Source organism: Tepidimonas fonticaldi, assembly GCF_001675355.1.
GTDB classification, from domain to species: Bacteria; Pseudomonadota; Gammaproteobacteria; order Burkholderiales; family Burkholderiaceae_C; genus Tepidimonas; species Tepidimonas fonticaldi.
In genome coordinates this window covers 111,629-559,961 of sequence record NZ_LZDH01000056.1, presented here as the reverse complement: position 1 = coordinate 559,961, position 448,333 = coordinate 111,629, and the positions used below count along the sequence as shown (strand labels likewise).

421 protein-coding genes, 14 tRNA genes, 5 pseudogenes and 2 riboswitches (2 of these 442 cut by a window edge) are annotated in these 448,333 nt (G+C 69.6%); of the genes and pseudogenes, 194 read left to right on the top strand and 246 right to left on the bottom strand.

The window, feature by feature from the left end:
• Positions 1–1,784, bottom strand: partial view of a DNA polymerase I gene (gene polA, locus A9O67_RS08455; protein WP_068609230.1) — the 5' portion only. Its footprint begins 991 nt before the window's first position; the window shows 1,784 of its 2,775 coding nt (coding positions 1–1,784); its start codon is at positions 1,782–1,784; its stop codon lies beyond the left edge, outside the window.
• 41 nt (positions 1,785–1,825) lie between these two features.
• On the opposite strand from polA, the gene A9O67_RS08450 reads away from it, so the two are divergent.
• Genes A9O67_RS08450 through A9O67_RS08440 form a run of 3 tightly spaced genes read left to right on the top strand, consistent with a single transcriptional unit; the run spans position 1,826 to position 3,935 of the window.
• Entirely contained in the window at positions 1,826–2,188 is a 363-nt protein-coding gene (locus A9O67_RS08450) for a hypothetical protein (RefSeq protein WP_082955458.1), read from the top strand.
• 6 nt (positions 2,189–2,194) lie between these two features.
• Positions 2,195–3,148: a homoserine kinase gene (locus A9O67_RS08445; protein ID WP_068609228.1), complete on the top strand. Its 954-nt coding sequence runs from the start codon at positions 2,195–2,197 to the stop codon at positions 3,146–3,148.
• A gap of 16 nt (positions 3,149–3,164) precedes the next feature.
• Positions 3,165–3,935, top strand: a complete 771-nt coding sequence (locus A9O67_RS08440; RefSeq protein ID WP_068609226.1) for a BPSS1780 family membrane protein — start codon at positions 3,165–3,167, stop codon at positions 3,933–3,935.
• A 4-nt stretch (positions 3,936–3,939) separates the two neighbouring features.
• Here A9O67_RS08440 and A9O67_RS08435 read toward each other — a convergent pair whose 3' ends face one another.
• From A9O67_RS08435 to A9O67_RS08420, 4 genes are read right to left on the bottom strand one after another with little or no spacing between them, the layout of a single operon-like run.
• Positions 3,940–5,196: an NAD(P)/FAD-dependent oxidoreductase gene (locus A9O67_RS08435; RefSeq protein ID WP_082955457.1), complete on the bottom strand. Its 1,257-nt coding sequence runs from the start codon at positions 5,194–5,196 to the stop codon at positions 3,940–3,942.
• A 26-nt stretch (positions 5,197–5,222) separates the two neighbouring features.
• Positions 5,223–7,652, bottom strand: a complete 2,430-nt coding sequence (locus A9O67_RS08430) for a UvrD-helicase domain-containing protein (RefSeq protein ID WP_068609224.1) — start codon at positions 7,650–7,652, stop codon at positions 5,223–5,225.
• Between the two features lie 49 nt (positions 7,653–7,701).
• A complete protein-coding gene (locus tag A9O67_RS08425) occupies positions 7,702–8,622 on the bottom strand; it encodes an OmpA family protein (protein WP_197484462.1) in 921 nt (306 codons plus the stop codon).
• Positions 8,619–9,467, bottom strand: coding sequence for a motility protein A (locus A9O67_RS08420; RefSeq protein WP_068609221.1), 849 nt, complete (start codon positions 9,465–9,467; stop codon positions 8,619–8,621). Before A9O67_RS08420 ends, A9O67_RS08425 begins: the two co-directional genes overlap by 4 nt.
• A gap of 229 nt (positions 9,468–9,696) precedes the next feature.
• Here A9O67_RS08420 and A9O67_RS08415 point away from each other — a divergent pair, with 229 nt between their 5' ends.
• Positions 9,697–10,674 (top strand): GMP reductase, encoded by a 978-nt coding sequence (locus A9O67_RS08415; protein ID WP_068609219.1) that lies wholly within the window; start codon positions 9,697–9,699, stop codon positions 10,672–10,674.
• A gap of 39 nt (positions 10,675–10,713) precedes the next feature.
• On the opposite strand, the gene A9O67_RS08410 is transcribed toward A9O67_RS08415, so the two are convergent.
• The 4 genes from A9O67_RS08410 to orn form a co-directional block, all read right to left on the bottom strand.
• The gene (locus A9O67_RS08410) at positions 10,714–11,580 is read right to left on the bottom strand and encodes an alpha/beta hydrolase (RefSeq protein WP_068609217.1); all 867 of its coding nucleotides are present in this window, start codon (positions 11,578–11,580) and stop codon (positions 10,714–10,716) included.
• Between the two features lie 92 nt (positions 11,581–11,672).
• Positions 11,673–13,028: a DEAD/DEAH box helicase gene (locus tag A9O67_RS08405; protein WP_068609214.1), complete on the bottom strand. Its 1,356-nt coding sequence runs from the start codon at positions 13,026–13,028 to the stop codon at positions 11,673–11,675.
• A 135-nt stretch (positions 13,029–13,163) separates the two neighbouring features.
• Complete coding sequence (locus tag A9O67_RS08400; protein WP_068609212.1) at positions 13,164–14,771, bottom strand: inorganic phosphate transporter; 1,608 nt, start codon at positions 14,769–14,771, stop codon at positions 13,164–13,166.
• 63 nt (positions 14,772–14,834) lie between these two features.
• The gene (orn, locus tag A9O67_RS08395; RefSeq protein WP_068609210.1) at positions 14,835–15,437 is read right to left on the bottom strand and encodes an oligoribonuclease; all 603 of its coding nucleotides are present in this window, start codon (positions 15,435–15,437) and stop codon (positions 14,835–14,837) included.
• A gap of 50 nt (positions 15,438–15,487) precedes the next feature.
• Between orn and A9O67_RS08390 the strand changes: the two genes are divergently transcribed.
• Together A9O67_RS08390 and rsgA are read left to right on the top strand one after the other, a co-directional pair.
• Positions 15,488–16,771: a M48 family metallopeptidase gene (locus tag A9O67_RS08390; RefSeq protein WP_068609208.1), complete on the top strand. Its 1,284-nt coding sequence runs from the start codon at positions 15,488–15,490 to the stop codon at positions 16,769–16,771.
• Positions 16,768–17,712, top strand: coding sequence for a ribosome small subunit-dependent GTPase A (rsgA, locus tag A9O67_RS08385; protein WP_068609206.1), 945 nt, complete (start codon positions 16,768–16,770; stop codon positions 17,710–17,712). The genes A9O67_RS08390 and rsgA overlap by 4 nt, the downstream gene beginning before the upstream one ends.
• Positions 17,713–17,757: 45 nt before the next feature.
• Here the strand turns inward: rsgA and A9O67_RS08380 are convergent, their stop codons facing one another.
• On the bottom strand, positions 17,758–18,684 hold the full coding sequence (locus A9O67_RS08380) for a CobD/CbiB family protein (RefSeq protein ID WP_068609203.1): 927 nt from the start codon (positions 18,682–18,684) through the stop codon (positions 17,758–17,760).
• Positions 18,681–19,403: a CoA pyrophosphatase gene (locus tag A9O67_RS08375; protein ID WP_068609201.1), complete on the bottom strand. Its 723-nt coding sequence runs from the start codon at positions 19,401–19,403 to the stop codon at positions 18,681–18,683. Before A9O67_RS08375 ends, A9O67_RS08380 begins: the two co-directional genes overlap by 4 nt.
• A gap of 114 nt (positions 19,404–19,517) precedes the next feature.
• Here A9O67_RS08375 and A9O67_RS08370 point away from each other — a divergent pair, with 114 nt between their 5' ends.
• On the top strand, positions 19,518–20,822 hold the full coding sequence (locus A9O67_RS08370; RefSeq protein ID WP_068609194.1) for a Glu/Leu/Phe/Val family dehydrogenase: 1,305 nt from the start codon (positions 19,518–19,520) through the stop codon (positions 20,820–20,822).
• Positions 20,823–20,852: 30 nt separating this feature from the next.
• Here the strand turns inward: A9O67_RS08370 and A9O67_RS08365 are convergent, their stop codons facing one another.
• The 26 genes from A9O67_RS08365 to tsaD form a co-directional block, all read right to left on the bottom strand.
• Positions 20,853–21,320 carry a DUF1178 family protein gene (locus A9O67_RS08365; RefSeq protein WP_068609192.1) on the bottom strand — a complete coding sequence of 156 codons (468 nt, stop codon included), beginning with the start codon at positions 21,318–21,320 and terminating at the stop codon, positions 20,853–20,855.
• A complete protein-coding gene (locus A9O67_RS08360) occupies positions 21,317–21,958 on the bottom strand; it encodes an NUDIX domain-containing protein (RefSeq protein WP_082955456.1) in 642 nt (213 codons plus the stop codon). Before A9O67_RS08360 ends, A9O67_RS08365 begins: the two co-directional genes overlap by 4 nt.
• Positions 21,959–21,976: 18 nt before the next feature.
• A complete protein-coding gene (locus A9O67_RS08355; protein ID WP_068609189.1) occupies positions 21,977–22,276 on the bottom strand; it encodes a DUF2818 family protein in 300 nt (99 codons plus the stop codon).
• Positions 22,277–22,295: 19 nt separating this feature from the next.
• Positions 22,296–23,777, bottom strand: coding sequence for an NADH-quinone oxidoreductase subunit NuoN (gene nuoN / locus A9O67_RS08350; RefSeq protein ID WP_068609187.1), 1,482 nt, complete (start codon positions 23,775–23,777; stop codon positions 22,296–22,298).
• A 36-nt stretch (positions 23,778–23,813) separates the two neighbouring features.
• The gene (locus A9O67_RS08345; protein WP_068609186.1) at positions 23,814–25,289 is read right to left on the bottom strand and encodes an NADH-quinone oxidoreductase subunit M; all 1,476 of its coding nucleotides are present in this window, start codon (positions 25,287–25,289) and stop codon (positions 23,814–23,816) included.
• Between the two features lie 13 nt (positions 25,290–25,302).
• Positions 25,303–27,333, bottom strand: a complete 2,031-nt coding sequence (gene nuoL / locus A9O67_RS08340) for an NADH-quinone oxidoreductase subunit L (RefSeq protein ID WP_231960270.1) — start codon at positions 27,331–27,333, stop codon at positions 25,303–25,305.
• A gap of 31 nt (positions 27,334–27,364) precedes the next feature.
• Positions 27,365–27,685 carry an NADH-quinone oxidoreductase subunit NuoK gene (nuoK, locus tag A9O67_RS08335; RefSeq protein WP_068609181.1) on the bottom strand — a complete coding sequence of 107 codons (321 nt, stop codon included), beginning with the start codon at positions 27,683–27,685 and terminating at the stop codon, positions 27,365–27,367.
• Positions 27,682–28,323 carry an NADH-quinone oxidoreductase subunit J gene (locus A9O67_RS08330; RefSeq protein WP_068609179.1) on the bottom strand — a complete coding sequence of 214 codons (642 nt, stop codon included), beginning with the start codon at positions 28,321–28,323 and terminating at the stop codon, positions 27,682–27,684. Before A9O67_RS08330 ends, nuoK begins: the two co-directional genes overlap by 4 nt.
• Positions 28,324–28,347: 24 nt before the next feature.
• Positions 28,348–28,857 carry an NADH-quinone oxidoreductase subunit NuoI gene (nuoI, locus tag A9O67_RS08325; protein WP_068609894.1) on the bottom strand — a complete coding sequence of 170 codons (510 nt, stop codon included), beginning with the start codon at positions 28,855–28,857 and terminating at the stop codon, positions 28,348–28,350.
• A 14-nt stretch (positions 28,858–28,871) separates the two neighbouring features.
• On the bottom strand, positions 28,872–29,954 hold the full coding sequence (gene nuoH, locus A9O67_RS08320) for an NADH-quinone oxidoreductase subunit NuoH (RefSeq protein WP_068609892.1): 1,083 nt from the start codon (positions 29,952–29,954) through the stop codon (positions 28,872–28,874).
• Positions 29,951–32,098 (bottom strand): NADH-quinone oxidoreductase subunit NuoG, encoded by a 2,148-nt coding sequence (gene nuoG, locus A9O67_RS08315; protein ID WP_068609178.1) that lies wholly within the window; start codon positions 32,096–32,098, stop codon positions 29,951–29,953. Before nuoG ends, nuoH begins: the two co-directional genes overlap by 4 nt.
• A gap of 13 nt (positions 32,099–32,111) precedes the next feature.
• The gene (nuoF, locus tag A9O67_RS08310) at positions 32,112–33,464 is read right to left on the bottom strand and encodes an NADH-quinone oxidoreductase subunit NuoF (RefSeq protein ID WP_068609177.1); all 1,353 of its coding nucleotides are present in this window, start codon (positions 33,462–33,464) and stop codon (positions 32,112–32,114) included.
• Positions 33,461–33,991 carry an NADH-quinone oxidoreductase subunit NuoE gene (nuoE, locus tag A9O67_RS08305; RefSeq protein WP_068609176.1) on the bottom strand — a complete coding sequence of 177 codons (531 nt, stop codon included), beginning with the start codon at positions 33,989–33,991 and terminating at the stop codon, positions 33,461–33,463. The genes nuoF and nuoE overlap by 4 nt, the downstream gene beginning before the upstream one ends.
• A complete protein-coding gene (locus tag A9O67_RS08300; protein WP_068609174.1) occupies positions 33,988–35,241 on the bottom strand; it encodes an NADH-quinone oxidoreductase subunit D in 1,254 nt (417 codons plus the stop codon). Before A9O67_RS08300 ends, nuoE begins: the two co-directional genes overlap by 4 nt.
• Before the next feature lie 30 nt (positions 35,242–35,271).
• Complete coding sequence (locus A9O67_RS08295; RefSeq protein WP_068609172.1) at positions 35,272–35,910, bottom strand: NADH-quinone oxidoreductase subunit C; 639 nt, start codon at positions 35,908–35,910, stop codon at positions 35,272–35,274.
• Positions 35,911–35,959: 49 nt separating this feature from the next.
• Complete coding sequence (locus A9O67_RS08290; RefSeq protein WP_068609170.1) at positions 35,960–36,439, bottom strand: NuoB/complex I 20 kDa subunit family protein; 480 nt, start codon at positions 36,437–36,439, stop codon at positions 35,960–35,962.
• 57 nt (positions 36,440–36,496) lie between these two features.
• A complete protein-coding gene (locus A9O67_RS08285) occupies positions 36,497–36,856 on the bottom strand; it encodes an NADH-quinone oxidoreductase subunit A (protein ID WP_068609891.1) in 360 nt (119 codons plus the stop codon).
• Positions 36,857–36,906: 50 nt separating this feature from the next.
• Positions 36,907–36,991: transfer RNA gene (locus tag A9O67_RS08280), tRNA-Leu, on the bottom strand.
• 134 nt (positions 36,992–37,125) lie between these two features.
• Positions 37,126–37,509, bottom strand: a complete 384-nt coding sequence (secG, locus tag A9O67_RS08275) for a preprotein translocase subunit SecG (RefSeq protein ID WP_068609168.1) — start codon at positions 37,507–37,509, stop codon at positions 37,126–37,128.
• Positions 37,510–37,554: 45 nt separating this feature from the next.
• Entirely contained in the window at positions 37,555–38,304 is a 750-nt protein-coding gene (gene tpiA / locus A9O67_RS08270) for a triose-phosphate isomerase (RefSeq protein ID WP_082955455.1), read from the bottom strand.
• Between the two features lie 14 nt (positions 38,305–38,318).
• Positions 38,319–39,320 carry an NAD(P)H-quinone oxidoreductase gene (locus tag A9O67_RS08265; protein ID WP_068609886.1) on the bottom strand — a complete coding sequence of 334 codons (1,002 nt, stop codon included), beginning with the start codon at positions 39,318–39,320 and terminating at the stop codon, positions 38,319–38,321.
• Positions 39,321–39,360: 40 nt separating this feature from the next.
• Entirely contained in the window at positions 39,361–41,487 is a 2,127-nt protein-coding gene (gene pnp, locus A9O67_RS08260; RefSeq protein ID WP_068609166.1) for a polyribonucleotide nucleotidyltransferase, read from the bottom strand.
• 255 nt (positions 41,488–41,742) lie between these two features.
• The gene (gene rpsO, locus A9O67_RS08255) at positions 41,743–42,009 is read right to left on the bottom strand and encodes a 30S ribosomal protein S15 (protein WP_068609165.1); all 267 of its coding nucleotides are present in this window, start codon (positions 42,007–42,009) and stop codon (positions 41,743–41,745) included.
• 127 nt (positions 42,010–42,136) lie between these two features.
• Complete coding sequence (locus A9O67_RS08250) at positions 42,137–43,327, bottom strand: pyridoxal phosphate-dependent aminotransferase (RefSeq protein ID WP_068609162.1); 1,191 nt, start codon at positions 43,325–43,327, stop codon at positions 42,137–42,139.
• 37 nt (positions 43,328–43,364) lie between these two features.
• Positions 43,365–44,699, bottom strand: a complete 1,335-nt coding sequence (locus A9O67_RS08245; RefSeq protein WP_068609160.1) for a branched-chain amino acid ABC transporter substrate-binding protein — start codon at positions 44,697–44,699, stop codon at positions 43,365–43,367.
• 202 nt (positions 44,700–44,901) lie between these two features.
• Positions 44,902–45,960, bottom strand: coding sequence for a tRNA (adenosine(37)-N6)-threonylcarbamoyltransferase complex transferase subunit TsaD (gene tsaD, locus A9O67_RS08240; protein WP_068609158.1), 1,059 nt, complete (start codon positions 45,958–45,960; stop codon positions 44,902–44,904).
• 56 nt (positions 45,961–46,016) lie between these two features.
• On the opposite strand from tsaD, the gene A9O67_RS08235 reads away from it, so the two are divergent.
• The 10 genes from A9O67_RS08235 (at position 46,017) to A9O67_RS08190 (ending at position 63,124) form a co-directional block, all read left to right on the top strand.
• Entirely contained in the window at positions 46,017–47,297 is a 1,281-nt protein-coding gene (locus A9O67_RS08235) for a nitrate regulatory protein (RefSeq protein WP_068609156.1), read from the top strand.
• Between the two features lie 311 nt (positions 47,298–47,608).
• Positions 47,609–48,916, top strand: a complete 1,308-nt coding sequence (locus A9O67_RS08230) for a CmpA/NrtA family ABC transporter substrate-binding protein (RefSeq protein ID WP_082955454.1) — start codon at positions 47,609–47,611, stop codon at positions 48,914–48,916.
• An 18-nt stretch (positions 48,917–48,934) separates the two neighbouring features.
• On the top strand, positions 48,935–49,855 hold the full coding sequence (gene ntrB / locus A9O67_RS08225; RefSeq protein ID WP_068609154.1) for a nitrate ABC transporter permease: 921 nt from the start codon (positions 48,935–48,937) through the stop codon (positions 49,853–49,855).
• Entirely contained in the window at positions 49,852–50,661 is an 810-nt protein-coding gene (locus tag A9O67_RS08220) for an ABC transporter ATP-binding protein (protein WP_068609152.1), read from the top strand. Before ntrB ends, A9O67_RS08220 begins: the two co-directional genes overlap by 4 nt.
• A 69-nt stretch (positions 50,662–50,730) precedes the next feature.
• On the top strand, positions 50,731–53,241 hold the full coding sequence (gene nirB / locus A9O67_RS08215; RefSeq protein WP_231960269.1) for a nitrite reductase large subunit NirB: 2,511 nt from the start codon (positions 50,731–50,733) through the stop codon (positions 53,239–53,241).
• Complete coding sequence (nirD, locus tag A9O67_RS08210) at positions 53,238–53,696, top strand: nitrite reductase small subunit NirD (protein WP_068609150.1); 459 nt, start codon at positions 53,238–53,240, stop codon at positions 53,694–53,696. The genes nirB and nirD overlap by 4 nt, the downstream gene beginning before the upstream one ends.
• Before the next feature lie 7 nt (positions 53,697–53,703).
• Positions 53,704–56,658, top strand: coding sequence for a nitrate reductase (locus A9O67_RS08205; protein WP_082955453.1), 2,955 nt, complete (start codon positions 53,704–53,706; stop codon positions 56,656–56,658).
• The gene (gene ybiB / locus A9O67_RS08200; protein WP_068609148.1) at positions 56,655–57,632 is read left to right on the top strand and encodes a DNA-binding protein YbiB; all 978 of its coding nucleotides are present in this window, start codon (positions 56,655–56,657) and stop codon (positions 57,630–57,632) included. The genes A9O67_RS08205 and ybiB overlap by 4 nt, the downstream gene beginning before the upstream one ends.
• Complete coding sequence (gene cobA / locus A9O67_RS08195; RefSeq protein WP_068609147.1) at positions 57,629–58,423, top strand: uroporphyrinogen-III C-methyltransferase; 795 nt, start codon at positions 57,629–57,631, stop codon at positions 58,421–58,423. Before ybiB ends, cobA begins: the two co-directional genes overlap by 4 nt.
• 138 nt (positions 58,424–58,561) lie before the next feature.
• A complete protein-coding gene (locus A9O67_RS08190; RefSeq protein WP_068609145.1) occupies positions 58,562–63,124 on the top strand; it encodes an EAL domain-containing protein in 4,563 nt (1,520 codons plus the stop codon).
• A 59-nt stretch (positions 63,125–63,183) separates the two neighbouring features.
• Here the strand turns inward: A9O67_RS08190 and A9O67_RS08185 are convergent.
• From A9O67_RS08185 to folC, 11 genes are all read right to left on the bottom strand, one after another.
• Positions 63,184–63,260 (bottom strand) — tRNA-Asp (locus A9O67_RS08185).
• A 2-nt stretch (positions 63,261–63,262) separates the two neighbouring features.
• A tRNA-Glu gene (locus A9O67_RS08180) sits at positions 63,263–63,338 on the bottom strand.
• A 17-nt stretch (positions 63,339–63,355) separates the two neighbouring features.
• Positions 63,356–63,432, bottom strand: a tRNA-Asp gene (locus tag A9O67_RS08175).
• 4 nt (positions 63,433–63,436) lie between these two features.
• Positions 63,437–63,512 (bottom strand) — tRNA-Glu (locus tag A9O67_RS08170).
• A gap of 8 nt (positions 63,513–63,520) precedes the next feature.
• Positions 63,521–63,596: transfer RNA gene (locus A9O67_RS08165), tRNA-Ala, on the bottom strand.
• Between the two features lie 127 nt (positions 63,597–63,723).
• Positions 63,724–65,127 carry a glutamate--tRNA ligase gene (gene gltX / locus A9O67_RS08160; protein WP_068609143.1) on the bottom strand — a complete coding sequence of 468 codons (1,404 nt, stop codon included), beginning with the start codon at positions 65,125–65,127 and terminating at the stop codon, positions 63,724–63,726.
• Positions 65,128–65,160: 33 nt separating this feature from the next.
• A complete protein-coding gene (locus A9O67_RS08155) occupies positions 65,161–66,375 on the bottom strand; it encodes an O-succinylhomoserine sulfhydrylase (protein WP_068609142.1) in 1,215 nt (404 codons plus the stop codon).
• Positions 66,359–67,879, bottom strand: coding sequence for an amidophosphoribosyltransferase (gene purF, locus A9O67_RS08150; RefSeq protein ID WP_068609140.1), 1,521 nt, complete (start codon positions 67,877–67,879; stop codon positions 66,359–66,361). The genes A9O67_RS08155 and purF overlap by 17 nt, the downstream gene beginning before the upstream one ends.
• Positions 67,880–67,894: 15 nt before the next feature.
• Positions 67,895–68,383, bottom strand: coding sequence for a CvpA family protein (locus A9O67_RS08145; RefSeq protein ID WP_068609137.1), 489 nt, complete (start codon positions 68,381–68,383; stop codon positions 67,895–67,897).
• A gap of 3 nt (positions 68,384–68,386) precedes the next feature.
• The gene (locus A9O67_RS08140) at positions 68,387–69,100 is read right to left on the bottom strand and encodes an SPOR domain-containing protein (RefSeq protein ID WP_068609135.1); all 714 of its coding nucleotides are present in this window, start codon (positions 69,098–69,100) and stop codon (positions 68,387–68,389) included.
• A gap of 3 nt (positions 69,101–69,103) precedes the next feature.
• Positions 69,104–70,453 (bottom strand): bifunctional tetrahydrofolate synthase/dihydrofolate synthase, encoded by a 1,350-nt coding sequence (gene folC / locus A9O67_RS08135; RefSeq protein WP_082955505.1) that lies wholly within the window; start codon positions 70,451–70,453, stop codon positions 69,104–69,106.
• A 129-nt stretch (positions 70,454–70,582) separates the two neighbouring features.
• Here folC and A9O67_RS08130 point away from each other — a divergent pair, with 129 nt between their 5' ends.
• The 3 genes from A9O67_RS08130 to argG all read left to right on the top strand — a co-directional run bounded on the left by A9O67_RS08130 (position 70,583) and on the right by argG (position 72,693).
• Positions 70,583–70,927, top strand: a complete 345-nt coding sequence (locus tag A9O67_RS08130) for an ArsC family reductase (RefSeq protein WP_143968190.1) — start codon at positions 70,583–70,585, stop codon at positions 70,925–70,927.
• Positions 70,928–71,009: 82 nt separating this feature from the next.
• Positions 71,010–71,336: a pyrimidine/purine nucleoside phosphorylase gene (gene ppnP / locus A9O67_RS08125; RefSeq protein ID WP_068609132.1), complete on the top strand. Its 327-nt coding sequence runs from the start codon at positions 71,010–71,012 to the stop codon at positions 71,334–71,336.
• Positions 71,337–71,367: 31 nt separating this feature from the next.
• Entirely contained in the window at positions 71,368–72,693 is a 1,326-nt protein-coding gene (gene argG / locus A9O67_RS08120; RefSeq protein WP_068609130.1) for an argininosuccinate synthase, read from the top strand.
• Positions 72,694–72,726: 33 nt separating this feature from the next.
• On the opposite strand, the gene A9O67_RS08115 is transcribed toward argG, so the two are convergent.
• Complete coding sequence (locus A9O67_RS08115) at positions 72,727–73,776, bottom strand: alpha/beta hydrolase (protein ID WP_082955452.1); 1,050 nt, start codon at positions 73,774–73,776, stop codon at positions 72,727–72,729.
• A gap of 177 nt (positions 73,777–73,953) precedes the next feature.
• On the opposite strand from A9O67_RS08115, the gene A9O67_RS08110 reads away from it, so the two are divergent.
• On the top strand, positions 73,954–74,406 hold the full coding sequence (locus A9O67_RS08110; RefSeq protein WP_068609128.1) for a hypothetical protein: 453 nt from the start codon (positions 73,954–73,956) through the stop codon (positions 74,404–74,406).
• Positions 74,407–74,469: 63 nt separating this feature from the next.
• On the opposite strand, the gene murB is transcribed toward A9O67_RS08110, so the two are convergent.
• A complete protein-coding gene (gene murB / locus A9O67_RS08105; protein WP_068609126.1) occupies positions 74,470–75,522 on the bottom strand; it encodes a UDP-N-acetylmuramate dehydrogenase in 1,053 nt (350 codons plus the stop codon).
• 44 nt (positions 75,523–75,566) lie between these two features.
• Here murB and A9O67_RS08100 point away from each other — a divergent pair, with 44 nt between their 5' ends.
• Both A9O67_RS08100 and A9O67_RS08095 read left to right on the top strand, forming a co-directional pair.
• The gene (locus tag A9O67_RS08100) at positions 75,567–76,052 is read left to right on the top strand and encodes a YajQ family cyclic di-GMP-binding protein (protein ID WP_068609123.1); all 486 of its coding nucleotides are present in this window, start codon (positions 75,567–75,569) and stop codon (positions 76,050–76,052) included.
• Between the two features lie 57 nt (positions 76,053–76,109).
• Positions 76,110–77,051, top strand: a complete 942-nt coding sequence (locus A9O67_RS08095) for an HD-GYP domain-containing protein (protein WP_068609121.1) — start codon at positions 76,110–76,112, stop codon at positions 77,049–77,051.
• Positions 77,052–77,060: 9 nt separating this feature from the next.
• Here the strand turns inward: A9O67_RS08095 and plsY are convergent, their stop codons facing one another.
• The 3 genes and pseudogenes from plsY to A9O67_RS13155 form a co-directional block, all read right to left on the bottom strand.
• On the bottom strand, positions 77,061–77,702 hold the full coding sequence (gene plsY / locus A9O67_RS08090) for a glycerol-3-phosphate 1-O-acyltransferase PlsY (RefSeq protein ID WP_068609874.1): 642 nt from the start codon (positions 77,700–77,702) through the stop codon (positions 77,061–77,063).
• Positions 77,703–77,799: 97 nt separating this feature from the next.
• Positions 77,800–78,861: an aldo/keto reductase gene (locus A9O67_RS08085; protein ID WP_068609119.1), complete on the bottom strand. Its 1,062-nt coding sequence runs from the start codon at positions 78,859–78,861 to the stop codon at positions 77,800–77,802.
• Positions 78,862–78,909: 48 nt separating this feature from the next.
• A pseudogene (locus A9O67_RS13155) lies at positions 78,910–79,098 on the bottom strand (AMP-binding enzyme); the annotation flags it as partial.
• Between the two features lie 275 nt (positions 79,099–79,373).
• Here A9O67_RS13155 and A9O67_RS08075 point away from each other — a divergent pair.
• The 6 genes from A9O67_RS08075 (at position 79,374) to A9O67_RS08045 (ending at position 86,362) form a co-directional block, all read left to right on the top strand.
• Positions 79,374–80,390 (top strand): alpha/beta fold hydrolase, encoded by a 1,017-nt coding sequence (locus A9O67_RS08075; RefSeq protein ID WP_068609113.1) that lies wholly within the window; start codon positions 79,374–79,376, stop codon positions 80,388–80,390.
• 1 nt (position 80,391) lies between these two features.
• Positions 80,392–81,270, top strand: a complete 879-nt coding sequence (locus A9O67_RS08070; RefSeq protein ID WP_068609111.1) for a DMT family transporter — start codon at positions 80,392–80,394, stop codon at positions 81,268–81,270.
• A gap of 87 nt (positions 81,271–81,357) precedes the next feature.
• Positions 81,358–82,462 (top strand): peptide chain release factor 2 gene (prfB, locus tag A9O67_RS08060; RefSeq protein WP_156682283.1). Its coding sequence is split into 2 segments (ribosomal slippage): positions 81,358–81,438 and positions 81,440–82,462, totalling 1,104 coding nucleotides; the frame shifts between segments, so codons are not numbered across the junction.
• 36 nt (positions 82,463–82,498) lie between these two features.
• On the top strand, positions 82,499–85,153 hold the full coding sequence (gene pepN / locus A9O67_RS08055; RefSeq protein ID WP_068609872.1) for an aminopeptidase N: 2,655 nt from the start codon (positions 82,499–82,501) through the stop codon (positions 85,151–85,153).
• A 33-nt stretch (positions 85,154–85,186) separates the two neighbouring features.
• The gene (locus A9O67_RS08050) at positions 85,187–86,239 is read left to right on the top strand and encodes a class 1 fructose-bisphosphatase (RefSeq protein ID WP_068609105.1); all 1,053 of its coding nucleotides are present in this window, start codon (positions 85,187–85,189) and stop codon (positions 86,237–86,239) included.
• Between the two features lie 47 nt (positions 86,240–86,286).
• Positions 86,287–86,362 (top strand) — tRNA-Thr (locus A9O67_RS08045).
• 56 nt (positions 86,363–86,418) lie between these two features.
• Here A9O67_RS08045 and A9O67_RS08040 read toward each other — a convergent pair.
• Positions 86,419–87,594 carry a GGDEF domain-containing protein gene (locus A9O67_RS08040; RefSeq protein ID WP_082955451.1) on the bottom strand — a complete coding sequence of 392 codons (1,176 nt, stop codon included), beginning with the start codon at positions 87,592–87,594 and terminating at the stop codon, positions 86,419–86,421.
• Positions 87,595–87,626: 32 nt separating this feature from the next.
• On the opposite strand from A9O67_RS08040, the gene A9O67_RS08035 reads away from it, so the two are divergent.
• A complete protein-coding gene (locus tag A9O67_RS08035; RefSeq protein WP_068609103.1) occupies positions 87,627–87,890 on the top strand; it encodes a DUF167 domain-containing protein in 264 nt (87 codons plus the stop codon).
• 3 nt (positions 87,891–87,893) lie between these two features.
• Here the strand turns inward: A9O67_RS08035 and A9O67_RS08030 are convergent, their stop codons facing one another.
• Entirely contained in the window at positions 87,894–88,571 is a 678-nt protein-coding gene (locus A9O67_RS08030; RefSeq protein ID WP_068609101.1) for a TetR/AcrR family transcriptional regulator, read from the bottom strand.
• A gap of 57 nt (positions 88,572–88,628) precedes the next feature.
• Between A9O67_RS08030 and A9O67_RS08025 the strand changes: the two genes are divergently transcribed.
• Together A9O67_RS08025 and A9O67_RS08020 are read left to right on the top strand one after the other, a co-directional pair.
• Positions 88,629–89,726 (top strand): efflux RND transporter periplasmic adaptor subunit, encoded by a 1,098-nt coding sequence (locus A9O67_RS08025; protein WP_197484461.1) that lies wholly within the window; start codon positions 88,629–88,631, stop codon positions 89,724–89,726.
• Positions 89,723–92,785 carry an efflux RND transporter permease subunit gene (locus A9O67_RS08020; RefSeq protein ID WP_068609099.1) on the top strand — a complete coding sequence of 1,021 codons (3,063 nt, stop codon included), beginning with the start codon at positions 89,723–89,725 and terminating at the stop codon, positions 92,783–92,785. The genes A9O67_RS08025 and A9O67_RS08020 overlap by 4 nt, the downstream gene beginning before the upstream one ends.
• A 1-nt stretch (position 92,786) precedes the next feature.
• Here A9O67_RS08020 and A9O67_RS08015 read toward each other — a convergent pair whose 3' ends face one another.
• From A9O67_RS08015 to coaBC, 3 genes are all read right to left on the bottom strand, one after another.
• Positions 92,787–93,197 carry a type II toxin-antitoxin system HicB family antitoxin gene (locus A9O67_RS08015; protein WP_068609097.1) on the bottom strand — a complete coding sequence of 137 codons (411 nt, stop codon included), beginning with the start codon at positions 93,195–93,197 and terminating at the stop codon, positions 92,787–92,789.
• Complete coding sequence (locus tag A9O67_RS08010) at positions 93,194–93,385, bottom strand: type II toxin-antitoxin system HicA family toxin (protein ID WP_068609868.1); 192 nt, start codon at positions 93,383–93,385, stop codon at positions 93,194–93,196. The genes A9O67_RS08015 and A9O67_RS08010 overlap by 4 nt, the downstream gene beginning before the upstream one ends.
• A 70-nt stretch (positions 93,386–93,455) precedes the next feature.
• Positions 93,456–94,673 (bottom strand): bifunctional phosphopantothenoylcysteine decarboxylase/phosphopantothenate--cysteine ligase CoaBC, encoded by a 1,218-nt coding sequence (gene coaBC / locus A9O67_RS08005; RefSeq protein WP_068609095.1) that lies wholly within the window; start codon positions 94,671–94,673, stop codon positions 93,456–93,458.
• Between the two features lie 96 nt (positions 94,674–94,769).
• Here coaBC and A9O67_RS08000 point away from each other — a divergent pair, with 96 nt between their 5' ends.
• Genes A9O67_RS08000 through ftsB form a run of 7 tightly spaced genes read left to right on the top strand, consistent with a single transcriptional unit; the run spans position 94,770 to position 100,735 of the window.
• A complete protein-coding gene (locus tag A9O67_RS08000) occupies positions 94,770–96,437 on the top strand; it encodes a CTP synthase (protein ID WP_068609093.1) in 1,668 nt (555 codons plus the stop codon).
• A complete protein-coding gene (kdsA, locus tag A9O67_RS07995) occupies positions 96,434–97,291 on the top strand; it encodes a 3-deoxy-8-phosphooctulonate synthase (RefSeq protein WP_068609091.1) in 858 nt (285 codons plus the stop codon). The genes A9O67_RS08000 and kdsA overlap by 4 nt, the downstream gene beginning before the upstream one ends.
• Positions 97,288–98,202: a DNA-methyltransferase gene (locus tag A9O67_RS13150; RefSeq protein WP_082955504.1), complete on the top strand. Its 915-nt coding sequence runs from the start codon at positions 97,288–97,290 to the stop codon at positions 98,200–98,202. The genes kdsA and A9O67_RS13150 overlap by 4 nt, the downstream gene beginning before the upstream one ends.
• Complete coding sequence (locus A9O67_RS13450; RefSeq protein WP_156682282.1) at positions 98,203–98,748, top strand: hypothetical protein; 546 nt, start codon at positions 98,203–98,205, stop codon at positions 98,746–98,748.
• A gap of 32 nt (positions 98,749–98,780) precedes the next feature.
• Positions 98,781–99,071, top strand: coding sequence for a DUF1330 domain-containing protein (locus A9O67_RS07990; RefSeq protein ID WP_068609089.1), 291 nt, complete (start codon positions 98,781–98,783; stop codon positions 99,069–99,071).
• A 36-nt stretch (positions 99,072–99,107) separates the two neighbouring features.
• Positions 99,108–100,406 (top strand): phosphopyruvate hydratase, encoded by a 1,299-nt coding sequence (gene eno / locus A9O67_RS07985; protein ID WP_068609087.1) that lies wholly within the window; start codon positions 99,108–99,110, stop codon positions 100,404–100,406.
• An 11-nt stretch (positions 100,407–100,417) separates the two neighbouring features.
• Positions 100,418–100,735 carry a cell division protein FtsB gene (gene ftsB / locus A9O67_RS07980; RefSeq protein WP_068609085.1) on the top strand — a complete coding sequence of 106 codons (318 nt, stop codon included), beginning with the start codon at positions 100,418–100,420 and terminating at the stop codon, positions 100,733–100,735.
• A gap of 45 nt (positions 100,736–100,780) precedes the next feature.
• Here ftsB and hslO read toward each other — a convergent pair whose 3' ends face one another.
• Together hslO and A9O67_RS07970 are read right to left on the bottom strand one after the other, a co-directional pair.
• Entirely contained in the window at positions 100,781–101,764 is a 984-nt protein-coding gene (hslO, locus tag A9O67_RS07975; protein ID WP_068609083.1) for an Hsp33 family molecular chaperone HslO, read from the bottom strand.
• A gap of 9 nt (positions 101,765–101,773) precedes the next feature.
• Entirely contained in the window at positions 101,774–102,298 is a 525-nt protein-coding gene (locus A9O67_RS07970; RefSeq protein ID WP_068609082.1) for a gamma carbonic anhydrase family protein, read from the bottom strand.
• A 16-nt stretch (positions 102,299–102,314) separates the two neighbouring features.
• On the opposite strand from A9O67_RS07970, the gene A9O67_RS07965 reads away from it, so the two are divergent.
• On the top strand, positions 102,315–103,205 hold the full coding sequence (locus A9O67_RS07965) for a ferritin-like domain-containing protein (RefSeq protein ID WP_068609080.1): 891 nt from the start codon (positions 102,315–102,317) through the stop codon (positions 103,203–103,205).
• Here the strand turns inward: A9O67_RS07965 and A9O67_RS07960 are convergent.
• Both A9O67_RS07960 and xerD read right to left on the bottom strand, forming a co-directional pair.
• On the bottom strand, positions 103,189–104,769 hold the full coding sequence (locus A9O67_RS07960; RefSeq protein WP_068609078.1) for a methyl-accepting chemotaxis protein: 1,581 nt from the start codon (positions 104,767–104,769) through the stop codon (positions 103,189–103,191). The two genes, A9O67_RS07965 and A9O67_RS07960, sit on opposite strands and share 17 nt — an antisense overlap.
• A 117-nt stretch (positions 104,770–104,886) precedes the next feature.
• The gene (gene xerD, locus A9O67_RS07955) at positions 104,887–105,789 is read right to left on the bottom strand and encodes a site-specific tyrosine recombinase XerD (RefSeq protein WP_068609867.1); all 903 of its coding nucleotides are present in this window, start codon (positions 105,787–105,789) and stop codon (positions 104,887–104,889) included.
• Between the two features lie 6 nt (positions 105,790–105,795).
• On the opposite strand from xerD, the gene gloB reads away from it, so the two are divergent.
• Positions 105,796–106,611, top strand: a complete 816-nt coding sequence (gene gloB, locus A9O67_RS07950) for a hydroxyacylglutathione hydrolase (protein ID WP_231960266.1) — start codon at positions 105,796–105,798, stop codon at positions 106,609–106,611.
• Between the two features lie 47 nt (positions 106,612–106,658).
• The gene (locus A9O67_RS07945; protein WP_068609076.1) at positions 106,659–108,215 is read left to right on the top strand and encodes a transglycosylase SLT domain-containing protein; all 1,557 of its coding nucleotides are present in this window, start codon (positions 106,659–106,661) and stop codon (positions 108,213–108,215) included.
• A 39-nt stretch (positions 108,216–108,254) separates the two neighbouring features.
• Here the strand turns inward: A9O67_RS07945 and A9O67_RS07940 are convergent.
• The 12 genes from A9O67_RS07940 to A9O67_RS07885 all read right to left on the bottom strand — a co-directional run bounded on the left by A9O67_RS07940 (position 108,255) and on the right by A9O67_RS07885 (position 118,073).
• Positions 108,255–108,330 (bottom strand) — tRNA-Gly (locus A9O67_RS07940).
• A 34-nt stretch (positions 108,331–108,364) separates the two neighbouring features.
• Positions 108,365–108,438: transfer RNA gene (locus A9O67_RS07935), tRNA-Cys, on the bottom strand.
• 66 nt (positions 108,439–108,504) lie between these two features.
• Positions 108,505–108,580 (bottom strand) — tRNA-Gly (locus tag A9O67_RS07930).
• Between the two features lie 109 nt (positions 108,581–108,689).
• Positions 108,690–111,110 (bottom strand): endopeptidase La, encoded by a 2,421-nt coding sequence (gene lon, locus A9O67_RS07925; RefSeq protein WP_068609074.1) that lies wholly within the window; start codon positions 111,108–111,110, stop codon positions 108,690–108,692.
• 81 nt (positions 111,111–111,191) lie between these two features.
• The gene (gene clpX / locus A9O67_RS07920; RefSeq protein WP_068609072.1) at positions 111,192–112,457 is read right to left on the bottom strand and encodes an ATP-dependent Clp protease ATP-binding subunit ClpX; all 1,266 of its coding nucleotides are present in this window, start codon (positions 112,455–112,457) and stop codon (positions 111,192–111,194) included.
• Between the two features lie 51 nt (positions 112,458–112,508).
• Positions 112,509–113,117, bottom strand: a complete 609-nt coding sequence (gene clpP, locus A9O67_RS07915; RefSeq protein ID WP_068609070.1) for an ATP-dependent Clp endopeptidase proteolytic subunit ClpP — start codon at positions 113,115–113,117, stop codon at positions 112,509–112,511.
• A gap of 154 nt (positions 113,118–113,271) precedes the next feature.
• Positions 113,272–114,582, bottom strand: a complete 1,311-nt coding sequence (gene tig / locus A9O67_RS07910; RefSeq protein WP_068609068.1) for a trigger factor — start codon at positions 114,580–114,582, stop codon at positions 113,272–113,274.
• 284 nt (positions 114,583–114,866) lie between these two features.
• On the bottom strand, positions 114,867–116,138 hold the full coding sequence (locus tag A9O67_RS07905; RefSeq protein WP_068609065.1) for an anion transporter: 1,272 nt from the start codon (positions 116,136–116,138) through the stop codon (positions 114,867–114,869).
• 6 nt (positions 116,139–116,144) lie between these two features.
• Complete coding sequence (locus tag A9O67_RS07900) at positions 116,145–116,543, bottom strand: type II toxin-antitoxin system VapC family toxin (RefSeq protein WP_068609063.1); 399 nt, start codon at positions 116,541–116,543, stop codon at positions 116,145–116,147.
• A complete protein-coding gene (locus tag A9O67_RS13605) occupies positions 116,540–116,776 on the bottom strand; it encodes a ribbon-helix-helix domain-containing protein (protein WP_068609061.1) in 237 nt (78 codons plus the stop codon). Before A9O67_RS13605 ends, A9O67_RS07900 begins: the two co-directional genes overlap by 4 nt.
• A gap of 161 nt (positions 116,777–116,937) precedes the next feature.
• Positions 116,938–117,024 (bottom strand) — tRNA-Leu (locus A9O67_RS07890).
• Between the two features lie 80 nt (positions 117,025–117,104).
• Positions 117,105–118,073 (bottom strand): GGDEF domain-containing protein, encoded by a 969-nt coding sequence (locus A9O67_RS07885; RefSeq protein ID WP_156682280.1) that lies wholly within the window; start codon positions 118,071–118,073, stop codon positions 117,105–117,107.
• A 192-nt stretch (positions 118,074–118,265) separates the two neighbouring features.
• Here A9O67_RS07885 and hpnC point away from each other — a divergent pair, with 192 nt between their 5' ends.
• The 3 genes from hpnC to hpnE are packed head-to-tail and all read left to right on the top strand — an operon-like array spanning position 118,266 to position 121,473.
• Positions 118,266–119,180, top strand: a complete 915-nt coding sequence (gene hpnC, locus A9O67_RS07880) for a squalene synthase HpnC (RefSeq protein WP_068609058.1) — start codon at positions 118,266–118,268, stop codon at positions 119,178–119,180.
• A complete protein-coding gene (gene hpnD / locus A9O67_RS07875; protein WP_068609056.1) occupies positions 119,177–120,061 on the top strand; it encodes a presqualene diphosphate synthase HpnD in 885 nt (294 codons plus the stop codon). Before hpnC ends, hpnD begins: the two co-directional genes overlap by 4 nt.
• 8 nt (positions 120,062–120,069) lie before the next feature.
• Positions 120,070–121,473 (top strand): hydroxysqualene dehydroxylase HpnE, encoded by a 1,404-nt coding sequence (gene hpnE / locus A9O67_RS07870; RefSeq protein ID WP_068609054.1) that lies wholly within the window; start codon positions 120,070–120,072, stop codon positions 121,471–121,473.
• Here the strand turns inward: hpnE and A9O67_RS07865 are convergent.
• Entirely contained in the window at positions 121,445–122,107 is a 663-nt protein-coding gene (locus tag A9O67_RS07865; RefSeq protein ID WP_068609865.1) for a glutathione S-transferase family protein, read from the bottom strand. The genes hpnE and A9O67_RS07865 overlap by 29 nt on opposite strands.
• Before the next feature lie 44 nt (positions 122,108–122,151).
• Positions 122,152–122,931, bottom strand: coding sequence for an HAD-IA family hydrolase (locus A9O67_RS07860; RefSeq protein ID WP_068609864.1), 780 nt, complete (start codon positions 122,929–122,931; stop codon positions 122,152–122,154).
• Positions 122,932–122,950: 19 nt separating this feature from the next.
• On the opposite strand from A9O67_RS07860, the gene hemH reads away from it, so the two are divergent.
• Positions 122,951–124,042, top strand: a complete 1,092-nt coding sequence (gene hemH / locus A9O67_RS07855; RefSeq protein ID WP_068609052.1) for a ferrochelatase — start codon at positions 122,951–122,953, stop codon at positions 124,040–124,042.
• 37 nt (positions 124,043–124,079) lie between these two features.
• Here the strand turns inward: hemH and A9O67_RS07850 are convergent, their stop codons facing one another.
• The 8 genes and pseudogenes from A9O67_RS07850 to A9O67_RS13805 form a co-directional block, all read right to left on the bottom strand.
• Positions 124,080–124,952 (bottom strand): alpha/beta fold hydrolase, encoded by an 873-nt coding sequence (locus A9O67_RS07850; RefSeq protein ID WP_068609050.1) that lies wholly within the window; start codon positions 124,950–124,952, stop codon positions 124,080–124,082.
• A pseudogene (locus A9O67_RS07845) lies at positions 124,949–126,054 on the bottom strand (branched-chain amino acid ABC transporter permease). The gene A9O67_RS07850 and the pseudogene A9O67_RS07845 overlap by 4 nt, the downstream one beginning before the upstream one ends.
• An 11-nt stretch (positions 126,055–126,065) precedes the next feature.
• Positions 126,066–126,998 carry a branched-chain amino acid ABC transporter permease gene (locus tag A9O67_RS07840; protein ID WP_068609862.1) on the bottom strand — a complete coding sequence of 311 codons (933 nt, stop codon included), beginning with the start codon at positions 126,996–126,998 and terminating at the stop codon, positions 126,066–126,068.
• Between the two features lie 110 nt (positions 126,999–127,108).
• Entirely contained in the window at positions 127,109–127,864 is a 756-nt protein-coding gene (locus A9O67_RS07835; protein ID WP_068609048.1) for an ABC transporter ATP-binding protein, read from the bottom strand.
• Positions 127,861–128,616 carry an ABC transporter ATP-binding protein gene (locus tag A9O67_RS07830; protein WP_068609046.1) on the bottom strand — a complete coding sequence of 252 codons (756 nt, stop codon included), beginning with the start codon at positions 128,614–128,616 and terminating at the stop codon, positions 127,861–127,863. The genes A9O67_RS07835 and A9O67_RS07830 overlap by 4 nt, the downstream gene beginning before the upstream one ends.
• A 15-nt stretch (positions 128,617–128,631) precedes the next feature.
• On the bottom strand, positions 128,632–129,819 hold the full coding sequence (locus tag A9O67_RS07825) for a substrate-binding domain-containing protein (protein ID WP_068609044.1): 1,188 nt from the start codon (positions 129,817–129,819) through the stop codon (positions 128,632–128,634).
• A 174-nt stretch (positions 129,820–129,993) separates the two neighbouring features.
• The gene (locus tag A9O67_RS14050; RefSeq protein ID WP_408033413.1) at positions 129,994–130,134 is read right to left on the bottom strand and encodes a helix-turn-helix domain-containing protein; all 141 of its coding nucleotides are present in this window, start codon (positions 130,132–130,134) and stop codon (positions 129,994–129,996) included.
• Positions 130,135–130,343: 209 nt separating this feature from the next.
• Positions 130,344–131,423, bottom strand: a pseudogene (locus A9O67_RS13805) (sigma-54 interaction domain-containing protein); the annotation flags it as partial.
• Between the two features lie 174 nt (positions 131,424–131,597).
• Between A9O67_RS13805 and A9O67_RS07815 the strand changes: the two are divergent.
• On the top strand, positions 131,598–132,059 hold the full coding sequence (locus tag A9O67_RS07815; RefSeq protein ID WP_068609042.1) for an RNA-binding S4 domain-containing protein: 462 nt from the start codon (positions 131,598–131,600) through the stop codon (positions 132,057–132,059).
• Positions 132,060–132,088: 29 nt separating this feature from the next.
• Positions 132,089–132,676, top strand: coding sequence for a peroxidase-related enzyme (locus A9O67_RS07810; protein WP_068609039.1), 588 nt, complete (start codon positions 132,089–132,091; stop codon positions 132,674–132,676).
• A gap of 56 nt (positions 132,677–132,732) precedes the next feature.
• Here the strand turns inward: A9O67_RS07810 and A9O67_RS07805 are convergent, their stop codons facing one another.
• Positions 132,733–133,119, bottom strand: a complete 387-nt coding sequence (locus A9O67_RS07805) for an acyl-CoA thioesterase (protein WP_331711358.1) — start codon at positions 133,117–133,119, stop codon at positions 132,733–132,735.
• 176 nt (positions 133,120–133,295) lie between these two features.
• On the opposite strand from A9O67_RS07805, the gene A9O67_RS07800 reads away from it, so the two are divergent.
• The 5 genes from A9O67_RS07800 (at position 133,296) to gcvP (ending at position 140,758) form a co-directional block, all read left to right on the top strand.
• Positions 133,296–134,981, top strand: a complete 1,686-nt coding sequence (locus tag A9O67_RS07800; protein ID WP_068609037.1) for an electron transfer flavoprotein-ubiquinone oxidoreductase — start codon at positions 133,296–133,298, stop codon at positions 134,979–134,981.
• A 48-nt stretch (positions 134,982–135,029) separates the two neighbouring features.
• Positions 135,030–135,911 (top strand): DUF6671 family protein, encoded by an 882-nt coding sequence (locus tag A9O67_RS07795; protein ID WP_068609035.1) that lies wholly within the window; start codon positions 135,030–135,032, stop codon positions 135,909–135,911.
• Between the two features lie 65 nt (positions 135,912–135,976).
• Positions 135,977–136,073: riboswitch (glycine riboswitch) on the top strand.
• Positions 136,074–136,088: 15 nt separating this feature from the next.
• A riboswitch (glycine riboswitch) is annotated at positions 136,089–136,223 on the top strand.
• 47 nt (positions 136,224–136,270) lie between these two features.
• The gene (gene gcvT, locus A9O67_RS07790) at positions 136,271–137,410 is read left to right on the top strand and encodes a glycine cleavage system aminomethyltransferase GcvT (protein WP_068609032.1); all 1,140 of its coding nucleotides are present in this window, start codon (positions 136,271–136,273) and stop codon (positions 137,408–137,410) included.
• A gap of 35 nt (positions 137,411–137,445) precedes the next feature.
• The gene (gcvH, locus tag A9O67_RS07785) at positions 137,446–137,811 is read left to right on the top strand and encodes a glycine cleavage system protein GcvH (RefSeq protein ID WP_068609031.1); all 366 of its coding nucleotides are present in this window, start codon (positions 137,446–137,448) and stop codon (positions 137,809–137,811) included.
• Positions 137,812–137,824: 13 nt separating this feature from the next.
• Positions 137,825–140,758: an aminomethyl-transferring glycine dehydrogenase gene (gcvP, locus tag A9O67_RS07780; RefSeq protein ID WP_068609029.1), complete on the top strand. Its 2,934-nt coding sequence runs from the start codon at positions 137,825–137,827 to the stop codon at positions 140,756–140,758.
• A 9-nt stretch (positions 140,759–140,767) separates the two neighbouring features.
• On the opposite strand, the gene A9O67_RS07775 is transcribed toward gcvP, so the two are convergent.
• Positions 140,768–141,400: a trimeric intracellular cation channel family protein gene (locus A9O67_RS07775; RefSeq protein ID WP_068609026.1), complete on the bottom strand. Its 633-nt coding sequence runs from the start codon at positions 141,398–141,400 to the stop codon at positions 140,768–140,770.
• Positions 141,401–141,520: 120 nt separating this feature from the next.
• Between A9O67_RS07775 and A9O67_RS07770 the strand changes: the two genes are divergently transcribed.
• Positions 141,521–141,823, top strand: a complete 303-nt coding sequence (locus tag A9O67_RS07770) for a hypothetical protein (protein WP_068609024.1) — start codon at positions 141,521–141,523, stop codon at positions 141,821–141,823.
• A gap of 24 nt (positions 141,824–141,847) precedes the next feature.
• Here A9O67_RS07770 and A9O67_RS07765 read toward each other — a convergent pair whose 3' ends face one another.
• Positions 141,848–142,699: a DODA-type extradiol aromatic ring-opening family dioxygenase gene (locus A9O67_RS07765; protein WP_068609022.1), complete on the bottom strand. Its 852-nt coding sequence runs from the start codon at positions 142,697–142,699 to the stop codon at positions 141,848–141,850.
• Between the two features lie 106 nt (positions 142,700–142,805).
• Between A9O67_RS07765 and aroE the strand changes: the two genes are divergently transcribed.
• The 6 genes from aroE (at position 142,806) to A9O67_RS07735 (ending at position 149,019) form a co-directional block, all read left to right on the top strand.
• Complete coding sequence (gene aroE / locus A9O67_RS07760) at positions 142,806–143,639, top strand: shikimate dehydrogenase (protein WP_068609020.1); 834 nt, start codon at positions 142,806–142,808, stop codon at positions 143,637–143,639.
• A 32-nt stretch (positions 143,640–143,671) separates the two neighbouring features.
• The gene (gene tal / locus A9O67_RS07755; protein WP_068609018.1) at positions 143,672–144,628 is read left to right on the top strand and encodes a transaldolase; all 957 of its coding nucleotides are present in this window, start codon (positions 143,672–143,674) and stop codon (positions 144,626–144,628) included.
• Between the two features lie 22 nt (positions 144,629–144,650).
• On the top strand, positions 144,651–145,346 hold the full coding sequence (locus tag A9O67_RS07750; RefSeq protein WP_068609858.1) for a glutathione S-transferase family protein: 696 nt from the start codon (positions 144,651–144,653) through the stop codon (positions 145,344–145,346).
• Between the two features lie 42 nt (positions 145,347–145,388).
• Positions 145,389–145,865 (top strand): MerR family transcriptional regulator, encoded by a 477-nt coding sequence (locus tag A9O67_RS07745; RefSeq protein ID WP_068609016.1) that lies wholly within the window; start codon positions 145,389–145,391, stop codon positions 145,863–145,865.
• A gap of 10 nt (positions 145,866–145,875) precedes the next feature.
• A tRNA-Pro gene (locus A9O67_RS07740) sits at positions 145,876–145,952 on the top strand.
• Between the two features lie 235 nt (positions 145,953–146,187).
• Positions 146,188–149,019 (top strand): DNA methyltransferase, encoded by a 2,832-nt coding sequence (locus A9O67_RS07735; RefSeq protein ID WP_068609014.1) that lies wholly within the window; start codon positions 146,188–146,190, stop codon positions 149,017–149,019.
• Positions 149,020–149,176: 157 nt separating this feature from the next.
• On the opposite strand, the gene A9O67_RS07730 is transcribed toward A9O67_RS07735, so the two are convergent.
• The 5 genes from A9O67_RS07730 to pmbA all read right to left on the bottom strand — a co-directional run bounded on the left by A9O67_RS07730 (position 149,177) and on the right by pmbA (position 154,207).
• Positions 149,177–149,713, bottom strand: a complete 537-nt coding sequence (locus A9O67_RS07730) for a hypothetical protein (RefSeq protein ID WP_068609013.1) — start codon at positions 149,711–149,713, stop codon at positions 149,177–149,179.
• 52 nt (positions 149,714–149,765) lie between these two features.
• Positions 149,766–150,656, bottom strand: coding sequence for a hypothetical protein (locus A9O67_RS07725; RefSeq protein ID WP_068609010.1), 891 nt, complete (start codon positions 150,654–150,656; stop codon positions 149,766–149,768).
• 7 nt (positions 150,657–150,663) lie between these two features.
• The gene (locus tag A9O67_RS07720; protein ID WP_068609008.1) at positions 150,664–152,184 is read right to left on the bottom strand and encodes a hypothetical protein; all 1,521 of its coding nucleotides are present in this window, start codon (positions 152,182–152,184) and stop codon (positions 150,664–150,666) included.
• A gap of 203 nt (positions 152,185–152,387) precedes the next feature.
• Positions 152,388–152,750: a Co2+/Mg2+ efflux protein ApaG gene (gene apaG / locus A9O67_RS07715; protein ID WP_068609006.1), complete on the bottom strand. Its 363-nt coding sequence runs from the start codon at positions 152,748–152,750 to the stop codon at positions 152,388–152,390.
• 41 nt (positions 152,751–152,791) lie between these two features.
• Positions 152,792–154,207 carry a metalloprotease PmbA gene (pmbA, locus tag A9O67_RS07710; protein WP_068609003.1) on the bottom strand — a complete coding sequence of 472 codons (1,416 nt, stop codon included), beginning with the start codon at positions 154,205–154,207 and terminating at the stop codon, positions 152,792–152,794.
• A gap of 22 nt (positions 154,208–154,229) precedes the next feature.
• Between pmbA and yjgA the strand changes: the two genes are divergently transcribed.
• Positions 154,230–154,853, top strand: coding sequence for a ribosome biogenesis factor YjgA (gene yjgA, locus A9O67_RS07705; RefSeq protein WP_068609001.1), 624 nt, complete (start codon positions 154,230–154,232; stop codon positions 154,851–154,853).
• 12 nt (positions 154,854–154,865) lie between these two features.
• A complete protein-coding gene (mog, locus tag A9O67_RS07700; RefSeq protein ID WP_068608999.1) occupies positions 154,866–155,462 on the top strand; it encodes a molybdopterin adenylyltransferase in 597 nt (198 codons plus the stop codon).
• 577 nt (positions 155,463–156,039) lie between these two features.
• Here mog and cysE read toward each other — a convergent pair.
• Both cysE and A9O67_RS07690 read right to left on the bottom strand, forming a co-directional pair.
• Entirely contained in the window at positions 156,040–157,011 is a 972-nt protein-coding gene (gene cysE, locus A9O67_RS07695; RefSeq protein WP_408033412.1) for a serine O-acetyltransferase, read from the bottom strand.
• A pseudogene (locus tag A9O67_RS07690) lies at positions 156,933–157,697 on the bottom strand (RNA methyltransferase); the annotation flags it as partial. The pseudogene A9O67_RS07690 and the gene cysE, both read right to left, overlap by 79 nt.
• On the opposite strand from A9O67_RS07690, the gene A9O67_RS07685 reads away from it, so the two are divergent.
• The 5 genes from A9O67_RS07685 (at position 157,696) to A9O67_RS07665 (ending at position 163,943) form a co-directional block, all read left to right on the top strand.
• Complete coding sequence (locus A9O67_RS07685; RefSeq protein ID WP_068608993.1) at positions 157,696–158,649, top strand: inositol monophosphatase family protein; 954 nt, start codon at positions 157,696–157,698, stop codon at positions 158,647–158,649. The pseudogene A9O67_RS07690 and the gene A9O67_RS07685 sit on opposite strands and share 2 nt — an antisense overlap.
• 30 nt (positions 158,650–158,679) lie before the next feature.
• Positions 158,680–161,358: a DNA mismatch repair protein MutS gene (mutS, locus tag A9O67_RS07680; RefSeq protein WP_068608991.1), complete on the top strand. Its 2,679-nt coding sequence runs from the start codon at positions 158,680–158,682 to the stop codon at positions 161,356–161,358.
• 86 nt (positions 161,359–161,444) lie between these two features.
• The gene (locus A9O67_RS07675; protein WP_068608989.1) at positions 161,445–162,137 is read left to right on the top strand and encodes a protein-L-isoaspartate O-methyltransferase family protein; all 693 of its coding nucleotides are present in this window, start codon (positions 161,445–161,447) and stop codon (positions 162,135–162,137) included.
• Positions 162,138–162,147: 10 nt separating this feature from the next.
• The gene (locus tag A9O67_RS07670) at positions 162,148–162,498 is read left to right on the top strand and encodes a rhodanese-like domain-containing protein (protein ID WP_068608987.1); all 351 of its coding nucleotides are present in this window, start codon (positions 162,148–162,150) and stop codon (positions 162,496–162,498) included.
• A gap of 74 nt (positions 162,499–162,572) precedes the next feature.
• Positions 162,573–163,943 carry a TolC family outer membrane protein gene (locus A9O67_RS07665; RefSeq protein ID WP_068608985.1) on the top strand — a complete coding sequence of 457 codons (1,371 nt, stop codon included), beginning with the start codon at positions 162,573–162,575 and terminating at the stop codon, positions 163,941–163,943.
• Here A9O67_RS07665 and A9O67_RS07660 read toward each other — a convergent pair.
• The 3 genes from A9O67_RS07660 to A9O67_RS07650 are packed head-to-tail and all read right to left on the bottom strand — an operon-like array spanning position 163,918 to position 167,845.
• Entirely contained in the window at positions 163,918–165,264 is a 1,347-nt protein-coding gene (locus tag A9O67_RS07660) for a 3-deoxy-D-manno-octulosonic acid transferase (protein WP_231960263.1), read from the bottom strand. The genes A9O67_RS07665 and A9O67_RS07660 overlap by 26 nt on opposite strands.
• A gap of 58 nt (positions 165,265–165,322) precedes the next feature.
• Positions 165,323–166,414, bottom strand: a complete 1,092-nt coding sequence (locus A9O67_RS07655) for a glycosyltransferase family 4 protein (RefSeq protein ID WP_068609856.1) — start codon at positions 166,412–166,414, stop codon at positions 165,323–165,325.
• Between the two features lie 24 nt (positions 166,415–166,438).
• Positions 166,439–167,845 (bottom strand): phosphomannomutase/phosphoglucomutase, encoded by a 1,407-nt coding sequence (locus A9O67_RS07650; protein ID WP_068608981.1) that lies wholly within the window; start codon positions 167,843–167,845, stop codon positions 166,439–166,441.
• Positions 167,846–167,983: 138 nt separating this feature from the next.
• On the opposite strand from A9O67_RS07650, the gene A9O67_RS07645 reads away from it, so the two are divergent.
• Positions 167,984–168,889, top strand: coding sequence for a DMT family transporter (locus A9O67_RS07645; protein ID WP_068608979.1), 906 nt, complete (start codon positions 167,984–167,986; stop codon positions 168,887–168,889).
• Here A9O67_RS07645 and A9O67_RS07640 read toward each other — a convergent pair.
• The 7 genes from A9O67_RS07640 to thrS all read right to left on the bottom strand — a co-directional run bounded on the left by A9O67_RS07640 (position 168,834) and on the right by thrS (position 176,287).
• Positions 168,834–169,196, bottom strand: a complete 363-nt coding sequence (locus A9O67_RS07640; RefSeq protein WP_068608977.1) for an integration host factor subunit alpha — start codon at positions 169,194–169,196, stop codon at positions 168,834–168,836. The genes A9O67_RS07645 and A9O67_RS07640 overlap by 56 nt on opposite strands.
• Before the next feature lie 47 nt (positions 169,197–169,243).
• Complete coding sequence (gene pheT, locus A9O67_RS07635; protein WP_068608975.1) at positions 169,244–171,664, bottom strand: phenylalanine--tRNA ligase subunit beta; 2,421 nt, start codon at positions 171,662–171,664, stop codon at positions 169,244–169,246.
• 21 nt (positions 171,665–171,685) lie between these two features.
• Positions 171,686–172,756, bottom strand: coding sequence for a phenylalanine--tRNA ligase subunit alpha (pheS, locus tag A9O67_RS07630; RefSeq protein ID WP_068608973.1), 1,071 nt, complete (start codon positions 172,754–172,756; stop codon positions 171,686–171,688).
• A 109-nt stretch (positions 172,757–172,865) separates the two neighbouring features.
• Positions 172,866–173,246 (bottom strand): 50S ribosomal protein L20, encoded by a 381-nt coding sequence (rplT, locus tag A9O67_RS07625; protein WP_068608971.1) that lies wholly within the window; start codon positions 173,244–173,246, stop codon positions 172,866–172,868.
• A gap of 38 nt (positions 173,247–173,284) precedes the next feature.
• Complete coding sequence (gene rpmI, locus A9O67_RS07620; protein ID WP_068608969.1) at positions 173,285–173,488, bottom strand: 50S ribosomal protein L35; 204 nt, start codon at positions 173,486–173,488, stop codon at positions 173,285–173,287.
• 255 nt (positions 173,489–173,743) lie between these two features.
• Complete coding sequence (gene infC, locus A9O67_RS07615) at positions 173,744–174,346, bottom strand: translation initiation factor IF-3 (RefSeq protein WP_082955447.1); 603 nt, start codon at positions 174,344–174,346, stop codon at positions 173,744–173,746.
• 15 nt (positions 174,347–174,361) lie between these two features.
• Positions 174,362–176,287, bottom strand: a complete 1,926-nt coding sequence (gene thrS / locus A9O67_RS07610) for a threonine--tRNA ligase (protein ID WP_068608965.1) — start codon at positions 176,285–176,287, stop codon at positions 174,362–174,364.
• Positions 176,288–176,572: 285 nt separating this feature from the next.
• Between thrS and A9O67_RS07605 the strand changes: the two genes are divergently transcribed.
• Positions 176,573–177,151, top strand: a complete 579-nt coding sequence (locus tag A9O67_RS07605; RefSeq protein WP_068609854.1) for a malonic semialdehyde reductase — start codon at positions 176,573–176,575, stop codon at positions 177,149–177,151.
• A 123-nt stretch (positions 177,152–177,274) separates the two neighbouring features.
• Here A9O67_RS07605 and aceA read toward each other — a convergent pair whose 3' ends face one another.
• The 4 genes from aceA to nadC all read right to left on the bottom strand — a co-directional run bounded on the left by aceA (position 177,275) and on the right by nadC (position 181,601).
• The gene (aceA, locus tag A9O67_RS07600) at positions 177,275–178,594 is read right to left on the bottom strand and encodes an isocitrate lyase (RefSeq protein WP_068608964.1); all 1,320 of its coding nucleotides are present in this window, start codon (positions 178,592–178,594) and stop codon (positions 177,275–177,277) included.
• A gap of 277 nt (positions 178,595–178,871) precedes the next feature.
• Positions 178,872–179,528 (bottom strand): hypothetical protein, encoded by a 657-nt coding sequence (locus A9O67_RS07595; protein ID WP_068608962.1) that lies wholly within the window; start codon positions 179,526–179,528, stop codon positions 178,872–178,874.
• Between the two features lie 67 nt (positions 179,529–179,595).
• Positions 179,596–180,693 carry a quinolinate synthase NadA gene (gene nadA, locus A9O67_RS07590; protein WP_068608960.1) on the bottom strand — a complete coding sequence of 366 codons (1,098 nt, stop codon included), beginning with the start codon at positions 180,691–180,693 and terminating at the stop codon, positions 179,596–179,598.
• A gap of 11 nt (positions 180,694–180,704) precedes the next feature.
• Entirely contained in the window at positions 180,705–181,601 is an 897-nt protein-coding gene (nadC, locus tag A9O67_RS07585) for a carboxylating nicotinate-nucleotide diphosphorylase (protein WP_082955446.1), read from the bottom strand.
• Positions 181,602–181,719: 118 nt separating this feature from the next.
• Here nadC and panB point away from each other — a divergent pair, with 118 nt between their 5' ends.
• Positions 181,720–182,595, top strand: coding sequence for a 3-methyl-2-oxobutanoate hydroxymethyltransferase (panB, locus tag A9O67_RS07580; protein ID WP_068608958.1), 876 nt, complete (start codon positions 181,720–181,722; stop codon positions 182,593–182,595).
• 51 nt (positions 182,596–182,646) lie between these two features.
• Positions 182,647–183,498, top strand: a complete 852-nt coding sequence (panC, locus tag A9O67_RS07575) for a pantoate--beta-alanine ligase (protein WP_068608956.1) — start codon at positions 182,647–182,649, stop codon at positions 183,496–183,498.
• Positions 183,499–183,511: 13 nt separating this feature from the next.
• Here panC and A9O67_RS07570 read toward each other — a convergent pair whose 3' ends face one another.
• The 4 genes from A9O67_RS07570 to A9O67_RS07555 all read right to left on the bottom strand — a co-directional run bounded on the left by A9O67_RS07570 (position 183,512) and on the right by A9O67_RS07555 (position 185,895).
• Positions 183,512–184,534: an NAD(P)H-dependent glycerol-3-phosphate dehydrogenase gene (locus A9O67_RS07570; RefSeq protein WP_068608954.1), complete on the bottom strand. Its 1,023-nt coding sequence runs from the start codon at positions 184,532–184,534 to the stop codon at positions 183,512–183,514.
• Between the two features lie 58 nt (positions 184,535–184,592).
• Entirely contained in the window at positions 184,593–185,051 is a 459-nt protein-coding gene (secB, locus tag A9O67_RS07565) for a protein-export chaperone SecB (protein ID WP_068608952.1), read from the bottom strand.
• Positions 185,052–185,193: 142 nt separating this feature from the next.
• Positions 185,194–185,460 (bottom strand): glutaredoxin 3, encoded by a 267-nt coding sequence (grxC, locus tag A9O67_RS07560; protein ID WP_068608950.1) that lies wholly within the window; start codon positions 185,458–185,460, stop codon positions 185,194–185,196.
• A 24-nt stretch (positions 185,461–185,484) separates the two neighbouring features.
• Positions 185,485–185,895 (bottom strand): rhodanese-like domain-containing protein, encoded by a 411-nt coding sequence (locus A9O67_RS07555; protein ID WP_068608948.1) that lies wholly within the window; start codon positions 185,893–185,895, stop codon positions 185,485–185,487.
• 108 nt (positions 185,896–186,003) lie between these two features.
• Here A9O67_RS07555 and gpmA point away from each other — a divergent pair, with 108 nt between their 5' ends.
• From gpmA to A9O67_RS07540, 3 genes are all read left to right on the top strand, one after another.
• The gene (gpmA, locus tag A9O67_RS07550; RefSeq protein WP_068608946.1) at positions 186,004–186,747 is read left to right on the top strand and encodes a 2,3-diphosphoglycerate-dependent phosphoglycerate mutase; all 744 of its coding nucleotides are present in this window, start codon (positions 186,004–186,006) and stop codon (positions 186,745–186,747) included.
• Positions 186,748–186,833: 86 nt separating this feature from the next.
• A complete protein-coding gene (locus A9O67_RS07545) occupies positions 186,834–188,297 on the top strand; it encodes a S41 family peptidase (protein WP_068608944.1) in 1,464 nt (487 codons plus the stop codon).
• A gap of 7 nt (positions 188,298–188,304) precedes the next feature.
• Positions 188,305–189,066, top strand: coding sequence for a HesA/MoeB/ThiF family protein (locus tag A9O67_RS07540; protein WP_068608942.1), 762 nt, complete (start codon positions 188,305–188,307; stop codon positions 189,064–189,066).
• Here A9O67_RS07540 and A9O67_RS07535 read toward each other — a convergent pair.
• From A9O67_RS07535 to A9O67_RS07505, 7 genes are read right to left on the bottom strand one after another with little or no spacing between them, the layout of a single operon-like run.
• Positions 188,999–189,961: a DUF429 domain-containing protein gene (locus A9O67_RS07535; protein ID WP_082955445.1), complete on the bottom strand. Its 963-nt coding sequence runs from the start codon at positions 189,959–189,961 to the stop codon at positions 188,999–189,001. The two genes, A9O67_RS07540 and A9O67_RS07535, sit on opposite strands and share 68 nt — an antisense overlap.
• An 18-nt stretch (positions 189,962–189,979) precedes the next feature.
• The gene (locus tag A9O67_RS07530) at positions 189,980–190,405 is read right to left on the bottom strand and encodes a BLUF domain-containing protein (protein WP_068608940.1); all 426 of its coding nucleotides are present in this window, start codon (positions 190,403–190,405) and stop codon (positions 189,980–189,982) included.
• Between the two features lie 4 nt (positions 190,406–190,409).
• Positions 190,410–191,129, bottom strand: coding sequence for a GTP cyclohydrolase I (folE, locus tag A9O67_RS07525; RefSeq protein ID WP_143968790.1), 720 nt, complete (start codon positions 191,127–191,129; stop codon positions 190,410–190,412).
• 41 nt (positions 191,130–191,170) lie between these two features.
• Positions 191,171–192,421, bottom strand: coding sequence for a cardiolipin synthase ClsB (gene clsB, locus A9O67_RS07520; protein WP_231960261.1), 1,251 nt, complete (start codon positions 192,419–192,421; stop codon positions 191,171–191,173).
• Positions 192,418–193,239 carry an endonuclease/exonuclease/phosphatase family protein gene (locus tag A9O67_RS07515; protein ID WP_068608936.1) on the bottom strand — a complete coding sequence of 274 codons (822 nt, stop codon included), beginning with the start codon at positions 193,237–193,239 and terminating at the stop codon, positions 192,418–192,420. Before A9O67_RS07515 ends, clsB begins: the two co-directional genes overlap by 4 nt.
• A 15-nt stretch (positions 193,240–193,254) precedes the next feature.
• Entirely contained in the window at positions 193,255–193,716 is a 462-nt protein-coding gene (gene nudB, locus A9O67_RS07510; protein WP_068608933.1) for a dihydroneopterin triphosphate diphosphatase, read from the bottom strand.
• Between the two features lie 14 nt (positions 193,717–193,730).
• On the bottom strand, positions 193,731–195,017 hold the full coding sequence (locus tag A9O67_RS07505) for an HD-GYP domain-containing protein (protein ID WP_156682279.1): 1,287 nt from the start codon (positions 195,015–195,017) through the stop codon (positions 193,731–193,733).
• A 188-nt stretch (positions 195,018–195,205) separates the two neighbouring features.
• On the opposite strand from A9O67_RS07505, the gene A9O67_RS07500 reads away from it, so the two are divergent.
• From A9O67_RS07500 to A9O67_RS07490, 3 genes are all read left to right on the top strand, one after another.
• The gene (locus tag A9O67_RS07500) at positions 195,206–196,048 is read left to right on the top strand and encodes a flagellin N-terminal helical domain-containing protein (RefSeq protein WP_068608930.1); all 843 of its coding nucleotides are present in this window, start codon (positions 195,206–195,208) and stop codon (positions 196,046–196,048) included.
• A gap of 145 nt (positions 196,049–196,193) precedes the next feature.
• The gene (gene fliD / locus A9O67_RS07495; RefSeq protein WP_068608928.1) at positions 196,194–197,603 is read left to right on the top strand and encodes a flagellar filament capping protein FliD; all 1,410 of its coding nucleotides are present in this window, start codon (positions 196,194–196,196) and stop codon (positions 197,601–197,603) included.
• Between the two features lie 145 nt (positions 197,604–197,748).
• On the top strand, positions 197,749–198,591 hold the full coding sequence (locus A9O67_RS07490) for a flagellin N-terminal helical domain-containing protein (protein ID WP_068608926.1): 843 nt from the start codon (positions 197,749–197,751) through the stop codon (positions 198,589–198,591).
• A gap of 24 nt (positions 198,592–198,615) precedes the next feature.
• Here A9O67_RS07490 and A9O67_RS07485 read toward each other — a convergent pair whose 3' ends face one another.
• From A9O67_RS07485 to A9O67_RS07455, 7 genes are read right to left on the bottom strand one after another with little or no spacing between them, the layout of a single operon-like run.
• Entirely contained in the window at positions 198,616–199,320 is a 705-nt protein-coding gene (locus A9O67_RS07485) for an acylneuraminate cytidylyltransferase family protein (RefSeq protein ID WP_197484460.1), read from the bottom strand.
• Between the two features lies 1 nt (position 199,321).
• A complete protein-coding gene (locus A9O67_RS07480; RefSeq protein WP_068608921.1) occupies positions 199,322–200,383 on the bottom strand; it encodes a nucleotidyltransferase family protein in 1,062 nt (353 codons plus the stop codon).
• On the bottom strand, positions 200,380–201,027 hold the full coding sequence (locus A9O67_RS07475) for an acetyltransferase (protein ID WP_068608919.1): 648 nt from the start codon (positions 201,025–201,027) through the stop codon (positions 200,380–200,382). The genes A9O67_RS07480 and A9O67_RS07475 overlap by 4 nt, the downstream gene beginning before the upstream one ends.
• A complete protein-coding gene (neuB, locus tag A9O67_RS07470; RefSeq protein WP_068608917.1) occupies positions 201,020–202,117 on the bottom strand; it encodes an N-acetylneuraminate synthase in 1,098 nt (365 codons plus the stop codon). Before neuB ends, A9O67_RS07475 begins: the two co-directional genes overlap by 8 nt.
• Positions 202,110–203,285 carry a UDP-N-acetylglucosamine 2-epimerase gene (neuC, locus tag A9O67_RS07465; protein WP_068608916.1) on the bottom strand — a complete coding sequence of 392 codons (1,176 nt, stop codon included), beginning with the start codon at positions 203,283–203,285 and terminating at the stop codon, positions 202,110–202,112. The genes neuB and neuC overlap by 8 nt, the downstream gene beginning before the upstream one ends.
• 4 nt (positions 203,286–203,289) lie before the next feature.
• A complete protein-coding gene (locus tag A9O67_RS07460) occupies positions 203,290–204,450 on the bottom strand; it encodes a LegC family aminotransferase (protein WP_068608914.1) in 1,161 nt (386 codons plus the stop codon).
• Complete coding sequence (locus A9O67_RS07455; RefSeq protein ID WP_068608912.1) at positions 204,443–205,459, bottom strand: NAD-dependent 4,6-dehydratase LegB; 1,017 nt, start codon at positions 205,457–205,459, stop codon at positions 204,443–204,445. Before A9O67_RS07455 ends, A9O67_RS07460 begins: the two co-directional genes overlap by 8 nt.
• A gap of 75 nt (positions 205,460–205,534) precedes the next feature.
• On the opposite strand from A9O67_RS07455, the gene A9O67_RS07450 reads away from it, so the two are divergent.
• The 3 genes from A9O67_RS07450 to A9O67_RS07440 all read left to right on the top strand — a co-directional run bounded on the left by A9O67_RS07450 (position 205,535) and on the right by A9O67_RS07440 (position 209,010).
• Positions 205,535–208,096 carry a motility associated factor glycosyltransferase family protein gene (locus tag A9O67_RS07450; protein ID WP_082955444.1) on the top strand — a complete coding sequence of 854 codons (2,562 nt, stop codon included), beginning with the start codon at positions 205,535–205,537 and terminating at the stop codon, positions 208,094–208,096.
• Between the two features lie 166 nt (positions 208,097–208,262).
• Positions 208,263–208,658: a flagellar export chaperone FliS gene (gene fliS / locus A9O67_RS07445; RefSeq protein WP_068608908.1), complete on the top strand. Its 396-nt coding sequence runs from the start codon at positions 208,263–208,265 to the stop codon at positions 208,656–208,658.
• A gap of 13 nt (positions 208,659–208,671) precedes the next feature.
• Positions 208,672–209,010 carry a flagellar protein FliT gene (locus A9O67_RS07440; RefSeq protein ID WP_231960260.1) on the top strand — a complete coding sequence of 113 codons (339 nt, stop codon included), beginning with the start codon at positions 208,672–208,674 and terminating at the stop codon, positions 209,008–209,010.
• Positions 209,011–209,034: 24 nt separating this feature from the next.
• Here the strand turns inward: A9O67_RS07440 and fliE are convergent, their stop codons facing one another.
• Positions 209,035–209,400 carry a flagellar hook-basal body complex protein FliE gene (gene fliE / locus A9O67_RS07435; RefSeq protein ID WP_068608907.1) on the bottom strand — a complete coding sequence of 122 codons (366 nt, stop codon included), beginning with the start codon at positions 209,398–209,400 and terminating at the stop codon, positions 209,035–209,037.
• A 136-nt stretch (positions 209,401–209,536) separates the two neighbouring features.
• Here fliE and fliF point away from each other — a divergent pair, with 136 nt between their 5' ends.
• From fliF to fliR, 13 genes are all read left to right on the top strand, one after another.
• Positions 209,537–211,270: a flagellar basal-body MS-ring/collar protein FliF gene (fliF, locus tag A9O67_RS07430; protein ID WP_068608905.1), complete on the top strand. Its 1,734-nt coding sequence runs from the start codon at positions 209,537–209,539 to the stop codon at positions 211,268–211,270.
• 27 nt (positions 211,271–211,297) lie between these two features.
• On the top strand, positions 211,298–212,299 hold the full coding sequence (gene fliG, locus A9O67_RS07425; protein WP_068608903.1) for a flagellar motor switch protein FliG: 1,002 nt from the start codon (positions 211,298–211,300) through the stop codon (positions 212,297–212,299).
• On the top strand, positions 212,286–212,990 hold the full coding sequence (locus A9O67_RS07420; protein ID WP_068609846.1) for a FliH/SctL family protein: 705 nt from the start codon (positions 212,286–212,288) through the stop codon (positions 212,988–212,990). Before fliG ends, A9O67_RS07420 begins: the two co-directional genes overlap by 14 nt.
• The gene (fliI, locus tag A9O67_RS07415) at positions 212,983–214,446 is read left to right on the top strand and encodes a flagellar protein export ATPase FliI (RefSeq protein ID WP_068608901.1); all 1,464 of its coding nucleotides are present in this window, start codon (positions 212,983–212,985) and stop codon (positions 214,444–214,446) included. The genes A9O67_RS07420 and fliI overlap by 8 nt, the downstream gene beginning before the upstream one ends.
• Complete coding sequence (gene fliJ / locus A9O67_RS07410; protein WP_068608899.1) at positions 214,443–214,895, top strand: flagellar export protein FliJ; 453 nt, start codon at positions 214,443–214,445, stop codon at positions 214,893–214,895. Before fliI ends, fliJ begins: the two co-directional genes overlap by 4 nt.
• Positions 214,896–214,907: 12 nt before the next feature.
• Complete coding sequence (locus A9O67_RS07405) at positions 214,908–216,230, top strand: hypothetical protein (protein WP_068608897.1); 1,323 nt, start codon at positions 214,908–214,910, stop codon at positions 216,228–216,230.
• A gap of 186 nt (positions 216,231–216,416) precedes the next feature.
• Positions 216,417–216,941: a flagellar basal body-associated FliL family protein gene (locus A9O67_RS07400; protein ID WP_068608895.1), complete on the top strand. Its 525-nt coding sequence runs from the start codon at positions 216,417–216,419 to the stop codon at positions 216,939–216,941.
• Positions 216,942–216,988: 47 nt separating this feature from the next.
• Positions 216,989–218,002, top strand: a complete 1,014-nt coding sequence (fliM, locus tag A9O67_RS07395; RefSeq protein WP_068608894.1) for a flagellar motor switch protein FliM — start codon at positions 216,989–216,991, stop codon at positions 218,000–218,002.
• Positions 217,992–218,423, top strand: a complete 432-nt coding sequence (gene fliN, locus A9O67_RS07390) for a flagellar motor switch protein FliN (protein ID WP_068608892.1) — start codon at positions 217,992–217,994, stop codon at positions 218,421–218,423. The genes fliM and fliN overlap by 11 nt, the downstream gene beginning before the upstream one ends.
• Before the next feature lie 19 nt (positions 218,424–218,442).
• Complete coding sequence (locus A9O67_RS07385) at positions 218,443–218,829, top strand: FliO/MopB family protein (protein WP_068608890.1); 387 nt, start codon at positions 218,443–218,445, stop codon at positions 218,827–218,829.
• Positions 218,826–219,593 carry a flagellar type III secretion system pore protein FliP gene (gene fliP / locus A9O67_RS07380; RefSeq protein ID WP_068608888.1) on the top strand — a complete coding sequence of 256 codons (768 nt, stop codon included), beginning with the start codon at positions 218,826–218,828 and terminating at the stop codon, positions 219,591–219,593. Before A9O67_RS07385 ends, fliP begins: the two co-directional genes overlap by 4 nt.
• 11 nt (positions 219,594–219,604) lie before the next feature.
• A complete protein-coding gene (fliQ, locus tag A9O67_RS07375; protein WP_068608886.1) occupies positions 219,605–219,874 on the top strand; it encodes a flagellar biosynthesis protein FliQ in 270 nt (89 codons plus the stop codon).
• Positions 219,875–219,902: 28 nt separating this feature from the next.
• Complete coding sequence (gene fliR / locus A9O67_RS07370) at positions 219,903–220,679, top strand: flagellar biosynthetic protein FliR (RefSeq protein WP_068608884.1); 777 nt, start codon at positions 219,903–219,905, stop codon at positions 220,677–220,679.
• 9 nt (positions 220,680–220,688) lie between these two features.
• Here the strand turns inward: fliR and A9O67_RS07365 are convergent, their stop codons facing one another.
• On the bottom strand, positions 220,689–221,318 hold the full coding sequence (locus A9O67_RS07365; RefSeq protein ID WP_068608883.1) for a response regulator: 630 nt from the start codon (positions 221,316–221,318) through the stop codon (positions 220,689–220,691).
• A complete protein-coding gene (locus A9O67_RS07360; RefSeq protein WP_068608881.1) occupies positions 221,315–222,415 on the bottom strand; it encodes a hybrid sensor histidine kinase/response regulator in 1,101 nt (366 codons plus the stop codon). Before A9O67_RS07360 ends, A9O67_RS07365 begins: the two co-directional genes overlap by 4 nt.
• Positions 222,416–222,723: 308 nt before the next feature.
• Here A9O67_RS07360 and A9O67_RS07355 point away from each other — a divergent pair, with 308 nt between their 5' ends.
• The 6 genes from A9O67_RS07355 to A9O67_RS07330 are packed head-to-tail and all read left to right on the top strand — an operon-like array spanning position 222,724 to position 228,513.
• A complete protein-coding gene (locus A9O67_RS07355; protein ID WP_068609844.1) occupies positions 222,724–223,179 on the top strand; it encodes a hypothetical protein in 456 nt (151 codons plus the stop codon).
• 26 nt (positions 223,180–223,205) lie between these two features.
• Positions 223,206–223,568, top strand: coding sequence for a response regulator (locus A9O67_RS07350; protein WP_068608879.1), 363 nt, complete (start codon positions 223,206–223,208; stop codon positions 223,566–223,568).
• Positions 223,569–223,612: 44 nt separating this feature from the next.
• A complete protein-coding gene (locus tag A9O67_RS07345; protein WP_068608878.1) occupies positions 223,613–225,895 on the top strand; it encodes a chemotaxis protein CheW in 2,283 nt (760 codons plus the stop codon).
• 18 nt (positions 225,896–225,913) lie between these two features.
• Positions 225,914–226,750, top strand: a complete 837-nt coding sequence (locus tag A9O67_RS07340) for a CheR family methyltransferase (RefSeq protein WP_231960259.1) — start codon at positions 225,914–225,916, stop codon at positions 226,748–226,750.
• Positions 226,747–227,382 (top strand): chemoreceptor glutamine deamidase CheD, encoded by a 636-nt coding sequence (gene cheD, locus A9O67_RS07335; protein ID WP_068608874.1) that lies wholly within the window; start codon positions 226,747–226,749, stop codon positions 227,380–227,382. Before A9O67_RS07340 ends, cheD begins: the two co-directional genes overlap by 4 nt.
• A 15-nt stretch (positions 227,383–227,397) precedes the next feature.
• Complete coding sequence (locus tag A9O67_RS07330) at positions 227,398–228,513, top strand: protein-glutamate methylesterase/protein-glutamine glutaminase (RefSeq protein ID WP_068608872.1); 1,116 nt, start codon at positions 227,398–227,400, stop codon at positions 228,511–228,513.
• Positions 228,514–228,553: 40 nt separating this feature from the next.
• Here the strand turns inward: A9O67_RS07330 and A9O67_RS07325 are convergent, their stop codons facing one another.
• Positions 228,554–229,315: a hypothetical protein gene (locus A9O67_RS07325; protein WP_156682278.1), complete on the bottom strand. Its 762-nt coding sequence runs from the start codon at positions 229,313–229,315 to the stop codon at positions 228,554–228,556.
• Positions 229,316–229,599: 284 nt separating this feature from the next.
• Between A9O67_RS07325 and A9O67_RS07320 the strand changes: the two genes are divergently transcribed.
• From A9O67_RS07320 to A9O67_RS07305, 4 genes are all read left to right on the top strand, one after another.
• Entirely contained in the window at positions 229,600–230,535 is a 936-nt protein-coding gene (locus tag A9O67_RS07320) for a branched-chain amino acid transaminase (RefSeq protein WP_068608868.1), read from the top strand.
• A gap of 6 nt (positions 230,536–230,541) precedes the next feature.
• Entirely contained in the window at positions 230,542–230,763 is a 222-nt protein-coding gene (locus A9O67_RS07315; RefSeq protein WP_068608867.1) for a zinc-finger domain-containing protein, read from the top strand.
• A 72-nt stretch (positions 230,764–230,835) separates the two neighbouring features.
• Positions 230,836–232,098 carry an O-antigen ligase family protein gene (locus A9O67_RS07310; RefSeq protein WP_068608865.1) on the top strand — a complete coding sequence of 421 codons (1,263 nt, stop codon included), beginning with the start codon at positions 230,836–230,838 and terminating at the stop codon, positions 232,096–232,098.
• On the top strand, positions 232,095–233,246 hold the full coding sequence (locus tag A9O67_RS07305; protein ID WP_068608864.1) for a glycosyltransferase: 1,152 nt from the start codon (positions 232,095–232,097) through the stop codon (positions 233,244–233,246). Before A9O67_RS07310 ends, A9O67_RS07305 begins: the two co-directional genes overlap by 4 nt.
• Here A9O67_RS07305 and A9O67_RS07300 read toward each other — a convergent pair.
• The 9 genes from A9O67_RS07300 to argB all read right to left on the bottom strand — a co-directional run bounded on the left by A9O67_RS07300 (position 233,237) and on the right by argB (position 243,024).
• Positions 233,237–234,004, bottom strand: coding sequence for a glycosyltransferase family 25 protein (locus A9O67_RS07300; RefSeq protein ID WP_082955440.1), 768 nt, complete (start codon positions 234,002–234,004; stop codon positions 233,237–233,239). The two genes, A9O67_RS07305 and A9O67_RS07300, sit on opposite strands and share 10 nt — an antisense overlap.
• 16 nt (positions 234,005–234,020) lie before the next feature.
• A complete protein-coding gene (locus A9O67_RS07295; RefSeq protein ID WP_068608862.1) occupies positions 234,021–234,488 on the bottom strand; it encodes a thioesterase family protein in 468 nt (155 codons plus the stop codon).
• 40 nt (positions 234,489–234,528) lie between these two features.
• Entirely contained in the window at positions 234,529–235,293 is a 765-nt protein-coding gene (locus tag A9O67_RS07290; RefSeq protein WP_068609840.1) for an enoyl-CoA hydratase, read from the bottom strand.
• A gap of 17 nt (positions 235,294–235,310) precedes the next feature.
• The gene (locus A9O67_RS07285; RefSeq protein WP_068608860.1) at positions 235,311–236,546 is read right to left on the bottom strand and encodes an acetyl-CoA C-acyltransferase; all 1,236 of its coding nucleotides are present in this window, start codon (positions 236,544–236,546) and stop codon (positions 235,311–235,313) included.
• A 19-nt stretch (positions 236,547–236,565) separates the two neighbouring features.
• The gene (locus A9O67_RS07280; RefSeq protein WP_068608858.1) at positions 236,566–238,977 is read right to left on the bottom strand and encodes a 3-hydroxyacyl-CoA dehydrogenase/enoyl-CoA hydratase family protein; all 2,412 of its coding nucleotides are present in this window, start codon (positions 238,975–238,977) and stop codon (positions 236,566–236,568) included.
• Positions 238,978–239,005: 28 nt separating this feature from the next.
• Positions 239,006–239,437, bottom strand: coding sequence for a DUF2147 domain-containing protein (locus tag A9O67_RS07275; RefSeq protein WP_068608856.1), 432 nt, complete (start codon positions 239,435–239,437; stop codon positions 239,006–239,008).
• Between the two features lie 26 nt (positions 239,438–239,463).
• Positions 239,464–241,260 (bottom strand): acyl-CoA dehydrogenase C-terminal domain-containing protein, encoded by a 1,797-nt coding sequence (locus A9O67_RS07270; protein WP_068608854.1) that lies wholly within the window; start codon positions 241,258–241,260, stop codon positions 239,464–239,466.
• Positions 241,261–241,311: 51 nt separating this feature from the next.
• The gene (locus A9O67_RS07265) at positions 241,312–241,962 is read right to left on the bottom strand and encodes a TetR/AcrR family transcriptional regulator (protein ID WP_068608853.1); all 651 of its coding nucleotides are present in this window, start codon (positions 241,960–241,962) and stop codon (positions 241,312–241,314) included.
• A gap of 159 nt (positions 241,963–242,121) precedes the next feature.
• On the bottom strand, positions 242,122–243,024 hold the full coding sequence (gene argB, locus A9O67_RS07260; protein WP_068608851.1) for an acetylglutamate kinase: 903 nt from the start codon (positions 243,022–243,024) through the stop codon (positions 242,122–242,124).
• A 49-nt stretch (positions 243,025–243,073) separates the two neighbouring features.
• Here argB and A9O67_RS07255 point away from each other — a divergent pair, with 49 nt between their 5' ends.
• From A9O67_RS07255 to A9O67_RS07235, 5 genes are all read left to right on the top strand, one after another.
• On the top strand, positions 243,074–244,618 hold the full coding sequence (locus tag A9O67_RS07255) for a CYTH and CHAD domain-containing protein (RefSeq protein ID WP_197484459.1): 1,545 nt from the start codon (positions 243,074–243,076) through the stop codon (positions 244,616–244,618).
• A 107-nt stretch (positions 244,619–244,725) separates the two neighbouring features.
• Positions 244,726–247,470 (top strand): cation-translocating P-type ATPase, encoded by a 2,745-nt coding sequence (locus A9O67_RS07250; protein WP_068609839.1) that lies wholly within the window; start codon positions 244,726–244,728, stop codon positions 247,468–247,470.
• A 58-nt stretch (positions 247,471–247,528) separates the two neighbouring features.
• Positions 247,529–248,863 (top strand): tRNA (N6-isopentenyl adenosine(37)-C2)-methylthiotransferase MiaB, encoded by a 1,335-nt coding sequence (miaB, locus tag A9O67_RS07245; protein ID WP_068608847.1) that lies wholly within the window; start codon positions 247,529–247,531, stop codon positions 248,861–248,863.
• 151 nt (positions 248,864–249,014) lie between these two features.
• Positions 249,015–249,548: a GspH/FimT family pseudopilin gene (locus A9O67_RS07240; protein ID WP_068608845.1), complete on the top strand. Its 534-nt coding sequence runs from the start codon at positions 249,015–249,017 to the stop codon at positions 249,546–249,548.
• Between the two features lie 45 nt (positions 249,549–249,593).
• Positions 249,594–250,415 (top strand): exodeoxyribonuclease III, encoded by an 822-nt coding sequence (locus A9O67_RS07235; protein WP_068608843.1) that lies wholly within the window; start codon positions 249,594–249,596, stop codon positions 250,413–250,415.
• On the opposite strand, the gene ntrC is transcribed toward A9O67_RS07235, so the two are convergent.
• From ntrC to A9O67_RS07205, 6 genes are all read right to left on the bottom strand, one after another.
• The gene (gene ntrC / locus A9O67_RS07230; protein WP_068609838.1) at positions 250,381–251,925 is read right to left on the bottom strand and encodes a nitrogen regulation protein NR(I); all 1,545 of its coding nucleotides are present in this window, start codon (positions 251,923–251,925) and stop codon (positions 250,381–250,383) included. The two genes, A9O67_RS07235 and ntrC, sit on opposite strands and share 35 nt — an antisense overlap.
• 37 nt (positions 251,926–251,962) lie before the next feature.
• Positions 251,963–253,048, bottom strand: coding sequence for a nitrogen regulation protein NR(II) (glnL, locus tag A9O67_RS07225; RefSeq protein WP_068608841.1), 1,086 nt, complete (start codon positions 253,046–253,048; stop codon positions 251,963–251,965).
• Positions 253,049–253,055: 7 nt separating this feature from the next.
• On the bottom strand, positions 253,056–253,619 hold the full coding sequence (locus A9O67_RS07220; RefSeq protein ID WP_231960258.1) for a hypothetical protein: 564 nt from the start codon (positions 253,617–253,619) through the stop codon (positions 253,056–253,058).
• 118 nt (positions 253,620–253,737) lie between these two features.
• A complete protein-coding gene (gene glnA / locus A9O67_RS07215; protein WP_068608840.1) occupies positions 253,738–255,153 on the bottom strand; it encodes a type I glutamate--ammonia ligase in 1,416 nt (471 codons plus the stop codon).
• A 153-nt stretch (positions 255,154–255,306) separates the two neighbouring features.
• Positions 255,307–256,149, bottom strand: coding sequence for a competence/damage-inducible protein A (locus A9O67_RS07210; RefSeq protein WP_068608838.1), 843 nt, complete (start codon positions 256,147–256,149; stop codon positions 255,307–255,309).
• The gene (locus A9O67_RS07205; protein ID WP_231960257.1) at positions 256,146–257,111 is read right to left on the bottom strand and encodes an EI24 domain-containing protein; all 966 of its coding nucleotides are present in this window, start codon (positions 257,109–257,111) and stop codon (positions 256,146–256,148) included. The genes A9O67_RS07210 and A9O67_RS07205 overlap by 4 nt, the downstream gene beginning before the upstream one ends.
• Here A9O67_RS07205 and A9O67_RS07200 point away from each other — a divergent pair.
• Positions 257,110–257,958 carry an alpha/beta fold hydrolase gene (locus tag A9O67_RS07200; protein ID WP_231960255.1) on the top strand — a complete coding sequence of 283 codons (849 nt, stop codon included), beginning with the start codon at positions 257,110–257,112 and terminating at the stop codon, positions 257,956–257,958. The genes A9O67_RS07205 and A9O67_RS07200 overlap by 2 nt on opposite strands.
• On the opposite strand, the gene A9O67_RS07195 is transcribed toward A9O67_RS07200, so the two are convergent.
• Positions 257,930–258,715: a 16S rRNA pseudouridine(516) synthase gene (locus A9O67_RS07195; protein WP_068608832.1), complete on the bottom strand. Its 786-nt coding sequence runs from the start codon at positions 258,713–258,715 to the stop codon at positions 257,930–257,932. The genes A9O67_RS07200 and A9O67_RS07195 overlap by 29 nt on opposite strands.
• Before the next feature lie 68 nt (positions 258,716–258,783).
• Between A9O67_RS07195 and A9O67_RS07190 the strand changes: the two genes are divergently transcribed.
• Positions 258,784–259,389, top strand: a complete 606-nt coding sequence (locus A9O67_RS07190; protein ID WP_068608830.1) for a DUF2062 domain-containing protein — start codon at positions 258,784–258,786, stop codon at positions 259,387–259,389.
• Positions 259,390–259,401: 12 nt separating this feature from the next.
• Here the strand turns inward: A9O67_RS07190 and A9O67_RS07185 are convergent, their stop codons facing one another.
• Genes A9O67_RS07185 through A9O67_RS07165 form a run of 5 tightly spaced genes read right to left on the bottom strand, consistent with a single transcriptional unit; the run spans position 259,402 to position 264,448 of the window.
• A complete protein-coding gene (locus tag A9O67_RS07185; protein WP_082955439.1) occupies positions 259,402–260,676 on the bottom strand; it encodes a heme biosynthesis protein HemY in 1,275 nt (424 codons plus the stop codon).
• Positions 260,677–260,724: 48 nt separating this feature from the next.
• On the bottom strand, positions 260,725–261,846 hold the full coding sequence (locus A9O67_RS07180; protein ID WP_156682276.1) for a uroporphyrinogen-III C-methyltransferase: 1,122 nt from the start codon (positions 261,844–261,846) through the stop codon (positions 260,725–260,727).
• A complete protein-coding gene (locus A9O67_RS07175) occupies positions 261,843–262,625 on the bottom strand; it encodes a uroporphyrinogen-III synthase (RefSeq protein WP_068608828.1) in 783 nt (260 codons plus the stop codon). Before A9O67_RS07175 ends, A9O67_RS07180 begins: the two co-directional genes overlap by 4 nt.
• A gap of 4 nt (positions 262,626–262,629) precedes the next feature.
• The gene (gene hemC, locus A9O67_RS07170) at positions 262,630–263,646 is read right to left on the bottom strand and encodes a hydroxymethylbilane synthase (RefSeq protein ID WP_068608827.1); all 1,017 of its coding nucleotides are present in this window, start codon (positions 263,644–263,646) and stop codon (positions 262,630–262,632) included.
• 10 nt (positions 263,647–263,656) lie between these two features.
• Complete coding sequence (locus A9O67_RS07165) at positions 263,657–264,448, bottom strand: LytR/AlgR family response regulator transcription factor (RefSeq protein WP_068608825.1); 792 nt, start codon at positions 264,446–264,448, stop codon at positions 263,657–263,659.
• Positions 264,449–264,560: 112 nt separating this feature from the next.
• On the opposite strand from A9O67_RS07165, the gene argH reads away from it, so the two are divergent.
• Positions 264,561–266,021 (top strand): argininosuccinate lyase, encoded by a 1,461-nt coding sequence (gene argH / locus A9O67_RS07160; protein WP_068608823.1) that lies wholly within the window; start codon positions 264,561–264,563, stop codon positions 266,019–266,021.
• Between the two features lie 46 nt (positions 266,022–266,067).
• Here the strand turns inward: argH and A9O67_RS07155 are convergent, their stop codons facing one another.
• The 5 genes from A9O67_RS07155 to A9O67_RS07135 all read right to left on the bottom strand — a co-directional run bounded on the left by A9O67_RS07155 (position 266,068) and on the right by A9O67_RS07135 (position 272,605).
• Positions 266,068–267,411, bottom strand: a complete 1,344-nt coding sequence (locus A9O67_RS07155; RefSeq protein WP_068608822.1) for a GGDEF domain-containing protein — start codon at positions 267,409–267,411, stop codon at positions 266,068–266,070.
• Positions 267,408–268,382, bottom strand: coding sequence for an ABC transporter substrate-binding protein (locus A9O67_RS07150; RefSeq protein WP_068608820.1), 975 nt, complete (start codon positions 268,380–268,382; stop codon positions 267,408–267,410). The genes A9O67_RS07155 and A9O67_RS07150 overlap by 4 nt, the downstream gene beginning before the upstream one ends.
• Before the next feature lie 7 nt (positions 268,383–268,389).
• On the bottom strand, positions 268,390–270,276 hold the full coding sequence (locus A9O67_RS07145; protein ID WP_068608818.1) for a TonB-dependent receptor plug domain-containing protein: 1,887 nt from the start codon (positions 270,274–270,276) through the stop codon (positions 268,390–268,392).
• A gap of 176 nt (positions 270,277–270,452) precedes the next feature.
• Complete coding sequence (speE, locus tag A9O67_RS07140) at positions 270,453–271,742, bottom strand: polyamine aminopropyltransferase (RefSeq protein WP_068608815.1); 1,290 nt, start codon at positions 271,740–271,742, stop codon at positions 270,453–270,455.
• A 194-nt stretch (positions 271,743–271,936) separates the two neighbouring features.
• Entirely contained in the window at positions 271,937–272,605 is a 669-nt protein-coding gene (locus A9O67_RS07135; protein ID WP_068608814.1) for a c-type cytochrome, read from the bottom strand.
• Between the two features lie 86 nt (positions 272,606–272,691).
• On the opposite strand from A9O67_RS07135, the gene A9O67_RS07130 reads away from it, so the two are divergent.
• The 6 genes from A9O67_RS07130 to A9O67_RS07105 all read left to right on the top strand — a co-directional run bounded on the left by A9O67_RS07130 (position 272,692) and on the right by A9O67_RS07105 (position 276,760).
• Positions 272,692–273,534 carry an AAA family ATPase gene (locus A9O67_RS07130; protein ID WP_068608812.1) on the top strand — a complete coding sequence of 281 codons (843 nt, stop codon included), beginning with the start codon at positions 272,692–272,694 and terminating at the stop codon, positions 273,532–273,534.
• Between the two features lie 23 nt (positions 273,535–273,557).
• Positions 273,558–274,187, top strand: coding sequence for a GNAT family N-acetyltransferase (locus tag A9O67_RS07125; protein ID WP_068608810.1), 630 nt, complete (start codon positions 273,558–273,560; stop codon positions 274,185–274,187).
• Positions 274,188–274,206: 19 nt separating this feature from the next.
• Positions 274,207–275,394, top strand: a complete 1,188-nt coding sequence (locus tag A9O67_RS07120) for a vWA domain-containing protein (protein ID WP_068608808.1) — start codon at positions 274,207–274,209, stop codon at positions 275,392–275,394.
• A gap of 383 nt (positions 275,395–275,777) precedes the next feature.
• Complete coding sequence (locus A9O67_RS07115; RefSeq protein WP_068608806.1) at positions 275,778–276,056, top strand: type II toxin-antitoxin system RelE/ParE family toxin; 279 nt, start codon at positions 275,778–275,780, stop codon at positions 276,054–276,056.
• An 11-nt stretch (positions 276,057–276,067) separates the two neighbouring features.
• Positions 276,068–276,370, top strand: a complete 303-nt coding sequence (locus A9O67_RS07110; RefSeq protein ID WP_068608804.1) for a HigA family addiction module antitoxin — start codon at positions 276,068–276,070, stop codon at positions 276,368–276,370.
• 315 nt (positions 276,371–276,685) lie between these two features.
• Positions 276,686–276,760 (top strand) — tRNA-Arg (locus A9O67_RS07105).
• Between the two features lie 31 nt (positions 276,761–276,791).
• On the opposite strand, the gene A9O67_RS07100 is transcribed toward A9O67_RS07105, so the two are convergent.
• Entirely contained in the window at positions 276,792–278,411 is a 1,620-nt protein-coding gene (locus A9O67_RS07100) for an ABC transporter permease (RefSeq protein ID WP_068608802.1), read from the bottom strand.
• A 120-nt stretch (positions 278,412–278,531) separates the two neighbouring features.
• On the opposite strand from A9O67_RS07100, the gene A9O67_RS07095 reads away from it, so the two are divergent.
• A complete protein-coding gene (locus A9O67_RS07095; RefSeq protein ID WP_068609829.1) occupies positions 278,532–279,653 on the top strand; it encodes an ABC transporter ATP-binding protein in 1,122 nt (373 codons plus the stop codon).
• A gap of 22 nt (positions 279,654–279,675) precedes the next feature.
• Here the strand turns inward: A9O67_RS07095 and A9O67_RS07090 are convergent, their stop codons facing one another.
• The 5 genes from A9O67_RS07090 to A9O67_RS07070 form a co-directional block, all read right to left on the bottom strand.
• On the bottom strand, positions 279,676–280,251 hold the full coding sequence (locus A9O67_RS07090) for a hypothetical protein (RefSeq protein WP_068608801.1): 576 nt from the start codon (positions 280,249–280,251) through the stop codon (positions 279,676–279,678).
• Positions 280,238–280,567 (bottom strand): hypothetical protein, encoded by a 330-nt coding sequence (locus A9O67_RS07085; RefSeq protein WP_068608799.1) that lies wholly within the window; start codon positions 280,565–280,567, stop codon positions 280,238–280,240. The genes A9O67_RS07090 and A9O67_RS07085 overlap by 14 nt, the downstream gene beginning before the upstream one ends.
• 23 nt (positions 280,568–280,590) lie before the next feature.
• Positions 280,591–281,079 carry a copper chaperone PCu(A)C gene (locus A9O67_RS07080; RefSeq protein ID WP_068608797.1) on the bottom strand — a complete coding sequence of 163 codons (489 nt, stop codon included), beginning with the start codon at positions 281,077–281,079 and terminating at the stop codon, positions 280,591–280,593.
• 61 nt (positions 281,080–281,140) lie between these two features.
• Positions 281,141–281,773: an SCO family protein gene (locus A9O67_RS07075; protein WP_068608795.1), complete on the bottom strand. Its 633-nt coding sequence runs from the start codon at positions 281,771–281,773 to the stop codon at positions 281,141–281,143.
• 120 nt (positions 281,774–281,893) lie between these two features.
• Positions 281,894–282,283, bottom strand: a complete 390-nt coding sequence (locus A9O67_RS07070; protein WP_068608793.1) for a DUF2946 family protein — start codon at positions 282,281–282,283, stop codon at positions 281,894–281,896.
• Positions 282,284–282,409: 126 nt separating this feature from the next.
• On the opposite strand from A9O67_RS07070, the gene A9O67_RS07065 reads away from it, so the two are divergent.
• From A9O67_RS07065 to A9O67_RS07045, 5 genes are all read left to right on the top strand, one after another.
• The gene (locus A9O67_RS07065; protein WP_068608791.1) at positions 282,410–284,704 is read left to right on the top strand and encodes an NADP-dependent malic enzyme; all 2,295 of its coding nucleotides are present in this window, start codon (positions 282,410–282,412) and stop codon (positions 284,702–284,704) included.
• Between the two features lie 217 nt (positions 284,705–284,921).
• Positions 284,922–285,953, top strand: a complete 1,032-nt coding sequence (locus A9O67_RS07060) for an ABC transporter substrate-binding protein (protein WP_068608790.1) — start codon at positions 284,922–284,924, stop codon at positions 285,951–285,953.
• Positions 285,954–285,960: 7 nt separating this feature from the next.
• Positions 285,961–286,800, top strand: a complete 840-nt coding sequence (locus A9O67_RS07055) for an ABC transporter ATP-binding protein (protein WP_068608788.1) — start codon at positions 285,961–285,963, stop codon at positions 286,798–286,800.
• Between the two features lie 5 nt (positions 286,801–286,805).
• Complete coding sequence (locus A9O67_RS07050; RefSeq protein WP_068608786.1) at positions 286,806–287,573, top strand: ABC transporter permease; 768 nt, start codon at positions 286,806–286,808, stop codon at positions 287,571–287,573.
• Positions 287,574–287,604: 31 nt separating this feature from the next.
• On the top strand, positions 287,605–288,435 hold the full coding sequence (locus tag A9O67_RS07045) for an urease accessory protein UreD (RefSeq protein WP_068608784.1): 831 nt from the start codon (positions 287,605–287,607) through the stop codon (positions 288,433–288,435).
• Positions 288,436–288,443: 8 nt separating this feature from the next.
• On the opposite strand, the gene urtE is transcribed toward A9O67_RS07045, so the two are convergent.
• From urtE to A9O67_RS07010, 7 genes are all read right to left on the bottom strand, one after another.
• On the bottom strand, positions 288,444–289,148 hold the full coding sequence (gene urtE, locus A9O67_RS07040) for an urea ABC transporter ATP-binding subunit UrtE (RefSeq protein WP_068608783.1): 705 nt from the start codon (positions 289,146–289,148) through the stop codon (positions 288,444–288,446).
• Between the two features lie 2 nt (positions 289,149–289,150).
• Complete coding sequence (urtD, locus tag A9O67_RS07035) at positions 289,151–290,026, bottom strand: urea ABC transporter ATP-binding protein UrtD (protein ID WP_068608780.1); 876 nt, start codon at positions 290,024–290,026, stop codon at positions 289,151–289,153.
• Complete coding sequence (gene urtC / locus A9O67_RS07030; protein WP_068608778.1) at positions 290,023–291,168, bottom strand: urea ABC transporter permease subunit UrtC; 1,146 nt, start codon at positions 291,166–291,168, stop codon at positions 290,023–290,025. The genes urtD and urtC overlap by 4 nt, the downstream gene beginning before the upstream one ends.
• 29 nt (positions 291,169–291,197) lie before the next feature.
• Positions 291,198–292,817: an urea ABC transporter permease subunit UrtB gene (urtB, locus tag A9O67_RS07025; protein WP_082955435.1), complete on the bottom strand. Its 1,620-nt coding sequence runs from the start codon at positions 292,815–292,817 to the stop codon at positions 291,198–291,200.
• A gap of 14 nt (positions 292,818–292,831) precedes the next feature.
• Positions 292,832–294,109: an urea ABC transporter substrate-binding protein gene (gene urtA / locus A9O67_RS07020; protein WP_068609826.1), complete on the bottom strand. Its 1,278-nt coding sequence runs from the start codon at positions 294,107–294,109 to the stop codon at positions 292,832–292,834.
• 156 nt (positions 294,110–294,265) lie between these two features.
• Entirely contained in the window at positions 294,266–295,243 is a 978-nt protein-coding gene (locus A9O67_RS07015; protein WP_231960254.1) for a response regulator transcription factor, read from the bottom strand.
• A gap of 13 nt (positions 295,244–295,256) precedes the next feature.
• Positions 295,257–298,814, bottom strand: a complete 3,558-nt coding sequence (locus tag A9O67_RS07010) for an ATP-binding protein (protein WP_082955433.1) — start codon at positions 298,812–298,814, stop codon at positions 295,257–295,259.
• Between the two features lie 75 nt (positions 298,815–298,889).
• Here A9O67_RS07010 and A9O67_RS07005 point away from each other — a divergent pair, with 75 nt between their 5' ends.
• From A9O67_RS07005 to A9O67_RS06950, 12 genes are read left to right on the top strand one after another with little or no spacing between them, the layout of a single operon-like run.
• On the top strand, positions 298,890–299,192 hold the full coding sequence (locus A9O67_RS07005) for an urease subunit gamma (RefSeq protein ID WP_068608773.1): 303 nt from the start codon (positions 298,890–298,892) through the stop codon (positions 299,190–299,192).
• A 20-nt stretch (positions 299,193–299,212) separates the two neighbouring features.
• Positions 299,213–299,392, top strand: coding sequence for a hypothetical protein (locus A9O67_RS07000; RefSeq protein WP_068608771.1), 180 nt, complete (start codon positions 299,213–299,215; stop codon positions 299,390–299,392).
• Between the two features lie 10 nt (positions 299,393–299,402).
• Positions 299,403–299,708: an urease subunit beta gene (locus A9O67_RS06995; RefSeq protein WP_068608770.1), complete on the top strand. Its 306-nt coding sequence runs from the start codon at positions 299,403–299,405 to the stop codon at positions 299,706–299,708.
• Positions 299,708–301,453, top strand: coding sequence for an urease subunit alpha (gene ureC, locus A9O67_RS06990; protein ID WP_068608768.1), 1,746 nt, complete (start codon positions 299,708–299,710; stop codon positions 301,451–301,453). Before A9O67_RS06995 ends, ureC begins: the two co-directional genes overlap by 1 nt.
• Positions 301,454–301,461: 8 nt before the next feature.
• Positions 301,462–301,989, top strand: coding sequence for an urease accessory protein UreE (gene ureE / locus A9O67_RS06985; protein WP_068608766.1), 528 nt, complete (start codon positions 301,462–301,464; stop codon positions 301,987–301,989).
• Complete coding sequence (locus tag A9O67_RS06980) at positions 301,986–302,696, top strand: urease accessory protein UreF (protein WP_231960253.1); 711 nt, start codon at positions 301,986–301,988, stop codon at positions 302,694–302,696. The genes ureE and A9O67_RS06980 overlap by 4 nt, the downstream gene beginning before the upstream one ends.
• On the top strand, positions 302,693–303,370 hold the full coding sequence (ureG, locus tag A9O67_RS06975; protein WP_068608764.1) for an urease accessory protein UreG: 678 nt from the start codon (positions 302,693–302,695) through the stop codon (positions 303,368–303,370). Before A9O67_RS06980 ends, ureG begins: the two co-directional genes overlap by 4 nt.
• Before the next feature lie 38 nt (positions 303,371–303,408).
• Positions 303,409–304,293: a prepilin peptidase gene (locus A9O67_RS06970; RefSeq protein WP_068608762.1), complete on the top strand. Its 885-nt coding sequence runs from the start codon at positions 303,409–303,411 to the stop codon at positions 304,291–304,293.
• On the top strand, positions 304,293–304,898 hold the full coding sequence (gene coaE, locus A9O67_RS06965; protein ID WP_068608760.1) for a dephospho-CoA kinase: 606 nt from the start codon (positions 304,293–304,295) through the stop codon (positions 304,896–304,898). The genes A9O67_RS06970 and coaE overlap by 1 nt, the downstream gene beginning before the upstream one ends.
• 7 nt (positions 304,899–304,905) lie before the next feature.
• On the top strand, positions 304,906–305,664 hold the full coding sequence (gene zapD, locus A9O67_RS06960) for a cell division protein ZapD (protein WP_068608757.1): 759 nt from the start codon (positions 304,906–304,908) through the stop codon (positions 305,662–305,664).
• Positions 305,664–305,888, top strand: a complete 225-nt coding sequence (locus A9O67_RS06955; protein ID WP_156682275.1) for a DNA gyrase inhibitor YacG — start codon at positions 305,664–305,666, stop codon at positions 305,886–305,888. Before zapD ends, A9O67_RS06955 begins: the two co-directional genes overlap by 1 nt.
• A 16-nt stretch (positions 305,889–305,904) precedes the next feature.
• The gene (locus A9O67_RS06950) at positions 305,905–306,858 is read left to right on the top strand and encodes a bile acid:sodium symporter (protein ID WP_068608755.1); all 954 of its coding nucleotides are present in this window, start codon (positions 305,905–305,907) and stop codon (positions 306,856–306,858) included.
• Between the two features lie 5 nt (positions 306,859–306,863).
• Here the strand turns inward: A9O67_RS06950 and A9O67_RS06945 are convergent, their stop codons facing one another.
• From A9O67_RS06945 to A9O67_RS06910, 8 genes are all read right to left on the bottom strand, one after another.
• Positions 306,864–307,355 carry an NUDIX domain-containing protein gene (locus A9O67_RS06945; protein ID WP_068608753.1) on the bottom strand — a complete coding sequence of 164 codons (492 nt, stop codon included), beginning with the start codon at positions 307,353–307,355 and terminating at the stop codon, positions 306,864–306,866.
• Positions 307,352–308,230, bottom strand: a complete 879-nt coding sequence (locus A9O67_RS06940) for an ATP-binding protein (RefSeq protein ID WP_068608751.1) — start codon at positions 308,228–308,230, stop codon at positions 307,352–307,354. Before A9O67_RS06940 ends, A9O67_RS06945 begins: the two co-directional genes overlap by 4 nt.
• A gap of 13 nt (positions 308,231–308,243) precedes the next feature.
• Complete coding sequence (gene argJ, locus A9O67_RS06935) at positions 308,244–309,479, bottom strand: bifunctional glutamate N-acetyltransferase/amino-acid acetyltransferase ArgJ (protein WP_068608749.1); 1,236 nt, start codon at positions 309,477–309,479, stop codon at positions 308,244–308,246.
• Positions 309,480–309,561: 82 nt separating this feature from the next.
• The gene (locus A9O67_RS06930; RefSeq protein ID WP_082955432.1) at positions 309,562–311,367 is read right to left on the bottom strand and encodes a methyl-accepting chemotaxis protein; all 1,806 of its coding nucleotides are present in this window, start codon (positions 311,365–311,367) and stop codon (positions 309,562–309,564) included.
• A gap of 130 nt (positions 311,368–311,497) precedes the next feature.
• Positions 311,498–314,254, bottom strand: a complete 2,757-nt coding sequence (secA, locus tag A9O67_RS06925) for a preprotein translocase subunit SecA (protein ID WP_068608747.1) — start codon at positions 314,252–314,254, stop codon at positions 311,498–311,500.
• Positions 314,255–314,419: 165 nt separating this feature from the next.
• Complete coding sequence (locus A9O67_RS06920) at positions 314,420–314,719, bottom strand: DciA family protein (protein WP_068608745.1); 300 nt, start codon at positions 314,717–314,719, stop codon at positions 314,420–314,422.
• Between the two features lie 34 nt (positions 314,720–314,753).
• Entirely contained in the window at positions 314,754–315,053 is a 300-nt protein-coding gene (locus A9O67_RS06915) for a hypothetical protein (RefSeq protein ID WP_143969558.1), read from the bottom strand.
• A 116-nt stretch (positions 315,054–315,169) separates the two neighbouring features.
• The gene (locus A9O67_RS06910; RefSeq protein ID WP_082955499.1) at positions 315,170–316,342 is read right to left on the bottom strand and encodes a PQQ-dependent sugar dehydrogenase; all 1,173 of its coding nucleotides are present in this window, start codon (positions 316,340–316,342) and stop codon (positions 315,170–315,172) included.
• Between the two features lie 168 nt (positions 316,343–316,510).
• On the opposite strand from A9O67_RS06910, the gene rpoH reads away from it, so the two are divergent.
• Positions 316,511–317,464, top strand: coding sequence for an RNA polymerase sigma factor RpoH (gene rpoH, locus A9O67_RS06905; RefSeq protein ID WP_068608743.1), 954 nt, complete (start codon positions 316,511–316,513; stop codon positions 317,462–317,464).
• A gap of 12 nt (positions 317,465–317,476) precedes the next feature.
• Here the strand turns inward: rpoH and lysS are convergent, their stop codons facing one another.
• The 6 genes from lysS to A9O67_RS06875 form a co-directional block, all read right to left on the bottom strand.
• On the bottom strand, positions 317,477–319,027 hold the full coding sequence (gene lysS / locus A9O67_RS06900) for a lysine--tRNA ligase (RefSeq protein ID WP_068608741.1): 1,551 nt from the start codon (positions 319,025–319,027) through the stop codon (positions 317,477–317,479).
• A 106-nt stretch (positions 319,028–319,133) separates the two neighbouring features.
• On the bottom strand, positions 319,134–319,859 hold the full coding sequence (locus A9O67_RS06895) for an ABC transporter ATP-binding protein (protein WP_068608739.1): 726 nt from the start codon (positions 319,857–319,859) through the stop codon (positions 319,134–319,136).
• A 1-nt stretch (position 319,860) separates the two neighbouring features.
• Positions 319,861–320,631 (bottom strand): ABC transporter ATP-binding protein, encoded by a 771-nt coding sequence (locus tag A9O67_RS06890; RefSeq protein ID WP_068608737.1) that lies wholly within the window; start codon positions 320,629–320,631, stop codon positions 319,861–319,863.
• Between the two features lie 10 nt (positions 320,632–320,641).
• Positions 320,642–321,742 carry an ABC transporter permease subunit gene (locus A9O67_RS06885; protein ID WP_068608735.1) on the bottom strand — a complete coding sequence of 367 codons (1,101 nt, stop codon included), beginning with the start codon at positions 321,740–321,742 and terminating at the stop codon, positions 320,642–320,644.
• 24 nt (positions 321,743–321,766) lie between these two features.
• The gene (locus tag A9O67_RS06880) at positions 321,767–322,696 is read right to left on the bottom strand and encodes a branched-chain amino acid ABC transporter permease (RefSeq protein WP_068608733.1); all 930 of its coding nucleotides are present in this window, start codon (positions 322,694–322,696) and stop codon (positions 321,767–321,769) included.
• Between the two features lie 263 nt (positions 322,697–322,959).
• Positions 322,960–324,282 carry a replication-associated recombination protein A gene (locus A9O67_RS06875; protein ID WP_068608731.1) on the bottom strand — a complete coding sequence of 441 codons (1,323 nt, stop codon included), beginning with the start codon at positions 324,280–324,282 and terminating at the stop codon, positions 322,960–322,962.
• A gap of 79 nt (positions 324,283–324,361) precedes the next feature.
• Here A9O67_RS06875 and A9O67_RS06870 point away from each other — a divergent pair, with 79 nt between their 5' ends.
• Positions 324,362–324,973: a LysE family translocator gene (locus A9O67_RS06870; protein ID WP_068608729.1), complete on the top strand. Its 612-nt coding sequence runs from the start codon at positions 324,362–324,364 to the stop codon at positions 324,971–324,973.
• A gap of 48 nt (positions 324,974–325,021) precedes the next feature.
• Here A9O67_RS06870 and lolA read toward each other — a convergent pair whose 3' ends face one another.
• Both lolA and A9O67_RS06860 read right to left on the bottom strand, forming a co-directional pair.
• Positions 325,022–325,678 carry an outer membrane lipoprotein chaperone LolA gene (gene lolA, locus A9O67_RS06865; RefSeq protein WP_068608727.1) on the bottom strand — a complete coding sequence of 219 codons (657 nt, stop codon included), beginning with the start codon at positions 325,676–325,678 and terminating at the stop codon, positions 325,022–325,024.
• A gap of 73 nt (positions 325,679–325,751) precedes the next feature.
• Positions 325,752–328,196, bottom strand: a complete 2,445-nt coding sequence (locus A9O67_RS06860; protein WP_068608725.1) for a DNA translocase FtsK — start codon at positions 328,194–328,196, stop codon at positions 325,752–325,754.
• An 86-nt stretch (positions 328,197–328,282) separates the two neighbouring features.
• Here A9O67_RS06860 and trxB point away from each other — a divergent pair, with 86 nt between their 5' ends.
• From trxB to rpmG, 3 genes are all read left to right on the top strand, one after another.
• A complete protein-coding gene (gene trxB, locus A9O67_RS06855) occupies positions 328,283–329,233 on the top strand; it encodes a thioredoxin-disulfide reductase (RefSeq protein ID WP_068608723.1) in 951 nt (316 codons plus the stop codon).
• 227 nt (positions 329,234–329,460) lie between these two features.
• Entirely contained in the window at positions 329,461–329,694 is a 234-nt protein-coding gene (gene rpmB, locus A9O67_RS06850) for a 50S ribosomal protein L28 (RefSeq protein WP_043698877.1), read from the top strand.
• A 20-nt stretch (positions 329,695–329,714) separates the two neighbouring features.
• Positions 329,715–329,885: a 50S ribosomal protein L33 gene (gene rpmG / locus A9O67_RS06845; RefSeq protein WP_068608721.1), complete on the top strand. Its 171-nt coding sequence runs from the start codon at positions 329,715–329,717 to the stop codon at positions 329,883–329,885.
• 105 nt (positions 329,886–329,990) lie between these two features.
• Here the strand turns inward: rpmG and A9O67_RS06840 are convergent, their stop codons facing one another.
• Positions 329,991–331,220 (bottom strand): DesA family fatty acid desaturase, encoded by a 1,230-nt coding sequence (locus A9O67_RS06840; RefSeq protein ID WP_068608719.1) that lies wholly within the window; start codon positions 331,218–331,220, stop codon positions 329,991–329,993.
• Positions 331,221–331,489: 269 nt separating this feature from the next.
• Between A9O67_RS06840 and A9O67_RS06835 the strand changes: the two genes are divergently transcribed.
• The 3 genes from A9O67_RS06835 to A9O67_RS06825 are packed head-to-tail and all read left to right on the top strand — an operon-like array spanning position 331,490 to position 336,748.
• Positions 331,490–332,233: a hypothetical protein gene (locus tag A9O67_RS06835; RefSeq protein WP_068608717.1), complete on the top strand. Its 744-nt coding sequence runs from the start codon at positions 331,490–331,492 to the stop codon at positions 332,231–332,233.
• Entirely contained in the window at positions 332,175–333,506 is a 1,332-nt protein-coding gene (locus A9O67_RS06830) for a DNA polymerase Y subunit UmuC family protein (protein ID WP_068608714.1), read from the top strand. The genes A9O67_RS06835 and A9O67_RS06830 overlap by 59 nt, the downstream gene beginning before the upstream one ends.
• A complete protein-coding gene (locus tag A9O67_RS06825) occupies positions 333,503–336,748 on the top strand; it encodes an error-prone DNA polymerase (RefSeq protein ID WP_068608713.1) in 3,246 nt (1,081 codons plus the stop codon). The genes A9O67_RS06830 and A9O67_RS06825 overlap by 4 nt, the downstream gene beginning before the upstream one ends.
• Positions 336,749–336,761: 13 nt before the next feature.
• On the opposite strand, the gene ispH is transcribed toward A9O67_RS06825, so the two are convergent.
• Together ispH and A9O67_RS06815 are read right to left on the bottom strand one after the other, a co-directional pair.
• A complete protein-coding gene (ispH, locus tag A9O67_RS06820; RefSeq protein ID WP_068608711.1) occupies positions 336,762–337,703 on the bottom strand; it encodes a 4-hydroxy-3-methylbut-2-enyl diphosphate reductase in 942 nt (313 codons plus the stop codon).
• Positions 337,703–338,149, bottom strand: a complete 447-nt coding sequence (locus tag A9O67_RS06815) for an FKBP-type peptidyl-prolyl cis-trans isomerase (protein ID WP_068608709.1) — start codon at positions 338,147–338,149, stop codon at positions 337,703–337,705. Before A9O67_RS06815 ends, ispH begins: the two co-directional genes overlap by 1 nt.
• Positions 338,150–338,209: 60 nt before the next feature.
• Here A9O67_RS06815 and radC point away from each other — a divergent pair, with 60 nt between their 5' ends.
• Positions 338,210–338,881 carry a RadC family protein gene (radC, locus tag A9O67_RS06810; protein WP_068608707.1) on the top strand — a complete coding sequence of 224 codons (672 nt, stop codon included), beginning with the start codon at positions 338,210–338,212 and terminating at the stop codon, positions 338,879–338,881.
• Positions 338,882–338,942: 61 nt separating this feature from the next.
• Positions 338,943–339,605 carry a Smr/MutS family protein gene (locus tag A9O67_RS06805; protein WP_068608705.1) on the top strand — a complete coding sequence of 221 codons (663 nt, stop codon included), beginning with the start codon at positions 338,943–338,945 and terminating at the stop codon, positions 339,603–339,605.
• 15 nt (positions 339,606–339,620) lie between these two features.
• Here A9O67_RS06805 and A9O67_RS06800 read toward each other — a convergent pair whose 3' ends face one another.
• Genes A9O67_RS06800 through A9O67_RS06760 form a run of 9 tightly spaced genes read right to left on the bottom strand, consistent with a single transcriptional unit; the run spans position 339,621 to position 349,334 of the window.
• Entirely contained in the window at positions 339,621–342,173 is a 2,553-nt protein-coding gene (locus tag A9O67_RS06800; RefSeq protein WP_068608703.1) for an ABC transporter permease, read from the bottom strand.
• A 22-nt stretch (positions 342,174–342,195) separates the two neighbouring features.
• The gene (gene upp / locus A9O67_RS06795; protein ID WP_068608701.1) at positions 342,196–342,840 is read right to left on the bottom strand and encodes a uracil phosphoribosyltransferase; all 645 of its coding nucleotides are present in this window, start codon (positions 342,838–342,840) and stop codon (positions 342,196–342,198) included.
• Positions 342,837–343,712 carry a formate dehydrogenase accessory sulfurtransferase FdhD gene (locus A9O67_RS06790; protein ID WP_068608699.1) on the bottom strand — a complete coding sequence of 292 codons (876 nt, stop codon included), beginning with the start codon at positions 343,710–343,712 and terminating at the stop codon, positions 342,837–342,839. Before A9O67_RS06790 ends, upp begins: the two co-directional genes overlap by 4 nt.
• 15 nt (positions 343,713–343,727) lie before the next feature.
• Positions 343,728–344,063: a hypothetical protein gene (locus A9O67_RS06785; protein ID WP_068608697.1), complete on the bottom strand. Its 336-nt coding sequence runs from the start codon at positions 344,061–344,063 to the stop codon at positions 343,728–343,730.
• 22 nt (positions 344,064–344,085) lie between these two features.
• The gene (locus A9O67_RS06780; protein ID WP_068608695.1) at positions 344,086–345,243 is read right to left on the bottom strand and encodes a formate dehydrogenase subunit gamma; all 1,158 of its coding nucleotides are present in this window, start codon (positions 345,241–345,243) and stop codon (positions 344,086–344,088) included.
• 16 nt (positions 345,244–345,259) lie between these two features.
• Complete coding sequence (locus A9O67_RS06775) at positions 345,260–345,511, bottom strand: hypothetical protein (protein ID WP_068608693.1); 252 nt, start codon at positions 345,509–345,511, stop codon at positions 345,260–345,262.
• 2 nt (positions 345,512–345,513) lie between these two features.
• Positions 345,514–346,116 (bottom strand): formate dehydrogenase FDH3 subunit beta, encoded by a 603-nt coding sequence (gene fdh3B / locus A9O67_RS06770; protein WP_068608691.1) that lies wholly within the window; start codon positions 346,114–346,116, stop codon positions 345,514–345,516.
• Between the two features lie 10 nt (positions 346,117–346,126).
• Positions 346,127–349,096: a formate dehydrogenase subunit alpha gene (locus A9O67_RS06765; protein ID WP_068608689.1), complete on the bottom strand. Its 2,970-nt coding sequence runs from the start codon at positions 349,094–349,096 to the stop codon at positions 346,127–346,129.
• Between the two features lie 22 nt (positions 349,097–349,118).
• The gene (locus tag A9O67_RS06760; RefSeq protein WP_068608688.1) at positions 349,119–349,334 is read right to left on the bottom strand and encodes a hypothetical protein; all 216 of its coding nucleotides are present in this window, start codon (positions 349,332–349,334) and stop codon (positions 349,119–349,121) included.
• 370 nt (positions 349,335–349,704) lie between these two features.
• Between A9O67_RS06760 and A9O67_RS06755 the strand changes: the two genes are divergently transcribed.
• Complete coding sequence (locus A9O67_RS06755) at positions 349,705–351,108, top strand: sigma-54-dependent transcriptional regulator (RefSeq protein WP_068608685.1); 1,404 nt, start codon at positions 349,705–349,707, stop codon at positions 351,106–351,108.
• Positions 351,105–353,135 (top strand): sensor histidine kinase, encoded by a 2,031-nt coding sequence (locus tag A9O67_RS06750; protein WP_068608683.1) that lies wholly within the window; start codon positions 351,105–351,107, stop codon positions 353,133–353,135. The genes A9O67_RS06755 and A9O67_RS06750 overlap by 4 nt, the downstream gene beginning before the upstream one ends.
• Here the strand turns inward: A9O67_RS06750 and A9O67_RS13440 are convergent.
• From A9O67_RS13440 to A9O67_RS06690, 13 genes are all read right to left on the bottom strand, one after another.
• The gene (locus A9O67_RS13440; protein ID WP_156682274.1) at positions 353,090–353,239 is read right to left on the bottom strand and encodes a hypothetical protein; all 150 of its coding nucleotides are present in this window, start codon (positions 353,237–353,239) and stop codon (positions 353,090–353,092) included. The two genes, A9O67_RS06750 and A9O67_RS13440, sit on opposite strands and share 46 nt — an antisense overlap.
• A gap of 105 nt (positions 353,240–353,344) precedes the next feature.
• Complete coding sequence (locus A9O67_RS06745) at positions 353,345–354,382, bottom strand: Ni/Fe hydrogenase subunit alpha (RefSeq protein ID WP_068608681.1); 1,038 nt, start codon at positions 354,380–354,382, stop codon at positions 353,345–353,347.
• Positions 354,375–354,935: an NADH-quinone oxidoreductase subunit B family protein gene (locus A9O67_RS06740; RefSeq protein ID WP_068608679.1), complete on the bottom strand. Its 561-nt coding sequence runs from the start codon at positions 354,933–354,935 to the stop codon at positions 354,375–354,377. The genes A9O67_RS06745 and A9O67_RS06740 overlap by 8 nt, the downstream gene beginning before the upstream one ends.
• Positions 354,932–355,624: a 2Fe-2S iron-sulfur cluster-binding protein gene (locus tag A9O67_RS06735; RefSeq protein ID WP_068608677.1), complete on the bottom strand. Its 693-nt coding sequence runs from the start codon at positions 355,622–355,624 to the stop codon at positions 354,932–354,934. Before A9O67_RS06735 ends, A9O67_RS06740 begins: the two co-directional genes overlap by 4 nt.
• Positions 355,621–356,619, bottom strand: coding sequence for an NADH-ubiquinone oxidoreductase-F iron-sulfur binding region domain-containing protein (locus A9O67_RS06730; protein WP_197484457.1), 999 nt, complete (start codon positions 356,617–356,619; stop codon positions 355,621–355,623). The genes A9O67_RS06735 and A9O67_RS06730 overlap by 4 nt, the downstream gene beginning before the upstream one ends.
• A 30-nt stretch (positions 356,620–356,649) precedes the next feature.
• The gene (locus A9O67_RS06725; RefSeq protein WP_068608676.1) at positions 356,650–357,270 is read right to left on the bottom strand and encodes a TorD/DmsD family molecular chaperone; all 621 of its coding nucleotides are present in this window, start codon (positions 357,268–357,270) and stop codon (positions 356,650–356,652) included.
• 11 nt (positions 357,271–357,281) lie between these two features.
• Positions 357,282–359,396, bottom strand: coding sequence for a 4Fe-4S dicluster domain-containing protein (locus tag A9O67_RS06720; RefSeq protein ID WP_068608674.1), 2,115 nt, complete (start codon positions 359,394–359,396; stop codon positions 357,282–357,284).
• Positions 359,393–360,076 carry a DUF3306 domain-containing protein gene (locus A9O67_RS06715; protein ID WP_068608672.1) on the bottom strand — a complete coding sequence of 228 codons (684 nt, stop codon included), beginning with the start codon at positions 360,074–360,076 and terminating at the stop codon, positions 359,393–359,395. The genes A9O67_RS06720 and A9O67_RS06715 overlap by 4 nt, the downstream gene beginning before the upstream one ends.
• Positions 360,073–360,633: a DUF3305 domain-containing protein gene (locus tag A9O67_RS06710; protein ID WP_068609815.1), complete on the bottom strand. Its 561-nt coding sequence runs from the start codon at positions 360,631–360,633 to the stop codon at positions 360,073–360,075. The genes A9O67_RS06715 and A9O67_RS06710 overlap by 4 nt, the downstream gene beginning before the upstream one ends.
• A gap of 118 nt (positions 360,634–360,751) precedes the next feature.
• Positions 360,752–362,065 (bottom strand): benzoyl-CoA 2,3-epoxidase subunit BoxA, encoded by a 1,314-nt coding sequence (gene boxA, locus A9O67_RS06705; protein ID WP_068608670.1) that lies wholly within the window; start codon positions 362,063–362,065, stop codon positions 360,752–360,754.
• The gene (boxB, locus tag A9O67_RS06700) at positions 362,065–363,492 is read right to left on the bottom strand and encodes a benzoyl-CoA 2,3-epoxidase subunit BoxB (protein ID WP_068608668.1); all 1,428 of its coding nucleotides are present in this window, start codon (positions 363,490–363,492) and stop codon (positions 362,065–362,067) included. Before boxB ends, boxA begins: the two co-directional genes overlap by 1 nt.
• Before the next feature lie 90 nt (positions 363,493–363,582).
• Positions 363,583–365,253 (bottom strand): 2,3-epoxybenzoyl-CoA dihydrolase, encoded by a 1,671-nt coding sequence (gene boxC, locus A9O67_RS06695; RefSeq protein WP_068608666.1) that lies wholly within the window; start codon positions 365,251–365,253, stop codon positions 363,583–363,585.
• Between the two features lie 133 nt (positions 365,254–365,386).
• Positions 365,387–366,379, bottom strand: coding sequence for a helix-turn-helix transcriptional regulator (locus A9O67_RS06690; RefSeq protein WP_082955430.1), 993 nt, complete (start codon positions 366,377–366,379; stop codon positions 365,387–365,389).
• A gap of 211 nt (positions 366,380–366,590) precedes the next feature.
• Between A9O67_RS06690 and A9O67_RS06685 the strand changes: the two genes are divergently transcribed.
• On the top strand, positions 366,591–368,225 hold the full coding sequence (locus A9O67_RS06685) for a benzoate-CoA ligase family protein (protein WP_068608664.1): 1,635 nt from the start codon (positions 366,591–366,593) through the stop codon (positions 368,223–368,225).
• 42 nt (positions 368,226–368,267) lie between these two features.
• On the opposite strand, the gene A9O67_RS14045 is transcribed toward A9O67_RS06685, so the two are convergent.
• Positions 368,268–368,777, bottom strand: a complete 510-nt coding sequence (locus A9O67_RS14045) for a GspH/FimT family pseudopilin (RefSeq protein WP_197484456.1) — start codon at positions 368,775–368,777, stop codon at positions 368,268–368,270.
• A gap of 216 nt (positions 368,778–368,993) precedes the next feature.
• On the opposite strand from A9O67_RS14045, the gene A9O67_RS13140 reads away from it, so the two are divergent.
• The 12 genes from A9O67_RS13140 to A9O67_RS06645 all read left to right on the top strand — a co-directional run bounded on the left by A9O67_RS13140 (position 368,994) and on the right by A9O67_RS06645 (position 381,884).
• On the top strand, positions 368,994–369,443 hold the full coding sequence (locus A9O67_RS13140) for a GspH/FimT family pseudopilin (RefSeq protein ID WP_231960250.1): 450 nt from the start codon (positions 368,994–368,996) through the stop codon (positions 369,441–369,443).
• A complete protein-coding gene (gene pilV, locus A9O67_RS13135) occupies positions 369,440–369,925 on the top strand; it encodes a type IV pilus modification protein PilV (protein WP_082955427.1) in 486 nt (161 codons plus the stop codon). The genes A9O67_RS13140 and pilV overlap by 4 nt, the downstream gene beginning before the upstream one ends.
• Before the next feature lie 11 nt (positions 369,926–369,936).
• Positions 369,937–370,899, top strand: a complete 963-nt coding sequence (locus tag A9O67_RS13435) for a PilW family protein (RefSeq protein ID WP_269451557.1) — start codon at positions 369,937–369,939, stop codon at positions 370,897–370,899.
• A gap of 3 nt (positions 370,900–370,902) precedes the next feature.
• Positions 370,903–371,376, top strand: coding sequence for a pilus assembly PilX family protein (locus A9O67_RS06670; RefSeq protein ID WP_082955426.1), 474 nt, complete (start codon positions 370,903–370,905; stop codon positions 371,374–371,376).
• 22 nt (positions 371,377–371,398) lie between these two features.
• Complete coding sequence (locus A9O67_RS13130; protein WP_197484453.1) at positions 371,399–374,854, top strand: pilus assembly protein; 3,456 nt, start codon at positions 371,399–371,401, stop codon at positions 374,852–374,854.
• A 25-nt stretch (positions 374,855–374,879) separates the two neighbouring features.
• Complete coding sequence (locus tag A9O67_RS13125; protein WP_082955425.1) at positions 374,880–375,320, top strand: type IV pilin protein; 441 nt, start codon at positions 374,880–374,882, stop codon at positions 375,318–375,320.
• Positions 375,321–375,451: 131 nt separating this feature from the next.
• The gene (locus A9O67_RS06665) at positions 375,452–377,092 is read left to right on the top strand and encodes an ATP-binding protein (protein WP_068608656.1); all 1,641 of its coding nucleotides are present in this window, start codon (positions 375,452–375,454) and stop codon (positions 377,090–377,092) included.
• The gene (locus tag A9O67_RS06660; RefSeq protein WP_068608654.1) at positions 377,089–378,714 is read left to right on the top strand and encodes an ATP-binding protein; all 1,626 of its coding nucleotides are present in this window, start codon (positions 377,089–377,091) and stop codon (positions 378,712–378,714) included. Before A9O67_RS06665 ends, A9O67_RS06660 begins: the two co-directional genes overlap by 4 nt.
• The gene (locus A9O67_RS06655; RefSeq protein WP_068608652.1) at positions 378,705–379,004 is read left to right on the top strand and encodes a nucleotidyltransferase domain-containing protein; all 300 of its coding nucleotides are present in this window, start codon (positions 378,705–378,707) and stop codon (positions 379,002–379,004) included. The genes A9O67_RS06660 and A9O67_RS06655 overlap by 10 nt, the downstream gene beginning before the upstream one ends.
• Positions 379,001–379,540: a hypothetical protein gene (locus tag A9O67_RS06650; RefSeq protein ID WP_068608650.1), complete on the top strand. Its 540-nt coding sequence runs from the start codon at positions 379,001–379,003 to the stop codon at positions 379,538–379,540. The genes A9O67_RS06655 and A9O67_RS06650 overlap by 4 nt, the downstream gene beginning before the upstream one ends.
• A 168-nt stretch (positions 379,541–379,708) precedes the next feature.
• Complete coding sequence (locus tag A9O67_RS13950) at positions 379,709–380,068, top strand: pilin (protein ID WP_082955424.1); 360 nt, start codon at positions 379,709–379,711, stop codon at positions 380,066–380,068.
• Positions 380,069–380,465: 397 nt separating this feature from the next.
• Positions 380,466–381,884, top strand: coding sequence for a PglL family O-oligosaccharyltransferase (locus A9O67_RS06645; protein WP_197484452.1), 1,419 nt, complete (start codon positions 380,466–380,468; stop codon positions 381,882–381,884).
• Positions 381,885–381,914: 30 nt separating this feature from the next.
• Here the strand turns inward: A9O67_RS06645 and apbC are convergent, their stop codons facing one another.
• Positions 381,915–383,006, bottom strand: a complete 1,092-nt coding sequence (apbC, locus tag A9O67_RS06640) for an iron-sulfur cluster carrier protein ApbC (protein ID WP_068608646.1) — start codon at positions 383,004–383,006, stop codon at positions 381,915–381,917.
• Between the two features lie 166 nt (positions 383,007–383,172).
• Here apbC and metG point away from each other — a divergent pair, with 166 nt between their 5' ends.
• From metG to A9O67_RS06610, 6 genes are read left to right on the top strand one after another with little or no spacing between them, the layout of a single operon-like run.
• Entirely contained in the window at positions 383,173–385,278 is a 2,106-nt protein-coding gene (metG, locus tag A9O67_RS06635; protein WP_068608644.1) for a methionine--tRNA ligase, read from the top strand.
• Positions 385,278–386,927 (top strand): SulP family inorganic anion transporter, encoded by a 1,650-nt coding sequence (locus tag A9O67_RS06630; protein ID WP_068608642.1) that lies wholly within the window; start codon positions 385,278–385,280, stop codon positions 386,925–386,927. The genes metG and A9O67_RS06630 overlap by 1 nt, the downstream gene beginning before the upstream one ends.
• 35 nt (positions 386,928–386,962) lie before the next feature.
• The gene (locus A9O67_RS06625; RefSeq protein ID WP_068608639.1) at positions 386,963–387,175 is read left to right on the top strand and encodes a DUF3460 family protein; all 213 of its coding nucleotides are present in this window, start codon (positions 386,963–386,965) and stop codon (positions 387,173–387,175) included.
• Positions 387,172–388,020, top strand: a complete 849-nt coding sequence (locus tag A9O67_RS06620; RefSeq protein WP_068608637.1) for a segregation and condensation protein A — start codon at positions 387,172–387,174, stop codon at positions 388,018–388,020. The genes A9O67_RS06625 and A9O67_RS06620 overlap by 4 nt, the downstream gene beginning before the upstream one ends.
• A gap of 27 nt (positions 388,021–388,047) precedes the next feature.
• Positions 388,048–389,670, top strand: a complete 1,623-nt coding sequence (gene nadB, locus A9O67_RS06615; RefSeq protein WP_068608635.1) for an L-aspartate oxidase — start codon at positions 388,048–388,050, stop codon at positions 389,668–389,670.
• The gene (locus A9O67_RS06610; RefSeq protein WP_068608633.1) at positions 389,667–390,632 is read left to right on the top strand and encodes a DMT family transporter; all 966 of its coding nucleotides are present in this window, start codon (positions 389,667–389,669) and stop codon (positions 390,630–390,632) included. Before nadB ends, A9O67_RS06610 begins: the two co-directional genes overlap by 4 nt.
• On the opposite strand, the gene A9O67_RS06605 is transcribed toward A9O67_RS06610, so the two are convergent.
• Positions 390,601–391,272 (bottom strand): sulfite exporter TauE/SafE family protein, encoded by a 672-nt coding sequence (locus A9O67_RS06605; RefSeq protein ID WP_068608631.1) that lies wholly within the window; start codon positions 391,270–391,272, stop codon positions 390,601–390,603. The genes A9O67_RS06610 and A9O67_RS06605 overlap by 32 nt on opposite strands.
• Positions 391,273–391,318: 46 nt before the next feature.
• Positions 391,319–392,698 carry an oxygen-independent coproporphyrinogen III oxidase gene (hemN, locus tag A9O67_RS06600; RefSeq protein ID WP_068609811.1) on the bottom strand — a complete coding sequence of 460 codons (1,380 nt, stop codon included), beginning with the start codon at positions 392,696–392,698 and terminating at the stop codon, positions 391,319–391,321.
• Between the two features lie 209 nt (positions 392,699–392,907).
• Between hemN and fnr the strand changes: the two genes are divergently transcribed.
• The gene (gene fnr, locus A9O67_RS06595; protein ID WP_068608629.1) at positions 392,908–393,633 is read left to right on the top strand and encodes a fumarate/nitrate reduction transcriptional regulator Fnr; all 726 of its coding nucleotides are present in this window, start codon (positions 392,908–392,910) and stop codon (positions 393,631–393,633) included.
• A gap of 48 nt (positions 393,634–393,681) precedes the next feature.
• Here the strand turns inward: fnr and A9O67_RS06590 are convergent, their stop codons facing one another.
• The 9 genes from A9O67_RS06590 to A9O67_RS06550 all read right to left on the bottom strand — a co-directional run bounded on the left by A9O67_RS06590 (position 393,682) and on the right by A9O67_RS06550 (position 401,800).
• Positions 393,682–394,023 (bottom strand): hypothetical protein, encoded by a 342-nt coding sequence (locus A9O67_RS06590; RefSeq protein ID WP_231960307.1) that lies wholly within the window; start codon positions 394,021–394,023, stop codon positions 393,682–393,684.
• Positions 394,024–394,058: 35 nt separating this feature from the next.
• Positions 394,059–394,361, bottom strand: coding sequence for a nitrogen fixation protein FixH (locus A9O67_RS06585; protein ID WP_185974451.1), 303 nt, complete (start codon positions 394,359–394,361; stop codon positions 394,059–394,061).
• A gap of 65 nt (positions 394,362–394,426) precedes the next feature.
• Positions 394,427–395,851 carry a cytochrome c oxidase accessory protein CcoG gene (gene ccoG, locus A9O67_RS06580; protein ID WP_068608625.1) on the bottom strand — a complete coding sequence of 475 codons (1,425 nt, stop codon included), beginning with the start codon at positions 395,849–395,851 and terminating at the stop codon, positions 394,427–394,429.
• Positions 395,852–395,920: 69 nt separating this feature from the next.
• Positions 395,921–396,826, bottom strand: coding sequence for a cytochrome-c oxidase, cbb3-type subunit III (ccoP, locus tag A9O67_RS06575; RefSeq protein WP_068608621.1), 906 nt, complete (start codon positions 396,824–396,826; stop codon positions 395,921–395,923).
• 22 nt (positions 396,827–396,848) lie between these two features.
• The gene (locus A9O67_RS06570) at positions 396,849–396,986 is read right to left on the bottom strand and encodes a cbb3-type cytochrome oxidase subunit 3 (protein ID WP_068608619.1); all 138 of its coding nucleotides are present in this window, start codon (positions 396,984–396,986) and stop codon (positions 396,849–396,851) included.
• A gap of 12 nt (positions 396,987–396,998) precedes the next feature.
• Positions 396,999–397,697 carry a cytochrome-c oxidase, cbb3-type subunit II gene (ccoO, locus tag A9O67_RS06565; protein WP_082955421.1) on the bottom strand — a complete coding sequence of 233 codons (699 nt, stop codon included), beginning with the start codon at positions 397,695–397,697 and terminating at the stop codon, positions 396,999–397,001.
• 10 nt (positions 397,698–397,707) lie between these two features.
• Entirely contained in the window at positions 397,708–399,147 is a 1,440-nt protein-coding gene (gene ccoN, locus A9O67_RS06560) for a cytochrome-c oxidase, cbb3-type subunit I (RefSeq protein WP_068608617.1), read from the bottom strand.
• Positions 399,148–399,220: 73 nt separating this feature from the next.
• Complete coding sequence (ccoS, locus tag A9O67_RS06555) at positions 399,221–399,358, bottom strand: cbb3-type cytochrome oxidase assembly protein CcoS (protein ID WP_068608615.1); 138 nt, start codon at positions 399,356–399,358, stop codon at positions 399,221–399,223.
• A gap of 36 nt (positions 399,359–399,394) precedes the next feature.
• A complete protein-coding gene (locus A9O67_RS06550; RefSeq protein ID WP_082955420.1) occupies positions 399,395–401,800 on the bottom strand; it encodes a heavy metal translocating P-type ATPase in 2,406 nt (801 codons plus the stop codon).
• 143 nt (positions 401,801–401,943) lie between these two features.
• Here A9O67_RS06550 and A9O67_RS06545 point away from each other — a divergent pair, with 143 nt between their 5' ends.
• Positions 401,944–402,387: a universal stress protein gene (locus tag A9O67_RS06545; RefSeq protein ID WP_068608611.1), complete on the top strand. Its 444-nt coding sequence runs from the start codon at positions 401,944–401,946 to the stop codon at positions 402,385–402,387.
• A gap of 19 nt (positions 402,388–402,406) precedes the next feature.
• Here A9O67_RS06545 and A9O67_RS06540 read toward each other — a convergent pair whose 3' ends face one another.
• Positions 402,407–403,960, bottom strand: a complete 1,554-nt coding sequence (locus tag A9O67_RS06540; RefSeq protein ID WP_068609809.1) for a malonate--CoA ligase — start codon at positions 403,958–403,960, stop codon at positions 402,407–402,409.
• Between the two features lie 11 nt (positions 403,961–403,971).
• Positions 403,972–404,772, bottom strand: coding sequence for a prolipoprotein diacylglyceryl transferase (gene lgt / locus A9O67_RS06535; RefSeq protein ID WP_068608609.1), 801 nt, complete (start codon positions 404,770–404,772; stop codon positions 403,972–403,974).
• Positions 404,773–404,864: 92 nt separating this feature from the next.
• On the opposite strand from lgt, the gene A9O67_RS06530 reads away from it, so the two are divergent.
• The gene (locus tag A9O67_RS06530) at positions 404,865–405,101 is read left to right on the top strand and encodes a hypothetical protein (RefSeq protein WP_068608607.1); all 237 of its coding nucleotides are present in this window, start codon (positions 404,865–404,867) and stop codon (positions 405,099–405,101) included.
• 7 nt (positions 405,102–405,108) lie between these two features.
• Here the strand turns inward: A9O67_RS06530 and ilvD are convergent, their stop codons facing one another.
• Entirely contained in the window at positions 405,109–407,022 is a 1,914-nt protein-coding gene (gene ilvD / locus A9O67_RS06525; RefSeq protein ID WP_068608606.1) for a dihydroxy-acid dehydratase, read from the bottom strand.
• 113 nt (positions 407,023–407,135) lie between these two features.
• Positions 407,136–407,375: a TIGR04438 family Trp-rich protein gene (locus tag A9O67_RS06520; RefSeq protein WP_068608604.1), complete on the bottom strand. Its 240-nt coding sequence runs from the start codon at positions 407,373–407,375 to the stop codon at positions 407,136–407,138.
• A 165-nt stretch (positions 407,376–407,540) separates the two neighbouring features.
• Here A9O67_RS06520 and A9O67_RS06515 point away from each other — a divergent pair, with 165 nt between their 5' ends.
• A complete protein-coding gene (locus tag A9O67_RS06515) occupies positions 407,541–407,846 on the top strand; it encodes a c-type cytochrome (protein ID WP_068608602.1) in 306 nt (101 codons plus the stop codon).
• Positions 407,847–407,965: 119 nt separating this feature from the next.
• Here A9O67_RS06515 and acs read toward each other — a convergent pair whose 3' ends face one another.
• Entirely contained in the window at positions 407,966–409,960 is a 1,995-nt protein-coding gene (acs, locus tag A9O67_RS06510) for an acetate--CoA ligase (protein WP_068608601.1), read from the bottom strand.
• Positions 409,961–410,115: 155 nt separating this feature from the next.
• On the opposite strand from acs, the gene A9O67_RS06505 reads away from it, so the two are divergent.
• Positions 410,116–410,706: a TIGR00645 family protein gene (locus A9O67_RS06505; protein WP_068608599.1), complete on the top strand. Its 591-nt coding sequence runs from the start codon at positions 410,116–410,118 to the stop codon at positions 410,704–410,706.
• A gap of 67 nt (positions 410,707–410,773) precedes the next feature.
• Positions 410,774–412,324 carry a fumarate hydratase gene (locus A9O67_RS06500; protein ID WP_068608597.1) on the top strand — a complete coding sequence of 517 codons (1,551 nt, stop codon included), beginning with the start codon at positions 410,774–410,776 and terminating at the stop codon, positions 412,322–412,324.
• 4 nt (positions 412,325–412,328) lie between these two features.
• Here the strand turns inward: A9O67_RS06500 and A9O67_RS06495 are convergent, their stop codons facing one another.
• On the bottom strand, positions 412,329–412,952 hold the full coding sequence (locus A9O67_RS06495; protein ID WP_068608594.1) for a DUF6806 family protein: 624 nt from the start codon (positions 412,950–412,952) through the stop codon (positions 412,329–412,331).
• A gap of 144 nt (positions 412,953–413,096) precedes the next feature.
• Between A9O67_RS06495 and A9O67_RS06490 the strand changes: the two genes are divergently transcribed.
• The 3 genes from A9O67_RS06490 (at position 413,097) to A9O67_RS06480 (ending at position 413,847) form a co-directional block, all read left to right on the top strand.
• A complete protein-coding gene (locus A9O67_RS06490) occupies positions 413,097–413,375 on the top strand; it encodes a type II toxin-antitoxin system RelE/ParE family toxin (protein WP_068608592.1) in 279 nt (92 codons plus the stop codon).
• A 14-nt stretch (positions 413,376–413,389) separates the two neighbouring features.
• Positions 413,390–413,704 carry a HigA family addiction module antitoxin gene (locus tag A9O67_RS06485; RefSeq protein WP_068608591.1) on the top strand — a complete coding sequence of 105 codons (315 nt, stop codon included), beginning with the start codon at positions 413,390–413,392 and terminating at the stop codon, positions 413,702–413,704.
• A gap of 56 nt (positions 413,705–413,760) precedes the next feature.
• A tRNA-Leu gene (locus tag A9O67_RS06480) sits at positions 413,761–413,847 on the top strand.
• A 26-nt stretch (positions 413,848–413,873) separates the two neighbouring features.
• Here the strand turns inward: A9O67_RS06480 and A9O67_RS06475 are convergent.
• From A9O67_RS06475 to A9O67_RS06465, 3 genes are all read right to left on the bottom strand, one after another.
• The gene (locus tag A9O67_RS06475; RefSeq protein WP_068608589.1) at positions 413,874–414,215 is read right to left on the bottom strand and encodes a type II toxin-antitoxin system RelE/ParE family toxin; all 342 of its coding nucleotides are present in this window, start codon (positions 414,213–414,215) and stop codon (positions 413,874–413,876) included.
• The gene (locus A9O67_RS06470) at positions 414,215–414,490 is read right to left on the bottom strand and encodes a type II toxin-antitoxin system Phd/YefM family antitoxin (protein ID WP_068608587.1); all 276 of its coding nucleotides are present in this window, start codon (positions 414,488–414,490) and stop codon (positions 414,215–414,217) included. Before A9O67_RS06470 ends, A9O67_RS06475 begins: the two co-directional genes overlap by 1 nt.
• 94 nt (positions 414,491–414,584) lie before the next feature.
• Positions 414,585–415,937: an RsmB/NOP family class I SAM-dependent RNA methyltransferase gene (locus tag A9O67_RS06465; RefSeq protein WP_082955419.1), complete on the bottom strand. Its 1,353-nt coding sequence runs from the start codon at positions 415,935–415,937 to the stop codon at positions 414,585–414,587.
• Positions 415,938–416,022: 85 nt separating this feature from the next.
• Between A9O67_RS06465 and A9O67_RS06460 the strand changes: the two genes are divergently transcribed.
• Positions 416,023–417,639, top strand: a complete 1,617-nt coding sequence (locus tag A9O67_RS06460) for a peptide chain release factor 3 (RefSeq protein ID WP_068608582.1) — start codon at positions 416,023–416,025, stop codon at positions 417,637–417,639.
• Between the two features lie 22 nt (positions 417,640–417,661).
• Complete coding sequence (locus A9O67_RS06455) at positions 417,662–418,246, top strand: YqaA family protein (RefSeq protein ID WP_068608580.1); 585 nt, start codon at positions 417,662–417,664, stop codon at positions 418,244–418,246.
• Between the two features lie 12 nt (positions 418,247–418,258).
• On the opposite strand, the gene A9O67_RS06450 is transcribed toward A9O67_RS06455, so the two are convergent.
• Both A9O67_RS06450 and A9O67_RS06445 read right to left on the bottom strand, forming a co-directional pair.
• Positions 418,259–418,573 (bottom strand): cupin domain-containing protein, encoded by a 315-nt coding sequence (locus A9O67_RS06450; protein ID WP_058615743.1) that lies wholly within the window; start codon positions 418,571–418,573, stop codon positions 418,259–418,261.
• 40 nt (positions 418,574–418,613) lie between these two features.
• Positions 418,614–419,102: a cupin domain-containing protein gene (locus A9O67_RS06445; RefSeq protein ID WP_068608579.1), complete on the bottom strand. Its 489-nt coding sequence runs from the start codon at positions 419,100–419,102 to the stop codon at positions 418,614–418,616.
• 67 nt (positions 419,103–419,169) lie between these two features.
• Here A9O67_RS06445 and A9O67_RS06440 point away from each other — a divergent pair, with 67 nt between their 5' ends.
• The gene (locus tag A9O67_RS06440; protein WP_197484451.1) at positions 419,170–419,910 is read left to right on the top strand and encodes a helix-turn-helix domain-containing protein; all 741 of its coding nucleotides are present in this window, start codon (positions 419,170–419,172) and stop codon (positions 419,908–419,910) included.
• Positions 419,911–419,912: 2 nt separating this feature from the next.
• Here A9O67_RS06440 and A9O67_RS06435 read toward each other — a convergent pair whose 3' ends face one another.
• Positions 419,913–420,821: an alpha/beta fold hydrolase gene (locus tag A9O67_RS06435; protein WP_197484450.1), complete on the bottom strand. Its 909-nt coding sequence runs from the start codon at positions 420,819–420,821 to the stop codon at positions 419,913–419,915.
• Between the two features lie 94 nt (positions 420,822–420,915).
• The gene (gene purN, locus A9O67_RS06430; protein WP_068608570.1) at positions 420,916–421,536 is read right to left on the bottom strand and encodes a phosphoribosylglycinamide formyltransferase; all 621 of its coding nucleotides are present in this window, start codon (positions 421,534–421,536) and stop codon (positions 420,916–420,918) included.
• 97 nt (positions 421,537–421,633) lie between these two features.
• Here purN and A9O67_RS06425 point away from each other — a divergent pair, with 97 nt between their 5' ends.
• From A9O67_RS06425 to A9O67_RS13790, 4 genes and pseudogenes are all read left to right on the top strand, one after another.
• Positions 421,634–422,815, top strand: coding sequence for an acyl-CoA dehydrogenase family protein (locus A9O67_RS06425; protein ID WP_068608568.1), 1,182 nt, complete (start codon positions 421,634–421,636; stop codon positions 422,813–422,815).
• A gap of 21 nt (positions 422,816–422,836) precedes the next feature.
• Positions 422,837–423,949 carry an acyl-CoA dehydrogenase family protein gene (locus tag A9O67_RS06420; RefSeq protein ID WP_068608566.1) on the top strand — a complete coding sequence of 371 codons (1,113 nt, stop codon included), beginning with the start codon at positions 422,837–422,839 and terminating at the stop codon, positions 423,947–423,949.
• 12 nt (positions 423,950–423,961) lie between these two features.
• A pseudogene (locus tag A9O67_RS14040) lies at positions 423,962–424,318 on the top strand (aldehyde dehydrogenase family protein); the annotation flags it as partial.
• 34 nt (positions 424,319–424,352) lie between these two features.
• Complete coding sequence (locus A9O67_RS13790; protein WP_068608564.1) at positions 424,353–424,697, top strand: hypothetical protein; 345 nt, start codon at positions 424,353–424,355, stop codon at positions 424,695–424,697.
• 4 nt (positions 424,698–424,701) lie between these two features.
• Here A9O67_RS13790 and A9O67_RS13785 read toward each other — a convergent pair whose 3' ends face one another.
• Both A9O67_RS13785 and A9O67_RS06405 read right to left on the bottom strand, forming a co-directional pair.
• On the bottom strand, positions 424,702–426,849 hold the full coding sequence (locus tag A9O67_RS13785; RefSeq protein WP_068608562.1) for a hypothetical protein: 2,148 nt from the start codon (positions 426,847–426,849) through the stop codon (positions 424,702–424,704).
• 140 nt (positions 426,850–426,989) lie between these two features.
• Positions 426,990–427,547 (bottom strand): HNH endonuclease, encoded by a 558-nt coding sequence (locus A9O67_RS06405; RefSeq protein ID WP_068608560.1) that lies wholly within the window; start codon positions 427,545–427,547, stop codon positions 426,990–426,992.
• 58 nt (positions 427,548–427,605) lie between these two features.
• Here A9O67_RS06405 and A9O67_RS06400 point away from each other — a divergent pair, with 58 nt between their 5' ends.
• The 10 genes from A9O67_RS06400 to A9O67_RS06355 are packed head-to-tail and all read left to right on the top strand — an operon-like array spanning position 427,606 to position 441,280.
• Positions 427,606–428,670 (top strand): bifunctional riboflavin kinase/FAD synthetase, encoded by a 1,065-nt coding sequence (locus A9O67_RS06400; protein WP_068608558.1) that lies wholly within the window; start codon positions 427,606–427,608, stop codon positions 428,668–428,670.
• A complete protein-coding gene (ileS, locus tag A9O67_RS06395; protein ID WP_068608556.1) occupies positions 428,667–431,579 on the top strand; it encodes an isoleucine--tRNA ligase in 2,913 nt (970 codons plus the stop codon). The genes A9O67_RS06400 and ileS overlap by 4 nt, the downstream gene beginning before the upstream one ends.
• Positions 431,580–431,594: 15 nt before the next feature.
• On the top strand, positions 431,595–432,104 hold the full coding sequence (gene lspA, locus A9O67_RS06390; protein ID WP_068608555.1) for a signal peptidase II: 510 nt from the start codon (positions 431,595–431,597) through the stop codon (positions 432,102–432,104).
• 14 nt (positions 432,105–432,118) lie between these two features.
• The gene (gene modA, locus A9O67_RS06385) at positions 432,119–432,919 is read left to right on the top strand and encodes a molybdate ABC transporter substrate-binding protein (RefSeq protein WP_068608553.1); all 801 of its coding nucleotides are present in this window, start codon (positions 432,119–432,121) and stop codon (positions 432,917–432,919) included.
• A 7-nt stretch (positions 432,920–432,926) separates the two neighbouring features.
• Positions 432,927–433,589, top strand: a complete 663-nt coding sequence (gene modB, locus A9O67_RS06380; RefSeq protein WP_068608551.1) for a molybdate ABC transporter permease subunit — start codon at positions 432,927–432,929, stop codon at positions 433,587–433,589.
• A 10-nt stretch (positions 433,590–433,599) separates the two neighbouring features.
• The gene (locus A9O67_RS06375) at positions 433,600–434,751 is read left to right on the top strand and encodes an ABC transporter ATP-binding protein (protein ID WP_068608548.1); all 1,152 of its coding nucleotides are present in this window, start codon (positions 433,600–433,602) and stop codon (positions 434,749–434,751) included.
• Between the two features lie 30 nt (positions 434,752–434,781).
• Positions 434,782–438,243 (top strand): MHYT domain-containing protein, encoded by a 3,462-nt coding sequence (locus A9O67_RS06370; protein ID WP_082955417.1) that lies wholly within the window; start codon positions 434,782–434,784, stop codon positions 438,241–438,243.
• On the top strand, positions 438,236–439,276 hold the full coding sequence (locus A9O67_RS06365) for a response regulator (protein WP_082955416.1): 1,041 nt from the start codon (positions 438,236–438,238) through the stop codon (positions 439,274–439,276). Before A9O67_RS06370 ends, A9O67_RS06365 begins: the two co-directional genes overlap by 8 nt.
• A gap of 54 nt (positions 439,277–439,330) precedes the next feature.
• Positions 439,331–440,866, top strand: a complete 1,536-nt coding sequence (locus tag A9O67_RS06360) for a methyl-accepting chemotaxis protein (protein WP_082955415.1) — start codon at positions 439,331–439,333, stop codon at positions 440,864–440,866.
• A 24-nt stretch (positions 440,867–440,890) separates the two neighbouring features.
• Positions 440,891–441,280 (top strand): hypothetical protein, encoded by a 390-nt coding sequence (locus A9O67_RS06355; RefSeq protein WP_156682272.1) that lies wholly within the window; start codon positions 440,891–440,893, stop codon positions 441,278–441,280.
• A 51-nt stretch (positions 441,281–441,331) separates the two neighbouring features.
• Here the strand turns inward: A9O67_RS06355 and A9O67_RS06350 are convergent, their stop codons facing one another.
• Positions 441,332–442,321, bottom strand: a complete 990-nt coding sequence (locus tag A9O67_RS06350) for a quinone oxidoreductase family protein (protein ID WP_231960248.1) — start codon at positions 442,319–442,321, stop codon at positions 441,332–441,334.
• A 114-nt stretch (positions 442,322–442,435) separates the two neighbouring features.
• On the opposite strand from A9O67_RS06350, the gene A9O67_RS06345 reads away from it, so the two are divergent.
• Positions 442,436–443,374: a DMT family transporter gene (locus A9O67_RS06345; RefSeq protein ID WP_068608541.1), complete on the top strand. Its 939-nt coding sequence runs from the start codon at positions 442,436–442,438 to the stop codon at positions 443,372–443,374.
• Between the two features lie 20 nt (positions 443,375–443,394).
• On the opposite strand, the gene A9O67_RS06340 is transcribed toward A9O67_RS06345, so the two are convergent.
• The 7 genes from A9O67_RS06340 to A9O67_RS06310 form a co-directional block, all read right to left on the bottom strand.
• Complete coding sequence (locus A9O67_RS06340; RefSeq protein WP_068608539.1) at positions 443,395–443,745, bottom strand: nucleotidyltransferase family protein; 351 nt, start codon at positions 443,743–443,745, stop codon at positions 443,395–443,397.
• The gene (locus A9O67_RS06335) at positions 443,732–444,046 is read right to left on the bottom strand and encodes a nucleotidyltransferase substrate binding protein (protein WP_082955414.1); all 315 of its coding nucleotides are present in this window, start codon (positions 444,044–444,046) and stop codon (positions 443,732–443,734) included. The genes A9O67_RS06340 and A9O67_RS06335 overlap by 14 nt, the downstream gene beginning before the upstream one ends.
• Positions 444,047–444,128: 82 nt before the next feature.
• The gene (locus tag A9O67_RS06330; protein ID WP_068608536.1) at positions 444,129–444,935 is read right to left on the bottom strand and encodes an SDR family oxidoreductase; all 807 of its coding nucleotides are present in this window, start codon (positions 444,933–444,935) and stop codon (positions 444,129–444,131) included.
• Between the two features lie 29 nt (positions 444,936–444,964).
• The gene (locus tag A9O67_RS06325; RefSeq protein WP_068608534.1) at positions 444,965–445,879 is read right to left on the bottom strand and encodes a DMT family transporter; all 915 of its coding nucleotides are present in this window, start codon (positions 445,877–445,879) and stop codon (positions 444,965–444,967) included.
• A 4-nt stretch (positions 445,880–445,883) separates the two neighbouring features.
• On the bottom strand, positions 445,884–446,654 hold the full coding sequence (locus A9O67_RS06320) for a class I SAM-dependent methyltransferase (protein WP_068608532.1): 771 nt from the start codon (positions 446,652–446,654) through the stop codon (positions 445,884–445,886).
• Positions 446,651–447,193 carry a DNA-deoxyinosine glycosylase gene (locus A9O67_RS06315; protein WP_068608529.1) on the bottom strand — a complete coding sequence of 181 codons (543 nt, stop codon included), beginning with the start codon at positions 447,191–447,193 and terminating at the stop codon, positions 446,651–446,653. The genes A9O67_RS06320 and A9O67_RS06315 overlap by 4 nt, the downstream gene beginning before the upstream one ends.
• Positions 447,190–448,092, bottom strand: a complete 903-nt coding sequence (locus A9O67_RS06310; protein WP_068608527.1) for a TatD family hydrolase — start codon at positions 448,090–448,092, stop codon at positions 447,190–447,192. Before A9O67_RS06310 ends, A9O67_RS06315 begins: the two co-directional genes overlap by 4 nt.
• A gap of 54 nt (positions 448,093–448,146) precedes the next feature.
• Here A9O67_RS06310 and A9O67_RS06305 point away from each other — a divergent pair, with 54 nt between their 5' ends.
• On the top strand, positions 448,147–448,333 hold the beginning of the coding sequence (locus tag A9O67_RS06305; protein WP_068608525.1) for an SDR family NAD(P)-dependent oxidoreductase. The gene runs 596 nt beyond the window's last position; only the first 187 of its 783 coding nucleotides appear in the window; it begins with the start codon at positions 448,147–448,149; its stop codon lies beyond the right edge, outside the window.

The window sequence follows — 448,333 nt, the reverse complement described above, 5'->3', positions numbered from 1 at the left end:
ACCACGGGCAGGCCCAGCTTGCCAAAGAAAATCTCGCCGATTTGTTTGGGCGAACCCAGGTTGAAGGGCTGGCCCGCCAGCGCGTGCGCCTCGGCCTCCAGCGCGGCGATGCGCTCACCCAGGACGTGGCTTTGCCGTCGCAGCGCCTCGGCATCGATCAGCACGCCCTGGCGCTCCATGCGGAACAGCACGTCGGAGACGGCCACCTCCAACTCGTAGATGCGCTGCAAGGCCGGCTCGGCCTGCAGCCGGGGCCACAGCACCTGATGCACGGCCAGGCACATTTCCGCATCCTCGCAGGCGTAGGGGGCGGCGCGCTCCAGCGGCACCTGCGCAAACGGGATTTGCGCCGCCCCCTTGCCGCACAGATCCTCGTAGCTCAGGCCGCGGCGCCCCAGATGGCGTTCGGCCAGGCTTTCCAGGTTGTGGGGCTTGTGCACCTCCAACACATAGCTCTGCAGCAGTGTGTCGTGGACGCAGCCGCGCACGGCGATGCCGTGGTTGGCCCACACATGCCGGTCGTACTTGACATGCTGGCCGCACTTGGGGGCGGCGGCATCCTCCAGCCAGGGCCGCAGCCGCTCCAGCACCGCGTCGAGGGGCAACTGCGCCGGCGCGCCCGGATAGTCGTGGGCGAGGGGGATGTACGCCGCCTCCCCGGGTGCGACGCTGACCGACAGGCCCACGAGGCGGGCGCGCATCGCATCCAGCGAGGTCGTTTCGGTGTCCAGCGCCACCAGGGGCGCAGTGCGCAGGCGGGCCAGCCACGCATCGAGCGTGGCCCAGTCGAGCACCGTCTCGTAGCGCAGGGCGGGCGCGGGCGGCGGATCGCCAAACAGCGTGCCCTGCGCCGCCGCCGCGGGGGTGGGGGCGGCGGCCGCGTCGCCTTCGCCGCCCAGCGCCCGGGCCAGCCCCTTGAAGCCATAGCGCTGATAGAACGCCCGCAGCGCCTCGGTGTCGGGGGCTCGCTTGCGCAACGCCTCCAGCGAGGGCAGGCCGGGCACATGGCCATCCAGGTCGCAGTCGGTGCGTATCGTCAGCAGTTGACGGCCGGTGGGCAGCCAGTCCAGGGCACGCCGCAGATGGTCGCCGGCCGCCCCCTTGATTTCGTGGGCGCGCGCCACGATGGCATCCAGCGAGCCATAGGTCTGCAGCCACTTGGCGGCCGTCTTGGGGCCGACCTTGTCCACGCCGGGCACGTTGTCGATCGCGTCGCCGACCAGGGTCTGAAAATCCACCATCAGCCGGGGCGGCACGCCAAACTCCGCCTCCACCCCGGCGACATCGCGCACCTTGCCCGTCATCGTGTCGATGATGGTGATGCGCTCGTCCACCAGTTGGCTCAGGTCCTTGTCGCCGCTGGAGACGATCACGCGCCAGCCCTGGGACGCGGCCGTCTTCGCCAGGGTGCCGATCACGTCGTCGGCCTCCACCTCGGGCACGTCGAGCACGGGCAGGCCGAGCAGCCGGATGACCTCGTGGATGGGGGCGATCTGGGCGCGCAGGTCGTCCGGCATCGGCGAGCGGTGCGCCTTGTACTCCGGATACAGGGCGTCCCGAAACGTCGGCCCGGCCGCGTCAAATACGACGGCGATGTGGTCGGAGGGATGCTCCTTCTGCAGCGCCTGCAGCATGTTGATCATGCCGCGGATCGCCCCGGTCGCGGGGCTGGTGGGATCGCCAGGCACAGCCCTCAGGTCGGGCATGGCGTGGTAGGCGCGGTACAGGTAGCTGGAGCCATCCACCAGCACGAGCAGCGGGGCGTCGGGGTCGCGGTCGGTCATCGCGCTATTGTGCATGGCCGATTGCCTACAATCGGGGCGTCATGCTCCAACCGCCCCGCCCCACCGCCCGCGACGGCCGGCGCCACGCCGCGGCCGCCGGATACGCCCAGCCCCTGCGCCACGCCCTCGGCGTGGCCGCCGTGCTGTTCGCCTGCTCGGCCACGGCTCAACCCGCCGACAGCGCCCCGGCGGCCGCCACGGCGCCGGAGCCCAAGGTCGAACGCCTGGTGCATCAGGACGGCCACAGCCGCATCGAGGAACTGCGCGTGGGCGGCCAGACCCGCACGATCGACGTGCGCACCCGCTCCGCCCTGCCGGGCTACGAGGTGCGGCCGATCGACCCCGGCGTCGGGGATGAGCGTTCGGGGGCCGGATCGCGCCGCTGGCGCGTGCTTGCGTTCTGATCCGCCATGGCCGTCTTCACCGAGGTGGGCCGCGACGAGGCCGCGGACCTGATGCAGCGGCTCGGCCTGGGCCGCCTGGTCGACATGGCGGGCTGCGCCGGGGGCATCGAAAACACCAACTACTTCGTCAGCACCGAGCGCGACGGCCAGCGGCACGAATGGGTGCTGACCCTGTTCGAGCGGCTGACCGCGCAACAGCTCCCCTTCTATCTGTACCTGATGAAGCATCTGGCCGGCAAAGGCATCCCCGTGCCCGATCCGCAGGCCGATGCGAGCGGCGCCATCCTGCACACGGTGCGGGGCAAGCCCGCCGCCGTGGTCAACCGGCTGCGCGGCCACCACGAGCTGGCCCCCGGCCCCGAGCACTGCGCCCAGCTCGGCGCGATGCTGGCGCGCATGCACCTGGCGGGGCGGGACTACGACCGCGAGCAGCCCAATCTGCGCGGGCTGGCGTGGTGGAACGAGACGGTGCCCGTGATCCTGCCCCACCTGGCCCCGGAGCAAACGGCGCTGCTGACGGCCGAGCTGGCCTATCAAAACCACATCGCCGCCACCCCCGCGTACCAGGGACTGCCGCGCGGCCCCATTCATGCCGACCTGTTCCGCGACAACGCCATGTTCGAGGACGGGCGCCTCAGCGGTCTGTTCGATTTTTACTTCGCGGGCTGCGACACCTGGCTGTTTGACATTGCGGTGTGTCTGAACGACTGGTGCATCGACCTGGCCGATGGCGCGACAGACCCCGTGCGAACACAGGCCCTGCTCGACGCCTACCAGTCGGTCCGCCCGCTGACCGCCGCCGAGCGCGAGCTGCTGCCCGCGATGCGCCGTGCCGGTGCGCTGCGGTTCTGGATCTCGCGCCTGTGGGACTGGTACCTGCCGCGGCAGGCGGCCGTGCTCAAGCCGCACGACCCCACCCACTTCGAGCGGGTGCTGCGCGCCCGCCTCGCCGAGTGTTGACCCGCGCCCACCCCCGATGAAGCTGCACCGCGTCCCCGCCCGCACCGGCCTGCTCTGGGTCCGGCTGGGCCTGCGCACCTTTTTTCGCCAGCCCCTGGCCATGGCCGGGCTGTTCTTCCTGTTCATCATGGGGGTGAGTGTGCTCGCCATGGTACCGGTGCTGGGCGCGCCCCTGGCCCTGGCGCTGCTGCCGGCAGCCACCCTGGGCCTGATGGCCGCGACCAAAGAGGCCGACAGCGGCCGCTTCCCGATGCCGACGGTGCTGGCGAGCGCCTTTCGCGCCGGGCGCGAGCGCGTGCGGGCGATGCTGCTGCTCGGCGGGCTGTACGCCCTGGGGTCGGTCGTCGTGATGACGCTGGCCGCGTGGCTGTCCGGCGCGCCGGCCGATGCGGCCCTCGAAGGGGCCGAGACGGCGCTGACCGAGCCGGCCGTGCTGCGCAATCTGGCCTGGCAGGCGGTCCTCTACATTCCGCTGGGGCTGCTGTTCTGGCATGCGCCGGCCCTGGTCCACTGGCACGGCATCCACCCGGTCAAGAGCCTGTTTTTCAGTCTGGTGGCCTGCTGGACCAACAAAGGGGCGCTGCTGGTGTTCATGCTCGGCTGGTCGGCGGTGTTCTTTGGGGTGTCGCTCGTGCTCGTGCTGCTGGCGTCCGCACTGGGCGGGGCGTCGGCGATGCAGGTGCTGGTGTTCCCGGCCGCGTCGCTGCTGAGCGCGGCGTTCTTCACGTCGCTGTATTTCACCTTCCGCGACAGCTTTCTGACCGACGAGGGCGAGCCCCCGGCCTGAACCGTCAGCCCCACCGCTCGGGGCGGTACGGCGCCGGATCGACGAAGGGCGGCTCGCCCGCGATCATCTCCGCCAGCAACCGGCCGGCCACCGGACCCAGGGTGAAGCCCTGGTGCGAATGCCCGAAGTTGAACCACAGGCCCGGGTGGCGCGGCGCCGCCCCCATGATGGGGAGCATGTCCGGCGTGCAGGGGCGCGCCCCCAGCCAGGGCGGTTCATCCAGCGCCCGGCCCAGATCCATGAGCTCGCGCGCGGCCGCCTCGGCCCGGCGCACCTGAACCGGCGTGGCGGGCGCATCGCGGTGGGCAAATTCGGCACCCGTGGTCAGGCGCAGTCCCCGGCGCATGGGCACCAGGACGAAGCCCCGCTCGGCGTCCAGCGCCGGCCGCTGCAAGACCCCGCCCCCGGTGTAGTGCTGGTGGTAGCCGCGTTTGACGAACAGCGGCAGCCGGTAGCCCAAGCGTTGCAGCAGGGTGTCGGACCACGGCCCGAGCGCCACCACGGCGACCGGGGCCTCGATGGCCCCGTCCGGCAAGGGCAGGCGCCACCCCCGCCCATGCGGGGTCAGGGCCGTGGCGTCGCCCCGGACCAGACGGCCGCCACGCTGCACGAACAGCCGCGCGTAGGCGCTGACCAGCTCCGCTGGATCGCGCACGGACCAGGGATCCTGCCAATGCACGGCCCCCGCCAGCGGGTGGCGCAACGCCGGCTCGGCCTGGGCCAGACCGGCGGCATCGAGCACAGTACAACGCAGGCCAAACGCCAGCGCCAGCCGCTCGGCGTCGCGCGCGGCCGCCTCCCACACGCGCCCCGTGCGGTACACGTCCAGGTAGCCGACCGGCCGGACCGCCTCGGCCGCGCCGGCCTGCTCGATCAACGGCCGGTGCTCGTCCAGGCAATGCTCGATCAAGCGGGCATAGGCCTGCACCTGCCGCGGATACCGCGCCGGCCCGGAGTCGACGAAATAGCGCCACAGCGGGCGCACCAGGGACGGCAGCGCCGACAGGTGGTAGTGCACATCCACCCCCAGGCCCAGGGCAGCCTGCAGCAGCTTGCCCCACTGGCGCGGGAATGGGTAGGGCTCTACCGCCTCGCGCTGGATCAGGCCGGCGTTGCCCAGCGACGTCTCCTGCCCCGGCTCGCGGCGATCGACCAGCACGACGTCGTAGCCGCGCTGCTGCAGATGCAGCGCGGTGCAGGTGCCAATCATGCCGGCCCCCAGCACGAGGGCCTGTCGGTCGGCGGCAGCAGCGTTCGTCATGGATTCGGTGGGCAGTAATCGGGGGATCAGGCCACGGGGGTGAGCTTGGCGACGGCCAGCGCCAGCCATTTGGTGCCGTGGCGCCGAAAATCCACCTGGGCCCGGGCATCGGCCCCCTGCCCTTCGATGGCCAGCACCCGGCCTTCGCCAAACTTGGTGTGGAAGACCGCCATGCCGGTGCGGATCTCGGCCCCGCTGGCGCTGACGGCCGGCTCGCTGCGGGCCGGCGCCCGCGCCACCGGAATGCCCGCCATGCCGGCGGGCCGATCATCGCCCAGGGCGCTGCGGCCCCAGGCGGGCTGCGCGACGGGCATCGCTGCGGCCCCGGCGCCCCCGGCGGCCCAGCCACCGCCCCAGCCCCCCGCCGCGCGCGCGCGGCGCGGGCTGAGCCATTGCAGGCTGTCTTCCGGCAACTCGTCCAGAAACCGGCTGGGAATGTGGTAGCGGGTCTGCCCGTGCAGCATGCGGGTCTGCGCATGCGTGAGGTAGAGCCGCCGGCGCGCCCGCGTGATGGCGACGTACATCAGCCGGCGCTCCTCTTCCAGCCCGTCCAGGCTGGACAGGCTGTTCTCGTGTGGAAACAGCCCCTCCTCCAGCCCGGTGATGAAGACAGCGTCGAACTCCAGCCCCTTGGCCGCATGCACCGTCATCAGCTGCACCGCCGCCTGACCGGCCTGCGCCTGGTGGTCCCCGGCCTCCAGCGCCGCATGGGTCAGGAAGGCGACCAGCGGGCTCACGGTCTCGCCGGTCTCGGTCTCCACCCCGGCGGACACCGGCGCCGCCGGCCCGGTCTCGTCCAGCGGCAGCGCCACGGCCTCGCGGCCAAAGCCCTCCTGGCTGACGAAGCTCTCGGCGGCGTTGACCAGCTCTTCCAGGTTTTCGATGCGCTCGGCCCCCTCGCGCTCGGCGCGGTAGTGCTCGACCAACCCGCTGTCGGCCAGCACGCCTTCGATGATCTCCCGCAGCGGTCGGCCGACGCTGCGCTCACGCATCACGTCCAGCTTGGCAACGAACGCCACCAGATGGGCGCCGCCCTTGCCCCCCACGGCCGTGACGGCGTCGTGCAGCGAACAGCCGCCCTCGCGCGCGGCCTGCTGCAGCTGCTCGATGGTGCGCGCCCCGATGCCGCGTGGCGGGAAGTTGACCACGCGCAAAAAACTGGTGTCGTCGTGCGGATTCTCCAGCAGGCGCAAGTAGGCCAGCGCATGCTTGATCTCGGCCCGCTCGAAAAAGCGCAGCCCCCCATAGACGCGATATGGAATGCCGGCGTTGAACAGCGCGCCCTCCAGCGCCCGGCTCTGGGCGTTGCTGCGGTAGAGCAGCGCAATCTCCTGCGGCGGCAAGCCGTCCTGGCGGGTGAGCTGGCGGATCTCGTCGATCACCCACTGCGCCTCCTCGAAGTCGCTGGGCAGCTCCACGACGCGCAGGCGGTCGCCCTCGCCCTGCTCGGTGCGCAGGTTTTTGCCCAGGCGCTGGCGGTTGTGGTCGATCAGGTGGTTGGCCGCGTGCAGGATGTGCCCGACGCTGCGGTAGTTTTGCTCCAGCTTGATGGGCGCGTCGATGCCAAACTCGCGCACGAAGTCGCTCATATTGCCCACGCGCGCACCGCGAAAGGCGTAGATGCTCTGGTCGTCGTCGCCGACCGCCATCACCGCATTGCCGCATGGGACGAAGCGCCCGCCCGACTCGTCACCGGCCAGCAGTTTGATCCACGCGTACTGCAGCCGGTTGGTGTCCTGGAACTCGTCGATCAGCAGGTGGCGAAAGCGCCGCTGGTAGTGCACCCGCAGAGGCTCGTGGTCGCGCAGCAGCTCGTAGGAGCGCAGCATCAGCTCCCCGAAGTCCACCACCCCCTCGCGCTGACACTGCTCCTCGTAGCGGCGGTAGAGCTCGATTTTCTGCCGCGTGTCCTCGTCGCGCGCGGCCATGTCCCGCGGGCGCAGCCCGTCCTCCTTGGCGCCGGCGATGAACCACTGCAGCTCCTTGGGTTTGACGCGTTCCTCATCGACGCCCAGGGCCTTGAGCAGCCGCTTGATCGCGCTGAGCTGATCCTGCGTGTCCAGGATCTGGAAGGTCGCCGGCAAACCCGCCAACGCATGGTGGGCCCGCAGCAGCCGGTGGCACAGGCCGTGGAAGGTGCCGATCCACATGCCGCGCACGTTGAGCGGCAGCAGGGCCGACAGACGCGCCAGCATCTCCTTGGCGGCCTTGTTGGTGAAGGTCACCGCCAGAATGGCGCCGGGCGAGGCCTGCCCCGTGGCCAGCAGCCACGCGATGCGGGTGGTCAGCACCCGCGTCTTGCCAGAGCCGGCGCCGGCCAGCACCAGCGCATGCACCGGCGGCAGCGTGACGGCGGCGAGCTGTTCCGGGTTGAGGGCGCGCAGCAGCGGATGATCGGGCGGCAGGGACGGCGGGGCCCGGTGGGGGGTGGCCCCGTCGGCGAACAAATCGGTCATGCGGCGATTGTAGGCAGCGGCCCCAGTCCAACGCCCCCAGCCGGCGGCCTCAGTTGCGCGGGCGCTGCGGCGGCTCCAGCGTGATTTCCACGCGCCGGTTTTGCGCGCGTCCCTGCGGGGTGTCGTTGGAGGCAAGCGGCCGCGTGTCCGCCAGGCCGGTCGCGCGCAGGCGCGTCGGATTCAGGCCCCGGGCCTCGAGCTGGCGCACGACGCTGCTGGCCCGCGCGGCGGACAGCTCCCAGTTGGAGGGGAAACGGGCGGTCTGGATGGGGACGTTGTCCGTGTGCCCCTCCACCACGATGGTGTAGTCCGGCACGCGGTTGAAGGCGGGCAGCAGCCGGTCGATGATGGCCTGCCCCGCCGGCGTCAGCACCGCCTCGCCGGAGGGGAACAACACCTCGGACGGGATGCGAAAGCTCACCCCCTCGTCGCGCACCAGCACCTGGATGTCCTTGCCCAGGTCCCCCAAAGCGAGCGACGGAGACGGTACCGACTCGGCCGCGGGCGGGGCATCGGTGCCCGGCCGCGGTTCGGGCGCATCGGGCTGGCGCTGCTCGGCGGGGTGCGTCCCCGGCCCTGGCGTGGCCGATGGCCGCTCGACCGGCGGCACGATGCTGCCCCCGCCGCCCGGCAGCACCTGCCCGGCCACGGCGGGCACCTGTCCCTGCGCCTCGGGCCGGCCCAGCGGCGGCTTGCGCTTGATCGGCTCGGAAAACGCCAGCATCACCACGAGCATGACGAGCAGCAGCGTCACCACATCCAGATAGGTGAGCAGCCAGGTCTCCTCCTCCGGCACGGGGTCGGGGTCGGCATGCCAGCGCTGGTAGCGCCCTTTTTGCAGGGGGCCGGGCCTCGCGGGCGCAGCCGACACGGGGGCCGGCGCCCCCCCCGGCCCCGCCGCCCCCGCCGTCCCGTTGCGCGCCGCCTCCAGGGCGCGGCCCAGGGCTTCGTGCAATTGGCGCTCGTTCACGGCGTGCGCCCTTCGGGCCGGCCGGGCGCACGCGGGGCCCCGGCCCCGCCGCCGGGCGCCGTCGGGCCGGAGGCGGTGTCGCGGATTTCATCCTCGCGGTGCGCGACGAAGGAGTTGAGCGTCTCGCGCATCAGCGACGGGCTGCGGCGCGCGCACATCATCGAAATGCCCTGCAGCACCATATTCATGAGCACGATGCGCTGCTCGGTGCGGCGCTCCAGCTTGACGGCCACGGGTTTGAACACCAGGTTGGCCAACAGAATGCCGTAGAACGTCGTCATCAGGGCCACGGCCAGGTGTTTGCCGATCACGACCAGGTCCCCGCTGGCGATCACGTCCATCAGGTTGATCAGGCCGACCAGGGTGCCGATCATGCCGAAGGCGGGCGCGTAGCTGGCCATGACGCGAAAGAGCTGCGCCTCGGCCGCCTCCTTGGCTTTCATGCGCGAAATCCGCCACTGCAGCAGGTCCAGGATGTCCTCTTCCGGGATGCGGTCGATGACCAGCTGCACCCCCGTGCGCAGGAAGGGATTGGAGATGCGCGGCAGCGCCTTCTCGACCATCACCGGGTCGTCGCGCATCCACAGGCGCGAGACGTCCACCAGCTCCTCGATGTCGCGCTCGGTGTACAGGCGCTCGTTGCGCATGACGGTGCCAATGAGCTTGAAAACCCGCAGCACCTCGCCCATCGGGTAGCTCAGGAAGGTGGCGGCCATGGTGCCCACCAGGACGATGCCGATGCTCGGCCAGTCGATGAACAGCCAGGGATCGTCGGCCGCAAACAGGATCAGGACGCCCAGCAGGACGACGCTGGCGACCATGCCGATCAGGGTGGAGGGATTCATCCGCACGCGCTCCAAGGGGGCGGCATCGCCCCATGCGGGCTATTGTGCCCCAGCCAACTGGCATAGAATCAAGCACCGGGCCCAAACGTTGGAGCCCGGTTTTTTGTGTCCACCGTCCCGTGCTGGCGGCTTCGGACCCGGCCGGCTCCAAATCAAGCGCTCGCAGCCATTGGGCCGCGCACTGCCACAACGCGCCGCCCGCCCCCACTGCAACCCCGGAGCCTTGACCATGGAAATCTTCGACTACGACAACGTCCTGCTGCTGCCGCGCAAATGCCGCGTGGAAAGCCGCAGCGAATGCGACACCTCGGTGGAGTTTGGCGGCCGGCGCTTCAAGCTGCCGGTGGTGCCGGCCAACATGAAGACGGTGCTGGACGAGCGCATCAGCGAATACCTGGCCGCCAACGGCTACTTTTACGTCATGCACCGCTTCGACCTGGACAGCGTGGCCTTTGCCAAGCGCATGCGCGAGCAGGGCCTGTTCGTCTCCATCAGCTCCGGCGTCAAGGCGGCCGACTACGCGGTGATCGACCGGCTCGCCGCCGAGGGCGTGGGGGCCGACTACATCACCATCGACATCGCCCATGGCCACGCGGACAGCGTGCGCAAGATGATCGAGCACATCAAGCACAAGCTGCCGCAGACCTTCGTGATTGCCGGCAACGTGGGCACGCCCGAGGCCGTGATCGACCTGGAAAACTGGGGCGCGGACGCCACCAAGGTCGGCATCGGGCCAGGCAAGGTGTGCATCACGCGGCTCAAAACGGGCTTTGGCACCGGCGGCTGGCAGCTCTCGGCGCTCAAGTGGTGCGCGCGGGTGGCGACCAAGCCCATCATCGCCGACGGGGGCATCCGCCACCATGGCGACATCGCCAAAAGCGTGCGCTTTGGCGCCGCGATGGTGATGATCGGCTCGCTCTTCGCCGGCCACGAGGAATCCCCCGGCCAGACGGTGGAGGTGGACGGCAAACTCTACAAGGAGTACTACGGCTCGGCCAGCGACTTCAACAAGGGCGAGTACAAGCACGTCGAAGGCAAGCGCATCCTGGAGCCGCTCAAGGGCAAACTCGCCGACACCCTGCGCGAGATGCAGGAGGACCTGCAAAGCTCCATCAGCTACGCCGGCGGGCGCACCCTGGCCGATCTGCGCAAGGTGAACTACGTGATCCTCGGCGGCGAAAACGCCGGCGAGCACCTGCTGATGTGACGGCAGGGCGCGCGCCGCGCCCCCACTCGTCCCCGCCCCTCAACCGCCGGCGGGGATGCCAAAGACCAGCTGCATCGCCAGGGCGTGCAGCCGGGTGCCGGGCAGACTCAGGTCCTCCAGCACGCTGAAGTGGTTGCGCCCCGCGATGCGCTCGACCACCGGTACGCGGCGCGCGCCCCAGGCCTTGCGCATCACGCCGTTTTGGCGCAGGAACTCCGCACTCTCGTCCCCGCCGACCACAGTGTAGAGCGTGCCGGTGGCGGGCGCGGGCAGCCGGGCCGGGCTGACCCGCTGGACCTGCTCGGGGGTCAGGCGCAGCGACGCCTGCAAAAACGGCACCCGACTCACGGGCTCCAGGTCGTACAACCCGGAGATGGACAACGCGCCCTTGACCAGATCCGCCGGCAGACCGCGGCGCACGCGCGGCCACTCACACAGCATCAGCTGTGTGGCCAGATGGCCACCGGCCGAGTGGCCCACCAGATACACCCGCGCGGGGTCGCCCCCGTGCTCGGCCGCATGGGCGTGCACCCAGTCCACGGCCCGCACCATCTGCATCACGATGTCCGGGATCGTCACCGCGGGGCACAGGGCGTAGTTGGGCACCACAACGCATGCGCCCTGGTTGCGAAAGGGCACGGCCAGAAACGAATGCTCGGATTTGTCGAGCGAGCGCCAATAGCCCCCGTGGATGAAAACCACCACGGGGGAGCCGGCCGCGCGCGCGGGGAAGATGTCCAGCGTCTCCTGCGGGCCGCTGCCATAGGGCACATCCAGCACGCAGGGGTGCGCCTCCCGGGCGTCCTCGGACGCCTCGGCCCAGCGCGCAAAGTGCATCGCGTGCTCGGGCACCAGCGCCCGGTTGTTGTACATGCGGTCCAGCCATTCGGGGCTTCGGCGCGCCATGGTGTCTCCTCTTGCGGGCGGTGATGCCCGCAATGTTCGCACACCCGGCGGCGCCGGCCTCCGGATCGGCCGCAAAACTGCGCGGCAGCGGCTCAGCGCGGCGCGCGGCGCGGGGCCGATTCCGGGCGCCGTCCGCGCGGCGCCCCGGGGCGCCCGCCCCAGCCGCGGTGGCCGTCGGGACGGCGCGCGTGGCGCGGCGTGTCGATGGGCCGCTGCGGCTCCAGGCCCGGGATCGTCAGGGCCGGGATCGGCTGGCGGCTGAAGGCCTCGATGGCACCAATGCGGCGGCGGTCGCGCGGCTCGGCCATGGTGACGGCCAGACCGCGGCGCCCGGCCCGACCGGTGCGCCCGATGCGGTGCACATAGTCCTCGGCCTTCATCGGCAAGCCGTAGTTGAAGACATGGGTGATGGTGGGCACGTCGATGCCGCGGGCAGCCACATCGGTGGCCACCAGGATCTGCACCTGCCCTTGCCGCAGCGCCTGCAGCCGGCGGTTGCGCAGCCCCTGGCTGAGGGCCCCGTGCAGGGCCACGGCGGCAAAGCCCGCATGCTGCAGATCTTGCGCCAGCTCATCGCACTCGATTTGCGTGCTGGCAAACACGATGGCCTGCTCGATCGCCTCGTCACGCAGCCAGTGGTCCAGCACCCGGCGCTTGTGCGAAGGGCTGTCGCACCAGTACAGGCGCTGCTCGATGTGGGTGTGGCGGTCCTGCGCCGTCTCCAGCGCGACGCGCTGCGGCTCGCGCATGATGCGCGCGGCCAGCGCCTGGATGCGCGGCGCGAAGGTGGCGCTGAACATCAGCGTCTGGCGGCGGCCTTCGGTCAGGCGGTGGATCTCGGCCAGATCCTCGGCAAAGCCCAGGTCCAGCATGCGGTCGGCCTCGTCGAGGACGACGTGCTGCACCGCATCCAGCCTCAGATGGCCGCCGCGGTGCAGGTCGAGCAGGCGCCCCGGGGTCGCCACCACCACGGCCGCGCCGGCCAGGCGCTGCAGTTGCACCGCATAGGGCATGCCGCCCACCACGGTCGCCACGCGCAGGCCGCGCGTGTGGCGCAGCAGGTCCACGGCGTCGTGCGCCACCTGTTGGGCCAGCTCCCGCGTGGGGCACAGCACCAGCGCCTGCGGCGCCGCCGGCTCGAAGCGACCGCGCCCCGGTCCGCGGCCGCGGCGGGCGGACTCGCGCACGGGCTCGGCCACGGCCTGTCGGCACAGGGCGTCCAGCACGGGAAGCAAATAAGCGGCGGTCTTGCCGCTGCCGGTCTGGCTGGACACCATCAGGTCGGCACCGTCCGCATCGCGGGCCAGGGCTGGCGGGATGGCCGCCTGTTGTACGGGGGTGGGCTTAACGTAGCCGAGGTCGGCCACGGCACGCAGCAGGGGTTCGGCCAGGCCGAGCGCGGCAAAGCCGCCGTCGCAGCCGGTGGCTGCAGGGGTCGAAGGGTTCATGGTTGGGATCCGTCAGGTTGTCATCACATCGACTACCAACGAATCAATCCTTCCACGGGACCGGCAAGCAGCAGATGCAACAAAAAACCGGCGCCGAGTAGCGCCGGATGACCGCATTATGGCACAGATTCGGTGTCAGCGGGTCAGCAGCAGCTCCACCACCCGGAACAGCACCGCCGCCAGCACCGCCGTCGCGGGCACCGTGACGATCCACGCCGCGACGATGCGCAGCACCACCGAGCGCTTGACGATCTCCTGCTTGTACGCCTTCTTGAAGGCCTTGCGCTCCTTCTTGCTGAACCAGTCCGGCGCCAGCTCGCCGCGGCGCTCCAGATCCTTGGCGCGGCGCTTCATCTCCGCCAACATGCGCTTTTTCTCGTCCACGGGCGCGGCTTCGAAGCGGTTCAGATACGCCTCGACCGCCTCGCGGTCCTCGCCCTGGTGGGCGGCGCGGACGACGGCCTCCATCTTGGCGTAGTTGACCTTGAGCAACTCCCGCAGAAAGCCCACCCCGAACACCGCACCGATCGAGACATGGGTGGTGGACACGGGCATGCCGAGCTGGGACGCGACGATCACCGTCAACGTCGCCGCCATCGCGATAGCGTAGGCGCGCATGCGGTCCAGCTCGGTGATCTCCTTGCCCACGGTCATGATCAACTTGCCGCCGTACAGCGCCAGCCCGAGCGACAGGCCCAGCGCCCCCAGCACCAGGATCCACAGCGGCGTCGCCGCCGTGGCCACCACGGCCCCGTGCAGGACCGCCTCGTAAATCGCCGCCAGCGGCCCGATCGCATTGGCCACATCGTTGGCGCCGTGCGCAAAGCTCAGCAACGCCGCGGCAAACACCAGCGGCCATGTGAACAGCTCGTTGACCGCGGACTTGGTCCCGGGCAGCGCGGCCGCACGGCGTGCGATGGGCCCGCGGATGACCGCATAGGTCAGCGCGGCGGCCACGAAGCCGGCCAGCACCGCCTGCCAGAACCCGATCTTCATGACGTTGTTGAGGCCCTTGAGCAGCATGTAGGTCGCAAAGGCCCACGCCATGGCCGCAATCAGCAGCGGCACGCGGCGCCCGGCCGCCGTTGCCATGTCGGCCTGGTAGGTGATCGAGCGCTTGATGAAGTACAGGACGGCCGCCGCGACGGCCCCACCGAACAGGGGCGAGATGACCCAGCTCGCCACGATGGCGCCGATGGTGCCCCAGTTGATGACCGTCCAGCCGCCGGCCGCGATCCCCGCGCCGGCCACCGCCCCGATGATGGAATGGGTGGTCGACACCGGCGCGCCGAGCACCGTGGCCAGGTTCAGCCACAACGCCCCCGCCAGCAAGGCGGCGAGCATCAGCCAGGTGAAGCGCTGGGGTTCGGCGAAGGAGCGCATATCGATGATGCCGCCCTTGATGGTGCCGACGACGTCGGCCCCCGCCACGATGGCGCCCAGCGCCTCGAACAGAGCCGCCACGACGATCGCCCCACCGAGGCCAATGGCGCCTGAGCCGACGGGCGGCCCCATGTTGTTGGCCACGTCGTTGGCGCCGATGTTCATCGCCATGTAGGCGCCGATGGCGGCGGCGATGATCAAAAACCACAGGGCCTGGGTGGACAGCCCCGCCACGGCTTTGACCGAGACGGCGGCGTACAAACCGGCCGCAACCAGACCGGCAACGGCCGCGGCCAGCCGCAGCGACTGCTCGAGCTGCTCACGGCCCGACCGGGTAACGGGGGATAGGATGGCGGACATGATGACGTGTCACGGAATAGTCAAAATTCCGCGAGCATACACCGGGCCGCCGGGCCCGCCCGCTCAGGCCGACAGGCGCAGGAAGTGTTCGCGGTAGTGCGCCAGCTCGTCGATGGATTCGTGCACGTCGGCCAGTGCCGTGTGGCGCTGCTGCTTCTTGAACGCGCCATAGACCTCCGGCCGCCAGCGCCGCGCCAGTTCCTTGAGGGTGCTCACGTCCAGATTGCGGTAATGGAAATAGGCCTCCAGCCGCGGCATGTAGCGGACCAGAAAACGCCGATCCTGCCCGACGCTGTTGCCGCACATGGGCGATGCGCCCTTGGGCACGTAGCGCCCGATGAAGTCGAGCAACTGCTGTTCGGCCTCCGCCTCGGTCACGCGGCTGGCCTTGACCTTGTCGATCAGGCCGCTGCGCCCGTGCGTACCCTTGTTCCAGGCGTCCATGGCGTCGAGCACGGCGTCGCTTTGGTGGATCACCAGCACCGGCCCCTCGATGCGCGGATGCAGGTGCGGGCCGGTGACCACCACGGCCACCTCCAGCAGACGCTCGGCCTCGGGGTCCAGGCCGGACATCTCGCAGTCGATCCAGACCAGATTCTGGTCGCTCTTGGGCAAGGTCAGGGCCTCGGCGGACAGCGGTTCGGGCAGGGTGTTGGGGCTCGTCATGGTGCCTATTGTCGCCGACGCGCGGGCACGACATTGGCTAGACTGCGCGCATGGACACCGCCCTGCCCGCGCACCTGCTCTGGACCTGGACTTTCGTGGCCCTGCTGGTGGCCAGCCTGCTGCTGCGGGGCTGGCTGTACGCCCGCCAAATCCGGCACGTCGCGCGCCACCGCAACCAGGTGCCCGCAGCGTTTGCGCCCCACGTCAGCGCCGAGCAGCACGCCAAGGCCGCCGCCTACACGATCGACAAGACGCGGCTGGCGCTGACCGAGGCGGTCTGGAGTGCAGCCATCCTGGTCGGCTGGACCCTGCTTGGCGGGCTGGATCGGCTCAATCAGGCGCTGCTGCGGTGGCTGGGGGATGGCCTGCCGCAACAGGTCGCACTCGTGGGGGCTTTCTTCGCGATCGGCGCGTTGCTGGAGCTGCCGCTAGCGTGGTGGCGCACCTTCCGGCTGGAAGCCGCCCACGGGTTCAACCAGATGACGCCGGGTCTGTGGGTGGCCGACGGGCTCAAGGGCGCGGCCGTGGCAGCGGCCCTGGGCCTGCCGCTGGCGGCTTTGGTCCTGTGGCTCTACGACGCCGCGGGCCCCACCTGGTGGCTGTGGGCCTGGCTGGCCTGGATGGCCTTCAACACCACGCTGTTGCTGCTCTATCCCCGCGTCATCGCGCCCCTGTTCAACCGCTTCGAGCCGCTGGCCGACGCCCACCTGCGCGAGCGCGTCGAGTCCCTGCTGGCCCGCTGCGGCTTTCGCGCCGCGGGGGTGTATGTGATGGACGGCAGCCGGCGCAGCGCGCACGCCAACGCCTACTTCACCGGGTTTGGCCCCGCCAAGCGCGTGGTGTTGTTCGACACCCTGCTGCAACGCCTGGAAGCGGCCCAGATCGATGCCGTGCTCGCGCATGAGCTGGGGCATGCCCACCACCGGCATGTGCTCAAGCGCCTGGTGTGGATGGGGCTGGGCAGCGGGGCCGCGCTGGCGCTGCTGGGCTGGCTGTCGCAACAGCTGTGGTTTTACTTTGGTCTGGGGGTGACGCCCAGCCTGACCGGCAGCAACGCCGCCCTGGCCCTGTTGCTGTTCGGGATGGTGTTGCCCCTGGCGGGGGTGTTCGTCGCGCCGCTGTTCAGTGCCCTGTCCCGCCGCGATGAATACCAGGCCGACCGCTACGCCGTGCAGCAGACGGGCCCGAGTGCGCTGGCGGGCGCCCTGCTCACGCTGTACCGCGACAACGCCAGCACGTTGACGCCGGACCCCTGGTTCGTGCGCTTCTTTTATTCCCACCCCCCGGCGGCGGACCGGCTGGCGCGCCTGGGACCGGTCAGGGAGCCCGCATGAACCGGCGCCGCGACGCCACCGCCCCCCTGCCAGGTGCGCACGACGGCCTGGTCGTTGCCACCTATGGCCGACACCTGCTGGTCGAAGCAGACGACCGCACCCGCACGCGCTGCCACCCGCGCGGCAAACGGCAAGAGGCCGTGGTCGGCGACCGGGTGCGCTGGACGCCCTCCGGTGACGAGGGCGTCGTCGATGCCGTGCTGCCGCGCCGCAACGTGCTGTTCCGCCAGGACGCGCTGCGCACCAAGGTGTTCGCCGCCAACCTGGATCAGGTGCTGGTGCTGCTGGCGGCAGAGCCGACGTTTGCCGAACCCCAGCTGGCCCGCGCGCTGATCGCAGCCCGGCAGGCCGGAATCGAGCCGTTGATCGCCCTGAACAAACGCGATGTGCAGCCCGCCTTCGCCGAGGCATGGGCGCGTCTGGCGCCCTACCGCGCCATGGGCGAAACCGTGCTGCCGCTGCAACTGCAAGGGGACGATGCGAGTGCCGACGCGGACCTGGCCGCATTGACCGAGCGGCTGCGCGGACGGGTGACCCTCGTGATGGGGGCCTCCGGCGTGGGCAAGAGCACCCTGGTCAACCGGCTGGTGCCCCATGCGCAGGCCGACACCCAGGCCATTTCGCGCGCGCTGGGGACCGGCCGGCACACGACCACCCGAACGAGCTGGTACTGGCTGGATGACGGGCACGGCGGCGCCCTGATCGACTCGCCGGGGTTCCACGAGTTTGGGCTGCACCACATCGCCCCCGAGGCCCTGGCGCGATGGATGCCCGACCTGGCCCCCTACGTCGGGCAGTGCCGCTTTCACAACTGCACCCACCGGCGCGAACCCGGCTGCGCGATTCAGGCGGCCATCGCCCCGCACGGGCCGATCGCCCCGCACCGCTGGCGGATGTACCAGGACCTGTACGAGGAATTGGCCGCGGCGCGCACGCCCTGACCCTTGGCCCCCGCCCCTTGACCGCCTGAACCGACAGGCGGCAGGTCAAAAGATGCGTGCCAGCAGCGCAAGCGCCAGCAGCAGCAACCACAGCACGACACTGCGCCACACCAGCCCCACCACACTGGCCAGGTGGGCGAGCTGCGGCTCGGGCAAGTCCGCCGTCAGGGGCTCCTCCCCCACGACCCCGCGGGACAGGCGCACCTGGATGGCCCCCTCGGCCACCGACAGCAGCAGGTCGTCGCTGGGCTCTTGCCAGGGCCGGCGCTGCTGCCGCCAACGCTCCAGGGCGTCCTCGAAGTGGCCCACCACGGCAAACCCCAGGACGGTCACCCGCGCCGGCCCGGCGTCGATCCAGCACCACGCTCGCTGGGCCAGCCGGGCCACCGGCTCGCTCACCGGGGCGTCCGGCCGCCGCGCGCCACCCCAGGCCTGCGCCAGCCACGCGGCCAAGCGGTACAGCACCGCCCCGGCCGGCCCCAGGCCGAATGCCGCCAGCACCACGAACCAGACGAACACCCCAAACACATGTCGGTGCGACGACAGGATGGCATGGGCAATGACGCGCCGCAGCAACTCCTCGCGCGGCCACTCGACGGCATCACCCCCCTGCCACTGCGCGAACAGGGCCCGCGCGCGCGCTTCGTCGCCCGACTCCAGCGCCGCGCGAATCGCCGTGAAGTGATGGCTGAACTGGCGAAAGCCCAGGGTGACATACAGCACCGCCACCGTCCACACGAACGCCAGCAAGCCGCTGGCCTGCGCCAGCAAAGCGTGGACGAGGGCGGTCGCCAGCACCGGCACCCCCAGCGCCACCGTCCAGACCAGCCAGCCGTGCACCGCATGCCCGGCGTCGAACTGGCGCTGCACCCACGCCGCCCAGGCCCCGGCGGCGCCCAGCCACGGCGCCTGCGGCCCGGGGCGCCGCGCCTGGTCGAGCACAAGGGCGATCAGGACCGCGAAAAATGTCATGCGCGGATCATAGCGGCCGCCCCGGCCAGAAGGAACCGATACAGGTTGCGCAGCATGCCCGCGGTCGCGCCCCAGATGAAGCGCTGGCCCTGCGGATCGTCGTAGGGCATGGACAGCCAGCGCCGCGTCACACCGCCCCAATCGACCTCGTGGTGGCGATGGTGGCGAGGGTCCATCAGAAAATCCAGCGGCACCTCGAAGGCCTCGGCCACCTCCTGCGGATTCGGGCGCCACGGCCCGCTCGGGCGCACCAGACCGACCACCGGCGTGATCTCGAAGCCCGAGCCGGTCGCATACACCGGCAGGGTGCCAAGCGGCTCCACCCATTCCGGGGCCACGCCGACCTCCTCCGCCGCCTCGCGCAAGGCGCAGCGTACGGGGTCGCCCGCATCGCCGGCATCCAGCTTGCCCCCCGGGAAGGCCACCTGTCCGGCGTGCGTCGGCAGGTGCGCGGTGCGCTGCGTCAGCAGCACCGTCGGCCGCGCGCGCCAGACCAGGGGCACCAGCACCGCCGCGGGCTTGGGCGGGCCATCGACCCAGCGCGGCTCGGCGCGAATCTCGGGCGTCCACACCGGCGGCCGGGCAAACCAGCCGCGCAAGTCCTGCTCACCCAGTCGCTCCACGGGCACGCGGGGCAGGCCGTCGTCCCGGGCAACGACGGGCACCTGGCGGGGATCGAACGCGGGGAGGGTCAAGGTCGTCTCCGTTGGGGGTCCCATTGTGCCGCGGCCCGCTCATGCATGAATTGCATGGCCGCATGGGAAACCGGCTTTGGACAAGCCCGGCAGGCACGCCTATGCTGCGCGCCATGTTCAACTCTTGCACCGGATGACATGAGCTTGCATCCCGACACCACCGCCCCCCGGCACGCCTTGCCGTCCTACCTGGATCCGCACCACCTGGGCCCCTGGGGCATCTTTTTGCAACAGGTGGATCGCGTCACCCCGCACCTGGGCAACCTCGCGCGCTGGGTGGAAACGCTCAAACGCCCCAAGCGCATCCTGGTCGTGGACGTGCCGATCCAGATGGACGACGGCTCCATCGCGCACTTCGAGGGCTATCGGGTGCAGCACAACACCTCGCGGGGACCGGGCAAAGGGGGCGTGCGCTTTCACCAGGACGTCACGCTCTCCGAGGTGATGGCGCTCGCGGCCTGGATGTCCATCAAGAACGCCGCCGTCAACGTGCCCTTCGGCGGCGCCAAAGGGGGGGTGCGCGTCGATCCCAAGCAGATGTCCATGGGCGAGCTGGAGCGCCTGACCCGCCGTTACACCAGCGAGATCGGCCTCATCATCGGCCCGACCAAGGACATCCCCGCGCCGGACGTGAACACCAACGAACGCGTCATGGCCTGGATGATGGACACCTACTCGATGAACGTGGGGGAGACCGCCACGGGCGTCGTCACTGGCAAGCCGATCAGCCTGGGCGGCTCCCTCGGCCGCCGCGAGGCGACCGGCCGCGGCGTCTTCACGGTCGGGGCGGAGTCGGCGCGGCGCATCGGGCTGGACGTGGCCGGTGCGCGGGTGGCGGTCCAGGGCTTCGGCAACGTGGGCGGCATCGCAGCCAAGCTGTTTGCCGAGGCCGGCGCCCGCGTGGTCGCCGTGCAGGACCACGCCGGCTGCGTGTACCGCGAATCCGGCCTGGACGTGCCGGCGCTGCTCGCCCACGTCAAGCGCACGGGCAGTGTCGCCGGCTTCGAAGCGGCCGAGGCCCTGGAGCGCGACCGCTTCTGGGACGTGCCCTGCGACATCCTGATCCCGGCCGCCCTGGAGCAGCAAATCACTGCCGCCAACGCCCACCGCATCACGGCCCGCCTCATCATCGAAGGCGCCAACGGCCCGACCACCCCGGACGCCGACGACATCCTGCGCGACCGGGGCGTGCTCGTCGTGCCGGACGTGGTCGCCAACGCCGGGGGCGTGACGGTCAGCTACTTCGAGTGGGTGCAGGATTTCTCCAGCTACTTCTGGAGCGAGGAAGAGATCAACGAGCGCCTGATCCGCATCATGAAAGGCGCGCTGGACGCCGTGTGGCAAGTGGCCGAAGACAAAGGCGTGAGCCTGCGCACCGCCACCTTCATCGTGGCGTGCGAGCGCATCCTGCGCGCGCGCGATCTGCGTGGGCTCTACCCCTGAAACCCCCTGCTCACTCCGCCCGGGGCCGCGCTACTGCAGCGGCCCCTTGAGCAGCGGCAGATCCGGCAGCGGCAGCACGGGAACGCCCTCCTCCAGCAAGGCCGCGGCCTCGTCCGGCGTCGCGACACCGCGGATGCTGCGCGCCTCGGCCTCGCCATGGTGGATGGCCCGCGCCTCGGCGGCGAAACGCTCGCCCACGTCCTCGCTGTCCTGCACCCAAGCGCGCAGCACCCGCAAGACGCGGGCCTGCTGTTCGGGCGACAGGGGCGTCGATCCTTCCGCTGGCGCGACTTGGGGGGGCGAGGGCCGCTGCCCCTCGGGCGACTCGGCGCGCCGGGTCTGCACATACGGCGCGCTCAGTTGCTTTTCGATCGCCTGATCGCCGCACACCGGGCATTCGAGCAGGCCGCGCGCCGACTGGTCGCGAAAGTCCTCTTCCGACGCAAACCAGCCCTCGAAGCGGTGCCCATGGGCGCAGGCCAGATCGAGCACCTTCATGGGCGCTCCTGCTCCACCGCCTGCGCGCCGCGCCAGGCCTCGGCCGGCCGCCACTCCAGCGGGCAGGCACCCATTGTCACATTCTGCCACCACAGCAGCGCGGCCAGCGTCTTGCCGTCGGTGACTTCGCCGCGCCACACCGCTTGCAGCAGCGCCGCGGGGCTAACCGCCAACACGTCCAAAAATTCCCCCTCGTCGAGCCGGCGCTCCCCCTCGCACAGGGCGCGGGCAAACCAGATCTCGATCACCTCGTCCGAATATCCGATGGCGGGATGCAGCACGCCCGCGCGCGCCCACTCACCGGCTTGGTAGCCCGTTTCCTCGCGCAACTCGCGCTCGGCACAGACAAACGACGGCTCCCCCGCATCCCGCTTGCCGGCAGGGAACTCGATCATCGCGCGCCGCACCGGATAGCGATACTGCCGCTCGAGCACCAGCCGCCCGTCCGCCAGCATCGGCACGACCAGCACTGCGCCCGGATGCCGCAGATACTCACGCCCAGCCTCGCGGCCATCGGGCAATTGGACACGGTCCCGGCACAGCGACAAGAAGTGCCCCTGCCACACGGTCGATGTCTCGCGGCAGACTTCGACCAGGTGCGCAGGATGTCGCTCGGGCACGAGCGCGGCATCGGACACGGCGGCCCTCCAGAGCCCTCAGCGGCGCATCAGGTAGCGGAACACGAACCCCGGAAAGGCCAGGGTCAGGAACATCGATGCCGTCACGGCATAGAACTCCCAGCCCTGCGGGTAGATCTGCCCGAGGTTCTGCTCCAGCCCCAGGGCCGCGGCGCCGACGACGAAATACAGCACCGTCAGCTCACCCACCCGCCCCCACAGCGGCTTGACGCCGCCGCGGGCGGGCCATACGGCCATCCAGCGCTCGTTGACGAAAGGCAGGTTGGCGCCCACGAGCGCCAGGGCGATCACCAGGCCGACGGCCAAATCCAGACTCATGCGCGGACTCTAACGCGCCTCAGAAGACCGCGCGCACGGCCTGGATACACAGCGTCATCAGTCCCCCGGGCAGCAAGCCCAGAATCAGGACCAACGCCCCGTTGACGGACAACACCGCGCGCACCTGCAGCGGCGCCTGGATCGGTGCGGTCTGCGCCGGCGCATCGAAATACATCACCTTGACCACGCGCAGGTAGTAGAACGCGCCGACCAGCGACGCCAGCACGGCGAACACCGCCAGTCCGACGTAGAGCCCGCCCCCGGCCGCCAGCAGCGCCTGCAGCACGGCCAGCTTGGCGTAGAAGCCAACCAGCGGCGGCACCCCCGCCAACGAGAACATGCACGCCGCCAGCACCCCGGCATACAACGGGCTGCGCTGGTTGAGGCCGGCGAAGTCGGCAATCTCCTCCGACTCGAAGCCTTCGCGCGCCAGCAGCAGCATCACGCCAAAGGTCGCCAGCGTCGTCAGCACGTAGGTCACGACATAGAACATAGCGGCGCCGAACGCCCCGCCCATGCCGGTGCGGTCCCCGCCGACCACGCCGCCCACCAGTGCCAGCAGCATGAAACCCATCTGCGCGATGGTGGAAAACGCCAACATCCGCTTGAAATTGCGCTGCGCCACCGCCGCCAGGTTACCCACCAGCAGCGACGCCACGGCCAGGAAGGCCAGCATCTGCTGCCAATCGACCGCCACCGCGGGCAGGCCCTCGGCCAGCAGCCGCACCAGGATGGCAAACGCGGCCAGCTTCGGCGCGCCGCCGATCAACAGCGTGATCGACGTGGGCGCACCGTGGTAGATGTCCGGCACCCACATGTGGAAAGGCACCACGCCCAGCTTGAACGCCAGCCCCGCCACCACGAACACCACGCCCAGCATGAGCACCTGCGGCTGGGCCACCCCCGCCTCGACGGCACGCGCCACATCGGCAATGCCCAGGCTGCCCGTGGCGCCATACACCAGCGACAGCCCGTAGAGCAAAAAGCCGCTGGCCAGCGCGCCGAGCACGAAGTACTTCATCGCCGCTTCGGTGGCCCGCACATCGTCGCGCCGCAATGCCACCAACGCATAACTGGACAGCGTCAACAGCTCCAGGCCCAGATAGATCACCAGGAAGTGGTGGCCGCTGATCATGATGAACATGCCCAGCAGCGCAAACATCGACAGCGTGAACAGCTCGCCACCGCGCAGCATGTCGCGCGCCGCCGCGTAGGGCCGCGCATAAACCAGCGTCACCATCAGCGCCACGGTGGCAAAGCACTTCAGCCACGCGGCCATGGGGTCGCTGACGATCATCCCGCCAAAGCCCGTGAGGGTCTGCCCGCTCAGGGCCAGATAGCCCTCCAGCACTGCGACCACGGCCAGCGTGAGCTGCGTGAGACGGAACGTCGCATCGCGCAGCGGGGTATCGATGAACAGATCGAAAAGGGCGATCACACACGCCATCCCGAGCAACAGCAGCTCGGGGGTGGCCGTAGCCCAGCTGACAGCATCAATCATGTGACGAACGCTTTCTCGAATGGTTGGCCAGCACGGTCAGCCCAACTTGGACACGGCCACGTGCTGGAGAAGCTGCTGCACCGCCGGATCCATCGCGTCGGTGAAGGGCTTGGGGTGGATACCGAAGTACAGCACCATGATCGCCAGCAGGGCCAGCATCAGAAACTCGCGCGCGTTGATGTCCTTGAGGGCCTTGACGTGCTCATGCACGGGCGCGCCCATGTAGACCCGCTTGAACATCCACAAGGAGTACGCGGCCCCGAAAATGAGCGACGTCGCCGCCAACAGCCCGACCCAGAAATTGGCCTGGACCGCCGCCAAGATGACCATCCACTCGCCAACGAAGCCGGCCGTGCCCGGCAGGCCGGCGTTGGCCATCACGAACAGCAGGGCGAAGGCGCCAAACGCGGGCATGGTGTTGAGCACGCCACCATAGTCCTTGATCTCGCGCGAATGCACCCGGTCGTACAGCACGCCGATGCACAGGAACATCGCCGCCGACACGAAGCCGTGCGCGATCATCTGCACGATGGCGCCGGACAGCCCCAGATCGTTGAAGACGAAAAAGCCCAGCGTCACGAAGCCCATGTGCGCCACCGACGAGTAGGCCACGAGCTTCTTCATATCCTGCTGCACCATCGCCACCAGGCCGACGTAGATGACCGCGACCAGGGACAGCGCGATCATCAGACCCGCCCACTGGTGGGCAGCATCCGGCGTGATCGGCAGCGAAAAGCGCAGGAAGCCGTAGGCGCCGAGCTTGAGCATGATCGCCGCCAGCACGGCCGAGCCGCCGGTGGGCGCCTCGACGTGCACGTCCGGCAGCCAGGTGTGCACCGGCCACATCGGCACCTTGACCGCAAACGCCGCCAGGAAGGCAAAGAACAGCGCCGTCTGCACACCACCAGCCAGCGGCAGCTTGTGCCAAGTCGCCAGATCGAAACTGCCGCCCGAGGCGTTGTACAGATACACCAACGCCACCAGCATCAGCAGCGAACCCAGCAGCGTGTAGAGGAAGAACTTGAACGCCGCGTAGATCTTGTTGGGGCCGCCCCAGATGCCGATGATGATGTACATCGGGATCAGCGTCGCCTCGAAGAAGATGTAGAACAGCATCGCATCCAGCGACGCGAACACCCCGATCATCAGGCCGGACAGGATCAGGAACGCCCCCATGTACTGGTTCACGCGCTCGGTGATCACCTCCCAGCCCGCGATCACGACGACAACCGTGATGAAAGCCGTCAACAGGATCAGCCAGAGCGAAATCCCGTCCACCCCCAGGTGGTAGTGGACATTGAAGCGCTCGATCCACGGCGCCTTCTCGACGAACTGCATCGCGGCGGAGCCGACCTCGAAGCCCGTGTAGAGCGGCACGGTCACGGCCAGCCCCAACAGCGCGCCGACGAGCGCCAGCCAGCGCACCGCGTTGGCGTACTCATCGCGACCGATCGCGAGCAGCACGACGCCAAAAAAGATCGGCGTCCAAATCGCAAGGCTCAACAAACCCATGCTGTCGTTCTCCTTATTTGGCGAGCCAGACGAAATAGGTCATGAAGGCCAGGACGCCAAGAATCATCACGAAGGCGTAGTGGTACAGGTAGCCGGTCTGCACACGGCGCACCAGTCCCGCGACCGCCCCGACGACCTTCCAGCTCAGATTGACGATCCCGGCCTCGATCACGCCGCGATCGCCCCCCTTCCACAAGCCGACCCCGATGCCGCGCGCCGCGCGCGCGATCACGTTCTCGTTGATCCAGTCCATGTAGTACTTGTTTTCCAGCACCACCACCAGCGGCCGCAGCGCCTGCGCGATGCGGCCGGGCAGCTCGGGCCGCACCATATACAGGTACCAGGCCGACACCGCCCCGGCCAGCGCCAGGTAGAACGGCGGCGTGCTGAAGGCGTGCAGCGCCATCGCCAGCGGGCCGTGGAAGATTTCTGCGAACTTGGCCATCGCCGGGTGCTTGTCGGCGTGCACCTCGATCGAGGCGGCGAGGAACTCGCCGAACAGCATCGGCTGAATGGTCAGGAAGCCGATCACCACCGACGGCACCGCCAGCAGCAGCAGCGGCGCGGTCACCACCCACGGCGACTCGTGCGGCTTGCCGTCGCCGTGGTCGTCATGGTCACCATGGTGGCCATGGTGCGCGTCCGGGTTCTGGTCGTAGCGCTCGGCGCCGTGGAAGACCAGGAAGTACACGCGGAACGAGTAGAACGCCGTCACGAACACCCCGGCCAGCACGGCGAAATACGCGAAACCCGAGGCCGGCAGGTTGCTGAAATGCACCGCCTCGATGATCGCGTCCTTGGAGTAGAAGCCGGAGAACAGCGGCGTGCCGATGAGCGCCAGCGTGCCGAGCAGGAAGGTGATCCAGGTGATCGGCATGTACTTGCGCACGCCGCCCATCCAGCGAATGTCCTGGTTGTGGTGCATGCCGATGATGACCGAGCCGGCCGCCAGGAACAGCAGCGCCTTGAAGAACGCGTGCGTCATCAGGTGGAACACCGCCACCGAGTAGGCCGACGCGCCCAGCGCCACCGTCATGTAGCCCAGCTGCGACAGCGTCGAGTACGCCACCACGCGCTTGATGTCGTTCTGGATGATGCCGAGGAACCCCATGAACAGCGCGGTGATGGCGCCGATGACGAGGATGAAGTTCAGCGCCGCATCCGACAGCTCGTAGATCGGCGACATGCGCGCGACCATGAAGATGCCGGCCGTCACCATCGTCGCGGCGTGGATCAGCGCCGAGATCGGCGTGGGGCCTTCCATCGAATCCGGCAGCCAGACGTGCAGCGGGAACTGGGCGCTCTTGCCCATCGCGCCGATGAACAGGCAGATGCCGATCACCGTCACCAGCATCGCCTCCTGCCCGAAGACGTACCACGGGAACTCGATCGTCGCGAGCTTGGGCGCCTGGTCGAAGATCTCGTTGTAGTTCAGCGTGCCGGTGTAGGCCGCCAGCAGCCCGATGCCGAGGATGAAGCCGAAGTCGCCGACCCGGTTGACGAGGAAGGCCTTCATGTTGGCGAAGATGGCCGTCGGCTTGTTGAACCAGAAGCCGATCAGCAGGTACGACACCAGGCCCACCGCCTCCCAGCCGAAGAACAGCTGCAGCAGGTTGTTGCTCATGACCAGCATGAGCATCGAGAAGGTGAACAGCGAGATGTAGGCGAAGAAGCGGTTGTAGCCCGGGTCGTCCTCCATGTAGCCGATGGTGTAGATGTGCACCATCAGCGACACGAAGGTCACCACGCACATCATCATCGCGGTCAGGCCGTCGACCAGGAAGCCGACCTCCATCTTCAGGCCGCCGATGACCATCCACTCGTAGATCGTCTGCTCGAAGTAGGCGCCGTCCAGCGCCACGCGCTTGAGCGTGATCGCCGAGAGGATGAACGAAACCAGCACACCCAGAATGGTCAAGCTGTGCGACCAGCGCCGGCCGATCCAGTTGCCGCCAAACTTCGTGCCCAGAATGCCGGCGGCGGCCGCCCCGATCAACGGGGCCAGCGGCACGGCCAGCAGCATGCTTGCAGAGAGTGTCGTCATGGTGAGGGTCGCGTGGTATCCGGGATGCGCCTCAACCCTTGAGGGTGTTGAGCGTCTCGACGTCGATCGACGACTTGTTGCGGAACAGCAGCACCAGGATCGCCAGGCCAATGGCCGACTCCGCCGCTGCCACGGTCAGGATGAAGAACACGAACACCTGCCCGTGCAGATCGCCCAGGTAGTGCGCAAACGCGACGAAGTTGGTGTTGACGGCCAGCAGCATCAGCTCGATGGCCATCAGCAGCACGATCAGGTTCTTGCGGTTGAGGAAGATGCCCACCACCGACAGCGCGAACAGAATCGCGCCCACCGACAGAAAGTGCCCGACCCCGAGGGATCCGAGTGCGTTCATGCTTGCTCCTCCTTGGCGGCCTCGGGCGCGGCCGTGCGCGTCGCGGGCACGTTGAGCACCTGCAGGCGGTCGGCGGCCTTCACGCGCACCTGCACCCCCGGATCGACGGTCTTGGTGTCTTTGCGCCTGCGCAGGGTCAAGGCGATGGCGGCGATCATCGCCACCAGCAGGATGACGGCCGCCGCCTGGATCGGATACAGATACTCGCTGTAGAGCAGGCGCCCCAGCTCGTAGGTGTTGCGGTGGTCCGCCGCATGCATGGCCCCGGTGACCGACGGGCTGGCCGTGGCGGTGGGGAAGCCGGCCCACAGCACCGCGATCAGCTCGACGCTGACCAGCGCCCCCAGCACCAGTGCCAGCGGCAGGTGTTTCCAGAAGCCGGCGCGCAAGGCATCGACATTGATGTCGAGCATCATCACGACGAAGAGGAACAGCACCATCACCGCGCCGAGGTACACGAGCACCAGCGCGATGCCCAGGAACTCGGCCTTGAGCAGCAGCCACAGCGCCGCCGCCTGCGAGAAGGCCAGCATCAGATACAGCACCGCATGCACCGGGTTGCGCGCCGTGATGACGCGAAACCCGGCAAACAGCAGCACCGCCGAGAAGAAGTAGAAGAAACCGGAGACGAAGTCCATGATGTGCTCGTGCGGTGGCGGTGATCAGCGGTACTTCGCGTCGGCCGCCTTGGCCGCCGCGATCTCCTTCTCGTAGCGATCACCGACGGCCAGCAGCATGTCCTTCGTGAAGTACAGGTCGCCGCGCTTCTCGCCGTGGTATTCGAAGATGTGCGTCTCGACGATCGCATCGACCGGGCAAGCCTCTTCGCAAAAGCCGCAGAAGATGCACTTGGTCAGGTCGATGTCGTAGCGCGTCGTGCGGCGGGTGCCGTCCTCGCGCTGGGCCGATTCGATGGTGATGGCCATCGCGGGGCAGACCGCTTCGCACAGTTTGCATGCGATGCAGCGCTCTTCGCCGTTCTCATAACGGCGCTGCGCGTGCAGCCCGCGAAAGCGCGGCGACAGCGGGGTTTTTTCCTCGGGGAACTGCACCGTGACCTTGCGGCGCAGCGCGTAGCGGCCGGTCAGGGCCATGCCCTTGAACAGCTCGACGAGCAAAAAGCTCTTGAAGAAATCTTTGAGCGAGAACGGAGCGACGGCGGTGGCGGACATGGGGCGGCCCTCCTTCACTTCCAGGGATTCCACGACGTCTGCATCACGGCGCCCACCAGCAGCAGCCAGATCAGCGTCACCGGGATGAAGATCTTCCAGCCCAGACGCATGATCTGGTCGTAGCGGAAGCGCGGGAACGTGGCCCGGATCCAGATGAACATGGACACGACGACGGTGGTCTTCAGGCCCAGCCAGACCCAGCCCGGAATGGCGTTGAACACGGCGCTGTCGATGGGCGGCAGCCACCCCCCCAGGAACATCAGCACCGCCAGGATCGACACCAGCCACATGCTGGCGTACTCGGCCAGGAAGAAGATCGCGAAGCCCATGCCGGAGTACTCGACCATGTGACCGGCCACGATCTCGGCCTCGCCCTCGACGACGTCGAACGGGTGGCGGTTGGTCTCGGCCACCGCCGAGATCAGGTAGACCATGAAAATGGGCAGCAGCGGCAGCCAGTTCCACGACAGGAAGTTCAGCCCCATGTCGGCGGCCACGCCGCGCGACTGCGAAGCGACGATCTCCGACAGATTCAGGCTGCCGGCGGTCATCACGACGACGAGGAAGCAAAAGCCGATCGCGATCTCGTAGCTGACCATCTGCGCCGAGGCGCGCAGCGCGCCCAGGAAGGCGTACTTGGAGTTGGACGCCCAGCCGGCGATGATGACGCCATAGACCTCGATGGACGTGATGGCCAGAATCACCAGCAGGCCGGCGTTGACGTTGGCCAGCACGACGTCCGGCCCGAATGGAATGGCCACCCACGCGGCCAGCGCCGGCATGATGGCCATGATCGGCCCCAGGCGGAACAACCCACCGTTGGCCGCCGTGGGGCGGATCAATTCCTTGGTCAGCAGCTTGAGGGCGTCGGCGATGGGCTGCAGCAAGCCGAACGGCCCGACGCGGTTGGGCCCAAGGCGCACCTGCATGAAACCGAGCAGCCGCCGCTCCCACCACGTCAGGTAGGCCACCAGCAGCATCAGCGGGGCCAGCAGCACGACGATCTTGAGCAGGATCCAGATCACCGGCCAGCCGGCTTGCGTCCACCACGCCGCCGTGCTGAGGTGGAGCCCTCCTTGGTAGATCGCGTCGATCATGCGCACACTCCTTCAGCGGCGGCCCGGGCCGCACGGCCGTCCGCCGTCGCCTGCAGCGCGGGCGCGCGCCGCACCAGCGCATCCAACTGGTAGATGGCGGCCACACAGGGCTCGCCCGCGGCCGGCGTCAGGTCGATGCCCGAAACCGTGACGCGGTTGTTCAGCCGTTCGGCCGGCACGAACTCGCCGTGGGCCACGCCGGGCAGCGCCTGCGCCAGCACCTCCTGCGAGGACGTCTGCTCGAAGCCGGGCAGCCCCAGCAGATTGCCCAGCACGCGCAGCACCTTCCAACCGGGGCGGGTCTCGCCCAGCGGCTTGACCACGGCCTGGAAGCTTTGCAGCCGCCCCTCGGCATTGACGAACGAGCCGGAGGTCTCGGTGAACGGCGCCACCGGCAACAGCACATCGCTGATGTCGAGGTTGGTTTTGAACGGACTGAGCGTCACGACCAGCTCGGCGTCGGCCAGCGCGGCACCGTCGCCCGCGGTGTCGGCGCCCGGCTCCACGCCCAGCAGCACGGCGGCCTTGAGCGCGCCGCCCAGCATGCGCTGCGCATCCAGCCCGCCCTCGCCCGGCAACACGCCGACGAGCTGGGCCCCCACGGTGTTGGCCGCCTCGGTCAGGTAGCCCCAGCGGGCACCGGTCTGCTCCGCCACCCACTGCGCCAGGGCCAGCAGCGAGGCCGCGCGGGCATGGTGTGCCGCGGCATTGCCCAACAGCACGGCCTTGCGCTCGCCGCCAAGCAGCGACTGCGCGACGGCCCGGGCGGCGTCGTCGACGGCGACGCCTTCCGCCCCCGCGGGGACGGCGACGCCCTTGGCTTCGGCCACCGCAGCGGCGACGCCGGCCAAGGCGGCGACCCAGTCGGCAGCCGGTGCGGTCAGCACGCGGTGCACGGGCATCGCCCAATCGACGGTCCCCGCCACCAGCGCCGACACCTGCGCCCCTTTGCGGGCCGCCTGCCGAATGCGCTGCGCGAACAGCGGATGGTCCTTGCGCAGGTTGGAGCCGACGACGAACACCCGCTCCAGCGTGGACAGATCGGCAATCGGCAGACCCAGCCAGCGGGCCTGCCCCGCCGGCGCCGCGTGGTCGAACGCGGCCGCGCGCAGCCGGTGGTCCAGGTTGGGGCTGCCCAACCCGGCCATCAGGGCACGCGCCAGGGCCAGTTCCTCGACGGTGGCGTGGGGGCTGGCCAGCAGGCCGATCGCGCCCGCGCCGTGCTGCTCACGCACGCCCTTCAGGCCGTTGGCGACGTATTCCAGCGCGGTTGACCAGTCCACCGTGCGCCATTCGCCGCCCTGTTTGATCATGGGCTGCGTCAGGCGGTCCGGCCCGTTGAGCGCCTCGTAGCTGAAGCGGTCGCGGTCGGCGATCCAGCACTCGTTGACGGCTTCGTTTTCCAGCGGCACGACGCGCAGCACGCGGTCGCCCTTGACCTGCACGATGAGGTTGGCACCGGTGGAGTCGTGCGGGCTGATGCTCTTGCGCCGCGACAGCTCCCAGGTACGCGCGGCATAGCGGAACGGCTTGCTGGTCAGCGCACCCACCGGGCACAGGTCGATCATGTTGCCGGACAGCTCGGAGTCCACCGTCTGGCCAACGAAGGTCTCGATCTCGGAATGCTCGCCGCGGTGGCTCATGCCGAGTTCCATGACGCCGGCGATCTCCTGCCCGAAGCGCACGCAGCGGGTGCAGTGGATGCAGCGGCTCATCTCCTCCATCGAGATCAGCGGCCCGACGTTCTTGTGGAAGACGATGCGCTTTTCTTCCTCGTAACGCGAGCGCGTGCCGCCGTAGCCCACCGCCAGGTCCTGCAACTGGCACTCGCCGCCCTGGTCGCAGATCGGGCAGTCCAGCGGGTGGTTGATGAGCAAAAACTCCATCACCGCCTTCTGCGCCTTGATGGCCTTGTCGCTCTTGGTGCGCACGACCATGCCCATGGTCACCGGCGTGGCGCAAGCGGGCATGGGCTTGGGCGCCTTCTCCACATCGACCAGGCACATGCGGCAATTGGCCGCGATGGACAGCTTCTTGTGGTAGCAGAAGTGCGGCACGTAGACGCCCGCCTTTTCGGCCGCATGCATGACCATGCTGCCGGGCGGGACCTCCACCTTCTTGCCGTCGAGTTCGATTTCAACCATGGAGGCGCTCACTTCAGACGTAGGCCGGGACCATGCAGGTCTTGTGTTCGACGTGGTGGACGAACTCGTGGCGGAAGTGTTTGATCATCCCGCGCACCGGCATCGCCGCCGCGTCGCCCAGCGCACAGATCGTGCGGCCCATGATGTTCTCGGCCACGTTGTCGAGCAGGTCGAGATCGCTGGGGCGACCCTGACCGTTCTCGATGCGATCGACCACCCGCCACAGCCAGCCCGTGCCCTCGCGGCAGGGCGTGCACTGGCCGCAGGACTCGTGCATGTAGAAGTAGCTCAGCCGCTGCAGCGACTTGACCATGCAGCGCGTGTCGTCCATCACGATGACCGCGCCCGACCCCAGCATGGAGCCCGCTTTGGCGATGGAGTCGTAGTCCATCGTGCAGTCCATCATGATCGAAGCGGGCAGCACCGGCGCCGAGGACCCGCCCGGAATCACCGCCTTGAGCTGACGCCCCGCGCGCACGCCGCCCGCCAGCTCCAGCAGCTTGGCAAACGGTGTGCCCAGGGGGATTTCGTAGTTGCCGGGCCGCTCGACGTCCCCGCTGACCGAGAAGATCTTGGTGCCGCCGTTGTTGGGCTTGCCAACCTCCAGGTAGGCCTGACCGCCGTTGCGGATGATCCAGGGCACCGCGGCGAACGTCTCGGTGTTGTTGATGGTGGTCGGCTTGCCGTACAGGCCAAAGCTGGCCGGAAACGGCGGCTTGAAGCGCGGCTGGCCTTTCTTGCCCTCCAGCGACTCGAGCAGCGCGGTCTCCTCGCCGCAGATGTAGGCGCCGAATCCGTGGTGGGCGTGGAGCTGGAAGCTGAAGCCGCTGCCCAGGATGTTGTGGCCCAGGTAGCCGGCGGCACGGGCCTCTTCCAGCGCGGCCTCGAAGCGCTCGTAGACCTGGAAGATCTCGCCGTGGATGTAGTTGTAGCCGACCGAGATGCCCATGGCATACGCCGCAATCGCCATGCCCTCGATGACGATGTGCGGGTTGTGCATCAGGATGTCGCGGTCCTTGCAGGTGCCGGGTTCACCCTCGTCCGAATTGCACACGAGGTACTTTTGGCCCGGAAACTGGCGCGGCATGAAGCTCCACTTCAGGCCGGTGGGGAAGCCCGCGCCACCGCGCCCGCGCAGGGCGCTGGCCTTGACCTCGGCGATCACCTGATCGGGCGTCAAACCGTCGCCGCCGTCCTTGCCCAGGATGCGGCGCAGCGCCTGGTAGCCGCCGCGCGCCTCGTAATCCTTCAGGCGCCAGTTGGTGCCGTCCAGGCCCGCGTAGATCTGCGGCTGGATGTGGCGGCCGTGGAAACAGGTCTGCACCCCGGTCGCCGAAAACTGCTGCAGGAGTTGGTGGACGTTCATGCCTGGCCCTCCGCAGCCGTGGCGCGCAAACCATCGACCAGCTGGTCGAGCCGCTCGGTCGTCATGAAGCTGCACATGTGGCGGTCATTGACCAGCATCACCGGCGCATCGGCACAGGCCCCCAGGCACTCACAGGGCTGCAGGGTGAAGGTGCCGTCGGCGGTGGTCTCGCCCGGGCGGATGCCCAGCTTGTCGGCCAGATACTGCAGTGCCTTGGCGCCGTCGCGCAACTGGCACGGCAGATTGGTGCAGACGTTGAGCTTGAAGCGCCCGACCGGCTGCTGGTTGTACATGTTGTAGAAGGTCGTGACCTCGTGCACGGCGATCGGCGCCATGCCCAGGTAGTCGGCCACGGCCCGCTCGGCGGCCGGGCTGACCCAGCCCTGCTCCTGCTGCACGATGGCCAGACACGCCATCACCGCCGACTGGCGCTGATCGGCCGGGTATTTGGCGACTTCGCGCGCGAACCGGGCCAGCGTCGCCTCGGACAGCACCATCGGCTCGACGGTGCGGGATTCGGTGCTCATCGGTCGATCTCTCCAAACACGATGTCCATGGTGCCGATGATGGCGACGGCGTCGGCCAGCATGTGACCGCGCGCCATCTCGTCAAGGCAGGACAGATGGGCAAAGCCCGGCGCGCGGATCTTCAGGCGGTAAGGCTTGTTGGCGCCGTCGCTGACCAGGTAGATGCCGAACTCGCCCTTGGGGTGCTCGACCGCCGCGTAGGCTTCACCTTCGGGGACGTGGAAGCCTTCGGTGAAGAGCTTGAAGTGGTGGATCAGCTCTTCCATGTGGGTCTTCATCGCCTCGCGCTTGGGCGGCGCGACCTTGGTGTTGTCGGTGATGACCGGGCCCGGGTTGGCGCGCAGCCAGTCCACACACTGTTTGATGATGCGGTTGGACTGGCGCATCTCCTCCATGCGCACGAGGTAGCGGTCGTAGGTGTCGCCCGTCTTGCCCACGGGGATGTCGAAGTCCAGCCGGTCGTACACCTCGTAGGGCTGCTTTTTGCGCAGATCCCAGGCGATGCCGGAGCCGCGCAACATGGGGCCGGTCATGCCCATGGCCAGCGCCTTCTCGGGCGGGACCACGCCGATGCCAACGGTGCGCTGCTTCCAGATGCGGTTGTCGGTCAGCAGCGTGTGGTACTCCTCCAAATATTTGGGGAAGCGCTGCGTGAAGTCGTCGATGAAGTCCAGCAGCGAGCCCTGGCGGTTCTGGTTGAGCTCCTCCAGCGCCCGCGCGTTGCGGATCTTGCTGACCTTGTACTGCGGCATCGTGTCCGGCAGGTCCCGGTAGACCCCGCCCGGGCGGAAATAGGCCGCGTGCATGCGCGCGCCGGACACCGCCTCGTACATGTCGAACAGGTCCTCGCGCTCACGGAAGCAGTACAGCAGGATGGTGGAGCTGCCGCAGTCGTTGCCATGCGAACCCAGCCACATCAGGTGGTTGAGCAACCGGGTGATCTCCGAGAACATCACGCGGATGTACTGCGCGCGGATCGGCACCTCGATGCCCAGCAGCTTTTCGATCGCGAGGCAGTAGGCGTGCTCGTTGCACATCATCGAGACGTAGTCCAACCGATCCATGTACGGCAGCGACTGGATGAACGTCTTGTGCTCGGCGAGCTTTTCGGTGGCGCGGTGCAGCAGACCGATGTGCGGGTCGGCGCGCTGCACGACCTCGCCGTCGAGCTCCAGCACCAGACGCAGCACGCCGTGCGCGGCCGGGTGCTGCGGACCGAAGTTCAGGGTGTAGTTCTTGATGTCAGCCATGACGGATCTACCCTCGGGGCGCGCGGCCCGTCAGTGCAGCCCCCCGTACGCGTCTTCGCGGATGATGCGCGGGGTGATCTCGCGCGGCTCGATCGTGACCGGCTCGTAGATGACGCGCCGCCGCTCGGGGTCGTAGCGCATCTCGACGTGGCCGGACAGGGGGAAGTCCTTGCGGAACGGGTGGCCGATGAAGCCGTAGTCGGTGAGGATGCGGCGCAGATCCGCGTGCCCCTCGAACACGATGCCGAACAGGTCAAAGGCCTCGCGCTCGTACCAGTTGGCCGAGGGCCAGACCGACGTGACGGAGTCGATGACCGGAAAGTCGTCGTCGGGGCAGAAGGTGCGCACCCGCACGCGCTGGTTCAGACTGACCGACAGCAGGTGGGACACGACGGCAAAGCGCGGCCCTTCCCACGCGCCGTCGCGGTAGGTCGAATAATCCACGCCGCACAGGTCGAGCAGTTGTTCGAAGCGGCAACCCGGGGCATCGCGCAGGGTCTGCATGGCCTCGAGGTACTGCGACGCCGGCACCACCACGGTCACCTCGCCGCGGGACAGGGTCACGCTCTGGGCCCGCTCGCCCAGGGCGGCGGCCACGGCATCGCGCACCGCCTCGTCCGCCGGGCGGACGGTTTGGGAAGCGAGCGCCGCCCAGCCGGCGGCTTGCATCGTCGAGGTCATCGATACTCCTCCTCAGGCACCGCGCGGGGCCTGCCCGTCAGACACGGGCAATGGTGTTGGTGCGGCGGATCTTGTGCTGCAACTGGATGATCCCGTACAGCAGCGCCTCGGCCGTCGGGGGGCAGCCGGGCACATACACATCGACGGGCACGATGCGGTCGCAGCCGCGCACCACCGAGTAGCTGTAGTGGTAGTAGCCGCCGCCATTGGCGCACGACCCCATGGACAGCACCCAGCGCGGCTCGGCCATCTGGTCGTACACCTTGCGCAGCGCAGGCGCCATCTTGTTGCACAGCGTGCCGGCGACGATCATCAGGTCGGACTGCCGGGGGCTGGCGCGAAACACCTCGGCGCCGAAGCGGGCGATGTCGTAGCGCGCCGTCGCGGCGTGCATCATCTCCACCGCGCAGCACGCCAGCCCGAACGTCATCGGCCACAGCGATCCGGTCTTGGCCCAATTCACCACGGCGTCGTAGCTGGTGGTGAAAAAGCCTTCTTTGAACACGCCTTCGATCATCTGTCGCTCCCAGGTATTGCCTGCCGTTTCGCCCGCCGTGCTGCCTTTCGCGCCGACTCACTCCCAGTCGAGCGCGCCCCTCTTCCACTCGTAGACGAAACCCACCACGAGGATCATCAGGAACATCACGCCCGCCCAAAAGCCCGTCACGCCGATGTCGGCAAACGCCACCGCCCAGGGAATCAAAAAGGCGATTTCCAGATCGAACAGGATGAACAGGATGGCCACGAGGTAATAGCGCACATCGAACTTCATGCGCGCGTCCTCGAAGGCCTCGAAGCCGCATTCGTAGGGAGAGTTTTTCTCGGGATCCGGACGATTGGGGCCGAGCAGGTAGCCAAATACCTGCGGGAGTACCCCGACACCCAAGCCCACCAGAATGAACAGAAATACGGGAAGGTACTGCTCAAGGCTCACGGGCGTCTCCGGAAAAAAGCGCCCTGCGGGCGCTTCATCGGTATCTGGATTGGTGCCGACGGCGAGACTCGAACTCGCACAGCTTTCGCCACTACCCCCTCAAGATAGCGTGTCTACCAATTCCACCACGTCGGCAATGGGGCATCGTCGAGCGCTGGATTTGGCTGCACCACTCCAGCTGCGAACCGTGCATCGACGATGTCAGGGATTGTACCCGGAAAAGTTCCCCTTTCCGGGGCACGCGGGCGCGGCGGCCCGCGACTGCGGCCTCACTGACCGGGAATCTGCGCAGCGCCCCCTGCCGGCGGCTGCGCCGGGGCGGCACCCGAAGCGCCGGGGGCGGCCGGCGCGGCCGGTGCCAGCGGGACGGCCGGCACGCTTTCGAGCACGCTGCCGGCGCCGGCAGCCTTGGGGCGCTGATAGCCCATGAAGGCCAGCGCCAGCGTCGAGGCAAGGAAGACCGTCGCCAGCACGGCCGTGCTGCGCGACAGGAAATTGGCGCCACCCGACGCACCGAACAGGCTGGCCGACGCCCCGCCCCCGAACGCCGCGCCAGCATCGGCGCCTTTGCCGTGCTGCACCAGCACCAGACCGATCATGGCCAGCGCGGACAGCACCTGCACCACCATCAACAACGTGAACAGCACGTTCATGAACACTCCTGAAAGTTGACAAGCAATCTGATCGGTGCGCCCCGCTCAGGGCGCCGCCGCGATGATGTGGAGGAACTCATGGGCCTTGAGCGAGGCGCTGCCGATGAGTCCCCCGTCGATGTCGGGCTGGGCCAGCAGCGCGGCCGCGTTGCCCGCGTTCATGCTGCCGCCGTAGAGGATGCGCACCCGCCGGTCACTGGAGGCCGCCGCCCGCAGCTGCGCGCGCAGCACGGCGTGCACCGCCTGGGCCTGCTCCGGCGTAGCGGTGCGCCCCGTGCCGATGGCCCACACCGGCTCGTAGGCAACCACGATTTCGGTGACGCAATGGCCCACGGCATGGATGACCGCGGCGAGCTGGCGCTTGACGACCAGTTCGGTGTCGCCCTGCGCGCGCTGGGCCTCGGTCTCGCCGACGCACACGATGGGGGTGATGCCGCAGGCCAGCGCCCGCTGCGCCTTGCGGGCCACGGTCTCGTCCGTCTCGCCATGGTACTGGCGCCGCTCGGAATGGCCGACGATGACCCAGCGGCAGCCGAAGTCGCGCAGCATCGTCGCGCTCACCTCGCCGGTGTAGGGGCCGGCCTCGTGCGCGGAGACGTCCTGCGCTCCCCAGGTCACAGGGCCGCCGGCGCACAACGCCTGCGCCTGCGCCAGATACGGCGCCGGCACGCACACGGCCACATCGGCGCGCGCACCGGCCGCCAACCCGTCGCGCAACGCGCGCAGCAGCGCGTCGTTGTCGGCCAGGTTGCCGTGCATTTTCCAGTTGCCCGCGATCAGCTTGCGCACCCCAATCCTCCTGCGCGGCGTCAGGCCGCGGCACCCGACCAGTCGAGCACGATCTTGCCGATGTGCTGGTTGCTCTCCATGAGGGCATGGGCGTGCGCCGCCTGCCCGGCCGGAAAGACGCGGTGCACCACCGGGCGGATGGCCCCGCGTTCGATGAGCGGCCAGACGTGCTGGCGCAGTTCGCGCGCGATGGCGGCCTTGAACGCGACCGACCGCGGACGCAGGGTGGAGCCGGTGATGGTCAGGCGCCGGCGCAGCACCTTGCCCGCGTCGAAGGCCGCCTCGGTGCCGCCCTGCACCGCGATGATGACCAGCCGCCCGTCCTCGGCCAGACAGTCGATCTCCCGCGCGACGTAGGGGCCCGCGACCATGTCGAGGATCACATCGACGCCCCGCCCGCCCGTCAGCCGCGCCACCTCGGCCACGAAGTCCTGGCTGCGGTAGAGGATGGCGTGGTCGGCACCCAGGCGCACGCAGGCCTCGGCCTTTTCGGCCGAGCCGACCGTCACCAGCACGCGCGCGCCCATGGCGCGCGCCATCTGGATGGCGGTCACGCCGATACCGCTGGAGCCCCCCTGCACCAGCAGGGTCTCACCGGCCTGCAGGCGGCCACGGTCGAAGACGTTGCTCCAGACGGTGAAGAAGGTTTCCGGAATGCCCGCGGCCTCGACATCGCTCCAGCCGCGCGGGACGGGCAGGCACTGGCCGATCGGGGCGACGCAATACTCCGCGTAGCCCCCGCCGGCCACCAGCGCACAAACGCGATCGCCGATGCGCAGGCCCGCGGCCTCCATCGCCTCGACGTCGCCGCTGTCGATGACGCCCGCCACCTCCAGCCCCGGCAGATCGGGCGCGCCGGGCGGCGGGGCGTACTGGCCACGCCGCTGCAGCACATCGGGCCGGTTGACGCCCGAGGCGCTGACGCGGATGCGCACCTCGCCCTCGCCTGCCTCCGGGCGCGGACGCTGCACCAGGCGCAGCACGTCCGGCGCCCCGTAGGCGGAAATCTCGATCGCGTGCATCAGCGGGGCCACGGGACACCTCCTGCCGGCCAAACCCGGCTCACTGCTGTTGCTGCTGCTGGGCGGCCGACTCGCCACGGTCCAGCAGGGCCTTCATCGACAGCTTGATGCGGCCCTTGTCGTCGGTCTCCAGCACCTTGACCTTGACGATCTGACCTTCCTGCAGGAAGTCCGACACCTTCTCGACGCGCTGGTGCGCGATCTGGCTGATATGCAGCAGACCGTCCTTGCCGGGCAGGATGTTGACCAGGGCGCCAAAGTCCAGGATCTTGGTCACCGGGCCTTCGTAGATCTGACCGACCTCCACCTCGGCGGTGATCTCCTCGATGCGGCGGCGCGCCTCGGCCGCGCGATCGGCGTCGGTGGAGGCGATGGTGATGGTGCCGTCCTCGGCGATGTCGATCGTCGTGCCGGTCTCTTCGGTCAGCGCGCGGATGGTGGCGCCGCCCTTGCCGATCACGTCGCGGATCTTCTCCGGGTTGATCTTCATGGTGTACAGGCGCGGCGCGTAGGCCGAAATGTCCTCGCGCGCGCCGGCGATGGCGCCTTGCATCTTGTCCAGGATGTGCAGGCGCGCCTCCTTGGCCTGCGCCAGCGCCACCTGCATGATCTCCTTGGTGATGCCCTGGATCTTGATGTCCATCTGCAGCGCCGTGACGCCCTGCGTGGTGCCGGCGACCTTGAAGTCCATGTCGCCCAGGTGGTCCTCGTCACCCAGGATGTCGGTCAGCACCGCGAACTTGTTGCCTTCCTTGATCAGGCCCATGGCGATGCCGGCCACGTGCGCCTTCATCGGCACGCCGGCGTCCATCAGCGCCAGACACCCGCCGCAGACGGTGGCCATCGACGAGGAGCCGTTGGACTCGGTCACCTCGGAGACGACGCGGATGGTGTACGGGAACTCGTCCTTGCTCGGCAGGCAGGCCACCAGCGCCCGCTTGGCCAGACGGCCGTGGCCGATCTCGCGCCGCTTCGGCGCACCGACCCGCCCCGTCTCGCCGGTGGCGAACGGCGGCATGTTGTAGTGCAGCATGAAGCGGTCCTGGTACTCGCCCGACAGCGCGTCGATGATCTGCGCGTCGCGCTCGGTGCCCAGGGTGGCGATCACCAGCGCCTGCGTCTCGCCGCGCGTGAACAGCGCCGAGCCGTGCGTGCGCGGCAGCACGCCGGTGCGGATCTCGATCGGGCGCACGGTGCGCGTGTCGCGGCCGTCGATGCGCGGCTCGCCGTTCAGGATCTGCTGGCGCACGATGCGCGCCTCGATCTCGAACAGCAGGCCGTCGACCTTGACCTCGTCGAACGCCATGCCCTGCTCCGTCAGGCCCGCCTTGACGGCGGCATAGGCCTCGCGGCAGGCCTGGGTGCGCGCCTGCTTGTTGCGGATCTGATAGGCGGCGCGCAGCCGCTCCTCGCCCAGCTCGGTGACCTTGGCGATCAGCGCCTCGTCGCGCGCCGGCGGCTGCCAGTTCCAGGCCGGCTTGCCGGCCGCGCGCACCAGGTCGTTGATGGCGGCGATCGCGATGTTGCCCTGCTCGTGGCCGAAGACGACCGCGCCCAGCATCACTTCTTCGGTCAGCTGGTCGGCTTCCGACTCCACCATCAGCACCGCCGACTCGGTGCCCGCCACGACCAGATCCAGGCGCGAATTGGCCTTGTCCGCCGGGCTGGGGTTGAGCACGTACTCGCCGTTGATGTAGCCGACGCGCGCGGCGCCGATCGGGCCGTTGAACGGGATGCCGCTGATGGCCAGCGCGGCGCTGGAGGCGATCATCGCCGGGATGTCGGCATCGACGTCCGGGTTGAGCGACAGCGTGTGGACGACGATCTGCACCTCGTTGAAGAAGCCGTCCGGGAACAGCGGCCGGATGGGGCGGTCGATCAGGCGGCTGGTCAGCGTCTCGTACTCGCTCGGGCGGCCCTCGCGCTTGAAGAAGCTGCCGGGGATCTTGCCGGCGGCGTAGGCCTTCTCGACGTAGTCCACCGTCAGCGGGAAGAAGTCCTGGCCCGGCTTGGCCTCGGGACGGGCGACGACGGTGGCCAGCACGACGGTGCCGTCCATGTCGAGCAGCACGGCGCCGGTGGCCTGGCGGGCGATCTCGCCGGTCTCCATCGTGACCGTGTGACGGCCCCATTGAAAGGTCTTGGTGTGTTTCTGGAACAGGCTCATGGATGCAACTCCTGGAGAGGATGGCCGCCAGCGTCAGAACACGATGCCATTCCAGCGCGGCCCCGAACGACGGGACGGCAGTGGAATGACACAGCTTCGCTCTGGGCCGCTGAGGCCGCAAAGCCCTCAGGCCGGATCGGCCGTCAGGCGGGAAAAACGGTCATGATGCAACAAAAAGCGCCCTGGACCGACGGCCGGCCCCGGGCGCTTGGCGTGCATGGCGGGCATACACCCGATGACGTGGCCGATCGCCGATTACTTGCGCAGGCCCAGCTTCTGGATCAGCGCGACGTAGCGGTCGGCGTCCTTGGCCTTCAGGTAGTCGAGCAGCTTGCGGCGGCGGCTCACCAGCTTGAGCAGGCCGCGGCGGCCGTGGTGGTCCTTGGCGTGGGTCTTGAAGTGGGGGGTCAGCTCGTTGATGCGGGCCGTCAGCAGCGCGACTTGGACCTCGGGGCTGCCCGTGTCGTTGGGGCCGCGGGCGTTGTCGGCGATGACTTTGGCTTTGACGTCGGAAGCAATCATGGATACCTCGAATAAACATGCGACCTGCCGCAGGTGAGCGCTGATCCGACCATGGGATGGCAACCATGGGACGGCGCGTTGCCGCAGCGGGCGTGGTGCGCCCCGCACGACGCAGGGCAGCCGCGCATTATAGCCGCAACCACTCCCGCAGGCGGTCGACGCCCTGCTGCAAGCGCGCCGGATCGCGGCTGGCAAAGCACCAGCGCAGCCACCCCCGGCCGGCGTCGCCGAAGGCGCTGCCGGGCGCCAGACCCAGGCCCGCCTCCCGCACGAGCTGCTTGGCCAGGGCCAGGTCGTCGTCGCCCCGCCCGGACAAGCGGAAGAACACATACATGCCCCCCGGGGGCGGCGCCGCCTGCACGCCGGGCAGCGCCGTCAACGCCGCCAGCAGGGTGTCGCGCCCCTGTCGAAAGCGCGCCACCAGCGGCGGCACCCGCTCGTGCGCCTGTTGCAAGGCCGCCAGCGCCCCCCGCTGGACGAACACCGGCGCGCAGCTCGTGTTGTACTCGACCAGCTTGCCCAGCGCGTGGGTCAACGAGGGCGGCAGCACCAGCCAGCCTAGGCGCCAGCCGGTCATCAAAAAGCTCTTGGAGAAGCTGTGCGCGACGATCAGCCGATCCTCGGGTTGGGCCAGATCGAGAAAGCTCGGCGCACAGGCGGCGTCGCCGGCGCCTTCGCCATCGGGGTAGTACAAACGCTCGTACACCTCGTCGGCCACGATCCATGTCCCGGTGCCGCGACAGTGGGCCAGAATCGCCGCCTGCTCGCGGGCATCGAGCGTCCAGCCCGTGGGGTTGTTGGGCGAGTTGACGACCAGCAGCCGGGTCGCCGGGGTGATGGCGCCCAGCAGCGCGGACAGGTCCAGCCGCCAGTGGCCGTACGCGTCCGGCGCCAGCGACACGGTGCGCACCCGCGCCCCCAGAATGCGCGGCTGGGCGACCAGATTGGGCCAGGCCGGCTCGACGACGACCACCTCGTCACCCGCATCGACCAGCGCCTGGGCCGCCAGCATCAGCCCGTTGACGCCGCCGGACGTGACCGCGATCCGGCCAAACCAATCGGCGGCCTGACGCGACTGGGCCGGATGGGTGTGCGCCATATAGGCGGCAATCGCTTCACGCAGTTCCGGCAACCCCAGGTTGTGGGCATAGAAGGTCTCGCCCGCCTGCAACGACGCGATGGCCGCGGCGCGCACGACCTCGGGCGTGACCTCGTCGCTCTCGCCAAACCAGAAGCGCAGCACATCGGGGCGGCCCAAGCCGGCGTTGGCCACTTCCCGGATGCGGGATTCTTCGAGCGCGGCGACGACGGAACGCATGGCGAACAAACTCCTTCGGGCCGCGCGCGGCCCGGCTTCAGGGACGGGTCATCCGGCAGGTGTGGGGTTGCTCGGCCGCGGCGGCGTCCAGCCGCTGCAGCACCCGAAAACCATACCCCGACCCCTCGACGTCGAACGGCACGCCGGGGGCGCCCTGCCGGTCCATGACGGCGACCATCAACGGCTGCTGGGCCTGGTGGTCGGCCGCCCGCATGCGCAGGCGCTGCCCGGCCAAGGCGACGTCCGCCTGCTCCAGCGCCCGCGCGATGCGCGCCGCCCCCGGCAGTGTAGCCGCACCGCCCGCTGCGCCCCCCGTGCGAGCAGCGGATTCGATGGCCTGGGCCAGCGCCTCGACCATGAGCTGCATGCGCATGTGCAAATAGTCGTCCGCGGGGTTGGGGAAGCGCTGGCGAAAAGCCTCGTAGAAACGGTGCGACTCCGCGCCCGGCGCGTTGGGGAACCAGTCCGCCACCGCAATCACCTTGCCGATGCCCGCGTCGCCGATGGCGGCGGGTGCCCCCAGCGCATTGCCGTAGAAGGTGTAGAACTTGCCTTCGAAGCCCACCTCGCGCGCGGCGCGCACCAGCAGCGTCAGGTCATTGCCCCAGTTGCCCGTGATGACCGCCTGGGCACCGCTGGCCTTGATCTTGGTGACATAGGGCAAAAAATCCTTGATGCGCGCCATCGGGTGCAGCTCCTCCCCCACGATGCGCACATCGGGGCGCTGCAGGGCAAGCTGGCGCCGGGCCTCGCGCAGCACCGCCTGGCCAAAGCTGTAGTCCTGCCCGATCAGGTAGACGCTGCGCACCTCGGCGTCGGCCTTGAGCACGCTCATCAGCGCCGCCATGCGCATGTCCGCGTGGGCGTCGAAGCGAAAGTGCCAGTAGCTGCAGCGCTCGTTGGTCAGAATGGGGTCCACCGCCGAGTAGTTGAGGAACAGCACCTGCCGCTGCGGCTCGCGCTCGTTGTGGCGGTTGATGGCCTCGATCAGGGCCGCGGCCACCGCGGACGAGTTGCCCTGCGCGATCAGCGTGATGCCATCGTCGAGCGCGGCCTGCAGCGCCGACAGCGCCTCCTGCGGCTGCCCTTTGCTGTCGTAGCGCACGATCTGCAGCGGCCGGCGCACCCCGGGGGCGACTTCGATGCCGCCCCGGGCGTTGACGCGCTCGGCCGCCCAGACCAGGTTGCGAAACACCGCCTCGCCGGTGTTGCCGAACGGGCCGGACAGCGTTTCGATCAGCGCCAGCCGGATGGCCCCGTCCCCGCGCCCCGCCGCGGACTGGGCGGACACTGCCCCCATCCACCCCGCCAACCCCAGTGCGCCGGCGCGCACCAACCATTGCCGCCGTCCGGCGTCCCATTCATGCGTCATGTGTTCGATTCCTTTCTTGGTGCCGTATCCGTCGGATCGCGGCGCGGGATCGCCCCCGCGCGTCGCTCTCCGGTGCGGGGTGGATTCTAGCGGGAAAACCCGGTCGTAATTCATAATTACGAAGCATTGCCGACAGCGGTCATCGTCGGGTCGCGCCGCCCGTCGGACGGCGCCTGCCGCGAGCGAGCTGCCCCCGGGGCGGCTACTCGGCCACCGCGTCGGGGGCGAGGGCCACGGCCTCCAGCGGCCAGCGAGGCAGGACGTCGAAAGCCCACGCCCGATCCGCGGCCGACCACGCACCCACTTGCCAGCGCATCGCGGCGGCCAGCGCGATCATGGCCCCGTTGTCGGTGCACAAGGCAACCTCGGGGTAATGCAGCCGCCAGCCGTGGCGCGTGGCCGCTTCGCCCAGTTGGGCGCGCAGACGGCGGTTGGCGCCCACCCCGCCGGCAACGACCAGGCGGTTCAAGCCCGTGGCCTTCAGCGCCGCACGCGCCTTGTGCACCAGCACATCCACGATGGCCGCCTCGGTCGCCGCAGCCAGGTCCGCCTTGCGCGCCTCGAGCGCCGGGCCCAGCTTGCGCGCCTGGGTCAGCACCGCCGTCTTGAGCCCGGCGAACGAAAAATCCAGATCGCCGCTGTGCAGCAGCGGCCGGGGCAGCGCAAAGGCGGCGGGGTCGCCCTGCTCGGCGAGGCGCGACAAGGCCGGGCCGCCCGGGTAGCCCAGCCCCAGCACCTTGGCCGATTTGTCGAACGCCTCCCCGGCGGCGTCGTCGATGGTCTCGCCCAGCAGGTGGTAGCGCCCCACGCCGTCCACGCGCATCAGCTGCGTGTGCCCGCCCGACACCAGCAAGGCGACGAAGGGAAAGGCCGGTGGATCGGCACTCAGAAAGGGCGACAGCAGATGCCCTTCCAAATGGTGCACACCGACCGCGGGCACGCCCAACGCGGCCGCCAAGGCGCAAGCCACACCCGCCCCCACCAGCAGCGCACCAGCCAGCCCCGGGCCACGGGTGTAGGCGACGGCATCGATGGCGTGCAGCGCCACCCCGGCCTGGGCCATCGCGGCCTCGGTCAGCGGCAGCACGCGGCGAATGTGGTCGCGGCTGGCGAGTTCCGGCACCACACCGCCGTAGTCGCGGTGCATGGCCACCTGGCTGTGCAGCGCCGCGCCCCGCAGCCGCGGCACGCCCTGCGGTGCCGCCTCCACGAGCGCGACACCGGTCTCGTCGCACGACGATTCGATACCCAAGATCAGCATGACGGCGAGTGTAAGGGGCCGCGCACACGGGCATCGAACTTGCTTAGCACCCGACCATGGATCGAACGCTGCATTGGCTGCGTGCCGCCCGCCACGCCCTGGTGGCCGAGCTGCGCCAACTGGTGCACACCAGCCAGCTGCTGCGGGCCACGACGGCGCTGGTGCACCAGCTGCAACGCGAGCGAGGTCTGTCCAACCTCTACCTCGGCAACGCGGCGGCGGGCTGGCACGACGCGCTGCAACGCCAGCTCGAGGCCACCGACCAGGCATGCGCAGCCTTTCTGGCCGAACTGGACAGCCTGGAACCAGGCTCGGGCGCCGCCGGCCTGCAGCGCGCGCGCCTGCTGACCGACCTGGCCCGCGTGCACCAGGGTCTGCAGGCGCTGCCCTGGCTGCGCCGGCGCGTGCGCGAGCACGGCTGCAGCCCGCGCTGGGCCACGCAGGCCTACGTGCGGCTGATCCAGACCCTGCTGTCGATGGTGTTCGAGGCGGCCGACGCCGCGCAGGACCCCGACATCTCGCGCTGTCTGGTGGCGCTGTACCACCTGGTGCAGGGCAAGGAGCTGGCCGGACAGGAGCGGGCCTGCGGGGCGGCGGCGTTCGCGCGCGGAGCCATCGAAGCCGACGAGCAGCAGCTGTTGCTGCATCTGATCGAAGCGCAGCAACGCAGCCTGGAAGTGGCCGCCAGCCTGACCTCCCGCGAGCTGACCGAGGCGCTCGACGGACTGCCCCAACAGGCCGAACTGGTGCGCCTGGAGCGGCTGCGGCGACAGTTGACCAGCGCCCTGCCGGGAGCCCCGCTCGACCGCAGCAGCAGTGCCGCATGGTTTGCGGCCTGCACGGCGCGCCTGGACGCGCTGCACGAATTGGAAGAGCGCCTGGTCGGCGAACTGCGCGCGCTGTGCGAGCACAAATGCGAGCTGGCGCAACGGGCCTGCGACGAGCTGTCCGTGGCGCAGCTGAACACGCGGGCCGACGATGCCGCGGAAGCGGCCTTTTTCGAGGCCGACGACGCCGCCGGCGCGGGACTGGCACTGCCGCCGCTGCCGGCCTGGCCACACACCGGCAGCGGCTGCGTGCTCGACGTCATCGAGACGCAGGCGCGCCAGCTGCAGCAGGTCACCGCCGAGCTGGAAAAGGTACGCCACAACCTGCAGGAGCGGCGCCTGATCGAACGCGCCAAGGGCTTGCTGATGGCGCACCAGGGGCTGACGGAAGCCGAGGCGCACCACCGCCTGCGCCAGATGGCGATGAACCAGGGGCGTCGGCTGGCGGAGGTGGCGCAGGCCGTGCTGTCGGCCGCCGAGCTGCTGCCGGCGCAGCGCTCGCGGGCTTGAGAGTCCCAAAGTCGCGCAGCGATGCGCCAGCGCGGCGCAGCGGATGCACCGCCGCAGTGCGGATGGACGCCCGCGATCCGACCCCTTCGCGCCGATGGGGGGCGGTGCACCCTGCACCGCGCCGCAACACGCGCGGTCCATGCAACTGGCACGGATCATGCTTCACATTGGTCAAGCGCTGGTCACCAATGGCGGTCGACCAGTCGGCGGCGGACAACGGCGTCCTTTCACGCTCGGCCCCACAGGGCCGCGATGGAAGGGCGCCTTTTGTTTTTCCCCGTTTTTCTGGCCTTGCAAGAGGAGTTGGCACCATGACCCTGCCCCCCGTTCACGACGATTCCGCGCGGACCGCGGCGCAACCCGCCCGGGCCGAACCCACCGCGGCGCCCCGCCCCGACCGCCGCCGGCTGCTGCGCCAAGCCGCCGCAGCCGGCACGGCTGCCCTGTTCGGCACGCTTGGCCACCATGGCGTCTGGGCCGCCGGCTCCGATGCGCCAGAGAAGAAGGAAGTCAAGATCGGCTTCATCCCCCTGACCGACTGCGCCAGCGTCGTCATGGCCTCGGTGCTGGGCTTCGACCAGAAGTACGGCATCAAGATCGTGCCCTCGAAGGAAGCGTCCTGGGCCGGAGTGCGCGACAAGCTCGTCAACGGCGAGCTGGACATGGCGCACGTGCTCTACGGGTTGCTCTACGGCGTGCACCTGGGCATCGGCGGGCCCAAAAAGGCCATGGCGGTGCTGATGACGCTCAACCACAACGGCCAGGGCATCACGCTGTCGAAGGCGCTGGCCGACAAGGGCGCCAGCGATCTGAGCAGCCTGGCGCGGCTGATTAAGAGCGACAAGCGCGACTACACCTTCGCGCAGACCTTTCCGACCGGCACGCACGCGATGTGGCTGTACTACTGGCTGGCCAGCGGCGGCATCCATCCGCTCAAGGACGTCAAGGTCATCACGGTGCCGCCGCCGCAGATGGTGGCCAACATGCGGGTGGGCAACATGGACGGCTACTGCGTCGGCGAGCCATGGAACCACCGTGCAATCATGGATGGCATCGGCATTTCCGCCGCCACCACGCAGGATATCTGGAAGGACCACCCGGAAAAAGTGCTGGGCACCACCGCCGACTTCGTGCGGCAGTACCCCAACACCTGCCGCGCCGTGATCATGGCGGTGCTGGAGGCCGGCCGCTGGATCGACAGCGGTCTGCAGAACAAGCTGAAGATGGCCGAGACGATCGCCGACAAGGCTTACGTCAACACGAGCGTGGACGTCATCAACCAGCGCATCCTGGGCCGCTATCAGAACGGCCTGGGCAAGACCTGGGACGACCCCAACCACATGAAGTTCTTCAACGACGGGGCGGTCAACTACCCGTACCTGTCCGACGGCATGTGGTTCCTGACCCAGCACAAACGCTGGGGCCTGCTGAAGGAGCACCCGAACTACCTGCAGGTCGCGCGCGACATCAACCAGACCGAGCTGTACCGGCAGGCGGCCAGCCAGCTCAAGGTCAACGTGCCCAAGAGCGAGCTGCGCTCGAGCAAGCTCATCGACGGCGTGGTGTGGGACGGCAAAGACCCGGCGCGCTACGCCGATGCCTTTGCCGTCAAGGCCTGACGGCCGGGAGACGAGATCATGGTCGCTGCCGTATTTCACTTGCCTGCGCTGGAGGAGACGCCCCCAGCCGACCAGCCTGCCGCGGTGCCCGCCAGCCCGCGGCCGAAGGCCGAACAGCCTAGCGCCCCCCAGGTGAGCCCCCCGCCGAGCGCGCGCCGCCCCTGGCCGGCGGCGCTGACGCGCGCGCTGGCCGGGGCCTGCGGCCTGGCGCTGCTGGTGGGTATCTGGGGCCTGCTGACCCGCGAGGGCGGCACGTTTCCCACACCGCGTGCCACCTTCGATGCCGCCGCGGCCCTGTTTGCCGATCCGTTTTACCGCAACGGCCCCAACGACCAGGGCATAGGCTGGAACGTGCTCAACAGCCTGCAGCGCGTCGGCCTGGGCTTCGGGCTGGCGGCGCTGGTGGGCATCCCGTTGGGCTTTGCACTGGGCAGCTCGCGTTGGCTGGCGGCGATGTTCGCGCCGCTGATCGCGCTGCTGCGCCCGGTCAGTCCGCTGGCGTGGCTGCCGATCGGGCTGCTGGTGTTCAAGAGCGCCAACCCGGCGGCCATCTGGACCATCTTCATCTGCTCGATCTGGCCGATGATCATCAACACCGCCGTGGGCGTGCAGCGCATTCCGCAGGACTATCTCAACGTGGCGCGCGTGCTGGATTTGCCGGGCTGGACGGTGCTGACGCGCATCCTGCTGCCGGCCACGCTGCCCTACGTGCTGACCGGCGTGCGCCTGAGCGTGGGTACGGCCTGGCTGGTCATCGTCGCCGCGGAGATGCTCACCGGCGGCGTGGGCATCGGCTTCTGGGTGTGGGACGAGTGGAACAACCTCAACGTCCAGCACATCCTGGTGGCGATTTTCGTCATCGGCTTCGTCGGCCTGGCGCTGGAGGCGCTGCTGGTGCGCCTGGCCTCGGCCTTCACATACGACGAGGTGCGCTCATGAGCCCGCAAGACGCCAAGTACATCGAGATCCAGGGGGTCGGCCAGGTGTTTCGCACCCCGCGCGGGCCGTTCGTGGCGCTGCGCGACATCGACCTGACGATCGCCAAGGGCGAGTTTGTGACCCTGATCGGGCATTCGGGTTGCGGCAAATCGACCCTGCTGAACCTGATCGCGGGCCTGGCGCGCCCGACCCAGGGGGTGCTGTTATGCGCCGGGCGCGAGATCGCCGGCCCCGGGCCCGAGCGCGCGGTGGTGTTCCAGAACCACTCGCTGCTGCCGTGGCTGACGTGCTTCGACAACGTTTACCTGGGCGTCGAGCGCGTCTTTGGGGCGAGCGAGTCCAAGGCGCAGTTGCGGCAGCGCACCCAGGCGGCGCTGGAACTCGTGGGGCTGGCGCACGCGGCGCACAAGCGGCCGGGCGAGATCTCCGGCGGCATGAAGCAGCGCGTCGGCATCGCGCGCGCCCTGGCGATGGAGCCGCGGGTGCTGCTGATGGACGAGCCGTTTGGCGCGCTGGATGCCCTGACGCGCGCGCGGCTGCAGGACGAGCTGCTGGAGATCGTGGCGCGCACGCGCAGCACGGTGGTCATGGTCACGCACGACGTCGACGAGGCGGTGCTGCTGGCCGACCGCATCGTGATGATGACCAACGGCCCGGCGGCCACCATCGGCGAGGTGCTCGAAGTGCCGCTGCCGCGGCCGCGCCAGCGCTTGCGACTGGCCGAGGACCCGGTCTACCTGCGCTGCCGCAAGGCGGTGCTGGACTTCCTCTACACGCGCCAGGGGCACGTGGAAAAGGCGGCTTAGCCACCCCCGATCCCGCGGCGGGGTGCACCGCACCCCGGCCGAGCCCCTCGACCCCCACGGAGCCTGGACATGGACATGCGCATCCCACCCCACGACCCACCCAAACTGGTGATGATCGGCAACGGCATGGCCGGCGTGCGCGCGCTGGAGGAACTCCTCGCGCTGGCGCCGGGGCGCTACGACATCACCGTCCTCGGCGCCGAGCCGCACCCGAACTACAACCGCATCCTGCTGTCGCCGGTGCTGGCCGGCGAGCAGACGCTGCAGGACATCATCCTCAACGACTGGGACTGGTACCGCCAGCACGGCATCACGCTGCACGCCGGCTGCACCGCCACCGCCATCGACCGCCAAGCCCGTATCGTGCACGCGCGCCGGGCCGACGGGTCGGCGCTGGCGCTGCCGTACGACCGCCTGATCCTGGCCACGGGCTCGCAGCCGATCGTGCTGCCGGTGCCGGGGCGCGATCTGCCGGGCGTGCTGGCTTACCGCGACATCGCCGACACCGAGGCGATGATCGAGGCAGCGGCGCACTACCGGCAGGCGGTGGTCATCGGCGGCGGTCTGCTCGGGCTGGAGGCGGCCAACGGGCTGGCGCGGCGCGGCATGGAGGTCACGGTGGTGCACCTGGCCCCGTGGCTGCTGGAGCGCCAGCTCGACCCCACCGCCGCCGGCCTGCTGCAGCGCGCGCTGCAGCAGCGCGGCCTGCGCTTTGCGCTGCAGGCGCAGACCGAAGCGCTGCTGCCCGGCGACGATGGGCGGGTGGCGGCGGTGCGGCTCAAGGACGGCACCACCCTGCCCGCCCAGCTCGTCGTGATGGCGGTGGGCATCCGCCCCAACACGGCGCTGGCCGAACAGGCCGGCCTGCTGTGCCAGCGCGGCGTGGTGGTCAGCGACACGATGCAGACCGTCACCGATCCGCGCATCTATGCGGTCGGCGAGTGCGTCAACCACCGTGGCGTCAGCTACGGCCTGGTGGCGCCGCTGTTCGAGCAGGCCAAGGTGCTGGCCAACCACTTGGCCGAGTTCGGCATCGCGCGCTACACGGGATCGCTCACATCCACCAAGCTCAAGGTGACCGGCATCGACCTCTTTTCCGCGGGCGACTTCATGGGCGGGCCGGACGCGGAGGAGATCGTGATGAGCGATGCGGCCGGCGGCGTGTACAAGAAGCTGGTCATCCGCGACGACCGGTTGGTGGGCGCCTGCCTCTACGGTGACACGGTCGATGGCAGCTGGTACTTCCGCTTGCTGCGCGAGCAGCGCCCCATCGGCGACATCCGCGACCGGTTGATGTTTGGCGAGACCAACATCGGCGACACCGGCCACCAGGGCCAGAGCAAGGCCTCGGCCCTGGCCGACGGCGATGAGGTCTGCGGCTGCAACGGCGTGACCAAGGGGGCCATCTGCAAGGCCATCAAGGAAAAGGGCCTGTTCACGCTGGAAGAGGTGCGCCGCCACACCAAGGCCAGCGCTTCCTGCGGCTCCTGCACCGGGCTGGTGGAGCAGATCCTGATGCTGACCGCCGGCGGCGACTATTCGGCCTCGCCCAAGACCAAGGCATTGTGCGGCTGCACCGAGCACGGCCACCAGGCCGTGCGCGACGCGATCCGGCAGCACAAGCTGCTGCGCATCGCCGACGTATTCCGCTTTCTGGAGTGGAAGACACCCAACGGCTGCGCCACCTGCCGGCCTGCGGTGAACTACTACCTGATCAGCACCTGGCCCAAGGAGGCGCAGGACGATCCGCAAAGCCGCTTCATCAACGAACGCAGCCACGCCAACATCCAGAAAGACGGCAGCTACAGCGTGGTGCCGCGTATGTGGGGGGGCGAGACGACCGCGGCAGAGCTGCGCCGCATCGCCGACGTGGTGGACAAATACCGCATCCCCACCGTCAAAGTCACCGGCGGGCAGCGCATCGACCTGCTGGGCGTGCGCAAGGAGGATCTGCCTGCGGTCTGGCGCGACCTGGGCATGCCCAGCGGGCATGCCTATGCCAAGGCGCTGCGCACCGTCAAGACCTGCGTGGGCAGCGAATGGTGCCGCATGGGCACGCAAGACAGCACCCAGATGGGCAAGGATCTGGAGCGCGCGCTCTGGCGCATGTACGCCCCGCACAAGGTCAAGCTGGCCGTCAGCGGCTGCCCACGCAACTGCGCCGAAGCCGGCATCAAGGACGTGGGCGTGATCGGGGTGGACAGCGGCTGGGAGATCTACATCGCCGGCAACGGCGGCATCAAGACCGAGGTCGCGCAGTTCCTGGTCAAGGTGAAGACGGCCGAGGAGGTGCTCGAATACGCCGGGGCCTTCCTCGAGCTGTACCGGCAGGAGGGCTGGTATCTGGAGCGCACCTGCCACTACGTCGCGCGTGTGGGCCTGGACCACGTCAAGCGGCGCATCGTCGAGGACGCCGCCGGCCGCCGCGCCCTGTGGCAGCAGCTGCAGCAGGCCCTGCAGGACGAGCCCGACCCTTGGCACGAGTTCGCGCGCGCCGGAGTGGATGAGCGTCAGTTCGAGCCGCTGCGCCCCGAGGCGCAGCCGGCGAGCGCACCGACGGAGCAAGGAGTGCCCGCATGAACCCCGCCGCCGAAGACACCTGGGTGCGCGTCTGCCGCCTCGACGACATTCCGGCTCTGGGGGCGCGCCGTGTGGCGCGGGCGAGCGGCCTGGACGTGGCGCTGTTTCGCACCGCCGACGACCGCGTCTTCGCCTTGCTGGACCGCTGCCCGCACAAAGGCGGGCCGCTGAGCCAGGGCGTCGTCTTCGACGAGCGCGTCGCCTGTCCGCTGCACAACTGGACGATCGGGCTGGCCGATGGTCGCGCGGCCGAACCGGACGAAGGCTGCACGCCCACGTTCGACGTGCTCGTCGAGCACGGCGACGTCTGGCTGCGCGCCGACCAGCTGCACCACCGCGCCACCGACCTGACGCGCCCGCTGGCCGGTCCGGCGCGGCGCGGCTGCGGTGCCTCCGCCACGGCCAGCCGGTGCGACGGCGAGGCCACCCCCGCCACGGTCCATCCGTCCGCCTGAGCCCGCGATGGACATCGAAACCGTGACCGATTCCCCGGCCCGCCGCGCTGCGGATGAAACGGTGCGCGTGACGCGCTCCACCTGCCCGTATTGCGGGGTCGGCTGTGGCGTGTTGATCGAAAGCCGTGGTGCGCGCATCGTCGGCGTGCGCGGCGACCCCGATCACCCGGCCAACCACGGCCGGCTGTGCACCAAGGGCTCCACCCTGCACCTGAGCGCCGAGCCGTCGCGTCAGGCCGCTACTCGCCTGCTGCAGCCGATGCTGCGCCACGACCGGGCCAGCCCACCGGCGACCACCTCTTGGGACGCCGCCCTGGACCACACCGCGCAGCGGCTGGCCGACATCGTGCAACGCCACGGGCCGCAGGCGGTGGGCTTTTACGTCAGCGGCCAGCTGCTGACGGAGGACTACTACGTCCTGCACAAGCTGGCGCGCGGGCTCATCGGCACGCCGCACATCGACAGCAACTCGCGCCTGTGCATGAGCAGCGCGGTGGTGGGCTACAAGCAGACGCTGGGCGCCGATGCGGTGCCGACCTGCTACGAAGACCTGGACCATGCTGACTGCGTCTTCATCGCGGGCAGCAACACCGCCTGGGCGCACCCGGTGCTGTTTCGCCGTCTGGATGCGGCCCGGGCCCGCCGGCCGTCGATGCGCGTCATCGTCGTCGACCCCCGCCGCACCGACACCGCCAGCGTGGCCGACCTGCATCTGGCGCTGCAGCCGGGCACCGACGTGATGCTGTGGCACGGGCTGCTGCACCTGATGATCCGCCACGGCTGGATCGACGCCGACTACCTGGCCGCCCACACGCAGGGATTCGCCGAGCTGCGAGCGCTGGTGCAGGACTACCCCCCGGAGCTGGTCGCGCAGGTCTGCGGGCTGCAGCCCGACGATCTGCTGACCGCAGCGCGCTGGTTTGCCGGCGTGCCCGACGGCTGGCCGGCCGGGGTGGCGCTGCCGCGCGCGCAGCGCCTGCGCACGCTGAGCCTGTACTGCCAGGGGCTCAACCAGTCCAGCAGCGGCACGGCCAAGAACGTCGGTCTCATCAACCTGCATCTGGCCTGCGGGCAGATCGGGCGCGCCGGGGCCGGGCCGTTTTCCCTGACCGGCCAGCCCAACGCGATGGGCGGGCGCGAAGTCGGCGCCATGGCCACGCTGCTGAGCGGCCACCGCGACATCGCGAACCCGCGCGACCGCGCCGAAATCGCCGCGCTGTGGGGGTTGCTGCCCGGTGTGGATCTGCCCGCACAGGCCGGCCTGACCGCGGTGGAGATGTTCGAGGCCGCGGCCCAGGGGCGGCTGAAAGCGCTGTGGATCGCCTGCACCAACCCGGCGCAATCGCTGCCCGACCAGACCACGGTACGCCGCGCGCTGCGCCAGGTCGAATTCGTCGTGGTGCAGGAGGCCTACGCCACCGCCACCACCTGCGCCTGGGCCGACGTGCTGCTGCCCGCGGCCACCTGGGCCGAAAAAGAGGGTACCGTCACCAACAGCGAGCGGCGCATCAGCCGCGTGCGCGCGGCCGTCCCACCGCCGGCGGGGCCACTCGGCGAAGGGCCGTGGCCGGATTGGCGCATCGCCGCCGCCGTCGGCCAGCGCCTGCAGGCGCTGCTGCCGCCGCGCGCTGGCGGCTCGATGTTCGCCTACGCGACGGCCGAGGAAGTCTGGAACGAGCACCGCCGCAGCACCATCGGCCGCGATCTGGACATCGGCGGACTCAGCTATGCGCTGCTGGAACACGGCCCGCAGCAGTGGCCATACCCGGTCGGCGCCGCCCAGGGGCGCCCTCGGCTGTACGAGGATGGACGCTTTGCCACCGCCGATGGCCGCGCACGCCTGCTCGCCCTGCCCTACGAGTCGCCAGCCGAGGAGCGTGACGAGCGCTACCCCTACGCGCTGCTGACCGGCCGTCTGCGCGACCAGTGGCACGGCATGACGCGCACCGGCACCGTCGAATCCCTGTTCGGCCACGCCGCCGAACCGTGCGTGGATCTGCATCCACAGGACATGGCCGAGGCTGGCCTGACCGATGGCGACCTGGTGCGCGTGCGCAGCCGCCGCGGGCAGATCGTGCTGCCGGCGCGCCCCTCACCGGACGTGGGGCGGCGCCAATGCTTCATCCCGATGCACTGGGGCGGCGAATACCTGGGCGGCCTGCACGCCGACGAGGGGCTGGCACGTGGCGTCAACGCGCTGACGGTGCCGGCCACCTGCCCGCGCTCGCGCCAGCCCGAGCTCAAGCACACTGCCGTACGCATCGAGGCGGCGCATCTGCCCTGGCAGGTGCACGCCATGGCGTGGCTGCCAGCCGGCGAGGCGCTGCGCGCGCAGCAAGCCCTGCGCCCCTTGCTGGCGCAGTTCGAATACGCAGCCTGCGTCCCGGTGGCCCCGTCCGGCGGCGTGGCCACCGCACCCGAAGAGAACGTGGTGGCCCTGTGGTTCAAGGCCGCCCATCCCGCGCCACCGCCACAGCCGGACTGGCTGGCGCAGCTCGGCCAGGCCTTGCAGCTTGAGGTCGCGGATATCGCCCGCTACGACGACGCCCCGCGCGGGCAGCATCGCCGCCTGCGCCTGCAGCGGCTCGGCGACGAAGTCAGGCTGCAGGCCTTCCTGCTGGCCGGGCAGGCCCGCTCGCGGGCGTGGTTGGGGGCGCTGCTGCGGCAGCGGCAAGCGCTCACCCTGCCGGTGGCGATGCTGCTGATGGATCTGCCCGATCCCGTCGGGCTGCAGATCAAGCCCGCCTCGCGCACGGTGTGCAACTGCCTGGGCGTCACCGAAGCCGCGATCACGACGACCCTGGAGGGCCTGACGGGCACGGCCGAGGAGCGGCTGCGCGCACTGCAGGCCTCGCTGCGCTGCGGCACCCAGTGCGGCTCGTGCGTCCCAGAGCTCAGACGCCTCGTGACGGCTGCCGGCCTCAGCACCGTGGCAGCAGTGGCGACGGAAACCCAACCATGAGCATCGCCGCCTACCTGCGCGAGATCGGCCGTGGCCGCGACGGCGCGCGCGACCTGACGCGCGCGCAGGCGGCCGACCTGATGCGCGCGTTGCTGCGCGGCGGTGTCTCGGATCTGGAGCTCGGGGCCTGGTGCGTGGCCATGCGTTACAAAGGCGAGGCGGTGGAGGAGTTGGCCGGCTTTCTGCAGGCCGTGATGGAGGACTGCCGGCCGGTGCCGGCCGGCGCCACCCCCACTGTCGTGCTGCCCAGCTACAACGGCGCACGCCGCCTGCCGGTGCTCACCCCCTGGCTGGCCCTGGCGCTGGCCGCGCGCGGCTGCCGCGTCATCGTGCACGGCCAACGCGACGATCCGGGCGGGCGCCTGACCAGCCACGCCGTGCTGCAGGAGTTGGCCCGCCACGGCTTGCCCGTTGAGTTCCCTCACGAAGCCGCTGGCGTCGGCGACCGCCCGGGGGCGTTCTGGCTGCCCACGGCGGCGTTGCACCCCGGGTTGCAGCGCCTGCTGGACGTGCGCCGCACGCTGGGGCTGCGCAACAGCGCCCATACGCTGGTCAAGCTGCTGGCGCCCTGCCCCGGCGCGCTGCTGGTCAGCAGCTACACGCACCCGGACTACCGCGAGCGGGTCTCGGCGCTGCTGGTGCAGACCGGCCAGTGGGCGATGCTGCTGCGCGGCACCGAAGGCGAGCCGGTGGCCGACCCGCGGCGCCGACCGCGCATCGACATCTTCGAAGCCGGCCGCCCGCACACGCTGTGCGAGGCGCAGCCGGGTGTACTGCCCGACGTGCCCGAACTGCCTGATGGCCGCGATCGGGCCGCCACCGTGGCGTGGACGGTGGCGCAACTGCAAGCGCCGCAGCGCTCCCCCGAACCGCTGCGCTTTCAGCTCGAGGCCATCGTCCGGCTGCTGCAGGGCCGCCTCCGGGCCGACACGCCACGGCAGACCACCCCCCACCCCGAAAGGAGCGCTGCATGACCTCCCCCACCCCACCCCGCGGGCGCGTCACCCTGGTCGGCGCCGGCCCCGGCGACCCCGAACTGCTGACCATCAAAGCGGTGCGGGCGCTGGCCGAGGCCGACGTGATCCTGGTGGACGACCTGGTGCCGCAAGCCGTGCTGCAGCACGCCAGCCCACTGGCGCGCATCGTGCACGTCGGCAAGCGCGGCGGCTGCCGCTCCACCCCGCAGGCCTTCATCGACAAGCTGATGGTGCAGCAGGCGCAGCAGGGCCTGCACGTGGTGCGCCTCAAAGGTGGCGATCCGTTCATCTTCGGCCGCGCCGGCGAGGAGATCGCGCGGCTGCGGGCAGAGGGCATCCCGGTGGACGTGGTCAACGGCGTGACCGCGGGGCTGGCCGCGGCCGCTGCCCTGCAGACGTCGCTGACGCACCGGCACGCCGCCCACGGCGTGGTCTTCGTCACCGGCCATCCAGCCCCCGGGCAAGCCCCGCTGGACTGGGCGACGCTCGGCCGCACGGCCCACGCGCTGCGGCTGACGCTGGTCATCTACATGGGGGTGGCCAGCGCGACGGCCATCCAGCACGGGTTGCTGCAGACGATGCGGGCCACGACCCCGGTGGCGGTGGTGCACCAGGCCTCGCTGCCACGGCAGCGGCACGTCGTCACGACGCTGGGCACCCTGCCGCAGACCCTGCAGGCGCATGCCCTGGGCAGCCCGGCGGTCATCATCGTCGGTGACGTGCTGCAGGGGCTGGCCGCCTTGCCCGCCAGCCAAGCGCACGCCAGCCCCACCCGCCGCGCGGCGTGACGGGCGCAGGCACCGTCCGAGTCCGGCCGATCGGCCGACCGCGGCCCCCTCCATCGCCGCCGTCCGCCCAGGCCACGCTGCCGGCGACAGCGGCGCAAGGCAGGTCTACAATGGGCCGAAACGACAAGGACGTCTGCCTTGATCCGCGCCACCGCCCCGCAGCTGGTGGCTCTGCTTGGCGCCTCGGCCGGTGGGCTCGAGCCGCTGCGCGAGTTGCTGGCGGCTCTGCCCCACGACACACGGCTGTGCTGCGTGGTGGCGCAGCACATCGCCGCCACCGAAACCTCGGCGCTGACCAAGCTGCTGCAAACCGTCACCGGCGTGCCGGTGCAGCGCGTCGTCGACGATGAGCCGCTGCGTGGGGGAGTGGTGTACGTCACCCCTCCGGGGCATCACGTCGAAATCGAAGGCCAGCGGCTGCGCCTGCACGCCAGCACCCCGGACCAGGGCCCGGCACCGTCGCTGGACCGGCTGTTCGCCAGCGCGGCGCGCTCGCTCGGGCCGCGGGCGGTGGCCATCGTGCTGTCCGGCACCGGGCAGGACGGCGCCGTGGGCGCGCGCGTGCTGCGCGATGCCGGCGGCGCGGTATGGGCCGAGACGCCTTCGGATGCCCCGTTTGCCTCGATGCCGCAGACCATCGTCGAACGCGGCCTGGCCGACCACGTCGACACCGCCGTGGCGCTGGGACGGCGGCTCGGCCTGCTGTTGCAGCAACGCGCCAGCGCCCCGCCCGCCGCGGGCACAGCCGGGGCGGCCTCGATGGCCGACGAACGCAGCGCGTTTGGCGCCCTCGTGCATCGGCTGGCCCAGAACACCGGGCTGGATCTGGGCCAGTACCAGGAATCGACGCTGCGGCGCCAGTTCGAGCGCGTGATGCGCCAGCAGGGGGCCAGCAGCCTGCCCCAGCTCCTGGCCGCGGTCGACGACGACCCGCCGCTGCTGCACGCGCTGGCGCAGTCGGTCACGATCGGCGTAACCGAGTGGCTGCGCAACCCCACCGCGTTTGCGGCGCTGCGGCTGGCCTGGCGCGAGCGGATCGCCCAGCGCGCGGCGCAGGGGGCCACGTCGCTGCGCCTGTGGTCGGTGGGCTGCTCCACCGGCGAGGAGGTCTACGGCCTGGCGATGCTGACCGACGAGCTGCTCGGGGAACTGGGCCTGACGCTGGACTGGATGGTGCTGGGCACGGACGTCAACGCCCCGGCGCTGGACCAGGCGCGCAGCGGCCTGTTCGACGAGGACAGCGCGCAGGCGCTGCCGGCGGCCTGGCGCCAGCGCTACTTCACCCGCATCGGGCACACGCTGCGCATCCATCAGGACCTGCGCCGCCGCTGCGTCTTCGCGCGCCACGACGCGCTGCAGGACCTGCCGTTCCTGCGCATGGACCTGGTGGCCTGCCGCAACTTGCTGATCTACCTGAAAGGCGCGGCCAAGGACGAGGTGCTGCGCCGGCTGCACCACGCGTTGCTGCCCGATGGCTTGCTGATGCTGGGCCGCTCCGAAGCCCTGACGGCGCGCACGCGCAGCCTCTTTACCACCGTCTCGACGCAGGAACACCTGTGGCGCAAGCGCGCCGACGCCGGCGAGCCGGCGCTGCAGCTGGGCAAGCGGCTGCGCCGCAGCCGCGACGCCGCCCCCGCGCCGGTGCCGCCGCCGCAACTGCGCCCGGTGGACCGGCTGGAGGCCGAACTGCGCGACCGGCTGCTGCAGTACCTGATCGAGCGCCACGCCCCGCCGACGGTGCTGGTCGACCGCGACGGCCACCCGCTGCACGTGGTTGGCAACATGGAGGGCCTGATGCGCTGGCCCTCCGGCCCGACGGCCGCGCTGACCCTGCCCAACCTGGTCGATGGCGCCTGGCGGCGCGACGTGCAGCTGGCGCTGCACCGCCTGTTGGGCGAGGAAACGACGCTGCGCGTGCCGTTGCCGCCGCTGGACGGCCAGCCCGCGCGGGTGCTGGATGCGGCCCGTCTGGATCAGGGCGGCGAGGCCTACCTGCTCGTCAGCTTCGCCTCCCCTGCGGTGGCCACGGCGGCGGGGGCCGGCTCGGAAGTCGCAGCTGCGCCCGTGGATGCCCAGCGCCTGCAGCAGGAGCGGCTGGAAAGCCTGGTGGACGCGCTGGAGCACAGCCAGCAGCAGCTGCAGCAGGCCAACGAGGCGCTCAGCGTCACCACCGAAGAGCTGGAGGCGGCCAATGAGGAGCTGGAGGCCTCCAACGAGGAATTGGAAGCCTCCAACGAGGAGCTGCGCACGCTCAACGAGGAGCTGGACCCCTCGCTGCGCGAGCAGCAGCAGCTCAACGAACTGCTGCACGCGATCCAGGAAAGCGCCGGCACCGCGCTGCTGGTGCTGGACCACGACCGGCGGCTGCTGCGCTTCAACCAGCTCGCCGCCGACCTGCTGGGCCTGCGCGAATCGATGCTCGGCCTGCCGTGGACCTTCGATGCGCGGCGCTTCGCGTGGCCGGACGGGCTGGTCGAGCACGTCGTGCGCGGCGAGGCAGGCCCTTGGCAGGGCGGTCTGGAGCTGGCCAGCGCGCGCCTGTGGGTGCAGCTGGTGCCCTGGCACACCCACGACGAGCGCGCCGGCTACGTGCTGGCGCTGACCGACCTGACGGCGCTGCGGCAGGCCGAGCAGGCGCGGCTGGAGCTGCAGGCACGCCTGACGGCACTGACCGATGCGCTGCACGAGGCCGTGGTGCTGCTGGACGTGCTGCGCGGGCAGATGGTCTATGCCTCGCACCGCCTGCTCGACTGGCTGCCGCCGCCCGCCCCAGGCACCACCCAAGAGCAGCTGGACTGGCTGCTGCAGGCGATCGACCCGGCCGACCAGGGCCGCGTGCAGGCGCGCTGGCACGACGATCGCAGCGACCAGTGGACGCAGCGCTACCGCGTGCGCACGGCCGACGGCGGCTGGCGCCACGTACAGGAACGGGGTGCGCGCGTCAGCCCCGGCACGGACGGGCGGCGGCTGATCGCCGCCTCGCTGCTGGACGTCACGGAGCTGGTGGAACTCGAGCAGCGCGAGCGCAGCGCCCAAGCCCGCCTGCAGGCGGTGTGGGACAACCCGAGCATCGGGATCGCCGTCTGCACGGTGGATGGCAGCGTGCTGGAATGCAACGCCGCGCTGGCGCAGCGGCTGGCCGCCACGGCGCAGGAAATCCGCAGCAGCGCATGGCTGGACTGGATCTACCCGGAAGACCGCGACGGCGCGCGTCAGCAGTGGCGCCAGCTGGGCGCCGGCCGGCCCGCCGCGGCGCTGGAGCAGCGCCTGATGGCGCGCGATGGCGCGCTGCGCAGGTCGCGCCAGCACACGTCGCTGGCGCACCATCCGGCCCCATACGGCGACCTGGTGGTGGTGCTGCTGGAAAACATCGAGGAGGCCAAGGCGCGCGAGCAGACGATCTTTCGCCAGGCCAATTTCGACACCCTCACGGGCCTGCCCAACCGCGCGCTGTACCGCGACCGCCTGGAGCAGGCGCTGCTGCGCGCGCAGCGCGAGCTCAAGCCGCTGTATGTGATGTTCTGCGATCTGGACGGCTTCAAGGAGATCAACGACATCCACGGCCACGAGTTCGGCGACGAGGTGCTGGTGGAAATCGCCGGCCGCATCCGCCGCGCGCTGCGGCCCAACGACACGGTGGCGCGCTTCGGCGGCGATGAGTTCGTCGTGCTGCTGGACGGCCCGGAGTCGCCGCTGGTCGTGGAGCGCATCGCCGACGGCATCCTGCAGACCGTGCGCCAGCCGCTGGATCTGCACGGCAACGTGCTGCGGCTGAGCGCCAGCATCGGCGTGGCCAACTTTCCGAGCGATGGCGAGAGCGTCGAGGAGCTGCTGCGCATGGCCGACACCGCCATGTACGCGGCCAAGTCCAGCGGCCGCGACCGCATGCGCTTTTATTCGCCGCAGATGGAAAGCCGCGCGCGCCACCTGGCCGAGGTCAAGGCGGGGCTGGAGCAGGCGCTGGCGCAGGGCGCCTTCGAGCTGCACTTCCAGCCCATCATCGCGCTGCCCGAGCAGCGCGTGCGCGCCGCCGAGGTGCTGCTGCGCTGGCGCCACCCGGCGCGTGGGCTCGTCTCGCCGGTGGAATTCATCGCCGTGGCCGAAGCCAGCGGCCAGATCCGGCGCATCGGCGCCTGGGTGCTGCGCGAGGCCGCGCGCCGCGCGCTGGAGGTGGGCCGGCGCTGGGGCCGGCATGTCCGGCTGGCCGTCAACGTCTCCAGCGCGCAATTCGGCGACGCCACGCTGCGCGACTGGCTGGAGGAGCACCGCGCCGCGCTGCCCAACCTGACGATCGAGGTCACCGAATCGGTCTGGATGGGCGACAGCCCCTCGACGCTGGCGTGGCTGCAGCTCGTGCGCGAAGGCGGCGGCCACGTGGCGCTGGACGACTTCGGCACCGGCTACTCGAGCCTAGCCTACCTGCTGCGCACGCCGGTGGACGAGCTCAAGGTCGACAAGCGCTTCACCGACCACGTCGGCACCGGCGGGCCCAGCGAGCGCATCGTCACGGCGGTGCTGGAACTGGCCGCCGCGCTGCAGGCGCGCGTGGTGGTGGTAGAGGGGGTGGAGACGGACGCGCAGCTCGGCTTCCTGCGCCCGCACGCGCCGCTGGACGTGCAGGGTTTTCGCTACGCGCGGCCGATGCCGTGGGAAGAGCTGCTGGCCTTCATCGAGACCCACGGGGTGGTCGGGGTCGACTGACGCGCATCCGCGCGCCCAAAGCAAAACGCCACCCGGTTGGCGGGTGGCGTGGGGATGGTTGGCGGAGCGGACGGGGCTCGAACCCGCGACCCCCGGCGTGACAGGCCGGTATTCTAACCAACTGAACTACCGCTCCAATGGCGACCCTACGGGGATTCGAACCCCGGTACTCACCGTGAAAGGGTGATGTCCTAGGCCTCTAGACGATAGGGTCGTCGATGAACAAACGGTTGGCGGAGCGGACGGGGCTCGAACCCGCGACCCCCGGCGTGACAGGCCGGTATTCTAACCAACTGAACTACCGCTCCAATGTGGCGACCCTACGGGGATTCGAACCCCGGTACTCACCGTGAAAGGGTGATGTCCTAGGCCTCTAGACGATAGGGTCTGTGTTCGTGGTGGAGGTAAGCGGGATCGAACCGCTGACCTCTTGCATGCCATGCAAGCGCTCTCCCAGCTGAGCTATACCCCCACGGGCCTGCTGCTGTCGATGATTTCGTTGTTGTTTTCGAAATCCGTCGTGCATCAGCAAGACCTGCATTATAGACACATTTTCGAGGCGTTTTGAAGACGAAGACGATTTTTTTGCGCCCACCGCTTCACGCCGCGGCCAGCCGCGCCAGCACGTCCTCGCGCCGGTGCAGCGCCAAGACCGCATCCACCGACGGCGTCTGCGGCGTGCCCATCACCAGCACGCGCACCGGCATGGCCAGCTGCGGCATCTTCAGGCCGTGGGCGGCCAGCGTCGCCTTCAGCGCCGCGGCGATGTCGGCCGCCGTCCACGGCACGTCGCCCAGGCGCTGGCGCAGCTCGGCCAGCGCCGGGCGCACCGCGTCGGTGACGTGCTGCGCCAGGTCCTCGGCGCGCGGCGCAGGCGCCTGGTAGTACGGCTGCGCCCAGTCCGCCAGCGCCGCCGTGGTGTCGCAGCGGTCCTTGAACAGGCCGCAGATCGCGGGCAGCCGCGCATCGGCCTGCAGGCCGCGGCGCGCCAGCTGCTCGGCCACCAGCGGCGCCAGCCGATCGTCCGGCGTCATCTTCATGTGCTGCGCGTTGACCCAGCGCAGCTTGGCCTCGTCGAACTGCGCAGCGCTGCGGCCCAGGTGGTCGAGGTCGAACCACTGCAGGAACTGCTCGCGCGTGAAGATCTCGTCGTCGCCGTGGCTCCAGCCCAGCCGCGCCAGGTAGTTGATCATCGCATCGGGCAGGAAGCCCGCGTCGCGGTACCACGTCACCGGCTTGGCGCCGTGGCGCTTGCTCATCTTCTCGCCCTGCTCGTTGAGCACGGTGGGCAGGTGGGCGTACACCGGCGGCTCGTGGCCGAGCGCGCGGATGATGTTGATCTGGCGCGGGGTGTTGTTGACGTGGTCGTCGCCGCGGATGACGTGCGTGATGCGCATGTCGATGTCGTCCACCACGACGCAGAAGTTGTAGGTCGGCACGCCGATCTGGCCGACCGGCGCCTGGCGCGCGATGACGAGGTCGTCCAGCTCGTCGTTGCGGATCTCGATGCGGCCCTTGACCTTGTCGTCCCACGCCACGCTGCCCGAAAGCGGATTCTTGAAGCGGATCACCGGCAGCACGCCGCTGGGGGGTGTCGGCAGCACCTTGCCCGGCTCCGGGCGCCAGGTGCCGTCGTAGCGCGGCTTGAGCCTGGCGGCCATCTGGCGCTCGCGCAGGGCGTCGAGCTCCTGCGGCGTCATGTAGCAGTGGTAGGCCAGCCCCGCCTGCAACATCTGCGCGATGACCTCGCGGTAGCGGTCCATGCGCTGCATCTGGTAGTACGGTCCCTCGTCGGGGGTGAGGCCGAGCCAGTCCATCGCCTCCAGGATCACGCGCACCGCCTCGTCGGTGGAGCGCTCCTGGTCGGTGTCCTCGATGCGCAGGATGAAGTCGCCGCCGTGCGCGCGCGCAAACGCCCACGGGTAGAGGGCCGAGCGGATGTTGCCCAGGTGGATGAAGCCCGTCGGCGACGGGGCGAAGCGGGTGCGGACTCTTTGCGTCATGATGGATCGGGATCGGTGGGTGGCGCCGGCGCTTCAGACGAGCGCGTCCAGGCCGCGCGCCAGATCGGCGGTCAGGTCGTCCAGGTGCTCCAGCCCGACCGAGACGCGGATCAGCGCCTGCGAGATGCCGGCGGCCTGGCGCTGCGCCTCGGTCAGGCGCCCGTGCGAGGTGCTGGCCGGGTGCGAGCACAGCGTCTTGGTGTCGCCGAGGTTGGTGGACAGCGACGCCAGCCGCAGCGCATCCAGCACCGCAAACGCCCGCGCGCGCCCCTCCTCGGGGCTCGTGGCCTTGACCTCGAAGGCGACGATGGCGCCGCCGCAGCCGCCCTGCTGGCGCATCGCCAGCGCGTGCTGCGGGTGGCCGGGCAGCCCGGGGTAATGCACGCGCGCCACCGCCGGGTGGGCCTGCAGCCACTGCGCCAGCGCCAGCGCCGTGGCGCTCTGCGCGCGCAGGCGCAGGTGCAGCGTCTCCAGGCCTTTGAGCACCACCCAGGCGTTGAACGGCGCCAGCGTCATGCCGGCGCTGCGCAGCACCGGCAGGAACTTCTCCTCCACCAGCGCGCGGGGGGCGCACAGCGCGCCGGCCATCACCCGCCCCTGCCCGTCGAGGAACTTGGTGCCGGAGTGGATGACGACGTCGGCGCCGAATTCGGCCGGGCGCTGCAGCGCCGGCGTGGCAAAGCAGTTGTCCACCGCCAGCCAGGCGCCGGCGGCGTGGGCGATGTCGGCCAGCGCCGCGATGTCGCAGACCTCGGTCAGCGGGTTGGTGGGGGTTTCGGCCAGCAGCAGCCGCGTGCGCGGCGTCACCGCCGCGCGCCAGGCGTCCAGGTCCGTCTGCGGCACGAAGGTGGCCTGCACGCCGAACTTGGCCAAGTCGCTGCCGATCAGCTTGATCGTCGCGCCGAACATTGAGCGCGAGCAGACCACGTGGTCGCCGGCCTGCAGCAAGCCCAGCGCCAGCATCAGGATCGCCGCCATGCCGGACGACGTGGCAATCGCCGCTTCCGTCCCCTCCAGCGCCGCGAGCCGCTGCTCGAAGCTGGCGGTGGTGGGGTTGCCGTAGCGGCCGTAGGTGTAGCCGTCCTCGTCGCCGGCGAAGCGCGCCGCGGCGGCCTCGGCGCTGGGCTGCACGTAGCCGCTGGTCAGGTACAGCGCCTCGGCGTTCTCGCCGTACGGCGAGCGCGGCACGGCCACGCGCACCGCGGCAGTCTCGGGGTGCAGCGCCACGGGGTCAAACCTCCTGCGCATTGGGCAGCGTCAAGCGCGAGCCGCCGCCGTCCTCGTCGGCGGGGTCGGCCTTGGCGGCGGCCTGGCGCGGGGCATTCATCGCCGTGACCGTCTCCAGGGTCACATCGCCCGTCACATACACCCCGTCGAAGCACGACGCCTCGAAGCCGCACAGCGAGGGGTTGAGCGCCGCCACGGCGCGCTTCATTGCCTCCACGTCCTGGTAGATGAGCGCGTCGCAGCCGATGATCTGGCGCACCTCCTCCACCGTGCGGCCGTGCGCCACCAGCTCCTCCTGCGTCGGCATGTCGATGCCATACACATTGGGGTAGCGCACCGGCGGCGCGGCGCTGGCCAGGTACACCTTGCGCGCGCCGGCCTCGCGCGCCATCTGCACGATCTCGCGGCTGGTGGTGCCGCGCACGATGGAGTCGTCCACCAGCAGCACGTTGCGCCCGGCGAACTCGCTGGCAATCACATTGAGCTTCTGGCGCACCGACTTCTTGCGCACCGCCTGCCCCGGCATGATGAAGGTACGGCCGACGTAGCGGTTCTTCACGAAGCCCTCGCGGTACGGGCGGCCGATCAGCCGCGCGACCTCCATTGCCGCAGGGCGGCTGGATTCGGGAATCGGAATGACGACATCGATGTCCGTCGGCGGCACGGTGGAGATGACACGGGTGGCCAGCGTCTCGCCCATGTTGAGCCGCGCCTGGTAGACCGAGATGCCGTCGATCACCGAATCGGGCCGCGCGAGATACACGAACTCGAAAATGCAGGGGTGGTGACGCGGCGCCTCGGCGCACTGGCGCGCGTGGATCTGGCCGTCCAGCGTGACGAAGATCGCCTCGCCCGGCGCGACGTCGCGCTCGAAGCGGTGGCCGGTACCCTCCAGCGCCACCGACTCGCTGGCGGCCATCACCGTGCCGTCCGGGCCGCGGCCGATGCACAGCGGCCGGATACCGAACGGGTCGCGGAACACCAGCATGCCGTGGCCGGCGATCAGCGCCACGACGGCATACGACCCCCGCAGTCGCCGGTGCACCGCCGAGACGGCGGCAAACACATCGTCGATCTGCAGCGGCACGCCCCGGGTGGCGCGCTCCAGCTCGTGCGCCAACACGTTGAGCAGCACCTCGGAGTCACTCTCGGTGTTGATGTGCCGGTGATCCAGGCGGGCCAGCTCCTCCTTGAGCGCATGGGCGTTGGTGAGGTTGCCGTTGTGCGCCAGCACCAGGCCAAACGGCGCGTTGACGTAGAAGGGTTGTGCCTCCTCCTCGCTGGCGGCATTGCCGGCGGTGGGATAGCGCACCTGACCCAGCCCGCAGTTGCCCGGCAAGGCCCGCATATTGCGCGTGCGGAACACGTCGCGCACCATGCCCTTGGCCTTGTGCATGAAGAACTTATGCCCCAGCTGCGTCACGATGCCCGCCGCATCCTGACCCCGGTGCTGCAGCAGCAGCAAGGCGTCATAGATGAGCTGATTGACCGGCTGGGCGCTGACCACGCCAACGATGCCACACATGTCGTTGTCCTCGAACTACGGAAAATACACGGCCACCGGAGCCGGCACCAGCACTTTCACCGCCTGCAGCCCCTGCCCCAGCCAGCGCGGCCCCCACGCCTCGCGCCAGGCGGGGCTGTCCACCCAGGGGGTCAGTTGCACCAACAGCGTGGCCGCCATCAGCAGCAGCACGCCGCGCAACACCCCGAACACCCCACCCAGCACACGGTCGATGGGCCGCAAGCCGACCGCCTGCGTCCCCTGCCGCACGAGCCAGGCCACCAGCCCCCCGGCAAACGCCGTGGCGACGAACAGCACGGCAAACCCGGCGGCATACCGCAGGGGATCGCTCCATTCGGCCGACGACGGCAACCACGCCGCCGCCTCCAGCGCCCAGCGCTGGGCGACGACGAAGGCCGCCACCCAGGCCAGCACGGACAGCACCTCGTACAGCAGCCCGCGCCACCAGCCGAGCACGACCGACGCCGCAAGCACCGCCAGCAGGATGACATCCACCGCGGCCATGGCTCAAAGCGTCAGCACCGCGGCCGGCAAGCCCAGGCCCTTGACCTTCTCCGCCACCTTTTCCGCCTCGGCCCGCGTGTCGAACGGCCCGACGCGTACCCGGATGCGCTTGCCTTCGGGAGTGTCCGCCACATGGGTGTAGGTCTTGAGCCCCGCGCGCTCGAGGCGGCGGCGCACCTCCTGCGCGCGCGCGGCCTCGGCAAAGGCCCCCACCTGCACAACCACGCGGACCTTGGCCTCGGCATCGGCGCGCGCGGCGGGGGGCGTGGGCGTCGCGGCGGCGGTCGGGGGTGGGACTGGTGTTGCGGCGGGGACGGCAGCCGCGGCAGGCGCCGGCGGTGCGGCATCCCGGTCGGCAGCAGCTGCCGGCCGCGGGGACGCTGCCGGCGCCGCGGGTGTCGCAGCCGCGGGGGGCGCGAACTCCGCCGCAGGCGCCTCGGCGGGCCGCGGCAGGGCGACCGCATGGCCGGACGGCGGCTCCAGCGGCGCGGCGGACTGCCGCGTGGGGATGTCGATCGCGATATCGACGGGAATGGGCCTGGGCTGCGACTCCAGCAGCAACGGCAGGGTGATCACGGCCGCGGCGACCAGCACGGCCGCCCCGATCAGCCGCTGGCGGGCGCGCCGGCGCAGCGTCTCGATCGACGGCGGCGGCTGCTGTCGCCCGCCCCCCGGCGAGGCGGACGATGGGCCGGAGCCGGAGCGGAGTTGGAACATGCGTCAGCCCTGCAGGTGCTTGGCGCCCAGGCGCGGCAACCCCTGTTGCAGCACGCCGCCCACCGTGTAGAAGGATCCGAAAATCACGATTCTACCAGCGGGGTCCGCCCCCTCGACCGCAGCCCGCAAAGCGGCGGCGGGGTCCGGATGCTGGGCCGCCGTGGCGTCGCGCCGGCGCGTGGCGGCCTGCCACAGTCCGTGCAGATCGGCGGCGCGGGCGGCCCGCGCCGTCGGCAAATCGCAAAAATGCCAGACATCGATCAACGGATCGAGCCGCTCGAGCATCGGTCGCACGTCCTTGTCGGCCATGGCGCCAAACACCGCCTGCGTCTGCGGGTAAAAGCCCATGGCGTCCAGGTTCTCGGCCAGGGCCGCGGCCGCGTGCGGGTTGTGCGCCACATCCAGCACGAGCACCGGCTGGCCCGGCACGATCTGGAAGCGCCCGACCCACTCCACCTGCGCCAGCCCCTGCCGCACCGCCTGCGCCGCCACCGGCAGGCGGGGGTGCAGAGCCTCCAGCACCGCCAGCACGCCGGCGGCATTGACCAACTGGTTGACCCCGCGCAGCGCCGGGTAGGCCAGACCGCTGTAGCGGCGCGACCGGCCCTGCCAGTTCCACTGCTGCCGGTCGCCCGTGTGGCGAAAGTCGCGCCCCGCCAGCCAAACATCCGCCCCCACCTCGATGGCGCGATCGATCACGCTGCGCGGCGGCACGGGGTCGGACACCACGACCGGGCGGCCGGTGCGCACGATGCCTGCCTTCTCGTAGCCGATCGCCTCGCGGTCGGGCCCCAGGTACTCCATGTGGTCCAGATCGACGCTGGTGATGACGGCGCAGTCCGCGTCCCACAGGTTGACGGCATCGAGCCGGCCGCCCATGCCCACCTCCAGGATCAGCACGTCGGGGCGGCGCGCCAGCAGCGCATGCACCAGCGCCAGGGTGGTGAACTCGAAGTAGCTGAGCGCGATGGCCTCGCCAGCGGTGCGGGCCGCCTCCACCGCCGCGAAGGACGGCACCAGATCGCCCGCCGCCATTGGTACGCCATCCAGTCGGGCGCGCTCTTCGAAATCGACCAGATGCGGCGAGGTGTAGAGCCCCGTTCGGTAGCCCGCTTGGCGGTAGATGGCCTCGAGCATCGCGCAGGTGGACCCCTTGCCGTTGGTGCCCGCCACGGTGATCACCGGACAGCGCGGCTGCACGGCATCGCCCAGCCGGCGCGCGACGGCCTGCACCCGCTCCAGCCCCAGGGTGATGCGCTGCCCATGCAGCCGCTCCAAATGGGCCAGCCAGCGGGCGAGCGGCGCAGTCGCATCGGGGGGCGGCAGCGCGGAATCAACGGGGGGCGTGGTCATCGGGTCGGCCATGTGCAGGGGAAAACCCGCATTGTGCCAAGCCCGCCCATTCCAGGCCGGCCATACGGCCGAACAGACGCCCCACCCAACGCCCCACCGCGCGCGGGCCCTTGCGCTACGATGCGGACCATGATCCATGTCTACGGCATCCCCAATTGCGAAACCGTGAAGAAAGCCCGCGCCTGGCTCGCGGCGCAGGGCGTCGACCACACGTTCCACGACTTCAAAAAGCAGGGAGTGCCCACGGAGCGGCTCGATGCCTGGCTGGCGGCCCTGGGGTGGGAGGCGCTGCTCAACCGCCGCGGCACCACCTGGCGCCAGCTCGACGACGCCACCCGGGCCGGCGTGACCGATGCGGCCAGCGCCCGGGCGCTGATGCTGGCCAAGCCCAGCGTGATCCGCCGGCCGGTCGTGGAGTGGGGCAACGCCGTCACGGCGGGCTTCGACCCCGACGACTGGCAAGGCCGCTGCTGACCCGCCTGCGCACGCGGCCGGCACCGCGCCACGCCCCCAGTCCGCCAGAGCGCGGGAATGCAGCGCCTACAATCGGCGCACCATGAACGCCATCACCGACACCCTCAGCGGCGCGGCCGTCTCTACGCGCGCCAATGTCTATTTCGACGGCAAGTGCGTCAGCCACAGCCTGACGCTCGCCGACGGCACCCGCAAGTCGGTCGGGGTCATTCTGCCGTCCACCCTCACCTTCAACACCGGCGCGCCGGAAATCATGGAAGGCGTGGGCGGACACTGCGCGGTGCTGCTGCCCGGCGACAGCGCGTGGCGGCGCTTCGGCCCCGGCGAGCGCTTTGCCGTGCCGGGCCAGTCCAGCTTCCAGATCCGCGTCGACGGCGAGCCCTACCACTACATTTGCCATTTCGGCTGACGCCCTCCCCCTACCCCAACGTTGCACGGCCATGTCCACCATCTTGCAAAGCCTGCCCGTCGGCCAGAAGGTCGGCATCGCATTTTCCGGCGGCCTCGACACCAGCGCGGCCCTGCTGTGGATGCGCCAAAAGGGCGCCATCCCCTACGCCTACACCGCCAACCTGGGCCAGCCGGACGAGCCGGACTACGACGCGATCCCGAAACGCGCCCTGGCCTTTGGGGCCGAGAAGGCGCGCCTGGTGGACTGCCGCCCACAGCTCGCCTCCGAAGGGCTGGCGGCGCTGCAGTGCGGGGCCTTCCACATCAGCACCGCGGGCGTGACCTACTTCAACACCACGCCGATCGGCCGTGCGGTCACCGGCACCATGCTGGTCGCGGCCATGAAGGAGGACGACGTCCACATCTGGGGCGACGGCTCCACGTACAAGGGCAACGACATCGAGCGCTTCTACCGCTACGGCCTCGTCACCAACCCCGCGCTGCAAATCTACAAGCCGTGGCTGGACCAGACTTTCATCGATGAGCTGGGTGGCCGCAAGGAGATGTCGGAGTTCCTGATCCGCAACGGCTTCGACTACAAGATGTCGGTGGAGAAGGCCTACAGCACCGACAGCAACATGCTGGGCGCCACGCACGAGGCCAAGGACCTGGAGCACCTGAACTCCGGCATCCGCATCGTCAACCCCATCATGGGCGTGGCGTTCTGGAAGCCCGAAGTCGACGTCCAGCCCGAAGAGGTCACGGTGCGCTTCGAGGAAGGCCGCCCGGTGGCCCTCAACGGCCGCGAATATCCGGATCTGGTCGAGTTGTTCCTGGAAGCCAACCGCATCGGCGGGCGCCACGGCCTGGGCATGAGCGACCAGATCGAGAACCGCATCATCGAGGCCAAGAGCCGCGGCATCTACGAGGCCCCCGGCATGGCGCTGCTGTTCGTCGCCTACGAGCGGCTGGTCACCGGCATCCACAACGAGGACACGATCGAGCAGTACCGCGACAACGGCCGCAAGCTCGGCCGCCTGCTCTACCAGGGGCGCTGGTTCGACCCGCAGGCCATCATGCTGCGCGAGGCCGCGCAGCGCTGGGTGGCGCGCGCCATCACCGGCGAAGTGACCCTGGAGCTGCGCCGCGGCAACGATTACTCCATCCTCAACACCGAAAGCCCCAATCTCACCTATCACCCCGAGCGGTTGACGATGGAAAAGGGCGCGTCGGCGTTCACGCCGCGCGACCGCATCGGCCAGCTGACCATGCGCAATTTGGACATTACCGACACGCGCGACAAGCTGTCCATCTACACGCAGGCCGGCCTGTTGGCGATCGGCAAGGACGGCGATCTGCTCAAGCTGGGCGGCTGATACACGCCACCCTTCGCGCCACCTTGCGCGCGGTCACGTCCCCTCGCGCGCCCAGCGCACGATGCGCGCCGCCAGGCGCTCCGTCGTGCCGGGCGAGCGCAGGTCACCGGCGATCACATGCTGGTCGCGGTCGGTGCTGTCCTCCACCCGCTCCAGCCGCTTGACGGGGCTGCCCAGGCGCGCGAACAGCGCCTCGGTCAGGCCCGGATCCACCGTGCGGTCGCGCGGGCTGTACAGCACCAACACGGGCGTCTGCACGGTGGACGCATCCGCCTCGCGCACGCGCTGCACCAGCGCCATCATCGGCAACAGCGCCTGCACCGGGTAGACGCGGGTCCACCCCGCCTCGATGCGCGGGTCATCGCTGGGCGCGCCGACCGTACCGCCCGTGATGGCCTGCGCCAGCTGCGCCCCCCAGGGGCCGTTGAGCAGCTCGGTGCGCTTGTCCGCCGGCCCGAAGTTGGGCGATATCCACACCTGCCGCGCCACCGGCACACCAGCCGCATCCGGCCGCAAGGCCAGCCAGGCGCCCAGCGTCCCGCCGGTGGAGGTGCCAATCACCAACACCCGCTCGCCAATCGCGTGACCGATGCGCACCGCCTCGACCGCGTCGGCCAGCCAGTCCTGCGGGGTAACGGCCGCCAGGGCCGCCGGAGGCAGCCCGTGACCAGCCAACCGCGTGTGGAACAGGTTGGCCCCGAGGGCCTGAGCCACCCGCTCGGCCAGGGGCGCCGTCTCCACCCGGCTGGCGGTAAACCCATGCAGGTACACGACGGCCCAAGGGGTGCGCGTGCCGGGGGCGCCATGCCAAACGATGCCTTTGGCCGTGCCGGGGCGCAGACCCGGGTAGGCCGCCTCCTGCGCGGCCAGCCAGCCGTCCAGCTCGGCCAACGCGGCCGGCGGACGCGCCCGGGGCGCGGGCTCGTCGGGGCCATAGGCGTACCGGGGGCCGGCAAACCACAGCACCGCCAACACCCCCACCACGGCCAGCAGGCCCGTCGCCCAGCGGCGCAGGCGTCCCGTCGGGGCCGTCGGGCGCGCAGCCCCCGGCGCACCGGGCTGGGATGACGATGGTACGGACATGGCAACTCCCGAAATGACGAATCGATGACGCTGACGCGGGGCCGTGCCCCTGGCCCGTGACTGTAACCGGCCGTAACAACCGTCTCTCATTGCAAGAACCCCTTGGCAGCGCGCGGCTTGTTTCGAAGAATGCGGTCACCCGGCTCGACGCCGGGCCATTCTCACAGGAGATTCGCCATGTGGCTGCACGCCCCCTTCGACCCGCCACTGATCGACCAGATCAATCGCATGCAGGCGGGGGTGATCCCGTCGCCCATCCACCCGCTGACCTGCCCGAACGCGAAAGATGGCCAACACGCCTTTGCCGGCGGTTACCTGGGCGTGCTGGTGGCGCAGCGTCAAGGCCTGGTTTGCCCCTCGTGCGGACACACGCAGGACTGGCTGAGCCGCACCACCGTGGCCTGCGCCGAGCGCGAGAGCAGCGCTGCCATGGGCAACCCATCGCAGCGCATGGAAAAAGCGCGTCAGCGCGCGCTGGACGATTTCGCCCGGCTGGTGCGCGAAGGGCATCCCCAGGCGCAGGCCATGGTCGATTCGTTACAGGCAGCGGTGGACCGCCGCGCCAGCCGCGCCGAGGCCGCTGCCGTGCCCGACCACTCGACCGCGCTGCCCGAGCCGCTGGCGGCCTGAGTCGTCCGCCGATCGGACCAGCCCACGCAGCCCTGCCCACCGGCACCCCTTGGGCCGAGGGTTTCAGATCACCACTGGCTCCGGCTCCAGCCGGATGCCAAAGCGCTCATAAACGCTGGTCTGAATCAGCCGCGCCAACGTCATCACTTCCCCGCCCGTGCAGGGGTGTTCGGCGTCGCCGCGGTTGACCAGCACCAGCGCCTGCTTGTCGTATACGCCCGCGTGGCCGACGGTTTTACCCTTCCAGCCGCAGGCGTCGATCAGCCAACCCGCGGCCAGCTTGACCGTGCCGTCGGGCATGGGGTAGTGCACCACCTTGGGATCGCGGCCGATGATGTCGGCGCACTGCTCCGGGGTAACCGTGGGGTTCTTGAAAAAGCTGCCAGCGTTACCAATCAGGGCGGGGTCGGGCAGCTTGGCGCGGCGGATCTCGCACACCCAGTCGAACACCTGGCGCGGCGTCGGGTGGGCGATGCCGGTTTCGGCCACCTTGCGCTCCAGGTCGTGATACCCCAACTGCGGGCGCCACTGCCGCGGCAGCCAAAAGCGCACGCGGGTGATCAGCGCGCGGCCCTTGAGCCCCATGCCGCGCTCGCCCGCGCGCTCGTGCTTGAACACCGAATCGCGGTAGCCGAAGGCACAGTGTTCGTGCCGCAGGGTCAGGGGCTCGCCCGTCTCCAGATCGATCGCGTCCAGCGAATGAAAACGGTCCTGCAGTTCGACGCCATAGGCGCCGATGTTTTGCACCGGGGCCGCCCCGACCGTGCCGGGGATGAGGGCGAGGTTCTCCAGACCGGGCCAGCCCTGCTGCAGCGTCCAATCCACGAATGCGTGCCAACGCTCGCCGGCGCCCGCCTCCACCAACCAGCCGCGCTCGTCCTCGCGCAGCAGACGCCGCCCAGGGATTTCCACCTTCAGCACCAGTTGGCGCACATCGCCGGTCAGCACGATGTTGCTGCCACCGCCCAGAATGAAGGTGTCCTGCCAGCGCCAGTCCGGGTGGCGCACGAGGGCAGCCACATCGTCCTCGCGGCGGATGCGCGCCAAACGGTGCGCGCGCGCCGCGATGCCGAACGTGTTGAGGGGCTGCAAGGGCACATGGTTCTCGACTACCATGCGCGGATTGTCGCAAACCCCTTCATGCTCCCGAGGAATCCCGCATGCCATCGTTCGATACCGTGCTCGAACCCAACCTGGTCGAAGTGAAAAACGCCGTCGAGCAGACGCAGCGCGAGATCGGCACCCGCTTCGACTTCAAGGGCTCGTCCGCCGCGGTGGAGCTCAAAGACCACGACATCATCGCGCACGCCGACAGCGAGTTCCAGCTCCAGCAGGTGGAGGACATCCTGCGCAACAAGCTCACCAAACGCCAAGTCGATGTGCGCTTTCTGGACCCGGGCAAGGTCGAGAAGATCGGCGGCGACAAGGTCAAGCAGGTGTTTCGCGTGCGCAGCGGCATCGGCAGCGAGGACGCCAAAAAGATCCAGCAGCTGATCAAAGGCAGCAAGCTCAAGGTGCAGGCCGCCATCCAGGGCGATGCGGTGCGCGTCAGCGGGGCCAAGCGCGACGATCTGCAAACGGCGATTGCGCTGATCCGCAAGGAGATGGCGCAGTTGCCCCTGAGTTTCGAGAACTTCCGCGACTGAGCGGACGCCGCCCGAAGGACACCCCTGCCCCCACCCGCCGGCCCACCGGACCCCACCATGGCCTTTACCGCCCAACCCGACCCCGCCTACGGCGCGATGCAGGACTGGATGGCCCGCTGGACGGAGCTGGAGGCCCAGCTGGCGGCGCTGCTGTCCGCCCCGCGGCAGTACGCCGACTTTCTGCCCCGTCTGGAGCGGCTGCGGGCCGACGCCGAGGCCTTGCTGGCCACGGACGAGGACGCCACGCTGTACTGGCTGTTCCAGCTCGCGGCGTCCACCTCGGTGGGCTACAGCACCTCGCACGCGATGGCGTGCTGGGCCATGTGCCGGCTGGTCGGCCCGGCGGTGGGCGTGTCGGCCCCGGACGCCGCAGCGCTGGAGCGGGCGGCGCTGACCATGAACATCGGCATGACGCGGCTGCAGGACACCCTGGCCGCGCAGGCGCACCCGCCCACCGAGGAGCAGCGCGCCCTGATCGACACCCACGCGGCGCGCGGCGCCCAGTGCCTGCGCGAATGCGGCGTGCGCGATGCGCGCTGGCTGGACATCGTCGAGCAGCACCACGAGGCGGACAGCCACGACACGGCGGTGCGGCTGCTGCAGCGCATGGACCGCTACACCGCCCTGATCAGCCCGCGCGAGACACGCCCGGGGCGCAACCTGACCGACTCCGCCCGCACCCTGTTGGTGCGGCCCGGCGGGCGACTGGACGACATCGGACGCGCGCTGCTGCAGACGCTGGGCATCTGCCCACCGGGCACCTTCGTGCGGCTGGCCGACGGACAGGTGGCGGTGGTGCTGCGCCGCTCGGGCCGCCCTGGCGAGCCGTGGGTAAGCGCGGTGCTCGACGCCGACGGCCACCCGGTGCTGGAGCCGGCGCTGATCGACACCGGCGACGAGGCCACCGCGATCGAAGCCGCGCTACAGACCGCCACGGTGCGGGTGCGGCTCAACCACCCGCGGCTGCTCCAGCTTTCGCGCCTGGCGTTGCAGCGCTGACCTGCGGCCTCAGCGGGCGGCACCGCCTTTTTTGCTGCCGATCTTGCTCTCCTGCCCGGCCAGCAGGCGCTGGATATTGCCCGCATGGCGCCACAACAGCAGCAGGCTCATGGCCGCGACTGCCAGCCCCACCGGGCCGCGCACATCCCACGCGGCGCCGTCGCCAAACCAGTAATAGAACGGCGCAAACACCGCAGCCACGATGGCTGCCAGCGAGGAATAGCGGAAAAACACGGCGATCAGAATCCAGCTCGCGAGCACGGCAACACCCAGCCACGGCTCGAACGCCAGCAGCACACCGGCGGCCGTGGCCACCCCTTTGCCCCCCTGAAAGCGGAAAAACACCGGAAACAGGTGCCCCAAAAAAGCCGCCAGCCCGACGGCCGCCAGCGTACCGTCGCCCAGCCCCCAGCCCGCGCCCCAGTGGCCGACCACCCACACCGGCAGCCAGCCCTTGACCGCATCGAGCAGCAGTGTCAGCGCCGCCGCCACCTTGTTGCCCGAGCGCAGCACGTTCGTGGCGCCGGGGTTCTTGCTGCCGTAGGTGCGCGGGTCACTCAACCCCATCACGCGGCTGACCAACACCGCAAACGACAGCGACCCCACGGCATAGGCCAGCGCCACGGCCCCCATGGGCATCCACCACTGCATCATCCACCTGGCTCCTAGAAATCATTCGAGGCCCCGGCCGCACGCCGGGGCCGCAAGCTTACCCGAGGCGCCATACGCGCCAGCGCCGCCGCCCCGCTCACTGCGCCGGGTCGCGCAGCTCCCAGCGGATGCGGTCGACGGCCTCCAGCAGCTCGGACGTCAGCTGCACGTCCCACGCGTCCAGACAGGCGTCGAGCTGCGCCAGCGACGTCACGCCGATGATCGTGCTGGCCACGCGCCAGTTGCGGTAGCAAAACGCCAGCGCCAGCTGCAGCGGCGTGAGGCCATGCTCGCGCGCCAGCGCGTTGTAGCGGCGCGCCGCGGCCAGCGCCTCCGGCCGGCCCCAGCGCTGCTTGCGGATGCTCTCGAACAGCGCCAGGCGGCCCTGCGGCGGCCCGGCGTGCTCCAGGCCGGTGTCGTCGTACTTGCCGGTCAGCAGCCCGAAGCCCAGCGGCGAGTACGCCAACAGCGCCACGCCGAGGCGATGACAGGTCTCGTCCAGGCCGTTCTCGTAGCTGCGGTTGATCAGGCAGTACGGGTTTTGCACCGTCACCACGCGCGGCAGGCCGGCCTGCTCGGCCACGCGCACGAACTCGTGCACGCCATACGGCGTCTCGTTGGACAGGCCGACGTAGCGCACCTTGCCGGCGCGCACCAGGATGTCCAGCGCCTCCAGCTGCTCGGCGATACTGGCGCACGGGCGGTCCTTGGCCGGGTCGAAGGTGATCGCGCCGAACATCGGCACGTTGCGCGCCGGCCAGTGGATCTGGTAGAGGTCGATGACGTCGGTGCGCAGCCGGCGCAGGCTGCCGTCGCAGGCGGCCAGGATCTCGGCCTTGGTCAGGCCCGAGGACTCGCCGCGGATCCACGGCATGCCGCGCGACGGGCCGGCCACCTTGGTGGCGAGCACCACGCGCTGGCGCACGCCGGGGCGGCTGGCGAACCAGTGGCCCAGGATCGTCTCGGTGGCGCCGTAGGTCTCCGCGCGCGCTGGCACCGCGTACATCTCGGCAGTGTCGAGGAAGTTGATGCCGCGCTCCAGCGCGCGGTCGAGGATGGCGTGGGCGTCGCGCTCGGCGACCTGCTCGCCGAACGTCATCGTCCCCAGGCAGATCGGGGAGACGGACAGGCCGCCAGCGGCCAGGGTGACGGGTTGCATGGGTGGGGCCTCCTTGGACGGGGAAAAGGGAAACGGGCGGAATCGCGTTCACGCACTGGCGGCAGCCGAGGCGCGCTCGCGGGCGCGCGCCTCCTCCTGCAGCCGCAGCACGCGCCGCTGCACCTTGCCGGTGGTGGTCATCGGCAGCGCGTCGATGAACTCGATTTCCTTCGGGTACTCGTACGGCGCCAGCCGGCCGCGCACGTGCTGCTGCAGCTCGGCCACCAGCGCCGGGTCGAACTCGGCGGCCAGCTCGCCGTAGCAGTGGCGGCGCGGGCGGCGCAGGTCCGGGCCGTCCTCGATGACGGCCAGCGCCTGCGCCTGGTCGGGGTCGTCCGCCCAGCGGCGCAGGCAGACCTGCGCCATGTTGAAGCGCGCCGGCACCTGCCAGCGAAAGGCACCGTACACGGCGTCGTAGAGGTCGGCGTGCAGGCCGGGCGCCGCGGCGCGGTTGTCGTGCGCATGACTGGGCATGGAGGGCATCCCCGTTTGTCTCCTGAATAATTACAAGAATGTATCAAGTCCGACGACCTTCGCGCAGCACCTTCGAGACCGTGCGCGGCCAGCGCTATCACCTGCGGGAGTGGGGCACGCCCCACCCTGACCAACCGCCGCTGTGGCTGTTGCACGGGTGGATGGACGTGTCCGCGTCCTGGCAGTTCGTGGTCGATGCCTTGGCCCAAGAGCGCCACTGCATCGCCCCCGACTGGCGCGGGTTTGGTCTGACGCGCTCCGCCCATCTGGACGACGACCCCCATGGCCCGCCGCCCTACGGCGAGGCCGATCACTATCTGTTTGCCGATTACCTGGGCGATCTGGACTTTCTGTTGGTGCGCCTCAACCAGCGCTTGGGCCGCGCGCCGGACGCGCCCATCGACCTGGTCGGCCACAGCATGGGGGGCAATGTCGCGATGCTGTACGCCGGCGTGCGGCCGACACGCGTGCGGCGACTGGTCAATCTGGAAGGGTTTGGCATGCCCGCCACACGGCCAGAGCAGGCCCCGCGCCGCTACGCCGCCTGGCTGGACGAACTCCACCAACTGGCCCAGGGTGAGCTGACGCTCAAGACCTACCCCGGCCAGGAAGGCGTGGCGCAGCGGCTGATGAAGACCAACCGCCGCCTGCCCGAGGACCGCGCCCGTTGGCTGGCCCAGCACTGGGCGCGGCCGGTGGACCCCGGCGCGCCGGACGGCGAGTGGCGGATTCTGGGGGATCCGGCGCACAAGGTGCGCAGCAGCCAGCTCTACCGGCTGGACGAGGTCCTGGCCGTCTATGGCGCCATCGCCGCCCCGGTGCTGGCGGTGGAGGCCAGCGATGACAGCTTGGCGCAGTGGTTCCCGCGCGGGGAGCATTCGCTGGCCGAATACCACCGACGGCTGCAGGCGGTGCCCCGCTGCCGCATCGCGCGCGTCGAGGATGCCGGCCACATGCTGCACCACGACCAGCCGCAACGGGTGGCCGCCCTGATCGAGGCACACCTGGACGCGCCCGACGGTGCCGACGCCCCCCTGCACGGAGGGGCCGACTGACATGGCGGGCGCAACCTGGAAGACCGACCTGCTCATGGTCGGCGTGGCAGCCATCTGGGGCTCCACCTTCGTCGCCCAGCAAATGGGCATGGACAGCGTCGGGCCGTTCACCTACACAGCGGCACGCATGGTGCTGGGTGTGCTGCTCATCGCGCCGCTGTGGTGGTGGCGGGGCGGCCCGTTCGCCGCCGTGCCGCGCGTGGACAGCCGCGGGCTATGGCGCGACGGCACGCTGCTGGGGCTGGTGCTGTTTTCGGCCATCAACCTGCAGCAGGTGGGCCTGCTGGGCACCAGTGTGTCCAACGCCGGCTTTATCACCGGGCTGTACGTGGTGCTGGTGCCGATCCTGATGCGCCTGCTGGGTCAGCCGGTGGGCCTGCCCGTGTGGCTGGCGGTGGCGCTGGCGGCTGTGGGGCTGTACTTTTTGAGCGTCAAGCCCGACGCCACCATCGCGCCGGGCGATTGGCTGCAGTTGGGCGGGGCCGGCTTGTGGGCCGTCCATGTGCTGCTGGTCGGACATTGGGCGCGGCGCCATGACGCCATCCGACTGTCCATCGTGCAGTATGCGGTCGCCGGGGCGCTGTCCTGGGTGGCGGCCCTGTGGCGGAACGAGGCGATCACCGCCGACGCCCTGACCGGCGCGGCGGGCGCCATCGCCTGGGGTGGCATCCTGTCGATCGGCATCGCCTACACGCTGCAGGTCGTGGCCCAGCGCACCGCCAAGGCGTCGCATGCTGCGGTCATCTACAGCAGCGAGGGCGTGTTTGCCGCCATCGGCGGCTGGTGGATCCTGGGTGAGGCCATCGGCTGGCGCGGATGGGGCGGTGCGGCCCTGATCCTGGCCGGCATGCTGCTTGCGCAATTGGGCCGCCGATCCTGAGCGGCGCGGCCGCCCGCGCACGCCCGGCGTAGGCGCCTACATGCGAAAATGCGGGGTTTTCGAACGTCCGTCACCCGAAAGATCGCCATGGAAGCCGAACGCCTGAACGCCCTTGCCAACCGCCTGCAGGACCTGACGCAGCGCGTCGCCGACTTGCGGAGGTTTCTTTGACTACGACGCCAAGGCGCTGAAGCTGTCGGAGGTCAACGCCGCGCTGGAGGACCCGGGCGTCTGGAACGACCCCAAGCGCGCGCAGGAGCTGGCCAAGGAAAAGAAGTCGCTCGAGGACGTGGTGCTGGTGCTGGACCGGCTGGCGCAGGAGCTGGCCGACAACACTGAGCTGTTCGAGATGTCGCGCGCCGAGGGCGACGACGCGGGCCTGGAGACGATCGAGGCCGACGTCGAGCGCGTTGCGCCGGAGGTCGAGAAGCTCGAGTTCCGGCGCATGTTCAACAACCCGGCGGACCCCAACAACTGCTTCATCGACATCCAGGCCGGCGCCGGCGGCACCGAGGCGTGCGACTGGGCGCAGATGCTGCTGCGCCAGTACCTGCGCTACGCCGAGCGCAAGGGCTTCAAGGCCACGGTGGAGGACGAGCAGCCCGGTGACACCGCCGGCATCAAGAGCGCGACCATCAAGGTCGAGGGCGACTACGCCTTCGGTCTGCTGCGCACCGAAACCGGCGTGCACCGGCTGGTGCGCAAGTCGCCGTTCGACTCTTCCGGCGGGCGCCACACCTCGTTCGCCTCGGTGTTCGTCTACCCGGAGATCGACGACTCGATCGAGGTCGAGATCAACCCCGCCGACGTGCGCGTGGACACCTACCGCGCCAGCGGCGCCGGCGGCCAGCACATCAACAAAACCGACTCGGCGGTGCGCCTGACGCACATGCCCACCGGCATCGTCGTCACCGCGCAGGACAGCCGCAGCCAGCACTCCAACCGCGATCTGGCGTGGCAGCGCCTGCGCTCCAAGCTCTATGAGCTGGAGATGCGCAAGCGCATGGAGACGCAGCAGCAGCTGGAGGCCACCAAGACCGACGTCGGCTGGGGCCACCAGATCCGCAGCTACGTGCTCGACCAGAGCCGCATCAAGGACCTGCGCACCAACGTCGAGGTGTCCAACACGCAGAAGGTGCTGGACGGCGACCTCGACGTGTTCATCGAAGCCTCGCTCAAGCAGGGCGTCTGACCCCCCTCCCCCATCAGGACCGCACCCATGACCGCCATGCGTGAAGGCAGCCCCCGCATCGTGCGCCGCGAGGATTACGCGCCGCCCGCCTACTGGATCGACACCGTCGATCTGACCTTCGACCTCGACCCGGCCAAGACGCGCGTGCTCAACCGCATGCGCGTGCGCCGCAACCCGGACGTGCCGGCGCAGCCGCTGCGGCTGGACGGCGAGGAACTCAACCTGGCGCGCGTGCTGGTCAACGGCCAGGGCACCAGCTTCAAGATGGACGGCGGCCAGCTCGTGCTGGAGGCGCTGCCCGAAGGCCCCGAGCCGTTCGAGCTGGAGATCTTCACCACCTGCGCGCCGGAGAAGAACACCCAGCTGATGGGCCTGTACGTCAGCCAGGGCACCTTCTTCACGCAGTGCGAGGCCGAGGGCTTCCGGCGCATCACCTACTTCCTCGACCGGCCCGACGTCATGGCCACCTACAGCGTGACGCTGCGCGCCGACAAGCAGCGCTACCCCGTGCTGCTGTCCAACGGCAACCTGGTCGACAGCGGCGAGCTGGAAGGCGGACGCCACTACGCCAAGTGGGTCGACCCGCACCGCAAGCCGTGCTACCTGTTCGCGCTGGTGGCCGGCGACCTGGTCTGCCGCAGCCAGCCGATCGTCAGCCGCCACGGCACCGAGCACCTGCTGCAGATCTACGTGCGCCAAGCGGACCTGGACAAGACCGAGCACGCGATGCAGTCGCTGATGGCGGCCATCGCCTGGGACGAGACGCGCTTCGGCCTGCCGCTGGACCTGGAGCGCTTCATGGTGGTCGCCACCGGCGACTTCAACATGGGCGCGATGGAGAACAAGGGCCTCAACATCTTCAACACCAAGTACGTGCTGGCCAACCCGGCCACCGCCACCGACACCGACTACGCCAACATCGAGTCGGTGGTGGCGCACGAGTATTTCCACAACTGGACCGGCAACCGCGTCACCTGCCGCGACTGGTTCCAGCTGAGCCTCAAGGAAGGGCTGACGGTCTTCCGCGACCAGGAGTTCAGCCAGGACATGGCCGGCAGCCCCTCGGCGCGCGCCGTCAAGCGCATCGAGGACGTGCGCGTGCTGCGCACCGTGCAGTTCCCGGAGGACGCCGGCCCGATGGCGCACCCGGTGCGCCCGGACCAGTACGCCGAGATCAACAACTTCTACACCGTCACGGTGTACGAGAAGGGCGCCGAGGTCGTGCGGATGATGCAGACCCTGGTCGGCCGCGACGGCTTCGCGCGGGGCCTGAAGCTCTACTTCGAGCGCCACGACGGCCAGGCCGTCACCTGCGACGACTTCGCGCAGGCGATGGCGGACGCCAACCCCGAAAGCGAGCTGGCGCGCCGGCTGCCACAGTTCAAGCGCTGGTATTCGCAGGCCGGCACGCCGCGCGTGCAAGCCCGCGGCCAGTACGACGCCGAGGCGCGCACCTACACGCTGACGCTGCGGCAGAGCTGCCCGCCGACGCCGGGCCAGCCGGTCAAGGAGCCGTTCGTCATCCCGGTGGCGCTGGGGCTGCTGGACGCCCAGGGCCACGCGCTGCCGCACACCGAGCGGCTGGTGGTGCTGCACGAGCCCGAGACCACCGTCGTCTTCGAGGGGATGGACGCCGCCCCGGTGCCGTCGCTGCTGCGGGGTTTTAGCGCGCCGGTGATCCTGGAGCACGACCTGACCGATGACGAGCTGCGCACGCTGCTGGCGCACGACACCGACCCCTTCAACCGCTGGGAAGCCGGCCAGCAGCTGGCGCTGCGCCGGGCGCTGGCGGCGGTGCGCGCCGACGGCCCGGTGCACGAGCCGCTGGATGCGCCGTTCCTCGAGGCGATGCGCACGGTGCTGCGCCACCCGACGCTGGATGCGGCGTTCAAGGAGCTGGTGCTGACGCTGCCGGCCGAGACCTACATCGCCGAGCAGCTCGACGCCGTCGATCCGCAGCGCATCCACGCGGTGCGCGAGGCGATGCGCCGCCAGCTCGCGCACGCGCTGCACGAAGACTGGGTCTGGGCCTACGAGCAGCACAGGGACAACGGCGCCTACCGGCCCGACCCGGTCAGCGCCGGGCGGCGGGCGCTCGCGGGGCTGGCCCTGCAGATGCTGTGCCTGGCCGCGCGCGACAACGGCAACCCGGTGTGGCCGGGCAAGACCTACCAGCGCTTCAAGGACGCCACCAACATGACCGACCGCTACGCGGCGCTCAGCGCCCTGGTCACGGCCGGGCACGAGCTGGCGGCGCGCGCGCTGGAGCAGTTCCACGCCCGCTTCCGCGACGAGGAGCTGGTGCTGGACAAGTGGTTCGCCCTGCAGGCCGGCGCGCCGGACCGCGGCGGCGACGCGCTGCCGCGCGTGCAGGCGCTGCTGCAGCACCCGGACTTCCACCTGCGCAACCCCAACCGCGCGCGCAGCCTGATCCACACCTACTGCCACGCCAACCCGGCGGGCTTCCACCGCGCCGACGGCGCCGGCTACGCCTTCTGGCGCGACCGCGTGCTGGAGATCGACGCCTTCAACCCGCAGGTGGCCGCGCGCCTGGCGCGCGCGCTGGACCGCTGGAAGAAACTGGCCGAGCCGTACCGCCGCGCCGCGCAGGCCGCGCTGCAGGCCGTGGCGGCGCACGAGCCGCTCAGCACCGACGTGCGCGAGGTCGTCACGCGCGCGCTGGCCGACTGACCCTCCTCCCCTTTTGTAGCCCGGAGTCGCCCCATGTCCGAGTCCCGCATCTCGCTGACCCGCTACCTGATCGAGCAGCAGCGCGTGCACGGCGCCATCACGCCGCAGCTGCGGCTGCTGCTGGAGGTCGTCGCGCGCGCCTGCAAGCGCATCGCCATCGCCGTCGGCAAGGGGGCGCTGGGCGGCGTGCTCGGCTCGGCCGACACCGAAAACGTCCAGGGCGAGGTGCAGAAGAAGCTCGACGTCATCGCCAACGAGGTGCTGATCGAGGCCAACGAATGGGGCGGCCACCTGGCGGCGATGGCCTCCGAGGAGCTGGATGGCATCCACCCGATCCCGAACCGCTACCCGCAGGGCGAATACCTGCTGCTGTTCGACCCGCTGGACGGCTCCAGCAACATCGACTGCAACGTCAGCATCGGCACCATCTTCTCGGTGCTCAAGCGCCAGCACGACGACCCCACCGTCATCGAGCCGGTCAGCGAGACCGACTTCCTGCAGCCCGGCCGCGAGCAGGTCGCCGCTGGCTACTGCATCTACGGTCCGCAGACGACGCTGGTGCTCACCGTCGGCAACGGCGTGGCGATGTTCACGCTCGACCGCGAACAGGGCGCCTGGGTGCTGATCCAGGACCAGGTGCGCATCCCCGAAGACACGCGCGAGTTCGCCATCAACATGAGCAACTGGCGCCACTGGGCCGCACCGGTGCGCCGCTACATCGAGGAGTGCCTGGCCGGCGCGGAAGGCCCGCGCGGCAAGGACTTCAACATGCGCTGGATCGCCTCGATGGTGGCCGATGTGCACCGCATCCTGACGCGCGGCGGCGTGTTCCTCTACCCGTGGGACAAGCGCGAGCCGAACAAGCCCGGCAAGCTGCGCCTGATGTACGAGGCCAACCCGATGGGCTGGATCGTCGAGCAGGCGGGCGGTGCCGCCACCGACGGACGCTGCCGCATCCTCGACATCGAGCCGAAGGGCCTGCACGACCGCGTGGCGGTGATCCTCGGCTCGAAGAACGAGGTCGAGCGCGTGACGCGCTACCACCAGGAAGCTGAGACCGCCGAAACCCCGACGAACGCGCTATAATTTTGGCTTTCCGCGATACTGCCAGCCACCGGTCGGCAAGTCGCCATGCCGCAATAGCTCAGTTGGTAGAGCAACTGATTCGTAATCAGTAGGTCGGAGGTTCGACTCCTCTTTGCGGCACCAGAAAAATCAACAACTTAGCCCGCATCCGAGCGGGCTTTTTTGTGGGCGCCCGGACGTCAGGCGGCCCCAGTCCCCGCGTCCGCGGCAACCACTGTGCGATTGCGGCCACTCCGCTTGGCCTCGTACATCGCTTGGTCTGCCCGGTGCAGCACGGCCTCCAGCGTGACCGATTCCGTGCCCAAGACACTGGCAACACCCAAACTGGCCGTCACCGGAACCCCCAACGTGGGAATACACACGCGTGCCAGACCTTCCCGCAGCTTATCCGCCAGATGCCATGCCTGCTCGGCCGATGTGTCGGGCAGCAGCAACACGAACTCTTCACCGCCGAAACGGGCCACGCGATCGGTCTGCCGCGTCGAGCCCGCCATGTGCCGCGCCGTCTGCCGCAGCACCTCATCCCCCACGGCATGCCCATGACGGTCGTTGATGGTCTTGAAGTGATCCAGGTCGAGCATGATCAGCGACAGCGGCGCGCCCAACCGCCGAGCGCGAGCCAATTCGTGCTCGGCCTGCCGCACGAACTCTCGGCGATTGAGCAAGCCCGTGAGCGGATCGCGCGTGGCCAGGGCCTCGAGCTCGGCGCGCTGGGCCTCCAACTGCCGGTTGGATTCGGCGAGCGCACGCTGCAGCAGCTCGGTGCGCGCGTAGTGGCGCCAAAATAGAATGCTGACCAGAATGGCCAGTGCCGTGGCCGAGGCGGCATTCATGCGGTTGGTGGCGAGCACAGCGGGGTCGTCGGTGGTGCCACCCAATACCCACGCCAGCGCCACCCACGCCATCCCCATCAGCCCCACCATCGTGGACGGCCGCAGCAGCAACACGATGGCCACGCCGACCGCCGCGTTGACATAGGGGTTGACGCTGCTGCTGACCGCCTGATCCATCACGGTCAACACAATCGCCCAGGCGAGCACCACCGCCGAGACGGCCAATGGCAGGATTCGACCCACGATGGGCAACACCGGCCGGGCGTGCAGGCGACGCGCAAGCCACCCCGTCAAGGCCATGACGACAGCCATAGCGCCATGGGCTGTCGCGATCTGTCGCGCCCAGCCGTCGCGCACGGGCTCGTCAAAGGTCAAGAGACCAAACACGGCGATGTGCACCGCATTCAGCGCCACCAGCACCCAAGCGGCGAGGGACAACACCTGCAGATTGCGCCGCACGGCGCTGTCCTGCACCTGTCGGTCCTCGTCGGCCCAGCGGCGCCACGTTTCGCGTATCGTCATGGTTCACCCATCATAAGCAGCCCCTGACCCCGATGGCCGTTCTCGTCGTCTACTGCCAGCCCGGCGCGCGGCAGACCCGCATCGCCGGTCTGCACGACGGTAAGCCCAAAGTGCAACTGCAGGCCCCGCCAGTGGACGGGGCCGCCAACGAAGCCCTGATCGCATTCGTCGCCCGGCGCTGCGGGGTGCCGCGCTCGCAGGTGCGCATCACCCACGGTCACACGAGCCGGCTCAAACGGCTGGCCATCGACGGGCTGGACGATGCGGCCGCCCTGTCGGCGCTGATGGACGGATGACCCTCACGGTTCCGCTCTGCCTGGATCGTCGCCAGCAGCGCCGGGGGCGGCCCCGCTGAGAAACCGCCGCACCACCCCCCGCACATGCCGCCGGCGGCGGCCCTCGTCGGCGAGGCGCAATGGCTGGCGGTAGAGGATGCGCGCGAGTTCCAGCCCCATCGCCATGCCGAGGAGCATCTCGGCGTCGCGCTCGGCCGCGGGCCATGCGCGGCCCTGTGCGGCGGCGTGGCGGCGCAGCAGGGCGGCCACCGCGTCGATGGCCTGCCGCGGCCCGAGGCGCCAGATGCGCTGCAGGTCGGCCTGCGGCTGCGGTAAGGCCGCGATGGCCTGCAAATAGGCCTGGTAGGCCGGCTCGGTGACGAAGGCCAGCATCGAGTCGAGGAAGCGCTCCAGCACCTCGGCCAGGGCTGCCGCATCCGCTGGGGCGGCATCCAGGGCGTCCAGCAGCGGCTGGGCCTCGCGCAGCACGAGCGCTTCCAGTAAGGCATCGCGGTGCGGCCAGCGGCGGTACAGCGTCGCCTTCGAGACGCCACTTGAGCGCGCCACCGCCTCCATTGTCAGCGCCGCCGGCCCGCCGGTCAGCAGCAGCGCGCGGCCGGCGGCCAGGATCTGCTCATCCTTGCGGGTGTCGGGGGGGCGGCCCGGCGCGCCGCTGCGCGCGCCGGCGGTCGGTGGGGTCATGGGGTTTACTGTACGATACCGTTCACTTATTGCCAAGCCGAGCCGGAGGACACCCCCGTGAACGTTGCGCCCCTGCGATTGGGTTCGATGGCCCTGTCGATGTCGATCGCGTTGCTGCTGGCCGGCTGCCAGCGCGCCGAAGCCCCCCGCGGCGAGGCCGCTCCCGCCGTAGTGGCCACCGCCCCGGTGGAGCCGTTGGGCGCTGCGGGCCTCGGGCTGTCGGGCACGGTGCGCGCGCGGGTGGAAGCGCCGCTGGCCTTTCAGGTGGGCGGGCGCATCGCCGCACGCCGCGTGGACGCGGGCCAGAGCGTGCAGGCCGGCCAGGTGCTGCTCGAGCTGGACCCGTCCGATCTGGAGCAGGCGGTGCGCGCCGCCGAGGCCGATGCGGCGGCCGCCGAGGCTGCGCTGCGCACCGCGCAGGCCGACCTGGAGCGCGTGCGGGCGCTGGCTGCTCAGGGCTTCGTCAGCACTCAGGCCACCGACCGCGCGCAACTCGCCACGCGCGAAGCCACAGCACGGCGCGATGCGGCGCAGGCGCGGCTGGCCCAGGTGCGCAACGGCCGCGCCTACGCGCAGCTGCGCGCGCCCGCTGCCGGCGTCGTGACCGACGTCACCGGCCAGCCCGGCCAGGTGGTGGCGGCGGGCCAGCCGGTGGCTACCCTCGCCCAGGCCGGCGCACGCGAGGTGGAGGTGTTTTTCCCGGATACGGTGGCGCCCCCTGCGGCGGGGCAGGCGCGGCTGCCGGATGGGCGCACGGTGGCGCTCGCGCTGCGCGAGGCCGCACCGATGGTGGATACGCTCGCACGCACACGCCGCGCGCGTTACCGCGCCGATGGCCTGCCGCCCGAGCTGCCGCTGGGCAGCGTCGTGACGACGCAGTTCGCGCTGCCGGGCCCGGGCACCACCGCGCCGGCCGATGGTGCCAGCTCGGTGGCCACCTGGCGCGTGCCAGTGGGCGCGCTGGATGAACGCGCCGAGGGGCCGCGCGTCTGGCGCGTGCGCGACGGCAAGCTGGAAGCGGTGCCGGTGCGCGTGCTGCGGATGGACGACCGCCACGCGGTCGTGGCCGCGCCGCTGCAGGCCGGCGAGCGCGTCGTGGCGCTGGGCACGCACCTGCTGCAGCCGGGCATGACGGTGCAGGAGCGCGCGCAATGAGCTTTCCGAACCTGTCGGCGCTGGCGGTGCGCGAGCGCGCCGTGACGCTTTTCTTCCTGATCCTGTCGGTGCTGGGCGGCATCTACGCCTTCGCGACGCTGGGCCGCGCGGAAGACCCGGCCTTCACCGTGCGCGTGATGCAGGTCAACGTGGCCTGGCCCGGCGCCACGCCGCAACAGCTGCAGGAGCAGGTGGTGGACCGGCTGGAGAAGAAGATCCAGGAGGTCGAATTCCTCTACCGCATCGAGACCACGATCCGCCCCGGACAGGCCACGCTGCAGGTGGAGTTCCACGACTACACGCCGCAGGCGCGCGTGCCCGAGCTGTTCTACCAGGTGCGCAAGCGCATGTGGGACGCGCAGCGCGAGATGCCCGCCGGCGTGATCGGCCCGGTGGCCAACGACGACTTCGCCGACGTCTATTTCAGCCTGCTGGCGCTGACCGCGCCCAAGCTGCCGCATGATGAGCTGGTGCGCGAGGCCGAGCGGCTGCGCGACGAGATCCAGCGCATCGACGGCGTGCACAAGGCGCTGCTGCTGGGCGAGCGCACGCAGCGCATGTACGTGGAGTTCGACAACGCACGGCTGGTCAACCTGGGCCTGTCGCCGCAGGCCATCTTCGAGGCCATCGACGCCAGCAACCGGCTGGTGCCGACCGGCCGGCTGGAAACCGACGGCCCCCGCCTGCACATCCGACTCGACGCCGACCTCTCGGATCCCGAGGCGCTGGCGCGGCTGCCGATCCGCGCCGGCGGCAAGGTGATCCGCCTGGGCGACATCGCCACCATCCGCCGCGGCTACGAGGATCCGCCCAGCTACCTGGTGCGCGCGCGCGGGCAGGACGCGGTGCTGATCGGCGTCGTGATGAACAAGGGCGACAACGGCCTGCAGCTGGGGCAGCGGCTGGCGGCTTATCTGGAGCGCGAGAAGACCGAGCTGCCGCTGGGGCTGGAGCTGACGCAGCTGACCAACCAGGCCGACGCCATCGCCAAGGCGGTGAACCTGTTCCAGATCAAGTTTCTGGTGGCGGTGGTGGTGGTGATGGGCGTCAGCATGCTGGCCATCGGGCTGCGCGCCGGTCTCATCGTCGGCATCGCGGTGCCGGTGACGCTGGGGTTGTCGTTCGTGGTGTTCAAGGCCATGGGCATCAACCTGGACCGCATCACGCTGGGGGCGCTGATCATCTCGCTGGGTCTGCTGGTGGACGACGCCATCATCGCGGTGGAGATGATGCTGGTGAAGATGGAGGAAGGCTGGGACCGGGTGCGCGCCGCCGCCCACGCCTGGAACGTGACGGCCGCGCCGATGCTGTTCGGCACGCTGGTCACGGTGGCGGGCTTTCTGCCGATCGGCTTTGCGCGCTCGGGCGTGGGCGAATACGCCGGCAACATCTTCTGGGTGCTGGCCGTCAGCCTGCTGGTGTCGTGGCTGGTGGCGGTGACCTTCACGCCTTATCTGGGCGTGAAGATGTTGCGCGACGTCCCGCCCGAAGCGCGCCACGGCCATGACCAGCTGTACCAGACGCCGGCGTACCAGCGGCTGCGCCGCGTGGTGGCCTGGTGCGTGACGCAGCGCAAGACCGTGGTGGCCACCACCGTGGCGCTGCTGGTGCTGGCCGCCGTGGGCATGGCCAAGGTGGTGCCCAAGCAGTTCTTCCCCAGCAGCGACCGTCCCGAAGTGCTGGTCAGCGTCTATTTGCCGCAGGGCACGAGCGTGCGCGTCACCGATCAGACCGTGCGGCGGCTGGAGGCGATCCTGGCGCCGATGCCGGAGGTCAAGACGCTGTCGGCCTACGTCGGGGCGGGGGCACCGCGCTTTTTCATTTCCGCCAACCCCGAACCGCCCAACCCGGCGTTTGGCAAGCTCATCGTCGTCGCGCATGACGAAGCGAGCCGCGACCGCATCATCGCCACGCTGGAAGAGCACATCCAGCGCGGGGAGTTTGCCGAAGCGCGCGTGCGCGTGGCGCGGCTGCTCTACGGCCCACCGGTGGCCTGGCCGGTGCAGTTCCGCGTTTTCGGGCCCGACCCGGTGGAGCTGCGCCGCGTCGCGCACCGCGTGCGCGAGGTGATGGCGGCCAACCCGCACGTGGTCGATGCCCACTTGGAGTGGGACGAGCGCGTACCGGTGCTGGCGCTGCGCGCCGACGCGGACCGGCTGCGGCTGCTGGGCCTGACCCCCCAGGACGTGGCGCAGCAGCTGCAAACGCTGCTCGACGGCGTGCCGGTGACGCAGTTGCGCGTGGGCCACCGCACGGTGGAGCTGATCGCGCGCGGGGCGGTGATGGGCGCGCGGCCGAGTGCCGAGACCATCGGGGCGCTGGAGCTGCTCAACCGCGACGGGCGCAAGGTGCCGGTGGCGCAGCTCGGCCAGCTGGAGGTGCGCTACGAGGAGCCGGTCATCAAGCGCTACAACCGCGAGCCGTTCGTGGCCGTGCAGGCCGAGGTGCGCGGCGCGCAGGCCAACGACGTCACCGCCGCGGTGTGGAAGGCGCTGGAGCCGCTGCGCGCCGAGCTGCCGCCGGGCTACCGCGTGGCCATTGGCGGGTCGGTGGAGCAGTCCGAAAAGGCCAATCTCTCGATCCAGAAGCTGCAGCCGCTGATGGTGGCGGCAATGCTCGTCTTCATCATGCTGCAGATGCGCTCCTTTGCCGGCACCTTCATGGTCGTGGCCACCGCGCCTCTGGGGCTGATCGGCGCGGTGCTGGCGCTGCTGGTGTTCTGGCAGCCGTTCGGCTTCGTGGCGCTGCTGGGGCTGACGGGCCTGGCGGGCATCCTGATGCGCAACACGCTGATCCTGACGCAGCAGGTGGCCGACAACTTCGAAGCCGGCATGGCCGCCTTCGACGCCGTGGTCGAAGCGGCGGTGCAGCGCGCGCGGCCGGTGGTGCTGACCGCCCTGGCTGCGGTGCTGGCCTTCGTGCCGCTGACGCACGACAGCTTCTGGGGGCCGCTGGCCTATGTGCTGATCGGCGGCGTGGCCGTCGGCACGGCCATCACCCTGCTGTTCGTGCCGGCGCTGTACGCGCTGTGGTTCCGCATCCGGCCGGCGGCGGCCTGACTCACTCCAGGCTGAGGACCAGCCGCTTTCCCAGCGCGGCGGCGGCGCGCTCCAACTGCTTGAGGGTGGGGTTGCCGGGGCGGGTCAGCCGCTGCGCCGCCGGCCAGGAGGTGCCCATGGCGCGGGCCAGCTCCGACAGGCTGTGCCCCTGCCGGGCGAAGTGGATCAAGAGCGCGGCCTGCACCGGCGCATCGGGCAACGCCACCGGGCGGCCGTTGGCCGGCGACGGCGGCGGGATGACCTCGCCCTGCTCCAGGCGGACCGCCAGCACGCCAGTGAGCACCTCGGCGGCGTTGAAGGCGGCCTGTTCTTCGGTGTCGCCTTCGGTGAAGGCTTCCTCCAGATCGACGAATTGCACGAGAAAGCCGCCTTCGGGCTGCGGCTCCAAGGTGTAGGGGTAGGCAACGTTCATGTCAGCTTGACTCCGCTTTGCCGTTCGATGGCCTTGACGAGACCGGATGAAAGCTCGCGGCTGCCGTGCACGGGCACCGGCACGCTGCGCGGCGCGCCCGGCTTGACGAGGATGTGGTGGCTGCCCTGCACCCGCACCAGACGCCAGCCCGCAGCTTCCAGCCGCTTGATGATCTCCTTGCCATTCATCTTTTTATGATAGATCATCAACGGTAATTGCTACCCCATCCGCTGATCCAGAACCACGGGGATGAGGGACCTAGACATGGCCGAGCCGGCGCGCGATCTCGCCGACGAGCTGGCGCGCCAGCGCGATCTTCGGCGCCGGCGGCAGCTCCACCGCCTCGCGCTCGTCCACCAGCAGCAGGGCATTGTCGTCGCGGCCGAAGGTGTCCGGGCCAATGTTGCCGACCAGCAGCGGCACGCCCTTGCGCAAGCGCTTGGCCTGCGCGTGCGCCAGCAGATCGTGGCTCTCGGCGGCAAAGCCGACGCAGTAGAGCTCGCCGCGGCGCGCGCGCGGCAGCGCCGCCACGGTGGCCAGGATGTCCGGGTTCTCGACGAAGGCGAGCGCCGGCGGCGGACCGCTGCCTTCCTTCTTCAGCTTGCGCTCGGCCGCCTGCGCGGGGCGCCAGTCGGCCACGGCCGCGGCGGCGATGAAGACGCTGGCCGTCTCGACCTCCGCCAGCACCGCGTCCAGCATCTGCTGCGCGGTCTGCACGTCCACGCGGCGTACGCTCCGCGGCGTGCGCAGGTGCACCGGGCCGGCCACCAGCGTCACCTCGGCGCCGGCCTCGCGCGCCGCGCGCGCCACCGCAAACCCCATCTTGCCGCTGCTGTGGTTGGTGATGCCGCGTATGGGGTCGATCGGCTCGAAGGTCGGGCCCGCCGTCACCAGCACGCGCTGGCCGCGCAGCACCTTCGGCTGCAGGCAGGCGACCAGCTCCTCGACGATCTCATCCGGCTCCAGCATGCGGCCGTCGCCGACCTCGCCGCACGCCTGCTCGCCCTGCCCCACGCCCAGCACCGCCGCGCCGTCGGCGGCCGCCTGCGCGACGTTGCGCCGCGTGGCCGGGTGTGCCCACATCTCGCGGTTCATCGCCGGGGCCAGCAGCAGCGGCACGCGCTCGGCCGGCCGCGCCAGGCACAGCAGCGCCAGCAGCTCGCCGGCGCGGCCATGCGCCAGCTGCGCGATGAAATCGGCGCTCGCCGGCGCCACCACGATCGCGTCGGCCCAGCGCCCCAGGTTGATGTGCGCCATGGCGTTGGGCTCGCGTGCGTCCCACTGGCTGGTGACGACCGGGTGGCCGCTCAGCGCCTGCATCGTCACCGGCGTGATGAACTGCGCCGCCGCGTCGGTCAGAACCACCTGCACATCGGCGCCGGCCTGCACCAGCAACCGGCACAGCTCGGCCGACTTGTAGCAGGCGATGCCGCCTGACAACCCCAGGACGATGTGCTTGCCGTCGAGTTCTTTCATGCGACCGCACTATACCGCCGGGCACCCGCACCGGACGGGGCCGGCTTTTATAATCGGCCTTTCCACAGACGGGCCCGTGGCGGCCCGCCCATTGACATGACCAAATATGTGTTCGTCACCGGCGGCGTGGTGTCGTCCCTGGGCAAGGGGATTGCCTCCGCGTCGCTGGCCGCGCTGCTGGAGTCGCGCGGCCTCAAGGTCACGCTGATCAAGCTCGACCCCTACCTCAACGTCGATCCGGGCACGATGAGCCCGTTCCAGCACGGCGAGGTGTTCGTCACCGACGACGGCGCCGAGACCGACCTGGACCTGGGCCACTACGAGCGCTTCATCACCACGCGGATGAAGCGCACCAACAACTTCACCACCGGGCAGATCTACAAGTCGGTGCTGGAGAAGGAGCGCCGCGGCGACTACCTGGGCAAGACGGTGCAGGTCATTCCGCACGTCACCAACGAAATCCAGACCTTCATCCAGCGTGGTGCCGAAGGGGTGGACGTGGCGATCGCCGAAATCGGCGGCACGGTGGGCGACATCGAGTCGCTGCCGTTTCTGGAAGCGGCGCGACAGATGAGCCTGCGCTTGGGGCCCAACAACGCGGCCTTCGTGCACCTGACCTACGTGCCCTACATCGCCGCCGCGGGCGAGCTCAAGACCAAGCCGACGCAGCACACGGTGCAAAAGCTGCGCGAGATCGGCATCCAGCCCGACGCGCTGCTGTGTCGCGCCGACCGCGTCATCCCCGACGAGGAGCGCGAGAAGATCAGCCTGTTCACCAACGTGCCGCTGTGGGGCGTGATCTCCATGCCCGACGTGGACACGATCTACAAGGTGCCGCGCGTGCTGCACGAGCAGGGGCTCGATGGCCTGATCTGTGACAAGCTGCGCCTGCACACCCCGCCGGCCAACCTCAAGCGCTGGGACGACTTGGTCTACGAGGTCGAGCACCCGCAGGGCGAGGTGCGCATCGCCATGGTGGGCAAGTATGTGGACCTGTCCGACAGCTACAAGTCGCTCAACGAGGCGCTGCGCCACGCCGGCCTGAAAAACCACGTGCGCGTGGCCATCACCTATATCGACTCGGAAACGCTGGACGACGACAAAGTCGCCGAGCGCCTGGGTGGCTTCGACGCCATCCTGGTGCCGGGTGGCTTTGGCAAGCGCGGTGTGGAGGGCAAGATCCGCGCCGCGCGCTACGCGCGCGAGCAGCGCGTGCCCTACCTGGGCATTTGCCTAGGGATGCAGGTGGCGACGATTGAGTTTGCGCGCCATGTGGCGGGACTGGAGGGCGCCAACTCCACCGAGTTCGACCCGCACACCCCGCACCCGGTGATCGCGCTCATCGACGAATGGCTCGACGCCGACGGCACACTGCAAAAGCGCGACGCCAACACCGACCTGGGCGGCACCATGCGGCTGGGGGCGCAAAGCGCCGACGTGCTGCCGGGCACACTCGCCTACCAAATCTACGGCCCGGTGGTCACCGAACGGCACCGCCACCGCTACGAGGCCAACACCCAATACCTGGACCGGCTGCGTCAGGCGGGGTTGGTGATTTCGGCCCTCACCCAGCGCGAGCAACTCACCGAAATCGTGGAGCTGCCGCAGGACGTACACCCGTGGTTCATGGGGGTGCAATTCCACCCCGAATTCAAGTCCACCCCCTGGGACGGGCATCCGCTGTTCAACGCCTACATCGCGGCGGCGCTGCGGCACCAGCAGCAGCGCGCGCCACAAACCACCCCGGAGGTCGCATCGGCATGAATCTGTGCGGATTCGAGGTCGGCCTGCACCGGCCTTTTTTTCTGATCGCTGGGCCCTGCGTGGTCGAGAGCGAGCAGCTGCAGATGGACGTGGCCGGCGAGCTCAAGGCCATCACGGCCGAGCTTGGCATCCCCTTCATCTTCAAGAGCAGCTACGACAAGGCCAACCGCTCGAGTGGCCAGTCATACCGTGGTCCGGGGCGGGAGCGCGGGCTGGAGATTCTGGCACGCGTGCGGCGCGACGTCGGTGTGCCGGTCCTGACCGACGTACACACCGAGGCCGAGGTGCCCGAGGTGGCTGCGGTGGTGGATGTGCTGCAGACGCCGGCATTCCTGTGCCGCCAGACCGACTTCATCCGTGCCGTGGCGCAAAGCGGCAAACCGGTCAACATCAAAAAAGGGCAGTTCCTGGCACCCCAGGACATGAAAAACGTCATCGACAAGGCACGCGCCGCCGCGCGCGAGGCGGGTCTGAGCGAAGACCGCTTTCTGGCCTGCGAGCGCGGCGTGAGCTTCGGTTATCACAACCTGGTGTCGGACATGCGCAGTCTGGCCATCATGCGCGAGACGGGCGCGCCCGTCGTGTTCGACGCCACGCACTCGGTGCAGCTGCCCGGTGGCCAGGGCACCAGCAGCGGCGGCCAGCGCGAGTTCGTGCCGGTGCTGGCGCGGGCGGCGGTGGCCGTCGGCATCGCCGGCCTGTTCATGGAGACGCACCCCAACCCCGCGCAGGCGCTGTCGGATGGGCCGAATGCCGTGCCCCTGAAGCACATGCGGGCCCTGTTGGAGACCTTGGTCGCGCTCGACCAGGTCACCAAACGGCAGGGTTTTCTGGAAAACCGGATAAAGTCATGATTCAAACAAATTTTGACGCACGCGGGCTCATTTTTTACTGCGATAATCTCGACGTCCTAAGAAAATTACCATCAGAGTCAATAGATATGATTTACATTGATCCGCCATTCAATACCGGAAAAAACCAGACGAGAACGCAAATAACGGTACAGCAAACGAACAATGGGGATAGAATAGGTTTTCAAGGTAGGCGCTACAAAACCATTGAAATAGGAACAATGAAATTCAAAGATATTTTTGACGACTATATAGCCTTCCTTGAACCGCGTCTTACAGAGGCGCACAGAGTTTTGGCAGAACACGGCTCACTTTACTTCCATATCGATTACAGAGAGGCGCATTATTGCAAGGTTCTTCTAGATCAAATTTTCGGAAGAGAACAATTTTTAAATGAGATCGTTTGGGCATATGATTACGGTGGCCGACCAAAAGACAGGTGGCCACCAAAGCATGATAATATACTGTTTTATGCAAAAAAACGGGGCAGACACCTATTCAATTCCGAACAAGTCGAGCGAATTCCTTATATGGCCCCTTCGCTAGTTGGACCTGAAAAGGCAGCTCGCGGAAAACTACCAACTGATACATGGTGGCACACGATAGTCCCAACAAACGGAAAAGAAAAAACTGGTTATCCAACCCAAAAACCACTAGGAATAATACGACGAATGATTCAGGCGTCATCACCACCGAACGGCATAATCTTAGATTTTTTCGCTGGAAGCGGAACGACGGGACATGCAGCTATAGAGCTTGGGAGAAGGTTTATACTAGTTGACAATAATCTTGATGCTCTACAAACAATGTCAAGAAGATTCGAAAAATTTGATGAAATCCAATGGATTGGATTTAGCCCAAACAAGGTTACTCGCCAGAATCGTGAACTTTTTACCACAGAGGAGGAGCGTTAAATGCACACCTACCCATCAGACCCCGAAGTTCGCCTTTTAGCTAGTATTGCAGAAGCAATAAAGCCAGACTACGTAAACAACCAGGAAGATGATCCGTGGGCGAGGAGTCCCTTTGGATGGATTAAATCAAGACCATCACGACAGGTTGGAAAAATTGGTGAGCAGCTAGTGGCAGGCTGGTGCGCCGCAAAAGGATTCAATGTAAACAGAAGTAGTAGCTCGGAAGCCGATAGAATTATTGAAAACAAACTAGTCGAGATAAAATTCTCCACCCTCTGGGAAACAGGTATATATAAGTTCCAACAGATCAGGGATCAAAATTATGATTTTGTATTTTGCCTTGGGATTTCCCCATTAGATGCTCACTGTTGGGTGATTTCTAAAGAGACATTGAAAAAACATGTGATCGGGGTAACACCCCAACATACCGGAGCTAGAGGAAGCGACACTTTCTGGATATCGGTTGACCCACGAAACCCACCGCCATGGCTCAAACGATATGGAGACCGTTTAGCCGACGCTTACAAAATCATAAGCAATTGGTGAGTCGAGTGAAGAAGATAAATTAGGAGATTTTCATGCCTTGCGGCTATATCATCGCCTCGGTCACGGTGACCAACCCCGAGCAGTACGAGGAATACAAGCGCTGGTCCACGGCCGCGATTCAAGTGCACGGCGCCGAGGTGCTGGTGCGAGGCGGCCGCGTCGAAGTGCTGGAAGGCGACTGGAGCCCCGGCCGCACGGTGGTGCTGCGGTTTCCCTCGTTCGAGGCGGCGCGCGCGTTTCACGACTCGCCCGAATACCGGCGCGCGCGCGAGGCGCGTGCCGGAGCCGCCATCATGCGCATGGTCTGCGTCGAGGGCATTTGACGTTTTCTGGTTTTTCACATCGAGCAAAGGCAACCCATGAGTGCAATCGTTGACATCGTCGGCCGCGAGATTCTGGACAGCCGCGGCAACCCCACCGTCGAGTGCGACGTGCTGTTGGAGTCCGGCGTGATGGGCCGCGCGGCGGTACCGTCCGGTGCCTCCACCGGCAGCCGCGAAGCGATCGAGCTGCGCGACGGCGACCCGACCCGCTACGGCGGCAAGGGCGTGCTCAAGGCGGTCGAGCACATCAACACCGAAATCTCGGAAGCGGTGCTCGGCCTGGACGCGAGCGAACAGGCCTTTTTGGACAAAACCCTGATCGACCTCGACGGCACCGAAAACAAAAGCCGCCTGGGGGCCAACGCGATGTTGGCCGTGTCGATGGCGGTGGCACGCGCCGCGGCCGAAGAAGCGGGCCTGCCGCTGTACCGCTACTTTGGTGGCAGCTCGGCGGTGCAAATGCCGGTGCCGATGATGAACGTCATCAACGGCGGCGCGCATGCCAACAACAACCTGGACATCCAGGAGTTCATGATCCTGCCGGTGGGCGCCCCCTCCTTCCGCGAGGCGATTCGCTGGGGCGCCGAGGTGTTCCATGCGCTGAAAAAAATCATCCACGACCGCGGCATGAGCACGGCCGTCGGCGACGAAGGGGGTTTTGCGCCCAGCGTGGCCAACCACGAGGCGGCCATCCAGCTGATCCTGGAAGCCATCGACAAGGCGGGCTACACCGCGGGCGAGCAGATCGCGCTGGGCCTGGACTGCGCGGCCAGCGAATTCTGCAAGGACGGCCCGGATGGCTCCAAGGTCTACCACCTGGAGGGCGAAGGCCTGGTGCTCAATGCCGCCGAGTGGACCCACATCCTGGCCACTTGGTGCGACAAGTACCCGATCATCAGCATCGAGGACGGCATGGGTGAAGGCGACTGGGCCGGCTGGGCGCAGCTCACCCAGCGCCTGGGCAAACAAGTGCAGCTGGTGGGCGACGACCTGTTCGTCACCAACACCAAGATCTTGAAGGAAGGCATCGCCAAAGGCATCGCCAACTCCATCCTCATCAAGATCAACCAGATCGGTACGCTGACCGAGACGTTCGCGGCCATCGAGATGGCCAAGCGCGCCGGCTACACCGCCGTCATCAGCCACCGCTCCGGCGAGACCGAGGACAGCACCATCGCCGACATCGCGGTGGGCACCAACGCCGGCCAGATCAAGACCGGCTCAATGAGCCGCAGCGACCGCATGGCCAAGTACAATCAGCTGCTGCGCATCGAGGAGGACTTGGGCGACGTGGCGCTCTACCCGGGTCGCGACGCGTTCTACAACCTGCGCTGATCCCCCCGACCATGCGTGCCCGCTGGGTCACGGCCTTGTTGCTGGGGCTGCTGGCCGTGATCCACGTGCAAATCTGGTTTGGCCGGGGCAGCGTGGCGCAGGTGGATGCGCTGCGCCGCGAGCTGGCTGAGCAGGAACAGGCCAACGAAGCCGCCCGGCTGCGCAACGAACGCCTGGCGGCCGAGGTTCAGGACCTGCACGAGGGCGTCGAGACGGTCGAGGAAATTGCCCGGCAGGAGTTGGGCATGCTCAAGCCCAACGAAATCTTCGTGCAGATTCAGGGACCGGGGAGCGCCCGGCCGACGGGTGGCTCGGCCCCCCCGCGGTGAACGCCCCGGTAAACGCCGCGCCGCGCTGACGCCTGTCCGCCGGCGTCACTGCATGCGGTCGGAGCCCGGCGGCTGCTGGTCCTGCGTCAGGAACAGGCGGGCGGCATCGACGGGGTCGAAGCGGTAGTGCAACCCGCAAAAATCGCACCCCACATCGACTTCCCCCTGCTCGGCCAGGATGGCCTCGACCTCCTCCACGCCCAGGCCGCGCAGCATGGCCCCCACCCGCTCGCGCGAGCAGGTGCAGCCAAAGCGCGGATGCGCCTGGGCCGCCGAGGACGGCGCCAGACGCAGCAGGTTCTCCTGCCAAAACAGGCGATGCAGGATGGCGTCGGCATCCAGCCCGAGCAACTCCTGGCGCGTCAGGCTGCTGGCCAGCGTCGCGATGCGGTGAAAGTCCTCGTTCGCCCCGAGCGCATCGGACTCGTGCGCCACGGCCGCCGTGCCGGACAGGTTGGCTTGCCCCATGGCCGGCATGCGCTGAATCAGCAAGCCCGCCGCGATCGACGCATCCGCGGCCAGCACCAGCCGGGTGTCCAACTGCTCGCTCTGCTGCATGTAGTGGCCGATGACGTCGCTCAAGCGCTCCAGCGGGCGCCCGGCCGCATCGCTCAGGGGCACGACGCCCTGATAGGGCTGCTGCCCCGGCAGGCGTTCGCGCGGATCCAGCGTGATCGCGCAGCGCCCCTGCCCCAGCACATTCACCATGTGCGACAGCGGCACCCCGGGCGCCACCTCCCCCCGCACCGAGGCCGTCGCGCGAAACGACAGGTCGGGCTGCACCTCGGCCACGGCCACCTTGACCGGCCCATCGCCAAAGATCTGCAACACCAGCGCCCCGGCGAACTTGATGTTGCTGTGCAGCAGCACCGCCGCGGCCGTCATCTCGCCCAGCAGTTCGGTCACGGCAGGGGGGTAGCCGCCCGCAGCCTGGCGCCGGCGCAACAACTCCTGCCAGCCATCGGTCAGGCGCACCAGGGCCCCGCGCACGGGCACGCCGTCGAACAGAAATTTGTGCAGTTCGGACACGCGCGCCCCTCAGCCGATGCGCTTGAGGCCGGTCCGAAAACGCCGCGCGTTTTCGATGTAGTGGCGCGCACTCCAACGCAGCCCCTCGATCTGCTCCGGCGTGAGCTGGCGCACCACCTTCGCCGGACTGCCCAGGATCATCGACCCATCGGGGAATTCCTTGCCCTCGGTCACCAGCGCGCCGGCGCCGACCAGACAATGCCGCCCAATGCGCGCGCCATTGAGCACCACCGCGCCGATGCCGATGAGCGACTCGTCACCGATGGTGCACCCATGCAGCATGACCTGATGCCCCACCGTGACATGCTCCCCGATGGTCAGCGGATAGCCCACGTCCGCATGCAGCACGCTGCCGTCCTGAATGTTGCTGCCGCGACCGACCGTGATGGGGTCGGTGTCGCCGCGCAGAACCGCGCCGAACCAGACGCTGGCGTCCTCCGCCAGGGTGACGCGGCCCATCACGCGGGCCGTGTCGGCCACGAACACCGACGGGTGCACGTCGGGGACGATGTCGTCGAGTTGGTAGATGCTCATTTATAGAATTGTACGGATGCATCCCCCCACGTCCACCGTGCCCGCCGCTGCCCCGACACCGGCGGAGGACGCGCGCGCCCAAGCCCTGCACTGGCTCACGGAAGCCGACCCCGACGCCAAAGTCCGCGGCGTGCAAGCCCTCTGGCAGCGCGTCCAGGCCGATGCCGAGGCCAGCCGGCCGTGTGCCGATCCCGGCACCACCTGGAGCCCGCCCACAGACCGCCCCCTGCCGGGTCGGCCGGCCCGCCCGCCGTTGATCGAGCCCGGCGCGGTGCCGCCACGCTCACCGTTCACCGTGGAGGGGCACGCCGCCCTGATCCACGCCATCTGCCACATCGAATTCAACGCCATCAACCTGGCACTGGACGCGGTGTGGCGCTTTCCCGGCATGCCCGAGGCGTTTTACCGCGACTGGTTGCGCGTCGCCGCCGAAGAGGCGGAGCACTTCACCCTGTTGCGCGACCACCTGCGCGGCCTGAACGGCCCCGACGGGCGCCGCTGGGACTACGGCGACTTCGAGGCGCACGACGGCCTGTGGACCATGTGCGACAAGACCGCGGACGACATCGTCGCGCGCATGGCGCTCGTACCCCGCACGCTGGAGGCCCGAGGGCTGGACGCCACCCCGCTCATCCAGGCCAAGCTGCGCCGCGCCGGCACGCCCACGGCCTTGCAGGCGTGCGCGATCCTCGACATCATCCTGCGCGACGAGGTGGGCCACGTGGCCATCGGCAACCGGTGGTACCGCTGGCTGTGCGAACGGGCGGGGCTGGATCCGGTGGAGCATTACCGGCAGTTGGCGCGCCGTTACCGCGCCCCACGCCTCAAGCCGCCGTACAACACCGAAGCCCGGCTGCGCGCCGGCTTCAGCGCCGCCGAGCTGGCTTATCTCAACCAGGCAGTCTGAGGATGGGGAGCTGAGCCGCGTTGGACGGTTCGTTGGGTTCGGCACCCAGAACGAAGCCCTGCACCGCCTCGCCCAGCCGCGCAGCCTCCTGCGACAAAGCGGTGGCTGCTACCGCCGTCTGTTCCACCAACGCCGCATTGTGTTGGGTGTCCTGATCAAGGATCGACAGCGTACCGTTGATGTCGGCAACCGACGCCGCCTGTCGCTGACTCACCCCGTGCATGTGGTTCATGGCCTCGTGCAGCAGCAGCACATCGTTCCGCAGGCGCTCGATCACTTGACCAGCCAACCCCACCTGGGCCGTTCCTTGATTGACTGCCTGGACACTGGCCTCGATGAGGCGCTTGATCTCGCTGGCCGCCTGGGCACTGCGTTGTGCGAGTTGGCGAACTTCTCCGGCCACCACTGCAAAACCTCGTCCTGCCTCGCCCGCACGCGCCGCCTCCACCGCTGCATTCAGGGCCAGAATGTTGGTTTGAAACGCTAAACTGTCGATCACGCCCGTGATGTCGGCGATGCGCTCGCTGGCGTGCGCCGCCGCCTGGATCGACTGCACCGCCTGCCGGGTTTGCTGACCGCCCTCCTCAGCCGAGGCGGCTGCGCGCTGTGCTGCGGCCAGCGCCTGCTGCGCAGCCTCAGACAGCGCCTGCCACTCATGGGTGGTTTGTTGCATGCGGGCCGCTGTCTGTTGCAGGCGCGCGGCCGTGCGCTCGGTGCGCCCCGATAGGTCTTGATTGCCCGCAGCAATCTCGGCAGCAGCCCCATGAACCCGCATAGCCCCATCCCGGACCTGGCGAACCACCCGCGCCAACTGCTCGCGCATCGCCTCCAGCGCACGCAACAACGTCCCAAACTCGTCTTGCCGTGTCGCCCGTAGCGCCTGAGACAGATCACCACTGGCGATTTCGTGCGCGCACTGCAGCGAACGCTGCAACGGCAGCCGAATGTGTCGAATGAGAAAGAACGCTCCCGCCACGATCGCCCCCATCAACAGCGTGATCATCGTGGCCCCGAAAAACAGTGTCACCATGCGCTGGGCGCGAATGTCGAGCTGGATGTCGTCCAACAACCTGCGTTGCGCCCGGGCATGCTGATCCAGCGCCTGGAGCATGGCACGCACCACGGGCGCATAGCGTTGCTCGGCCGCCAGCAGCGCCCCTTCGGTGGAGCCGTCACGGTACAGGCGCAACACGCCAGCCAATTCGCTTTGCGCCTGCTGCTGTAGCGCCAGGATGCGCTCGACGGCCTGGCGCTGCTGCGTTTCTTCGGCCAGGGCCTGTACCCGCTGCTGCCAGTGCATGGCCTGCTCGGCTGCCTGCCATGCCGTGGCGCGCTGCAACGCCGCGGCAACCGGATCGCCGGCCATGGCCGCCCCCACCTCTGCCAACAGTCGCGCCTCACTGAGTGCTGCCCATTGGGCGGCGGCAAACACGCGATCGGTCTGCTCTGCCACTTGTGTCTGCGCCGTGTGCGTCGACCGCACCGAGCGCACGATCACGGCGGCGACCACCGTGGTCAACGTCAACAGCAGCACCGCCACCCCGACCCACAGCTTGGTCGCCATGGGCCAATCCCGGATTTTTCGCATACCTCTCCAAAAAAGCACGACCGTTCGTTCGATGGAGAAGTTTAGCCCGCAGGATCTGCACGCCCTGTCGGTGTTTACCCGGATAGGAGCTGCTCACCCCCCACCGCGCGGATGGTGCCGCGCATGCAGGGCCTTGAGCCGCTCGCGGGCCACATACGTGTAGATGGTGGTGGTGGAGATGTCCGCATGCCCCAGCAACAACTGCACCGCGCGCAGATCGGCGCCGTGGTTGAGCAGGTGGGTGGCAAAAGCGTGGCGCAGGGTGTGCGGTGACAGCGGTGCGGCGATGCCCGCCTGGCGGGCATAGCGCTTGACCAGCATCCAAAACATGACCCGGGTCATGGCCTCGCCGTGGCGTTCGGTGACGAACACGTCATCGCCCGTGCGGCCTGCCATCAGCACCGGGCGCCCCTGCGTCAGGTAGCGCCGCAGCCAGTCCGCCGCCACGTCGCCAAACGGCACCAGCCGCTGCTTGTCCCCCTTGCCCGTGACGCGCACCACCTGGTCGGGCAAGCTCACCTCGAACAGCCGCAGCGCCACCAGCTCGCTGACGCGCAACCCGCTGGCATACATCAGCTCCAGCATCGCGCGGTCGCGCAGGCCCAGCGGCTGGGCGGTATCCGGGGCCGCCAGCAGGGCTTCGACCTGGGCCTCGGTCAGCGTCTTGGGCACGCGCAACAAGCGCTTGGCGGACAGCAGCGCGAGCGTGGGGTCGGCCTGCAGCAAGCCCTCGCGCAGCGCCCAGCGGTAAAAGCGCCGAAAGACCGCCAACCGCCGGTTGCTGGAACTGACCCGGCTGCCCGGCAGCCGCTGCGCCATGTAGGCCTGCAGCTCGGCCGCGCCGGCCTGCAGCAGCCCTTTGCCCGTCGACGCCAGCCAGCCGCAAAACCCCTGCAAATCGCTGCGGTAAGCGGCCAGGGTGCGCGCTGCCAGCCCGTCCTCCAGCCACAGGGCATCGATGAAACGGTCGACCACGGCATCATCGCCGGCTATCATCGCCATATGACGATGGTACCGTCTGACGCGACCGCACAGGGGTCCGTGCCGACCGTGGAGCCGCTGCCCGCCTTCAGCGACAACTACATCTGGCTGCTGCACCGGGGCGCTGACGCCTGGGTGGTCGATCCTGGCGACGACGCCCCCGTGCGGCATGCGCTGCAACGGCGGGGCCTGCGCCTGCAGGGCATTTTGCTCACCCACCACCATGCCGACCACGTCGGCGGCGTCGCGGCCTTGCGCGCGGCGACGGGCTGCCGGGTCGTCGGCCCTGCTGGCGAGCCCCTGCCGGAACCGGTCGAGCCCGTGGCCGAGGGCGACACCATCGAGGCGCTGGGGCAGCGCTGGCGCGTGCTGGAGGTGCCCGGCCACACGGCGGGGCACATCGCGTATGTCAACGACGCGCCACCGGAGGGCCCCCGTTGGCTGTTTTGTGGCGACACCCTGTTTTCCGGGGGATGCGGCCGCCTGTTCGAAGGGACGCCGGCGCAGATGCTGGCTTCGCTGGATCGTCTGGCGGCCCTGCCGGACGAGACCCAGGTGTGCTGCGCGCACGAATACACGCTGTCCAATCTGCGCTTTGCCCGGGCGGTCGAGCCGGACAACCCGGACCTGGCCGGCTACACCCGCGCCTGTGACGCCCGACGCGCCGCGGGCGAGCCCACCTTGCCCAGCACCATCGCCACCGAACGCCGCATCAACCCTTTTCTGCGCAGCCGGGAACCGACGGTGCGGCACGCGGTCCAGCAACAAGACCCGGCGGCCCGCAGCGACGTGGAGGTTTTCGCTGCGCTGCGCCGCTGGAAAGACGGCTTTCGCTGACCGCAGCCGCCCACGCCCCCCAGCCCGACCCGTAACTGTCCGACTCGATGACCGCTTTCCAACGACTGGCACTGCTGCTGTGCCCATGGGCACTGGCCGCCTGTTCCACCCTGCCGGCCCCTCGCTCGGCCGACGACAGCCCGACCCCGCCCGCACGTCCTGCCGCCGCGGCTGCCGGTGAATCGACCCCGTCCACGCCGAGCGCTGCCCCGCCCGCCCCGGCATCCGCCGCCATCGCGACGGCGCCCCCCCTGCCCAGCGTGCATCCCGTCGCGTCCGTCGTCGCGCCGGCCGACCTGTGGGAGCGCATGGAACGCGGCTTTGCCATGCCGGACCTGGACAACGAGCTCGTGCAGCAATGGGAACGCTGGTACGCGAGCCGGCCGGACTATCTGCAGCGCATGGCCGACCGGGCCAGCAAATACCTCTTCCACGTCGTGGAAGAAATCGAGCGCCGCAACCTGCCGCTGGAGCTGGCCCTGCTGCCCTTCATCGAGAGCGCCTTCAACCCGCAGGCGGTGTCCCACGCCAAAGCGGCCGGCATGTGGCAGTTCATGCCCGCCACGGGCAAGCATTACGACCTGAAGCAAAACGCCTTCCGCGACGACCGGCGGGATGTGCTCGCCTCGACCCGCGCGGCCCTGGACTATCTGGAGCGCCTGCACCGCATGTTTGGCGACTGGCACCTGGCGCTGGCCGCCTACAACTGGGGCGAGGGCAACGTGCAGCGCGCGATCAAGCGCAACCAGGCCGCAGGGCTGCCAACCGGCTACCCCGATCTGCGCATGCCGGACGAGACGCGCAACTATGTGCCCAAGCTGCAGGCCGTCAAGAATCTGGTCACCGCTCCGCAGCACCGTGGCGTGAAGCTGCCGGTGATCGGCAACCACCCGTTTTTCGATACCGTGCGCATCGACCGGGACATCGACGTGGCCGTGGTCGCCCGTCTGGCCGGCGTCAGCGAAGCGGACTTCCGCACCCTGAACCCGTCGCACAACAAACCCGTCATCATGGCCTCCGGCACCCCGGAGATCCTGCTGCCCTGGGACAATGCGCTGCTGTTCACCCAGCGGCTGCGCGAGCATGGCGGCCCCGTCGCCAGTTGGACGGCTTGGCGCGTGCCGCAGGACATGACGACCGCACAGGCCGCCCGCCAACTGGGCTGGGACGAACGCGCGCTGCGGGAGATCAATCGCGTCCCCCCGCGCATGCGCCTGAAGGCCGGATCCACCATCCTGGTGCCGCGGGAGGGCAAGCTGGACCGCGATGTGCCGGAGCACCTGGCGGACAACGCGCAACTGCTGCTCACGCCCGATGTGCCGCCGACCCGGACAGTGCGGGTCAAAGCGCGCGCCGGCGACACCCTGGCCGCCATCGCGCTGCGCCACCGCGTCGGCGTCGCCGAGCTGGCCGCGTGGAACAAACTGAGCGTGGGCGCCCGGCTGCGCGCCGGCCAGACGCTGCAGATTCACGTGCCGGCCACGCGCACTGCCCACGCCGGTGGCAAACCGGCCAAGGCCGCCGCACCGCGCAAGGCCACGGCCAAAGCCGCCAGCCCCCGCAAGCCGGGGGCGGTGCGCACCGCCCAGGCCCGCAAGCCCTAAGCAAAACGGGCAAGTCTTGCGACTTGCCCGTGTGCTGTTTGGAGCGGGAAACGAGTCTCGAACTCGCGACCTCAACCTTGGCAAGGTTGCGCTCTACCAACTGAGCTATTCCCGCCTGTGTCCCCGCCTGTGGCAGGGAACGTTTGCCCTGGAGGCGCGGGCCGGAGTCGAACCGACCTACTCGGATTTGCAATCCGGTGCATAACCGCTTTGCTACCGCGCCTTGTCTGGTTCAACCCGACAGACCGCCGGATTGGGCGACTGGCCAGCCAGCCAGCCACCCGGGATCTGGAGCGGGAAACGAGTCTCGAACTCGCGACCTCAACCTTGGCAAGGTTGCGCTCTACCAACTGAGCTATTCCCGCGTGGTTTCAGAGGTCTGCGACGTTGGTGGCGTCGCGTCGTCTGAAGGCATTATTCTATACCAAAAATCGGCGACTTTCCCTGCGGATCGCCGCCAATATCGGCAAGCGGTCAGTGCTTGACCGCGGGCGGCTCCACGCTCGGGGCGGTCGCCGCTTCCAGCACCGGCTCCACCTCCGGCAACGGCACCGGCTGGCGCTCCAGCGCCAGCTCCAGCACGCGGTCGATCCACTTGACCGGCACGATCTCCAGCCCCTGCTTGACGTTGTCCGGGATCTCGGCCAGGTCCTTGACGTTTTCCTCCGGGATCAGCACGGTGCGGATGCCGCCGCGCAGCGCCGCCAGCAGCTTTTCCTTCAGCCCGCCGATGGCGGTGACCTCGCCGCGCAGCGTGATCTCGCCGGTCATGGCCACGTCGGCGCGCACCGGGATGCCGGTCAGCGCCGACACGATGGCGGTGGTCATCGCGATGCCGGCACTGGGGCCATCCTTGGGCGTGGCGCCGTCGGGCACGTGGATGTGGATGTCCTTCTTCTCGAACAGCTCGTCGGGGATGCCCAGGCGCCGCGCGCGGCTGCGCACCACAGTCCGCGCGGCCTCCACCGACTCCTTCATCACGTCGCCGAGCGAGCCGGTGCGGATCACGTTGCCCTTGCCGGGCATGATCGCCGCCTCGATCGTCAGCAGGTCGCCACCGACCTCCGTCCACGCGAGCCCGACCACCTGCCCAACCTGGTTCTGCTGCTCGGCACGGCCGAACGCGTACTTGCGCACGCCGAGGAAGTCGGCCAGGTTGTCCGGCGTGACGACCACGGGCTTGGTCATCTTGCCCAGCAGCAGGCCCTTGACCACCTTGCGGCAGATGCGCGAAATCTCGCGCTCCAGCGCGCGCACGCCGGCCTCGCGCGTGTAGTAGCGCACGATGTCGCGCACGGCGGCCTCGGTCACCTCCAGCTCGTCGTCCTTGACCCCGTTGTGGGCGCGCTGCTTCGGCAGCAGGTAGCGCAGCGCGATGGCCACCTTCTCGTCCTCGGTGTAGCCCGAGAGGCGAATCACCTCCATGCGGTCCAGCAGCGCCGGCGGGATGTTGAGCGAGTTGGACGTGGCCACGAACATCACGTCCGACAGGTCGAAGTCCAGCTCGACGTAGTGGTCCTGGAAGGTGTGGTTCTGCTCCGGATCCAGCACCTCCAGCAGCGCCGAGGCCGGGTCGCCGCGGAAGTCCATGCCGAGCTTGTCGATCTCGTCCAGCAGGAACAGCGGGTTGCGCACGCCGACCTTGGTGAGGTTTTGCAGCACCTTGCCCGGCAGCGCGCCGATGTAGGTGCGCCGGTGGCCGCGGATCTCGGCCTCGTCGCGCATGCCGCCCAGCGCCATGCGCACGTACTTGCGCCCGGTGGCCTTGGCGATCGACTGGCCCAGCGACGTCTTGCCGACGCCGGGCGGCCCGACCAGGCACAGGATCGGCGCCTTGACCTTGTCGACGCGCTGCTGCACCGCCAGGTACTCCAGGATGCGCTCCTTGACCTTCTCCAGCCCGTGGTGGTCGGCGTTGAGCACCTCATCGGCGTAGGCCAGGTCGTGGCGGATCTTGGTCTTCTTGCTCCACGGCAGGTTGACCAGCACGTCGATGTAGTTGCGCACGACGGTGGCCTCGGCCGACATCGGCGACATGAGCTTGAGCTTCTTGAGCTCGCTCTCGGCCTTCTTGCGCGCCTCCTTGGGCATGCGCGCGGCCTTGATCTTCTTTTCCAGCTCCTCGAGGTCGGCGCCCTCCTCGCCCTCGCCGAGCTCCTTCTGGATCGCCTTGACCTGCTCGTTGAGGTAGAACTCGCGCTGGTTCTTCTCCATCTGCCGCTTGACGCGGCCGCGGATGCGCCGATCGACGTTGAGGATCTCGACCTCGGCCTCCAGTTGCGCAAACAGGTTTTCCAGGCGTGCGACCAGCCGCTCCAGATCCAACACGCTCTGCTTGGCCTCGAGCTTGAGCGGCAGGTGCGCGGCGATCGTGTCGGCGAGCCGTCCCGGATCGTCGATGCTCGCGATCGAAGTCAGGATCTCGGCCGGAATCTTTTTGTTGAGTTTGACGTACTGGTCAAACTGCTGCATGACCGCGCGGCGCAGCGCCTCGATCTCGGTCGGGTCGGCGTCGCGCCGCTCCGCCTCGGCATCGACCGGCATGACGCTGGCGGAAAAATGCGTCTCGCCTTCTTCCACCTGCAGCACCTTGGCGCGCTGCACGCCCTCCACCAGCACCTTGACGGTGCCGTCGGGCAGTTTGAGCATCTGCAGGATGCTGGCGACGCAGCCCATGTCGAACAGGTCGCCGGGTTGGGGCTCGTCCTTGGCCGCGGTTTTCTGCGCGACCAGCATGATGCGCCGCTCGTTGGCCATCGCGGCCTCGAGCGCCTTGATGCTCTTGGGCCGCCCCACGAACAGCGGGATGACCATGTGCGGAAAGACCACCACGTCGCGCAGCGGCAGCAGCGGCAGCTCGACGGGCTGAGGGGGGAGCGCGGGGTGTCCGGACATCGGGAATTCCTTTCTCGCGGCTCAGTTGGGGGCGGCGAAGCCGGACTTCAAGCCCGCCCCCCCTGCGCCGCCGGCACGGGGTCAGGCCTGCTTGGCCGCTTCGCGGTAAACGAGCAGGGGCGCCTTGCCTTCGGTGATCGTGGCCTCCTCGACGACGACGCGCTCGACGTTGTGCAGGCTGGGCAGCTCGAACATGGTGTCCATCAGCGCCTGCTCCAGGATGGAGCGCAGGCCGCGCGCGCCGGTCTTGCGCTGCAGCGCCTTGCGCGCGATCGCGCGCAGCGCGGCGGGACGGACCTCCAGCTCCACCCCCTCCATGCCAAACAACTCGGCAAACTGCTTGACGACGGCGTTCTTGGGCACCGTGAGGATGTCCACCAGGGCGTCCTCGGTCAGCTCGGCCAGCGCGGTCACCACGGGCAGGCGGCCCACCAGCTCCGGGATCAGGCCGTAGCGCACCAGGTCGTCCGGCTCCACCTGCGCAAACAGCTCGGTCAGCGGGCGCTCGCGCTTGCTGCGCACGGCCGCGCCAAAACCGATGCCCGAGGCTTCGGTGCGCTGCTCGATGATCTTTTCCAGGCCGGCAAATGCGCCCCCGCAGATGAACAGGATGTTGGTCGTGTCGACCTGCAGCATGTCCTGATTGGGGTGCTTGCGCCCGCCCTGCGGCGGGACGCTGGCGACCGTGCCTTCGATCAGCTTGAGCAGGGCCTGCTGCACGCCCTCGCCCGAGACGTCGCGGGTGATGGACGGGTTCTCGGACTTGCGGGTGATCTTGTCGATCTCGTCGATGTAGACGATGCCGCGCTGGGCCTTTTGCACGTCGTAGTCGCAGGTCTGCAGCAGCTTGGCAATGATGTTTTCGACATCCTCGCCGACGTAGCCGGCCTCGGTCAGCGTGGTGGCGTCGGCCATCACGAAGGGCACGTCCAGCTTGCGCGCGAGCGTGGCGGCCAGCAGCGTCTTGCCGCTGCCGGTGGGTCCGATCAGCAGGATGTTGCTCTTGGCCAGCTCGACACCGCTCTTTTTCACCGCGTCGTTGTGGCGCAGGCGCTTGTAGTGGTTGTAGACCGCGACGGCCAGGGTCTTTTTGGCGGCCTCCTGGCCGATGACGTACTGGTCCAGGTGTTCCTTGATCTGCCCCGGCGTGGGCAGCGCGTCGGTCAGCGCCGCGGTCCCCAGTTCCGTGGCCGGTGCTTCGTCACGGATGATGTCGTTGCACAGGTCGATGCACTCGTCGCAAATGAAGACCGAAGGGCCCGCGATGAGCTTTTTGACCTCGTGCTGGCTCTTGCCGCAGAACGAGCAATACAGAGTCTTGTCGCGGCTACCTTTCTTGTCGGCCATGGGGAGTGCTGTGTAGAGGGGTCGAAAAGGAAACGGTCGGACGGACCCGGATCACGCGCGCTTGTCGATGACTTTGTCGACCAGCCCGTACTCGGCCGCCTCGGCCGCGGACATGAAATAGTCGCGCTCGGTGTCGCGCTCGATCTTCTCCAGCGGCTGGCCCGAGCGCTCGCTCAGGATGCGGTTGAGGTCGGCGCGCAGGCGCAGGATCTCGCGCGCGTGGATCTCGATGTCGGTGGCCTGGCCCTGGGCGCCGCCCAGCGGCTGGTGGATCATCACCCGGGAGTTGGGCAGCGCAAACCGCTTGCCCTTGGCGCCCGCCGCCAGCAGGAACGCGCCCATGCTGGCCGCCATGCCCACGCACAGCGTGGAGACGTCCGGCTTGATGAAGTTCATCGTGTCGAAGATGGCCATGCCCGCGCTGACCGAGCCGCCCGGCGAATTGATGTAGAGCGAAATGTCCTTGTCCGGGTTCTCGCTCTCCAGGAACAGCAACTGCGCGACCACGAGGTTGGCGGACTGGTCGTTGACCGGTCCGACCAGGAACACGACGCGCTCCTTTAGGAGGCGGGAGTAGATGTCATAGGCCCGCTCGCCCCGTCCCGACTGCTCGATGACCATGGGGACCAAGCCAAGGTTCTGTACGTCCAATGCGCTCATGCGTCGTCAGCTCCGAATCAAAGGGGTGTCCTTGGGGGCTTACTGTAACCGCTCGGGGCGGTTTGCGACGGCACCCCAAGAAAAAGGGCGGACCGGGGTCCGCCCTCGTGGGTGGGGCCATGCCGCCCCATGGACGGCAGCGGCCGCGCCAAGATCAGCCCTGGCCCATCAGCTCGGCAAACTCGATGCGCTTGGGCGTGACCTTGGCCTTGCCGAAAACGAAGTCGGCCACGTTGTTTTCGAGCACGATGGCCTCGATCTCCGACAGGCGCTCGGCGCTGGACTTGTACCAGCGCACGACCTCTTCCGGGTACTCGTAGGACGCGGCCAGCTCGCGCAGGTGGGCGTCGATCTGCTCCGGCGTGGCGCGCAGGTCGTTGGCCTTGATCAGCTCGGCCACCACCAGCCCCAGGCGCACGCGGCGCTCGGCCTGCTGCTGGAACAGCTCGCGCGGGATGGGCGCCTTGTCGGCGTCCTTGATGCCGCGTTGCTTCAGGTCGTTGCGCGCGCCCTCGACCAGGCGGTCGATCTCGGCCTCCACCGCGGCCTTGGGCAGGTCGAGCTCGGCCGCCGCCGCCAGCGCATCCAGCGCGGCCGACTTGTTGCGCGCCTGCAGGCGGAACTTGACCTCGCGCTCCAGGTTGCGGCGGATATCCTCGCGCAGCGCCTCCAGCGTGCCCGCCTCGATGCCGAGCGACTTGACGAAGGCCTCGTCGACTTCGGGCAGGTGTTGCTGCTCGATCTTCTTGACCGTCACCAGGAAGTCCGCGGTCTTGCCGGCCACTTCCTTGCCGTGGTAGTCCTCGGGGAAGGCGAGCGGGAAGGTCTTGGACTCGCCGACCTTCATGCCCAGCACGGCGTCCTCGAACTCCTTGAGCATCTGGCCGTCACCCAGCACGAAGGCAAAGTCGGTGGCCTGGCCGCCCTGGAAGGGCTCGCCGTCGATCTTGCCCTCGAAGTCGATGGTGACGCGGTCACCCGTCTGCGCGGCCTCGCCGTCGGCGCGGGCGGCAAAGGTGCGGCGCTGCTTGCGCAGAATGTCCAGCGTGCGCTCGATGGCGGCCTCGTCGACCTCGGCCTGCAACTGCTCGACCTCGGTGGCGGACAGGTCCCCGATCTTGACCTCGGGGAACACCTCGAACACCGCCTCGAACGCCACCACGCCCTCGGGGGCGCCGTCCTTCTCGGTGATGCGCGGCTGGCCCGCCACGCGCAACTGCGCCTCGGCGACGGCGGCGTTGAAGGCCTGGCCGACCTGGTCGTTCATGACCTCGTAGTGGACCGAATAGCCGTAGCGCTGCGCGACGACCGACATCGGCACCTTGCCGGGGCGAAAGCCGTCGAGCTTGACCTGGCGCTGCAGGCGCTTGAGGCGGGTGTCCACCTCTTTCTGGATCGCCTCGAGCGGCAGCTCGAGCGTGATCTTGCGCTCGAGCTTGTCCAGGGTTTCGACATTGACTGCCATGATTGCTCCTGTGTATCGAAGACGGACCTGCCCGCAGGACAAATCCAGGGATATTCCGCGGCGGCGCAGCGCCCCCATCGGCACGCCAGCGGCCTTTTGGCGGTTGCAGCGGCCTCAGCGGCGTTCGGTTGCCGCTTTGACCGCCCAGCTTGGCGATGCTGCCAACGGGGCGAACGTCACCCACACCCGACGGATCGGGCAAACCGGCAATTGTAGCGAAGCCCGCCGAGGGCCCCACGCGGGGAACCCCGCGCGGCTGCCCGCGCCCATCTCCGCACCCCGGCTCAGAGCCCCAGGGCCGCGCTGCCCCATTGCCACGCCCACCACGTCAGCAGGCTGATCGCCGTGGCCGGCACCCCCACGGCCGCGTGCCGGCGCCAGTCGATCGCGATACCGTCTCGCCCGGCCAGATCGGCCACGATCAGGTTGGCGATAGAGCCGACGAGCAGCAGATTGCCCGCGTAGGTGCTGACCAGCGCCAGCGTGACCGCCTGGGCGTGATCGCCCAGATGCGGCAGCAGCAGCATGACCGCCGGCACGTTGGAGACGAGGTTGGACAGCGTCACGCCCGTCACGGCCAGCACCAGCGGGTCGGCCAGGGTGATGCCTTGGGCCGCCAGCGCCGCCACCGCCCGCGCCGCCAGCCCCGTGCCTTCGAAGCCGTGGTTGACGATGAACAGCCCGGCAAAGAGCAGCAGCAACGGCCAGTCCACCAAGCCCATGACCTGGGAGGAGTGCATGCGCCGGCTCAGCAGCAGCACACCGGCCGCCACCAGCGCCGCAACCTCCCGCGGCCAGTCGGTGAACAAAAAGACGACGAGCAGCGCCCCCGCGACCAGCAGACCCTTGGTGGCCTGCCACCGGTCGAAGGGCGGGCCGTCATCCACCTCGCTCGCACCGACGGGCGCCACCGCGGCACCGCTGCGCTGGCCGACCCGCAAGCGCCAGACCATCAGCCCCCACAAGCCGACCAGGGCCAGCAGCACCGGCGGCAGCGCGGCCTGCAGATAGGCGCCGAAGGGCACCCCCATGACGGAGCCGATCAGCATGTTCTGCGGATTGCCGATCAGCGTCGCAGCGGAGCCGATGTTCGACGCGCAGGCCACCCCAACCAACCAGGGGATCGGATCCCAGCCGCGCCGCCACGCGATGCGCACGACGACCGGCGTCACCGCCAGACACACCACATCGTTGGAGAACACCGCCGACAGCACCGCCACGACCGCCAGCAACGCCCCCATGAGCGCCGCGGGTGGCAGGGGCCAGCCCCCGACGGCGCGCGTGACGGCCGCGTAAAAGCCCCCCAGGCGCATTTGCGCCGACACCAGCATGAAGGCAAAGAGCAGCACCACGGTCGGCAGATCGATGGCGGCCGCGGCCTCTGCCACCGACCAGCCATTGACCGCGATCATGGCGATGGCCCCCAGCACCGCCACGCCGGTGCGGTCCAGGCGCAGCCGCGGCAGACCCCCAAGGAACATGCCCAGATAAACGACGGCAAACACCGCCGCGGTGGCGGCGTGGCGCACATCGGGATCGGCCAAGAATGCGACCATGACGTACTAGCGCCAGTTCTCCACCTGCAAGCCACTGACCCGGTGGAATTCGCCGACGTTGGAGGTGACCACGATCAAGCCGCGTGCCACACCGGTGCCAGCGATCAGCGCATCGTAGGCACCGATGGGCTGGCCCTTCGACTGCAGGGCAGCGCGAATCGCCGCCGCGGCCCGCGCATCCGCCTCATCGAACGGCACGGTGCTGACGACCGAGAAAAAGGCATCGAGCACCGGGGTCAGTTTCCGGGCACACTCGCTGTTCAAAGCCAACCCGTAGTCGATCTCCATGCGCGTCAGCGCGGAGACGACGATTTGTCTTGGTGAGAGCGCTTTGATGCGCGCCATCACGCCCGGCTGGCCCTTGACGAAGTCCGAGACCGTGCAGGTGTCGAGCAGGTACTTCATGCCAGCGGATCGTCCACTGGCGGCTTCAGCCGGTCACGACCGGCCTCGAACCGGGGCGCATCGGCCATGCCCGTGAAGTCCAACACGGCTTGGGGCCACTGTGGCTGGGACTGGTGGGCCAACCATTGGCTGACCGCCTTGCGGATCAGCGCGTTGCGGCTCTCGCCGACCTCTTGGGCCATGGCGTTCAGCTTCTGCCCGGTGGCGTCGTCGAGATAGATGTTGAAGTGCATGGCAGCTACCCCAAGCAACATATAACACGTACATATGTTATGCGCTGTGGTGAGCCATGACAAGGCTTCAACCTGTGTGCCCCCACCAGTAGCCATCGCACGAGGACGCCTCTGGCAACCGAACCGTGTGGAAGGCCCGCTCGCCGCCCGGGCCATGATCGTGGTGCGCGGGGGGGGACTCGAACCCCCACGGTGTCGCCACCATCAGGACCTAAACCTGGTGCGTCTACCAATTTCGCCACCCGCGCGCTGGCGGGCCGGACGGCGCCCGCACAGACGAGGCGCCGATTGTAGCCGGGCGCCGCACTGCCCTTGGCGGTGCGGTGGGTCAGAACAGCTCGACGTCGCGTTCCGCGCCGCGCTGCGGGGACGGCTCGCCGATCTGGACGGCGGTTTCGAACCCCCGCACGGCGTTGCGCCCCTCGGCCTTGGCCAGGTAGACGGCCCGGTCGGCGCGCTCGAAGGCGTCGGAGGGGGTGTCGTGCTCCCGCACGACCGTGTAGCCGATGCTGACCGTGATGCGCCCCACCTGCGGAAAGGGGTAGTCCTCGACGTTGCGGCGCAGGCGCTCGAAGGCCGCAGCGGCGGCCTGCGCATCGCAGGCGCGCACCAGTGCCACGAATTCCTCGCCGCCAAAGCGGTACAGCCGATCGTCGTGCCGGAAGGTGCTGCGCAGAATCCGCGCGATCAGCAGCAGCACTTCGTCGCCGATCAAGTGGCCGTAGCGGTCGTTGACCGATTTGAAGTGGTCGACATCGACCACGGCCAGCCAGTACGGCCCGTGGCAGCGGCGCTGCTCGCCCGGAGCATCTGCGGGGGCGGGGTCGCGCTGCGTGGCCTTGAAAAACGTGTCGTCGAACGACTTGCGGTTGAGCAGGCCGGTCAGGGTGTCGCGTTCGCTGGAGTCGAGCAGGTTGATGAAATTCTCGAAAATTCGAGCCATGCCCTCCACCACGCGCACCGACTGTGTGGCCGGGGCATGGTCCAAGCGGGCTTCGATGAGCAACCGGCGCTCGGACTCGGTGATCAAGGGCACCAACAGGCGTGCTTCGCCTTCCCCGGCGATCACGCGCGTCTGGCAAGCGCGCCATGCCTGCGCCCGGGTGGGATCGTCATCCACCCGCGGCAGATCGGCCAAGGGAACCCACGGGGCGGACGATTGCGGCACGGCCATGCCCCGCTCCAGCCGCGCACGGGTCAGCAATCGGTCTTGCCCCTCGTCAGGCAGGGCCTCCCACAGCACGACGCTGCGCGCCTCCAGCAACGGCAGCAGCACCTCCACCAGCGTGGCGTCCATGCTGTCGCGATCTTTCCCGCGCGTCAGGCGCGCGAGCTGCTCGAGATGTTGCAAGACCTGACGCATGGCTCCCCGCCCGGCTTGTTTGTTGATGTTTTTGTGAGGGGACTGTTGACCCTGAATGATCTATCGTAACACCCGTCGGCCTCCGGACAAAATCATTCCGGCACGGCGCTGTGGCAACATCGCGACATGGCGCTGGCTTCCGGTATCGATCATTACGAGAATTTTCCCGTCGCATCCATCCTGTGCCCGGGGCGCTGGCGTTCGGCGGTGGTGGCGATCTACCGCTTTGCCCGCACGGCCGACGATCTGGCCGATGAGGGGGACGCGGCGGCACCGGACCGATTGGCGGCATTGGCCACCTTGCGCCAGGCACTGCGGATCATGTGGCACGGCGGGCAGCCGTCACTGGCGCTGCCCCCGGCATGGACGCCCATGCTGACCGCTCTGGACGATGCGCGGCGCCGCCACGATCTGCCGCTGCCCCCCCTGGAGGCGCTGCTGGATGCGTTCGAGCAGGATGTGCGCTGGAGCGCCGAGGGGCGGCGCTACCGCGACGACGCGGAGCTGCTGGCGTATTGCGCCCGATCGGCCAACCCGATCGGCCGCCTGCTGCTGCACCTGGCGGGTGTACGCGGCGCCGAAGCCGAGCGCGAAAGCGATGCCATCTGCACGGCCCTGCAACTCATCAACTTTTGGCAGGACCTGGGGCAAGATCTGGCGCGGGGGCGCTGCTATCTGACGGACGCCACCCTGCGGGCGCACGGACTGCCCGCGCAGGGGGATGTGCGCGCGCTGCCGGAAGCGGCGCTCGCGCCCCTCGTGCTGGAAGGCTGCCGCCGCGCGCGGGCGCTGCTGCGGCAGGGCTGGGGGCTGCCCACTCGCCTGCGCGGGCGCTTTGGCTGGGAGTTGCGGCTGGTCCTGCAGGGCGGTCTGCGCGTGCTGGAGCGGATCGAGGCCGTTGGCGGCCGCACCCTCACCCGCCGGCCCCGCCTGCGCGGCGGCGACTGGCCGATGCTGCTGGCCCGCGCCATCCGGCACCGCCCCCCGGCAGCGCCGGCGGGCGGCTCGACGCGCCCGACCCTTGACGCGGAGGGGGTATGAACGCCACGGACCCCTTGCAGCAGGCCCAGGCCTACGCCCAGCAGCGGGCCGCCGCCTCCGGCAGCAGCTTTTATTACGCCTTTTTGTTTTTGCCGCCGGCGCGGCGGGCGGCGATCACGGCGTTCTACGCCTTCTGCCGCGAGATCGACGACGTGGTCGACGAGGTGAGCGACCCCGGCGTGGCGCAGACCAAGCTGGGCTGGTGGCGCCAGCAGGTGCTGCGCGCTTTTGGCGACGGCGCGCCGCCCGAGCATCCCGCCCTCGTGGCGTTGCGCCCACACATCGCGCCGTACGGCCTGACGGCCGAGCCGTTGTTGCAGATCATCGACGGCTGCGAGATGGATCTGCAGCAAAGCCGCTATCTGGACTACCCGGGGTTGCAGCGCTACTGCCACCTGGTCGCCGGCGTGGTGGGCGAGGTGGCGGCCCGCATCTTTGGCCAGACCGAAGCGCAGACCACCGCCTACGCGCACCGGCTGGGGCTGGCGTTTCAGCTCACCAACATCATCCGCGACGTGGGCGAGGATGCGCTGCGCGGCCGCATCTATTTGCCGATCCAGGAGCTGCAGCGCTTCGACGTCAAGGCGCACGAGCTGCTCAAACGCGGCATTGGGGCCGAGCCGTCGTTCCCGCAGCGGTTTGCGGCGTTGATGGCCTTCCAGATCGAACGCGCACTGGCCACCTACGACGAGGCGATTGCCCTGTTGCCCAGCGCGGATCGGCGCGCGCAAAAACCGGGGCTGATGATGGCGAATATCTACCGCACGCTGCTGCGCGAGATCGCGCGGGAGCCCGCGCTGGTGCTGACCCAGCGGGTGGGACTGACGCCGCTGCGCAAGTTCTGGCTGGCGTGGAAGGTGCAGGCCCTGGGGCGGTTTTGACCCCCGTTATGACCCCTGTGAAGGCGCGCACGCTCACCGTGATCGGAGCAGGCTGGGCGGGCCTGGCCGCCGCCGTGGCCGCCACCGATGCCGGCTGGCGCGTCACGGTACTGGAGGCGTCCCCCCATTGGGGCGGGCGAGCGCGCCGGTTGCCACCTGGCGACCGGCACGGCACCGACGCTGTCTTGGACAACGGCCAGCACATCCTGATCGGCGCCTACACCGCCACCCTGCGCCTGATGCGCCGCCTGGGGGTGGACCTGGAGGCTGCCCTGCAACGCATGCCGCTGGCCTTGCCCTACCCCGACGGCACCGGTCTGGCACTGCCCCGCTGGGCGGATCGTCTGCCGGGGCGGCTGGCTCCCTGGGGCCTGGCCGCTGCCCTGCTGTGCGTGCGCGGTTGGTCTGCGGGTGAGCGGTGGGCGATGCTGCGTGCCGCCGGCCGCTGGCAGCGCCAAGCCTTTGCCTGTGCGGCAACGGCCACGGTGGCGGACCTGTGCGCCGAGCTGCCGCCGCGGGTGGTGGCGGAGCTGATCGAGCCGCTGTGCGTCGCCGCCCTCAACACCCCGATGGCGCGGGCGAGCGGGGCGGTGTTTTTGCGTGTGCTGCGCGATGCGCTGCTGGGGGAGGCGGTGCCGCCGTTCGCACCCAGCGACTTGCTGATTCCACGGGTCGACCTGGGGCAATTGCTGCCCGACCCCGCCACGGCCGCGCTGCGCCGCGCGGGGGCACACTTGCTGACCGGCGCCCGTGCGGTCGCGCTCGACCGTGCGCCCGACCGCAGCGATTGGCGCATCACTTTGGGCAGTGGCCGGGTCGTCCAATCGACCGCCGTGATCCTGGCCTGCCCGGCGTGGGAAGCGGCACGGCTGCTGGCTGGCATGCGCGACCTTGCGGGGGATGGGCCGGCCGGTGTTGCCCTGTGGATAGAGCAGGCGCGGGCGTTGACGCACACCCCGATCGCCACGGTCTATCTGGACCCGCCCGCTGGCTGGCGTTGGCCCGCCGCCACCCCGATGCTGGCGCTGCGCAGCGATGGCCGCGGGTCCCCCGCGCAATTCGTGTTTCGCCGGGCGGTGCCGAAGGACGGGTGGGATGGCCTGGCCTTCGTGGCCAGCGCACCCGACCCCGCCCTGGCGGCCAACCGGTCGGCCCTGACCGAGGCGGTTCAGGCGCAGGCGGCGTCAGCGCTGGGATTGCACGGTGGTGCGGTTCGACAAACCGTCATGGAAAAGCGCGCCACCTTCGCCTGCACGCCCGGCCTGCGCCGGCCGGCCGCGCGCATCGCCGACGGGCTGGTGGCTGCCGGCGACTACGTGACGGGCCCCTACCCCGCCACGCTGGAGGGCGCCGTGCGCAGCGGGCTGGCGGCGGTGGCGGCGCTCACCCCTGCCCCTTCGCTGCGGCCTTGAGCACCTGATAGGCGGGCCGGGCGTGGCAGCGCTGCAGCCAGTCGTGCACGCGCGGGAAGGCGTGCATCAGCTCCTGCGACGGGCGCGCCCAGTTGGCCACGCAGGCCACGCACAGGTCGGCGATGGTGAAGCGTGCTGCCGCCAGATGGTCGTGCCCCTGCGCGGCGCGCGCTGCCAGATGGTCTTCCAGCACCCGCAGCGGCACGCGCAGGCGCTTTTCGGCGGCGGCGAGCTTGTCGGCATCGCGCCGCTCGGGCGGCAGGCCCAGGCGGTGCATCAGCACGCACAGCGCGTCGGCCTCCAGCTCGGTGACGGCCCAGAACGCCCAGCGCAGCGCCTCGGCGTCCTCCGCCGGGCCGGCCGGCGCGAGGTCGCTGCCGTCGCCCTTGCCGTAATGGCGCGCCAGATACAGCGCGCAGGCCATCGACTCCCACACCACCACGCGCCCCTCGGGCCGCTCGTCCACCAGCACCGGGATGTGGCCGTTGGGGTTGAGGGCGAGGAACTCCGGCGTGCGCGTCGCCCCGCCCTGGTACGGCGTCGGCACGTGGGTGTAGGGCACGCCCAGCTCCTGCGCGGCCCACAGCGGCCGCACCGCGCGCGAGGCGAAGATGCCATGGATCGTCAGCGCCATCGGTTCATGCTCCTTGATGCTCATTGCCATGGCGGCCCCGCGCCTCACGCGAGGCCGAGCCGCTCGCACAGTTCCAGCAGATGCGCCACCTGCGCATGCGGGCGCTCGTGCGGCTGCGGCTGCACGCCGCCGGCGTGCAGCGCGCGCGCCATGTCCCCGCCGCCGCAGCCGCAGTCCTTCGGCTGCACGGCGGCGTCCCATTCGTGGCCGTGGCGGTTGACCCAGACGGCGGCCAGCCCCGCGCGGCGGGCTCCCACCACGTCCAGCAGCGGGTCGTCGCCGACGTGCAGCGCCGCCCGCGGCGCCACGCCCGCCGCCGCCAGCGCCGCCTGGTAGATGCCGGGGTGCGGCTTGGCCACGCCCGCCTCGCGCGCGCCGACGTGGGCGACGAAGTAGTCGCCCAGGCCCACGCGGCGCACGTCGGCGTTGCCGTTGGAGACTGCCACCAGCGGCCAGCGCGCCGCCAGCCGCTCCAGCGCCGGGCGCGCGTCCGCGAACAGCTCGACGCGCTGGCGCTCGGCGTAGAACACCTCGAACGCCGGCTCCGCCAGCGCCGGGTCGTCGCCGCTGTCGCGCAGCGCCACGCGGATCGCCTCGCGGCGCAAAAAGGTCAGGTCGTGGTGGCGGTCCGGGTGGTCGCGCTGCACGCCGGCGCGCACCGCACGCGCCCACGCGCGGTCGCGCAGCCGCGCGGCGGTGGCGGGCGCGTGCGCCTCCAGCCACGCCTGCAGCGCGGCCTCGGCGCGCTCGATGGTGGGCCGCATCGGCCACAGCGTGTCGTCCAGATCCAGGGTCAAGGCCCGCAGGCCGGCAATGTCCATCATCGTGCGCCAGAATACCACCATGCGCATGCCCCCCGAACCCGCCTACACCCACGGCCAGCCCGCCCGCACGGGCATCCTGTGGATCAACCTCGGCACGCCCGAGGCACCGACCCCGGCGGCGCTGCGGCGCTACCTGGGCCAATTCCTCGGCGACCCGCGCGTGGTGGAGCTGCCGCGCGCGCTGTGGTGGCCGATCCTGCACGGCATCATCCTCAACGTGCGGCCGCGCAAGTCGGCGGCCAAGTACGCCACCATCTGGACGCCGGAGGGCTCGCCGCTGAAGGTATGGACCGAGCGGCAGGCCAAGCTGCTGCAGGGCTTGCTGGGCGAGCGCGGCCACCACGTCACGGTGCGCTGGGCGATGCGCTACGGCGAGCCGGCCATCGCGCGCGAGTTGGAGGCGCTGAAAGCCGCCGGCTGCACGCGCATCCTGATCCTGCCGGCCTACCCGCAGTATTGCGCCGCCACCACCGCCAGCGCCTTCGACGAGGTGTGGCGCTGGGCTGGCGCGCGGCGCTGGGCGCCGGAGCTGCGCTTCGTCAACCACTACCACGACGACGCCGGCTACATCGGGGCGCTGGCCGCGCGCGTGCGCGCGCACTGGGCCGAGCACGGACGGCCCGAGCGGCTGGTGATGAGCTTCCATGGCATGCCGGCGCGCACGCTGCAGCTCGGCGACCCCTACCACTGCGAATGCCACAAGACCGGCCGGCTGCTGGCCGAGGCGCTGGAGCTGCCGCCCGGGCAGGCGGTCGTGACGTTCCAGTCGCGCTTCGGCAAGGCGAAGTGGTTGCAGCCGTACACCGAGCCGACGCTGGTGGAACTCGCGCGCCAGGGCGTGGGCCGGGTGGACGTGGTGTGCCCCGGCTTCACCGCCGACTGCATCGAGACGCTGGAGGAAATCGACCAGGAGGCGCGCGCAGCCTTCCTGTCCGCCGGCGGGCGGGAGTTCCATTACATCCCGTGCCTGAACGACGACCTGGGCTGGCTGCGGGCGCTGGCGGATCTGGCCGAGCGGCACCTGGCCGGCTGGCCGACGCGCACGCCGCACGACCCCGCCGCCGCCGAGGCCACGCGCCAGCGCGCGCGGGCGCTCGGTGCGGCGATGTGAGGCGCGATGGACCCGCCGACGAGCGGAAACCGCCGCGTCAAACGTCGCCCTCCAGAAACCGCTGCACCAGATCCAACTGCGCCGGCACATTGAGGGCGGGGGCGTGGCCGCAGCCCGCCACGGTGACCACCACCGCCCGCGGCCCCCGGTCGCGCATGGCCTCGGCCGTCTCGGGCAACAGCAAATCGGAGTCGGCCCCGCGCAGGCACAGCACCGGCACGTCCAGGCTGTCGTAGACCGGCCACAGGTCGTAGTCGTGCGGATGGTGGATGAACTGCTGCACCATCGCAGGGTCGTAGTGTGGCGTCACCCGACCGTCCGGCAGCCGGCGCACCGACGTCTCGGTCAACCGCCGCCACTGGGCATCGGACAGATAACCGTACGGCTGGTACACGGTGCGGAAGTAGGCCTCCAGCGCCGACACGGTGTCGAACGCTGCCGGATTGCCGGCGTAGGTACGGATGCGCTGCACGGCGGCGGGCGCCAGCGCCGGGCCGATGTCATTGAGCACCAGACGGCGAATGCGCCCCCGCAGCGGCCTGGCCGCGCAGACCATGCCGATGGCGCCCCCCATCGACGTGCCCACCCAGTGCACACGCTCAATGTCGAGTTGATCGAGCAACGAGGTGGCCAGCCGCGCGTAGAAGGCCAGGCAGTACTCCTGGGCCGGATCGGGGCTCCACTGGCTCAGCCCGCGGCCGATCGTGTCCGGGCACAGGACGCGATAGCGCGGACTCAGCCAGGCGGCCAGTTCGTCCATGTCGCGGCCGGTGCGGGCCAGCCCGTGCCAGGCCAGGACGACCGGCGCATCCTCCGGCCCCCAGTCCATGAAGTGGATCTCGCGGCCCTCGCACACGAGGTAGCGCGAACGCGGGGCGGCCACGGTGGCGGATGCGGAAGCGGTGCTCATGCGGACGTCTCCGGACGGAGGGGGGAACGGTCGGCGCGCTCGCGCAACCAGCCGACGATGCCATTGGGAAAGCGATAGACGCACACCACGAACAGCACCCCCAGCCACAGCAGCCAGCGGTCCGGCGAAACGAGCTGCGACAGCACCGGCACCCCCTCGACACCGCCGGCCGCCAGCCGCATCAGATCCTGCAAGTAGTTTTGCGCCAGCACGAACAGCACGCTGCCGACCACCGCGCCGTACAGCGTGCCCATGCCCCCGATCACCACGATGAGCAGCACATCGAGCATGATCTCGAAGCTCAACGACGTGTCCGGCCCGTTGTAGCGCAGCCAGATGGCCAGCATCGCCCCCGCCAGGGTGGCAAACAGCGCCGCCAAAACATTGCCCAGCGTGCGATAGACGACGGTGCGGTAGCCGATGGCTTCGGCACGGAAATCGTTCTCGCGGATGGCCTGCAGCACCCGCCCGAACGGTGAATTGACAATGCGCAGCATCAGCAGCACCAGCGCCACGGCCAGCACGAGCAGGCCGTAGTAGGTGATCAGCCGGCCGTCGATCAGCACGCCCAGCACCTCTTCCTCGAACGGCTCGAAGCTCGGGCTCAGCAGCTCGGGCTCAGGAGCTCGGGCAGGCGAAACGTCAGCCCATCCTCGCCCCCGGTGAACTCGGACAACTGCGACGCCAGCGTCTGGAACGCCGAGGCCACCGCCAGCGTCACCATGGCGTAGAAAATGGCGCGCACCCGCAGGCTGAACAGGCCGATGGCCAGGGACAGCGCCAGCGACAGCAGCAGCGCCAGGACGATGCCGGTGCCCAGCGCGGCCCAACCCTCGCCCATGCGGGTGGAGGCGATCGCCACCCCATAAGCGCCGATGCCAAAGAACATGGTGTGCGCAAAGCTGACGATGCCGGTGTAGCCGAGCAGCAGGTCGTAGCTCGCCACCAGCACGACGAAGATGAGAATCTTGGCCGCGACGTTGAGCGACTTGCTGCCCGGCAGCGCGAATGGCACCACCAGCAGGGCCAGCACGATCAGCACCAGGGCCAGCGCCAGCCATCGGCTGCGCGGGAGGTCGTGGGAAAGCAGTCGACGCAGCATCATCCCCCCCTTTAGCGCGCCGCCACCGGGTACAGCCCGTTGGGCCGCCACAGCAGGATGGCCACCATCAGGCCTATGTTGGAGAAGAGCGCCACCTTCGGCGCCAGAAAACCGGTGTAATTGGCCATCAGCCCCACCAGCAACGCCCCGACCAGGCAGCCGAACGTGGACCCCAGCCCGCCGATGATGATGACGATGAACAGCAGCACATTGATCTGCGCGCCCATCTGCGGCGTCACCATCTGCTGGTACAGCCCCCACATCACGCCCCCCAGCCCGGCCAGCGCCGAGCCGGCGACGAACACGCCGACGAACAGGCGCCGCACGCGGTAGCCCAGGCTCTCCACCATCTCCAGGTCCTGCACGCCGGCGCGGATCAGCAGGCCGATCTTGGTGCGGTTGAGCAGATAAAGCATGGCCAGCAGCACCGCGGAACCGATCGCCACCGCCAGCACGCGGTACTTCTCCACCGCGGCATCGCCCCACAGCAGGGCGCCGCGCAACGCCTCGGGCAGCGGCAGCGGGGTCTGCTCCGGCCCCCAGATCACCTTGATCAGCTCCTCCCCAATGATCATGCCGCCCATGGTGATGAGGATCTGCTTGAGGTGCTGGCCATACACCGGCCGCACGACCACTCGCTCGAAGGCGTAGCCGACCGCCCCGGTGACGGACATCGCCACCCCCATCGCCGCGAAGATGGCGATCAGGTTGGCCGCCAGCGAGGCGCTGCCGGTCCAGTCCGCCATGCCGGCCAGCACCGTCGTCGCCACGAAGGCGCCCAGCGCGATGAACACACCGTGGCCAAAATTGAGCACATCCATCAGGCCGAAAACCAGCGTCAGCCCGGACGCGATGACGAAAATGATCATGCCCATGGCCAGACCGGCGACGGTGAGCGTCAGCCACGTCGGTACGGAACCCACCAGTGGCAGTGCCACGGCCATCAAGGCGGCCACCAGCAGCAGCGGAATCCAGTCCAGCCGGACTTTGGCAAGGGCCACCTCGGCCGCCGGCAGGGGGGAAGTGACGGTGTTCACGTCGGTGTGCTCCTCGTTCAACCGTGGGCCGCCAGCGACAGGCCCAACAGGCGCTGCTGCAGCGCCGCATCCTCGACCAGCTCGGCCATCGACCCGCGGTGCACGACGCGCCCGTCGTCCATCACCGCCACGGTGTCGCCCAGGGCCTTGGCCATGGCAAAGTTCTGCTCCACCAGCAGTACGGTGGTCTGGGTTTGCTTGAGCTCGCGCAAGGCACCGATCAAGTTCTGCACGATCGCGGGGGCCAGGCCCTTGCTCGGCTCGTCGATGAGCAGCAGCTGGCGCGGCTCCACGATGGCGCGGGCGACCGACAGCATTTGCTTTTGCCCGCCCGAAAGCTTGCCGGCCGGATACAGCCAGAATTTGCGCAGCGCCGGAAACAGCGAAAAAATCCACTCCAGCCGGGCGGTGTCGATGTCGTCCACCCTGCGCGCGCTGCGTGCCGCCAGCAGCAGGTTGTCCTTGACCGACAGGTCGCCAAAGATGCCCATGTTCTCGGGCACGTAAGCGATGCCGCGGCGCGCGATCTCGGGCGTGGACAGCGCGGTGCCGGCACCGCCGATGGGCTGCCCCGCAAACGTGATGCGGCCGGTGCGCGCCGGCCACAAGCCCATGATGGTGCGCAAGGTGGTGGTCTTGCCGGCGCCATTGCGGCCCAGCAGCATGGTCACCTGCCCGCGCGGCACGGACAGGTCCACCCCGTGCAGGATGTGGTACTGCCCGATGTGGGTGTGCACACCCTCCAGGCTCAGGACGGGGGGCGCTGCACTCATGCCGCGACCTCCACATCCAGGCCCAGATAGGCCCGCTGCACCACGGGCGAGGCGATCACCGTCTCTGGCTCGCCATCGGCCACGAGCTGCCCGTTGTGCAGCACGATGATGCGGTCGGCCAGCTCCCGCACGACGTCCATCTTGTGCTCGACCAGCAAAATGGTCTTGGTCTTGTCCGCCTTGAGCGCACGGATCAGGTTCAGGACCACGGGCACGTCATCCACACTCATGCCCGCGGTGGGCTCGTCGAACATGAACACCTGCGGCTCCAACGCCATCAGGATGGCGACCTCCAGCTTGCGTTGATCGCCATGCGGCAGCGCGGCGGCGGGGACGTGCTGCTTGTCGGCCAGGGCAACGGCGGCAACGATCTCGCGTGCGCGCCCCAGCAACTCGCGGCGGTCACTCCAGATCTGCCACAGGTTTAGCCCCTCCCCCGCGCGCGCCTGCACCGCCAAGCGGACGTTCTCCAGCACCGTCAGGCGCGGGAACAACTGCGTCAACTGAAAGGCTCGCCCCAGGCCGGCGCGGGTGCGCTCGGCCGCGCCCAGACCGGTCAGGTCCTGACCGTTGAGCCGCACGCGGCCCGCGGTGGCGCGGATCTGCCCCGAGATGAGGTTGAAGTACGTCGTCTTGCCCGCCCCGTTGGGGCCGACGATGGCCGTCAGCGTCCCCGGCGCGAAGGTGCAGCTCACCCCATCGACCGCGACGTGCCCGCCGAAGCGGACCGTCAGTCCCTCCGTCTGCAGCATGGTGGCCCCCGGCGCTCAGCGCTTGTTGCGGATGGGCACCTGCATTTCCTCCGGCTTGATTTCGCGCACCAGCTCGGGCACGCCCCACGGGAAGGCCGGGTCCACCTTGATGCGGAAGTGGTACATGGCCTGCATCGCCTGATGGTCCTCGGGGCGGAAGGTCATCTCCCCCTTCGGCGTCTGGAAGCGCATGCCCTCCATCGTCTTGATCAGCTTGTTGGTGTTGGTGTCGCCTTGGGTCTTTTTCAGCGCCTCGACGATCGCGATGGCCGCGCTCATGCCCCCCGCGGTGAAGAAGTCCGGCGGCGACTTGAAGCGCTTATAGTGGTTGGCCACCAGCCATTCGTTGACCGGATTTTTGGGGATACCGAAGTAGTAGTACGTGGCGCCCTCCATGCCAGGGAAGTTTTTGTAGGCCGCCATGGCGGGCAGAATGTTGCCGCCCGTGGCGATTTCGATGCCGTGGCGCTTGAGGTCGAGGTCGGCGATCTTGAACGGGTTGCCGGCCCCGGCCCAGATGATGAAGATGACCTTGCGGCCGGGCTGGTCCTTGAGCTTGTCGATCAACCGCTGCGCCCCGGCCGTGAAGTCGGTGGTGTTGGTAGGCAGGTATTCCTCATGGACCAACTTGGCCTTCTTGAGCGCCTGCTTGAAGGCCGCCACACCATCACGGCCAAAGGCGTAGTCCTGCGCCAACGTGGCAATGACCGTGCCCTCTTTGTCCAGCGCCACGGCGTTGGAAATCGCGTCCTGCGAGCTGTTGCGCCCGGTGCGGAAGATGTACTTGTTCCACTTGTCACCGGTGATCGAGTCGGCCACCGCCGGCTCAACGAGCAGGATCTTCTTGTACTCTTCGGCCACCGGCAGCATGGCCAAGGCCACGCCCGACGAGGTGGGCCCCACGGCCAGATCGACCTTGTCGTCGGCGTAGGCAGCCGCCAACAGCGATTTCCCCACGTCGGGCTTGCCCTGGTCGTCCTTCTCGATCACGACGATCTTTTTGCCGGCCACGGTCATGGTGCCGCCCGTGGCGTACTCCAAGCCCATCATCAGGCCGGTTTGCGTCTGCTTGCCGTAGGCCTCCAGCGGCCCGGTCTTGCTGTAGACGTGGGCGATGCGGATTTCCTGCCCCGACTGGGCGTGCGCCACGACGGCGGAACATGCCAAGGCCACGACGGCCAGACGGCGGGTGAAGTCAACCATATCTGTCTCCTCTTTGCGGTGGGACCCGGCGGCGCCGATGCGCGCGCGGTCCCCGCCACAGAAGCAGAACCCATGCCAAGCGAAAACGGGGCCAAACACCCCGGGTTAACCCGCAAATGGGGGCGGTCTATGTCCAGATTTCAGACACCCGCGACGGTTGGCGGTGTCCAACTTTCAGGCAACGTCCAAATTCTGGACACCCCAAGCGGACAGCTTGGCATACAGCGTGGCGCGAGAGATCCCCAACAGCCGCGCTGCCGCCACACGGTTGCCTGCGCAGCGGCGCAAGGCCGCTTCGATCGCTTCGCGCTCCACACGAGCGATGCGCTGCGGCAGAGGCTCGAATGGCTCGGCGGGCGGCGCGGGCTCCGGCTCCGCCACCACGGCGGACAGCGTCGCGCCTGGCTCCGGCGGCCGGGCGCCATCGAGGCCCCCGGCTGCGGGGATGCCTGCAGCGGCGCACCGGCCGCGGCCAACACGGACGCGACTTCGGGGGCATCGACCCGAGGGTTGTCGCACCGCAGGGCGATTTGCTCGAGCGCATTGCGCAGCTCGCGCACATTGCCGCGCCAGGGCTGCTCCATCAGCAGGGCCAAGGCCGCCGGCGTCAGCTCCAGCGCGGGAGTGCCGCTGCGCAGCGCAATGTCCTCGCACAGCATATCGACCAGCAAGGGGATGTCGCTGCGCCGCTCCCGCAGCGGGGGCACGCGGATCGGCAGCACGTGGAGGCGGTAGTACAGATCCTCCCGAAACCCTCCTTGCGCAACCATCTGCGCCAGGTCGCGCGAGGTGGCGGCGATCGCCCGCACATCCACCGGCTCGACGCGGTTGGACCCCAGCGGTTCGATCTCGCCTTCCTGCAGGGCACGCAGCAGCTTGACCTGCACCGCCGGCGGCATGTCGCCAATCTCGTCCAGAAAGAGCGTGCCCCCATCGGCCAGCTTGAATTTGCCGTCGCGCGCCTTGCGGTCGGCCCCCGTGTAGGCCCCTGGCGCCACGCCAAAGAATTCCGCCTCGAGCAGCGTCTCAGGCACCGCGGCGATGTTGACGCCGACAAAGGCCCGCCCGGCCCGCGCCGACGCCGCATGGATGGCATGGGCGAGCAGTTCCTTGCCGGTGCCGGTCTCGCCCAGCAACAGCACGGGCGATGTGCTTTGCGCCGCGCGCCGCGCCTGTCGCTTGACCTCCAGCGCCGCGGGGCTGCGCCCGACGAAGCTGGCAAAGGTGTATTTGCTGCGCCGCTGGCGGGCCAGCTCGCGCCGGGCATCGTCCAAGTCCTGCTGCAGCCGGGCAAACTTGGCGATCAGGGGCTGCAGGGTCGTTTCGGGATGGTCGAACAACACGATGCCCAGCGCCCCGATGACCGTCCCCTGGTCATCGCGCAACGGGATGCGGCTGACGACGAAGGTGCCGGCGCGGTTGCTCAGCAAATCCACGAGGATCGGCTGCCCCGTCTCCAGCACGCGGTGCATTTGCGTGTTTTGCACCACCGCCGACACCGGCTGACCGACGAAGTCCGATTCGCGCTCGAAGCCCAGCGCCGGCAGAAAGCGCCGGTACTGGTCGTTGATCCAGACCACGCGCGCCTGCCGGTCCACCAGCATCATGCCTTGGCTGGCGTTGGCAAACAGCTCGAACATCGAGCGCGCTGCCAGCTCCAGGATGCTGCGGGCATCGCTGGGCAGCTCGCCGGTCGGGGGCCTGTGCATCGCCATGGGCAAATGGTAGCCGCTGTCCGGGGAGATCGCGCCACGGCAGTCGCGCTACCATTGCCGGCCATGAGCCGCTCGCCCAAGCCCGACGACGACAGCCCCGGCCGCGTGCGCCTGGACAAGTGGCTGTGGGCGGCGCGCTTTTACAAGACCCGTGCCCTGGCGGCCGAGACCATCGACCGCGGCCGCGTGCTCGTCAACGGCACGCTGGCCAAAGCCAGCCGCGAACCGCGCGTGGGCGACGTCATCCAGATGCGCACCGGCGACGTCGTCCGCACCGTGGTCGTGCGGGGGCTGAGCACCGTGCGCGGCCCGGCCCCACAGGCCGCGCTGCTGTACGAAGAAACCCCCGAATCGATCGCTGCGCGCGAGCGGTATGCGGAGCTGCGCCGACTGGCGCCCGAGCCCGCCGCTACTCTTACCCAGGGCCGCCCCACCAAACGCGACCGCCGCCGCATCGAAGAATGGCGCGCAGCCCCCGGGCGCCGCGACTGGAACGCGCGCTGGAGCGCATCCCTGGACGATTGACCCCCCCATACCCCACCGGAGGAGGCCCCATGACCACCCGCTATCCCCTGCCCGATCTGGCCGACGTGCCCGAGGACATCCGCGCCCGCATCCTGGAGGTGCAGGAGAAAGCCGGCTTCGTGCCCAACGTCTTTTTGATGTTCGCCCGCCGCCCGGCGGAGTGGCGCGCCTTTTTCGCCTACCACGACGCGCTGATGATGCCGGAGACGGTCGGGCGCCCCTCCAACCTGACCAAGGGTGAGCGCGAGATGATCGTCGTGGCCACCAGCGCCGCCAACCAGTGCCTGTACTGCGTGGTGGCGCACGGCGCCATCCTGCGCATCTACGAGAAAAAGCCGCTGGTGGCCGACCAAGTGGCGGTCAACTACCGCAAGGCGGACATCTCGCCGCGCCAGCGCGCGATCCTGGACTTCGCGATGAAGGTGTGCCAGCGCTCGCACGAGGTCGAGGAGGCCGACTTCGCCGCGCTGCATGCGCACGGCCTGAACGACGAGGACATTTGGGACATCGCCGCCATCACCGCCTTCTTCGGCCTGTCCAACCGCATGGCCTCGTTCAGCGGCATGGTGCCCAACCCCGAGTTCTACCTGATGGGGCGGTTGCCGAAGGCCAAGTGACCGCGGCCGCGCGGCCCGGCCGGCGCCAGGGGGCGCCCCTGCCGGCGCGGCCGGCCTCAGGCGCCGGCGGTCAGCCGCGCGCGCAGCGCCTCGGGCAGGGGCAGCGAGCGCTGCGCCGGAAAGTCCACCCACACCACGGTGGCGCCGCCGTTGGCGTAGACGGTGTCGCCGCCGTCGCTGCGCCGCATCTCGTGGAACATGTCGAACGAGCGCTGGCCCAGCGCGCCGACGTAGCTGTGCACGATCACCTCGCCCGGGTACTCCAGCTGACGAAAGAAGTTGCAAAACGCGTTGACGATCACCGGCCCCTGGCCCTGCGGGTTGGCGGGCATCCCCCACTCGCCCATCCACTGCAGGCGCGCCGTCTCCATGTAGCGGAAGTAGATCGTGTTGTTGACGTGGCCCATCGCGTCCATGTCGCCCCAGCGGATCGGGATGGTCATGGTGTGGACGAGGCGTTTGTCGGCGGGTAAATCGAGTCGCATCGAGGGGTCCATCGTGTCGGTGGCTTGACAGCGATGGTACGGCAGGCGCCACTACAATCCGTCGCGCATCCGACAACGACGCCGGTGCGACACGCACCCGGCGAACGGCCACCCCCGAGGAAGACCCCAACGCCATGAAAACCCCGGCGCATCTGATCGAGCAATTCGGCCCCCGTGAGGCCATGGAGTACGACGTCGTCGTGGTCGGCGCCGGCCCGGCGGGGCTGGCCACCGCGATCCGGCTCAAGCAGCTGGCCGCCGCCCAGGGGGCGGAGGTGTCGGTCTGCGTGCTGGAAAAGGGCTCCGAGCCGGGCGCACACATCCTGTCGGGCGCGGTGATGGACCCGCGCGCGATCACCGAGCTCTTCCCCGACTGGAAGGAGCGCGGCGCGCCGCTGAACCAGCCCGTCAGTGGGGACGAGGTGCTGTTCCTGCAACCCGAGGGGGCCATGCGCACCCCGGGCTGGCTGATGCCCGAGTGCTTTCACAACGAGGGCAACTACGTCATCAGCCTGGGCGCCGTCACCAAATGGCTGGGCGAGCAGGCCGAGGCGCTGGGCGTGGAGATCTTCCCCGGCTTCACCGCCGCCGAGGTGCTGTTCGATGACAACGGCGCGGTCAAGGGCGTGGCCACCGGCCACATGGGCTTGGGCAAGGACGGCGAGCCGACCGATGCCTTCCAACTGGGCATGGAGCTGCATGCCAAGTACACCGTCTTTGCCGAGGGCGCGCGCGGCCACCTGGGCAAGGAGCTGATCGCGCGCTTCCGGCTGGATGAGGGCCGCGACCCGCAGACCTACGGCATCGGCATCAAGGAGCTCTGGGAGATCCCGCCCGAGAAGGCCAAACCGGGCCTGGTCGTGCACACCGCCGGCTGGCCGCTGGACGAGCACACCTACGGCGGCGGCTTCCTCTACCACATGGAGGGCAACAAGGTCACGCTCGGCTTCGTCGTCGGGCTGGACTATCAGAACCCGTGGCTGAGCCCCTTCGAGGAGATGCAGCGCTGGAAGACCCACCCGGCGATCCGCGCCCATCTGGAGGGCGGCAAGCGCATCGGCTACGGCGCGCGCGCCATCACCGCCGGCGGGCTGCTGAGCCTGCCCAAGACCATCTTCCCCGGCGGGGCGCTGGTCGGCTGCGACGCGGGCTACCTCAACGCCGCGCGCATCAAGGGCAGCCACGCCGCCATCAAGACCGGCATGCTGTGCGCCGAGGCGGCCTTCGAAGCGCTGCGCGCCGGCCGCGCGCACGACGAGCTGACGGCCTACCCGGCCGCGTTCGAGCGGAGCTGGCTCTACGAGGAGCTGCACCGCGCGCGCAACTTCAAGACCTGGTTCAAGAAGGGCAACACGATCGGCGCGCTGATGACCGGCATCGAGCACTGGCTGCTGCCGCGCCTGGGCATCAAGAGCCCGCCGTGGACGGTGCACCGCCACACGCCCGACCACGCGCGCCTGCACGCCGCCAGCCAGGTCGAGCCGATCCGCTACCCCAAGCCGGACGGCGTGCTGACCTTCGACCGGCTCTCCAGCGTCTTCCTCTCCAACACCAACCACGAGGAAAACCAGCCCGCGCACCTGACGCTGAAGGACGCCTCGGTGCCGGTGGCGGTCAACCTCGCCGTTTACGGCGGGCCGGAGGGCCGCTACTGCCCCGCCGGCGTCTATGAGTTCGTCGAAAAAGCCGACGGCCCCCAGCTCGTCATCAACGCGCAGAACTGCGTGCACTGCAAAACCTGCGACATCAAGGATCCGACGCAGAACATCGTCTGGGTCACGCCCGAAGGCGGCGGCGGGCCCAACTACGCGGGCATGTGACGCCGCCGCAGCGGTGACCGCCTCGGGCCGCCGAGCGCGGCCTCTCGCATGGATTCGACCCCAACGTCCCCTGCTCCGGGCACCTACGCCGCGCACTGCCGCGGCCGGCGCGTGGCCCTGCTGACCCAGCACGGCAAGGAGGCGCTGCTCGGCCCGCCGCTGCAGGCCCTGCTGGGCTGCACCGTGCAGCGGGTGGACGGTTTTGACACCGACACGCTGGGCACCTTCACCCGCGACGTCGAACGCGCCGGCACCCAAATCGAGGCCGCGCGGCGCAAAGCGCGCATCGGCATGCAACTGAGTGGCCTGCCCCTGGGACTGGCCAGCGAGGGGGCGTTCGGTCCGGATCCGTTCACGGGTCTGTTGCATTGGGACATCGAGCTGGTGGTCTGGATCGACGACGAACGCGGGCTGGAAGTCGTCGGCATGGCCCAGGGGCCGGCGCGCAGCGCGCATGCAACGGTGCGCGACTGGGCCGAGCTGGAGGCCTTTGCCGCGCGGGCCGGGTTCCCCGGTCACCAGCTGGTCATCCGGCCGGAACACGCGGACCACCCCGATGTAGCCAAGGGCCTGGGCGACCCCAACGCCCTGCGCCGTGCCTTCGAAGACGCGCGCGCACGCGCCGCCAACGGCCAGGTCTTCGTGGAAAACGACCTGCGCGCCCACACCAACCCCACGCGCCAAGCGCTCATCCGGCAAGCGGGGCTGGATCTGGCCCGGCGGCTGACCTCCGACTGCCCGGCGTGCGGACGGCCCGGCTACTGGATCACGGCGCAGGTGCCCGGCCTGCCGTGCGCCCGCTGCGGCCTGCCCACGCGCGAGCCGCTGCGCCAGCGCTGGAGCTGCGCCGGCTGCGGCCACAGCGAGGAGCGCCCCCGCCCCGGCCCCGACCGCGCCGATCCGAGCCGCTGCGACCACTGCAACCCTTGAGCTGGGGCGCTTGGCGGCCCGCATCCCGATGCCCGCGCGCGAACGCGAGCGGCTACAATCCGCGCCATCAGGAGAGAGCCAGCCCGGACACCCCCACGGGTTCCGCCCAGCGGCCGCCGAAGGCGCAGGCCCCCGCCGAACGCTCAGGCAAAAGGACTGATGCAGCACCCCGCGGGGTGCTTGCCTGCTGGAGAGAGGCGTCGCCGCCGGCCCCGCGCCCGGCGCCGTCCACCGAAGGAGCAAGCGGGCCCACCACCGCACGGGCGGCGTCGGCGCGTGAATCTCTCAGGTAAAGCGGACAGCAGGTGTGCCCCGGCGCCCTTGGGCGCCGGCCGTGACCACCTGTTTGGAACCGTTCCATGTCCGCCGCCGACGCCCTGCTCAAGACCCCTCTGCACGACCTGCACCTCGCGCTCGGTGCGCGCATGGTGCCGTTTGCCGGCTACCACATGCCGGTGCAGTACCCGGCGGGCCTGATCCGCGAACACCAGCACACTCGCCAGGCGGCCGGCCTGTTCGACGTGTCGCACATGGGGCAACTGCGCCTGGTCGGCCCGGAAGCCGCCGCCGCGCTGGAAAGCCTGATCCCCATGGATGTGATCGGACTCGCCGCGCACCGGCAGCGCTACGGGCTGCTGCTGGGCGATGACGGCGGCATTCTGGACGACCTGATGTTCGTCAACCGCGACTGGGCCAACGGCGGCGACCTGTTCCTGGTGGTCAACGGGGCGTGCAAGCAGGCCGACATCGCCCACATCCAGGCCCGCATCGGCCAGCGCTGCCGGGTGGAACCCCTGCCCCAGCAGGCCCTGCTGGCGCTGCAGGGTCCGCAGGCCGTCACGGCCCTCGCCCGCCTGCTGCCGGGGGTGGAGGGCCTGGTGTTCATGGCGGGTGGGGCGTTCGACTGGCAGGGCGTGCCGCTGTACGTGACCCGCAGCGGCTACACGGGGGAGGACGGCTTCGAAATCTCGCTGCCCGGCGAAGCAGCGACCGCCTTCGCCCAGGCGCTGCTGGCCCAGCCGGAAGTCCAGCCCATCGGTCTGGGGGCCCGCAATTCCCTGCGGCTGGAAGCCGGCCTGTGCCTGTATGGCAACGACATCGACACCGGCACCACGCCGGTGGAGGCCGCGCTGACCTGGGCCATCCAGAAAGTGCGCCGCAGCGGCGGCGCGCGCGCGGGGGGCTTTCCCGGCGCGGCGCGCGTGCTGGCGCAATTGGACGGCACGCAGCCCGTGGCGCGCGTGCGCGTTGGCCTGCAGGCCCTGGAACGCGTGCCCGTGCGCGAGCCGACACCGCTGCAAACCCCCGACGGCACCCCCGTCGGCCAGGTGACCAGCGGCCTGCTGTCGCCGACGCTGGACCGCCCGATTGCCATGGGCTATGTGACCCGCGAACACGCCGCCGCCGGCACCCGGCTGCAGGCGCTGGTGCGCGGCAAGCCGGTGCCGATGGAAGTGACCGCCCCGCCTTTCCTGCCCCCGCGCTACCACCGCGGCTGACCCGTTTTCCCACCCTTGATCCCCAGGAGCCTGCCATGACCCTGAAGTACACCCCCGACCACGAATGGATCCGCGTCGACGGCGACATTGCCACCGTTGGCATCACCCACCACGCCCAGGACGCGCTGGGCGATGTGGTGTTCGTGGAACTGCCCGAGGTGGGCAAGACCCTGGCGCAAAAGGACGTCGCGGGCGTCGTCGAGTCCGTCAAGGCGGCAGCCGATGTGTATATGCCGGTCAGCGGCGAGGTGGTCGAGGTCAACGAGGCGCTGCGCGCCGACCCCTCGCTGGCCAACAGCGACCCACTGGGCGCGGGCTGGTTCTTCAAGGTGCGCCTGAGTGCCCCGGCCGAGGTCGATGCCCTGCTCGACGAGACGGCCTACGGCCAACTGACCCAGTGAGCGGAGCGGCCCCATGACCACCCCCACCCCACTGTCGGCGCTGGAAAACGCCGGCGAGTTCGTCGACCGCCACATCGGCATCGGCCCGGCGGACGAGCAGCGCATGCTCGCCGCGATCGGCGAAACCAGCCGCCGCGCCCTGACCGACAGCATCGTGCCGCGCGCCATTGCCCGCGTGCGCGCGATGGACCTGCCCGCCCCGCTGCCCGAGGCGCAGGCGCTGGCCGAACTCAAGGCCATCGCCCAGAAAAACCGCCTTCTGCGCAGCTTCATCGGCCAGGGCTACTACGGCACCCACACGCCCGGCGTCATCCTGCGCAACATCCTGGAAAACCCCGCCTGGTACACCGCCTACACCCCGTACCAGGCCGAGATTTCGCAGGGCCGCATGGAGGCGCTGGTCAACTTCCAGACCATGGTGACCGACCTGACGGGCATGGACATCGCCAATGCGTCCATGCTGGACGAGGCCACCGCCGCCGCCGAAGCCATGACGCTGGCGCGCCGCTCGGTCAAGGCCACGGGCAACGCCATCGTCGTCTCGGGCGACTGCCACCCGCAAACCATCGAAGTGGTGCAGACGCGCGCCCGCCCGCTGGGCCTGCAGGTGATCGTCACCCATTCGGCCGAGGCTTGGCAGCAAGCCCTGCGCGGTGACGGCTACTTTGCCGTGCTGATGCAGTATCCGGCCACCCATGGCCGCATCGACGACCTGCGCGCCGATGCGGATGCCGCCCACGCCAAGGGCGCGGCAGTCATCGTCGCGTCGGACCTGCTGGCGCTGACGCTGCTGACGCCCCCCGGCGAGTGGGGGGCCGACATCGTGGTGGGCAGCAGCCAGCGCTTTGGCATGCCCATGGGCGCAGGGGGGCCGCACGCCGGCTTCATGGCCTGCCGCGACGCCTACAAACGCTCGCTGCCCGGGCGCCTGGTCGGTGTCAGCGTGGACGTGCACGGTCAGCCCGCCTACCGGCTGGCGCTGCAGACGCGCGAGCAGCACATCCGCCGCGAAAAGGCCACCTCCAACATCTGCACCGCGCAGGTGCTGCCCGCCGTCGTGGCCAGCATGTACGCCGTCTACCACGGCCCGCAGGGGTTGCGCCGCATCGCCGAGCGCGTGACCAGCTACACGGCCATCCTGGCGCGCGGACTGACCGCCCTGGGGCACGCCCCGGCCAACGGCACCGCGTTCGATACCCTGTGCCTGCACACCGGCAACGCCACCGCGTCGCTGCTGGCCCGCGCGCGCGAGCGCGGCATGAACTTGCGCGACCTGGGGCATGGCAACCTGAGTATTTCGCTGGACGAGACGACCACGCGCGCCGACATCGAGGCCCTGTGGGCCGTGTTCGCCGCGCCGGGGCAGGCGCTGCCGTCGTTTGCCGACTTCGAGGCCGGCATCGAGCCGCTGATCCCCGCTGCGCTGCGGCGCACCAGCGCCTATCTGACGCACCCGGTGTTCAACACCCACCACAGCGAAACCGGCATGCTGCGCTACATCCGCAGCCTGTCGGACAAGGATTTGGCGCTGGACCGCACCATGATCCCGCTGGGCTCGTGCACCATGAAGCTCAACGCCACCAGCGAGATGATCCCCATCACCTGGCCCGAGTTCGCGCAGGTGCATCCCTTCGCGCCGGCGGATCAGTTGGAGGGCTACCGCCTGCTCGACGAGCAGCTGCGCGCCTGGCTGTGCCAAGCGACCGGGTACGCCACCATCAGCCTGCAGCCCAACGCCGGCTCGCAAGGCGAGTATGCCGGCCTGCTGGCCATCCAGGCCTACCACGCGGCCCGGGGTGAATCCCACCGCAACATTTGCCTCATCCCGCAGTCGGCCCACGGCACCAACCCCGCCAGCGCCCAGATGGTGGGGCTGCAGGTCGTGGTGGTGGCCTGTGACGCCCAGGGCAACGTGGACCTGGACGACCTGCGCGCCAAGTGCGAGCAGTACAGCGAGCGCCTGTCCTGCGTAATGATCACCTACCCCAGCACGCACGGGGTGTTCGAGACCGGCGTCAAGGCCTTGTGCGAGCTGGTGCACCAGCACGGGGGGCGGGTGTACATCGACGGGGCCAACATGAACGCCCTGGTCGGCACCGCCGCACCGGGCGAGTTCGGCGGTGACGTCAGCCACCTGAACCTGCACAAGACCTTCTGCATCCCGCACGGCGGCGGGGGCCCGGGCGTGGGCCCGGTGTGCGTGGTGGCGGATCTGGCCCCCTACCTGCCGGGGCACGCCACGGCCCATGCAGCGGGCGCCTACGCCGGCGGCGCACGCGCGGATGCGACGGTCGGCGCGGTCTCGGCCGCCCCGCTGGGCAACGCCGCCGTGCTGCCCATCTCGTGGATGTACATCCGCATGATGGGTGCCGACGGCCTGCAGCGCGCGACCGAGACGGCCATCCTGGCGGCCAACTACGTCAGCGCCCGCCTGCGCGAGCACTACCCGACGCTCTACGCCAGTGCCAACGGCCATGTGGCGCACGAGTGCATCCTGGACTGCCGCGGCTTCAAGGACACCTGCGGCGTGATGGCCGAAGACATCGCCAAGCGGCTGATGGACTACGGCTTCCACGCGCCGACGCTGTCCTTCCCCGTCGCCAACACGCTGATGGTGGAGCCGACCGAAAGCGAGACGCTGGAGGAGCTGGACCGCTTCATCGACGCGATGATCGCCATCCGCGAGGAGATCCGCGCCGTGGAGCTGGGCGTCTGGCCGCGGGAGGACAACCCGCTGAAAAACGCCCCGCACACCGCCAGCCGTTGCCTGACGGAGGATTGGCCCCACCCGTATGCCCGCGAGCTGGGCGCGGCGCTGCCATTCCACCGCGCCCACGGCCGCGCGGGCACCAAGTACTGGCCCCCGGTGGGGCGCGTGGACAACGTCTACGGCGACCGCAACCTGTTCTGCAGCTGCGTGCCGGTGGCGGAACTGGCCACGACCTGACGCGGGGGGTCAGGGTCGGCGGGGATGCCAGCGGGGCAGACGCCACCCCAGTGCCACGGCGGCCAGTCGGCTGCCGGTGGCCACCGCCACCCCGGCTGCGCTGGCCCACTGGGCCCCTGCACCCGCGGCCGCCAGCCCTAGGTAGGCCGCGCTGCCCGCCAGCGCACACACCGCATACGGCCGGTGGTCGTGATAGACCTGCGGCACCTCGTTGCACAGCACGTCGCGCGCCACACCGCCGACGATGGCGGTCGTCGCCCCCATCAGCGCACTGACCAGCGGTGACATGCCGCTGGCCTGGGCGATGCTGGTGCCCGCAATCGCAAACAGCCCCAGTCCCAGCGCGTCGGCCACGTGCATCAGCCGCGCGCCCGTCTCGCGCAGGGCCATGGGCAGCCAGGCCGGCGCCGTCAGCGCCATCGCCAGCACCAGCCACAGGTAGGCTTCGTGCTCGATCCAGAACAGCGGCCGGCGATCCAACAGCAAATCGCGCACCGTCCCGCCACCAAAAGCACTCACGAACGCCACCGAGAACACCCCCACCGCGTCCATGCGCTTGCGCATGGCCTCGATCAGACCGGAGGTGGCGAACGCCACGACGCCACCGACTTCGATGGCGATGAGCAAGCTGGACAACTGCATGGGACGACCGTGGGTAGAACGGGGTGGAGCAAGGTTTCGCAGCGGATGACCCATCCTATCCCGAAGTCTGTGGGAGAGAGAGTTGCGGCCCCGCGCGGCCGTGCGCATAATGACCCGATCATGGCCGATACCGACGTGCCCACCCTGTTGCCCGAGACCGAGGCGTGGTTGCGCGCCCTACCCGGGGTGGCGTACCCGCAGGCGCTGGCGGCGCAGTTTCCGCGCATCGCCAACGCGCTGGCCGCCGTGCGGCACGATCCGCAGGCCCTGCGCGAGCGGTTTCACGAGCTGACGCACGACCACCGCGGGGGGCGGCGGGGCTTTCCGTTCGATGTGATGATGGACCTGTTGGTCCTGCGCGAGGCCCTGATCAAGGACGACGACCTGCCCGGTGACAACGACGCGACCAAGTGGGTGTCGTGATGCCGGACGCGAGCCGGCGCCGGATCACACGAAGGCATAGCTGTCCATCGCCAGATAGCGGTACTGCACCTCGCGCGTGATCGCATGCACGACGGGCTGACCGTCTGGCGCCCCGGCCTTTGGCCAGCCCGCGGCCCCCAGCGCAAAGAACAACGGCAACAGGTGCTCTTCGCTCGGGTGGGCGCGCGCCGCCTGCGGGGCCCGGTCCCGGTAGTCCAGCAGCGCCGGCAAATCGCCGGCCTGCAGCGCCTGCCACACCCACGCCGAAAACGCCTGCACATAGGGGTCGGCCGCCTCGTCGATGGCCGGCCGGCCGCCAAAAAACTCCATCAGGTTGTGCGTGAGGCTGCCGGAGCCGACCATCAACACACCGTCCCGGCGCAGATCGGCCAGCGCCGCACCGATGGCGTATACCTCGGCCGGGCCGGCATCGGCCGGCAGGGCCACCTGCACCACGGGCCAGCGCGCTTGCGGCAACAAAAACCGCAACGGCGCCCACGCGCCGTGGTCGCGCGGGCGCTGCGGGTCCTCCCCAGTGGGGATGCCGGCGGCTTGCAGGCGCTCGGCGACGGCGCGGGCCAACGCCGGATCCCCGGGCGCGGGATACTGCAAGCGGTACAGCGCAGGCGGAAAACCGCCAAAGTCGTGCCACGTCGGCGGCATGGGGTGGCTGCCCACCGCCGCCACGGGTGCCATCCAATGGGGCGACATCACCACCACCGCACGCACATCGTCACGCGCGGTCAGCGACTGGCCCCAGCGCTGCAAAGCCGCCCCGGCCTCGCCTGGGGCCAGGGCCATCATCGGCGATCCATGGGAGACGAACAACACGGGCAAGGCAGACACAGGCAACTCCGCACGACGGTCACGACGCATCCATGCTAGCGGTTGCCCGCCTCACGGCCCATCAAAGGCTTTGACGACACCGTTCAGCCGCGCACGGGTAGCCAGCACCCCGGCCGGGATCGGCGACAATGCCCGCATGGACCGTTATGCCGTGATCGGCCACCCCATCGGCCACAGCCAATCGCCCCGCATCCACACCCTGTTCGCCCAGGCCACGGGCCAGGCCCTCACCTACACCGCCATCGAGGCTCCGCTGGACGGCTTTGCCGCCACGGTGGACGCGTTTCGCGCCGCGGGCGGGCGGGGCGTCAACGTCACGCTGCCGTTCAAAGTCGAAGCCTGCGCCTACGCCAACGACGTCAGCGAGCGTGCCCGCATCGCCGGCGCGGCCAACGCCCTGGCTTTCGACGGCCCCCGCTGCCGGGCCGAGAATTTCGACGGCATCGGCTTGGTGCGTGACATCACGGCCAACCTGGGCCAGCCCATCGCCGGCCGGCGCGTGCTGGTGCTGGGGGCCGGGGGGGCCGCGCGCGGCGCCTTGCAGCCGCTGCTCGCGGCGGGCCCCGAGCGGCTCTTCGTCGCCAACCGCAGTGCGGACAAAGCACATGAACTGGTGCAGTCCTTCCACGCCCTCGGACTGGGCCGGGGTGTGCTGGCCGCGGGCGGCTGGGCGGACTTGCCGGCCACGGGGGCGTTCGAAATCGTCATCAACGCCACGTCGGCCAGCCTGACGGCCGACGCCTTGCCTCTGCCCGCAGGGGTTTTTGCGCGCGATGGTTTGGCCTACGACATGGTGTACGGCAAGGGGCTCACACCCTTTCTGCGTCAGGCGCGCGAGGCCGGCGTCGGCCACCTGGCCGATGGCGTAGGCATGCTGGTCGAGCAAGCCGCGGAGGCCTTTGCCTGGTGGCGCGGCGTGCGCCCGGACACCCGGCCCGTGATCGATCAACTGTCCGTTCCCCTGACCTGACCCCGCGCACTCCCCTTCCCCTGCACGGCACCATGAACCAGCTCGACGCCCTCAAGCGCCACACCACCGTCGTCGCCGACACCGGCGACTTTCTGCAGATCGCGCAGTACCAGCCGCGCGACGCCACCACCAACCCGTCGCTGATCCTGAAGGCCGCGCTCAAGCCCGACTACGCCCCGCTGGTGGACGAGGTGCTGGCGCGCCATCGCGACCGCCCGCTCGACGAACGCGTGGACCGGCTGCTGGTGCGCTTCGGCTGCGAGATCCTGCGCATCGTGCCGGGCCGCGTCTCCACCGAGGTGGATGCGCGCCTGAGCTTCGACGCCGCCGCCACCGTGGCGCGCGCCCGCCGCCTCATCGCGCTCTACGAGGCCGAGGGCGTGCCGCGCGCGCGCGTGCTGATCAAGATCGCCGCCACCTGGGAGGGCATCCGCGCCGCCGAGCTGCTGGAGCGCGACGGCATCCACACCAACCTCACGCTGCTGTTCAGCTTCTGCCAGGCGGTGGCCTGCGCCGACGCCGGCGTCCAGCTGATCTCGCCGTTCGTCGGCCGCATCTACGACTGGCACAAGGCGCGCGCCGGCGCGCAGTGGGACGAGGCCGCGATGGCCGGCCCGAACGACCCCGGCGTGCAGTCGGTGGCGCGCATCTGGCGCCACTACCGGCACTTTGGTATCCGCACCGAGGTGATGGGCGCCAGTTTCCGCAACACCGGCCAGATCCTGGCGCTGGCCGGCTGCGACCTGCTCACGATCAGCCCGGAGCTGCTGGCGCGCCTGGCTGCCACCCCGGGCGACGTGCCGCGCGCGCTGGACGAGGAGGAAGCCCGCCGCGCCGACCTGCCGCAGGTGCACTACCGCGCCGACGACGAGGCGGCGTTTCGCCTCGCGCTCAACGACGACGCCATGGCCACCGAGAAGCTGGCCGAAGGCATCCGCCTGTTCTGCGCCGACGCCCAGCGGCTCGATGCGCTGATCCGGTCCCGCTGACCCAACGGAGCCCCCCATGACCCTGCTGGTCGTCCACCACCTGGAGCACTCCCGCTCGCACCGCGTGCTGTGGTTGCTGGAAGAACTGGGCGTGGCCTATGAGCTGCGCACCTACCCCCGCGACGCCCGCACCCGGCTGGCGCCGCCCGAGCTGAAGGCCATCCATCCCCTGGGCAAGGCGCCCGTCATCACCCACGGCGACGTCACCGTGGCCGAATCGGGCGCGATCCTTGAATACCTGGCCGAGTCCTTTCCGCCCGCGCCGGACGGCGAACTGGGGAATCTGGTGCCGCCGCCGGGCACCGCCGCCCACCGCGACAACCGGTTCTGGATGCACTTCGCGGAAGGCTCGCTGATGAACTGGGTGGTCATGAAGCTCGTGTTCGTCAACATCCCCAAGCAGCGCATGCCGTTCTTCGCACGCCCGATCGCGCGCGAGATCAGCCGGCAGGTGCTGCAGCGTTTTGTCGACCCCAACATCGACGCCGCGCTGGGCCTGCTGGAGCAGACGCTGCGCGACCGCCCCTGGCTGACGGGCCAGCGGCTGGCCCTGGCGGATTTTCAGATGAGCTTTGCGGTGGAGGCCGCACTGGCCCTGGGCGGACCGCAGACGGCTGCACGCTTCCCCGGCGTCGCCGCCTACCGCGAGCGCTACCGTGCCCGACCCGCGTACCAGCGCGCGCTGGCCAAGGGCGGGCCGGAAATCATGGGCGTCTGACGCGGTTGCGGTAAATTTGCGGGTTTGGGAGTCCCGAACACCATGTCCAGCGACGACGCGCTGCCCCCCATTCCGCCCAAGCGCTACTTCACCATCGGCGAGGTGAGCGAGCTGTGCGGCGTCAAGCCGCATGTGCTGCGCTACTGGGAGCAGGAGTTCACCCAACTGCGCCCGATGAAGCGCCGCGGCAACCGGCGCTACTATCAGCACCACGAGGTGCTGATGATCCGCCGCATCCGCGAACTGCTGTACGACCAGGGCTTCACCATCCATGGGGCGCGCAACCGCCTCGCCGAACTGGCCCAGCAGGAGCGCGACCAGCGCAAGGCCCCCCCGGACGCGCCCGCCGGCGCCCCCGAAGCGCCGCAAGCGGCCGCCGGAACCCAACCCACCCCTGTGTTGCCCCTCACCGCTGGCGCGGAACAGCGGCATGCCCTGCTCGCGGAGCTGCGCGCCATCCGGGCGTTGCTCGAACCGGCGACGCTGGCGCCGGGGAAGGCCGCGGAAAACACCGTATAATTTCGGCTCTCGGCGTGTAGCGCAGCCTGGTAGCGCACTTGCATGGGGTGCAAGGGGTCGCGAGTTCGAATCCCGCCACGCCGACCAATCAAACCAAGGGCTTACGCGAGCGATCGCGTAAGCCCTTTTCCCTTTTTCAGCGACGCAACGGACGCCGTGTGCCGCTGCGGACACCCGTCGCAGGCCCCGCTGGACGCGGATAAATGCCGCGAGTGAGCACGCCGAGGCCGCGGCCGGCTCACCCGACCCGCCTGCGCTATGCTGCTACCCTCGGCGGTGCCACCCGCACGCCGCGCCGCCACCAAGAGGGAGGATCCGCCCCGTGCCGCTGTCGTGGAACGAGATCAAGCACAAGGCGCTGGCCTTCGCCAAGCGCTGGGAAGGCGCCAGCCGCGAAGACTCGCAGGCCAAGCCGTTTTGGCTGGATTTCTTCGACATCTTCGGCATCAGCGACAAGCGGGTAGCCACCTTCGAGCACGCCGTCAAGCGGCTGGGCGGCCCCAGGGGACGCACCGACGGCTTCGTCGATCTGTTCTGGCCCGGCATGCTGCTGGTCGAGCACAAAAGCCGCGGCAAGGACCTGGACCGCGCCATGGAGCAGGCGATGGGCTACCTGCACGGCATCGCCGAGCGCGACTTGCCGCAGCTCGTCGTGGTTTGTGACTTCGCGCGCTTTCGCGTGCGCATGCTGGCCAGCGGGGAAGAACGCGAATTCGCGCTGGCGGACCTGCACAAGCACATCCGGCTGTTCGGCGCGCTGGCCGGCTACAAAGTCCACGCCATCCAGCCGCAGGACCCCGTCAACATCCGCGCCGCCGAACGCATGGGCCGGCTGCACGACATGCTCAAGGCCAGCGGCTACGGCGGCCATGCGCTGGAAGTGCTGCTGGTGCGTTTGCTGTTCTGCCTGTTTGCTGACGACACCGGCATCTTCCAACCCGCGCAGGCGCTGCGCCAGTTCATCGAGGAACGCACCGCCCCCGATGGCAGCGACCTCGGCCCGAGGCTGGCGCAGCTGTTCCAGGTGCTCAACACCCCCGAGGCCCAGCGCAGCCGCACGCTGGACGCGCAACTGGCCGCGTTCCCCTACGTCAACGGCCGATTGTTCGAGGAAGTGCTGCCGATGGCCGACTTCGACGCCCAGATGCGCGATGCGCTGCTGGACGCCTGCGCGCTGGACTGGTCGGCCATCAGCCCCGCCATCTTCGGCAGTCTGTTCCAGTCCATCATGGACGAGCAGGCGCGCCGCCAGCTCGGCGCGCACTACACCTCCGAGGACAACATCCTCAAGCTGATCCGCCCGCTGTTCCTCGACGCGCTGTGGGAAGAGTTCGAACGCGTGCGCCACCACCGCCAGCGGCTGTGGGAGTTCCACCAGAAGCTGCGGCGGCTGACCTTCTTCGACCCGGCGTGCGGCTGCGGCAACTTTCTGGTCATCAGCTACCGCGAGCTGCGCCGGCTGGAGCTGGAGGTGCTGCGGGCCAGCTACCAGGACGGCCAGCAGATGCTGGACATCCACCAGTTCATCCGCGTGGACGTGGACCAGTTCTACGGCATCGAGATCGAGGAGTTCCCGGCCCAGATCGCACAAGTGGCGCTGTGGCTGGTGGACCACCAGATGAACCTGCGCGTCAGCGAGGAGTTCGGCCTCTACTACGCACGCATCCCGCTGCGCTCCAGCCCGCACATCGTGCACGGCAACGCGTTGGCGCTGGACTGGAACACCGTGCTGCCGGCGGCACGCTGCAGCCACGTGCTGGGCAACCCGCCGTTCGTCGGCGCGAAAAACCTGGACGACGGGCAACGCGCCGAGATGCGCTCCGTCTGCGCCGGCATCGACAACGCCGGGCTGCTGGACTACGTGACGGCGTGGTACGTGAAGGCAGCCCGCTACCTGCAGGATGCCCGCGCCACCCAGCCCGACGGCGCACTGCCTCCCACCGCGGCCTTCGTGTCCACCAACAGCATCACGCAGGGCGAGCAGGTCGGCGTGCTGTGGAGCTGGCTGCTGGCGCAGGGCGTGCGCATTCACTTCGCGCACCGCACCTTCCAGTGGAGCAACGAGGCGCGCGGCAAGGCCGCGGTGCACTGCGTCATCATCGGCTTTGGGCTGCACGACACACAGCCCAAACGCCTGTTCGACTACGAGCACCCCCGCGGCGAGCCACTGGAGCGCCGCGTCGAGCGCATCAATCCGTATCTGGTGGAAGGCCCCGACGTGCTGCTGCCACGGCGCAGCCAACCACTGGCGGCGGTGCCGCCGATCGGCATCGGCAACAAGCCGATCGACGGCGGGCACTACCTGCTGACGCGCGAGCAGCGCGACGAGCTGCTGGCCCGCGAGCCGGCCGCCGCGCCGTGGCTGCGCCGCTGGCTAGGGGCCGAGGAGTTTCTCAACGGCGCCGAGCGCTGGGTGCTGTGGCTGCGCGACTGCCCGCCGGCGCAGCTGCGCGCCATGCCCGAGGTGATGCGGCGCGTGCAGGCGGTGCGCAACTACCGGCTGCGCAGCCCCAGCGCCCCCACCCGGCGGCTGGCCGACACCCCGACGCGCTTTCACGTCGAAAACGTCCCGGAGGCGCCGTATCTGGTCATCCCCAAAGTCTCATCCGAGCGCCGAGAATACCTGCCGATCGGCTTTGAGCAGCCCAGCACACTTTGCAGCGATCTGGTGTTCATCGTGCCCGGCGCCACGCTCTACCACTTCGGCGTGCTGTCCAGCGCCATGCACAACGCCTGGCTGCGCGCGGTGTGCGGCCGGCTCGAAAGCCGTTTTCGCTACTCCGCCGCCATCGTGTACAACAATTTCCCGTGGCCCGAACTGCCCGACGATGCCCCGCCCGGCAGCCCCGCGCACCGCGCCCGCGCCGCCATCGAAGCCGCCGCGCAGGCGGTGCTGGACGCGCGGGTGCCCTTTCAGCAAGGGCCGCAGCCGGCGACGCTGGCCGACCTCTACGACCCGCTGACCATGCCGGCGGAGCTGCGCCGCGCCCACCAGCGGCTCGACGCTGCGGTGGACGCCGCCTACGCGTTGTCGGGCGGCCCGCGCCGCTACGCCAGCGACGCGCAGCGCGTTGCCGAGCTGTTGCAGCGCTATCAACGCCTGACCAGCCTGCTGCCGGCAGGGCCAGCCCGGCGCGCCCGGGTGCGCCGCTGAACGGTGGCCCACCGGTGCAGGCCGACGCCAGCAGCAGCCTGCGCGGGTACTGGTCGCATCGAACACGTCCCAGCCCCGTGGTCGGCTGGGCTTTCTGGACCTATCCGGAGCAGAGCTGGACAGCAAGAACCCCTGCGGGGGTCCCCGCGCTCACCCTTCACCACTTGCGCGGCTTGAACCCCTTCGGCGTCGTCAGCTCGAACATGTCGTCGCGGATGCGCGCGGTGTAGAGGCCCGCCGCTTGGGCCTCTTCCTCCACCCCAGCGTCCCAGTCGATGCCGGCCAAAATCCCCACGCGCGCCTTGCCCTTGAGTTCCGGCAAAAAGTCGAACAGCGTCTCCAGCTGCTCGATCAGCTGGCCGATCGCCTCGCGCTTGACGCGGCTCTTGACCTCCACCACCACGACCGTGTTGACCTTGCCGTTGGCCCAGGCCAGCACGTCGTATTCGCGCTCGCGGCCGTCCTTGCGGATACGGCTGCGCGGGTTGACGATTTCCATGTGAAAGCGCCGCCGCAGCAGCTTTTCCATCGTCGGCAGCGCCATGCCCTCGGCGAAGTAGCCGAACTTGTCGCCCAGCCCGCCGATCTGGCGCTTGAGCTCGCGCAGCTGGCGGTCGGTCTCGCGGCTCTGCTCGGCCAGCGCGGCAATCATGGCCTTGAGTTCGTCCCACGAGAGGTCGGTGGTGGCGGTCATCTCGGTCCAAGCGGTATCAGTCAGCGCAGTCCCAGTCTAGCAGAGGCTAGTGTTACTCATCGGCCCCCCAAGCACTGCCGATCCACAGCCCAATCAGCAGCGGCCAGACCCAGCTGCCGCGCCGCGGTGGGGCGGATGGCGGCGTGGCAGCGGCTGCCTGCGCCCACGCTGCCCGTTGGGCCGCGGCGTGCTGCACCACCGCTTGCCGTTGCAGCGGCGTCAGCCCCGCCCCGACCGCCAGCGCCGAGGCGAGGGCCAGCAGCCCCGCCGCGAGGGGAATGACCAGGATCACCGAACCGATCAGCCACAGCAGCACGCCCAGGATCAGTGCGACCAGGAACATCTGATCCTCGACCATCCAAAACCACAGCGTGACGGCCACCGGCGCGGCAAGCATCCAGACTACCCAGTGCTGCTCGAACACCTCGCCGAGGTAGCTGCCCAGCCCCTGCGCGGACCACGAGGGACGCCCAGGCCGGTGTCGCGCGACGCGCGGTGCCGTGCGGGTTGCGCGCGCGGCAGGCCATGCGATGATCGCAGCGCCCGCCCTCGCGCGGGCACGCTTGCGCCGCAAGCGGCGCAGCCGCCTGCGTTGCCACAGCGCGAAGGGATGGCTCAGGAAGGGCTCACGCGGCTGGGGCTGGCGGCGCCACGGTCGGTGCCACCGCTGTCGCCATGCCCACTCGATGGCCATCGAAAGGAACGTCAGCGGCGCCAGCAGCCACCACGGCACGCGCAGCAGCGCCGCCACCACCACCCCGATGGCGACGACGAAAAACGCCACGATGAACGCCACCGGCATGAGCAGCCAGAGTGGCTCGTGCGGAAACAGGCTGACGTAGTAGCCCGCCAGCCCGGCAACGCCCAGCATCAGCCAGCCCTGCACATGCACGCGGTAGCGGTGGCGCAAGAAGGCGGCAAAAGGAGTCAAGCGCTCGCTCATGTCGGCCTCAGTCAGGGTAGCCGCGCAGCCGGTTCCAGCGCCGCCACATCTCCAGGGGCTTGCGCTCGGGGTCGGGCTCGTTCAGCCAGGCGTCCCATTCGGCCATGTAAGCCCGCACGAGGACGCGGTAGCGCGGATCGCGCATCCGCGCCCGGTAGCTTTCGGGGTCCACATCCTCATCCTCGGGGCCGGACCAGGTCGTGCGCCGGAAGCGCTCGCGCGCCTCGTTCAGCCGCGGGGTCAGCCACTGGCCGTCGTCGGTTTCCGTCAGGTCCTCTGCCAGAAGGCTGTTGACGGCTTCATCCAGCCCGAAGCCGCAAACGTCGCAGTCTTGGACCTCGATCCACACGTCATCGGTGGACGGGTAGCCGCACACCGGGCAGACGATGTCCACCGGCGAGGCGTCGAGTTCCCAACAGCGCAGCCGGCGCTGGTCGATCGGGTCGAGGCTGGCACGGTTATCGAAGCGGGGGCCATGCGCCACCGGCCAGCGCCAGTTGGAGCCATCGCAAGCGGCCAACAACTGCTCCCGGGTGATGCGGCCGTCCTCCCAATACAGCAGCGCATGGCCGCCGCGCACGTCGATGACCACCGCACGCCGACCTTGCCCGTCGGCCACGTGGCTGCCTCGGGCCATCGGCAGCCGGGGCCGGATCGCCTGCACGATGGCGGCCTTGGCATCGCGACAGGCCTCGCTGACCTGCATGCAGGCCTGGAAAAGTTCTCGTTTGTTGGCGGCGCGGAAACCCTCCTGCCCAGCGCGCACGGCATCGCAGACGCTCTGGATCTGCCGCACCGCCTCCTCCCCCGGGGGATCGTCGTCGAACAACATGCTCCACGCCGCCTGCGTGGCATCCAGCGCAAAGGACTCGCCCTTGAGCAGGCTCAGCGTCCAGCCGACCGGATCGTCCGCGAACGCTTCCGAGAACCGGCCGAACTCCACATGGCGCACCAGCAGCAGGTAAAACCACGCCACGCGCGCCGGCAAGGGCCAAGGCGGCGGCTCCAGGGACGGCACCTCGGCCACGGACAGCCAAGGCTTGCGCCACCGGCGTCCGTTTGCCTCGTGCGCCGGCGCCTCGCCGGAGGCCGCACTGGGCAGGATGGCATCCCACATCGCACCCAGGCGGTGCACCAGGTCGGCCCGCGGCTCGCGCCAACGGATACCGGCCAGCGCGCGAGCCTTGTCGAAGGGCTCGTCCCCATCGGCCCGCATCAGGCCGAGTTGCAGGCGACCGTCGGGCTCGGGCTGCGCCCACAGCCAGAGGGTGTGCGCCTGCGTGTCCAGAGGCACCGCGGCGGGCAGCAACCCCCAGGCCACCGCCAGCGACCAGAACCACAGGTCGAAGAACTGCGCGCCGTTGTCACCGAGCGAAACGACGGTGCGCTCATCCCACGACGGCTCGACCACGAAGTCGATTGTGTCGGGCTCGGGGTTGAGCAGACGCAGCGCGGGCGGCGTGGTCAGCTCGCGCACGACGGTGGGTTCGACCGAGGGCGTGGCGCCGTAGTGCAGATCGAAGGTCATGGCGAAGCCCTCCCTGGGCCGGCATGCGCCGTCGCTCGCAGTTCTTCGGATCCGGGTGGCCTCTCTGCCCCATGCACCCGCAACCGCGGTCCCGAGGCTCAAGCGTCCGAAACGATGAGAGGCTAGATTCATTCTAGCCCTTGACGCGGCAGCTTGTCACTCTGCCGCCGCCCTGTGGGCATCGAGGCCAAGCCCCACCCGCATCACGACGCCTTGAGCACGAACGGCGCAATCGCCGCCTCGAACCGGGTGCCGTCCACGGCGACGCAGAAGTAGTGCCCGCTCATGATGCCCATGGGCGTGCGCAGCTCGGCCGAGCTGGTGTAGCGAAATGCCTCGCCGGGGTGCAGCAGCGGTTGCTGGCCCACGACGCCCAGACCATCGACCACCTGCGTGCGGCCTTCGGCGTCCTCGATCTCCCAATGGCGGGCGATCAATTGCGCGGCGACGTCGCCCACGTTGTGGATGGTGATGGTGTACGCGAAGCGGTAGATGTCGTCGGCGGGCGACGAGTGCTGCGGCAGATATTCCGGTTCCGCGTCGCAGGTGAAGTGGTAGCGGGCCATGGTCGGATGGTAATCCCTGTTCCGTTGGCCCTGCGCCCACCTCAGCTGCCGGCCACCTTCATGCGGTTGACCAGCACCGAGCCGATGTTCTTGGCCCCCAGGTTGTACACATCGGCGCCGATGGCTTCGATGCCCAGGAACATGTCCTTCAGGTTGCCGGCGATGGTAATTTCCTGCACCGGGTAGGCGATGACGCCGTCCTCGACCCAGAAGCCGGCTGCGCCGCGCGAGTAGTCGCCCGTGACGGGGTTGACGCCCTGCCCCATCAGCTCGGTGACGAACAGGCCGCGCCCGAGCTTGCGCAGCATGGCCGGCAGGTCATCGCCCGGCTGGGTGAGGCGGCTGCTCATGAGCAGGTTGTGCGAGCCGCCGGCGTTGCCGGTGGTGCGCATGCCGAGCTTGCGTGCGGAATAGGTGCTCAGGAAGTACCCCTTGACGCACCCCGCGCTGACCACGGCACGCGCCAGCGTGCGCACGCCCTCGTCGTCGAAGGGCGCGCTGCCCTTGGCGCCGATCAGGTGCGGGTCTTCCTGGATGTCGATGTGCGCCGGAAACACCTGCCGCCCCAGACTGTCGGGCAGGAAGGTGGTGCGCCGGTACAGCGCCCCGCCGCTGACCGCCTGCACGAAGGCGCCGAGCAGTCCCGCCGCCAGCGGCGCGTCGAACAGCACCGGACACTCGGTGGTGGCGATCTTGCGCGGCCTCAGGCGCGCCAGCGCCCGTTCGGCGGCGTAGCGGCCCACCGCCTCGGGACTGGCCAGCTCGGCCGGATCGCGCATGGAGCTGTACCAGTAGTCGCGCTGCATGCCATCGCCCTTGCCGGCGATCGGCGACACCGACAGGCTGTGGCGCGAGCTGGCATAGCCGCCCGCGAAAATGCCCTGCCGCCCGCGTGCGCCGCCGCGCATGTGCTCGGCCCAGAAATGCGATTGCTGGGCGGAGACGGCCGCACCCTCGCTGTTGGTGATGCGTGGGCTGACGGCGAAGGCGGCGGCCTCGCAGCGCAGTGCCAACTCCAGCGCGTCCTCGGCCGAGATCGGCCAGGGGTGGAACAACGCCAGGTCCGGGTAGTCGTTGGCGACGTCGATCTCGTCGGGCAGGCCGGCGGCCGGGTCCTCGGCGGTGAAGCGGGCGATGTCGTAGGCGGCCTGCACCGTGCGGCGGATGGCGTCGGCCGAGAAGTCCGAGGTCGAGGCGTTGCCGCGCCGCCGGCCCAGGTAGACCGTGACGCCCAGCGACTTGTCGCGGTTGCGCTCGACGTTCTCGAGCGCGCCGCAGCGCACCGAGACGCTCAGGCCGCTGCCCTCGGAGATTTCGACGCCGGCGTCGGTGACGCCCAGTTGGCGGGCGTGCCGCAGCGCCAGATCGGCCAGCGACTGGAACTGCTCCTGCGAGAACTGGAAGCCCGGCTGGGCGCCGGAGACGGCACGGCGGGCCTTGGAACGGGTGGCATTCATGTGGCTGGCTATGATACCGGCCATGCCACGCAAGCCACCCAAGGGGTATTTCGTCAAAGGTCACTTCGTCGCCTACGGCAGCGAGGAGGACGCCGAGCTCAAGCGCGCCGCCAAATGGGACGCCGAGCACAGCAAGACCGACCTGAAGAAACGCAGCGCCCACCTGCAGGCGGTGGGCGAGCAGCTGCTCACGCTCAAGGCTTCGCTGCTGGAGCGGCTGGTCCTGCCCGACACGCTGCTCGACGCCGTCGCCGAGGCCAGGCGCATCGACGACTTCGAGGGCCGGCGGCGCCAGCTCCAGTACGTCGGCAAGCTGATGCGCCGGCTGGACGAGGACCAGGTCACCGCGATCGAGGCCGCGATCGCGGAGCAGCACCAGGGCAGCGCCGCCGAGACGCAGCGCTTGCACGAGGCCGAACACTGGCGCGAGCGGCTGATCGCCGACGACGCAGCACTGGACGCGTGGCGCGACGTCGAGCCCAACGCCGACTGGCAGCGTCTGCGCGCCCTGATCCGCCAGGCCCGCAAGGACGCCGAGGCACGCCCCGACACCGCCCCCGGACAGGCCCAGCGCCAGGGCCGGGCCTTCCGCGAACTGTTCCAGCACGTGCGCGCGGCGCTGGACGCCCGCGCCGCATCCGCCTGACCGCACCCGACCATGAGCGCCTTCGACCCCGTTACCATCGGCATCATCTCCATCAGCGACCGCGCCAGCCGCGGCGTCTACGAGGACCAGGGCCTGCCCGCGCTGCGCGAGTGGCTGGGCCGCGCACTGAAGAATCCCATCACTTTCGTCGAGCGGCTGATCCCCGACGAGCGCGAGCGCATCAGCGCGACGCTGATTGAGCTGGTGGACGCCGGCTGCTCGCTGGTGCTGACCACGGGCGGCACGGGACCGGCGCCGCGCGACGTCACGCCCGAGGCAACGCTGGCCGTGGCCGACAAAGAGATGCCGGGTTTCGGCGAGCAGATGCGGCAGATCGGCCTGCGTTTCGTGCCCACGGCGATCCTGTCGCGGCAGGTGGCGGTGATCCGCGGGCGCTGCCTGATCATCAACCTGCCGGGACAACCCAAGTCGATCGCCGAGACGCTGGAGGGCCTGCGCGACGCCGACGGCAGGCCGGTGGTGCACGGCATCTTCGCCGCCGTGCCCTACTGCATCGACCTGATCGGCGGACCGTATCTGGAAACGGACGACGCCGTGTGCGCGGCCTTTCGGCCCAAATCGGCCGTGCGCCCGCCGCGCGCCCCTTGATCGCCTACCGTGGACGCCCCCGTCCCCCCACACGCCGCCTCCGCCCGCGATCGCGCAGCGGCTGCGGCAGCTGGATGCGCGGCTGGACATTGGCGTGCGCGAGCTGGGGCTGGGCCTGATCGCCGTCGCCGACCGGGAGGGGGTGGTGGTGGCCTCAGGCGAGCCCCCGGGCATCCGCTCCTTCGTGGGCAACTGCTACCGCGACGGGCCACTGTACGCCGCCGCACGCGAGGGGCAATCGGCCCGCATGTTCATGGTCGGCGAAACGACCGGCCGGCGCAGCATGGTTTTTGCCGAACCCGTGATGGTGGACGGCCGCTTCGTGGGGTATGTGGGGGTGTCGATCACCCTGGACGAAGGCGTGCTGCCCGCCGAAGCGGACAACGCCATCGTCAGCGACGCACACGGCGTCGTGGTGCTCAGCCGTGAGCGGCGCTGGTTGTTCCGCCGACTGGTGCACGTGCCCGCCTGGCCCCCGCCGCCAGCGGAAGGCTGGCCCATCTATGGCGGCCAACCGCCACGGCTGTGGCCCTGGCAGCCGGGCGCGACCGGGTTCGCTGGGCCAACGGCACCGACCTCATTTGCCCACCAGCTGATTGAGCCGCTCGGCCTCGAAGTGCTCGGTCTTCGCGGCATCCGACGGCACGCAGTCGCCACGTTGTGCGCACGCCAGCTTCTCGATGGCCTGCCACAACAGCGCGATCTGGTGCTCGTGGCCGGCGGCGTTGTCGATCAGGCCGCGCAGCGCCTGACTCAGCGGATCGTCGTTTTGCGTCACGCCGTACGCCGAAAAGCCCATCTTGGCCGCGGCGGCCTCGCGCTTTTCGTCCGCATCGGCCACGATGATGCGCGCCGGGTTGCCCACCGCCGTGGCGCCGGCCGGCACCGGCTTGGTCACGACCGCATTGCTGCCGATCTTGGCCCCGTCACCGACCGCAAAGCCCCCCAGCACCTTGGCGCCCGCCCCCACGATCACATTGCAGCCCAGCGTGGGGTGGCGCTTGGCGCCCTTGTAGAGCGACGTGCCACCCAACGTGACCCCGTGGTAGATGGTGCAGCCGTCGCCAATCTCGGCGGTCTCGCCGATCACCACGCCCATGCCGTGGTCGATGAAGACGCGCTCGCCGATGCGCGCGCCGGGGTGGATCTCGATGCCCGTGAGCCAGCGGTTCCAGTGCGAAATCCAGCGCCCCAGCCACTTCCAGCCCGCGTTCCAGCACGCGTGCGCCAGCCGGTGCAGCACGATGGCGTGAAAGCCCGGGTAGCACGTCACCACCTCCCAGCGCGAGCGCGCCGCAGGGTCGCGCTCCAGGATGGCGTCGATGTCGGCTTTGAGGCGTCGAAACATGGCGGGCGGGCGGCGGTGGGATGCAGAGTCTAGCGCCTGCCGCCGCGGGCGGCGGCGATCATCGCGCGCGCCACCCCGCGCAGGATGTGGACTTCGGACGCGGTCGGCGCGGCGCGCTGGAACAGCAGGCGCAGCCGCGGCATCAGCTTCTTGGGCGCGGCGGGGTCCAGATAACCCACGGCGACCAGCGCCTCCTCCCAATGCGCCAGCATGGCCGAGACGGTCGGCGCGTCCGCCGGTGGCTCGGCCGCGGGGCCGCGGGCCCGCGCCGGCGCCGACTCGGCGTCGAAGCCACCCAGCGCCTGCCGCCACTCGTACGCGATCAACTGCACCGCCGCCGCCAGGTTGAGCGAGCCGTAGTCCGGCGCCGTGGGGATGCGCAGACACACATGGCAGCGGTAGACATCCTCGTTGGCCATGCCGTAGCGTTCGGGGCCGAACAAAAACGCCACCCCGACCACCTCACCGGCACGGGCGCGCGGCGCCAGCGCGGCCAGATGTTCCCGCGGCGCGGCCGTCGGGGGGCCAAAGTCGCGCGGGGTCATCGCGGTGGCGCACACATGATCCATGCCCCCCAGGGCTTCGTCCAGCGTATCCACCACGCGGGCGCGGGCCAGCACATCCGTCGCGCCGCTGGCCCGCTCGATGGCCTCGGGGCGCTGCAGCACGTCCGGCCAGCGCGGCCGCACCAGCACCAGATCGCCAAAGCCCATGACCTTGAGCGCGCGCGCCGCCGCGCCGACGTTGCCGGCGTGGCTGGGCTCGATGAGGACGAAGCGGGTGGGCGTATCCGGGCGCACGGTTTGGCGAAACGGTGGGGCATCGGTAGAATCCCGCGTATTGTCGCTGCCATCGCGCAGCCCCCGTCGCTCTTGCCCACAATCCATGTCCTCCCACCTCCATCCCATGCTCAACGTGGCCATCAAGGCCGCGCGCGCCGCCGGCGCCCTCATCAACCGGGCCTCGCTGGACCTCGACACCCTGCGCGTCGGCGCCAAGCAGACCAACGATTTCGTCACCGAGGTCGACCACGCCGCCGAAGCCGCCATCATCGAGACGCTGCTGGGCGCTTACCCCGACCACGGCATCTGGGCCGAGGAATCCGGCCGCCGGGAGGGCAAGGGCAAAGGCCGCGCCTTCACCTGGATCATCGATCCGCTGGACGGCACCACCAACTTCATCCACGGCTTTCCGGTCTATTGCGTGAGCATCGCGCTGATGGTGGACGGGCGGCTGGACCAGGCGGTCATCTACGACCCGTCGCGCAACGACCTGTTCACCGCCAGCAAGGGCCGCGGCGCCTACCTCAACGACCGCCGCATCCGCGTGGCCAAGCGCACCCAACTGCGCGACTGCCTGTTGAGCACGGGTTTCCCCTTCCGCCCCGGCGATGCGTTCCAAACCTATTTGCGCATGCTGGGCGACGTGATGCCGCGCGTGGCGGGCGTGCGCCGGCCCGGTGCCGCGGCGCTGGATCTGGCCTATGTGGCTGCGGGCTTCAGCGACGGGTTTTTCGAGACGGGTCTGAGCCCATGGGACGTGGCAGCCGGCGCGTTGCTGGTCACCGAGGCGGGCGGCCTGATCGGCAACTTCACGGGCGAAGCCGACTTCCTGGAACAAAAGGAATGCCTGGCGGCCAACCCGCGCATCTACGGGCAACTGGTGGGGGTGCTGGGCAAGTACAGCAAGTTTGCCCCGGTGCGCGACAAGATGGCGCTCGACAGCCAAAGTGCCGAAGGCGTGTCGCGCGAACGCGCTGCCGACGAGCGCACGGGCGAACGCGCGAAGGATGATGCGCCCGCCGGCGAAGCGCCGGGCGCCGGCGATGCCCCGTGGTGATCGCTGCGTGATTGGTCCCCGCTGCTGACGATGGTGACGGCCTCCGCGTCGCCCCCCGGTGCCATCGGCGGCGCGCCCCCCGCGCCGCTGGAAGCGCACACGCCCATGATGGCGCAGTGGCTGCGCATCAAGGCAGATTACCCCCACACGCTGGTCTTTTACCGCATGGGGGATTTTTACGAGCTGTTCTACGACGACGCCCACAAGGCCGCGCGGCTGCTGGACATCACGCTGACCACGCGCGGGCAGTCGGCCGGCGCCCCGGTGGTGATGGCCGGCGTGCCGGTCCATTCGGTGGAGACCTACTTGGCCCGGCTGATCCGGCTGGGCGAGTCGGTGGCCATCTGCGAGCAGGTGGGCGACGTGGCCACCGCCAAGGGGCCGGTGGAGCGGCAAGTGGTGCGCGTGGTGACACCCGGCACCCTAACCGACAGCGAACTGCTGGCCGACAAGACCGATGCGCTGCTGCTGGCCTTGCACGTGGGGGCACGCCGGCGCTGCGGGCTGGCCTGGCTGGCCGTGACCGAAGGCACCGTCCACCTGGCCGAATGCGACTGGGCCGAGTTGCGCGGCTGGCTGCAGCGCCTGGCCCCGCACGAGGTGCTGCACGGCGGCGACCTGGCGCCAGCGGCCGAAGCGGAGCTGCGCAGCTGGCTGGACGCCGCGGCTGCCGCCGTGCGCCCGGCCCTGACGGTGCGGCCGGCCTGGGCCTTCGACGCGGCCCTGGGCCAGCGCAAGCTGTGCGACCAGCTGCAAGCGGCCACGCTGGCGGGCTGGGGGGCGCAGGACCTGCCCGAGGCGCACGCCGCGGCATCGGCGCTGCTGGACTACGCCGAACACACCCAGGGCCGGCAACTGGGGCATGTGCGTGCGCTGCGCGTGGTGCGGCCGCAAGAGTGGATCGAGCTGCCCGCGACCACGCGCCGCAACCTGGAGCTGACGCAAACCCTGCGCGGCGAGTCCGCGCCGACCCTGCTGTCCCTGCTGGACACCTGCGCCACCGGCATGGGCAGCCGACTGCTGCGGCGCTGGCTGTTGGAGCCACCGCGCGACCGCGCCGTCGCGCGCGAGCGGCTGGCCGCCATCGGCGTGCTGCGCACCCACGGCCCCGACGATCTGCGCCGCGGCCTGCGCGGCCTGAGCGACGTCGAGCGCCTGGCAGCGCGCATCGCGCTGCGGCAGGCACGCCCGCGCGAGCTGGCCGGCCTGACGCAAACGCTACAACGCGCCGACCACCTGGCCCAGGCGGTGGCGATGTTGGCCGACACGCACCCCGCCACGCTGCTGCAGCGCTTGGCCGCCGACCTGCGCCCGCCGCTGGAGGTGGCAGCACTGCTGGCGCGCGCGCTGCTGCCCGAACCCGCGGCCCTGATCCGCGACGGCAGCGTGATCGCACCGGGTTACGACGCCGAGCTGGACGAGCTGCGCGCCATCCAGGCCAATGCGGACGCCTTTTTGCTCGACCTGGAAGCGCGCGAGCGCGCCCGCACCGGCATTGCCAACCTGCGCGTGCAGTACAACAAGGTGCACGGCTTCTACATCGAGGTCACGCAGGGGCAGCTCGACAAGGTGCCGGACGACTACCGCCGCCGCCAGACGCTGAAAAACGCCGAGCGCTTCATCACGCCGGAACTCAAAGCCTTCGAGGACAAGGCGCTCAGCGCCCAGGAGCGCGCGCTGGCGCGCGAGAAGTGGCTCTACGAGCGGCTGCTGGATGAGCTGCAGCCCTTCGTGCCCGCGCTGGGCACCCTGGCGCGGGCGCTCGCCACGCTGGACGTGCTGGCGGCGCTGGCCGAGCGGTCGCTGACCCTGGACTGGCAGGCCCCCACCTTCGTGCCCGAACCGCGCATCGAAATCCGCCAGGGCCGCCACCCCGTGGTGGAAGCACGCCTGCAGGAAACCGGCGCCGGCCCCTTCATCCCCAACGACACGGTGCTGGACGCGCGCACACGCCTGCTGATCATCACCGGCCCCAACATGGGCGGCAAGTCCACCTACATGCGCCAGGTGGCGCTGATCGTGCTGCTGGCCAGCATCGGCAGCTATGTGCCGGCCCGCAGCTGCCACCTGGGGCCGATCGACGCCATCCACACCCGCATCGGCGCCGCCGACGACCTGGCCAACGCGCAGTCCACCTTCATGCTGGAGATGACCGAGGCGGCGCAAATCCTGCACAGCGCCACCGAGCACAGCCTGGTGCTGATGGACGAGATCGGCCGCGGCACCTCCACTTTCGACGGGCTGGCGCTGGCCAGCGCCATCGCTACGCACCTGCACGACCGCGTGCGCGCCTTCACGCTGTTTGCCACGCACTACTTCGAGCTGACCGAGTTCCCCGCGCGCCACCCCGGGGCCGTCAATGTGCACGTCAGCGCGGTGGAAGGCAAAGGCCGGGAGATCGTTTTTCTGCACCAGATCGAGCCAGGCCCGGCCAGCCGCAGCTACGGTGTGCAAGTGGCCCGCCTGGCCGGGGTGCCGGCCGCCGTCGTGCAACAGGCCCGGCACACCCTGGCACAACTGGAGGCGGAAAGCGCCCGCGCGCAGCAGCAGATCGACCTCTTTGCCGCCGCGCCGGAGCCCGAACCCACCGTCGCCAGCGAACACCCGGTGCTGCAACGGCTGGCCGAGCTGGACCCGGACGCCCTGAGCCCGCGCGACGCGCTGGACGCCCTCTACCGCCTGCGGGCGCTGCTGGAGCGGGGTGGCTGAGCATGGCCCCCTCGGCCCCCGGCCCCAACCCATGCTTCGGTAGAATTGATCGAATTGCCCGCCAGATATACCCACAGGAGTACGGCATGAGCGCCACCGCGTTCGATTTCGAGAAAGCCCGCTTCAACATGATCGAGCAGCAGATCCGCCCCTGGGAGGTGCTCGACGCCACGGTGCTGGCGCTGCTGGGCCAGATCAAGCGCGAGACCTTCGTGCCGCCCGCCTACCAGGCCCTCGCCCTGTCCGATCTGGAAATCCCGCTGTCCCAACCGGCCGTCGAGGGCGAATGCATGCTCGCGCCCAAGGTCGAGGCCCGCACCCTGCAAGACCTGGCCCTCAAGCCCACCGACAACGTGCTGGAAATCGGCACCGGCTCCGGCTACATGGCCGCACTGCTCGGCCGCCTGTCGCGCCAAGTGCTCACGCTGGAAATCAACCCCGCGCTGGCCGAGACGGCGCGTGCCAACCTCGCACGCGCGGGCGTCGGCAATGTGCAGGTCAAGACCGCGGACGCAGCCGCCGGCCGCTTTGCGCCGTGCGTGAGCGAAGCGCCGTACGACGTCATCGTGTTGAGCGGTTCGGTCGCGGAAGTGCCCGCCGACCTGCTGGAGCTGCTGCGCGTGGGCGGCCGCCTGTTCGCCGTGGTGGGTGACGAGCCCATCATGCGTGCCACCCTGGTGCAGCGCACCGGCGAAGCCAGCTACCACAGCGAGCAGCCCTGGGACATCGTGATCCCGCGCCTGCGCAACTTCCCGGAACCCACCCGCTTCCGCTTCTGAGACCGCCGCCATGGTGCCCCACATCCGCCCCGCGCAACTGGCCGACTGGCTGCGGCAGTGCCGCGCGCAAACCCCGGACGCCGAGCCCATCGTGCTGGATGTGCGCGAGCCCTGGGAGGTCCAGACCGCCAGCGTGCGGCCGGATGGCTTCGAGCTGCGGCACATGCCCATGGCCAGCATCCCCATGCGGCTGAGCGAGCTGCCGCGCGAACGGCCCATCGCCTGCCTGTGCCACCATGGGGGGCGCAGCGCCCAGGTGGCGTTCTTTTTGCACCGGCAGGGGTATGAACACGTCGTCAACATCGCCGGCGGCATCCACGCCTGGGCGGCCGAGATCGACCCCTCGATCCCGCAGTACTGACCCGACGGGGCTGCAGGATTCGGCCATTCGTCATATACTCCCACCTGTATAAACCTCTCCAGGGACTGCACGCCATGCCGAAACTCGCCCCATCCTTGGTGCCCCATCGGCCCGCCGCCCGGATCCTGCGCCTGCCAGCGGCTTTGCTGCTCGGCACACTGGCCGGGGTGGCTGGTGTGGCCCACGCCCAAAGCCTGCAATCGCTGCTGGAAGCGGCCCAGAGCTACGATGCCGCCTACCTGGCCGCCAAGGCGCAGTTCGAGGCCAACCGCGCCAAGGCGGAACAGGCCCGCGCCCGGGTGCTGCCCTCCGTCGGCCTGTCGGCCGAGGCCTTCGTCAACCGCCGCGACAGCTCCGCCTCGGTGCTGGACGACACCTTCAACAACCAGACCGTGCGTCTGGCGGCCACCCAGCCGCTGTACCGCCCCGGCAACCAGTTGGAGGTGGAGCAGGCCCAGCGCTCGCTGCAGGCCGCCGAGGCCCAGCTGCAATCGGTCGAACAGGATCTGATCGTGCGCCTGTCGCAGGCGTACTTCGACGTCTTGGGCGCGGAGGACACGTTGACTTTCGTGCGGGCGCAGAAGGCCGCGGTCGAGCAGCAGCTTGCCGCCGCCCAGCGCAACTTCGAGGTCGGCACCGCCACCATCACCGACACGCGCGAGGCGCAGGCGCGCTTCGACCTGGTCGTCGCGCAGGAGATCGCCGCCGAGAACGACCTGCGCGTCAAGAAGCTGGCGCTGGATCAGCTGGTGGGCCGCAGCGGCACGCAGCCGTGGCGGCTGCCCACGCCCGTCACCTTGCCCACGCTGGCTCCCAACGACGTGAACGCGTGGGTGCAGCGTGCGGCGGCCGAGCACCCGAGCGTGCGCGCCGCCCAGGCGGCGCTCGACGTGGCCCGCCTGGAAGTCCGCAAGGCCGAGGCGGCCAAGGGCCCGACGCTGGACGCCGTGGCGCAGTACCAGTTCGCGCGCGCGCCGTCGTCGGTTGCGGCCATCCCCGGGTATCTGCGCAACCAGACCGCCAGCATCGGCGTGCAGTTCAACCTGCCGCTGTACTCGGGCGGCGCCCTGGACAACCGCGTGAAGGAAACCGTGGCGCTGGAAGACAAGGCGCGCAACGACGTCGAAGGCGCGGTACGTGGGGTGAGCCAGGCCACCCGCGCCGCCTTCTTTGGCGTGCAGTCGGGCCTGGGCCAGGTGCGGGCCCTGGAAGCGGCCGAGGCGTCCAGCCAGAGCGCACTGGAGGCCAACCAGCTCGGCTACCAGGTGGGCGTGCGCATCAACATCGACGTGCTCAACGCCCAGAGCCAGCTCTACCAGACCAAGGCCCAATTGGCCAAGGCGCGCTACGACGTGCTGGTCGGCAACCTGCGCCTGCGTCAGGCGGCCGGGGTGCTCAAGCCCGAAGATCTGCAGCCCATCAACGCGCTGCTGCAGGCGCGCTGAGGTCCCACCAGCGCAGCACGGCGTCCACGCAGCGGGCGGCGGCGCCGGCGTGCGTTTGCAGTAACGTTTGGCAACCCGCCTGGGCACGGGCCAGGGCGGGCGGATCGGCCAGCCAGTCCAGCGCCCGGGCCACCGCGTTGGCGAGGTCTGGCACACGCTCGGCGGCACCGGCCGCGATGGCCGCCTCCGACGCCTCGGCAAAATTGAAAGTGTGCGGCCCCATGACCACCGGACATTCGCAGGCGGCCGCCTCGATCAGGTTCTGCCCCCCCAAGGGCGCAAAGCTGCCCCCGAGCAGCGCCACTTGCGCCAGCCCGTAATACCAAGGCATTTCACCCAGGCTGTCGCCCAGCAGGACGTCAGCCTCCCGCGCTGCCGGTGGCCAGACGGGTTCGGCAGCGTCCAGCGGCCCCAGCGTGCTGCGCCGCACGACGCGCAGTCCGGCCTGGCGCAGCAGCGCCTCCACCGCATCGAAGCGCTGGGGATGGCGCGGCACGATCAGCCACAGCGGGCGAATCGGGCAGGTGCCCGCCCCGCGTGTCGTTTGGGCCTGGGCCCGCCATGCGTCGCACCAGGCCGCCTCCTCCCCTTCCCGGCTGCTGGCGAGCATCAGGATCGGCCGCCCGCCGGGTACGTCCGAGGCGGCGGTCGCGGCCTGCCACGCCGCGCGCCACGTTCGCCCCAACCCCCATGCGCCGGGGTGCCACGGAACGTCGAATTTGACGTTGCCCATCGTTCCACCGGCTGGCGGATCGACCGGCGCCCCCAGCGTCCGCAGCCGGTCCGCATCGCCGGCCGTCTGGGCCAACACGCCGGACAAGCCCGCATAGGCCGGCCCCGCCAGCCAGCGCAGACGCTGCGCGCGCCGCCACGAGCGCGCGTTCAGCCGCGCATTGGCCAGCAGCAGCGGCACCCCTGCCGTGCGGCAGCCCTGCACCAGGGCGGGCCAGACTTCGGTTTCCATCAGCACCCCCAACCGGGGGCGGAAATGCGCCAAAAACCGCTGCACAGGCCCCGGCGCATCCCAGGGCAGCCAGACCTGCACATCGCCCGGGCGCAGGTGGCGCCGCCCCTCGGCGCGACCGGTCGCCGTGCCATGGGTCCAGAGGATGCGGATGTCGGGGCGGCGCTCGCGCAAGCGGTCGATCCACAAGGCCGCGGCCCGGGTTTCGCCCAACGACACGGCGTGCACCCACAACCAGCCCTGGGACGGCTCGACGGCATAGCGCCCGAACCGCTCCTCGATGGCTTCCAGATAGCCGGGTTCCTGCCGGCCACGGCTCGCCAGCTTGCGGCGCAACAGGGGTTGCAGCGCGGTCATCACACCCCCGTACAGACCGAGGGCCAGCCGCTCGCTCCACCGCATAGGCGCAGGCGCGTCAGCCGGTAGCGAACAGCCGCGCATACACCGCCCCGATGCCGGCCGCCTCGCGCTCGAGCGAAAACTGCCCCGCCACGCGCGCCCGCGCGGCCTGCCCCATCCGCGCCGCGGCCTGCGGGTCGGCCAGCACCTGCCGCAGCGCCTCGGCCAGCCCTGCGGCATCGCCGGTGTCCACCAGCGCGCCGTTGACGCCGGGCTGCACCAGCTCCTCGAACGCCCCGGTGCGCGAGCACACCACGGCGCAGCCGCACGCCGCCGCCTCGAACGGCGTGAGCCCGAACGGCTCGTAACGCGGGCAGGCCACGCACACCAGGCAGCGCTGATACCAGCGGTGCACCTCGGCCGCCGGCACTTCGCCGAGGAAGCGGATGCGATCCGACAGGCCCGCGGCGTCGATGCGCGCCTGCAGCTCGCGCTGGTAGGCCTCGTGCTGCGGCATCGCGCGGCCGGCGATCACCGCCGTCACGTCCGGCAGGTGCGGCAGCGCGGCGATCATCGCGTCCACGAACACGTCGGTGCCTTTGTCCGGCCGCACGCGCCCGAACACGCCGACGCCAAAGCGCCCCGGCAAGCCGCTGTCGGCCCACGCCGCCAGCTTGTCCGGCGGCGGCGCAAAGCGGGTCAGGTCGATGCCGTGCGGCACCACCGCCGTGGTGTTCGGCACGAAGCTGGCGGCCTTCGGCGTGGTGGCGATCACCGCGTCCATGCGGCTGATCAGCCAGCGCGGAAACCAGCCGTGCCGGTGCTGCGCCGCCGAGGTAAACACCAGCCGCACCGGCAGCCGCAGCACGTCGCGCGCCCACAGGCCGGCGGCCATCTCGTGGTCGCGCCGCACGTGCCAGATGCGGAAAGGCCGCCCCGCCGGCGGCCGGCGCGACAGCGCGATCGCCTGCCGCAGCGTCAGGCCCGGCATGCCGTGCGGCAGCGGCGTGCCGCAGTAGGCCAGCCGCCACTGGCGCGCCTGTATCGGCACCAGCGCGTTGACGGTGGCCGACACGCCGGTGTAGCGCCGCTTCAGGTTGAAGACGATGACCTCCGGGTCGGGGTCCGGGGTGAGGGCGGCGGGGGCGGCGGACGAGGCGGAGGACACGACGGATTCCTGCACGGGCGGGCGTCAATGGGCCGCGTCGCCCACCACCGCATCGGGCTTGACGCGGCGCAGCCAGCCCAGCATTTCGGCCTCGATGCGCGCCAGTGCCTCGGGCGTCTGCCCCTCGAAGCGCAGCACCAGCACCGGCGTGGTGTTGGAGGCGCGGATCAGCCCGAAGCCGTCCGGCCAGTCGACCCGCAGGCCGTCCACGGTGCTGACCTCGGCCGGCGGGGCGAAGCGGGCCACGCGCTGCAACTCGGCCACCAGCCGGTGCGGCTCGCCCTCGGCGCAGGCGACGTTGAGTTCCGGCGTCGAGTGGCTGGTGGGCAAGCCGTCGAGCACGGCACCGGGGTCGGCGTGACGGCTCAGGATCTCCAGCAGCCGCGCGCCGGCGTAGCTGCCGTCGTCGAAGCCGTACCAGCGCTCCTGGAAGAAGATGTGCCCGCTCATCTCGCCGCCCAGCGGCGCGCCGACCTCGCGCATCTTGGCCTTGATCAGCGAGTGGCCGGTGCGGTGCATCAGCGGCACACCGCCGGCGGCGCGGATCGCCGGCGCCAGCCGCTGGCTGCACTTGACGTCGAACACGATGGTCCCCCCGGGCACGCGCGACAGCACGTCGGCGGCAAACAGCATCATCTGCCGGTCGGGAAAGATGTTCTGGCCGCTGGGGGTGACGACGCCCAGCCGGTCGCCATCGCCGTCGAAGGCAAAACCCAGATCGGCGCCCGTGCGCTGCAGGGTGGCGATGAGGTCGCGCAGATTCTCCGGCTTGGACGGGTCGGGATGGTGGTTGGGGAATTCGCCATCGACCTCGCCGTACAGCACCGTCACGTCGCAGCCCAGCGCCCTGAACAGCGCGGGGGCGGAGGCCCCCGTGACGCCGTTGCCGCAGTCGATCACGAGCTTGAGCGGCCGCGCCAGCCGCACCTCGCCGGCGATGCGCGCGATGTACTCCGGCTGAATATCCAGCCGGCGCACCTGCCCGCGCGCGGACGCTGGTGTCAAGCCAGATGCCATGGCCTCGCGCAGGGCCTGGATTTCGTCGCCGTAGATGGCGCGCCCCGCCAGCACCATCTTGAAGCCGTTGTGGTGCTTGGGGTTGTGGCTGCCCGTGACCTGAATGCCACTGCGGCAGTGCGTGGCCGCCGCAAAGTACAGCATGGGCGTGGTGACCATGCCGATGTCCAGCACGTCCACCCCCGCCATCGACAGCCCGTCGATCAGCGCGGCGGCCAGGGCCGGGCTGCTCAGCCGCCCATCGCGCCCCACGGCCACGGTCTGCTCGCCGGCCGCTCGGACCCGGGCCCCAAAGGCGTGCCCCAGCGCCCGGGCAAAGGCCTCGTCGATCACGTCGGGCACCACGCCACGGATGTCGTACGCCTTGAAGGCGTGGGCAGGCAGCGGACGGTGGGAAACGGTCGAATCGGTCATGGGTCTGTGGACGGTCGAGACGGGTGTGTGACAGTGCGCCGATTGTAGGAGGGCTTATGATCGCCCTCCCTGTCGCTCCCCCTGTCGTGCCCCGGCCGGCGACGGCCCGGGCGCCATCACCCCATCCCATCCCGCGCCATGTCGCCCAAGCTTGCGGCCGAGTTTTTGTTTCTGGCAGCCCTGTGGGGTTCGTCCTTTCTGTTCATGCGCCAGGCGGCGCTGGAATTTGGGCCGGTGGCCACCGCCGGCCTGCGCGTGGCCGTCGCGGGCGCGGTGCTGCTGCCGATTCTGGTGCTCAGCGGCCACTGGCGCGCGTTTCGCGCCCACGCGGGGCGCATCCTGTTCGTCGGGCTGATCAACTCGGGCATTCCCTTTGGGCTGTTCGCCTACGCGGTGCTGTCGATCAGCACCGGCCTGACGGCGATCCTCAACGCCACCGTGCCGCTGTTCGGTGCGCTGGTGGCCTGGCTGTGGCTGGGTGATCGCCCAGGGCGCTGGCGCGCCGTGGGGCTGGCGCTGGGGTTTCTGGGGGTGGCGCTGCTGTCGTGGAACAAGGCCAGCTTTACCCCCGGCGGCACGGGCTGGGCCGTGCTGGCCTGTCTGGGCGCCACCATCCTCTATGCCGTGGCGGCCAGCTACACCAAAAAATACCTGATGGGCATTCCCCCCATGGCCACAGCCGCGGGCAGCCAGTTCGGCGCCACCTTGGGCCTGCTGCTGCCCACCCTGTGGACCTGGCCCGCGCAGCCCGCCAGCGCCGGTGCCTGGGCCGCCGTCGGGGTGGCCGGCGTGCTTTGCACCGCGCTGGCCTACCTGCTGTACTTTCGGTTGATCGAGGCCGCCGGCCCCGCCAAAACGCTCACCGTGACCTTTCTGATCCCGGTGTTCGCCATCGGCTACGGCGCGCTGCTGCTGGGCGAGACCATCACCCCCTGGATGGTGGGGTGCGGCATCGTGATCCTGGCCGGGGTGGCGCTGGCCACCGGCCTCATCGATCCGGGTCGCTGGCGGCAGACGCGCCCGAACCCTGCATCGCTCCCTTGAGCTTGGGCGAGGCGTGGAAGGTCACCACGCGCCGCGCCTCGATCGGTACCAGCTCGCCGGTGCGTGGATTGCGCCCCGGGCGCGGGGCCTTCATGCGCACCTGAAACTGCCCGAACCCGGCGATGCGCACATCCTCGCCGGCGATCAGGCGCTCGGCGATCAGCGCAAAAAACGCATCGACGATGTCCTTGGATTCCCGCTTGTTGAAGCCGATGCGATCGAACAGTCGCTCGGCCAACTCGGCCTTGGTCAGGGTCGCGCCGTCACCGGCGTCTTCGGGTTCCGTTCGGGGGTTGCGCGTGGCCATGGCGGCAATCGTAGCAGGACCGCCACGGCCTTCGACACACCCCGGGGTCACGCCCGCAGGCGGGCCCCGACGCGCTGTTGCAGCGATGCCAACACGGCCTGCACGACGGCGTCGATCTCCTCGTCGGTCAGGTTGGCGTCGTGGCGCTCCAGGGTCAGGCGCACGGCCAGGCTCTTTTCGCCCTCGGCCAGGGCGCCGCCCGCCGTCCCCGCCTTGGGCCGATAGACGTCGAACAGCACCGCCTCGCGCAGCCACGGCTGCTCGACCGCCCCAATGGCCGCCATCAGCTCGGCGTGGGTGACGGCCTCGCGCACGACCACCGCCACGTCCCGCTGCACGGGCTGGTGCCGACCCAGCGGCTGGGCCTGGGGCACCGGGCGCTCGACGACCGCATCCCAGTCCAGCTCGAACAGCACCGGCGCCTGGGTCCAGCCTTCGGCCTGGCGCCAGCGCGGATGCAGCTCGCCCACGATACCCACGGGGCGGCCGTCGAGCAGCACGCGGGCGCAACGCCCCGGGTGCAGCGCGGGGTGCTGCGCCGGCTCGAACACCGGGCGGCGCGGGGCCAGCAGGGCCTCCACATCGCCTTTGACGTCGTAAAAATCCAGCGGCCGGGCGGGTACGCCCCACTGCAAGGCGGACTCGTCGCCCCACGCCAGCCCGGCCAGCCGGCGCGGCTGATCCAAGCCCGCCACGGTGGTGTCGCTGTCCGGCACCGCCGGATCGCGGCGGAATACGCGCCCGATCTCGAACAGGCGGGCGCGCGGCACCTTGCGGTCGGTGTTGTACTTGAGCACAGCCAGCAGGCTGCCGATCAGACTGGAGCGCATCACACTCAGGTGGCTGGCAATCGGGTTGAGCAGCCGGATCGGCGCGTCATTGCCCGCGTAGTCGCGCTCCCAGCGCTCTTCGACGAAGCTGAAGTTGATCGTCTCCTGATACCCCAGATCCGCGAGCTGGCGCCGCACCGCATGGGCGCTGCGCTGGGCCTCCGGCCGCACGCGCGGCACCACCGGGGCCAGCGGCGGCGTATCCGGCAGGCGGTCGTAGCCGATGACGCGCGCCACCTCCTCGATCAGATCCTCCTCGATCTGCAGGTCGAAGCGGTACGGCGGCGGCGTCACCGTCAGCACGCCGTCGCCCTCGGCCACCTCCAGCCCCAGCCGGCGCAGCGGCTCGGCGCACTGCGCCTGCGTCAGCGGCATGCCGATCACTTTGGCCGCGCGCGCCACGCGCAGCGTCACCGGCTGCGGCTGCGGCACGTTGACGACGTGGTCGTCGATCGGGCCGACCTCGCCGCCGCAGATCTCCAGGATCAGCTGGGTGATGCGCTCCACGTGCTCGCGCGTGGTGCTCGGATCGACCCCGCGCTCGAAGCGGTGGCCGGCGTCCGTGCTGAAGTTGAAGCGGCGCGAGCGGCCCGCGATCGCGCGCGGCCACCAGAACGCCGCCTCCACATAGACGTTGCGCGTGGCGTCCGACACCGCCGTGGCCTGCCCGCCCATGATGCCCGCCAGCGACTCCACGCCGCGGTCATCGGCAATGACGCCCACCGTCTCGTCCAGCGTCACGGTCTGGCCGTTGAGCAGCTCCAGCGTCTCGCCGGCGCGGCCCCAGCGCACCTGCAAGCCGCCGTGGATGCGGTCCAGGTCGAAGATGTGCGAGGGGCGGCCCAGCTCGAACATCACGTAGTTGGAGATGTCCACGAGGGCCGAGATGCTGCGCTGGCCGCAGCGCGCCAGGCGCTGCACCATCCAGTCGGGCGTCTTGGCCGTGGGGTCGATGCCGCGGATGATGCGGCCGGTGAAGCGCCCGCACAGGTCCGGCGCGTCGATGCGCACCGGCAGCACCTCGCCGTGGCGCGGTGCCACCGGCGCAAACACCGGGGCCTGCAGCGGCGCGCCGGTCAGCGCCGCCACCTCGCGCGCCACGCCGTAGACGCTCAGGCAGTGCGCGAGGTTGGGCGTGAGCTTGAGGGTGAAGATGCGGTCGTCCAGCGCCAGCGCCTCGCGCAGATCGCGCCCGACCGGCGCGTCGGCGGCGAGTTCCAGCAGCCCGCCGTGGTCGTCCGACAGGCCCAGCTCGCGCGCCGAGCAGAGCATGCCGTGGCTTTCCACCCCGCGCAGCTTGCCGACGCGGATCTCGAACGGCTTGCCGTCCTCGCCGGGCGGCAGCACCGCGCCCACCAGCGCGCACGGCACGCGGATGCCGGCGCGCGCGTTCGGCGCGCCGCAGACGATCTGCAGCGGTTCGCCCTGCCCCGCGTCCACGCGGCAGACGCGCAGCCGGTCGGCGTTGGGGTGCGGCTCGGCGCTCAGGATCTCGCCCACCACCACGCGGGTGAAGGGGGGAGCCACCGGCTCCCATTCCTCCACCTCCAGACCCGCCATGGTCAGCAGATCGGCCAGCGCGCGGCTGTCGAGGGGAGGGTTGCAAAAGGCACGCAGCCAGGATTCGGGGAATTGCATCGGGGGCTCTTTCTCTCAACCTCAACGGAACTGCGACAGAAAGCGCAGGTCACCATCGAAGAACAGGCGCAGGTCGTTGACGCCGTAGCGCAGCATGGTCAGCCGGTCCGGCCCCATGCCAAATGCAAAGCCAATGTAGTGCTCCGGGTCCAGCCCCATGTTGCGCACCACGTTGGGGTGCACCTGGCCGGAGCCGGCCACCTCCAGCCAGCGCCCGGCCAGCGGGCCGCTGGCAAACTGGATGTCGATCTCGGCGCTCGGCTCGGTGAACGGGAAGAAGCTCGGCCGGAAGCGCAGCACCAGGTCGTCGGTCTCGAAAAAGGTGCGGCAAAACGCCGTGAAGACCACCTTCAGGTCCTTGAAGCTGACGTTGCGGCCGATCCACAGCCCCTCGCACTGGTGAAACATCGGCGAGTGCGTGGCGTCGCTGTCCACGCGGTAGGTGCGCCCCGGGGCGATGACGCGGATCTCCGGCATGTCGCCGGCGAACAGCCCCGCCCCGCCGTCGCCGGCCGCGGCACGCGCGCGCTTGACGTGCTGCACCGCGTGGCGGATCTGCATCGGGCTGGTGTGGGTGCGCAGCAGCAGCGGCGCCTCGGGCGTTCCCCCTTCGACATAGAAGGTGTCGTGCATCGAGCGCGCCGGGTGGTCCGCCGGGGTATTGAGCGCGGTGAAGTTGAACCAGTCGGTCTCGATCTCCGGCCCGTCGGCGACCTCGAAGCCCATCGAGCCGAAGATGGCCTCGATGCGCTCCAGCGTCAGGCTCACGGGGTGCAGCCCGCCCTGGCCGCGCTGGCGGCCCGGCAGCGTCACGTCCAGCGCCTCGGCGGCCAGCTGGCGCTGCAGCTCGGCCTCGGCCAGCTCGGTGCGGCGCGCCTGCAGCGCCGCTTCGATGGCCTGCTTGGCCTGGTTGATGGCCGCGCCCGCCGCCTTTTTCTCCTCGGGGCTCAGCGCCGCCAGCCCCTTCATGCGCTCGGTGATCGCGCCGCTCTTGCCCAGAAAGCGTGCCTTGGCGTTTTCCAGGTCGTTGGGGGTTTGGGCCTGCGCGAACTGCTCGCGCGCCGACTGCACCAGGGATTCGAGGTCGTTCATGCGGTGATCCGTTGCGGGGCGCGCTCGGCCCCAAAAACGAACGGGCCAGCGCGCAAGGCGACTGGCCCGTGGAAAGACGGACGGCCACCCGGGTGGGCGGCCTGGGACGTCAGGCGGCCGTCGCTGCGCCCGGGGCCTGCAGATGGGCCTTGACGCGCTCGACGATGGCGCCGAAGGCCGCCTTGTCGTTGACGGCCAGATCGGCCAGCACCTTGCGGTCGATCTCGATCGCCGCCTTGCGCAGACCGTTGGCAAACTGGCTGTAGGTCAGACCCAGCTCGCGCACGCCAGCGTTGATGCGGGCGATCCAGAGCTGACGGAAGACACGCTTGCGGGCACGGCGGTCGCGGTAGGCGTACTGACCGGCCTTCATCACCGCCTGCTTGGCGACGCGGAACACATTCTTGCGGCGGCCACGGAAACCCTTGGCCAGGGCGAGCACCTTTTTGTGGCGGGCGCGCGCGGTGACACCACGTTTGACGCGAGGCATGGTTTACTCCTTGTTCGTTACGGGGGTACCGCCGCCCATCACAGGCCGGCAAAGGGCATCATCTGCGCGATGTGGCCCATGTTCGTCTCGTGGACGTTGGCCGCGCCACGCAGCTGGCGCTTGTTCTTGGTCGTCTTCTTGGTCAGGATGTGGCGCTTGAAGGCCTGACCGCGCTTGACGGTGCCACCGGGACGAACGCGAAAACGCTTCTTCGCGCTGCTCTTGGTCTTCATCTTGGGCATGATGACTGCTTCCTGTTGAATTGTGCTCGTGAGGCGCCCCGGCTTTGCCGCCAGGGACTTGTCGGCCCCGAGCCACTTGTCGTTCCAGCCCCGGGATGACCGGGCCGGCTTCGCACACCGCCATGCGCCATGACACACCGCGAAACGCCGCAACGCACCAAAGCGCACGCTTGGTTGCGTGCGAAGCCTGTGATTATAGCAACGACGGCGCCGCGCGGCTGCGCAGCCGCACCCATGCAGCACGGGGCGCGGCGATCAGGCCGCCGGGGCGGCAGCTTCCGCCTTGCCGGCGCCAGCGCCCTTTTTGCGCGACGGCGCGATCATCATGATCATCTGCCGCCCCTCCAGCTTGGGGAACTGCTCGACCACGATGCTGTCGCCCAGCTCGGTGCGGATGCGCTCCAGCAACGCCAAGCCCAGCTCCTGGTGGGTGATCTCCCGGCCACGGAAGCGCAGGGTCACCTTGCACTTGTCGCCGTCTTCCAGGAAGCGGCGGATGTTGCGCATCTTGACCTGGTAGTCGCCCTCGTCGGTCCCGGGCCGGAACTTGATTTCCTTGACCTCGATGACCTTTTGCTTGGCCTTGGCCTCGGCCGCCTTCTTCTGTTCGGCGTATTTGAACTTGCCGTAGTCGATCAGGCGGCACACCGGCGGGGTGGCCATCGGCGCGATTTCGACCAGATCGACGTCGAGGTCGCCCGCCATGCGCAGCGCCTCTTGGATGGACACGACACCGATTTGCTGCCCATCGGGGCCTGTGAGGCGGACCTCGGGCGCGGTGATCTCGCGGTTCAAACGGTGCTGGCGCTCCTCGCGCTGGCGACGGTCACGGAAGTTGCTGGGGCGGGCGGTAGCGATGGTGTGGTTCCTTTGTCAATGTTTGGACGCGATGTCCGAACGCAGGCGCTGGGCGAAGTCCGCCAAGGGCATGACGCCGAGGTCCTGGTTGCCGCGCGCGCGCACGGCGACCGTCCCGGCGGCCTTCTCCTTGTCGCCGACGACCAGGATGTAAGGCACCTTTTGCAACGCCTGCTGGCGGATTTTATAGGTGATCTTCTCGTTGCCAAGATCCAGCGCCACCCTAAACCCTTGATCCTGAAGCGTTTTGGCAATTTCGCCACAGTAGCCGGCCTGCGCATCGGTGATGTTGAGCACCGCCACCTGGATCGGCGCCAGCCACGCCGGCAAGGCGCCCGCGTGCTGCTCGATGAGGATGCCGATGAAGCGCTCCAGGCTGCCGACGATGGCGCGGTGCAGAATGACCGGGCGCTGGCGGCTGCCGTCCTCGGCCACGTACTCGGCATCCAGCCGCTCACTCAGGTTGAAATCCACCTGGATGGTGCCGCACTGCCACTCGCGGCCGATGGCGTCCTTGAGCGTGTACTCGATCTTGGGGCCGTAGAACGCGCCATCCCCTTCGGAGATGACGAAGTCGCAGCCAGAGTCGCGCAGGCTCTGCATCAGCGCCGCCTCGGCCTTGTCCCAGAGTTCATCGGAGCCGATGCGCGCCGCCGGCCGCGTCGAGACCTTGTAGAGGATCTCGGTAAAGCCAAAGTCCGCGTACACCTTCTTCAGCAACCGCGTGAAGGCGTCGCACTCGGGCAGGATCTGGTCCTCGGTGCAGAAGATGTGGCCGTCGTCCTGCGTGAAGCCGCGCACGCGCATGATGCCGTGCAGGCCGCCGCTGGGCTCGTTGCGGTGGCACTGGCCAAACTCGCCATAGCGCAGCGGCAGGTCGCGGTAGCTCTTGACGCCCTGCTTGAAGATCAGGATGTGGCCGGGGCAGTTCATCGGCTTGATCGCGTAGTCGCGCTTCTCGCTCTCGGTGATGAACATGTTGTCCCGGTACTTGTCCCAGTGGCCGGTCTTCTCCCACAGCGCCTTGTCCAGGATCTGCGGGCCCTTGACCTCCAGGTAGCCGTTGTCGCGGTAGACCTGCCGCATGTACTGCTCCACCTGCTGCCACAGCGTCCAGCCCTTGGGGTGCCAGAACACCAGCCCCGGCGCATGGTCGTCGATGTGGAACAGGTCCAGCTCCTTGCCGAGCTTGCGGTGGTCGCGCCGCTCGGCCTCTTCCAGCAGGGTCAGGTACTGCTGCAGGTCCTCCTTGCTGGCCCAGGCCGTGCCGTAGATGCGCTGCAGCATCTCGTTGCGGTGATCGCCGCGCCAATAGGCCCCGGCCACCTTCATCAGCTTGAAGTGCTTGAGCTTGCCGGTGCTGGGCACGTGCGGGCCGCGGCACAGGTCCTCGAAAGCGCCTTCGCGGTAGAGGCTGACCTCCTCCCCCGCCGGGATGCTGCCGATGATTTCGGCCTTGTAGTGCTCGCCCAGCCCCTTGAAGTAGGCCACGGCTTCGTCACGGGGCAGCACGCGCCGGACCACCGGCTCGTCCTTGGCGGCCAGTTCGGCCATCTTTTTCTCGATGGCGACCAGGTCCTCCGGCGTAAAGGGCCGCTTGTACGAAAAGTCGTAATAAAAGCCGTTGTCGATGACCGGGCCGATGGTGACCTGCGCATCCGGGTACAGCTCTTTGACGGCATAGGCCAGCAGGTGCGCCGTCGAGTGGCGGATGATTTCCAGCCCCTCCGGATCCTTGGGCGTGACGATCCACACCCGCGCATCGCGCTCGACACGGTAGGCCGTGTCCACCAGGCGCGGCGCATCGTCACCGGCGGTCTGCACCTTGCCCGCGACAGCCGCCTTGGCCAGCCCGGCGCCGATGGCCGCCGCAATCTCGGCGACGGTGACCGGCGCATCGAAGGTGCGCTGCGACCCGTCGGGGAGCGTGATCTGGATCATGGGTGAGGGTCCTGAAAAACGAAAAACGCGGCTCGGGGCCGCGCAAGAAGGTGTTGATCGAGCAGGCGCGAACTGCCGCCGGCCTGTTCAGGCCGGGGTGACCTCCGGGGAAGTTCGCGGTGTCATAACCGTATCGCCTGCGGGTTGGGTACTCTCAGCTCGACGGTATTTTCGCACAGATCCGCTAACCCCTCTCACTGCGCGCCACGCGCGGCACTGCCGTACGAACCCGCTGCACGAACCCATTGCAAAATGGGCGCTTTGGCTCTGAATCCCATCGACACCATGCAGATCACCACCAAGCAACTGTTCGACGACGCCCGCACCCACAACGCCTGGCAGGACAAGGCCGTGGCGGACGAGACGCTGCACCGCCTGTACGACCTGATGAAATGGGGCCCCACGTCGGCCAACTGCGGCCCAGCGCGCATCCTGTTCGTCAAGTCGCCGCAGGCCAAGGCCCGGCTGCTGCCGTGCCTGAGCGAGGGCAACCGCGCCAAGACGGCCGCCGCGCCCGTCACGGCCATCATCGGCATGGATCTGGCGTTCTACGAGAAGCTGCCGCAACTCTTTCCCCACAACCCCGATGCGCGGAGCTGGTTCGAGGGCCAGCCCGAGGCGATCCAGGCCACGGCCTTTCGCAACTCCAGCCTGCAGGGTGGGTATTTCATCCTGGCCGCGCGGGCGCTGGGGCTGGACTGCGGTCCGATGAGCGGCTTCGACGCCGCCGCGGTGGACGCCGCCTTCTGGGCCGACACCTCGGTGCGCACCAACTTTTTGTGCAACCTGGGCTACGGCGACCCGGCCGGCCTGCACCCGCGCGGCCCCCGGCTGGCTTTCGACGAGGCGTGCCGCATCGTCTGACGGCCGCGCTCCCGCCCGCCCTGCTCGGCACCGGCCACGGACCTCGCCGCGGAAGCAAAAAGGCCCGGCAAGCCTTCGCCTGCCGGGCCGCGGTCTCCTCCGCCGCTCTGGGGCGGTTTGGGATCAGTGGAACTGCTCTTCTTCGGTCGAGCCGGCCAGCGCCTTGACGCTGGAGGAACCGCCCTGGATGACGGTGGTCACGTCGTCGAAGTAGCCGGCGCCGACTTCCTGCTGGTGCGACACGAAGGTGTAGCCCAGTTCGCGGGCGGCGAATTCCGGCTCCTGCACCATTTCGACATAGTGCTTCATGCCTTCGCCGCGGGCGTAGTTGTAGGCGAACTTGAAGGTGTTGAACCAGTTGATGTGGATGCCCGCCAGGGTGATGAACTGGTACTTGTAGCCCAGCGCCGACAGTTCGTCCTGGAACTTGGCGATGGTCTTGTCGTCCAGGTTCTTCTTCCAGTTGAAGGACGGCGAGCAGTTGTAGGACAGCAGCTTGCCCGGGTACTTGGCGTGGATGGCCTGCGCAAACTCGCGCGCAAAGCCCAGGTCCGGCGTGCCGGTCTCGCACCACACCAGGTCGGCGTACGGCGCGTAGGCCACGCCGCGGCTGATCGCCTGCTCCAGGCCGTTCTTCACGCGGAAGAAGCCCTCTTGCGTGCGCTCGCCGGTCAGGAAAGGCTTGTCGTTGGCGTCGTGGTCGCTGGTCAGCAGGTTGGCCGCCTCGGCGTCGGTGCGCGCCAGCACGATGGTCGGCACGCCCATCACGTCGGCCGCAAAGCGCGCGGCGATCAGCTTCTCGATCGCCTCTTGCGTGGGCACCAGCACCTTGCCGCCCATGTGGCCGCACTTCTTCACCGCGGCCAACTGGTCCTCGAAGTGCACGCCGGCGGCGCCCGCGGCGATCATGTTCTTCATCAGCTCGAAGGCGTTGAGCACGCCGCCGAAGCCGGCTTCGGCGTCCGCCACGATCGGCAGGAAGTAGTCGATGTAGCCGGCATCACCGGGGCCGATGCCGCGGCTCCACTGGATCTCGTCGGCGCGCTTGAAGGTGTTGTTGATGCGGCGCACCATCGTCGGCACCGAGTCGTACGCGTACAGCGACTGGTCGGGGTACATCGTCTCGCTGGTGTTGCCGTCGGCGGCGACTTGCCAGCCCGACAGATACACGGCCTCCAGCCCCGCCTTGGCCTGCTGCATGGCCTGACCGGCGGTGATGGCGCCAAAGGCGTTGACGTAGCCCTTCTTGGCCTCGCCGTTGATCAGGCGCCACAGCTTTTCGGCACCGCGCTTGGCCAGCGTGTACTCAATCTGCAGCGAGCCGCGCAGGCGCACCACGTCGGCGGCGCTGTAGCCGCGCTTGATGCCCTTCCAGCGCGGATTTTCGGCCCAGTCTTTTTCGAGGGCGGCGATCTGCTGATCGCGGGTGAGGTTTTGCGTCATGACAACACTCCTGTGGTGATGGGAAACCCTGGCGGGGACCGGTGCAGCCGGGTGGCGATACCCCGTCCCGTTGCCCACAGTATAGGTCTTATATAAGACATAAAACTTGTCTTGTGTCTTATACAAGACATTTTTAGCACCATGAAAATCAACGCCTTGGACGCTTTGTTTCGTATCACGGAATTTTGATTGCACCCCGCAAAACCCGGCGTAGCGGCGAACCGAATCGGGTTTCATGATTGCGCATTCGTTTTCCATGATGCGCAATCAACATCGGTCACCGCTCGGCGCCGGGGCCCGCGATGCGGCGCAGCTCCCACCGCGCGGACAGGCGGCCGGCAAACGTCACCTGCAGCCGCGCCCCGTCCGGGCCTGCCGTGAGCCGCACGCCGGGCTGCGGCGCGGGATCGACCGCCGCAACCGACAGCAGGCCGTCCGGCCAGGTCACGGCCAGATCGGCCTCCATGGGCAAAAAGCCATCCAGGTAGCGGCGCATCAACGGCCCGGCGTGCAGACGCCAGCGGCCATCGCCCAGCGGATCGAGCGCACGCGAGCGCAGTTCGATGCACACCGTGGCGCCCCGCCCCACCCCCGCCAGTTCGACGCGGTGGTCCTCGACCCAGGCGCGCTCCACCCCGCGCGCCTGGGTGATGCGGATGGATTCGACCCGATCGCGGTTGAACAGCACCACCACGCGGGCGTTGGGGTCCAGGCGCAGGTGGCAGGTCTCCACGCGCACGACGCCCGTGCGCAGGCTGTCGTCGTCGATGCGCACGCGCGACTCGTAGCCATAGGCGTGGGGATCGGGCCGCTCCGCCAGCAGCCGGAGCTCGCCCTCGCGCGCAATGTCGTCGAACTCGAGCGGACGGGCCTGCGCCCCAGCGGCGAGGGCGAGGGCGCCGAGCGCCCCCCAGACAATGCGCAAGATGGCCATGGGCACACCTCCGGGCAATCGATGCCCCATTGTGCCCGGATGCCGCGCCGCGCGTGCGCGCAGGGGATCAGGCCGCGCCGATGCCGGGGACCAAGGCCCCCGCCGGCTCGCCCCGCTTGAGGGCGGCGGTGAAGGCCAACATGCGATCGATGGGCTGCCGGGCGCGGGGAATCAGGGCGGGATCGACGTGGATTTCGTTGCGCCCGGTCTCCAGCACCTCCAGCACGCCGCGCAAGCCGTTCATCGCCATCCAAGGGCAATGGGCGCAGCTCTTGCACGTGGCGCTGTTGCCGGCCGTGGGCGCTTCGATGAAGCGCTTGCCCGGGTTGAGCGTGCGCAGCTTGTGCATCATGCCGTTGTCGGTGGCGACGATGAACACCGTGGCGTCCAGCTCGGCTGCGGCCCTCAGGATTTGCGAGGTGGAGCCCACCACATCCGCCTGCGCCACCACCTCGGCCGGGCTTTCGGGGTGCACCAGCACCTTGGCGCCGGGGTGATCGCGGCGCAGTTGCTCCAGCTCGAAGGCCTTGAACTCGTCGTGCACCACGCACGAGCCGCGCCACAGGACCATGTCGGCCCCGGTCTCGCGCTGGATGTAGGCCCCCAGGTGCTTGTCCGGCGCCCACAGGATCTTGTGGCCCTTGTCGCGCAAGGCCCGCACGATGTCCAGCGCGCAACTGGACGTCACCAGCCAGTCGGCCTGCGCCTTGACGGCCGCGCTGGTGTTGGCGTAGACGACCACCGTGCGGTCCGGGTGCTGGGCGCGAAAGGCGGCAAAGTCCCCTTCCGGGCAGCCCAAATCGAGCGAGCAGGTCGCATCCAGATCGGGCATCAGCACGGTTTTTTCGGGCGAGAGGATCTTGGCCGTCTCGCCCATGAAGCGCACCCCCGAGACGATCAGGGTGCGCGCCGGATGGTCGCGCCCAAAGCGCGCCATTTCCAGCGAGTCGCTGACGATGCCGCCCGTCTCCTCGGCCAAATCCTGCAGGTCCGGGTGCACATAGTAGTGGGAGACCATGACCGCGCCGCGCTCGCGCAACAGCGTCCGGATGCGGGCTTTGAGGGCCTCGCGCTCGGCGGGCGAGGGCTCCTCGGGCACGCGTGCCCAGGCGTGGCGGGTGGTGCAGGCCGGCTGCTCGACGTCGATTTCGATGAGGGATGCCATGGTGGGGATACTCAAAGGGGTTGCAGCCGCATGGACAGGTCGATGGCCTGGACATCCTTGGTCAGCGCCCCGACCGAGATGCGGTCCACGCCGGTTTCGGCCAGCGCGCGCACGGTCTGCAGGTTGACACCGCCGGAGATCTCCAGCACGGCGCCGCCGCCCGGGTGGGCGTCGTTCAGGGCGACCGCCTCGCGCAGGGTCGGCAAATCCATGTTGTCGAGCAGAATCACGCGCGCACCGCCATCCAGCGCTTCGCGCAACTGCGCCAGCGTCTCGACCTCGATCTGCACGAACAGCGCCTGGAGCGCGAGGGCCTGCACCCGCGCGAGCGCCGCCCGCACGCCGCCGGCGGCGGCGATGTGGTTTTCCTTGATCAGCACCGCGTCGTGCAGGCCCATGCGGTGGTTCAGCCCGCCGCCCGTGCGCACGGCGTACTTTTGCGCCACGCGCAGGCCAGGCAGCGTCTTGCGCGTGTCGCAGATGCGCGCACGCGTGCCCGCCACCGCCGCCACATAGCGCGCGGTCTGCGTGGCCACGGCCGACAGCGTCTGCAAAAAATTCAATGCGGTACGCTCGGCCGACAGCAGAGCGCGGGCATGGGCCTCGACTTCGAACACGACCCCATCGCGCTCGACCTGCTGGCCATCCGGCACCCGCCAGTGCCATTGCGCACCGGGGTCCAGCGCATGCACGGCCGCGCGCACCCAGGGCTCGCCGCACACCACGGCCGGCTCGCGCGCGATCACCCGCGCCCGCATGCGCAGGCCGGGATCCACCAGCGCGGCGGTCAGATCGCCGCCGCCCAGGTCCTCGGCCAGCGCACGGGCGACGTCGGCCGCCGCCTGCGCGGCGATGTCCGGCAGCGGCGGCTGCAACGACAGGGGGTCGGGGCGTGCGGGGTCGCTCATCGGCATGCCAAAAACTCCGGAAACCGCAAGCATAGCGGCATCCACACCCCTGCGCCTGCCCCGCGCTGCAAGGGCAGACGCATCGACTAGACTTGCGCGTCTTGGAGGACAGGACGCCATGACCGACACCACACCGCGCACCCCGTACGGCACCTTGCCAGCTGCCGCGCCCTTGCCGCCGCGCAAGCCCATCAGCCTGCCGCGCCTGCAGGAGATGCGCGAGCGTGGCGAGAAGATCGCCATGCTCACCGCCTACGACGCGACGTTTGCCGCCGTGGCCGACGCCGCCGGCGTGGACTGCCTGCTGGTGGGCGACTCGCTGGGCATGGTGTGCCAGGGGCGCCCCAGCACGGTCGGCGTGTCGTTGCAAGAGATGTGCTACCACACCGAAAGCGTGGTGCGCGGCCTGCGCCGCGTGCAAGGCACCGTGTGGGTGATCGGCGACCTGCCCTTCGGCAGCTATCAGGAGTCGCGCGAGCAGGCCGTGCGCAGTGCCGCCGCGCTGATGCAGGCCGGCGCGCACATGGTCAAGCTCGAAGGCGGTGGCTGGACGGTGGAGACGGTGCGGTTTTTGGTGGAGCGCGGCATCCCCGTCTGCGCCCACCTGGGCCTGACGCCGCAAACGGTGCACGCCATCGGCGGCTACCGCGTGCAGGGCCGCAACGACGCAGAGGCGCAGCAACTGCGCCGCGACGCGCTGGCGCTGCAGGATGCCGGCGCGACGATGCTGGTGCTGGAGATGGTGCCCGCCGCGCTGGCAGCCGAAATCACCCAGCAACTGCCGCGCTGCCACACCATCGGCATCGGCAGCGGCAACGGCACCGCCGGCCAGGTGCTGGTGATGCACGACATGCTGGGCATCCACCTGGGCAAGACGCCGAAGTTCGTGCGCAACTTCATGGACGGGGCGGCCAGCGTGCGCGACGCCATGGCCGCCTATGTCGCCGCCGTCAAGGCCGGCACCTTCCCCGACAACACCGCGCACGCGTGGTAAACCGCGGCCTGCCGCGCCCCCACGCCCCCCGTTTGCCTCCCCGCTATCCCGATGCAAGTCATCCACACCATCGCCGAGCTGCGCCAGGCGCTCGCCCCGTTCGACCGCCCCGCCTTCGTGCCCACCATGGGCAATCTGCACGACGGCCACCTGAGCCTGGTGCGCCATGCGCGCACCCTGGGCGACGTCACCGTGGCCAGCATCTTCGTCAACCGGCTGCAATTTCTGCCGCACGAGGACTTCGACACCTACCCGCGCACGCTGCAGGCCGACTGCGAGCGCTTGGCGGAAGTGGGCTGCGACATCGTCTTCGCGCCCGCCGAAAGCGAGCTGTACCCGGAACCGCAAACCTTCAAGGTGCAGCCCCATCCGGCGCTGGCCGACATGCTGGAGGGGCATTTCCGCCCCGGCTTTTTCACCGGCGTCTGCACGGTGGTGATGAAGCTGTTCCAGTGCGTCTTTGCCCAGGCCAAGGGCGAGCGCCACGCCGTGTTCGGCAAGAAGGACTACCAGCAGCTCATGGTGATTCGCCAGATGGTGCGGCAGTTTGCCCTGCCGGTCACCATCCACGGCGGCGACATCGCGCGCGCGCCGGACGGGCTGGCGCTGAGTTCGCGCAACGGCTATCTCTCGTCCGAGGAGCGAGCCGAGGCGCCCCAACTGGTGCAGGCGCTGCGCCTGCTGGCCGCCGACGTGCTGGGCGGCGAGCGCAACCTGGCCGCGCTGGAGCGCCACGCCGAGCAGGCCCTGGCGGCCCGTGGCTGGCAGCCCGACTATCTGACCGTGCGCCGGCGCGAGGACCTGCAGCCCCCCACGCTGGCGGACCTGCAGCCGGGCCGCCTGGTGGCGCTTGGCGCGGCCCGCCTGGGCCGCACCCGCCTGATCGACAACTGGGAGTTTTGAGCCCCGCAGGGGATCACTCCGCCACCGGGTCGCGCGCCATCAACCGCGCGACCGCATCGCGCGGCTGCAGGGCGCCGTCCAGCAGCGCCACCACGGCATCGGTGATCGGCATGCGCACCCCCAGCGAACGGGCGCGCTGCGCCACGGTGCGCGCGCTGTACACCCCCTCGGCCACGTGCCCGAGCGAATCCACCGCCTGGGTCAGCGTCAGGCCCTGGGCCAACAGCAGCCCGACCTGGCGGTTGCGGCTCAGGTCGCCGGTGGCGGTCAACACCAGATCGCCCAAGCCGGACAGGCCCATGAAGGTCTCAGCCCGCGCCCCGAGCGCCAGCCCCAGGCGGGTCATCTCGGCCAGGCCGCGGGTGATCAAGGCCGCCCGGGCGTTGTGCCCCAGACGCAGGCCATCGCACAACCCGGTGGCGATGGCCATGACGTTTTTGACCGCACCGCCGACTTCGACACCGACGATGTCGTCGTTGGCATAGACGCGCAGCGTCGGCCCATGGAAAGCGGCCACCAAGGCGTCGCGCACCGGGGCCTGGGCACCGGCCGCCACCAACGCCGTCGGCAGGCCGGCCGCCACTTCCTGCGCAAAGCTGGGGCCGCTCAGCACCCCGACGCGCAGGTCCGGGGCCACCCGGGCGGCGATTTCGTGCCCCAACAAGCCGTCGGCGCTGGGCTCGCACGCTCGCTCGAAGCCTTTGCACAGCCAGGTGACGGGAATGTCGCCACGGCCCGCGGCGGGCAAGGCGCCGGACAGCCACTGCAACCATTGCCGCAACCCCGCCATCGGGGTGGCGATGACGACCAAGTCGGTGGCCGCCAGCGACGGCGCCAGCGATGCCGGGTCGCCCCCGTCGCACTCGAGCGACTGCGGCAATGTCGCCCCCGGCAGATAGCGGGCATTGACGCGCTCGCTTTGCAGACGCTCGGCCTGCGCGCGGTCGCGGGCCCACAAGCGCACTCGGTGGGTGCCGGCCGCCGCGATGGCGAGGGCCGTCCCCCAGGCGCCGGAGCCGATCACGGTCAGGTGCATGGCAGCGGCAGAAAAGCGGTTGGCGACAGGGCGGGCCGGTCACCCGCCGCGGCGCCCATCAGGCGGTGACGATGCGCGGCGCGTCGTCCTGCTGCTGGGCCTGCTGCTGCTCGTACATGGCCTGGAAGTTGATCTCGGCCAAATGCACGGGCGGGAAGCCGGCGCGCGTGATCACGTCGGCCACGTTGGCGCGCAGGTAGGGATAGATGATCTGCGGGCAGGCGATGCCCATGATCGGGCCCATTTGCTCCTGCGGCAGGTTGCGGATCTCGAAAATCCCCGCCTGCTTGCACTCGACCAGAAACACGGTGCGCTCACCGATCTTGGTGTGCACGGTGGCCGCGACCGCCACCTCGTACACGCCATCGGCCACCCCCTTGGCTTCGACACCCAACTGGATGTCCACGCTGGGTTGCTGCTGCTCCAGGAAGATGGCAGGGGAGTTCGGCTGCTCCAGCGAGGCCTCTTTCAGATAGATGCGCTGGATCTGGAAAACGGGGGTTTGATCGTCGGACATGGTCGAAGTCGGTTGAGCGGCACCCGCCGGCGGCGGATGCCCGGGTATAGCCGCCCCCAGGAGTGCGGGATGCGCCGCACGGGGGCCGGCGAGACGGGTGGATTATGACAGCGGCAACCGAGCCGGCGGGGAGCGGCCGACCTCAGCCGCCCGGACCCTGCAGCAACGGCACCAGGCCGCCGCGGGCATCGAGGGCGTGCAGGTCATCGCACCCCCCGATGTGGCGCCCGTCGATGAAGATCTGCGGCACGCTGGTGCGCCCGACCAGCCGCGCCATCTCCTGGCGAACCTCCGGCTGGCCATCGACGTTGATCTCCTCCCACTCGGTCACGCCGCGCGCGCGCAACAGCGCCTTGGCCCGGTGGCAATAGGGGCAGTAGTCACTGCTGAAAATCTTGACATGTGCCATGCGGTTGCCCTTTGCGGTGCGCGATCAGGCCTTTTGGACCGGCAGGTTGGCGCCGCGCCAGGCGGCCATGCCGCCCGACAGCGAGACCGCCTTGTCGTAACCCAGCTTCTTGGCGATGGCCACGGCGCGGCGCGAGCGCATGCCCGACGCGCACACCAGCACCAGCGGCGTCGCCTTGTTTTTGACGGCCTGGGGCAACTGCTGCTCCAGCGCGTCCAGCGGAATGTTGCGCGCCCCCGCCACATGCCCGGCAGCAAACTCGGCGGGCGAGCACACGTCGATCACGGCCGCCTTCTCACGGTTGATGAGTTGCACCGCCTCGGTCGGCGACACACCCGCTCCGCCCGCCGCGCCGCCCAACGCCGGCCACATGAGCATCACGGCCGAGCCGACCGCCACCGCCACCAACATCCAGTTTTCGATCAAAAAATCCACGGTCCGCCTTGGTTTGGAATCGATCGGGACAGCCCCGTCCCGGCAGACCGGTATTCTAGAATGTGGGTTTTCCCTTTGTCGCCCCACCCGGGAATCCCCCCTGCCGCCATGCACAAGCTCGTCCTGATCCGCCACGGAGAGTCCACCTGGAACCTCGAAAACCGCTTCACCGGCTGGACCGATGTCGACCTCACGCCCACGGGGGTGTCGCAGGCCATGTCGGCGGGGCGGCTGCTCAAGGCCGAAGGCTGGGACTTCGACCTGTGCTTCACCAGCGTGCTCAAGCGCGCCATCCACACGCTGTGGTACGTGCTGGACGAGATGGACCGCGTCTGGCTGCCGGTGATCAAGGACTGGCGGCTCAACGAACGCCACTACGGCGCCCTGCAGGGCCTGAACAAAGCGGACATGGCCAAGCAATACGGCGACGAGCAGGTGCTGGTCTGGCGCCGCAGCTACGACACGCCGCCGCCGCCGCTGGCCCCCAACGACCCGCGCGGCCAGCGCCAGGACCGGCGCTACGCCGCCCTGCCGCCGGAGCAGATTCCCCTGACCGAGTGCCTGAAGGACACCGTGGCGCGCGTGGTGCCCTGCTGGAACGACACCATCGTGCCCGCCATCCGCAGCGGCCAGCGCGTGCTGATCGCCGCGCACGGCAACTCCATCCGGGCGCTCATCAAACACCTGGACGGCATCTCGGACACGGACATCGTCGGGTTGAACATCCCCAACGGCATCCCGCTGGTGTACGAGTTCGACGACGACATGAAGCCGCTGCGCCGCTACTACCTGGGTGACGCCGTCGCAGCGGAAGCGGCCGCGGCCGCCGTCGCCCGCCAAGGCAAAGCCTGAGCCCAGGCCCCGCCCGACGGGAACCGCGCCGGCGCGCCGCCGGTCCAACGTGTATAGTGGCGCGAGACGCGACGACAGGGATTGCGATGGGGCAGAAACTGAAGATTGCCGGCTGGGTGGCCCTCGGGGCGCTGGCCGGCGCACTGACGACGGTGCAGCTGCAGGCGACCGCGCGGGCGACGCTCGCGCCGCTGCCGCTGGAGGAACTGCAGCAACTGGCCGCCGTCTTCGGCATGATCAAGAGCGACTACGTCGAGCCCGTCGACGACAAGAAGCTCATCACCGACGCCATCGTCGGCATGGTGTCGTCGCTCGATCCCCACTCGCAGTATTTCGACCGCAAGAGCTTCAAGGAATTCCGCGAAGGCACCTCCGGGCGCTTCGTCGGTGTGGGCATCGAAATCACGATGGAAGACGGCCTCGTCAAGGTCGTCACGCCGATCGAGGACTCGCCCGCCTTCCGCGCGGGCCTCAAGGCCGGTGACCTCATCACCAAGATCGACGACACCGCCGTCAAGGGCCTGACCATCAACGACGCTGTCAAGCGCATGCGCGGCGAGCCCAACACCCAGGTGACCCTGACCGTCTTCCGCCGCGACGAAAACCGCACCTTCCCGGTGACCATCACGCGGCAAGAGATCAAGACCGTCAGCGTGCGCGCCAAGGTGGTGGAGCCCGGCTACGCCTGGGTGCGCGTGTCGCAATTCCAGGAACGCACGCTGGAGGACTTTGCCCGCAAGATCGAAGAGATCGCGCGCTCGGAGCCCGCGCTCAAGGGCCTGGTGCTGGACCTGCGCAACGATCCGGGCGGGCTGCTGGATGCGGCGGTCGGCCTGTCGGCGGCCTTCCTGCCCGACAACGCCGTGGTGGTCACGACCAACGGCCAGCTGGAGGAAAGCAAGGCCACCTACCGCGCCACGCCGCGCGACTACCTGCGCCGTGCCGGCAACGACCCGATCGCGCGGCTGACGGCGCAAACGCAGGGGCTGTTCAAACGCATCCCGATCGTGGTGCTGGTCAACGAGGGCTCGGCCTCCGCCAGCGAGATCGTCGCCGGTGCGCTGCAGGACCACAAGCGCGCCGTCATCATGGGCAGCCAGACCTTTGGCAAGGGCTCGGTGCAGACGGTGCGCCCGCTCGGCCCCGATACGGCGCTCAAGCTCACCACCGCGCGCTACTACACGCCCAGCGGCCGCTCCATCCAGGCCAAGGGCATCGTGCCCGACGTGTGGGTGGACGAAACGCCCGAAGGCAACCTGTTCGCCGCGCTGCGCACGCGCGAGGCCGACCTCGAGAAGCACCTGGCCGGCCCGGACGAGGCCAAGTTGACCGAGGCCGAGCGGGAGGCGCTGCGCGAGCGCGAGCGCGAACGCGAGCAGGCGCGCCAGCGCCTGGAAGAAGAGCAGCGCAAGAACCCGGGCGCGCGGCTGCTGCCGGAGTTTGGGTCGGACAAGGACTTCCAGCTCCAGCAGGCGCTCAACCGTCTCAAGGGCCTGCCGGTGGTGGCCAGCAAGACCGCCGCCGAGCGCCCTGCCAAGGCCGACAACTGACGCCCGCATGACCGACGAGCAACTGCTGCGCTATTCGCGCCACATCCTGCTCGACGACATCGGCGTCGAAGGCCAGGAGCGGCTGCTGGCCGCTCATGCGGTGATCGTCGGCGCGGGCGGGCTCGGCTCGCCGGTGGCGCTCTATCTGGCCAGCGCCGGGGTGGGCCGCATCACCGTGATCGACCACGACACGGTGGACGCCACCAACCTGCAGCGCCAGATCGCGCACGACCTGTCGCGTGTGGGGCTGCCCAAGGCCCTGTCGGCGCAGGTGGCCATGCGCGCCATCAATCCGGAGGTGCGCATCCAGCCGCTGCTGCAGCGCGCCGACGACGCCGTGCTCGACGGTGTGTTGCCCGGCGCCGATGTGCTGCTGGACTGCACGGACAACTTCCGCACCCGCCACCTGATCAACCGCGCCAGCGTGCGGCACGGGGTTCCGCTGGTGTCGGGGGCGGCGATCCGGTTCGACGGGCAGTTGTCGGTGTACGACCCACGCGATCCGCACTCGCCCTGCTACGCCTGCCTGTTCCCGGAAACCGAGGGGCTGGAAGAAACCCGCTGTGCGACCATGGGCGTCTTCGCGCCGCTGGTCGGCATCATCGGGACGATGCAGGCGGCCGAGGCGCTCAAGCTGATCGTGGGCTTGGGCTCGCGCCTGATCGGCCGGCTGCTGATGCTGGACGGCCGTGGCATGGCGTTCACCGAGGTGCAGCTCGCCCGACACCCCGACTGCCCGGTGTGCGGGCCGCGCCATCGGCCGGCCTGACGGGGGCCGACACTCCCGCCGTTACCCCCGCCGTGACGATCCATCCTTCCAAGGGATCGAACGGCGGCAGACCCCAGCAGGGGTGACCGGCCTCGTGCTGCAGGCAGCCCCAAGCCGCTTGCACCAGACACAGCACGGCGTCCAGGGCATCGCCGCGGGGGTCGTCCACCAGCGCCTCGTGCTGCGCCGGGCTCAGATGCAGGCGCAGGCCCGTGGCGGCCAGCAGCGGTGCGGTTCCGGCCTCCAGGGCATGGAGCAGGTCTTTGCGGGCGATCAGGCGCTCCGGGGTCTGCCGGGCCCGCTCGTCGCTTTTGTACGACCGCGGGCCCAGCACGCTGCGGGCCAGCAGACCCGGATAGGCTTCCAGCGCCACGCGATCCGAGCCGCCCGGCGGCTCGTGCAATCCGGGCAACGCCACCCCGGCCGCCAACAAGCGCGGCACGCCCGCGTGCAGCATGTAGGCCACCGGCGGGTTGACCCACTTCATGCTGGGGCTGGAGCCGGCCGGGCCATCGGTGGCGCGGTGCGCCAGCTTGGCCCCCGCCGGCCGCGCCGCGCAGTAGGCGGCAAAAATTTCGCGGATCTGCGAGCGCGACAGCCCCGCATAGTGGGCCATGCAGGCCCGCCACGTCGTCGGCCAGCCCAGGGCCTGCACCAAGGCCCGCGGCAGCCCAAACGGCAAATCGAAACCGCCCACCCACGGGCCCGGGCGCTCCAGCGCGGCGGTCCATGTGGCCAGCGACGCAAAGCGCTCCAGCCCGTCCAGCACCACGCGTCGGCCGCGATCACCCTGCCCCACCACGCGCCCCACGGCATGCACGATGGGCTTGCGCGCCGACGGGGCGCTGGTGAAGTCGCACCCGAGCAGCCGCGGGCGCTCCGCCGGGGTCGCCAACGCCGGCCTCTCGGGCACTCAGACGCGGCCGATGATGCTGGCCGTGGCCATCAGTTCTTCCAGCAGCGCCAGCGACACCTGGCCCGAGACGGTGTAGGGATCGAACTCCGGCCGCTCGGAATACTTCAGCACGATGGACGTGTTGAGCTTGGTGAGGTTGACCTGCCCCATGGTCCAGCCGCCAAAGCGGCGTTCGGTGATTTCTTCGTAGAGCAGCAGCTCGACATCCTGATGGCGCGGATCGTCGACGATCTGCTTGTACAGCCGGTTGACCGCACTGCGCCCCCCCTCGATGGCCTGCAAAAAGATGCCGCCGCCGTAGCACAGGATCCCGGTAATGCCGTTGTGCAGATTGTGGCGCCGCGCCGAGGCCAGGATCGACTCGATGGCGTGCGAGGTGTCCGGATCCACGGCCCGGCTGACATAGAGCAAACGCACCAGCATGGCCTCAGCTCCGCGGAATCAGGGACAAGAACTCGCGGCGCAGGTTCGGATCTTTCAGAAAGACGCCGCGCATCACCGAGTTGATCATGCGGCTGTCCATGTCCTTGACGCCGCGCCACGCCATACAGTAATGGGTGGCTTCCATGACGATCGCCAGCCCGTCGGGCTGGGTCTTTTCCTGGATCAGGTCGGCCAGCTGCACCACGGCCTCTTCCTGGATCTGCGGGCGGCCCATCACCCACTCCGCCAGACGGGCGTATTTGCTCAACCCGATGACGTTGGTGTGCTCGTTGGGCATGACGCCGATCCACACCTTGCCGATCACGGGGCAGAAGTGGTGGCTGCACGCACTGCGCACCGTGATCGGGCCGACGATCATCAGTTCGTTGAGGTGCTCGGCGTTGGGGAATTCGGTGATCGACGGCGCCGGCACATAACGGCCCGCAAACACCTCCTTGAGGTACATCTTGGCCACGCGGCGCGCAGTGTCCTCGGTGTTGTGGTCGTTGGCGGTGTCGATGACCATGGCGTCCAGCACGGCCTGCATCTTCTCCGACACCTCGTCGAGCAGCTGCTCCAGCTCGCCCGGGCGGATGAACTCGGCGATGTTGTCGTTGGAGTGAAAGCGCTTGCGCGCTGCCCGGATCCGCTCGCGGATCCGAACGGAGACGGGCACGCCCTCGTCGGGCCGGGTGTCGTCGGTCATGGTCTCGGGGGCTTTCATGAGCATGCACGGATGCTAACACCGGGCCATCAACCGCACCATCAGTACCGGTGCCCGGTCAAAAACAGCACCGCCCGCATGACGGCAAAGGCGATCCAATCCCGTGCGCGCTCGCGCCAGGGGCGACGCTGCAGGGTCTCCATGTCCAGCGCCACCCCGGCGGTGCGCATCAGGTGATCGAGCCGCGCGCGCAAGTGGCGCACGAAGCGCGCGTCCGTGGTGACGACGTTGGCCTCGCGCGCCAGCAACAGGCTGATCGGATCGAGGTTGGTGGAGCCGACCGTGGCCCACCGCTCGTCGGCCACCGCCACCTTGGCGTGCAGGGCGCTGGGCGCGTACTCGCGGATCTCCACCCCCGCGCGCAGCAGCCACGCATGCACGGGCCGCGGGGCGTGGTACTGCAAAAAGCGCTCGTACTTGCCTTGCACCAGCAGGCGCACGCGCACCCCGCGCGCGACGGCCTGCGCCAGCGCGTGGCGCAGCCGCCGCCCGGGGATGAAGTAGGCGTTGGCAATGATCAGCTCGTGCCGCGCCTGCGCAATCGCCTGCAGGTAGGCATGCTCGATGTCGTGGCGGTGGCGCACATTGTCCCGCCACAGCACGGCGGCGGCCGCCCCGTGCACGAGCGGCCCGCTGTCCGGGCCGGCCGGCGTCGCATCGCGCTCCATGAACCAGCCCTGCCACCAAGCGTGCAAATCGTCGCCCACATGCGCCGCGCGCCACGCCTGCCAGGCCGCCCGAAACTCGCGCCGGCGCGCGCGCCGCGCCGCCAGCAGGCGCCACCACAGCCGCTCCATCGTCGCCAGCATGTCGCCCACCAGCGGCCCGCTCACTTCCACGGCGTAATCCAGGCGGGGCACGGCCAGCCGGCCCAGCACGACGTCGTCGCGGTCGTCGATCAGGTTGATCCCTCCGCAAAACCCCACCACCCCGTCGATCACGCACAGCTTGCGGTGCAGGCGCCGCCAGCGGCTCGGGATCAGCAGCCCCAGGCGCCCAAGTGGCGCGTAGGTTCGCCACTGCACCCCCGACGCCCGAAAACGCTGCACCCATTCGGGCGGCACCTGCGGGGTGCCGACCGCATCGACCACCAGCCGCACCTGTACGCCGCGCCGGGCCGCGCGCTCCATGGCCTCGGCCACGGGCAAGGCATCGTGGGCAAAGACGAAGATGTACGTCTCCACATGGATCAAATGGCGCGCCCGATCCATGGCCTGCACCATGGCCGGGAACAGGGCCCGCCCGCCCTCCAGCAACCGCAGGCGATGCCCAGGACGCAACGGGGCGGTCACGGCAGCGCCAACTCCGCCACCAGCGGCAAATGGTCAGACCAGCGGCCCCAACCGCCCCCGTGCGGGGCGGACAGCGCCCGCACCGCCACCCCGCGCGCATAAATGCGGTCCAGCGGCAGCAGCGGCCAACGCGACGGATACGTGGGCACGCGCGACCGCGGGGCCGTGTACAGGCCCAGCGCCGCCATCGGCTCGTGCAGCCGCTCGCTCCAGTCGTTGAAATCGCCGGCCACCACCAAGGGGGCGCCAGCGGGCACGGACTGGTCGATGAAGCGCCCCAGCGCCTCCACCTGGCGCTCGCGGCTGGCGTGGATGAGCCCCAGGTGCACGACGATCACATGCAAGGTCCGCACGGGTGGACCCGCCGCGCCAGCCTCGCCCGCCTCGCCCGCCTCGCCCGCCTCGCCCGCCTCGCCCGCCTCGCCCGCCTCACCCGCGCCGCCCGGCACGCCCAGGCTGACGTGCAGCAACCCCCGCTGCTCGAACCGGTGATCCGACACATCCTGATGGCCCTGCGCCAAGACCGGAAAGCGGCTCAGCAGCGCATTGCCGTGCTCACCGTGGCGGGTGACGGCATTGGTCCGATAAACGGCGTGGTAGCCCGGCGGGGCCAAAAACTGTGCCTGATCGCCGGCCGGCCAATGGCCAAAACGCCGCTGCAGCCGGCGATGAAACGCCCGCACCTCCTGCAGGCAGAACACGTCGGCCTGCAGCGCGGCCACCGCACGGACCAGGTTGTGGATCTCCAGCCGCTTGAGCGGCCCCACCCCCTGCACCCCTTTGTGGATGTTGTAGGTCGCCACGCGCACGGTCGTCATGCGCAAATCATGCCATCAGCCCCGCCGCAGATACCGCGGCAGCCACAGAATGGCTTCGGCGTTGGAGGGCGAGAAGCAGCGATCCGCCGCCTCGCGCCACGGCAGCCAGAGGTAGGCCGTATGCTCCCGGGGCGCCAGCCGCACCGCCGTCCCCGGCGGCACGCACAGGCCGAACACCCGCTCGGTGTTGTGCGTCACCCCCGATGCATACCGGTGGCGCCAGCGGGGGTAGATGGCGTACACATTCTCCAACCCCCAGTCGATCAAGGCGCAACCCACCGCGCGGGCATCGATGCCGGTTTCTTCGGCCACCTCCCGCACCGCGGTCTGCTCCCACGGCTCCTCCGGCGTGTCCTTGGCGCCCGTCACCGACTGCCAGAAGCCCGGCGCATCGGTCCGCTCCAGCAGCAGCACATCCAGCGCGCTCGTGTGCACCACGACCAGCACCGATTGCGGGACCTTGGGCGGGCGGTCCATGACGACAAATACCGTCAGCGCAACCCCGAACCGGGCGTGCGCGCAAAGGCCAGCAGCTTGACCATCTCGTCCAGATTGATGCGCGCGCGCACCGACGACCCCGGCACCGCATCGGACGGGGCATATTCCGGGCGCGCGGTACTGACCAGCTTGGGGGCCCCCAGCGGCTCGCCCGCGCGGTTGGCCACCACGGCGGCGACAGGCGTGCCGGCCCGCGCGCCGCGGCGCAACACCATCGCCGTCTCGCCCCCCGTCAGGCGCACGAACGTGCCGGGGGGATACAGGCCCAGCAACTGCACCAGCGCCAACCCAACCTCGTCCTGCGCGCCCCCGGTGCGAAACAGAATCGCCGTGCGCGCGGCGTCCTTGGCCGTGCGCCCCGGGCGGCTGGCGCGCGGACTCATGGCCGCCGTGTAGCGGTCCAGCACCTGCACGATGTGCGCCAGCCGCTGGGCGGGCGGGCGTTGCGCCAACGCCACACCCGGCACCAGCGGCGTGTGGTGCAAGCGCACCGCCTCCAGCCACAGCGGATCGGCCACCCCGGCGGCGCGCAGCAGCCGCTCGCCCTCCGCGGCGTGGGCGTCGATCTGCGCGCGCTGCACCGGCGATGGGGCCACACGCTGCTGCGCCAGCGCATCCTGCAGCCGCAACATCGCCACATTCATGCTCGCCGTGGCCAGCACCAGGGTGCGCGACTCCTCCGCCGACAGCTTGAGCAGCGGCGCCACCTGCCGCGCCAGCACCGCGCACTGCAGCGCGTGCAGCACGCTGTACTCGGCCGGGCTGGTGCAGGCGCGGTAGGTCAGCACCAGCGTGCTCGCCTCCGCCACCGCCTCGTTGGCGGTGAGCTGCCCAATGTCACGCCACAACTGCTCGAAGCGCGCCGGACTGTCCGCCGGTGCTACGCCGCCCATCTCGATGCCGGCCAGCAGCCGGCGCAGCCGCGCGGCCACCTCGGCACACTGCTCCGGCAGCGTACCGCGCAACGACTCCGCCTCCTTGGCCACGCCGTCATCGCTCAACTGCACATAGCGGTCCAGGTCCTTGATCGCCCCGCCGCGCCGGTCCAGCTCCAGCAGCCCCGTCATGAAGACCTTGACCGCCAGCTCCGACTCTTCGAACGGCACAAAGACCTGCCGCCGCTCGCGCAGCAGACGCAACTGCTGCTCGTCCTCGATGCGCTGCCCTTTGGCCAGCAACACCCGCCCCTCCGCGTCCAGCAACGTGAACGGCAAAACCAAACCGATGCGCAACTGCTCCGTGGGCAGCGGGACGGGGGAGGATCGGTCGATTCGACTCATGCAGCACTCGGCAGACGAGGCCCACGCGCAGCACGCGACAGGCTTGCGCAGATTCTATGGGGAGGCCCTCAAGTTTTGCCGCGGGGGCCCGATATATCACTCAACCGGACACCAAACGGTTCAACGGCAGAAGGCACGGGGCCAACTGCGCTGGGCCACCCGGGTTGTCAACCACAGGAGCGACCGCTATGAGCCTGTCTATCAACACCAACGTCATCTCGCTGAATGCACAGCGAAACACCGTCAACAACATGCAGTCGCTGCAGACGACCATGGCTCGCCTGTCGTCCGGCCTGCGCGTCAACACCGCCAAGGACGATGCCGCCGGCCTCGGCATCGCCGAGCGCATGAACAGCCAAGCCCGCGGCATGACCGTCGCCCTGCAAAACACGGGCGATGCGCTCTCGATGGTTGAGGTTGCCGACGGCGCCCTGTCCACCGTGACCGATGTCCTGCAGCGCATGCGCGACCTGGCACTGCGCGCTGGCAATGGAACGAACGGCGGGGCAGAGCGGCTCAATATCAACAGAGAATTCCGCCAGCTCGCTAACGAACTGGGGCGTATTCGGAACCAAACGAATTTCAACGGGCGCGCTATTCTGGGAGCGAACGCCACCAGTTTTACGTTCCAGATTGGCGCACAAGGGGGGCAGACGATTACCATCGGATTCACGAGTTTGGGGGCAGTCGCATCGAATCGCGTCAACTCGATCATCAACGCTGTCTCCATTGCCTCGAATGCAAGCGCGGGCAACATCAGTGCGATTCTGGGGACGCTCGACGGAGCAATCCAAGGCATCGTGGGCCGTCGTGCCGAACTGGGTGCTTACATGAGCCGCTTCGAGAACGTGATGACCAACCTGCGCGTGGGCATCGAAAAACAAACCGCCGCCCGCGGCCGCATCATGGACGCCGACTTCGCCGCCGAGACCGCCAACCTCAGCCGCACACAGATCCTGCAGCAAGCCGGCACGGCCATGATCGCGCAGGCCAACCAGCTGCCGCAGAACGTGCTGGCTCTGCTGCGGTAACCACCACCGCGCGTTTGGGAACAGAAGGCCGGCACCAGCCGGCCTTCTACACTGAAAACAGGGCCACCGCACACCCGCTGCTTCGCGGCTTGCCGAAGTTGCGCTCAAGGTATAAAAACGAGGTCCAAGAAACAAGGAGCACCCCATGGCCATCTCCTCCCCCGGCGTGGGCAGCGGCCTCGACGTCAACAGCATCATCTCGCAGTTGGTGGCACTGGAGCGCAAGCCGATCGCCAACATCCAGTCGCAAATCGGGTCGCTGCAGTCCAGCGTCTCGGCTTGGGGGCAAATCAAGGCTGGTCTGGCCAAGTTGCAGGACGCTGCCGGCCAGCTCGCAACGGCGTCGACGTGGCAAGCCCTGCGTGCGCAGTCCAGCCTGCCAGATTCTGTTTCGGTCTCTGCGCAGACCGGCGCTGTCAGCGGCCAGTACACCGTGCAGATTCAGGCTCTGGCCCAGGCCCAGAGCACACGCACCACGGCCTTCAATCTCGGCGAACAGATCGGCGAAGCGGGGCGGCTGGAGATATCGTCTGGCCAATGGAGCGGAGGCCTCTTCACCCCGGGCAGCGGCAGTCCGGTCAGCATCTCGATTGCCGCAACCGACACCTTGAGTACGATCGCCAGCAAGATCAACACCGCTGATGCAGGCGTGCGCGCGGTGGTGGTCCGCAGCGGCAACGAGGAGCGTTTGGTACTGCGGGGCGCGAACACGGGGCAGACCAATGGGTTCGAGATCCGTGCTTTCGACACCGCAAACAATCTCGTCACGGACACGAGCACGGGTATCGGCCGGCTGGCCTTCTTTGAAGATGGCGGCGGACCGGTTGGCCAGACACTCGTGCAGAACGCCGCAGATGCCCAGGCGAGCGTCGAGGGGATTGCGGTCACCTCCGCGAGCAACACCTTCGATAACGTATTGTCGGGTGTCTCCTTCACCGCAAATGCCGTCACGTCCCAGCCGGTGACGCTCACCGTCAGCGATGATCGGGACAGCATGCGCAAGGCCATCGAGGACTTCCGCACCGCCTTCAACGACCTGAGCCGCACCATCCGCGACCTGACACGCAGCGATCCGACAGGCCAAGGCAATGGCCCCTTGCGCGGCGACTCTGCCGCTATCGGCATTCTGACGATGTTGCGCCGTTATGTGTCCGACTCGGTCAGCGGCAACACCCCTGCCACGCTGAACGAAGCAGGCGTGTCTTTCGACCGCAATGGGCAGTTGGTCACCGACGCGACCCGGCTGGATGCGGCATTGGCCAACCCCCAGGGGCTCGCCGGTCTGTTTGGCAACGGCGGCGTGGGCGAACGGCTGCGCAACTTTGCACGGGATGCGCTCACAGCCAGTGGGTCCGCCAGCGCGCGCGAACGCAGTCTGCAAGACACGATCAAACGCAAAAACCAGGAGATCGACCGCATCAACGAACGCGTCCAGCGCACAGAAACGGCACTGCGCGCGCAGTACACCATGTTGGATACGAAGATGGCGGGCTACAGTGGCCTGAGCAGCTTTATCAACCAACAACTGGCGAGTTGGAGCGCGAACAAACGCTGACGCCCGGAAATAGGCCCGCTAAGCCCCGTTGATCGGGGCTTTGTTTTTTTCTGGTTCGCCGATGATCACAACCATGGAGGCGCTGGACGGCCCCCGACCGCACGCCAGGCCACTGATTCCCTGGAACCACCGCTAGGAGCGCACCATGGCCCTGACCATCAACACCAACGTGATGTCGCTGAACGCGCAGCGCAACACCGTCAACAACATGCAGTCGCTGCAGACGACCATGGCTCGCCTGTCGTCCGGCCTGCGCGTCAACACCGCCAAGGACGATGCCGCCGGCCTCGGCATCGCCGAGCGCATGAACAGCCAAGCCCGCGGCATGACCGTCGCCCTGCAAAACACGGGCGATGCGCTCTCGATGGTGGAAGTCATCGACGGGGCGCTGTCCTCCGTCACCGATGTCCTGCAGCGCATGCGCGACCTGGCACTGCGCGCTGGCAATGGAACGAACAGCGGGGCAGAGCGGCTCAATATCAACAGAGAATTCCGCCAGCTCTCTCAGGAACTCGTGCGGGTGCAAAACCAGACGAGCTTCAACGGGCGCGCCGTCTTGGGCGCGCAGGCGGGCTCGTTCGTTTTCCAAATCGGTGCGCAAGGCGGCCAGACGATCAGTTTCACTCTGACGTCACTCGCCGGCCTGTCCGGTGTGAGCGGTGCAATGACCCCCGGGTTCTCGATCGCTTCGAATGCGACTCCATCCAACATCGCGTCGATTCTGGGTACTCTGGACACTGCCATCCAGGGCATCGTTGCCCGCCGTGCCGAACTCGGCGCCTACATGAGCCGATTCGAGAACATCATGACCAACCTGCGCGTCGGCATCGAGAAGCAACAAGCTGCCCGCGGACGCATCATGGACGCCGACTTCGCCGCCGAGACTGCGAACCTCAGCCGCACGCAGATCCTGCAGCAGGCCGGCACCGCCATGATCGCCCAGGCCAACCAGCTGCCGCAGAACGTGCTGCGGTTGTTGCAGGGTTGACGTCGCGCATCGGCGGCGGCGCACTCACGCGCCGCCGCCGTGCCGCAGCCGCTCGCGCAACAGGCACGCCGCGATCGTCAGATCCAGCGGCGTGTCGATGTCGATGGAGCGCTCGGGCGGCATCACGTAAGCCGCCGTCTCGTCCGTCAGGAACGACCGCGTACGCCGCAGCCAGTCGGCGCGGGCCACGTACACCGCCCCATTGAGCGCGTAGAGCGGCGGCGCATCCTGCCGCCGCTGCGGACGCTCCCCCTCGGGGAGGAACGAGCGCAGTCGGCCTTCGCCGGACATGCGGAACATCCACCACGGCGGCGTGGCGGCCTCGGTGACGCTGACGCAGGCCGAAGCGCCCCTTTCCTGGCAGAGGGCAAAGGCCGCATCGATGTCCTGCGCCGTGCGCAGCGGCGACGTCGGTTGCAGCAGCACCACCCAGGCCACGCCGGCCAGTTGCTGCAGCGCGTGCAGCACCACGTCGATGCCGGGCGTCTCATCGCGCGCGAGTTCCGCCGGCCGCACGAACGGCGTCTGCGCTCCCCAAGCGCGCGCGACGTCGAGGATGCCTGCGTCGTCGGACGAGACCACCACCCGGTCGATGCAGGCCGCCTGGCGGGCCGCCTCGATGGTCCAAGCGATCAGCGGTTTGCCGGCCACCTGCCGGACGTTCTTGCCCGGCACGCCCTTGCTGCCCCCGCGCGCGGGAATCAGGGCGAGCACGGTTCCGCCGGCCACGTCAGCCACGTTCGTTCAACCGCGGCGCGTCCCGCTGCGCCAGCTCGAAGTCGCCCGGACGGCCGATGTCCAACCAGTACTCGTGCACCGGGAACATGCGCACCCCCCTACCAGCCTCGATCTGGCGCTTGAGCAGGTCGGGCATGTCCAGGCGGACCTTCGGCTCCACCGCATGCACCACCTGCGGCGCCAGCACGTAGATGCCGGCGGCGACGAAGAAGTGGTGCACGGGCTTTTCGATGATGTTGGTGACGCGCTGTTCGTCGTGCTCGATCACGCCGTACGGCACCTGGAAGTCGTACTGGCGGGTGCAGACGGTGGCCGCCGGGGTGTGGCGGTCGTGATCCTGCAGCAGGGCCTCGTAGTTGACGCGCGTCATGATGTCGCCGTTGACGACGATCAGCGGACGCTGCACAGCCTCCTTCGGCAGCAGCCCAAGCGCCCCGGCGGTGCCCAGCGGCGTCTCCTCATGCACATACTGGATCGTCACGCCCCAGCGGCTGCCATCCTGAAAGTGCTGAATGACCTTCTCGCGCAGGTAGTGCACGGAGATGAAGAAACGGTAGAAACCGTAGTCGACCAGATCCTGCAGGATGTGTTCCAGCATCGGTCGCCCGCCCACGGGCAACATCGGCTTGGGGCAATCGTCGGTCAGCGGCCGCAGGCGCGTCCCGAACCCCCCGGCCATCAGGAACACTGGGTTTTCCAGCCGCGGGCGCTTGAGCAGGTCGGTCAGGGTCTCCAGCCCGACCAGCGTGCCGTCCTCGCTCACGATCGGCACCTGCAGCACCTGCGCGCTGCCCAGCAGGCGCAGCGCCTCCTCACGGCCGTAGCCCGGCCGCAGCACGCGCGGCTGCGGGTTCAGCACCTGCGCCACGGGCGCGTCCAGGCTCAGGTGGCGCAGGATACCGCGGCGCACGTCGCCGTCGGTGACGGTGCCCAGCAGCCGCCCGGCCTCGTCCACCACCAGCGCGATGCGCTTGGCGCCGCGGTCGATCACCTCGATGGCGCGCCGGATGGTGTCGTCGCGCCGCAACAGCAGATCCTGCCAGTCACCAATCATGCCTCGTCCTCCACCGCCTTGAGCGGCTGCCCCGGAATGTAGCGGCACCGCGGCGGCACGTCCCGCCGCACGACGGCCCCGGCGGCCACCTCGGCGCCTTCGCCAACGGTCACGCCGGGCAGCACCACCGCCCCGGCGCCGATGAAGGCCCGCGCTCCGATCTGCACGTCGCCGCACAGGATCGCGCCGGGGGCGACGTGCGCCCCCTCGCCGATCGCGCAGTCGTGATCCACCCGCGCACCGGTGTTGAGCAGCACCGCGGCGCCGAGGCGCACCCCCGGCTGCACGATCGCGCCGGCCATCACCTGCACCGCCCCGGCCACCTCGGCGGCCTGCGACACGACCGCCGCCGGATGCACCAGCGCCGGCATCCGCAACCCCAGCGCCCGGAGCCGCTCGAAAATCGCCTGCCGGCCCGACCGGCGACCGGGGACCATGCCGACGCCGATCGCAAACTGGCACGCACGCGCCTGCGGCTGCTCCAGCCAGGCGTCGTCGCCGAGCACCGGCAGCCCGTGCCAGTCGGCACCGGCGGGCCGGTCGGGCATCAACACCCCGAGAACCGGTCGGCCGAGGCTGCGCAGCACGTCCAGCACCACCCGCGCATGCCCACCTCCGCCGAGGATGACGAACGGATCACTCATCCAGCAGATCTCCGGCGGCGTAGTCGCGCGAAGCCACCCGCCCGATCACGTCCCAGTACGCCATCGGCAGCATGCCGGTGCCGGGCCGCATCACCGCGATATCCTCCGCGCCGAGCACTTGCCCGGCACGGATCGCCCGACGGGCGACCAGGCTCTTGCGCGCCACCGCCGCCGTGGCCAGCTCGGCGGGCTGCGGCCGCTTGATGCCATCCCCCAGCGCCGCCGACACCGTGCGCACGCCGGCCACCAGACGCGCCAGCTCCGGCGGTTCCAGCGACGCCGCATGGTCCGGACCCGGCAGCGTGCGGTCCAGCGTGAAATGCTTCTCGAGCACGCGGGCGCCACGCGCGACAGCGGACAGCGCCACCTCGATGCCAAGCGTATGGTCCGAGTACCCCACCGGCAGGCCGAAGGCGGCCGCCATGGCGTCCATCGCGCGCAGGTTCACCGCCTCGGCCGCGGCCGGGTAGTCGCTGGTGCAGTGCAACAGGGTCACCCCCCGGCGCAGCGCCGCCTGCCCTTCGGGCGACGCGTAGGCGGCGCGGAACGCGGCCGGCCCGGGCCGCTCCTGCGCGCCGGCGATGCGCCCGAAAGCGATCACGCCGAGCGCCTGCTCGACCTCCGCCAGCGTCGCCATGCCGGTGGAGACGATCAGCCCGGCCCCGCTGCGCGCGTGCTGCAGCAGAAACGGCGCGTTGGTCAGTTCGCCGGACGGAATCTTGAGCAGCGTGAGACCAAGCTCGTCGACCAGCAGGCGCAGGCTCGGCTCGTCGAACGCCGTGGACAGAAACCGCAGCCCGCGCTGCTCGGCGTGCGCCTTCAGTTCCCGGTGCAGGGCCGCGGGCAGCTCCAGCCGGCGCAACATGGCCTGCTGGGACTCCCCGGCCCCGGTGGCGCGCTGCTGGTAGGCGGCCTTCGGCGCATCCGCGGTCACCAGGCTGTCGGCCCGGAAGGTCTGGAACTTGACCACGTCCGCCCCGACCTGCGCGGCCACCTCGACGAGCTGGAACGCCCAGTCGGGACGGCCGTTGTGGTTGACGCCGGCCTCGGCGATCACCAGCACCGGCTCCGGAGCCTTCACTTCATCCATCGGTCACTCCCGGCAGGTCATGAAAGGGCTTGCGCAGCAGGGCGCGCGGATCAGCCTCCCGCAACACCCGCAGGATGCGGGCCGCGACGTGCCCGTCGCCATAGGGGTTGCGCACCTCGCGCAGCGTCGCACGAAAGGCCGGATCGAGGGCCCGCCGGATCGCCGCCTCGATGTCGGACCGGCGCGGCGCGCAGTCGATCACACTGGCCGCACGCAGCCGGCCGCGCTGGCGGTCGCCGATGTTGACGGTCGCACAACCGGCGCTGGGCGCCTCGATGATGCCGCTGGAAGAGTTGCCAACCACCGCCTGCACATGACGCAGCAGCGACAGGTAGCGTTGCTGGCCGAGCGAGGCGAACAGACGACAGCGCTGCGGATGACGAGCCACGTACTCCTCCAGCAGCGGGATGATGGCCGCCCCGCCCGGATCGGCATTCGGCATCGTGAAGACGATGCGCGCCTGACCGAACGCATCCAGCGCCGCCAGCAGCTCGCGGCACTGGTCGGCCGGACTGCCCTCGTCCAGCGTCACCGGATGGAAGGTCACGAGCAGCGTCGGCTCACCGAGTTCGAAGTCGAGCGCGCGCTCGAGCTCGCTGCGCGACAGCAGGGGTGTGCGCACCCAGTGCTCCAGCCCCGGCGCCCCGACGTTGTAAACCCGCTCGGACGGCTCCCCCATCTGGATCACCCGGCGGCGATACGGCTTGGCCGCGGTGAAGTGCAGCGCCGCCAGCTTGGTGATGGCATGCCGGTAGCCGTCATCCAGCGCGCCTTCGGTGATCTCCCCGCCGTGCAGGTGCGCGATCGGCAGGCGCAGGGTGAAGGCGGCGCAGGCCGCAGCCAGCGCCTCGAAGCGATCCCCGAGGATCACGACCCAATCCGGCTGCAGGCGGGCGAACGCATCGGCCAGCCCGGCCGTGCCGGTCCCGATCGCCCGTGCCACTGCCAGCGATGAGTCGTCCTCCAGCCGCAGATCGACCTTGGCCGCAATAGGGAAGCCGTCGCGCTCGATCACCTCCACCGTGCGGCCGAAACGCGCCATCAGGTGCATGCCGGTGACGACGAGCTGCAACTCGAAGTCCGGCGCCGCGTGCAGGTCGTGGACGAGCCAGTACAGCAGGCCGTAGTCCGCCCGGGTGCCGGTGACGACGGCGATACGACGCGCCACGCGTTCACTCCCCGAGTCCAGGCAGCGGCGAGCTCGGCACGTTGACCACGCTGTCGGCCAGCCGATCGGTCACCTCGAGCGCGTCGCGCCGGCAACCCGCGTACATCGGCAGGCGGTGCATCGGGGTCCACAGCGGCCGCGTCATCACCCCGGCCGCGTTGGTGGCCTGCAGGAAGACGTCACGCGCGGCCACATCCGGCAGCCGCAGCGCGTTGAGCCAGTAGTTGCTGCGCGCGCCGACCGGCTCTGGCACGAAGCACCAGCCGTGACGCTGCGCCGCCTGCGCGTAGGCCGCGGCCACCTCGCGCTTGCTGGCCAGCAACGCCGGCAGACGCTCCATCTGCGCCACGCCGAAGGCGGCGTTCAGGTTCGGCAGGCGGTAGTTGTAACCCACCTCGTCATGCTCGAAGGCCCAGGCGTGCGGCCGCTTGGCGGTCGTCGTCAGGTGCCGGGCCCGCCGGGCCAGCGCCTCGTCGTCGGTGACGATCATGCCGCCGCCGCCCGTCGTGATGACCTTGTTGCCATTGAAGCTGAACACACCCAGGCGGCCAAAGGTGCCCGCATGGCGGCCGTGGCACATGCTGCCGAGCGCCTCGGCCGCGTCCTCCACCAGCGCGAGCCCCCATTCGGCACAGATCTCGGCGATGGCCCCGATGCGCGCGGGGTGGCCGAGCGTGTGCATCGGCACGCAGGCACGCACGGCACGGCCGCTGGCCCGCTCCACGCACACGCCCTGCCGGACGGTGGCGTACTGGCGCAGCCACGCCTGTAGTGCCTGCGGATCCATGCCGAGGGTCTCTTCCTCCACATCGACGAACACCGGCTCGGCCCCGCAGTAGGTGATCGCGTTGGTGGTGGCAACGAACGTGAGCGCCTGGGTCACCACCAGGTCGCCAGGCTGGACACCCGCGACCCGCAACGCCACGTGCAGCGCGGCGGTACCGTTGAGGGTGGCCACGGCATGACGCGCCCCGACGAAGGCCGCAACCGCCTCCTCGAACCGGCTCACGAAGGCGCCGACGCTGGAGACGTAGGTCGAGTCGATGGCCTCGGCCACCCGGGCCTTCTCGAGCGCCCCCATGACCGGGGCATGCAGGGGAATGACGCCCTGCGGCTGGCCGTACAGCCCGCGCACGAAACGGATGAAGGCGTCGACGTCAGACATTGTATTGATGCGGCTTGTAACGCTGCAGGTTGGCCGGATCGGTGAACCACGCGATCGTGCGCCGCAGCCCCTCGCGCAGATCGACGCGCGGACGAAAACCGGTCAGTCGATCGATCTTGCGGTTGTCGCACCACAGGCGAAACACCTCGGACTGCGGCGGGCGCAGGCGTTCATCCTCCTGCTGCACCTCGACGTCGGCGTCCATCAGCTCCAGGATCAGCCTGACCGTATCGCCGATGGAAATCTCGTAATTGGAGCCGATGTTGACCACTTCGCCGACCGCCGCGTCGCACTGCGCCAGCGCCAGCAGGCCGCGGCAGGTGTCCTCCACGTAGTTGAAATCGCGCGTCGGGCGCAGATCGCCGAGCTTGAGGACCCGGCTGCCGGCGGCCACCTGACTGATGATCGTCGGGATCACGGCGCGGGCCGACTGCCGCGGCCCGTAAGTGTTGAACGGCCGCGCCACCGTCACCGGCAGGCCGAAGCTGCTGTGAAAGCTCAGCGCGATGGCATCGGCGCCGACCTTGGAGGCGCTGTAGGGGGACTGCGGCTGCAGCGGGTGCGCCTCGTCGATCGGCACGTAGCGCGCGGTGCCGTACACCTCGCTGGTGGAGGTGTGCACGAGCCGGCGCACGCCGGCGGCCCGCGCCGCCTGACAGACGTTGAGCGTGCCGCGCACGTTGGTCTCGACGTAGCTGTCGGGGGCCGCGTACGAGTACGGGATCGCGATCAGCGCGGCGAGGTGGAACACCACGTCCACCCCCTGCATCATCTGGTGGCAGAAATGCGGGTCCCGGATGTCCCCGCTCACCACCTCCACCTGCGGCAGACACGGCAGGCTCTCCAGCCACCCCCAATGATTGAAACTGTTGTACTGCGCCAGCGCCCGCACCCGGCAGCCCTGCGCCACGAGCAGCTCCACGAGGTGCGAGCCGATGAAACCATCGGCCCCCGTCACCAGACAATGCCCCGTGAGAGGGGTCGATGCATCGGTTTGTCCTTGGTCCATCGAGCTGTTCCACGCACCGCAGTGCTTTGCACACACTAAGATGCTATCGCACCTGGCCCACGGGAAATCTGCGAAATGTCCGCTCAAACCCTGTCTGCAATCTCGAACGACAGTGCCTCTTCATCTCAAGCAGCTCCCCTGCAGTGGCGGGTCAACCGGTTTGGCGAGCAGACGCTGGAGGCCGTCAACGGCGTAACGTTCGACAAACTGGGAGTGACGCCGACGCTGGAAGAAGCATTCCGCGGCGAGCTTCGTTCCGAGGATACGCTGTACATCGTCGCTGGTAGCGACTCCGGCCATTTGATCCGCCACGTTCTGCGGGAGGCCGCGCCCGCCGGCACCCGCTACCTGTTCGTCGAACCGCCGCAGGTGCACGCCGCGCTGCGCGCTGCAGGATTGCTCGACGCCCTGCCACCCCACGTTCGCTGTGCGACGACCGACGACTGGATGGAGGTCGCCAGCGACCTGCGCCTGGCGGACTACCTGTTCATCGACCGGGTCGAAGTGGTGTTTTCTCTAGCGGCACGATCCGCCGAGGCCCCGGATCACACCCAGCTCGGCTGGACGCTGCGCGAAGCCGTGGCCTCGCTGCATTGGCGAACGGTCGGGCTGCGAGGCAACGAGACGTTCATCGCATGCCAACTGGCCAACGCGGTGGATAACGTACAACCCGCGGGCATCTGGCGGGGCCGACTCAAAGGCCGAACAGGCGTGCTGCTGGCGGGGGGGCCGTCGCTGGACACGGCGCTCGACTGGGTACGGCAACACCGGGAACGTTTGGTCGTTCTGGCCGTCTCGCGCATCAGCCGCCGGCTGCTGCAAGTGGGGCTTGAGCCGGATTTCGTGTTTTCGGTGGACCCCACCGAGATGAGTTACGAAATCAGCCGGGACATGCTGCGTTTCGGCCCCGCGGTGGTCTTCGTGCATCAGTACCACGTCAATCCCCGGTTGCTGGCCCAATGGCCACACTCTAGCTACTACCTCGGATCGCTGCTGCCCTGGTCGTCCCCGCTGAATCCCCCTGAACCGCTGCACGGCGTTGGCCCCACCGTGACCAACACGGCCTTGCAATTTGCGGGAGAACTGGGCTTGAACCGTGTGATCCTGGCCGGGGTCGATTTGTGTTTCACCCCAGAGGGCTATACCCACGCCGAAGGCAGCAATGAGCGCAAGGCCGGGCCGCGCTTCGACTTGACCAACCTGGAAGTGGAAACGAATGACGGCCGCCGGGCTAGCACGACGGCCGATTTCGCGGCCGCTATCGATACACTGGCGCAGCAGGCGCGCCAACTGCGCGACCGGGGTATTCGACTTATCAATCCCTCCCCAGGTGCGGCTCGGGTCGAGGCGGTCGATTATGTCCCTTGGGTCGAACTCGGCTTGGATGATGCGGAACGCGGCGAAACGATTCCGCCGCCTGACCCCCAGACATTCACCAACGGCCAACGCCTGCGACATACGGAGCGTGTGGCCCGCGACATGCAGCGGCGGATCGACGAACTGGGACAACTGGAAGACCGGCTGCGCCACGCACGCAAGGTCACCGGCAAGCTGTTCGCGGAAGATGGCACCATCCGCAACCGAAACCTGCGTCTGCGCCTGGAACGTTTTGAAGCGGAACTGGACGCCGAACACCCCGATCTGTCGCGGCTGATCAAGCAATGCAGCCTGCACGCGCTGCTTCGCGGCATGAAGGCGGTGCGTGACGTCGAAACGCTCGACGCGCGCGAGGCACAAGACGCCCTGTGGGGCTATTACGACGCATACCTGGACGGCGCACGCCGCCTGCGCGGCTGGATCGAACACGCCATGGCCAAGATCCGACGGCGGCGCCATGAGTACGCCGGATCTTGGTCACTGAACCAATTGGGGGTGGAGTGGGCCAAGCATGGCGAACCCGGCCGGATCCAGGGCTGGCTCGCTCGAAACGGCCCGTTGCCGGCCGACGCACCCATGCCCCTGCGCTCAGTGATCGGGAGCTTGCAGGGGGCGCTCCAGCGGGATCTGGACGCGACCGACGGGGCACACCTGCGTCGAGCCCGCTCCCATGGCGACCTGCGCGCCGCGCGCGTGCGGCTGGAGCAATTGTTTGTACAGCACAACGCCGACGGGGTACGCAACACGCTGGCCGGGCTGAATCGCGTGCAGGATGCCGAAGCCGCTGCGCCTTACATCGCTCTCGCACAGGGTTTGCTGGCCGAGTTGGAGGGCTGCCCCGATGAGGCACTTGGGCACTACGACCGTGTGCTGCAAGCCCCCGATCGGACGCTGTGGAAACTGGCGCTGGTGCGTATCGCGAATTGGGCCCTGGAACACCGCGAAGCCGCCACGGCTGAGCAGGCATTGCAGTGCTTGGCCGACCTGCAGCCGGGGTACCGCATGCAATACGGCGATTTCCTGGCAGCCACAGGCCATATCGATCGGGCGATTGATGTCTACGAACGCCACCTGACCGAGCATCCCTCGGACAAGGATGCGATGGTGCGGCTGGCACGCCTCATGGTCAATGCGGGCGCCCACGAGGCTGCCCGCATGATGGCCGACCACCTGACGCGGCTGCCCGGCGGGGAGGCGTTGGCAGCCTCGATCCACCACTGGGTGGACGCCAGCCTATGCCCGCCCGGCGAAAAGACCTAGGCGTTTGCGGTCGCTGCCCCGACATCGACCGCAGACTGCGCTACAGTGACAACAATACCACCGGTCGGGCGCTGTTCGCACGATCACAGGCGGGCGCTGGGCTCAAGCGAGGTGACAGATGGCCGATAACACTGGCAAAGACCAACCCCTGACACGGAGCGACACGATGTACACCTCCCCCGCGACCCGCAGCGTCAACGCCTACACCCAGCAAGCGGCCGCCAGCCGCGTGGCGGCTGCGAGCCCGCACGAACTGATCGCCATGCTGTTTGACGCGGTGGACGAGCAGATCGCGCTGGCGATGGCCGCAACCGAAGCCCGGCAGACCGAACAGCGCGGGCGGGCGGTCAACAAGGCGATCCGCCTGGTGGACGAGGGCCTGCGCGGAGGCATCGACCTCGAAAAAGGGGGCGAGCTGGCCCAGCGGCTGGACGCTCTGTACCAATACTGCGCCGCGCGGCTGGCCGAGGCCCATGCCAAGCGCGACCGCGCGATGTTCGAAGAAGTGCGCCAGCACCTGCGTGGCGTGGCCGACGCCTGGAACCAGATCCGCCCCCAGTGAAGCCGAGTCAGGCATGACAAACGACCGGAAGACGGCGATCATGGACACCCCGGAGATGAACGTGCTGGACTACTACCGCGCGCTGGAGCAGGCCAGCGAACGCATGCTGCAGGCCGCCGAGTCGGACGATTGGGACCGTGTGGTCGAGCTCGAAGGCGCCTGCGCCGTGCTGATCGAGCGCTTGCGCGAAGTGGGCACCACTGCGCAGCTCAGCCCAACCGAGCGGGCCGAGAAGCACCGCATCATGCTGGCGATCCTGAAGCACGACGCCCGCATCCGCGCCCTGGCCGAGCCGTGGCTGGACCTGTGGGACGCGACGCCGCCGGGCAGCCGCTCGACCCTGCTGCACTGAACGGGCAGCGCGGCCGCGTGGGGCTTACACCTGCATGTTCATGACGTCGGTGTAGGCCTGCATCATGCGGTTGCGCACATGCAACGCGGCCTGAAAGCCGATCTGCGCCTTCTGCATCGCGACCATCGTTTCTTCCAGACTGACGTTGCGGTTGCCCATTTGCACTTGGTTTTGCAACTCGCTGGCGCGGTTTTGGGCCGCGCTGACGTCTTGGAGTGCGGTGCGCAGCGCATCGCCAAACCCGCGCGTCGGCGCCGCCGCCGTGGGGGCAGACGGTTGGGCCGCGCCCGCGGCGGCCTGAGCGGCCAGCGCTTTTTGCGCCGCGCGCAATGCGGCGGCTTGGGCGGGGCTCATCGAAGCGGTATTCATGGGGAGCAGGCGCAGGTCCATGGCGGCTCCGATCGGGTGGATGACGATGGCGCCGATGGTAGCGGCGCATCGCCCGCCGACTTAAGCGCAAAGAGGCCGGCAAAAACCCGGGTGTTCGGGCTTTAGCGCGCGGGGACGGGTTTTGATAATCCGTGCCATGGCTACTTCCGCCGAACTGGACCCCGCCCTGCCCGCCCCGACGGGGCAGCCCTCGCCGCTGGTTGCCGGCTGGCAACGCCTGAGCACGGGGCGCAAGCTGTCGTTGGGGGCTGGCGTCCTTGCCATGGTGGCCGTGCTGGCCACGGCGTTTTACATGGCCAATCAGCCGGACTACCGCGTGCTGTACGCCAACCTGTCGGACAAGGACGGCGGGGCGGTGCTGGCCCAACTGTCGCAAATGAACGTGCCGTACAAGCACGCCGACGGCGGCAAGGCCATCCTGGTGCCGGCCGACCGCGTCAACGACCTGCGCATGAAGCTGGCCAGCCAGGGGCTGCCCAAGGGCGCCGTGACGGGGTTCGAGCTGATGGACCAGACACGCCTGGGTATGACGCAGTTCCAGGAGCGGGTCAACTTCCAGCGCAGCCTGGAGGGCGAGCTCACCCGCACGATTCTGTCGATCAACTCGGTCGCCGATGCGCGCGTGCATTTGGCACTGCCCAACCAGAACGGGTTCTTCCGCGAGCAGCAAAAACCCTCGGCCAGCGTGGTATTGACGCTGCACCCCGGCCGCACGCTGGACCGCACCCAGGTCGCGGGCATCGTGCACCTGGTGGCCAGCTCCGTGCCGGAGATGGACCCCAAGGCGGTCAGCGTGATCGACCAGCACGGCAACCTGCTGTCGCAGCGGGCCGAGGGCGATGGCGGCATCGATTCGCGCCAACTGGAATATGTGCGCATGCTGGAGCAGATGTACACCCAGCGGGTGCTGGACCTGTTGGAGCCGGTGGTCGGACGCGACAATGTGCGCGCCACCGTGACGGCGGACGTGGACTTCTCGATCACCGAGCGCACCAGCGAACAGCACCGGCCCAACCAGGGTACCGAGCCGGCGGCGGTGCGCAGCTCGCAGACCGTGGAGGAAAACGGGCCTGGCACACCACAGCCCAACGGGGTGCCCGGGGCCGTCTCCAACGTCGCCCCCACGGGGACGACCGCGCCCATCAACGGGGCTGCGCCGCCGGTGGGCGTCGTGGGCAATGGCAACGTCGCCGGCACCACGGCGGAAGGGCCGCGCCGGCGCGAGCAGGTGGTCAATTACGAGGTGGACAAGACCATCTCGGTCACCCGGGGCGCGACGGGGACGGTGCGCCGGCTGAGCGCGGCCGTGGTGATCAACCACCTGCCCAGCCCGGACGCCAAAAAAGGCCCGGCCGCCGCCGCCCTGCCGCCCGAGCGGCTGGAGCAGATCCAAGCCTTGGTGCGCGAGGCAATCGGCTACAACGGCGAGCGTGGCGACTCGGTCAACGTGGTCAACGCTCCGTTCAACCAGCCGCGGGTGGAGCCGGTGGAAATCCCTTGGTACCAGAACCCCGACACCCAGGCTTGGCTGCGCAGCCTGGCCGGCCCCCTGGGTATGCTGGCACTCGGTCTGATCCTCTTCCTGGGCATGGTCCGTCCGGCGTTGAAGATGATGCAGGCCCCGCCAGCCGGCAATGCGGGCGCGGGGGCGAATGCGGCGGGCACAGCCGCCCTGCCCGGCCCGGGCAGCCAGCTCGAGGCGGTAGTGGGCGAGGTGGTGGAACGCCCCAGCCTGCCCCAACCGGTGCACAATGAGCCCACCCCTGAAGAGCTGCGGCTGGCCGACGCGCGCCGGCTGGCGAAAGAAAACCCGGTCGCCGTGGCCAACATCATCAAGGGCTGGATCAGCGGCGAAGGGGCCACCGCCTGAGCCAGCCGGCAACGGGTATGAGCGCACATGGCTGACACGGACGACGGATTGCAGGAAGCGGCCATCTTCCTCATGTCGCTGGGCGAGGAGGAGGCTGCCGAGGTCTTCAAGCACTTTTCGCCCAAGGAGGTGCAGCGCTTGGGCGAGGCGATCGCACGCATGCGCGCCGTGCCCAAAGAGAAGGTCGAATCGGTCATCGAGCGCTTCACGCGCGAAGCCCAGTCGCAAAGCCTGCTGGTGTCGGACACGGACAACTATGTGCGCTCGGTGCTCAAACGCGCGCTGGGCGACGACAAGGCGGCTCTGCTGATCGACCGCATCCTGCAGGGCGGCGACGTCTCCGGTATCGAGAGCCTGAAGTGGATGGACCCGATCTCGGTCGCCGAACTGCTGCGCAACGAGCATCCGCAGATCCTGGCCGCCATCCTGGTGCACCTGGACCAGGATCACGCCGCCAACATCCTCAAGCAGTTCACCGAGCGCACCCGCAACGAGGTGATGCTGCGCATCGCCACGCTGGAAGGCATCCAGCCCACGGCGCTGAAGGACCTCAACGAGGCGCTCTACCAAGTGCTGGCCGGCGGCGACAAGATCCGCAAGAGCTCGCTGGGCGGCGTCAAGACCGCCGCCGAGATCATCAACCTGCTGGGCACGAGCCTGGAGGCCAGCGTCATCGACGCCATCCGCGAGCAGGACCCGGATCTGGCGCAAAAGATCATGGACAAGATGTTCACCTTCGAGGACCTGCTCAAACTGGACAACAAGTCGCTGCAGATGGTGCTCAAGGAGGTGTCGTCGGACGCGCTGGTGGTCGCCCTCAAGGGCGCCTCGCAGGAGCTGCGCGACAAAATCCTGTCCAACATGTCCAGCCGCGCGGCCGAGGCGCTCAAGGAAGACCTCGAGTCGCGCGGCCCGGTGCGCCTGTCCGAGGTGGAGGCGCAGCAGAAGGAAATCCTCAAGATCGTGCGCCGTCTGGCCGACGAGGGCCAGATCGTGCTGGGTGGAGGCGGCGACGATGCCTTCGTCTAACCGCGGGGGCCACCCCTACCAGCGCTTCATCCCGCGCGAGGAGGTGCAGGCCGTCTCGTCCTGGACGTTCGAGCCCGTGGACGATGCCGCCCGGCGCGCCGCCCGCCAAGCGCAGGAGGAGCCCGCCGTCACCGCCGAGCAGCTCGAGGAGGTCCGCGCCCAGGCGTTTGCGCAAGGTTTCGAGCAGGGCCGCCAGACGGGCGCGCAGGAGGCGCGCGAGGCCCTGACCGAACCGCTGCGCCAGCAGGCGGAGGAACACGCGCAGCGCTTTGCCGCCCTGCTGGCCACCGCGCAAGCCCAGCTGGATGCGGTGCAGCGCACGCTGGCCGACCAGTTGCTGCTGCTGGCCTGCGACATTGCGCGCCAAGTGGTGCGGCGGGAGCTGGCCCAACCGCTGGAGCCCGTGCGCGCCGTAGTCGACGAGGCGCTGTCGCTGTTGACCAACGACGCCCGGCCCGCGGTGCTGCGGCTCCACCCCGACGATGCCCAGCGGCTGGAGCCGCTGATGGCCGACGCCCTGGCCCGCCAGCGCGTCACCCTGGTGCCGGACGCGCGGGTGTCCGCGGGTGGCTGCGTGCTCGAGACGGCCCAGGGCTCGGTGGACGCGACCGTCGAGCGCCGCTGGGCCCGCGCGGTGGGCAACCTGGGGCTGGACCTGTCGTGGGCAAGTGAGGGTGCCGACCATGGCTGAACCGTCCACCTGGGAGCAGTTTTTGGCCGCCGCGCGGCAGGCCGCCCAGCAGCCGACGCCGCTGGAGGCCAGCGGCCGGCTGACGCGGCTGGCCGGTCTGGTGCTGGAGGCGCAGGGCATCCGCACGCCGGTCGGCTCGCAGTGCATCATCGACCCCAACCCCGATCCGCTCGCCCCCCCCACCGCGACGGAGGCGGCCGTCCTGGCCGAAGTCGTGGGCTTTTCGGGCGACCGGGCGTTTTTGATGCCGGCCAGCGAAGTCATGGGCCTGGCCCCCGGCGCCCGCGTGCGGCCGCTGCCCCCCTACCGCCCGCGCCCCCGCCTGGGGGACGCCCCGCACCCCATCGTGCCCAACGACCGGGGCGTGTTGCGCCTGCCGCTGGGCGATGGCCTGCTCGGTCGTGTGGTGGATGCCTACGGCCACCCGCTGGACCACGGCGGGCCGCTACACGGGGTGCAGGTGCAGCCGCTGGAGCGGCCGCCCATCAACGCCATGAACCGCGCGCCCGTGCGCCAGCCGCTGGACACCGGGGTGCGCGCGATCAACGCGCTGCTCACGGTGGGGCGCGGGCAGCGCCTGGGGCTGTTCGCCGGCTCTGGCGTGGGCAAGAGCGTGCTGCTGGGCATGATGGCGCGCTACACCCAGGCCGACGTCATCGTCGTGGGCCTGATCGGCGAGCGCGGGCGCGAGGTCAAGGAGTTCATCGAAGACATCCTGGGCGCGCAGGACCGCGGCCGCGCGGTGGTCGTGGCCGCACCAGCGGACGCCCCCCCGCTGGTGCGGCTGCAGGGCGCGCACTACGCCACCGCGATCGCCGAGCGCTTTCGCGACGATGGCCGCCACGTCCTGCTGCTGATGGACTCGCTCACCCGCTACGCCATGGCGCAACGCGAAATCGCACTCGCCATCGGGGAGCCGCCGGCCACCAAAGGCTACCCCCCCAGTGCCTTCGCGCGCTTGCCGCAGTTGGTGGAGCGGTCCGGCAACGGCCCGGAGGGCGGCGGCTCCATCACCGCGTTCTACACCGTGCTGTCGGAAGGCGACGACCAGCAGGACCCGGTCGCCGACGCCGCGCGCGCCATTCTGGACGGGCACATCGTGCTGTCGCGCGCGCTCGCCGAGTCGGGCATCTACCCCGCGATCGACATCGAAGCGTCCGCCTCGCGCGTCATGCACAACGTGGTGGACGAAACGCATTGGGCGCTGGCGCGGCGATTCCGGCAGCTGTATTCGCGCTACCAGAAGAGCCGCGACCTCATCCAACTGGGCGCCTATGTGCCGGGCAGCGACCCGGAAACCGACTTGGCCATCCAGTTGCAGCCGGCCATGCAAGGCCTGCTGATGCAGGACATGCGCGAATGCGCCCCCTTCCAGGAGAGTGTGCAACGGCTGGCCGAGGTGCTGCAGCCCGCCACCGCCCGCAGCGGCCGCGACGCGACAGGAGGCCGTGCATGAACAAGCCGCGCGATCTGGGGATTTTGCTGGAGCTGGCCGAGCGCCGCCGCGACGAAGCCGCGCAAGCGCTGGCCCGCGTGCGCCAGGAGCGCCAGGGCGCCGATGCCCAGATGGCGCAGTTGCAGGCCTACACCCAGGACGCCGAAGCCCGCTGGCACCAGCGCGCCACCGTCGGCGTGTCGCCCACGCTGCTGGCCACCCACCGACAGTTCATGGCCAAGCTGGAGGACGCCATCACGTTCCAGACCCAGACGCTGCAGCAGCTCGACGAGCGCATCGTCCACCACGAAGGGCGGCTGCGCGATGCCGAACGCGAGCTGGCCACGCTGAAGCGGGTGCAACAACGCTGGCAGCAGGACTGGCACCAGCACCTGCAGCGCCTGGAGCAAAAAGCCAACGACGAGATGGCCGCCACGCTCCACCGGCGCCGCCACACGCTCCATCCCTGACGGAGAACGCCCATGAAAGCCGAATCGCTCCCCCCGGCCACGTCTGCACACGGCACCCACCGGCCCCAGGGTCCGCAGGGCCAGCGCAGCCACGCGGCTGACCCACAGGGCGGCGACCCGTTCGCGCAGCTCTTGGCCGATTTGTGCGCCGACGACGCCACCGGGCTGTGCGATGCCGAGGCCAGCGCCGAGGCCAGTACCGACGCGGCCGCCAAAGACGATCCGCGCGCGGAGGAGATCACCAAACGCCCTCCCCGCGCGGACGCCCTGCCCGACACCGCCGCGGCCCTGATGGCAGCGGCCACCCCCGCCGCCGCGCTGCAGCCGCCCGCATCGGATGCCGCGAATCCTATTCCCAGTGACACGCCAGCCAGCACCGCCGACCTGACGGCGCTGACAGCGGCATCCCCGCGCACGGGGACGGAAGCCCCCACCGACGGCGACCCGGCCGCCCCGTTGGTCTCCGCCTCCGCCCACCCGGTCGCGGATTTGGCCAAAGGCGGCGGGCTGGGCCAGCTCATGCAGGCCACGGCATCCGACACGCCGTGGGGCAACTGGGTCTCCACCGTGGCGCGCTCCAAGCAACGGTCGCCCGGCGCGGCCCAGGCCAATGGCCGGCTGGCGCAGCGCGAGGCGTCCGCACCCGATGGGGCCGCGGGCCCGCTGGCACCGACCACACGGACCGACCGCCACCCCAGCGATGCCACCGCGTTGACGGCGCCCACCGCACCGTCCCCCGCGGCGCTGATGGAGCGGGCGGAGACATCCACCCACCCCGGCGAGCGGCGCGAGGCGGAACGCACCCCCGACGCACTGCGAACCGGCGGCCCGGCCACGCCAGACGCCCCGTCGCCCACCGCCGCCGGCGGTTCGGGCCCGGAAGCGTCCGACTTCGGCCTGCAACTCGGCCAGGCCCTGGGTGACGCGTTCGAGTCCCTGGGGGCTCAGGTCAGCCTGTGGACCGCCGGCAAGTCGCAGCGCGCCAGCTTCTCGCTCCAGGAGGGCACGGACGACCCGCTGGGGGTGGACCTGACCGTGACCGATGGGGTGGCGCAGGTGCTGTTCCGCACGGACGACGGTGCCATGCGCCAGCTCATTCAGGCGCAGGCGCCGGCCGCGCTGGCCGAGGCCCTGGCCCGTGTCGGCCTGACGCTGGGCGGCGTGGACGTCGGCGGGCAATTTGCCCAAGGTCAAGGGCAGCCGCCCGCGGATGCGAGCCCCCGCTCGATCCGCATGGGCCTCGCCCCCGTCGCCACGGCCGAACCCGCCCGCGCCGGCCAGGGCGTTCTGCTGCGGGGGCCCAGCGGGCGCGCGGGCCTGGACGTCTACGCCTGAACACCGCCCATCCTCCGAACAGCCCGGGTGCGGGTGGGCTTTTCGGGCTTTGGTCGGGGCGACGGGTGGCATCACAATGCAGGCATCGGCGTCGGCACGCATGACCCGTGACACAATAGGTGCGGTCACCGTGCCGGCGGCCCATCGTCGGCTCTCGTCCTCACTTCTTTACACGCCACCGACACCATGGCCGAACCCGCTGCAGCCGCCGCCGGCGGTGAAAAACCCAAGAGCAAAAAACTCCTGCTGATCATCATCGTCCTGCTGGTGGTGCTCGCGGGCGGTGGCGCGGCGGCCTTCTTCCTGCTCAAGGGCGGCCACGACGAAGAAGCCGGCGACGAACCCGCCAAGGAAGCCAAGGCCAAACCCAAGAAAAAGGCCCCCGCCGGCCCGCCGACCTTCATGCCGCTGGAGGCCGTCGTGGTCAACCTGGCCGACCAGGGCTCCACGCGCTACGCCCAAGTGGGCATCACCCTGCAGGTGGAGGATGCCAAGGTCGCCGAAGAGGTCAAGAAGTTCATGCCCGCCATCCGCAACGGCGTGCTGATGCAGATTTCCCGCCGCACGGCAGACCAGCTCCTGAGTGCCGAAGGCAAGGAGCAGCTCGCCCAGGACATCCTCGACCTGGTGCGCACCACCACCGGCATGGAGGAGTACCGCGGCTACAGCCCGGTCGAAGCCGTGCTGTTTTCCAGCTTGATCGTCCAGTGAGGCCACCGCCCCGCTGATCCCCGCCCGCCCTTGCGCCCCACGACACCATGAGCGACGCGTTTTTGTCCCAGGACGAGATCGACGCCCTGCTCGAGGGCGTCACCGGCGAGAGCCAGAAGCTGACCAAGGAGGAGGTGCAGACCGGCGGCATCCGCTCCTACGACCTCTCCAGCCAAGAGCGCATCGTTCGTGGGCGCATGCCCACGATGGAGGTGATCAACGAGCGCTTTGCGCGCAACCTGCGCGTGGGCCTGTTCAACTTCATCCGCCGCAGCCCCGAAATCTCCGTCGGCCCAGTGCAGGTGCAAAAGTACAGCATGTTCCTGCGCGAGCTGGTGGTGCCGACCAACTTCAACATCATGGCGGTGCGCCCGCTGCGCGGCAGCGGCTTGGTGGTGTGCGAGCCGACGCTGCTGTTCGGCGTCATCGACAGCCTGTTTGGCGGCACCGGCAAGTTCCACACCCGCATCGAGGGGCGCGACTTTTCCCCCACCGAGCAGCGCGTCATCAACCGCATGGTGGACGTGGTGGCGGAGGAGTACAAAAAGGCCTGGAAAGGCGTGTACCCGTTGGAGCTGGTCTACCAGCGCTCCGAAATGCAGCCGCAGTTCGCGACCATCGCCACCCCCAGCGAAATCGTCGTCTCCACCAGCTTCACGCTGGAGATTGGCGACATCACCGGGTCGCTGCACGTGTGCATCCCCTACTCGACGCTGGAGCCGATCCGCGACCTGCTGTACTCCAACACCCAGGGCGACTCGATGGAAGTCGACCGGCGCTGGGTCAAGCTGTTGAGCCACGAGATCCAAGCCGCCGAGGTCGAGCTGGTGGCCGAACTCGCCACCGCCGAGGCCACGGTGGAGCAACTGCTGGCGATGAAACCGGGCGACTTCATCGAGCTGGAGCGCCAGCGCATCATCCAGGCCAAAGTGGACGGCGTGCCGGTGCTGGAGTGCGAATACGGCACGCACAACGGCAAATACGCGCTGAAGGTGGTGCGCACCATCCGCAGCAGCGACAAGAGCTGGCACGGACACGGAGCGACGAACTATGACAAATGAAAACGACACGCCGGCCGGCCCGGTGGACGAACAGGCGCTGGCCGACGAATGGGCCCAGGCGCTGCAAGAGCAGACCGGCGGGAGCGGAGGCGGCAGCGACGACGTCTTCGCGAGCGCCCCGCACTTCGATGGCGCGGCGCCGGCGCCGACCGGCAACAACGACATCAGCATGGTGCTGGACATTCCGGTCACCCTGTCGGTGGAACTGGGCCGCACCAAGGTGCCGATCAAATACATCCTGCAACTGGCACAGGGCTCCATCGTGGAGCTGGACGCGCTGGCTGGCGAGCCGATGGACGTGCTGGTCAACGGCTACTTGATCGCGCAAGGCGAGGTGGTGGTGGTCAACGAGAAGTTCGGCATCCGCCTGACCGACATCGTGACGCCGTCGGAGCGCTTGCGCCGCCTGAGCAAGCATTGAACGCCGACGGACGCCAGGCATGACACCGGACTGGACCGCGTGGCTGCCCGCCCTGGGGCTGCTGGCCGCATTGGCGGCCTTGGCCTGGGGCGTGCAGTGGCTGCGCCGGCGGCAGGCCAGTGCCGTGGGCGGCGGTGCGGCGCTGCGCGTGACCGCGCAGCTGATGGTAGGCCCCCAACAGCGCGTCGTCGTCGTGGAGCTGGACGGCCCGGCCGGCGCGGTGCAGCTGACCCTGGGCGTCACGCCGCAGCATGTGCGCACGCTGCACGTCCAGCCGCTGGGGGTCGGCCGCCGCAGCGCGGGCGACGCTGCCCCTGCAGGAAGCGCCCCCGCGACGCCCCCACGGTATGCGGATGTGGCACGTGCCCTGTCGGCCGAGCCGCAGCGGCGGGAGCCCACGGTATGACCGGCGCGCACCGCCGTTGGCTGCGCGCCGCGCTGGCGCTGGCGCTGGCGGCCGGCGCCAGCGCGCTGTGGGCGCAGCCAACCCCGCCCGGACAGCTGCCCCTGGTGATTGGGCAAGGTCCCGGCGGCACCAGCTATTCGGTGCCGATCCAGACGCTGCTGTTCTTCACGGCACTGTCCTTCCTGCCCGCCATCCTGCTGATGATGACGGCGTTCACCCGCATCGTCATCGTGCTGTCGCTGTTGCGCCAGGCGCTGGGCACGCAGGCCTCGCCCCCCAACCAGGTCATCATCGGGCTGTCGCTGTTCCTCACCTTCTTCGTCATGGGACCGACGTTCGATCGGGTCTACGAAACCGCCTACCGCCCCTACAGCACCGGGCAGGCCAGCTTCGAGCAGGCCGTGGCGGCGGCCGAGGTGCCGATGCGCGAGTTCATGAAGGGCCAGACCCGGCAAGCGGATTTTCAGTTGTTCGTCAACCTGGCCAAGCTGCCGCCCGAGACCCGCATCGACGACGCGCCGCTGCGCGTGCTGGTGCCGGCTTTCGTCATCAGCGAGCTCAAGACCGCGTTCCAGATCGGCTTCATGGTCTTCATCCCGTTCCTGGTCATCGACATGATCGTGGCCAGCGTGCTGATGTCGCTGGGCATGATGATGCTCTCGCCCGTGCTGGTGGCGCTGCCCTTCAAGCTGATGCTGTTCGTGCTGGCCGACGGCTGGAACCTGCTCGTCGGCTCGCTGGCCGCCAGCTTCGCCACTCCCTAGGGACCGACCGCATGGAACCGCAAGCCGTCCTCACGATCGCGCAGCAGGCGATGTTCATCCTGCTGACGGTGGCCGCTCCCATCCTGGGTACGGTGCTGGTGGTCGGCTTGGTCATCAGCCTGTTCCAGGCGCTCACCCAGATCAACGAGGCCACGCTGTCCTTCGTGCCCAAGCTGATCGCGGCGGTGGCCGTCATCGCCCTCACGGGCCCCTGGATGCTGACCACGCTGGTCGAGTACATCCGCCGCGTGCTGCTCGCCATCCCCGATTACGCCGTTTGAGCGCGGGTTGGTCGGCGGCCTCGATACGATGGATGGGGTGTTTCTGACCTTCACCGAAGCCCAGTTGATGGGCTGGGTGACGCCGATTTTTTGGCCGTTTCTGCGCATCCTGGGTCTGTTTTCCGCGGCACCGCTGTTTTCGGCGCGTTCGGTGCCCATGCGCACGCGCATCGGGCTGGCTTTCGTCATCGCGGTGTGCGTGCAGCCCGCGTTGCCGGTGCAACCCACCGTATCGCTCAACAGCCCGCAGGCGCTGGGCACGCTGGTGCAGCAACTGGCCATCGGGCTGTCCATCGGACTGGCGGCGCGCATCCTGTTTGCCGCGATCGAGATGGCCGGCGAAATCGTCGGCCTGCAGATGGGCCTGAACTACGCGGGCTTTTTCGACCCCAGCACGGGGTCGCAGGCCAGCACCGTGGGGCGCTTCTACGGCAACACGACGATGCTGCTGTTCATCGTGCTCAACGGCCATCTGCTGCTCATCCAGGCGGTGGCGGCCAGCTTCGTCACCTTCCCTGTCGGGGACGACACCTGGACCGCGCTGCGCCAGATGCGCCTGTACGAGCTGGGGGCGGCCATCTTCTCTCACGGCCTGTGGATCGCGCTGCCGCTGATCGCGATTTTGCTGTTCGTCAACGTGGTGCTGGGCATCATCTCGCGCATCGCCCCGCAGATGAACGTGTTTGCGATTGGCTTTCCGCTGACGCTGTCGGTGGGGCTGATCGGCGTGGCCGCGTCGATGCCGCTGCTGGCCGAACCGGTGCGCCGGCTCATGCAACTGCTGGCGGACCTGTACGGGATATGAGGCCGGGCCTCACACGAGTTTGTTGCGGATGGCGTAGACGGTCAGCTCGGCGTTGTTGCTCAGGCCCAGCTTCTCCAGCACGCGCGCACGGTAGACGCTGACCGTCTTGGGGCTGATCATCAGCGCCTCGGCAATCTGCGAGAGCTTTTTGCCCGAGGCGATCAGGCGCAGGGTCTGCAGCTCCCGCTCCGACAGGCTGTCGTGCAACTCGCCGCCTTCCGGGGCTTGCAGATGGTTGGCCAGCAGCTCGGCAATCTCGGGGGTGATGTATTTGCGCCCCTGGGCCACGGTGCGCACCGCGGCGATCAGGGCCTGGGGGTCGCCCCCCTTGTTCAGATAGCCCATCGCCCCGGCGCGCAGGCAGCGGATCGCATACTGATCCTCGGTGTACATGCTGACCATGATGGTGCGCACGGGGTTGCCCTCCTCCTGCAGCACGGAGAGAATTTCCAGCCCGCTGCGCCCGGGCAGGTCCACGTCCAGCAGCAAGACATCGGGCTTTTCGCGCCGCAGCGCCTCGCGCAGCACGGGGTAGCTGTCGGCCTCGGCCACCACCTGGATGTCGGTCGCCTCCATCAGGGTGTCGCGCACGCCGCGCCGCACCACCGCATGGTCGTCACACAGCACCACTCGGATCATTGATCGTCCTCCTCGGCTTCGTTCGGTGCGGCCGCACCCGCCAGCGGCACCGACAAGATCAGCGTCATGCCCTGGCCGGGGGCCGTCACCACATCCAGCCAGCCGCCGACGGACTGCGCCCGCTCGCGCAGGCCCAGCAGTCCGAACGAACGGTCTTTGCCCAGCTCCTGCGGCGAAGCGCCCCGGCCGTCGTCGGCAATCTCGATGGTCAGATGGTCCTCCAAGTCGCTCACGTCGATGGTCACGCGCCGCGCCTGCGCGTGCTTGAGCACGTTGGTCAGGGCCTCCTGCACCGTGCGGTAGGCCACCATCTCCTGCCGGGGGGTCAGTGCGCCTTGCACGCGCCCCCGCAGCACCACATCCAGCCCGGTGCGCTCGGCAAAGGTGCGGGTCAGCCACTGCAGCGCGGGCATCAACCCCTGGTCCAGCACCGCGGGGCGCAGGTTGCGCATGATGCGCTGGCTGGCGCCCAGGGCGTGTTCGGCCATGCCCAGCGCGGAGCGCACATGGCCCAGGGCCTCGTCGTCCGTCAGGCGGCGGGCCAGCCACGCCAGGTCGAGCTTGACCGCCGCCAGCGCCCCGCCGATGTCGTCGTGAATCTCGCGCGCGATGTCGGCGCGCTCGCGGTCGATGCTGGTTTGCAGATGCTCGGTCAGCTCCAGCAGGCGCTGGCGGGACGCAGCCAGCTCGCGCGCCGCCTCGGCCTGCGCACGGCGCGTGGCCGACAGCTCCAGCGCGCGTTGCAGCACCCGGGGCAAGCGGGACAGCTGCGCTTTGTCCACATAGTCGCTCACCCCGCGGACCATGGCATCGGCCACGGCCGCCTCGCCAATCGCCCCGGACACGAGGATGAACGGCAGGTCGATCCCGGCCTCGCGCAGCCAGTCCCACGCCTCCAACCCCGAAAAGCCACCCAGGTGAAAGTCGGCCAGCACCGCATCGAACGGCGGCTGACCGGGCGCCAGGGCCGCGCGGAAAGCCTCCAGCGTGTCCACGAGCACGACCTCGGCCTCGACCTCGCCGCGGCGCAGGGCGCGCACGAGCAGGCCGTGATCGACGGGGTTGTCCTCCAGATGAAGCAGGCGCAGGGCGTTCACGCAGCGGGGGTATCCATGGGTTGTGCGGCGGGCCGGGCGGGAATGGGTATTGCAGCCACCCCGTGATTGTGGGCGAAAGGCGCCCCATCCGGCACCCGAACGGCGCTGGCCAGGCACCGTCGTCGTGACGAAAGTCCAACGATTCGCCGAAATCCGATGAAGCCCCAGGTCCAGCCCCCCCTTGAGCCGGGGTATATTTACATGACCACATCCCGATGGGACTGCAGCAGGGCCTCAGCATGTCAGATCCGGACACCCCCCAACCTTCCCCGCAGCGCCGACGCTGGCCGCGGGAAGAGGTCACCGTGATCGAACCCCGCCCCGCGCCGTCCGAGGACAGCGACGAGCCCACCGTCCCCGTCCGCCTGAGCGCGGTGGCGGACCTGCAGGACTCGCTGCTGGTGGCGATGAACGACCTCAAACGCCTGGAAGGCCTGCTCGACCATGCCACGGGCAACCTGCTGGACCGCTTCAACCGGGCGATCGCCGCGGTGGACGCCCTTGCCCCCGAGCACGACACCCCGGAGATGCAAGACCTGCGGCAAACCCTCCATCAGGCCGTGCTGGAGCTGCAGTTCCACGACATGGCGACCCAACTGCTGGTGCACACCGGCAAGGTCCTGCGCGGCTGCGCGTACATGCTGGCCGAGCAGGTGATGGAGCCCGAAGAGGACGAGGTCGGCATGGTCGTGACGCACCTGCCCCAGAATCCCAACCCGGTCACCCAAAGCGAGATGGACGCCGGCTCCATCGAACTGTTCTGAACCCGTCATACCCACAAGGTCCGCCCATGCACTCGATCCTGGCCGTTGATGACTCCGCCTCCATGCGCAAGATGGTCTCGTTCACGCTGGTGGGAGCTGGCTTCCAGGTGGTGGAGGCCGTCGATGGCGTCGATGCCTTCGAAAAGGCGCAAAAGCAGCGTTTCGACCTGGTGCTCACCGACCAGAACATGCCCCGGCTGGACGGCATTGGCCTGACGCGTAAGCTGCGAGAGCACCCCAACTACGCGGCCACGCCCATCCTGATCCTGACCACCGAATCCAGCGACCAGATGAAGCAGGCCGGCCGTGCGGCGGGCGCCACGGGCTGGCTGGTCAAGCCGTTCGACCCGAACCGACTGATCGAGGTCATCCGGAAAGTCATCCGCTGACCCCCGGGCGCCCCGACGCTTGCGCGACGACCGAGAACACCGCCATGGCAGACACCGCAAACGACGGCTTCGACCTGACCCAGTTCTACCAAATCTTCTTCGAGGAGGCGGGCGAGAACCTGGAGCAGATGGAGCAGCTCCTGCTCAACCTGGACCTGGATACGGTCGATGACGAAACCCTCAACGCGATCTTCCGGTGCGCCCACTCGATCAAGGGGGGGGCGGCCACCTTCGGTTTCGAGGACGTGGCCGAGCTGACCCACCAGATGGAGTCGCTGCTGGACAAATTGCGGCGCCACGAGCTGGCCCCCACCGCGCCGATGGTGGATGTGCTGCTGGAGTCGAGCGACGCCCTCAAGGGCCTGCTGGCGCGGCACCAGGGGCTGGGTGGCGAGCCTCCGGAGACGGCGGGGCTGGTGTCGCGCATCCGCGCGCTGGCCAGCGGCCAGGCCGCCACGGCCGCGCCGCCGCCCCCTCCGCCACCACCGCCTGCGGCAGAGCCCACCCCACGCGCCACGGCGGGTGGGATGCCGGCCCCCTCGCCCGCCGGCGCGCCGCGGCATCTGCAGGCCCGCATCGGCCCGCTGACCCGGCTGGACCAGGCCGACCCCATCAAGGAATTGTTCCGCGACATCGCGGGCCTGGGCACCATCACCGCCGAGCGCGACGAGGGCAACGTCCGCATCTACGAGATCGACACCACCAGCACCGACGACGAGCTGCTCGATCTGTTTGCCTTCCACGTCGCCCGCGAGCACGTCGCGCTGGTGCCGGCGGGCGCGGCAGCAACGGCGCCCGCAGCCGAGTCTGCAGCCGCCCCCGCCGCAGAAAGCACCCTGCCCGAGCACAGCCGCGACGTCATCGAGGAGGGCTACGGCCTGTTCGCCGGGGCCCCAGGCAGCCCTGTAGCGGGCACGCGAACGGACGCCAGCGGCACCCCGGTCCCAGCGCCGGACGAGGTGCACGGCTACGGCTTGTTCCCCGGCGCGCCCGGCAATCCGGTGACGCCCTCGGAACACGCCGCCGCGCTGCAGGCCGAGGCCGCCCTGCACACCGCCGCCCAGTCTGCGGGATCGGCGGGCGCGGCCCCGGCGCTCAGCGCCGATGCGCGGGCGCGTGAGTCCGCCAAAGCCGCGCGCAATGCCGCCAGCGCCCAGTTGGAGACGACGACGCTGCGCGTGTCCGTCAGCAAGATCGACCAGCTCATCAACCAAGTGGGCGAGCTGGTCATCACCCAGGCCATGCTGGCGCAGTACAGCCGCGATCTCGACGCGACGTTGCATCAGCAACTGCTGACCGGCTTGGCCGACCTGGAGCGCAACACGCGGGACTTGCAGGAATCGGTCATGTCGATCCGCATGATCCCAATGTCGGTCGTGTTCAGCCGTTTCCCGCGCATGCTGCGCGATCTGGCCGGCAAACTCGGCAAGAAGGTCGAACTGGTCACCCACGGCGAGGCGACCGAGCTGGACAAGGGTCTGATCGAGAAGATCACCGATCCGCTGACGCACCTGATCCGCAACAGTTGCGACCACGGCATCGAGCTGCCGCACGAGCGCGTCGCCAAAGGCAAGCCGGAGGTCGGCACGATCACTCTGTCGGCGGCACACCAGGGCGGCTCCATCCTGATCGAGGTGCGCGACGACGGCCGCGGCCTGTCGCGTGCCAAACTGCTGGCGAAGGCACGGGACAAGGGCATCCCCTGCTCCGACGACATGAGCGACGCCGAGGTGTGGCAACTGATCTTCGCGCCGGGCTTCTCCACGGCCGAGGTCGTCACCGACGTCTCCGGGCGCGGGGTCGGCATGGACGTGGTCAAGAAGAATATCGCCTCGCTGGGCGGATCGGTGGAGATCGACTCGGCCGAAGGCTATGGCATGAGCGTCAAGGTGCGCCTGCCCCTGACGCTGGCGATCATGGACGGCATGACGGTGCGCGTCGGCGAAGAGGTCTACATCCTGCCGCTGTCCTCCGTGGTCGAATCCTTCCAGGTCCAGGCCACCGACATCAACACCGTGGCCCAGAGCGCCCAGCTCGTCAAGGTGCGCGAGGAGTACATGCCGGTCATCGAGCTGGACCGCCTGTTCCAGGTACCGCGGCCTGCGGCCGACGCGTCGGCCAACAGCATCATGGTCGTGGTGGAGTCGGACGGCTCGCGCGTGGCGCTGATGGTCGATGAGCTGCTGGGACAGCAGCAGGTGGTGATCAAAAACCTCGAGGCCAACTACAAGAAAGTCCCCAACGTCTCGGGCGCCACCATCCTGGGCGATGGCAGCGTGTCGCTGATTCTGGACATTTCCGCCCTGGTGCGGCGCGTGCGCCAGTAACCCACGCCCCTTGCGATGATGCGCGACGACACCGCCACCCTGCAATCCCGCGAATTCGCGTGGACGGTGGCGGATTTCGACCGCATCCGGCAGCTCATCTACCGGCATGCCGGCATCAGCCTGCACGAGGGCAAGCAGGCCATGGTGTACAGCCGCATCTCGCGCCGCTTGCGGGAGACGGGACACGACAGCTTCCGGGCCTACCTGGACTGGCTGGAGTCCAGCCGCGATGCCGCCGAGTGGCAGGAATTCGTCAACGCGCTGACCACCAACCTGACTTCGTTTTTTCGGGAGAACCACCATTTCGTGGAACTGGCCCGCCTGGTCCGGGAATCGGCGGCCCAGCGCGAATGGAAAATCTGGTGCAGCGCCGCCTCTACGGGGGAGGAGCCCTACTCCATCGCCATCACGATGGCGGACGTGCTGGGCCTGCAGGGGGCCTTCCGAATCTGGGCCAGCGACATCGACACCCGGGTGCTGCAGACTGCCCAGCGCGGCGTGTACAAGCTGGAGCAGTTGCGCGCCGTCACCCCCGAGCAGTTGCGCAAGTATTTCTTGCGCGGCAAAGGCGCCAACGAGGGCCTGGCCCGCGTCAAGCCGGAGCTGCAAAAGCACCTGCAGTTCTTCACGCTCAACCTGGTCGATGAGGCGTGGCCCCTGCGAGAGGAGTTCGACGTGATCTTCTGCCGCAACGTCATGATCTATTTCGACCACACGACACAGCGGCAGGTGCTCGCGCGCCTGCACCGGCTGCTGCGCCCCCACGGCACCCTGTTCGTCGGGCATGCCGAGAACTTCAGCGACGCGCGCGACCTGTTCCGGCTGCGCGGCAAGACCATCTACGAAAAATTATGACGTCCTTGGTGCGCAGCCCCACGCATGTGCAGCAGCTCAAGGCTCACCCGCGCAAACCGGGGGAGGCGTCGTTCTTCTTTTTCGATCAGCACTTCAAGTACGCGGCGGTCAAGGTGCTGCCCGGCGAGTTTTTCGTCAGCGACGAGGATTTGCTCATCATGACGGTGCTGGGCTCATGCATCGCGGCCTGCATTTGGGATTCGCGGCTGCGCATCGGCGGCATGAACCACTTCATGCTGCCCGAGGGTGGGGCCGATACCTCGGGCCGGTATGGCTCCTACGCCATGGAACTGCTGATCAACGAACTGATCAAGCGCGGCTCCACACGCGAGTACATGCAGGCCAAGGTGTTTGGCGGGGGGGCCGTCATCTCGGGCATGACGAGCATGAATGTGGGGGAGCGCAACACCCAGTTCGTGCTCGACTATCTGGCCACTGAACGCATTCCGGTGGTGTCCAAGGACGTGATGGACATCTACCCGCGCAAAGTGGTGTTCTTTCCCGTCACGGGCAAGGCCATGGTAAAACGACTCGCCCATGCCCACCCCGAGACGCTGGAGACCCAGGAACGCCAGGGCACGGCAACCCGACTGGCACAGACGAACGCCGGTGGGACCGTGGACCTGTTCTGACACTCCGTATTTGGCATGACCTCCAAGATCAAGGTGGTGGTGGTCGACGACTCGGCGCTGGTGCGCAGTCTGCTGACCCAGATCATCAATCAACAACCGGACATGACCTGCGTCGGCGCGGCCGCCGACCCGCTGCAGGCGCGCGAAATCATCCGCGAGCGCAACCCGGACGTCATCACGCTGGACGTCGAGATGCCCAAGATGGACGGGCTGGAGTTCCTCTCGCGCCTGATGCGGCTGCGCCCCACCCCGGTGGTGATGGTCTCGACGCTGACCGAACAGGGCGCGGAGACGACGCTCAAGGCCCTGGAGCTGGGCGCGGTGGACTTCGTCGCCAAGCCGCGCATCGGTGTGAGCGCCGGGCTGCAGGAGCTGGCCGACGACATCGTCGACAAAATCCGCATCGCCGCCAAGGCGCATGTGCGGCGCCTGACCGCCGGCCCCGTCGCCGCCCCGGCCGCCGCGCCATCGAACCCAGCGGCCGCGGCCTCCAGCACCCCAACCGGAGTCGCCTCGGGCACCGGGCTGCTGCGGCTGTCGACCGAGAAGGTCATCTGCATCGGCGCCTCCACCGGCGGCACCGAGGCGATCAAAGAGATTCTGGTCGAGCTGCCGTCCGACGCCCCGGCGGTGGTCATCACCCAGCACATGCCGCCGGGCTTTACCGCCAGTTTTGCCGCGCGGCTGGATTCGCTGTGCCGCATCCGCGTGGCCGAGGCGCGCGACGGCGAGCGCATCCTGCCCGGTCATGCGTACATTGCTCCGGGCGGGCGCCAGTTCTCCATCGCGCGCAGCGGCGCCAACTACATCGCGGTGGTGGACGACTCACCGCCGGTCAACCGCCACAAACCGTCAGTGGAGGTGCTGTTTCGCTCCTGCGCGCGCGTCCTGGGGCCCAATGCCATCGGGGTGATGCTCACCGGCATGGGTGGCGACGGCGCCCAGGCCATGAAGGAAATGCGCGACGCCGGGGCCTACAACATCGCCCAGGACGAAGCGAGCTGCGTCGTCTTTGGCATGCCCAAAATGGCCATCCAGGCGGGCGCCGTCCAGGACGTGCTGCCGCTCAAGCAGATAGCCCGGGCCATCATGGAGCGCGTGGCCGCCTCGGGCGTGCGGCACCGCATCTGAAGACGACGCCCGACCGGCCGCGCTCAGGCCAGTTGGCCGCTCAGGCCAGCTGGTCGATTTGCCCGCCCGGCGCCGGTCGGTTGCCGGTGTCCGCGGCCGCGCCATAGTTCTGCGCCGCATCGTTGGGTGGCAGGTTGGCCAGCGGCCGGGTGTTGAGCTGGGTCTGCAACTCCTCCAGCCGTTGGGCGCGCTCTTGCGCAGCCTGGACGGCCTCCTGGCCAATCATCATGTCCACCGCCGCGCGGCTGGCCTTCCACATGTTGGGCAACAGATCCTTGATCTGGACGTCCATCGCCTCTTGAGCGGGGTTTTTGACCTCGGGGAAGTCCTTCTGCCCCGAACGCCCGGCGGCATCGCCGGGTCGCCCTGGGCGTGACTGCGCCTCGGCACGGCGTTGGGCGTCGGCATTATGGGCCTCCCGCGCCCGTTTGTCCCGCTCGGCCGCCCGGGCCTGCGCGGCTTCCTGATCGGTCGTTGCCAGGGCATCGGCAGCGCGAGGATTGTCACCCCCCGCTTTCTCCCCCCGGGCCGCGGGCAAAGGCAGTCCGGAGCGCTCCGGCGCCGCGCCATTCGCAAACCCATCGGCCCGCTGCCCCTCCTGCGCCGGGGAGACGGGCGCCAACACGGGAGGGGCGGCCAGCGCCTGCGCACGCGCGGCCTCGCCTTGCGGCGCCACGACGGCGCCGGCCGCATTGTCACGGGCCACGGCATTGCTGGGCCGCGCCGGGGTCACCGGCTGGGCCCGCACGGTCGGCGTCGATTGCGGCGCCGGTGCCACGGCAATCGATGAAATGGTCAACATGGCGCAACCCCCAACTCGTCTGTGCGCAAGGGCCACACTCCCCGCGCTCATCCGTGTTATCGACCAACTTGAGCCCGACTTTAGGGGGAAATCGCCCGTTTTTCAAACGATTGCCCCACGCCCCGCCATGGCGGGGCGCGCGTATGGCCTGCGAACCCGGCGGTTCGCCCCGCGCGGCAGGACGCCGCGGGGCGCAAGCCACGTAAAATGACAATGACTCTGACCCCGGCGCGCCCGCTCCGGCACAGACCCCAGACAGGCGCCCCCAACCCAAAGGACCCCCGATGGCGACACCCCTCCCGCTGCACGACCGCGACGGCAAGATCTGGATGGACGGCGAACTCGTCGACTGGCGCGACGCCAAGGTGCACGTGCTGACGCACACGCTGCACTACGGCTGCGGCGCCTTCGAGGGCGTGCGCGCCTACAAGACCGAGCGCGGCACGGCGATCTTCCGCCTGCAGGAGCACACCGAGCGCCTGTTCAACAGCGCCAAGATCCTGCGCATGAAGATCCCCTTCAGCATGGAGGAGGTCAACGAGGCGCAGCGCGCCGTCATCCGCGCCAACGGGCTGGAAAGCGGCTACATCCGCCCGCTGACCTGGATCGGGTCCGAGAAGCTCGGCGTCAGCCCCAAGGGCAACCGCGTGCACCTGATGGTGGCGGCCTGGGCCTGGGGCGCCTACCTCGGCGAGGAAGGGATGAAGCGCGGCATCCGCGTCAAGACCTCCAGCTACACGCGCCACCACGTCAACATCACGATGACGCAGGCCAAGACGGTGTCCAACTACACCAACTCCATCCTGGCCAATATGGAAGCCACCGACGACGGCTACGACGAGGCGCTGCTGCTGGACCCGGCCGGCTTCGTCTCCGAAGGTGCTGGCGAAAACCTCTTCATCGTCAAGAACGGCGTCGTCTACACGCCGGACCTGTCGGCCGGCGCGCTCAACGGCATCACGCGCAACACCGTGCTGCACATCGCCAAGGACCTGGGCGTGGAAGTGGTGCAAAAGCGCATCACGCGTGACGAGGTGTACATCGCCGACGAGGCCTTCTTCACCGGCACCGCCGCCGAGGTCACGCCGATCCGCGAGCTGGACCGCATCCAGATCGGCGCGGGCCAGCGCGGCCCCATCACCGAGCGTATCCAGAGCGCGTTCTTCGACATCGTCAACGGCCGCAACCCGAAGTACGCCCACTGGCTGACCCTGGTGTGACCCCCTATGAGCAGCCCGACTTCAGCCCCTGCCGTCGTCGAATTGGCCGCGCGCGATCTGAATGCGCACGGCGGCGTGATCTGCCCCAGCCCGAAGGCTGGCATGCAGCTCTGGAACGGCCACCCCCGCGTCTTTCTGGACGTGGCCAAAACCGGTGAGGTGCACTGCCCCTATTGCGGGACGGTGTATCGGCTGCGCGCTGGGGAACAGCCGGGTCACCATGGCTGACGGCGCGCACCCCGCGCCCGCGCATGCCCTCCCGTGAGTGGGTCCGCCGTTGACGAGCCGCCGCCGTCCTGGGTGAGTCGCCTGGTCGCGGCGGGTGCGTTCTTGCTGCCTGCGCTCAGTCTGGCCGTTCCGTCCGGGTACTCGTGGGGCGCACTGTGCCTGGTGGTCGCCGGCCTGCTGGCGGCCGCCCCCCTCCTGCATCGGCCGGGCGCATGGGCGACGCCATGGCGCTGGCTGCTCGGGTCGATTGCGGTGATGGGCTTGGTCTGGCTGCTGCGGCTGGACGTGGAATGGCATGCCCTGCGCGCAGGGGACTTCGACCGCTTTGCCAAATACCTGCTGGCGCTGATGGCGGCACCGGCCCTGATGCGGACGGCACCGCCACTGACCTGGACACTGCGCGGCTGCTGGGTGGGTGCTTGGCTGGCGGCCGCGGTGGCTGGCTGGCAAGTGCACGCCCTGGGCTTGGAGCGTGCGCATGGGGATACCAACGCCATCCAATTCGGCAACGTGGCCGTGCTGCTGGCCTTGTGGAGCGCGCTGGCGGCGCTGCGGGCCCGGACCCGGTGGGAGCGCTGGGCCGCCATCGGCGCCGTGCTGGCGGGCTCCTACGCCTCGCTGCTGTCGGGCGCACGCGGAGGCTGGTGGGTTCTGGCGGCCCTGTTGGCCGTGCTGGCGCTGGCCGCATGGCGGGGGTATCTGCCGAGCAGTCGCGTCCGCACTCCCCCGTCGAGTCCATCCCGCAGACGCATCGGAACCGTCGCCACGGTGACTGCCCTGACCGTCGGCGGACTGATCTGGGCCGTCAGCGATTCGTCGCTGGACCAGCGACTGGAAGCCCTGCAACGCGACCTGCAGTTGTACCGCCAGGGGGATGCGGAAACCTCGGTCGGCCACCGTCTGGCGCATTGGCGCCTGGCTTGGCAGATGGGGCTGGAGCGGCCTGGGCTGGGCTGGAGTGAGGCCGGCTACGAGCAGCGCAAACGCGAATGGGTGGAGGCCGGACAGGCCCCTGCCGTCGTGCTGCGCTTTGGCCATGCGCACCACGAATGGCTGGATCTGTGGGCCAAGGCGGGCTTGGTCGGCGTGCTCGCACTGGCGCTGTTCTACGGCGTGCCGGCGGCCATCCATGGGCGCCACCTGCGCCCCCGATACCCGGACGACGACCGCTCATGGGCCGCATGGGCCGGGCTGATGCTGGTGCTGGGCTACCTGGGCTTTGGCATGACGCAGGTGATGTTTGCGCACAACAGCGGCAACCTCGTGTATCTGTTCATGCATCTGGTGTGGGCCAGCATGGTCCTGCGGCCCGCCGCGGCGAAAGGTGACCGATGAACCCCCAACCGCCGCTCCAGGACGGGGCGCGGCCCCTGCGGGTGCTGCACTTCGTCTCGGGCGGGTTTTCCGGGGCGACCCAGGTCGCCATCGATCTGTGCGCGGACGACTCGGGCCTGCAAACGCTGCTGGTGCTGCGGCGCAAGCGGCAAACGCCGGCCCACCGCATCGACGAGCTGCGCCGCCGCGGCATCGCGGTGGAGACCGTGCCCGGCTGGCCCCATGCGCTGACCGTGTGGCGGCTGGCCCAGCTGTGCCGTGCGTGGCGCCCAGACGTGCTGGTGGCGCATGGCTTCAGCGACCATCTGTGGGGCCGCTGGGCGGGCCTGCTGGCGGGTGTGCCGCACCTGGTTCAGGTGGAGCACAATGTGCGCGAGCGGTATGGCCGGTGGCGGCTGTGGCAGTCGCGCTGGCTCGCGCAGCACACCGATGCGCTGGTCGGTGTCTCGGATGCGGTTCGGGATGCGCTCGTGCGGCTGGGGCATCCGGCATCGCGCTGCATGACCATTCACAATGGCATCGATCTGTCGCGGTGGTCGGCCGGTCGGCCGTGGCACGAACGGGAGGCCGCCGTCGTCATGGCGGCCCGGTTTGCCCGACAAAAGGACCACGAGACCCTCATCCGTGCCGCACGCGAACTGCTCGATCGCGGCACGCCCATGCCCTTCTATCTGGCCGGTGGCGGCAGCCGCCGCTGGCGGGAACGGGCCGAGCGCCTGGCCAAGCGGCTCGGCGTCACGCCGTGGGTGCATTTTCTGGGGCCGGTCAGCGATTTGCCGTCCCTCTACGGGCGGGTTCGCTATTGCGTGCTCAGCTCCCACTACGAGGGCCTGGGCCTGTCGCTGATCGAAGGGATGGCCAGTGGCTGCTGCGCCATCGGCTCGGACGTCGAGGGCATTCGCGAGGTGATCGACGATGGCCGCACGGGCGTGCGCGTCCCCCCCGGCAATGCCATGGCACTGGCGGACGCACTGACCGCGCTGAACGCGGCCCCCGACATGGGGCGTGCGCTCGCCCAAGCGGGCCAGCAGGATGTGCGGGCGCGTTTCGACCGGCGCTCGATGCAGGCGCGGTACCGGGAACTGCTGCTCCGCCTGGCAGCGGGCGATTCACCCACCGATCGGGCGGGCGGCGGCCTTCAACCCTGAGGGCGCCGCGCGAGCCCGGCGGGCAGGACCTGACGGCGCCGGTGCCATGCGTTGCGCAGCGAATAATCGAGCTGCGACGACCAGCGCCGCCAGCGCTCTGCCCAGGTCCGACCGGGTCGCCCCCCGTGCCAGATGCTGCTCGCTTCCGACCCGGCCCCCAGCGTCACGACACCGGGCACGACGCCCAGCACGCGCAGGTCCGCCTCCCACCAGTAGCGCACGTCCACGTCCACGGGCCGGCCGAACGGACGCCGGTGCTGCAGCAGCTTGGCGGCCCCGGTGCGGCTCAGGGCGTAGCCGTTGCTCATGCTGGGCACGCGGCGGTAGGCCACCAGCTGATGCGCACCGGTCAACGGCGTGGCGGCGGCCGGCCGCTCGTTGCGCCGGCTGTACAACTTGATCACATCCCACCCCTCGGGGGGCAGCGCCTCGATCGCCGCCAGCACATCGGCAACGGCGTCCGACAGCTCGACATCGTCCTCCAGCACGATCAAGGCGGGCGCGGTGGAGGCCAGCAGATGCTCGCAGGCCTTGAGGTGGCTCGCGTAGCAACCCTTCTCACCATCGACCAGCGGGCGGTCGAACTGGCGCTGGTTCAATGCCGGGTCGTACAGGCGGGTGCGACTGGCCTCGTCCAGCGCCGCCCATGCCACCGCCGGCAGGCGCTCGAACGGCAGCCCGCGGCGCCGCAGCATCGCCTCCATCGCCTGCCGCCGCTGGGCGTCGCGGTCGAGGTTGATGTAGACGACGGGCAGCATCGGCGTGGCCGAGCCCTCACGACACGATGTAAGCCCCAGCCCCCGTGGCCAGCAGCTTGCCGTCCGTCCCCAGGAATGCCATGCGGGTGGACGCCACGCGCGAGCCGAGGCGCAGCACCTCGGCCTCCAGCACGAAGGCCTCGCCGATGCCCGGGCGCAGGTAGTCGATGCGCAGATCGATGGTGCCCAGCTTGGCAAAGCGGTGCAGACGCTGGGCGGGGGGCTCGTCCATGTGGCGCGCGCCGATCGCGGCCATCACCGCCAGCCCGCCCATCGCGTCCAGCCCGGCGCTGATCACGCCACCGTGGATGCGGTTGTAGGCGAAATGGCCGACCAGCTCCGGCCGCATATCGATGCGGGCTTGCACCCGGTCGGCGGCAATGTCCGTGATGCGCAGGCCCAGCACCGTGTTGAAGACGATCTTCTGCTCGAAGATCTCGCGCACGCCTTCGACGAATTCGGGCTCGAAGGCGACGGGCGCCATCGGCGGATGTGTGATGCGCGTCACGGCCACCCCCTCCCTGTCACACCCGGCTGAAGTCGGGCGCGCGTTTCTCCAAGAAGGCCGAAAAGGCTTCTCTGGCGGCGGGTTCGCGCAGCATGCGGCCGAAGCTCGCGCCCTCCTCCGCCATGCGCTGCAGCACCGCGTCCTGCTGGGCGCTTTTCATCAGGCGCTTGGTCTCCACCAGCGACGACAGGGGCTTGGCGGCCAGCTTGCGCGCGATCTGCTGGGCATAGGCGTTGGCCTCGGTCGGCGGCAACACCTTGTTGACCAGCCCCACCTCCAGCGCCGCCTCGGCGTAGATCGGCTCACCCAGCATCAGCGCCTCGGCCGCGCGGTGGTAGCCGAACATCTGCGGCGCAATCAGACTGGAGGCACCTTCGGCGCACAGGCCCAGGTTGACGAACGGCATGGAAAACGCCGCATTGTCCCCAGCGTAGACCAGGTCGCAGTGGAACAGCATGGTGGTGCCGATGCCGACCGCCGGCCCGCACACCGCCGCGACCAGCGGTTTGGGGAACGTGGCAATGCCGCGCAGAAAGCGAAACACCGGGCTGTCGGTGCCGGCGGGCGGAGCGTGGAGGAACTCCTCGATGTCGTTGCCCGCCGAAAACATCGCCTCGTTGCCCTGAATGACGACGACGCGCACGGACGCATCCGCCGCCGAGCGGGCCAGCGCATCCGCCAGCGTGGCGTACATGGCGCTGGTCAGCGAGTTTTTGCGGGCAGGGCGGTTGAGGGTCAGCGTCAGCACGCCGCCTTCGGTGTGTTCGAGGATGTCGGTCATCGTGGTCTCCTGCACCATCATACCCGCTCGAAAATCCCGGCCGCACCTTGCCCCATGCCGACGCACATCGTCACCATGCCGTAGCGCAGCTGGTGGCGGCGCAGCGCGTGCACGACCGTGGCCGAGCGGATGGCGCCGGTGGCACCCAGCGGGTGGCCGAGCGCGATCGCGCCACCCATCGGGTTGACCTTGGCCGGGTCGAGCCCGAGCTGGTTCATCACCGCCAGCGACTGCGCGGCGAACGCCTCGTTGAGCTCGATCCAGTCGAGGTCGTCTTGCTTGAGGCCGGCGGCCTTCAACGCGGCGGGGATGGCCTCCACCGGGCCAATGCCCATGATGTGCGGCGGCACACCGCGGCTGGCATAGCCGACGAAACGCGCCAGCGGCTGCAGGCCGAAGCGCTGAATGGCGGCCTCGCTGGCCAGGATCAGGGCGCCGGCGCCATCCGAGGTCTGCGAGCTGTTGCCCGCCGTGACGCTGCCCAGCCCGGTGGGCGTGAGGTCGGCGCGGCGTGGCGTGGCGAACACCGGGCGCAGCTTGGCCAGGGCTTCCAGGGTGGTGTCGGCACGCGGGCCCTCGTCCAGATCGACGGTGCGGCGCTGGATGCCGACTTCGCCCCGGTCCAGGTCCAGCGTGCGCTCTTCCACCTCCACCGGCGTGATCTCGTCGCGGAACTCGCCGGCCTGCTGCGCGCGGATGGCGCGCTGGTGCGACTGCAGCGCGAATTCGTCCTGCGCCTGGCGCGACACCTTCCACTGCTGCGCCACCTTCTCGGCGGTCAGCCCCATGCCGTAGGCGATGCCGTAGTCGTCCACATCGTCGGTGTTGGCAAAGATCGCCGGGGAGAGGCTGGGCGTGTTGCCCATCATCGGCACCATGCTCATGCTCTCCACGCCGGCGGCAATCATCACGTCGGCCTCGCCGACGCGGATGCGGTCGGCGGCCATCTGCACCGCCGACAGACCGGAGGCGCAGAAACGGTTGACGGTGATGCCGCCCACGCTCTTGGGCAGACCGGCCAGCACCGCGCCGATGCGCGCGACGTTCAAGCCCTGCTGCGCCTCGGGGATGGCGCAGCCGCAGATCACGTCTTCGATGGCGGCCGGGTCGAGCGAGGGCACCTGCGCCACGGCGGCGCGCAACACGTGCGCCAGCAGGTCGTCCGGCCGGGTGTGGCGGAAATAGCCCTTGTGGGACTTGCCGATCGGTGTGCGGGTGGCCGCGACGATGTAGGCGTCTTGTCGGGTTTTCATGTCGGGTGTCTCCGCGGGTTCAGTTGCGCAGGGGCTTGCCGCTGTCGAGCAAGGCCATGATGCGGGCCTGCGTCTTGGGTTGGACGATGAGGGCGCAGAATGCCTCGCGCTCCAGCTTCATCAGATAGTCCTCGGACACCAGCGTGCCGGCCTCGACATCGCCGCCCGTGACCACATGGGCGATGCGGCTGGCGATGTGGAAGTCGTACGCGGTGATGAAACCGCCGTCGCGCATATTGACCAGCGAGCCCAGGATGGTGGCCTTGCCGCTGCGACCCGCCACGGGGAAGCGGCGCTGCAGCGGCGGCCGGTAGCCGCCCGTGGCCAGGGCCTGTGCCTCGCGCACGGCGACGAACAGCAGCTCGTCACGGTGCGGCACGATGACGTCGCTGTCCAGCAGGTAGCCGAGCTTGCGGCTTTCCAGCGCACTGGTGCCCACCGTGGCCATCGCCGCGGCCTTGAAGCCCTCGGTCAGGAACGGCAGCAGGTCGGTGCCGGTGCTGGCACGGGCGTTTTCCGCGGCGCGGCGGGCGAGGTAGGTCAGTCCCCCGGCGCCCGGGATCAGGCCGACGCCGACTTCCACCAGGCCCATGTAGCTTTCCATGTGCGCGACGCGCCGCGCACAGTGCACCGCCAGCTCGCAGCCGCCGCCCAGCGCCATGCCGCGCACCGCCGCCACCGTCGGCACCTGGGCGTAGCGCAGCCGCAGCATGACGCGCTGCATTTCCGCCTCCACGGATTCGATGGCCTGCACGCCCATCGCGGCAAACGCCGGCAGCGTGGCCTGCAGGTCGGCCCCGACCGAAAACGGCTCGTCGCCCGACCACACCACCAGGCCCGCGAAGCGCGCCTCGGCCTCCTCCACCGCGCGGTCCAGCCCTTCCACCACCGCCGGGCTGATGGCGTGCATCTTGGTCTTGAGGCTGGCGATCAGCACGTCGTCCAGCCCGGCGCGCGGCAGCGTCCACAGGCGGATCGCGTCATCCTCATAGACCGTGGCACCATCGGTGCGCCAGTCCGGCCCGCCTTCGCCGAAGACGCGCTCGCGGTAGAGCTGGCGCGCGTGCACCGGCAACGTGCGCGGCGGCTCGAAGCGGCCGGTGGCCGGGTTCCACGAGCCTTCCGGCTGGTGCACGCCGCCGCGCTCGGCCACCGGGCCCTCGAACACCCAGGCCGGCAGCGGCGCCGAGCACAGCGCGCGTCCGGCGTCGATGTCTTCCTGCACCATGCGCGCCACCTCCAGCCAGCCGGCCTGCTGCCACAGCTCGAACGGGCCCTGCTGCATGCCAAAGCCCCAGCGCATGGCCTGATCGACGTCGCGCGCCGTCTCGGCGATCGCCTGCAGGTGCAGCGCCGCGTAGTGAAAGCCGTTGCGCAGGATCGCCCACAAAAAGCGCCCCTGCGGCCCCTCGGCGTGGCGCAGCAGCTTCAGGCGCTCGGGCGCGGGTTTCTTCAGCATGCGGCCATAGACCTCGTCGGCCTTGGCGCCGGCGGGCACGTAGTCGCCGCTGGCCAGGTCGAAGCGCAGCACGTCGCGCCCGACCTTCTTGTAAAAGCCCGCCTTGGTCTTCTGCCCCAGGTGGCCCTTGTCGAGCAGCGCCTGCAGCACCTTGGGCGTCTCGAACGTCGGGTAGAACGGGTCGGTCTCGGGGCTGAGCTGGGTCTGCATCGTGCGGATGACGTGCGCCAGCGTGTCCAGCCCCACCACGTCGGCGGTGCGGAAGGTGCCGCTGGAGGCGCGCCCGAGCCGCTTGCCGGTCAGGTCATCGACGACGTCGAACGTCAGGCCGTGCCGCTCGGCCTCGATCATCGTCGAGAGCATGCCGGCGATGCCGATGCGGTTGGCGACGAAGTTGGGCGTGTCCTTGGCGCGCACGACGTTCTTGCCCAGCGTCGTGGTGACGAACCCCTCCAGCGCGTCGAGCACGTCGGTGCGCGTCTCTGGCGCGGCGATCAGCTCCACCAGCGGCATGTAGCGCGGCGGGTTGAAGAAGTGGATGCCGCAAAAGCGCGGCCGCAGTTCGGTCGTCAGCGGCTCGGCCAACTGGCAGATCGGCAAGCCCGAGGTGTTGGTGGCCAGGATGGCATGCGCGGCGAGGTGCGGCGCGATGCGAGCGTAGAGCTGGTGCTTCCAGTCCATGCGCTCGGCAATGGCCTCGATGACGAGGTCGCACTCGCCCAACAAGGCCAAGTGCTCGTCGTAGTTGGCCGGCCGGATCAGGTCGGCGTCGTCGGCCACGCCGAGCGGGCTGGGCTTCATTTTTTTGAGGTTGGCGATCGCCTGGCGGGCGATGGCGCTCTTGTCGGCGCCGTCTTTGGCCAAGTCGAACAGCACCACCGGCACCTTGACGTTGACCAGGTGCGCGGCGATCTGCGCCCCCATGACGCCGGCGCCGAGCACGGCGACGCGTTTGACGGTGAATCGGGACATGATGAATCCTTGCAATGGGCGGGGCGCGTCAGTTCGCGCGCACCCAGGTCTGCGTGCGGCCGATGAACAGGATGGAGCCGCGCACCTCCAGCTTGGCGCCGCCCTCCACGGGGGTCAGGCGCACGTTGTAGGTCTTGCCGTTTTCGGGGTCGAGGATGGTGCCGCCCTCCCAGACCGCCTTGCCCGGCACCTGCCGCACGCCGCGGATGATCTCCAGCCCGACGATGGGCTGGTCCTTGCGGTCGTCGGTGCAGGCGGTGCAGCGGCGGTTGGGGTCGGCGCCCTTGCGCAACAGCTTCTCGACGCGCCCGGTCAGCACGCCGTCCTGCTCGGTGATGACGACCTCGCTTTTGACTTCTTTGGTGTCGTCGTCGATGGTGTGCCACCGGCCGACGGGGGTGGGGTTGGCCCAGGCCGGGGCGGCCAGGGCCAGCAACAGGGCAGCGATGCGGTACCGCATGGGTCGTCTCCTCTGCGCGTGGGCGATCAGGCCAGTGCCGCGTCGGTGTCCATGAGCGCCGCGCTGCCGGAGCGGGCCAGACGCATCAGCGTCGCGGTCTCCGGGAACAGGCGCGCGAAGTAAAAGCGCGCCGTCTGCAGCTTGGCGGTGTAGAAGGGGTCGGTGCTGCCGGCAGCAATCGCCTTGAGCGCCACCGAGGCCATGCGCGCAAAGAAGTAGCCAAACACCAGGTGGCCCGCCACGCGCAGGTAGGGCACGGCGGCAGCACCGGCCTCGTCGGGGTTTTGCAGCGCCTTGAAGCCGATCTCGGTGGTGAACTTGGTCATCTGCTCACCCAGGTACGCCAGCGGGTTGATGAACTCGGCCATCTTTTCGTTGACGCCTTCTTCCTCCACCAGCGCGGCGACCAGCTTGCCGAACTTCTTGAGCGTGGCGCCGTTGTTGGCCAGCACCTTGCGGCCCAGCAGGTCCAGGCTCTGCACGGTGTTGGTGCCCTCGTAGATCATGTTGATGCGGGCATCGCGCACATACTGCTCCATGCCCCATTCCTTGATGTAGCCGTGGCCGCCGAAGACCTGCAGGCAGTGGTTGGTGGCCTCGAAGCCGTTGTCGGTGAGGAACGCTTTGGCGATCGGCGTCAGCAGGGCCAGCAGATCGGCGCTGTCCTTGCGCACCTTCTCGTCGGGGTGGTGCAGTTCCTTGTCCAGCAGCAGCGCGCAGTAGATCAACAGGGCCCGCCCGCCCTCGGCGTAGGCCTTGGCCGTCAGCAGCATCTTGCGCACGTCCGGGTGCACGATGATGGGGTCGGCGGGCTTGTCCTTGGCCTTCGGGCCCGACAGGCTGCGCATCTGGATGCGGTCTTTGGCGTAAGCCAGCGCATTCTGGAACGCCACTTCGGTCAGGCCCACCGACTGGTTACCCACGCCCAGGCGGGCCGCGTTCATCATCACGAACATGGCCTGCAGGCCCTTGTTGGGCTGGCCCACCAGCGTACCGACCGCGCCGTCCAGGATCATCTGACAGGTGGCGTTGCCGTGGATGCCCATCTTGTGCTCCAGGCCGCCGCAGTAGATGGCGTTGCGCTCGCCCAGGCTGCCGTCGGGGTTGACCAGGAACTTGGGCACCAGGAACAGGCTGATCCCCTTGCTGCCGGCCGGGGCGTCGGGCAGGCGGGCCAGCACCAGGTGCACGATGTTGGCGGCCAGGTCGTGCTCGCCGGCGGAGATGAAGATCTTCTGCCCGGTGAGTTTGTAGGTGCCGTCGGGCTGCGGCTCGGCCTTGGTGCGCAGCAGGCCCAGGTCGGTGCCGCAGTGCGGCTCGGTCAGGCACATGGTGCCGGTCCACTCGCCGCTGGTCAGCTTGGGCAGGAACAGCGCCTTCTGCGCCTCGGTGCCGTGGGCGTGCAGGCATTCGTACGCACCGTGGCTCAACCCGGGGTACATGGTCCACGCCTGGTTGGCGCTGTTGAGCATCTCGTAGAAGCACTGGTTGACCACGAAGGGCAGCCCCTGGCCGCCATAGGCCGGGTCGCACGACAGCGCGGGCCAGCCGCCGGCCACATACTGCTCGTACGCGGCCTTGAAGCCCTGCGGCGTGGTGACGGTGTGGGTGGTCTTGTCGAGACGGCAGCCCTCGGCGTCACCGCTGATGTTGAGCGGGAAAGTCACCTCGGCGGCAAACTTGCCCCCCTCCTCCAGCACGGCGTTGATGGTGTCGGCATCCACCTCGGCATGCGGCGGGCAGACTTTGAGCTCGTCGACGACGTGAAAGACTTCGTGCAGCATGAACTGCATGTCGCGCAGGGGCGGGGTGTACTGGGGCATGGTGGTCTCCTTGGACGCGGGTGAACGGTGGGGGGTTGAAGGGGCTGGCGCTCAGGGCTGGTAGCGCGCCAGAATGTTGTCGAAACCGGTGCGGGCATGGTGCAGCCCGGCCGGGCTGCGCAGAAAGCGCGCCTCGTAATGCAGCGCAAGGATCAGGCCGTGGATTTCGAAGGCGATCTGCGCGGGGTCGGCGTCGGCGCGCAGGTGGCCTTCGTCGATGGCGATGCGGATGGCGCGCCGCACGGCCGACTGCCAGGTGTTGACCGTGTCCACGAGCGCATCGCGCACGGGGCCGGGGCGGTCGTCGAACTCCACCGCGCCGCTGATGTAGATGCAGCCGGAGTCGATCTCCAGCGACGTCTGGCGCATCCAATGGTCGAACAACGCGCGCAGCCGCGGCAGCCCGCGGGGCGCAGCCAGTGCCGGGTGGAACACATCGCGCTCGAAGCGCGCGTGGTACTCGCGCACGACGGCGATCTGCAGCTCCTCGCGCGAGCCGAAGTGCGCGAAGACGCCGGACTTGCTCATGCCCATCAGCTCGGCGATGGCGCCGATGCTCAGACCCTCCAGCCCGACGTGCGAGGCCAGCCCGAGCGCCGCATCGATGATGGCGGCTTTGGTCTGCTGCCCCTTGTGCGGGGCGCGCCCGGCGCTGCGGCCGCGGGCGCGGGCCGCCGGGTGGGCGGCGTCGATGTCGGCCATGCAAGCCTCCAAAATAAAACGAACGGTCGTTCTATTCTAGAGGTAGACGAGGGGCTGTCAATCCCCAAATCCTAGGGAAAACCCTGGGTTTGACCTGCCCGGGCGCCAACCCAGTAGATCGCGCTGGCGCCCAGCATGAGCGCCAAAGCGCGGACCGTGTCAGTGCGAGCGGATCATCGTGCCGAAGGGCTGATCGCCCAGCACCTCCAGCAGGATGGCGTGCGGCACGCGCCCGTCGATGATGTGCACCGCCTTGACGCCGCTCTTGGCCGCATCCAGCGCGCCGGCGATCTTGGGGATCATGCCGCCGCTGATGGTGCCGTCGGCCACCAGCTCGTCGATGCGCCGCGGCGTCAGCTCGGCCAACAACTGGCCGTCCTTGTCCAGCACGCCGCGGATGTTGGTCAGCATCAGCAGCTTTTCGGCCTGCAGCACGGTGGCGAGCTTGGCCGCCACGACGTCGGCGTTGATGTTGTAGCTCTCGTTGTGCTCGCCAAAGCCGATCGGGCTGACGACCGGGATGAACTGGTCCTCCTGCAGCGCGCGCACGACGCTGGGGTCGATGGAGACGATATCGCCGACCTGGCCGACGTCGTGCTCGACGTTGGGGTCGTTGACGTCCACCATGCGCAGCTTGCGCGCGCGAATCATCGCGCCGTCGCGCCCGGTCAGGCCGACCGCCTTGCCGCCGGCGCGATTGATGAGGCCGACGATGTCCTGCTGCACCTCGCCGGCCAGCACCCACTCGACCACTTCCATCGTCTCGGCATCGGTCACGCGCATGCCCTGCACGAAGCGGCCCTCCTTGCCCAGGCGTTTGAGCAGCGTCTCGATCTGCGGGCCGCCGCCGTGCACCACCACCGGGTTGATGCCGACCAGCTTGAGCAGCACCACGTCCTCGGCGAACGCCGCCTGCAGCTCGGGGTCCGTCATCGCGTTGCCGCCGTACTTGATGACCATCGTCTTGCCGTGGTAGCGGCGGATGTAGGGCAGCGCCTGGGACAGGATTTCGGCCCGGTCCGGCGGGGCCACGTGGGACAGGTCGCGAGGGGTATGGTTCATGACGGATGGGGCGGCTACGATAGGCGTTCTGTATCTGGCGGAGGTCATTGTGCCGCAAGAAATCGAACTCAAGTTCGCCCTGCCGGGCGTGCGCGCCGACGACGCCCTGCAGCGCCTGCGCCGCCACCCGCTGTTGCGCCGGCGCCCCATGCGGCAGCAACGGCTGGTCAACCGCTATTACGACACCCCGGATGGCTGGCTGCGCACCCAGCGCTGCGCCTTGCGCATACGGGGGATCGAGGCACTGCCGGGAAAGGCGTCCCCGACCGGGCAGCCGACGCCAGACACACCTGCGAGGCGCACCTGGGAGCAAACCCTCAAGACCGCCGGCCACGGCAGCGGGGCCTTGAGCGTGCGCGGCGAATGGACCACGCCGCTGGCGCGGCCGGTGCTGGATCGGGCGGCGCTGCTCGCCACCGCGCTGGCGGCGGCCCCCGATCTGGCGCAACGGCTCGACGCCCTGCAGCCGGTGCACGAAACCCGCTGCCTGCGCACGACCTGGACGGTGCGGGGAGGCGACGGCAGCGTCGTCGAAGTCGCGCTGGACGCGGGGGACATCCGCGCGTCAGGCGGCCGGGCGCCGCTGCTGGAGCTGGAACTGGAGCTGCTGGCCGGCGACCCCGCCGCCCTGCACGCCCTGGCCGACGCGCTGGCCAGCGACCTGCCGCTGCTGCCTGCCCGCACCAGCAAGGCCGAGCAGGCCCAGCGCCTGGGCGATGGCACGCTCGATCAACCCGTCGTCGCGCGGCCGCTCGATCTGCCGCGCCACGCCGACCCGATAGCCGTCGCCCGCGCCGCGCTGGGCGATGCCCTGGGGCAGCTGTGCGACAACCTGCTGCTGGCGGCCCGCCACGACGACCCGGAAGCCGTGCACCAGGCCCGGGTGGGTTGGCGGCGCTGGCGCAGCCTGCTGCGCCTGCTGCGCCCGTGGCTGCCCGCCCCGCCGGCGCACGACGCGCTGCGCCCCTTGCTGGCCAGCCTGGGCACGGTGCGCGACCTGGACGTGGCGCTCACCGAGACGCTGCCCCTCTGGGGCCCGTTGTTCGTGGAAGACGACACCGCGCACCCCGACCGCCTGCGCGCCTGGCAGCAGGCAAGCCGGCGGCTGACCGCCAGCGTGCGGGCCGCCCGGCGGGCGCTGCGTGCGCAATTGAGCGATCCGGCGACCGCGCAGGCCTTGCTGGCCTGCGCCACATGGCTGCAGCAGTTGCCCGAACACGTCGAGGCCCCCGCCGGCTGGGCCGCCGAGCGCTTGGGCCGCTGGCATGCGCGACTGGCGCACAGTCTTCGGGAATCGACCCATCCCGCCGACGCCCAGACCACGACCGACGCCCTGCACGCCGCCCGGTTGCTGGCCAAGCGCCTGCGCTACGGGGCCGAAGCCGTCGCGCCCACCCTGCCCGACAAAGCCGCCCGGCGCGTCCATCGCTGGCAGCGCGACGCCCGCACGTGGCAAAGCCGCATCGGCCGCTGGCGCGATACCCAGCGCGCCGCCGAGCTGCTGGCCGAACACCGCGCCGATGCGGCCCTGACCGGCTTTTTGCGCGGGGTGGCGCTCGCCGGCCGGCGGGCCGAAGCGCACACCGGCGACTGATGCCGCCACCCCGATCCGGCGACGCCCCTTGCGCACCGGTCGGGCCAGGAACTCGCGGCGGCCTGTCAGCGTCCGACGATAACCCCGCCTCCAACATGGACAAAGCCATGCCGCCTCCCGAGCCGGCCCGCGCCGACGACAGCCGCCCCACCCCCGCGTGGCACGCCCTCGAGGGCGACGCGGTCTTGCAGCAGCTGCACACCACCGCGCGCGGCCTGAGCGCGGCCGATGCCACCGCGCGGCTGGAGCGCCACGGCGAAAACCGGCTGGCGGACACGCCACCGGTGCCGCTGTGGCGGCGCGTCGCGCGCCAGTTCGACAACCTGTTGATCTGGGTGCTGCTCGCCGCCGCCGCCATCACCGTCGCCATCGGGCACGGCATCGACGCCGTCGTCATCGTGGCGGTGGTCGTGCTCAATGTGACGATCGGCCTGATTCAGGAAGGCAAGGCCGAACGCGCCCTGGCCGCCATCCGCAACCTGCTCGCCCCCCGCGCGCACGTCTGGCGCGACGGCCATTTGGTGGAAATCGACGCCGCACACTTGGTCCCGGGCGACATCGTCCAGGCCGCCGCCGGCGACAGCCTGGCGGCGGACGTGCGCTGGCTGCAGGTGCACGAACTGCAGGTGGACGAAGCGGCGCTGACCGGCGAGTCCGTGCCCGTGGACAAGCGCGCCGACCCCGTCCCCACGGAGGCCATGCTGGGCGACCGGCGCAGCATGGGCTACGCGGGCACGCTGGTGACCCGTGGCCAGGGCCGCGGGGTCGTCGTGGCCACCGCCATGGCCACCGAAATGGGCCGCATCGGCCGACTGTTGCAGGACGTGGGCGACACGACCACCCCCCTGGTGCGCCAGATGGCCCAACTGGGCCGCTGGATCACGCTGGTCGTGCTGGCCGCCGCCGCGCTGCTGTTCGTGTTCGGCTGGTGGGTGCGCGGGCTGCCGGCACTGGACACCTTCATGGCGGCCGTGGGGCTGGCGGTGGCGGCCATCCCGGAAGGGCTGCCGGCCATCATGACCATCACGCTGGCCATCGGCGTGCAGCGCATGGCGCAGCGGCGGGCCATCGTGCGGCGCTTGCCCGCGGTGGAAACGCTGGGCTGCGTGACGGTGATCTGCTCCGACAAGACCGGCACCCTCACCCGCAACGAAATGACCGTGCAGCAGGTGGTGCTGGCCGACGGCCTGGTGGATGTGGAGGGCGTGGGCTATGCGCCGACGGGGGCGCTGCTGCGCGGCGACGTGCCGCTGCAGCCCGCCGAGCTGTGGCGCGAGGCACCCGCCCTGCTCGCGCTGGCCGAAGGCGCGGCCCTGTGCAACGACGCCGAACTCCTTCAGGGCGAAGGCGGCGCCAACGACTGGCGGCTGTCCGGCGACCCCACCGAAGGCGCCCTGCTGACGCTGGCGATGAAAGCGGGGCTGGACCCCGTCCGACTGGCTGAGGAGCGCCCGCGCGTGGGCGTGCTGCCCTTCGAATCCGAGCGCCGCTACATGGCCACGGCCCACCGCCGCGGCGATGGGGCCGGCACGCGCATCGACATCTGGGTCAAAGGCGCGCCGGAGCGGCTGCTGGCGATGTGCAGCCACGAGCTGGACGCTCACGGCCGCCCCCAGCCGCTGCGCCGCGCCGAGTGGGCCGATCAGGTCGAACGGCAAGCCCGGCAAGGCCGGCGCGTGCTGGCCATCGCCACCGGTACCCTGCCGAGCCACCGCCCGTTCACCCACGACGCCGTGGCCGGGGATCTGGTGCTCGTCGGGCTGGTCGGCATCATCGATCCGCCGCGCGAGGAAGCCAAAGCCGCCGTCGCGCAATGCCGTGCCGCGGGCATCCGGGTCAAGATGATCACCGGCGACCATGTCGTCACCGCCAGAGCGATCGCGCATCAGCTCGGCCTGGGATCGGGCGCCCCGGCGCTGTCCGGGCAGGCGATCGAGGCGCTGGACGACGCCGCGCTGCGCGAGGCCGTGCAAACCACCGACGTGTTCGCGCGCGCGGCGCCGGAGCACAAGCTGCGCCTGGTGCGCGCGTTGCAGGCCAACGGCGACATCGTGGCAATGACCGGGGACGGCGTCAACGACGCCCCCGCGCTGAAGGCCGCCGACGTGGGCGTCGCCATGGGGCACAAGGGCACCGAGGCCGCCAAACGCGCCGCTGCCATGGTGCTGGCCGATGACCATTTCGCAACCATCGCCCACGCGGTCGAAGAGGGCCGCACGGTGTACGACAACCTGCGCAAGGTGATCACGTTCTTGCTGCCGATCAACGGCGGCGAGTCGATCTCGCTGCTGGTGGCGGTGCTCTTTGGCCTGGCGCTGCCGATCGCGCCCGTGCAGATTCTGTGGGTGAATATGGTCAGCTCGGTGGCGCTGGCCATGGTGCTGGCCTTCGAGCCGACCGAAGCCGACGTGATGCGCCGCCCGCCCCGCCAACCGGGCGAACCCATTTTGAGCCGCTTCGTGCTGTGGCGCATCGGACTGGTGTCCGCGCTGTTCGCGGTGGGCATCTTTGGCGTCTACCGCTGGGCGCTGGATGCGGGCCACCCGGCCGACGTGGCGCAAACGCTGGCGGTCAACACGCTGGTGGCGATGGAGATTTTCTACCTGTTCAGCGTGCGCTACCTCAAGGCGCCGTCGTTCACCTGGACAGGCGTGCGCGGCACCCCCCGGGTGCTGGCGGCCGTGGCCGTCGCCTGCGGGCTGCAGGCGCTGTTCACCTACGCGCCCTTCATGCAGGGCTGGTTTGGCAGCGCGGCCCTGCCCCTGCCGTTGCTGGCCCTGAGCGCCGGCGCCGGCGTGGCCGTGCTGGCGGTGCTGGAGCTGGAAAAGGCGCTGCTGCGCGCGACGCGCTAGACTAGTGGGCTTTTCCCCGTCCAGCCCCTGGATCTACACCACGCACCGCTGACGCCCCATGAGCAAGAAAGTCTACATCCGCACCTTCGGCTGCCAGATGAACGAGTACGACTCGGCCAAGATGGCCGACGTGCTGGCCGCCGCCGAGGGCTACGAGCCCACCGATGACCCCGATCAGGCCGACCTGATCCTGTTCAACACCTGCTCCGTGCGGGAAAAAGCCCAGGAAAAGGTCTTTTCCGACCTGGGCCGCGTCAAGCACCTGAAGCAAAAAGGCGTGCTCATCGGCGTGGGCGGCTGCGTGGCCAGCCAAGAGGGCGAGGAAATCATCAAGCGTGCGCCCTACGTGGACGTGGTGTTTGGCCCGCAAACGCTGCACCGCCTGCCCGAGCTGCTGCGCCAGCGCCAACAGCAGGCGCGGCCGCAGGTGGACATCAGCTTCCCCGAGATCGAGAAGTTCGATCACCTGCCGCCGGCGCGGGTGGAGGGCGCCTCGGCCTTCGTCAGCATCATGGAAGGCTGCAGCAAGTACTGCAGCTATTGCGTGGTGCCGTACACGCGCGGCGAGGAGGTCTCGCGCCCGCTGCAGGACGTGCTGGTGGAGGTGGCGGGTCTGGCCGATCAGGGTGTCAAGGAGGTGACGCTGCTGGGCCAGAACGTCAACGCCTGGCGCGGCGAGGAGGGCGAGGACTTTGCGCTGCTGCTGGAGTGCGTGGCCGAGATCCCCGGCATCGAGCGCATCCGCTACACGACCAGCCACCCCAACGAATTCACGCCGCGCCTGATCGAGGCCTACGCGCGCATCCCGCAGCTGGTCAGCCACCTGCACTTGCCGGTGCAGCATGGCAGCGACCGCATCCTGATGGCGATGAAGCGCGGCTACACCGCGATGGAATACAAGAGCACGGTGCGCAAACTGCGCGCGGTGCGGCCGGACCTGAGCCTCTCGAGCGACTTCATCATCGGCTTTCCCGGCGAGACGGAGGAGGACTTCGCCAAGCTGATGCGGCTGGTGGAGGACGTGGGGTTCGACGCCAGTTTCAGCTTCATCTTCAGCCCCCGCCCCGGCACGCCCGCGGCCAACCTGCCGGACGATACGCCGCACGAGGTCAAGCTGCGCCGCCTGCAGACCCTGCAGAAGGCGCTGGAAGCGAATGTGGCGCGCATCAGCGCCAGCCGCGTCGGCACCGTGCAGCGCATCCTGGTCGAAGGCCCGTCGAAGAAGAACCCACAGGAACTGATGGGCCGCACCGCCTGCAACCGCATCGTCAATTTCGACGGCGGGCCCCACGGCCAGCGCCTCATCGGCCAGATGATCGACGTGCGCATCACGCAGGCGCTGCCGCACTCGCTGCGCGGGGAGGTGGTGGTGCGTGAGGCAGTCGCAGCCTGACGCCAACGGCCCCCAGCTGACACCGCATCGTCCACGGCGCGATCGCCCCCCGCACGGGCCCTGCCTCCCCCAACTGGGGGATGGTCTGCTGCGCTCCCCTGCCGCAGAATGATCGCGTCACACGAATGGCACGGTCTTGGGGAGTGGAGCGATGCGGCACAAGGACCGCAGGGTTGGGCGTGGGATCACGCTCGTGGAGTGTCTGGTCGGCTTGGCGGTGCTGGCCATTGTGTTGTCGGCCGGGCTGCCTGCCTACACCGGTTGGCGTGAATCGACCCGCTTGCGGGGCGCGGCCGATCGGTTACACAACGATCTTCGGCTGGCCCAGTCGGAAGCGCACCGGCGGCTGTCCAACGTGGCGGTGAGTTTTCGCCGCACGGCGGATGGGGGCTGGTGCTATGGCTGGCGGCTGGAGACCGCCTGCGACTGCGAACAGTTGCAGCACTGCGTCATCGACGGCACAGAACGGGCGGTGCGCAGCGACGACTGGCCGGGCATCGACCTCGCACCCGGAATCGCGGGGAACACCTTGATTTTCAACCCTCGCCGCAGCACCGTCACCGCCGGCCACATCACCGTGGTGGGTGCATCCGGCGACCAGCTTCGCGTGGTCGTCAGCGGCATCGGCCGCATCCGGCAATGCGCCCCCGGCGGGGGTCTGCTGGGCCTGTCCGAGTGCGAATGAGGCGCCTCGGGCAGAATGCGGACCGTCTGATCGCTGGAAAGCCGCATGCACCTCGCCACCTGGAACGTCAACTCCCTTTCCGTCCGACTGCCGCACCTGCTCGACTGGCTGGCCGACCATCCGGTGGATGTGCTGGCGCTGCAGGAACTCAAGCTCACCGATGACAAGTTCCCGGCCCAGGCGCTGGAACAGGCGGGTTACGCGGCCGCGTGGTTGGGTCAAAAGACCTACAACGGTGTGGCCTTGCTGGTGCGCTCGCCCGGCTCCCTGGGGGAGGTGCAGCGCAACATCCCGGGGTTCGAAGACGAACAGGCGCGCGTGATCGCGGCCACGGTCCAACCGGCATCGGGCATGCCACCGCTGCGCGTGATCGGGGCCTATTTTCCCAACGGACAGGCCCCGGGCAGCGACAGGTTTGCCTACAAGATGCGCTGGCTGGACGCGCTGCGCGCCTGGGTCGCGCAGGAACTGGCCCGCCACCCGCGGCTGGTGCTGATGGGCGACTTCAACATCACCGTGGACGACGACGACGTGTGGGACCCGGACGGCCTGCGCGACACCATCCACTGCACGCGCGAGGAGCGCGCGCAACTGCAGGCCCTCAAAGACCTGGGGTTGCACGACGCCTTTCGGCTGTTCCCGCAGCCACCCAAAAGCTATTCGTGGTGGGATTACCGGCAGCTCGCCTTCCCCAAAAACCGTGGGCTGCGCATCGACCACATCCTGATCAGCGACGCGCTCAAGCCCCACGCCGTGGCCTGCACCATCGACCGCGCGCCCCGCAAGCGCCCGCAACCCAGCGATCATGCGCCGGTGGTGCTGACGCTGGCCGTCACTCCAACCCCAGCTCCTGAATCTTGCGGGTGATGGTGTTGCGGCCGATGCCCAGGCGTTGCGCGGCCTCGATGCGCCGGCCCCGCGTCGCCTGCAGCGCCGTCTGGATCAGGCGAGTTTCCACCCGCCGGATCAAGGCGTCCCACACATCGTGGCGCCCCTCGGCCAGCAGGGCCATGGCCTCGGCCTGCAGCGCGGCCTCCCACGCCTGAGGCATGCCGGCCGCGGCCGAGGCGGGCGGCACCACGGCGCCCCCCAGCGCCCAGGCGGGGGGCATGGGCGCCTGCGGCGTTGCCGGGGCGTCGGATGGGACGGATAGGGCAGACGGGGCCGGTGCTGAGGCGGCTGGCTCCGCGGCGGACGGTTGGCGCCGCTCGTTCAGCGCGGCCAGCACTTCCGGGGGAAGATCCTTGACCTCGATGACCTGGGCCGGCGCCATCACCGTCAGCCAGTGGCACAGATTCTCCAGTTGCCGGACGTTGCCGGGGAAATCAAACGCGCTGAGGACCTCCAGCGCCGCGTCGGACAGGCGCTTGGGCTCCACCTCCAAATGGCGCGCGCTGTGTTGCAGAAAGAAGCGGGCCAGCAGCGGAATGTCCTCGCGCCGCTCGCGCAGCGGGGGCAGGCGCAGGCGGATCACATTCAGGCGGTGGTACAGGTCCTCGCGAAACGCCCCTTCCTTGACCCGCTGCTCCAGGTTCTGGTGGGTGGCGGCGATGACACGCACATTGGCCTTGATGGCGCTGTGGCCGCCGACGCGGTAGTAGTGGCCGTCCGAGAGCACGCGCAGCAGCCGGGTCTGCAGCTCGAACGGCATGTCGCCGATTTCGTCCAGGAACAGGGTGCCCCCCTCGGCCTGCTCGAAGCGGCCGCGGCGCAGGGTCTGGGCGCCGGTGAAGGCGCCGCGTTCGTGGCCAAACAGTTCGGACTCCAGCAAGTCCTTGGGGATGGCGGCGGTGTTGATGGCGACGAACGGCCCTTTGGCCCGCGGCGAATGCTTGTGCAACGCCCGCGCCACCAGCTCTTTGCCGGAGCCGGACTCGCCCGTGATCAGCACCGTGACATGGCTTTGGCTGAGCCGCCCGATGGCGCGAAACACGTCCTGCATGGCCGGAGCCTGCCCCAGGATTTCGGGCGTGGCGGCCAGGGTCTCCTGCGCCACCTCCTCGCGCTGGCTTTCTTCGACGGCGCGGCGAATCAGCTCCACCGCCTTGGGCAGGTCGAACGGCTTGGGCAAGTATTCGAACGCCCCGCCCTGAAAGGCGGCCACGGCGCTGTCCAGGTCCGAATAGGCGGTCATGATGATGACCGGCAGGGCCGGGTGCTGGCGCTTGACTTTCTCCAGCAGTTCCAACCCCGATCCGCCGGGCATGCGGATGTCGCTGACCAGCACCTGGGGGCCCTCGTCCGCGCCATCAGCCAGCGCGTCGAGGACGGCCTTGGGGCTGTCGAAGCTGCGCGTGGGCAGCTCCTCGCGCGCCAGCGCCTTTTCCAGCACGAAGCGGATGGAGGGGTCGTCGTCGGCAATCCAGATCGGTTTCATGCGCGGCACTTCCTGCTCGCCCCACCGCGCCACCGGATCACGGCAACGGGATGAGGATCTTGAAATCGGTGTATCCCGGTCGGCTGTCGCACTCGATGAGCCCTTGGTGCTGCTGCACGAACGTCTGCGCCAGGGTGAGCCCCAAGCCGGAGCCGCCATCCCGACCCGACACCAGCGGGTAGAAGATGCGGTCCTTGATCTCCTCGGGCACGCCGGGACCGTTGTCGATGACATGCAATTCCAGTGCCAGGCGAAAGCGCCGCTTGCCGAAGGTGACCTGCCGCTGCACGCGCGTGCGGAAGGTGATGCAGGCATCCCCCGCGGCGATGCGGTCCTTGAGGGCATGCGCCGCGTTGTGCGCCAGGTTCAGCACGGCCTGGATGAGCAGCTCGCGGTCGCCGCGGAACTCGGGGATGGACGTGTCGTAGTCCCGCACCACGCTCAGCCCGCGCGGAAACTCGGCCAGGATGATGGCGCGCACGCGCTCGCAAACCTCGTGGATGTTGACGTCGGCCATCACGGGCGCGCGCCGGTGCGGCGCCAGCAGCCGATCCACCAGCGATTGCAGGCGGTCGGCCTCGTGCACGATGACCTCGGTGTATTCGACCAGATCGTCGCGCTCGGCCAGCTCCATCTGCAGCAACTGGGCGGCACCGCGGATGCCCCCCAAGGGGTTCTTGATCTCGTGCGCCAGATTGCGGATCAGCTCCTTGTTCGCCTGGGCCTGCTCCAGCAGGCGCTCCTCGCGCTCCTGGCGGGTCTGCTGCTCCAGCGGCAGCATCTCGACGACGCGGTGGTCGGGCCATTCGGTGGACGCCAGCACCAAGTGCACCGGCAAGGGCTCGCGCAGCAACCGCTTGAGGTGGGTGTCGTAGCGGATGACGGCGTATTCGTGCCCGCGCGCGCCGTCCAGCGCGCTTTGCAGCAGTTCGGGCTGGGTCACCCACTCGGTCAGCGGCACGTCGGCCAGATTGCGGCGCGACAGGCCGATGGCATCCTCCAGGGCGTGGTTGGCATAGCGCACATGGCCCCGATCGTCCACCACCGCCACCAGGGTGGCCAGCAGGTCCAAGGCCGCAAAGCGCTTGTCGGCGCCGGCCGACCGCGATCGACGCGCTTCCATCGCGGTGTCAGCGCCCGCCGTCCAGACGACCGATCTCGCGGCGGATCGCAGCCACATCGGCCTCGGCCCGCTCGACCCGGGTGCGCAGCTCCTCCACCCGCGCCGTGTAGCGCGGGGAGTCGGTGCGCTCGTTGGCCAGCCGCGGCGGCTTGCCGTCGGCGTAATCGGCGCGGGCCTGGGCCAGGCGCTCCTCGGCCCGGCGCAGCTCCTGCTCCAGAATGCGGCGCGCCTCGGCGTCGCGCTGGCGCTGCTGGTCCGGCTCCACCCGCTCGGCGGCCGAGCGCGCGCCATTCGGTACGCCAGCCGATGCCGCACCGCCCGCCCCACCCGCGTTGCCCGGCGCCCCGCCGGCGGGACGGGTGCCTTCGACGATGGTCAGGTTGCCGCCCTGCATTTCACGGCAGCCGCGCGCCGCGGGGTTGGGGCCGGGGTTGTTGGTGTACTCGTTGCCACAACGCCAGATGGCGCTGCCTTGCGCCCAGGCCGCCCCGGCGGCGCACCACACGGCGGTCGCCCATGCGGCGGCCATGCCCGCCTTGCCCCATCGCCGAATGTTTTGCTGCAACGACATGCCAAGCCTGATCCACAGAATGCGACGCGACACAGTATCGTTCAAAACGGCTGGGGGCGGCACACGGCCGCCCCCAGGGTGATTCAGCAAGCCGCCTGCCGCGGGCGGCCCGTCCGCATCACAGGCTGAAGTACATGTCGTACTCGGTCGGCGTGACCTCGACGCGGGCGCGGGTGACTTCCTGCATCTTCAGCTCGATGTAGGCATCGAGCATGGAGTCGGTGAACACACCGCCCTTGGTCAGGAAGGCACGGTCCTTGTCCAGGTAGTCCAGCGCCTGATCCAGGCTGTGGCACACGGTGGGCACCAGCTTGTCCTCTTCCGGCGGCAGGTGGTAGAGGTCCTTGGTGGCGGCCTCGCCCGGGTGGATCTTGTTCTCCACGCCGTCCAGACCGGCCATCAGCAGCGCCGCGAAGCACAGGTACGGGTTGGCCATCGGGTCCGGGAAGCGGGCCTCGACGCGGCGCGCCTTCGGATTGGCCACGTACGGGATGCGGATGGAGGCCGAGCGGTTCTTGGCCGAGTAGGCCAGCTTGACCGGGGCCTCGAAGTGCGGCACCAGGCGCTTGTAGCTGTTGGTGGTCGGGTTGGTGATGGCGTTGAGCGCGCGGGCGTGCTTGATGATGCCGCCGATGTAGTACAGGGCGAAATCGCTCAGGCCGGCATAGCCGTCACCGGCGAACAGGTTCTTGCCGTCTTTCCAGACCGACTGGTGCACGTGCATGCCGCTGCCGTTGTCGCCGTGGTAGGGCTTGGGCATGAAGGTGGCCGTCTTGCCGTAGCTGTTGGCCACGTTCCAGATGACGTACTTGAGCACCTGCGTCCAGTCCGCACGCTCGACCAGCGTGCTGAACTTGGTGCCGATCTCGCACTGGCCGGCGCCGGCCACCTCGTGGTGGAACACCTCCACCGGGATGCCCAGCGACTCCAGGATCAGCACCATCTCGGCGCGCATGTCGTGCGTGCTGTCCACCGGCGGCACGGGGAAGTAGCCGCCCTTGGTGCGCGGACGGTGGCCGCGGTTGCCGTTTTCGAACTTGGTGCCGGTGTTCCAGGGCGCTTCGTACTCTTCGATTTCGTAGAAGCAGTTGCCCGGGTTGGTGCTCCAGCGCACGCCGTCGAACAGGAAGAACTCCGGCTCGGGGCCAAAGTAGGCGGTGTCACCCAGGCCCGACGCCTTCAGGTAAGCCTCGGCGCGCTTGGCGATCGAGCGCGGGTCGCGGTCGTAGGCCTTGCCGTCGCTGGGCTCGATGACGTCGCACTGCAGGTACAGCGTGGTCTCTTCGAAGAAGGGGTCGATGTTGGCGGTGTTGGGGTCCGGCATCAGCAGCATGTCGGACGCCTCGATGCCCTTCCAGCCGGCGATCGACGAGCCGTCGAACGCGTGGCCCGACGTGAACTTGTCTTCGCCGAAGGCGGAAATCGGCACCGTCACGTGCTGCTCTTTGCCGCGGGTGTCGGTGAAGCGGAAGTCGACGAACTTGACGTCGTTCTCCTTCACCATGTTCATCACGTCGGCGACGGTCTTGGCCATCAGTGTGCTCCTAAGAGGTTCGGGTCGAGGGAAAGGACTGAAGTCGGACAATGGAAAGCAGGTTCCATGCCAGATTCGCACATGGTGCATGCCGCCCCGGATGGACGCCAATGCACCATTTCAATGCATATTGCACGTTATCGGTGCGCCATATCAACGCACCAATTCGGGGCCCAGCCGCACGGGCATGGTCCGCAAGGCGTCCAGCATGGCCTCGTATGCGGCTGCTGCGGCAGCGTCGGCGCCCTTGACCCCGAGTTCGATGTGCCGCCCCCACTCCGGGTGGTCGACGCTCGGCAGGCTGAACACCTTGACCCCGGGGTGCTCGGCTTCGATGCGCTCCATCAGCGGGGTCAGCGTCGCCTCGATGCCGCCGAAGACGATGATCGAACGCTCGCGCTGCCGGGACTGCCCGAAATGCGCGCGGTAGCCCGTGTCGAGCACCCACTCGATCATCGGCCAGGCCATGACGGGAAAGCCCGGCACGAAGTGCACCGTCCCACCCCCGGGGCCGTCGCAGGCAAACCCCGGAATGCGGTTGTACGGGTTGGGGATGAGGCGCGCGCCCACGGGGAACACCCCCATGTTGAGGCGGTGCACATTGTCGGGGCGATCGGGCTCGAAGGGCACGCCCTGCTCCGCCGCGACTTCGCGCATGCGCTGCTCGATCAGGGCCTTGGCCTCGGGGTGCAGCACCGCCTCCACCCCCAGCGCGGCCGCGGCCGCCTGGCGGGTGTGGTCGTCGGGGGTGGCGCCGATCCCCCCGGTGGAAAACACCACATCGCCGCTGGCGAAAGCCTGCCGCAGCACCTCGGTGATGGCCGCGCGGTCGTCACCCACATAGCGCGCCCAGTCCAGGCGCAAACCGCGGGCGCCCAGCAGTTCGATGACCTTGGGCAGGTGCTTGTCCTGGCGCTTGCCGGACAGGATTTCGTCGCCGATGACGATCAGGCCGAAGCGCGGGACGGCGGCCGCAGCGGGGGATACGGGCGTCATGATGCAGGAGGAGAAGGAAGCGGGCGGGCCTCGACGTCGACGATGCGGTCCGCAGGGACGGGATGGGCTGCAGAAACCGTGGGGGCCGAGGACCCGGGCGGCACCGGCGGGGTTGTGGCCTCGCGCCGCAGCTCATCCAGCGCCTGCAGCAGATAGTGGGCATACCACAGCGACGCAAAGGCGAACACCAGCGCGTAAATCCAGATGGCCAGCGGCACGAGCAGCGGGGCCAGCGCAATGAACATCGCCCCGGAGGCCCACAGCACGCTGGGCGCCGCGCTGATCAGACCCGCAATCACCCCCATGACCAGCAAGGGCACGCGGTGGCGGGCCATGAGGGTGCGCCGCTCGTCCACCGAGGCATGTTCGGCCAGCGCATCGTAGGCGAACACGCGGTAGGTCAGCCAGCCCCAGATCAGCGGCGGCAGCACGAGCACCAGCGGCGGAATCAGCCAAAAGGGCAGCGAGACCACCAGCATCAGCACGGCCAGCACGGTGGACCACAGGGACCAGCCCACGCTGCCCAGCACCCCGCCGCCGCGGCGCCGCTGCAGGTCCGGGAAACGCCGCTGGGCGACCAGATCCACCATGGCGGGGGTCATGAAAAACGCCACCAGCAGCAGCGCCAACACGACGATCAGCGGCGTGGCCATGACGAGCACCAGCAGCGGTGCGACCACCGTCCGCAGCGCGCCCAGCCCCACGCTGTCCAGCCAGCCGAGCACGAATTCGACCAGCGACCACGTCTCCAGCCAGGCGAGCACGGCATCGACCGCCCGGTCCCAAAACCAGTAGCCCAGGGCAAACGCCCCCGCCACCATCAGCACCAGGGGCAGCAGCGACAGCGCGATGACCCGCGGGTGCAGGCAATACGCGACCGAGCGCCAGAACGAACCGAGCAGCACACGCATGTCGCAAGCATAACCGGCGATGCGGCCCGGGGGCTCTACCATCGTGGGCATGGAGCCGACTGCCCCGCTCAACCCGCCTCTTGCCGACTCAACCGCCGAGGTGTCGCTGGATCCGCCCATGCGCGTCGTCATCGACGGCGTGGGGCTGGAGGTCCAGGCGATTCGTCCGGCCGCCCCCCAGGCGCTCGCCCCCATCGTCTTTCTGCACGAAGGGCTGGGGTCGGTCGCGATGTGGCGGCAGCGCGGCGGCCACTGGCCCGCGGCCCTGTGCGCGCGCACCGGGCGCGCAGGCTGGATGTACTCCCGGCGCGGCTATGGGGCCTCCGACCCCATCCCCGACGTGCGCGGAAGCGGCCGGCACGGGCCGGATTACATGCACCGCGAGGCGTTCGACACCCTGCCCCGCCTGCTGCAGGCGCTGGGGCTGCAGCAGCCCGTGCTGGTGGGCCATTCGGACGGCGCGACGATCGCGCTGCTGCACGCCAGCCAGCACCGGGTGGCGGCCTGTGTGGCGATGGCGCCCCATGTCTTCGTCGAAGACGTGGCCCTGCGCGCGATTGCCGCCGCACGCGACGCCTACCCCCTGGGCCTGCGCGAGCGGCTGGCGCGCTACCACGCCGACGTGGACAACGCCTTTTGGCAGTGGAACGATGTTTGGCTCTCGCCGGCGTTTCGCGCATTCGACATCCGGGCGGCGTGCGGCCGGATCGCCGCACCGCTGCTGCTGGTGCAGGGCACCGACGACGAGTACGGCACCTTGGACCAACTGGACGCGATCGCGGCCGTCGCGCCCCAGGCCCAGCGGCTGGTGCTGCCGGCATGCGGCCACAGCCCGCACCGCGACCGACCCGACGCTTTGCTGCAGGGCGTCAGCGCGTTTCTGGACGCGGTGCCTTGACGCCCGCGGCCTTGCCGCCTGCCGCCTGGAGGGCGGCCACCTCGTCCGCACTCAACCAGCGCCATTGGCCGGGCGCCAAATCGGCGGGCAAGGCCACGGGGCCGATGGCGGTGCGGTGCAGCGCGTCCACCCGGTTACCCACCGCCGCCACCATACGCTTGACCTGGTGGTAGCGCCCCTCGGTCAGGGTCAGGCGCAGCCGGCTGGCGTCGATGCGCTCCACCGCCGCGGGCGTCACCGGTCGCGGATCGTCGTGCAGCACGACGCCAGCGCGCAGACGCTGGATCTGTCCCTCGTCCACCGGGTGGCGGCAGGTCACCTCGTACACCTTGGGGACGTGGTGGCGCGGCGAGGTCAGGCGGTGGATGAAGGCCCCGTCGTCCGACAGCAGCAGCAGGCCGGTCGTGTCCTGATCGAGTCGGCCAATCGCCTGCACGCCGTCGGCCGCTCCACCGGGGCGCTGGCGCAGCGGCGCGGGCAGCAAGGTGTGCACGCCCGGCCAGGCCGAGGGCCGGCGCGAACACTCGTAGCCGGCGGGCTTGTGCAGCATCAGGTAGGCCCGCGGCTGATATGTCCAGCAGACCCCTTCCACCCAAAACGGCAGGCCGGGGGCGAGCTCGTCCGGGGGCACCGGCTCGTCCGGATCGACGACGGGGTGCCGGCCGCCCCCCGCCGCCACCGCCCCGCTCAGGATCAGCGCCCGGCAGGCGCGGCGGGTGCCAAACCCTTGCGAATACAACACATCTTCCCATCGCATGGGGGGCGAGGATAGCGGGGATCGCGGCGGATGCGTCACAATCTGAATCGTTTCGTACTCCACTGCCCATGAAAGCGCGCATCCAGTCCCTGCTGCCCAGCCGCGAGCGCCTGCACGACATGCACTGGCTGCGCTGGCTTGCCCCCTACCTGCATCACCCCCGGCTGTGGCACATCAACCGCAAGGGGCTGGCGCTGGGGTTGGCGCTGGGGGTGTTTTTCGGGTTGTTGATCCCCGTGGCGCAGATCCCGGCCTCGGCCACGCTGGCGGTGTTGCTGCGCGCGAATGTGCCGGCCGCCGTGGCGAGCACGCTGGTGACCAATCCGGTCACTTTTGGGCCGGTGTACTTTGGGGCGTACAAGCTGGGCGAATGGGTGCTGCAGGCAGAACCCAGCGCGGCGTCCCCCCGCAGTGGTGCCGACGCCAACGCAGCGGCCCGCGGGGGCGCGGCGACCGACGGCGCTGGCGGGTCGTGGCTGGCCGACTTCTGGCACTGGATCACCGACGTGGGCACACCGCTGGTGGTGGGCTTGGCCATCGTCGCCAGCCTCACCGGCGTGTTGGTGTATCTGGCCGTCCACTGGGCGTGGATTTTGAAGGTGCGGCTGGCGCAGCGCCGCCGGCGCCATCAGCGCTTGGGCCACGCCCGTGCGCAGCGGGTACGGCGGTCCTGAGCAGAGGCCGGATCAGGTCAGCGCGGCCTGCTTCCAGGCGTGGCCGGCGGCGGCCTCGTCACCGCGCTGCTCGGCCAGTTCGGCCAGCGCGCACCAGCAGCGCCGGCGCAGATCGCGGTCGTCCAGGCCGCGCACCGCCTGCTGCAGCAGCGTCTGCGCCTTGCCCCACAAGCCACGGGTGCGGTACGCCTGTCCGGCCAAATATTGCAGACCGGCATCCGACGGGTTGCGCTGCTGGGCTTCCTCCAGCCGGGGCAGCCAGGCGGCATCCAGCCGCGTCAACCAGGGCTCGACCAGAGCGACAGCCCGCAGCCGATCCGCGTCCGTGAGGGTGTCGTACCCCGCCCAGGCCGTGCGGATGGCTTCGTCCACCGCGCGGGGCACCGGCCCCGTGGCATCGAACAAGCCCTCGGCCGCCAGCCGCTCGACATGCGACAGCAAGGCCAACGCCCGGGTGGGATCACGGCGCTCGTCGCCCTGCAGGCTGCGCCAGACAGCGGACAGGCTCTCCTCGTCGCGCGCATCGCGCAGGGCCTCGATCCACAGCCCACGCAGTACGGTGCGCACCGCCTCCGGCGAAAAGGCGCGGTGTTTGGCGAGCAGACGCGCCATGTCCAGCGCGGCACGGCTGTCGTGCCGCAATTGGGCCAGCCGCAGCCGCAGGCGCACCGCCTGGATGCGGCGGGCCGCCCCTTGGGGCAGTTCAGCCAGCCAGCGCGCCGCCTCGGCAGGATCCCGGGCCTCGATGGCCCACTCGGCGGCCCGCAGCAGCGCGCCCTCGCGGGCCTCGGGCGCGCCGCGGGCGCGCGTCGCATCGGTGGCCGCCGCCAGCCAGGCGTCGCGCTGTTCGCGCTGGCCCAGCTGCTGGGCGCTCTCGGCCGCGGTCAGGTGCGCCAGCACCCACAGCGCATCGGCATACGGGACGGTGTCCCGGTCGGCCGCCTGCAGGCGCGCGATGGCCTCGCGCGCCGCCCCCTGCGCGCGGACGAAGCGCCCGCCCAACTGGTGCCCCCAAGCCTGCAGCAGCAAGCCCACGGTGGCCCGCTCTTGCTGCAGGGCCCGCCAACGGCTGGCCCGGCGCGGCAGCTCGCGCAGCAAGGCGATGCCCCGCAAGGCGGCATAGCCCAACACGAAGGCGGCGAGCGCGACGATCAGCACCAGGTTGAGCGACACGTCCACCCGCCAGGGCGGCCAGAACAACGACACCGTGGCGGGGTTGTCGCCCATCAGCAGCGCGGCGACGACCGCGAGCGCCGCCACGAACAGCAGACCGAAGACGCCCTTCACCGCCCGCCTCCGCAGTCCGATGCCCCCTGGCGGGTGCGCACGGCCATGTCAGCGCCCTCCCGCCGCGGCGGACAGCGCCGCCAGCGTTTCGTCGGGCCGGGGCAGGGTCTCCTGCCGCAGCTCGCGCTGCAGCGCGGTCAGGGTGTCGAGCGCCTGGCGCATGCGCGGCGCGTCGGTCTCGAAGTAGCGCCGCAGGTGGCGCTCGACGGTGCGCACGTCGGCGCGCGCGCTGTCGAACTGCCGCGCGAGCAGGCCCAGCCGGGCGTTGAGCAGCATCAGGCGCACGTTCTCGCGCAGAAAGTAGGCCTGCTCCGGCGCGAGCAGCACGGCCTCGGGCTGGTCGATGCGGCGCAGCCGGACCAGGTCACGGGTGGCGACCTGGAGCCGCGCCCAGCCGGCTTCAATCCAGCGTTGGACGCTGACGCGGGCGCGCACCCACGCGGAGTCGGTCGCCGCGCCGCCCTCCCCGGCTGTCGGCGCTGGCGATGGCTCCTCCGCCGATTCGGGCGTCCCCGCGGGGCGGATCGGCTCGTCCAGCGGCGGGCCGGACCGCAGGGGCCACTCGTCCACGGCGCGGGCCAGCTCGTCCAACCGGGTGACCAAGGCGGGCACGTCCACCAACGACGCGGCCCGGATGCGCTCCAGATCGCGGGCGATGGCCCGCTGCACGGGGTTCAGGCGGGGCTGCGCGGCGCGCTCGATGCGCTGCTGGGCACCCTGCAGCGCCGTCACCACGGGCTGGACGCTGCCGGTGAGCTGGCTTTGCTGAATGGCCAGACGCAACGCCGCTTCCAGATCCTGCACCAGGGCATCGTCGCGGGAGCGCGACACGGACAGCATCAGCTCCTCGAGCTGGGTGCGCTGCAGTGACACCTCCGACAGCTTCACCTCCGCCACCCCGAGCCGGGCCTGCAGATCGGCCACCGCCGCCTGGGCCTGGTCGGCCAGCACCCGCGCCGCGGCCAGTTCGGCCTGGGCGTCGGTGGTGCGGCGCGCCAGCTCCTCCTGCGTGCGCGCCAGGCGTTGCCACAGCACCGCAGTCCCCGCCAGGGCCACCGCGGCGAGCCCCACGGCCACCGCGGCGAGCAGGCGCGAAGACCCACCCCCCGTGCCCGTCCGAGGGGCAGGCGGCGGGGTGGTGGCGGGGTCGGTGGAAATGGGGTCGCTCACGGCGACGATTCTAGGGCCTGCACGACGTCGGGCAGTGTGGGGCGGCAGGAGCGGACCTCACCGAAGCCCAGTGCCCGGGCCGCCTCGGCAATGCGCGGGTGGGTGGCGATGGCGCGGGCCCGCGACCATGGGGCCTGCGGCAGCAGGTCGCGCAAATGCCCGACCGCCTCGCTGCTGCTGAACAGCCACACCGCCCCATCCGCCACCGCCCGGCCGGCTTCGGCGCGTCGGGTCGCGTCCCAGGTGGGGGGTTGTCGCCGGTAGGCCACGACGGTGCGCACCGTGGCACCCGCGCCACGGCAACGCTCCAGCAGCCAGTTCCGCCCCGCATGCCCGTTGGCCGAAACCCCGCGCACGATCAACAGGCGGTGGCCCGGGTGCACCTGCGGCGCGATCACCGGCCACAGCGCCTCGGAATCCATTTGCGCCGCATCGGCCGGGGGGTGATCGATGGCCGCCGGGGCCACACCCCAGTCCCGCAGGGCGCGCACCGTGCCGGTGCCCGGCGCCCAGCAACGCAGCCCGAGCGCGGGGACCGGGACGGCGGCCTGACGCAGCGCCCCCACCGCGGCGGGGCTGACGAACATCGCGGCGTCCAGATCGGCCCAGTCCGCCACCGCGGCACGCAAAGCGGGCGGATCGGCGGCGGGGACGATGTCGATCAGTGGCAACGCCAGCACGGGCCAGCCCGCCGCACGCAAGCCCTGCACCCACGCACCGGCTTGATCGGCCGGCCGTGTGACGACGACCAACGGCCGCGACGCCTGCTCGGCGAACACGGCGTCACCCTGCGGCAACGATGCGCGCGCCCTGCGCGATCAGGCCGTGCGCCACGCGCTGCCCGGCCGCCTCCGCCGAGGCCAGGTCCGCCACCTCGGCCTCGACCACCGCGCGCAGCAGCGGCAAGACGGCATCGGACTCGGCCCAGGCGGCCTCGATGCGCAAGCGGGCCGGGCTGCCCGGCCCGGACGGAGCCGGCCCCACCCAGGTGGCGTGCGCCGCCAGCGGGACGGAACAACTCCCGCCCAAGGCGCGGGAGACGGCCCGCTCCGCGGCCACGGCGGCCCAGGTGGGCCAATGCCCCAGGGGCGCGAGGGCCGCCGCGACGTCGGCGCGTTCGGCCCGGATTTCGATGCCGAGCGCCCCCTGCCCGGCCGCGGGCAGCATCTCGGTCGGCTCGAACACGCGGCGGATGCGCGCCTGCAGCCCCAAGCGGCGCAAACCGGCCGCCGCCAGGACGATGGCGTGGCACTGCCCCTCGTCCAGCTTGCGCAGCCGCGTATCCAGATTGCCGCGCAGGGGCTCGATGCGGACGTCGTCGCGGCCCAGGCGGGCCAGCGCCTCGCGCAGCAGCACGACCCGGCGCAGGCTAGAGGTACCGATCACCGCCCCGGCCGGCAGGTCCTGCGGGCCGTCGCCGTGCGGGGAGACCCAGGCATCGCGGGGATCTTCCCGTTCCATCACACACGCCAGCCGAAAGCCCTCGGGCAGCTCCATCGGTACGTCCTTGAGCGAGTGGACCGCCAGATCCGCCCGCCCTTCGTCCATGGCCACTTCCAGCTCTTTGACGAACAGGCCCTTGCCGCCCACCTTGGACAGCGCCCGGTCCAGGATTTGGTCGCCCCGCGTGGTCATGCCCAGCAGGCGCACCCGGTGGCCCAGCGCCTGCAGGCAAGCGCGGACGTGTTCGGCCTGCCACAGCGCCAGGCGGCTTTCGCGGGTGGCGATGGTCAGGTCGAGGGCAAGCGAAGGGGCACCGGACGGCGCAGCGGCCGCCCCACAGGGCAGGGTTTGGGACATGCCGGGGATGCTAGCACGCCGCCCGTTCGGCCAGCAGCGCCTCGCGCACGGTGGCAAGCTGGCGGCGCGAGACCTGCAGACGCTCGCTGACACCATCCAGCCGCACCACCCAGCCGTCGAACGGCTCGCCCGGGTTGTCGCCGGTGCGCTCGTGCACCCGCTCCAGGGCGCGCACGCGCTCGCGCGCGACCAAGGCGTTGCGGTGGATGCGCAGCCAGCGCTCGGGCTGGGCCCGCTCGAACTCGTGCAGCGAGCCGTCGTAGATGTAGCTGCGGTCCCGCGTGCGCACGGTGACGTACTTGAGCTCCGCTTTCAGATAGACGACCTCGTCGATGGGCACGCGCTCGGTGCGCCCGCGGTCGTGGATGACGAGGCAAGTGCCGATGCCACCCGCGGGGCCCGATCCCGCACCGTCCGCCGCCGCATCCCGCCCGGCGGCACGCCAGCGCAGCGCCTTGTCCAGCGCCTGGCGCAAGCGCTCCAGCCGCACGGGCTTGGTCAGGTAATCGACGGCGTCCAGCTCGAACGCCCGAAGCGCATGCTCGGCGTGGGCGGTGACGAAGACCACTGCAGGCGCCCGCGCTCGGCCGCGCAGCAGCTCCGCCAGGCCCAGCCCATCCATGCCGGGCATCTGCACATCCAGCAGCAGCACATCCCACGGCTCGCTGATCAAACGCGCATAGGCCGCGCGGGCATCCGCCGCCTCCCCGACCTCGATCGCCCCGTCCAACCGCCCGAGCAGATCGCGCAGGCGTTCGCGCGCCAAGGCCTCGTCGTCCACCACCAGCACCCGAGTGACCATCGTGCGTACTCCCGCCGGGCCGGGCCGGCGCCCCCGGTAGAATCGTCGTTGCTCTATTTATACCCTTGCGCCCGGCTGTCGTCCATCGGCGCCCCACCCCACCCGTCCCGCCATGTCGCCCAATCAGCTCGATGCCAAGTCCCAGGCCTGGTCGGCCCTGTTTTCCGAACCGATGAGCGAGCTGGTCAAGCGCTACACCGCCAGCGTCTTCTTCGACCGGCGGCTGTGGCAGGCCGACATCCAGGGCAGCCTGGCGCACGCCGAGATGCTCGCGGCGCAGGGCATCATCAGCGCGCAGGACTGGGCCGACATCCAGCGCGGCATGGCGCAGATCCGCGCCGAGATCGAGTCCGGCCAGTTCGAGTGGAAACTGGACCTGGAGGACGTGCACCTCAACATCGAGGCGCGGCTGACGCAGCTGGTCGGCGACGCCGGCAAGCGGCTGCACACCGGCCGCAGCCGCAACGACCAGGTCGCCACCGACGTGCGCCTGTGGCTGCGCGACGAGATCGACGCCATCGCCACGCTGCTGCGCGAGCTGCAGGCGGCGCTGGTGGAGGTGGCCGCGCGGCACGTGGACGTGATCCTGCCGGGCTTCACGCACCTGCAGGTGGCGCAGCCGGTCAGCTTCGCGCACCACCTGCTGGCCTACGTGGAGATGTTCGCGCGCGACGAGGAGCGGCTGGCCGACGTGCGCCGCCGCACCAACCGCCTGCCGCTGGGCAGCGCCGCGCTGGCCGGCACCACCTACCCGCTGGACCGCGCGCGCGTGGCGCGCACGCTCGGCATGGTCGATGAGCGCGGCGAGCCGCAGCTGTGCCTCAACAGCCTCGATGCGGTCAGCGACCGCGACTTCGCCATCGAGTTCAGCGCCGCCGCGGCACTGATCATGGTGCACGTCAGCCGCCTGAGCGAGGAGCTGATCCTGTGGATGAGCCAGAACTTCGGCTTCATCCGCATCGCCGACCGCTTCACCACCGGCAGCTCCATCATGCCGCAAAAGAAGAACCCCGACGTGCCGGAACTGGCGCGCGGCAAGACCGGCCGGGTCGTCGGCCACCTGATGGGGCTGCTGACGCTGATGAAGGGCCAGCCGCTGGCCTACAACAAGGACAACCAGGAAGACAAGGAGCCGCTGTTCGACACGGTGGACACGCTCAAGGACACGCTGCGCATCTTCACCGACATGATCGGCGGCGAGCGCGACCCGGCCACCGGGCAGCGCTCAGGCGGTCTGACGGTGAACCGCGAGGCGATGGAGGCCGCGGCGCGGCGCGGCTACGCCACCGCCACCGACTTGGCCGACTACCTGGTCAAGAAGGGCGTGCCGTTCCGCGACGCGCACGAGACGGTGGCGCACGCCGTCAAGGCTGCCACCAGCCATGCCTGCGACCTGTCGGAGCTGCCGCTGGCGGTGCTGCAGGGCTTCCACCCCCTGATCGAGAAGGACGTGTACGACGTGCTGAGCCTGCGCGGCTCGCTGCAGGCCCGCAACACCCTGGGCGGCACCGCGCCGGCCCAGGTGCAGGCGCAGATCGAGCGCCACCGCGCCCGTCTGGCCCCTCTGGCCTGACCCCCCACCGGCACGCCGGCCCGCCCATCGGGCCGGTGCCCGCCGCTCAATCGGCCGATGGCGTCGGGGGCGGCGCGACGACCACCCGGTTGCGCCCGTGGCGTTTGGCCTCGTACAGCGCGCGGTCGGCGCGCGCGAGCAAGGCCTCCCAATCGGCGTCGTGCGGGTGCAGCAGCGCCACGCCGACGCTGACCGTCACCCGGATGGTGCGCCCGTGCTGCTGCAGCTGGCGCTGCTCCGCCAGTTGGCGCACGCGCTCCGCCGCCGCCTCGGCGGACGCCGGATCGCAGCGCGGCAGCAGCGCCACGAACTCCTCGCCCCCCAGCCGCGCCATCACATCCACCTCGCGCAGGCCGGCCGCCAGATCGCGGCCGAAGCCCGCCAGCACGGCATCGCCGACCGCATGGCCGAAGGTGTCGTTGATGGCCTTGAAGTGGTCCAGGTCGAACATCAGCAGCGCCAGCGGCTCGCCATAGCGGTGGGCGCGCAACACCTCGGCCTGGGCAGCCTCGGTGAAGGCGCGGCGCGTGCCCAGACCCGTCAGCAGATCGACCCGGGCCTGTCGCTCGGCCTCCTCTTTCTGGCGGCGCAGCTCTTCGGTGGCCACCCGCACGCGTTGCTCCAGACGGGCCTGGTCGGACGCCACGGCGTCGGCCATCGCGTCCACGCCCTGCGCCAGCGCATCCAGAATGCCGCGCCGCGCCGGGTCGGTGCGCGCATCCAGCTCGCCCCGGCCGATGTGCCCGACGACTTCGCTGATGTGCGCAAGCGGCCGGGTCACGCTGGCGGCAATGCGCTGCGCGAGCACACCCGCCAGCACCAACGCCAGCAGCGCCAGCGCGAGCGCCCAGCCCCAGAAGGCCTGGCGGTCGCGCTGCAGGCCACTGATGTCCAGGCGTAACACGACATGCCCCAAGGGCGGGCCCGACGCGGCAGACGACGCCTGCGCCCCTGCCCCGGGGTAGAACCAGTCGTCCCCACCCACGATCCGCTGCCGCACGGGCGCGATGACGAGGATGTCGGCCTGCCCGACCGTCACGATGTCGACGTCCCCCAGCATGGCCGGCGTGATGCGGACCTGCCCCACCAGCGCCCGCAGGCGCTGATCCCGCCCGTAGAGGGCGATGCCGAGCAGTTGCGCATCGCGCGCCCGCGCCCCTTCGACGAGTTGCTCCAGCGCCACGCCGTCGTCGGCGAACAGGGCAAACTCCGACGCCGCCGCGAGTTGCTGCGCGCTGGCCACGGCGCGCTGCTGCCAGGCGGCGGTGACGTCCTGGCGGTGGCGCTCCACCAGTCCGACGGTCAGCACCAGCAGCACCAGCAATGCCGGCAGCGCTGCGGCCCACCACAGCCGCCAGCCTATGCGTCGCCGCTGCTGCTGCCAGTTCATCCCCGCCCCTCCTGCCGATCGGCTTGGCGCAACGCCGCCTCCAGCGCGGCGGCCGTCGGCAACACCAGCTCCAGCGACCGAGCCACGGGTTCGTTGACCGCGACGGCAAAGTCGCGCGCCAGCGCCAGCGCGGGCAGTGCGCGCCCTTGCAGGGCGGCGCGCGCCGCCTCGGCAATCTGCCGGCCCGCCTGTGCCGGCGTGACCGCCAGCGCCAGCACGGCACCGGCCCGCACATGGGCAGGGGCATAGCTGACCACGGGCACGCGCCGGCGGTACGACGCGATCAGAATGTTCTGCAGTGCCTCCGGCGTAAAAATGGCCGGGTCGGGGACGGCCAGCAGCACATCGGCGGTCTCCAGCACCCGCCGCAGCGCCGGGGCCAGGCCCTCGCTGCGCACCGGCTCGATCTGCAAGTCCCGCCCCGCACGGGCGGCCCAGCGTTGCAACGCCTCCACGCTGCCCGCCACGGGCGTGCCGACCAGCAGACCCAGGCGGCGCCGCTGGGGCATGGCCTGCCGCACCAGCTCGCCATACCGCTCCACGGGTTGATCGAGCGCAATCACCGCCACCTGGCGGCTGCCGGAGGGGACCTCCGCCTCGATGGCGTGGCGTGGCACCAGGCCCGCGACCAGCGGCACCGCGGCCAGGGCGGGCTCGCGCGCACGTCGGGCCATCATGCCCCGCAAGGCGGCCGTGCCCAGGGTGACGATCACCCGGGGCGCATCGCGATCCGCCCCCGACCCCGCGACGACGCCGGCCTCCCACCCGGTCTGCTCCACCGCGGCCATGGCAGCCAACCCCTCGCGCACCGCGGTGGCGGCTTCCTCGTTCGCGGATCCGGTATCGGAAGGTACCAGCCACACGCGCGGCGACGACGCCACGCCGCGCCCCACCACCCCGAGCAGGGCCGCGCCCAACAGCAGCCGGCGCCGGCGCCAGCCCTCCCCCGTCGACGCCACCGGCCCGCTCACGCCCCCCTCACTGCGACAGGCGCCAGGTCAGGAACACGCGGCGATCCAGCACCCGCTCCGGGAGGAAGGCCGACTGCGCCCCGCCCAGGGACTGGACGGTGAAGGCCAGCTCGGATTCGGCATCGCCCAGGCGCCAGGTGCGCGCCAGCCGCACATCGACGCGCCCACGCCCGGGCAGCGAATTCACGCCGGGGCGCCGCCAGCTCATGCGGCTTTGCGCCGTCAAGACGACCGAGGCATCCCACCCCTGCGGCAGCCGCTGCCACCACCCGGACGTCAGCATGCGCTTGGGCGGCTGGCGCAGATAGTCGGCATCGATCCACTCGGTGTCCGTCCAGACTTGGCCCAGCCACACCTGCGTCTCGCGCGAGGGGTTCCAGCGCAACTGGTACTCCAGCGCGCGCAGCACGAAGCCACCCCGGTTGACGAAATCCCGCCGTTGGCCGCCGCGCGACACGGTTTCGATGTAGTCGCGCAGCCGCTCGCGCGCCAGCCGCACGTCCAGGGTGAGCTGTCGCTCGGGCCAGTGCCCCAGGTAGCCGACCTCCTGCACATCGAGTCGCTCGGGGCCGACCGTTCCGCTGGAGACAAAGGTGGCAATCTCGTACGGCGGCGTCGGGAAGCGATAGCGCACATTGGCCGAAAGATCGAACAGCGACGGATCGCGCTCCGCCCGCGTGACCCCCAGACGCAGGGTGTGGTGCTCGGCCACTTGATGGTTGACCATCAACCGCGGCCAGGCACTCGTGCCCAGGCGGCTGTGGTGGCTGGCATACAGCCCCGCGTTGAGCAGCCAGTCCGGTGCCAGCGCCCACTCGGCGGTGCCGAACAAGCGCCAGCGTTGCACGGACACGGCGGCATCGGTGTCGAACAGCGGACGTGACCGCGCGCGATCGTCGGACCAGCCGATCCCGCCCACGGTACGCCACGTGTCGCTCCACTGGCGCTGGTGTTGCACCTCCAGCGCGATGCGGTCTTCGCGACCGCCAAAATCCACCGTCACCGGCCGGATGGGCGCGTAGTCGAAGCGGTCCTCGATGTCGATGCGATCCCACGCCAGCGACCACTGCAGCGAATCGTGGGCCGACAGTTCCTGCCGCGCCACGCCGTGTGCGCACGTGTTGCGGTAGCGCAGCGTGCGCGGTGCATCGCCCGGGTTGCCCACGTAGCCGACGCCCAGCGCCAAATCCGACACCCCCGCCCGCCACGACCATTCCAACCCGGGGCCGGCGTTGCCGTCGGCCCGCCAGTGCAACTGGGCGATGCGGCGGTCGTCGTTGATGCCCCCGGTGGGCCGGTAGCCCTCGTCGCCGCGCCGGTGCGCGGTCAAGCGGTGAAAGGTGCCCGCGTCCTCCCACGCCAGCCCCGCCGTCACGTCGCGGATGCCGTCGTTGCCCAGCGTGACGGCCACGCGGCGCCGCTCCACGTCGGCGGCATGGCGCGTGACGATGTTGATGACGCCAAAGAGCGCGTTCGCGCCATAGGCTGCGGAATTGGTGCCGCGCAGAATCTCGATGCGCTCGATGTCATCAAGCGTCACCGTCATCAGCCCGCGCATGGTCCCGCCCAGATAGCCGCTGCTGTAGATGGACCGACCATCCACCAGCACGAGGTTGCGTTGACCGTACTCGTCCAGCGGCATGTGGTAGGCCGCGGTGACGTTGGCGCCGTTGAAACCGCCCACCATGTAGCCCGGCACCAGGCGCAGCAGATCGGTCACATCGCGGACGGGCGTGCGCCGGATGGTGTCGCGGTCGATCACCGTCACCGCCCCGGGCACGTCGTCCAGCGGCTGCGCCAGCCGCGTAACCGTCAGGACCTGCGGCAGCGGGGCGTAGTAATCGGCCTCGGTGAGCGGGGCTTCGGCCTGGGCGGCCGCCGTCAGCGCCAGCAAGCCGCCGGCCAGCGCGCTGCGACGGCCGAGGCGGGCGCGGCACGCCCCACCGGGACCGGCATCCCCGCACCCCCACCGACCCCGCGATCCGTCGTCATGCGCCACATGCGCCCCTTTGTGGTGCGGACGGCCGTCGCCCGCTTGGCAACGATATTACCTTGTCCGGTTGACCGTGGTCAGACCGGCGCGGCCTCGGCGCAACAGCCCAGGGACGCCGCCGGGGCGGCGGCAGGCTGCGGCTGCACCAGCTGGCGGTAGTAGGTCGGCAGCGCGAACAGCGCCGGGTGCACCTCGGCGTTGTAATACTGCAGGTCCGGCAGCGCCGCCACGCGCGCCTGCAGCGTGGCCGCATCCAGCGCGCGCGGCTGCAGCCGGTCGGAGGCGATGGCAAAGCCCCAGTACGCGCCGTAGAGCGGAATGTAGAGCCCGAACGGATGCACCTGCTCGAACACCGCGCGCAGCTCGGCGTTGATGCGGCGCACCTGCTGCGGCTCGAACACCGGGGTGCCGGTGTGCAGCACCACCGCCCCGCCCGGGTTCAGGATGCGCTTGAGCGAGCGGAAGAACGGTTCCTGGTACAGCGAGCCGGCCGGCGTCTCCGGGTCGGTCAGATCCAGCAGGATCAGGTCGAAGCGCTCCGCGGTCTCGGCCACGTACGCCAGGCCGTCGCCGATGCGCACCTCCAGCCGCGGGTCGTCGAAGACGCCGCGGTGCACCGCACGCAGATGCTCCTGGGCGATCGCCACCACGTCGCCGTCCAGCTCGGCCATCACGACGCGCTCGACGCTGCGGTGCTTGAGCACCTCCTCCGCCGCGCCGCCGTCGCCGCCGCCGATGATCAGCACGCGCCGCGGCGCGCCGTGCGCCACCGCGGCCGGGTGCACCAGGCACTCGTGGTAGTAGAACTCCTCGCCTTCGGAGGTCATGAAGTGCCCGTCGATGCGCATCGCCAGGCCGAAGCGCGGCGTGCGCATCAGCTCGATCGTCTGGTAGGGGCTGCGGCGGCTCAGCACACGCTCGCTGCTGGTGTAGCCATAGACCGCGTCACCGGCGTCGTTGAGCGCCTCCAGGATCGTCTCCGCCGGCGGGCGCTGCTCGCGGCCGCGCTCCAGACGGTGGATCTCGCTGCGGCCGGGCTCGAAGGCGGCCACGATCTCGCGCAGCAGCGCCTCGGCCTTGGCCGAGTTGTCGGTGGTGAAGTTGCAGACGTAGACGTCCAGCGTCACCGCGCGGCGCTCCGGCCACGTGTGCACCGCCAGGTGCGACTCCGCCAGCAGCAGCATGCCGGTCACGCCGCCGGGCTGGCCGTTGTAAGGCGGAAACGGATACCACTTCTCGTCGACCAGGGTCAACCCCACCCCGATCGTGTGGCGCCGGCACAGCTCGGCCAGCATGGCCGCATCGGTCAACAGACCGTCGGCCCCTCGGCAGTCGTACAGATCAGCCGTCAGATGAAGCCCTTGCATGGCTCGATCCCCCATCCAATCGTGTTGCACCACCAGACCGACTCTGGTCTGGACGAAACCCTCCATTCTACCGCCCCGGCCCACCAAAACCCGGCACGGCCTCCTCGCATGCCGTGGCACCGACCACGGCGCACCGCAAAAACGCCGACCGGCCCGCAAGGGGCCGGTCGATCAGGGAGGAAACGCTTGCGCGATCAGCGGAAGCGGGGCTGCGGCTTGGTCGCCAGCTCGCCCTGCACGGTCGCAAGATAGTTGGCGATCTGCTTCAACTCGGCGTTGCTGAACTGCTGCGTGATGCCAGCCATGATCGGATTGGCGCGGCCGATGTACGGGTTGCCCTGCACGTTGTACGACTTGAGGGCGACGTACAGATAGTCCGCATACTGCCCGGCGACCTTGGGGTAGCTCGGATCGATGGGCTTGCTGAAGTTGGCCCCATGGCACGACACGCAAGCGCCTTTTTCGAGCAGCGCGGCGACGGCCGCCGGGGCCGCCTTGGGCTGCTCGGGCGCGGTCACGCCGGGGTTGTGCCCAGCGTAGAACGCCGCCAGATCGGCGATGTCCTGGTCCGACAGCGAACCGGCGATGCCGCGCATCGTCGGATGCTTGCGATCGCCCTTGCGGTACGCCTGCAGCGCGCCCGCGATGTACGGCGCCGACTGGCCGGAGATCTTGGGGACCTTGTGGATTTCCGGAAAGCTGTTCTGATAACCCGGGATGCCGTGGCAGCCGATGCACATGGCCGCCTTGGATTCACCGGCTTTGACGTCCCCCGCGGGGGTCTGGGCATGTGCGCCCAGGGCAGCAACGACGGTCGCGCTTGCGACAACGGATTTCAGCAGAGTGGTCATCGTTTGGTTCATGTTGCAAGCACAATCGGAGGGACGTTTGACAAAAATCAACACGCGATTATATAGACTCGTTCCACCCCCTTCCCTCCCTAAAAACCATGCGTTTTACCGGCTCTTCCTCCTACGTTGCGACCCCCGATCTGCTGCTGGCCGTCAACGCCGCCATCCGGCTGCAGCGACCGCTGCTGCTCAAGGGCGAGCCTGGCACCGGCAAGACCATGCTGGCCGAAGAGGTGGCGAGGGCGCTGGACATGCCGCTGCTGCAGTGGCACATCAAGTCCACGACCAAAGCGCAGCAGGGCCTGTACGAATACGACGCGGTCAGCCGCTTGCGTGACAGCCAGCTCGGCGACGACCGGGTCAAGGACATCCGCAACTACATCGTCAAGGGTGTGCTGTGGGAGGCCTTTGCCGCCGAGCGCCCGGTGGCGCTGCTGATCGACGAAATCGACAAGGCCGACATCGAGTTCCCCAACGACCTGCTGCGCGAGCTCGACCGCATGGAGTTCCATTGCTACGAGACGCGCGAGACCATCCGCGCGCGGCATCGGCCGCTGGTGTTCATCACCTCCAACAACGAGAAGGAGCTGCCCGACGCCTTCCTGCGCCGCTGCTTCTTCCACTACATCAAGTTCCCCGAGCCGGCCACGATGAAGCAGATCGTGGAGGTGCACTTCCCCGGCCTGAAGGACGAGCTGGTCGGCGCCGCGATGCGGACCTTCTTTGACATCCGGCAACTGCCGGGGCTGAAGAAGAAGCCCTCCACGTCGGAGCTGCTGGACTGGCTCAAGCTGCTGGCCGCCGAAGACATTGCCCCGAGCGCGCTGCAGTCGGGCGACGGCAAGCTGGCGGTGCCCCCGCTGGTTGGCGCCTTGCTCAAGAACGAGCAGGACCTGGTGCTGTTCGAAAAGCTGGTGTTCATGAACCAGCGCAACCGCTGACACCCGCCCGCATCGGTGTGCCCATGACCCCACCCCAGACCCCTTGGTGCCAGCCCGTCACCCTGGTCGGCCAGCACGCCCGGCTGGAGCCCCTGGCGCCGACGCACCACGACGACCTGGTGGATGCGGTGCAGGACGGCGAGCTGTGGCGGCTGTGGTACACCGCCATCCCCCAGCCGCAGGACATGCGCGCCGAGATCGCACGCCGCCTGTCGCTGCAGGCGGCCGGCAGCATGCTGCCCTTTGCGGTCATCGCGCACAGCGGGCCGCTGGCGGGGCGCGCGGTCGGCATGACCACCTACATGCACATCGACGCCGCCAACCGGCGCCTGGAAATCGGCAGCACCTGGTACCGGCGGGCCGTGCAGCGCACGGCCCTCAACACCGAGTGCAAATGGATGCTGCTGAGCCACGCCTTCGAGGTGCTGGGGTGCATCGCGGTGGAATTCCGCACGCACTTCTTCAACCGAGCCAGCCGCGCGGGCATCGAGCGGCTGGGCGCCAAACTGGACGGCGTGCTGCGCAACCACCAGATCTGCACCCACCCGGACGCGCCGGGCAGCTTGCGCGACACCTGCGTCTACAGCATCATCGCCAGCGAGTGGCCGAGCGTAAAGGCGCACCTGCAGCACCAGTTGACGCGCCCGCGCTGACCCGCGACACCGCACCCCCATGCTGACCGATTTTTTCTACACCCTGCGCGCGGCCCGACTGCCCGTGTCGGTCAAGGAGTACCTCACGCTGCTGGAAGCCCTGCAGGCCGGCGTGGTCGGCCCGCTCAACCCCGAGGCCTGCTCGATCGACGACTTCTACTACCTGGCCCGCACCACCCTGGTCAAGGACGAAAAGCACTACGACAAGTTCGACCGCGCCTTCGCCGTGTACTTCCACGGGGTGGAGCAGATCGCAGACTTCACCAAAGACATCCCCGCCGACTGGCTGCGCCAGACCCTGGAGCGGCTGCTGTCCGAGGAACAAAAGGCCAACGCCCCACGGCTGGAATGGGACCAGTTGATGGAGGAGTTGCGCAAGCGCCTGGAAGAGCAGAAAGAGCGCCACGCCGGCGGCAACAAGTGGATCGGCACCGGCGGCACCAGCCCCTTTGGCCACGGCGGCCACAACCCGCAGGGCATCCGCATCGGCGGCAAGGGAGGCGGGCGCAGCGCCGTCAAGGTGTGGGAGCAGCGCAGCTACCGCGACTACGACGACACGCAAGAGCTGGGCACGCGCAACATCAAGATGGCGCTGCGGAGGCTGCGGCGCTTTGCGCGCGAGGGCTCGGACCTGGAGCTGGACCTGCCCGACACCATCCGCGCCACCGCGGCCAACGCGGGCTATCTGGACATCAAGATGGTGCCCGAGCGGCACAACCATGTGAAGGTGCTGCTGCTGATGGACGTGGGCGGCACCATGGACGAGCACATCCAGCGGGTGGAGGAGTTGTTTTCGGCCGTGCGGGCCGAGTTCAAGCACTTGGAGTTCTATTACTTCCACAACTGCGTGTACGACTATGTGTGGAAGAACAACCGCCGCCGCTTCGCCGAGAAACACCCCACCTGGGACGTGATCCGGCGCTACAACAAGGACTACAAGCTCATCTTCGTGGGCGACGCCACCATGAGCCCCTACGAAATCCTGCAGCCCGGCGGCAGCGTCGAATACAACAACGAGGAAGCCGGCGCCGAGTGGCTGCAGCGCCTGACGCACGCCTTCCCGCGCTTTGCCTGGATCAATCCCGAGCCGCAGGGCGTCTGGCAGTACCGGCAAAGCATCTCGATCATCCAGCAGCTGATGGGCGGGCGCATGTTCCCGCTCACGCTCAAGGGGCTGGAGGACGCGATGCGGCTGCTGTCCAAGTAAGCCGCCGGCCACCACATCCATGCTCGCCGATGGTGGCGAGCGGATGCGGGGTTGTCGGCGTGAACGGGTTCACCGGGCAGGCCGTCGTTGATGACGGCGGCCGCGCGTGCTACCCTTCGCAATGTAATAAGGCACCTTTATACGGGCGGATTGACGTCATTCGAGTGGTGTCTTGGGGTGGGGGTTACCGCCGACCTCCACCACACTTCGATCCAGCGGACTCTTGCCTCACTCACCAAGAGCTGACGTCTCTTGTCGTACAAGTAGCCTTCGCTGTCGGCGACATAAGCCGTTTGCTCTTCAGCCCGTCCTGCGCGCTTGAAAATGGTCATGACATCGATGCCTCCATTGACAAGCGTAGCGCTACACGCAACAATTTGCCTATGATCCGCTCGTTCCGGCATCGCGGACTGGAGGCGTTCTTTCGCACTGGCAACAAGGCCGGAATCCAGCCCCACCATGCAGGCAAGCTGCGCCTGATGCTGGCAACCCTGGACAACGCCACCGGACCTGCCGACATGGATGCAGCAGGGTGGCGCCTGCACCCGCTCACCGGCGACTTGGCTGGGCACTGGGCGGTTTGGGTGAATGCCAACTGGCGTCTGACGTTCCGGTTCGAGGGGACGGACGCGGAGGTCGTGGACTATCAGGACTACCACTAGGAGGCCGCAAGATGAGCGCCACCCGCATGCACAACCCGCCGCACCCCGGCGAGGTGCTGAAAGAATGGCTGCCCGACGGCATGACCGTCACGCAGGCCGCCCAATCCCTGCGCGTGGATCGCGTGACGCTCTCAAAGTTGCTGAACGGACGCTCCGGGGTGTCGGCATCGATGGCGCTGCGGCTGGCGCGCTGGCTGGGTACGTCCCCAGAGTTGTGGCTGGGACTGCAGACCCAGTACGACCTGTGGCGAGCCTCCAAACGCCGCCAGCCTGCCATCGAGCCGCTGCGCAAGGGCGAGGCGCTGGCAGCCTGATGAACACGGTAATCCCCCCGAAATCCAGCGCTCCGAGGCGTAGAGCTGTGCGGCCATGGCAGCCGCTGTTTCGGGGTGATGCTGAACAACCACCGCCACGGCTGCTGAGGCGGGGTGAGGGTGTGCAGGCCTTAACTTGGTCCGGGGACATCTTGGTGTAGACTGCCGGCCTTTGCGACGCGCCGCTTGCCTTCATACCAGATGATGCTGGCCATGTGCACTGCGACCGGTATCACTCGGTAGCAACCACCAACGCCAACATCACTGGTCATCGTGGGCCAACCTGAAGGCCCGACGTCAGAGCTTGCCGAATGTCCCGCCGTAGTTCAATGGATAGAACGGCCGCCTCCTAAGCGGCAAATCCAGGTTCGATTCCTGGCGGGGGGGCCAATGACGCTCAGCGCCCTATGGGCTGACCCCATCAGCACGCAGCCGCCTCTCCGCGGCGCAGGGCGCGGCTGAGCAGCACGACCGGGATCAAGCCCACCGCCACCAGCGCGAGTGCAGGCAAGGCGGCTTCGCCCAGGCGCTCGTCGCGGGCGAGCTGGTGCGCCACCACCGCCAGTGTGTCGCTGTTGAAGGGCCGCAGGACCAGCGTCGCGGGCAGTTCCTTCATCACATCGACGAACACCAGCAGCAGCGCGGCCAGCGTGGAGCGCCGCAGCAGCGGCCAGTGCACGCGCCACCACAGAGCGGCGCCCGCGACCCCGAGGGTGGCGGCGGCATCGTCCCAACTGGCGGGAATGCGGCTGTAGCCGCTCTGTACCGACTGCAGCGCCACTGCCGTGAAGCGCACCAAATACGCCCAGACGATGCCCAGCACCGTGGCCGTCACCCAGTAGGACACCGAGCTGTCCGGCCAACGGGCCTGTGCCCAGCCCACGGGCAGCAGCAGGCCGACCACGACCACGGCCCCCGGCACCGCATACCCAAGGCCCACCACACGCACCGTCCACCGGTTGAGCGCGCTGGGCGCTCGCCGCACCGCGTGGGCCAGCGCGAGGGCCGCCCCCGTGGCGAGCAGGGCACTGCCCCCCGCCAGCAGCAGGCTGTTGCGCGCCCACCCGACAAAGGCGTGCCAGGGCAACTCATCCCAACCCTGCACCAAGGGGCGCAGCATGAAGGCCACCGGCAGCACGAAACCAAACACGACGGGCAGGCCGCACACGGCCCAGGCCAGCACCACCTGCCGGCCCGTCAGCCGCGCGGGCTGTGCATCGGCCCCCTGCCGCTGGGCGCGCGGAGCGGAAAACCGCAACCGCCGTTGCGCCCGCCGCTCTGCCCAGAGCAGCAGGGCCACGGTGGCCAACAGCATTAGGGCAAGCTGCGCCGCGGCGGTGCGGTCATCCATCACCAGCCACGCCTTGTAGATGCCGGCGGTGAAGGTCTGCACGCCGAAGTAGCTGACCACCCCGTAATCGGCGAGCGTCTCCATCAGCGCCAGGGCGATGCCGGCCGCGATGGCCGGGCGCGCCAGGGGCAGCGCCACCTCGCGCACACGGCGGCCGAGCGGTGCGCCCAGCAGCCGCGCCGCCTCCAGCAGCTGGGGCGCGCGCTCCGCCAGCGCCGTGCGCGCCAGCAGATAGACGTAGGGGTAGAGGGTGAAGGTGAACACCCAGGCCGCGCCCCAGGGGTTGCGAATTTCGGGGAACAGCCGGCCCTGCCAGCCGAACGCCTCGCGCAAGGTGGTCTGCAGCGGCCCGGAAAACTGCAGAAAGTCCGTGTAGGCGTAGGCCACGACATACGCCGGCATGGCCAGCGGCAGCAGCAGCAGCCACTCGGCCGTGCGCCGTCCGGGAAAGTCGAACAGCGTCACTGCCACCGCCGTCACCGACCCGACCAGCCCCACCGCCACCGCCACGCCCAGGCACAGCCAAATACTGGTCCACACGTACCCGGGCAGCACCGTGGCCGCCATCTCGCGAAGGACACTGGCGGATGCGGCATCCCACGCCAGCGCCGCCACGACCAGGGCGATGACCGGCAAGGCCAGCGCGGCGGCAAACAGCGGCAGCCCCGCCTGCGCCAGCGTCCGGCCCACGGGCCAGCGGAGGCCCGGCCGACGGGGCTGGGCCTCCGCGGGATGCGGTGCCGGGGGGTTGGTGGGCGGGCTATCCATGAGCGGGCGCAAATGAGAATGCGCATTATCTACAATGCAGGCATGGACCTCGCCGTCACCCAGGTTTCCGTGCGGTACCCGCGCGCGCCCCAGCCCGCCGTCGATGGCGTCACCCTGGGCCTGCGCGCTGGCGATATCGGTGTGCTCATCGGGCCATCGGGCTGCGGCAAAACCACGCTGCTGCGGGCGGTGGCGGGGCTGGAGCGCATTGCCGGCGGCACCATTGCGCTGGGGGGCGAGGCGGTCAGCGGCGACGGCGTGCATGTGGCGCCGGAACACCGGCGCATCGGCATGGTGTTCCAGGACTATGCGCTGTTTCCGCACCTGGATGTGGAGCGCAACGTGGGCTTTGGCTTGGCCCACTGGGACGCCGGCCAGCGCCGCGCCCGGGTGGCCGAGGCGCTGCGTCTGGTTGGGCTGGAGGGCCAGCAGCGGCGCTATCCGCACGAACTCTCGGGCGGCCAGCAGCAGCGCGTGGCGCTGGCGCGGGCGTTGGCCCCGCAGCCGCGCCTGCTGTTGCTGGACGAGCCGTTCTCCAACCTGGATGTGGATCTGCGCGAGCGGCTGGCGCACGAGATCCGCAGCATCATCAAGGCTGCGGGCATCACGGCGCTCTTCGTCACGCACGACCAGATGGAGGCCTTCGCGATCGGGGACGTGATCGGCGTCATGCACCAAGGGCGGCTGCACCAATGGGACGACGCCTATGCGCTGTACCACCGGCCGGCCACGCGCTTCGTCGCGGAGTTCATCGGGCACGGCGTGTTTGCGCCGGCGCGCATCTTGACGCGGGGCCAGCAGGTGGTGGTGGAAACGCCCCTGGGCGAGCTGGAAGACGTGGCCGAGTGCCCTCTGCCCAGCGCCTTCCCCGACGGGCTGTGCGAGGTGCTGCTGCGCGCCGACGATGTGGTGCATGACGACGCCTCGCCGTTTCGGGCCGAGATCGTGCGCAAGGCCTTCCGCGGCGCGGAGTTCCTGTACACGCTGCGGCTGGCCGACGGCCAATTGCTGCAGGTGCACGTGCCGTCGCACCACGACCATGCGATCGGGGAGTGGATCGGCATCCGCGCCGCGGTGGACCACGTGGTCACGTTCGCTCGCGGCGCCGGGGCGGCCGCCCCGCCCGCGCCGGCGGGGCGCCAGCCGGCGCCCGAGCCGGTGTGACGGCTGAACGGACAGCGACAGGTCAGGCCGCCGCCAGCAGGCCAGCGGCGCCGGGTGCGGTCTGGGGCTCGCGCGGCAGCAGCTCGCCGAGCACGCGGCACACCGTCTCGTGCTTGGCGTCCACCAGCTCCGCCAGCACGCGCAGCGGCGGCAGGCGGCCACGCAGACCCGCGGGCCCACCGGCGTCGCCCAGCACATCGGGCCGGGCCAGCAGCCGCAGCAGCGAGGCCAGCCGCTGACGCACCGAGCCGGTGCGCAGCAGCGCCATCGCATGCGCCCGTTCGGGCTGTTGCAGCAGCGCCTCGGTCAGCCAACGGGCGCGCTCGCCGTCGTGGACGGGCTGCAGCGGCCCGCGCACCGTGACCGGGGTAATGGCCGTGGCGCGCCAGCCGTGTGTCTGCCCTGCCAGCGCGTCGAGGCCAAGCCAGTCGCCCGGCTCGGCCAACATCACCAGCAGCGGGCCGTCACGGCCAATGCGGTCCAGCCGAACCAACCCGCGTTCGACGCGCCAGGGTCCGCCGCGGCCGCCGACCTCGAACACGGTCTGCTGGGGGGCCAGCACCACCACGGGTGCCTGGGTCAGGTCACTGGATGCCATCGAGGTACCACTGGCGCACGCGCGCAAACTGTTCCGGCGACAGGGTCGAGCGCACGAAATCGACGCAGCGCCCGCGCGCCTGCAGGTGCTCCTGCTCGGCCTGCACGAGCTGCTGGCGCAGCTCGTCGCGGCGGGCGGCGGGTGCGCCGTCCAGGATGGCCAGCCGCAGCTCGCCACGCAGCTCGCGGATGCGCTGGGTCAGCGCGATGCGGCGCGGCATCGCCTCCTTGCGGAACTGCCCCAGCGCCTGGCGCTGCGCGGCGGTGGCGGCGCGGCGCGCCAGGGAACGTCGAGCAGTCAGAACGGAGGTTTGCATCGGGGTTGCTCCTCTTCGGTGTCTCAGTGCCGGTGGCCGCCCTGCGGTCCGGCGCCCATGGCGCCGGGCTGCGCGCCCAGCGCCATCACCTTGGCCTGCACCTCCTGGCGCACGCGCTGGCCGGCGGCGTTCTCGAACACCAGCGTCAGCGGCACCGTCTCGCCGCCGGCGAGCGGGCGCTTGAGGTCCATCAGCATCACGTGGTAGCCGCCGGGCTTGAGCTCCACCGGCCGGCCGGCCGGCAGCGCCAGCCCCGCAATGGCGCGCATGCGCATCACGTCGCCATCCATCGCCATCTCGTGGATCTCGACGACGCCGGCCACCGGCGACTCGCCGGCCACCAGGCGCATGGGCTCCGGTGCGGTCAGGCGCATGAAGGCGCCGGTGGCCTTCTGCTGCGCGACGGTGCCGCGCACCCAGGGCTCGTCGATCTTGACGGTCTGCGCCCAGGCGGCGGCGGTGAGGGCCAGCAGCGCGCCGGCGGCGGCGCTGCGGATCAGATTGCGGGACATGGTCGGGGCTCCTTTCGGGGGTGAAAACGGAAGAAGGGTTGCGACAGGCACGGCATGGACCTCAGGCGCCCTCGCGCAGCAGCCACGCGATGTCGTGCGCGTAGTCGTCGGCGGTCTGCTCGTGCTTGAGCACGATGCGCAGGCGGCCCTGCGCGTCGATCAGGTAGGTCTGCGCCGAGTGGTCCATGGTGTAGCCGCTGCCGGTGGGCACCTTGGCGTAGTACACCTTGAACTCGCGCGCGGCGGCGGCGATCTCCTCCGGCGTGCCGGTCAGCCCAAGGAAGGACGGGTGAAACGCCGCCATGTAGTCGCGCAGCAGCGCGGGGGTGTCGCGCTCCGGGTCGACGGTGACGAACAGCAGCTGCACGCGCCCGGCGTCGGGCCCCAGGCGCTGCATCACCTCCACCGCACGCGCCAGCGCCGTCGGGCAGACGTCCGGGCACTGCACGAAGCCGAAGTACAGCATCACCACCTTGCCGCGGAAGTCCCCCAGCGTGCGGCGCTGGCCGTGCTGGCCGGTCAGGGTGAGCGTCCGGCCGTACGGCGCGCCGGTGACGTCGATGCCGCGCAGCGCGGGGCGATCGGCACCGCGCTCGCAGCCGGCCAGCCACGGGGTGGCCGCGGCCGCCAGCGCGGCGGCGTCCAGGCCGAGCCAGCGGCGCCGGGGCGCCGCGGCGAAACGTTCGGGGTTCATCGCAAACCTGCCTCCTGGGCGTCGTGACACGGGGGGCGCGCCCTGCGCGCAGCGACGGGCTGCGGGCGGCCACGGCGGCGGCGCCGGGGCGGGCCACAACGGCCCGCGCGCGGCGCGGCGTCAGACGGACAGGAGCGGAGGGGCGTGCGGCTGCGGCCGCGACCATGCCTGGGGTGGCGCGGCCAGGCGGGCCGCGTGGGCGACGGGCGCCGAGGGGTCGGCAACAGGCGGCAGACCGGCGCGGGCTTCGGACGGTGGCAAACCCAGCCCGCCGTGCAGCAGGCACCAGTCGCACGCCATCGCGGCCGCGGCGCCCTCGTCCGGCGCGGCGTCGCCAGCCGCGTCCAGCGTCACCCAGGCCATGCCGGTGCTGGTGCAGATCTGCACCCGCTCGCCAGCATGCGGCTCGCCCGCCCACGCCCGGGCGAGCGTGGGCGCCAGCGCTGCCCACAGCAGCGCCAGAAGGGCCAGCACAAGCGGCCAGCGGCGGTGACGGACGATGGCGTTCACTGTTGACATTGTAGTGAGCATTGCCCGAACGTGTGCTCGTTACACTTGGCGCGTCACGCCGCACGACCGGGGGTGCCCCGGCGGGTGGCGCCACACCTTTTTTCGTCCCTTGCGCATCACGCCACCATGACGCCCGCCGAACAAGCCCTGCGCGACGCCGCGCTCGAATACCACCGCACCCCGACCCGGGGCAAAGTCTCCGTCACGCCGACCAAGGCGCTGTCCAACCAGCGCGACCTGAGCCTGGCCTACTCCCCCGGCGTGGCCTATCCGTGTCTGGAGATCGCGGCCGACCCCAACAAGGCCGCCGACTACACCAGCCGCGGCAACCTGGTCGGCGTGGTGACCAACGGCACGGCCGTGCTGGGCCTGGGCGACATCGGCCCGCTGGCCGGCAAGCCGGTGATGGAGGGCAAGGGCTGCCTGTTCAAAAAGTTTGCCGGCATCGATGTGTTCGACATCGAACTGGCCGAGAAGGACCCGGACAAGCTGGTCGAGATCATCGCCGCGCTGGAGCCGACGCTCGGCGGCGTAAATCTGGAGGACATCAAGGCGCCGGAGTGCTTCTACATCGAGCGCCAGTTGCGCGAGCGCATGAAGATCCCCGTGTTCCACGACGACCAGCACGGCACGGCGATCATCTCGGCGGCGGCGCTGATCAATGCGCTGGAGCTGGTGGGCAAGGCCATCGGCGACGTGCGCATCGCCGTCAGCGGCGCGGGGGCGGCCGCGATCGCGGTGCTGGATCTGTTCGTCGCGCTGGGGGCGCGGCCCGAGCACATGCTGGTGTGCGACTCCAAGGGCGTGATCCACGACCAGCGCGAGGACGCGCTGGCCGGCCGGCTGGACGAATCCAAGCGCCGCTACTGCCGCACGACGGCGGCGCGCACGCTGGCCGATGCGGTGCGCGGGGCCGACGTGTTCCTGGGCTGTTCGGCACCCGGGGTGCTGACGGCCGAGATGGTGCAGACCATGGCCGAGCGGCCGGTCATCCTGGCGCTGGCCAACCCCGAGCCGGAGATCCGCCCGGAGGTGGCCAAGGCGGCGCGGCCCGACTGCATCATCGCCACCGGGCGCAGTGACTACCCCAACCAGGTCAACAACGTCCTGTGCTTTCCGTACATCTTCCGCGGCGCGCTGGACTGCGGCGCCACCCGCATCACCGAAGCGATGAAGCTGGCCTGCGTGCACGAGATCGCGGCCCTGGCCAAGGCCGAGATCAGCGACGAGGTGGCCGCCGCCTACACCGGGCAGGAGTTGCAGTTCGGGCCGGACTACCTCATCCCCAAGCCGTTCGACACCCGGCTGATCCTGCGCATCGCCCCGGCGGTGGCGCAGGCGGCGGCGGAATCGGGCGTCGCTGCGCGCCCGATCGCCGACATCGAGGCCTACCGCGACAGCCTGCAGCGCTTCGTCTACCAGACCGGCATCCTGATGAAGCCGGTCTTCAACGCCGCCAAGGCCGTGGCGCCCAAGGCCCGCGTGGCCTATGCGGACGGCGAGGACGAACGCGCCCTGCGCGCAGCCCAGCTCGCGCTGGAGGAAGGCATCGCCCAGCCGATCCTGATCGGCCGCCCCGCGGTCATCGAGGCGCGCATCCGCAAAGCGGGACTGCACCTGCGCCTGGGCGTCGATGTGGAAAACGTCAACCCCGAGGACGACCCGCGCTTCCGCCAGTACTGGGAGGCCTACCACCAGTTGATGAAGCGCAACGGCGCCACGCCGGAGGTGGCCAAGGCCGCGGTGCGCCGCTCCAACACCATCATCGGCTCGCTGATGGTGCACCTGGGCGATGCAGACGCCCTCATCTGCGGGCTGGTGGGCACGTACACGACGCATCTGGAGCGCATCGACGCCATCCTGGGGCGGCGCCCCGGGGCTTCGCTCTACGCCGCGCTCAATGCGGTCAACACCGACCGCGGGCCGATCTTCATCACCGACACCTACGTCAACGAGGACCCCAGCGCCGAACAACTGGCCGAAATCGCCTGGATGGCCACGCAGGAGGTGCAGCGCTTTGGCATCGTGCCCAAGGTGGCGTTCCTGTCGCACTCCACTTTCGGCTCGTCCAAGCGCGCCAGCGCGCGCAAGATGCGCGCCGCGCGCGATCTGTTCGTCGCCGCGCACCCCGAGATCGAATGCGACGGCGAGCTGCACGGCGACGCCGCGCTGGAGCCGGAGATTCGCGGGCGCTTCCTGTCCGACTCGACGCTCTCGGGCAGCGCCAACCTGCTGGTCTGCCCCAACCTGGACGCGGCCAACATCCTCTACAACGTCATGAAGACCACTACCAGCGGCGGCGTGACGGTGGGGCCGATCCTGATGGGCGTCAACGGCACGGCCTATGTGCTGACGCCGGCGGCCACCGTGCGCCGCGTGCTGAACATGACGGCCGTCGCAGCGGCGCGGGTGCGGGGCTGACGCGCGGCAGGCTCGCTCGTACGCCGCACCAACATGGCGCAGGATGCCGCTCCGTGGGGCGGCATCCTCGGGTTTGCCCGGATTCTGTATACAACAATGTGTTCAAAAATGAGGGCTCCGGCGGGCTTGGGGCTGGCACCGTTTTTGCAGCGTTGTGCGCGTGCTGGCGCGCCACTGCCGCCGGCACGCTCCCGCCTCCACCGCTTCCGGAGTCACCATGCACAAGCGCCACTTTCTGAAGACGACCGCTGCCCTGGCCATCGCCGCCGCCACCGCCAGCACCGCCCACGCCCAGAACAAGCCGGTCAAGTTTCAGCTCGACTGGCGCTTTGAAGGTCCGGCGGCCCTGTTTTTGCACCCGGCCAGCAAGGGTTACTTCCGCGATGCCGGGCTGGATGTGAGCATCGACGCCGGCAATGGCTCGGCCGGCACCGTAACCCGCGTCGCCTCGGGCACCTACGACATGGGTCTGGCGGACATGGCCGCGCTGATGGAGTTCCACGCCAACAACCCCGACGCGCCCAACAAGCCTGTGGCCGTCATGATGGTCTACAACAACACCCCGGCGGCGGTGCTGGCGCTCAAGAAGTCCGGCATCCGCGCGCCCAAGGATCTGAGCGGCAAGAAGCTGGGGGCGCCCGTCTTCGATGCCGGCCGCAAGGCCTGGCCCATCTTCGAAAAGGCCAACGGCGTGGGGCCCGTGACCTGGACGTCGATGGACCCGCCCCTGCGCGAAACCATGCTGGTGCGCGGCGACATCGACGCCATCACGGGGTTTTCGTTCACCTCGCTGCTCAACCTGGAAGCGCGCGGCGTCAAGACCGACGAGATCGTGGTCATGCCCTACGCCCAGTACGGCGTCAAGCTGTATGGCAATGCCATCATCGCCCATCCGCGGCTGCTGCGCGAGAACCCCAACGCCGTGCGCGCCTTCCTGGCGGCGTTTGCCAAAGGGGCGGGCGAAGTGATGGCCAATCCGGCGCAGGGCATCCAGGCGGTCAAGGAGCGCGACGGCATCATCAACACCGATCTGGAGCTGCGCCGCCTGCGCCTGGCGATCGATTCGGTCGTCGCCAGCCCCGATGCCCGCGCGGAGGGCTTTGGCCGTGTCAACGCCGGCCGTCTGGCGCTCATGGCCAGCCAGATTTCCGACGCTTACCAGACCAAGACCCGTGTGGACGTGAGCAAGGTGTGGGACGGCTCGTTCCTGCCCGACGCCGCGATGCTGAACGTGCTGCCCAAGCGGTGATCGCGCGATGGCCCCGCACGCCACCCCGCAACCAGACGCCCCCTTCGTCGAATTCGACGGCGTGTGGCTGGCCTACAACCAGACTCTGCTGGACAAGGGGCAGTTTGCCGTCGAGGACATACACCTGCAGGTGCGCCGCGGCGAGTTCATCGCCATCGTCGGGCCATCGGGCTGCGGCAAGTCCACGTTCATGAAGCTGACCACGGGTCTCAAGCGCCCTTCGCGCGGCACCATCCGCGTCGACGGGCAGCCCGTGGACGGGCCGCTGAAGATCTCTGGCATGGCGTTTCAGGCGCCCTCGCTGCTGCCCTGGCGCACCACGCTGGACAACGTGCTGCTGCCGCTGGAGATCGTGGAGCCGTTTCGCAGCCAGTTCAAGGACCGGCGGCGCGAGTTCGAGGAGCGCGCAAAGCGATTGCTCGCCTCCGTGGGCCTGGCGGGCTACGAGCGCAAGTTCCCCTGGGAGCTGTCGGGCGGCATGCAGCAGCGCGCCAGCATCTGCCGCGCGCTCATCCACGAGCCCAAAATGCTGCTGCTCGACGAGCCGTTCGGGGCGCTGGACGCCTTCACCCGCGAGGAGCTGTGGTGCACCCTGCGCGATCTGTGGGAAGCGCAGCGCTTCAACGTCATCCTCGTCACGCACGACCTGCGCGAATCCGTCTTTCTGGCCGACACGGTGTACTGCATGAGCAAAAGCCCCGGGCGCTTCGTCGTGCGGCGCGACATCCCGATCCCGCGCACGCGCGATCTGGAGGTCACCTACACACCCGAGTTCACCGACATCGTGCACGAGCTGCGCGGCCACATCGGTGCCATGCGCAAGACCGGCGCCCCCCTGCAGCAGTAACCGCCATGTCCCGCAAAACCCTGGAACGGCTCTCGCCCCTGATATTGCTGGTCGTACTGATCGCCCTGTGGGAGGCGATCACGCGCGGCTTTGGCGTGTCGGAGTTCATTTTTCCGAGCCCCTCGCGCATCTGGGAGCAGACGGTCGAACACCACACGGTGATTCTGGGCCACGCCTGGCGCACGTTCTGGGTGACCATGGCGGGCTTTGGCATCGCCATCGTGGTCGGTGTGCTGCTCGGCTTTCTGATGGGCTCCTCGCGCCTGGCCTACGCGGCCCTCTATCCGCTGATGACGGCATTCAACGCCCTGCCGAAGGCGGCCTTCGTGCCGATTCTGGTGGTGTGGTTTGGCATCGGCGTGGGGCCGGCGATCCTGACGGCTTTTTTGATCAGCTTCTTCCCCATCATGGTCAACATCGCCACCGGGCTGGCCACGCTGGAGCCGGAGCTGGAGGACGTGCTGCGCGTGCTCGGCGCCCGGCGCTGGGACGTGCTGACCAAGGTGGGGCTGCCACGATCGCTGCCGTATTTTTTTGGTTCGCTCAAGGTCGCCATCACGCTGGCCTTCGTGGGCACCACGGTGTCCGAGATGACGGCGGCCAACGAGGGCATCGGCTACCTGCTGATCTCGGCCGGCTCGTCGATGCAGATGGGGCTGGCCTTCTCTGGGCTGCTGGTGGTGGGCATCATGGCCATGGCGATGTACGAGCTGTTCAGCCTGATCGAAAAAAACACCACCGGCTGGGCCCACCGCGGCAGTCAGGCCGCCTGAGCCGCGTGCCGCCCCGCACGCCCGCCGCACCATGCCCTGGGACGCCCACCTGCATCTGCACTACCAGCGGCGAGGCGACACCACGGTGGCCCACCACCGCCACCACGGTCCGCTGCGCCTGTTCCACAGTCTGTATCCGGAAGGCCCGGGCATCTGCCACAACGTGATCGTCCACCCCCCCGGCGGGCTGGTGGAAGGCGACACGCTGCACGTGGCGGTGCAGGCGGACGCGGGCACGCATGGCCTTGTCTCCACGCCAGGGGCGACGCGTTTTTACCGCTCCGATGGCGAGCCGGCCACCCAGCGGGTGCACATTCGGCTGGAGCCCGGCGCACGGCTGGAATGGGTGCCGCTGGAGACCATCGCCTACCCCGGCTGCCAGGCCCGCAATGCGCTGGACGTGCAACTGGCGGCAGGGTCCGAATGGCTGGCCTGGGACGTGACGGCGCTGGGGCTGCCGGGCTCCGGCCAGCCCTTCGACCGCGGCTGCCTGCACCAGCGCCTGTGCATCGAGGGCCATTGGCTGGAGCAAGGCCGGTTGGACGCCGCGGATGCGCGCCTGCTCGACAGCCCGGTGGGGCTGGGCGGCCACCGCTGCCTGGGCACGCTGGTGCTGGCCAGCGGCACGCCATGGAGCCGCGAGCGGCGGGAGCGCCTGCTGGATGCGGTGCGCGCCGTCCTGCCCGACGGGCTCAACCCACTGCCGGCCGGCGCCACCTGCCCCAACGACCATGTGCTGGTGCTGCGGGTGCTGGGCCCGCTGGTCGAGCCGGTGATGGCCCTGGTGCAGCAAGGCTGGTCGGCGCTGCGGCAGGCGGCGTGGGGCCTGCCGGGGCAGCCGGTGCGGATTTGGCGGGTTTGAGGCGATCTTCAGATCGCCACGAGTTGGCGGATACCGCGGGCTTGCATCTCGGCGCCTGGCCCGCTGGCCACCACCTCGCCGCGCTCCATCACCAGATACTGGTCGGCCAGTTCTTCGGCGAAGTCGTAATATTGCTCAACCAGCAATACGGCCATGGGTTGGCCATCGAGCCCCTCGCGGGCCAGCTTTTTGAGCACTCGGCCGATGTCTTTGATGATGTTGGGCTGAATGCCTTCGGTCGGCTCGTCGAGCACCAGAAGTCGGGGGCTTGACGCCAAGGCGCGGGCGATGGCCAATTGCTGCTGCTGCCCGCCGGAGAGGTCGCCCCCACGGCGATTCAACATTTGCTCGAGCACCGGAAACAACTCGAAGAGTTGTGGGGCCAACGGGGTTCCGGCCTTCTTCGTGGCCTGGCCCATGAGCAGGTTCTCGTGCACGGTCAGGCGGGCGAAGATTTCCCGCCCCTGCGGCACATAGCCAATACCGGCGCGGGCGCGCTCGTACGGGCTGGCCTGGGTGATCGCCACGCCGTCCAGCAGGATCTGGCCGCTGCGCACCGGCACCAGGCCCATCAAGGCCTTGAGCAGCGTGGTTTTGCCCACGCCGTTGCGGCCCAGGACCACGGTAATCTCGCCCGCTCGGGCCTGCAGACTGACCCCACGCAGGATGTGCGAGCCGCCGTAGTACTGGTGGATCCGGTCGATTTGCAACATCCTCATCTTCCCAGATAAACCTCGATCACCCGCTCATCGGCCTGCACCTGGTCGAGCGTGCCTTCGGCCAGCACGGAGCCGTCACACAGCACCGTCACCTTTTCACTGATGGCGCGAATGAAGTGCATGTCGTGCTCCACCACCATGAGGCTGTGCCGGCCCTTGAGGCGCAGGAACAGTTCGGCGGTGCGCTCGGTTTCCTCGTCGGTCATCCCCGCAACAGGCTCATCCAGCAACAGAAGCTTGGGCTCCTGCATCAGCAGCATGCCGATTTCCAGCCATTGCTTCTGGCCGTGGCTCAGATCGCCGGCACGGCGCGTCAATGCGTCGCTCAGGTGGATGGTGTGCAGCACCTCCGCCAAACGGTCTTTTTGCTCGCCTGTGAGAGAGAAGCGCAGGCTGGACCACACGCGTTTGTCGGCAGCCAGCGCCAACTCCAAGTTCTCGAAGACGCTCAGCTCCTCGAACACGGTGGGTTTTTGGAACTTGCGACCGATACCCAGCGCGGCTATTTCGGGCTCGCTGTAGTGCAGCAAATCGATGGTCGAGCCAAAGAACACGGTGCCGCGGTCGGGCCGCGTCTTGCCAGTGATGATGTCCATCATCGTGGTCTTGCCCGCGCCGTTGGGGCCGATGATGCAGCGCAGCTCGCCTGGGGCGATGTCGAGGTTCAGTCCGTTGATGGCCTTGAAACCATCGAAACTGACGTGCACGTCCTCCAGGTACAAAATACGGCCGTGGGTCGTGTCCACTTCGCCGGTCTTTACGGGACGGGCGAATGGGGCACTGCGGCCACCCGCCTCGGTCTGACCGGTGGCGGGTATACCGTGCGCGCGTGCCAGGCGCTGCGCGCCCGCTTCCATGAGGTCCGGGGTCATGCGACGCCTCCCGCCTGGCCACGCATGCGCTGCAGCACCGTCCGTGCCACCCCGACCAACCCCTGCGGCATGAACAGCGTCACCGCAATGAACAAGCCGCCCAGAAAATACAGCCAGTACTCCGGGAAGTGCACCGTCAGCACGCTTTTGGCACCGTTGACGACGAACGCGCCAATGATCGGTCCGATCAGGCTGGCCCGCCCGCCCACAGCGGTCCAAATGGCGATCTCGATGCTGTTGGCAGGACTCATCTCGCTGGGGTTGATGATGCCCACCTGCGGGACGTACAACGCCCCAGCCACAGCGCACATCACCGCCGAAATCACCCAGATGGTCAGTTTGTAGGGCAAGGGGTCGTAGCCGCAGAACATGACTCGGCTTTCGGCATCACGAATCGCTTGCAGCACCCGGCCGAATTTGGAGCGCACCAGCCAGCTTGCCCACAGATAAAAGACCAGCAGGGTCAGCCCGGTGATGACGAACAACACCATGCGCGTTTCGGGGGTAGCCAGGGGCACGCCCAGAATGCGTTTGAAATCGGTAAAGCCATTGTTGCCGCCCAAGCCGGTTTCGTTACGGAAGAACAGCAGCATGGCCGCAAAGGTCAGCGCCTGGGTGATGATGGAAAAGTACACCCCTTTGATGCGTGACCTGAAGGCAAAGTAACCAAACGCAAACGCCAGCCCCCCCGGCACCAGCACGATCAGCAACAGCGTGGCGGCGAAACTGTCGCTCAGCGCCCAGTGCCAGGGCAGCGCCTTCCAGTCCAAAAACACCATGAAGTCGGGCAGCTCGCTGCCATACACACCGTCGGTGCCGATCTGTCGCATCAGGTACATGCCCATCACATAGCCGCCGAGCGCAAAGAACAGACCGTGCCCCAGGCTCAGAATGCCGGTGTAGCCCCAGATCAAATCCATGGCCAGGGCGCAAATGGCGTAACACATGATCTTGCCCAACAAACCGATCATGTAGTCGCTCAAATGCCAGGGGCTGTCAACCGGCACCCACAGATTGAGCACCGGGGCCAGCGCACAAACCCCTAGCAGCGCCGCAATGACCGCCCCCCAACCAGAGCGCGTCAGCAGCGGTCCCTTGGCGGGCCAGAGGACGATCGGTGTTGTGGTCGTCGTTGCAGTCATGGGTGGATTCCGTGTATTCCAAGGACAACTCAAGCCTGCCGCCCTTTGAGGGCGAAGATGCCCTGCGGCCGTTTCTGGATGAACACGATGATGAACACCAGCACCGCGATCTTGGCCAATACCGCACCGGCCCAGCCTTCGATGAACTTGTTGAGCAACCCCAGCCCCAGCGCGGCATACACGGTGCCTGCGAGTTGCCCGACGCCGCCGAGCACCACCACCATGAAGCTGTCGATGATGTAGCTTTGTCCCAAATCCGGCCCCACGTTGCCGACCTGACTCAGCGCCACGCCCGCCAGGCCCGCGATGCCAGACCCCAGCGCAAAGGCGTAGGTGTCGACACGCGCCGTGTTGACCCCCATGCAAGCCGCGATCGGCCGGTTTTGCGTCACGCCACGCACGAACAGGCCCAGCCGCGTTCGACCGATGAGCAGCGCTACGGCCACCAACACCGCCAACGCGAAGCCGATGATCACAATCCGGTTCCAGGGCAGTGTGAGATCCCCCATCACCACCACACCTCCGCTCATCCAGCCGGGGCTTTCCACCGCCACGTTTTGAGCGCCAAACACACTGCGCACCCCTTGCATGAGAATGAGACTGAGCCCCCAGGTCGCCAGCAACGTCTCCAGCGGACGGCCGTAGAGCCATCGAATGACGCCCCGCTCCATCACCGCGCCCACCAGCGCCGCAGCCAAAAACGCCACAGGCAGGGCCGCGAGCAAATACCACTCGAATGCGCCCGGCAAGTACTGCCTGAAGAGCCCCTGCACCACGTAAGTGGCGTAGGCGCCAATCATGATCAGCTCGCCGTGGGCCATGTTGATCACACCCATCAACCCATAGGTGATGGCCAGACCCAGGGCCGCCAGCAGCAGGATGGAGCCCAGGCTCACCCCCGTGAACAACTGCCCAACGACCTGGGCGCGAATCAAAGCCCGGTCCACCTGAGCCAGCGCTTGCGCCAGCGCGGCCTTGACGGCGGGGTCGGACTCCTGTTCCTGGCGCTGCGCCAGCCTGGCCCGCACGCTGTCCTGCCCCACATGCGCCAGGGTCTGAACAGCCGTCACGCGTTGCGCGGCATCGCCGCCCTCCAACCACAAAGCGGCGCGGGCCTCCTCCACGGCACGCCGGGCCCGACCATCCAGACGCGAAACATTTTGGGAAGCCAACGCGTTCTCGATCCAGGGCATGACCGACGCGTCCGGCTGGGCGATCAGGCTGTCCCGCAAGCGCAGCGCTGCCTCGCGCTGCCGCCTTGCGTCATCACCCAGCAGATCCAAGCCCGCCAGCGCGCGCTCCAACGCCCCCCGCAGGCGGTTGTTGACCATCGCGCTGGTGGCACCCTCGGCCGAGGCGGGGGCGCCCGTCACCGCGTCGATGGCGGTCTCCCCCTCCACAATGAGCACCTGCTCGCCACGCACCATCACCGCCTCGCGGGCCATGGCCCGAATCAGGGCCTCGGCCTGCGGGTCGCCGGACGTGGCCAGCCGGCCCATGACTGCGATGCGATCGGCGGTCTCGCCCTCGGCCAGGGTGAGTGCCTCCTGCGGCGTGAGCGCTCGCGCGGCGCCCGCCCATACCCACATCAGGCCCAGCCACAACACCCACAACCGGCGGCCCGCCGCCCACACGCGACGCAAACGCATCGTGACACTCCTGCTCAGGCGGACTTTTGCGGGGTGTCGGGCTTCTTGTCGTTGCCTTCGATGAAGGGACTCCAGGGCTGCGCACGCACCGGGCCTTTGGTCTTCCAGACGACGTTGAACTGGCCGTCGGCGCGCACCTCGCCGATGAACACCGGCTTGTGCAGGTGGTGATTCTTCTCGTCCATCTTGGCCTCGAATCCGTTCGGTGCCTTGAAGGTCTGACCGCGCATCGCCACACGCACCTTGTCCACATCGGTGGACTTCGCCTTTTCCACGGCCTGCTTCCACATATGAATGCCGATGTAGGTGGCCTCCATGGGGTCATTGGTCAGCGGCCGATCCTTGTGGCCAGGGATGTTTTTGGCCTTGGCGTACGCGGCCCACTTCTTGGTGAACTCGTCGTTGACCGGGTTTTTCAGGCTCATGAAGTAGTTCCACGCCGCCAGATGACCGACCAGCGGGCGGGTATCTACGCCGCGCAGTTCTTCCTCGCCCACGCTGAAGGCCACCACTGGCACGTCAGTGGCCTTGAGGCCTTGGTTGCCCAGCTCCCGGTAGAAGGGCACGTTGGAGTCGCCGTTGATGGTGGAGACCACGGCCGTTTTCTTGCCCTGCGACGAGAACTGCTTGATGCGGGCGATGATGGACTGGTAGTCGCTGTGGCCGAAGGGCGTGTATTCCTCCATGATGTCGCTGTCGGGGATGCCCTTGGACTTCAGGAACGCGCGCAAGATCTTGTTGGTCGTGCGCGGGTAGACGTAGTCGGTGCCGAGCAGCACGAAACGCTTGGCCGAACCCCCGTCGGCGCTCATCAGGTATTCCACCGCCGGAATCGCCTGCTGGTTGGGAGCCGCACCGGTGTAGAACACGTTGGGGCTCATTTCTTCGCCCTCGTACTGCACCGGATAGAACAGCAGACCGTTGAGCTCTTCGAACACCGGCAGCACCGATTTGCGGCTGACCGACGTCCAGCAGCCGAAAACCGCGGCCACTTTGTCTTTGGTCAGCAACTGGCGGGCGCGCTCGGCAAACAGCGGCCAGTTGGAGGCGGGGTCCACCACCACGGCTTCGAGCTTGCGCCCCAGCACGCCGCCCTTGGCGTTGATTTCTTCGACCGCCATCAGCACCGTGTCCTTCAGCACGGTTTCGGAAATCGCCATGGTGCCCGACAGGCTGTGCAACACCCCCACTTTGATGGGCGTGTTGGCGCGGGCGGGCCAAGCGGCCAGACTGCCCAGGGTGCCGACGGCCGCTGCGGCCGAAAGGGCTTTGAGGGTGGAACGACGTTTCATCATGGCAGGGCTCCAGTCGAGGTCAAGACGGTCAAGGTCAAACGAGCAATCCGACCGCGACACCACCGGTTGGACCAGCGCATCACGGACGGTTTGATGCTAGGGTTTGCCCTGATGACTGTCTGTACGCCGGGTGGCGTATGAGCCTCCGGCATGTCAGCCTGCCGCACGCTCGCTCAGGGAGGGCACACGCTGCAAGGCCATGGCTGCGGCAGCGGTTCGGGTTTCCACGCCGAGCTTGGCATGGATGCGCTCCAGGTGCTTTTTCACCGTCGCCGGACTCGCGCCCAGGATGTCGCCAATGTCACGATTGGTCTTGCCTTTGGCCACCCAGTACAGCACTTCGGCCTCGCGCGCCGTCAGGCCAAAGGTTTGCATCAGCCCCTGTAGGGCGCTGGCGTCCGAGGTTTCCTGCATCACGATCAGCCACTCGCCGCCCTCCCCGTTGGGGGCGGCGTCGGCCGGATCGCCCACGGCACGGTGCAAGCGAAACGTCAACCGCCGCGGGCCGTGGCTCAAGGTCAGGCGGGGCGGCTCCACGGGGGCAGTAGCGCCCTGCCGGACATCGGGCACGTGGCGACGCAACCATTGCAGCACGGGCTCGGGCGTCTCGGGCGCCTGGGTGCCGCAATAGCGCCACAAAAGCTCCCGGGCCAGCGGGGTCTGCCACATCAAGCGGCCATCGCGTTCCCGCACCGTCATGGTGGCATAGCCAAAGGCATCCAGAGCGTTGCGCGCCTGCTCTTGCTCCAACTCCCCACGACGCACCTGCCGCGCCGTGCGCAAATGCACCCCCATGCGGGCGATCACCTCTTGGGGTTTGACCGGCTTGGTCACGTAGTCCACCCCGCCCGCGTCCAGCGCCTGCAGCAGGTGCTCGGTCTCGGTCAACCCGGTCATGAAGATAATGGGAATGTGCGCCGTCTGCGGATCGGCCTTCAGGCGTCTGGCCACCTCGAAGCCATCCATGCCGGGCATGATGGCATCGAGCAGCACCACATCGGGCTGGGCCTGCCGCGCACGGGCGAGGGCGGCTTCGCCATCCAGGGCCACCAGAACCGTGTGCCCGGTTTCGTCCAGCGTGTCGTGCAAAACGGCCAAGTTTTCCGGCGCATCGTCCACGATCAGGACCACCGGGGGAACGTCTTCAATCTCGTGAGGGTTCCAACGCACCAAGCGCCTCCTGCAAGACCTGTTCAATCTGTTCAAACCGGAATTCACGTGCCCACACACGCAAGCGATCACCTGCGGGTCCGGGACACAGCTCGTCGAGGCAACGCACGAGGCCCCGGTAGTGGCCCAGCCGGGCAGATGCGATCAAGCCGCGCAAATCGGTCGCCGACAACGCACGCAAATCCGCCCAGCACGCTTCGTCGGACGAAGGCATATTGACGCTCTGGGCCGCGGTGGGCGCCGCGGCAGACGGCAGCCACGTCAATTCGAGCCGACGGGCCAGCCAGCGCAGCAAGTCGTCGCGCCGCACGGGCTTGACGAAAAAGTCCTCGGCACGCAGGCCAATCGGGTTGTCCAGCCCTTTGTCAAAGGCATTGGCGGACACAATGGCCCATGCCGGGGCCGGCCAGCCCTGCCCTTGCGCCAGGGAACGGATACGCGCCAGCGCCTGCCAGCCGTCCATGCCGGGCATGGCCAGGTCCATGAACACCGCATCGGGGCGCAGCCCGGCCTCCAGCAGGGCCAGGGCTTGTTCGCCACAGGCAGCCAAGTGCACCTCGAAGCCCAATGGGGCCAGCCAGCGTTGCAGCAATTGCCGGTCGTCTTCCTCGTTGTCCACGACCAGCAGGCAACGCCGCGGCCCGGCGTAGCCGTCCACCTGCAGCGGGCGGGCATCGGCCATCGCGAGCGCCTCGCCGTGCCATTCCGGCAGAAACAGACGCAGCCGGAACACACTGCCGCGCCCCGGTGTGCTGTCAACGGTCATTTCGCCCCCCATGAGGTCGGCCAGCATCCGGGCGATGGTCAATCCCAGCCCGGCGCCATGGGCGCCCGGCTGAGCCGCGGCCAATCCCCGGGCAAACGGCTCGAACACCCGCTCCCGCTCGGCCGCAGTCATGCCAGGCCCGGTATCGCAGACCTCGAACACCGCCATCTCGCGCACATACCGCACCCGCAAGGTCACGCCACCACGCACCGTGAACTTGACCGCATTGCCCAACAGGTTGATGAGGATCTGACGCAGCCGCCGGTCGTCGGCCCGCACGGCCTGAGGCCAGCGAGCAGGCGACTCGAAAGCAAACGACAGCCCTTTGGCCTTGGCCTGCAGCTCGAACATGCCGGCCACATCCTGCAACAGGGCCTTGAGGTCCAGCGGCCTGACGTCGAGGGTCAGGCGGCCCGCCTCGATACGGGCAATATCGAGCGTGCCTTCGATCAGCGACAGCAGATGCTCGCCACTGCGCAGGATGACCTGTACCGCATGGGCGCGATGGGGCGGCAGCGCAGCATCCTGCTGCAGGAGCTGGGCATAGCCCAGAATGCTGTTGAGCGGGGTGCGCAGCTCGTGGCTGATGGTGCTGACATAGCGCGTCTTGGCCTGGCTGGCCTGGTCGGCCTGTTCACGGGCCCGCTCGGCGGCCTGCTTGGCCTGCTGCAGGGCGGCGTCGGTGCGGCGGTGGGATTCGATCTCCTCCATCAGCAGCCGGGTTTGCCGGTTGGATTCCTCCTGCGCCACCTCGCGGCTCTTGTGCGCCAGCACCAGCCACCAGGCCACCACTGCCGCCACCATCAGCAAAGCCGCATACACCTTGATGAATCCGGCCTGCAAGGCCGCCAGTGCTTCCTCCCCCGCCGGCAAGGCCTCGGCCGACAGCAGCCGGTGCCACTCGTGGCGGTACAGCACGGCCAGCACCGCCGCCAGCACCGGCGCGATCACCAGCATCAGCAGCAGAAAATGCCCCAAACCGGCATCGACCCGAGGCCACCAGCGTGGCGGTAACAAACGGTGCAGCACCTGCTCCCACTGACGCGAGAGGCGTGCATGGGGTTTGCACGCGTCGGCACAGCGGGCGTCGAGCGTGCAGCACAGCGAGCAAATGTCGCCCTGATAAGCTGGACAGTGCGCCATGTCCGGCGCTTCGTAAGCCGACTCGCAGACCACACAATGCTTGAGCGGTGCCAGGGCCACGTAGCGGCCATCGAGCCCGACGTCGGAGTGATCGCGATTGGCGGGCTCGGGCTGGCGGGCCAGGTAGTAGCGGCCGCGGGTGGCCCAGGCAATCAAGGGCGCGGTCAAAAATGCCGTCACCATGGCCACCACCGCCGAGAACGCCTGTGCCATCGGCCCCATCAGGCCCAAATGCGCGGCCATGCCCAGCGCCGACGCCAGCGTCATGGCCCCCACCCCCACGGGGTTGACGTCGTACAGATACGCCCGCTTGAACTCGATGCCACGCGGCGACCAGCCCAAAGGCTTGTTGATGACGAGATCGGCCACCACCGCCATGATCCACGCGATGGCGATGTTGGCATACAGGCCCAGCACATCGCCCAGGGCCTCGAACACGTTCATCTCCATGAGCATGAAGGCGATGGCCGTGTTGAACACCACCCACACCACCCGGCCTGGGTGATGGTGGGTCAGCCGGGAGAAAAAATTGCTCCACGCCAAGGAGCCTGCGTAAGCATTGGTGACGTTGATCTTGAGCTGCGACACCACCACGAACAGCGCCGTGGCCGCCACGGCCCAGCCGTGGGGCAACAGGTATTCGTAAGCGGCCAGGTACATCTGGTTCGGGTCCACCGCACGTTCGGCGCCCCCACCGTGGCTGAGCACCAGATGGGCCAGCAACACACCGCCCAGCATTTTCAGCACGCCAATCACCACCCAGCCGGGGCCGCCGGCCACCACGCCCAGCCACCAGCGCCCCCGGGTGCGCTGGGTGGGCGGAGGCATGAAGCGCAAATAGTCGGCCTGCTCCCCCATCTGGGTGATCAGTGCCACCCCCACCGTCAGCGCCGCCCCAAACAAGTGCCACTGAAATGCACCGCCTTCGCCATCCGCCCCAGCATAGTGCGCCACCGCGGAAAACGCCTCCGGGTCCAGCCACGCCACGGCGACGAACGGCACGACCATCATCACCAGCCACAGGGGCTGCGTCCAGACCTGAAAGCGGCTGATGACCGACACCCCGTGCGTGACCAGCGGAATCACCACCAGGGCGCAGATCAGGTAGCCCCAAGCGGGCGGTATACCCAGCGCCAACTCCAGCGCATAGGCCATCACCGCGGCTTCGAGCGCGAAAAAGATGAAGGTAAACGACGCATAGATGAGCGAGGTGATGGTGGACCCGATGTAACCGAACCCGGCACCGCGCGTCAGCAGGTCCATGTCCACGCCATAGCGGGCGGCGTAGACACTGATGGGCAATCCCGCCAAGAAAATGATCAACCCGGTGACCACGATGGCCCAAAAGGCGTTCAGAAACCCATACTGCACCAGCAACGTGGCCCCCACCGCCTCCAGGATGAGAAACGAGGCCACGCCAAACGCCGTGTTGGCCACCCGCCACTCCGACCATTTGCGAAACCGCTGCGGGGTGAAGCGCAGGGCGTAGTCTTCCAGCGTCTCGCTGGCCACCCAGCTGTTGTAATCCCTCCGCACCTTGACGATGCGCTGGACAGGAACGGCATGTTCGACGGCTTCGGGCTTCACGCCTGCTCCGGGTGCAGCTTTCGTGCCATGCGCCATCCAGCGTATGGCGACCCGCCTCAGTCAACGGGCATGCTTTCCCCACCAAGGCACGCATATTGCAAGAGCCAGCGCATGGAACTCTCCCCCCGCGACAAAGACAAGCTGCTCATCTTCACCGCCGCGCTGCTGGCCGAGCGTCGGCGCGCGCGCGGGCTCAAGCTCAACTACCCCGAGGCGGTGGCCCTGATCAGCGCCTATGTGATGGAAGGGGCCCGCGACGGCAAGACGGTGGCCGAGCTCATGAGCGAAGGCCGCACCGTGCTCAGCCGCACCGACGTCATGGAGGGCGTGCCGGAGATGCTCGCCGACATCCAGGTCGAGGCGACCTTCCCCGACGGCACCAAGCTCGTCACCGTGCACCAGCCCATCGTCTGAACCGCTCCAGGAGCCCCGATATGCCCTTCACCGCCAAGCTCCCCCGCCTGCTCGCCCCGGCCCTGACCTGGCTGACCCACGCGGCCCATGCACACGAGGGCCACGGCCTGCCCGGCGCCCACTGGCACGCCACCGACGTGCTGGGCTTCGTGGGTCTGGCCGCGGCCATCGGTGCGGTCATCTGGTTCACCCGCAAATGAGGGAGCGCCCATGATCCCCGGCGAGCTTTTCATCGACGCGGGCGAGCACCCGCTCAACCCCGGGCGGCGCACCGTCACCGTGGTGGTGGTCAACACGGCCGACCGCCCCATCCAGGTCGGCTCGCACTACCACTTTGCCGAAACCAATGCCGCGCTGTCGTTCGACCGCGCCGCCGCGCGCGGCATGCGTCTGAACATCGCCAGCGGCACTGCGGTGCGCTTCGAGCCCGGCCAGCAGCGCACCGTCGAACTGGTGGACTACGCTGGCGCCCGCGCCGTGTACGGCTTTCGCGGCCTGGTGCAAGGAGCGTTGTGATGGCCAGCATTTCCCGCCGCGCCTATGCCGAGATGTTCGGCCCCACCGTGGGCGACCGGGTGCGCCTGGGTGACACCGCCCTGGTCATCGAAGTCGAGCGCGACCACACCCTGCAAGCCGGCGGCTATGGGGAGGAGGTCAAGTTCGGTGGCGGCAAGACCATCCGCGACGGCATGGGCCAGAGCCAGCGCAGCCGCGCCCAGGGCGCGGTCGATCTGGTCATCACCAACGCCCTCATCGTGGACCACTGGGGCATCGTCAAGGCCGACATCGGCGTCAAGGACAGCCGCATCGTCGGCATCGGCAAGGCCGGCAACCCCGACGTGCAGCCGGGCGTGGACATCGTCATCGGCCCGGGCACCGAAATCCTGGCCGGCGAAGGCCTGATCGTCACCGCCGGCGGCTACGACAGCCACATCCACTTCATCTGCCCGCAGCAGATCGAAGAGGCGCTCATGTCCGGCATCACCACCATGACGGGCGGCGGCACGGGCCCCGCCACCGGCACCAACGCCACCACCTGCACGCCAGGGCCGTGGCACATCGAGCGCATGCTGCAGGCGGCGGATGCCTTCCCCATGAACCTGGGTTTTTTGGGCAAGGGCAACGCCAGCCAGCCGCAGGGGCTGATGGAGCAGGTGGAGGCCGGCGCCATCGGAATGAAGCTGCACGAGGACTGGGGCACCACCCCGGCCGCCATCGACGCCTGCCTGGACGTGGCGGAGCAGACCGACACCCAGATCTGCATCCACACCGACACGCTCAACGAAAGCGGCTTCGTGGAGGACTCCATCGCCGCCTTCAAGGGCCGCACCATCCACACCTTCCACTGCGAAGGCGCGGGCGGCGGCCACGCGCCCGACATCCTCAAGGTGGTGGGCGAAGCCAATGTGCTGCCCTCCTCCACCAACCCCACGCGGCCCTACACCGTCAACACGCTGGAAGAGCACGTGGACATGCTGATGGTGTGCCACCACCTGGACGCCTCCATCGCCGAGGACCTGGCCTTTGCCGAAAGCCGCATCCGCAAGGAAACCATCGCCGCCGAGGACATCCTGCACGACCTGGGCGCCATCAGCATCATGAGCAGCGACAGCCAGGCCATGGGCCGGGTGGGCGAGGTCATCTGCCGCACCTGGCAGACCGCGCACAAGATGAAGGTGCAGCGCGGCTGGCTGCCCCCCACGCCGGGCCGCGACGAGCCGGTGGAGCAAAACGACCGCAACGACAACTTCCGCGTCAAGCGCTACATCGCCAAATACACCCTCAACCCCGCCATTGCGCACGGCGTCAGCCACATCGTCGGCTCGGTGGAGGTGGGCAAATGGGCCGACCTGGTGCTATGGAAGCCGGCTTTCTTCGGCATCAAGCCCGCGCTCGTCCTCAAGGGCGGCATGATCGCCGCCGCCGCCATGGGCGACCCCAACGCCTCCATCCCCACGCCGCAGCCGGTGCACTACCGGCCGATGTTTGGCAGCTTCGGCGGAGCCCTGCACAAAACGTCGCTGACCTTCGTGTCCCAGGCCGGGCTGGCCGCGGGCATCGGCCAGCGCTACGGCCTGCAGAAACCGCTGGTGGCCGTGCAGGGCTGCCGCACCATCGGCAAGCGCGACATGGTGCTCAACGACTACGCGCCGCGCATGGACATCGACCCGCAGACCTACGCCGTGCGCGCCGACGGGGTGCTGCTGACCTGCGAGCCCGCCGCCGAGCTGCCGCTGGCCCAGCGCTATTGCCTGTTCTGAACGCCGCCATGTTGACCGCCGCCCGCCTCATCCCCCGTGGCCAGGGCCTGGCCCCCGCCCTGCTCGACCGCAGCGCCTGGATCAGCCTGGACTGGGATCAGCGCCAGAAAAGCCGCTTCGACTGCGACGACTCGCACGGGCGCCGGGTGGGGGTGTTTCTGGCACCCGGCACGGTGCTGCGCGGCGGGGATGTGCTGCTCACCGAGGACGGGGCGCTGCTGCGCGTGCAGGCGGCCGCCCAGCCCGTCCTGCGCGTGACCCCATGCCCCGAACACGGCACCCCGCTGGACCTGCTGCGCGCGGCCTACCACCTGGGCAACCGGCATGTGCCGCTGGAGGTGCAAGCCGATCACCTGAAGCTCGAACCCGACCCGGTGCTGGCCGACATGCTGCGGCAGATGCACCTGATCGTGACCAAAACACGGGAGCCGTTCGAACCCGAAGCCGGGGCCTATGCCGCTCACTCCCATGGGCATCGCCACGGGCATTCCCACGAACACACCCACGGCCACCCGCACAACCTGCCCCCGCCGTGAGCACCCCGCCCGTGGCCGCCTCATCGACCCTTTTGCCCCTGCTCTGGCTGGCCTCGCCCGCCCTGCCGGTGGGCGCTTTCTCGTATTCCGAGGGGCTGGAAGCGGCGGTGGAGGCCGGCTGGGTGCATGACGAGGCCAGCGCCGGCGACTGGATCGAGGATCAATTGCACCTGAGCCTCGCCCGCGCCGATCTGCCCGCCACGGCCCGCGCCTGGTCCGCCGCGCGCGCGGGGGATGCGGCCGCCCTGCGGGCACTGGACGACTGGGTGCGGCACAGCCGCGAGACCGCCGAGCTGCGGCTGCAAACCGAACAGATCGGCCACGGGCTGTGGGCCTGGTTGGACAGCCTGGATGCGCGCCCGGCCGGCTGGTGGCCCCACCCCACGCCCCCGACCCAGCCGGTCGCCCTGGGGATGGCCCTGGCCGTGCAGGCCCATCCCGACACGCCGCTTGCGGATGCGCTGGCGGCCATCGCCTTCGGGTGGGCGGAAAACGCCGTGCAGGCGGCCATCAAAGCCGTTCCCCTGGGCCAGGCCGCCGGCCAGCGCATCCTGCGCCGGCTCGTCCAGCAGATCCCAGCCGCCGTCGACGACGCGTGCCGCCGCAGCCACGACGCCGACCCACTGGCCCTGCAGGCCTATACCCCCGGGCTGGGCGTGCTGTCCAGCCGCCACGAAGCCCAGTACTCGCGCCTCTTCCGCTCATGAACGCCCCCCTCGTCCCCCCCGCTGCCGCCCTGCACCACATCCCCGGCCGCACCAAACGGCTGCCCCCGCTGCGCGTCGGCATCGGCGGGCCGGTCGGCTCCGGCAAAACCACGCTGCTGGAGATGCTGTGCAAGGCGATGCGCAACCGCTGGGACCTCGTCGCCATCACCAACGACATCTACACCAAGGAAGACCAACGCCTGCTCACCCTCAGCGGCGCGCTGCCACCGGAGCGCATCCTCGGCGTGGAGACCGGCGGCTGCCCGCACACCGCCATCCGCGAGGACTGCTCCATCAACCTGGAGGCCATCGACCGCATGCTGCGCCAGTTCCCCAACGCCGACATCGTGTTCGTCGAAAGCGGCGGCGACAACCTGGCCGCCACCTTCAGCCCGGAGCTGTCCGACCTGACGATTTACGTGATCGACGTCGCCGCCGGCGAAAAAATTCCCCGCAAAGGCGGCCCCGGCATCACCAAGAGCGACTTGTTCGTCATCAACAAGACCGACCTCGCCCCCCACGTCGGCGCCAACCTGGACGTGATGGCCGCCGACACCGCCCGCATGCGGCCCGACCCGCAGCGCCGTCCCTGGGTGATGACCAACCTCAAGACCCTGCAAGGCGTGGACGAGGTGGTGGCGTTCATCGAACGGCGCGGGCTGCTCACCGCCTGAGCGCAGGGCTGGACTTCCGCAGCCACTACACTGCGGACATGGCCACCACCTACTTTGCCACCCTGCCAGAGCCATGGGGCTGGGTCGTCTCTGCCGTGCTGGGGCTCATCGTCGGCAGCTTCCTCAACGTCGTGATCCACCGCCTGCCGCGCATGCTGGAGCGCCGCTGGGCGGCCGAATGCGCCGCGCTGCAAGCGCCCGCCGCAGGCGGCACCGGGGATGCGGCCGCCCCAGCCCCGGAACGCTACGACCTGCTGGCGCCGCGCTCGCACTGCCCGGCGTGCCACACCCCCATCCGCTGGTACCACAACATTCCGGTACTGAGCTGGCTGGCGCTGCGCGGCCGTTGTGCGGCGTGCGCAGCGCCTATCTCCTGGCGGTACCCGCTGGTCGAGGGGCTGACCGGTCTGGCCTTCGCCCTGGTGTTTGCCCGCCACGGGGCCGGCGCGGCCACCGTCGCGTGGTGGGGTTTCATGGCGGCCGTGCTGGCCCTGGCCTTCATCGACTGGGACACGACGCTGCTGCCGGACGACATCACGCTGCCGCTGGTCTGGGCCGGTCTGATCGCCGCGGCCACCGGCCTGAGCGGCGTTGCGCTGCCCGATGCGCTGTGGGGCGCCGTTGCCGGCTATCTGTCGCTGTGGAGCGTCTACTGGGCATTCAAGCTGCTTACCGGCAAGGAGGGCATGGGCTACGGTGACTTCAAACTGCTGGCCGCGCTGGGAGCGTGGCTGGGCTGGTCCGCGCTGATCCCGCTGGTGCTGGTGGCCTCGGCCCTGGGCGCCGTCGTCGGGCTGCTCATGAAGGCTTCCAACGCCCTGCGCGAAGGCCGCTACGTGCCCTTCGGGCCCTTTCTGGCCTTTGGCGGTCTGCTGGTGTGGGGGGTGGGGCCGCAGCGCCTGCTGGGCGCGCTGGGGTTGTGATGGGCACGCCCCTGCGCATCGGGCTGACCGGCGGCATCGGCAGCGGCAAAAGCACGGTCGCGGCCATGCTCGCCGCGCTGGGCGCGACCGTGGTGGATGCGGACGCCATCTCCCGCGCCAGCACCGCGCCGGGCGGCGCCGCGATCGAGCCGATCCGGCAGGCCTTCGGCGATGCCTTCATCACGCCTGCGGGTGCGCTGGACCGCGACCGCATGCGCGCGCGGGTGTTCAGCGACGCCGACGCCAAGGCGCGGCTGGAGGCCATCGTCCACCCCCTGGTGCGGGCCGAGATCGACCGCCGCATCGCCGCCTGCACGGCCGACGCCATCGTGCTGGACCTGCCGCTGCTGGTGGAGTCGGCGGCATGGCGGCAGCGCTGCGACCGGGTGTGGGTGGTCGACTGCACGCCGCAGACGCAAATCCGCCGCGTCATGGCCCGCAACGGCTGGCCGCGTGAGCAGGTGCTGGCCGTGCTCGCCCAGCAGGCCAGCCGGGCCCAACGGCTGGCCGCGGCCGACGTGGTGATCGACAACGACGACGTCGATCTGGACACCCTGCGCGAGCGCGTGCGGCGCGCGTGGGAAGCGCGGGGATTGCCGCTATGATGCCCGCGTGATCCTGTACGAATACCCCTTCAACGAGCGCATCCGCACCTATCTGCGTCTGGAGCACCTGCTGCGGCGGCTCGCCGAACTGGTGGCGCGCACGCACCCGCTGGATCACCACTACGCGATCCAGACGCTGTTCGAGATCGTGGACGTCGGCGCCCGCGCCGACCTCAAAACCGAGATCCTGAAAGACCTGGAGCGCCACAAGCAGATCTTCAACGGCTATCGGGGCAACCCCGCCATCTCGGAGGCGGCGCTGGACCAGTTCATCGCCCGCATCGACACCTGCTATGCGGCCCTGCGCGACGACGAGGGCAAGGCGGGCCATTCGCTAGCCGGCATCGAGTGGCTGACGGCCATACGCAACCGCATCGCCATCCCCGGCGGCACCTGCGAGTTCGACCTGCCCGCCTACCACGACTGGCAACACCGTCCGGTCGAGCAGCGGCAGGCCGACCTGGCCCGCTGGGCGGGCGAGATCGCCTGCCTGGCCGAGCCCGTGCATCTGCTGCTGCGGCTGCTGCGCGAATCGGGTCTGGCGCAAAAGGTCTACGCCACGCACGGCCAATACCAGCAAAGCCTGCCGCAAAGCCGCACCTTCCAATTGCTGCGCGTGTGGCTGGACCCCGCGCTGCAGTTGATTCCCGAAATCAGCGGCAACCGGCTGCTGTTTTCGGTGCGGCTGCTGCGGCGCACCGACGACGGACGGCTGGAGCACGCCGCCGACGCCGAGGCCGAGTTCGAAGTCCACCTGTGTGCCTGATGCCGGCCAGCGCCCCGATGACGCAGCCCTTTGCCGCCCGCACCGTCACCTGCCCTGCCTGCGGGGGACCGTCGCGCTACGCACCCGACAACCCCTGGCGCCCCTTTTGCAGCGAGCGCTGCAAGCAACTGGACCTGGGCGCCTGGGCCAGCGAGCGCTTTCGCGTGCCCGACCCGACACCCCCCGATCCGGGCGAGCTGTCCGACGGCCGCCTCCCCTCGTGATCGCGCGGGCCGCGCCGTGAACCGCCTCACCCTCGAACGCCGGCAGGTTGGGATCTATGCGGCGGCCATCGCGGCGGGCCTGTTCACCGGCGGCGCCTGGCCCGACACCGCCCCCGTGCTGGAGGCGTGCCTGTGGCCCACGCTGGCACTGCTGCTGTATGTGACCTTCGTGCAGGTGCCGCTGTGGCACGTGCGCGATGCGTTTCGCGACCACCGCTTCATCGCGGCGATGCTGGTGGGCAACTTCGTCGTCTTGCCGGTGGTCGTGGCGGTGCTGCTCGCGGGGCTGCCGCCCGACCCCGCGGTGCGCCTGGGCGTGGCGATGGTGCTGCTCGTGCCCTGCACCGACTGGTTCATCACCTTCAGCCAACTGGGCGGGGCCAATGTCGCACGCGCCATCGCGACCACCCCCATCAACCTGCTGCTCCAACTGGCGCTGCTGCCGGTGTATTTGTGGTTGCTGCTGGATGCGCAGCCCCTCGTCGGGTGGGGATTGACGGACATCGCGCCCGCCCTGGGCGTCGTGGCCGTGGCCCTGCTGCTGGCGGCCGCGTCGGAGCGCTGGATCGAAGCCCGGCCGCCCACCCGGCATGCGTGGCGGAAACGGCTGGTGTGGTGGCCGGTTCCGCTGCTGGCCGTGGTGGTGTTTTTGATTGCGGGTGTCCAGGCCCATGCGGCCTGGGACGCTTTCGGCTCGCTGGCCGGGGTCGTCCCCGTCTTCGTCGTCTTTCTGCTGCTGAGCGGGGCCATCGCCAAGGTGCTGGCCCGCCTGATGCGACTGCCGCGCGATCAGGGCCGAACGCTCGCCTTCAGTCTGGGCACACGCAACTCCTTCGTCGTGCTGCCGTTCGCCCTCGCCCTGCCCCCGGGGTGGGAGGTGGTCGCCCTGATCATCGTCCTGCAATCGCTGGTGGAGCTGGTGGGGATGGTGTTCTACCTGTGGTGGATTCCCCGCCACCTGTTCCGGTGAACGGATCAGGCGTTGGCCTGAGCGGTCTCGGGGCCACCCTCTTGCGCCATCCAGCGCAGCAGCGGCCACGTGCCGGGCAGCACCGGCGTCACCGTCACCGGCAGCGTCTGCCAGGCAAACGCCTGCCCCTCGTGCATCTGCAGCTCGCCGCGCCAGTCGAACACGCGGCAGACGTGCAGCCGCACGCGCGCGTGCGGGTAGTCGGCCTCCAGCACGCGCCACGGGTGCGCCGACCCGATCGTCACGCCGATCTCTTCCTGCAGCTCGCGGCGCAGCGCCTGCTCCACCGTCTCGCCCGGCTCTACCTTGCCGCCGGGGAACTCCCAGTGCCCGGCGTAGGCCTTGCCGGGTGGGCGCGTGGTCAGCAGAAAGCGCCCGTCGCGGTCGAACAGCACGCCGACCGCCACGTCCACCACCGGGCGCGGGCCGGGCGCGCGCGGCCGGTCGGCATCGACCACCAGCACCTCGTCCGGCGCCGGCGCGGCGGGCGCGGTCATGCCCCCTCCGTTGGCGTGCGACCCGCCCAGTCGCGCGCGAACTGGTAGGCCACGCGCCCGCTGCGCGCGCCGCGCTCCAGCGCCCACACCAGCGCGGCGCGGCGCGCCTCGTCCCACTGCGCCTCGGGCACCCCGTAGGCGGCGAGCCACTGCCGCACCACGGCCAGGTATTCGTCCTGGCTGAACGGGTAAAAGCTCACCCACAGGCCGAAGCGCTCCGACAGCGAGACCTTCTCCTCCACCGCCTCGCCCGGGTGCAGTTCGCCGTCGTCGCCGTAGGTGGCGGCGAGGTTGTCGCGCATCTTCTCCGGCAGCAGGTGGCGGCGGTTGCTGGTGGCGCAGATCAGCACGTTGGGGCTGGCGGCGGCCACCGAGCCGTCGAGGATCGACTTCAGCGCCTTGTAGCCCGGCTCGCCCTCCTCGAAGCTCAGGTCGTCGCAGAAGACGAGGAAGCGCTCCGGCCGCGGCGCCACCACCTCGACGATGTCGGGCAGGTCGGTGAGGTCGGCCTTGTCCACCTCGATCAGGCGCAGGCCCTCCCCGGCGTAGGCGTTCAGACAGGCCTTGATCAGCGAGCTCTTGCCGGTGCCGCGCGCACCGGTCAGCAGCACGTTGTTGGCCGGCAGCCCGCGCACGAAGCGCTCCAGGTTGCGCTGCACCTTGGCCTTCTGGTCGTCGATGGCCTGCAGGTCGTCCAGCCGGATCGCGGCCACGTGCCGCACCGGCTCCAGCACGCCGTGCGCCCCGCGCTTGCGGTAGCGGAACGCCACCGAGGCACTCCAATCGGGGGCGCAGAGCGGCTGCGGCAGGATGGCCTCGATGCGGTCGATCAGCGCCTCGGCGCGCGCCAGCAACCGTTCGAATCGTTCGTTCATCGGCTCAAGGGGCTCAGCTGCGGTAGTCGGCGTTGATGCTGACGTAGTCGTGGCTCAGGTCGCACGTCCACACGGTCTCCGCGGCCGTGCCGCGCCCGAGGTCCACGCGCACGGTGATCTCGCTTTGCTTCATCACGCGCTGGCCGTCCTCCTCGCGGTAGGCCGGGTGACGCCCGCCGCGGGTGACCACGTGCACGTCGTCCAGGAACAGCTCGATGCGCCCCTGGTCCAGGTCCTCGATGCCGGCGTAGCCCACCGCCGCCAGGATGCGGCCGAGGTTGGGGTCGCTGGCGTAGAAGGCGGTCTTGACCAGCGGCGAGTGCGCGATGGCGTAGGCGGCCTTCAGGCATTCCTCGGCGTCGCGCCCGCCCTCCACGCGCACGGTGATGAACTTGGTCGCCCCCTCGCCGTCGCGCACGATGGCGTGCGCCAGCTCGCGCGCGACGTCCGTGACCGCCGCCTGCAGGGCCTGGCCGGCGGGACTGTCCAGCGACGTGATGCGCGGCAGGGCCGCGCGCCCGGTGGCCATCACGATGAAGGAATCGTTGGTGGAGGTGTCGCCATCGACCGTGATGCGGTTGAACGAGCCGTCGGCGGCGCGGCGGGCCAGCTCCCCGATCAGCTCCGGGGCCACCGGCGCGTCGGTGGCCACGAAGCCCAGCATCGTCGCCATGTTCGGCCGGATCATGCCGGCGCCCTTGGCAATGCCGGTCACCGTCACCGGCACGCCGTCGATCGTGACGCGCCGGCTGGCGGCCTTCGGCACGGTGTCGGTGGTCATGATGCCTTCGGCGGCGCGCAGCCAGTGCGCGCCATCGTCCGCCGCGTCGGCCAGCGCCGCCGGCAGCCCCGCCACGATGCGCTCGACCGGCAACGGCTCCATGATGACGCCGGTGGAAAACGGCAACACCTGCTGCGGCGCCACGCCGAGCCGCTGCGCCAGCGCGATGCAGACCGCGCGCGCGTCGATCAGACCCTGTTCGCCGGTGCCGGCGTTGGCGCAGCCGGTGTTGACCACCAGCGCGCGGATGCCCTGCCCCGCAGCCAGGTGCTCGCGGCAGACCTGCACCGGCGCGGCGCAGTAGCGGTTGCGGGTGAAGACGCCGCCCACCGCGCTGCCTTCGTCGAGCAGCATGACGGTGAGATCCTTGCGGTTGGGCTTGCGCACGTGCGCCTCGGCCACGCCCAGGCGCAGGCCGGGCACGGGCAACAGGTCAGCAGCGCCCGGGGGTGTGTACTGTACAGCCATGCCTCTATCGTAGCCGATGGCGTAGCGGCCCCCGCCCCGGACCCCCGCCCCGGACCCCCGCAGCGGTCAGGTGGTCAGGTGGTCAGAAGGTTTCCCAATCGCCATCGTCGGCCTTGGCCGACGCGCTGCCCGTCGCGGCGGGCGGCAAGGGGGCGGCGGCCGGGGTGGAACGCGGTTTGGACGCCCCCGCCGGCGCAGCCACCCGAGCGGGCGACGGCTTGGGGGCTGCGGGCGCGAGCGCGGGCCGGGACGCCGGGCGCGTCGGCGCGGGGATGTGCTGGGCCGCCGGCTCCACGCGGGCCGGGGACGCCTCGACCAACCGGCCGGGCCCGCCGTCGCCCGCCCCGGTGCGGAACTGCGACACCACGCGCAACAGGCTGTCGGCCTGCTGGCGCAGGCTTTGTGCGGCGGCGGCGGACTGCTCGACCAGCGCTGCATTCTGTTGGGTGGCCTGGTCCAACTGGCCCACTGCGGCGTTGACCTGCCCGATCCCTTCGCTTTGCTCGTTGGCTGCGGCGGCCACCTCGCCAATCATGTCCGCCACCCGCTGGATGCCCTGGACGATCTGCTCCATCGTCTGGCCCGCGTGCTGCACCTGCGTGCCCCCTTGCTGCACCCGGGCCACGCTGTCTTCGATGAGCGACTTGATCTCCTTGGCCGCCTGGGCGCTGCGCTGGGCCAGCTGGCGCACCTCGCCCGCCACCACGGCAAAACCGCGGCCCGCCTCGCCCGCGCGGGCCGCTTCGACCGCCGCGTTCAGCGCCAGGATGTTGGTCTGGAAAGCAATGCCATCGATGACGTTGGTGATGTCCGCAATCTTGCGGCTGGCGGTCTCGATCCCCTGCATCGACCGGGTCACTTCCTGCACCGCCTGCCCCCCTTCGCGGGCGGTCTGCGCCGCCTGACTGGCCAGTTGGTTGGCGGTGCGGGCCGCCTCGGCGCTGTGGCGCACGGCTTCGGTCAGCTCCTCCATGCTGGAGGCGGTTTGCTCCAGGCTCGACGCGGCGCTTTCGGTGCGTGCGGACAGGTCCTGGTTGCCGGCGGCGATTTCGGCGGCGCCGTGGTCCACACTGGTCGCCGCCTGGCGGATGCGCGCGACCGCCTCGACCAGCGCGGCCTGCATGCGCGACAGAGCCTGCAGCAGGCGGCCCACCTCGTCGCTGGAGCGGGCCTGGATGGGCCGGGTCAAATCCCCCTGCGCCACGGCTTCGGCCAGGGCCACCGCCTCATGCAGAGGCCGGGTGATGCTGCGCACGATGCCCACGGCCAGCAGCGCCCCCACCGCCAGCGCCGCGGCGATCACCGCCAGCACCGCATACTCGGTGACGCGCTCAGCGGCTTCCACATCGTCCCGGGCTTGCTTGGCCTCCTGCTGCAGCCCGCGGGCCAGCGCCCCGACCGCCTGGGTGTAGGCCTCCCCCTTTTGCTGAACCTGCGGAATCAGCCGCTCGATGGCGGGCAGGTCCTCGGACTCGATCGCGCGGGAGAGCTGATCACGCAGCGCCAGATAGTCATCGTGGACCTTGCCCGCCTGTTCGAATGCCGCCACCTGCCCGGTCTGGCGGATCTGGCGGCTCAAGGTTTCCTGCAGATCGTTGACGCGCTCGTGCGACTTCTCGATGTTGGCCTGGACGGCCCGCTTGAGCTCGGGATTCTGCACCCCGAAGCGGGCGATGATGACCTGACGCTGGTTCTGGACATCGGCCAACTGGCCCCACTCGGTCGCGGTGACGGCCAGTTCGTTCGCCCGCTCCGCCTGCGCGGTCTTGGGCGCCACCAGCCAGGCGCTGGTGCCCAGCAACACCCCCGCCGTGATGAGCATCCCCAGGGCCATCACGCCGACGGCCAACGCCAGCCGCACCCCGATCGTCAAGTTCTGCAAACGCATCACATGGCCTCCCGATTGCTCGCGGTTCCGTCAGGAGTGTAACGCGGGACGGTGGGCGCGCAAGACCGCGTATTCCCTACTCCACCCCGTATGTCCGGGGTGCGCGTCGCCCAAGGCCCACAGATGCCGGTCAGCTCAACCGCCCATGGCAGTGCTTGTACTTCTTGCCGCTGCCGCAAGGGCACGGGTCGTTGCGGCCCACGCGCGGCAGGGCGGCGCCCCCCGCCTTGTTGAGCAGCCCCTGATCGGCGGTGGTTTCGGCCTCGCCGGTTTCGGTGGGTGCGGTGTAAGTGACATTGCTCAGGCGCTCGGCGTCCTGCTCCAGGCGCTCGGCGGCGTCGCTCACCTGCTCGGGCGATTGCACCTTCACATTCATCAGCACGCGCGTGACTTCGTTGCGCACGCCATCGAGCATCTGCGCAAAGAGCTGGAACGCCTCGCGCTTGTACTCCTGCTTGGGCTGCTTCTGCGCATAGCCGCGCAGGTGGATGCCCTGGCGCAGGTAGTCCAGCGCGCTCAAGTGGTCGCGCCAGTGGCTGTCCAGGGTTTGCAGCAGCACCACCCGCTCGAAGGGGGTGAACGCCGCGCGGCCCGCGAGCGCCACCTTGGCCTCGTAGGCGGCGTGGCCCGCCTCGACGACCCGGCGCACGATGTCCTCGTCGTCCATGGCCTCGGCGCGCTCCAGCTCGCCGACCAGATCGACGGCCAGCCCGTACTCCTCGGCCAGGGCCTGTTGCAGGCCGGGCACGTCCCACTGTTCCTCCACGCTGCCGGCCGGCACGTACTGGCGGACCAGATCGGTCAAGCAGCCCTCGCGCAGCGCCGCGACCTGCGCCGACAGGTCCTCGGCATCGAGGATGTCGTTGCGCTGCTGGTAGATGACCTTGCGCTGGTCGTTGGCGACGTCGTCGTACTCCAGCAACTGCTTGCGGATGTCGAAGTTGCGCGCCTCGACCTTGCGCTGCGCGCTCTCGATGGAGCGGGTGACGATGCCGGCTTCGATGGCCTCGCCTTCCGGCATCTTGAGGCGGTCCATGATGGCGCGCACCCGGTCGCCGGCGAAGATGCGCATCAGCGGATCGTCCAGGCTCAGGTAGAAGCGGCTGGAACCCGGGTCGCCCTGACGGCCGGCACGGCCGCGCAACTGGTTGTCGATGCGGCGGCTTTCGTGCCGCTCGGTACCGATGATGCGCAGGCCGCCCAGGGCCTTGACCTTCTCGTGGTCGGCCTGCCACTGCGAGCGCAACGCCTCGATGCGTTGGGCGCGCGTGGCCTCGTCGAGGGACGCATCGGCCTCGACGGCGGCGATCATCTTTTCCAGGTTGCCGCCCAGCACGATGTCGGTGCCGCGGCCGGCCATGTTGGTGGCGATGGTGATCGCGCCGGGGCGGCCGGCCTGGGCGATGATCTCGGCCTCGCGCGCGTGCTGCTTGGCGTTGAGCACTTCGTGCGGCAGCCCCTCGCGCTGCAGCAGTTGGGAGATGACCTCGGAATTCTCGATCGACGAGGTGCCCACCAGCACGGGCTGGCCGCGCTCGTGGCAGTCGCGAATGTCGGCGATGACGGCCCGGTACTTCTCGGCGGTGGTCTTGTAGACGCGGTCCTGCTCGTCGCGGCGCTGGCTGGGCCGGTTGGGCGGGATGACCACCGTTTCCAGTCCGTAGATCTCTTGGAACTCGTACGCCTCGGTGTCGGCCGTGCCGGTCATGCCGGCCAGCTTGCTGTACAGGCGGAAGTAGTTCTGGAACGTGATCGAGGCCAGCGTCTGGTTCTCGGGCTGGATGGCCACGCCCTCCTTGGCCTCCACCGCCTGGTGCAGGCCGTCGCTCCAGCGCCGCCCCACCATCAGGCGGCCGGTGAACTCGTCGACGATGACGATCTCGCCGTTTTGCACCACGTAATGCTGGTCGCGGTGGTACAGGTGCTGGGCCTTGAGCGCCGTCACCAGGTGATGCAGCAGGGTGATGTTGGCCGGGTCGTACAGCGACGCGCCCTCGGGCAGCAGACCGGCGCGCGCCAGCAGTTGCTCGGCGTGCTCGTGCCCTTGCTCGGTCAGGTGGATCTGGTGCGACTTTTCGTCGAGCGTGAAGTCACCGGGCTTGATCACCCCCTCGCCCGTGCGGGGGTCGGCCTCCCCCTCCTGCCGGGTCAGGGCCGGCACCAGCGTCTTGATGCGCTGGTACAGCTCCGTATGGTCTTCGGCCTGGCCGCTGATGATGAGCGGCGTGCGCGCCTCGTCGATCAGGATGGAGTCCACCTCGTCGACGATGGCGTAGTTCAGGCCGCGCTGCACCCGGTCGCGCGCCTCGTACACCATGTTGTCGCGCAGGTAATCGAAGCCGTATTCGTTGTTGGTGCCGTAGGTGATGTCGGCGGCGTAGGCGGCCTGCTTCTGCTCGCGCGGCATCTGGGGCAGGTTGACCCCCACGCTCAGGCCCAGCCACTGGTAGAGCTTGCCCATCCACTGGGCATCGCGGCTGGCCAGGTAGTCGTTGACGGTGACGACGTGCACGCCCTTGCCGGTCAGGGCGTTGAGGTACACCGGCAGCGTGGCCGTCAGCGTCTTGCCCTCGCCGGTGCGCATCTCGGCGATCTTGCCCTGGTGCAGCGCGATGCCGCCCATCAGCTGCACGTCGAAGTGGCGCATCTTCATGACGCGCTTGCTGGCCTCGCGCACCGTGGCAAACGCCTCGGGCAGCAGGGCGTCGAGCGACTCGCCGTTGGCCAGCCGCTGGCGGAACTCGGCCGTTTTGGCCTGCAACTGCTCGTCGCTCAGCGCGGCGAACGTCGGCTCCAGCGCATTGATGCGCGCCACCGTTTTGCGGTAACCCTTGAGCAGCCGATCGTTGCGGCTGCCGAAAATCTTGGTCAGGAACGGGATGGCCATACAAACCCCGCCGCGCGACCGCCCGGGGGCAGGCGCGGCTCAAGCAATTCTCGGATCGCTCCGCCAGCGGCGAAGCGCCATGACGCGCAGCCCGGGGGCTTGCGCACCCGGGACCGACAGTGCGGGCATTGTAGCCCCGCCTGCCCGGGGCTACCGGACGGGCACTCAGGACGCCTCGCGCCCCTGCACCCGCACCTGCAGGGTCTGCACCTCGCCGCCTGCGGAGCGGGCCGCCGCCAGCAACACCGGCGCGAGCTGCCGCACCTTGGCCGCCACCGACGGGTTGGCTGCGAGCAGGCACCACACCCCATCCTCCAACGGCCCGGCGGTCACCCGCTCGCGCAGCAGGGGGGGCAAATGCACGGCCACCCGCTGGAGCAGCCGCCGCGACACCCAGGCGCGCTCGGCCACATCGGCCAGCACGGGGTTGGCACGCACGGCCTGCTGCAGCGTCAACACGGACATGGATGGCCCCTCTCGCCGGCAGCGCTCACCCGCTTCACTGCGGTGCCTGGCCCACGGCGTCGCGCAGGCATTTCTGCGTGAAACTGGTCTTGGCCGCGCCGGCCAGCTTCTTTTCTGCCGCCCGGGCGTCGCAGGCGGTCTGGGCGTCTTGTTCGCACTTTTTCAGGAACGACGTCTTGGCGGCGCCCGCCAGCTTCTTCTGGGCCGCGGCCGCGTGGCAGGTGGGGCCTGCGCCATCGGCCGCAGTGGCGGCCCAGGCCGGGCTGGCCGCCAGGGCCAGCGCCGTGGCGCCGGTGATCAAACCCGTGGCGAGACGAAGGGACAGAATGCGCATGGGACGACTCCAGACGGTTGGGGCCGACACCCTGCCGGCCCCAGGCGGACAGTCTACGCCAGGATGCGCCCTTTGCCACGCCCGGTGGACCCCCACGCTGGCACCCAGACCGTGGCTCAGGGCGTGGGGCGCAGGCGCAGCAGCCGCCCGTCCGGCGCGTCGGTCAGCACATACAGCCAACCGTCCGGCCCCTGACGCACATCGCGGATGCGCTCGCCCAGTTCGGTCAACAGGCGGTGCTCGCGCACCACGCGCGTGCCGTCCAGCTCCAGCCGCACCAGGTGCTGGCCGCGCAGCGCGCCGATGAACAGGTGGCCGCGCCAAGCCGGGCCGTAGCGGTCACTGGTCAGCCACGCCATGCCGGAGGGCGCGATCGACGGCGTCCAGTGGTACAGCGGTGGCACCATGCCGGGCTTGTGCGTGCCTTCGCCGATGCGCCCGCCGCCGTACTGCTCCCCAAAGGTCACGACCGGCCAGCCGTGGTTGCCGCCGCGCTCGGGGCGGTTCAGTTCGTCGCCACCCTGCGGGCCGTGCTCATGCATCCACAGCCGGCCGTCGGGGCCCCAGGTGGCCCCCTGCGGATTGCGGTGGCCCCAGCTCCAAATCTCGGGCAAGGCGCCTGCGCGGCCCACCAGCGGGTTGTCGGGCGGGACAGCGCCGCCCTTGGTCACTCGCACGATCTTGCCGTGGTGGTTGTCCAGCGTCTGCGCATCGGCCATGCGGTGGTAGCGCTCGCCCAGCGTCAGAAACAGGGTGCCGTCGGGCGCCTCGACGATGCGGCAGCCGAAGTGCAGGCGGCTGGCGACGCGCGGCTGCTGGCGAAAGATCACCCGCAGATCCTGCAACCGGGTCGTATCCGCCGACAGAACCGCGCGCGCCAGGGCGGTGGAATTGCCGCGGCCCTGGGGATCCGGCTCCGCGTAGCAGAAATACAGGGTGCGGTTGCGGGCAAAGTCGCTGTCCAGCACCAGATCGAGCAAGCCGCCCTGCCCCGCTGCATCCACCCGCGGCAGACCCGCGATCGCCGCGCCCAGGCGGCCGTCGGCCTCGACCACGCGCAAGCGCCCCGGGCGCTCGGTGACCAAAAAACGCCCATCCGGCAAAAACGCCAGCGCCCAGGGGTGCTCCAGCCCGGTGGCCACCGCCTCGGCACGCAGACGGGCCGGCTCCGCAACGGCCGTCCGCGCTGGAGCTGCCGCCAGCGCCAGGGCCAGCCCCGCACCCAGCACCGCCCGGGGCAGCCCCCGCCACCCCGCGCGCCCCGCACACCAACGGCCGACAAAACGCATCGCCATGATGGCGGGATGGTTTCCGATCGGCCGCCGGCCGTCAAGCAGCCAAAGCCCACCCCAGGGCGGCCCACGTCGCCGCGAGCGGGCGCCGGAGAGGGAACTTCGCATTTAGCACTCGATCCAAGAGAGTGCTAACATGATGACCGATCCAGGAGAGGAGAGCCCATGACCGCGATGTCCCTTGCCCTCACACCTGCGTCCCACGCCGCGCCCGCGGCGTCGTGGTCCAGCACGTCGCTGACGCTGCCCCCGCTGGGCAACCTGGACGCCTACATCAGCGCCGTCAACCGCATTCCGCTGCTCAGCGCGGACGAGGAGCGCGACTGCGCCCAGCGCTGGCGCCAGCACCAGGACCTGGAGGCCGCCGGCAAGCTGGTGATGTCCCACCTGCGGCTGGTGGTGGCCATCTCGCGCCAGTATCTGGGTTACGGCCTGCCCCAGGCGGACCTGATCCAGGAGGGCAACATCGGCCTGATGAAGGCGGTCAAGCGCTTCGACCCCGCCCAGGGCGTGCGGCTGGTCAGCTACGCGGTGCACTGGATCAAGGCCGAAATCCACGAATTCATCCTGCGCAACTGGCGCATGGTCAAGGTGGCCACCACCAAGGCCCAGCGCAAGCTGTTTTTCAACCTGCGCTCGCTCAAGCGGGGCTTCAAGGCCGATGCGCTGGACGAGGATGCGGCGCGCGAGCGCCTGTCCGAGGCCGAGATCGATGTCGTGGCGCGCGAGCTCAACGTGCGCCGCGAGGACGTGATCGAGATGGAAACCCGCCTGGGTGGCGCGGACGTGGTGCTGGACCCCCTGCCCAACGAGGATGGGGAGGAAGCCTATGGCCCGATCGCCTACCTGGCCGACCACCGCCACGAGCCCACCGCGGTGCTGGAGGCGCGCGAGCGCGAGCGCCTGGGCTCGGAGGGCATCGAGCATGCGCTGGCGCAGCTCGACGAGCGCTCGCGCCGCATCGTGACGGCGCGCTGGCTGCAGGTCAACGACGATGGCACCGGTGGCGCCACGCTGCAGGAGCTGGCCGATGAGTACGGCGTGAGCGCCGAGCGCATCCGCCAGATCGAGGCGGCGGCCATGAAGAAGATGCGCCAGGCGCTGCGCGCGTACGCCTGATCCGCCCGGGGATCAGCCCTCGCGCCGCAGGGCCGGGAACAGGATCACGTCGCGGATGCTGGGGCTGTCGGTCAGCAGCATGATCAGCCGGTCGATGCCCACCCCGCAGCCGCCTGCCGGCGGCATGCCGTACTCCAGCGCCCGGATGTAGTCGGCGTCGAAGTACATGGCCTCGTCGTCGCCGGCGTCCTTGTTGGCCACCTGGGCGTGGAAGCGCGCGGCCTGGTCCTCGGGATCGTTCAGCTCCGAAAAGCCGTTGCCCACTTCCCGCCCGGTGATGTAGAGCTCGAAGCGCTCGGTGATCGTCGGATCGGTGTCGCTGGCGCGCGCCAGCGGCGAGATTTCGGTGGGGTGGTTGCAGATGAAGGTCGGCTGCCAGAGCTTGTCCTCCACCGTCTCTTCGAAGTACAGAACCTGCAGACCGGCCAAGCTGCGGCTGTCCAGCCGTTCCTTGACGGGGTCCAGCCCCAGGCGACGCAATTGCTCGCGCAGCCAGGCCGGATCGTCCACGCGCTCGCCCGCCTCGGTGTGCTTGAGGATCGCCTCGCGGATGGTCAGGCGTTCGAACGGCGCATCCAGGTCCACGTCCCGCCCCTGGTAGACGAGCCGGCCGCCACCGCACACCGTGTGGGCCACGTGGCGGATGAGCTGCTCGGTAAACGCCATCAAATCCACGTGGTTCCAGTACGCCGCATAGAACTCCATCATGGTGAACTCGGGGTTGTGGCGAACGCTGATCCCCTCGTTGCGGAAGTTGCGGTTGATCTCGAACACACGGTCGAAGCCGCCCACCAGCAGGCGCTTGAGGTAGAGCTCCGGCGCGATGCGCAGGAACATCTCCTGATCCAGCGCATTGTGGTGGGTGACGAAGGGCTTGGCGTTCGCCCCCCCGGGGATGGGGTGCAGCATGGGCGTCTCCACCTCCAGAAAGCCGTGCTGCACCATGAACTCGCGCAGGGCCGTGACGGCCAGGCTGCGCGCGACGAAGCGCTCGCGCGCCGCGACATCGGTCATCAGGTCGACATAGCGCTGGCGGTACTTCAGCTCCTGGTCGTGGATGCCGTGGAACTTGTCCGGCAGCGGGCGCAGGCTCTTGACCACCAGACGCAGCCGGTCGGCCTTGACGGACAGCTCGCCGGTGCGGGTCTTGAACACCGTGCCTTCGGCATAGACGATGTCGCCCAAATCCCAGTGCTTGAAGGCGTCGTAGGCGGCCTCGCCCAGCGCGTCCTTGGTGAGGTAGAGCTGGATGCGCCCGCCGGTGGGGCCGAAGGAGGCGTCCTGCACGGTGGCAAAGCTGGCCTTGCCCATGACGCGCTTGAGCATCATGCGCCCGGCGACGCTGACGCGGGCCTGCAGCGGCTCGAGCATCTCGTTGCTCATGTGACCGTATTCGGCCTGCAGGGCCTCGGCCGTGTGCTGCGGCCGCACGTCGTTGGGGAAGGCCGGCCCGGCGCCCTGCCCGGCAGCGGCACGCAGCGCCTGGAGTTTTTCGCGGCGCTCGGCGATGAGCTGGTTTTCGCTCGGGGCCTCGACGGGCGCGGGATGGACGGAATCGGTCATGGCACCACCGGGATGCAAAAAACAAAGGGTTTTGCGGCCCACACCGCAAAACCCTCGATTGTAGGCGGCCCACGCCGGGGGCCGCCGTGCCCGCATCGGCGGGCCGTCAGACGGCCGCTTCGCCCAGGTAGGCGGCGCGCACCTTCGGGTCGTCCAGCATGGCCTTGGCCTCGCCGTGCATGATGATCTCGCCCGAGTCCATCACATAGCCGCGGTCGGCCACCTGCAGCGCGCGGCGGGCGTTCTGTTCCACCAGCAGCACGGTCATGCCCTGCGCGTGCACGTCGCGCACCACCTCGAAGATCTTGTCCACCATGATCGGCGACAGGCCCATCGACGGCTCGTCCAGCAGCAGCAGCTTGGGGCGGCTCATCAGCGCGCGCGCCATGGCCAGCATCTGCTGCTCGCCGCCGGACATGGTGCCGGCGAGCTGGTCGCGGCGCTCCTTCAGGCGCGGAAACAGCTCGAACATGCGCTCGATGTCGCGCTGGATCTCGGCCTTGTCGGTGCGCACATAGGCACCCATCAGCAGGTTTTCGGTGATGGTCATGCGGGTGAAGACGCCGCGCCCCTCCGGCACCATGGCCAGCCCGCGCTTGACCAAATCCCACGATCCGGCCCCGCGGATGGACTGGCCCTGGTAGACGATGTCGCCGCCTTCGGACAGCAACATGCCGGTGATGGCCTTCATGGTCGTGGTCTTGCCCGCGCCATTGGAGCCGATCAGGGTGACCAGCTCGCCCTCGCGCACCTCCAGGTCGATGCCCTTGACCGCCTTGATGCCGCCGTACGAGACCTTCAGGCCCGTGACTTTCAACAGGGTGTTCGCCATCTCAGTGTCCTCCGGTGCCCAGGTAGGCCTCGATCACCTTGGGGTTCTTCTGCACCTCGGCCGGCGTGCCCTCGGCGAGTTGCTTGCCGTAATCCAGCACGGTGACGCGGTCGCACAGGCCCATGACCAGCTTGACATCGTGCTCGATCAGCAGGATGGTGCGCCCGTCGGCGCGGATACGGTCGATCAGCTCGCGCAGCTGCACCTTCTCGGTCGCGTTCATGCCGGCGGCCGGCTCGTCCAGCGCGATCAGCTTGGGGTCGGTGGCGAGAGCGCGCGCGATCTCCAGCCGGCGCTGGTCGCCGTAGGACAGGGTGCGCGCCTTGTAATCGGCGTATTTGGCGATGCCGACGTACTCGAGCAGCTCCATCGCACGCTCGGCGATGGCTTTTTCCTCGGCCTTGAAGCTGCGCGTGCGCAGGATGGAGCCGAAGATACCCGAGCGCGTGCGCACATGGCGGCCGACCATGACGTTTTCCAGCACCGTCATCTCGGCAAACAGCCGGATGTTCTGGAAGGTGCGCGCGATGCCGGCCTTGGCGACCTCGTGCACGGCGGTGGGCGTGTAGGGCTGACCCGCCAGCTCGAACGAGCCGCTGTCGGGCGTATACAGCCCCGTCAGCACGTTGAAGAAGGTCGTCTTGCCGGCGCCGTTGGGGCCGATCAGGCCATAGACCTGGCCGCGCTTGATCTCGATGCCGACGTCGGAGAGCGCCTGCAGGCCGCCGAAGCGCTTGGAGACGCCGCTGACTTTCAGGATGGTGTCTGTCATGGGGTGCTCCTCACTTGCTCAGCGCCTTGCCGTGCTCGGGCGCGGGCCACAGGCCGCGCGGGCGCAGCAGCATCACGATGATCATGGCCAGCGCGATCAGCAGCTGGCGCAGGATCTCGGGCGCCAGCCGTCCGTCGGTGAGGTAGTGCAGCGGACCGGCCAGGTGGCGCAGCAGCTCCGGCAAGCCGGCCAGCAGCAGCGCCCCCAGGATCACGCCCGGAATGTGGCCCAGACCGCCCAGCACGACCATGGCGACGATCATGACCGACTCCATGAGGATGAACGATTCCGGGTAGACGCCACGCATCAGCGAGGCAAACAGCACGCCCGCGACGCCGCCGAAGGTGGCGCTGGAGCCGAAGGCCGCGAGCTTGAGGTTGCGGGTGTTGATGCCCATGGCCTTGGCGGCGATCTCGTCTTCGCGGATGGCCATCCACGCGCGCCCGATGCGGGAGTTGCCCATGCGGTGCGCGATGATCACCGTCATCACGACGAAGAACAGGATCAGGTAGTAGTACAGCGTCACCGACTCGAAGGTGTAGGACCAGTCCCCGAGCGATATGGTCAGCCGCTGCCCCATGTTGTGGCCGAAGACCGTCACCGCATCGACACCGGCAATCCCCTTGGGCCCGTTGGTCAGGTTGATCGGGCGGTCCAGGTTGAGCATGAAGATGCGCACGATCTCGCCAAAGCCCAGCGTCACGATGGCCAGGTAGTCGCCGCGCAGCTTGAGCACGGGGTAGCCCAGCATCAGCCCGGTCATGCCGGCCAGAATGGCGGCCAGGAAGATGACGATCCAGAAGCTGAGGTGGATGCCGTTGGGGAACATCGCCGCAATCGCGGGGAAGTTGTCCGCCAGATGACTGGAGGCCAGCAGGCTGTAGAGGTAGGCACCGACCGCGAAGAAGGCGATGAAGCCCAGGTCCAGCAGGCCGGCGTAGCCCACCACGATGTTCAGGCCCAGCGCCAGCATCACGTACAGCAACGCGACATCGACGATGCGCACCCACGAGTTGCTGCCCGTGGCCTGCAGCAGCAGCGGCAGGACCAGCAGGCCGATGGCCGCCAGGGCAAAGACGACCAGCTTGGAAGAGGTTTTGGATTGGCTCATGTCAGCATCTCCTGTCCGGGCGCATCAGGCGCGGTCGGCCACCCGCTCGCCGAGCAGGCCCGACGGCCGCAGCGTCAGGACGATGGCCAGGACGATGAAGGCGAAGATGTCGGAATACTGGCTGCCCAGGAAGCCGCCCGTCAGCGGCCCCAGGTAGCCCGCCCCCAGCGATTCGATCAGGCCGAGCGAGATACCGCCGACCACGGCGCCGGCCAGGTTGCCAATGCCGCCAAAGACCGCCGCCACGAAGGCCTTGAGCCCCGGCATGAAGCCCATCGAGTGCTGCACCGTGCCGTAGTTGGACGCCCACATGATGCCGGCGATGGCCGCCAGCATCGCCCCGATGATGAAGGTGGCCGAAATCACCACGTCCGGCCGAATGCCCATCAGGCCGGCGACGCGCGGATTCTCGGCGGTGGCGCGCATGGCCCGGCCCAGGCTGGTCTTGTTGACCATGAACATCAGCAGCGACAGCACGATGGCGGTGGTGGCCAGGATCGTCACCTGCGTGGGCGAAATGACCGCCCCGCCCAGGTTGAACGGCTCGCTCGACAACAGCGTCGGGTACGACTTGGGATTGGGCTTCCACACGATCATCGCCAGCGTCTGCAGCAGGATGCTCATGCCGATGGCGGTGATCAGCGGCGCCAGACGCGGGGAGTTGCGCAGCGGCTTGTAGGCCAGCTTTTCGATCGAGAAGTTGATCGCCGCGCAAACGGCCATCGAGATCAACGCAGCCAGAACCAGCAAAGCCCAGCCGGGCATGCCGGGCACGGCCTCGCGGGCCTGGACGATGATCGTCCAGCTGGTCAGCGCGCCGATCATGAGCACGTCACCATGGGCAAAGTTGATCAGCCCGATGATGCCGTACACCATGGTGTAGCCAAGCGCCACCAACGCGTACATGCTGCCCAGCACCAGACCGTTGATGATCTGCTGTAGCAAAACATCCATGAGAGCTCTCCGTTGTGAGGAACCACCACCCCGGTGGCTGCTGGCCGACCGGGTTAGCAAAAAACCCGCCAGTTCCGGCCTGGGTGCGGCCTTGGGGCGGGTTCAGACTGGGCGGATTGTAGCGAAGGGTTTTTCGCCAACCGGTGCGTGTTTGCCCTAGCTGACCCGCCGAACCCTAGGGTTTACCCGGCAATTTCCGCGCCCACCCGGGGAAAACCAGAATCCCTATCAATGCAACTCCAAACGCATTAGAAACTCTAATGCTACTTACCGACCGGCGGCGCACCAGCCGCCGCCGCACGCGCCTCGGCGTTGCGCCGGCGCAGCTCGGCGAGCTTTTCGCCGATGCGCAGCTCCAGCCCGCGCGGCACCGGCTCGTAAAAGCGCGGCTCGGCCATGCCGTCGGGGAAGTAGCGCTCGCCCGCGGCGAACGCGTCCGGCTCGTCGTGCGCATAGCGGTAGCCACGGCCATGGTCGAGCTGGCGCATCAGCGCCGTGGGCGCATTGCGCAGGTGCAACGGCACCGCGCGTGTGCCGTCGCGCGCCACTAAGGTGCGCGCGGCCTTGTAGGCGGTATAGACGGCGTTGCTCTTCGGCGCCACGGCCAGGTACACCACCGCCTGCGCCAGCGCCAGCTCGCCTTCCGGGCTGCCGAGTCGCTCGTAGGTCTCGGCCGCGTCCAGCGCCAGCCGCAGCGCGCGCGGGTCGGCCAGCCCGACGTCCTCGGTGGCCATGCGCACCAGCCGGCGCGCGACGTAGCGCGGGTCCACGCCACCATCCAGCATGCGCACGAACCAGTACAGCGCCGCATCGGGGTCGCTGCCGCGCACGCTCTTGTGCAGCGCGCTGATGGTGTCGTAGAACTGGTCGCCGCCCTTGTCGTAGCGGCGCAGCCGCTCGCCCAGCGTCGCCAGCAGCCAGGCTTCGTCCACCTCCGCGCGGCCCTGCGCGCGGGCGGTAACGGCGAGCGTCTCCAAGGTGTTGAGCAGCCGGCGCGCGTCGCCGTCGGCATAGGCCACCAGGCGCTGCCGCGCCGCGGGGGCCAGGGCCGGGACTTCGCCGGTCTCCTGCGCGCGGTCGATCAGCGCCTGCAGGTCGGCTTCCGCCAGCGGCTGCAGCACATACACCGTGGCGCGCGACAGCAGCGCGGCATTGACCTCGAAGCTCGGATTCTCGGTGGTGGCGCCGACGAAGGTGAACAGGCCGCTTTCCACGTGCGGCAGGAAGGCGTCCTGCTGCGCCTTGTTGAAGCGGTGCACCTCGTCGACGAAAACGAGCGTCGGCTGGGGATGCAGCCCGTGGCGCGCGGCCTCGGCGCGCTCCACCGCGTCGCGGATGTCCTTGACGCCGCCCAGCACCGCGCTGATGGCGATGAACTGGGCGTCGAACGCCTGCGCCATCAGGCGCGCCAGCGTCGTCTTGCCCACGCCCGGCGGGCCCCATAGGATGCAGCTGTGCGGCCGGCCGCTTTCGAACGCCAGCCGCAACGGCATGCCGGGGCTGAGCAGATGCGCCTGGCCGACCACCTCCGCGAGCGTGCGAGGGCGCAGCCGTTCGGCCAGGGGAACAGGGGGTGTCGGGGCCATGCGGCGATTGTCGCCCAGGTGCGCCCCGCGGCGCGTCCACGGCTTGACCGTCCTTACCACGCGGTGGCACGATGGCCGCATGGCTTTCGACACCTGGCTTCTGTACGCGCTGGCGGCCTTGGGGCTGTCGCTCTCGCCCGGGCCCAATGGCCTGCTGGCCCTCACCCACGGTGCGCTGTACGGGCGGCAGCGCACGCTCTACACCATCGCTGGCGGGGCGCTGGGCTTCGTCGTGGTGATTGCGCTGTCGATGTTTGGCATCGGGGCGCTGCTGCAGACGTCGCTGGTCTGGCTCACTGTTATGAAGTGGGTGGGCGGTCTGTATCTGGTGTACCTGGGCATCCAGGTCTGGCGGGCGCCCCCGATCGGCATGGACATACGCCCCAGCCAGCAGCGGCGCTCGGGGCTGTCGATGTTCCGCCAGGGGCTGCTGTCGGCCGTCACCAACCCCAAAGGGCTGCTGTTTTTTGCCGCGTTTCTGCCCCAGTTCATCGACCCGCATCGCAGCCTGTGGGGGCAGTTCGCGATCATGGCCGGCACCTTTGCCGTCATCGAGGTGATCACCGAAACCCTGATTGCGAGCACGGCCTCGCGCCTGACGCCGTGGCTGCGCCGCGTGGGCCGGCACTTCAATCAGGCCTGCGGCGGCGTCTTCATGGCCATCGGCGCGGCGCTGCCCCTGCGGGGCTGAGGCGGCATCGGCCCGGGCAGCGCCCGGGCATGCGGGCCGGGGCGGCCGTCACTGGCGCAGCACCTCGGCGCCGGCGGGTGGCTGGAAACGAAAGTTCGCCGCCGTGAATTGGGTCGAACGGTCCAGGGGGCCGAACCGCATCACAGAGCGCTGGCCGAAGCTGTCCAGGATGTCCAGCACCTCCAGCTGGCCCTGGCGAAATCCGATGCGGATGCGCTGCACCTGGCCGTCGCGCGCCTTGGGCACGGCTTCCACCCATTGCAGCCCGTCGCGCGACTCGCCCGCCGACAGGGTGAACGCCTGACGCACGGCACGCAGATCGGGGGCGGCCGCCAGCAACGCGGCCGGGGTGTTGGCCAGCACATCGGCCTGCCGGCGCGCGGTCACCTGGTGGAGGTCCGGGTCGTACAGCCACAGCGTCTGTCCGTCCGCCACGATGACTTGCTCGAACGGCTGGGTGTAGCGAAAGCGAAAACGGTCCGGCCGCAAAAACTCGAATTCGCCGCGGCTGGTGCGGGTGCGCGCCACGGCCTCGCCGTCGCGCAGGGGGGCGGTCACGGTCTGGGTGAATGCGGCGCGGCCCTGCTGCACGCCGGACAGAAAGGTCTCCAGCTCGCGCAGGCCCTCGGTTTGGGCCCAGGCGGACAGGGGCAACCAGCCGAGGGCGGAACCCGTCAAGGCGAGCAGTGCGAAGCGTCGTTGCATGTTGCTTGGAAAGGGATGGGGGTGGCGGGGTTCCGCGCCTGCGCCGGGGCCGGCGTGCGGCGGCACACCGGCCTCATTCGGTGCGGCCGCCAACCAGGATGTCGCGCTGGCCGCTGGCGGTCAAGGCGCTCACGAGGCCGGCCTTTTCCATGTCCTCCAGCAGGCGCGCGGCGCGGTTGTAGCCGATCTTGAGCTTGCGCTGCACATAGCTGATGCTGGCCTTGCGGTCCTGCAGCACGATGGCCACGGCCTGATCGTACAGCGGGTCTTTCTCGCCGCCGCCCTCGCCTTCGCCGCTCTCGGCGCCACCGAAGCCGTCGCCGCCCGTGCTCTCCAGCACATCCTCCACGTAGTCGGGCTCGCCGTAGCGCTCCTTCAGGAAGGCCACCACGCGGTGCACCTCGTCGTCGCTGACGAAAGCCCCATGCACCCGGGTCGGGAAGCCCGTGCCGGCCGGCATGTAGAGCATGTCGCCCATGCCGAGCAGCGCCTCGGCGCCCATCTGGTCGAGGATGGTGCGACTGTCGATCTTGCTGCTGACCTGGAAGCTGATGCGCGTCGGGATGTTGGCCTTGATGAGGCCGGTGATGACGTCGACGCTGGGCCGCTGGGTGGCCAGGATCAGATGGATGCCGGCGGCGCGTGCCTTTTGCGCCAAGCGCGCGATCAGCTCCTCGATCTTCTTGCCGACCACCATCATCAGGTCGGCCAGCTCGTCGATGACCACCACGATGTAGGGCAGGCGCGCCAGCGGCTCGGGCGCCTCCGGCGTCAGGCTGAAGGGGTTGGGGATCGACTCGCCGCGCTGCGCCGCCTCGTCGATCTTGGCGTTGTAGCCGGCCAGGTTGCGCACGCCCAGCTTGCTCATCAGGCGGTAGCGCTTTTCCATCTCGGCCACGCACCAGTTCAGGCCGTTGGCTGCCTGCTTCATGTCGGTGACGACCGGCGCGATCAGGTGCGGGATGCCCTCGTAGACGCTGAGCTCCAGCATCTTCGGGTCGATCAGCAGCAGCCGCACGTTCTTCGGCTCGGCCTTGTAGAGCAGGCTCAGGATCATGGCGTTGATGCCGACCGACTTGCCCGAGCCGGTGGTGCCCGCCACCAGACAGTGCGGCATGCGGGCCAGATCCACCACCACCGGATGGCCGGCGATGTCCTTGCCCAGCCCCATCGTGAGCAGGCTGCGGGCCTCGTGGTAGACCTGCGAGCCAAGGATTTCGCTCAGGTGGATGGTCTGGCGCCGCGCGTTGGGCAGCTCCAGCGCCATCAGACTCTTGCCGGGAATGGTCTCGATGACGCGGATCGACACCAGCGACAGCGAGCGCGCCAGGTCCTTGGCCAGATTGACGATCTGCGAGCCCTTGACGCCGGTGGCGGGCTCGATCTCGTAGCGGGTGATGACCGGGCCCGGCTGCGCGGCCACCACCTGCACCTCGACGCCGAAGTCGGCCAGCTTCTTCTCGATCAGCCGGCTGGTCATCTCCAGCGTCTCGGGCGCCACGGTGGCCGGCTGCCGCGCCGGCGGGTCGAGCAGATCCAGCCGCGGCAGCGGCGACTCGCCGTCGGCGAACAGCGCCTGCTGGCGCTCCTTGACGGCGCGGGCGCTGGGCTCCACCTCGGCCACGGTGGGCTCGATCTGCAGCCGGGCGGCGGACTTGGGTGCCGCGCTGCGGGTGCCCCCCCGCTCGGGCGGTGCCGCCGTGGGTGCCTCGGCGCGCGGGCCTGCGTCGGCCTCGGGCGCCAGCGGCGGCACGTCGAAGTGCGGCTCGTGCGGGGGATGCGCCGCGCGCGCCTCGGCCTCCTGGCGGCTGCGTTCGCGCGCGGCCCGCCGGCCGATGCGCACATCTTCGTCCACCTCGCGCCGCTCCCGCCGGGCTTCGATCCACTGGTCCACCGCCGCGCCGATGCGCTCGGCCACCTGCGCCCACGAGAATCGAAACACCACCGCCACCGACACCGTCCACACGCCCAGCGCCACCAGGGCCGATCCGGTGTCCCCCAGCCAGCGCAAGGCGACCGGGCCGGCCAGCTCGCCCAGGACGCCACCGGCGATGCGCCCGGGCACCCAGGCGTCCCAGCGGGTCAGCCGGCTCCATTCGAGCACGCAGCTGGCCCACATCAACCCCACCACGGCCACGCCGAACGCCGCCGTGCGCCACGCGGGCGTCTGCCACCAGGCAGGCCCGGGCGGCGGTGCGGGCGTGGCGCGCAACCAGCGGGCCAGCGACGCCAGCCAGGCGCGCGCCCCCGCAGCCAGCAGCCACCAGACCGAGGCGCCGAACAGGTAGTAGCCGATGTCCGACACCCACGCCCCCAGCCGTCCGCCCCAGTTGCGGTAGCCCACCCCCGTGCCCGAGGTGGACCAGGCCGGATCGGCCGCATCGTGGCTGAGCATGGCCAGAAAGGCAAAGGCCAGCACCACTGCGCCCAGAAGCAAGCCCGTCTCTTGCGCGAATCGCTTCCAGCCCCTCCCCGGGGTGGCCAGGTCGGCGTTGAGGGCATTGACGGATCGGCTCATGGGCAAACGGGCAAGCTGGGTGGGCAACCCCGAGCTTAACCCGAGCGCGGCGCCCGACACCCCCGCACCTCCGTACAATCGTCGGCATGTCCACGCACGCCCACGTCCTCATCCTCGGCTCCGGCCCGGCCGGCTACACCGCGGCCATTTATGCCGCGCGCGCCAACCTCAAGCCGCTGCTGATCACTGGCCTGGCCCAGGGCGGCCAGCTGATGACCACCACCGAGGTCGACAACTGGCCGGCCGACGTGCACGGCGTACAGGGGCCGGAGCTGATGCAGCGCTTCCAGCAGCACGCCGAGCGCTTCGCGACGCAGATCGTGTTCGACCACATCCACACGGCCGACCTGTCGCGCCGCCCGTTCACGCTCACCGGCGACGCCGGCACCTACACCTGCGACGCGCTGATCATCGCCACCGGCGCCTCGGCCAAGTACCTGGGCCTGCCGTCGGAGCAGGCCTTCATGGGCAAGGGCGTAAGCGCCTGCGCCACCTGCGACGGTTTCTTCTACCGCGGGCAGGACGTGTGCGTCGTCGGCGGCGGCAACACCGCCGTGGAGGAGGCGCTGTACCTGGCCAACCTCGCGCGCAAAGTCACGCTGATCCACCGCCGCGACACCTTCCGCGCCGAGGCCATCATGGTCGACAAGCTGATGGACAAGGTGCGCGAGGGCAAGATCGAGCTGAAACTCTGGCACGTGCTCGACGAGGTGCTGGGCGACGACAAGGGCGTGACCGGCGTGCGCATCCGCCACGTCGAGTCCGGCACCACCGAGGAGCTGGCGCTGCAAGGCGTCTTTATCGCCATCGGCCACAGCCCCAACACGCAGATCTTCGCCGGCCAGCTGGAGATGAAGGACGGCTACATCGTCACGCGCGGCGGCCATGACGGCATGGCGACGATGACCAGCGTGCCGGGGGTATTCGCCGCCGGCGACGTACAGGACCACGTCTACCGCCAGGCCATCACCAGCGCCGGCACCGGCTGCATGGCGGCGCTGGATGCGCAGCGCTTCCTGGAACAGCAGCCCGCTTGAGCCGAGGCGCAACCTCCAGCATCGGCAACCCGGTATAATGTTGGGTTTGCTACGGCTAGACGGCCGCGGCAAATTGGCCGTCCGCGAGCCGGAGCCGTCCACACGCCGTGTATTGTCCAGACCATCCCGATGGGGCACTCCACGTGTGGCAGGCGGCACAACACAGGACGCGGACGAGGTGCCGACCCGGGGCGACCGGGTGGGCTGTTCTGACTGGAGTGACCAACATGGCACGTGTGTGCGAAGTCACGGGCAAAAAGCCCATGGTGGGGAACAACGTCTCCCACGCCAACAACAAAACCAAGCGCCGGTTTCTGCCGAACCTGCAAACCCGCCGCTTCTGGGTCGAGAGCGAGAACCGCTGGGTGCGTCTGCGCGTCTCTGGCGCGGCGCTGCGCCTGATCGACAAAGTCGGCATCGATGCCGTCCTGGCCGACCTGCGTGCCCGCGGTCAGGCCTGATCACCACATAGGAGTCCATCATGGCTGCCAAAGGCGGACGCGAAAAGATCAAGCTGGAATCCACCGCGGGGACCGGCCACTTCTACACCACCACCAAGAACAAGAAGACCACGCCGGACAAGCTGGCGTTCATGAAGTTCGACCCGGTGGCGCGCAAGCACGTCGAGTACAAGGAAACCAAGCTCAAGTGACCGGCCAGCCGGCCCGCGCGGCCGGCTGTCTGTCGAGCGGTTTTCCGATCACCGCAACAAAAAACCGCCAGCTTTGCTGGCGGTTTTTTTATCGCAGCCTCCGGTTCAGGCGGCCGCAGGCGCCAGACGCGCCGCGCGCAAACGCTGGGCAAAATCGCTCAGGGCCTGGATGCCGCTGTGCTCGGCCCGGTGAATCCACGCCTGCAGCTCGCGCGCCATCTGCTCGCGCGTCAGGGCGGTGTTGGACCACAGTTGGCGCAGCTCCTCGCGCATGGCGTGCATTTTGGCCAGGGTGGGCGCGGCGCCGAGCACCTGCTGCAGCTTGGCCCGCACCGGGGCCGGCACTTGGTCATCGTCGCGGTGCAGCCAGCGACGCGCCAGTTTCAACAGCGACTCGTCGCCGCCCATCTTGGCCCGCAGGGTGTCCCATTCGGCCTGCATGGCCGCCCGCATCTGGCGCGCATAGCGGGCCATCACCTCGTAGCGGTTGGCGACGATGGCCTCCAGCGTCTGCTCATCGGCCACCGGCTTGGCGTCACCAAAGGCCAACTTGGGCGGCACCTTCTTGGGCTTGGCCAGCCCCAGCTTGGCCAGCGCCTGGATGTACACCCAGCCAATGTCGAACTCGTACGGCTTGACCGAGAACTTGGCCGACGTCGGGAAGGTGTGGTGGTTGTTGTGCAGTTCCTCGCCACCGATGATCAGGCCCCAGGGCGAGACATTGGTGCTGGCGTCCGGCGCCTCGAAGTTGCGGTACCCCCAGTAGTGGCCGATGCCGTTGATGACACCAGCCGCCCAGAACGGAATCCACACCATCTGCACGGCCCACACGGCCAGCCCCGCGGCGCCAAACAGGGCGACGTCGATGATCAGCATCAGGCTGACGCCCAGGCGCGAGTGCCGGGTGTACAGGTGGCGCTCGATCCAGTCGTCCGGCGTGCCATGGCCATAGCGGCGCAGGGTTTCCTGGTTCTTGGCTTCGGCCCGGTAGAGCTCGGCACCCTCCCAGAACACCTTGCGGATGCCATACACCTGCGGGCTGTGCGGATCGCCCTCCTGCTCGCATTTGGCGTGGTGCTTGCGGTGGATGGCCGCCCACTCCTTGGTGACCATGCCGGTGGTCATCCAGAGCCAGAAGCGGAAGAAATGCGACACCGCCGGGTGCAGGTCCAGCGCGCGGTGCGCCTGGTGGCGGTGCAAAAACAGCGTGACGCTGACGATGGTGATGTGCGTGAGCACCAGGGTGAACAGAACGATCTGCCACCACGAGGCTGCGGTCAGCCCCTGGGCCAGGAAGTCGATGAACAGACTCCAGGCCGACTCAAATCCAGACATGCAATCCCTTTACGCGAACCCAGCAAACTTGCCGATACGTCGCCGCCCGCCCAACCCGGTTGCACACCAACCGGCCTGACACGGCGGCCACATTGGGCATTGTAGGGCGGGCGCCCGCCATCACCAAGCGGGCTGCCGCACCGTTCGGCGGCTGCCGGCGACCTCCGGCGCCCTTTTTGCCTTCGCACCGCCTCGGCACCCTTCGCCAGCCATCCCCCGCGCGAGCCCACGGCGTTTGCTTGGATACTGTTTTTTTGTACAGTATTGGTATGGCACCGAACCCCCTGCGCCACGACGTCTGGTGGGCCGACCAGATGGCCCCGGTCACGCTGGCCACCCACACGACCGGGTGGGCGGCGCTGGACGCCGTGCTGCCGGGCGGCGGATGGCCGCTGGGTGCCGTGGTCGAATGCGCGCTGGATGCCGACACCCTGCCCTGGCGGCTGCTGCTGCCGGCGCTGCAGACGGCCGCCCAGCAGGGCCCGCTGGTGCTGATCGGCCTGCCGCTGGAGCCCAACGCCCACGCCTGGGCCGCCCAGGGGGTGGCCCCGGAGCGGCTGCTGCGCCTGCAGCCCACGGGCGATGCCGACGCCCTGTGGGCGGCCGAGCAGGCGCTGCGCTGCCCCGACGTCAGCCTGTGCTGGGTGCATTGGCTGCGGCCGACGGCAGGGCTGGTGCGCCGGCTGCAACTGGCGGCCTCGACCGCGCAGCGCGACGGCACCCGGCCCGGCGCATGGCCGGCCCCGCTGGTGCTGGCCAGCCATGACCGGGCGCACGGCTTGCCCGCCTCGGCCGCACCGCTGCGGCTGGACATCGGCGCGGGCGATGCCGATGGCCTGACGGTGCACATCCGCAAGCGACGCGGCCCACCGCTGGCGCACCCCGTGCGGCTGCAAGCCCCGCTGCCACTGCGCCGGTTGCTGCCCCCATCCCCGCAGGAAGACCCCACCCGCCATGCCACCGAATGCCCTGTGGATCGCCTGCCTGCCCGCCTACGGCTCGTCCACCCCTGAACCCGCAGGCCCCTGGCTGGCCCGCTACGGCCCGCAGCCCGTACTGCACGAGGACGGCTGGCTGCTGGAGCTGTCGGCCAGCCAGCGGCTGTTTGGCGGGCGGGCAGCCCTGCTGCGGCGCCTGCGGCACGAAGGGGCCGCCTTGGGCTGGGGGCGGCTGGGGGCCGCGCCGACCGCCCTGGCCGCCTTGGCGGTCGCCCGCGCCACCCCCGCGGCCGGCGGCTTCGGTCACGCCCTGGGGCCGGACTGGTCGGCCCGGCTAGATGCGCTGCCCGCCAGCCACTTGGGCCCCGCCCGGCCGCATCGACCGGTGTTGGACGCCCTGGGGCTGCGCACACTGGGGGACTTGCGCCGCTGCCCGCGCGCGGGGCTGGCGCGCCGCACCGCGCCGGGCCTGCTGCAGGCGCTGGACGCGTTGTACGGTCAGGCACCGCTCGCCCTGCCCGGCTGGCAGGCACCGGAACGCTTTCACCAGACCCTGGCGCTGCCTGCCCCCAGCGCCGAGACCGCCGCCCTGGCCTTCGCGGGCCAGCGGCTGCTGGGCCAGTTGACGGCCTGGCTGCAGCAGCGGCAGGCCGGTGTGTTGCACTGGCGACTGGGCTGGCAGGGTCGCCCCGCGGCAACGGCCCTGGACTTCCGGCACCGGCGGCCCACGCGGGACACCCGGCTGCTGCGCTCGCAGCTCCACGACGCCCTGGCGCGCACCCGCCTCGATGCCGCGGTCGACGGGCTGTGGCTGGAAACCGTCCATGTCGTCCCGTGGAGCCCGGCATCTGCCACGCTGCTGCCGGACCGGCCAGCCGACGATGCCCTGAGCTGGGAGGCGCTGCTGGAACGACTGTCGGCCCGGCTCGGCCCGGCACGGGTGCAGACCGTGCAGCGCGCCGCCCATTGGGATCCGGCACGGCGTCAGCGATGGCGCGCCGCCCTCCAAGCCCCCCTGGAGACCGAGGGACGCCGCGGCAGCGACCATGCGGCTGCGGCCCCTGCGCTCGCCCTGGCCGCCATGGCCACCCTGTGGGAGCCCCCCTGGTGGCTGCCACAGCCACGGCGGCTGGACACCGGCCCCGACGGGCACCCGCGCCTGAAGGGCCAGCGCTTGCGGCGGGTGCTGGGGCCGCAGCGCATCGCCACCGGCTGGTGGGACACCCCGGTGGCATGGGAGATGGGCGTGGCCACCTCGGCAGATGGGCGCTGCTGGTGGCTGCACCGCCACGCCCAGCCCGGCCCAACCAGCCCGGGGGAGTGGCGGCTTGCGGGGGTGTACGCATGACCGCGCCGGCCGCCCTGTTCACGCTGAGCCACTTCAGCTTCCTGCGCGGTGCCGCCAGCCCCGAAACTTTGGTCAGGCAGGCCCACGCGCTGGGGTATGCCGCGCTGGCACTGACCGACGACAACACCCTGGGCGGGGTGGTGCAGGCCCACGTGGCCGCGCGCGCATGCGGCCTGCCGCTGCTCGTGGGCAGCCACTGGCGGGTGCGCTGGCCGGTGCTGCCGGGCGGCGGATTCACGCTGGTGGCCTGGGCGGCGGACCGGGCCGGCTATGGCCAGCTCAGCGCCTGGATCAGCCGGCTGCGCCAGGGCCAAGCCACTGCGGCAAACGGCCGGGAACGCCACACCGCCGTCGCCGCAGACCCGCAGGCCCTGCCGCTGCACACGGACATCGACGACGTCCCCGACCTGCCCGGCTGCCTGCTCATGGCCGTGCCCTGGGCCTGGGCGCTGCCATCGGCCGACGACACCGCCTGGGCCACCGGCCTGCACGCCCTGGGGGGCTGGCTGCGCGAGCGAGGGGCGGACCGGGGCTGGCTGGGCATCACGGCCGAGGGGCGGCTGGAGGATGCCGCCTGGCAACGACGGCTGCTGGCCGCCGCCGCCCGCGCCGGCGTGCCCGCCGTCGCCGCGCCCGAAGTGCGCATGAGCCACCCCGGCGAGCAGCCCCTGCTCGACACCCTGACCGCGATCCGGCTGCAGCGCCCGCTGGCGGAGTGTGGATTGGCCCTCAGCGCGAATGCCGAGGCGCACCTGTGGCCCGCCGCCCGCTGGCAGCGCCGCTTCGCCCCAGGTTTGATCGAGGCCACACGCGCCATTGCGCAGCGCTGCACCTTCCGGCTGGACGAGCTGCGCTACGAATACCCACCCGAGATCGTGCCCGAAGGCCGCTCGCCCGCGCAGCACCTGCGCGCTCTGGTCGAGGCCGGCGCGCGCCAGCGCTACCCCCAGGGGACGCCCGCTGCCGTACAGGCCCAGATCGCGCACGAGCTGGCCTTGATCGGCGAGCTGGCCTACGAAAAATATTTTCTGACCGTGCACGACATCGTGCGGTTTGCGCGCGAGCGCGGCATTCTGTGCCAGGGGCGGGGCTCCGCCGCCAACTCCGCGGTGTGCTACTGCCTGGGCATCACGGAGGTCGACCCCGCGCGCCACCCTGTGCTGTTCGAGCGCTTCATCAGCCGGGCGCGGGCCGAGCCGCCGGACATCGACGTCGACTTCGAGCACCAGCGCCGCGAAGAGGTCATCCAGTACCTGTACGCCAAATATGGCCGCGAGCGGGCCGCACTGGCCGCCAGCCTGATCCGCTGGCAGGGCCGCAGCGCCCTGCGCGACGTGGGCAAGGCGCTGGGATTTGCCCCCGACGCGGTGGACGCGCTGGCCCGCCAGTGCCGCCATCAGGCGCCACGGGATCTGGCCCCCGAGGCCGTGGCAGCCGCCGGTCTGCGCCCGGACGACCCGGCCGTTCGGCGCTGGCTGGATCTGGCCCAGGCCCTGGTGGGCGCGCCCCGGCACCGCTCGCAGCACACGGGCGGCTTCGTGCTGACCCGCGAGCCGCTGACCCACACCGTGCCGGTGGTCCCGGCGGCGATGCCGGGACGCACCGTCATCGAGTGGGACAAAGACGACATCGATGCGCTCGGCCTGCTCAAGGTGGACGTGCTGGCCTTGGGCATGCTCACCGCGCTGCACGGGGCGCTGCGGCTGGTCAGCCAGCGGCGCGGCCGCCCGTTCACCCTGGCCGACATTCCGCCCCACGACGACGCCACCTTCGCCATGATCCAGCGCGCCGACACGGTGGGCGTGTTCCAGATCGAGAGCCGGGCCCAGATGAGCATGCTGCCGCGCCTGCGGCCGGCCTGCTTTTATGACCTGGTGGTGCAGGTGGCCATCGTGCGGCCCGGGCCCATCCAGGGCGGCATGGTCCACCCCTACCTGGCTGCCCGCGAGCGCCAGCGCCGGGGCGAGCCGTTGGCCCTGCCCCAGGCGGAGCTGCGTCCCGCCCTGGAGCGCACGCTCGGGGTGCCGATTTTTCAGGAGCAGGTGATGCAGATTGCCATGCTGGCCGCCGGCTTTAGCGCCGAGGAAGCCGACGCCCTGCGCCGCAGCATGGGGGCCTGGCGGCGGCGGGGAGAGCTGGAGCGGTTCGAGCAGCGCCTGCTCGACGGCATGGCCGCGCGCGGCTACGCGCCGGACTTCGCCCAGGCCATCGTGCGCCAGATCCGCGGCTTTGGGGCCTACGGCTTTCCGGAAAGCCATGCCGCCAGTTTTGCGCTGCTGGCCTGGGCCAGCGCCTGGCTGAAGTGCCACGAGCCCGCGGCTTTTCTGGCGGCGCTGCTCAATGCCCAGCCCATGGGCTTTTATGCGCCCGCGCAGCTGGTGCAAGACGCCCGGCGACACGGCGTGGTCGTACACCCCGTGGATGTGCGGATCAGCGACTGGGACTGCACGCTGGAGCCCGCCCACGGCGCCCCGGACCCCGCGGTGCGGCTGGGGCTGCGGCTGGTCCACGGACTCGGGGAGGCGGCCGGACGGCGCGTCGTAGCCGCGCGCCGCGAATGCCCCTGGACCGACGTGGACGACCTGGCACGCCGCGCCGCCCTGGATCGCAGCGCGCTGCAGGCCCTGGCGCGGGCCGACGCCCTGCGCGGACTGGCCGGGCACCGACGCCGGCAGTGGTGGGCCGTCAGCGGCTGGCATGCACCGCTGGCGCTGGAGCGGGCAGCCACCGTCCCGACGATCCCCGCGGGGATGAACGGGGCGCACGAGAGCAACGGGCCGGACGACGCGGACTGGCAACCGCCCCCCGCCCCTTTGGGCGAGGAGGTCTGGCAGGACTACGCCGGCACCGGCCTGAGCCTGCGCGCCCATCCCCTGGCGCTGCTGCGCCCGCGGCTGCCCGCCGCGCAGTGGTTGCCCGCGCAGCGGCTGCGGACCCAGCCCCACGGCCGCCTGCTGGGGGCCTGCGGACTGGTCACCGCCCGCCAGAAGCCCGCCACGGCCCAGGGCGTGCTGTTCCTGACACTGGAAGACGAAACCGGCACGGTGCCGGTGATCGTCTGGCGCCGCGTGCAAGCACACTTTCGGCAGGCGCTGCTGCAGGGGCGGCTGCTGGCCATCCGGGGCCAATGGCAGCGCCAGGGCGACGGCGAGCATGCGGTCTGCCACCTGATCGCCGGGCATGTGCAAGACCTCAGCCTCTGGCTGGGCGAGCTGGCGGTGGCCAGCCGCGACTTCCACTGACCGCGGGGCGGCGTCAATCCGCCTTCAATCCCTTGGGCAGCGGAAAGCGCATGGTCTCCACCGGCCCGTCCAGGCGGCGCACGGCGGTGGCGCCCAACGATTTGAGGCGCTGCACCACGCCTTGCACCAGCGCTTCCGGGGCGGACGCACCGGCCGTCACCCCCACGCGGGGGGCCCGGGCAAACCACTCGTCGCGCAGCTCCGACGCGTCGTCGACCATGTAGGTGGGCACGCCCAGGCGCTCGGCCAGCTCGCGCAGGCGGTTGGTGTTGGAGCTGGTGGGGCTGCCCACCACGATGACGGCATCCACCTGCCGCGCCAGCGCCTTGACGGCATCCTGCCGGTTTTGCGTGGCATAGCAGATGTCTTGCTGCTTGGGCTCGCGCAGCGCGGGGAAGCGCGCGCGCACCGCCGCCAAGATCTCCGCCGTATCGTCCACGCTGAGCGTCGTCTGGGTGACGACGGCGATGCGCTCGGTCTGCGCGGGCTGCACCCGGGCCACATCGGCCACCGTCTCGACGAGGTGGATGCCGCCGTCGAGCTGGCCCATGGTGCCCTCGACCTCCGGATGGCCCGCATGGCCGATCAGGATGAACTCGTAGCCCTCGCGGCGCAGCTTGGCCACTTCCACATGGACCTTGGTGACCAGCGGACAGGTGGCGTCGAAGATCTGAAAGCCCCGGCGCTCGGCCTCGGCCTGCACGGCGCGGCTGACGCCGTGGGCGCTGAAGACCAACACCGACCCAGGCGGCACATCGGCCAAGTCCTCGATGAACACCGCGCCGCGCTGGCGCAGATCGTCGACGACGTGGCGGTTGTGCACGATCTCGTGGCGCACATAGACGGGCGCGCCAAACTTGGCCAGCGCGCGCTCGACGATCTCGATTGCCCGGTCCACCCCCGCGCAAAAGCCGCGCGGCTCGGCCAGCAGCACCTCCTGGACGGCGGCGCTCATCACAGCACCCCGATGATGTGGACCTCGAACCGCACTGGCTGGCCCGCCAGGGGATGGTTGAAGTCGAACAACACGGCCCCGTCGTCGCGCACCTCGCGCACGAGGCCGGCGTAGCTGCCCCGCCCGTCGGGGGTGGGGAACTGCACCACGTCCCCCGGGGCGTAGCGCTCGTGCGGATCGCCCAGCGCGTCGAGCAGCTTGCGCGCCACCCACTGCTGCATGTCGGGCTGGCGCTCGCCAAAGGCCTCGCCGGCCGGCAGGTCGATCACGGTGTGGGTGCCCTCCGCCAAGCCGAGCAGACGCTGCTCCAGCGCCGGCGACAACTCCCCCGCGCCGAGCGACAGCGTGGCCGGCTGGGCCGCGAACGTGTCGATGAAGGCGGTGCCGTCCGGCCCGGACAGGCGATAGTGCAGGGTCAGGAAGGAACCGGGTTGGACGACGGGCATGGTGGTCAGGCCGCACGGCGGCGCGCGAAAATGCGCATTGTAGAAAACAGGGAGGAAACCATGGTGCGTGAATTGCCCCCCGAGGCCCGTCCGCGCGAGAAACTGCTGGCGCGCGGCCCGCAGGCCCTGGCCGATGCGGAGCTGCTGGCGCTGTTGCTGCGCACGGGCCTGGCCGGTCAGCCCGTGCTGCACTTTGCCCAGGCGCTGCTGGACCGCTGGGGCGGCCTAAGCGGCTTGCTGCAGGCGACGCCGGCGCAACTGGCCAGCGTCAAAGGGCTGGGGCCGGCCAAGCGGGCCGAGCTGCTGGCCGTGACCGAGATGGTGCGGCGCGCCTTGAGCGAGCGGCTGCGCGAGCGCCCGGTGCTGGACGCACCGGCGGCGGTGATGGATGTGCTGCGGCTGCACATGGCCGACCGGGCACACGAGGTGTTTGCCGTGCTGTTTCTGGACAGCCAGCACCGCCTGATCGCGCTGGAGGAGCTGTTTCGCGGCACGCTGGACCAGACCAGCGTCTATCCGCGCGAGGTGGCCCTGCGCGCCCTGCACCATGGCGCGGCCGCCATCATCCTGGCCCACAACCACCCCAGCGGCGTGGCCGAGCCCTCGCGCGCCGACGAGGCGCTGACCCGCAACCTGAAGGCCGCGCTGGGCTTGCTGGACATCCGGGTGCTGGACCATTTCATCGTCACGCGCGCGGGCTGCACCTCGATGGCCGAGCGCGGGCTGATCTGAACCGCGCCTGCGCTGGCGCGCCCGCGACGCTGGCGGGACTTGCGGGACAATCGGCGCTGCCATGAAAGTGCGAACGCTGGCCGACCTGCGGCAGATTCAGAAGGCGATGGCCCAGCGCGCCGCGCAAGCCGCCGCGGCGCGGGCCGCCGCCGAAGCCGCCCGGCGCGAGGCCGAGGAGCGCGCGCAGCGCGACCGGCTGCTGTTCGAGCGCGCCGTCGGCCCCGTGCAGCGGCTGGCGCCGCACGGCCGCATCGAGCCGCAACGGCCGCGCCCGAGGCCGGTGCCGCACCAGCGTCAGGCCGACGAACGTGCGGTGATGCAAGCCGCCCTGAGCGACGAATTCGACGTCGAAACCCTGCTGCACACCGACGAACACCTGAGCTTTCGCCGCCCCGGCATCGGCCCCGACGTGACCCGCCGCCTGCGGCAGGGCCACTGGGCCATCCAGGCCGAGCTGGACCTGCACGGCCTGCGCACGGACGAGGCGCGGGAGCGGCTGGCGGCCTTCATCCGCGAGGCGCACAAGCACGGCCTGCGCTGTGTGCGCGTGGTGCATGGCAAGGGCCTGGGCTCGCCGGGCAAGACGCCTGTCCTCAAGGGCCGGGTACACAGCTGGTTGGTGCAAAAAAGCGAGGTGCTGGCCTTTGTGCAGGCCCGGCCGGCGGACGGCGGGGCGGGCGCTCTGGTGGTGCTGCTGCGCACGGCCAGCCATGGCCGGGCCTGAGCGGCAGGGTGGCGGTCACTGCGCGGCGCGGCGCAGCGTCTGCACCACGGGCGTGCGCAACACCCCGCGCAGGGTCCACCAGCCCGCCAGCAGCGCCAGCCCGGCACCCACCCCCGTCCCGGCCAGCGGCACCCAGCCGGAGACGCTCCAGTCGAAATCGAACACGAAACGCGCCAGCGCCCAGCCGACGGCCACCGCCACCGCCGAAGCCAGCGCCCCCGCCAGCGCGCCGACGCCGAGCAGCTCGGTGCGCTGCACCCGGCGCAGCAGACCGGACTGGGCCCCCAGCGCACGCAGCACGGCGTAGTCGCGCTCGCGCTCGGCGCGCGTGGCCCCCACCGTCGCCAGCAGCACCACCACCCCGGCCGCCAGGCTGAATCCGAACAAAAACTCCACCGCACGGATCACCTGCCCCAGCACACGCTGCACCTGGGCGACGGCGGCGCTGGTGTCTACATTGGTCACGTTGGGAAAGCGCTGCAACAGCAGCCGGTCGAACCCGGCCTGGGCCGGCGCGCGAAACGCGGCGATGTAGGTGTAGGGCACCTCCGCCGGCATGGACGGCACCGGAAACAGCGCAAAGAAATTCACATGCATCGAGGCCCAGTCCACTTTGCGCAGGCTGGTGATGCGCGCCTCGTGCGGCACGCCCGCGATGTCGAACGTCATGCGATCGCCCAAGCGCAGGCCCAGCGTCTCGGCCAGACCGGTTTCGATGCTGATGGCCCCCGCTTCGTCGGGCTGCCAGCGACCGGCGGCAAGCGGGTTGTGCGCCGGCAACTCGCGGCTGTAGGACAGGTTGAACTCGCGCTCGACCAGCCGCTGCGCGCGGTCGCCGCTGAATTGCTCCGGCCGCACGGGCTGGCCGTTGATGGCCACGAGGCGGCCGCGCACCATGGGGTACCAGTCGTAGCGGTCCACGCCCTGCGCCTGCAAATGGGCGCGGAAGGGCTCGGCCTGGTCGGGCTGGATGTTGATGACGAAGCGATTGGGCGCATCCGGCGGCGTGGCCTGGCGCCAACTGTCGATCAGGTCGGTGCGCAGCAGCACCAGCAGCACCAGCGCAAGCAGCCCCACGGCCAGGCTGGCCACCTGCACGACAGCGTAGGCCGGGCGGGCCGTGATCTGGCGGGTGGCCAGCACCAGCCAGCGGGGGGCATGGGTTTCGCGCACCAGCAGGCGCAAGGCGCCCAGCGCCCCCCAGGCGACGGCGGCAAAAATCCCCACCGCCGCCGCAAAGCCCCCGACCGCGATGACCCCCAGCGTCAGGTCCCGGCTGGCGGCCAGCAACAGGGCGGCAAAGCCCAGCGCCCCGCCGCCAAACACCGCCAGTGTGGCCGGCTGCAGGCCGCCCACGTCGCGCCGGATGACCCGCAGCGGGGGCACCCGCGCCAGTTGCAGGACCGGCGGCAACCCAAAGGTGGCCATCAAAACCAGCCCCACGCCCAGCCCCAGTCCCACCGGGGCCCACCCCGCCGCCGGCAACTGGGTCTGCATCAACCCGGACAGCCACCACACGAACACGAAGTGCACGCCAAACCCGACGGCCGTGCCGACCGCGGCCGCCGCCAGCCCGGCCAGCCCGAACGCGACGGCATAGGCGCGGGCCATCGTCGCCTGCGCCAAACCCAGCACGCGCAGCAGCGCGCAATCGTCCAGATGGCGCAGCGCATACTGGCGCGCCGCCACGGCCACCGCCACGGCGGCCAGCAGCGCGGCCAGCAGTGCGACCAGACTCAAAAATTGCTCGGCCCGCTGCAGGGTCTGCTGCAACTCCGGCCGGCCGGACTCGAAGCTCTCGATCTGGGTGCCGCGCTCGCCGGTGTCCGCCAAACGGGCCTTGGCCCATGCCTCGAACCGGCGCGCCGCCGCAGCGTCGCCGGCCACGACCAGCCGGTACTGGATGCGGCTGGCAGGTTGCACCAGGCCCGTGGCCGCCAGATCGGACTCGGCGATCAGCACGCGCGGCGCAAACGACAAAAAACCCGCGCCCCGGTCCGGCTCCAGCACCACGATGCGGGTCAGGCGAAACGGCCGGTCACCCAGCCACAAGGGCTGCCCCAGACGCAGGTCCAGGACTTCCAGCAACGCGGCATCCACCCAGGCCTCGCCCGCCGGCGGCGTGCCGGGGCCGGCCTGTCCGACCACGTCCTCTGGATCGGTCGTGGTGCGCAGTTCGCCGCGCAGCGGGTAGCCCACCGCCACGGCCTTGAGCGAGACCAGCCGCGCCTCGCCGCCGTCCGCATCGTCGGCGCGGGCCATGGTGGGGAAGGTCAGATGCCGCGTGACCGCCAGCCCCAAGGCCCGGGCCTGGGTTTCGTATTCGGGCGGCAGGGTATGGTCGCTGCGCAGCACCACGTCGCCCCCGAGCAGTTGGCGCGCGTCGCGCTGCAGGCCGGCCTGCAGGCGATGGGCAAAGAAAGCCACGGCCGTCAGTGCCGCCACCGCCAGCGCGATCGCCAGCACGAGCACGGTCAGCTCGCCGGCGCGCCAGTCGCGCCACAGGGCGCGCCAACCCAGGGTCCAGGCGGACGGGGCGGCGCGGGAGCGGTCGGTCGGGGTCGTCACGCGGGTACGACCGGGCGACGCCTCACTTGGTTCCGAAGATGCGGTCGCCGGCGTCGCCCAGGCCCGGCACGATGTAGCCGTGGTCGTTCAGGCCGCGGTCCACCGCCGGGGTGTAGATCGGCACGTCCGGGTGGTGGGCGTGGAAGTTGGCGATGCCTTCCGGGCACGCCACCAGGCAGACGAAGCGGATGGAACGCGGCGTCAGGCGCTTGAGCAGATCCACCGCCGCCACCGCCGAGTTGCCGGTGGCCAGCATCGGGTCGAGCACGATAACGTCGCGCTCCTCCATGCCAGAGGGCATCTTGAAGTAATACTCCACCGGCTTGAGCGTGGCCGGGTCGCGGTACAGGCCGATGTGGCCGACGCGGGCGCTGGGCAGCACCTCCAGCATGCCGTCCAGAAAGCCGTTGCCGGCGCGCAGGATCGAGGCCAGCACGGTCTTCTTGCCGTCGATCATGCGGCCGGTGGTGGACTCCAGCGGGGTTTCGATGGTCACCTCGTGGGTGGGGATGTCGCGCGTGACCTCGTAGGCCAGCAGGGCGCTGAGTTCGTGGATGAGCTGGCGAAAGGTCTTGGTGCTGGTGTCTTTGCACCGCATCAGTGTCAGCTTGTGCTGCACCAGCGGGTGATCGATGACGTGGACTCGACGTTCGGCGGCTTCACTCATGGCAGCGGAGTATCCCACACCAGCCGCTCAGGGTGGGTGTAGCACAGGAAGCGCGTGTGGGTGGCGCGGCCGATGGCGCACAGGCCCAGCCGCTCGGCCACCTCCAGCCCCATTTGCGTGATGCCGCTGCGCGACACGACGATGGGCACGCCCATCTGCGCGGCCTTCAGGATCATCTCACTGGTCAGGCGCCCGGTGGTGTAGAAGACCTTGTCGTCGCCGCGCAGCAGCGCGCCGCCCTGCAGCCAGGTCCAGCCGGCGATGGTGTCCACCGCGTTGTGGCGGCCGACGTCCTCGACGAAGATCAGCAGCTCCTCGCCCCGGAACAGCGCGCAGCCGTGTACCGAGCCGGCGCGCTTGTAGACCGAGTCCTGCTCGCGCACCGCGCGCAGGATGGCGTAGAGCTGCGACTGGCGCAGCCGGGCGTCGGGGTCGAGCTGGATGGCGTTGGCCGCCTCCATGACGCTGGCGAAGACGCTGCCCTGCCCGCAGCCGGTGGTGACAATGCGCTGCGCGGTGCGCGCCTCCAGTTGCGGCAACCCGGCGCGCGTGCGCACCGCGGCGGCGCCGACGTCCCAATCGACGGTGATCGACTCCACCTGCGCCGGCGACTCGATCAGCCGCTGGTTGCGCAGATAGCCCAGCACCAGCCATTCCGGGTACGCACCCAGCGTCATCAGCGTGACGAGTTCGCGCTTGTCGACGTAGACGGTGAGGTCGCGCTCGGCCGGGATGTGGATCGTGCGGCGCTGGCCGAATTCATCGACCACCTCCACCGCGCGCGTCAGCGGGGCGGCGGCCGCCGACAGGCGCGGGGGGCACGGCGCAGCCGACAGCGGCGCGCCGAACGAGGACGGCTCGGACAACCACATGGGGCAGTGGGCGGATCAGGACTTTTTGGCCGGCGCGGCGGCAGGGCCGGCCGGAGCGGCGGGCGCACCGGGTTCGGCAAACCGGCCCGGGTCGGCACACGCCGGCGCCCCCGCCGGCTTGGCCGCCTGCGGATGCTGCTTGAAGTAATGTTCGGCCGCACGCTCGGCGGCCTTGCAGGTCTTGAACGCATCGACCTTGGCCTGATACGCGGCCTTGGCCTTGGCCAGCTCGGCGGCGGCCTTTTGTTCTTCGGTCAAGGTCGGGGCGGGCAGTTTGGCCCAAGCGGCGGTGCTGCCCAGCAGCGCGGCCGTCAACAGCGCCAGCCGCCACGTCGGAGTGATGGATCGCATGGTTCGGTCCCTCCTGCAATGCTCAGGTGGTGGCGCGCGCCGGAGCCACGGGCTGCGCGGCCGGGGCACTGCGCTCAGCCGGGATGCGGCCGGCCTGGATGTCCTCGTACCAGAGCTGGTGGTGCTCGCGCGCCCAGGTCTCGTCGACGTAGCCGGTCTTCATCGCCCGGTAGGCGCCTTCGGTGCCGACCGTGCCCATGTAGATGTGGCCGATGAACAGCGCCACCATCAGCAGCGCGGCGCTGGCGTGGATCATGTGCGCCAGCTGCATGTGCGCACGCAGATACTCCAGCCCCGGCACCAGCTTGTCCAGCACCAGGCCGGAGCCGACCACCACCAGCCCGAGCACGAACACGCCGCCCCAGAACACGATCTTCTCGCCAGCGTTGAAGCGGTGCGACGGCACCTCGCGGTCGCCGAACAGGCCGCCGAAGCGCGTCAGCCACGCCCAGTCCTCGCGCCGCGGCAGGTTGTCGCGCACGAAGGTGGCGATGATGATGACCAGCGACACCGCGAACAGCGGCCCGACGAAGTTGTGCACGTTCTTCAGCGCGTAGGTCAGCCAGCCGAACAGCGTGGCGCCGACGACCGGCCGCAGCACGTACTGGCCCAGCGCCATCACCAGCCCCGACACCGCCAGCAGCACGAAGGCCGCCGCGTTGGCCCAGTGCGCCGCGCGCTCGAACGGCGTGAAGCGCTCGATCCTGCGCCCGGTCTCGGGCGCGTGCAGCTTCAGCGGCCCCTTGGTGAAGTAGAAGATCGCCACCGCCAGCAGTGCGATCAGCACCAGCGAGCCGCCGTAGGGCAGGATGACGCGGTTGCGCACCTGGCGCCACGCCTCGCCGGCGTTGGTGGCGGCCGAACCGGGGTACTGCACGGTGGGCTGGATCAGCACGCCGTATTCGCGGTACGGGAAGTTGACCACGCCCTCCACGCCCTGCCCCACCTGCCGCCACATCGGCGCGTTGTTGCCGGGCTGCACCTGGGCGCGTTCGGCGTTGTTCTGCGTCGCGTAGCCGGGCTGGCTGGCCGCGTCCACCAGCGTGCGCGGTTCCCCTGCGGGAGCGGGTGCGGCCGCCGGGGCCTGCTGCGCCAGCGCCGCAGCGGCCACTGTCAGCGAGGCGGCCAGCGCCGCCAGCCGCGCCAGCGCGCGCGCGGCCGGGATCGGGATCGTGCTCATGGCCACACCTCCGGCTTCACTGGGCGGCGCCGCCCGGCGGGCGGCTGTACTCGTTCTGGCCGTACTGGGCGCGCGCACGCAGGTGCTGCGCCCAGGCGTTGCGGTCACCCGCCTGCCAGCCCGAATCGGCAAAGGCGGGCGCCGTGCTGCCACGGTACGGCGGCTGGTCGGATTTGATGCCGGTGGCGGTCTGCGGCCGCTCGCAGCCGGCCAGCAGGGCCGCGGCGAGGACTGCACCGGCGGTGAGGGTGATGGGACGCGTGCGCATGATCAAGCCCCCGCCTTGGATTGCGTGCCGTAAGCCGTGCCCCAGCCCCACACCTCGGCGCCCTTGCCACGCTGCAGCACGCGGGTGCGGAAGATGTCGGCGATCACGTCGCCGTCGCCGGCCAGCAGCGCCTTGGTGGAACACATCTCGGCGCACGCGGGCAGCTTGCCTTCCGCCAGGCGGTTGCGGCCGTATTTTTCGAATTCGGCCTGGCTGCCATTGGCCTCGGGGCCGCCGGCGCAGAAGGTGCACTTGTCCATCTTGCCGCGCACGCCAAACGTGCCCTGCCCCGGAAACTGCGGCGCGCCGAACGGGCAGGCGTAGCTGCAGTAACCGCAGCCGATGCAGATGTCCTTGTCGTGCAGGACGACGCCCTCCTCCGTGCGGTAGAAGCACTGCACCGGGCAGACCGCCATGCACGGCGCGTCCGAGCAGTGCATGCAGGCGACCGAGATCGACTTCTCACCCGGCACGCCGTCGTTGAGCGTGACGACGCGGCGGCGGTTGACGCCCCAGGGCACCTCGTGCTCGTTTTTGCACGCGGTCACGCAGCCATTGCACTCGATGCAACGCTCGGCATCACAGATGAATTTCATGCGGGCCATGGTCTGCTCCTCAGGCGCGTTCCACGTTGCAGATCGTGGTCTTGGTCTCTTGCATCATGGTCACGATGTCGTAGCCGTAGGTGGTGGCGGTGTTGGCCGCTTCGCCACGCACCAGGGGCGCGGCGCCTTGCGGGTAGTACGCCAGCATGTCCTGCCCCTGCCAGCGGCCCGAGAAGTGGAACGGCAGGAACACATGGTCCTCGGCCACCCGCGGCGTCACCAGCGCCTGCACGTTGATGCGCGCGCCGGTCGGCGTCGTCACCCACACGCGGTCGCCGTTGCGGATGCCGCGCTGCGCGGCGGCGGCCGGGTGGATCTCGACGAACATCTCCTGCTGCAGCTCCGCGAGCCACGGGTTGGAGCGCGTCTCCTCGCCGCCGCCCTCATACTCGACCAGGCGGCCCGAGGTCATCACCAGCGGGAATTTTTCGTGCAGCTTGTCCTCGACGTTCTTTTGCTGCAGCGTCTTGTACAGGATGGGCAGGCGCCAGCGGTTCTTCTGGTCGTCGTGCGTGGGGTACTTGGCGATCAGATCCGGCCGGTTGCCGTAGATCGGCTCGCGGTGCTGCGGAATCGGGTCGGGGAAGTTCCACACCACGGCGCGCGCTTTGGCGTTGCCGAACGGGTGGCAGCCGTGGTTCTTCATGAACACGCGGATCATGCCGCCCGACAGGTCAGTCTTCCAGTTCTTGCCCTCGGCGGCTTTCTTTTCTTCCTCGGTGAGCTCGTCCCACCAGCCGAGTTTTTTGAGCAGGATGTGGTCCAGCTCGGGGTAGCCGGTGGTGATGTCGGCCCCCTTGGAGTGCGAGCCGTCTTCGGCCAGCAAGCTCACGCCGTCGCGCTCGACACCGAAGTTGGCGCGGAAGTTGCCGCCACCGTCCATCACATGCTTGGAGGTGTCGTACAAATTGGGCGAGCCCGGGTGCTTGAGCTCGGGCGTGCCGAAACACGGCCACGGCAGGCCAAAGTAGTCGCCGCTCAGGTCGTAGCCCGTCTCCTTGTCGACGACCTTGCCCTTGCAGCGCAGGGTCTTGACGTCGAAGGCCTGCATGTGGCGCATGTGGGCCTTTAGCCGCTCCGGGCTCTGGCCGGTGTAGCCGATGGTCCACACCCCGCGGTTGATCTCGCGCAGGATGTCCTCGGGCACCGGCTCGTCCATGCCGTTGACCTTCTGCAGCTTGACGTTCTTGACCAGCTCGTTGGCAAAGCCCAGCCGCTGCGCCAGCTGATACATGATCATGTGGTCGCTGCGGCTCTCCCACAGCGGCTCGATGACCTTCTCGCGCCACTGGATCGAGCGGTTGGACGCCGTACACGATCCGCTGGTCTCGAACTGCGTGGTCGCCGGCAGCAGGTAGACCGCGCGGTTGGGGTTGAGGTCGGCCGGATCGCCCGGCATCGCCGCCATCGCCGCGGTGGCCGACGGGTACGGGTCGATCACCACCAGCAGGTCCAGCTTGTCCATGGCCTTCTTCATCTCCAGGCCACGGGTCTGGGAGTTGGGCGCATGGCCCCAGAAGAACACGCCGCGGATGTTGGGCCCCTGGTCGATCAGCTCGTTCTTCTCCAGCACGCCGTCGATCCAGCGCGACACGGTGATGCCGGGCTTTTCCATCATGCCCTCGGCGTAGCGCGACTTGATCCACTCGTAGTCCACGCCCCACACGGCGGCAAAGTGCTTCCACGAGCCGGCCGCCAGCCCGTAGTAGCCGGGCAGCGAATCCGGGTTGGGGCCGACGTCGGTGGCGCCCTGCACGTTGTCATGGCCGCGGAAGATGTTCGCGCCGCCGCCGCTGACGCCGATGTTGCCCAGCGCCAGCTGCAGGATGCACGAGGCGCGCACCATCGCGTTGCCGATCGAGTGCTGGGTCTGGCCCATGCACCAGACGATGGTGCCGGGGCGGTTCTCGTGCAGCATGCGCGCCACGCGCAGCATCTGCTCTTCCTTGACGCCGCAGGCCTCCTCGACCTTGTCCGGCGTCCACTTGGCCATCACCTCCTCGCGCACCTTGTCCATGCCGTAGACGCGCGCCTGGATGTAGGCCTTGTCCTCCCAGCCGTTCTTGAAGATGTGGTACAGCAGCCCGAACAGGAACGGGATGTCGGTGCCGGAGCGGATGCGCACGTACTCGTCGGCCTTGGCCGCCGTGCGCGTGAAGCGCGGGTCGACCACGATCATCTTGCAGCCCAGCTCCTTGGCGTGCAGCATGTGCAGCATCGACACCGGGTGCGCCTCGGCGGCGTTGGAGCCGATGTACAACGCCACCTTGCTGTTCTGCATGTCGTTGTACGAATTGGTCATCGCGCCGTAGCCCCAGGTGTTGGCCACGCCCGCGACCGTGGTCGAGTGGCAGATGCGCGCCTGGTGGTCGCAGTTGTTCGTGCCCCAGAAGCTGACGAACTTGCGCAGCAGGTAGGCCTGCTCGTTGCTGTGCTTGGACGAGCCGACGAAGTACAGCGCATCCGGGCCGCTCTCGTCGCGCAGCTGCTTCATGCGTGCCGCGATCTCGTCCAGCGCCTGATCCCAGCCGATGCGCTGGTACTTGCCGTTGACCAGCTTCATCGGGTAGCGCAGGCGGTACTCGCCGTGGCCGTGCTCGCGGACCGAGGCGCCCTTGGCGCAGTGCGCGCCCAGGTTGATCGGCGAGTCGAACACCGGCTCCTGCCGCACCCAGACGCCGTTTTCCACCACGGCGTCGATGGCACAGCCGACCGAGCAGTGCGTGCAGACGGTGCGTTTGACCTCCACCTTGCCGGTGCCGGCGCCGGTGGCGGCTTTGTCGGCCGCCTTGGCACGCTGCACCAGCGTCAGCTGGGTGGCGGCGAGCCCCACGCCCAGGCCCAGGCCGGAGCGGCGCAGGAAAGCGCGCCGGTCTACGGTGGGCAGCGCGCGCGACAAGCCGTGGCGCAGGCGGTCGACGAAGGCGCCCTCGCCGCGGGAGCCAGCGGCGGGGCGATGCGAAGTGCGGGTGAGCAGCATGGCCGGTCTCCTAAAGGGACGGTCAGACGCGGGTGGTGTCGTAGTAGCGCTGTACGTGGGCGCTGGCGTGATAGCCGCCGCCGCGGCGCGGGGCCGGGGTCGGCGTGGGCGCCTCGGTGACGGAGGAACGGGGGGCGACGGGTAGAACGCTGACCGCAGCGGCGGCGGCGCCCACGGCGCCAGCGGCCGCAAACCAGCGGCGGCGACCGGGCAGAACGGGGGTCGGCTCGTGCTTCATCGGGGGGCTCCTCGGCGTCGGGAATCCAGGGTACGTGCCCGCTACGTTAACGCGCCACGGCGCATCTGACCAGAGGGCTGCGCCGCCCCCATCCCGACCACGCCGGCGCGGACCGTTCCAAGCCAAGCCGAGGGGATTTTGGAAGCAAGCCGCATTCCATCGTCGCATCACCATGCGCTGATGTTTGCTGCACCGCAACCACGAAGGCAAGACGGTTCGATCGATGCCCGGGCGCCCCGGAGCGCGCGACGCATCGACTCCACCGGGGCGACAACTTGTCGCGGACCCGCGCAGCCTGTCGCACGTCCGATCTGTCCCATACGCGACAGTAGTCGAGCAAAACGCTAGGGCTTTTTTACAATGGTGCGCCATGGCTGACCTGCGCGAGCCCCTCCCCACCGACCCCCCGTCCACCGCTGGGCAGGAGGGCAGTTGGCCCGAGGGGGCCATTCTTGTCGTCGACGACGAGCCGGGCATGCGCAACTTCCTGATCAAGACGCTGGCGCCGCGCTGCCGCTTCGTCGCCGCCGCCGCCAGCGCCGAGGAAGGCGAGCGCTGGATGCGCGCGCAGCGCTTCGACCTCGTGATCCTGGACGTGGCGCTGCCGGGGACGAGCGGCGTGCAGTGGCTGCAGGCGCTGCGCGAGCAGGGCTACGGCGGCGAGGTGATCCTGATCACGGCGTTCGCCTCGCTCGACACCGCCATCGAGGCGCTGCGCGCCGGCGCGTCGGACTTCATCCTCAAGCCCTTTCGCGTGCCGCAGATCCTCAACGCCATCCGCCAGTGCCACGAGCGTGCGCGGCTGCGGCGCGAGAACTTCGTGCTGCGCCGCCACGTGCGGCCGTCGCGCTCGGAGGGCACGCCGCTGATCGGCGAGGCCGCCGCGACGCAGGCGGTGCGCGCGGCGATCGAGCGCCTCGCACCGATGCCCAGCACCGTGCTGATCCAGGGCGAGTCCGGCACCGGCAAGGAGCTGGTGGCGCGCGCGCTGCACGAGCGCAGCCCGCGCGCAGGCGGGCCGTTCGTCGCCGTGCAGTGCGGCACGCCGTCGGCCGAGCAACTGGCGCGCGAGCTGTTCGGCCACGCCGCCGGCGGCCACGGCGGGCACGACGGGCTGTTCGTCTACGCGCAGGGCGGAACGCTGTTCCTCGACGAGGTGGCCGACCTGCCGCCGCCGGTGCAGGCCAGCCTGCTGCGCGTGCTGGAGGAGCGGCAGATCCGCCCGGTCGGCAGCCAGCAGACCGTCCCGGTGGACGTGCGCGTGATCGCCGCCACCAACCGGCCGCTGGCCGACGAGGTGGCCGCCGGACGCTTCCGGGAGGATCTGTACTTCCGCCTGCGCGTGGTGGACGTGACACTGCCGCCGCTGCGCGAGCGGCGCGAGGACATCCCGGCGCTGGTGCAGCACTTCGTGCAGACGCTGGCGCCGGCGCTGGGCGTGGCGCCGCTGGCGATCGACGCCGAAGCGATGGCGCTGCTGCAGCGCTACCGCTGGCCCGGCAACGTGCGCGAGCTGCGCAACTGGGTCGAGCGCTCGCTGATCCTCGGCGAGGTCAACGTCTCGGCGCTGTACCCGCCGCTGCGCGAGCCGCTGGCCGCCAGCCCCGGCGAGGCGCCGCTGGACCTGGAGACGCTGCAGCGCCGCCACATCCAGGCGGTGCTGGATTCGGTCGGCGGCGACAAGACGCGCGCGGCGCAGCTGCTGGGCGTGTCGCGGCGCACGCTGGAGCGGCGCGCGGCCGAGTGGGCGGCGCAGGACGGCCGCGGCCGATGAACGGCTGGCGACGCTGGCGTGCGCGGCTGGAGGCCTCGGTGCGGGCGCAGCTGCTGACGCTGGCGCTCGCGCCGCTGCTGCTGGCGCTGGCGGGCCTGCTGCTGGCGCTGGCGGCGTGGACGACGCTGGCCTACGACCGGCTGCTGCAGACCAAGGTGCGCGCCGACCTGGCGGTGGCGCGCGGCTACTTCGAGCAGGTGCTGCAGGAAGTGGGCAGCGGCACGCGCGAGGTGGCCGAGTCGCACGCGCTGCACCGCCAGCTGCAGCGGCTGGCCCCGCGCCGGCCGGCGGCGGCCGCGCCCGACGCCGAGCCGCTGCAGGCGTGGCTGGAGCAGGAACGCCAGCGCCTGGGGCTGGACGTGCTGGTGCTGCGCCCGCCGCACGACCCCGTGGCGCCGCCGGCGCAGGCGCGCGGCAGCGCGGCGCGCCTGGTGGTGTGGGAGCCGGCGCAGGTGGCCGCGCTCGCGTCGCACCTGCAGCCGCGGCTGGGCATCGCGCTGGTGCCGACGCGCAACGCCGCCCCCACCGCGCGCACGGTGGAGGAGCGCGCGCTGCTGATGCTGGCCAGCGCGCCGCTGCCGGACGACGCGCCGCTGCCCGGCTGGGTGCTGCACGGCGGCCTGCTGCTCAACCGCAACCTCGACTTCATCGACCATCTGAACCGCATCGTCTACCCGGAGGGGTCGCTGCCGTTCGGCAGCCAGGGCACGGCCACACTGTTCCTCGACGACGTACGCATCAGCACCAACGTGCGCCTGTTCGGCGACGAGCGCGCCATCGGCACGCGCGTGTCGCAGGCGGTGCGCGACGCCGTGCTCGGCGAGGGTCGCACTTGGCTGGACCGCGCCTTCGTCGTCAGCGACTGGTACGTCAGCGCCTACGAGCCGCTGACCGACAGCCTGGGCCGGCGCATCGGCATGCTCTACGTCGGCTTTCTGGAAGCACCGCTGCGCTGGGTCAAGTGGGGGGTGCTGGCCGGCACGGCGCTGCTGTTCGGGCTGGTGATGGCGGCGGCGGCGCGCTGGACGCTGCGGCGCGCGCAGGCGCTGGTGGAGCCGGTGGAGCGCATGGACGCCACGATGCGCCGCATCGAACGCGGCGACACCGCGGCGCGCGTCGGTCCGGTGGCGGCGCGCGACGAGCTGGGCGCGCTGGCGCAGCACCTGGACCGCCTGCTGGACCTGCTGGCCGAGCAGACCGCGCACTTGCGCGCCTGGGCCGAGACGCTGGACCATCGCGTCGCCGAGCGCACGCGCGAGCTGCAGGCCAGCCACGCCGCGCTGCGCCAGGCGCAGCAGCAGCTGATCCGCAGCGAGCGGCTGGCCACCATCGGGCAGCTCAGCGCCGGGCTGGCGCACGAGATCAACAACCCGATCGCCGTCATCCAGGGCAACCTGGACCTGCTGCGCGAGACGCTGGGGCCGGCGGCGGCGCCGGTGCAGGCGGAACTGGCGCTGATCGACGCACAGGTCGAGCGCATCCGGCTGATCGTCACGCGGCTGCTGCAGCACGCGCGGCCGACCGAGTTCGCCGGCTACGTGGAGCCGCTGGTGCTGCCGGCGGTGCTGGACGACTGCGTCGTGCTGGTGGAGCGGCCGCTGCAGCAGCGCGGCATCCGGCTGCGGCGCGACGACCGCGCCACCACCCCGGTGGCGTGCAACCGGCAGGAGCTGCAGCAGGTCATCATCAACCTGCTGGTCAACGCGGTGGAGGCCAGCCCCGACGGCGCCGAGGTGGAGCTGGCCAGCGGCGACTGGGTCGAGGACGGCACGCCGGTGGGCGCCTGGGTGGAGGTGCGCGACCGCGGCCCGGGCCTGCCGCCGGAGGTGCGCGCGCGGCTGTTCACGCCGTTCTTCACCACCAAGCCGGACGGGCACGGGCTGGGGCTGTGGGTCAGCCAGGGGCTGCTGGAGCGCTACGGCGGCCGGCTGGAGGCGGACAACCGCGCCGACGGGCCGGGGGCGGTGTTTCGCGTGCGGCTCTACGCCGAGCCGCGCGAGCCGCAGCCGCCGCCCGAGGCGGCCTGAGCGCGCAGCCAGGCAAGCGCCCACGCCAGCCCGGCCTGCAGCGCCTGCGCCGCCACGTCCGACGGCTGCGCACCGAAGTCGAAGCGGTGCGCCGCGCGCGTCACGCAGCGCCACCGCCAGCGGCATCTGCCCGAGCGCGTGCGTGGCGCACGACAGGCACGGGTCGTAGGCGCGGATGGCGACCTCGATGCGGTTGAGCAGCCCCTCGGTCAGCGCGCCCAGTGCGTGGCCAGCACCCGGTGCACCGGCCGCCCGCCGTGCGCGGCGACGAAGGCCTGCCGGCGCGCCTCGGCGCGCGGGGTCGGGATGAAGTCGCAGTTCTGCAGCCGCGCCAGCGGCCCGACGCGGTACCAGCCGAGCTGCGGGCCGAGCGCGCGGCGGTACGGGAACTTCATGTAGCTCCACGGCTGCACGGCCTCGTCGATCAGCTCGCGGTAGCGCTGGTCCTCCCAGCCGTCCTCGGCCAGGCGGCCGTCGGCCTCGCGCACGCGCAGCACGCCGTCGTACAGCTCCAGCGCCCCGTCCGGCCCCACCAGCGACAGCAGCGCCGCCGGCGTCTCGGCCAGCGCCGCCTCCTCGGGCGGCAGCGCGGTGGTGAGCCGCTGCGCCAGATCGACCGCCGCCTCGGCCCAGTCCAGCACCTGCGGCAGCTCGGCGCGCAGCGCGTCGCGCTCCTGCCGCGTCACGGTGCGGTTGACGCCGCCGGGCACCGAGCCGGTGCCGTGCACGCGCTTGCCGGCGGTGACGCGGATCACCTCCTGCCCGAAGCGGCGCAGCAGCACGCCCTGGCGCGCCGTGTCCGGGAAGGCCTGTGCCACCGCGGCGATGTGGCGCCGCGCCGGCTCGGCGTCGAAGCCGAACAGCAGGTCCGGCGAGGCCAGGTGGAAGAAGTGCAGCGCGTGGCTCTGCACGATCTGGCCGTGGTGCATCAGGCGGCGGATGGCGTCGGCCGCCGGCGGCACCGGCCAGCCGCCGACGACGCGGTCCAGCGCCTTGGACGCCGCCAGGTGGTGCGACACCGGGCAGATGCCGCACAGCCGCTGCACCAGCACCGGCACCTCCCAGTACGGCCGGCCGACGATGAACTGCTCGAAGCCGCGGAACTCGACGATGTGCAGCCGCGCCTGCTGCACGCGGCCCTGCTCGTCCAGCAGCAGCGTGACCTTGCCGTGGCCCTCCACGCGCGTCAGCGGGTCGATCGCCACGCGGCGCAGGCCCGTGGGGGTGGTGGCGGCGCCGTCAGTCATAGCGGATCAGCCCCCCGTGCAGCGCCGGCGCGCGGCCGGCCATCAGGTCCTGCAGCAGCTGCCAGAACGCATCCGCCGGCGGCGGGCAGCCGGGCAGCGCGTGGTCGATGCGCACCACCTCGTGCACCGGCAGCACGCGCGCCAGCGGCAGCGGCAGCTCCGGGTCGTCCGGCACGCGCTCGCCATACGTGGCGCGCAGCACCTCGCCGACGTCCAGGTGGTTGCGCAGCGCCGGCAGCCCGCCGGTGATCGCGCACGCCCCCACCGCCACCAGGATGCGGCACTGGGCGCGGAAGCGCCGCAGCACCTCGACGTTCTCGGCGTTGCACAGGCCGCCCTCCACCAGCCCGAGGTCGCAGGGCGCCAGGGTCTTGAGGTCGGTCAGCGGCGAGCGGTCGAACTCGACGCGCTCGATCAGCTCGAACAGCCGCTCGTCGATGTCCAGCAGCGACATGTGGCAGCCGAAGCAGCCGGCCAGCGACACCGTGGCCACGCGCCACTTGCGCGGCGCGGCACCGACGGTCGGGGGCGTGGAGGTCGGCGGCGGGCTCATCCGCGCGTCTCCGCATCGTCGAAGGGCCGGCGGCCGATCGGCTGCGCGAAGCCGACGCGCTTGGGCAGCAGCGCGCCCACCGGGCAGATGTGCGCCGCGGCGTCGTGCACCGACAGCGCGCTGTCGCCGAGCCGGCCGCTGGGGCTGTCGATCAGCAGGTGCGCGCCGAGCCCCCGCCCGCCGATGGCGAACACGCGCTTGCTGTCCAGCTCGTCGCTGGCGCGCACGCACAGCTGGCACAGGATGCAGCGGCCCGGCTCGAACCAGACGTCCGGGTGGCTGGCGTCGACGCGGCGGTCGGGGTCGAGCGCCTCGAAGTGCAGCTCGGTCATGCCGGCGCGCGCGGCGGCGGCCTGCAGCCGGCAGGCGCCGCTCCTCTCGCAACCCGGACAGAAGTGGTGCCCCTCGACGAACAGCAGCTGCAGCAGCCGCAGCCGCTGCTGCGCCAGCGCCGGCGTGTGGCACTGCACACGCTGCCCCGGCTGCGCCGGCGTCACGCACGCCGCCACCGGGCGGCCGTCGGCCAGCACGGTGCACAGCCGGCACGAGGCGCTGGGCGAAACGCGCGCGTCCCAGCACAGGTGCGGCACCTCGTGCCCGGCGCGCTGCGCCGCCTGCAGGATGGTGTCGCCCGGCTGCAGCGGCACGGCCGCGCCGTCGAACTCGAAGGTGGGCGACGGCGCGGTCATCCCGGGTGCTCCGTGGCCAGGTGGGCGGCGGCGTCGCGGCGGCCGGTGGCGCGCCGCGCCGGCTCCAGCAGCGCGTCCAGGTCGAGGTCGGGCTGAAAGTCCGCCGCCACGGCGCGCTGCGCGTAGGCGCCGGCGAAGTGCGCCAGCGTGTCGCGCAGCGGGTTGCAGGCCGACATGCCCAGCCCGCAGTGCGTGCCGCCGTGCAGCAGCGCGTCGAGCTCGCGCAGCCGCTCGACATCGAACGCCGAGCCGCGCCCGGCGCCTCGCGCCTGCGCCAGCTTGTCGAGCCGGCGCACCACCAGCTCGGTGCCGACGCGGCACGGCGTGCACAGGCCGCAGCTCTCGTGCGCGAAGAAGCGTGCGAAGTGGCGCGCCACCTCGAACAGGTCGCGCGAGCGGTCGAACACCATCAGCGCGCCGGCGCTGGGCAGATCCTCGAAGGCGATGGCGCGGCCGAACTGCGCCGCCGGCACGCAGGTGCCGGATGGGCCGCCGACCTGCACCGCCTGCGCGTCGGCTGCGCCGCAGTCGGCCAGGATGCGCTGAAGCGGCGTGCCGAGCGGGTACTCGTACACGCCGGGGCGCGCGCAGTCGCCGCTGACGCTGTGCAGCTTGGTGCCGGTGGACTGCAGCGTGCCGATCGCCGCCCACCAAGCGCTGCCGCGGCGCAGGATGTGCGCCACGGCAACGAAGGTCTCGACGTTGTTGACGACCGTCGGCCGGCCGAGGTAGCCGCGCTCGACCGGAAACGGTGGCCGGATGCGCGGCACGCCGCGGCGGCCCTCCAGCGACTCGATCAGCGCCGACTCCTCGCCGCAGACGTAGGCCCCGGCGCCGACGCGGATGACGACGTCGAAGTCGAAGCCGCGCACGCCGCACCGAGCGCCGGCAGCGGCCCCTCCGCGCCGCAGCCGCAGCACGCGCGCAAAGCCCTCGCGCGCGGCGGCCTGCTCGACGATGCGCAGCACGCTGCCGGCCAGGCTCGCCTCGTGCATCGCCGTGCCCGCCCGCGCGCGCCGCCGCGCTCACGCCATCTCGAAGGCCTGCGCCTCCACCTGCACGAAGGCGCGCAGCAGCTCCGCCAGCGCGGCGTAGAAGCGCGCCGCCGGATGCGCCTGCAGCGCGTCGCACAGCGCCGGCACCCACGGGTGCAGGTGGGCGGCGAAGAAGGCGTGCTGGCGCGCCAGGTTGCAGACCTCGGCGTCGTCGCCGGCGATCAGGAAGCGCATCACCTCGCACAGGAAAGCGAGGTGGTCCTCCGGCTCGCTGACGCCCTCGGCGCGCGCCAGGCCGAGCGCGGCCAGTTCCCCGCGCAGCGCCGCCAGCGGCTTGTCGTTCAGGAAGCCGCTCAGGTAATGCGAGGCGTACAGGACCACCTCCGGCTTGCCGACGCCGCCGAACAGCGCCTCGTACTCGTCGCGCACCTGCTCGGCCGACTGCGCGCGCGCCTGCGCCACCAGCGCCTGCCACGGCGCCTCGAGGAAGCCGCCGCGCGCCGGCGCCTCGGTCACGGCGACGCGCAGGCGCGCCAGCAGCTCGTCGGCCGGCGGGGCGGCCAGCAGCGCGGCCAGCAGGCCGTACAGCTCGGCGCGCGCGGTCTCCTCGTCGAAGGCGCGGGTGGGAAACGGCAGGGCGGATTCGGCCATGGGAGGGGTCGTCACAGGTCGGTGATCCTGACTTCGTGGCTGCTGGTGTGGAGGTCGATGACGCGGCAATCGCCGCACATCCGGAGCCGCTCGGCCGCCGCGCCCTGGAACATCGGGTGGGCACTCAGGCGCGCCAGCATCGTCTCCACGCCCTTGAGCGTGCCGAACGGCTTGCCGCAGCGGACGCAGTGAAACGGCGGCTGCTCGTGCAGCACGCGCGGCTCGCGCCGGCGCGCGTCCAGCCACAGGCGCGGCTGCAGGGTGATGGCCTTTTCCGGGCAGGTGCGCGCGCACAGGCCGCACTGCACGCAGTTCTTCTCGATGAAGCGCAGCTGCGGCGCGGCGGGGTTGTCCTGCAGCGCGCCGGCCGGGCAGGCGCCGACGCAGCTCATGCACAGCGTGCAGGCGTCGGGGTTCACCTGCAGGGTGCCCAGCGGCGCGCCGGCCGCGGGCAGCGCCACCACGCCGTCGGCCGGGCGCACCGGGGCGTGGGCGATCAGGTGCTCCAGCGCCAGCTCCAGCGTGGCGCGCTTGTCGGCCAGCGCCGCAAACGTCGCCGGCTGCGCCACGCCCTGCGCCGGCGCCAGCGAGCGCACCTCCGCATCGAGCGCGGCGAGGTCGCGCGCGTCGCGCGCCTGCAGCAGGCGCAGGTGCTCGCCGCGGTAGCCGAGCCCGTGCAGGATCGCCTGCGCCACCGCCATCTGCGCGCGCAGCGCCTCGGCGTACTGCGGCGCCTCCTCGTCGGTCAGCAGCAGCCACACCTGGCTCGCGCCCCAGGCGATCGCCGCCAGCCACAGCTCCAGCCCCGTGCTGGCGGTGTGCCACAGCGCCCACGGGATCACGCGCGCCGGCACCCCGTGCACGCCGGTGTCCAGCCGCGCGGCGCGCCCCCAGTCCTCCAGCAGCCGCTGGCCGGCGCCCTGGCTGTGCAGCAGCAGCGCGGCGTCGCGCCCGCCGGCGGCGCGGTGGGTGGCCAGCAGCGTCTTCAGCGCCCGGCCCTGGTGCGCCGGGTCGGGGTAGGCGAACGTCAGCGCGCCGCTCGGGCACACGGTGCTGCAGGCGCCGCAGCCGACGCACAGGTGCGGCTCGATGACGATGCGCTGGCGCTCGGCGTCGCTGCGGATCGCGCTGGCCGAGCACACCTCCACGCACGCCTGGCAGCCGACCTTCTCGTTGCGGGCGTGCGCGCACAGGCGCTGCTGGTAGCGGAAGAAGCGGGGCTTGTCGAACGTGCCGACCAGCTCGCGCAGCACCCACAGGCGCGCCAGCCGCGCCTCGGCGTCCAGCCCCGGCGGCAGGTGCACGTAGCCCTGCGGCGGCGCGTGCTGCGTGAAGGCCGGCGCCGGCCGCAGGTCCAGCACGGCGTCGAACTCGGCCTGCTGTTCCTCGGCCTCGCGGGCGAAGTCGATCGCCCCCGGCGCCTCGCAGACGCGCACGCAGTCGCGGTGCGCGCGGCAGGCGTTCAGGTCGACCTGGTAGTCCAGACCGATGGCGCCCTCCGGGCAGGCGGCGACGCAGGCGTTGCAGCGCGTGCACAGGTCCAGCGCGATCGGGTTGTCGTCCACCCAGCGCAGCGTGAAGGCGCCCAGCCACCCGGTGAGGCCCATGACACGGCCGGCCAGCACCGGAAAGCGGTGCGCCTGCGCCAGCGCGCCGCCGGTGCCCAGCAGCGTCACCTGCCAGACGTCGGCCAGCCGCTCGGCCAGCGCCTGCGCCACCTCCAGCGGGCCGATCACCAGCAGCCGCGCGCGGCCGCTGTCGTAGCGCACCGTGGGCACCGGATCCGGATCCGGCAGGCGCGCCGCGGCCAGCAGCGCCGCCATCTTCGGCGTGGCCTGGCGCGCGTCACGCGACCAGCCGCCGGTCTCGCGCAGGTTGACGAAGCGGATCGGCCGCACGTCGGCCGGCGGCACGCCCTCGGTGGCCTCGGCCAGCTCCGCGAACAGCCGCTGCTCCTGCGTGCAGGCCACCGTCAGCGGCGCGTCGGCGCGCGCGGCGCGCTGGAACGCCGCCGCCTCGCGCCGGCACAGCGCGTGGTGCAGCGCGACCGGCTCGCCCAGCGCGCGCGCCAGGGCGGCCTCGTCGATCGGTTGCGTGCGGTTGCAGGTGCAGGCGAGGATCGTCATCGGGCAGGCTCGGACGGCGGCGCCACGGCGGGCGCCGCCGGGGTGAGGTGGGACGTGGCCGCGTCGGACGGCGCCGCGGGCGGGTTGTCGTGCGCCGCGGCGGGGGAGGAATCGAACACGGTGCCGTCATTCAAGGCAGGGCTTGCCGCCAGGGCGGCGGGGCCGTCGCTGGCGGCTTCCTTGGGCTCGTCGAACAGCCGCATGAATTGCGCCGCCACCATGCGCCGCGCCAGCGCGGCCGGCAGCGGGTCGGGCCGGGAATAGTCGTCGATGTAGACGTCCAGCCCGTCCATCTGGTTGAAGTGCGGGTCGGCGAACAGCCGGCGCAGCGCGGCGTTGCGCACCTCGGGGGCCACCTCGGGACGCACGAACGGGCGGAAATCGGCCTCGGGCGTCAGGCGCAGCGCGTCCTGCAGCGTCGGCAGCGGCTCGGCGGGGGCAGGCGGGTTCGCGGGCGCGGCCGCGCCGTCCGGCGTGGCGGCACGCGCCGCCAGATCCGCGGGTGACGCGGCGGCAGGCCGGGCCTCGGACGCAGCGTCGTGTCCGGCGACCGGCGCGGAGGCCGGCGCCACTGTCGCCGGATCGGGCGGATCGAGCGGCTCGGGCGGCACGACCCCGGCGCGCGCCTGCGCCTTGCGGCGCGACCAGCGGGAAAGGAAGCCCTCGCCGTCGGCGCTCATGCCGGGCCTCCGCGGCGCGTCGCGCCGGTGCTGATGCGCGCCGGCTGGCCGAAGCGGTCGGTCAGCGGCTGAAAGCTCGCCGGCCGGGCGCGGCGCTTGGGCTCCGGCCGGTGGTGGCGGCGGGCGTAGTCGGCCAGCCACGCCACCACGTCCGCCGGGGCCGGCACCTGATCGACGCGCTCCTGCGCATCCAGCCAGCGGCCGGCGTCGTGGTAGCTCAGCGTCACGATCAGCGGCTGCGGCAGGCCGTCGTCGCCCTCCGGCTCGCGCCACAGCACCCAGAAGCACGGCGCCGGCGCGGTCACGTTGAGCAGGTAGCCCTCCGCATCCTCGGGGTGCAGCGTCACCGGCAGGCCGGCAAAGCCCCAGTGCTGCGCTCCCGCGGGCACGGCGGCGCCCGCCGCCGATTCCAGCGGCACCGGGCCGGCCTCGTCGGCCGCTACTGGCCACGTGGCGGTCGCCAAGCCCGCGGGTGCCTGCAGCACCTGCACGTCGGCCAGCACCCAGCGCCACGGCTGCCAGCGCGCCATCGGGCCGCGGACCGGCTCGCGGCGCATCACCACGCCGGTGCGCAGGCTGGGGCGATCAGCCGCATCGGGGGAATCGCTGACGGAGGTCGAGGGAGTTTCCACGCCGCGCAATGTAGCGCAAATCCCGCCCCCGACGCTGTCGCGGTCAATACGTCTCCAGGTGCAGCCGGCCACGCTCACGCAGGTCGGCGGCCAGCGCCTCCCAGTCCAGCCCGGCGCCGGTGGCGATGTCGCGCAGCGCCAGCAGCACGCCCTCTTCCATCGCGCGCAGGCCGCAGACGTAGAAATACGCATCCGGGTCCTGCAGCAACGGCACCAGTTCCGCCGCCGCCTCGCGCATCGCGTCCTGCACGTAGCGCTTGGGTTGCCCCGGCACGCGGCTGAATGCGAAGTGGATGTCGATGAAGTCGCGCGGCAGCTTCTGCAGCGGGCCGAAGTACGGCAGCTCCTGCGGCGTGCGCGCGCCGAAGAACAGCAGCAGCCGGCCGCCCTCGAACTTGCCGCTGGCGCGCAGGCGGCGGCGCCACTCGGTCATGGCCCGCATCGGCGCACTGCCGGTGCCGGTGCAGATCATCACGAGGTGGCTCTTCGGATGGTTCGGCATCAGGAAGCTGCTGCCAAACGGGCCGATCACCTCCACCGTGTCACCGACCTGCAGATCGCACAGGTAGTTGGACGCCACCCCGCGCACGGGGTGGCCCTGGGGGTCGGCCAGCACGCGCTTGACCGTCAGCGACAGGTTGTTGCGCCCCGGGCGCTCGCCGTTGCGGGGACTGGCCACCGAGTACTGGCGCGGATGGTGCGGCCGGCCCTGCGCGTCGGTGCCCGGCGGGATGATGCCGATCGACTGCCCCTCCAGCACCGGAAACGGCATGTCGCCAAAATCCAGCACGATGTGGTGCGTGTCGTAGTCGGAGCCAACCTCGGTGACGCGCAGGTTGCCGACGCAGGTGGCGCGCACCGACTTGCGTGCGGCGCGCGGCCCGTACAGATGGGTATAGGGGTGAGCGGCCGACCACGGTGGCAGCGTCGCCCCAAGCGTCGCCCCAAGCGCCGCCCCCGTCAACGCCGCCGCCTGGGGCTCCACCGTGGCCGAAGCCGCGGACGCCTGGACCGCGCGCTCCACCACTGCCTGCGCCTCGGCCGCGGCGGCTTGGGCGTCCCCGCCCAGCGCCGCCAGCGCCTCCTCGCTCAGCGGGGCGGGCAGCTCGTCCCAACCCAGCTGCTCGGCCAGCGTGTAGGTGCGCGCGCGCGGCACGACGCGCCAGTTGTCGATGGCCCCCGTCGGGCACGGGGGCACGCACGCCATACAGGCGTTGCATTTGTCCGCATCGACCACGTAGTTGCGGCTGTCGTGCGTGATCGCCCCGATCGGACACGTCGCTTCGCAGGTGTTGCAGCGGATGCAGATCTCGGGGTCGATCAGGTGCTGCTGCACGACGGTGGCGGGGGCGTCCATCAGTTGAACCGCACGTATTCGAAGTTGACCGGCTGGCGGTTGATGCCCATGACCGGCGGCGCGATCCAGTTGGCAAACTTGCCCGGCTCCACCACGCGGCCCATCAGGCTGGCGACGTAGGCGCGGTCCTCCGCGGTGGGCAGCCATTCGGCCACGCGCTCGTTCCACTCGGCGTCGCTGACCACGCGGCCATCGGGGCTGACCTTGACGCCGGCCAACGTGCCGATGTTGCGGTGGAAGGCCTTGTGCGGCACTTTCAGGCGGAAGGGGATGCCCGCTTTCTCGATGATGCGGTTCCAGCGATCGACGCCGCCCATCGAATCCTTGATGTAGTCGTCGCGCAGCACCTCGTTGAGGGCGTTGAGCATCGGCACCTCTTTCTCGACGAGCTGGCCGTCCACCACGTCCAGGATGCGGTAGGTGTCGTGCTTGAGGCGGTGGTCGTCGGTGCGCTTGCCCTCCTCGAACCGGCCCTTGAGGCCCGCGCTGTAGAACGTCGCGGCATTGCTCGACTGGTCGGCGCCAAACAGGTCGATGGTGACGCTGTAGTGGAAGTTCAGGTAGCGCTGGATGGTGGGCAGATCGATCACGCCCGCGGCGCGGATGCGGCCGACGTCATCGGTCTTGAGCTGGTTCATCACCTCGCAGGTGCGCTGGATCACGCGGCCCACGCCCGACTCGCCCACGAACATGTGGTGGGCCTCCTCGGTCAGCATGAACTTGGTGGTGCGCGCCAGCGGGTCGAAGGCGGACTCGGACAGCGCGCAGAGCTGGAACTTGCCGTCGCGGTCGGTGAAGTAGGTGAACATGAAGAAGCTCAGCCAGTCGGGCGTCTTCTCGTTGAAGGCCTGCAGGATGCGCGGGTTGTCGGCCTCGCCGGAGCGGCGCTCCAGCAGCGCCTCGGCCTCCTCGCGGCCGTCGCGGCCAAAATATTTGTGCAGCAGGTACACCATGGCCCACAGGTGGCGCCCCTCTTCCACATTGACCTGGAACAGGTTGCGCAGGTCGTACTGGCTGGGGCAGGTCAGGCCCAGGTGGCGCTGCTGCTCCACCGACGCCGGCTCCGTGTCGCCCTGGGTGACGATGATGCGGCGCAGATTGGCCCGGTGCTCGCCGGGCACGTCCTGCCAGGCATCCTCCCCCAGATGATCGCCAAAGTGGATCTTGCGCCCCGGCTCCGCCGGGTTCAGGAAGATGCCCCAGCGATAGTCCGGCATCTTGACGTAGCCGAACTGCGCCCAGCCTTGCGGGTCCACGCTGACGGCGGTGCGCAGGTAGACGTCAAAGTTTTGCGAGCCGTCGGGCCCCATCTCCTGCCACCACTGCAGGTAGTTGGGCTGCCAGTGCTCGAGCGCGCGCTGCAAGGTGCGGTCTTCGGCCAGGTTGACGTTATTGGGGATCTTTTCGCTGTAGTTGATGCTCGACATGGTGTGCTCCTGCTGCGGATCTCTGCGGTGGACTGTCGTTCGGTTGCGGCTGGCTCCACCGGGAAACCCACCGCACAACGCGCTCGCGCCTCAGACGCGATTCCAATCGAACTGGGCCTTGTCGCCTTTGCCGTACACCTTCAGCGCGCCCTTGTCGCCCACCGCATTGGGGCGCTGGAAGATCCAGTTCTGCCACGCCGACAGGCGGCCAAAAATGCGGGTGAGCATGGTCTCGCGGCCACCAAAGCGCAGGTTGGCCTCCAGGCCGGTCAGCGCATCGGGCGACATGGCCGAGCGCTCCTCCAGCACCAGGCGGATTTCGTCCGCCCAGTCGATGTCGTCCAGCGCGGCGGTCACCAGCCCCAGCGCGGCGGCCTCGTCGCCATCCAGCGCGCGGCCGATCGCCGCCTGGGCCGCGGCCAGCGGCGCAGCCTCGTCGTAGAAGCGGCGCTGCAACCGGGTCTGGTCGTTGACCATGGGGTAGCGGCCAAAATTGGCGTCGTGCAGCGTCAGGCGCGGGGCGCGCTCGGGCGCGTCGGGCAGCACCAGCATGTAGCTGCGATCGGCCGCAAAGGCCAGTTCGGCCAGCGTGCCGGCAAAGCACGACCCGGGCTCCAGCAGCGCGATCAGGCTGCGCGACGACACGTCCAGCCGCGCCAGGGTGCGTCGCAGCAAGCCGGTCGTGGCGCGCACGAACCAATGGCCCGCATGCGCCTGTAGCGCGTCGTCGCAGGCCAGCACCGCCGCCGCGTCGCCCTCGGTGCGCAGCACCCAGGTGCCTATGGTCAGCTCGTTGGTGCGCAGGTGCAGGATGGCGTCGTCCAGCTCCCGCCCCATGGCCAGCGGCCACCAGTCGGCGCCGGCGGCCTCGATGCCCGCGATGTCCGTGGGCTGCGGCTCCGCCGGCGCGCGCACGGTCAGCGTCGCCACACGGCGGGCCCGGTCGATCGCCACCTCGACGTGCCGGTAGGTCACGCCGTCCGCACCCCAGGTGCGCTGCAGCGGCGGCAAGGCCACCCCGCGCGCGTCGGCCGGGCGGTCGCTCTGGGCCGCCAGCCGCTCGGCGCGCTCGCGCACCGTCTGGGCAAACACCGCCGGCTTGGCCACCGCATCCACCAGCCGCCAGTCCACGGCACGCTGGCCGCGCACCCCTTCGACGCTGGTACAAAAAATGTCGGCCAGGTCGTGGCGCACCTTGCGCTTGTCGGTCACACGCGTCAGCCCGCCCGTGCCGGGCAGCACGCCCAGCAGCGGCACCTCGGGCAGGCTCACCGCGCTGGAGCGGTCGTCCACCAGCAGAATTTCGTCACAGGCCAGCGCCAGCTCGTAGCCGCCCCCGGCGCAGGCGCCATTGAGCGCCGCCAGAAACTTCAGGCCATCGTGGCGGCTGGAGTCTTCCATGCCGTTGCGCGTCTCGTTGGTGAATTTGCAGAAATTCACCTTCCACGCATGGCTGGACAGGCCGAGCATGAAGATGTTGGCGCCGGAGCAGAACACCCGGTCTTTCAGGCTCGTCACCACCACGGTGCGCACCTGCGGGTGCTCGAAGCGGATGCGGTTGAGCGCATCGTGCAGCTCGATGTCCACGCCCAGGTCGTAGCTGTTGAGCTTGAGCTTGTAGCCCGGCCGCAGCCCGCCGTCCTCGTCGATGTCGAGCGCCAGGGTGGCGATCGCCCCCTCCACGCTCAGGCGCACATGGCGGTACTGGGTCGGGTGCGTCTGGTAATCGACGACCGGGTTGGTGTTGGGATTCTGGGTCATGGCGGGGTCCTGCGTTCGGGGGCTGCGCAAACATGCATTTCGCTGCATGCTTGATGTGCATCATAGTGCATACATTCGGCCCACGCAAGCCCCGGCGTGCCGTCCGCCGATCAGGACAAACCCGTAGAGCCGGTCAGCTTTCGCGGTGCAGCAGCGCGTACACGCCGTCGCGCAGGCGCACGAAGGTGTCCTCCAGCGGCTGCGCGCTGGTGTCCACGGTCAAATCGGCTTTGGAATAGAAGGCCGAGCGCCCCGCCAAGATGCGCTTGAGGTCCTCCATCGCCTCGGCACTGGCGGCCATGGGGCGCAGGTCGCCCTGGGCGGCGACGCGGCGCATGTGATCGACCGGATCGGCTTTGAGCCACACCGTCGTGCAGTGCTGCAGCAGCAGATTGAAATTGGTCGAGTCCGACACCAGGCCGCCCGGCGTGGCGATCACCACCTCGGGATAGATCTGGATCGCCTCCTCCAGCGCCCGGCGTTCGTAGCGCCGATAGGCGGTCGCGCCGTACAGGTTGTGGATTTCGCTGATGCTGCAACCGGCAAACTGCTCGATCTCGCGGCTCAGTTCGATGAAGGGGTAGCCCAGCGCTTCGGCCAGTCGCCGACCCAGCGTGGACTTGCCCGCGCCGCGCAAACCGATCAGCGCAATGCGCGACTGGCGGCCCGTGGCATCGACCCCGGTGGAGCCAAACAGCTCGGTGAGCTTCAGGCGCGCGCGCCGCAGCTCGCCCTCGTCGCGGCCCTGCAGCAGCTCGCGGATCAGCAGCCACTCCGGCGACGAGGTGCTGACATCGCCCAGCAGCTCCGCCAGCGAGCACTGCAAGGCCCGCGCCACCTGCAACAACACCAGGATGGACGCATTGCCCGCCCCGTACTCCAGGTTGGCCAGGTGCCGCTCCGACACATCGGCCGCCAGAGCCACCGCCTTGCGCGTCATGCCGCGGCGCGAACGCAGGGTGCGCACACGCTCGCCCAGCGCCACCAGAAACGGCACCCGCGGCTCACCCCCGGCCGGGTCGGCCTCGGGCTCCGTGCCCACGGGCAGGGTGAGCTGCAACACCGCATCCGGCCGCGCCTCGGTCAGGGGTTCGGGCGGGCGCAAGGCGTCAGACGTGGGTGACATGTCGTTCTCGTGGGGATTGCATCGGCAGATCGGCCTGCCCGTCGACCGCATCGAATCGGGAAAACCCCAAGTCTATCGATTCACCACAACATGCAGTTTAGTACATACTGCAGCACAGGCACGATCGTGCATTTATACCCGCAATCTCGAGGCCTGAACAGCATGCCGCTGCATGCGCCCCGCACAACCACACGACCGAGGAGACTCCGCCATGTCCGCCGCCCTGCCGCCTGCGCCACCCGAGCGATTCAACTTCGCCGCACACCTGCTGACCCTGAATGCCGCGTGGCCCGAACGCACGGCCCTCATCGACGACCACGAGACCGTGACCTACGGCGAACTCGCCGAGCGCGTGCGCCGTTGCGCGGCGGGCCTGCGCGCCCTCGATCTGCGGCGCGAAGAGCGCGTGCTGCTGCTGATGCACGACAGCGCCGACTGGGTCGTGGGCTTTCTGGGCTGTCTGTACGCCGGCGTGGTGCCGGTGGCCGTCAACACGCTGCTGACCGCCGACGACTATGCCTACCAACTGCGGCACGCACGGGCCCAGGCGGCACTGGTGTCCGCCCCGCTGCTGCCCACGCTGGCGCAGGCGATTGACGCGCTCGACCCAGGCGCGCACGAGGTGCGGCACATCGTCGTCTCGCAGCCCGGCACCGCCCTCCCCGCCGATGTGGCCGGCGTGCCCTGTCACCCGTGGCCCGCCTGGCTGGCGCGCCAGGCACCGGACGGCGCTCCCACCGACACCGCTGCGGATGAGCCGGCCTTCTGGCTGTACTCCTCCGGCTCCACCGGCCGCCCCAAGGGCACGGTGCATACCCATGCCAACCTTTACTGGACGGCCGAGCTGTACGGCCGCCCCGTGCTGGGCCTGACGGCCGACGACCGGGTGTTTTCGGCGGCCAAGCTGTTCTTCGCCTACGGCTTGGGCAACGCGCTGACGTTTCCGCTCAGCGTGGGGGCTTCGGTCGTGTTGATGGCCGAACGCCCCACCCCGCCAGCGGTGTTCGCCCGCCTGACCGGGCGCACGCCCACGCTGGCGGGCCAACGCCCGACCGTGTTCTACGGCGCGCCCACCGGCTACGGCGGCATGCTCGCCCACCCGGACCTGCCGCCGCGCGAGCAGGTGGCACTGCGCCTGTGCTCCTCCGCCGGCGAGGCGCTGCCGCGCGACATCGGCGAGCGCTGGACCGCGCACTTCGGGGCCGAAATCATCGACGGCATCGGCTCCACCGAGATGCTGCACATCTACTGCTCCAACCGCCCCGGCGACGTCGTCTACGGCACCAGCGGCACCCCGGTGCCCGGCTACGAGCTGGAAATCCGCGGCGAAGACGGCCGCCCGCTGCCCGCCAACCCGGACGGCTCTATCGACATCGGCGACCTGTACGTGCGCGGCCCCAGCGCCGCGCTGATGTACTGGAACAACCGCGACAAATCGCGCGAGACCTTCCAGGGCGCCTGGACGCGCACCGGCGACAAGTACACGCGCGACGCCAGCGGCCGCTACATCTACGCCGGCCGCAACGACGACATGCTCAAAGTCAGCGGCATCTACGTCTCGCCGTTCGAAGTGGAAGCGACCCTGGTGCGCCACCCCGCGGTGCTGGAGGCCGCCGTCATCGGCGTGACCGATGCCGAGGGCCTGACCAAGACCAAGGCCTACGTCGTGCTGCGCCCGGGCGCCCAGGCCACGGTCGAAGACATCCAGGCCCACTGCAAAGCCCACCTGGCACCCTACAAATACCCACGGTACGTGGAATTCGTACCCGAACTGCCCAAGACGGCCACCGGCAAGATCCAGCGCTTTCGGTTGCGGGAGCGGGAGGCGATGGGTGCGAAGGGTTGAGTTACCGACCTCTCAACCTGGTGGGCACCTACCGATGGCCTGTCACGAGCAGACGCCTCTCACCTCTTCTAGACGGACACGCCCAACGGCGTTGAGCAAAAGCCGTAAACCGTCTTGGCCACCCTGGACGCATATCAGCCAATTCCCCGCCTGAAAGGCGCCGGTCCTCAGATGCGCGCGGCCATTGGCCCGATACGACACATAGCGCGGATCAGTCGCGGCCAGCCGAACGACAACACCAGAAGCCGATCCCGTGCGCACGCTCAGCAGGGGTTCACCTTCGGTGCGCGCACCATCTCGGTCGGCATCTGCGAAGCTGATCCAACCATTGGACCAGTTCGATGAGGCCTGACAGGAACGCCCATCCGCACTGGGACAGACGGTTACCACTGCACGCCGCTGCATCGCCATAGACCGAGCAAGAGCCATGTCCGCTTGCAAAGCCACAGCGACGGCGTCCAGTCTCTGGCGGCGGATCCACCGCTCGACGGCGGGAACACTCAACCCTGCCAAAACCGCAAGAACGGCCGTGACCGCAAGAACCTCCTGCATCGACCAGCCACGACCGAGCGAACGAACGCTCGACCCTCCCATCCCTGTCGCCCTCCCCTCTACGCCGATCGCCCGGACGCATCCGCTCATCCGTCGGCGGGCTCGTTCACTAGTTGTGCTTCTATCATCGCGCACATGGTCACGGATTGCAATCTCGCCCGCACTTGCGCCCCACGCTCCTCGGTGGCCGTGTACACACGTGAACGGAGCAGCGGTGTGACCCTCATCGAAGCCATGGTGACCGTCGCGATCTTGGCCATCTTGGCAGCGATTGCCATCCCCAACATGCGGGATTGGATCGTGCGCTCCCGCATCCAGAATACGGCCAACGCGATGCGCGATGCGCTCGCCAATGCGAAGTTCGAGGCGATCCGTCACGGTCGATCGGTCGAGTTTTGTACTGACGCAGCGAACCGACGTTGGCAGGTCCGATTGACCGGTCCTCAGATACAAGTTTTGCGACAAGGCGAATGGCCGGCCAGCGTTACGGTCACACCAGATGCGAGTTTGATCCCGTCAGGGGGAGAACATTGCTTGGTGTTCCGTCCAACCTCCATTCCCAACCATGATCCCGGCGAGCTGTGGCGCGCCTCCATGGACGGCAAGACTTGCGCTATAGAGGTATTGTCCAACGTCGTGCGACTCACACCACCCGATTGCCCATGAGCATTCATATCTCCCTCTCGCGCCCCCAACGCGGCCCCCAAAGAGGGGGTAGCCTCATAGAGGTCATGGTGGCGGTTCTGGTGGTCTCGGTCGGTTTCATCGGCATGGCCGCTTTGCAGCTACAGACGCTGCGCAACGCACAAAGCAGCGTCCAACGCACGCAAGCCGCCGCACTCGCCTACTCGATTTTCGAAACCATGAGGGCCGCCATCGACGTTAATGCCATCGCCACTCCTGATACGGTGCTTAGCAGCTTCAGCATCGCCAAGACATGCACTCGGCAAAACGGCACTACGTTGACGCCATCCCAACGCTGGATCAACAGCATAAAAGACACGATTGGCGCAGACGCCAGCACATGCGGGCAGATCGCTTGCAGCGGCCGCGCATGTACCGTCTCCATTTTCTGGAACGATGAACGGGCAAGCGGCGACCGAACAGCTCTGCGCGATTTCGCTTACGTTGCCCGCGCCACATATTGAGGGAGGCGCTCGTGCCGCAACACTGTTTTCATCCTCAACAAGAGCGCAGCTACCGTCGTTGCCATCGGGGCCTGAGTGGGTTTTCTCTCGTTGAGCTCATGGTAGCTCTCGCCATCGGGGTTTTCCTGTTGCTCGTGCTCACCGGCTACTTTCTCTCCCAACGCGAGACGGCCCGACTGACCCGTGATCTCTCATTTCAGCAGGAGAACGTGCGCGTCGCCTACGAACTGTTAGCGCGCGACATCCGCGAGGCACGATACACGCCTTGCGGCATGACCACGATGCCCCCTGGCATCAACTCTGGAGCACTGCACACCACCCTGACGACGCCTTTAGAGGTGATTGATGCCACAAGGCCACTGCCTGCCCCCTTCACCAGCTACAACTCCGACAGCCCACGCCGCGCGAATGGAACGGCCGCGCTGCTGGTGCGTTACGCGCGCTCGGACACGGTGACCGAAGCAAACGTGACAGCAACGAATGCCGTGGAAATTACCAGAAATCCTAACAACACCCGTTTCGAACCTGGCAACCGGGTAATCGTATGCAATCATTGGGGGGCCATCAGCGCCACCGTCGCGTCCGCGAGTGGATCCACAATTACGTTAAACGTCCAGCAAGGCACGCTCAACACGGATTTCAGGCCCGCAAGATTGGCGGCTCTCGAAGAGCGCCTTTGGTTCGTTGGCCGCGACGGTGCTGGCGGCTGTACCGGAGCTGACGCCAACCAATGTCAACTATTCGGTGCGGTTGCCGGTCAAGGTGCCCAAGAGTATGTACAGGGCGTCAGCGCTCTCATGATGACAGAGCTCTGCGAGGCAGGCACTGGAATGACCCCTTGCTCGGCAGTCCCCACAGCACCCAATCGTCTTGCTCTCAGCATCGACCAACTCACCGCAGCGACCCACGCCCGAGGCGCGGGACAGATGACGATGACCATACAGCCGATCATCGGCCTGCGCAACCCGATGTGAATCATGAACGACTGCCGCACGCTACGCCGGACATGCCCCCCACGGGGCGGTGCTTTGCCGCTTGCCTTGATACTTCTGCTAATACTCACCATGGTCGGCGCTGCCACGGTCCACACCGCCATCACACAGGAAAAGCTGGCCGGTGCCGTGGCCGACCGGCAACGCACGTTTCAGGCCGCCGAATGGGCTCTCCGGTGGGGAGAGCAGCAAGTCTGGCTTACCCCCCCCACCACCGTCGTCAACAACGCCACCGGCTGCACTCCGATGAACGAGGTGACCGATGGAGGGCGGCCCGAAGGATTTGCCCTGCGCGTCTGCGGCGGGCGACTCATCGATGCGGGACGCTGGATACCGTGCGGACCACCGAGCTCCAACCAGCGCCGGTGCGCAAGCTACCTGATCATCGCCGAAGCCCAACCCGCGAATGGTGCGGCATTGGTTCGACTCGAATCCATCCTGCTGCTCGAAGAGAACTGACCGCTCCTGGAGGAATACCACTATGTCCCCGATTCGCCGCTGGACGGCCGCCACGCTGGCCACCCTCTTGGTTCATCATCATGCATGGGCAGCGCTGAACATTCCGAACGCCCCGCTGCAATTGATGACGGGCGTCGACCCCAACATCATGCTACTGCTCGATGACTCGGGATCGATGCAATTCGAAGTCATGCCGGACAACGAAATTCTGGCTCAAACCTACTATCTTTACCCGCCTGTCAGCGGGGTCTATGGACCCGATCTTTACACGATTCGGGTTCCATCGTTCAACACAACGAACAACCCCTACGGGGCAATTGTTCGAAGCCCCGCATTCAACACCATCTACTACAATCCCGCCATCACCTACCGGCCCTGGCTACGGTCGGACGGAACGACTTTTCCTGACGCAACCAAGACCTGCGCCCCTCACAACCCATTCAACACCAGTCTCGGATGCCGGGATTTCACCCAATCTGCATCTGCCAATATCCGGTGGGCGAGCTGTAGTAGCGCAAGTAACTGTCCAGCCCCCACCAACACTTCAAACCAAACCTATTGGCCAGCAGTCTATTTCCGCTATAACGGCGGTCCAAAATGGAATACAGGATCTTACACGAGGGTAGAAATACGATCGCGGACCGCAACTTACTCTGGCGATGGTAGAGAAAATCGCACGGACTGCAGCAACGGAGTTTGCACATACGAACAGGAAATCAAAAATTTCGCCAACTGGTACACCTACTACCGTTCACGGATCTTGGCCACTCGGGCTGGCGCCGGTCGGGTTTTCGCCACTCAGGGGGGGAACCTGCGCGTGGGTTTTGCCACGCTGAATGCTGCCAGCCGAACCGTCGACGGCGTGAGCACATCCAACATCGTCCGGGGTGTTCGACCGTTCTCAGGGACGGATCGACAAAATTTCTTTTCCGACCTCTACGGCTGGGATATCCCTGCAGCGGCAACGCCCATCAGGCCAGCACTGGATGCGGTGGGGCGCTACTACAGCCGCAGCGATGACCGCGGCCCCTGGAGCACGACACCGGGTCAAAGTGGTGGACAGTTGTTGAGCTGCCGGCGCTCGTTTGCCGTCCTCATGACTGATGGGTATTGGAACGGTGACTTCGCCAGTGGCGGCGCTCGTTCGGACAATGACAGCACCGACGGTCCGGCTCACACCGGGCCGGACGGACGCAGTTACACCTACACCGCTCGCAGCCCGTTTCGCGATGGCCGCTCCGACACGCTTGCCGATGTCGCCATGTTCTATTGGAAAAATGACCTGCAACCAAGTTTGGCGAACAACGTCCCCACCGACCCCAAAGATCCTGCTTTTTGGCAGCATATGGTGACCATGGCCATCAGTTTGGGACTGAGCGGCTCCAGCATTGATCCTGATGCCGCCTTTGCGGCGATCGACACCGGTGCCACCATCAACTGGCCGGACCCTCAGGCCTCGGATACCAGTGGAGGGGCTGCATATCCTGCCCGTCTTGACGACCTTCTGCACGCGACGGTCAACGGTCGCGGGGCATTCGTCAGCGCCCAGAATCCGTCGGAGCTTGAGGAGGGATTCCGCCGGGCATTGAACGATATCGCCAACCGTTCGGCCTCAGGCAGTGGGATGGCGGCCAATGCACGGCGGTTGGTTGCGGACGCCAAGATCTATCAGAGTGAGTTCAATTCCACCCGATGGTCGGGCGACTTACTTGCATACCGAATAACGGCCACAGGCGTGGTACGACCACCCATTTGGCGTGCATCCGAACAACTACCCGCACCCTCCTCTCGCCGCATCTTCACACTCAATGCATCAGGGCAAGGCATCGCCTTCACGTGGTCTAATTTGAGCTCTGCCGACCGAACAGCCATCGGATCCGAGGCCATTCTCAACTATATCCGAGGTGATCGCTCCAACGAGGTCGCCAATGGCGGGACCCTACGCAACCGAGCCACGCCTCTTGCCGATTTCATCAACTCCGAACCCGTATTTCAGGCTTTGGTGGGGAGTGCCGGCGTCGTCTACATCGGTGGAAACGGCGGCATGCTACACGCCTTCGACGCTAACACCGGCCGGGAGCTGTTTGCGTACGTACCCCGAGCGCTCCTTAGCGCGCTCCCAGACTTGGCATCGACGGGCTATGGTCACCGCTTCTATGTTGATGGCCAACTCCGCTTGACGACGAAGAATGAGATCGCTTCCCGCACGATCCTGGTCGCGTCTGCCGGACGGGGGGCCAAAGGTTTCTTTGCCTTGGACGTATCTAACCCAACCAGCTTTGGATCTGGGAACATTTTGTGGGAACGTCTTGATCAATCCGCTACCGCCGAACCGGACATGGGGCACGTGATCGGAACGTTTGAACTGGCCAGAGCAAATAACGGTCGCCCAGTGATCATTACTGGCAACGGCTATAACAGCCCGAACGGCAAGGCTGTACTGTTCGTGATCGACGCAGAAACCGGCTCGGTCGTACGAAAAATCGACACCGGTGTTGGTGGCGACAACGGGATGGGCCCACCAACCTTGGTGGACGAAGACGGAAACGGAACAGTGGATACTGTTTACGCGGGCGATCTCAAGGGAAACCTTTGGAAGTTTAACCTGAGTTCGGGTACACCAACGTCATGGGGCAACCCTATCAGTAGCAATCAACCACTCTTTACTGCGACGACGTCCTCAGGACAAGCACAACCGATCACGGCGGCTCCTGCATGGGCAATGCCTCCCTCATATATTGCTACCCCTTTACAGGGGAAACGCTTCGTGTTTGTAGGTACGGGCTCCTATTTTCGCAACGAAGACAAAACTGACACACAAACCCAGACCATCTACGGGGTGATTGATCAAGGCATCAAGGTCTCGAGGTCGCAACTGGTACAACGCGCATCTCCGTCCGAAAGCACGTTTGCTGGCGAAACGGTCCGAACATTCGGAACAGGCTCATATAACGACTACTTCAATACGTCGGGTCAACTCACCCGTTACGGTTGGTACATAGATTTCAACACCAAGCCTGGCGAACGTTTCATTCTGCAACCACAGATTCAGCCCTCGCGACAGTTGGTTCTGGATTTTTCGTCTATCATACCCAGCCAGAACCCTTGCACGCCCGCATTGAGCGGCTACAGCAACTTCGTCGACCCATTTATAGGAGGCGCCTTGTCATTCGGATACGCCGATATCAACCGAAATAACAATTTCGACGACGACAAGATCAATTCTCCCAGCGGTACGGTTTTCATTGGGGGTCGAGCCACCATGGACCCCATACTCGGCAGCAACCCGATCTTTGCCGGAGGGGGGACCGACCCCAACACGGGACCGATCAGCGGAGGATCAGGCCTGCCTACTCCGCAGATCAATCGGATCGCCCGCTGCGAACAATTGGGCACAGCAATACAGGCATCAGGCGGCCCCAACCTTCTGCTGCGCACCTACAATTGCCGCAGTGCGTGGCGAGAGCTAGTGGATTGATGGAGACCAAGCGGGAGTTTTTTGCATGAAATGCGTACACACGCGGGCAGCCGGATTTACCCTGTTGGAGCTGATGATTGCGGTGGCAATCATCGGCATTCTGGCGGCCATCGCTTACCCCAGCTATACTGAATACGTACGCACGAGCCGACGGGCGGCAGCAGCCGCGTGCTTGCTCGATTGGGCGCAAATGTTGGAACGCCACCGCACCGTTACTTTCTCATACTTAAATCCCCCTCCGGTAACCAACATCAACTGCGCAGGCAACAGTGAAAGTGGTCGGTTTTACGACTTCGTATTCAAGGACGGTCAACCCAAGGCCAACGAGTATGTTCTCATCGCAAGACGCAGAGCGGGCTCTCAGACCAGCGATCGATGTGGTGATTTGATTTTAGACCATCTGAGTCGACGCTATATCGAGAACGAGGCCAACGGTGTCACCGCGACCGACTGTTGGCGCCAGTAGGTGGCGGTCAGAAATTTTTCCCCATTCAACCGATTGCATCGAGTGTCTGCTCACCAAGGCTCGACATTTCAAACCACAGAGCACGTGTTCTGCAATCGACGGGCTCACTGGCATCCAATCGATCTGACTTCATGCCCTTCACTCGTCGCAAGCTACCCATCGGCATCCAGACCTTTGCCAAGATCCGCCTGGAGGGGCACTACTACGTCGACAAGACCCCGCTGATCGCGCGGCTGGCGGACCAGGGTGGGGCCTACTTCCTCTCCCGCCCGCGCCGCTTCGGCAAGAGCCTGCTGCTGGACACCATCGCCGCGGCGTTCGAGTGTCGGCGTGAATTGTTCGACGCGCACGACGGCGCGGATGGCACCGCAGCGCGCGAGAAGCTCTTCCTCGCCGACCACTGGGACTGGGCCAAGCCCCACCCGGTGATCCGCCTCAGCTTTGCCGAAGGGCGGCTGGAGCGCCGGGACGAGCTCGACCGCCACATCCGCCGCCAGCTGCGCGAGCAGGCGCAGCGCCTGAGTGTGGAACTCAGCGATCCCGACGACATCCCCGGCAGCTTCGCCGAGCTCATCACCCGCGCCGCCGAAGCCCACAACCGCCAGGCCGTGGTGCTGGTCGACGAGTACGACAAGCCCATCCTCGACAACCTCGAGGCCCCCGACCTCGCCCGTGCGATGCGCGAGGGGCTCAGAAACCTCTACAGCGTCATCAAGGGCCGGGATGCCGACCTTCGCTTCGTGCTGCTGACGGGGGTGTCCAAGTTCAGCAAGGTCTCCATCTTCTCGGGCCTGAACAACCTCTACGACCTGACGCTGGATCCGGAATACGGCACCGTCTGCGGCTACACCGACGAGGACATCGACACGGTGTTCGCGCCGGAGCTGCAGGCTGCTGCAGCCGAGGGCCAGGCGCTGGATCGCGAGGAGATCCGGCGCTGGTACAACGGCTACCGCTGGGGGCCGGTGAGCGTCTACAACCCGTTTGACGTGTTGTTACTGCTGCGCAGCCGGCAGTTCCGCGCGCACTGGTTCGAGACCGGCACGCCCACCTTCCTCGTCGAGTGGCTGCGGAACCGGGGCTTCTACACCCCGCAGCTCGAGCGGCTCTACGCCAGCGAGCAGCTGCTGTCGGCCTTCGACGTCGAGGCCATCGAGCCCGAGGCGCTTCTGTGGCAGACCGGGTATCTCACCATCGACGGCCAGGAGCGCCGCGGCGCCACCAGCGTCTACCGCCTGCGCGTGCCCAACCTTGAGGTGCGCAGCGCGCTCAACGAGGCGCTGCTGCTGCGCGGCTGGTATCCGGGCGGGGGGCGGCTGACGGCGCTGACGCTGCACCTGCATGACCTGCTGGTCCGCGGTGACGCCGAAGGCCTACGCGCGCACTTCGAGCGCCTGTACGCCAGCATCCCGCACGACTGGGTACGCGCCAACCCCATCGCCCAGTACGAGGGCTACTACGCCAGCGTCTTCTACAGCCACTTGGCCAGCCTGGGCCTGGACATCGTGCCGGAGGAGGTCTCCAACCCCGGCCAGTGCGACCTCGTCATCCGCCACGCCTGCCGCGCATGGGTGATCGAGTTCAAGGTCATCGACGGTGAGGAGCCGACCGGCGAGGCGATGCGCCAGCTCAAGGCCCGCGACTACGCCGCCAAACACCGCGGCGCGCCGGGCATCCACGAGGTGATCGAGCTCGGCGTGGAGTTCAGCCGTGCCCGGCGCCAGATCGTCGGGTGGGAGGTCGAGCGGTCTGCCGGTATAACACGGCCATGAACACCGCTGCCCGCCGCAAGCTGCCCATCGGCATCCAAACCTTTGCCAAGATCCGCCTGGAGGGGCACTACTACGTCGACAAGACCCCGCTGATCGCGCGACTGGCGGATCAGGGTGGGGCCTACTTCCTCTCCCGCCCGCGCCGCTTCGGCAAGAGCCTGCTGCTCGACACCATTGCCGCAGCGTTTGAGTGTCGGCGCGAATTGTTCGACGCCCACGACGGCGCGGATGGCACTGCCCCGCGCGAGAAGCTGTTCCTTGCCGACCATTGGGACTGGGCCAAGCCCCACCCGGTGATCCGGCTCAGTTTCGCGGCCGGGCGGCTGGAAAAGCGCGAACAGCTCGACCGCCACATCCACGCCCAGCTGGAGGCCAACGCCCGCCATCTGGGGGTCGAGCTACCGCCGCCGGACACGGACGTCCCGCTGCGCTTCGACGCCCTGATCGAGCGCGCCGCCGAGGCGCACGCCCGCCAGGCCGTGGTGCTGGTCGACGAATACGACAAGCCCATCCTCGACAACCTCGAAGCCCCCGACATCGCCCGCGCGATGCGCGAGGGCCTGCGCAACCTCTACAGCGTCATCAAGGGACGGGACGCCGACCTGCGCTTCGTGCTGCTGACGGGCGTGTCCAAGTTCAGCAAGGTCTCGATCTTCTCGGGTCTGAACAACCTGCGCGACATCACGCTGTCGCCCGAATACGGCACGGTCTGCGGCTACACCGACGCGGACATCGACACCATCTTCGCGCCGGAGCTCGAGGCTGCCGCCGCGGAAGGCCAGCCGCTGGACCGCGAGGAGATCCGGCGCTGGTACAACGGCTACCGCTGGGGCCCGGTGAGCGTCTACAACCCGTTCGACGTGCTGCTGCTGCTCGCCGAACGGCAATTCCGCGCGCACTGGTTCGAGACCGGCACGCCCACCTTCCTCGTCGAGTGGCTGCGGAACCGGGGCTTTTTCACGCCAAAGCTCGAGCGGCTGCTGGCGGACGACGACCTGCTGGGGGCGTTCGACGTGGAGCGTATCGAGCCCGAGGCGCTGCTGTGGCAGACGGGGTATCTCACCATCGACAGCCAGCAACGCAAGGGCAGCCGCACCGTCTACACCCTGCGGGTGCCAAACCAGGAGGTGCGCTACGCCCTCAACGACCGGCTGCTGAAGGCCTGGATGCCCGATGCCTCGCTGGTCAGCCGCCTGGCCAGCGACCTGTACGACCTGCTCACCGACGGCGATGCCGAAGGCCTGCGCGCGCACTTCCAGCGCCTGTACGCCAGCATCCCAAATGATTGGTATCGCAACAACCCCATTGCCCAATATGAAGGCTATTACGCCAGCGTCTTCTACAGCCACCTGGCAAGCCTCGGGCTCGACATCGTGCCGGAGGAAGTCTCCAACCCCGGCCAGTGCGACCTCGTCATCCGCCATGCGGGCCGCGCGTGGGTGATCGAGTTCAAGGTCATCGACGGCGAGGAACCCACCGGCGAGGCGATGCGCCAGCTCAAGGCCCGCGACTACGCCGCCAAGCACCGCGGCGCGCCGGGCATTGCGGAGGTGATCGAGCTCGGCGTCGAGTTCAGCCGCGCCCGGCGCCAGATCGTGGGGTGGGAGGTGGCATGCGCCTGAGCGAAACGGAGCGCGCCGTCATCCGCGACACCGTGCGCGAGCTGTTCGGCCCGCAAGCGCGGGTGCGGCTGTTCGGCTCGCGCACCGACGATGCGGCGCGCGGCGGCGACATCGACCTGCTGATCGAGTGCCCCGAGCCGCTGCCGGACCGCGCCGCGCGCACCCATCGGCTGGTCGCCCGGCTGCAGATGCGCCTGGGCGACCAGCGCATCGACGCTCTCGTGGTTGACCCTGCCACCCCCGCCACCCCCATCGTGCGGGTGGCCCAGCACACCGGCATCGCCGTATGACGACCCCGACTGAACCCATCGCGCCGCCCACGCCGCTGGAGCGGTTTCTGGCCACCCTCGACATCGTGCACCGCGAGGGCACCCACCTGCTCTGGAGCCTGCAGCGGCTGTTCGGCGCGGGCGAGCCCGACGCCGACTGGGTGCGGATGCTGGAATCCCGCCCGGAGGATGCCGAGCGACTGGAAGCGTTCGTCTCGCGCTTTGGCCGCATGCAGGACACGATCGGCGACAAGCTGCTGCCGCGCTGGCTGGCGGCCCTGTCGGAGCGGCCCGCCAGCATGATCGAAAACCTGCGCCGCGCCGAACGACTGGGCGTGCTGGACTCCGCGGAGGCGTGGATCGCGGCCCGCAACCTGCGCAACCGGCTGGTGCACGAGTATCAGACCGACCCCGAGACCTTCGCGCAGGATCTGCGGCTGGCCGAGGACGCGGCCCACCTGCTGCTGCGCACCTACGACCGCCTGCGCGAGGACGCCCACCGGCGACTGGACGTGGCGCCGGACCGGCTGCCGCCGGCGCTGGACGTCAAGGTTTGACGTCATGATTTGATGCCATCGGCGCCGCCCGGCCCCTTCGCGTGGCGCCCGCGCCACGGGCGCACGAGCCAACATCGCGCAGATACTGCAGCTGGCACGGATGGTGCTACGATGATCTTGACCCCGTCGACCACGGGGCCAATGTGTCCATCTCTGGAGGTTGAAACCATGAAACGTGTCCAACAGGGCTTCACGCTCATCGAACTGATGATCGTCGTGGCGATCATCGGCATTCTGGCAGCTGTGGCGCTGCCGGCTTATCAAGACTATACCGCGAAGGCCAAGACTGGTAACGCGATTGCTCAAGCGGACGCTGTCAAGCTCGCTATAGCCGAAGCCTACAGCGCGACCGGCAGTGCCACGTGCCCGACGACATTGCCGAGCGGAGTCTCTTGCAACAACGGAACAATTACATCCACCTATGATGGAGCGACAGTCACGATGACGCTCAGCGCGTCAGCTGCCAGTATTTCATGGACGTGCGCCCCCGGATCAGGGGCAAAAGCAGTCAAGGGTTGCGGCCTCTGATATCTTAAACAGAGGAGAGGGGGCGCCTGATGCGACCCCCATTCACATGATCAATGCAAGAGAAACATACAGCCTGCTGATCTCTATCCTTGCATTAGTTTGCCTCTCCTTAAGTTATTTGCTTCCACTCCACCTGCCTCCGTGGACCACCTTCCACGGAGAATTTTTATTTTTTTGCTTCATCGCACTATTATTTTCCGGCAAGATTTTGCCCGACCTCACCAAAACATCGTCCACCACAACACAAAAAATAATCTTTGTCGTTACCGCATTCACGGTCATCCAGAGCTTGTCATCAGATCCCGCGACGGAGCTTTTCATCTTTCCAGCGTTTGCATCCGTCTCTGTGATGGCATACCTCACCGGAGGCACATATCAGACGCACACCAACGATTTCTTGCCTGTCGTAGTCACATTACTTCTTACCGCTCTGATCTCATCGGCGATCGCCATCCTGCAGTGGTCCGATTTTTTGGACAAGGACAGTTGGGCAGCTGGTGCAGCCTTCCTTACCCCCAACCAAGGAACCGGGCGAGCGGTAGCGAACATCGGGCACCCCAACAACCTCGGCACGCTTCTGGTCATCGGGCTGTGGTGTGCGCTGTGGGTGGCGCAGCAGCCCGCGGCGCAGCGGCTCGGGCGGCACGTCCGGACCCTGCTGCTCGCGCTGGTGGTGGCCGTGCTGACCTTCGGCGTCTACCTGAGCGGATCGCGCACCGCGCAGCTGAACCTGCTGCTGGCGCCAATGCTGACGGCGGCGTGGCTGCTGTGGCGGCACGGGCACCTGCGCCACGCCCTGCTGGCGTGGGTGGCGGTGCCGGCCGCGCTGCTGTTCGCGTTCCAGGCTGCCACGCCGGTGTTCACCGAATGGCTCGGGCTGCCGAGCCCGCCGGAGGACCGCCCCCTGACGCAGGACAGCCAGCGGCTGCGCCTGTGGGCGATGGCGTGGACGGCCGTGCTGCAGCACCCGTGGATCGGCAACGGCCCGGCGGCAATGGCGCAGGCGCACCTGGAACTGAGCCCGGTGTACGGGGCGATCGATTACAGCATTGCTGCGCACGCGCACAACACGGTGCTGGACCTGCTGCTGATGTTCGGCCTGCCGGCGGGAGGGGCGATCGCCGCCGCGGTGGCGTGGCTGTGGTGGCGCGCCGCGCGCGGGGCGCACGATCCGCAGCGCTGGCTGCCGTGGCTGATGGTGACGGCGATGCTGGTGCACGCGCTGCTGGAGTACCCGCTGCATTACGGGTTCTTCCTGTGGCTGATGTGCCTGCTGCTGGGGTACCTGACGGGGCAGCCCGGCCGCCCCGTCGCGCTGCGCTGGCCGCTGGCCACGGGCATCGGCTGGCTGCTGGCGTGCGCGCTGGTGGCCTACCCGGTCTGGCGCGGCTACGTGGAGGTGGAAAAGCTCTACACCCTGTTCCGGCAGCAGGGCGCGGCGGCCGTGCGCGCCGCGCTGCCGGACGCGCACCCGTTCTCCAAGGCGCTGTACCCGGGGCTGCTGGCGCGGGTGGACTGGCTCAGCCGCCCGGCGGCAAGCCTGAGCAACCTCACCGACGCCGAGCTGGCGGCCCTGGAGCGCACCACGCGGAATTACCCGCTGCCGGGCCTGCTGTGGCGCACGGCGGTGGCGTACGGCTTCCGCGGCGATGCGCAAAAGGCCGCCTGGTACGGGGAGCGGCTGTGCGCGATGTTCCACCCCGGCCTGTGCAAGGCCGCGATCACGGACTGGCCGGCCCTCGGCGCCGGACGTGCGGACTGGCCCGAGCTGCCGTGGGCCAGGTGGCTGCTGGCCCCAGTTCCCGGCCGGCGCTGAACCGCCCGCGGCCGGCCCGCGTGACCTCCCTCACGTCCCCTGACTGACCCTGATCGTCGGAAACTTGCTCGAATAATCCTTCGCCTTCGCGGCCACGGCAATGGCCACCTGCCGCGCCACGGCCTTGTACAGCGCGGCGATTTCGCCGTCCGGGTCTGCCACGACTGTCGGGCGGCCGGCATCGGCTTGTTCGCGGATGCTGCGGTTCAGCGGCAGCGCGCCCAGGTAGGCGACCTCCAGCTCGGCCGCCATGCGTTTGCCGCCGTCGGCGCCAAAGATATGCTCCGCATGGCCGCAGTGGGGGCAGACGTGCACGGCCATGTTTTCCACGATGCCCAGGATGGGCACCCCCACCTTCTGGAACATGGTGATGCCCTTGCGCGCGTCCAGCAGCGCAATGTCCTGCGGCGTGGTCACGATCACCGCGCCGGTGATGGGCACGCGCTGCGACAGGGTCAGTTGAATGTCCCCGGTCCCCGGGGGCATGTCCACCACCAGGTAGTCCAGATCCTTCCAGTTGGTCTGGCGCAGCAGTTGTTCCAGCGCCTGCGTGGCCATGGGGCCGCGCCAGATCATGGCCTCGTCCTTGTCCACCAAAAAGCCGATGGACATGACCTGCAGGCCATAGTTTTCCAGCGGCTCCATGGTTTTGCCGTCCAGGCTTTCGGGCCGGCCTTCGATGCCCATCATCATGGGCTGGCTGGGGCCGTAGATGTCGGCATCCAGCACGCCCACGCGCGCGCCCTCGGCCGCCAGGGCCAGCGCCAGGTTGACGGCCGTCGTGCTCTTGCCCACCCCGCCCTTGCCCGAGGCGACGGCGATGATGTTTTTGACCTGCGGCAGCAGTTGCACCCCGCGCTGCACGGCGTGCGCCAGGATGCGGGTGTTGATCTGCACCGACACGTTGTCCACCCCGGGCACGCTGCGGGCGGCGGTCACCAGCGCGCGGCGCAGATCGGCCAGCTGGCTTTTGGCGGGGTAGCCCAGCTCCACCTCAAAGGCCACGTCGCCCCCGGCGATTTGCAGGTTTTTCAGGGCACGGGTGGTGACGAAGTCCTTGCCCGTGTTGGGATCGACGACGGCTTGCAGCGCTTGCAGCAGCGCTTGTTGGTTGACGCTCATGGGGGTGCAGTCTCCGAAGGTTGGGCCACGCTGGGGCCGCGTTGGGGCCATGTCCGATGGCGCGAGTCTAGCGGCTCGCACACGGGGCGCTTGCCCCTGCGCGCGCAGTGTCCTCATTAGAATCCCGGACTTGTCCGCCGTTACAGGACCGTTACAGGACCGCTCCATGCCCTCGCGCCGTTTCTTCGTCACCACCGCCCTGCCCTACGCCAACGGCCACTTCCACATCGGCCACATCATGGAGTACATCCAGGCCGACGTGTGGGTGCGCACGCAGCGGCTGCTCGGGCACGAGGTGCACTTCGTCGGCGCCGACGACGCGCACGGCGCGCCGATCATGATCGCGGCGGAGAAGGCCGGCAAGACGCCGCAGCAGTTCGTCGCCGACATCGCCGCCGGCCGCGCGGCGTACCTGGACGGCTTTCACATCCGCTTCGACAACTGGCACAGCACCGACGCGCCGGAAAACCACGAACTCGCGCAGGCCATCTACCGGGCGCTCAAGGCTGCCGGGCTGATCGAGCGGCGCACCATTGAGCAGTTCTACGACCCGGTCAAGGGCATGTTCCTGCCCGACCGCTACATCAAGGGCCAGTGCCCGCGCTGCGGCGCGGCCGACCAGTACGGCGACTCGTGCGAGGCCTGTGGCGCCGTCTACACCCCCACGGAGCTGAGGAACCCCTACTCGGCGCTGTCGGGCGCCACGCCGGAGCTGCGCCAGTCGGAGCACTTCTTCTTCCGGCTGTCGGACCCGCGCTGCGTGCAGTTCCTGGAGGAGTGGACCTCCGCCCCCGGCCGCCTGCAGCCGGAGGTGGTCAACAAGATCCGCGAATGGTTCGCCAAGGACGAGGACGGCCGCGGGGGCCTGGGCGACTGGGACATCAGCCGCGACGCGCCGTACTTCGGCATCGAGATTCCGGACGCGCCGGGCAAGTACTTCTACGTCTGGCTGGACGCGCCGATCGGGTATCTCGCCAGCCTGAAGAACCACTTCGACAAGGGTCAGGCCGCCAACCACTGGCACGCGCCGTCGCGCACGACGCAGACGTTCGACGAATTTATCGCCGACCCGGCAGTGGAGCAGATCCACTTCATCGGCAAAGACATCACCTACTTCCACACGCTGTTCTGGCCGGCGATGCTGCACTTCTCCGGCCGCAAGACGCCGACGCAGGTGTTCGTGCACGGCTTCATCACCGTCAGCGGCGAGAAGATGAGCAAGAGCCGCGGCACCGGCATCGACCCGCTGCGCTACCTGCGCCTGGGCCTCAACCCGGAGTGGCTGCGCTACTACCTGGCCGCCAAGCTCAACCCGCGCGTGGAGGACGTGGACTTCAACCCGGAGGACTTCGTCGCCCGCGTCAACAGCGACCTGATCGGCAAGTACGTCAACATCGCCTCGCGCGCGGCGGGCTTCATCGCCAAGCGTTTCGAGGGGCGGCTGGGCGCCATCGCGCCGGACGGCGAGGCGCTGCTGGATGCGCTGCAGACCGCGCTGCCGGCGGTGGCCGAACTCTGGGCCGAGCGCGAGTACGGCAAGGCCGTGCGCGAGATCATGGCGCTGGCCGACCGCGTCAACGCCTACGTGGACCAGAACAAGCCGTGGGAGCTGGCCAAGCAGCCGGAACTCGCCGCGCGGCTGCACGACGTCTGCACCACCTGCATCGAGGCGTTCCGCATCCTTACCGCGATGCTCAAGCCCGTGCTGCCGGCCACCGCCGAGCGGGTGGAGGCCTTCCTGCGCTGCGCGCCGCTGGACTTCGCCAACGCCGCGCGCCCGCTCGGCGCCGGGCACGCCATCGCCCCGTACGAGCACCTGATGCAGCGCGTCGACCCCAAGCTGCTGGACGCCCTGTTCGAGCCGCCGGCCGCAGACACCGCCGCGGCCGCCGCAGACACCGCGCCGCTGCCCGGCGGCGAGCCCATCGCCCCGACGATCACGATCGACGACTTCGCCAAGGTGGACCTGCGCATCGCGCGCATCGTCGCCTGCGAGCGGGTGGAGGGCTCCACCAAGCTGCTGCGCCTGACGCTGGACGTCGGCGAGGGCCGCACGCGCAACGTCTTCTCCGGCATCGCCTCGGCCTACGCGCCGGATCAGCTGGTCGGCAAGCTGACGGTGCTGGTGGCCAACCTGGCCCCGCGCAAGATGAAGTTCGGCGTCAGCGAAGGCATGGTGCTCGCCGCCAGCCACGCCGACGGCCAGGCCCACCCGGGGCTGTTCATCCTGGAGCCGCACGCCGGCGCTGAGCCGGGCATGCGCGTGCGGTGATGCGCGCTCTGCATCCGTTTCGTCCCCGTCTGCTCGATGACCTGCGCGCCTACGACCGGGCGCGCCTGATGCGCGACATCGGCGCCGGCGTGACCGTCGGCGTCGTCGCGTTGCCGCTGGCCATGGCGTTTGCCATCGCCAGCGGCCTGCAACCCACCGCCGGCCTGTGGACCGCGATCATCGCCGGTTTCATCATCGCCGCGTTCGGTGGCACATCGGTGCAAATCGGCGGGCCGGCTGGCGCCTTCATCGTCATCGTCTATGGCATCGTCGAGCGGCACGGCGTCGGCGGGCTGCTGGTGTCCACCTTCTGCGCGGGGCTGCTGCTGTTTGCCATGGGCTGGCTGCGCCTGGGGGTGCTGGTGCGCTTCGTGCCGGTCAGCGTCGTCATCGGCTTTACCAACGGCATCGCGGTGCTCATTGGGCTGTCGCAGTTGCGCGACGCGCTGGGGCTGCAAGTGGCCAAGATGCCGGCGGATTTTTTCGGCATCCTGCACACGGTGGGTGGGGCGCTGTCCACGGTCAACCCGTACTCGGTGGCGCTGGCGGGCCTGTGCGTGCTGGGGCTGTTCGTGTGGCCGCGGCTGTGGGCCACGGATTCGGCCTTTCGCCAGCGGCTGGACGCGCTGGAGGGCGTCAGCGCGCTGCGCGCCACCTCGCGTCTGCCGGCGCCAGTGGTGGCCCTGGTCACCCTGTCGCTGCTGGCCTGGGCGCTGCAGTGGCCGGTGGACACGATCGGCAGCCGCTTTGGCAGCATCCCGCAGGGGCTGCCCGCGCTGGTGTGGCCCGACGTGTCCTGGCAAACCGTGCGCCAGCTCGTCACCCCGACGCTGACCATCGCCTTGCTGGGCGCCATCGAGTCGCTGCTGTGCGCGCGGGTGGCCGACCAGTTGCACGGCGGCCGCAAGCACGACCCCAACCAGGAGCTGATGGCGCAGGGCATCGCCAACGCGGTGGTGCCGTTCATCGGTGGCATGCCGGCCACGGGCACCATCGCGCGCACGGTCACCAACATCCGCGGCGGGGCCACCAGCGGCGTCGCGGGCATGGTGCACGCGGCGACGCTGGCGGCCATCGTGCTGCTGGCCGCACCCCTGGCGCGCCATGTGCCGCTGGCCGTGCTGGCGGGCATTCTGCTGTTCGTGGCGTGGAACATGGGCGAGTGGCGCGAGTTTGCGCGCCTCAAGCACTTCAGCCACCACTACCGCCTGATGCTGCTGAGCACCTTTGCCGTGACGGTCATCTTCGACCTCACGGTGGCGGTGGAGCTGGGCCTGGTGCTGGCGGTGGTGCTGTTCGTGCGACGGCAAAGCAGCCTGTTCCGCGTCACGCTGCACCGGGCCGATCCACAACGCATCGAGGCGGAGCTGTACGGCTCGCTGTTCTTTGGCGCCGTCACCAAACTGGATGCTTTGATTCAGGCGGTGGAAGCGGCCGATGCGGGCGTGCAGGTGCGCCTGGACGCCCGGCACCTGATGCTGCTGGACACCACCGGGCTGGATGCGCTGAGCAGCCTGCACGACGCCATCGAGCGGCGCGGCGGCCGTCTGGTCATCGACCATTTGCACGAACAGCCGTTGTCGTTGATGCGCCGCACCGGCTTTCTGTCGCGGCTGGCCGGCTGGTCGCCCCTGCCCCCGGCGGCCTAAAATCGCCGGCTGACGCGACGCCCACGAGAACGCCCATGAACCCGCTTGGTCTGCCCGACTACGTCTCCGACGCCACCCAGTTCATCGAATCGCTCAAGCGCAGCAAGCCCGCGCTGGAGGCCGAGCAGCGCGCCGGCCGCGCCCTGCTGTGGGACCGCCCGCAGGACCGCGACTTCTGGCGCGAGGCGCAGCGCGCGCGCGTCCCGCAAAAACCCTACGTCTACCAGACCGAGCCGTCGCTGAAGTGAGCGGCCCGCCGGCCGAGCTGCCCCCCGCGCCCGAGGCGGTGACCGCGCAGCCCGAGGTCATCGATCAGGTGGCCATCGCGCGCCTGTACGGCGAGCCGCTGTTCGCGCTGCCGCAGGATCTGTACATCCCGCCGGATGCGCTGGAGGTGTTCCTCGAGGCCTTCGAGGGGCCGCTGGACCTGCTGCTGTACCTGATCCGGCGGCAGAACTTCAACATCCTGGATATCCCGATGGCCGAGGTCACGCGCCAGTACCTCGGCTACGTGGAGCAGGTGCGCGCGCACAACCTGGAGCTGGCGGCCGAGTATCTGCTGATGGCGGCCATGCTGATCGAGATCAAGTCGCGCATGCTGCTGCCGCCCAAGCCCACGCCGGACGGCAGCGAGCCGGAGGACCCCCGCGCCGAGCTGGTGCGCCGGTTGCTGGAGTACGAGCAGATCAAGCTCGCCTCGCGCAGCCTGGACGCGCTGCCCCAACTGGGGCGGGACTTCTGGCGCGCGCAGGTGCACATCGAGCAGTCGCTGGCGCCGCGCTGGCCGGACGTGTCGGTAGATGATTTGCGCGCCGCCTGGCGCGACATCCTGCGCCGCGCCCGCCTGGTGCAGCGCCACACCATCACGCGCGAGGCCCTGTCCGTGCGCGAGCACATGAGCCTGGTGCTGCGCACCCTACAAGGCCGCCGCTTCGTGGAGTTTGGCGAGCTGTTCGATCCGGCGCGCGGCGTGCCGGTCGCCATCGTCACCTTCATCGCCATGCTCGAACTGGCCAAGGAGCACCTGATCGAGCTGACCCAGGCCGAGGCCTACGCCCCCATCTACGTCCGGCTCGCCTACGTGCCGTCCTGAGCCCCCCGCACCGGACCCGCCATCGCCATGAACCCATCCCCGCCCACGGCCGCCCCGGCCCACCACGTCTACGACGCGCTGATCATCGGCAGCGGCCTGGCCGGCCTGACCACCGCGCTGCTGCTGCCGCCGAGCTGGCGGGTCGCCATCGTCACCAAGCGCTCGATCACCGACGGCTCCAGCGGCTGGGCGCAGGGGGGCATCGCCGCGGTGCTGGCGGAGGACGACAGCTTCCAGGACCACATCGACGACACCATGGTCGCCGGGGCCGGCCTGTGCGAACCCGAGGCGACGCGCTTCACCGTCGAACATGCGCCCGAGGCCATCGCCTGGCTGCGCGAGCTGGGCACGCCTTTCACCGTCGAGGGCGACGGCCTGCACCTGACGCGCGAGGGCGGACACAGCCACCGCCGCATCGTGCACGCCGCCGACGCCACCGGCGCGGCCGTGCAGCAAACGCTGATCGAGCGGGTGCGCGCGGCGGCCAATATCGACGTGTTCGAAACCCACGCGCTGGTGGACCTGATCCTGAGCGACCGCCACGCCGAGTGCCGCGAGCTGCCCCGGCGCGTGCTGGGCGCCTATGTGCTGGACGTGGCCACCGACCGGGTGGAGGTGTTCGCGGCGCCGCACACCGTGCTGTGCACGGGTGGCGCGGGCAAGGTATACCTCTACACCTCCAACCCCGACACCGCCACCGGCGACGGCATCGCCGCCGCTTGGCGCGCCGGCTGCCGGGTGGCCAACATGGAGTTCATCCAGTTCCACCCGACCTGCCTGTACCACCCCAAGGCCAAGAGCTTTTTGATCAGCGAGGCCGTGCGGGGCGAAGGCGGCATCCTGAAGCTGCCGCCGCACCTGGGCAGCCGCCGCTTCATGCCGGACCACGACCCGCGCGCCGAACTCGCCCCGCGCGACATCGTCGCGCGCGCGATCGACTTCGAGATGAAGAAGCACGGCATCCCGTGCGTGTACCTGGACATCTCGCACCAGCCGTCGGCCTTTTTGCACGAGCACTTCCCCAACATCCTCAAGCGCTGCGCGGAGCTGGGCATCGACATCACGCGCGAGCCGATCCCCGTGGTGCCGGCGGCACACTACACCTGCGGCGGCGTGGTCACCGACCTGCGCGCGCGCACCGACCTGCCGGGCCTGTACTGCGTGGGCGAGGCCAGCTACACCGGCCTGCACGGCGCCAACCGGCTGGCCAGCAACTCGCTGCTGGAGTGCATGGTGTTTGCGCGCGCGGCGGTGCGCGACATGGTGGCCCAACCCCGCCCCGCCCCCATCGCCGCACGCCCCTGGGACGACAGCCGGGTGATCGATGCAGACGAGCAGGTCGTCATCAGCCACAACTGGGACGAACTGCGCCGCTTCATGTGGGACTATGTGGGCATCGTGCGCACGGACAAGCGGCTGGAGCGCGCGGCCCACCGCATCGCGCTGCTGCAGGCCGAAATCCAGGAGTTTTACGCCCGCTTCCACGTCAGCAGCGACTTGCTGGAGCTGCGCAATCTGGTGCAGGTGGCGGACCTGATCGTGCGCTCGGCCCAGCAGCGCAAGGAAAGCCGCGGCCTGCACTACAGCCGCGACTACCCCTATACCCTGCCCGAGGCCCGCCCCACCATCCTGGTGCCCGACCCCCGATGACACCCCCGCGCACCCCCTGGACGGCCTACGGCGCCCTGGCCGCCAGCATGGCGCTGGTGGGCAGCTACGTGGCCCTGTCCAAACCGCTGGTCGCGGCCATGCCGGTGTTTTTGCTGGCGTGGCTGCGTTATTTGATCGGCGCCGCGGCCATGGCGCACTGGGTGCGCCGCCCCGCGCACGAGGCGCCCCCCGGCCGCCGCACGCACGCGCTGCTGTTTTTGCAGGGGCTGCTCGGCAATTTTTTGTTTTCCATTTGCATGCTGTATGGCGTGAGCCTGACCACCGCCAGCGCGGCCGGGGTGATCATGGCGGCCATCCCGGCCGTGGTGGCGCTGCAGTCCGCCCTCTTCCTGCGCGAGCGGCTGGACAGCCGGGCGCTGGCCGCCATCGGGCTGGCGGCGGTGGGGATCGGGCTGTTCTCGCTGGACAAGGGGGCCGCCGCGCACACGGCAGCGGCCGCCAGCGCCACCTGGATGGGGCTGCCGCTCGCGGTGTGGGGCAACCTGCTGGTGCTGGCTGCCGTCTGCTGCGAGGCGGCCTACGTCGTCATCGGCAAGCGCCTGAGTGCCCAGATGGGCCCCAAGCGCATCGCAGCCCTCATCAACCTGTGGGGGCTGGCGCTGATGACGCCGCTGGGCCTGTGGGCCGCCCTGGACTACGACTGGGGGCGTATGGGTGCGCCGCTGTGGGCGCTGCTGGTGTTTTACGGCCTGGCGGCCAGCGTCTGGACCGTGTGGCTGTGGATGACGGGGCTGCGCCACGTCTCCGCCGCGCGGGCCGGCGTGTTTACCGTGATGCTGCCCATCAGCGCCGCGACCATCGGGGTGCTGTTCATGGGCGAGCGGCTGACGCTGCTGCAGTGGCTGGCCTTCGGGGTCGCGCTGCTCGGCCTGATCGTGGCGACGTGGCCCACGCGGGCCACACCGCCCGTCACGCGCACCACAGACCCGTCGGCTGGGTGATGCCCATCCACAGCGCCCAGCCGGACGTGGCCGCCAGCGCCAGCCCAGCCAGGCGTATACCCCACCCGCCCGATCGGGCATCGCCCAGCCGCAGCAGCAGCCACGGCCCGGCGACCAGCGACACCATGGTCCCGACGGCAAAAGCCGCCATGATCGCCGCGCCTTCCAGCGCCGAGGCGGACAGCGACGCCACCAGCAGCGCCGAATACAGCAGCCCGCAGGGCATCAGCGCCCAGCCCACGCCCAGCACCGCCGGAGCGCGGGCACCCAGCCGGCTCATCACGGGCCGGGCGCGGCGCCAGACGGCCTGCGCCCAGCCGTCCAGAAAGGCCGGCTGACGGGCCTGCACCACCAGCAGCAGCCCCAGCAGCAGCGCGGCGACGTGCATCATGGTCCACACCGGGCGCAGCACCACCGTCTGCTGGCCCAGCCACCCCATGCCCTGCACCGTACCCCCGGCCAGCGCGCCGAGCACCGAATAGCCCACCAGGCGCCCCAGTTGCCACGTCCACAGCGCCTGACGCGACCGGGGCGCCGCGGCCCGGGCAATCCCGGCGCACGCCGCCCCGCACATGGCCACGCAGTGCGGCCCCCCCACAAGGCCCATCACCAGGGCCGACAGCGTCATGGAAGCGAGCATGGGCGCATGCTATCAGCCCCGCACGGTCACGGGGCGGGACGGGGGGTCAGATGATCTTGGAGAAACGCGCGCGGTCCTGATCGACCTGCAGGTAGCGGTCGAACACCATCGCAATCGCCCGCACCAGATACCACCCCGTCGCGGTGACCTCCAGGTGCGCATCGTCCACGCGCACCAGCCCGTCGCGCTCCAGGGCGCGCAACTGCTCCAGCTCCCGCGCAAAGTGCGAACGAAAATCCACCAGATGCGCCAGGTTGATGGACTCGAAGTCCACCAAACCCTGGCACATGATGGCCATGATGACGCTGCGGCGCAGCAGATCTTCGCGTGTCAGCGCCAGTCCGCGCACGATGGGCAGCCGCCCCTGGTCCAGCGCGTCGTAGTACTCGTCCAGCGTCTTGGCGTTCTGGCTGTAGGTGGCGCCGATGCGGCCGATGGCCGACACCCCCAGCGCGATCAGATCGCAGTCGGGCTGGGTGCTGTAGCCCTGAAAGTTGCGGTGCAGCCGCCCCTGCCGCTTGGCCACCGCCAGCGCGTCGTTGGGCAGGGCAAAGTGGTCCATGCCCACATACACATAGCCCGCCGCGCTCAGGTGGTCCAGCGACAGCGACAGCATCGCCAGCTTGTCGGCCGGGCTGGGCAACTCGGCCACGACGATGCGCCGCTGCGGCTTGAAGCGCGCCGGCAGGTGCGCGTAGGCATACAGCGCAATGCGGTCCGGCCGCAGGCGCTCCACCTGCTCCAGGGTGTGGCGGAAGGACTCCGGCGTCTGCTGGGGCAGGCCGTAGATCAGATCGACGTTGATGGACTCAAAGCCCAGCTCCCGCGCCGCGGCGACCAGGGCAAACACCTGCTCCGCCGGCTGGATGCGATGCACGGCCTTTTGCACGGTGGGATCGAAATCCTGCACGCCAAAGCTCAGCCGGTTGAAGCCCAGCTGGTGCAGGTGCGCCAGGCGCTCGGCCGTCACCGTGCGGGGATCGACTTCGATCGAGTACTCGCCCCCCGGCACCAGCTCGAAGTGGCGGCGGATCATGGCCATCAGGTCGGCCAGTTCGGCATCGCTCAGGAAGGTGGGCGTGCCGCCCCCCAGGTGCAACTGGCTGACCCGGTGACCACGGCCAAAGTGGTCGGTCTGCAGTTCCAGCTCGCGCGAGAGGTAGCGCAGATACTCCGCCGCCTTGCCGTGGTGCTTGGTGATCACCTTGTTGCAGGCGCAGTAGTAGCACAGCGACTCGCAAAACGGGATGTGCACATAGACCGACAGCGGCAGCGCCATCGAGCCGGCGCGGCGCTGCTCGAGCGCCTGGATGTAATCGCGCTCGGTGAACGCCTCGACGAAGCGGTCCGCCGTCGGGTAGGACGTGTAGCGCGGGCCGGGGATGTCGAACCGGCGCAGCAGGGCTTCATCGATGACGTGCTTCATGGGCATGGACTCCATTGGGAGGGTAATGTGCCCCAGGACGGCCCCGCGGCCCTTGACGGGAGTCAAACCCACTGCACACCGATGCCCGCAACGCCCACCGGGACAAAACGCTGCGGGCACGCCGACCGGTTGTTATCATCGGTCGCATTTGGCAGTCCCCCATTGGACAGTCCCCCTTCGGCCTGCGGGCCGGCAACGCCACAGCGCCCATGGATCTGCACAGCATCAAAGTCGCCTGCTCCAGTTGCAATCTGCGCGAGCTCTGCATCCCCGTCGGCCTCAACCCCGGGGAGATGGAGCAGCTCGACAACCTGATCGCCAATCGGCGGCGCGTGCGGCGCGGCGCGGCGCTGTTCGCGGCGGGCGATGCGTTCACCTCGCTCTACGCGGTGCGCTCGGGCTTTTTCAAGACCAGCGTGACGACGGCGGACGGGCGCGACCAGGTCACGGGCTTTCAGATGGCGGGGGAGATCCTGGGCCTGGACGGCATCGTGCAGGACAAGCACTCCTGCTCCGCGATCGCGCTGGAGGACGCCGAGGTGTGCGTGTTGCCGTTCGACAAGCTGGAGCAGCTCTCGCGCGAATTCAGCGCGCTGCAGCACCATGTGCACCGCATCATGAGCCGCGAGATCGTGCGCGACCAGGGCGTCATGTTGCTGCTGGGCAGCATGCGCGCCGAGGAGCGGCTGGCGGCCTTCCTGCTGAATCTGGTGCAGCGCCTGCACGCGCGGGGGTTTTCCAAATCCGAGATGGTGCTGCGCATGACCCGCGAGGAAATCGGCAGCTACCTCGGCATGAAGCTGGAGACGGTCAGCCGCACCTTCTCGCGCTTTCAGGACGACGGGATCATCGAGGTCAAGCAGCGCTATGTGCGCATCCTCGACCCCGACGCGCTGGGCGCCATCGTCAACCACGCCAGCCCGGACGGGGACTGACGGCGCCAGCCAGTCCCCTCGAGCGCAGTCCTATCGAATGCAGACCGCTCAGGCGCAGCCGCCGCAGCGCCCGTCGTCGCACGACGGGCGGGGATTGGCCACCGCCCCATCGCCCCGGACACAGTCCGCGGGACGCTGATCCGGCGGAACCGGGCAGCGGTTGACCTCCCACGGCGACAAGGACAACAGCGTCGTGAGCGCGCCGGCCGCCATGGTCAAGCCCCAGAAAACAAAGAAGGCCAGGGTATAGACGGTCTGTCGCGACCACCCGAGCGACTCCCCCGCCCAATGCAACTCGCTGGGATCGACGAAGGCGAACACCACCATTTCCATCACCGCCGCCATCAGGAAGGCGGGCCAGGCGATCCACATCACGCGTTGGGCCAACATCATGCACTCCTCTCGGGTGTGGCCCCGGCGGGGCCTCAATCTTTTTTGGGCAATGCCGACGACACGGCGTGGTTGCGGCCCTGGTTGGCCGGCAGCAGGGCCTTTTCGGCCTGCAGCCGCTCTTCCGGGGTCATCCGATCGGGCGCCACGACGGCGGGCGCCGGGGCGGCCTCGCGCGGCAGCACCGTATCCGCGTTGCGCACCGCGATCGTGACCGTCACCAGGGACGCCACCACCACGACCAGCGGCCCCCCGATCACCATCCAGACATACGGTTCACGGTACCACGGGCGTGCCGGGGACGGCGGGGCGGGCGTAGGGGCGGTCATCGTGGACATAGTGTAGGCCTTGGTGTATCGCTCTTGGGTTCGAAGCCCCCCGGGGGTTTTCCCGGGGGTTGGCGTCAACGGGGCACCACGAAGGTGGTCTTCTCCCGCACATCGATCGTGCCATCCGGCGTGCGGAAGCCGAATGTGATGGGATGCGAGCCGGCCTGCAAGCCTGGGGGCACCTGCACCCGCACGGCGACCGAGCGCACCTCGGTGGGCAGCAGATGCACGCTGCGCTCGGAGGTGACCTCGATGCCCGGCAGCCCCTCCACCGTCACGGCCAGCTCGCGCTCGTGCTCCGAGGCGTTCATGAACTGGATGCGGTAGACGTTTTCGATGCGTCCCATCTCCACCATGCGCGCGAGCGCCCCGCGGTCGCGAATCACATCGACCTTCAGCGGCACCCGCAACCACAAGCTAACCCCCAAAGCCGCCACAATGGCCAACAGGATCGAGCTGTAAATCAAAACGCGCGGACGGAAAACGCGCCGAATCATTTGCGCCTGGCTCCACCCACGCTCCATGCCATTTTGCGTGGAGTATTTCACCAGGCCTTTGGGATAGCCCATTTTTTCCATCACCTGGTCGCACACGTCGACGCAAGCTCCGCAGCTAATGCACTCGTATTGCAAGCCATTGCGAATGTCGATGCCCGTGGGGCAAACCTGCACGCACAGCGTGCAGTCAATGCAGTCGCCCAGGCCCAGCGCCTTGGGGTCGGCCGACCTCTTGCGCGCGCCGCGCGGCTCGCCGCGCTTGGCGTCGTAGGTCACGATCATCGTGTCCTTGTCGAACATCGCGCTCTGGAAGCGGGCATACGGGCACATGTATTTGCAGACCTGCTCGCGCATGAAGCCCGCATTGCCGTAGGTCGCAAAGCCGTAGAAGAAGATCCAGAAGGTTTGCCACGGCCCCAGGTTCCAGGCCAAAAACGCCGCGCCCAGGTCGCGAATCGGCGTGAAATAGCCGGCGAACGTAAAGCCCGTCCACAGCCCAAAGACGATCCACGCCAGATGCTTGCCGCCCTTGCGGGCCACCTTGTTCAGGATCCAGGGCTGCTGATCCAGGCGCATGCGCGCCGAGCGGTCGCCCTCGAAGAGCTTTTCCATCCACAAATAAATTTCGGTGTAGACCGTCTGCGGGCAGGCGTAGCCGCACCACAGTCGCCCGGCGATCGCCGTGAACAAAAACAGCAACAGCGCCGATACCACCAGAATGCCCGTCAGGTAAATGAAATCCTGCGGGTACAGCACCAGACCAAAAATATAAAAACGCCGCGCCTCCAGATCGAACAGCACGGCCTGCCGGTCGTTCCAGGCCAGCCAGGGCAATCCGTAAAAAACAATTTGGGTCAACCACACGAAGACCCAGCGCCACTTGGTAAACAACCCCGTCACCGCCCGCGGATAGATCTTTTTGCGGGCCGCGTACAGGGAAACCTCGACCTCTTCATCCGACGGGGTCGGGCCTTGGGGCGTGTTGGCAGCGCTGGTACTCATGGCAGTATTCGGTACGAATCAAAAAAACCGGGAGGCGGGCCACACAGGCGCCGCCCCCCGGCGACGGGATCAGTTCGGATTCGACAGCTTCCAGACGTAGCCCGTCAGCACATGGATTTGCGCATCGGTCAGCAAGGCATTTTGCGCCGGCATGACGTTGGTCTTGCCCTCGTTGATCATTTTAATGATCGCCTCTTCACCCCAACCGTGCAGCCAGATCTGGTCGGTCAGGTTGGGCGCGCCGGTGGCATGCATGCCCTTGCCGTCCGCGCCGTGGCAGGCCGCGCAGGCGCCCCACTTGGCGGCCCCTTGCGTGGCGCGCACGCTGTCGTGCGGGCTACCGGACAGGCTCAGCACATAGTGCGCCAGGTTGCGAACATCCTCGGGCGTGCCGACCGCTGCCGCCATCGGGGGCATGATGCCCTGGCGGCCTTCGGCAATGGTTTTGTGGATGTACTCCGGCTGCCCGTCACCGCCCAGCCAGTCGGCATCGGTCAGGTTGGGGAAGCCCTTGCTGCCGCGGGCGTCCGAGCCGTGGCACTGGGCGCAGTAGTTCATGTACAGCCGCTCGCCGACCGCCATGGCCTGCTGGTCCTTTGCCAGATCCTTGGAATCCATGCCCTTGAACTTGGCGTACAGGGGCTCGATCGCCGCCAGGGCCTTGGCCCGCTCGGCTTCCCACTGGCCCTGGGAGCTCCAGCCCAGTTGGCCCTGCACCTTGCCGAACATCGGGTACATCAGGCCGTAGGCCAGGGCAAACACCACGGTGATGATGAACAGATACACCCACCAGCGCGGCAGGGGGTTGTTCATCTCCCGCAGGTCGCCGTCCCACACGTGGCCGGTGGTGTTGTCCGCCGCGGGCGTGACCTTGGTCTTGCCGCTGGCCCACAGGAAAAACGCGCAGGCCAGGATACTGATCAGGGTCACGCCGGCTACGAAGAGGTGCCAGAAGTCACTGGTGAAATCGCTCATGATGGTTCTCTCCTGACGGGCCTCACTCGTCGCGGAAGGGCAGTTGGGCCGCTTCCTCGAAACGCTCCCGGTTCTTGCGGGACCAGGCCCAGGCCCAGATGCCGATGAAGGTCACGAAGCTCAGCACCGTGACGATGACGCGCAGATCGTTGACATCCATGATCTCGCCCCCTCACTGCGCCGCATCGGCTGCGGCTTGACCCGCGGCGGACTGGGCGGTCTTGGTGGCCGGCTGCGCCAGCTTGTCCCACGAGCGGGCGGTCCCCAGACCCTGCAGGTAGGCGATGAGCGCCTCCAGCTCGGTCTTGCCCTTGACCTCTTCCGTGGCCTTGGTGATCTCTTCGTCCGTGTACGGCACGCCCAGTTGACGCAGCGCGCGCATCTTGACGGGCAGCGCGTCGGCGTCCACGGGGCGGCGCTCCAGCCACGGGTAGGCGGGCATGTTGGACTCCGGCACCAGGTCGCGCGGGTTGATCAGGTGGATGCGGTGCCACTCGTCGGAGTAGCGGCCGCCCACGCGCGCCAAGTCCGGACCGGTGCGCTTGGAGCCCCACTGGAACGGGTGGTCGTAGACGAACTCGCCGGCCACCGAGTACGGGCCGTAGCGCAGCGTCTCGGCGTGGAACGGACGCACCATCTGCGAGTGGCAGACGTAGCAGCCTTCGCGAATGTAGATGTCACGCCCGGCCAGCTGCAGCGCCGGGTAGGGCTTGACGCCCTCGATCGGCTTGGTCGTGGAGTGCTGGAAGAACAGCGGCACGATCTCGACCAGACCGCCCACCGCCACCACCAGGGTGATGAGGACGATCATCAGGAAGTTGTTGGTCTCGATGCGCTCGTGACCGCTCGGCTGGTGTTGTGCGTTGGCCATGGTGTCCTCCTCAGGCGTGCGCGGGGGCAGGGATGGCCACCGGGGTAACCTTGCCCTGGGCCGCGGTCTTCCAGACGTTCCACGCCATCACGCACATGCCGGCCAGGTACAGCACGCCGCCCAGCAGACGGATCACGTAGAACGGATAAGTGGCCTTGACCGACTCGACGAAGGTGTAGGTCAGCGAGCCGTCCGGGTTGACCGCACGCCACATCAGGCCCTGCATCACACCGGCGATCCACATCGCAGCGATGTAGAGCACGATGCCGATGGTCGAAATCCAGAAGTGCAGCTCGATGGCCTTGATGCTGTACATCTGCTTCTGGCCGAACAGGCGCGGGATCAGGTAGTACAGCGAGCCCATGGTCACCAAGCCGACCCAGCCCAGCGCGCCGGAGTGCACGTGGCCGATGGTCCAGTCGGTGTAGTGGCTCAGGGCGTTGACGGTCTTGATCGACATCATCGGCCCTTCGAACGTGGACATGCCGTAGAACGACAGCGACACGATCAGGAAGCGCAGGATCGGGTCGTCACGCAGCTTGTGCCAGGCGCCCGACAGCGTCATGATGCCGTTGATCATGCCGCCCCAGCTCGGCGCCAGCAGAATGAGCGAGAACACCATGCCCAGCGACTGCGCCCAGTCCGGCAGCGCGGTGTAGTGCAGGTGGTGCGGACCCGCCCACATGTAGGTGAAGATCAGCGCCCAGAAGTGCACGATCGACAGCCGGTAGGAGTACACCGGTCGCTCGGCCTGCTTGGGGATGAAGTAGTACATCATGCCCAGGAAGCCCGCGGTCAGGAAGAAGCCCACCGCGTTGTGGCCGTACCACCACTGCACCATGGCGTCCTGCACACCGGCGTACACCGAGTACGAGTGCGTCAGGCTGGTCGGGATCTGGATGTTGTTGACGATGTGCAGCATCGCCACGGCGATGATGAAGGCGCCGTAGAACCAGTTGGCCACATAGATGTGCCGCACTTTGCGGGTGCCCACCGTGCCGAAGAACACGATCGCGAAGGCCACCCACACCACGGCCACCAGAATGTCGATCGGCCAGATCAGTTCGGCGTATTCACGGCTCTGGGTGTAGCCCAGCGGATAGGTGATCGCCGCCAGCACGATGACGGCCTGCCAGCCCCAGAACGTGAACGAGGCCAGTGCCGGCGCAAACAATTGCGTCTGACAGGTACGCTGCACCACGTAATAGGCAGTGGCGAACAGGCCCGAGCCGCCGAAAGCAAAAATCACCGCGCTGGTGTGCAGCGGGCGCAGCCGGCTGTACGTGAGGTACTCGATGCCGAAGTTGAGCTCCGGCCAGGCCAGTTGTGCGGCAATGATGACGCCGACCAGAAAGCCGACGATGCCCCACACCACGGTCATGATGGCGAACTGCCTCACGACCTTGTCGTTATAGACCCCCGTCGCGGGGGCCGCCGTGGTTGCAGACATAGGTAACACTCCTGTTGTGAAAATCACCCAGGCGCAGTATCCGGGAGCCCTCCCCCTGCGCCCTTGACATAGGTCAATCGTGGCGCAGGATGCGCTCGCCTTCGCGCTCGACGTTGTCGAATTGGCCCGAGTGCAGCGCCCACCAGAACAGGCCGATGATCAGCAGCACCAGCACCACCGACAGGGGCACCAGCAGGTAGAGGATTTCCATCGTTCGATTCTCCCAGTCATGGGGGGTAGGCGCCCATCAAGCCGGCGCAGGGGCTGTGGCAGGTGACGGTACACCGTCGGCCACCGGGGCGCCGCGCCGCCCCAGCCGCATCGCGTTGCCGATGACCAGCAGCGAGCTGGCCGCCATGCCCAGCCCCGCCGCCCACGGCGGCATGACGCCGGCCACCGCCAGCGGCACGGCCAGCGCGTTGTAGCCGGCCGCCCAGGCGAGATTCTGGCGCACGACGCGCAGCGTCGCGCGCGCCATCTCCACCGTGCGCACGATGTCGGTGAGCCGCCCGCTCTGCACGACCAAGTCGGCGCGCGTCTGCGTCAGCGGCGCGCCGTGGCCGAGCGCGAACGAGACGTCGGCCGCTGCCAGCACCGGGCCGTCGTTGAGGCCGTCGCCGACCATCGCCACGCGCCGCCCCTCGGCCTGCCAGCGGTGCAGCGTGGCGAGCTTGTCCTCGGGACTGGCGCCGGCGACGACGTGCTCGATGCCGAGCGGCCGCGCCACGCGCTGCACGGCGCCGAGCCGGTCGCCCGACAGCAGCCGCACCTGCAGCCCGAGCGCGCGCAGCCGCTCGATCGCCTCGCGCGCCTCGGGGCGCACGCCCTCGTCGAGCACGAAGGTGGCCAGCCACCCCCGCTCGTCACACAGATACGCGCACGGCACGTCGGCCAGCGTGCGCCCGCTGGCCACCAGGGCCGCTTCGTCCAACCCGCAGTGCGCCGCCGAGCCCAGCCGCCACGTCCGGCCGTCCGGCCCCTGCGCCGTCAGGCCCCGGCCGGGGGTCTCGCGCACTTCCCACGCCGGGGCGTCGGGCGCCTCGCCGGCGGCGGCCACCAGCGCGCGCGACACCGGGTGCAGCGAGGCGCGCGCCAGCGGCAAGGCCGCCGCCAGCGCCTGCGCGCGCGTCACGCCGGGGCACGTCAGCACGTCGCGCACCACCACGCGGTCCTGCGTCAGTGTGCCGGTCTTGTCGAATACGACGGTGTCCACCGCCGCCAGCGCCTCGAACGCCTGCAGCCGCCGCGTCAGAATGCCGCGGCGCGCCAGACCGCCGGCCGCGGCCAGCATCGCCGCCGGCGTGGCCAGCGACAGCGCGCACGGGCAGGTGACGATCAGCACCGCCACCGCCACTGCCAGCGCCCGGCTGGGGTCGAACTGCCACCAGTACAGCCCGGCCAGCCCTGCCGCCAGCAGCACCGCCACCAGGAACGGCGCGGCGACGCGGTCGGCCAGCCGCGCCAGGCGCGGCTTGTCGGTGCTGGCCTGCTCCATCAACGCGACGATCTGCGCGAAGCGCGTCTCGCGCCCGACGCGCTGCAGCCGCACGCGCACCGTGCCGCCAAGGTTGTGGCTGCCGGCCACCACCGCCTCGCCGCGGCGGCGCGTCACCGGGTGCGATTCGCCGGTCAGCAGCGCCTCGTCCACCGTGGCGGCCTCCGACAGCACCTCGCCGTCGCCCGGAAACGCCTGCCCGGCCTGCACGTGCACCACGTCGCCGGCCTGCAGGCGCTTGAGCGACACCGCCTCCAGCGCGCCGTCGGCGCGCTCGCGCTGCACCACCTCCGGCAGGCGGTTCATCAGCGCGTCCAGGGCGCCGGCGGTGCGATCGCGCAGCTTGTACTCCAAGTAACGCCCGCCGAGCAGGAAGAACACGAACATCGTCAGCGAGTCGTACCAGATGTCGTGCCCCCACGGCCCGGTGGGATCGAAGGTGGCCAGCGTGCTGACGACGAAGGTGATCAGGATGCCCAGCGACACCGGCACGTCCATGCCGATGCGCCCCTGACGCAGGTCGCGCCAGGCGCTGCCGAAGAACGGCCCGCTGGCGAACAGCAGCACCGGCAGGCTCAGCACCCACGACGCCCAGCGCAGCAGCTGCAGCAGGTCGGCCGGGATCTGGCCCGGCTCGGTGACGTACTCGGGCCACGTGTACATCATCACCTGCATCATGCAAAAGCCCGCGACGAACAGCCGCCACAGCGCGCGGCGCGTCTCGCGCGTGCGCTCGCTGACCGCAAAGGCCTGCTGCATCGGCAGCAGCCGGTAGCCGACGCGGCCGACCGCCTCCGCCAGCTCCGACAGGCGCGTGCGCGCCGGGTCCCAGCGCAGCGTCAGGCGCCGCGTGGCGGCGTGCACCTGCGCTTCCAGCACGCCGCCGCGGCCGGCCAGCGCCGCCTCCACCGTGTCGGCGCAGACGGCGCAGTACATGCCCTGCACCACCAGCGTCGATTCGCAGACGGTGCGGCCGCCCTCCTCACGCGTGTCGGTGAAGTCGCGCTGTTCCAGCGGGTCGTCCAGCACGCGGAAGTCGTCGTGCACCTCCAGCGGCCCGCGGTGGCCGCCCCACACCCCGGCCAACGGCGTGCCATCCCCCGCTGCAGGGACGGACGCCCCTGCAGCCGCTCGCGGTGGCGGGGCTGTTTCGCTCATTGCCGAACGGTACCCGATCGACCGGCACACAGGCTTGACCTAGGTCAAACCCCGACTCGGGGCGCGTGTTACCGTGCCAAGATGGTAGGCAGTTACGGGCGGGCCCCGCAGGCCGGCCGTATTGCTTTCAGAGGAGACCCTGCATGTACCAGCGCATCCTGGTAACCACCGACGGCTCCAAGCTGTCCGACCGTGCCGTAGAGCACGCCATCGCCCTGGCCGACCTGACGGGGGCGGAGCTCGTCGCGTTGCGCGTCGTGCCGCGCTACCCGCAGACATATTTCGAAGGGGGGGTGGCGCTTGGCACGCCCGAGGTGCGGCAGATCGAAAAGCAGTGGGAGGACGAAGCGCGCCAGACGGTGGCCGCCGTCAAGACGCTGGCCCAGGCACGGCAGGTGAAGGTCAAGCCGATCACGGTCAAATCCGACCTGATCGCCGAGGCCATCATCGCCGCGGCCAAGCGCCACAAATGCGACCTGATCGTGATGGCGTCGCACGGGCGGCGGGGCATCAAGCGGCTGCTGCTGGGCAGCGAGACACAGCAGGTGCTGACGCACTCGCACATCCCCGTGCTGGTGCTGCGCTGAAGCGAGCACCGCCCGCCGTTCAGGCGGCGAAGCTGTCGCGGTAGCGCTCGCGCAAAAGGTTTTTTTGCACCTTGCCCATGGCGTTGCGCGGCAGTTCGTCCACCACCACGCAGCGTTTGGGCACCTTGTAGTTGGCCAGGCGCGTGCGCAGCGTGGCCAGCACGGCGTCCGGATCGATACGGTGGCCGGGCTGCGCGATCACCAGGGCCACGCCCACCTCGCCAAAATCGGGGTGCGGCACACCCACGACGGCGCTTTCGGCCACGCCGGGCAGTTCGTTGATCGCGCCCTCCACCTCCGCCGGGTAGACGTTGTAGCCCCCGCTGATGATGAGATCCTTGCTGCGGCCGACCAGCGTCAGGTAGCCGCGCTCGTCGATGACACCGACGTCGCCGGTGCGAAACCACCCGTCGGCGGTGAACTCGGCGCGGGTTTTGTCGGGCATGCGCCAGTAGCCCTGAAACACGCTGGGGCCGCGCACCTGCACACCGCCCACCTCGCCGGTCGGCAACGGCCGGTCGCCATCGCCGACGATGCGCAGCGCCACCCCCGGCAGCGGAAAACCCACGGTGCCGCCGCGGCGCTCGGCCTGCCCACCGTAGCGGGGGTCGGGCGTGCAGGGGTTGGAGGTGAGCATGATCGTCTCGCTCATGCCGTAGCGCTCCAGAATGGTGTGGCCGGTGCGCTGCTGCCAGGTGCGAAAGGTCTCGATCAGCAGCGGCGCCGAGCCGCTGATGAACAGCCGCATGTGCGCGCAACGCTCGGCGGTCAGCTCCGACTCGGCCAGCAGCCGGGTGTAGAGCGTGGGCACCCCCATGAAGACGGTGGCGCGCGGCAACCAATTCAGCACGGTGCACGGGTCGAACTTGGCCGCCCACAGCATGGGGCTGCCGTTGAGCAAGGCGCCGTGCACCGCGACGAACAGCCCGTGCACGTGGAAGATGGGCAGCACATGGATGAGCACGTCGTCCGGGCGCCAGTCCCAGTAGCGGCGCAGCACCTCGGCATTGGCGAGCAGGTTGCCGTGCGTCAGCATCGCCCCCTTGCTGCGCCCGGTGGTGCCGCTGGTGTAAATGATGGAGGCCAGCGCCTGCGCCCCGACCGCGGCGGGCACCTGCTGGTCCGGCTGGTGCGCCGCGCGGTCCAGCAGCGTGCCGCTGCGATCGGCCCCGAGTGTGAACACCGCCCGCGCGCCGCGCCGAAACACCAGGGCGCTGACCCAGCCAAACCGCTGCGGGGCGCAGACGACGACCGCGGGCTCGGCATCGTCGATGAAGTACTCGACCTCGGCCGCCGGATAGGCGGTGTTGAGCGGCACATAGACATGGCCCGCGCGCAGGGTACCCAGGTAGAGCATCAGCGCCTCGACCGACTTGTCCACCTGCACGACCACGCGGGAGGCGGGCGGCAGATCCAGCCCCGCGAGCAGGTTGGCGATCATCGCGCTGCCGCGCTCCAGGTCGCGCCAGGTGTAGACGAGGCCCTCGTCGGTCTCGATCGCGGGGGTGTCCAGATCGGCGGGGAAGCCGGCGCGCAGCGCGGCGTACAGATTGGTCACGGATGCGGTGTCCATCGTCGGGGTCATCAGAGGGCAACAGGCGTGCGGCGCGCCCACAGCCACAGGGCCACCCCCGCCACGACCATCGGAAGGCTCAGCCACTGGCCCATGCTCAGGCCCAGCGACAACAGGCCCAAGTGGGCATCGGGCTCACGGAAGTATTCGGCGGCAAAGCGCATCACGCCGTAGCCGGTGAGGAACGCGGCCGATACCTCGCCGACGCGGCGAGGCCGGCGCGCAAACGCCCACAGGAGCACGAACAGCAGCAACCCCTCCAGCGCAAACTGGTAGAGCTGCGATGGATGGCGCGGCAGCGGGCCGGCGGCCGGGAATACCATGGCCCACGGCAGATCCGGCGGCGCCGGCCGGCCCCACAGCTCGCCGTTGATGAAGTTGCCGATGCGGCCCAGCGCCAGCCCCACGGGCACGCACGGTGCGACGAAGTCCATGACCTGCAGCCACGGCCGCTGCTGGCGGCGGGCCCACCACGCCATCGCCAGCAGCACGCCGAGCAGCCCGCCGTGGAAGCTCATGCCCCCTTCCCAGACGGCGAACACCCGCCACGGCTCGGCCAGGTAGGTGAGCGGCTTGTAAAACAGCACATACCCCAGGCGCCCGCCCAGGATCACCCCCAGCACGCCCCAAAACAAAATGTCCTCCACATCGCGCGGCTGCCAGCCGAGCGTTCGGTAGGGCTCGTGCCGCAGGCGCCGTCGCCCCAGCCAGACGAACATGGCGAAGCCGGCCAAATACATCAGGCCGTACCAGTGCACGGCCAGCGGCCCGATGCGAATGGCCACCGGGTCGAATTGGGGATGCATCAACATGCGCCGATGGTACGCGATGGCCGCCGACGGCCGCCCGTTATCATGGTGACGATCGGATGACAGAACACATGTCCGCACGAAGGAGGGACACCATGGAAGTCCGCACCGACGACCAGCGCCGCTACCACCGGGTGCGGGCAGTCTTCGAAGAGGCGTTCGAACTGTGCCGGCCGCTGCTGGATCCCCACCAGGGCATTGCCGGCCATGCCCTCACCCATCACGTTCCGTTGCGGGTGCGGGAGCATTTTCCGGATTTGACGCAGGAAGAGGTCCTGGTGCTGTCCGTCGCGCTGCGTGCCGCCTGGACACGCAGACGCGTGCGCGGCTGACCGGGCGTCAGTCGTCCAGGCCGGACAAATCCCGCACGGCACCCCGATCGGCGGACGTGGCCCAATGCGCGTAGGCGCGCAGCGCGGCCGAGACCTTGCGCGCACGCGGCTTGGCCGGCTTCCAGCCGAGGCGGTCCTGCTCGGCGCGGCGCGCAGCCAGTTCCTCGTCGCTGACCAGCAGCTCGATGCTGCGGCGCGTGACGTCGATGCGGATGCGGTCGCCGTCGCGCACCAGCCCGATCGTGCCGCCGGCGGCCGCCTCCGGCGAGACGTGGCCGATCGACAGCCCCGAGGTGCCACCAGAGAAGCGCCCGTCGGTCAGCAGCGCGCAGACTTTGCCCAAGCCCTTGGACTTCAGGTACGAGGTCGGGTAGAGCATCTCCTGCATGCCGGGGCCGCCGCGCGGGCCTTCATAGCGGATGACGACCACGTCGCCGGGCTGGACCTGATCGCCCAGAATGCCCTCCACCGCCGCGTCCTGGCTCTCGAACACGCGCGCCGGCCCTTCGAAGACGCGCAGCACCGAGGTCGGCACGCTGGTGGTGTAGCGCAGCTGCTCGACCTCGAACATGCTCTCGTCGATGCCGGCGGTCTTGACGATGCAGCCGTCCTGCGCCAGGTTGCCGTACAGCACCGCCAGCCCGCCGTCGCGCGAGTAGGCATGCTCCACCGAGCGGATGCAGCCCTCGCGGCGGTCCAGGTCCAGCGTCGGCCAGCGCGTGCTCTGGCTGAACGGCTGCTGCGTCGGGATGCCGGCCGGGCCGGCACGGTAGAAGGTGCGCACCTCCTCCGACTGGGTGACCATCACGTCCCAGTGCGCCAGCGCCTCCGCCAGCGTGGGGCTGTGCACGGTGCGGGCGTTGGTGTGCAGCAGACCGGCGCGCGCCAGCTCGCCGAGGATGCCCATGATGCCGCCGGCGCGGTGCACGTCCTCGATGTGGTACTTGTTGGTGTTGGGCGCCACCTTGCACAGCGTCGGCACGCGGCGCGACAGGCGGTCGATGTCGGCCATGGTGAAGTTCACCTCAGCCTCGCGCGCGGTGGCCAGCAGGTGCAGCACGGTGTTGGTGGAGCCGCCCATCGCGATGTCGAGCGACATCGCGTTCTCGAACGCCTCGAAGGTGGCGATCGAGCGCGGCAGCACCGAGGCGTCGTCCTGCTCGTAGTAGCGGCGCGCCAGCTCGACGATCAGCCGGCCGGCGCGGCGGAACAGCTGCTCGCGGTCGGCGTGCGTGGCCAGCACCGTGCCGTTGCCCGGCAGCGACAGGCCCAGCGCCTCGGTCAGGCAGTTCATCGAGTTGGCGGTGAACATGCCGGAGCACGAGCCGCAGGTCGGGCAGGCCGAGCGCTCCACCTCCGCCACGGTGGCGTCGTCCACCTGGGTATCGGCAGCCATCACCATCGCGTCGACCAGGTCGAGCTTCTTGATCTGCACGGTCTGCTCGCCCGGCACCGCCAGGCGCACCTTGCCGGCCTCCATCGGCCCGCCGGAGACGAATACGGTCGGGATGTTGAGGCGCATCGCCGCCATCAGCATGCCCGGCGTGATCTTGTCGCAATTAGAGATGCACACCAGCGCGTCGGCGCAGTGCGCATTGACCATGTATTCCACGCTGTCGGCGATCAGCTCGCGGCTGGGCAGCGAATACAGCATGCCGTCGTGGCCCATCGCGATGCCGTCGTCGACGGCGATGGTGTTGAACTCCTTGGCCACGCCGCCGGCGGCCTCGATCTCGCGCGCCACCAACTGACCCAGATCCTTCAGGTGCACATGGCCGGGCACGAACTGCGTGAACGAGTTGGCCACGGCGATGATGGGCTTGTCGAAGTCGCCGTCCTTCATGCCGGTGGCGCGCCACAGGGCGCGCGCGCCGGCCATGTTGCGGCCTTGCGTGGTGGTGCGGGAGCGGTAGGTGGGCATGGATCGATGGGGGATGGGATCAGGGGATGGCGGCTGCGCGGGCAACCGCCGCTCGGGTCTACCGCGTCATTGTGCCAGCGCAGCCGCCGGCCGGCGACACACGGGGTGGATCATCAGGGACGGGACTTCGGGGGCCGCAAGCTGGCGCGGGCTTTCTCGAGGCGGGCCGCCTTGCGGGCCTCGTCGCGGCGCATCGCGCGGCGCTTGGTGTAGCCCGACCAATCCGCCCACCACCACCACAGCGCGGCCAGGGCAAACGGCGCGAGCACCCAGGTCCATGACCACTGCGCCACCGGGCCGATGGCCGCCCACTTGAGAATCAGCAAGACCACGCCCAGCACGAGAAAGCCCATGGCCGCACTCCTGGAACCGAGCGGCGAAATCCCTGTGTAACCCCAGGAATCGCCCGCGGACGTATCGTTTGCAACAAGCTGTAAAGACGGATTGTGCCCGACGGGCGTCCCGCTAGAATGCCTTCCGTCTGCCGCTCCTTCCTCAACCTTCACGGGAAAGACACCATGAAACGCGCTCTGCTCATCCTGGCCGCGACCGCTGTCGTCTCCGCGCCGGCCCTGGCCGACGAAGCCCTGGCCAAGGCCAAGAACTGCATGGCCTGCCACTCGGTCGACAAGAAGCTGGTCGGCCCGGCCTACAAGGACATCGCCAAGAAGTACGCTGGCGACGCCAAGGCCGCCGACATGCTGGCCACTAAGATCCAAAAGGGTGGCTCGGGCGTGTGGGGCGCCATCCCGATGCCGGCCAACCCGCAGGTCAACGACGCCGAAGCCAAGAAGCTGGCGGCCTGGGTGCTGAGCCTGAAGTGATGCGCCGGTCCGCCCGGCCCGGCCGGGCGGTGGACGGTGGCTCGCCAGCCACAAAAAAGCCTCGCGGATCGCGAGGCTTTTTGTTTTGCCGCCCGTCGGCGGCCGCCGCAGCGCCGGCGTCAGTTGGTCTTGGCCAGCTGCTCCAGGATGTGCGGGTTCTCCAGCGTGGAGACGTCCTGCGTGATCGCCTCGCCCTTGGCGATCGCGCGCAGCAGGCGGCGCATGATCTTGCCGGAGCGGGTCTTCGGCAGGTTCTCGCCGAAGCGGATGTCCTTGGGCTTGGCGATCGGGCCGATTTCCTTGGCCACCCAGTTGCGCAGCTCGTTGGCGATCTGCTTGGCCTCCTCGCCCTGCGGCAGCGGGCGCTTGAGCACGACGAAGGCGACGATGGCCTCGCCGGTCAGGTCGTCCGGGCGGCCGACCACCGCGGCCTCGGCGACGAGGTCGGTCTTGGCCACCAGCGCCGACTCGATCTCCATCGTGCCCATGCGGTGGCCGCTGACGTTGAGCACGTCGTCGATGCGGCCGGTGATGCGGAAGTAGCCGCGATCCTCGGAGCGCACGGCGCCGTCGCCGGCCAGGTAGTAACCCTTGAGCTCCTCGGGGAAGTAGCTCTTCTTGAAGCGCTCCGGGTCGCCCCAGATGGTGCGGATCATCGACGGCCACGGCTTCTTGACGACGAGGATGCCGCCCTGGCCATTCGGCATGTCGTTGCCCTGCTCATCGACGATGGCGGCGAAGATGCCGGGCAGCGGCAGCGTGCACGAGCCCGGCACCAGCGGCGTGGCGCCCGGCAGCGGCGTGATCATGTGGCCACCCGTCTCGGTCTGCCAGAAGGTGTCGACGATCGGGCAGCGTTCGCCGCCGACGTGCTTGTAGTACCACATCCACGCCTCGGGGTTGATCGGCTCGCCGACCGAACCCAGGATGCGCAGCGTCGACAGATCCCAGTTGCGCGGGTGCACCTTCTCGTCGGTGTCGCTGGCCTTGATCAGCGAGCGGATGGCGGTGGGCGCGGTGTAGAAGATGGTGGCCTTGTGGCGCTCGATCATCTGCCAGAAGCGCCCGGCGTTGGGGTAGGTCGGCACGCCCTCGAAGACGATCTGCGTGGCCCCGGCGGCCAGCGGCCCGTAGGCGACGTAGGTGTGGCCGGTGATCCAGCCGATGTCGGCGGTGCACCAGAAGACGTCGCTGTCCTTCAGGTCGAAGGTCCACAGCATGGTCTGCTTGGCCCACAGCAGGTAGCCGCCGGTGGAGTGCTGCACGCCCTTGGGCTTGCCGGTGGAGCCGGAGGTGTAGAGCACGAACAGCGGGTGCTCGGCACCCACCCACTCGGGGGCGCATTCGGTGGGCTGACCCGCCAGCGCCTCGTGCATCCACACATCGCGGCCGGGGACCATGGCGCAGGCGGTGGCGGTGCGCTGGAAGACCACGACGTGGCGCACCGACTCGCACCCGCCCATGGCGATGCCTTCGTCCACGATGGCCTTCAGGGGCAGCTCCTTGCCGCCGCGCATCTGGTAGTTGGCGGTGATGACGGCCACCGCGCCGGCGTCCTGGATGCGCTCCTGCAGCGCCTTGGCCGAGAAGCCGCCGAACACCACGCTGTGCGTGGCGCCGATGCGCGCGCAGGCCTGCATCGCCACCACGCCCTCGATGGTCATGGGCATGTAGATGACGACGCGGTCGCCTTTCTTGACGCCCAGGCTCTTGAGGGCGTTGGCAAACTGGCTGACGCGCGCCAGCAGTTCCTTGTAGGTGACGCGGGTGACCGCCCCATCGTCGGCCTCGAAGACGATGGCCGTCTTGTTCTCGACGGGGGTGCCCATGTGGCGGTCCAGGCAGTTGTACGAGGCGTTCAACTCACCGTCGGCAAACCACCGATAGAACGGCTTGTTGGACTCGTCCAGCACCTGGGTGAACGGCTTGTGCCAGACCAGCAGCTCGCGCGCGCGGCGGGCCCAGAAGCCCTCGAAATCGGCCTCGGCCTCGGCACACAGGGCACGGTAGGCGTCCATGCCGGACACGCGCGCCTGGGCCGCCAGCGACGGATGGGGATCGAAAACGCGGTTTTCCACCAGCATCGAAGTGATGGCAGAGGTCGATTCAGCCATGTCGGGGGTCTCCTCAGGACGTTTGGAATGGGGACAACGACAGCCGGCAACTGTGCAGCGGGTCTCTGACGAGGCCCTTACGCAAAGGCGCAGCCCGCCGGCACGGCAGGCCCCGCCACTACAATTGGCGCGCCAGATCCGTTACCGAGCGCTTCATGACCCAGCTAAACAAGCCGATCCCGCCGCTGCCGAAACTGATCTTCGCGAGCCGCTGGCTGCAGCTGCCACTGTACATCGGCCTGATCGTGGCGCAAGCGGTGTATGTGTACCACTTCTGGGTGGAATTGGTGCACCTGATCGAGGCGGCGTTTGGCAACGCGGCTGCGCTGGACAAGCTGGTCACGAGCATCGGCTACGTCACCTCGGCCAAACTGGACGGCCTCAACGAAACCATCATCATGCTGGTGGTGCTGGCCCTGATCGACGTGGTGATGATCAGCAACCTGCTGATCATGGTCATCGTCGGCGGTTACGAAACCTTCGTGAGCCGCCTGCGGCTGGAAGGGCACCCGGACCAGCCGGAGTGGCTCAACCACGTCAACGCCGGCGTGCTGAAGGTGAAGCTCGCCACCGCCATCATCGGCATCAGCTCGATCCACCTGCTCAAGACCTTCATCAACGCCGCCAACTACACCGACAAGGTGCTGCTGTGGCAGACCGTGATCCATGCGGTATTCCTGCTGAGCGCGCTGGCCATCGCGTTGACCGAGAGGCTGATCCACCACCCGGGCGACGACGACCACTGACGCCCGCCCCCGTCGCGCCGTGCCGGGGATGGCGCGGCGCGCTGCCGTTACGTCAAGGGAACCCACCATGACCGCCATCCGCCAGGAAGACCTGATCCAGTCCATCGCCGACGCCTTCCAGTACATCAGCTTCTACCACCCGCTGGACTACATTCAGGCGCTGGGCAAAGCCTACGAGCGCGAGCAAAGCCCGGCCGCCAAGGACGCCATCGCCCAGATCCTGACCAACAGCCGCCTGAGCGCCGAGGGCCACCGCCCGATCTGCCAGGACACCGGCATCGCGGTCGTGTTCCTGAAGGTGGGCATGAATGTGACCTGGCCCGACGCCACGATGAGCGTGCAGGACATGGTCAACGAAGGCGTGCGCCGCGCCTACCTGAATCCGGACAACCCGCTGCGCGCCTCGGTGCTGGCGGACCCGGCCGGCGCGCGCAAGAACACCAAGGACAACACCCCGGCCGTGGTGCACTACGAGATCGTGCCCGGCGATGGCATCGAGGTCATCTGCGCCGCCAAGGGTGGCGGCTCGGAGAACAAGACCAAGATGGTCATGCTCAACCCGTCGGACTCCATCGTGGACTGGGTGCTCAAGACCGTGCCGACCATGGGCGCGGGCTGGTGCCCGCCGGGCATCCTGGGCATTGGCATCGGCGGCACGCCGGAGAAGGCCATGCTGCTGGCCAAGGAATCGCTGATGGCGCCGGTGGACATCCACGAGTTGATCGACAAGAAGCGTTCCGGCGCCGCGCTCACCCGCGTGGAAGAGCTGCGGCTGGAGTTGTACGAGAAGGTCAACGCGTTGGGCATCGGTGCGCAAGGGCTGGGGGGCCTGACGACCGTGGTGGACGTCAAGATCCTGGACTACCCCACCCATGCGGCCAGCCTGCCGGTGGCGATGATCCCCAACTGCGCGGCCACGCGCCATGTGCACTTCCACCTGGACGGCAGCGGCCCGGCCAAGCTGGAACCCCCGAAGCTGGAAGACTGGCCCGCCGTGACCTGGACACCCGACACCCAGAGCGCCACCCGTGTCAACCTGGACACCCTGACCAAGGAGGAGGTGGCGTCCTGGAAGGCGGGGCAAAAGCTGCTGCTCAACGGCAAGATGCTCACCGGCCGTGACGCCGCGCACAAGCGCATTGCCGACATGTTGGCCAAGGGCGAGAAGCTGCCGGTGGACTTCACCAACCGCGTGATCTACTACGTCGGCCCGGTGGACCCGGTGCGCGACGAGGTGGTCGGCCCCGCCGGCCCCACCACCGCCACCCGCATGGACAAGTTCACCCGCATGATGCTGGAGAAGACCGGGCTGATTTCCATGATCGGCAAGAGCGAGCGCGGCCCGGTGGCCATCGAGGCCATCCGCGACAACCGCAGCGCCTACCTGATGGCCGTGGGCGGCGCGGCCTATCTGGTGGCCAAGGCCATCAAGGCGGCCCGCGTGGTGGGCTTCGAGGACCTGGGCATGGAAGCCATCTACGAGTTCGAGGTGCAGGACATGCCAGTGACCGTGGCCGTGGACGCCACCGGCAACAGCGTGCACCAAAGCGGCCCGGCCGAGTGGCGCCAGCGCATAGCCAGCGGCGAGTTCAAGGGCATCGCCGTGACGGCGGGCTGATCGATCAGTGCAGGTGCCGCGGCTTGCGCGGGCCACCGTGCCCGCCGCCGGGGCCTGCGCCGCGCGGAGGGCGGCCGAGCTGCAGCGAGTTCACCATGGCGTCGAAGCGGCTGGAGAACAGGCGGTCGATGGCCTCGACCACGCCGCCCAGCTCGGAGGCGTCGAAATGCCGCTCCATCAGCTGCACGACATCCTGCACCAGCAGATCGCGCTGCACCTGCATGATGGCCGCCGGCGTCGGGCCGACGAAGCACATCAGAAAATCGTCGCGCGCCTCGGCATCGGGCGGGGCCTCTTCCTCGTCGAAATCGAGGTCGTAGAACGACACCTCGATCGCCGCGCCAGTGGCCGCGATCTCGTTGAGGCCCATGCAGGCCTCCTCGATGGCCAGCCGAAAATCGTCGTCGCCTTCGATGGTCCAGCACATCTGCAGGACGTGCTCCTGCGGGTCGAAGCGGATGCCCGGTTCTTCTTCGTAGGAACTGGCTGCGGCATCGATCAGCGAGCGCGCGCCGACATACTTCCACAACGGCCGCAGCGCCTCCTGGATATGGGTGTAGTCCACGTCATCACGCAGGCGGATGTCGCCATGCACGTGGATCTCGAACGGAGGGTTGTCTTGGCTCATGGTCGCCACCGCTGGGTCAAAGCTGCGATTGTACGGCGGGGGTCTGGAGGCAAGCGCAGAAAAGTACCACCCGGCCAGCGGGCGAAAGAAGCAGACCGGTATGTTAACGCTTGGCGTTTACCGCTCAATGGTAAACTCATCGACATGATCCGGTCGTTCCGCTGCCGCGACACCGAAGCGCTTTTCGCCGGGCGGTCCGTGCCGCGCTTCGTGAACATCCGAGCCGTGGCGGAGCGTAAGCTGGCGATGGTGCACCGCTCCGCCCGGTTGGATGATCTGCGCATTCCGCCCAACAACCGACTCGAAGCCTTGCACGGCGACCGCAACGGGCTGCACAGCATCCGCATCTATGACCAGTGGCGGGTGTGTTTCCGCTTCGTCGATGGCGACGCCTACGACGTCGAGATCGTGGACTATCACTGAAAGGGGCAGATACCATGGACACTGTGGCGCCGGGCATGCGGCCCATCCATCCTGGCGAGGTGCTGCGGGAGGAGTTTCTCATCCCGCTGGGGCTGACGCCCCACGCGCTGGCGCTGGCACTGGGGGTGCCCGCCACCCGCATCAACGACATCGTGCGGGAACGCCGCACGATCACGGCGGATACGGCACTGCGACTGGCAGCGTTCTTCGGCAACAGCGCGGAGTTTTGGATGGGGCTGCAAGCCGATCACGACATGGCCGTGGCACGCGCGACTTTGGCCGATGCCCTGGGGCGCATTCGCCGCTTCGAAGGCACCGCGGCCGCTTGAGCCCCGGGCGAGCCGAGGGCCGGACCCCCGATAGAATCGTCACCCGCAACCGGTATGCGGGTGTGATGGAACCGGTAGACATACAGGACTTAAAATCCTGAGGCCGTCAGGCCGTGCGGGTTCGAGTCCCGCCACCCGTACCAACCGTATTAGCAGAGCAAAGCCAGGCTCAAACGCCCAGCAATCGGCGCGCCAGCACCGCCTGCATGTCCCGGCGACCATCGACGATCAGGTAGATCACGACCCGGCTGCCCAGGACGCGATAGATCACCCGGTAAGGCTTGAATGCCGTCTGGCGGTAGTCCTTGATGCCCAGCGCAACGAGTTCCTGGGGATAGCTGCCGCGCTCAGGAAACTGGGCGAGCCCGTCCACGACCTCCATCAAGCGGTCGAGAACGTGGTTGGCGTTGGCCACACTGTCGAACTCGGCGATGTGGTCGTAGAGCGCCTCCACGTCCTGCTCTGCACCCTCGGTCAGCAGGACAACGTAGCGCGTCGGCCTGCCGACCATCAGGCCGTGGCCCGTTTTGCGCGCAGGCGCGCCACGACATCGGCGACCGGCTTGACGCGACCGGCCTCCACGTCCTGCTGCCCCAGCGCCAGGATCTTCAACAGGACCAACGTCTCCTGCGTTTCCTCGAAGGACGCCACGTCCTGCAGCACGGCCTTGGCTTCACCGTTCTGAGTGATGACCAGGGGCTCGCGCTGTTCGGCAAGCCGGGTGAGCACCTCGGCGGCGTTGGCCTTCAGGTAGCTGATGGGCTTGACTTGAGATGAGTAGCGCATGGCGGTTTTGTCGTGATGGATGAGACAGAATATAGACCTTTAAAGGTCTGACGGCAATCTTCTGTTTCTGTATAAGTCCGCCCAGGCGCCCCCTTCAACCACGCCGCTGCCACGCGACGGCAAAAAAGCCGTCCGTGCCATGGCGGTGCGGCCACAGGCGCAGGGCGCCGTCTTCCACCACTGACGCCGGGTCGTCCACGCGGGCATCGGCCAGCGGCGCCTGGGCATCCAAACGCACGAAGTCGCCGCGCAGAGCGGTGGTGAAGGCGTCGGCCACGGCCTCGTTTTCCTCCACCAACAGGCTGCAGGTGGCGTAGACCAGGCGACCGCCGGGGCGAACGAGTGCCGCCGCGGCGGCCAGAATGCGCTGCTGCAGGGCAGCCAGCTCGGCGACGGTGGCGGGGGTGTGGCGCCACATCAGCTCCGGATGGCGCCGCAGGGTGCCCAGCCCGCTGCAGGGCGCGTCCACCAGCACGCGGTCGATCTTGCCGGCCAGGCGCTGCAGACGCTCGTCGCGTTCGTGCGCGATGGCCATGGGGTGCACCTGGGTCAGCCCGGCGCGCCGGGCGCGGGCCGGCAGGGCGTCCAGGCGGCGGGCCACGGTGTCGAAGGCGTACAGGCGGCCGGTGTCGCGCATATCCGCCCCCAGGGCCAGGGTTTTGCCGCCGCCACCGGCGCAGAAGTCGGCCACGGTTTCGCCACGACGGGCACCAACCAGCGCCGCGATGAGTTGCGAGCCTTCGTCCTGGACTTCGATGGCACCACGGGCGTAGGCCTCCAGCCCCTGCAGGGGCACGCGGGCGGGTAAGCGGATGCCCCACGGCGCATGCGGCGTGGCTTCGGCAGGCAAGCCCGCCGCTTGCAGTTCCGCCAACACGGCAGGGCGCTTGGCCCGCAGCGCATTGACACGCAGGTCCAACGGGGCGGGCCGGCGCAGAGCCGCGGCCAGGGCGTCGATCTCGGGCCCGACGGCGCTGCGCAGGCGCTCGATCAGCCAATCGGGCAGGCCCAGGCGTACCGTGTCGGGGACGGGCGTCAGGTGCACCGCGCGAGCGCGCGCCTGCCAGTCGCCGACTTCGGCGGCGGCGGACGCATCGGCCTCGGCCAACGCCGGCAGGGCCGCATCCGGCCAGGCCAGCCGGATGACGCTGTCGCACCAGCCGGGTTGGATCCGGCAGCGCGCCACATCCAGCGGCGCACTGCCCTGCCCCTGCAAGGCCGTGGTCAAGGCATGCCAGCGGGGCAAATCGCGCAGCGCGGCGTAAAGGGCATCGCCCACCGCTTGGCGCAGGCGCGGGCCGACCCGCTGCGGGCCGCGAAAGGCGTCGGCGAGCAGCGCATCGGGCGGCTGCTGGAAGCGCAGCGTCTCCTGCAACAGCCGGGCGGCCAAGGCCAGGGGCGCCACGGCGGCGGAACGGCGTGCTGACGGACGGGGGGAGCGGGACATGGGGCGATTGTCGCCGACGGCCCGCGGGCACGGGGTACGGGGCGCGGGCATGGGGGGCGCCGGGGCTGCGGGATAATGGCGCCCCATGCCAGACCTCGCCTCCGAGGTGCGCCGCCGGCGCACCTTCGCCATCATCTCGCACCCCGACGCGGGCAAGACCACGCTGACCGAAAAGCTGCTGCTGTTTTCGGGCGCCATCCACATCGCCGGCAGCGTCAAGGCGCGCAAGGCCGCGCGCCACGCCACCAGCGACTGGATGGAGATCGAGAAGCAGCGCGGCATCTCGGTGGCCAGCTCCGTGATGCAGATGGAGTACCGCGACTGCGTGATCAACCTGCTGGACACGCCGGGCCACCAGGATTTCAGCGAGGACACCTACCGCGTGCTCACCGCCGTGGACGCGGCGCTGATGGTGATCGACGCCGGCAACGGCGTGGAGCCGCAGACGCGGCGGCTGCTGCAGGTCTGCCGCGCGCGCAACACGCCGATCCTGACCTTCATCAACAAGATGGACCGCGAGGTCAAGGCACCGCTGGATCTGCTGGACGAGATCGAGCGCGAGCTGGGCATGACGGTGGTGCCGTTCACCTGGCCGGTCGGCATGGGCAAGCTGTTCCACGGCGTGTGGGACCGCCGCGCCGAGCAGATGCGCGTCTTCGCCCCCGGCGAGGACCGCCGCGGCGGCGACGAGGAGATCCTGGCCGGCCGCGACAATCCCGCCATCGCGCAGCGCTTCGGCGCCGAGTGGCAACAGGCGCAGGAGGAGCTGGAGCTGGTGGAAGGCGCCACCCCGCCGTTCGAGCACGCGGCGTTTCTGGCCGGCACGCAGACGCCGATGTTCTTCGGCTCGGCGATCAACAACTTCGGCGTCAAGGAGGTGCTGGACGCGCTGGTCGATCTGGCGCCGCCGCCGGGGCCGAAGCCCGCGCTGCAGCGCGAGGTGGCGCCGACCGAGCCCAAGTTCAGCGGCGTGGTGTTCAAGATCCAGGCCAACATGGACCCTGCGCACCGCGACCGCGTGGCCTTCGTGCGCGTGGCCAGCGGCCGCTTCGAGCGCGGCATGAAGCTGCGCATCACCCGCACCGGCAAGGAGTTCAAGCCCAACACGGTGGTGTCGTTCCTGTCGCAGCGGCGCGAGCTGCTGGAGGAGGCCTACGCCGGCGACATCATCGGCATCCCGAACCACGGGCTGCTGCAGCTGGGCGACACGCTCACCGAGGGCGAGGCGCTGCAGTTCACCGGGCTGCCGTTCTTCGCGCCGGAGATCATCCGCAGCGTCGAGGTGGCCGACCCGCTGCGCACCAAGCAGCTGCGCGCCGGCCTGCAGCAGCTCGGCGAGGAAGGCGCGATCCAGGTCTTCCGGCCGATGGCGGGCTCGGTGCTGCTGCTCGGCGCGGTGGGGCAGCTGCAGTTCGAGGTGGTGCAGCACCGGCTGGAGACCGAATACGGCGTCAAGGCGCGCATCGCCGCCAGCCCCTACCACGTGGTGCGCTGGGTGACCTGCCCGCCGGAAAACGGCGGCGAGGCGGAACTCAAGCGCTTCATCGACGCCAACATCCACCGCATGGCGTGGGATGCCGTGGACGCGCCCGCCATTCTGCTCGACCACGCCGCCACGCTGCGCGCGGTGGAAGGCAACTGGCCCAAGATCCGCTTCCACGCGATGCGCGAGCACGCTGGCCTGGTGTTCCACAGCGCCTGACCGCACCCAACCCGCCGTCACCATGCGCCTGTTTGCCCCCCTGTACGAACGTGCCCTGCGCTGGGCGCGCCACCGCCACGCGCCGCGCTACCTGGCGGCACTGAGCTTTGCCGAGTCGTCGTTCTTCCCGGTGCCGCCGGACGTGATGCTGGCGCCGATGGCGCTGGCGCAGCCGCAGCGCGCCTGGTCGCTGGCGTGGCTGACCACCTGGACCTCGGTGCTGGGGGGGCTGGCCGGGTATCTCATCGGCTGGCTGGCGTTTGCGGCCCTCGAGCCGTGGCTGCGCGGCAGCAGCTACTGGCCGGCCTACCAGCAGGCGGTGGCGTGGTTCGACGCCTGGGGCGCCTGGGCGGTGTTCATCGCCGGCTTCTCGCCGATTCCGTACAAGGTGTTCACCATCGCCGCCGGGGCGCTGGCGATGCCGCTGCTGCCGTTCGCGCTGGCCTCGCTCGTCGGGCGGGGGGCGCGCTTCTTTCTGGTGGCCGCGCTGATGCGCTGGGGCGGCGCGCGCATGGAGCCGCTGCTGCGCCGCCACATCGACCGCATCGGCTGGGCGGTGGTGGCGCTGGTCGCCGTGGGCGCGGCGGTGGCGTACACCTGGCGCTGACCACCCCGCCACTCACACCGACCCCGCCCGCTCCACGACCAGAATGCGCGCCGGCCCCTGCGGATGGGCCACGTGCTCGCAGCCGACCTCGGCAAAGAAGACGTCGCCCGGCTCCAGCAGGCGGCGGTGCTCCTCACCGGCCTCGCGCCAGCGCATCTCGACGCGGCCGTCGAGCACGGTAAACACCTCCGCCCCATCGTTGACGTGCCAGCGGTAGGGCGCGTCGGTCCAGTGCAGACGTACGGTGATGCCGTCGAGCTGGGCGATGTCGAGCGCGCCCCAGGCGCGCTCGGCGGTGAAATCACGGGGGTGGATGATGGTGGGCATGGGGGGCTTCCAGGGTGGCTGGGGCGGTCGTTGCACGAGGTCAGTACGGCCGGCCGTCCTTGTGGGTAAAGACCCAGCGGCCATCGACACGCACGGCCCGCAGGTCATCGTCGGGGTAGTGCACCGTGTCGCCGGGGGTTCGATCGCCGATCTCCAAGTAGACCACCGTTTCGGCGGTCGGGTTGACGAGCTGGTGCGCATCGCCCGAGCCGGCGGCAAAACCGGCGCACATGCCAGGGGCCAGCGGCGTGTCGCCGGCATCGGTGCGCAGCACGGGGTGGCCTTGCAGGATGTAGACGAATTCGTCCTGCTGGCTGTGCCCGTGGCGCAGCGACGAGACCGCACCCGGCGCCAGTTCGGTGAGGTTGACACCGAAGCGGCTGAGCCCGAACACGTCGCCCAGCGCCCGCTTGATGCGGCCGGCCATGCGGGCGGCGAACGGCGGCGGGTAAAGCGAGGGCTGGGCGCGGGGCGGCACGTCGAGGGCAGCGACCGCCACTTCAGACGCGGGAGCGGATCCGACCGGCATGATGGCATCTCCTGGAAGGGGTAGGATGGGCACGACGATTCGTCGCACACCCTGGGTATCCTGCGCCATGTATGCTGCCGGCACAATAGCCGCCGCTTCGATCTCAGTCTCGGCCCGCATCGGCGCCATGATCGTGGGCGCGGCCGCAGCGCGGGGGGTGGCGGCCGATGGGTTGATGGCCGCAGCGGGGTTCGAGGCGGCCTGGCTGGACGATCCGAACGCGCGCATGCCCCTGGCGGTGGAAACCCGCCTGTGGGACGAAGCGGCGCGGCGCAGCGGCGACGTGGCCTTCGGGCTGCATGCGGCGGCGGCGATCCGCCCGGGCATGTTCCAGGTGCTGGACGCGGCGGTGCTGCGGCGCCCGGTACCCGCGGCCGATGCGGAGCTGTCGCGCATCGTGACCGCCCATGCGGACGGCCTGCTCGAGCGCCTCGGCTCCCCGGCCGCATCGTGGTCCGACCGGGTACGGCGTGCCTTGCTGCAGGGGCTGGACGGCGAGCGCGCGACCTTGCCCGCCGTGGCCCGCCAGCTGGGCCTGAGCGAGCGCAGCCTGCAGCGGCGGCTGCGCGACGAGGGTACGGGGTTTGCCCCGCTGCTCGACGCGGTACGGCACGAGCTGGCCCTGCGCTGGGTGGGCGAGGGTCGGCTGGCGCTGGGCGAGGTCGCCTACCTGCTGGGGTTTTCGGAGCCCAGCGCGTTTCACCGTGCCTTTCGCCGCTGGACGGGCACCACGCCGCAAGCGATGCGCCGGGGAGCCGCCCAGCCCGCGACAAATACCGACGGCCCGGCCTCGACGGATCCTCGCTGAGGTCATCGCAGCGGGGCCGTGCGGGCCAGAAACGCCAGCAGCGCCGGTGCGACCTGCTCCGGCACTTCCAGATGCGGATAGTGGCCCGCGCCTTCCACCAGGACGGGCGCGGCGCCCAACTGCTCGCCCAGCCAGCGCGCCTCGGCCACCGGATCGGGGAAGTCGGAGTCGCGCGTGCCCATCACCACCAGCGCGGGCACCCGGCTACGTCCCACGATCGCCTCGGTGTCGGCCTTGGAGAGGCCCACCATCGTGCGCAGCGCCGCCATGCGCCCCGGCTCGCGCAGGTTGGCCGCCAGCGCGGCGCGCGCCTGGGCGTGATCGTCCGGCTTGCGCAGGGGGAACAGGCTGTCCCAAAACGCCATCCAGAAAGCCGTGCGCCACGGGCCGGCGAAGCCAACCGCCACCGCCGCGCGCGCCCACCACGGCGGCTCGCCGTCGCGCACCACCGGCCCCAGCAGCACCACGCCGCGCACCTGCGCCGGCATCTCGTGCGCGGCCCACAGCGCCGAGCCGGCGGCAAACGAGTTGCCCAGGATCACCGCCGGCCCGGCCTGCAGGTGCCGGATCAGCTCGAGCGCATCGAGCCCGACGGCGCGGGACGAATAGTCGCCCCAGACCACCGACGAATCGCCATGGCCGCGGATGTCCATGGTGACGACGCGGTAGCCGGCGCGCCACAGCAAGGGCCGCAGCGCCCGGTATTCGCTGCGCAGATCGCCCATGCCGGGGATGGCCAGCACCAACGGCCCAGGGCCGCCGGTGTCGTCGTAGGCGATGCGGCCGTAGGGCAGGTCGAGGTAACTGGTGACAAGGGGCGGCACAGAGGCAGGGGCGGCTGCCGCGCACAGCGGCAGGGTCAACGCGGCGGCGGCGCAGGTGCGGGCAAACATTCGGCCAACGGCGGACATGAGAACGGCTCCAGAGGGGCGGACAAAGACCAGGGCCCCACTGTGCCGGATGCGGCGCGCCCCGGCGATGACCGACGGCGCCAGACGATGGACGTCAGGCGCCAGCGTCGCGCAGCCAGCGCTCGATGGCGCGCGGGTAGATCAGGTGCTCCTGCGTCAGCACGCGCGCGGCCAGCGTCTCGGGCGTGTCACCGGGCAGGATCGGCACCACCGCCTGCTCCAGGATCGGGCCGTGGTCCAGCTCCGCCGTCACCAGGTGCACGGTGGCGCCGGCGAAGCGGCAGCCCGCCTCGATGGCGCGCCGGTGCGTGTGCAGCCCCGGAAAGGCCGGCAGCAGCGACGGGTGGATGTTGAGGAGCCGCCCGGCGAAGCGCTCGACGAAGCCGGGCGTGAGGATGCGCATGAAGCCGGCCAGCACCACGAGCGCCCGGCCGTCCGGGTCGAAGCGCGCGATCGCTTCGGCCAGCGCCGCGTCGAACGCCTCCCGGCTGGGGTAGGCCTTGTGGTCCACCACCGCGGTCGGCAGGCCCTCCCCTTCCGCCCAGGCCAGCCCTTTGGCGTCGGGCCGGTTGCTGATGACGGCGGCGACGAACGCCCCATGGCGCTCGCGCCAGCGCTGCGCCTGCGCCGCGCGCACGATGGCCTGCATGTTGCTGCCGGTGCCGGAGATCAGAATCACCAGCGGGCGGGGGGTCGGTCGGGGGGCTGCGCTCATGGCCCGGCAGTGTAGCGGCTGGCGCTGTCGCGCCCCCGACAGCGCAAAACCGAACGACCGTGCATAAACAGGGCTTCGACCGACGAGGAGACGATGCATGGATCTGGCATTCACGCCCGAGGAACTGGCCTTTCGCGACGAGGTGCGGGCCTGGATCGCGGCGCACCTGGCCCCCGAGCTGGCCGCCAAGGTGCACGCGGGCCTGCGCCTGAGCAAGGACGACATTCAGGGGTGGGCACGCATCCTGGGCCGCCAGGGCTGGCTGGCCTACCGCTGGCCCGTGTCCTTCGGCGGGCCGGGCTGGACACCGGTGCAGCAGCACTTGTTCGACGAGGCCCTGGCCGAAGCGGGCGCCCCCCCGATCCTGCCGTTCGGCCCGGTGATGGTGGCGCCCGTCATCATGGCGTTCGGCACGCCGGAGCAGCACCGGCGCTTTCTGCCCGGCATCGCCAGCGGCGAGGTCTGGTGGTGCCAGGGCTACAGCGAGCCGGGCTCGGGTTCGGACCTGGCCAGCCTGCGCACCCGTGCCGAGCGCGACGGCGACCACTACATCGTCAACGGGCAAAAGACCTGGACCACGCTGGGCCAGCACGCGGACTGGATTTTCTGTCTGGTGCGCACCAGCACCGAGGGCAAGCCACAGACAGGCATCAGCTTCCTGCTCATCGACATGAAGTCGCCCGGCATCACCGTGCGGCCCATCCGGCTGCTGGACGGTGAGTACGAGGTCAACGAAGTCTGGTTCGACAACGTGCGCGTGCCGGCCGACAACCTGATCGGCGAGGAAAACAAGGGCTGGACCTACGCCAAGTACCTGCTGTCGCACGAACGCGCCAACATCGCCGACGTCAACCGCGCCAAGCGCGAGCTCAAGCGCCTCAAGCGCCTGGCGCAGACCGAGGGCGTGTGGGACGATCCGCGCCTGCGCGACCAGATCGCGCTGCTGGAGGTGGACATCGTCGCGCTGGAAATGCTGGTGCTGCGCGTGCTCGCGGCGGAAAAGAGCGGCAAGCCCGCGCTGGACATCGCCGCGTTGCTCAAGATCCGCGGCAGCGAGATCCAGCAGCGCACCACCGAACTGATGATGCTGGTCGCCGGCCCGATGGCCCTGCCCTACCTGGAGCACGCGCTGGAGGGGCACGCCACGGCCGCCGCCCTGGGGGGTGACCCCACGCTGGCCCCCCTGGCGCCGCGCTACTTCAACATGCGTAAGACCACCATCTACGGCGGCAGCAACGAGGTGCAGCGCAACATCGTCGCCCAGACGCTGCTGGGCTGATCCCCGATCCTGGAGACCGTCATGGATTTCGATTTCACCGACGAGCAAATCCAGCTGCGCGATGCCGTGCAACGCTGGGCCGACAAAGGCTATGACTTCGAGCGCCGTCGCCGCATCGTCGCGGCGGGGGGCTTCGACGCCGATGTCTGGCGCGAGCTGACCGATCTGGGCCTGACCGGACTGACCGTGCCCGAGGCGCACGGGGGGCTGGGCCTGGGCCCGGTGGAGGCCATGGTCGTCATGGAAGCGCTGGGCCACGGCCTGGTGATGGAGCCGCTGGCGCAGACGCTGCTGGCCGCCGCCGTGCTGCAGCGCCATGCCGACGCCGCGCTGCAGGCCGACTGGCTGCCGCGCCTGGCTGCGGGCGACCGGATGGTGCTGGCGCACACGGAGCGGCGGGGCCGGCACCGGCTGGACCACTGCACCACCACCGCCACGGCCGACGGGGCGGGCTGGCGGCTGGCGGGCACCAAGCATGTGGTGCCGGCCGGGGACCGCGCCGATGCCTGGCTGGTGCCCGCGCGGCTGGATGGCGCGCTGGCGCTGTTTTGTGTGGAACGGGGCGCCCCCGGCGCCGCCGCCACCGGCTACGCCACCCAGGACGGCAGTCGGGCCGCGGATCTGGTGCTGGACGGTGCGCCGGCCCGGCTGGTCAGCCGCGACGGCGACACCGCGCTGGCCTGGGCCGTGGACGTGGGCATTGCGCTGGCCTGCGCGCAAGCCGTGGGCGTGATGGACCGCACCCTGGCGCTGACGCTGGAGTACCTGAACACGCGCAAGCAGTTTGGCGTGCCGATCGGCAGCTTCCAGGCGCTGCGCCACCGCGCAGCCGACATGAAGATGGAACTGGAGCTGGCCCGCAGCATGAGCTACTACGCCACGCTCAAGCTCGGCGAGCCCGCCCCGCTACGCCGCCAGGCGCTGGCACGGGCCAAGGTGCAGCTCGGGCGATCGATGCGCTTCGTGGGCCAGCAGGCGGTGCAACTGCACGGCGGCATTGGCGTCACGGACGAGTACGTCGTCAGCCACTGCTTCAAGACGCTGACGCAGCTGGAGCTGACCTTTGGCGACACGCTGCACCACCTGGGCGAAGTCGCCGCCCGCATGACGGACGAGGCCGGCGTGGCGGCCTGAGCGCCCTGCCCCATGGGCGTCGGGCGGCTGGTGATGCAAGCCGCTGCCGCGCAGCTCACCCCCGTGACGCTGGAGCTGGGCGGCAAATCCCCGGCCATCGTGGGCCCGGGCGCCGATCTGGCGCAAGCGGCCGACCGCATCGCCACCGCCAAGGGCTGGAACGCCGGGCAAACCTGCATCGCGCCGGACTATTGTCTGGTGCCACGTGCGCGGCAGGCCGACTTCGTGGCCGCCCTGCGCCAGAGTGTGCGGCGGCGTTGGCCGCTGGGCGAGGCCGACCCGGACTACACCGCGCTGATTTCCACCGCCGCCTGGGCACGCATGCAACGGCTGGCGGAAGAAGCCGCGGCGGGCGGTGCCACACTGGTGCGCCCGGGATGCCGGGCCCACCGGCACGCGCTGCATGGGGCCGGTCGCCGTGCTGGACCCACCGGCCGACTGTGCGCTGATGCGCGAGGAAATTTTTGGCCCGCTGCCGCCCATCGTTCCCTACGACGGCGGCGTGGAGTCGGCCATGGCCGCGGTCAACGACTGCATGCTGCACCAGCCCCAGCACGGTCTGCCGTTTGGCGGCATCGGGCCCAGCGGCATGGGGGCCTACCATGGCCGGCATGGGTTCGACCGGTTCTCGCACCTGAAAGGGGTGTACCTGCAGCACCCGCTGGTGGGCGCGGTCTTCGACCGCTGGGTGCGGCCGCCCTACGGTGCCTTCAGCGCGCGGCTGCTGCGCTGGATGCTGCGGCGCTAGGGCTTCACCCCCCCCACCAGCCGGCGCGCCACCCCCACACGGCCACGGCCAACGCCGCCAGCAGCGGCACCAGCCAGCGCCAGGGCGACGGCGCGTCGGCATCCGGATCCGCCCCGCCGCGCTGGGCCCCGGGGGGCAGCGTCGCCAGCGCGGTCAGCCGCACGCCAAAGGGGATGCTGATGCGGGCGCGAATATTCACGGCCCAGCCGTTGGCGTCCAGAAGGGGACCGATGTTGCGCTGCCGCAGCTTGAGCCACGCCAGCAGCACCGACGGCCCCGAGATCAGCACCATCAACCCCAGCACCACGAGCGGCATCTGCCACCAAGCCAGTTGCAGGAAGCCCGTGACCACGGCGGCGAGCGCCGTGCCGATCGCCCCGAGCGCCAGACCGATCGCGGCGAAGATTCCCGCAAAGCGCGCGATGTCGAACGCCTGCTGTCCGGCAGGCTTGGCCGCGGGCTGTTGCACGGCCTCGGCGCCCGCCCCCACCCGCTCTGCCGCCTGGGCCTGCACCGCCTGCTCGCGGGCCGCGGCGAATTTGCGCACCTGCTCGCCGATCAGCCGCGCGATCCGTTTGTAGGGGGCCCAGAAGGCCTCGCGCACGCTGATCGGGTTTTCCACCACGCGCACGACGCGCGCGCTCCAGTCCCGCCCCTGGCGATCGACGAACACCCCGTTGCGCCCCGGGACCATGAAGTCCGGCGCATCGCCGGCGGTCAGGGCGGCGACGATGGTCATCGGCGGCTCGCCGGCGCGCTCGCAGTGGCAGTACAGCAGATACAGCCCGCTGTAGGCGGCGAGCTGCGCATGTGCGGCCGCATCGGCCACGGGCAGACACAGCTGGCATTCGCGCTGGTCGATGAACAGCGTGCCGGCCTGGAAGGCGGCCGGCTGCGTGCCACCGTAAAAGTCCGCAAAGTTGACGACGTTGCGCAACAGGACGCCCAGATCGCGGCGCCACAGCAGCAGGCGCTGCAGCGCATCCAGACGATCCGCCAGCGCGGCGGCCTCGCGATCACGCGCCATCAGGGCCCGCAGCCGCGCGGGCACATCGGCGGTGCGCCACTGGGCCAGGGTATCGGCATCCCAATCGGCAACCGGCGTGTCCGGGCGTGCCGCCGCCCACGCGCGCCAGGCACCCAGGCGCTCGCGCAACCGTGCCCAGTCGTCGGCCTCCAGGGTGTCGCGCTCGCCCAGCAACGGGGCGACGGCCTGCTCGCGCAGCGCGGCGATGGCCGCCGCCCAGGCGGGGTTGATGCCGTCGCGCAGCGGCAGCACGGCCGACGGCTGCACATGGGCCAACGGCAAGGCGGCGAGTTCGGGCCGATCCGGGCTGAGCGCCTGATCGGCCAGGGCCTGCACCTGATCGGGCGTCCAATCGAGGGCGGCCGCGGCCCGGGGGTCGAACGCGGCCAGCCGACAGCGGGTGAAGTGATCCTCCACCTTGGCCGCCACGGCATCCACCGCGTGCAGCGCCGCGGCCATCGCCTGCGCGTCGCCGGGCGGCCGGGCTGCCTGCCACGCCAGCACCGCGGCCACGTCGGCCTCGCACGCGGCCAGCGCCTCGGCGTCGATGCCGGGCTGGCCGCTGCGGTCGGGCGTCGCCCCGCGTGCGGCGGCGATCCGCTCCACCCAGTCCGCCAGGCCCGCGTCCTCCGCACGGGCCAGATCGGCCGGCACGACCCCGTCGCCGTTCGGCAACGCCGGGGGGAAGACCTGCGCCAGGTCCGCCATGTCCGACGCCTGCAGCGCCTCGGCGCCCGGGCGGCCCGCGCGCACCAGCAGTTCGCGCGCGGCGGCCTGCAGCGCCACCCCCTCTTCGTCGTCGGTCAGTGCCGCCAGCGGCAAGGCATCGCCGGGCGCGAAGATGAGCGCCGGATCGCGCAGCCGCTGGCACACCCAGCGCACGGCGTCACGCACCTCGGGCAGCCGCACGCGGCCGTCGCTGTCGCTGTCGAGCGCGGCCAGCGTCTGCGGCGCAATGGCCAGCCCTGCGGTGGGGCAGGCCAGCGCCGCCCACAGCTTGGGGTCCAGCTCCGCCAGGGCCCACAGGTCGGCGGCATGGTCCAGCCGCACCTGCTCCACGCCGCCGGCGCGGAAGAAGCGCCAGCGGTGGGCGTCTGCGGCAGCGGTGGCACGGGCGTCCGGCATGGAGGACTCCTACGCGACGGAAGGGGATGATCGGGGCGACGCGGTGGAGCCATCGTAACCGGCTTTTCCGCGCCATGGGCGCTGGCGTGCAGCAGCGCAGACCCGGCCCAACCTGGGCGGGCGCGCCTTGCGCCGTGCGGTCAGGCGTGCAGGCGGGAATGCCGCGGCAGATGCGCCATCAGAAACTCCATCTGGTCCGCCAGGATGCGGCGGTTGCGCAGGATGAAGTCCTCCCACAGGCTCGGCATGTACGGCGCGTACAGCAGCGGCATGTGCGCCTGCTCGGGCGTGCGGTTGCCCTTGCGGTGGTTGCAGGCGCGGCAGGCGGTCACCACATTCATCCAGTGGTCACGCCCGCCCTGCGCGAGCGGCCGGATGTGCTCGCGCGTCAGCAGGGCGTCGTCGAAGCGGTCCCCACAATACGCGCACAGGTGCCGGTCGCGGGCGAACAGCTTGGCGTTGGACAGCGACGGCACGATGTCGAACGGGTTGATCGCCGTCTGGCCCCGGGTGCCGATGATGGAGTGCACCGCCACCACCGACTGCTGGCCGGTGCGCGCGTTGTGCCCGCCGCGAAACGTGGCGATGTGCGCCCCCGCCACCCAGCGCACATCGCCGGCGGCGTAGTGCAGCACGGCCTCCTCCAGCGTCAACCACGCCTGCGGCAGGCCTTGCCCGGTCAGCTTCAGCACCCTCATGGCTGTGTCATAGTAACGCGCTTTGGCGACGTTCGCGTGACAGCCGCCCGCCCACCACATGAAGATCACCTACGGCCTGCACAACCTGCGCCAGCGCCCCGCCGTGTCGCGGGCGCTGACCATCGGCAACTTCGACGGGGTGCACCGCGGTCACCAGGCGATGCTGGCGCTGCTCATCAACGAGGCGCGGCACCGCGGCGTGCCATCGTGCGCCGTCACCTTCGAGCCGCATCCGCGGGATTTTTTCGCCGCCCGCCACCGCCGTCCGGAACTGGCGCCCGCGCGCATCGCCACGCTGCGCGACAAGCTGGCCGAGCTGCGCCGCTGCGGGATCGACGAATGCGTGATCCTGCCGTTCGACGACGCGCTGGCCGGGCTGTCGGCCGATGCGTTCGTGGACGAGGTGCTGGTCGGCGCCCTGGGGGCGCGGTATGTGCTGGTGGGCGACGACTTTCGGTTCGGCGCGCAGCGCCGCGGCGACTACGCGCTGCTCGATGCGGCGGGCGAGGCCCGGGGTTTCGACGTCGCGCGCATGATGAGCTACGAGGTGCACGGGCTGCGCGTGTCCAGCTCGGCCGTGCGCGAGGCGCTCACCGCCGGCGACATGGCCCGCGCCGCCGCGCTGCTGGGGCGCCCCTACGCCATCAGCGGGCACGTGGTGCACGGGCGCAAGCTGGGCCGCGCCCTCGGCGAGTCGGCCTCCGGTCACGGGGACGGCTTTCGCACCCTCAACCTGCGCTTCGACCACTGGAAGCCGGCCGCCAGCGGCATTTTCGTCGTGCAGGTGTATGGGCTGGATCCGGCGCCCGACGCCGCCCCCCTGCCCGGCGTGGCCAACCTGGGCGTGCGCCCCTCGCTGGATCCCAACGACGTCAACGGCGGCCGCGTGCTGCTGGAAACCCACTGTCTGGACTGGCCCGAGCGGGTGCGCGCCGCCCTGGCGCACGCCCCGGTGCCGGGAGAGGCCTACGGTAGAATCATCCGCGTCGAACTGCTGCACAAGCTGCACGACGAACGCCGGTACGACAGCCTGGATGCCCTGACCGCCGGCATCGCACAGGATTGCGCCGATGCCCGCGCCTGGTTTGCCGCGCACGGCCCCACGCCCGCCCGCCCATCATGACCGACCGCCGCGACTCCGCCCCGGCCCCCGACTACGGCCACACGCTCAATCTGCCGGACACCCCTTTCCCCATGCGCGGCAACCTGCCGCAGCGCGAGCCGGACTGGGTGCGCCAATGGGAGGCCCAGGGCATTTACCGCCGTCTGCGCGAGGCGCGCCGCGGCGCGCCCAAGTTCATCCTGCACGACGGTCCGCCGTATGCCAACGGCAAGATCCACATCGGCCACGCGGTCAACAAGATTCTCAAGGACATGATCGTCAAGGCCCGCCAGCTCGCGGGCTTCGACGCGCAGTACATCCCCGGCTGGGACTGCCACGGCCTGCCGATCGAAAACGCGATCGAGAAACTGCACGGCCGGGGCCTGAGCCGCGACGAGATGCAGGCCAAGGCGCGCGCCTTTGCCACCGAGCAGATCGACCAGCAGCGCGCCGATTTCAAACGCCTGGGCGTGCTGGGTGACTGGGAGCGGCCCTACCGCACCATGGACTTTCGCAACGAGGCCGAGGAGATCCGCGCCTTCAAGCGCGTGATGGAGCGGGGCTTCGTGTACCGCGGGCTCAAACCCGTGTACTGGTGCTTCGACTGCGGCTCGTCGCTGGCGGAGTTCGAAATCGAATACGCCGACAAGCAGAGCCAAACGCTGGACGTCGGCTTTCTGTGCGCGGAGCCGGACAAGCTGCTGCAGGCTTTCTTCCGCGACAGCGGGCTGCCGCACGCCAGCCCCGCCGGTCTGCAGGGGCGACCCATCTTCGCCGTCATCTGGACCACCACCGCGTGGACCATTCCGGCCAACCAGGCGCTCAACCTCAACCCCGAGCTGCTCTACGCCCTGGTGGACACGCCGCGCGGCCTGCTGGTGCTGGCCGAGGCGCTGGTCGAGTCCTGCCTGCAGCGCTACGGCCTGGAGGGGGCGGTGCTGGCCACCGTGCCCGGCCGCGCGCTGGAAAAGCTGAACTTCCACCACCCGCTGGCCCATGTGCACCCGGGCTACGACCGGCTCGCCCCCGTCTATCTGGCCGACTATGCCACCGCCGACGACGGCACGGGCATCGTCCACTCCGCGCCTGCCTACGGTGTGGAGGACTTCAACTCCTGCGTGGCGCACGGGCTGGCGCTGGCCGACATTCTGAACCCCGTGCAGGGCAACGGCGTGTATGCGCCGGAGCTGCCCCTCTTTGGCGGACAGTCCATCTGGAAGGCGGCCCCGGCGATCATCGATACGCTGCGCGAGGCGGGTCGCCTGTTCGCCACCCAGACCATCACGCACAGCTATCCGCACTGCTGGCGCCACAAGACGCCGGTGATCTACCGCGCCGCGGCCCAGTGGTTCGTGCGCATGGATGCGCCCACGGCGGCCACGCGCGGCATCTTCGCGACTGACCCAGCGCCGCGCACCCTGCGCGAGATGGCGCTGGAGGCCATCGAGCACACCCAGTTCTACCCGGAAAACGGCCGCGCACGGCTGCGCGACATGATCGCCAACCGGCCCGACTGGTGCATCAGCCGCCAGCGCAGCTGGGGCGTGCCCCTGCCCTTCCTGCTGGAGGTGGACAGCGGCGAGCCGCACCCGCGCACGCCCGAGATCATCGACCTGGCCGCCGAGGTGGTGGAACAAGGCGGCATCGAGGCGTGGAGCAAGCTCACCCCCGCCGACATCCTGCAGCGCATTCGCGACGGCGGCGACCCGTCCCGCTGGAGCAAGAGCAACGACATCCTGGAGGTCTGGTTCGACTCCGGCACCACGCACACGACGGTGCTCAAGGGCAGCCACGCCGGTGCCGGCCACGACAGCGGCCCGGAAGCCGACCTGTACCTGGAAGGCCACGACCAGCACCGCGGCTGGTTCCACTCCTCGCTGCTGACGGCCTGCGCCATGTACGGCCGCGCGCCGTACCGCGGCCTGCTGACCCACGGCTTCACGGTGGACGGCCAAGGCCGCAAGATGAGCAAATCGCTGGGCAACGTCGTCGCCCCGCAGGAAATCAGCGGCAAGCTCGGTGCCGAGATCATCCGCCTGTGGGTGGCGGCGACCGACTACTCCGGCGACCTGGGCATCGACGACAAGATCCTGGCGCGCGTGGTGGACGCCTACCGGCGCATGCGCAACACCCTGCGCTTTCTGCTCGCCAACATCAGCGACTTCGACCCGCAGGCCGATGCGGTGCCCACGGAGCAGATGCTGGAAATCGACCGCTGGGCGCTGGCGCGCACCGCGCAATTGCAGGCCGAGATCCTGGCGCACTACCACGTCTACGAATTCCACCCCGTCGTGGCCAAGGTGCAGGTGTTTTGCTCCGAGGATCTGGGGGCGTTCTATCTGGACGTGCTCAAGGACCGCCTGTACACCACCGCCCCCAAGAGCCTCGCGCGGCGCAGCGCCCAGACCGCGCTGCACCAGATCACACATGCCATGCTGCGCTGGATCGCGCCCTTCCTGTCGTTCACCGCGGAAGAAGCGTGGGCGCTGGTCGGCACCCCGGTCAACGGCTCGCCCTCCATCTTCACGGAGACCTACTTGCCGCTGCCCACGCCCGACGAGGCGCTGCTGGCCAAGTGGGCGCGCATCCTGGCGGTGCGCGATGCGGTCAACAAGGCCATCGAGGACGAACGCAGCGCCGGACGCATCGGCCCCTCGCTGCAGGCCGAGGTGACGCTGACCCTCCCGCCCGAGGACCATGCGCTGCTGGCCACGCTGGGCGAGGATGCGAAGTTCGTCTTTTTGGTGTCGGCACTGACCCTGCAGGCCGGGGCCGCCCTGGCGGTGCAGGTGACGCCGTCGCCGCACGCCAAGTGCGCGCGCTGCTGGCACTGGCGCGCCGACGTCGGCCACGACGCGGCCCACCCCCACCTGTGCGGGCGTTGCACCAGCAACCTGCACGGCGCCGGCGAAGCCCGGCACGCGGCCTGACGCCCGCGCCGCCCCATGGCCAAGGCCTCGTCCAAAGGCATGCTGACCTGGCTGGGGTTGGCGTTCCTGATCCTGCTGCTGGACCAGATCAGCAAAGGGCTGATCCTGGTCTTTTACCGGCTGGGCGACGCCACGCCGGTAACGTCGTTCTTCAACCTCGTGCGGGTGCACAACACGGGGGCGGCCTTTTCGTTCCTGGCCAACGCCGGGGGCTGGCAGCGCTGGTTTTTCATGGCCATCGGGGTCGGGGCGGCCATCTTCATCGTCTGGATGCTGCGCGCCCACGCCGGCCAGCGGCTGTTTGCCTTTTCCCTGTCCTGCCTGCTCGGCGGCGCGCTCGGCAACGTCATCGACCGCATGGTCCACGGCTATGTGGTGGACATGCTGGACTTCCACTTCCGCTGGCTGACCCCGCTGTTCCCCGGCGGGCACTTTCCGTCCTTCAACCTGGCCGACACCGCGATCACCATTGGCGCCATCGGCCTGATCCTGGACGAGATCCTGCGCGTGCGGCGCAGCCGCTGACCGAAGGAGCCCCCATGCCATCCCCCCTTCGCCGCTGGATCACCGTCGCCGCGCTGTCGCTGGCCACCATCGGCTGGCAAAGCACCGCGCTGGCCCAATCCACCCCGGCTGCCCCGCCCACCGTGGCCGCCGCCGCCGACCTCAAGTTCGCGGTGGAGGAGGTCGCCAAGCTGTTCGAGCAGCGCACCGGGCAGAAGCTGCGGCTGGTGTTCGGCTCGTCCGGCAACTTCTACTCGCAAATCCTGCAGGGGGCGCCGTTTCACCTCTTCATGTCGGCCGACGAGGACTTCGTCTTCAAGCTGGCCGACGCCGGCAAGACGCTGGACCGCGGCCGACTCTACGCCTTCGGGCGCATCGGCATCATGGTGCCGAAGGGCTCGCGCCTGAAGGCCGACGGCGAGCTGAAGGATCTGGCCGCGGCGCTGAAGGACGGGCGGCTACGCAAGTTCGCCATCGCCGCGCCGGACCACGCCCCGTACGGCAAGCGCGCCAAGGAGGCGCTGCAGCACGCCGGCCTGTGGGAGGCGATCGAGCCCAGGCTGGTCTACGGCGAGAACATCGCGCAGACGGCGCAGTTCGCCACCTCCGGCTCCACCGAGGGCGGCATCATCGCGTTGTCGCTGGCCAAGGCGCCGCAGGTCGCGGCGCTGGGCGACTTCGCGCTGATCCCGGAATCGTGGCACAGGCCGCTGGCGCAGCGCATGGTGCTGATGAAGGACGCGCCGCCGGCTGCGCGGCAGTTCTACGACTTCCTGGCCACGCCGCAGGCGCAGGCCATCATGGTGCGCTACGGCTTCGCGATGCCGCAGCGGTGACGCCGCGATGGACTGGCAGGCGCTGATCCTGTCGCTGGAGCTGGCGGCGGCGACCCTGCTGGTGCTGCTGCCGCTGGGCCTGTGGATGGGGCGCTGGCTGGCTCGCGCCAGCTTCGTCGGCAAGTCGCTGGTGGAGGCGGCGGTGGTGCTGCCGCTGGTGCTGCCGCCGACGGTGCTGGGCTACTACCTGCTGGTCTCGCTCGGTGCCGCGTCGCCGCTGGGCGCCTGGATGCTGGAGCACTTCGACATCCGGCTGACGTTCAACTTCCTGGGGCTGCTGATCGCCTCGGTGGTGTTCAACGTGCCGTTCATGGTGCAGCCGATCCAGCGCGCCTTCGAGGCCATCCCGGCCAACCTGACGGAGGCCGCCGCGGTGCACGGCCTGTCGCGCTGGCAGACGCTGTGGCGCGTGGAGCTGCCGCTGGCCTGGCCGGGGATCCTGTCGGCCTCGGTGCTGACCTTCGTGCACACGCTGGGGGAGTTCGGCGTCGTGCTGATGGTCGGCGGCAACATCCCCGGCGAGACCAAGACGATCGCCATCAGCATCTACGACCGCGTGCAGGCGTTCGACCTGCAGGCGGCCGACCGCATGGCGCTGCTGCTGCTGGTGCTGTCGCTGGTGGCGGTGGCGGCGTCGTTCTTCGCCGCGGCGCGCACCGCGAAGCGTTGAGGGCCCGGTCATGAGCGGTGCCTTGCACGTCGAGATCGACCAGCACGAGCCGATGCCGCTGCACGGCGCGGTGCAGTGCCAGCCCGGCGAACTGCTGGCGCTGGTGGGGCCGTCCGGCGCGGGCAAGACCTCGCTGCTGCGCTGCCTGGCCGGGTTGATGCGCCCACAGCGCGGCGTCATCCGCGTCGGCGACGAGGTCTGGGTGGACACGCAGGCCGGGGTGTTCGTGCCGCCGCAACGGCGCCACGTCGGGCTGGTGTTCCAGAACTACGCGCTGATGCCGCACCTGAGCGCGCTGGACAACGTGGCGCTGGCGCTGCTGCACCGGCCGCGCAGCCAGCGCCGCGCCGAGGCGGCGCGCTGGCTGGAGCACGTGCGCCTGACGCCGCAGCAGATGCAACGCCGGCCCGCCAACCTCTCCGGCGGGCAGCAGCAGCGCGTGGCGGTGGCGCGGGCGCTGGCGCGCCAGCCGCGTTTGCTGCTGCTGGACGAGCCGTTCTCGGCGGTCGATCAGATGAACCGCCAGGGCCTCTACGGCCTGCTGGCGGACCTGCGCAAGGATCTGGCGATCCCGATCATCCTCGTCACGCACGACATGGTCGAAGCGCGCCACCTGGCCGACCGGCTGGTGGTGATGGATCAGGGCCAGGTGTTGCAGAGCGGCACGCCGGCGCACATCTACCGCAGCCCGCGCAACGCACGCGTGGCCGATCTGTTGGGCGTGCAGAACCGCTTCCAGGGCGTGTGGCTCGGACCCCGCGACGAGGCCGACCGCGCCGCCGACGCCGGCTGGCTGCAGTGGCACCTGGCGGATGGCAGCCCTTCCCCGCTGCAGCTGCGCGTGCGCGACAAGGGCAAGATCCCGCCGGGGCAGCGCGTCACCTGGGTGGTGCAGGGCGACGGCCTGCACCTGGACGGCGAGCGCGCCGCCGGTTCCTACACCCCCGGCACCTGCGAGCAGGCACTGGCCACCACCGTGCGCACGGTGCGCAACCTGGGCGAGACGACGATGGCCAGCGCCAGCGTCGATGGCCTGCCGGGGGTGGAGCTGCGGCTGGTGCGCTCCGGCCCGCTGCGGCAGGTGCTGCAGCCGGGCCAGCCGCTGCGCGTCTGGCTGGACTGCGACTGGGTGCACGTGATGCCGACGCGCGGCGCGCGCTGAACGTCCGTACCCACGCGTCCCGCGCGCGCCATGGCGCCCCGCTATGATGGGCGCGCAGCGGTCGGGGGTGGCATGGACGCATGGTGGCAACGTTGGTTTGCGTGGCGGGACGAGGCCGGGCCGCTGGCCGCGGTCGTCTACGACCCGTGGTTGGTCGCGCTGTCGCTGCTGATCGCCTGTGCCGGCGGCGTGGCGGCGATGCAGCTGGTCAGCCTGGCGCGCCGCGCCGACCGCTTCGGCCCCGTGGTGGCGCGCGGCGCCTACGCGCTGGCGTCGCTGGCACTCGGGGTCAGCGTGTGGGCGATGCATTTCATCGGCATGCTGGCCGCCGACCTGTGCCAGCCGGTGCGCTACGACCCCTGGATCACCGCGCTGTCGATGCTGCCGAGCCTGGCCGCCTCGGCCATCGGCCTGCGGCTGTACGCGCGGCCCGGCGCGCAGGGCCGCCCCGGCGTGCGCGCGGTGGTCATGGCCGGCGTGTGGGTCGGCGCCGGCATCGGCGCCATGCACTACAGCGGCATGGGCGCGCTGCGCATCGCCAGCACGCTGCGCTACGACCCGGCGGGCGTCGCGCTGTCGATCGTGGTGGCGGTGGCGCTGGCGGTGGCGGGACTGGGCGCGCGCGAATGGTTGCGCCGCCACACAAGGCTGCCGGGGCTGGCCGGCATCGTCATCGCCGGCGGCATCCTGGGGCTGGCCACCAGCGGCGTGCACTACACCGCGATGCACGCCTCGCTGTTCATCGGGCCAGTGGACCCGGCGTTTGCGCGCTGGTCCAGCCGCCAGTTCGAGCTGGCGGTGGTGGTGGCGGTGGTGGTGGCGGTGACGTTCGGCTTTGCCTGGGGGCTGCTCGGGATCGCGACCTACCGCGCGCTGGCCCGGCGCCTGGGCGAGCGCGAGGCGCTGCTGAGCGACATCCTGAACCACCTGCCCGGCGCCATCGTGCGTGTGCGCGCCGGCGGCGGCTTTGAGCGGCTGCTGGTGTCGCCGTCGCTGGCCGGCCTGACCGGCCAGTCGCCCGAAAGCTACTGGCGCGGCGAGTGGTCGCTGCTCGATCTGGTGCACCCGGACGACCGCGCCGCCGTCGCGCGGGCGATCCCGGATCGGCGCCCGGCTTTCTTCCAGACCGAGCTGCAGGTGCGCGTGCGCCACGCCACCCGGGGCTGGCGGCAAGTGCGCGTGCGCGCGGTGGCGCACGACTTTCAGCCCGATCCGCGCGGGCGCGGCGCGCCGATCCCGGTGCTGGACCTGTACCTGACCGACGTCACCGAGGAGCACGAGGCGCGCGAGCGCGAGCGCGCGCTGCTGGCCGCGATCGACAACGTGGTCGGCCGCGCCGTGCTGGCGCCGGACGGCACCTTAGTCGAGGTCAACGCCAAGCTCGCGGGGCTGCTGGGCTACGCGCCGCACGAGCTGCAGGGCCAACCCCACCGCCTCGTCTGGACCGACGAGGCGCAGGAGGCCGACATGGCCGCCTTCTGGGCCGCGCTGCGGCGCGGCGAGGCGCAGCCGGGCGAATTCCCCCGCCGCACGCGCGACGGCCGCACCGTGTATCTGTCGGGCTGGTACCAGCCGATGCTTGACGCCGAGGGGCGCGTGCGCTCGGTGCTCAAGCTCGCCTTCGACGTCACCGAGCGCGTGCACATGGTGCAGGCGCTGCAGCGCACCCAGCGCGAGCTGGAGCAGGCGCTGGCCAGCCGCAGCGCCTTCTTCGCCAACGTCAGCCACGAGATCCGCACGCCGATGAACGCCATCGTCGGCTTTGCGGAGCTGCTGCGCGAGCGGCTGCCCGACGGCAGCGCCGAGCGCGAGCAGGCGCGCACCATCCTGGAGTCGGCGCGCGCGCTGCTGCGCATCCTCAACGACGTGCTGGACGCGGCCAAGCTGGAGCGCGGCGAGTTCCGCATCGTGCCGGTGCCGTTCCGGCTGGACCGGCTGCTGCACGACCTGGTGTCGCAGTTCGGCGTGCTGGCCGCGCGCAAGGGGCTGGACCTGCGGCTGGACGCGGCCGTCACGCTGCCGCGCTGCTGGCACGGGGATGGCGACCGCGTGCGCCAGATCCTGACCAACCTGCTCGGCAACGCGCTCAAGTTCACCGAGCGCGGCGGCGTCACGCTCGGCGCGGCGGTAGCCGGGGAGTTCCTGCTGCTGTGGGTGGAGGACACGGGCATCGGCATCCCCCCGGAGCGCCAGCGCGCCGTTTTCGACCCCTTCGTGCAGGCCGACGCCGGCACCGCGCGCCGCTACGGCGGCACGGGCCTGGGCATGAGCATCGTGCGGCGCCTGGCCGAGCTGATGGGCGGGCGCGTGGCGCTCAGCAGCGAAGTCGGCGTCGGCACGCGCGTGGAGGTGCGCCTGCCGCTGTTGACACTGCCCGACGATTTGTGCGCCGAGGAAACCGGGATGACCGACGGCACGGGGGCGCCGGGAGCGCCGCTGCGGGTGCTGGCCGCCGACGACGTGGAACAAAACCGCGAGCTGCTGGCGCGCCTGCTCGAACGCGAGGGGCACCGCGCCACCGTGGTGGCCGACGGCGCGGCGCTGCTGGCGCACTACGAGGCCGATCCCGCCGCCTGGGATGTCGTGCTGCTGGATCTGCACATGCCCGGGCTGGACGGTGTGGCCACCTGCGAGCGCCTGCGCGCGTGGGAGCGCGCGCAAGGGTGGCCGCCGGTGCCGGTGCTGGCGCTGAGCGCCAGCGTGTTGGCGAGCGACCGTGCCGCCGCCCTGCACGCCGGCATGGACGGCTTCGTGGACAAACCCATCGACCCGCAGGCCCTGCGCCGTGCGCTGGCCGAGGCCGGCCGGCGCCGGCACGGGCCCGATGGACCCGCAGCCGCGCCGCCACCCGATCCGTCCGCTGGCGGCGGGGCGACCGAACCGCCACCGGAGACGCCCCGAGCGCCGGATGGCGGCGCACCCGCCGCGCCTGCGCCGCCCGTGGCCGACCCCGCGAACGGCCGCGCGCTGTGGGGCGGGGAATGGGTGGCGCAGGTGCAACGCTGGTACGCGCAGCAGGCCCCCGCCTGGGCCGACGTCGAGCGCTGGGACCGTGCCGCATGGCACCGCATCGCCGGTGCGGCGGCCAACCTGGCGCTGCCCGCGCTGGCGCTGGCCGCGCGCGAACAGGAGCGCACCCTTGCGCAAGGCCAGCCGGCCGACCCCGCGGCGGCGCGGCAGGCCTGGCAGGCGTTGACCGACTGGCTGGCGCAGCAAGCGCCGCCGCCTGCACCGGCACCCGCCATGCCGCCGGCCGACGCGCTGTCCCCACCCGGGCCCGCCGCCGCAGCGCTGCTGCGACAGATCGAGGCCGCCTGCCGCCGCGGCGAACTCGACGAGGCGGCGCTGGCCGCGCTGGCCGTCACCCACCCCGCGCACGCGGCCGCGCTGCGCGAGGCGCTGGACGCCTTCGACTTCGACACCGCACTGGCGCGGCTGGCGCAGTGGCGGCCCGCCGCCCCCCACCCCGAGGAGACCCCGACCGATGCCTGATGCCACCGCCCATTCCCCCGACTTCGGCGCCTGGGCCGAGCTGGACGCCCCGCCGCGCCTGCTGCTGGTCGACGACGAGCCGGCCAACCTGCAGCTGCTGCGCCAGGTGCTGGAGGGGGAGTACCGCCTGTCGTTTGCGCGCAGCGGCACCGAGGCGCTGCGCCGCGTGCGCGAAGCCCCGCCGCAGCTGATCGTGCTGGACGTCATGATGCCCGGCATGAGCGGCCACGACGTGCTGCGCTTGCTCAAGGCCGACCCGGCCACGGCCGACATCCCGGTGCTGTTCTGCACCGCGCTGGACGCCGACGAGGACGAGGCCGCAGGCCTCGCACTGGGCGCCGTGGACTACGTCACCAAGCCGATCTCGCCGCCGGTGCTGCGCGCGCGCATTCGCAACCACTTGGCGCTGGTGCAGCGCGACGAGGTCGAGCGCACGCGGCTGGAGGTGATCCGCCGCCTGGGGCGCGCAGCCGAGTTCAAGGACAACGAAACCGGCCGCCACGTCATCCGCATGAGCCACACCAGCCGCCTGATCGCGCAAGAGCTGGGCGCGCCGCGCCGCTACGCCGACCTGCTGCTGGCCGCCGCGCCGATGCACGATATCGGCAAGATCGGCGTGCCCGACGCCATCCTGCTCAAGCCCGGCAAGCTCGACGAGGCCGAATGGGCCGTGATGCGCCAGCACCCGCAGATGGGCGCCGACATCATCGGCGAGGACGCGAGCCCGCTGCTGCGCATGGCGCGCACGATCGCGCTGCAGCACCACGAAAAATGGGACGGCAGCGGCTACCCGCACGGCCTCAAGGGCGAGGCCATCAGCCCCGAGGCGCGCATCGTCGCGGTGGCCGACGTGTTCGACGCGCTGACCAGCGCGCGCCCGTACAAGCCCGCCTGGCCGCGCGAGCGCGCGCTGGCGCTGCTGCAGGAGCAATCCGGCCGCCACTTCTGGCCCGACGCCGTGCAGGCGCTGCTGCGCCGGCTGGACGACATCTGGGCCGTGCACCTGGCCTGGCGCGACGAGGATGTGGCGTGACCTTCTGCTAAAGTCGGTTGCTTGATCCATCCAACCCACAAGAATGGAGGAGACATGTCCCAAGCTGCGTTGGCGATTTCCACGGCCACAGCACCCACCCAGGCCCCATCGGGGGGCCAGGGGTGGCGCCACAACCTGACCGTGGGGTGTGTGACCGCTATCGTCGCTTCGGCCATGCCGCTGATCGGTGATGCGGTCGGCTGGGCGTCCGGCAGCGCCATCCCCGCCTGGCGCTGGGGGCTGGACGGGCTGGCCGTGGCCGGTGCCGTCGCCGGTGTGGCGTGGACCATGCGCACCATGAAGCAGCGCGTGCGCGCCATTCGGCGTGACATGCTGACGCTCAGCATGGGCGACCTACGACAGCCCATCGTGTCCGACGCCGATGACGCCCTCGGCAGTCTGCAGCGGGAGCTGGCCATGCTGCAGGCGGCCCTGACCGACATCATCCGCGCCGTGCGTCACGCCAGCAACGAGGTGGTGCACTCGGCGATCGAAGTCACCCACGGGGCACGCGATGTCGCCGCGCGGGCCGAATCGTCCGCCGCGGCGCTGGAGGAATCCTCCGCCGCGCTGGAGCAGACCTCGTCCACTTCGGCGCATACGGCCGACTTGGTGGCACAGGCGGCCGACCTGGCGCAGACCAACGCCGGCTCCGCGGCCCGCGGGGGCGAGATCGTCGAGCGCGTCGTGCAGACCATGCGCCGCCTAGAAGAGTCCTCCGCGCGCATCCGCGACATCACGGGCGTTATCGACGGCATTGCCTTCCAGACCAACATTCTGGCGCTCAACGCGGCGGTGGAGGCGGCGCGCGCCGGCGAGGCCGGCCGCGGTTTTGCCGTGGTGGCGGGCGAAGTGCGGCAACTGGCGCAACGCTCCAGCCAGGCCGCGCGCGAGATCAAGGACCTGATCGAGCGCACCGTGCAAGACGTGGCCGCTGGGGTGGAAGTCGTGCAGGGCGTGGGCGGAGTCATGCAGGACATCGTGGCCTCGGCCCAGCGCACGCGCGAGCTGATGGACGAGGTGGCCAATGCCGCGCGCGAGCAGCAGCTGGGCGTCAAGCAGATCGGCGAAGCCGTGCAGGAGCTGGACCGCAACACCCAGCAGAACGCCGCCTTGGCCGAAGAAACCGCCACCGCCTCGGCCGCGCAGCGCGATGCCGCGCTGCGCATGGCCGCACTGGTGGATGAGTTCCGTCTGGCCGGCAGCCAAAGCCAGTACCCCAGCGCTGTGCAGGGCCTGGACGTCGACGGCATCATCGATGCGCATCGGCAGTGGAAGGTCAAACTGCGCGACGCCATCGAAAACCGGGCCAGCGTGGACACCGACACGCTGCGCCGCGACGACTGCTGCGCACTGGGCAAGTGGATCTATGGCGAAGGCCGTCAGCGCTTCGGTTCGCAGCCACGCTTTGCCGAATTGGTCGAACGTCACAAGCACTTCCATCAAGTCGCTGCAGGCGTGGGCGAACGGATCAACCGCCACGAGTGGCGTCAGGCGGAGGACGCCATCGCGCCCGGCACGCCATTCAGTCAAGCCACTCGCGGGGTGGTGCAGGTGCTGTCGGCGGTCAAGCGCATCGGCTTCGACTGAATCCCGATGTATAAACAGGGCAACGTGAAACGCGCGATCGCTTTTCTCTTGCCCGCCATGTTGGCTGCGCCGGCCCTGACGCAGCCGGTGGCCTGCCATGTGGCTTACGCCGGGGCCACGCGCGTCTTCGTCATCGAGCCCACGGCGCACGAGGGACCTGCTCGGCCTCTGGTGGAAGGCGCCTCGGTCATCGTGGAAGTTGCCAACCGCCTGCCCCCGGCCCCTGGAGCGGGCGTGACGGTACGCACGCTGGGGCTGCAGGACGGCCGACCGTATTTGCTGCATCAGGCCAGCTACCTGCCCGGATCGCCCGCCATCGGCCCGCACGGGTTTACCGGGCTGCAAGTGGTGCGCGAACCGTCCCGCGGCAACGAGTTGGCTTACTGGTGCGAAACTGCCCCCAACCGGCCATGACGCGCCCGTGACCGGGCGGTGGCGCGCTGGCGCCGCACCACCGCACAGCCGTCAGGGCAGCAGCACGGTCGAGCCCGTGGTTTGCCGCGCCTCCAGCGCCCGGTGAGCGTCCTGCACCTGTGCCAGCGCAAACCGCTGCTCGACGTGGATTTTGACCTGTCCCGACGTCACGACACCAAACAGGTCGTCGGCCATGGCCTGCGTGCGCTCGCGGCTGGTGATGTGCGAGAACAAGGTCTGCCGCGTCACGTACAACGAGCCCTTGGGCCCCAGGATGCCGGGCGCAAACGGCGGCACCGGGCCGCTGGCGTTGCCAAACGACACCATCAGCCCAAACGGCGCCAGACAGTCCAGCGAGCCGTCCCAGGTGTCCTTGCCCACCGAGTCGTACACGACCTTCACCCCTCTACCGCCCGTGATCGCCTTGACGCGCTCGACAAAGTTCTGCGTGCGGTAGTTGATGCAGTGCTCGGCCCCGTTGGCGATCGCCAGCGCGCACTTGTCGTCGGTGCCGGCGGTGCCGATCAGGCGCAAGCCCAGCGCGCGCGCCCATTGGCAGGCGATCAGGCCCACGCCCCCCGCGGCCGCATGAAACAGCACAAAGTCCCCGGGCTGCAGCCCCTCCACCGGCCGGCTGTGCTTGAGCAGGTATTGCGCCGTCAGCCCCTTGAGCATCATGGCCGCACCCTCTTCGAACGAGATGGCGTCCGGCAGGCGGCACACATTCATGGCCGGCATGACGCGCACATCGCAGTAGCTGCCAGGCGGCTGGGACGCATACGCCACGCGGTCGCCCACGGCCAGGTGCGTCACGCCCTGGCCCACCGCCTCCACCACGCCCGCGCCCTCCATGCCCAGACGCGCGGGCAGCGGCATCGGGTACAGGCCCGTGCGGTGGTAGACGTCGATGAAGTTCAAGCCGATGGCGTGGTGGCGGATGCGCACCTCGCCAGGCCCCGGATCGCCCACCTCCACCTCGACGAGGCGCAGCACCTCGGGGCCGCCGGGGGCGTCGATCTGCACGGCACGACTGTTCATCATGGGGGGTCTCCTGCGGGTCAGTGGCCAAACAAACCCCCAATGGTGCCACGACTGGGGCAGGGCCCATCGGCGACGTGATCGGCAGCCCCGCGACGGCTCGGGTACAGTCGCCCCATGCCCCGCGACACGACTGCGCCCCTGACCCCCTCCACCATCGCGCTGCTCACCATTCCGCCCCTGCTGTGGGCGGGCAACGCCGTGGTCGGTCGCATGGCGGCGGCCTGGATTCCGCCCATCACCTTCAACCTGTTGCGCTGGCTGATCGCCTTTGCCCTGCTCGTGCCGCTGGCGCACTGGGTGCTGCGCCCGGGCAGCCCGATGTGGCGGCAGTGGCGGCGCTTTGCCGTGCTGGGGCTGTTCGCGGTGGCGGGCTACAACATGCTGCAGTACCTGGCACTGCACACGTCCACGCCGCTGAACGTCACGCTGGTCGCGTCGAGCATGCCGGTGTGGATGATGCTGGTGGGCCGGCTGTTTTTTGCCGCGCCGGTGCAACGCCAGCAACTGACCGGGGCCGCGCTGTCCTTGAGCGGGGTGCTGGTGGTGTTGTCGCAGGGCCAGTGGGCCAACCTGCTGAAACTGCACTTCGTGCCGGGCGACGCCTGGATGCTGGCGGCCGCGTTCACCTGGGCCTGCTACAGCTGGCTGCTCACCCGGCGCGACGAATCGCCCGAGATCCGGCGCGACTGGGCGGCGTTTTTGCTGGCGCAAACCGCCTTCGGCCTGATCAGCGCCGCCGCGCTGGCGGGCGGCGAATGGATCTGGCTCTCCACCGCCGCGCCCGCAGACATGCCCACCCGCATCCACTGGAGCTGGGCCCTGGCGGCCGTCCTGCTCTTCGTCGCCGTGGGGCCGTCGGTCATCGCCTACCGGTGCTGGGGGGCGGGCGTGCAGCGCGCCGGCCCGACGGTGGCCGGCTTCTTCACCAACCTCACGCCGCTGTTCGCGGCCGTGATGTCGTCCCTGCTGCTGGGCGAAACCCCGCAGGCCTACCACGCCCTGGCCTTCGGGCTGATCGTCGCCGGCATCGCGGTGTCGTCCCGGCGGGGGTGAACGGGCCGGCAGCCCAGGCGTCACTCCCGAGCGGTCGCGGCACCTTCCCCGTGCTGCATCACCACATACCCGGCCTCGATGCGGCGGTGAAACGCCTCGGGCAGGCGCGACCACAGATGCACATCCACCAGCATCGGCAGGGGGCTCGCTTGCAGCGCTTCCTGGAGCTCGCCCCAGCCCTCGACATCGCGCGTGGGGTCGTCGGGATCGCGCAGCACCAAGTCGAGGTCACTGCCTTCGTGCGCGCCGCCAGTGACGCGGCTGCCGTAGGCCCAGACCTCGGCCCGGGGCACGTGCTGCCGCAACAGCGCCCGCAGGGTGTGCAGGTGGCGCGCGGGCAGGTGCAGCCGCGTGGGGTCAAGCGCTGGCATCGAACACCGCCTGCAGGGTCTGCGCCAGTTGCCGCACGTCCCGCAGGTACTGCGGCAACAAAGCGAGTGTCTCGTTGGCAAAGCCCGCGCCATAGTCGTGTGCGGTGTTGTTGCGGTTGGCACGGTAGGCCAGCCAGCGCTCGACCCACGCAGCGTCCAGGACGCCGTGCTTGCCGGCGTGGCGCAGCACATCGTTGAACACCAGGCGGTCCACCTCTCGCGGACTGCCGGTGTAGGCCTTGAGCGCCTTGCGCAGCAGCTTGCCGGCGGTGCGCAGCAGATGGTCAACGTTTAGGGTCATGGTGTGGCTCGCTCCCAGATACCGTGGTGCGCCCGGTTGCGCCAGCTCGTCGCAAGGCCAATCGGCCGCTGCCGACGGTATCTCAAAACGTCCCCGGATACGCCCCGCCGTCGGCCAGGATGTTCTGGCCCGTGATATAGCCGGCCTGCATACTGCACAGGAAGGCGCAGATCGCACCGAACTCCTGCGGCGTGCCAAAACGCCCGGCCGGGATCGCTCTGCGCTGCTGGTGCTCGATGACCTCCAGCGGCTGCCCGGCCTTGTCCGCCGCGGCCTGCAGCGTGGCGCGCAGCCGGTCGGTGGCGAACTTGCCCGGCAACAGGTTGTTGATGGTCACCCCCTTGCCCGCCAGACCGCTGCGCGCCAGCCCGGCCACGAAGCCGGTGAGGCCGGTGCGCGCGCCGTTGCTCAAGCCCAAAATGTCGATCGGCGCCTTGACCGCGCTGGAGGTGATGTTGACCACGCGCCCAAACCCCCGCGCGGCCATGCCGTCCACGGTCGCCTTGATGAGTTCGATGGGCATGAGCATGTTGGCGTCCAGCGCGCGCAGCCAGGTGTCGCGGTCCCACTGGCGAAAGTCGCCCGTCGGCGGCCCGCCGGCATTGGTCACCAGAATGTCCACGTCGCGCCCCGGCCCACCCGCGACGGCAAACAACGCCTCGCGGCCGGCGGGCGTGGTCACATCGGCCGCCACCGTCAGCACGCGGTTGGCCGCGTCGGGCGGCAGTTCGGCGCGCAACCCGGCCGCCGCCGCCTCCAGCGCATCGGCGCCGCGCGCGGCCATCACCACATTCACCCCCTCCAGCGCCAGCGCCCGCGCGCAGCCCCAGCCCAGCCCCTTGCTAGCGCCACACACCAGTGCCCACTTGCCTGCAATGCCCAGATCCATCGCTTGCTCCTGATCGCACGGGTCAGCCGTCATCGGCCCTGCCGGCTCACCCACAACACCCCGGCCAGCACCAGCGCGGTGCCGACCACGATCCAGCCGTTGAACGGCTCGCCCAGCACCAGCACGCCCAGCGCGATGGTGGACAGCGGGCCGATCATGCCGGTTTGCGCCGTCAGGCCCGGGCCGATGCGCTCAATGGCCATCATCACCATGACCACGGGCGCCGCGGTGCACAACACGGCATTGGCCACCGACAACGCAATGACGGGCGGCGCCACCCATGCCGCCGACAGCGGACGCAACAGCACGAACTGCAGCAGGCACAGCAGACAAGCCACCGTGGTGGCCCAGCCCACCAGCCGCAGCGAGCCCAGCCGCTGCACCATCTGGCCACTGTAGACCAGATAGACCGCATAGCTGACCGCGCTGCCCAGCACCAGCGCGGCGCCAGTCACCGTGGACCAGCCGTCGAACCGCACCTCGTGGCCAAAGACCAGCAGCACGCCGGCATAGCTCAGCGCCATGGCGCCGGCCTGACGGCCGGTGATCGGCCGTCGGTACAGGGCCCAGCCCAGCAGCAGCACCAGCGTCGGGTTCAAGTACAGAATCAGCCGCTCCAGACTGGCGCTGATGTACTGCAGGCCCCAAAAATCCAAAAAACTGGCTGCGTAATAGCCCGTGAACCCCAGCCAGACGATGCCGCGCCAGTCGGCCCGCGTCAGCGGCGCGACCGGCTGGCGCTGGCGAAACGTCGCCCACCACAGCATCGCCAAAAACAGCGGCAACGCAAACAGCATGCGGTACATGATCAGCGTCACCGCGTCCACCCCGTAGCGGTACGCCAGCTTGACGATGATCGCCTTGCCGCTGAATGCGATGGCGCCGCCCGCCGCCAGCAACAGGCCGACGCGGCGCGCGGCGGGGGATGGCGAGGGGGGCGACATCAGATCACGGCTCCAGCGGTTGCAGGCTGCGCAGCCAGTGCGGTGCGGGCAGGCGCCAGCGGCGGCGAATGGCGTCGGCCCGGTCGGCCAGCACCTCGCGCGCGGGGCGTTGCGGGGTGCGCTGGGCCAACACCACGGTGTTGCCCTCGGTCGTGGGCTTGAAGACCCACAGCGCCTCGCGACCAAAGGCTTGGGCCAGCGCGGCGAGCGACCGCTCGAAGCTGGCGCGGCGGCCAAACAGGTTGACGGTAAGTGCGCCGTCGTCGGTCAGCAGCGCACGGCAGTCGGCGTAGAACGCCGCGCTGTCCAGCACGGGGGCGCCTGCGTCATGGTCATACAGGTCCACGGCCAGCGCATCCACCGTGCCCTGCCAGGGCGGATGGCGCACCCAGTCCGCCGCATCGCCCACCACCACGCGCAGGCGCGGGCCATCCGCCGGCAGGCGAAACCAGGTGCGGCAGGCCACGACGACCTGGGGATTGAGCTCCACGGCCGTGGTGTCCATGCCCAGCCGCCGATGGCAGAACTTGGTGATGGCCGCCGCCCCCAGGCCCAATTGCAGGGCGCGGCGCGCGGCGACGCTGTCCGGCTCGACGAAGAGCAGCCAGGCCATCATGCGCTGCACATACTCCAGCGCCAGGTCGTTGGGCCGGTCCAGGCGCATGCTGCCCTGGATCCACGGCGTGCTGCCCAGGTGCAGGTGGCGCAGCGGCCCCTCCTCGGAAAAGGTGACGCTGGGCAACGGCGGCGCGGCGCGGGAATGGGCGGGCGTCATCGTGCGTCGGTGGATTGCGGCGGGGCATGCACGGGAATACCGTGGCGGGCCAGCACCTCGGCCCAGGCCGCGGTTTTGCGCGCCAGGCTCCAACTCGCGTTGGCGGGGCTGGTGGAGGGCAGGCGTTCCACGGGCACGCCCAGCGCGCGGGTGTGGCGGGCGTGGCGCCAGCTCTCGCCACCGTTGTGGGCAATGGCGCGCAGCCCGGGGCAGCGTTCGCGCAGGCCGTGCAGATCGTTCAGGCGTGGGCGGCGGATGGCGCTGTCCAGACTGCCCTCACGCTCGCACTCGGCATACACATCCCACAACCCCAGACCATGGTCCAGCAGCGCGGCCACGCGCTGCGCATATGGCCACTGCGGCAACGGCAGCCCCCACAGGGTGCCCAGAATGGTCCAGAAATGGTTGTGCGGATGGGCATAGTACTGCTGAGCCCGCAGCGACGCCACGCTGGGAAAGCTGCCCAGCACCAGCAGCCGCGTGTGCGGCCCCACCACCGGTGGCAGCCCCTGCAGACGCGGCGCTTGCCGATCGCTCATGCCGCGCCCCCGGCGGCTGCGGCTTCCGCCACGGCCGCGTCCGTATCCGGCGCAGGGCCGAGCAAAGCCCGCAGCCGCGGCAGCGCCGCGCAGGCATTGGCCCAGGTGGCGGCGGCCAGGGCCGCAGGGGCCAGGCCGCGCAGCCGCGCGATCTCGGCCCCGATGCGCGGCAGCTCCGCCGGTGAGTTGCGGCCCTGGGGGCGGCCCGCGGCCCGCTCGGCCGCCGTCACATACAGCCACTGGGGCGGAATGTCCGGGGCGTCCGTCTCCAGCACCAGCGCCTGCAGCGGCAGCGTGGCGGCCAGCTCGCGCAGGCGCCGCGCGGTGTCGAACGTCACCGCGCCCCCGAACCCCAGACGCCAGCCCAGCGCCACGAAGGCCTGCGCCTGCTGCAGGCTGCCGCTGAAGGCGTGGGCGATCCCACCGCTCACCGGGCGGCCGCTGGCCGCCTGGGCGCGCAGGCCCGCCAGCAGCGCATCGGCCGAACGCCGCACATGCAGAATCACCGGCAGGCCAAAGCGCTGCGCCAGCCCCAATTGCGCGCGATAGAAGTGCTGCTGGCGCGCGCGCATGGCCTCGGTGCACAGCTCGGGCACGAAAAAATCCAAACCGATCTCGCCCACCGCCACCAGCCGGGGGTCGTCGCGCGCATCGGCCAGCGCCTGCTCCAGCCGGTACAGGTCGTCGTCGCTGGCCTGGGGCACATAGAGCGGGTGGATGCCCAGGGCATAGGCGTCGCCCGTTTGATGGGCCAGCGCACGCACCGCGGCAAAATCGCGCGCCTGCACGGCCGGCAGCACACAGCACGCCACAGCCGCCGCCCGGGCCCGCGCGCGCTCGGCCAGCGCATCGGGGCCGAATTCGGGCGCATCGAGGTGGCAGTGGGTGTCGATCCACATGGGATCCCGATTATGGTTCAGCACGCCTGCGGCCACCGGTGCCAGAATGCCGGCATGAACCGTCGTCACCTGACCATCCTGACCGGGGCCTCGCGCGGGCTGGGCCGCGCCATGGCCGAGCAGTTGCTGGGCCCGGATCGGCTGCTGCTGACCATCGAACGCCGGCCCGACCCGGCGCTCGCCACACTGGCCGCGCGCAGCGGCGCCCACCTGGAGCAGTGGAGCCAGGACCTGGCCGAGC

Bases quoted from the DNA above. Each gene is read 5' to 3' on its own strand.
- A9O67_RS08450 (WP_082955458.1), top strand. From the start codon at position 1,826: ATGCTCCAACCGCCCCGCCCCACCGCCCGCGACGGCCGGCGCCACGCC.
- A9O67_RS08445 (WP_068609228.1), top strand. From the start codon at position 2,195: ATGGCCGTCTTCACCGAGGTGGGCCGCGACGAGGCCGCGGACCTGATG.
- A9O67_RS08440 (WP_068609226.1), top strand. From the start codon at position 3,165: ATGAAGCTGCACCGCGTCCCCGCCCGCACCGGCCTGCTCTGGGTCCGG.
- A9O67_RS08435 (WP_082955457.1), bottom strand. From the start codon at position 5,196: ATGACGAACGCTGCTGCCGCCGACCGACAGGCCCTCGTGCTGGGGGCC.
- A9O67_RS08430 (WP_068609224.1), bottom strand. From the start codon at position 7,652: ATGACCGATTTGTTCGCCGACGGGGCCACCCCCCACCGGGCCCCGCCG.
- A9O67_RS08420 (WP_068609221.1), bottom strand. From the start codon at position 9,467: ATGAATCCCTCCACCCTGATCGGCATGGTCGCCAGCGTCGTCCTGCTG.
- A9O67_RS08415 (WP_068609219.1), top strand. From the start codon at position 9,697: ATGGAAATCTTCGACTACGACAACGTCCTGCTGCTGCCGCGCAAATGC.
- A9O67_RS08410 (WP_068609217.1), bottom strand. From the start codon at position 11,580: ATGGCGCGCCGAAGCCCCGAATGGCTGGACCGCATGTACAACAACCGG.
- A9O67_RS08405 (WP_068609214.1), bottom strand. From the start codon at position 13,028: ATGAACCCTTCGACCCCTGCAGCCACCGGCTGCGACGGCGGCTTTGCC.
- A9O67_RS08400 (WP_068609212.1), bottom strand. From the start codon at position 14,771: ATGTCCGCCATCCTATCCCCCGTTACCCGGTCGGGCCGTGAGCAGCTC.
- orn (WP_068609210.1), bottom strand. From the start codon at position 15,437: ATGACGAGCCCCAACACCCTGCCCGAACCGCTGTCCGCCGAGGCCCTG.
- A9O67_RS08390 (WP_068609208.1), top strand. From the start codon at position 15,488: ATGGACACCGCCCTGCCCGCGCACCTGCTCTGGACCTGGACTTTCGTG.
- rsgA (WP_068609206.1), top strand. From the start codon at position 16,768: ATGAACCGGCGCCGCGACGCCACCGCCCCCCTGCCAGGTGCGCACGAC.
- A9O67_RS08380 (WP_068609203.1), bottom strand. From the start codon at position 18,684: ATGACATTTTTCGCGGTCCTGATCGCCCTTGTGCTCGACCAGGCGCGG.
- A9O67_RS08375 (WP_068609201.1), bottom strand. From the start codon at position 19,403: ATGGGACCCCCAACGGAGACGACCTTGACCCTCCCCGCGTTCGATCCC.
- A9O67_RS08370 (WP_068609194.1), top strand. From the start codon at position 19,518: ATGAGCTTGCATCCCGACACCACCGCCCCCCGGCACGCCTTGCCGTCC.
- A9O67_RS08365 (WP_068609192.1), bottom strand. From the start codon at position 21,320: ATGAAGGTGCTCGATCTGGCCTGCGCCCATGGGCACCGCTTCGAGGGC.
- A9O67_RS08355 (WP_068609189.1), bottom strand. From the start codon at position 22,276: ATGAGTCTGGATTTGGCCGTCGGCCTGGTGATCGCCCTGGCGCTCGTG.
- nuoN (WP_068609187.1), bottom strand. From the start codon at position 23,777: ATGATTGATGCTGTCAGCTGGGCTACGGCCACCCCCGAGCTGCTGTTG.
- A9O67_RS08345 (WP_068609186.1), bottom strand. From the start codon at position 25,289: ATGGGTTTGTTGAGCCTTGCGATTTGGACGCCGATCTTTTTTGGCGTC.
- nuoL (WP_231960270.1), bottom strand. From the start codon at position 27,333: ATGACGACACTCTCTGCAAGCATGCTGCTGGCCGTGCCGCTGGCCCCG.
- nuoK (WP_068609181.1), bottom strand. From the start codon at position 27,685: ATGAACGCACTCGGATCCCTCGGGGTCGGGCACTTTCTGTCGGTGGGC.
- A9O67_RS08330 (WP_068609179.1), bottom strand. From the start codon at position 28,323: ATGGACTTCGTCTCCGGTTTCTTCTACTTCTTCTCGGCGGTGCTGCTG.
- nuoI (WP_068609894.1), bottom strand. From the start codon at position 28,857: ATGTCCGCCACCGCCGTCGCTCCGTTCTCGCTCAAAGATTTCTTCAAG.
- nuoH (WP_068609892.1), bottom strand. From the start codon at position 29,954: ATGATCGACGCGATCTACCAAGGAGGGCTCCACCTCAGCACGGCGGCG.
- nuoG (WP_068609178.1), bottom strand. From the start codon at position 32,098: ATGGTTGAAATCGAACTCGACGGCAAGAAGGTGGAGGTCCCGCCCGGC.
- nuoF (WP_068609177.1), bottom strand. From the start codon at position 33,464: ATGAACGTCCACCAACTCCTGCAGCAGTTTTCGGCGACCGGGGTGCAG.
- nuoE (WP_068609176.1), bottom strand. From the start codon at position 33,991: ATGAGCACCGAATCCCGCACCGTCGAGCCGATGGTGCTGTCCGAGGCG.
- A9O67_RS08300 (WP_068609174.1), bottom strand. From the start codon at position 35,241: ATGGCTGACATCAAGAACTACACCCTGAACTTCGGTCCGCAGCACCCG.
- A9O67_RS08295 (WP_068609172.1), bottom strand. From the start codon at position 35,910: ATGCAAGCCGCCGGCTGGGCGGCGCTCGCTTCCCAAACCGTCCGCCCG.
- A9O67_RS08290 (WP_068609170.1), bottom strand. From the start codon at position 36,439: ATGATCGAAGGCGTGTTCAAAGAAGGCTTTTTCACCACCAGCTACGAC.
- secG (WP_068609168.1), bottom strand. From the start codon at position 37,509: ATGAACGTGCTGTTCACGTTGTTGATGGTGGTGCAGGTGCTGTCCGCG.
- A9O67_RS08265 (WP_068609886.1), bottom strand. From the start codon at position 39,320: ATGCACGCGATCGAGATTTCCGCCTACGGGGCGCCGGACGTGCTGCGC.
- pnp (WP_068609166.1), bottom strand. From the start codon at position 41,487: ATGAGCCTGTTCCAGAAACACACCAAGACCTTTCAATGGGGCCGTCAC.
- rpsO (WP_068609165.1), bottom strand. From the start codon at position 42,009: ATGATTGCTTCCGACGTCAAAGCCAAAGTCATCGCCGACAACGCCCGC.
- A9O67_RS08250 (WP_068609162.1), bottom strand. From the start codon at position 43,327: ATGCGTTCCGTCGTCGCCGCGCTCGAAGAATCCCGCATCCGGGAAGTG.
- A9O67_RS08245 (WP_068609160.1), bottom strand. From the start codon at position 44,699: ATGACGCATGAATGGGACGCCGGACGGCGGCAATGGTTGGTGCGCGCC.
- tsaD (WP_068609158.1), bottom strand. From the start codon at position 45,960: ATGCTGATCTTGGGTATCGAATCGTCGTGCGACGAGACCGGTGTCGCG.
- A9O67_RS08235 (WP_068609156.1), top strand. From the start codon at position 46,017: ATGGATCGAACGCTGCATTGGCTGCGTGCCGCCCGCCACGCCCTGGTG.
- A9O67_RS08230 (WP_082955454.1), top strand. From the start codon at position 47,609: ATGACCCTGCCCCCCGTTCACGACGATTCCGCGCGGACCGCGGCGCAA.
- ntrB (WP_068609154.1), top strand. From the start codon at position 48,935: ATGGTCGCTGCCGTATTTCACTTGCCTGCGCTGGAGGAGACGCCCCCA.
- A9O67_RS08220 (WP_068609152.1), top strand. From the start codon at position 49,852: ATGAGCCCGCAAGACGCCAAGTACATCGAGATCCAGGGGGTCGGCCAG.
- nirB (WP_231960269.1), top strand. From the start codon at position 50,731: ATGGACATGCGCATCCCACCCCACGACCCACCCAAACTGGTGATGATC.
- nirD (WP_068609150.1), top strand. From the start codon at position 53,238: ATGAACCCCGCCGCCGAAGACACCTGGGTGCGCGTCTGCCGCCTCGAC.
- A9O67_RS08205 (WP_082955453.1), top strand. From the start codon at position 53,704: ATGGACATCGAAACCGTGACCGATTCCCCGGCCCGCCGCGCTGCGGAT.
- ybiB (WP_068609148.1), top strand. From the start codon at position 56,655: ATGAGCATCGCCGCCTACCTGCGCGAGATCGGCCGTGGCCGCGACGGC.
- cobA (WP_068609147.1), top strand. From the start codon at position 57,629: ATGACCTCCCCCACCCCACCCCGCGGGCGCGTCACCCTGGTCGGCGCC.
- gltX (WP_068609143.1), bottom strand. From the start codon at position 65,127: ATGACGCAAAGAGTCCGCACCCGCTTCGCCCCGTCGCCGACGGGCTTC.
- A9O67_RS08155 (WP_068609142.1), bottom strand. From the start codon at position 66,375: ATGCGCAGGAGGTTTGACCCCGTGGCGCTGCACCCCGAGACTGCCGCG.
- purF (WP_068609140.1), bottom strand. From the start codon at position 67,879: ATGTGTGGCATCGTTGGCGTGGTCAGCGCCCAGCCGGTCAATCAGCTC.
- A9O67_RS08145 (WP_068609137.1), bottom strand. From the start codon at position 68,383: ATGGCCGCGGTGGATGTCATCCTGCTGGCGGTGCTTGCGGCGTCGGTC.
- A9O67_RS08140 (WP_068609135.1), bottom strand. From the start codon at position 69,100: ATGTTCCAACTCCGCTCCGGCTCCGGCCCATCGTCCGCCTCGCCGGGG.
- folC (WP_082955505.1), bottom strand. From the start codon at position 70,453: ATGACCACGCCCCCCGTTGATTCCGCGCTGCCGCCCCCCGATGCGACT.
- A9O67_RS08130 (WP_143968190.1), top strand. From the start codon at position 70,583: ATGATCCATGTCTACGGCATCCCCAATTGCGAAACCGTGAAGAAAGCC.
- ppnP (WP_068609132.1), top strand. From the start codon at position 71,010: ATGAACGCCATCACCGACACCCTCAGCGGCGCGGCCGTCTCTACGCGC.
- argG (WP_068609130.1), top strand. From the start codon at position 71,368: ATGTCCACCATCTTGCAAAGCCTGCCCGTCGGCCAGAAGGTCGGCATC.
- A9O67_RS08115 (WP_082955452.1), bottom strand. From the start codon at position 73,776: ATGTCCGTACCATCGTCATCCCAGCCCGGTGCGCCGGGGGCTGCGCGC.
- A9O67_RS08110 (WP_068609128.1), top strand. From the start codon at position 73,954: ATGTGGCTGCACGCCCCCTTCGACCCGCCACTGATCGACCAGATCAAT.
- murB (WP_068609126.1), bottom strand. From the start codon at position 75,522: ATGGTAGTCGAGAACCATGTGCCCTTGCAGCCCCTCAACACGTTCGGC.
- A9O67_RS08100 (WP_068609123.1), top strand. From the start codon at position 75,567: ATGCCATCGTTCGATACCGTGCTCGAACCCAACCTGGTCGAAGTGAAA.
- A9O67_RS08095 (WP_068609121.1), top strand. From the start codon at position 76,110: ATGGCCTTTACCGCCCAACCCGACCCCGCCTACGGCGCGATGCAGGAC.
- plsY (WP_068609874.1), bottom strand. From the start codon at position 77,702: ATGCAGTGGTGGATGCCCATGGGGGCCGTGGCGCTGGCCTATGCCGTG.
- A9O67_RS08085 (WP_068609119.1), bottom strand. From the start codon at position 78,861: ATGCAACCCGTCACCCTGGCCGCTGGCGGCCTGTCCGTCTCCCCGATC.
- A9O67_RS08075 (WP_068609113.1), top strand. From the start codon at position 79,374: ATGTATCAAGTCCGACGACCTTCGCGCAGCACCTTCGAGACCGTGCGC.
- A9O67_RS08070 (WP_068609111.1), top strand. From the start codon at position 80,392: ATGGCGGGCGCAACCTGGAAGACCGACCTGCTCATGGTCGGCGTGGCA.
- pepN (WP_068609872.1), top strand. From the start codon at position 82,499: ATGCGTGAAGGCAGCCCCCGCATCGTGCGCCGCGAGGATTACGCGCCG.
- A9O67_RS08050 (WP_068609105.1), top strand. From the start codon at position 85,187: ATGTCCGAGTCCCGCATCTCGCTGACCCGCTACCTGATCGAGCAGCAG.
- A9O67_RS08040 (WP_082955451.1), bottom strand. From the start codon at position 87,594: ATGACGATACGCGAAACGTGGCGCCGCTGGGCCGACGAGGACCGACAG.
- A9O67_RS08035 (WP_068609103.1), top strand. From the start codon at position 87,627: ATGGCCGTTCTCGTCGTCTACTGCCAGCCCGGCGCGCGGCAGACCCGC.
- A9O67_RS08030 (WP_068609101.1), bottom strand. From the start codon at position 88,571: ATGACCCCACCGACCGCCGGCGCGCGCAGCGGCGCGCCGGGCCGCCCC.
- A9O67_RS08020 (WP_068609099.1), top strand. From the start codon at position 89,723: ATGAGCTTTCCGAACCTGTCGGCGCTGGCGGTGCGCGAGCGCGCCGTG.
- A9O67_RS08015 (WP_068609097.1), bottom strand. From the start codon at position 93,197: ATGAACGTTGCCTACCCCTACACCTTGGAGCCGCAGCCCGAAGGCGGC.
- A9O67_RS08010 (WP_068609868.1), bottom strand. From the start codon at position 93,385: ATGAATGGCAAGGAGATCATCAAGCGGCTGGAAGCTGCGGGCTGGCGT.
- coaBC (WP_068609095.1), bottom strand. From the start codon at position 94,673: ATGAAAGAACTCGACGGCAAGCACATCGTCCTGGGGTTGTCAGGCGGC.
- A9O67_RS08000 (WP_068609093.1), top strand. From the start codon at position 94,770: ATGACCAAATATGTGTTCGTCACCGGCGGCGTGGTGTCGTCCCTGGGC.
- kdsA (WP_068609091.1), top strand. From the start codon at position 96,434: ATGAATCTGTGCGGATTCGAGGTCGGCCTGCACCGGCCTTTTTTTCTG.
- A9O67_RS13150 (WP_082955504.1), top strand. From the start codon at position 97,288: ATGATTCAAACAAATTTTGACGCACGCGGGCTCATTTTTTACTGCGAT.
- A9O67_RS13450 (WP_156682282.1), top strand. From the start codon at position 98,203: ATGCACACCTACCCATCAGACCCCGAAGTTCGCCTTTTAGCTAGTATT.
- A9O67_RS07990 (WP_068609089.1), top strand. From the start codon at position 98,781: ATGCCTTGCGGCTATATCATCGCCTCGGTCACGGTGACCAACCCCGAG.
- eno (WP_068609087.1), top strand. From the start codon at position 99,108: ATGAGTGCAATCGTTGACATCGTCGGCCGCGAGATTCTGGACAGCCGC.
- ftsB (WP_068609085.1), top strand. From the start codon at position 100,418: ATGCGTGCCCGCTGGGTCACGGCCTTGTTGCTGGGGCTGCTGGCCGTG.
- A9O67_RS07970 (WP_068609082.1), bottom strand. From the start codon at position 102,298: ATGAGCATCTACCAACTCGACGACATCGTCCCCGACGTGCACCCGTCG.
- A9O67_RS07965 (WP_068609080.1), top strand. From the start codon at position 102,315: ATGCATCCCCCCACGTCCACCGTGCCCGCCGCTGCCCCGACACCGGCG.
- A9O67_RS07960 (WP_068609078.1), bottom strand. From the start codon at position 104,769: ATGGCGACCAAGCTGTGGGTCGGGGTGGCGGTGCTGCTGTTGACGTTG.
- xerD (WP_068609867.1), bottom strand. From the start codon at position 105,789: ATGATAGCCGGCGATGATGCCGTGGTCGACCGTTTCATCGATGCCCTG.
- gloB (WP_231960266.1), top strand. From the start codon at position 105,796: ATGACGATGGTACCGTCTGACGCGACCGCACAGGGGTCCGTGCCGACC.
- A9O67_RS07945 (WP_068609076.1), top strand. From the start codon at position 106,659: ATGACCGCTTTCCAACGACTGGCACTGCTGCTGTGCCCATGGGCACTG.
- lon (WP_068609074.1), bottom strand. From the start codon at position 111,110: ATGTCCGGACACCCCGCGCTCCCCCCTCAGCCCGTCGAGCTGCCGCTG.
- clpX (WP_068609072.1), bottom strand. From the start codon at position 112,457: ATGGCCGACAAGAAAGGTAGCCGCGACAAGACTCTGTATTGCTCGTTC.
- clpP (WP_068609070.1), bottom strand. From the start codon at position 113,117: ATGAGCGCATTGGACGTACAGAACCTTGGCTTGGTCCCCATGGTCATC.
- tig (WP_068609068.1), bottom strand. From the start codon at position 114,582: ATGGCAGTCAATGTCGAAACCCTGGACAAGCTCGAGCGCAAGATCACG.
- A9O67_RS07905 (WP_068609065.1), bottom strand. From the start codon at position 116,138: ATGGTCGCATTCTTGGCCGATCCCGATGTGCGCCACGCCGCCACCGCG.
- A9O67_RS07900 (WP_068609063.1), bottom strand. From the start codon at position 116,543: ATGAAGTACCTGCTCGACACCTGCACGGTCTCGGACTTCGTCAAGGGC.
- A9O67_RS13605 (WP_068609061.1), bottom strand. From the start codon at position 116,776: ATGCACTTCAACATCTATCTCGACGACGCCACCGGGCAGAAGCTGAAC.
- A9O67_RS07885 (WP_156682280.1), bottom strand. From the start codon at position 118,073: ATGGACGCCACGCTGGTGGAGGTGCTGCTGCCGTTGCTGGAGGCGCGC.
- hpnC (WP_068609058.1), top strand. From the start codon at position 118,266: ATGGCGCTGGCTTCCGGTATCGATCATTACGAGAATTTTCCCGTCGCA.
- hpnD (WP_068609056.1), top strand. From the start codon at position 119,177: ATGAACGCCACGGACCCCTTGCAGCAGGCCCAGGCCTACGCCCAGCAG.
- hpnE (WP_068609054.1), top strand. From the start codon at position 120,070: ATGACCCCTGTGAAGGCGCGCACGCTCACCGTGATCGGAGCAGGCTGG.
- A9O67_RS07865 (WP_068609865.1), bottom strand. From the start codon at position 122,107: ATGGCGCTGACGATCCATGGCATCTTCGCCTCGCGCGCGGTGCGGCCG.
- A9O67_RS07860 (WP_068609864.1), bottom strand. From the start codon at position 122,931: ATGATGGACATTGCCGGCCTGCGGGCCTTGACCCTGGATCTGGACGAC.
- hemH (WP_068609052.1), top strand. From the start codon at position 122,951: ATGCGCATGCCCCCCGAACCCGCCTACACCCACGGCCAGCCCGCCCGC.
- A9O67_RS07850 (WP_068609050.1), bottom strand. From the start codon at position 124,952: ATGAGCACCGCTTCCGCATCCGCCACCGTGGCCGCCCCGCGTTCGCGC.
- A9O67_RS07840 (WP_068609862.1), bottom strand. From the start codon at position 126,998: ATGGCCGTGGCACTGCCACTGGTGGGTTCCGTACCGACGTGGCTGACG.
- A9O67_RS07835 (WP_068609048.1), bottom strand. From the start codon at position 127,864: ATGAGTGCAGCGCCCCCCGTCCTGAGCCTGGAGGGTGTGCACACCCAC.
- A9O67_RS07830 (WP_068609046.1), bottom strand. From the start codon at position 128,616: ATGCTGCAGACGGAGGGACTGACGGTCCGCTTCGGCGGGCACGTCGCG.
- A9O67_RS07825 (WP_068609044.1), bottom strand. From the start codon at position 129,819: ATGGTTGACTTCACCCGCCGTCTGGCCGTCGTGGCCTTGGCATGTTCC.
- A9O67_RS07815 (WP_068609042.1), top strand. From the start codon at position 131,598: ATGAGCCGCTCGCCCAAGCCCGACGACGACAGCCCCGGCCGCGTGCGC.
- A9O67_RS07810 (WP_068609039.1), top strand. From the start codon at position 132,089: ATGACCACCCGCTATCCCCTGCCCGATCTGGCCGACGTGCCCGAGGAC.
- A9O67_RS07805 (WP_331711358.1), bottom strand. From the start codon at position 133,119: ATGACCATCCCGATCCGCTGGGGCGACATGGACGCGATGGGCCACGTC.
- A9O67_RS07800 (WP_068609037.1), top strand. From the start codon at position 133,296: ATGAAAACCCCGGCGCATCTGATCGAGCAATTCGGCCCCCGTGAGGCC.
- A9O67_RS07795 (WP_068609035.1), top strand. From the start codon at position 135,030: ATGGATTCGACCCCAACGTCCCCTGCTCCGGGCACCTACGCCGCGCAC.
- gcvT (WP_068609032.1), top strand. From the start codon at position 136,271: ATGTCCGCCGCCGACGCCCTGCTCAAGACCCCTCTGCACGACCTGCAC.
- gcvH (WP_068609031.1), top strand. From the start codon at position 137,446: ATGACCCTGAAGTACACCCCCGACCACGAATGGATCCGCGTCGACGGC.
- gcvP (WP_068609029.1), top strand. From the start codon at position 137,825: ATGACCACCCCCACCCCACTGTCGGCGCTGGAAAACGCCGGCGAGTTC.
- A9O67_RS07775 (WP_068609026.1), bottom strand. From the start codon at position 141,400: ATGCAGTTGTCCAGCTTGCTCATCGCCATCGAAGTCGGTGGCGTCGTG.
- A9O67_RS07770 (WP_068609024.1), top strand. From the start codon at position 141,521: ATGGCCGATACCGACGTGCCCACCCTGTTGCCCGAGACCGAGGCGTGG.
- A9O67_RS07765 (WP_068609022.1), bottom strand. From the start codon at position 142,699: ATGCGTCGTGACCGTCGTGCGGAGTTGCCTGTGTCTGCCTTGCCCGTG.
- aroE (WP_068609020.1), top strand. From the start codon at position 142,806: ATGGACCGTTATGCCGTGATCGGCCACCCCATCGGCCACAGCCAATCG.
- tal (WP_068609018.1), top strand. From the start codon at position 143,672: ATGAACCAGCTCGACGCCCTCAAGCGCCACACCACCGTCGTCGCCGAC.
- A9O67_RS07745 (WP_068609016.1), top strand. From the start codon at position 145,389: ATGTCCAGCGACGACGCGCTGCCCCCCATTCCGCCCAAGCGCTACTTC.
- A9O67_RS07730 (WP_068609013.1), bottom strand. From the start codon at position 149,713: ATGACCGCCACCACCGACCTCTCGTGGGACGAACTCAAGGCCATGATT.
- A9O67_RS07725 (WP_068609010.1), bottom strand. From the start codon at position 150,656: ATGAGCGAGCGCTTGACTCCTTTTGCCGCCTTCTTGCGCCACCGCTAC.
- A9O67_RS07720 (WP_068609008.1), bottom strand. From the start codon at position 152,184: ATGACCTTCGATCTGCACTACGGCGCCACGCCCTCGGTCGAACCCACC.
- apaG (WP_068609006.1), bottom strand. From the start codon at position 152,750: ATGGCCCGCTACCACTTCACCTGCGACGCGGAACCGGAATATCTGCCG.
- pmbA (WP_068609003.1), bottom strand. From the start codon at position 154,207: ATGAATGCCACCCGTTCCAAGGCCCGCCGTGCCGTCTCCGGCGCCCAG.
- yjgA (WP_068609001.1), top strand. From the start codon at position 154,230: ATGCCACGCAAGCCACCCAAGGGGTATTTCGTCAAAGGTCACTTCGTC.
- mog (WP_068608999.1), top strand. From the start codon at position 154,866: ATGAGCGCCTTCGACCCCGTTACCATCGGCATCATCTCCATCAGCGAC.
- A9O67_RS07685 (WP_068608993.1), top strand. From the start codon at position 157,696: ATGTCCTCCCACCTCCATCCCATGCTCAACGTGGCCATCAAGGCCGCG.
- mutS (WP_068608991.1), top strand. From the start codon at position 158,680: ATGGTGACGGCCTCCGCGTCGCCCCCCGGTGCCATCGGCGGCGCGCCC.
- A9O67_RS07675 (WP_068608989.1), top strand. From the start codon at position 161,445: ATGAGCGCCACCGCGTTCGATTTCGAGAAAGCCCGCTTCAACATGATC.
- A9O67_RS07670 (WP_068608987.1), top strand. From the start codon at position 162,148: ATGGTGCCCCACATCCGCCCCGCGCAACTGGCCGACTGGCTGCGGCAG.
- A9O67_RS07665 (WP_068608985.1), top strand. From the start codon at position 162,573: ATGCCGAAACTCGCCCCATCCTTGGTGCCCCATCGGCCCGCCGCCCGG.
- A9O67_RS07660 (WP_231960263.1), bottom strand. From the start codon at position 165,264: ATGACCGCGCTGCAACCCCTGTTGCGCCGCAAGCTGGCGAGCCGTGGC.
- A9O67_RS07650 (WP_068608981.1), bottom strand. From the start codon at position 167,845: ATGACCGATTCGACCGTTTCCCACCGTCCGCTGCCTGCCCACGCCTTC.
- A9O67_RS07645 (WP_068608979.1), top strand. From the start codon at position 167,984: ATGTCGCCCAAGCTTGCGGCCGAGTTTTTGTTTCTGGCAGCCCTGTGG.
- A9O67_RS07640 (WP_068608977.1), bottom strand. From the start codon at position 169,196: ATGGCCACGCGCAACCCCCGAACGGAACCCGAAGACGCCGGTGACGGC.
- pheT (WP_068608975.1), bottom strand. From the start codon at position 171,664: ATGCAATTCCCCGAATCCTGGCTGCGTGCCTTTTGCAACCCTCCCCTC.
- pheS (WP_068608973.1), bottom strand. From the start codon at position 172,756: ATGAACGACCTCGAATCCCTGGTGCAGTCGGCGCGCGAGCAGTTCGCG.
- rplT (WP_068608971.1), bottom strand. From the start codon at position 173,246: ATGCCTCGCGTCAAACGTGGTGTCACCGCGCGCGCCCGCCACAAAAAG.
- rpmI (WP_068608969.1), bottom strand. From the start codon at position 173,488: ATGCCCAAGATGAAGACCAAGAGCAGCGCGAAGAAGCGTTTTCGCGTT.
- thrS (WP_068608965.1), bottom strand. From the start codon at position 176,287: ATGATCCAGATCACGCTCCCCGACGGGTCGCAGCGCACCTTCGATGCG.
- A9O67_RS07605 (WP_068609854.1), top strand. From the start codon at position 176,573: ATGCAGATCACCACCAAGCAACTGTTCGACGACGCCCGCACCCACAAC.
- aceA (WP_068608964.1), bottom strand. From the start codon at position 178,594: ATGACGCAAAACCTCACCCGCGATCAGCAGATCGCCGCCCTCGAAAAA.
- A9O67_RS07595 (WP_068608962.1), bottom strand. From the start codon at position 179,528: ATGGCCATCTTGCGCATTGTCTGGGGGGCGCTCGGCGCCCTCGCCCTC.
- nadA (WP_068608960.1), bottom strand. From the start codon at position 180,693: ATGGCATCCCTCATCGAAATCGACGTCGAGCAGCCGGCCTGCACCACC.
- nadC (WP_082955446.1), bottom strand. From the start codon at position 181,601: ATGAGCGACCCCGCACGCCCCGACCCCCTGTCGTTGCAGCCGCCGCTG.
- panB (WP_068608958.1), top strand. From the start codon at position 181,720: ATGACCGACACCACACCGCGCACCCCGTACGGCACCTTGCCAGCTGCC.
- panC (WP_068608956.1), top strand. From the start codon at position 182,647: ATGCAAGTCATCCACACCATCGCCGAGCTGCGCCAGGCGCTCGCCCCG.
- A9O67_RS07570 (WP_068608954.1), bottom strand. From the start codon at position 184,534: ATGCACCTGACCGTGATCGGCTCCGGCGCCTGGGGGACGGCCCTCGCC.
- secB (WP_068608952.1), bottom strand. From the start codon at position 185,051: ATGTCCGACGATCAAACCCCCGTTTTCCAGATCCAGCGCATCTATCTG.
- grxC (WP_068608950.1), bottom strand. From the start codon at position 185,460: ATGGCACATGTCAAGATTTTCAGCAGTGACTACTGCCCCTATTGCCAC.
- gpmA (WP_068608946.1), top strand. From the start codon at position 186,004: ATGCACAAGCTCGTCCTGATCCGCCACGGAGAGTCCACCTGGAACCTC.
- A9O67_RS07545 (WP_068608944.1), top strand. From the start codon at position 186,834: ATGGGGCAGAAACTGAAGATTGCCGGCTGGGTGGCCCTCGGGGCGCTG.
- A9O67_RS07540 (WP_068608942.1), top strand. From the start codon at position 188,305: ATGACCGACGAGCAACTGCTGCGCTATTCGCGCCACATCCTGCTCGAC.
- A9O67_RS07530 (WP_068608940.1), bottom strand. From the start codon at position 190,405: ATGCTGGTGCGTTTGCTCTATGTCAGCCGGGCCGTGGATCCGGACACC.
- folE (WP_143968790.1), bottom strand. From the start codon at position 191,129: ATGAAAGCCCCCGAGACCATGACCGACGACACCCGGCCCGACGAGGGC.
- A9O67_RS07515 (WP_068608936.1), bottom strand. From the start codon at position 193,239: ATGACGACCGTGCGCGTGGCGACCTACAACATCCACAAAGGGGTGCAG.
- nudB (WP_068608933.1), bottom strand. From the start codon at position 193,716: ATGGACCGCCCGCCCAAGGTCCCGCAATCGGTGCTGGTCGTGGTGCAC.
- A9O67_RS07505 (WP_156682279.1), bottom strand. From the start codon at position 195,017: ATGAGTCGAATCGACCGATCCTCCCCCGTCCCGCTGCCCACGGAGCAG.
- A9O67_RS07500 (WP_068608930.1), top strand. From the start codon at position 195,206: ATGAGCCTGTCTATCAACACCAACGTCATCTCGCTGAATGCACAGCGA.
- fliD (WP_068608928.1), top strand. From the start codon at position 196,194: ATGGCCATCTCCTCCCCCGGCGTGGGCAGCGGCCTCGACGTCAACAGC.
- A9O67_RS07490 (WP_068608926.1), top strand. From the start codon at position 197,749: ATGGCCCTGACCATCAACACCAACGTGATGTCGCTGAACGCGCAGCGC.
- A9O67_RS07480 (WP_068608921.1), bottom strand. From the start codon at position 200,383: ATGATTGGTGACTGGCAGGATCTGCTGTTGCGGCGCGACGACACCATC.
- A9O67_RS07475 (WP_068608919.1), bottom strand. From the start codon at position 201,027: ATGAGTGATCCGTTCGTCATCCTCGGCGGAGGTGGGCATGCGCGGGTG.
- neuB (WP_068608917.1), bottom strand. From the start codon at position 202,117: ATGGATGAAGTGAAGGCTCCGGAGCCGGTGCTGGTGATCGCCGAGGCC.
- A9O67_RS07460 (WP_068608914.1), bottom strand. From the start codon at position 204,450: ATGTCTGACGTCGACGCCTTCATCCGTTTCGTGCGCGGGCTGTACGGC.
- A9O67_RS07455 (WP_068608912.1), bottom strand. From the start codon at position 205,459: ATGGACCAAGGACAAACCGATGCATCGACCCCTCTCACGGGGCATTGT.
- A9O67_RS07450 (WP_082955444.1), top strand. From the start codon at position 205,535: ATGTCCGCTCAAACCCTGTCTGCAATCTCGAACGACAGTGCCTCTTCA.
- fliS (WP_068608908.1), top strand. From the start codon at position 208,263: ATGTACACCTCCCCCGCGACCCGCAGCGTCAACGCCTACACCCAGCAA.
- A9O67_RS07440 (WP_231960260.1), top strand. From the start codon at position 208,672: ATGACAAACGACCGGAAGACGGCGATCATGGACACCCCGGAGATGAAC.
- fliE (WP_068608907.1), bottom strand. From the start codon at position 209,400: ATGGACCTGCGCCTGCTCCCCATGAATACCGCTTCGATGAGCCCCGCC.
- fliF (WP_068608905.1), top strand. From the start codon at position 209,537: ATGGCTACTTCCGCCGAACTGGACCCCGCCCTGCCCGCCCCGACGGGG.
- fliG (WP_068608903.1), top strand. From the start codon at position 211,298: ATGGCTGACACGGACGACGGATTGCAGGAAGCGGCCATCTTCCTCATG.
- A9O67_RS07420 (WP_068609846.1), top strand. From the start codon at position 212,286: ATGCCTTCGTCTAACCGCGGGGGCCACCCCTACCAGCGCTTCATCCCG.
- fliI (WP_068608901.1), top strand. From the start codon at position 212,983: ATGGCTGAACCGTCCACCTGGGAGCAGTTTTTGGCCGCCGCGCGGCAG.
- fliJ (WP_068608899.1), top strand. From the start codon at position 214,443: ATGAACAAGCCGCGCGATCTGGGGATTTTGCTGGAGCTGGCCGAGCGC.
- A9O67_RS07405 (WP_068608897.1), top strand. From the start codon at position 214,908: ATGAAAGCCGAATCGCTCCCCCCGGCCACGTCTGCACACGGCACCCAC.
- A9O67_RS07400 (WP_068608895.1), top strand. From the start codon at position 216,417: ATGGCCGAACCCGCTGCAGCCGCCGCCGGCGGTGAAAAACCCAAGAGC.
- fliM (WP_068608894.1), top strand. From the start codon at position 216,989: ATGAGCGACGCGTTTTTGTCCCAGGACGAGATCGACGCCCTGCTCGAG.
- fliN (WP_068608892.1), top strand. From the start codon at position 217,992: ATGACAAATGAAAACGACACGCCGGCCGGCCCGGTGGACGAACAGGCG.
- A9O67_RS07385 (WP_068608890.1), top strand. From the start codon at position 218,443: ATGACACCGGACTGGACCGCGTGGCTGCCCGCCCTGGGGCTGCTGGCC.
- fliP (WP_068608888.1), top strand. From the start codon at position 218,826: ATGACCGGCGCGCACCGCCGTTGGCTGCGCGCCGCGCTGGCGCTGGCG.
- fliQ (WP_068608886.1), top strand. From the start codon at position 219,605: ATGGAACCGCAAGCCGTCCTCACGATCGCGCAGCAGGCGATGTTCATC.
- fliR (WP_068608884.1), top strand. From the start codon at position 219,903: ATGGATGGGGTGTTTCTGACCTTCACCGAAGCCCAGTTGATGGGCTGG.
- A9O67_RS07365 (WP_068608883.1), bottom strand. From the start codon at position 221,318: ATGATCCGAGTGGTGCTGTGTGACGACCATGCGGTGGTGCGGCGCGGC.
- A9O67_RS07350 (WP_068608879.1), top strand. From the start codon at position 223,206: ATGCACTCGATCCTGGCCGTTGATGACTCCGCCTCCATGCGCAAGATG.
- A9O67_RS07345 (WP_068608878.1), top strand. From the start codon at position 223,613: ATGGCAGACACCGCAAACGACGGCTTCGACCTGACCCAGTTCTACCAA.
- A9O67_RS07340 (WP_231960259.1), top strand. From the start codon at position 225,914: ATGCGCGACGACACCGCCACCCTGCAATCCCGCGAATTCGCGTGGACG.
- cheD (WP_068608874.1), top strand. From the start codon at position 226,747: ATGACGTCCTTGGTGCGCAGCCCCACGCATGTGCAGCAGCTCAAGGCT.
- A9O67_RS07330 (WP_068608872.1), top strand. From the start codon at position 227,398: ATGACCTCCAAGATCAAGGTGGTGGTGGTCGACGACTCGGCGCTGGTG.
- A9O67_RS07325 (WP_156682278.1), bottom strand. From the start codon at position 229,315: ATGTTGACCATTTCATCGATTGCCGTGGCACCGGCGCCGCAATCGACG.
- A9O67_RS07320 (WP_068608868.1), top strand. From the start codon at position 229,600: ATGGCGACACCCCTCCCGCTGCACGACCGCGACGGCAAGATCTGGATG.
- A9O67_RS07315 (WP_068608867.1), top strand. From the start codon at position 230,542: ATGAGCAGCCCGACTTCAGCCCCTGCCGTCGTCGAATTGGCCGCGCGC.
- A9O67_RS07305 (WP_068608864.1), top strand. From the start codon at position 232,095: ATGAACCCCCAACCGCCGCTCCAGGACGGGGCGCGGCCCCTGCGGGTG.
- A9O67_RS07300 (WP_082955440.1), bottom strand. From the start codon at position 234,004: ATGCTGCCCGTCGTCTACATCAACCTCGACCGCGACGCCCAGCGGCGG.
- A9O67_RS07295 (WP_068608862.1), bottom strand. From the start codon at position 234,488: ATGGCGCCCGTCGCCTTCGAGCCCGAATTCGTCGAAGGCGTGCGCGAG.
- A9O67_RS07290 (WP_068609840.1), bottom strand. From the start codon at position 235,293: ATGACCGACATCCTCGAACACACCGAAGGCGGCGTGCTGACGCTGACC.
- A9O67_RS07285 (WP_068608860.1), bottom strand. From the start codon at position 236,546: ATGAAAACCCGACAAGACGCCTACATCGTCGCGGCCACCCGCACACCG.
- A9O67_RS07280 (WP_068608858.1), bottom strand. From the start codon at position 238,977: ATGTCCCGATTCACCGTCAAACGCGTCGCCGTGCTCGGCGCCGGCGTC.
- A9O67_RS07275 (WP_068608856.1), bottom strand. From the start codon at position 239,437: ATGCGGTACCGCATCGCTGCCCTGTTGCTGGCCCTGGCCGCCCCGGCC.
- A9O67_RS07270 (WP_068608854.1), bottom strand. From the start codon at position 241,260: ATGCCCCAGTACACCCCGCCCCTGCGCGACATGCAGTTCATGCTGCAC.
- A9O67_RS07265 (WP_068608853.1), bottom strand. From the start codon at position 241,962: ATGGCCGACATCGACGCCGCCCACCCGGCGGCCCGCGCCCGCGGCCGC.
- argB (WP_068608851.1), bottom strand. From the start codon at position 243,024: ATGAACCATACCCCTCGCGACCTGTCCCACGTGGCCCCGCCGGACCGG.
- A9O67_RS07250 (WP_068609839.1), top strand. From the start codon at position 244,726: ATGCCGCCTCCCGAGCCGGCCCGCGCCGACGACAGCCGCCCCACCCCC.
- miaB (WP_068608847.1), top strand. From the start codon at position 247,529: ATGAGCAAGAAAGTCTACATCCGCACCTTCGGCTGCCAGATGAACGAG.
- A9O67_RS07240 (WP_068608845.1), top strand. From the start codon at position 249,015: ATGCGGCACAAGGACCGCAGGGTTGGGCGTGGGATCACGCTCGTGGAG.
- A9O67_RS07235 (WP_068608843.1), top strand. From the start codon at position 249,594: ATGCACCTCGCCACCTGGAACGTCAACTCCCTTTCCGTCCGACTGCCG.
- ntrC (WP_068609838.1), bottom strand. From the start codon at position 251,925: ATGAAACCGATCTGGATTGCCGACGACGACCCCTCCATCCGCTTCGTG.
- glnL (WP_068608841.1), bottom strand. From the start codon at position 253,048: ATGGAAGCGCGTCGATCGCGGTCGGCCGGCGCCGACAAGCGCTTTGCG.
- A9O67_RS07220 (WP_231960258.1), bottom strand. From the start codon at position 253,619: ATGTCGTTGCAGCAAAACATTCGGCGATGGGGCAAGGCGGGCATGGCC.
- glnA (WP_068608840.1), bottom strand. From the start codon at position 255,153: ATGGCCAAGACCGTCGCCGACGTGATGAACATGGTGAAGGAGAACGAC.
- A9O67_RS07210 (WP_068608838.1), bottom strand. From the start codon at position 256,149: ATGACGCCCGTATCCCCCGCTGCGGCCGCCGTCCCGCGCTTCGGCCTG.
- A9O67_RS07200 (WP_231960255.1), top strand. From the start codon at position 257,110: ATGGAGCCGACTGCCCCGCTCAACCCGCCTCTTGCCGACTCAACCGCC.
- A9O67_RS07205 (WP_231960257.1), bottom strand. From the start codon at position 257,111: ATGCCCACGATGGTAGAGCCCCCGGGCCGCATCGCCGGTTATGCTTGC.
- A9O67_RS07195 (WP_068608832.1), bottom strand. From the start codon at position 258,715: ATGCGATGGGAAGATGTGTTGTATTCGCAAGGGTTTGGCACCCGCCGC.
- A9O67_RS07190 (WP_068608830.1), top strand. From the start codon at position 258,784: ATGAAAGCGCGCATCCAGTCCCTGCTGCCCAGCCGCGAGCGCCTGCAC.
- hemC (WP_068608827.1), bottom strand. From the start codon at position 263,646: ATGTCCCAAACCCTGCCCTGTGGGGCGGCCGCTGCGCCGTCCGGTGCC.
- A9O67_RS07165 (WP_068608825.1), bottom strand. From the start codon at position 264,448: ATGGTCACTCGGGTGCTGGTGGTGGACGACGAGGCCTTGGCGCGCGAA.
- argH (WP_068608823.1), top strand. From the start codon at position 264,561: ATGTCGCCCAATCAGCTCGATGCCAAGTCCCAGGCCTGGTCGGCCCTG.
- A9O67_RS07155 (WP_068608822.1), bottom strand. From the start codon at position 267,411: ATGAACTGGCAGCAGCAGCGGCGACGCATAGGCTGGCGGCTGTGGTGG.
- speE (WP_068608815.1), bottom strand. From the start codon at position 271,742: ATGCAAGGGCTTCATCTGACGGCTGATCTGTACGACTGCCGAGGGGCC.
- A9O67_RS07135 (WP_068608814.1), bottom strand. From the start codon at position 272,605: ATGAACCAAACGATGACCACTCTGCTGAAATCCGTTGTCGCAAGCGCG.
- A9O67_RS07130 (WP_068608812.1), top strand. From the start codon at position 272,692: ATGCGTTTTACCGGCTCTTCCTCCTACGTTGCGACCCCCGATCTGCTG.
- A9O67_RS07125 (WP_068608810.1), top strand. From the start codon at position 273,558: ATGACCCCACCCCAGACCCCTTGGTGCCAGCCCGTCACCCTGGTCGGC.
- A9O67_RS07120 (WP_068608808.1), top strand. From the start codon at position 274,207: ATGCTGACCGATTTTTTCTACACCCTGCGCGCGGCCCGACTGCCCGTG.
- A9O67_RS07115 (WP_068608806.1), top strand. From the start codon at position 275,778: ATGATCCGCTCGTTCCGGCATCGCGGACTGGAGGCGTTCTTTCGCACT.
- A9O67_RS07110 (WP_068608804.1), top strand. From the start codon at position 276,068: ATGAGCGCCACCCGCATGCACAACCCGCCGCACCCCGGCGAGGTGCTG.
- A9O67_RS07095 (WP_068609829.1), top strand. From the start codon at position 278,532: ATGGACCTCGCCGTCACCCAGGTTTCCGTGCGGTACCCGCGCGCGCCC.
- A9O67_RS07090 (WP_068608801.1), bottom strand. From the start codon at position 280,251: ATGGCATCCAGTGACCTGACCCAGGCACCCGTGGTGGTGCTGGCCCCC.
- A9O67_RS07085 (WP_068608799.1), bottom strand. From the start codon at position 280,567: ATGCAAACCTCCGTTCTGACTGCTCGACGTTCCCTGGCGCGCCGCGCC.
- A9O67_RS07080 (WP_068608797.1), bottom strand. From the start codon at position 281,079: ATGTCCCGCAATCTGATCCGCAGCGCCGCCGCCGGCGCGCTGCTGGCC.
- A9O67_RS07075 (WP_068608795.1), bottom strand. From the start codon at position 281,773: ATGAACCCCGAACGTTTCGCCGCGGCGCCCCGGCGCCGCTGGCTCGGC.
- A9O67_RS07065 (WP_068608791.1), top strand. From the start codon at position 282,410: ATGACGCCCGCCGAACAAGCCCTGCGCGACGCCGCGCTCGAATACCAC.
- A9O67_RS07060 (WP_068608790.1), top strand. From the start codon at position 284,922: ATGCACAAGCGCCACTTTCTGAAGACGACCGCTGCCCTGGCCATCGCC.
- A9O67_RS07055 (WP_068608788.1), top strand. From the start codon at position 285,961: ATGGCCCCGCACGCCACCCCGCAACCAGACGCCCCCTTCGTCGAATTC.
- A9O67_RS07050 (WP_068608786.1), top strand. From the start codon at position 286,806: ATGTCCCGCAAAACCCTGGAACGGCTCTCGCCCCTGATATTGCTGGTC.
- A9O67_RS07045 (WP_068608784.1), top strand. From the start codon at position 287,605: ATGCCCTGGGACGCCCACCTGCATCTGCACTACCAGCGGCGAGGCGAC.
- urtE (WP_068608783.1), bottom strand. From the start codon at position 289,148: ATGTTGCAAATCGACCGGATCCACCAGTACTACGGCGGCTCGCACATC.
- urtD (WP_068608780.1), bottom strand. From the start codon at position 290,026: ATGACCCCGGACCTCATGGAAGCGGGCGCGCAGCGCCTGGCACGCGCG.
- urtC (WP_068608778.1), bottom strand. From the start codon at position 291,168: ATGACTGCAACGACGACCACAACACCGATCGTCCTCTGGCCCGCCAAG.
- urtB (WP_082955435.1), bottom strand. From the start codon at position 292,817: ATGCGTTTGCGTCGCGTGTGGGCGGCGGGCCGCCGGTTGTGGGTGTTG.
- urtA (WP_068609826.1), bottom strand. From the start codon at position 294,109: ATGAAACGTCGTTCCACCCTCAAAGCCCTTTCGGCCGCAGCGGCCGTC.
- A9O67_RS07010 (WP_082955433.1), bottom strand. From the start codon at position 298,814: ATGGCGCATGGCACGAAAGCTGCACCCGGAGCAGGCGTGAAGCCCGAA.
- A9O67_RS07005 (WP_068608773.1), top strand. From the start codon at position 298,890: ATGGAACTCTCCCCCCGCGACAAAGACAAGCTGCTCATCTTCACCGCC.
- A9O67_RS07000 (WP_068608771.1), top strand. From the start codon at position 299,213: ATGCCCTTCACCGCCAAGCTCCCCCGCCTGCTCGCCCCGGCCCTGACC.
- A9O67_RS06995 (WP_068608770.1), top strand. From the start codon at position 299,403: ATGATCCCCGGCGAGCTTTTCATCGACGCGGGCGAGCACCCGCTCAAC.
- ureC (WP_068608768.1), top strand. From the start codon at position 299,708: ATGGCCAGCATTTCCCGCCGCGCCTATGCCGAGATGTTCGGCCCCACC.
- ureE (WP_068608766.1), top strand. From the start codon at position 301,462: ATGTTGACCGCCGCCCGCCTCATCCCCCGTGGCCAGGGCCTGGCCCCC.
- ureG (WP_068608764.1), top strand. From the start codon at position 302,693: ATGAACGCCCCCCTCGTCCCCCCCGCTGCCGCCCTGCACCACATCCCC.
- A9O67_RS06970 (WP_068608762.1), top strand. From the start codon at position 303,409: ATGGCCACCACCTACTTTGCCACCCTGCCAGAGCCATGGGGCTGGGTC.
- coaE (WP_068608760.1), top strand. From the start codon at position 304,293: ATGGGCACGCCCCTGCGCATCGGGCTGACCGGCGGCATCGGCAGCGGC.
- A9O67_RS06955 (WP_156682275.1), top strand. From the start codon at position 305,664: ATGCCGGCCAGCGCCCCGATGACGCAGCCCTTTGCCGCCCGCACCGTC.
- A9O67_RS06945 (WP_068608753.1), bottom strand. From the start codon at position 307,355: ATGACCGCGCCCGCCGCGCCGGCGCCGGACGAGGTGCTGGTGGTCGAT.
- A9O67_RS06940 (WP_068608751.1), bottom strand. From the start codon at position 308,230: ATGAACGAACGATTCGAACGGTTGCTGGCGCGCGCCGAGGCGCTGATC.
- argJ (WP_068608749.1), bottom strand. From the start codon at position 309,479: ATGGCTGTACAGTACACACCCCCGGGCGCTGCTGACCTGTTGCCCGTG.
- A9O67_RS06930 (WP_082955432.1), bottom strand. From the start codon at position 311,367: ATGCGTTTGCAGAACTTGACGATCGGGGTGCGGCTGGCGTTGGCCGTC.
- secA (WP_068608747.1), bottom strand. From the start codon at position 314,254: ATGGCCATCCCGTTCCTGACCAAGATTTTCGGCAGCCGCAACGATCGG.
- A9O67_RS06920 (WP_068608745.1), bottom strand. From the start codon at position 314,719: ATGTCCGTGTTGACGCTGCAGCAGGCCGTGCGTGCCAACCCCGTGCTG.
- A9O67_RS06915 (WP_143969558.1), bottom strand. From the start codon at position 315,053: ATGCGCATTCTGTCCCTTCGTCTCGCCACGGGTTTGATCACCGGCGCC.
- A9O67_RS06910 (WP_082955499.1), bottom strand. From the start codon at position 316,342: ATGCGTTTTGTCGGCCGTTGGTGTGCGGGGCGCGCGGGGTGGCGGGGG.
- rpoH (WP_068608743.1), top strand. From the start codon at position 316,511: ATGACCGCGATGTCCCTTGCCCTCACACCTGCGTCCCACGCCGCGCCC.
- lysS (WP_068608741.1), bottom strand. From the start codon at position 319,027: ATGACCGATTCCGTCCATCCCGCGCCCGTCGAGGCCCCGAGCGAAAAC.
- A9O67_RS06895 (WP_068608739.1), bottom strand. From the start codon at position 319,859: ATGGCGAACACCCTGTTGAAAGTCACGGGCCTGAAGGTCTCGTACGGC.
- A9O67_RS06890 (WP_068608737.1), bottom strand. From the start codon at position 320,631: ATGACAGACACCATCCTGAAAGTCAGCGGCGTCTCCAAGCGCTTCGGC.
- A9O67_RS06885 (WP_068608735.1), bottom strand. From the start codon at position 321,742: ATGAGCCAATCCAAAACCTCTTCCAAGCTGGTCGTCTTTGCCCTGGCG.
- A9O67_RS06880 (WP_068608733.1), bottom strand. From the start codon at position 322,696: ATGGATGTTTTGCTACAGCAGATCATCAACGGTCTGGTGCTGGGCAGC.
- A9O67_RS06875 (WP_068608731.1), bottom strand. From the start codon at position 324,282: ATGGCCCCGACACCCCCTGTTCCCCTGGCCGAACGGCTGCGCCCTCGC.
- A9O67_RS06870 (WP_068608729.1), top strand. From the start codon at position 324,362: ATGGCTTTCGACACCTGGCTTCTGTACGCGCTGGCGGCCTTGGGGCTG.
- lolA (WP_068608727.1), bottom strand. From the start codon at position 325,678: ATGCAACGACGCTTCGCACTGCTCGCCTTGACGGGTTCCGCCCTCGGC.
- A9O67_RS06860 (WP_068608725.1), bottom strand. From the start codon at position 328,196: ATGAGCCGATCCGTCAATGCCCTCAACGCCGACCTGGCCACCCCGGGG.
- trxB (WP_068608723.1), top strand. From the start codon at position 328,283: ATGTCCACGCACGCCCACGTCCTCATCCTCGGCTCCGGCCCGGCCGGC.
- rpmB (WP_043698877.1), top strand. From the start codon at position 329,461: ATGGCACGTGTGTGCGAAGTCACGGGCAAAAAGCCCATGGTGGGGAAC.
- rpmG (WP_068608721.1), top strand. From the start codon at position 329,715: ATGGCTGCCAAAGGCGGACGCGAAAAGATCAAGCTGGAATCCACCGCG.
- A9O67_RS06840 (WP_068608719.1), bottom strand. From the start codon at position 331,220: ATGTCTGGATTTGAGTCGGCCTGGAGTCTGTTCATCGACTTCCTGGCC.
- A9O67_RS06835 (WP_068608717.1), top strand. From the start codon at position 331,490: ATGGCACCGAACCCCCTGCGCCACGACGTCTGGTGGGCCGACCAGATG.
- A9O67_RS06830 (WP_068608714.1), top strand. From the start codon at position 332,175: ATGCCACCGAATGCCCTGTGGATCGCCTGCCTGCCCGCCTACGGCTCG.
- A9O67_RS06825 (WP_068608713.1), top strand. From the start codon at position 333,503: ATGACCGCGCCGGCCGCCCTGTTCACGCTGAGCCACTTCAGCTTCCTG.
- ispH (WP_068608711.1), bottom strand. From the start codon at position 337,703: ATGAGCGCCGCCGTCCAGGAGGTGCTGCTGGCCGAGCCGCGCGGCTTT.
- A9O67_RS06815 (WP_068608709.1), bottom strand. From the start codon at position 338,149: ATGCCCGTCGTCCAACCCGGTTCCTTCCTGACCCTGCACTATCGCCTG.
- radC (WP_068608707.1), top strand. From the start codon at position 338,210: ATGGTGCGTGAATTGCCCCCCGAGGCCCGTCCGCGCGAGAAACTGCTG.
- A9O67_RS06805 (WP_068608705.1), top strand. From the start codon at position 338,943: ATGAAAGTGCGAACGCTGGCCGACCTGCGGCAGATTCAGAAGGCGATG.
- upp (WP_068608701.1), bottom strand. From the start codon at position 342,840: ATGAGTGAAGCCGCCGAACGTCGAGTCCACGTCATCGATCACCCGCTG.
- A9O67_RS06790 (WP_068608699.1), bottom strand. From the start codon at position 343,712: ATGTGGTTGTCCGAGCCGTCCTCGTTCGGCGCGCCGCTGTCGGCTGCG.
- A9O67_RS06785 (WP_068608697.1), bottom strand. From the start codon at position 344,063: ATGCGATCCATCACTCCGACGTGGCGGCTGGCGCTGTTGACGGCCGCG.
- A9O67_RS06780 (WP_068608695.1), bottom strand. From the start codon at position 345,243: ATGAGCACGATCCCGATCCCGGCCGCGCGCGCGCTGGCGCGGCTGGCG.
- A9O67_RS06775 (WP_068608693.1), bottom strand. From the start codon at position 345,511: ATGCGCACGCGTCCCATCACCCTCACCGCCGGTGCAGTCCTCGCCGCG.
- fdh3B (WP_068608691.1), bottom strand. From the start codon at position 346,116: ATGGCCCGCATGAAATTCATCTGTGATGCCGAGCGTTGCATCGAGTGC.
- A9O67_RS06765 (WP_068608689.1), bottom strand. From the start codon at position 349,096: ATGCTGCTCACCCGCACTTCGCATCGCCCCGCCGCTGGCTCCCGCGGC.
- A9O67_RS06760 (WP_068608688.1), bottom strand. From the start codon at position 349,334: ATGAAGCACGAGCCGACCCCCGTTCTGCCCGGTCGCCGCCGCTGGTTT.
- A9O67_RS06755 (WP_068608685.1), top strand. From the start codon at position 349,705: ATGGCTGACCTGCGCGAGCCCCTCCCCACCGACCCCCCGTCCACCGCT.
- A9O67_RS06750 (WP_068608683.1), top strand. From the start codon at position 351,105: ATGAACGGCTGGCGACGCTGGCGTGCGCGGCTGGAGGCCTCGGTGCGG.
- A9O67_RS06745 (WP_068608681.1), bottom strand. From the start codon at position 354,382: ATGACTGACGGCGCCGCCACCACCCCCACGGGCCTGCGCCGCGTGGCG.
- A9O67_RS06740 (WP_068608679.1), bottom strand. From the start codon at position 354,935: ATGAGCCCGCCGCCGACCTCCACGCCCCCGACCGTCGGTGCCGCGCCG.
- A9O67_RS06735 (WP_068608677.1), bottom strand. From the start codon at position 355,624: ATGACCGCGCCGTCGCCCACCTTCGAGTTCGACGGCGCGGCCGTGCCG.
- A9O67_RS06730 (WP_197484457.1), bottom strand. From the start codon at position 356,619: ATGCACGAGGCGAGCCTGGCCGGCAGCGTGCTGCGCATCGTCGAGCAG.
- A9O67_RS06725 (WP_068608676.1), bottom strand. From the start codon at position 357,270: ATGGCCGAATCCGCCCTGCCGTTTCCCACCCGCGCCTTCGACGAGGAG.
- A9O67_RS06720 (WP_068608674.1), bottom strand. From the start codon at position 359,396: ATGACGATCCTCGCCTGCACCTGCAACCGCACGCAACCGATCGACGAG.
- A9O67_RS06715 (WP_068608672.1), bottom strand. From the start codon at position 360,076: ATGAGCGCCGACGGCGAGGGCTTCCTTTCCCGCTGGTCGCGCCGCAAG.
- A9O67_RS06710 (WP_068609815.1), bottom strand. From the start codon at position 360,633: ATGCGCCGCGAGCCGGTCCGCGGCCCGATGGCGCGCTGGCAGCCGTGG.
- boxA (WP_068608670.1), bottom strand. From the start codon at position 362,065: ATGGACGCCCCCGCCACCGTCGTGCAGCAGCACCTGATCGACCCCGAG.
- boxB (WP_068608668.1), bottom strand. From the start codon at position 363,492: ATGTCGAGCATCAACTACAGCGAAAAGATCCCCAATAACGTCAACCTG.
- boxC (WP_068608666.1), bottom strand. From the start codon at position 365,253: ATGACCCAGAATCCCAACACCAACCCGGTCGTCGATTACCAGACGCAC.
- A9O67_RS06690 (WP_082955430.1), bottom strand. From the start codon at position 366,379: ATGTCACCCACGTCTGACGCCTTGCGCCCGCCCGAACCCCTGACCGAG.
- A9O67_RS06685 (WP_068608664.1), top strand. From the start codon at position 366,591: ATGTCCGCCGCCCTGCCGCCTGCGCCACCCGAGCGATTCAACTTCGCC.
- A9O67_RS14045 (WP_197484456.1), bottom strand. From the start codon at position 368,777: ATGCAGGAGGTTCTTGCGGTCACGGCCGTTCTTGCGGTTTTGGCAGGG.
- pilV (WP_082955427.1), top strand. From the start codon at position 369,440: ATGAGCATTCATATCTCCCTCTCGCGCCCCCAACGCGGCCCCCAAAGA.
- A9O67_RS06670 (WP_082955426.1), top strand. From the start codon at position 370,903: ATGAACGACTGCCGCACGCTACGCCGGACATGCCCCCCACGGGGCGGT.
- A9O67_RS13130 (WP_197484453.1), top strand. From the start codon at position 371,399: ATGTCCCCGATTCGCCGCTGGACGGCCGCCACGCTGGCCACCCTCTTG.
- A9O67_RS13125 (WP_082955425.1), top strand. From the start codon at position 374,880: ATGAAATGCGTACACACGCGGGCAGCCGGATTTACCCTGTTGGAGCTG.
- A9O67_RS06665 (WP_068608656.1), top strand. From the start codon at position 375,452: ATGCCCTTCACTCGTCGCAAGCTACCCATCGGCATCCAGACCTTTGCC.
- A9O67_RS06660 (WP_068608654.1), top strand. From the start codon at position 377,089: ATGAACACCGCTGCCCGCCGCAAGCTGCCCATCGGCATCCAAACCTTT.
- A9O67_RS06655 (WP_068608652.1), top strand. From the start codon at position 378,705: ATGCGCCTGAGCGAAACGGAGCGCGCCGTCATCCGCGACACCGTGCGC.
- A9O67_RS06650 (WP_068608650.1), top strand. From the start codon at position 379,001: ATGACGACCCCGACTGAACCCATCGCGCCGCCCACGCCGCTGGAGCGG.
- A9O67_RS13950 (WP_082955424.1), top strand. From the start codon at position 379,709: ATGAAACGTGTCCAACAGGGCTTCACGCTCATCGAACTGATGATCGTC.
- apbC (WP_068608646.1), bottom strand. From the start codon at position 383,006: ATGAGCGTCAACCAACAAGCGCTGCTGCAAGCGCTGCAAGCCGTCGTC.
- metG (WP_068608644.1), top strand. From the start codon at position 383,173: ATGCCCTCGCGCCGTTTCTTCGTCACCACCGCCCTGCCCTACGCCAAC.
- A9O67_RS06630 (WP_068608642.1), top strand. From the start codon at position 385,278: ATGCGCGCTCTGCATCCGTTTCGTCCCCGTCTGCTCGATGACCTGCGC.
- A9O67_RS06625 (WP_068608639.1), top strand. From the start codon at position 386,963: ATGAACCCGCTTGGTCTGCCCGACTACGTCTCCGACGCCACCCAGTTC.
- nadB (WP_068608635.1), top strand. From the start codon at position 388,048: ATGAACCCATCCCCGCCCACGGCCGCCCCGGCCCACCACGTCTACGAC.
- A9O67_RS06610 (WP_068608633.1), top strand. From the start codon at position 389,667: ATGACACCCCCGCGCACCCCCTGGACGGCCTACGGCGCCCTGGCCGCC.
- A9O67_RS06605 (WP_068608631.1), bottom strand. From the start codon at position 391,272: ATGCTCGCTTCCATGACGCTGTCGGCCCTGGTGATGGGCCTTGTGGGG.
- hemN (WP_068609811.1), bottom strand. From the start codon at position 392,698: ATGAAGCACGTCATCGATGAAGCCCTGCTGCGCCGGTTCGACATCCCC.
- fnr (WP_068608629.1), top strand. From the start codon at position 392,908: ATGGATCTGCACAGCATCAAAGTCGCCTGCTCCAGTTGCAATCTGCGC.
- A9O67_RS06590 (WP_231960307.1), bottom strand. From the start codon at position 394,023: ATGTTGGCCCAACGCGTGATGTGGATCGCCTGGCCCGCCTTCCTGATG.
- A9O67_RS06585 (WP_185974451.1), bottom strand. From the start codon at position 394,361: ATGTCCACGATGACCGCCCCTACGCCCGCCCCGCCGTCCCCGGCACGC.
- ccoG (WP_068608625.1), bottom strand. From the start codon at position 395,851: ATGAGTACCAGCGCTGCCAACACGCCCCAAGGCCCGACCCCGTCGGAT.
- ccoP (WP_068608621.1), bottom strand. From the start codon at position 396,826: ATGAGCGATTTCACCAGTGACTTCTGGCACCTCTTCGTAGCCGGCGTG.
- A9O67_RS06570 (WP_068608619.1), bottom strand. From the start codon at position 396,986: ATGGATGTCAACGATCTGCGCGTCATCGTCACGGTGCTGAGCTTCGTG.
- ccoO (WP_082955421.1), bottom strand. From the start codon at position 397,697: ATGGCCAACGCACAACACCAGCCGAGCGGTCACGAGCGCATCGAGACC.
- ccoN (WP_068608617.1), bottom strand. From the start codon at position 399,147: ATGTCTGCAACCACGGCGGCCCCCGCGACGGGGGTCTATAACGACAAG.
- ccoS (WP_068608615.1), bottom strand. From the start codon at position 399,358: ATGGAAATCCTCTACCTGCTGGTGCCCCTGTCGGTGGTGCTGGTGCTG.
- A9O67_RS06550 (WP_082955420.1), bottom strand. From the start codon at position 401,800: ATGAGCGAAACAGCCCCGCCACCGCGAGCGGCTGCAGGGGCGTCCGTC.
- A9O67_RS06545 (WP_068608611.1), top strand. From the start codon at position 401,944: ATGTACCAGCGCATCCTGGTAACCACCGACGGCTCCAAGCTGTCCGAC.
- A9O67_RS06540 (WP_068609809.1), bottom strand. From the start codon at position 403,960: ATGGACACCGCATCCGTGACCAATCTGTACGCCGCGCTGCGCGCCGGC.
- lgt (WP_068608609.1), bottom strand. From the start codon at position 404,772: ATGTTGATGCATCCCCAATTCGACCCGGTGGCCATTCGCATCGGGCCG.
- A9O67_RS06530 (WP_068608607.1), top strand. From the start codon at position 404,865: ATGGAAGTCCGCACCGACGACCAGCGCCGCTACCACCGGGTGCGGGCA.
- ilvD (WP_068608606.1), bottom strand. From the start codon at position 407,022: ATGCCCACCTACCGCTCCCGCACCACCACGCAAGGCCGCAACATGGCC.
- A9O67_RS06520 (WP_068608604.1), bottom strand. From the start codon at position 407,375: ATGGGCTTTCTCGTGCTGGGCGTGGTCTTGCTGATTCTCAAGTGGGCG.
- A9O67_RS06515 (WP_068608602.1), top strand. From the start codon at position 407,541: ATGAAACGCGCTCTGCTCATCCTGGCCGCGACCGCTGTCGTCTCCGCG.
- acs (WP_068608601.1), bottom strand. From the start codon at position 409,960: ATGGCTGAATCGACCTCTGCCATCACTTCGATGCTGGTGGAAAACCGC.
- A9O67_RS06505 (WP_068608599.1), top strand. From the start codon at position 410,116: ATGACCCAGCTAAACAAGCCGATCCCGCCGCTGCCGAAACTGATCTTC.
- A9O67_RS06500 (WP_068608597.1), top strand. From the start codon at position 410,774: ATGACCGCCATCCGCCAGGAAGACCTGATCCAGTCCATCGCCGACGCC.
- A9O67_RS06495 (WP_068608594.1), bottom strand. From the start codon at position 412,952: ATGAGCCAAGACAACCCTCCGTTCGAGATCCACGTGCATGGCGACATC.
- A9O67_RS06490 (WP_068608592.1), top strand. From the start codon at position 413,097: ATGATCCGGTCGTTCCGCTGCCGCGACACCGAAGCGCTTTTCGCCGGG.
- A9O67_RS06485 (WP_068608591.1), top strand. From the start codon at position 413,390: ATGGACACTGTGGCGCCGGGCATGCGGCCCATCCATCCTGGCGAGGTG.
- A9O67_RS06475 (WP_068608589.1), bottom strand. From the start codon at position 414,215: ATGGTCGGCAGGCCGACGCGCTACGTTGTCCTGCTGACCGAGGGTGCA.
- A9O67_RS06470 (WP_068608587.1), bottom strand. From the start codon at position 414,490: ATGCGCTACTCATCTCAAGTCAAGCCCATCAGCTACCTGAAGGCCAAC.
- A9O67_RS06465 (WP_082955419.1), bottom strand. From the start codon at position 415,937: ATGTCCCGCTCCCCCCGTCCGTCAGCACGCCGTTCCGCCGCCGTGGCG.
- A9O67_RS06460 (WP_068608582.1), top strand. From the start codon at position 416,023: ATGCCAGACCTCGCCTCCGAGGTGCGCCGCCGGCGCACCTTCGCCATC.
- A9O67_RS06455 (WP_068608580.1), top strand. From the start codon at position 417,662: ATGCGCCTGTTTGCCCCCCTGTACGAACGTGCCCTGCGCTGGGCGCGC.
- A9O67_RS06450 (WP_058615743.1), bottom strand. From the start codon at position 418,573: ATGCCCACCATCATCCACCCCCGTGATTTCACCGCCGAGCGCGCCTGG.
- A9O67_RS06445 (WP_068608579.1), bottom strand. From the start codon at position 419,102: ATGCCGGTCGGATCCGCTCCCGCGTCTGAAGTGGCGGTCGCTGCCCTC.
- A9O67_RS06440 (WP_197484451.1), top strand. From the start codon at position 419,170: ATGTATGCTGCCGGCACAATAGCCGCCGCTTCGATCTCAGTCTCGGCC.
- A9O67_RS06435 (WP_197484450.1), bottom strand. From the start codon at position 420,821: ATGTCCGCCGTTGGCCGAATGTTTGCCCGCACCTGCGCCGCCGCCGCG.
- purN (WP_068608570.1), bottom strand. From the start codon at position 421,536: ATGAGCGCAGCCCCCCGACCGACCCCCCGCCCGCTGGTGATTCTGATC.
- A9O67_RS06425 (WP_068608568.1), top strand. From the start codon at position 421,634: ATGGATCTGGCATTCACGCCCGAGGAACTGGCCTTTCGCGACGAGGTG.
- A9O67_RS06420 (WP_068608566.1), top strand. From the start codon at position 422,837: ATGGATTTCGATTTCACCGACGAGCAAATCCAGCTGCGCGATGCCGTG.
- A9O67_RS13790 (WP_068608564.1), top strand. From the start codon at position 424,353: ATGGGGCCGGTCGCCGTGCTGGACCCACCGGCCGACTGTGCGCTGATG.
- A9O67_RS13785 (WP_068608562.1), bottom strand. From the start codon at position 426,849: ATGCCGGACGCCCGTGCCACCGCTGCCGCAGACGCCCACCGCTGGCGC.
- A9O67_RS06405 (WP_068608560.1), bottom strand. From the start codon at position 427,547: ATGAGGGTGCTGAAGCTGACCGGGCAAGGCCTGCCGCAGGCGTGGTTG.
- A9O67_RS06400 (WP_068608558.1), top strand. From the start codon at position 427,606: ATGAAGATCACCTACGGCCTGCACAACCTGCGCCAGCGCCCCGCCGTG.
- ileS (WP_068608556.1), top strand. From the start codon at position 428,667: ATGACCGACCGCCGCGACTCCGCCCCGGCCCCCGACTACGGCCACACG.
- lspA (WP_068608555.1), top strand. From the start codon at position 431,595: ATGGCCAAGGCCTCGTCCAAAGGCATGCTGACCTGGCTGGGGTTGGCG.
- modA (WP_068608553.1), top strand. From the start codon at position 432,119: ATGCCATCCCCCCTTCGCCGCTGGATCACCGTCGCCGCGCTGTCGCTG.
- modB (WP_068608551.1), top strand. From the start codon at position 432,927: ATGGACTGGCAGGCGCTGATCCTGTCGCTGGAGCTGGCGGCGGCGACC.
- A9O67_RS06375 (WP_068608548.1), top strand. From the start codon at position 433,600: ATGAGCGGTGCCTTGCACGTCGAGATCGACCAGCACGAGCCGATGCCG.
- A9O67_RS06370 (WP_082955417.1), top strand. From the start codon at position 434,782: ATGGCGCCCCGCTATGATGGGCGCGCAGCGGTCGGGGGTGGCATGGAC.
- A9O67_RS06365 (WP_082955416.1), top strand. From the start codon at position 438,236: ATGCCTGATGCCACCGCCCATTCCCCCGACTTCGGCGCCTGGGCCGAG.
- A9O67_RS06360 (WP_082955415.1), top strand. From the start codon at position 439,331: ATGTCCCAAGCTGCGTTGGCGATTTCCACGGCCACAGCACCCACCCAG.
- A9O67_RS06350 (WP_231960248.1), bottom strand. From the start codon at position 442,321: ATGATGAACAGTCGTGCCGTGCAGATCGACGCCCCCGGCGGCCCCGAG.
- A9O67_RS06345 (WP_068608541.1), top strand. From the start codon at position 442,436: ATGCCCCGCGACACGACTGCGCCCCTGACCCCCTCCACCATCGCGCTG.
- A9O67_RS06340 (WP_068608539.1), bottom strand. From the start codon at position 443,745: ATGCCAGCGCTTGACCCCACGCGGCTGCACCTGCCCGCGCGCCACCTG.
- A9O67_RS06335 (WP_082955414.1), bottom strand. From the start codon at position 444,046: ATGACCCTAAACGTTGACCATCTGCTGCGCACCGCCGGCAAGCTGCTG.
- A9O67_RS06330 (WP_068608536.1), bottom strand. From the start codon at position 444,935: ATGGATCTGGGCATTGCAGGCAAGTGGGCACTGGTGTGTGGCGCTAGC.
- A9O67_RS06325 (WP_068608534.1), bottom strand. From the start codon at position 445,879: ATGTCGCCCCCCTCGCCATCCCCCGCCGCGCGCCGCGTCGGCCTGTTG.
- A9O67_RS06320 (WP_068608532.1), bottom strand. From the start codon at position 446,654: ATGACGCCCGCCCATTCCCGCGCCGCGCCGCCGTTGCCCAGCGTCACC.
- A9O67_RS06315 (WP_068608529.1), bottom strand. From the start codon at position 447,193: ATGAGCGATCGGCAAGCGCCGCGTCTGCAGGGGCTGCCACCGGTGGTG.
- A9O67_RS06310 (WP_068608527.1), bottom strand. From the start codon at position 448,092: ATGTGGATCGACACCCACTGCCACCTCGATGCGCCCGAATTCGGCCCC.